The organism is Curtobacterium sp. DN_7.5 (genome assembly GCF_022655355.1).
Lineage (GTDB): Bacteria > Actinomycetota > Actinomycetes > Actinomycetales > Microbacteriaceae > Curtobacterium > Curtobacterium luteum.
In genome coordinates, this window is record NZ_CP093378.1 from 908854 (window position 1) to 1370226 (window position 461373).

The 461373-nt window shown below is 71.6% G+C and carries 397 protein-coding genes, 7 tRNA genes, 3 rRNA genes, 4 pseudogenes and 2 riboswitches (2 of these 413 cut by a window edge); of the genes and pseudogenes, 255 read left to right on the forward strand and 156 right to left on the reverse strand.

Features of this window, described 5'->3' with window-relative positions:
* A protein-coding gene (locus MON03_RS04325; RefSeq protein WP_175328553.1) for a carbon-nitrogen hydrolase family protein crosses the window boundary here: on the forward strand, positions 1-10 show its 3' end. 806 nt of this gene lie to the left of the window's left edge; 10 of the gene's 816 nt are visible here — the last part of the coding sequence; the start codon falls outside the window, past its left edge; it ends in the stop codon at positions 8-10.
* Between the two features lie 48 nt (positions 11-58).
* On the opposite strand, the gene MON03_RS04330 is transcribed toward MON03_RS04325, so the two are convergent.
* On the reverse strand, positions 59-1261 hold the full coding sequence (locus MON03_RS04330; RefSeq protein ID WP_242090722.1) for an aminotransferase class I/II-fold pyridoxal phosphate-dependent enzyme: 1203 nt from the start codon (positions 1259-1261) through the stop codon (positions 59-61).
* Positions 1262-1446: 185 nt separating this feature from the next.
* Here MON03_RS04330 and MON03_RS04335 point away from each other — a divergent pair, with 185 nt between their 5' ends.
* From MON03_RS04335 to MON03_RS04355, 5 genes are all read left to right on the forward strand, one after another.
* The gene (locus tag MON03_RS04335) at positions 1447-3522 is read left to right on the forward strand and encodes a S1C family serine protease (protein WP_242090723.1); all 2076 of its coding nucleotides are present in this window, start codon (positions 1447-1449) and stop codon (positions 3520-3522) included.
* Positions 3523-3675: 153 nt separating this feature from the next.
* Positions 3676-4719 (forward strand): glycosyltransferase family 2 protein, encoded by a 1044-nt coding sequence (locus MON03_RS04340; protein WP_175328555.1) that lies wholly within the window; start codon positions 3676-3678, stop codon positions 4717-4719.
* Positions 4720-4724: 5 nt separating this feature from the next.
* The gene (locus tag MON03_RS04345; RefSeq protein WP_242090724.1) at positions 4725-5543 is read left to right on the forward strand and encodes a CDP-alcohol phosphatidyltransferase family protein; all 819 of its coding nucleotides are present in this window, start codon (positions 4725-4727) and stop codon (positions 5541-5543) included.
* A complete protein-coding gene (locus MON03_RS04350; RefSeq protein WP_242090725.1) occupies positions 5543-6448 on the forward strand; it encodes a glycosyltransferase family 2 protein in 906 nt (301 codons plus the stop codon). Before MON03_RS04345 ends, MON03_RS04350 begins: the two co-directional genes overlap by 1 nt.
* An 8-nt stretch (positions 6449-6456) precedes the next feature.
* Positions 6457-7689, forward strand: coding sequence for a CDP-glycerol glycerophosphotransferase family protein (locus MON03_RS04355; protein ID WP_022904211.1), 1233 nt, complete (start codon positions 6457-6459; stop codon positions 7687-7689).
* 138 nt (positions 7690-7827) lie between these two features.
* On the opposite strand, the gene MON03_RS04360 is transcribed toward MON03_RS04355, so the two are convergent.
* From MON03_RS04360 to MON03_RS04375, 4 genes are all read right to left on the reverse strand, one after another.
* Positions 7828-8130: a hypothetical protein gene (locus MON03_RS04360; protein WP_175328559.1), complete on the reverse strand. Its 303-nt coding sequence runs from the start codon at positions 8128-8130 to the stop codon at positions 7828-7830.
* A gap of 115 nt (positions 8131-8245) precedes the next feature.
* Positions 8246-9016 (reverse strand): ABC transporter ATP-binding protein, encoded by a 771-nt coding sequence (locus MON03_RS04365; RefSeq protein WP_175328560.1) that lies wholly within the window; start codon positions 9014-9016, stop codon positions 8246-8248.
* Positions 9016-9795, reverse strand: a complete 780-nt coding sequence (locus MON03_RS04370; protein ID WP_022904208.1) for an ABC transporter permease — start codon at positions 9793-9795, stop codon at positions 9016-9018. Before MON03_RS04370 ends, MON03_RS04365 begins: the two co-directional genes overlap by 1 nt.
* Before the next feature lie 86 nt (positions 9796-9881).
* Entirely contained in the window at positions 9882-10577 is a 696-nt protein-coding gene (locus tag MON03_RS04375; protein WP_022904207.1) for a phosphocholine cytidylyltransferase family protein, read from the reverse strand.
* Positions 10578-10899: 322 nt separating this feature from the next.
* Between MON03_RS04375 and MON03_RS04380 the strand changes: the two genes are divergently transcribed.
* From MON03_RS04380 to MON03_RS04390, 3 genes are all read left to right on the forward strand, one after another.
* On the forward strand, positions 10900-12234 hold the full coding sequence (locus MON03_RS04380; RefSeq protein ID WP_242090726.1) for an ABC transporter ATP-binding protein: 1335 nt from the start codon (positions 10900-10902) through the stop codon (positions 12232-12234).
* Positions 12210-13781, forward strand: a complete 1572-nt coding sequence (locus MON03_RS04385) for an ABC transporter permease (protein WP_242090727.1) — start codon at positions 12210-12212, stop codon at positions 13779-13781. The genes MON03_RS04380 and MON03_RS04385 overlap by 25 nt, the downstream gene beginning before the upstream one ends.
* Before the next feature lie 195 nt (positions 13782-13976).
* Positions 13977-14237: a DUF3039 domain-containing protein gene (locus MON03_RS04390; RefSeq protein ID WP_022904204.1), complete on the forward strand. Its 261-nt coding sequence runs from the start codon at positions 13977-13979 to the stop codon at positions 14235-14237.
* Positions 14238-14261: 24 nt separating this feature from the next.
* Here the strand turns inward: MON03_RS04390 and MON03_RS04395 are convergent, their stop codons facing one another.
* The gene (locus MON03_RS04395) at positions 14262-15512 is read right to left on the reverse strand and encodes a nicotinate phosphoribosyltransferase (RefSeq protein ID WP_242091413.1); all 1251 of its coding nucleotides are present in this window, start codon (positions 15510-15512) and stop codon (positions 14262-14264) included.
* Positions 15513-16099: 587 nt separating this feature from the next.
* On the opposite strand from MON03_RS04395, the gene murI reads away from it, so the two are divergent.
* From murI to rdgB, 3 genes are read left to right on the forward strand one after another with little or no spacing between them, the layout of a single operon-like run.
* Positions 16100-16945: a glutamate racemase gene (gene murI, locus MON03_RS04400; protein WP_031273766.1), complete on the forward strand. Its 846-nt coding sequence runs from the start codon at positions 16100-16102 to the stop codon at positions 16943-16945.
* The gene (gene rph, locus MON03_RS04405; RefSeq protein WP_242090728.1) at positions 16942-17676 is read left to right on the forward strand and encodes a ribonuclease PH; all 735 of its coding nucleotides are present in this window, start codon (positions 16942-16944) and stop codon (positions 17674-17676) included. Before murI ends, rph begins: the two co-directional genes overlap by 4 nt.
* On the forward strand, positions 17673-18269 hold the full coding sequence (gene rdgB / locus MON03_RS04410) for an RdgB/HAM1 family non-canonical purine NTP pyrophosphatase (protein WP_242090730.1): 597 nt from the start codon (positions 17673-17675) through the stop codon (positions 18267-18269). Before rph ends, rdgB begins: the two co-directional genes overlap by 4 nt.
* A gap of 153 nt (positions 18270-18422) precedes the next feature.
* On the opposite strand, the gene MON03_RS04415 is transcribed toward rdgB, so the two are convergent.
* The 3 genes from MON03_RS04415 to MON03_RS04425 form a co-directional block, all read right to left on the reverse strand.
* Entirely contained in the window at positions 18423-19118 is a 696-nt protein-coding gene (locus MON03_RS04415) for a DedA family protein (protein WP_242090732.1), read from the reverse strand.
* Between the two features lie 127 nt (positions 19119-19245).
* Positions 19246-19325, reverse strand: a tRNA-Leu gene (locus tag MON03_RS04420).
* 106 nt (positions 19326-19431) lie between these two features.
* Positions 19432-20751: an MFS transporter gene (locus MON03_RS04425; protein ID WP_242090734.1), complete on the reverse strand. Its 1320-nt coding sequence runs from the start codon at positions 20749-20751 to the stop codon at positions 19432-19434.
* Between the two features lie 38 nt (positions 20752-20789).
* Between MON03_RS04425 and mnmA the strand changes: the two genes are divergently transcribed.
* The 9 genes from mnmA (at position 20790) to MON03_RS04470 (ending at position 34065) form a co-directional block, all read left to right on the forward strand.
* Positions 20790-21896, forward strand: coding sequence for a tRNA 2-thiouridine(34) synthase MnmA (gene mnmA, locus MON03_RS04430; protein WP_242090736.1), 1107 nt, complete (start codon positions 20790-20792; stop codon positions 21894-21896).
* Between the two features lie 134 nt (positions 21897-22030).
* On the forward strand, positions 22031-24406 hold the full coding sequence (gene ligA, locus MON03_RS04435; protein WP_242090737.1) for an NAD-dependent DNA ligase LigA: 2376 nt from the start codon (positions 22031-22033) through the stop codon (positions 24404-24406).
* Positions 24407-24657: 251 nt separating this feature from the next.
* Positions 24658-25950: an alpha/beta hydrolase gene (locus tag MON03_RS04440; protein WP_242090739.1), complete on the forward strand. Its 1293-nt coding sequence runs from the start codon at positions 24658-24660 to the stop codon at positions 25948-25950.
* 229 nt (positions 25951-26179) lie between these two features.
* On the forward strand, positions 26180-28543 hold the full coding sequence (locus tag MON03_RS04445; RefSeq protein WP_242090742.1) for a transglycosylase domain-containing protein: 2364 nt from the start codon (positions 26180-26182) through the stop codon (positions 28541-28543).
* Between the two features lie 171 nt (positions 28544-28714).
* Entirely contained in the window at positions 28715-29014 is a 300-nt protein-coding gene (gene gatC / locus MON03_RS04450) for an Asp-tRNA(Asn)/Glu-tRNA(Gln) amidotransferase subunit GatC (protein WP_175328571.1), read from the forward strand.
* Between the two features lie 12 nt (positions 29015-29026).
* Complete coding sequence (gene gatA / locus MON03_RS04455; RefSeq protein ID WP_242090744.1) at positions 29027-30571, forward strand: Asp-tRNA(Asn)/Glu-tRNA(Gln) amidotransferase subunit GatA; 1545 nt, start codon at positions 29027-29029, stop codon at positions 30569-30571.
* Positions 30571-32076 (forward strand): Asp-tRNA(Asn)/Glu-tRNA(Gln) amidotransferase subunit GatB, encoded by a 1506-nt coding sequence (gatB, locus tag MON03_RS04460; RefSeq protein ID WP_175328573.1) that lies wholly within the window; start codon positions 30571-30573, stop codon positions 32074-32076. The genes gatA and gatB overlap by 1 nt, the downstream gene beginning before the upstream one ends.
* Before the next feature lie 100 nt (positions 32077-32176).
* Positions 32177-33349, forward strand: a complete 1173-nt coding sequence (locus MON03_RS04465; RefSeq protein ID WP_242090745.1) for a type III polyketide synthase — start codon at positions 32177-32179, stop codon at positions 33347-33349.
* The gene (locus MON03_RS04470) at positions 33346-34065 is read left to right on the forward strand and encodes a methyltransferase domain-containing protein (RefSeq protein WP_277927278.1); all 720 of its coding nucleotides are present in this window, start codon (positions 33346-33348) and stop codon (positions 34063-34065) included. The genes MON03_RS04465 and MON03_RS04470 overlap by 4 nt, the downstream gene beginning before the upstream one ends.
* A 224-nt stretch (positions 34066-34289) precedes the next feature.
* Here MON03_RS04470 and MON03_RS04475 read toward each other — a convergent pair whose 3' ends face one another.
* The 7 genes from MON03_RS04475 to MON03_RS04505 all read right to left on the reverse strand — a co-directional run bounded on the left by MON03_RS04475 (position 34290) and on the right by MON03_RS04505 (position 42701).
* Positions 34290-35351: an N-acetylglucosamine kinase gene (locus MON03_RS04475; RefSeq protein ID WP_242090747.1), complete on the reverse strand. Its 1062-nt coding sequence runs from the start codon at positions 35349-35351 to the stop codon at positions 34290-34292.
* Complete coding sequence (locus tag MON03_RS04480) at positions 35348-36712, reverse strand: 6-phospho-beta-glucosidase (RefSeq protein ID WP_242090748.1); 1365 nt, start codon at positions 36710-36712, stop codon at positions 35348-35350. Before MON03_RS04480 ends, MON03_RS04475 begins: the two co-directional genes overlap by 4 nt.
* A gap of 7 nt (positions 36713-36719) precedes the next feature.
* On the reverse strand, positions 36720-37646 hold the full coding sequence (locus MON03_RS04485; protein ID WP_242090750.1) for a carbohydrate ABC transporter permease: 927 nt from the start codon (positions 37644-37646) through the stop codon (positions 36720-36722).
* Positions 37646-38506: a carbohydrate ABC transporter permease gene (locus MON03_RS04490; protein ID WP_242090753.1), complete on the reverse strand. Its 861-nt coding sequence runs from the start codon at positions 38504-38506 to the stop codon at positions 37646-37648. Before MON03_RS04490 ends, MON03_RS04485 begins: the two co-directional genes overlap by 1 nt.
* A 194-nt stretch (positions 38507-38700) precedes the next feature.
* Positions 38701-40008 carry an extracellular solute-binding protein gene (locus MON03_RS04495; protein WP_242090755.1) on the reverse strand — a complete coding sequence of 436 codons (1308 nt, stop codon included), beginning with the start codon at positions 40006-40008 and terminating at the stop codon, positions 38701-38703.
* 207 nt (positions 40009-40215) lie between these two features.
* The gene (locus MON03_RS04500; protein ID WP_022903719.1) at positions 40216-41469 is read right to left on the reverse strand and encodes an ROK family transcriptional regulator; all 1254 of its coding nucleotides are present in this window, start codon (positions 41467-41469) and stop codon (positions 40216-40218) included.
* A gap of 182 nt (positions 41470-41651) precedes the next feature.
* On the reverse strand, positions 41652-42701 hold the full coding sequence (locus MON03_RS04505) for a zinc-dependent alcohol dehydrogenase family protein (protein ID WP_242090758.1): 1050 nt from the start codon (positions 42699-42701) through the stop codon (positions 41652-41654).
* Between the two features lie 83 nt (positions 42702-42784).
* On the opposite strand from MON03_RS04505, the gene MON03_RS04510 reads away from it, so the two are divergent.
* The 3 genes from MON03_RS04510 (at position 42785) to MON03_RS04520 (ending at position 46440) form a co-directional block, all read left to right on the forward strand.
* Positions 42785-43732: a DUF3097 domain-containing protein gene (locus MON03_RS04510; protein ID WP_242090760.1), complete on the forward strand. Its 948-nt coding sequence runs from the start codon at positions 42785-42787 to the stop codon at positions 43730-43732.
* A 296-nt stretch (positions 43733-44028) separates the two neighbouring features.
* A complete protein-coding gene (locus MON03_RS04515; RefSeq protein ID WP_350355052.1) occupies positions 44029-45210 on the forward strand; it encodes an IS30 family transposase in 1182 nt (393 codons plus the stop codon).
* Between the two features lie 576 nt (positions 45211-45786).
* Positions 45787-46440: a spermidine/putrescine ABC transporter substrate-binding protein gene (locus tag MON03_RS04520; protein WP_175328579.1), complete on the forward strand. Its 654-nt coding sequence runs from the start codon at positions 45787-45789 to the stop codon at positions 46438-46440.
* Between the two features lie 159 nt (positions 46441-46599).
* On the opposite strand, the gene MON03_RS04525 is transcribed toward MON03_RS04520, so the two are convergent.
* Together MON03_RS04525 and MON03_RS04530 are read right to left on the reverse strand one after the other, a co-directional pair.
* Complete coding sequence (locus tag MON03_RS04525; RefSeq protein ID WP_242090762.1) at positions 46600-47616, reverse strand: LacI family DNA-binding transcriptional regulator; 1017 nt, start codon at positions 47614-47616, stop codon at positions 46600-46602.
* Positions 47613-48026 carry a DUF3054 domain-containing protein gene (locus MON03_RS04530; RefSeq protein WP_242090764.1) on the reverse strand — a complete coding sequence of 138 codons (414 nt, stop codon included), beginning with the start codon at positions 48024-48026 and terminating at the stop codon, positions 47613-47615. Before MON03_RS04530 ends, MON03_RS04525 begins: the two co-directional genes overlap by 4 nt.
* A 124-nt stretch (positions 48027-48150) precedes the next feature.
* Here MON03_RS04530 and MON03_RS04535 point away from each other — a divergent pair, with 124 nt between their 5' ends.
* From MON03_RS04535 to MON03_RS04580, 10 genes are all read left to right on the forward strand, one after another.
* Positions 48151-49101, forward strand: a complete 951-nt coding sequence (locus tag MON03_RS04535; protein ID WP_242090767.1) for a hypothetical protein — start codon at positions 48151-48153, stop codon at positions 49099-49101.
* A gap of 438 nt (positions 49102-49539) precedes the next feature.
* Positions 49540-50691 carry an extracellular solute-binding protein gene (locus tag MON03_RS04540; RefSeq protein WP_022904564.1) on the forward strand — a complete coding sequence of 384 codons (1152 nt, stop codon included), beginning with the start codon at positions 49540-49542 and terminating at the stop codon, positions 50689-50691.
* Complete coding sequence (locus MON03_RS04545; protein ID WP_242090768.1) at positions 50688-51740, forward strand: ABC transporter permease; 1053 nt, start codon at positions 50688-50690, stop codon at positions 51738-51740. Before MON03_RS04540 ends, MON03_RS04545 begins: the two co-directional genes overlap by 4 nt.
* Positions 51737-52549, forward strand: a complete 813-nt coding sequence (locus tag MON03_RS04550; RefSeq protein ID WP_175328584.1) for an ABC transporter permease — start codon at positions 51737-51739, stop codon at positions 52547-52549. The genes MON03_RS04545 and MON03_RS04550 overlap by 4 nt, the downstream gene beginning before the upstream one ends.
* Entirely contained in the window at positions 52546-53655 is a 1110-nt protein-coding gene (locus MON03_RS04555) for an ABC transporter ATP-binding protein (protein ID WP_242090770.1), read from the forward strand. Before MON03_RS04550 ends, MON03_RS04555 begins: the two co-directional genes overlap by 4 nt.
* Positions 53652-55337, forward strand: a complete 1686-nt coding sequence (locus tag MON03_RS04560) for an inositol monophosphatase family protein (protein WP_242090772.1) — start codon at positions 53652-53654, stop codon at positions 55335-55337. Before MON03_RS04555 ends, MON03_RS04560 begins: the two co-directional genes overlap by 4 nt.
* An 83-nt stretch (positions 55338-55420) precedes the next feature.
* The gene (locus MON03_RS04565) at positions 55421-56161 is read left to right on the forward strand and encodes a hypothetical protein (protein WP_242090774.1); all 741 of its coding nucleotides are present in this window, start codon (positions 55421-55423) and stop codon (positions 56159-56161) included.
* A gap of 88 nt (positions 56162-56249) precedes the next feature.
* Positions 56250-57284 (forward strand): ATP-binding cassette domain-containing protein, encoded by a 1035-nt coding sequence (locus MON03_RS04570; protein ID WP_242090775.1) that lies wholly within the window; start codon positions 56250-56252, stop codon positions 57282-57284.
* Positions 57281-58132: an ABC transporter permease gene (locus MON03_RS04575; RefSeq protein ID WP_242090776.1), complete on the forward strand. Its 852-nt coding sequence runs from the start codon at positions 57281-57283 to the stop codon at positions 58130-58132. The genes MON03_RS04570 and MON03_RS04575 overlap by 4 nt, the downstream gene beginning before the upstream one ends.
* 119 nt (positions 58133-58251) lie before the next feature.
* Positions 58252-60153: an APC family permease gene (locus MON03_RS04580; RefSeq protein WP_242091415.1), complete on the forward strand. Its 1902-nt coding sequence runs from the start codon at positions 58252-58254 to the stop codon at positions 60151-60153.
* An 88-nt stretch (positions 60154-60241) separates the two neighbouring features.
* Here MON03_RS04580 and MON03_RS04585 read toward each other — a convergent pair whose 3' ends face one another.
* Positions 60242-61927 (reverse strand): long-chain-fatty-acid--CoA ligase, encoded by a 1686-nt coding sequence (locus tag MON03_RS04585; RefSeq protein WP_502798687.1) that lies wholly within the window; start codon positions 61925-61927, stop codon positions 60242-60244.
* 73 nt (positions 61928-62000) lie between these two features.
* Here MON03_RS04585 and MON03_RS04590 point away from each other — a divergent pair, with 73 nt between their 5' ends.
* A complete protein-coding gene (locus MON03_RS04590; protein WP_242090778.1) occupies positions 62001-63005 on the forward strand; it encodes an oxygenase MpaB family protein in 1005 nt (334 codons plus the stop codon).
* A gap of 135 nt (positions 63006-63140) precedes the next feature.
* Here the strand turns inward: MON03_RS04590 and MON03_RS04595 are convergent, their stop codons facing one another.
* The 3 genes from MON03_RS04595 to MON03_RS04605 all read right to left on the reverse strand — a co-directional run bounded on the left by MON03_RS04595 (position 63141) and on the right by MON03_RS04605 (position 65616).
* Positions 63141-64130, reverse strand: coding sequence for an aldo/keto reductase (locus tag MON03_RS04595; RefSeq protein ID WP_242090779.1), 990 nt, complete (start codon positions 64128-64130; stop codon positions 63141-63143).
* Positions 64127-64693: a TIGR03086 family metal-binding protein gene (locus tag MON03_RS04600; protein WP_031273453.1), complete on the reverse strand. Its 567-nt coding sequence runs from the start codon at positions 64691-64693 to the stop codon at positions 64127-64129. Before MON03_RS04600 ends, MON03_RS04595 begins: the two co-directional genes overlap by 4 nt.
* Positions 64694-65055: 362 nt before the next feature.
* Positions 65056-65616: a YceI family protein gene (locus MON03_RS04605; protein ID WP_175328595.1), complete on the reverse strand. Its 561-nt coding sequence runs from the start codon at positions 65614-65616 to the stop codon at positions 65056-65058.
* Between the two features lie 196 nt (positions 65617-65812).
* Between MON03_RS04605 and MON03_RS04610 the strand changes: the two genes are divergently transcribed.
* Together MON03_RS04610 and MON03_RS04615 are read left to right on the forward strand one after the other, a co-directional pair.
* On the forward strand, positions 65813-66817 hold the full coding sequence (locus MON03_RS04610; RefSeq protein WP_175328596.1) for an aldo/keto reductase family protein: 1005 nt from the start codon (positions 65813-65815) through the stop codon (positions 66815-66817).
* Positions 66818-67063: 246 nt separating this feature from the next.
* Positions 67064-67858, forward strand: a complete 795-nt coding sequence (locus MON03_RS04615) for a polyprenol monophosphomannose synthase (protein WP_204620483.1) — start codon at positions 67064-67066, stop codon at positions 67856-67858.
* Positions 67859-67959: 101 nt separating this feature from the next.
* On the opposite strand, the gene treZ is transcribed toward MON03_RS04615, so the two are convergent.
* Genes treZ through glgX form a run of 3 tightly spaced genes read right to left on the reverse strand, consistent with a single transcriptional unit; the run spans position 67960 to position 74407 of the window.
* On the reverse strand, positions 67960-69714 hold the full coding sequence (gene treZ, locus MON03_RS04620; RefSeq protein ID WP_242090781.1) for a malto-oligosyltrehalose trehalohydrolase: 1755 nt from the start codon (positions 69712-69714) through the stop codon (positions 67960-67962).
* The gene (gene treY, locus MON03_RS04625; RefSeq protein WP_242090784.1) at positions 69711-72179 is read right to left on the reverse strand and encodes a malto-oligosyltrehalose synthase; all 2469 of its coding nucleotides are present in this window, start codon (positions 72177-72179) and stop codon (positions 69711-69713) included. Before treY ends, treZ begins: the two co-directional genes overlap by 4 nt.
* Positions 72176-74407: a glycogen debranching protein GlgX gene (gene glgX / locus MON03_RS04630; protein ID WP_242090786.1), complete on the reverse strand. Its 2232-nt coding sequence runs from the start codon at positions 74405-74407 to the stop codon at positions 72176-72178. Before glgX ends, treY begins: the two co-directional genes overlap by 4 nt.
* A 129-nt stretch (positions 74408-74536) precedes the next feature.
* On the opposite strand from glgX, the gene MON03_RS04635 reads away from it, so the two are divergent.
* The 5 genes from MON03_RS04635 (at position 74537) to MON03_RS04655 (ending at position 78648) form a co-directional block, all read left to right on the forward strand.
* Entirely contained in the window at positions 74537-74860 is a 324-nt protein-coding gene (locus MON03_RS04635; protein WP_022902415.1) for a hypothetical protein, read from the forward strand.
* A gap of 97 nt (positions 74861-74957) precedes the next feature.
* A riboswitch (TPP riboswitch) is annotated at positions 74958-75067 on the forward strand.
* On the forward strand, positions 75062-75709 hold the full coding sequence (locus MON03_RS04640) for an ECF transporter S component (protein ID WP_242090788.1): 648 nt from the start codon (positions 75062-75064) through the stop codon (positions 75707-75709). It overlaps the preceding riboswitch by 6 nt.
* Positions 75706-77244, forward strand: a complete 1539-nt coding sequence (locus tag MON03_RS04645) for an ABC transporter ATP-binding protein (RefSeq protein WP_242090790.1) — start codon at positions 75706-75708, stop codon at positions 77242-77244. The genes MON03_RS04640 and MON03_RS04645 overlap by 4 nt, the downstream gene beginning before the upstream one ends.
* Positions 77241-78062, forward strand: a complete 822-nt coding sequence (locus MON03_RS04650; RefSeq protein ID WP_242090792.1) for an energy-coupling factor transporter transmembrane component T family protein — start codon at positions 77241-77243, stop codon at positions 78060-78062. The genes MON03_RS04645 and MON03_RS04650 overlap by 4 nt, the downstream gene beginning before the upstream one ends.
* Positions 78063-78168: 106 nt before the next feature.
* Entirely contained in the window at positions 78169-78648 is a 480-nt protein-coding gene (locus MON03_RS04655; protein ID WP_175327474.1) for a nucleoside/nucleotide kinase family protein, read from the forward strand.
* A 14-nt stretch (positions 78649-78662) separates the two neighbouring features.
* On the opposite strand, the gene MON03_RS04660 is transcribed toward MON03_RS04655, so the two are convergent.
* The 6 genes from MON03_RS04660 to MON03_RS04685 form a co-directional block, all read right to left on the reverse strand.
* Positions 78663-78941 carry a metallopeptidase family protein gene (locus tag MON03_RS04660; protein ID WP_242091416.1) on the reverse strand — a complete coding sequence of 93 codons (279 nt, stop codon included), beginning with the start codon at positions 78939-78941 and terminating at the stop codon, positions 78663-78665.
* Positions 78880-81423 carry an acyltransferase family protein gene (locus tag MON03_RS04665; protein WP_242090793.1) on the reverse strand — a complete coding sequence of 848 codons (2544 nt, stop codon included), beginning with the start codon at positions 81421-81423 and terminating at the stop codon, positions 78880-78882. Before MON03_RS04665 ends, MON03_RS04660 begins: the two co-directional genes overlap by 62 nt.
* 207 nt (positions 81424-81630) lie before the next feature.
* A tRNA-His gene (locus tag MON03_RS04670) sits at positions 81631-81706 on the reverse strand.
* 75 nt (positions 81707-81781) lie between these two features.
* Complete coding sequence (orn, locus tag MON03_RS04675; protein ID WP_242090796.1) at positions 81782-82417, reverse strand: oligoribonuclease; 636 nt, start codon at positions 82415-82417, stop codon at positions 81782-81784.
* A gap of 90 nt (positions 82418-82507) precedes the next feature.
* The gene (locus MON03_RS04680) at positions 82508-83746 is read right to left on the reverse strand and encodes an MFS transporter (RefSeq protein ID WP_242090798.1); all 1239 of its coding nucleotides are present in this window, start codon (positions 83744-83746) and stop codon (positions 82508-82510) included.
* Complete coding sequence (locus tag MON03_RS04685; protein WP_022903704.1) at positions 83743-84189, reverse strand: MarR family winged helix-turn-helix transcriptional regulator; 447 nt, start codon at positions 84187-84189, stop codon at positions 83743-83745. The genes MON03_RS04680 and MON03_RS04685 overlap by 4 nt, the downstream gene beginning before the upstream one ends.
* A gap of 61 nt (positions 84190-84250) precedes the next feature.
* Here MON03_RS04685 and MON03_RS04690 point away from each other — a divergent pair, with 61 nt between their 5' ends.
* Complete coding sequence (locus tag MON03_RS04690; protein ID WP_242090800.1) at positions 84251-84541, forward strand: hypothetical protein; 291 nt, start codon at positions 84251-84253, stop codon at positions 84539-84541.
* A gap of 28 nt (positions 84542-84569) precedes the next feature.
* Entirely contained in the window at positions 84570-84830 is a 261-nt protein-coding gene (locus MON03_RS04695) for a thioredoxin domain-containing protein (RefSeq protein ID WP_022903706.1), read from the forward strand.
* On the opposite strand, the gene MON03_RS04700 is transcribed toward MON03_RS04695, so the two are convergent.
* The 3 genes from MON03_RS04700 to MON03_RS04710 are packed head-to-tail and all read right to left on the reverse strand — an operon-like array spanning position 84774 to position 87831.
* The gene (locus tag MON03_RS04700) at positions 84774-86174 is read right to left on the reverse strand and encodes a DUF6716 putative glycosyltransferase (protein ID WP_242090802.1); all 1401 of its coding nucleotides are present in this window, start codon (positions 86172-86174) and stop codon (positions 84774-84776) included. The genes MON03_RS04695 and MON03_RS04700 overlap by 57 nt on opposite strands.
* Positions 86171-87043 (reverse strand): N-acetylneuraminate synthase family protein, encoded by an 873-nt coding sequence (locus MON03_RS04705; protein ID WP_242090804.1) that lies wholly within the window; start codon positions 87041-87043, stop codon positions 86171-86173. The genes MON03_RS04700 and MON03_RS04705 overlap by 4 nt, the downstream gene beginning before the upstream one ends.
* The gene (locus MON03_RS04710; protein ID WP_242090806.1) at positions 87040-87831 is read right to left on the reverse strand and encodes an acylneuraminate cytidylyltransferase family protein; all 792 of its coding nucleotides are present in this window, start codon (positions 87829-87831) and stop codon (positions 87040-87042) included. The genes MON03_RS04705 and MON03_RS04710 overlap by 4 nt, the downstream gene beginning before the upstream one ends.
* 110 nt (positions 87832-87941) lie before the next feature.
* Here MON03_RS04710 and MON03_RS04715 point away from each other — a divergent pair, with 110 nt between their 5' ends.
* Both MON03_RS04715 and MON03_RS04720 read left to right on the forward strand, forming a co-directional pair.
* Complete coding sequence (locus MON03_RS04715; protein ID WP_242090809.1) at positions 87942-88502, forward strand: P-loop NTPase family protein; 561 nt, start codon at positions 87942-87944, stop codon at positions 88500-88502.
* A gap of 14 nt (positions 88503-88516) precedes the next feature.
* Positions 88517-88589: transfer RNA gene (locus tag MON03_RS04720), tRNA-Arg, on the forward strand.
* An 87-nt stretch (positions 88590-88676) separates the two neighbouring features.
* Here the strand turns inward: MON03_RS04720 and MON03_RS04725 are convergent.
* Positions 88677-89981, reverse strand: coding sequence for a hypothetical protein (locus MON03_RS04725; RefSeq protein ID WP_242090810.1), 1305 nt, complete (start codon positions 89979-89981; stop codon positions 88677-88679).
* A 162-nt stretch (positions 89982-90143) separates the two neighbouring features.
* Positions 90144-90413, reverse strand: coding sequence for a hypothetical protein (locus MON03_RS04730; protein WP_022903712.1), 270 nt, complete (start codon positions 90411-90413; stop codon positions 90144-90146).
* A gap of 277 nt (positions 90414-90690) precedes the next feature.
* On the opposite strand from MON03_RS04730, the gene msrA reads away from it, so the two are divergent.
* The 3 genes from msrA (at position 90691) to MON03_RS04745 (ending at position 92334) form a co-directional block, all read left to right on the forward strand.
* Complete coding sequence (gene msrA / locus MON03_RS04735; protein WP_022903713.1) at positions 90691-91218, forward strand: peptide-methionine (S)-S-oxide reductase MsrA; 528 nt, start codon at positions 90691-90693, stop codon at positions 91216-91218.
* A gap of 36 nt (positions 91219-91254) precedes the next feature.
* Complete coding sequence (locus MON03_RS04740; RefSeq protein WP_229728085.1) at positions 91255-91512, forward strand: methyltransferase; 258 nt, start codon at positions 91255-91257, stop codon at positions 91510-91512.
* A gap of 114 nt (positions 91513-91626) precedes the next feature.
* The gene (locus tag MON03_RS04745) at positions 91627-92334 is read left to right on the forward strand and encodes a single-stranded DNA-binding protein (protein WP_242090812.1); all 708 of its coding nucleotides are present in this window, start codon (positions 91627-91629) and stop codon (positions 92332-92334) included.
* Positions 92335-92478: 144 nt separating this feature from the next.
* On the opposite strand, the gene MON03_RS04750 is transcribed toward MON03_RS04745, so the two are convergent.
* Positions 92479-93201 (reverse strand): hypothetical protein, encoded by a 723-nt coding sequence (locus tag MON03_RS04750; protein ID WP_175327454.1) that lies wholly within the window; start codon positions 93199-93201, stop codon positions 92479-92481.
* A 183-nt stretch (positions 93202-93384) separates the two neighbouring features.
* Here MON03_RS04750 and ettA point away from each other — a divergent pair, with 183 nt between their 5' ends.
* Together ettA and MON03_RS04760 are read left to right on the forward strand one after the other, a co-directional pair.
* On the forward strand, positions 93385-95070 hold the full coding sequence (ettA, locus tag MON03_RS04755; RefSeq protein ID WP_242090814.1) for an energy-dependent translational throttle protein EttA: 1686 nt from the start codon (positions 93385-93387) through the stop codon (positions 95068-95070).
* Positions 95071-95100: 30 nt separating this feature from the next.
* A complete protein-coding gene (locus MON03_RS04760) occupies positions 95101-95556 on the forward strand; it encodes an acyl-CoA thioesterase (RefSeq protein WP_031274465.1) in 456 nt (151 codons plus the stop codon).
* 40 nt (positions 95557-95596) lie between these two features.
* Here MON03_RS04760 and MON03_RS04765 read toward each other — a convergent pair whose 3' ends face one another.
* Positions 95597-96451, reverse strand: a complete 855-nt coding sequence (locus tag MON03_RS04765; protein ID WP_242090816.1) for an acyl-CoA thioesterase — start codon at positions 96449-96451, stop codon at positions 95597-95599.
* Between the two features lie 51 nt (positions 96452-96502).
* On the opposite strand from MON03_RS04765, the gene MON03_RS04770 reads away from it, so the two are divergent.
* Both MON03_RS04770 and MON03_RS04775 read left to right on the forward strand, forming a co-directional pair.
* Positions 96503-97204, forward strand: a complete 702-nt coding sequence (locus tag MON03_RS04770; RefSeq protein WP_175327450.1) for a DUF8185 domain-containing protein — start codon at positions 96503-96505, stop codon at positions 97202-97204.
* A 67-nt stretch (positions 97205-97271) separates the two neighbouring features.
* Positions 97272-98114 carry an NAD-dependent epimerase/dehydratase family protein gene (locus MON03_RS04775; RefSeq protein ID WP_242090818.1) on the forward strand — a complete coding sequence of 281 codons (843 nt, stop codon included), beginning with the start codon at positions 97272-97274 and terminating at the stop codon, positions 98112-98114.
* A 93-nt stretch (positions 98115-98207) separates the two neighbouring features.
* On the opposite strand, the gene MON03_RS04780 is transcribed toward MON03_RS04775, so the two are convergent.
* The 3 genes from MON03_RS04780 to pepN form a co-directional block, all read right to left on the reverse strand.
* Positions 98208-98678, reverse strand: coding sequence for a globin (locus MON03_RS04780; RefSeq protein WP_242090820.1), 471 nt, complete (start codon positions 98676-98678; stop codon positions 98208-98210).
* 10 nt (positions 98679-98688) lie between these two features.
* On the reverse strand, positions 98689-99735 hold the full coding sequence (locus MON03_RS04785) for a mechanosensitive ion channel family protein (RefSeq protein ID WP_022905001.1): 1047 nt from the start codon (positions 99733-99735) through the stop codon (positions 98689-98691).
* Between the two features lie 89 nt (positions 99736-99824).
* On the reverse strand, positions 99825-102365 hold the full coding sequence (gene pepN / locus MON03_RS04790) for an aminopeptidase N (RefSeq protein ID WP_242090822.1): 2541 nt from the start codon (positions 102363-102365) through the stop codon (positions 99825-99827).
* Between the two features lie 125 nt (positions 102366-102490).
* Between pepN and MON03_RS04795 the strand changes: the two genes are divergently transcribed.
* Positions 102491-103132, forward strand: coding sequence for a mycothiol-dependent nitroreductase Rv2466c family protein (locus tag MON03_RS04795; RefSeq protein ID WP_502798688.1), 642 nt, complete (start codon positions 102491-102493; stop codon positions 103130-103132).
* 193 nt (positions 103133-103325) lie between these two features.
* Here the strand turns inward: MON03_RS04795 and MON03_RS04800 are convergent, their stop codons facing one another.
* Positions 103326-103853: a GNAT family N-acetyltransferase gene (locus MON03_RS04800; RefSeq protein WP_031274329.1), complete on the reverse strand. Its 528-nt coding sequence runs from the start codon at positions 103851-103853 to the stop codon at positions 103326-103328.
* Between MON03_RS04800 and MON03_RS04805 the strand changes: the two genes are divergently transcribed.
* From MON03_RS04805 to MON03_RS04815, 3 genes are read left to right on the forward strand one after another with little or no spacing between them, the layout of a single operon-like run.
* Positions 103852-104496 carry a helix-turn-helix domain-containing protein gene (locus MON03_RS04805; RefSeq protein ID WP_242090824.1) on the forward strand — a complete coding sequence of 215 codons (645 nt, stop codon included), beginning with the start codon at positions 103852-103854 and terminating at the stop codon, positions 104494-104496. The two genes, MON03_RS04800 and MON03_RS04805, sit on opposite strands and share 2 nt — an antisense overlap.
* A gap of 22 nt (positions 104497-104518) precedes the next feature.
* Positions 104519-105007 carry a ribose-5-phosphate isomerase gene (locus MON03_RS04810; protein WP_175327447.1) on the forward strand — a complete coding sequence of 163 codons (489 nt, stop codon included), beginning with the start codon at positions 104519-104521 and terminating at the stop codon, positions 105005-105007.
* Positions 105008-105025: 18 nt separating this feature from the next.
* A complete protein-coding gene (locus MON03_RS04815) occupies positions 105026-105955 on the forward strand; it encodes an Fpg/Nei family DNA glycosylase (protein ID WP_242090826.1) in 930 nt (309 codons plus the stop codon).
* A gap of 15 nt (positions 105956-105970) precedes the next feature.
* On the opposite strand, the gene MON03_RS04820 is transcribed toward MON03_RS04815, so the two are convergent.
* Positions 105971-107446: an amidohydrolase gene (locus MON03_RS04820; protein ID WP_242090828.1), complete on the reverse strand. Its 1476-nt coding sequence runs from the start codon at positions 107444-107446 to the stop codon at positions 105971-105973.
* Between the two features lie 8 nt (positions 107447-107454).
* Entirely contained in the window at positions 107455-108135 is a 681-nt protein-coding gene (locus MON03_RS04825) for an FMN-binding negative transcriptional regulator (RefSeq protein WP_242090829.1), read from the reverse strand.
* A gap of 182 nt (positions 108136-108317) precedes the next feature.
* Between MON03_RS04825 and MON03_RS04830 the strand changes: the two genes are divergently transcribed.
* The 7 genes from MON03_RS04830 (at position 108318) to MON03_RS04860 (ending at position 116946) form a co-directional block, all read left to right on the forward strand.
* Positions 108318-109910, forward strand: a complete 1593-nt coding sequence (locus MON03_RS04830; RefSeq protein WP_242090831.1) for a peptide ABC transporter substrate-binding protein — start codon at positions 108318-108320, stop codon at positions 109908-109910.
* 16 nt (positions 109911-109926) lie between these two features.
* Entirely contained in the window at positions 109927-111414 is a 1488-nt protein-coding gene (locus MON03_RS04835; RefSeq protein ID WP_242090833.1) for a M14 family zinc carboxypeptidase, read from the forward strand.
* Positions 111414-112355, forward strand: coding sequence for an ABC transporter permease (locus MON03_RS04840; protein ID WP_242091418.1), 942 nt, complete (start codon positions 111414-111416; stop codon positions 112353-112355). The genes MON03_RS04835 and MON03_RS04840 overlap by 1 nt, the downstream gene beginning before the upstream one ends.
* The gene (locus MON03_RS04845; protein ID WP_022903244.1) at positions 112352-113242 is read left to right on the forward strand and encodes an ABC transporter permease; all 891 of its coding nucleotides are present in this window, start codon (positions 112352-112354) and stop codon (positions 113240-113242) included. The genes MON03_RS04840 and MON03_RS04845 overlap by 4 nt, the downstream gene beginning before the upstream one ends.
* Positions 113243-113315: 73 nt before the next feature.
* Complete coding sequence (locus MON03_RS04850) at positions 113316-114725, forward strand: serine hydrolase (RefSeq protein ID WP_242090835.1); 1410 nt, start codon at positions 113316-113318, stop codon at positions 114723-114725.
* A complete protein-coding gene (locus tag MON03_RS04855) occupies positions 114722-115291 on the forward strand; it encodes a GbsR/MarR family transcriptional regulator (RefSeq protein ID WP_242090837.1) in 570 nt (189 codons plus the stop codon). Before MON03_RS04850 ends, MON03_RS04855 begins: the two co-directional genes overlap by 4 nt.
* A complete protein-coding gene (locus MON03_RS04860; RefSeq protein WP_022903247.1) occupies positions 115288-116946 on the forward strand; it encodes a dipeptide ABC transporter ATP-binding protein in 1659 nt (552 codons plus the stop codon). The genes MON03_RS04855 and MON03_RS04860 overlap by 4 nt, the downstream gene beginning before the upstream one ends.
* Before the next feature lie 117 nt (positions 116947-117063).
* Here the strand turns inward: MON03_RS04860 and MON03_RS04865 are convergent, their stop codons facing one another.
* On the reverse strand, positions 117064-117882 hold the full coding sequence (locus MON03_RS04865; protein ID WP_242090838.1) for an AraC family transcriptional regulator: 819 nt from the start codon (positions 117880-117882) through the stop codon (positions 117064-117066).
* 83 nt (positions 117883-117965) lie between these two features.
* Entirely contained in the window at positions 117966-118541 is a 576-nt protein-coding gene (locus tag MON03_RS04870) for a hypothetical protein (RefSeq protein WP_242090840.1), read from the reverse strand.
* Positions 118542-118636: 95 nt separating this feature from the next.
* Between MON03_RS04870 and MON03_RS04875 the strand changes: the two genes are divergently transcribed.
* The 3 genes from MON03_RS04875 to MON03_RS04885 are packed head-to-tail and all read left to right on the forward strand — an operon-like array spanning position 118637 to position 121647.
* Positions 118637-120109, forward strand: coding sequence for a sensor histidine kinase (locus MON03_RS04875; protein WP_242090841.1), 1473 nt, complete (start codon positions 118637-118639; stop codon positions 120107-120109).
* A gap of 18 nt (positions 120110-120127) precedes the next feature.
* Positions 120128-120790, forward strand: coding sequence for a response regulator transcription factor (locus MON03_RS04880; protein ID WP_022902747.1), 663 nt, complete (start codon positions 120128-120130; stop codon positions 120788-120790).
* Between the two features lie 11 nt (positions 120791-120801).
* Positions 120802-121647: an EamA family transporter gene (locus MON03_RS04885; RefSeq protein WP_242090842.1), complete on the forward strand. Its 846-nt coding sequence runs from the start codon at positions 120802-120804 to the stop codon at positions 121645-121647.
* Positions 121648-121722: 75 nt separating this feature from the next.
* On the opposite strand, the gene MON03_RS04890 is transcribed toward MON03_RS04885, so the two are convergent.
* Together MON03_RS04890 and MON03_RS04895 are read right to left on the reverse strand one after the other, a co-directional pair.
* A complete protein-coding gene (locus MON03_RS04890) occupies positions 121723-121875 on the reverse strand; it encodes a hypothetical protein (RefSeq protein WP_175327439.1) in 153 nt (50 codons plus the stop codon).
* Positions 121876-122015: 140 nt separating this feature from the next.
* A complete protein-coding gene (locus MON03_RS04895; RefSeq protein ID WP_242090843.1) occupies positions 122016-123053 on the reverse strand; it encodes a LacI family DNA-binding transcriptional regulator in 1038 nt (345 codons plus the stop codon).
* Between the two features lie 110 nt (positions 123054-123163).
* On the opposite strand from MON03_RS04895, the gene MON03_RS04900 reads away from it, so the two are divergent.
* The 7 genes from MON03_RS04900 to MON03_RS04930 all read left to right on the forward strand — a co-directional run bounded on the left by MON03_RS04900 (position 123164) and on the right by MON03_RS04930 (position 132305).
* A complete protein-coding gene (locus tag MON03_RS04900; RefSeq protein ID WP_242090844.1) occupies positions 123164-124444 on the forward strand; it encodes an ABC transporter substrate-binding protein in 1281 nt (426 codons plus the stop codon).
* Positions 124444-125316 (forward strand): carbohydrate ABC transporter permease, encoded by an 873-nt coding sequence (locus tag MON03_RS04905; protein ID WP_242090845.1) that lies wholly within the window; start codon positions 124444-124446, stop codon positions 125314-125316. The genes MON03_RS04900 and MON03_RS04905 overlap by 1 nt, the downstream gene beginning before the upstream one ends.
* Entirely contained in the window at positions 125313-126305 is a 993-nt protein-coding gene (locus MON03_RS04910; RefSeq protein WP_242090846.1) for a carbohydrate ABC transporter permease, read from the forward strand. The genes MON03_RS04905 and MON03_RS04910 overlap by 4 nt, the downstream gene beginning before the upstream one ends.
* On the forward strand, positions 126305-127639 hold the full coding sequence (locus tag MON03_RS04915) for a glycoside hydrolase 5 family protein (RefSeq protein WP_242090847.1): 1335 nt from the start codon (positions 126305-126307) through the stop codon (positions 127637-127639). The genes MON03_RS04910 and MON03_RS04915 overlap by 1 nt, the downstream gene beginning before the upstream one ends.
* A gap of 91 nt (positions 127640-127730) precedes the next feature.
* Positions 127731-130760 (forward strand): alpha-mannosidase, encoded by a 3030-nt coding sequence (locus MON03_RS04920; protein ID WP_175327434.1) that lies wholly within the window; start codon positions 127731-127733, stop codon positions 130758-130760.
* Between the two features lie 85 nt (positions 130761-130845).
* A complete protein-coding gene (locus MON03_RS04925; RefSeq protein ID WP_242090849.1) occupies positions 130846-131805 on the forward strand; it encodes an endo-beta-N-acetylglucosaminidase H in 960 nt (319 codons plus the stop codon).
* A gap of 209 nt (positions 131806-132014) precedes the next feature.
* Positions 132015-132305, forward strand: a complete 291-nt coding sequence (locus MON03_RS04930) for a DUF1905 domain-containing protein (RefSeq protein WP_242090851.1) — start codon at positions 132015-132017, stop codon at positions 132303-132305.
* Positions 132306-132354: 49 nt separating this feature from the next.
* Here the strand turns inward: MON03_RS04930 and MON03_RS04935 are convergent.
* A tRNA-Gly gene (locus tag MON03_RS04935) sits at positions 132355-132428 on the reverse strand.
* Positions 132429-132482: 54 nt separating this feature from the next.
* Between MON03_RS04935 and MON03_RS04940 the strand changes: the two genes are divergently transcribed.
* The 5 genes from MON03_RS04940 (at position 132483) to MON03_RS04960 (ending at position 135788) form a co-directional block, all read left to right on the forward strand.
* The gene (locus tag MON03_RS04940; RefSeq protein WP_175327431.1) at positions 132483-132758 is read left to right on the forward strand and encodes a hypothetical protein; all 276 of its coding nucleotides are present in this window, start codon (positions 132483-132485) and stop codon (positions 132756-132758) included.
* Positions 132759-132897: 139 nt separating this feature from the next.
* Positions 132898-132974, forward strand: a tRNA-Pro gene (locus MON03_RS04945).
* A gap of 36 nt (positions 132975-133010) precedes the next feature.
* Complete coding sequence (gene tig, locus MON03_RS04950; protein ID WP_175327430.1) at positions 133011-134318, forward strand: trigger factor; 1308 nt, start codon at positions 133011-133013, stop codon at positions 134316-134318.
* Between the two features lie 157 nt (positions 134319-134475).
* The gene (locus MON03_RS04955; RefSeq protein WP_022902372.1) at positions 134476-135102 is read left to right on the forward strand and encodes an ATP-dependent Clp protease proteolytic subunit; all 627 of its coding nucleotides are present in this window, start codon (positions 134476-134478) and stop codon (positions 135100-135102) included.
* A 26-nt stretch (positions 135103-135128) separates the two neighbouring features.
* A complete protein-coding gene (locus MON03_RS04960; protein ID WP_175327429.1) occupies positions 135129-135788 on the forward strand; it encodes an ATP-dependent Clp protease proteolytic subunit in 660 nt (219 codons plus the stop codon).
* 107 nt (positions 135789-135895) lie between these two features.
* On the opposite strand, the gene MON03_RS04965 is transcribed toward MON03_RS04960, so the two are convergent.
* Positions 135896-136594: a copper resistance CopC family protein gene (locus MON03_RS04965; RefSeq protein ID WP_242090853.1), complete on the reverse strand. Its 699-nt coding sequence runs from the start codon at positions 136592-136594 to the stop codon at positions 135896-135898.
* Positions 136591-137310, reverse strand: a complete 720-nt coding sequence (locus MON03_RS04970) for a YcnI family copper-binding membrane protein (protein WP_242090855.1) — start codon at positions 137308-137310, stop codon at positions 136591-136593. Before MON03_RS04970 ends, MON03_RS04965 begins: the two co-directional genes overlap by 4 nt.
* A gap of 218 nt (positions 137311-137528) precedes the next feature.
* On the opposite strand from MON03_RS04970, the gene clpX reads away from it, so the two are divergent.
* Positions 137529-138809 carry an ATP-dependent Clp protease ATP-binding subunit ClpX gene (gene clpX, locus MON03_RS04975; protein ID WP_242090858.1) on the forward strand — a complete coding sequence of 427 codons (1281 nt, stop codon included), beginning with the start codon at positions 137529-137531 and terminating at the stop codon, positions 138807-138809.
* 175 nt (positions 138810-138984) lie between these two features.
* Here clpX and MON03_RS04980 read toward each other — a convergent pair whose 3' ends face one another.
* The gene (locus MON03_RS04980) at positions 138985-141012 is read right to left on the reverse strand and encodes a M3 family metallopeptidase (RefSeq protein WP_242090860.1); all 2028 of its coding nucleotides are present in this window, start codon (positions 141010-141012) and stop codon (positions 138985-138987) included.
* 124 nt (positions 141013-141136) lie between these two features.
* Between MON03_RS04980 and MON03_RS04985 the strand changes: the two genes are divergently transcribed.
* The 4 genes from MON03_RS04985 to MON03_RS17425 are packed head-to-tail and all read left to right on the forward strand — an operon-like array spanning position 141137 to position 145941.
* Entirely contained in the window at positions 141137-142009 is an 873-nt protein-coding gene (locus MON03_RS04985; protein ID WP_502798696.1) for a phosphoribosyltransferase-like protein, read from the forward strand.
* Complete coding sequence (locus tag MON03_RS04990) at positions 142006-143895, forward strand: ORC-CDC6 family AAA ATPase (protein ID WP_242090864.1); 1890 nt, start codon at positions 142006-142008, stop codon at positions 143893-143895. Before MON03_RS04985 ends, MON03_RS04990 begins: the two co-directional genes overlap by 4 nt.
* Positions 143896-143929: 34 nt before the next feature.
* A complete protein-coding gene (locus MON03_RS04995; protein ID WP_242090865.1) occupies positions 143930-144823 on the forward strand; it encodes a hypothetical protein in 894 nt (297 codons plus the stop codon).
* Positions 144820-145941, forward strand: coding sequence for a methyltransferase (locus MON03_RS17425; protein WP_350355085.1), 1122 nt, complete (start codon positions 144820-144822; stop codon positions 145939-145941). Before MON03_RS04995 ends, MON03_RS17425 begins: the two co-directional genes overlap by 4 nt.
* Here MON03_RS17425 and MON03_RS05000 read toward each other — a convergent pair.
* Positions 145938-146522, reverse strand: coding sequence for a TetR/AcrR family transcriptional regulator (locus MON03_RS05000; RefSeq protein ID WP_242090866.1), 585 nt, complete (start codon positions 146520-146522; stop codon positions 145938-145940). The genes MON03_RS17425 and MON03_RS05000 overlap by 4 nt on opposite strands.
* Positions 146523-146645: 123 nt before the next feature.
* Between MON03_RS05000 and MON03_RS05005 the strand changes: the two genes are divergently transcribed.
* The gene (locus MON03_RS05005) at positions 146646-147482 is read left to right on the forward strand and encodes an alpha/beta fold hydrolase (RefSeq protein WP_242090867.1); all 837 of its coding nucleotides are present in this window, start codon (positions 146646-146648) and stop codon (positions 147480-147482) included.
* A 154-nt stretch (positions 147483-147636) separates the two neighbouring features.
* On the opposite strand, the gene MON03_RS05010 is transcribed toward MON03_RS05005, so the two are convergent.
* Positions 147637-147888 carry a hypothetical protein gene (locus MON03_RS05010; RefSeq protein WP_242090868.1) on the reverse strand — a complete coding sequence of 84 codons (252 nt, stop codon included), beginning with the start codon at positions 147886-147888 and terminating at the stop codon, positions 147637-147639.
* 62 nt (positions 147889-147950) lie between these two features.
* A complete protein-coding gene (valS, locus tag MON03_RS05015; protein WP_242090869.1) occupies positions 147951-150575 on the reverse strand; it encodes a valine--tRNA ligase in 2625 nt (874 codons plus the stop codon).
* A gap of 277 nt (positions 150576-150852) precedes the next feature.
* Here valS and proP point away from each other — a divergent pair, with 277 nt between their 5' ends.
* Positions 150853-152433 carry a glycine betaine/L-proline transporter ProP gene (gene proP / locus MON03_RS05020; RefSeq protein ID WP_229728087.1) on the forward strand — a complete coding sequence of 527 codons (1581 nt, stop codon included), beginning with the start codon at positions 150853-150855 and terminating at the stop codon, positions 152431-152433.
* Positions 152434-152794: 361 nt separating this feature from the next.
* Here proP and MON03_RS05025 read toward each other — a convergent pair whose 3' ends face one another.
* The 4 genes from MON03_RS05025 to MON03_RS05040 are packed head-to-tail and all read right to left on the reverse strand — an operon-like array spanning position 152795 to position 158232.
* The gene (locus MON03_RS05025; protein ID WP_242090870.1) at positions 152795-154486 is read right to left on the reverse strand and encodes an ATP-binding cassette domain-containing protein; all 1692 of its coding nucleotides are present in this window, start codon (positions 154484-154486) and stop codon (positions 152795-152797) included.
* A complete protein-coding gene (locus MON03_RS05030; RefSeq protein WP_022902926.1) occupies positions 154483-155382 on the reverse strand; it encodes an ABC transporter permease in 900 nt (299 codons plus the stop codon). The genes MON03_RS05025 and MON03_RS05030 overlap by 4 nt, the downstream gene beginning before the upstream one ends.
* A complete protein-coding gene (locus MON03_RS05035; protein ID WP_239533471.1) occupies positions 155379-156533 on the reverse strand; it encodes an ABC transporter permease in 1155 nt (384 codons plus the stop codon). The genes MON03_RS05030 and MON03_RS05035 overlap by 4 nt, the downstream gene beginning before the upstream one ends.
* A gap of 40 nt (positions 156534-156573) precedes the next feature.
* Positions 156574-158232: an ABC transporter substrate-binding protein gene (locus MON03_RS05040; RefSeq protein WP_242090871.1), complete on the reverse strand. Its 1659-nt coding sequence runs from the start codon at positions 158230-158232 to the stop codon at positions 156574-156576.
* A 31-nt stretch (positions 158233-158263) separates the two neighbouring features.
* On the opposite strand from MON03_RS05040, the gene MON03_RS05045 reads away from it, so the two are divergent.
* Together MON03_RS05045 and MON03_RS05050 are read left to right on the forward strand one after the other, a co-directional pair.
* On the forward strand, positions 158264-158881 hold the full coding sequence (locus MON03_RS05045) for a TetR/AcrR family transcriptional regulator (RefSeq protein WP_022902923.1): 618 nt from the start codon (positions 158264-158266) through the stop codon (positions 158879-158881).
* A 103-nt stretch (positions 158882-158984) separates the two neighbouring features.
* A complete protein-coding gene (locus MON03_RS05050) occupies positions 158985-160529 on the forward strand; it encodes a hypothetical protein (protein ID WP_242090873.1) in 1545 nt (514 codons plus the stop codon).
* Between the two features lie 140 nt (positions 160530-160669).
* Here MON03_RS05050 and MON03_RS05055 read toward each other — a convergent pair whose 3' ends face one another.
* A complete protein-coding gene (locus MON03_RS05055; RefSeq protein WP_242090874.1) occupies positions 160670-161779 on the reverse strand; it encodes a cation diffusion facilitator family transporter in 1110 nt (369 codons plus the stop codon).
* A 245-nt stretch (positions 161780-162024) separates the two neighbouring features.
* On the opposite strand from MON03_RS05055, the gene ileS reads away from it, so the two are divergent.
* Genes ileS through MON03_RS05080 form a run of 5 tightly spaced genes read left to right on the forward strand, consistent with a single transcriptional unit; the run spans position 162025 to position 168540 of the window.
* Complete coding sequence (gene ileS / locus MON03_RS05060; protein ID WP_242090875.1) at positions 162025-165300, forward strand: isoleucine--tRNA ligase; 3276 nt, start codon at positions 162025-162027, stop codon at positions 165298-165300.
* Complete coding sequence (locus tag MON03_RS05065) at positions 165297-166769, forward strand: bifunctional folylpolyglutamate synthase/dihydrofolate synthase (RefSeq protein ID WP_242090876.1); 1473 nt, start codon at positions 165297-165299, stop codon at positions 166767-166769. Before ileS ends, MON03_RS05065 begins: the two co-directional genes overlap by 4 nt.
* The gene (locus tag MON03_RS05070; RefSeq protein WP_175327865.1) at positions 166766-167200 is read left to right on the forward strand and encodes a DUF4233 domain-containing protein; all 435 of its coding nucleotides are present in this window, start codon (positions 166766-166768) and stop codon (positions 167198-167200) included. Before MON03_RS05065 ends, MON03_RS05070 begins: the two co-directional genes overlap by 4 nt.
* Before the next feature lie 34 nt (positions 167201-167234).
* Entirely contained in the window at positions 167235-167654 is a 420-nt protein-coding gene (gene ndk / locus MON03_RS05075) for a nucleoside-diphosphate kinase (protein ID WP_175327866.1), read from the forward strand.
* A 37-nt stretch (positions 167655-167691) separates the two neighbouring features.
* A complete protein-coding gene (locus MON03_RS05080) occupies positions 167692-168540 on the forward strand; it encodes a DsbA family protein (RefSeq protein WP_242090877.1) in 849 nt (282 codons plus the stop codon).
* A gap of 508 nt (positions 168541-169048) precedes the next feature.
* On the opposite strand, the gene MON03_RS05085 is transcribed toward MON03_RS05080, so the two are convergent.
* Both MON03_RS05085 and MON03_RS05090 read right to left on the reverse strand, forming a co-directional pair.
* Positions 169049-169900 (reverse strand): DsbA family protein, encoded by an 852-nt coding sequence (locus tag MON03_RS05085; protein WP_022902458.1) that lies wholly within the window; start codon positions 169898-169900, stop codon positions 169049-169051.
* A gap of 133 nt (positions 169901-170033) precedes the next feature.
* Positions 170034-170596, reverse strand: a pseudogene (locus tag MON03_RS05090) (vitamin K epoxide reductase family protein).
* A 375-nt stretch (positions 170597-170971) separates the two neighbouring features.
* On the opposite strand from MON03_RS05090, the gene MON03_RS05100 reads away from it, so the two are divergent.
* Positions 170972-173848, forward strand: a complete 2877-nt coding sequence (locus MON03_RS05100) for an Rne/Rng family ribonuclease (RefSeq protein ID WP_242090880.1) — start codon at positions 170972-170974, stop codon at positions 173846-173848.
* A gap of 2 nt (positions 173849-173850) precedes the next feature.
* Entirely contained in the window at positions 173851-174774 is a 924-nt protein-coding gene (locus MON03_RS05105) for a hypothetical protein (RefSeq protein ID WP_242090882.1), read from the forward strand.
* Between the two features lie 213 nt (positions 174775-174987).
* Here MON03_RS05105 and MON03_RS05110 read toward each other — a convergent pair whose 3' ends face one another.
* Entirely contained in the window at positions 174988-175260 is a 273-nt protein-coding gene (locus tag MON03_RS05110) for a DUF4031 domain-containing protein (RefSeq protein WP_242090884.1), read from the reverse strand.
* Positions 175261-175439: 179 nt separating this feature from the next.
* Between MON03_RS05110 and rplU the strand changes: the two genes are divergently transcribed.
* The 10 genes from rplU to MON03_RS05160 all read left to right on the forward strand — a co-directional run bounded on the left by rplU (position 175440) and on the right by MON03_RS05160 (position 183281).
* On the forward strand, positions 175440-175748 hold the full coding sequence (gene rplU, locus MON03_RS05115; protein ID WP_022904187.1) for a 50S ribosomal protein L21: 309 nt from the start codon (positions 175440-175442) through the stop codon (positions 175746-175748).
* Positions 175749-175762: 14 nt separating this feature from the next.
* Positions 175763-176017 carry a 50S ribosomal protein L27 gene (rpmA, locus tag MON03_RS05120; RefSeq protein WP_022904186.1) on the forward strand — a complete coding sequence of 85 codons (255 nt, stop codon included), beginning with the start codon at positions 175763-175765 and terminating at the stop codon, positions 176015-176017.
* Between the two features lie 131 nt (positions 176018-176148).
* Positions 176149-177708, forward strand: coding sequence for a GTPase ObgE (gene obgE / locus MON03_RS05125; protein WP_242090886.1), 1560 nt, complete (start codon positions 176149-176151; stop codon positions 177706-177708).
* Positions 177709-177715: 7 nt separating this feature from the next.
* Entirely contained in the window at positions 177716-178540 is an 825-nt protein-coding gene (gene proB / locus MON03_RS05130; protein WP_242090888.1) for a glutamate 5-kinase, read from the forward strand.
* Positions 178541-178939: 399 nt separating this feature from the next.
* The gene (locus MON03_RS05135) at positions 178940-180205 is read left to right on the forward strand and encodes a glutamate-5-semialdehyde dehydrogenase (RefSeq protein ID WP_242090890.1); all 1266 of its coding nucleotides are present in this window, start codon (positions 178940-178942) and stop codon (positions 180203-180205) included.
* Positions 180206-180241: 36 nt separating this feature from the next.
* The gene (locus MON03_RS05140; RefSeq protein ID WP_022904182.1) at positions 180242-180448 is read left to right on the forward strand and encodes a hypothetical protein; all 207 of its coding nucleotides are present in this window, start codon (positions 180242-180244) and stop codon (positions 180446-180448) included.
* Between the two features lie 11 nt (positions 180449-180459).
* On the forward strand, positions 180460-181059 hold the full coding sequence (nadD, locus tag MON03_RS05145) for a nicotinate-nucleotide adenylyltransferase (protein WP_022904181.1): 600 nt from the start codon (positions 180460-180462) through the stop codon (positions 181057-181059).
* A 194-nt stretch (positions 181060-181253) separates the two neighbouring features.
* Positions 181254-182591 carry a hypothetical protein gene (locus MON03_RS05150; RefSeq protein ID WP_242090891.1) on the forward strand — a complete coding sequence of 446 codons (1338 nt, stop codon included), beginning with the start codon at positions 181254-181256 and terminating at the stop codon, positions 182589-182591.
* 122 nt (positions 182592-182713) lie between these two features.
* Complete coding sequence (rsfS, locus tag MON03_RS05155; protein WP_022904179.1) at positions 182714-183085, forward strand: ribosome silencing factor; 372 nt, start codon at positions 182714-182716, stop codon at positions 183083-183085.
* A gap of 123 nt (positions 183086-183208) precedes the next feature.
* Positions 183209-183281, forward strand: a tRNA-Ala gene (locus MON03_RS05160).
* A 102-nt stretch (positions 183282-183383) separates the two neighbouring features.
* Here MON03_RS05160 and MON03_RS05165 read toward each other — a convergent pair.
* Positions 183384-184043 (reverse strand): GntR family transcriptional regulator, encoded by a 660-nt coding sequence (locus MON03_RS05165; protein ID WP_022904178.1) that lies wholly within the window; start codon positions 184041-184043, stop codon positions 183384-183386.
* Positions 184044-184189: 146 nt separating this feature from the next.
* Positions 184190-187789, reverse strand: a complete 3600-nt coding sequence (locus MON03_RS05170) for an SdrD B-like domain-containing protein (protein ID WP_242090893.1) — start codon at positions 187787-187789, stop codon at positions 184190-184192.
* A gap of 169 nt (positions 187790-187958) precedes the next feature.
* Here MON03_RS05170 and MON03_RS05175 point away from each other — a divergent pair, with 169 nt between their 5' ends.
* From MON03_RS05175 to MON03_RS05195, 5 genes are all read left to right on the forward strand, one after another.
* On the forward strand, positions 187959-188897 hold the full coding sequence (locus MON03_RS05175; protein WP_175327355.1) for an aldose 1-epimerase family protein: 939 nt from the start codon (positions 187959-187961) through the stop codon (positions 188895-188897).
* Positions 188876-190384 carry an anthranilate synthase component I family protein gene (locus MON03_RS05180; RefSeq protein WP_242090895.1) on the forward strand — a complete coding sequence of 503 codons (1509 nt, stop codon included), beginning with the start codon at positions 188876-188878 and terminating at the stop codon, positions 190382-190384. The genes MON03_RS05175 and MON03_RS05180 overlap by 22 nt, the downstream gene beginning before the upstream one ends.
* A gap of 99 nt (positions 190385-190483) precedes the next feature.
* Complete coding sequence (imuA', locus tag MON03_RS05185; RefSeq protein ID WP_242090897.1) at positions 190484-191293, forward strand: DnaE2-dependent mutagenesis accessory factor ImuA'; 810 nt, start codon at positions 190484-190486, stop codon at positions 191291-191293.
* 107 nt (positions 191294-191400) lie between these two features.
* Positions 191401-192996, forward strand: coding sequence for a DNA polymerase Y family protein (locus tag MON03_RS05190; protein ID WP_242090899.1), 1596 nt, complete (start codon positions 191401-191403; stop codon positions 192994-192996).
* A gap of 10 nt (positions 192997-193006) precedes the next feature.
* On the forward strand, positions 193007-196435 hold the full coding sequence (locus MON03_RS05195) for an error-prone DNA polymerase (protein ID WP_242090901.1): 3429 nt from the start codon (positions 193007-193009) through the stop codon (positions 196433-196435).
* Between the two features lie 105 nt (positions 196436-196540).
* On the opposite strand, the gene MON03_RS05200 is transcribed toward MON03_RS05195, so the two are convergent.
* Positions 196541-198076 (reverse strand): sensor histidine kinase, encoded by a 1536-nt coding sequence (locus tag MON03_RS05200; RefSeq protein ID WP_242090903.1) that lies wholly within the window; start codon positions 198074-198076, stop codon positions 196541-196543.
* Positions 198073-198750 carry a response regulator transcription factor gene (locus tag MON03_RS05205; protein ID WP_022904147.1) on the reverse strand — a complete coding sequence of 226 codons (678 nt, stop codon included), beginning with the start codon at positions 198748-198750 and terminating at the stop codon, positions 198073-198075. The genes MON03_RS05200 and MON03_RS05205 overlap by 4 nt, the downstream gene beginning before the upstream one ends.
* A gap of 205 nt (positions 198751-198955) precedes the next feature.
* Here MON03_RS05205 and MON03_RS05210 point away from each other — a divergent pair, with 205 nt between their 5' ends.
* Positions 198956-199285, forward strand: a complete 330-nt coding sequence (locus tag MON03_RS05210) for a hypothetical protein (RefSeq protein ID WP_022904146.1) — start codon at positions 198956-198958, stop codon at positions 199283-199285.
* Between the two features lie 233 nt (positions 199286-199518).
* On the opposite strand, the gene MON03_RS05215 is transcribed toward MON03_RS05210, so the two are convergent.
* Positions 199519-200550 carry an FUSC family protein gene (locus MON03_RS05215; RefSeq protein WP_242090905.1) on the reverse strand — a complete coding sequence of 344 codons (1032 nt, stop codon included), beginning with the start codon at positions 200548-200550 and terminating at the stop codon, positions 199519-199521.
* Positions 200551-200630: 80 nt separating this feature from the next.
* Here MON03_RS05215 and MON03_RS05220 point away from each other — a divergent pair, with 80 nt between their 5' ends.
* Entirely contained in the window at positions 200631-201875 is a 1245-nt protein-coding gene (locus MON03_RS05220) for a phosphotransferase enzyme family protein (RefSeq protein WP_242090907.1), read from the forward strand.
* Between the two features lie 451 nt (positions 201876-202326).
* On the forward strand, positions 202327-204462 hold the full coding sequence (locus MON03_RS05225; RefSeq protein WP_242090909.1) for a DEAD/DEAH box helicase: 2136 nt from the start codon (positions 202327-202329) through the stop codon (positions 204460-204462).
* Positions 204463-204578: 116 nt separating this feature from the next.
* Here the strand turns inward: MON03_RS05225 and MON03_RS05230 are convergent, their stop codons facing one another.
* Positions 204579-204851, reverse strand: a complete 273-nt coding sequence (locus MON03_RS05230) for a mycoredoxin (RefSeq protein WP_022902366.1) — start codon at positions 204849-204851, stop codon at positions 204579-204581.
* Between the two features lie 88 nt (positions 204852-204939).
* On the opposite strand from MON03_RS05230, the gene MON03_RS05235 reads away from it, so the two are divergent.
* The 3 genes from MON03_RS05235 to MON03_RS05245 are packed head-to-tail and all read left to right on the forward strand — an operon-like array spanning position 204940 to position 207625.
* Positions 204940-205278, forward strand: coding sequence for a PadR family transcriptional regulator (locus tag MON03_RS05235; RefSeq protein ID WP_242090912.1), 339 nt, complete (start codon positions 204940-204942; stop codon positions 205276-205278).
* The gene (locus MON03_RS05240; protein WP_022902364.1) at positions 205275-206087 is read left to right on the forward strand and encodes a hypothetical protein; all 813 of its coding nucleotides are present in this window, start codon (positions 205275-205277) and stop codon (positions 206085-206087) included. Before MON03_RS05235 ends, MON03_RS05240 begins: the two co-directional genes overlap by 4 nt.
* Positions 206084-207625 carry a CYTH domain-containing protein gene (locus tag MON03_RS05245; RefSeq protein ID WP_242090914.1) on the forward strand — a complete coding sequence of 514 codons (1542 nt, stop codon included), beginning with the start codon at positions 206084-206086 and terminating at the stop codon, positions 207623-207625. Before MON03_RS05240 ends, MON03_RS05245 begins: the two co-directional genes overlap by 4 nt.
* Positions 207626-207843: 218 nt before the next feature.
* Here the strand turns inward: MON03_RS05245 and MON03_RS05250 are convergent, their stop codons facing one another.
* Together MON03_RS05250 and MON03_RS05255 are read right to left on the reverse strand one after the other, a co-directional pair.
* Positions 207844-210024, reverse strand: a complete 2181-nt coding sequence (locus tag MON03_RS05250) for a S9 family peptidase (RefSeq protein ID WP_242090916.1) — start codon at positions 210022-210024, stop codon at positions 207844-207846.
* 9 nt (positions 210025-210033) lie between these two features.
* The gene (locus MON03_RS05255) at positions 210034-211212 is read right to left on the reverse strand and encodes a Fic family protein (protein WP_242090918.1); all 1179 of its coding nucleotides are present in this window, start codon (positions 211210-211212) and stop codon (positions 210034-210036) included.
* Positions 211213-211360: 148 nt separating this feature from the next.
* On the opposite strand from MON03_RS05255, the gene MON03_RS05260 reads away from it, so the two are divergent.
* On the forward strand, positions 211361-212560 hold the full coding sequence (locus MON03_RS05260) for an amidohydrolase (RefSeq protein ID WP_242090920.1): 1200 nt from the start codon (positions 211361-211363) through the stop codon (positions 212558-212560).
* Positions 212561-212645: 85 nt separating this feature from the next.
* Here the strand turns inward: MON03_RS05260 and MON03_RS05265 are convergent, their stop codons facing one another.
* Positions 212646-213536: an aminodeoxychorismate lyase gene (locus MON03_RS05265; RefSeq protein WP_242090922.1), complete on the reverse strand. Its 891-nt coding sequence runs from the start codon at positions 213534-213536 to the stop codon at positions 212646-212648.
* Positions 213537-213579: 43 nt separating this feature from the next.
* The gene (locus tag MON03_RS05270; protein ID WP_022902123.1) at positions 213580-213930 is read right to left on the reverse strand and encodes a hypothetical protein; all 351 of its coding nucleotides are present in this window, start codon (positions 213928-213930) and stop codon (positions 213580-213582) included.
* Positions 213931-213982: 52 nt separating this feature from the next.
* On the opposite strand from MON03_RS05270, the gene MON03_RS05275 reads away from it, so the two are divergent.
* On the forward strand, positions 213983-214489 hold the full coding sequence (locus tag MON03_RS05275) for an 8-oxo-dGTP diphosphatase (RefSeq protein ID WP_242090924.1): 507 nt from the start codon (positions 213983-213985) through the stop codon (positions 214487-214489).
* Positions 214490-214504: 15 nt separating this feature from the next.
* Here the strand turns inward: MON03_RS05275 and MON03_RS05280 are convergent, their stop codons facing one another.
* The 3 genes from MON03_RS05280 to MON03_RS05290 all read right to left on the reverse strand — a co-directional run bounded on the left by MON03_RS05280 (position 214505) and on the right by MON03_RS05290 (position 218145).
* A complete protein-coding gene (locus MON03_RS05280; protein ID WP_022902125.1) occupies positions 214505-214792 on the reverse strand; it encodes a hypothetical protein in 288 nt (95 codons plus the stop codon).
* 53 nt (positions 214793-214845) lie between these two features.
* Entirely contained in the window at positions 214846-216384 is a 1539-nt protein-coding gene (locus tag MON03_RS05285; RefSeq protein WP_242090925.1) for an ABC transporter permease, read from the reverse strand.
* Positions 216385-216456: 72 nt separating this feature from the next.
* Complete coding sequence (locus MON03_RS05290; protein WP_242090927.1) at positions 216457-218145, reverse strand: cation:proton antiporter; 1689 nt, start codon at positions 218143-218145, stop codon at positions 216457-216459.
* 116 nt (positions 218146-218261) lie between these two features.
* Between MON03_RS05290 and MON03_RS05295 the strand changes: the two genes are divergently transcribed.
* The 3 genes from MON03_RS05295 (at position 218262) to MON03_RS05305 (ending at position 221498) form a co-directional block, all read left to right on the forward strand.
* A complete protein-coding gene (locus MON03_RS05295) occupies positions 218262-219518 on the forward strand; it encodes an inorganic phosphate transporter (RefSeq protein ID WP_175328447.1) in 1257 nt (418 codons plus the stop codon).
* On the forward strand, positions 219518-219814 hold the full coding sequence (locus MON03_RS05300) for a hypothetical protein (RefSeq protein WP_022902129.1): 297 nt from the start codon (positions 219518-219520) through the stop codon (positions 219812-219814). The genes MON03_RS05295 and MON03_RS05300 overlap by 1 nt, the downstream gene beginning before the upstream one ends.
* Positions 219815-220025: 211 nt before the next feature.
* Positions 220026-221498, forward strand: a complete 1473-nt coding sequence (locus tag MON03_RS05305) for an aspartate ammonia-lyase (RefSeq protein WP_031272263.1) — start codon at positions 220026-220028, stop codon at positions 221496-221498.
* 270 nt (positions 221499-221768) lie between these two features.
* Here the strand turns inward: MON03_RS05305 and MON03_RS05310 are convergent, their stop codons facing one another.
* Both MON03_RS05310 and MON03_RS05315 read right to left on the reverse strand, forming a co-directional pair.
* Positions 221769-222848, reverse strand: a complete 1080-nt coding sequence (locus tag MON03_RS05310) for a YihY/virulence factor BrkB family protein (protein ID WP_242090929.1) — start codon at positions 222846-222848, stop codon at positions 221769-221771.
* Positions 222849-223385: 537 nt separating this feature from the next.
* On the reverse strand, positions 223386-224702 hold the full coding sequence (locus tag MON03_RS05315; RefSeq protein WP_022902132.1) for an MFS transporter: 1317 nt from the start codon (positions 224700-224702) through the stop codon (positions 223386-223388).
* A 113-nt stretch (positions 224703-224815) separates the two neighbouring features.
* On the opposite strand from MON03_RS05315, the gene MON03_RS05320 reads away from it, so the two are divergent.
* From MON03_RS05320 to MON03_RS05330, 3 genes are all read left to right on the forward strand, one after another.
* Positions 224816-225187 (forward strand): FKBP-type peptidyl-prolyl cis-trans isomerase, encoded by a 372-nt coding sequence (locus MON03_RS05320; RefSeq protein WP_022902133.1) that lies wholly within the window; start codon positions 224816-224818, stop codon positions 225185-225187.
* On the forward strand, positions 225187-226023 hold the full coding sequence (locus tag MON03_RS05325) for an aldo/keto reductase (RefSeq protein ID WP_242090931.1): 837 nt from the start codon (positions 225187-225189) through the stop codon (positions 226021-226023). The genes MON03_RS05320 and MON03_RS05325 overlap by 1 nt, the downstream gene beginning before the upstream one ends.
* A 171-nt stretch (positions 226024-226194) precedes the next feature.
* Positions 226195-228438 carry a HelD family protein gene (locus tag MON03_RS05330; protein ID WP_242090932.1) on the forward strand — a complete coding sequence of 748 codons (2244 nt, stop codon included), beginning with the start codon at positions 226195-226197 and terminating at the stop codon, positions 228436-228438.
* Positions 228439-228768: 330 nt separating this feature from the next.
* On the opposite strand, the gene MON03_RS05335 is transcribed toward MON03_RS05330, so the two are convergent.
* From MON03_RS05335 to MON03_RS05345, 3 genes are read right to left on the reverse strand one after another with little or no spacing between them, the layout of a single operon-like run.
* On the reverse strand, positions 228769-229038 hold the full coding sequence (locus tag MON03_RS05335; RefSeq protein WP_022902136.1) for a protealysin inhibitor emfourin: 270 nt from the start codon (positions 229036-229038) through the stop codon (positions 228769-228771).
* A 40-nt stretch (positions 229039-229078) separates the two neighbouring features.
* Positions 229079-230128 (reverse strand): M4 family metallopeptidase, encoded by a 1050-nt coding sequence (locus MON03_RS05340; RefSeq protein WP_242090934.1) that lies wholly within the window; start codon positions 230126-230128, stop codon positions 229079-229081.
* Between the two features lie 50 nt (positions 230129-230178).
* The gene (locus tag MON03_RS05345) at positions 230179-231234 is read right to left on the reverse strand and encodes a glycoside hydrolase family 6 protein (protein ID WP_242090936.1); all 1056 of its coding nucleotides are present in this window, start codon (positions 231232-231234) and stop codon (positions 230179-230181) included.
* 103 nt (positions 231235-231337) lie between these two features.
* Between MON03_RS05345 and MON03_RS05350 the strand changes: the two genes are divergently transcribed.
* From MON03_RS05350 to MON03_RS05360, 3 genes are all read left to right on the forward strand, one after another.
* The gene (locus tag MON03_RS05350) at positions 231338-231784 is read left to right on the forward strand and encodes a VanZ family protein (protein WP_022902139.1); all 447 of its coding nucleotides are present in this window, start codon (positions 231338-231340) and stop codon (positions 231782-231784) included.
* A gap of 101 nt (positions 231785-231885) precedes the next feature.
* Positions 231886-232155 (forward strand): 30S ribosomal protein S15, encoded by a 270-nt coding sequence (gene rpsO / locus MON03_RS05355; protein ID WP_022902140.1) that lies wholly within the window; start codon positions 231886-231888, stop codon positions 232153-232155.
* Between the two features lie 163 nt (positions 232156-232318).
* Positions 232319-232936 (forward strand): CE1759 family FMN reductase, encoded by a 618-nt coding sequence (locus tag MON03_RS05360; RefSeq protein WP_242090938.1) that lies wholly within the window; start codon positions 232319-232321, stop codon positions 232934-232936.
* Between the two features lie 46 nt (positions 232937-232982).
* Here MON03_RS05360 and MON03_RS05365 read toward each other — a convergent pair whose 3' ends face one another.
* Positions 232983-233360, reverse strand: coding sequence for a hypothetical protein (locus MON03_RS05365; protein WP_242090939.1), 378 nt, complete (start codon positions 233358-233360; stop codon positions 232983-232985).
* Positions 233361-233374: 14 nt separating this feature from the next.
* Here MON03_RS05365 and MON03_RS05370 point away from each other — a divergent pair, with 14 nt between their 5' ends.
* The gene (locus MON03_RS05370; protein WP_242090940.1) at positions 233375-234328 is read left to right on the forward strand and encodes an FAD:protein FMN transferase; all 954 of its coding nucleotides are present in this window, start codon (positions 233375-233377) and stop codon (positions 234326-234328) included.
* A 407-nt stretch (positions 234329-234735) separates the two neighbouring features.
* Here MON03_RS05370 and MON03_RS05375 read toward each other — a convergent pair whose 3' ends face one another.
* Positions 234736-235968 carry an aggregation-promoting factor C-terminal-like domain-containing protein gene (locus MON03_RS05375; RefSeq protein WP_242090941.1) on the reverse strand — a complete coding sequence of 411 codons (1233 nt, stop codon included), beginning with the start codon at positions 235966-235968 and terminating at the stop codon, positions 234736-234738.
* Between the two features lie 307 nt (positions 235969-236275).
* Here MON03_RS05375 and MON03_RS05380 point away from each other — a divergent pair, with 307 nt between their 5' ends.
* Positions 236276-238549: a polyribonucleotide nucleotidyltransferase gene (locus MON03_RS05380; protein WP_242090942.1), complete on the forward strand. Its 2274-nt coding sequence runs from the start codon at positions 236276-236278 to the stop codon at positions 238547-238549.
* A gap of 203 nt (positions 238550-238752) precedes the next feature.
* Here MON03_RS05380 and MON03_RS05385 read toward each other — a convergent pair whose 3' ends face one another.
* A complete protein-coding gene (locus tag MON03_RS05385) occupies positions 238753-239280 on the reverse strand; it encodes a YbhB/YbcL family Raf kinase inhibitor-like protein (protein WP_242090943.1) in 528 nt (175 codons plus the stop codon).
* A gap of 178 nt (positions 239281-239458) precedes the next feature.
* A complete protein-coding gene (locus MON03_RS05390) occupies positions 239459-240106 on the reverse strand; it encodes a TetR/AcrR family transcriptional regulator (RefSeq protein WP_022903615.1) in 648 nt (215 codons plus the stop codon).
* Positions 240107-240350: 244 nt separating this feature from the next.
* On the opposite strand from MON03_RS05390, the gene MON03_RS05395 reads away from it, so the two are divergent.
* The gene (locus MON03_RS05395) at positions 240351-241685 is read left to right on the forward strand and encodes a M16 family metallopeptidase (protein WP_175328435.1); all 1335 of its coding nucleotides are present in this window, start codon (positions 240351-240353) and stop codon (positions 241683-241685) included.
* Between the two features lie 8 nt (positions 241686-241693).
* A complete protein-coding gene (locus MON03_RS05400) occupies positions 241694-242296 on the forward strand; it encodes a histidine phosphatase family protein (protein WP_031273474.1) in 603 nt (200 codons plus the stop codon).
* A 63-nt stretch (positions 242297-242359) separates the two neighbouring features.
* Here the strand turns inward: MON03_RS05400 and MON03_RS05405 are convergent, their stop codons facing one another.
* Positions 242360-242851, reverse strand: coding sequence for a GNAT family N-acetyltransferase (locus tag MON03_RS05405; RefSeq protein ID WP_242090944.1), 492 nt, complete (start codon positions 242849-242851; stop codon positions 242360-242362).
* Between the two features lie 23 nt (positions 242852-242874).
* Here MON03_RS05405 and MON03_RS05410 point away from each other — a divergent pair, with 23 nt between their 5' ends.
* Together MON03_RS05410 and MON03_RS05415 are read left to right on the forward strand one after the other, a co-directional pair.
* Positions 242875-243621 (forward strand): 4-hydroxy-tetrahydrodipicolinate reductase, encoded by a 747-nt coding sequence (locus MON03_RS05410; protein ID WP_242090945.1) that lies wholly within the window; start codon positions 242875-242877, stop codon positions 243619-243621.
* A 51-nt stretch (positions 243622-243672) separates the two neighbouring features.
* Entirely contained in the window at positions 243673-244083 is a 411-nt protein-coding gene (locus tag MON03_RS05415; protein ID WP_242091420.1) for a tetratricopeptide repeat protein, read from the forward strand.
* Positions 244084-244141: 58 nt separating this feature from the next.
* On the opposite strand, the gene MON03_RS05420 is transcribed toward MON03_RS05415, so the two are convergent.
* A complete protein-coding gene (locus MON03_RS05420) occupies positions 244142-245062 on the reverse strand; it encodes a TIGR01777 family oxidoreductase (RefSeq protein WP_175328433.1) in 921 nt (306 codons plus the stop codon).
* An 88-nt stretch (positions 245063-245150) separates the two neighbouring features.
* On the opposite strand from MON03_RS05420, the gene MON03_RS05425 reads away from it, so the two are divergent.
* From MON03_RS05425 to dapF, 14 genes are all read left to right on the forward strand, one after another.
* Positions 245151-245978 carry a thymidylate synthase gene (locus MON03_RS05425; protein WP_022903607.1) on the forward strand — a complete coding sequence of 276 codons (828 nt, stop codon included), beginning with the start codon at positions 245151-245153 and terminating at the stop codon, positions 245976-245978.
* Entirely contained in the window at positions 245978-246529 is a 552-nt protein-coding gene (locus tag MON03_RS05430) for a dihydrofolate reductase (protein ID WP_242090947.1), read from the forward strand. The genes MON03_RS05425 and MON03_RS05430 overlap by 1 nt, the downstream gene beginning before the upstream one ends.
* A gap of 233 nt (positions 246530-246762) precedes the next feature.
* Positions 246763-247740, forward strand: coding sequence for a 4-hydroxy-tetrahydrodipicolinate synthase (gene dapA / locus MON03_RS05435; RefSeq protein ID WP_022903605.1), 978 nt, complete (start codon positions 246763-246765; stop codon positions 247738-247740).
* A gap of 48 nt (positions 247741-247788) precedes the next feature.
* Positions 247789-249465 carry a ribonuclease J gene (locus tag MON03_RS05440; RefSeq protein ID WP_175328245.1) on the forward strand — a complete coding sequence of 559 codons (1677 nt, stop codon included), beginning with the start codon at positions 247789-247791 and terminating at the stop codon, positions 249463-249465.
* A gap of 117 nt (positions 249466-249582) precedes the next feature.
* On the forward strand, positions 249583-252516 hold the full coding sequence (locus MON03_RS05445; protein ID WP_242090948.1) for an FtsK/SpoIIIE family DNA translocase: 2934 nt from the start codon (positions 249583-249585) through the stop codon (positions 252514-252516).
* Positions 252517-252521: 5 nt separating this feature from the next.
* A complete protein-coding gene (gene pgsA / locus MON03_RS05450) occupies positions 252522-253160 on the forward strand; it encodes a CDP-diacylglycerol--glycerol-3-phosphate 3-phosphatidyltransferase (RefSeq protein ID WP_175328243.1) in 639 nt (212 codons plus the stop codon).
* Positions 253157-253675 (forward strand): CinA family protein, encoded by a 519-nt coding sequence (locus MON03_RS05455; RefSeq protein WP_242090949.1) that lies wholly within the window; start codon positions 253157-253159, stop codon positions 253673-253675. The genes pgsA and MON03_RS05455 overlap by 4 nt, the downstream gene beginning before the upstream one ends.
* Before the next feature lie 153 nt (positions 253676-253828).
* Positions 253829-254137, forward strand: a complete 309-nt coding sequence (locus MON03_RS05460; RefSeq protein WP_058725115.1) for a helix-turn-helix domain-containing protein — start codon at positions 253829-253831, stop codon at positions 254135-254137.
* A gap of 64 nt (positions 254138-254201) precedes the next feature.
* Positions 254202-254426 (forward strand): DUF3046 domain-containing protein, encoded by a 225-nt coding sequence (locus MON03_RS05465; protein WP_175328241.1) that lies wholly within the window; start codon positions 254202-254204, stop codon positions 254424-254426.
* A gap of 258 nt (positions 254427-254684) precedes the next feature.
* On the forward strand, positions 254685-255752 hold the full coding sequence (gene recA / locus MON03_RS05470) for a recombinase RecA (RefSeq protein ID WP_022904314.1): 1068 nt from the start codon (positions 254685-254687) through the stop codon (positions 255750-255752).
* A gap of 125 nt (positions 255753-255877) precedes the next feature.
* Positions 255878-256732 (forward strand): regulatory protein RecX, encoded by an 855-nt coding sequence (locus tag MON03_RS05475; RefSeq protein ID WP_242090950.1) that lies wholly within the window; start codon positions 255878-255880, stop codon positions 256730-256732.
* A 72-nt stretch (positions 256733-256804) separates the two neighbouring features.
* Positions 256805-258301, forward strand: a complete 1497-nt coding sequence (miaB, locus tag MON03_RS05480) for a tRNA (N6-isopentenyl adenosine(37)-C2)-methylthiotransferase MiaB (RefSeq protein WP_242090951.1) — start codon at positions 256805-256807, stop codon at positions 258299-258301.
* Between the two features lie 205 nt (positions 258302-258506).
* Positions 258507-259448, forward strand: a complete 942-nt coding sequence (gene miaA / locus MON03_RS05485) for a tRNA (adenosine(37)-N6)-dimethylallyltransferase MiaA (RefSeq protein ID WP_242091421.1) — start codon at positions 258507-258509, stop codon at positions 259446-259448.
* A complete protein-coding gene (dapF, locus tag MON03_RS05490) occupies positions 259445-260335 on the forward strand; it encodes a diaminopimelate epimerase (RefSeq protein WP_242090952.1) in 891 nt (296 codons plus the stop codon). The genes miaA and dapF overlap by 4 nt, the downstream gene beginning before the upstream one ends.
* Before the next feature lie 296 nt (positions 260336-260631).
* Here the strand turns inward: dapF and MON03_RS05495 are convergent, their stop codons facing one another.
* A complete protein-coding gene (locus MON03_RS05495; protein ID WP_175328236.1) occupies positions 260632-261243 on the reverse strand; it encodes a class I SAM-dependent methyltransferase in 612 nt (203 codons plus the stop codon).
* 61 nt (positions 261244-261304) lie between these two features.
* On the opposite strand from MON03_RS05495, the gene hflX reads away from it, so the two are divergent.
* The gene (hflX, locus tag MON03_RS05500) at positions 261305-262846 is read left to right on the forward strand and encodes a GTPase HflX (RefSeq protein ID WP_175328235.1); all 1542 of its coding nucleotides are present in this window, start codon (positions 261305-261307) and stop codon (positions 262844-262846) included.
* Positions 262847-263056: 210 nt separating this feature from the next.
* On the opposite strand, the gene lexA is transcribed toward hflX, so the two are convergent.
* Positions 263057-263701, reverse strand: coding sequence for a transcriptional repressor LexA (lexA, locus tag MON03_RS05505; RefSeq protein WP_175328234.1), 645 nt, complete (start codon positions 263699-263701; stop codon positions 263057-263059).
* A gap of 236 nt (positions 263702-263937) precedes the next feature.
* Here lexA and MON03_RS05510 point away from each other — a divergent pair, with 236 nt between their 5' ends.
* From MON03_RS05510 to MON03_RS05590, 17 genes are all read left to right on the forward strand, one after another.
* Entirely contained in the window at positions 263938-264312 is a 375-nt protein-coding gene (locus MON03_RS05510) for a LysM peptidoglycan-binding domain-containing protein (protein ID WP_031273614.1), read from the forward strand.
* 85 nt (positions 264313-264397) lie between these two features.
* Positions 264398-265522, forward strand: coding sequence for a histidinol-phosphate transaminase (locus MON03_RS05515; protein ID WP_175328233.1), 1125 nt, complete (start codon positions 264398-264400; stop codon positions 265520-265522).
* Positions 265519-266121 carry an imidazoleglycerol-phosphate dehydratase HisB gene (hisB, locus tag MON03_RS05520; protein WP_175328232.1) on the forward strand — a complete coding sequence of 201 codons (603 nt, stop codon included), beginning with the start codon at positions 265519-265521 and terminating at the stop codon, positions 266119-266121. The genes MON03_RS05515 and hisB overlap by 4 nt, the downstream gene beginning before the upstream one ends.
* On the forward strand, positions 266118-266753 hold the full coding sequence (hisH, locus tag MON03_RS05525; RefSeq protein ID WP_175328231.1) for an imidazole glycerol phosphate synthase subunit HisH: 636 nt from the start codon (positions 266118-266120) through the stop codon (positions 266751-266753). The genes hisB and hisH overlap by 4 nt, the downstream gene beginning before the upstream one ends.
* A gap of 94 nt (positions 266754-266847) precedes the next feature.
* Positions 266848-267594 carry a bifunctional 1-(5-phosphoribosyl)-5-((5-phosphoribosylamino)methylideneamino)imidazole-4-carboxamide isomerase/phosphoribosylanthranilate isomerase PriA gene (gene priA / locus MON03_RS05530; RefSeq protein WP_175328230.1) on the forward strand — a complete coding sequence of 249 codons (747 nt, stop codon included), beginning with the start codon at positions 266848-266850 and terminating at the stop codon, positions 267592-267594.
* A gap of 5 nt (positions 267595-267599) precedes the next feature.
* Positions 267600-268460 carry an SseB family protein gene (locus tag MON03_RS05535; RefSeq protein WP_502798689.1) on the forward strand — a complete coding sequence of 287 codons (861 nt, stop codon included), beginning with the start codon at positions 267600-267602 and terminating at the stop codon, positions 268458-268460.
* A 146-nt stretch (positions 268461-268606) separates the two neighbouring features.
* Positions 268607-269494 (forward strand): ParA family protein, encoded by an 888-nt coding sequence (locus MON03_RS05540; protein ID WP_022905070.1) that lies wholly within the window; start codon positions 268607-268609, stop codon positions 269492-269494.
* Positions 269478-270332 (forward strand): segregation and condensation protein A, encoded by an 855-nt coding sequence (locus MON03_RS05545; RefSeq protein ID WP_022905069.1) that lies wholly within the window; start codon positions 269478-269480, stop codon positions 270330-270332. Before MON03_RS05540 ends, MON03_RS05545 begins: the two co-directional genes overlap by 17 nt.
* A 79-nt stretch (positions 270333-270411) precedes the next feature.
* Complete coding sequence (gene scpB, locus MON03_RS05550) at positions 270412-271032, forward strand: SMC-Scp complex subunit ScpB (protein ID WP_242091423.1); 621 nt, start codon at positions 270412-270414, stop codon at positions 271030-271032.
* 1219 nt (positions 271033-272251) lie between these two features.
* Complete coding sequence (locus MON03_RS05555; protein WP_229728046.1) at positions 272252-272995, forward strand: pseudouridine synthase; 744 nt, start codon at positions 272252-272254, stop codon at positions 272993-272995.
* A 103-nt stretch (positions 272996-273098) separates the two neighbouring features.
* On the forward strand, positions 273099-275438 hold the full coding sequence (locus MON03_RS05560; RefSeq protein ID WP_242090953.1) for an Ig-like domain-containing protein: 2340 nt from the start codon (positions 273099-273101) through the stop codon (positions 275436-275438).
* 83 nt (positions 275439-275521) lie between these two features.
* Positions 275522-276646 carry a prephenate dehydrogenase gene (locus MON03_RS05565; RefSeq protein WP_242090954.1) on the forward strand — a complete coding sequence of 375 codons (1125 nt, stop codon included), beginning with the start codon at positions 275522-275524 and terminating at the stop codon, positions 276644-276646.
* Positions 276647-276828: 182 nt separating this feature from the next.
* Positions 276829-277515 carry a (d)CMP kinase gene (gene cmk, locus MON03_RS05570; RefSeq protein ID WP_242091424.1) on the forward strand — a complete coding sequence of 229 codons (687 nt, stop codon included), beginning with the start codon at positions 276829-276831 and terminating at the stop codon, positions 277513-277515.
* A 40-nt stretch (positions 277516-277555) separates the two neighbouring features.
* Complete coding sequence (gene der, locus MON03_RS05575) at positions 277556-279082, forward strand: ribosome biogenesis GTPase Der (RefSeq protein WP_022904847.1); 1527 nt, start codon at positions 277556-277558, stop codon at positions 279080-279082.
* 15 nt (positions 279083-279097) lie between these two features.
* Positions 279098-279706, forward strand: a complete 609-nt coding sequence (locus tag MON03_RS05580; protein ID WP_242090955.1) for a hypothetical protein — start codon at positions 279098-279100, stop codon at positions 279704-279706.
* A gap of 83 nt (positions 279707-279789) precedes the next feature.
* On the forward strand, positions 279790-280392 hold the full coding sequence (locus MON03_RS05585; RefSeq protein ID WP_242090957.1) for a hypothetical protein: 603 nt from the start codon (positions 279790-279792) through the stop codon (positions 280390-280392).
* A 205-nt stretch (positions 280393-280597) separates the two neighbouring features.
* Entirely contained in the window at positions 280598-281104 is a 507-nt protein-coding gene (locus MON03_RS05590; RefSeq protein WP_229728043.1) for a hypothetical protein, read from the forward strand.
* 26 nt (positions 281105-281130) lie between these two features.
* Here the strand turns inward: MON03_RS05590 and MON03_RS05595 are convergent, their stop codons facing one another.
* Complete coding sequence (locus MON03_RS05595) at positions 281131-281982, reverse strand: helix-turn-helix domain-containing protein (protein ID WP_242090958.1); 852 nt, start codon at positions 281980-281982, stop codon at positions 281131-281133.
* 104 nt (positions 281983-282086) lie between these two features.
* Between MON03_RS05595 and MON03_RS05600 the strand changes: the two genes are divergently transcribed.
* The 8 genes from MON03_RS05600 (at position 282087) to MON03_RS05635 (ending at position 292463) form a co-directional block, all read left to right on the forward strand.
* The gene (locus MON03_RS05600; RefSeq protein WP_242090959.1) at positions 282087-282959 is read left to right on the forward strand and encodes an oxidoreductase; all 873 of its coding nucleotides are present in this window, start codon (positions 282087-282089) and stop codon (positions 282957-282959) included.
* 122 nt (positions 282960-283081) lie between these two features.
* Entirely contained in the window at positions 283082-287551 is a 4470-nt protein-coding gene (locus MON03_RS05605; RefSeq protein WP_242090960.1) for a type VII secretion EssC family protein, read from the forward strand.
* A 102-nt stretch (positions 287552-287653) separates the two neighbouring features.
* Positions 287654-287950 (forward strand): WXG100 family type VII secretion target, encoded by a 297-nt coding sequence (locus MON03_RS05610; RefSeq protein WP_031273999.1) that lies wholly within the window; start codon positions 287654-287656, stop codon positions 287948-287950.
* Between the two features lie 73 nt (positions 287951-288023).
* Positions 288024-288314, forward strand: coding sequence for a hypothetical protein (locus tag MON03_RS05615; RefSeq protein WP_148286264.1), 291 nt, complete (start codon positions 288024-288026; stop codon positions 288312-288314).
* A gap of 131 nt (positions 288315-288445) precedes the next feature.
* Positions 288446-290047: a hypothetical protein gene (locus MON03_RS05620; protein ID WP_242090961.1), complete on the forward strand. Its 1602-nt coding sequence runs from the start codon at positions 288446-288448 to the stop codon at positions 290045-290047.
* Between the two features lie 59 nt (positions 290048-290106).
* Positions 290107-290535: a hypothetical protein gene (locus tag MON03_RS05625; RefSeq protein ID WP_242090962.1), complete on the forward strand. Its 429-nt coding sequence runs from the start codon at positions 290107-290109 to the stop codon at positions 290533-290535.
* 353 nt (positions 290536-290888) lie between these two features.
* A complete protein-coding gene (locus tag MON03_RS05630; RefSeq protein WP_242090963.1) occupies positions 290889-291350 on the forward strand; it encodes a hypothetical protein in 462 nt (153 codons plus the stop codon).
* Positions 291351-291566: 216 nt separating this feature from the next.
* Complete coding sequence (locus MON03_RS05635) at positions 291567-292463, forward strand: oxidoreductase (protein ID WP_242090965.1); 897 nt, start codon at positions 291567-291569, stop codon at positions 292461-292463.
* Positions 292464-292600: 137 nt separating this feature from the next.
* Here the strand turns inward: MON03_RS05635 and MON03_RS05640 are convergent, their stop codons facing one another.
* A complete protein-coding gene (locus MON03_RS05640) occupies positions 292601-294772 on the reverse strand; it encodes a RecQ family ATP-dependent DNA helicase (RefSeq protein WP_242090967.1) in 2172 nt (723 codons plus the stop codon).
* A gap of 182 nt (positions 294773-294954) precedes the next feature.
* Positions 294955-296442, reverse strand: coding sequence for a hypothetical protein (locus tag MON03_RS05645; protein ID WP_242090969.1), 1488 nt, complete (start codon positions 296440-296442; stop codon positions 294955-294957).
* Positions 296443-296555: 113 nt separating this feature from the next.
* Between MON03_RS05645 and MON03_RS05650 the strand changes: the two genes are divergently transcribed.
* Positions 296556-296629 (forward strand) — tRNA-Pro (locus tag MON03_RS05650).
* Positions 296630-296723: 94 nt separating this feature from the next.
* Here the strand turns inward: MON03_RS05650 and MON03_RS05655 are convergent.
* Complete coding sequence (locus MON03_RS05655; protein WP_242090971.1) at positions 296724-298244, reverse strand: SulP family inorganic anion transporter; 1521 nt, start codon at positions 298242-298244, stop codon at positions 296724-296726.
* A gap of 372 nt (positions 298245-298616) precedes the next feature.
* On the opposite strand from MON03_RS05655, the gene MON03_RS05660 reads away from it, so the two are divergent.
* From MON03_RS05660 to MON03_RS05680, 5 genes are all read left to right on the forward strand, one after another.
* Positions 298617-299669 carry a BLUF domain-containing protein gene (locus MON03_RS05660; protein ID WP_242090973.1) on the forward strand — a complete coding sequence of 351 codons (1053 nt, stop codon included), beginning with the start codon at positions 298617-298619 and terminating at the stop codon, positions 299667-299669.
* A gap of 74 nt (positions 299670-299743) precedes the next feature.
* Positions 299744-300733, forward strand: coding sequence for a helix-turn-helix transcriptional regulator (locus tag MON03_RS05665; RefSeq protein ID WP_242090975.1), 990 nt, complete (start codon positions 299744-299746; stop codon positions 300731-300733).
* A 64-nt stretch (positions 300734-300797) separates the two neighbouring features.
* Positions 300798-302456: a long-chain-fatty-acid--CoA ligase gene (locus MON03_RS05670; protein ID WP_242090977.1), complete on the forward strand. Its 1659-nt coding sequence runs from the start codon at positions 300798-300800 to the stop codon at positions 302454-302456.
* Positions 302457-302659: 203 nt separating this feature from the next.
* Entirely contained in the window at positions 302660-304117 is a 1458-nt protein-coding gene (locus tag MON03_RS05675; protein WP_277927279.1) for an MFS transporter, read from the forward strand.
* A gap of 200 nt (positions 304118-304317) precedes the next feature.
* Entirely contained in the window at positions 304318-305112 is a 795-nt protein-coding gene (locus tag MON03_RS05680; protein WP_242090978.1) for an alpha/beta hydrolase, read from the forward strand.
* Positions 305113-305253: 141 nt separating this feature from the next.
* Here MON03_RS05680 and MON03_RS05685 read toward each other — a convergent pair whose 3' ends face one another.
* Entirely contained in the window at positions 305254-305859 is a 606-nt protein-coding gene (locus MON03_RS05685; RefSeq protein ID WP_242090980.1) for a dihydrofolate reductase family protein, read from the reverse strand.
* Positions 305860-306111: 252 nt separating this feature from the next.
* Between MON03_RS05685 and MON03_RS05690 the strand changes: the two genes are divergently transcribed.
* Positions 306112-307629, forward strand: coding sequence for a protein kinase domain-containing protein (locus MON03_RS05690; RefSeq protein ID WP_242090982.1), 1518 nt, complete (start codon positions 306112-306114; stop codon positions 307627-307629).
* Positions 307630-307639: 10 nt separating this feature from the next.
* Here MON03_RS05690 and MON03_RS05695 read toward each other — a convergent pair whose 3' ends face one another.
* The 5 genes from MON03_RS05695 to MON03_RS05715 form a co-directional block, all read right to left on the reverse strand.
* A complete protein-coding gene (locus tag MON03_RS05695) occupies positions 307640-308119 on the reverse strand; it encodes a tetratricopeptide repeat protein (protein WP_242090983.1) in 480 nt (159 codons plus the stop codon).
* Positions 308120-308168: 49 nt separating this feature from the next.
* On the reverse strand, positions 308169-310106 hold the full coding sequence (locus tag MON03_RS05700; protein ID WP_242090984.1) for a DUF6807 family protein: 1938 nt from the start codon (positions 310104-310106) through the stop codon (positions 308169-308171).
* 60 nt (positions 310107-310166) lie between these two features.
* Positions 310167-310823 (reverse strand): class I SAM-dependent methyltransferase, encoded by a 657-nt coding sequence (locus MON03_RS05705; protein WP_242090985.1) that lies wholly within the window; start codon positions 310821-310823, stop codon positions 310167-310169.
* A gap of 85 nt (positions 310824-310908) precedes the next feature.
* Complete coding sequence (locus tag MON03_RS05710) at positions 310909-311862, reverse strand: DUF1648 domain-containing protein (RefSeq protein ID WP_188889180.1); 954 nt, start codon at positions 311860-311862, stop codon at positions 310909-310911.
* Positions 311859-312209: a GntR family transcriptional regulator gene (locus MON03_RS05715; RefSeq protein WP_022904668.1), complete on the reverse strand. Its 351-nt coding sequence runs from the start codon at positions 312207-312209 to the stop codon at positions 311859-311861. Before MON03_RS05715 ends, MON03_RS05710 begins: the two co-directional genes overlap by 4 nt.
* Before the next feature lie 256 nt (positions 312210-312465).
* On the opposite strand from MON03_RS05715, the gene MON03_RS05720 reads away from it, so the two are divergent.
* The 3 genes from MON03_RS05720 to MON03_RS05730 all read left to right on the forward strand — a co-directional run bounded on the left by MON03_RS05720 (position 312466) and on the right by MON03_RS05730 (position 314567).
* On the forward strand, positions 312466-312633 hold the full coding sequence (locus MON03_RS05720; RefSeq protein ID WP_242090986.1) for a hypothetical protein: 168 nt from the start codon (positions 312466-312468) through the stop codon (positions 312631-312633).
* Entirely contained in the window at positions 312597-313604 is a 1008-nt protein-coding gene (locus tag MON03_RS05725; RefSeq protein ID WP_242090987.1) for a helix-turn-helix transcriptional regulator, read from the forward strand. Before MON03_RS05720 ends, MON03_RS05725 begins: the two co-directional genes overlap by 37 nt.
* Positions 313605-313673: 69 nt before the next feature.
* Complete coding sequence (locus MON03_RS05730; RefSeq protein WP_242090988.1) at positions 313674-314567, forward strand: alpha/beta fold hydrolase; 894 nt, start codon at positions 313674-313676, stop codon at positions 314565-314567.
* A 98-nt stretch (positions 314568-314665) separates the two neighbouring features.
* Here MON03_RS05730 and pdxR read toward each other — a convergent pair whose 3' ends face one another.
* Entirely contained in the window at positions 314666-316207 is a 1542-nt protein-coding gene (pdxR, locus tag MON03_RS05735) for a MocR-like pyridoxine biosynthesis transcription factor PdxR (protein WP_242090989.1), read from the reverse strand.
* A 21-nt stretch (positions 316208-316228) separates the two neighbouring features.
* Here pdxR and MON03_RS05740 point away from each other — a divergent pair, with 21 nt between their 5' ends.
* The 6 genes from MON03_RS05740 (at position 316229) to rrf (ending at position 325310) form a co-directional block, all read left to right on the forward strand.
* Positions 316229-316945, forward strand: coding sequence for a pyridoxamine 5'-phosphate oxidase family protein (locus tag MON03_RS05740; RefSeq protein WP_242090991.1), 717 nt, complete (start codon positions 316229-316231; stop codon positions 316943-316945).
* Positions 316946-317134: 189 nt separating this feature from the next.
* On the forward strand, positions 317135-318091 hold the full coding sequence (locus MON03_RS05745; RefSeq protein ID WP_242090993.1) for a C40 family peptidase: 957 nt from the start codon (positions 317135-317137) through the stop codon (positions 318089-318091).
* A 76-nt stretch (positions 318092-318167) separates the two neighbouring features.
* Positions 318168-319400: a dual-specificity RNA methyltransferase RlmN gene (gene rlmN / locus MON03_RS05750; RefSeq protein WP_242090995.1), complete on the forward strand. Its 1233-nt coding sequence runs from the start codon at positions 318168-318170 to the stop codon at positions 319398-319400.
* Positions 319401-319944: 544 nt separating this feature from the next.
* Positions 319945-321466, forward strand: a 16S ribosomal RNA gene (locus MON03_RS05755).
* Positions 321467-321931: 465 nt separating this feature from the next.
* Positions 321932-325058, forward strand: a 23S ribosomal RNA gene (locus MON03_RS05760).
* Positions 325059-325193: 135 nt separating this feature from the next.
* Positions 325194-325310 (forward strand): 5S ribosomal RNA (gene rrf, locus MON03_RS05765).
* Together the 16S, 23S and 5S rRNA genes form the textbook arrangement of a ribosomal RNA operon.
* A gap of 93 nt (positions 325311-325403) precedes the next feature.
* Here rrf and MON03_RS05770 read toward each other — a convergent pair.
* From MON03_RS05770 to MON03_RS05800, 7 genes are all read right to left on the reverse strand, one after another.
* On the reverse strand, positions 325404-326030 hold the full coding sequence (locus MON03_RS05770) for a response regulator transcription factor (protein WP_175329564.1): 627 nt from the start codon (positions 326028-326030) through the stop codon (positions 325404-325406).
* Entirely contained in the window at positions 326027-327226 is a 1200-nt protein-coding gene (locus MON03_RS05775) for a sensor histidine kinase (RefSeq protein ID WP_242090997.1), read from the reverse strand. The genes MON03_RS05770 and MON03_RS05775 overlap by 4 nt, the downstream gene beginning before the upstream one ends.
* Positions 327227-327279: 53 nt before the next feature.
* Positions 327280-328086: an ABC transporter permease gene (locus tag MON03_RS05780; protein WP_242090999.1), complete on the reverse strand. Its 807-nt coding sequence runs from the start codon at positions 328084-328086 to the stop codon at positions 327280-327282.
* Positions 328086-328925, reverse strand: coding sequence for an ABC transporter ATP-binding protein (locus MON03_RS05785; protein WP_242091002.1), 840 nt, complete (start codon positions 328923-328925; stop codon positions 328086-328088). The genes MON03_RS05780 and MON03_RS05785 overlap by 1 nt, the downstream gene beginning before the upstream one ends.
* Positions 328926-329416: 491 nt before the next feature.
* Positions 329417-331858 (reverse strand): ATP-binding cassette domain-containing protein, encoded by a 2442-nt coding sequence (locus MON03_RS05790; RefSeq protein WP_242091005.1) that lies wholly within the window; start codon positions 331856-331858, stop codon positions 329417-329419.
* 215 nt (positions 331859-332073) lie between these two features.
* Complete coding sequence (locus MON03_RS05795) at positions 332074-332472, reverse strand: hypothetical protein (RefSeq protein WP_242091007.1); 399 nt, start codon at positions 332470-332472, stop codon at positions 332074-332076.
* Positions 332469-332912, reverse strand: coding sequence for a hypothetical protein (locus tag MON03_RS05800; protein ID WP_242091009.1), 444 nt, complete (start codon positions 332910-332912; stop codon positions 332469-332471). Before MON03_RS05800 ends, MON03_RS05795 begins: the two co-directional genes overlap by 4 nt.
* Before the next feature lie 596 nt (positions 332913-333508).
* On the opposite strand from MON03_RS05800, the gene MON03_RS05805 reads away from it, so the two are divergent.
* Complete coding sequence (locus MON03_RS05805; protein ID WP_242091011.1) at positions 333509-334441, forward strand: NADP-dependent oxidoreductase; 933 nt, start codon at positions 333509-333511, stop codon at positions 334439-334441.
* A 71-nt stretch (positions 334442-334512) separates the two neighbouring features.
* Here the strand turns inward: MON03_RS05805 and MON03_RS05810 are convergent, their stop codons facing one another.
* Entirely contained in the window at positions 334513-334932 is a 420-nt protein-coding gene (locus tag MON03_RS05810; RefSeq protein WP_242091013.1) for a hypothetical protein, read from the reverse strand.
* Positions 334933-335019: 87 nt separating this feature from the next.
* On the reverse strand, positions 335020-336438 hold the full coding sequence (locus MON03_RS05815; protein WP_242091015.1) for a UvrD-helicase domain-containing protein: 1419 nt from the start codon (positions 336436-336438) through the stop codon (positions 335020-335022).
* Between the two features lie 319 nt (positions 336439-336757).
* Between MON03_RS05815 and MON03_RS05820 the strand changes: the two genes are divergently transcribed.
* The 5 genes from MON03_RS05820 (at position 336758) to MON03_RS05840 (ending at position 343129) form a co-directional block, all read left to right on the forward strand.
* Positions 336758-338161: a DNA cytosine methyltransferase gene (locus tag MON03_RS05820; RefSeq protein WP_242091017.1), complete on the forward strand. Its 1404-nt coding sequence runs from the start codon at positions 336758-336760 to the stop codon at positions 338159-338161.
* 149 nt (positions 338162-338310) lie between these two features.
* Entirely contained in the window at positions 338311-339723 is a 1413-nt protein-coding gene (locus tag MON03_RS05825; protein WP_242091020.1) for a ParB N-terminal domain-containing protein, read from the forward strand.
* Positions 339720-341549: a DEAD/DEAH box helicase gene (locus MON03_RS05830; RefSeq protein WP_242091022.1), complete on the forward strand. Its 1830-nt coding sequence runs from the start codon at positions 339720-339722 to the stop codon at positions 341547-341549. Before MON03_RS05825 ends, MON03_RS05830 begins: the two co-directional genes overlap by 4 nt.
* Positions 341550-341733: 184 nt before the next feature.
* Positions 341734-342384: a protein NO VEIN domain-containing protein gene (locus tag MON03_RS05835; RefSeq protein ID WP_242091023.1), complete on the forward strand. Its 651-nt coding sequence runs from the start codon at positions 341734-341736 to the stop codon at positions 342382-342384.
* Positions 342385-342433: 49 nt separating this feature from the next.
* The gene (locus MON03_RS05840) at positions 342434-343129 is read left to right on the forward strand and encodes a PIN domain-containing protein (protein WP_242091025.1); all 696 of its coding nucleotides are present in this window, start codon (positions 342434-342436) and stop codon (positions 343127-343129) included.
* A gap of 191 nt (positions 343130-343320) precedes the next feature.
* Here the strand turns inward: MON03_RS05840 and MON03_RS05845 are convergent, their stop codons facing one another.
* The 3 genes and pseudogenes from MON03_RS05845 to MON03_RS05855 form a co-directional block, all read right to left on the reverse strand.
* Positions 343321-344844, reverse strand: a complete 1524-nt coding sequence (locus tag MON03_RS05845; protein ID WP_242091027.1) for a PTS transporter subunit EIIC — start codon at positions 344842-344844, stop codon at positions 343321-343323.
* Positions 344845-344891: 47 nt separating this feature from the next.
* Positions 344892-345566, reverse strand: a pseudogene (locus MON03_RS05850) (N-acetylmuramic acid 6-phosphate etherase); the annotation flags it as partial.
* A 42-nt stretch (positions 345567-345608) separates the two neighbouring features.
* Positions 345609-346265 (reverse strand): NUDIX hydrolase, encoded by a 657-nt coding sequence (locus MON03_RS05855; RefSeq protein WP_242091029.1) that lies wholly within the window; start codon positions 346263-346265, stop codon positions 345609-345611.
* A 99-nt stretch (positions 346266-346364) separates the two neighbouring features.
* Between MON03_RS05855 and MON03_RS05860 the strand changes: the two genes are divergently transcribed.
* The 4 genes from MON03_RS05860 to MON03_RS05875 all read left to right on the forward strand — a co-directional run bounded on the left by MON03_RS05860 (position 346365) and on the right by MON03_RS05875 (position 350255).
* Complete coding sequence (locus tag MON03_RS05860; protein ID WP_242091032.1) at positions 346365-347318, forward strand: ADP-ribosylglycohydrolase family protein; 954 nt, start codon at positions 346365-346367, stop codon at positions 347316-347318.
* Between the two features lie 234 nt (positions 347319-347552).
* Positions 347553-347831, forward strand: coding sequence for a hypothetical protein (locus MON03_RS05865; protein ID WP_242091034.1), 279 nt, complete (start codon positions 347553-347555; stop codon positions 347829-347831).
* Positions 347828-349705 carry an alpha/beta hydrolase gene (locus tag MON03_RS05870; protein WP_242091035.1) on the forward strand — a complete coding sequence of 626 codons (1878 nt, stop codon included), beginning with the start codon at positions 347828-347830 and terminating at the stop codon, positions 349703-349705. The genes MON03_RS05865 and MON03_RS05870 overlap by 4 nt, the downstream gene beginning before the upstream one ends.
* 127 nt (positions 349706-349832) lie before the next feature.
* Positions 349833-350255, forward strand: coding sequence for a hypothetical protein (locus MON03_RS05875; RefSeq protein ID WP_083882157.1), 423 nt, complete (start codon positions 349833-349835; stop codon positions 350253-350255).
* Between the two features lie 332 nt (positions 350256-350587).
* On the opposite strand, the gene MON03_RS05880 is transcribed toward MON03_RS05875, so the two are convergent.
* From MON03_RS05880 to MON03_RS05895, 4 genes are all read right to left on the reverse strand, one after another.
* Positions 350588-350962, reverse strand: a complete 375-nt coding sequence (locus MON03_RS05880; protein WP_242091037.1) for a hypothetical protein — start codon at positions 350960-350962, stop codon at positions 350588-350590.
* A 3-nt stretch (positions 350963-350965) separates the two neighbouring features.
* Positions 350966-351532 (reverse strand): hypothetical protein, encoded by a 567-nt coding sequence (locus tag MON03_RS05885; protein WP_242091039.1) that lies wholly within the window; start codon positions 351530-351532, stop codon positions 350966-350968.
* A 162-nt stretch (positions 351533-351694) separates the two neighbouring features.
* Positions 351695-352165 carry a DUF4395 domain-containing protein gene (locus MON03_RS05890; RefSeq protein WP_242091041.1) on the reverse strand — a complete coding sequence of 157 codons (471 nt, stop codon included), beginning with the start codon at positions 352163-352165 and terminating at the stop codon, positions 351695-351697.
* Positions 352162-352653, reverse strand: a complete 492-nt coding sequence (locus tag MON03_RS05895) for a TlpA family protein disulfide reductase (RefSeq protein WP_242091043.1) — start codon at positions 352651-352653, stop codon at positions 352162-352164. The genes MON03_RS05890 and MON03_RS05895 overlap by 4 nt, the downstream gene beginning before the upstream one ends.
* Before the next feature lie 74 nt (positions 352654-352727).
* On the opposite strand from MON03_RS05895, the pseudogene MON03_RS05900 reads away from it, so the two are divergent.
* The 4 genes and pseudogenes from MON03_RS05900 to MON03_RS05915 all read left to right on the forward strand — a co-directional run.
* A pseudogene (locus MON03_RS05900) lies at positions 352728-353129 on the forward strand (arsenate reductase ArsC); the annotation flags it as partial.
* A gap of 6 nt (positions 353130-353135) precedes the next feature.
* On the forward strand, positions 353136-353369 hold the full coding sequence (locus MON03_RS05905; RefSeq protein WP_277927285.1) for a DUF1653 domain-containing protein: 234 nt from the start codon (positions 353136-353138) through the stop codon (positions 353367-353369).
* 33 nt (positions 353370-353402) lie between these two features.
* Complete coding sequence (locus MON03_RS05910; protein ID WP_242091045.1) at positions 353403-356906, forward strand: TM0106 family RecB-like putative nuclease; 3504 nt, start codon at positions 353403-353405, stop codon at positions 356904-356906.
* A 169-nt stretch (positions 356907-357075) separates the two neighbouring features.
* Positions 357076-359154 (forward strand): DUF262 domain-containing protein, encoded by a 2079-nt coding sequence (locus MON03_RS05915; protein WP_242091047.1) that lies wholly within the window; start codon positions 357076-357078, stop codon positions 359152-359154.
* A 67-nt stretch (positions 359155-359221) separates the two neighbouring features.
* Here the strand turns inward: MON03_RS05915 and MON03_RS05920 are convergent, their stop codons facing one another.
* From MON03_RS05920 to MON03_RS05935, 4 genes are all read right to left on the reverse strand, one after another.
* Positions 359222-360025 (reverse strand): SDR family oxidoreductase, encoded by an 804-nt coding sequence (locus tag MON03_RS05920; protein WP_242091049.1) that lies wholly within the window; start codon positions 360023-360025, stop codon positions 359222-359224.
* A 266-nt stretch (positions 360026-360291) separates the two neighbouring features.
* Positions 360292-361110, reverse strand: coding sequence for an HNH endonuclease family protein (locus MON03_RS05925; protein ID WP_242091051.1), 819 nt, complete (start codon positions 361108-361110; stop codon positions 360292-360294).
* 66 nt (positions 361111-361176) lie between these two features.
* Positions 361177-364494: a DEAD/DEAH box helicase gene (locus tag MON03_RS05930; RefSeq protein ID WP_242091053.1), complete on the reverse strand. Its 3318-nt coding sequence runs from the start codon at positions 364492-364494 to the stop codon at positions 361177-361179.
* A gap of 34 nt (positions 364495-364528) precedes the next feature.
* Positions 364529-365272: a hypothetical protein gene (locus tag MON03_RS05935; RefSeq protein WP_242091055.1), complete on the reverse strand. Its 744-nt coding sequence runs from the start codon at positions 365270-365272 to the stop codon at positions 364529-364531.
* A 268-nt stretch (positions 365273-365540) separates the two neighbouring features.
* Between MON03_RS05935 and MON03_RS05940 the strand changes: the two genes are divergently transcribed.
* Positions 365541-365990: a BLUF domain-containing protein gene (locus MON03_RS05940; protein WP_242091057.1), complete on the forward strand. Its 450-nt coding sequence runs from the start codon at positions 365541-365543 to the stop codon at positions 365988-365990.
* A gap of 151 nt (positions 365991-366141) precedes the next feature.
* On the opposite strand, the gene MON03_RS05945 is transcribed toward MON03_RS05940, so the two are convergent.
* Positions 366142-367569, reverse strand: a complete 1428-nt coding sequence (locus MON03_RS05945) for an amino acid permease (protein WP_242091058.1) — start codon at positions 367567-367569, stop codon at positions 366142-366144.
* Between the two features lie 121 nt (positions 367570-367690).
* On the opposite strand from MON03_RS05945, the gene MON03_RS05950 reads away from it, so the two are divergent.
* A complete protein-coding gene (locus tag MON03_RS05950) occupies positions 367691-368188 on the forward strand; it encodes a DUF427 domain-containing protein (protein ID WP_242091059.1) in 498 nt (165 codons plus the stop codon).
* Positions 368189-368397: 209 nt separating this feature from the next.
* Here the strand turns inward: MON03_RS05950 and MON03_RS05955 are convergent, their stop codons facing one another.
* Positions 368398-368730, reverse strand: coding sequence for a hypothetical protein (locus MON03_RS05955; protein WP_175329597.1), 333 nt, complete (start codon positions 368728-368730; stop codon positions 368398-368400).
* A gap of 137 nt (positions 368731-368867) precedes the next feature.
* Here MON03_RS05955 and MON03_RS05960 point away from each other — a divergent pair, with 137 nt between their 5' ends.
* From MON03_RS05960 to MON03_RS05970, 3 genes are all read left to right on the forward strand, one after another.
* Positions 368868-369254 carry a DoxX family protein gene (locus tag MON03_RS05960; protein ID WP_175329598.1) on the forward strand — a complete coding sequence of 129 codons (387 nt, stop codon included), beginning with the start codon at positions 368868-368870 and terminating at the stop codon, positions 369252-369254.
* Positions 369255-369259: 5 nt separating this feature from the next.
* On the forward strand, positions 369260-369694 hold the full coding sequence (locus MON03_RS05965) for a DUF6264 family protein (protein ID WP_175329599.1): 435 nt from the start codon (positions 369260-369262) through the stop codon (positions 369692-369694).
* Between the two features lie 93 nt (positions 369695-369787).
* Positions 369788-370219 carry a hypothetical protein gene (locus tag MON03_RS05970; protein ID WP_148286125.1) on the forward strand — a complete coding sequence of 144 codons (432 nt, stop codon included), beginning with the start codon at positions 369788-369790 and terminating at the stop codon, positions 370217-370219.
* 17 nt (positions 370220-370236) lie between these two features.
* On the opposite strand, the gene MON03_RS05975 is transcribed toward MON03_RS05970, so the two are convergent.
* Together MON03_RS05975 and MON03_RS05980 are read right to left on the reverse strand one after the other, a co-directional pair.
* On the reverse strand, positions 370237-370854 hold the full coding sequence (locus MON03_RS05975; protein ID WP_242091060.1) for a hypothetical protein: 618 nt from the start codon (positions 370852-370854) through the stop codon (positions 370237-370239).
* Positions 370855-370955: 101 nt separating this feature from the next.
* Positions 370956-372422, reverse strand: a complete 1467-nt coding sequence (locus tag MON03_RS05980) for an APC family permease (RefSeq protein WP_242091061.1) — start codon at positions 372420-372422, stop codon at positions 370956-370958.
* Between the two features lie 133 nt (positions 372423-372555).
* Between MON03_RS05980 and MON03_RS05985 the strand changes: the two genes are divergently transcribed.
* Positions 372556-372984, forward strand: a complete 429-nt coding sequence (locus MON03_RS05985; RefSeq protein ID WP_242091062.1) for a DUF6892 domain-containing protein — start codon at positions 372556-372558, stop codon at positions 372982-372984.
* Positions 372985-373226: 242 nt separating this feature from the next.
* On the opposite strand, the gene MON03_RS05990 is transcribed toward MON03_RS05985, so the two are convergent.
* The 3 genes from MON03_RS05990 to MON03_RS06000 form a co-directional block, all read right to left on the reverse strand.
* Positions 373227-373940 (reverse strand): uracil-DNA glycosylase, encoded by a 714-nt coding sequence (locus tag MON03_RS05990; RefSeq protein ID WP_242091063.1) that lies wholly within the window; start codon positions 373938-373940, stop codon positions 373227-373229.
* A gap of 269 nt (positions 373941-374209) precedes the next feature.
* Complete coding sequence (locus MON03_RS05995) at positions 374210-375412, reverse strand: glycosyltransferase (protein WP_242091065.1); 1203 nt, start codon at positions 375410-375412, stop codon at positions 374210-374212.
* Positions 375409-376266 (reverse strand): DUF429 domain-containing protein, encoded by an 858-nt coding sequence (locus MON03_RS06000; RefSeq protein ID WP_175329606.1) that lies wholly within the window; start codon positions 376264-376266, stop codon positions 375409-375411. The genes MON03_RS05995 and MON03_RS06000 overlap by 4 nt, the downstream gene beginning before the upstream one ends.
* A gap of 32 nt (positions 376267-376298) precedes the next feature.
* Between MON03_RS06000 and ligD the strand changes: the two genes are divergently transcribed.
* Positions 376299-377327: a non-homologous end-joining DNA ligase gene (ligD, locus tag MON03_RS06005; RefSeq protein WP_022903255.1), complete on the forward strand. Its 1029-nt coding sequence runs from the start codon at positions 376299-376301 to the stop codon at positions 377325-377327.
* Here the strand turns inward: ligD and MON03_RS06010 are convergent.
* Together MON03_RS06010 and MON03_RS06015 are read right to left on the reverse strand one after the other, a co-directional pair.
* On the reverse strand, positions 377324-377461 hold the full coding sequence (locus MON03_RS06010; RefSeq protein ID WP_022903256.1) for a hypothetical protein: 138 nt from the start codon (positions 377459-377461) through the stop codon (positions 377324-377326). The genes ligD and MON03_RS06010 overlap by 4 nt on opposite strands.
* A gap of 78 nt (positions 377462-377539) precedes the next feature.
* Positions 377540-378583: an ATP-dependent DNA ligase gene (locus MON03_RS06015; protein WP_242091066.1), complete on the reverse strand. Its 1044-nt coding sequence runs from the start codon at positions 378581-378583 to the stop codon at positions 377540-377542.
* 233 nt (positions 378584-378816) lie between these two features.
* Between MON03_RS06015 and MON03_RS06020 the strand changes: the two genes are divergently transcribed.
* On the forward strand, positions 378817-379860 hold the full coding sequence (locus MON03_RS06020) for an MBL fold metallo-hydrolase (protein ID WP_242091069.1): 1044 nt from the start codon (positions 378817-378819) through the stop codon (positions 379858-379860).
* A gap of 4 nt (positions 379861-379864) precedes the next feature.
* Here the strand turns inward: MON03_RS06020 and MON03_RS06025 are convergent, their stop codons facing one another.
* The 5 genes from MON03_RS06025 to MON03_RS06045 form a co-directional block, all read right to left on the reverse strand.
* Positions 379865-380497, reverse strand: a complete 633-nt coding sequence (locus tag MON03_RS06025; RefSeq protein ID WP_242091071.1) for an FMN-dependent NADH-azoreductase — start codon at positions 380495-380497, stop codon at positions 379865-379867.
* 129 nt (positions 380498-380626) lie between these two features.
* Positions 380627-382279: a putative Ig domain-containing protein gene (locus tag MON03_RS06030; RefSeq protein WP_242091072.1), complete on the reverse strand. Its 1653-nt coding sequence runs from the start codon at positions 382277-382279 to the stop codon at positions 380627-380629.
* 206 nt (positions 382280-382485) lie between these two features.
* Positions 382486-383787 carry a hypothetical protein gene (locus MON03_RS06035; RefSeq protein WP_242091073.1) on the reverse strand — a complete coding sequence of 434 codons (1302 nt, stop codon included), beginning with the start codon at positions 383785-383787 and terminating at the stop codon, positions 382486-382488.
* Between the two features lie 225 nt (positions 383788-384012).
* Positions 384013-385833 (reverse strand): hypothetical protein, encoded by a 1821-nt coding sequence (locus MON03_RS06040; protein WP_242091074.1) that lies wholly within the window; start codon positions 385831-385833, stop codon positions 384013-384015.
* Positions 385834-385945: 112 nt separating this feature from the next.
* Complete coding sequence (locus MON03_RS06045) at positions 385946-386848, reverse strand: LysR family transcriptional regulator (RefSeq protein ID WP_175329613.1); 903 nt, start codon at positions 386846-386848, stop codon at positions 385946-385948.
* An 81-nt stretch (positions 386849-386929) separates the two neighbouring features.
* On the opposite strand from MON03_RS06045, the gene MON03_RS06050 reads away from it, so the two are divergent.
* Positions 386930-390427, forward strand: a complete 3498-nt coding sequence (locus MON03_RS06050) for a proline dehydrogenase family protein (protein WP_242091075.1) — start codon at positions 386930-386932, stop codon at positions 390425-390427.
* A gap of 147 nt (positions 390428-390574) precedes the next feature.
* On the opposite strand, the gene MON03_RS06055 is transcribed toward MON03_RS06050, so the two are convergent.
* Positions 390575-391003 carry an acyl-CoA thioesterase gene (locus MON03_RS06055; RefSeq protein WP_175329615.1) on the reverse strand — a complete coding sequence of 143 codons (429 nt, stop codon included), beginning with the start codon at positions 391001-391003 and terminating at the stop codon, positions 390575-390577.
* 207 nt (positions 391004-391210) lie between these two features.
* Between MON03_RS06055 and MON03_RS17465 the strand changes: the two genes are divergently transcribed.
* Positions 391211-391366, forward strand: a complete 156-nt coding sequence (locus MON03_RS17465; protein ID WP_022903593.1) for a DUF8730 family Cys-rich protein — start codon at positions 391211-391213, stop codon at positions 391364-391366.
* Between the two features lie 192 nt (positions 391367-391558).
* Complete coding sequence (locus MON03_RS06060; protein WP_031273460.1) at positions 391559-391999, forward strand: VOC family protein; 441 nt, start codon at positions 391559-391561, stop codon at positions 391997-391999.
* A 37-nt stretch (positions 392000-392036) separates the two neighbouring features.
* Here the strand turns inward: MON03_RS06060 and MON03_RS06065 are convergent, their stop codons facing one another.
* Entirely contained in the window at positions 392037-392618 is a 582-nt protein-coding gene (locus MON03_RS06065; RefSeq protein WP_242091076.1) for a QsdR family transcriptional regulator, read from the reverse strand.
* A gap of 47 nt (positions 392619-392665) precedes the next feature.
* Between MON03_RS06065 and MON03_RS06070 the strand changes: the two genes are divergently transcribed.
* Complete coding sequence (locus MON03_RS06070) at positions 392666-393859, forward strand: acyl-CoA dehydrogenase family protein (protein ID WP_242091077.1); 1194 nt, start codon at positions 392666-392668, stop codon at positions 393857-393859.
* Between the two features lie 427 nt (positions 393860-394286).
* Here MON03_RS06070 and MON03_RS06075 read toward each other — a convergent pair whose 3' ends face one another.
* From MON03_RS06075 to MON03_RS06085, 3 genes are all read right to left on the reverse strand, one after another.
* Entirely contained in the window at positions 394287-396374 is a 2088-nt protein-coding gene (locus MON03_RS06075; RefSeq protein WP_242091078.1) for a S9 family peptidase, read from the reverse strand.
* Positions 396375-396412: 38 nt separating this feature from the next.
* A complete protein-coding gene (locus MON03_RS06080) occupies positions 396413-397285 on the reverse strand; it encodes a patatin-like phospholipase family protein (RefSeq protein ID WP_242091081.1) in 873 nt (290 codons plus the stop codon).
* Positions 397286-397447: 162 nt separating this feature from the next.
* Positions 397448-398185 (reverse strand): S1 family peptidase, encoded by a 738-nt coding sequence (locus tag MON03_RS06085; protein ID WP_049976557.1) that lies wholly within the window; start codon positions 398183-398185, stop codon positions 397448-397450.
* Between the two features lie 126 nt (positions 398186-398311).
* On the opposite strand from MON03_RS06085, the gene MON03_RS06090 reads away from it, so the two are divergent.
* Together MON03_RS06090 and MON03_RS06095 are read left to right on the forward strand one after the other, a co-directional pair.
* Positions 398312-399139, forward strand: a complete 828-nt coding sequence (locus MON03_RS06090; RefSeq protein ID WP_242091083.1) for a GAF domain-containing protein — start codon at positions 398312-398314, stop codon at positions 399137-399139.
* A gap of 41 nt (positions 399140-399180) precedes the next feature.
* Positions 399181-399366, forward strand: coding sequence for a hypothetical protein (locus MON03_RS06095; RefSeq protein WP_022907754.1), 186 nt, complete (start codon positions 399181-399183; stop codon positions 399364-399366).
* A gap of 235 nt (positions 399367-399601) precedes the next feature.
* On the opposite strand, the gene MON03_RS06100 is transcribed toward MON03_RS06095, so the two are convergent.
* Entirely contained in the window at positions 399602-400630 is a 1029-nt protein-coding gene (locus MON03_RS06100) for an NADPH:quinone reductase (protein WP_242091085.1), read from the reverse strand.
* Between the two features lie 97 nt (positions 400631-400727).
* Positions 400728-401090, reverse strand: coding sequence for a winged helix-turn-helix transcriptional regulator (locus tag MON03_RS06105; protein ID WP_022903944.1), 363 nt, complete (start codon positions 401088-401090; stop codon positions 400728-400730).
* 126 nt (positions 401091-401216) lie between these two features.
* Here MON03_RS06105 and MON03_RS06110 point away from each other — a divergent pair, with 126 nt between their 5' ends.
* Positions 401217-401864 (forward strand): NAD(P)-dependent oxidoreductase, encoded by a 648-nt coding sequence (locus tag MON03_RS06110; protein ID WP_242091087.1) that lies wholly within the window; start codon positions 401217-401219, stop codon positions 401862-401864.
* Positions 401865-402056: 192 nt separating this feature from the next.
* Here MON03_RS06110 and MON03_RS06115 read toward each other — a convergent pair whose 3' ends face one another.
* The gene (locus MON03_RS06115; RefSeq protein WP_083882064.1) at positions 402057-403382 is read right to left on the reverse strand and encodes an MFS transporter; all 1326 of its coding nucleotides are present in this window, start codon (positions 403380-403382) and stop codon (positions 402057-402059) included.
* A 122-nt stretch (positions 403383-403504) separates the two neighbouring features.
* On the opposite strand from MON03_RS06115, the gene MON03_RS06120 reads away from it, so the two are divergent.
* Positions 403505-404362 (forward strand): LysR substrate-binding domain-containing protein, encoded by an 858-nt coding sequence (locus MON03_RS06120; RefSeq protein ID WP_022903942.1) that lies wholly within the window; start codon positions 403505-403507, stop codon positions 404360-404362.
* Between the two features lie 4 nt (positions 404363-404366).
* Here the strand turns inward: MON03_RS06120 and MON03_RS06125 are convergent, their stop codons facing one another.
* Positions 404367-405524 carry a hypothetical protein gene (locus MON03_RS06125; RefSeq protein ID WP_242091089.1) on the reverse strand — a complete coding sequence of 386 codons (1158 nt, stop codon included), beginning with the start codon at positions 405522-405524 and terminating at the stop codon, positions 404367-404369.
* 125 nt (positions 405525-405649) lie between these two features.
* On the opposite strand from MON03_RS06125, the gene MON03_RS06130 reads away from it, so the two are divergent.
* Positions 405650-406630, forward strand: coding sequence for an aldo/keto reductase (locus MON03_RS06130; RefSeq protein WP_242091091.1), 981 nt, complete (start codon positions 405650-405652; stop codon positions 406628-406630).
* Positions 406631-406795: 165 nt separating this feature from the next.
* Here MON03_RS06130 and MON03_RS06135 read toward each other — a convergent pair whose 3' ends face one another.
* Positions 406796-407443 (reverse strand): NADPH-dependent F420 reductase, encoded by a 648-nt coding sequence (locus MON03_RS06135; protein ID WP_242091093.1) that lies wholly within the window; start codon positions 407441-407443, stop codon positions 406796-406798.
* A 29-nt stretch (positions 407444-407472) separates the two neighbouring features.
* Here MON03_RS06135 and MON03_RS06140 point away from each other — a divergent pair, with 29 nt between their 5' ends.
* From MON03_RS06140 to MON03_RS06155, 4 genes are all read left to right on the forward strand, one after another.
* Positions 407473-407829 (forward strand): GNAT family N-acetyltransferase, encoded by a 357-nt coding sequence (locus MON03_RS06140; protein ID WP_350355097.1) that lies wholly within the window; start codon positions 407473-407475, stop codon positions 407827-407829.
* A 17-nt stretch (positions 407830-407846) separates the two neighbouring features.
* The gene (locus MON03_RS06145; protein ID WP_242091094.1) at positions 407847-408308 is read left to right on the forward strand and encodes a VOC family protein; all 462 of its coding nucleotides are present in this window, start codon (positions 407847-407849) and stop codon (positions 408306-408308) included.
* Between the two features lie 92 nt (positions 408309-408400).
* Positions 408401-408874 carry a MarR family winged helix-turn-helix transcriptional regulator gene (locus tag MON03_RS06150; protein ID WP_242091095.1) on the forward strand — a complete coding sequence of 158 codons (474 nt, stop codon included), beginning with the start codon at positions 408401-408403 and terminating at the stop codon, positions 408872-408874.
* Positions 408871-409374, forward strand: a complete 504-nt coding sequence (locus tag MON03_RS06155; protein WP_175329630.1) for a metallophosphoesterase family protein — start codon at positions 408871-408873, stop codon at positions 409372-409374. Before MON03_RS06150 ends, MON03_RS06155 begins: the two co-directional genes overlap by 4 nt.
* A 49-nt stretch (positions 409375-409423) precedes the next feature.
* Here the strand turns inward: MON03_RS06155 and thiD are convergent, their stop codons facing one another.
* The 3 genes from thiD to thiM all read right to left on the reverse strand — a co-directional run bounded on the left by thiD (position 409424) and on the right by thiM (position 412490).
* Entirely contained in the window at positions 409424-410920 is a 1497-nt protein-coding gene (thiD, locus tag MON03_RS06160; RefSeq protein WP_242091097.1) for a bifunctional hydroxymethylpyrimidine kinase/phosphomethylpyrimidine kinase, read from the reverse strand.
* The gene (thiE, locus tag MON03_RS06165; protein WP_242091099.1) at positions 410917-411636 is read right to left on the reverse strand and encodes a thiamine phosphate synthase; all 720 of its coding nucleotides are present in this window, start codon (positions 411634-411636) and stop codon (positions 410917-410919) included. Before thiE ends, thiD begins: the two co-directional genes overlap by 4 nt.
* Complete coding sequence (gene thiM, locus MON03_RS06170) at positions 411633-412490, reverse strand: hydroxyethylthiazole kinase (RefSeq protein ID WP_242091102.1); 858 nt, start codon at positions 412488-412490, stop codon at positions 411633-411635. The genes thiE and thiM overlap by 4 nt, the downstream gene beginning before the upstream one ends.
* Positions 412479-412573: riboswitch (TPP riboswitch) on the reverse strand. It overlaps the preceding gene by 12 nt.
* An 85-nt stretch (positions 412574-412658) precedes the next feature.
* Between thiM and MON03_RS06175 the strand changes: the two genes are divergently transcribed.
* Positions 412659-413594: an NUDIX domain-containing protein gene (locus tag MON03_RS06175; protein ID WP_242091427.1), complete on the forward strand. Its 936-nt coding sequence runs from the start codon at positions 412659-412661 to the stop codon at positions 413592-413594.
* 338 nt (positions 413595-413932) lie between these two features.
* On the opposite strand, the gene MON03_RS06180 is transcribed toward MON03_RS06175, so the two are convergent.
* Both MON03_RS06180 and MON03_RS06185 read right to left on the reverse strand, forming a co-directional pair.
* The gene (locus MON03_RS06180; RefSeq protein WP_242091103.1) at positions 413933-415186 is read right to left on the reverse strand and encodes an MFS transporter; all 1254 of its coding nucleotides are present in this window, start codon (positions 415184-415186) and stop codon (positions 413933-413935) included.
* Positions 415183-415824: a GntR family transcriptional regulator gene (locus MON03_RS06185; RefSeq protein ID WP_242091105.1), complete on the reverse strand. Its 642-nt coding sequence runs from the start codon at positions 415822-415824 to the stop codon at positions 415183-415185. The genes MON03_RS06180 and MON03_RS06185 overlap by 4 nt, the downstream gene beginning before the upstream one ends.
* A gap of 155 nt (positions 415825-415979) precedes the next feature.
* Here MON03_RS06185 and MON03_RS06190 point away from each other — a divergent pair, with 155 nt between their 5' ends.
* The 3 genes from MON03_RS06190 (at position 415980) to MON03_RS06200 (ending at position 418916) form a co-directional block, all read left to right on the forward strand.
* Complete coding sequence (locus MON03_RS06190) at positions 415980-416720, forward strand: phosphotransferase enzyme family protein (protein ID WP_242091107.1); 741 nt, start codon at positions 415980-415982, stop codon at positions 416718-416720.
* A gap of 15 nt (positions 416721-416735) precedes the next feature.
* Positions 416736-417827 carry a winged helix DNA-binding domain-containing protein gene (locus MON03_RS06195; protein ID WP_242091109.1) on the forward strand — a complete coding sequence of 364 codons (1092 nt, stop codon included), beginning with the start codon at positions 416736-416738 and terminating at the stop codon, positions 417825-417827.
* Between the two features lie 138 nt (positions 417828-417965).
* Positions 417966-418916 (forward strand): J domain-containing protein, encoded by a 951-nt coding sequence (locus tag MON03_RS06200; RefSeq protein ID WP_242091111.1) that lies wholly within the window; start codon positions 417966-417968, stop codon positions 418914-418916.
* Positions 418917-418935: 19 nt separating this feature from the next.
* Here MON03_RS06200 and MON03_RS06205 read toward each other — a convergent pair whose 3' ends face one another.
* Complete coding sequence (locus MON03_RS06205; RefSeq protein WP_175329638.1) at positions 418936-419298, reverse strand: RNA-binding S4 domain-containing protein; 363 nt, start codon at positions 419296-419298, stop codon at positions 418936-418938.
* 42 nt (positions 419299-419340) lie between these two features.
* On the opposite strand from MON03_RS06205, the gene MON03_RS06210 reads away from it, so the two are divergent.
* Both MON03_RS06210 and MON03_RS06215 read left to right on the forward strand, forming a co-directional pair.
* Positions 419341-419583: a hypothetical protein gene (locus tag MON03_RS06210; protein ID WP_022903049.1), complete on the forward strand. Its 243-nt coding sequence runs from the start codon at positions 419341-419343 to the stop codon at positions 419581-419583.
* A gap of 195 nt (positions 419584-419778) precedes the next feature.
* A complete protein-coding gene (locus tag MON03_RS06215; RefSeq protein ID WP_242091113.1) occupies positions 419779-420933 on the forward strand; it encodes a hypothetical protein in 1155 nt (384 codons plus the stop codon).
* Between the two features lie 61 nt (positions 420934-420994).
* Here the strand turns inward: MON03_RS06215 and MON03_RS06220 are convergent, their stop codons facing one another.
* A complete protein-coding gene (locus tag MON03_RS06220; RefSeq protein ID WP_242091114.1) occupies positions 420995-422521 on the reverse strand; it encodes a S1C family serine protease in 1527 nt (508 codons plus the stop codon).
* Between the two features lie 176 nt (positions 422522-422697).
* Between MON03_RS06220 and MON03_RS06225 the strand changes: the two genes are divergently transcribed.
* The 7 genes from MON03_RS06225 (at position 422698) to MON03_RS06255 (ending at position 431292) form a co-directional block, all read left to right on the forward strand.
* The gene (locus tag MON03_RS06225; RefSeq protein WP_242091115.1) at positions 422698-423729 is read left to right on the forward strand and encodes a FecCD family ABC transporter permease; all 1032 of its coding nucleotides are present in this window, start codon (positions 422698-422700) and stop codon (positions 423727-423729) included.
* Positions 423730-423734: 5 nt separating this feature from the next.
* Entirely contained in the window at positions 423735-424736 is a 1002-nt protein-coding gene (locus tag MON03_RS06230; RefSeq protein ID WP_175329666.1) for a FecCD family ABC transporter permease, read from the forward strand.
* A gap of 433 nt (positions 424737-425169) precedes the next feature.
* Positions 425170-427578, forward strand: coding sequence for a glycosyltransferase family 2 protein (locus MON03_RS06235; protein WP_242091116.1), 2409 nt, complete (start codon positions 425170-425172; stop codon positions 427576-427578).
* Positions 427578-429131: a chitinase gene (locus MON03_RS06240; RefSeq protein WP_242091117.1), complete on the forward strand. Its 1554-nt coding sequence runs from the start codon at positions 427578-427580 to the stop codon at positions 429129-429131. Before MON03_RS06235 ends, MON03_RS06240 begins: the two co-directional genes overlap by 1 nt.
* 295 nt (positions 429132-429426) lie before the next feature.
* Positions 429427-429837, forward strand: coding sequence for an FHA domain-containing protein (locus tag MON03_RS06245; RefSeq protein ID WP_175329667.1), 411 nt, complete (start codon positions 429427-429429; stop codon positions 429835-429837).
* Positions 429837-430541, forward strand: coding sequence for a transcriptional regulator FtsR (gene ftsR, locus MON03_RS06250; protein ID WP_022902147.1), 705 nt, complete (start codon positions 429837-429839; stop codon positions 430539-430541). Before MON03_RS06245 ends, ftsR begins: the two co-directional genes overlap by 1 nt.
* A gap of 190 nt (positions 430542-430731) precedes the next feature.
* Positions 430732-431292 carry a MerR family transcriptional regulator gene (locus MON03_RS06255; protein ID WP_058725924.1) on the forward strand — a complete coding sequence of 187 codons (561 nt, stop codon included), beginning with the start codon at positions 430732-430734 and terminating at the stop codon, positions 431290-431292.
* Between the two features lie 329 nt (positions 431293-431621).
* Here the strand turns inward: MON03_RS06255 and MON03_RS06260 are convergent, their stop codons facing one another.
* On the reverse strand, positions 431622-432434 hold the full coding sequence (locus tag MON03_RS06260; RefSeq protein ID WP_027465232.1) for a ParA family protein: 813 nt from the start codon (positions 432432-432434) through the stop codon (positions 431622-431624).
* Between the two features lie 60 nt (positions 432435-432494).
* On the opposite strand from MON03_RS06260, the gene MON03_RS06265 reads away from it, so the two are divergent.
* The 3 genes from MON03_RS06265 to MON03_RS17365 all read left to right on the forward strand — a co-directional run bounded on the left by MON03_RS06265 (position 432495) and on the right by MON03_RS17365 (position 436664).
* Positions 432495-435905: a pyruvate carboxylase gene (locus MON03_RS06265; protein ID WP_242091118.1), complete on the forward strand. Its 3411-nt coding sequence runs from the start codon at positions 432495-432497 to the stop codon at positions 435903-435905.
* A gap of 1 nt (position 435906) precedes the next feature.
* Entirely contained in the window at positions 435907-436410 is a 504-nt protein-coding gene (locus MON03_RS06270; protein ID WP_022902150.1) for a peptide deformylase, read from the forward strand.
* Positions 436411-436532: 122 nt separating this feature from the next.
* Positions 436533-436664: a hypothetical protein gene (locus tag MON03_RS17365; protein WP_268239142.1), complete on the forward strand. Its 132-nt coding sequence runs from the start codon at positions 436533-436535 to the stop codon at positions 436662-436664.
* Between the two features lie 106 nt (positions 436665-436770).
* Here MON03_RS17365 and MON03_RS06275 read toward each other — a convergent pair whose 3' ends face one another.
* Positions 436771-438747, reverse strand: coding sequence for an AMP-dependent synthetase/ligase (locus MON03_RS06275; protein ID WP_242091120.1), 1977 nt, complete (start codon positions 438745-438747; stop codon positions 436771-436773).
* Between the two features lie 144 nt (positions 438748-438891).
* Between MON03_RS06275 and MON03_RS06280 the strand changes: the two genes are divergently transcribed.
* The 3 genes from MON03_RS06280 (at position 438892) to MON03_RS06290 (ending at position 442085) form a co-directional block, all read left to right on the forward strand.
* Positions 438892-439845, forward strand: a complete 954-nt coding sequence (locus MON03_RS06280; protein ID WP_022904585.1) for an ROK family glucokinase — start codon at positions 438892-438894, stop codon at positions 439843-439845.
* A gap of 33 nt (positions 439846-439878) precedes the next feature.
* The gene (locus MON03_RS06285; protein WP_022904584.1) at positions 439879-440604 is read left to right on the forward strand and encodes a lysophospholipid acyltransferase family protein; all 726 of its coding nucleotides are present in this window, start codon (positions 439879-439881) and stop codon (positions 440602-440604) included.
* Between the two features lie 95 nt (positions 440605-440699).
* On the forward strand, positions 440700-442085 hold the full coding sequence (locus MON03_RS06290) for a class II 3-deoxy-7-phosphoheptulonate synthase (protein ID WP_242091122.1): 1386 nt from the start codon (positions 440700-440702) through the stop codon (positions 442083-442085).
* A gap of 362 nt (positions 442086-442447) precedes the next feature.
* Here the strand turns inward: MON03_RS06290 and pknB are convergent, their stop codons facing one another.
* Together pknB and MON03_RS06300 are read right to left on the reverse strand one after the other, a co-directional pair.
* Positions 442448-444481: a Stk1 family PASTA domain-containing Ser/Thr kinase gene (pknB, locus tag MON03_RS06295; protein ID WP_031273981.1), complete on the reverse strand. Its 2034-nt coding sequence runs from the start codon at positions 444479-444481 to the stop codon at positions 442448-442450.
* Between the two features lie 136 nt (positions 444482-444617).
* A complete protein-coding gene (locus MON03_RS06300; protein ID WP_242091124.1) occupies positions 444618-445877 on the reverse strand; it encodes a LysM peptidoglycan-binding domain-containing protein in 1260 nt (419 codons plus the stop codon).
* A 161-nt stretch (positions 445878-446038) separates the two neighbouring features.
* Between MON03_RS06300 and MON03_RS06305 the strand changes: the two genes are divergently transcribed.
* Positions 446039-446404 carry an Rv2175c family DNA-binding protein gene (locus tag MON03_RS06305; RefSeq protein WP_022904580.1) on the forward strand — a complete coding sequence of 122 codons (366 nt, stop codon included), beginning with the start codon at positions 446039-446041 and terminating at the stop codon, positions 446402-446404.
* A gap of 75 nt (positions 446405-446479) precedes the next feature.
* Here the strand turns inward: MON03_RS06305 and MON03_RS06310 are convergent, their stop codons facing one another.
* Positions 446480-447598 (reverse strand): polyprenyl synthetase family protein, encoded by a 1119-nt coding sequence (locus MON03_RS06310; protein ID WP_175329650.1) that lies wholly within the window; start codon positions 447596-447598, stop codon positions 446480-446482.
* Positions 447599-447682: 84 nt separating this feature from the next.
* Between MON03_RS06310 and MON03_RS06315 the strand changes: the two genes are divergently transcribed.
* From MON03_RS06315 to murG, 11 genes and pseudogenes are all read left to right on the forward strand, one after another.
* Positions 447683-448075: an SCO2097 family morphological protein gene (locus MON03_RS06315; protein ID WP_022904578.1), complete on the forward strand. Its 393-nt coding sequence runs from the start codon at positions 447683-447685 to the stop codon at positions 448073-448075.
* Between the two features lie 1081 nt (positions 448076-449156).
* A complete protein-coding gene (gene mraZ, locus MON03_RS06320) occupies positions 449157-449588 on the forward strand; it encodes a division/cell wall cluster transcriptional repressor MraZ (protein ID WP_022904577.1) in 432 nt (143 codons plus the stop codon).
* Positions 449589-449694: 106 nt separating this feature from the next.
* Positions 449695-450669, forward strand: coding sequence for a 16S rRNA (cytosine(1402)-N(4))-methyltransferase RsmH (gene rsmH, locus MON03_RS06325; RefSeq protein ID WP_022904576.1), 975 nt, complete (start codon positions 449695-449697; stop codon positions 450667-450669).
* Between the two features lies 1 nt (position 450670).
* Entirely contained in the window at positions 450671-451363 is a 693-nt protein-coding gene (ftsL, locus tag MON03_RS06330) for a cell division protein FtsL (protein WP_242091126.1), read from the forward strand.
* A 101-nt stretch (positions 451364-451464) separates the two neighbouring features.
* A complete protein-coding gene (locus tag MON03_RS06335) occupies positions 451465-453234 on the forward strand; it encodes a peptidoglycan D,D-transpeptidase FtsI family protein (RefSeq protein ID WP_175329651.1) in 1770 nt (589 codons plus the stop codon).
* A 14-nt stretch (positions 453235-453248) separates the two neighbouring features.
* Positions 453249-454886 (forward strand): Mur ligase family protein, encoded by a 1638-nt coding sequence (locus tag MON03_RS06340; RefSeq protein WP_242091128.1) that lies wholly within the window; start codon positions 453249-453251, stop codon positions 454884-454886.
* The gene (locus MON03_RS06345; protein WP_242091130.1) at positions 454883-456433 is read left to right on the forward strand and encodes a UDP-N-acetylmuramoyl-tripeptide--D-alanyl-D-alanine ligase; all 1551 of its coding nucleotides are present in this window, start codon (positions 454883-454885) and stop codon (positions 456431-456433) included. Before MON03_RS06340 ends, MON03_RS06345 begins: the two co-directional genes overlap by 4 nt.
* Entirely contained in the window at positions 456430-457533 is a 1104-nt protein-coding gene (gene mraY / locus MON03_RS06350; protein WP_175329654.1) for a phospho-N-acetylmuramoyl-pentapeptide-transferase, read from the forward strand. The genes MON03_RS06345 and mraY overlap by 4 nt, the downstream gene beginning before the upstream one ends.
* Entirely contained in the window at positions 457523-459067 is a 1545-nt protein-coding gene (gene murD, locus MON03_RS06355; protein ID WP_242091132.1) for a UDP-N-acetylmuramoyl-L-alanine--D-glutamate ligase, read from the forward strand. Before mraY ends, murD begins: the two co-directional genes overlap by 11 nt.
* Positions 459039-460439, forward strand: coding sequence for a putative lipid II flippase FtsW (gene ftsW / locus MON03_RS06360; RefSeq protein WP_242091135.1), 1401 nt, complete (start codon positions 459039-459041; stop codon positions 460437-460439). Before murD ends, ftsW begins: the two co-directional genes overlap by 29 nt.
* A pseudogene (murG, locus tag MON03_RS06365) lies at positions 460436-461373 on the forward strand (undecaprenyldiphospho-muramoylpentapeptide beta-N-acetylglucosaminyltransferase); its annotated part runs 124 nt beyond the window's last position; the annotation flags it as partial. The gene ftsW and the pseudogene murG, both read left to right, overlap by 4 nt.

Here is a 461373-nt window from a genome sequence, read left to right on the forward strand (position 1 = left end):
GCGCGACTGACGGACGCCGCCGGCGAGGCGGAGGCGATCCGTGCCTCCAGTCCGGCGGTCAGGCGGTCGGCGTGAGCGCCGCGAGGCGGGCGGCTGCGTCCTCGAGGACCGGCCGCTGCTTGCAGAACGCGAAGCGCACGAGCGATCGGTAGCCCGACTGGTGGTCGGGTCGGACGAACGCGGACACCGGCACACTCACGACGCCGACCCGTCCGGGGAGCGCGAGGCAGAACTCGCGCGCGTCCGCGAAGCCGAGGGGCGCGGCGTCGGCGATGACGAAGTACCCGCCGTCCGGTCGCATGACGTCGAACCCGGCACGGCGCAGCCCGTCGGCGAGGAGTTCGTGCTTCGCGGCGAGCGTGGCCGCGATGCCGGTGAAGACCTCGGTCGGCAGTCGGAGCCCGGCGGCGACCGCGGGCTGGAACGGCGAACCGTTGACGAAGGTCAGGAACTGCTTGACGGTGGTGATCGCGTCGACGAGCGCCGGGGGAGCGGTGAGCCACCCGATCTTCCAGCCGGTCGTGCTGAAGGTCTTCCCAGCGCTCGAGATCGTGACGGTGCGGTCGCGCGCTCCCGGGAGGGTGGCGATCGGCACGTGCGGCGTGGCGAAGGTGAGGTGTTCGTAGACCTCGTCGGTGACCACCACGGCGTCGTACTGCTCGGCGAGCTCGACCACGGTGCGGAGTACCTCGGGCGGCAGGACGCGGCCGGTGGGGTTGTGCGGCGTGTTCACGAGGACGACGCGGGTCCGGTCCGAGAAGGCCGCGCGGAGCGTCGTCTCGTCGGGCAGGAAGTCCGGCGCGGTGAGCGGCACCGTGACGTGCGTCCCGCCGGCGAGCCGGACGAGCGCCCCGTAGGCGTCGTAGAAGGGCTCGAAGGTGATCACCTCGTCGCCGGGTTCGACCAGGGCGAGGAGCGTCGCCGCCAGCGCCTCGGTGGCGCCGGCGGTGACCAGGACCTCGCGGTCGGGGTCGACGTCGAGGCCGTACCAGCGCGCCTGGTGCTCTGCGATCGCCGCACGGAGGTCCGGGATCCCGCGCCCCGGCGGGTACTGGTTCGCGCCGTCGCGGATGGCCTGCACGGCGGCCTCGAGGACCTCCTGCGGGCCGTCCTCGTCGGGGAACCCCTGGCCGAGGTTGATCGCCCCGGTCGCGGCGGCGAGGGCGCTCATCTCGGCGAAGACGGTGGGGGCGGGGACGCCGTCCGGTCCCAGGAGCATCGCTCCCTCGGCCGCGCGCAGCCAGGGTCCCTCGAGTCGCATGGTGGTCCCTCCGCTGCGGGTCGAACGTGCCGGACGTCACCCAACCTAGCGGTGGGCCGGACCAGGACCGCGGCGGACGTCCTCAGCGCACGCATACGATCGCCATAGGTCGCGTGCAGCCCGGCCGGTACCGGCGCTCAGGTCGGTGCGACAGACTGCACGTGCTTGAAAGGAGCACGTCCAGCATGAGCGACAACACGCCCCACGGGCAGGACGACGACCGCCGTCCGGACGAGACGAACGAGACCACGTCCGCCGAGGGCACCACGTCCGCGCCGAACGACTCCCTCGCGGCTGACGACCGCCAGGCAGCAGACCACACCGACGTGATCGAGCCAGCCACCGCGAACGAGACCGACGTGTTCCCGCGCGCGGGCGAGCAGGCGACGTCGCAGTACACGGCGCCGTACCCCGCCGCGGGTGCGGGCCAGTACGGCCAGGGCAGCGGTGGACAGACGGGCCAGTACGGCCAGTCGGGCCAGCAGAGCCCCTACGGAGCGCACGGCTCCGCCTACGGGCAGCAGGACCAGTCCGGCTCCGGCCAGGGCGGCAGCCAGTACGGCCAGCCGAGCCAGTACGGCCAGGGCAGCGGCCAGTCGAGCCAGTACGGGCAGGGCTCCAGCCAGTACGGCCAGGGCGGCAGCCAGTACGGGCAGGGCTCCAGCCAGTACGGGCAGCCGAGCCAGTCCGGGCAGCCGAGCCAGTACGGCCAGCCGAGCCAGTACGGGCAGGGCTCCAGCCAGTACGGCCAGCCGAGCCAGTACGGCCAGGGCAGCAGCCAGTACGGCCAGCCGAACCAGTACGGCCAGCCGAGCCAGTACGGCCAGGCCGGCAGCCAGTACGGCCAGGGCCAGCAGGACCGCCCCCGCTACGGCGAGTACGCGCAGCAGCCCTCCTCGGCCGCAGCGCCCTCCGCCGCGTCCGCCCCGGCTCCCGGCTCGGCCACCGACGCTCCGGCGTCCGCGTCGTCCTTCGGGGACGTCGACGGCTCGAACCAGCGCAACGGCCACTACTTCGCCGACTCCGCCACGGCGGCCCCCGCGGGCACCAGGACCGAGGGCCGCAACCGCCTCCTCGTCCCGCTCATCGCGGCGGCGGTCATCGGCGGTCTCGTCGGCGGCGGTGCCGGGTGGCTCGCCGGCTCGGGTTCGGCCACGGGCGGCACCCCGACGAGCAGCTCCGCGCAGGGCGGCAACCTGACGGTGAACGACTACAACAACGCCACCGTGGTCACCGCGGTGGCCGCGCAGGCGACCCCGTCCGTGGTGACGATCAACGTCTCCGCGAGCAACGAGGCCGGCACGGGCTCGGGCGTCGTGTTCAGCAAGGACGGCTACATCGTCACGAACACCCACGTGGTGACGCTCGACGGTGACAGCGGCAACGGCAAGGTCACCGTGACGACCTCGGACGGCAAGATCTACGACGCGAAGCTCGTCGGCACCGACCCGACCGTCGACCTCGCGGTGATCAAGATCGACGCCACTGACCTGAAGCCGATCACGTTCGCCGACTCGTCGGACCTGAACGTCGGCGACACCGCGGTCGCGATCGGCGCACCGCTCGGGCTGTCGAACACCGTGACCGACGGCATCGTGTCGACGCTGGACCGCAGCATCCAGGTCACGTCGAGCGCCCCGAGCCAGGGCGGCGACTCGAACGAGGGCGGCAACGGCAGCCAGGGCGGCCCGTTCGACTTCTGGGGCAACGGCGACAACGGCTCGAGCTCCTCGGCGAGCTCGACGGTGTCGCTGCCGGTGATCCAGACCGACGCGTCGATCAACCCCGGCAACTCGGGTGGTGCGCTGCTCGACTCGAAGGGCAAGCTCATCGGCATCAACGTCGCGATCGCGTCCGCCGGCAGCTCCTCGTCGTCGGACTCGCAGTCCGGCAGCATCGGCGTCGGCTTCTCGATCCCGTCGAACCTCGTGAAGCGGGTCGCGAACGAGATCAAGGACAACGGTTCGGCGACGCACGGTCTCCTCGGCGCGAGCGTCGGTGACGCGGCCGACGCGTCGAACGCGACGCAGATGGGCGCGCTCATCAAGTCGGTGACGTCGAACGGTGCGGCGGCGAAGGCCGGCCTGAAGGCCGGCGACGTCGTGACGAAGATCGGCTCGGCGTCGGTCTCCGACGCGACCGACCTCACCGCCCAGGTCCGGTTCTTCGCGGGCGGCGCGAAGACCGAGATCACCTACCTGCGCGGTGGCAAGTCGTACACGGCCGACGTGACCCTCGGGACCTACGACAGCAAGGGCTGACGCGACCAACAGACCGCCTGGAGGCTCGGTGCACGACGTGCGCCGAGCCTCCAGTCCGTCCCGGCGTGGCCGTCTTGATAGGCTCATGGTCGCTCTGCGGGGCGGCACCGCTCGCGGTGCGCCCCGCGCACCAGCCACCACCCCGAGGGACGCATGCAGCCAGACGGACAGCCCCTGCCGGGCGTCTCGTACGTGATGCCCGTGCTGAACGAGGTCACCGAGGTCCGTGCTGCCGTGCAGAGTCTGCTCGACCAGGACTACGCCGGTCCGTTCGAGGTCATCCTCGCGCTCGGGCCGTCGATCGACGGCACGAACGAGCTCGTGGCCGAGATGAGCGCCGCCGACCCGCGGATCCGCGCGATCGAGAACCCGGTCGGGTCGACGCCCGCCGGGTTGAACGTCGCGATCCGGGCCTCCGAGCACCCCGTCGTGGTCCGCGTCGACGCGCACTCGGTGCTGCCGCGGGACTACACGCGTGTGGCGGTCCGGGTGCTGCAGGAATCCGGCGCGGACAACGTCGGCGGGATCATGCACGCCGAGGGCCGCACGCCCTTCGAACGTGCCGTGGCACTCGCCTACGGCAGCCGGGTCGGGCTCGGGGGCACTCCGCACCACGTCGGTGGTCAGGCCGGGCCGGCCGAGACGGCGTACCTCGGGGTGTTCCGACGCGACCGCCTGTTCGAGGTCGGCCTGTTCGACGAGGGCATCAAGCGCGGCCAGGACTGGGAGCTCAACCGGCGGCTGCGCCAGACCGGCGGGACCGTGTGGTTCACGCCGGAGCTCGTCGTGACGTACCGCCCGCGGCCGAGCCTGAAGCGGCTCGTGCGCCAGTTCGTGGCCACGGGGCTGTGGCGGGGCGAACTCGCGCGGCGGTTCCCGGCGAACAACGGCCTGCGCTACTTCGTGCCCCCGGCGATGGTGGCGGCGATGGCGCTCGGCATCGTCGCCGGGGTCGTCGGGATCATCGGCGCCGCCACGGGGACGGGGGCGGCGTGGGCGCTGCTCGGGTTCGTGGTCCCCGCGGTCTACCTGCTCTTCGTCGTGCTCGGAGCGGTCGCAGTGGCGCGGCGCTCCGGACCCAGGACACTCCTCTGGCTCCTCGTGGTGCTGCCGTGCATCCACGTCGGCTGGGGCATCGGGTTCATCATCGGCTTCCTCACCAGGACGTCCGACCTCACGACGCACACGGGACGGTGACCGCCATGACCGACGAGACCGCCACCGGCCGCACGGGCCGACCGACCTCCATCGCCGAACTCCGCGCCGTGGCGCAGCCGGACGCGGTCCGGATGCGGGCGAACGCGGAGCACTGGACGGCCTCGCTGTACCTGCGCGACGTCTCGCCGTACCTGACGTGGGTGCTGCTGAAGACCCGGGTGAGCGCGAACCAGGTCACCGGCCTGATGATCCTCGTCGGGTGGAGCGTCGCTGCCGCGCTGCTCGTCCCCGGCATCTGGGGCGCGGCACTCGCGCTCGTGCTCGGGCAGCTGCAGATGCTCGTCGACTGCAGCGACGGCGAGGTCGCCCGCTGGCGCGGCACCCACTCGCCGGCCGGCGTGTTCCTCGACAAGGTCGGCCACTACACGACCGAGGGGCTCATCCCCGTCGCACTCGGCATCCGGGCGGCGACGTGGCCGATCCACGACGCCGACTGGATGTGGACGACGATCGGCTGCGGGCTCGGGCTCGTGATCGTCCTCAACAAGGCGCTCAACGACATGGTGCACGTCGCCCGCGCGAACGCCGGGCTCGAGAAGCTCGTCGACCGCCGTGACGCGTCGACCGCGCCGTCCGGTCGCCGCCTGGCCTCGCTCCGTCGGCTCGCGCGCTTCCTGCCGTTCCACCGCCTGTACCACTCGGTGGAGCTGTCGATCCTGGCCTTCGTCTTCGCGCTGCTCGGACTCGTCATCGGCGACACGCTCGCGTCGCGGGTCCTCGTCGGCACCCTCCTGCCGCTCGCCGTCCTCGCGACGATCGGGCACTTCCTCGCGATCATCGCGTCGAAGCGGGTGCGGGCGTGATGCCGGGCACCACCCGCCGCCACGCAGTCCTGCACCGTGCGCGCCCGCGGGTGGCCGTGGTCAGCCTGTCGCAGGGGACCCGTCCGGAGGACCTGCGCCGGGGGCTCGAGAGCGTGCTCGCGCAGCAGGACGTGGACCTCGACGTCGTCTGCGTCGGCAACGGGTGGGAGCCGACCGGGCTGCCGGACGGGGTGCGTGCGCTCGCACTGCCCGAGAACGTCGGCATCCCCGCGGGTCGGAACGCCGGCGCCGAGGCGGTCGAGGGCGACTACGTGTTCTTCCTCGACGACGACGCCTCGGTGCCGTCGCCGACCTTCCTCCGCGACGCGATCGCGCTGTTCGAGCACGACCCGTCGCTCGGCCTGGTGCAGCCGCAGGTCGTCGACCCGTCGGGCGCGGCGAACCCCACGCGATGGATCCCGCGCATCCGGAAGGGCCGGGCGTCGGACTCCTCGCCCGTGTTCTCGGTGTGGGAAGGGGCGGTGGTCCTGCCGATGGACGTGTACCGCACGGTCGGCGGTTGGGGAGCGCCCTACTTCTACGCGCACGAGGGCATCGAGCTCGCGTGGCGGGTCTGGGACGCCGGCCGCCGCACCTGGTACGCCGGCGACCTCGTCGCCCACCACCCGGCGATCGACCCGGCCCGGCACCGCGAGTACTACCGGCTGAACGCCCGGAACCGTGTCTGGTTGGCCCGGCGGAACCTGCCGACGGTGCTGCAGCCGCTCTACGTCGGCTCCTGGGCCGCGATCCAGGTCGCCCGGTGGTGGCGACACCCGCGCCGGCTGGCGACGTGGTTCGGCGGGGTCCGCGAGGGATGGACGACGGACTGCGGACCGGCCTCGACCATGGGCTGGCTGACCATCGGGCGGATGACGCTCGCCGGCCGGCCCCCGATCATCTGAGGAGACCCATGTCGATCCCCAGCGACGTGCGCACGGCGTTCCGGCTCGTGCAACGACTCCTGCGGTCGCGGCAGAGCCGGAACCAGCTGGCGCGGCGGCTCCGGACACAGCCGCCCCTCGCTCCCGGGTCCGTCGAGATCGCGGTGTACTTCGCCGACGGCCCGGTGAACATGTACCAGGTGCGCCAGTGGTACGGCCCCCTGGCCGAGCTGCACGCCGAGCACCCGGTCGCGATCATCTCCCGGAGCCCCGGCACCATGCTCGCGCTGCTCGACGAGTCGCCCGTGCCCGCGGTCTACGCGCGACAGGTCGTCGACCTCGAGCGCTTCGTCGACGAGCAGGCACCGAAGATCGTCCTCTACGTCAACCAGAACGCCCGCAACTTCCAGATGATGCGGTACGGGCGCATGTGGCACGTCTTCGTGAACCACGGCGAGAGCGACAAGATGTACATGACGACGAACCAGTTCAAGGCGTACGACTACGCCCTGATCGCCGGCGACGCCGCTCGTGACCGGCTCGCCGCAGCGCTCTGGGACTACGACCTCGACGCCAGGACCATCGCGATCGGCCGGCCCCAGGCGGACCACTTCGCGGCCGACGTGCCCTGGCCGGCGGACGGGCGGACCGTCGTGCTCTACGCGCCGACGTGGGAGGGCGACCGTGCTGCGGCGGCCTACGGATCGATCGCCAGCCACGGCACGACCATCGCCGACCGGGTGCTCGCGTCGCCCGCACACCGACTCGTGTACCGGCCGCACCCGCGCTCCGGGGTGCTCGACCCCGAGTACAAGGCTGCGCACGAGCGCATCATCGCGGCGATCTCGGCCGCGAACGCCGCCGACCCGGCCGCCCACCACGTGTACGACGACGGACCCGGGCTCGGGTGGCAGATCGCCGGGGCGGACGTCGCGATCACGGACATCTCGGCGATGATCTACGACCGGCTCGCCGTCGGGAAGCCACTCATCGTGACCCGGCCGGTGTCTCCGGACGCGGACGTCGACGAGCGCGGCTACCTCGGGGACGCCAACTGGCTGCTCGCCGCCGAGGCCGAGGACGTCGTCGCCCGGGTGGACGCCGCGGCGCACGACGCGGAGGAACTCGCGCGGCTCCGGCACTGGGTCGAGCGGTACTTCGGGGACACCACCCCCGGTGCGGCCACGGCTCGCTTCCACGGCGCGATCGAGCGGCTGCTCGAGCGCTGGCGGACGGTCGCGGCCGAGCACGTCGGGCGCTGACGGGCAGGGGCGACCGCGCCGTGCGTCGACGGGCACGGGGCGACCACCCTGGACACGGTCGGGCAGGGGCGCGCTGACGGCGTGTGGCGTGTGCCCCGGCGTGCTCCCGGGCGCGGGCCCCTGCCCGGCACGTCCCGCTCATCGACCGGTCGACTCCGCCACCAGCGGCACCCGCCACAGGTACTCGCTCCGGTCCGGACGCCGCCACCGGAGCACGACCACGCCGGTGTCGTCCGGTGCCGCCCCGAACACGGCGATCGACAGCGCCCGACCGGGCTCGAGACGACGGACGCCCAGCGGGGGACAGTAGCCCGAGCCGAGGTGCGTCAGCGTCAGCCCGTCGACCGGTTCCGTGCCGGTGTTGACCAGCCGGTAGCGGCGCGGGGCATCACGGCGGTCGACGTGGAACGGGACGCGGTACGCGGTGGTGGTGGGGTGCATGCCCGACACGCTAGGCGGGGGTGCCGACGCCGACGCCCCCGGGAGGCCGTCGGTCCGACCGGGCTGTGGAGGGGGCCGGGGCGCGGTCCGTTGTGGAGGAGCGTCGCGCGGGCGGTCAGGATGCGGTGTCGGCGTTGTACCGCTCGAGCGCCTCGTCGATCGTGCCGTCGAACTGCAGTCGACCCTTGTCGAGGTACAGCCCGCGGTCGCAGAAGCGTCGCAGGTCCTTGTCGCTGTGCGAGACGAAGAACAGTGTGCGGCCGCCGGCGAGGAGCTCGTCGATGCGCTTGTAGCACTTCTCGCGGAACCCCTTGTCGCCGACCGCGAGGACCTCGTCCACGAGCAGCACCGGCTCGTCGAGGCGCGAGATGACGGAGAACGCGATGCGGACCTTCATGCCGCTGGACAGGTGCTTGTACGGGGTGTCGACGAAGTCGCCGATCTCGGCGAACTCGATGATCTCGTCGAACGCGTCGCGGATCTCGGCCCGCGACATCCCGTGGAGTCCGGCCGTGAGGTAGACGTTGTCGCGCACCGTGAGGTCCCCGACGAACCCGCCGGTGATCTCGATGAGGGGAGCGACGCCGGCGCCGACGTGGACCCGGCCCTCGTCGGGGAGCATCACCTGGGCGACGAGCTTGAGCAGCGTCGACTTGCCCTGGCCGTTGCGGCCGACGACACCGATGGCCTCGCCGGGCTGCACTTCGAAGCTGACGTCGCGGAGCGCCCAGAACTCGTCCGCGCGCTTGCGGCGGTCACGGCCCGCGAAGAGGTCCTTGAAGCTGCGGCTCGCACGGCGGTTCCGCTTGAACCGGATGCCGGCTCCGCGGACGCTGATCACGGGCGTCGTGGTCGTGCTCGGTCGGGACTGGTCGGTGGCCGTCATCAGAGCTCCTTGAGGACGCGGTGCTCGCTGCGCCGGAACACGACGAGCCCGATCAGCAGCACGACCACCGTGACCACGGTCGAACTCGCCACCTCGAGCCAGTGCAGCTGGCTGGGGAAGAACGCGGACCGGTAGATCCCGATGATCCCGGACAGCGGGTTGAGCGCCATGAGGTCGCGGAAGCGCTCGGGCAGTGCGGACGTGCCGTAGATGATCGGCGACGCGTAGAAGAGGAACCGCAGGACGAGCTTCACGGCGCGCTCGAGGTCGCGGAAGAACACCACGAGCGGTGCGACGATGAGGCCGAGCCCGTAGATGAGCCCGCACTGCAGGACGATCGCGAGCGGGTAGAGCAGGACCTCCCAGTGCACGCGTGCCCCGGTCGCGAGCACGAAGATCGCGAGGACGGGCAGGCTCAGGACGAACTCGATGCCCTTCGACGCGTCGATCCGGGCCACCCAGATGCTCCGCGGGATGGTCGTCGAGCGGATGAGCTTCGCCTCGCTCGTGAACGCACGGGTGGAGTCGGACACCGCCCCCGTGAACCACATCCACGGCAGGAGCGCGGAGAGCAGGAAGACGATGTACGGCTCTTCGCCGACCTTGCCGCGGTGGAACACCTGTGTGAAGACGAACCAGTAGATGGCCGACATCACGAGCGGGTCGAGGATGGACCAGAAGTACCCGAGCGCCGACGTCGAGTACCGCACGCGCAGGTCGCGGACGGTCAGCAGCCAGAGCGCATGACGGTAGCGCCGACCGGCGCTGCGGCTGGCCATGGGGGCAGCAGCCGCGGGCACGGTCGGCGCACTCGCTGTGGTCACGGTTTCCCTCCGGGCGGAACCGCCGAGGGGGTGGGGGCCGTTCAGGCGAACAGGTTGTTCGCGCGCTCGAGGTCCTCGGCGAAGTCGATCTCGACCGCGTAGAGGTCCGAGATGTCGACCGGCGACCAGCGTAGCCCGTCCTCGGCGATGGCAGCCTCGATGCCGCCCTCGAAGTACTCCTGGTCGTCCACCCGGCCCAGCTGGCGGATGAGCGCCTGCTTGTCGGCGGCGGAGACGTAGTTGATCCCGACGGCCTCGCCGAGACCACCGACGACCTGCTTCGACAGCTTCTCGATGAAGCCCTCGGCGTCGACCGTGTACTTGACCTCTTCGTCGGAGACCTTCTCGGTGTTGACGCTCACGAACGAGCGGTCCTCGTCGATCATGTCGGCGGCCCGGACGAGGGCGCGCGGGTCGAAGACGACGTCGCCGTTCATCCACAGCACGCCGCTCTTGCCCGTGGCCTTGAGCGCACGGAGCAGGCTCTTCGAGGTGTTCGTGGAGTCGTAGGACTCGTTGTAGACGAAGTTCGCCTGCGGGAAGGCCTCGACGATGTACTCCGACTTGTAGCCGACGACGATCGTCACGCGAGCACTCGAACCGAACGCGGCGCGGATGTTGTCGAACTGCTGCTGCATGATGGTGCGGCCGTCGGAGAGCTCCGTCAGCGGCTTCGGCAGGCTGCGCCCGAGGCGGCTGCCCATCCCCGCGGCGAGGATGACGATCTGCGTGGTCATGCTGGTCCCTTCTGGTGTCCGCCCGCGCGCCTGTGGGGCACGGGCGGGCCTCGTCGAGTCTGCTCCCGCCGGATCGGGGTCGGCCGTGAACCCTCGCTTCTCGGATCAGACTCCCAGCGCGGGCTGCATCACGTTGGCCGGCCCGGGCGGGTTTCCAAGTGGTGAACACTTCGGCGTGCCCTGGTGAATGATACGGAACGAGCGCCTTCCGGGGTACACCGCGCGGGGCTTCGTTCCCGGATCGTGACCCTCGACCGGGCGACGCGCGGGGCGGGACCGGGACGGTCGCCACCCTGTGGCAGACGGTTGGTACGGTGGGGCGATGGCCGCAGGAGCAGACGACGAGGACGTGTACGCGACGTCCGACGCTGCCTGGCTGACCGAGGCCGACAGCGACACGGGGGACGACGGTGACACGCCGCACGACAGCGACACGGACGACGGGGAAGCGCGTGGCGCTCCCGTCGACGACGAGATGACCGACGACGCGGGCACGGACGCGGGGACGACCGCCACGGACACGGCTCGCACCGAGCCGGGTACGGACACGACCGGCACCGGCACGACGACCGGTTCGGAGACGTCGCCCGCGGCGACGGCGTCCACGGGCGGTTCCGCGGCGGCCGATCGCGTCCCGACCACCAGCGCGAAGCGGCCGGGGACCCCGCGCGGTGGCAAGGGCCGCGCGAAGCGACCCGCCGGCGCGGGGGCCCGGATCGACGGCGGCCGGCCCGACACGGACCGATCGGACTCGGATCGGCCCGACGCGGCCCGGCCCGGGTCGGACCCGGCCGGAGCGGCGGCGGCCGAGTCGACCGCCGCGGCCACCGTCCCGACGAAGAAGCGTGCACCGCGCAGCCCCGCCGCGAAGCGCCCGCAGGCCGCGGCACCGAAGCAGCCGGTCGTGCTCCGCGCCGAGGGCCTCGTCAAGCGGTACGGCCACACCCTCGCCGTCGACGAGGTGGACCTCGAGATCCGCCAGGGGTCGATCTTCGGTGTGGTCGGCCCGAACGGCGCCGGCAAGACCACCACGCTCTCGATGGTCACCGGCCTGCTGCGTCCCGACGCCGGCACGGTGACCGTGCTCGACCACGACGTCTGGGCCGACCCGACCGCGGCCAAGCGCAGCCTGGGCGTCCTGCCGGACCGGCTGCGCCTGTTCGACCGCCTCACCGGTGGCCAGCTGCTCTACTACTCCGCCACGCTCCGTGGCCTCGACGGCGCGACCGCCCGTGAGCGCAGTGCCGACCTCGCCGAGGCCTTCGGACTGGGCGAGGCCCTCGGACGCCAGGTCGCCGACTACTCGGTCGGCATGGCGAAGAAGATCGCCCTCGCCGCGACGCTCATCCACTCGCCGCGCGTGCTCGTCCTCGACGAGCCGTTCGAGTCGGTGGACCCCGTGAGCGCGGCCACGATCACCGAGATCCTGCGTCGCTACACCGCCGGTGGCGGCACGGTCGTCCTCTCCAGCCACTCGATGGAACTGGTGCAGCGGACGTGCGACTCGGTCGCGATCATCGTCGGCGGCAAGGTCCTCGCATCGGGGACGATGGCGCAGGTCCGCGGGCGCAAGAGCCTCGAGGACAAGTTCGTCGAACTCGCGGGCGGCCGCGTCGTCGCAGAGAGCATGGAATGGTTGCACAGCTTCTCCGGCTGAGGGCCGACCTGCTCGCCGGCGAGGTCCGGGGGAGCGCCCGGCGCTCGGTACTGGTCGTGCTCGGCAGCCTCGTGGGGCTGCTGGTCGCGGTGGGCATCGCCGTCGTGGCCGCAGGGCTCCGCACGGCCGACCCCGAATCGGCCAGGGCCGTCGTCGTGCCGGTCGGCACACTCGTCACGTTCGGCTTCACGGTCGTCCCGCTCGTGGTCGGTCGCAGCGACCAGTTCGACCCGCGGCGCTTCGCCGTGTTCGGGATCGGGCGGAAGGACCTCACGGTCGGCCTGTTCGTCGCGGGACTCGTCGGTGTGCCGGTCGTCGCCGTGGCGATCGTCGCCGTCGGGCAGTCCGTCACCTGGATGCGCGGAGGCGGCACCGCCGTGCTCGGCGTCGTCGGAGGCCTGCTGGCCATCGCGACCTGCTCACTGCTCGTCCGTGTCGGGTGCACGGCCGGCTCCCGCCTCATCGGCCAGCACCGGAGCCGGGACGCCGGCTGGCTCGTCGCGCTCGTCATCGCGGTGCTCGGCATCCCCACCGTGTCGCTCCTCCTCGACAGCGGCTGGATCGACCCGGTCGGTGTCGAGACGCAGCGGGTCGCGGGCATCGCTGGCTGGACGCCGTGGGGTGCGGCGTGGGCCGTCCCGGCGGACGTCGCCGTCGGTGACGTCGGTACCGGGCTCCTCAAGCTCCTCGTCGCGGTCGCCGTCCTCGCCCTCCTCGCCTGGGCGTGGTGGGCGCAGGTCGGGCACGCGCTCGAGACCGTGGAGACCCGGACGCGGAGCCGCCGGTACCGTGGACTCGGGTGGTTCGACCGCCTCGGGTCGACACCGGTCGCCGCGGTCGCGGCACGCGCCCTGACCTACTGGGGTCGTGACCCCCGCTACCGGACCTCGTACCTCGTCCTCGTGTTCGTCCCGATCGTCGTCATCCCGCTCGGGGTCGCCGGCGTGCCCTGGCACTGGACCGCGCTCGTGCCGCTGCCGTTGATGGCGCTCATCGCCGGGTTCCTGCCGCACAACGACGTGTCGTACGACAACACCGCCGTGTGGTTGCACGTCGCCTCCGGCGCGCCCGGGTGGAGCGACCGCCTCGGCCGGGTCGTCCCCGTCCTGACCGTCGGGCTCCCGGCGCTCGTCGCGGGTTCGGCCGTGTCCGCGTGGCTCTTCGGCGACTGGATCGCGTTCCCGGTGCTGACCGGGGTCGGCGCCGCCGCGCTCCTGTCGGGCCTCGGGCTGTCGAGCGTCGTGTCCGTCCTGCTCCCGTACCCGACGGTCCGGCCGGGCGACCACCCCTTCCAGCAGCCGCAGGCGGCCGGGGTCACCGCGACCGTCGCACAGTCGGTCATGGTGATCGGGACGGTGCTGTGCTCCGTGCCGGCCGGATGGCTCGGCGTCCTCGCCCTCCGCGACGGTCCCGACCCGTGGGCGGTCGCGACGGTCGTCGTCGGTGCGGCCGTCGGCGTGCTGGTCCTGGTGGTCGGCGTGGCGGTCGGTGGCCGCGCCTTCGACCGCCGAGGGCCGGACCTGCTGGCAGCCGCCCAGCGCAACTGACGCCCGGCAGACCCGCCGACCGGCGCGACCCGACGGTCGCCCCCGGCGCAGCGCAGCCGCCGACCGACGCGACCCGACGGTCGCCCCCGGCGCGACGGCACCGGACAACGGCCGGGAGGCGCGTGGCGGCCCCGCCCCGCGCCTCCCGGCCGACCGTCCGTCGCGGCCCGGACGCGCGCGTCGTACCCTGGACCCATGAGCATGACGGAACCCGGTGGCGGCCTCGACGTGATGGACCGCGAGCTCGAGAAGCTCCTCGAGGACGAGGGGATCGAGCCCGGCGATCACGAGCGGTTCTCGCACTACGTGAAGAAGGACAAGATCCTCGAGTCGGCGCTCAGCGGCAAGCCCGTCAAGGCGCTGTGCGGCAAGAAGTGGATCCCCGGGCGCGACCCGGAGAAGTTCCCGGTCTGCCCCGATTGCAAGAAGATCTACGAGCGCATGAAGGCGGAGTAGTCCGCCGAACGACACGATCGCCGGTCAGATGACCAGCGTGGGGATGGCCGGGTCGCCCCGTCCGATGCGAGCAGCATCGGCAGGGAGCTCGGCCTTCGCCATCCGGTGGTGCTTGCGGGCCGCCTCCACGCCGGCGCTCCCGAGGAAGGCCGGGTCGACCTCGCCGTCCGTGACCACCGGGACGAGCAGCGGCCGTTCGTCCGGCCCGACCGCGCCCTGGGTCAGGACAACCTCGGCGGTGGCCACGCCGTTGCGGAGCCGCCGTCCGGCCTCCTTGCGGCCGCCGGTCGACGCCTTGTCGGCGGACTTCTTCGCGACCGGGACCCAGGCCTCGTCAGCGGCGTCGCGGTGTGCCACGAGCTTGAACACCATGCCGGCAGCCGGGTGCCCGGAACCGGAGACCACCGAGGTGCCGACGCCGTAGGAGTCGACCGGCGCTGCCCGGAGCGCCGCGATCGTGTACTCGTCGAGGTCGTTCGTCACCGTGATCTTCGTCCCGGTGGCGCCGAGCCGGTCGAGCTGCGCGCGGACCGCGGCGACGACGGACGGCAGGTCACCGGAGTCGATGCGCACGGCACCGAGCTTGCCGTCGGTGAGGCGGACCGCGGTCTTCACGGCCGCTTCGATGTCGTAGGTGTCGACGAGGAGGGTCGTCCCCTCGCCGAGGGCGTCGAGCTGGGAGCGGAACGCGGCCTCCTCCGAGTCGTGCAGGAGCGTGAACGCGTGCGCGGCGGTGCCCATCGTCGGGATGCCCCACGTGCGACCGGCCTCGAGGTTGCTCGTCGCGCCGAACCCGGCGATGTACGCGGCGCGGGCGGCGGCGACCGCGTTCCACTCGCCCGTGCGGCGGGAGCCCATCTCGGCGAGGGGGCGGTGGTCGGCGGCGGACACCATGCGCGCGGCGGCGCTCGCGATCGCGGAGTCCGCGTTGCAGATGCTCAGTGCGAGGGTCTCGAGCACGACGGCCTCGGCGAAGGTGCCCTCGATCTGGAGGACGGGCGAGTTCGGGAAGAAGACCTCGCCCTCGCGGTAGGCGCGGACGTTCCCGGTGAAGCGGTAGTCGGCGAGCCAGTGTGCCGTGCCCGCGTCGATGACGCCGCGGTCGCGGAGGAAGCCGATCTCCTCGTCACCGAAGCGGAAGTCGCCGAGTGCGGTGAGGAACCGGCCGAGGCCCGCCGCGACGCCGTAGCGGCGTCCGTCCGGCAGCCGTCGGGTGAACACCTCGAACACGCACCGACGGTCGGCGGTGCCGTCCTTCAGTGCGGCGTCCACCATGGTGAGTTCGTACTGGTCCGTGAGGAGCGCGCTGGTCACCTCCCCGACACTACGGCAGGGGTCGGTCGGGAGGCGCGGGTTGCGTCGGGTGGTCGGGGCGCGTTGGGTGGTCGGGTGCTGTGTCGGGTGCTGGGGCCGCGTCGGGCGCTCGGGCCGCGTCGGGCGGTCGGGCCGCGTCGGGTGGTCGGGTCGAGGCGCGTGGGGTGGTCGGGTCGGGCTGCGTCGGGTGGTCGGGTCGGGTCGGGCCGGGTGATCGGTTCGGCGTGCGAGGTTTCGCACACGGTGGCACCTTTCGCGGGTCGCACGGTGTGTGCGGCCTCGCACGGTGCGGCGCCCACTCGCACGGTGCGAGGGGGCGCCGGGCGCACCTCGCACGGTGCGAGGTGCGGTCGCGGGGCGACGGAGCGTGCGAGGTTTCGCACACGGTGGCACCTTTCGCGGGTCGCACGGTGTGGGGAACCTCGCACCGTGCGGCGCCTGCCTCGCACGGTGCGAGGCAGGCGCCGCGCCTGCCCCGCACGGTGCGGCGCCGGACGGGAGGCACGGGCCGTGTCGGACGGTCGGCTCGCGTCGGTACGCTGGTCACCGTGACGGATGCACCGATCGGAGTCTTCGACAGCGGGGTCGGTGGGCTGACGGTGGCGCGGGCGATCATCGACCAGCTGCCCCGCGAGAGCATCCGGTACGTCGGGGACACCCTGCACTCGCCGTACGGCCCGAAGCGTATCGCGGACGTCCGCCGCTACGCCCTCGAGGTGATGGACGACCTCGTGGAGGAGGGCGTGAAGGCCCTCGTCATCGCGTGCAACACGGCGTCCTCCGCGGTGCTCCGCGACGCCCGTGAGCGGTACGAGCAGGCGTACGGCATCCCGGTGGTCGAGGTCATCCAGCCCGCCGCCCGAGCCGCCGTCAAGCAGACCCGCACCGGTCGCGTCGGCGTGATCGGCACGGTCGGCACCATCGCCTCCCGCGCCTACGAGGACGCCTTCGCGGTCGCGGCCGACGTCACCCTGTCGCTCGCCGCCTGCCCGCGGTTCGTCGAGTTCGTCGAGGCCGGCGACACCTCGTCCCCGGCGCTCCGCACGGTCGCCGAGCAGTACCTGGCACCGATCCGGGCCGCCGACGTCGACACCCTCGTGCTCGGCTGCACGCACTACCCGCTCATGTCCGCCGCGATCCAATACGTCGTGGGCCCGGACGTGACGCTCGTCTCGAGCGCCGAGGAGACCGCGAACGACGTCTACCGGCGCCTCGTCGAACACGGACTCGAACGCACCGCACCGGAGCCGCCGACCTACGCCTTCGAGGCGACCGGCGACGACAAGAACGGCTTCATCCGGCTCGCCCGGCGCTTCCTCGGACCCGAGGTCTCGAGCGTCGGCCACCTCCAGACCGGGGCCATCCTGCTGCCCCACACCGAAAGGACCCCATGAGCACCCGCATCGACGGCCGCAGCGCCTCCGACCACCGCCCCGTCACCATCGAGCGGGGGTGGAGCACGCAGGCCGAGGGCAGCGCGCTCATCGCGTTCGGCAACACCAAGGTGCTCTGCACGGCGTCCTTCACGAACGGCGTCCCGCGCTGGCTCGCCGGCAAGGGCACCGGGTGGGTCACCGCCGAGTACTCGATGCTGCCGCGCTCGACGAACGAGCGGATGCAGCGCGAGTCGATCAAGGGCCGCGTCGGCGGGCGGACCCACGAGATCTCCCGGCTCGTCGGCCGTTCCCTCCGGGCCGTCGTCGACACCAAGGCACTCGGCGAGAACACCCTCGTGATCGACTGCGACGTGCTGCAGGCCGACGGCGGGACCCGGACGGCATCGATCACCGGCGCGTACGTCGCCATGGCGGACGCGATCGAGTGGGGCCGCGACCGGGGGTTCATCGCCAAGAAGGCCACCCCGCTGACCGACAGCGTGCAGGCCATCTCGGTCGGCATCGTCAAGGGAGAGCCGATGCTCGACCTCGCGTACACCGAGGACTCGGCGGCCGACACCGACATGAACATCGTCACCACCGGCTCGGGGAAGTTCATCGAGGTCCAGGGCACCGCCGAACACGCGCCGTTCGACCGCGACGAGTTCAACACGCTGCTCGACCTGGGGCTCGCGGGCAACGCGTCGCTCGCCGCGATCCAGCGCGAGGTGCTGGGGCTGACCTCGTGACCGAGCGTCGCGTCGTCCTCGCCAGCCACAACGCCGGCAAGCTCGTCGAACTCCGGGACATCCTCGGCGACGCCCTCGGGGCGGGCGTGGAGCTCGTCGGCTACGACGGACCGGAGCCGGTCGAGGACGGCGACTCGTACGCCGCGAACGCGCTCATCAAGGCGCGTGCCGCGGTCGCGCACACGGGGCTACCGGCGCTCGCCGACGACTCGGGCATCGCGGTGGACGCACTCGGCGGAGCGCCCGGCATCCACTCGGCCCGGTACGCCGGCACCCGGGTCGACGCGGACAACATCGCGCTGCTGCTGCAGAACCTCGAGGGCGTCGTGGAGCGGACCGCCGCCTTCGTCTGCGCCGCGGCGTTCGTGACGCCGGACGGCACCGAGCACGTGTTCGAGGCGGTGTGGAACGGCGAGGTCACGACCGAGCCGATCGGCGACGGCGGGCACGGGTACGACCCGGTGTTCCGGCCGGACGACGCCGACCGGACCTCGGCGGAGCTCACCCGCGACGAGAAGAACGCGCTGAGCCACCGGTCGAAGGCGTTCCGCGGCATCGCACCGATCGTGCGGGAGTACTTCGGCGCGGAGTAGTCGGGCGGTCGCGGTGCGCGGCATCCGGTGCCGACCGCCCGCGCACAACCAAAGTCACCCCGAACCACGTGATCACGCGGTGCGGGGTGACTTTGGTTGTGCGAAGGGGCGCCCGCGAAGGCGAACGTGCGGAGGCGAACGCGCGCCCGCGTGCTACTGCGGCTCGACCTCGGCCTGCTGCTGCTCCTCGGCGTGCTTGGCCTTGCGGGAGTTGCGGATGAAGGTCAGCGCCATCGGCACGACGGTGACGACGACCGCGGCGAGCAGGATGACGTCGATGTAGTTCCGGACCAGGTCCCCGACGACGGGGATCGTCCCCAGGGCGAAGCCGAGGAACGTGACCCCGACTCCCCAGATGACGGCGCCGACCGCGTTGTAGAGCGAGTACTTCTTGTAGTTCATCCGGCCGACACCGGCCGCGATCGGCAGGAACGTGCGCACGACGGGCACGAAGCGGGCGAGGATCACCGCGAGCGGTCCGAAACGGTGGAAGAACGCGTTCGTCCGGTCGGCGTTCGCCTTGGAGAACAGGCCGCTCTCCTTGCGCTCGAAGATCGGCGGGCCGGCCTTCTTGCCGATGTAGTACCCGAGCTCACCGCCGAGGAACGCCGACGCCGCGATCATGAGGGCCGCGACCCAGATCGGGATGCCGCCGATCGCACCACCGCGGTCGAACGCGAAGAGGCCGGTGATGACGAGGAGGCTGTCGCCGGGGAAGATGAACCCGACGAGCAGGCCGGTCTCGGCGAAGATGATCGCGCAGACGACGAGCACGGCGACTGCCCCGAAGTGGTCGAGGATGTACTGCGGATCCAGCCAGGGGATCAGGGCGAGAGCGACGGAGTGCATGGTTCTTCCGGTCGGGCGGGCGGGGACACGAGGACGACCCCGCTGATGCGAGGGTACCGTCCCCGGGTGTCCGGACCATCCGCCGAGGGTATGAGTTCGCGGGCATCGTGCGGAGAACCGTCTGTCGTGCGGAAGGAGGGACTCGAACCCTCACGCCGGGGCACAGGAACCTAAATCCTGCGTGTCTACCAATTCCACCACTCCCGCGAGCAGCGGCAGTCTACCGAGCGGTGCCAGCGGGGCGGACGCACACCGTGCCTCCAGGCCGGGTGGACGGTCCGCCGGACGCGACGGACGTCGCGCGCAGCGCCCGTCAGCGCAGCCGTCGGGGGAGGTACCGCGGGACGTACCGCAGCAGCACCCCCGCGCCGACGAGCCCGAGCACGCCCATCACCCCGCTCGCGACCGCGATGGAGGCGACGGCGGTGACCCCCGAGATGAGCAGCGGCGCCGCCGCCGAGCCGAAGTCGCCCGTGAAGCGCCACGCACCGAGGAACGGCGCCGGGTGGTCCCGCGGGGCGAGGTCGGCCCCGAGCGTCATGAGGATGCCCGAGCCGACGCCGTTCGCGAGCGACATCCCGATCGCGATCCCGACGAACCAGCCGACCCGGGTTTCGAGGTGTCCGGACCAGGCGAGCAGGAAGTAGCTCAGGGCGAGGCCGACCATGCACGGCAGGGCGCTCGCGAGCCGTCCCCACCGGTCCATGATCTGCCCGCTCGTGTAGAAGAGTGCGAAGTCGACGGCCCCCGCGATGCCGATGACGAGCGCGGCGGTCGAGTCGTCGAGGCCGACGCTCACGGCCCAGAGGGGCAGGATGACCTGCCTCCCGGCGCGGAGCGCGCCGATCAGGCCGGCGCCGCTGCCGAGGCGCAGCAGCACCTTCCGGTGCGTGCGGATGGTGCGGAAGAGGCCGTGCGCTTCGTCCTGCACGAACTGTGCGCCGGTGTCGGCAGGCGGCTCGGTCGCTGTGGTCGCGGCGGTCGCGGCGCTCGCTGTGGTCGCGTCCGGCGTGGTCGGCCTGGAGGCGCGGTGCGGCTTCCGGAAGCCGCGTGCGCCGGTCGCCGGGTCGCGGATGACGAGGAGCACCACGGCCGCGAGCAGGCAGCAGGTGATGTGGATCCAGAACGCGCTCTGCGTGGTTCCCGTCAGGTGGACGACCCCGGCCGCGATGAACGGCCCGACGAAGTAGCCGAAGCGGAACACACCGCCGAGGCTGGACAGCGCCCGGGCCCGGACGTGCACCGGGATCGCGGTCGTCATGTACGCGTGCCGGGCGAGCGCGAACACCGCCGTCGAGACGCCGACGAGGAACACGCCGACGGCGAGCACCCACGGGTTCGGGGCCCACGTGCACACCAGGAGGCCGACCACGGACACCACGGCCGCGCCGATCATCGCGTTCCGCTCGCCGATCCGTCCGACGACGACGCCCGAGGGCACGTCGCCGATGAGCTCGCCGACGAGGATGAGCGACGCGACGAAGCCCGCGAACGCGAGCCCGGCACCGAGGTTGTCCGCGGCGATGGGGATGATGGGGATGATCGCTCCCTCGCCGATCGCGAACAGGGCAGCGGGGAGGAAGCCGGACAGGACGACCGCCCGGAGGTCGAAGGCGGGGGTCTCGGAGGGCATCGTTCGCACAACGGTACGCCGGTGCTTACCCTGGATGCATGCGAGTACTGGCAGCGATGAGCGGTGGCGTCGACTCGGCGGTCGCGGCGGCGCGGGCCGTCGACGCCGGACACGACGTGGTGGGGGTGCACCTCGCCCTCAGCCGGATGCCGGGGACGCTCCGCACCGGGAGCCGCGGCTGCTGCACGATCGAGGACTCGATGGACGCCCAGCGCGCGGCCTCGGTGCTCGGCATCCCGTACTACGTGTGGGACTTCTCGGCGCGGTTCAAGGAGGACGTCGTCGACGACTTCGTGGCCGAGTACCAGGCCGGCCGCACGCCGAACCCCTGCATGCGGTGCAACGAGCGGATCAAGTTCGCGGCGCTGCTCGAGAAGGCGCTCGCCCTCGGGTTCGACGCGGTCGCCACGGGGCACTACGCCTCGATCGTCACCGGGTCCGACGGCTCGCGGGAGCTCCACCGCGCGGCGGCGTGGGCGAAGGACCAGTCGTACGTCCTCGGGGTGCTGACCGCCGAGCAGCTGCAGCACGCGATGTTCCCGCTCGGGGCGACCCCCTCGAAGGACGAGGTCCGCGCCGAGGCTGCCGCCCGCGGGCTGACCGTGGCGCAGAAGCCGGACTCGTACGACATCTGCTTCATCCCCGACGGCGACACCCGCGGCTGGCTCGCGGACCGCGTGGGCACCGCCCCCGGTGACGTCGTCGAGCGCGACGGCACGGTCGTGGGGGAGCACCAGGGCGCGACCGGCTACACCGTCGGGCAGCGTCGAGGCCTGCACCTCGGTCGTCCCGCACCGGACGGCAAGCCCCGGTTCGTGCTGGAGATCCGTCCGAAGGACAACACGGTCGTGGTCGGCCCGAAGGAGGCGCTCGACGTCACCTCGATGTCCGGCGCGCGCTTCACGTGGGCGGGCACGGCGCCGGCGGACCCGACGGTGCCGTTCGCGTGCGACGTGCAGATCCGCGCGCACGCCGACCCGGTGCCGGCGACGGCGCGGGTGTCGGAGGGGCACCTGGTGATCGACGTCGACGAGCCGCTCTCGGGCGTCGCGCCCGGGCAGACGGCGGTCGTCTACGTCGGCACGCGGGTGCTCGGGCAGTGCACGATCGACAGCACGGTGTCGGCGGTGCCGGTCGACGCCTGAGCGCGACGGTCGCGCACGGCGGGCAGGCGTGGGCGCGCGCGGCGGGCAGGCGTGGGCGCGCGCGGGCGCTGCGGCGCTCCCGGGGTGGGCGGTGCCTGCGCGTCCGGTCGGTGGTTGCCGGTAGAACTGGAGGCATGAGCGACAGCACGCCCGACGACGCCACGTTCGAGACGACGGCGCCCGCCGACCTCGACGCCGCCCAGTTCGCGCGCGAGGTCGAGCGGCTCCGTGCCCGCATCGCCGAGCTGCGGCACGAGTACTACGAGGGCAACGCCTCGACCGCGTCCGACGCCGACTACGACGCCCTGCAGCGCCGGCTCGCCGCGATCGAGGAACTCCACCCCGAGCTGCTCACCGAGGACAGCCCCACGCAGACCGTCGGCGGGCAGGCGCAGACGACCCAGTTCGCACCGGTCGAGCACGCCGAGCGCATGCTGAGCCTCGACAACGTCTTCAGCCCCGACGAGCTGACCGAGTGGGCGACCAAGGTCGAGCGCGACGCCGGAGCCGAGCGCGTGCGGTGGCTCACCGAGCTCAAGATCGACGGACTCGCGATCAACCTCCGCTACGAGGACGGCCGCCTGGTCTCGGCCGCCACCCGCGGCGACGGCGTCGTGGGCGAGGACGTCACGGGCAACGTCCGGACCATGGGGACGATCCCGGACCGGCTCGCGGGGACCGGGCACCCGCCCCTCGTCGAGGTCCGGGGCGAGATCTTCTTCCCGGTCGCCGAGTTCGACGAGCTCAACGCCCGACAGCGTGAAGCCGGCGAGAAGGTCTTCGCCAACCCGCGCAACGCCGCCGCCGGTTCGCTCCGCCAGAAGGAGGAGGGCAAGTCCGAGGCGAAGCGCGCCCTCATGGTCGACCGACTGCGGCGGCTCCGGATGCTGGTGCACGGCATCGGGGCGTGGCCGGTGCGGGAGCTCGAACGCGAGACCGACGCCCGCTCCCAGTCCGAGGTGTACGAGCTGCTGCAGACCTGGGGCCTGCCGACGAGCACCCACTACCGCGTGTTCGACACCGTCGACGAGGTCCTCGGCTTCGTCCGGTCCACGGGCGACCGTCGTGCGAGCGTCGAGCACCAGATCGACGGTGTCGTGATCAAGGTCGACGACCTCGCCCTGCACGAGGAACTCGGCTCGACCTCCCGCGCCCCGCGCTGGGCGATCGCCTACAAGTACCCGCCGGAAGAGGTCCACACGAAGCTCCTCGACATCGTCGTGAGCGTCGGACGGACCGGCCGCGCCACGCCGTTCGCGTCGATGGAGCCGGCCGAGGTCGCCGGGTCCGTCGTGCGGCAGGCGACGCTGCACAACCAGGACGTCGTCAAGGCCAAGGGCGTCCTCATCGGCGACACCGTGGTGCTGCGGAAGGCCGGGGACGTCATCCCGGAGGTCCTCGGCCCGGTCGTCGAGCTGCGGGACGGCACCGAGCGCGAGTTCGTCATGCCCGCCGACTGCCCCGAGTGCGGCACACCGCTCGCTCCCGCCAAGGAGGGCGACAAGGACCTGCGGTGCCCGAACGCGAAGAGCTGCCCGGCGCAGGTGCGGGGTCGTGTCGAGCACATCGCCTCTCGGGGCGCCCTCGACATCGAGGGGCTCGGCGAGGTCGCGGCGGCCGCCCTGACGCAGCCGCTGCACCCGGAGACCCCGCCGCTCGTGACCGAGGCCGGGTTGTTCGACCTCACGATGGAGGACATCGTCCCGATCGAGGTCATCGTCCGCGACGCTGAGACCGGCATGCAGAAGGTCGACGACGCCGGGGTCCCGAAGCGCGTCACGCCGTTCAGCCGGGCGCGCAAGAAGACCGATCCCCCGTTCGACCCGGACGCCCGTGGGGCCGACCACACCGGCGAGCCGAGCCGGTACCCGTCGAAGAACGCGTTCGAGATGCTCGCGAACATCGACGCCGCGAAGACGAAGGACCTCTGGCGGCTGCTCGTCGCGCTGAACATCCGCCACGTCGGACCGGTCGCGGCCCGGGCGCTCGCGTCGCACTTCGGGTCGCTCGACGCCGTCCGCGCGGCCTCCCGCGACGACCTCGCCGCGGTCGACGGGGTCGGTGGCATCATCGCGGATGCGCTCCTGTCGTGGTTCGAGGTCGACTGGCACCGCGAGATCGTCGAGCGGTGGACCGCCGCCGGCGTGCGCTTCGCGATCCCGGACCACCCGGGGCCCGGTGCCGCGGCGGCGGAGGGCGGCGTCCTGGCCGGGGTCACCGTGGTCGCCACCGGGAGCCTCGAGGGGTACACGCGGGAGGGTGCGCTCGAGGCGATCATGGCCGCCGGTGGCAAGGCGGCATCGAGTGTCAGCAAGAAGACCGACTTCGTCGCCGCCGGTCCCGGGGCCGGCTCGAAACTGACGAAGGCCGAACAGCTCGGGGTGCGGGTCATCGACGCGGAGCAGTTCCGGCTGCTCGTCACCGAGGGCCCGGACGCCCTCGCGGACGTTCCCACCGATGCCCCCGCCGACGCCTCCGCACCCGACGAGCAGGGGGCCCCGGAAGGCTGAGCCACCCTCAGGAGCACGGGCCGGTCCTGTCCACCAGGAGCGGCACACCCCGCCGTCCACCCAGAACGGGGGGCAAGTTGCAGCGGGCATGTTCCCAGATCGGCCGTCTTCCGTAGACTCGAGCGAGCATCACCCGTCGTCTGCAGGGAGGCGACGGGACGGCCTTCCCGGGGGAGACCCGATTGCTGCTCATCGCCGCGGCTCTGCTCACCGCCTCGATGCACTCGCTGGGAGTGGTCGAGGCTCCTGCCGTGCCCACGTCCGTCCCCGCGGTCGTCGTGCACACGGTCGGCGCCGTCCACGACGACCCGACCGTCCCGCTCGTGCAGCCGACCGGTGGCCAGCTCGACGTCGATGCGATCGCCCACGCCCGGGGCGCCGCGTTCCTGGACGCACTCGTGTCGGTGTCGCCCGCCGACCTCCGCCGGATCGCCACGGACGCCGCCGTCGTCACCACCGTGCAGGACGACCCGCCGACCGCCGCCGAGGTCGCGACGTGGTGGGCCGGACTCGACCACGACGAGCACCAGGTGCTCGAGACGCTCGCACCGTCGGTCGTGGGGAACCTCGAGGGCGTGCCCTACGACGTGCGGGACCGCGCGAACCGCGTCACGATGACCGCGGAACTCGCCGATCGGACGACCCCGCCCGCCGAGACCGCGATGCTGGGCCAGGTCCGGAAGTCGCTCGAGTCGGAGCCGGGGGACCCCCGCCGTTCCCTGATCACCCTGGACACGCGGGGCGCAGGGCGTGCGGCGATCGCGATCGGCGACCTCGACACGGCGGCCGACGTCACGGTGGTCGTGCCCGGGATGTTCTTCACCGTCACCGGGCAGATGACGGACTTCACCGACACCGCGAACGACCTCGCCTCGGAGCAGGCCACGCTCGCGCCCGTCGCCGTCCCGGGGCACGGCAACGGGGTGGCCGTCGTGGCGTGGATGGGCTACCGCACGCCGGACCTGTCGAACATCCTGTCGCTCGGGCTCGCGCAGACCGGCGCCGAGCGGCTCGAACGGGCCGTCGACGGGCTGCGCACGGTCCGCGGTGCCGAGCAGCCGCGGCTCAACATCGTGGCGCACTCCTACGGGTCGACCACGGCGCTCATCGCACTCGCATCGGGACGGATGGAGGCGGACAGCCTCACGGTGCTCGGGTCGCCCGGCAGCTCGGTGCGGCACGCCTCGCAACTGGCGGTGACGTCGGGCGAGGTCTTCGTCGGCGGTGCGCACAGCGACCCGATCGCGGGCTCCGGGTACTTCGGTACCGATCCCGGGTCGGCGTCCTTCGGGTCGACATCGCTCGACCTCGCGGCCAGTGCCGACACCGACGCCGCGGGGGACGTCTTCCGGCGTCCCTCGGGCCACAACGACTACCTCAAGCCCGGGACGGCTTCCCTGCACGACGTCGCACTCATCGCGGTCGGCCGCGGTGACCTCGTGCGCGAGCAGCTGCGCCGCGGCGAGGGGCCCAGCGGCGACGGCGTGCCGGGGACCCCGGACATGTACCTCGTGCGTCCGCAGGACCTCCAGCCGCGCGACTGATCGCGCACGGCGCCACCAGCGGTCACCGCCACCGCCACGGTCCCGTCGTGACCAGATCGTGACCGCCGACCGACCCGACGGACCGGCACCGTGCCTCCCGTCCGGATCCCCGTCCCGTGCAGGGCGCGAGCCGCGCCACCCGCTGCCTGAGCGGGAACCTGTGCGACGGTGCAGTCTGCGGTGGTTCCGCGCCAGAACCAACCCAGGGCACCCACCTAGCGTGCTCGCCATGCGTGTGATGCGGTGGCCGGCTGCCCTCCTGACGTTCCTCGGCATGTCCGTGCTCGCGGGCATGCTCGTGACCGTCGCCGTCACGCCCGCCGTGGCCGTGGTCGGTGAGGGCGCGTCCGGCGCGGCGTCCTTCTTCGAGGACCTGCCGGACTACCTCGACATCCAGACGCCGCAGCAGGTGTCCACCGTCTACGCGACCAAGGGCGGCCAGCAGGTCAAGATCGCCTCCTTCTACGCGGAGAACCGCACCAACGTCACGAGCGCGCAGATGGCCGACAGCCTCAAGGAGGCGGCTGTCGACACCGAGGACCCGCGCTTCTACGACGAGGGCGGCATCGACGTCATCGGCACCCTCCGCGGCGCAGCGGCGACCGCCGTCGGCGGCGACGTGCAGGGTGGTTCCAGCATCACGCAGCAGTACGTCAAGAACGTGCTCGTGCAGCAGTGCGAGTCGCTGACCGGGAAGACCGCCGCGCAGACGCAGGCGAAGGTCGACGCCTGCTACCAGGACGCCGCGGGCGTGACGCCGCAGCGCAAGCTGCAGGAGATGCGCTACGCGATCGCGGTCAACAAGAAGTACTCGAAGGACCAGATCCTCACGGGCTACCTCAACATCGTGGGACTCGGCGGCCGGGTCTACGGCGCCGAGGCCGGCGCGGAGTACTACTTCGGGGTCCACGCGAAGGACCTCTCGCTCGTGCAGTCCGCGACGCTCGTCGCGATCCTCAACAACCCGTCGAACCTGCGCATCGACGAGCCGAACGACAAGGACAACGGCACGGCGAACGGGTACGCGCTGACGAAGGAGCGCCGCGACTACGTCCTCCGCCGCATGGAGGCGCACCACTCGATCACGAAGGCGCAGATGACGGCCGCGATCGCGACGCCGGTGCAGCCGCACATCACCGCGACCGCGAACGGGTGCTCGACGGCCGCCACGTCGTACGACGCCGGCTACTTCTGCGACTACGTCCGCGACGAGGTGCTGCAGGACCCGGCGTTCGGGAAGACCCTGGCCGAGCGCATCGCGACGCTCGACACCAAGGGCCTGCAGATCCACACCTCGCTCGACCTCGACCTGCAGAGCCAGGCGCAGTCGTCCCTGTCCGCGTACGTCCCCGCGACGATGGCGGGCGTCGACGTGGGCGGCTCGAACGTCACGGTCGAACCGGGCACCGGACGGATCCTGTCGATGGTGCAGAACACCGCCTACACGCAGGGCGACAGCAGTGCGCCCGGCACCACCGCGGTGAACTACAGCGCGGACACGGCGTACGGGAACTCCGGCGGGTTCCAGACCGGCTCGACCTTCAAGGTGTTCACCCTGGCCGAGTGGCTGGCGACCGGACACACGCTGAGCGACAGCGTCGGCACGACCGAGCACTCGTACCCGACCTCGGAGTTCACGAACTCGTGCGTGAACATCGCCGGGCCGAACTGGAACGTCGCCAACGCCGAAGCGGTGCCGTCCTCGATGACCGTGCAGGACGCGACGAGCGAGTCGATCAACACCGCGTTCGCGGCGATGGGCAAGCAGCTCGACCTGTGCACCATCGCCAAGCTCGCGGCCAACATGGGGATCCACCTCGCGAACGGCGGGAAGATCAGCTCCGTGCCGTCGATGATCCTCGGCACGAACAACCTGTCGCCGATCGACCTCGCCGAGGCGTACGCCGGGTTCGCGAACGGCGGTGTCGTGTGCACCCCGACCGCGATCGACTCGGTGACCGAGGCGGACGGCACGAAGATCACGCCGACGAAGTCCTCCTGCACGCAGGGCGTCGACCCCGCGGTCGCCGGGACGGTCGACTACGCGCTGCAGGGGGTCCTCAAGGGCAACGGCACCGCGGCCAGCGCGAACCCGGGCGACGCGACGCCGAAGTTCGCGAAGACCGGGACGACCGACGGCGACGTGCAGAACTGGCTCGTCGCGTCGACCACGAAGTACACGAACGCCACCTGGATCGGCAACGTGCAGGGGAACGTCGGGCTCGCGAACACGCCGTTCCTGCAGGGCACGACCGGGTACAGCGCGAAGTTCGGCGTCGGCAAGCAGATGATGACCTACCTCGACGGGCACTACGGCGGCGACGCCCTCCCCACGCCGGACCCGGCGATGATCGGGCACGTGTCGTCGTCTTCGTCGTCCTCGTCGTCTTCTTCGTCGTCGTCCGGATCGCAGTCGGGCGACGGGACGGGGACGCCGGCCACGCCGGGCGACCAGTCGACGACGGGGACGCAGCAGCCGGGGCAGCAGCAGACGGGAGCACCGGCTGCGCCCACCGCTGCGGCAGCGCCCGGGACGAGCGGCGGGACGGACGCGGGCGGTACGTCGGGCAAGGGCGGTACGTCCGGCGGTTGACGGCCGGGAGGCACGGCCCGGTCCCGCCTCCCCGGGTCGCGCAGGTCGGTCGGTTCCTGCACCGGGTGACCCGTGGCCCGGTCCGTCCACAGGGTCGCCCCCGGCGGGCGGGCGGGGCGAGCGTCCGCAATAGACTGGTGCGCATCCCACGAACGCAATCGACGGAGCACCATGCCTGACATCACGAGCGAGCAGGTCGCCCACCTGGCGAGCCTCGCGCGTATCGCACTCACGCCCGACGAGATCGAGAAGATGACGGGGGAGCTCTCGCACATCGTCGAGAGCGTCGCCCGGGTCACCGAGGTGGCGACGCCCGACGTCCCGGCGACGAGCCACCCCGTCCCGCTCGAGAACGTCACCCGCCCGGACGAGGTCGGCGCGACCCTCACCCAGGAGCAGGCGCTCTCCGGCGCACCCGACTCCGACGGCGAGCGGTTCCGCGTGACCGCGATCCTCGGCGAAGAGCAGTAAGGGGCCACGACCGTGACCGACATCACCAAGCTGAGCGCCGCTGCGCTCGCCGACGCCCTCGTCGCCCGCGACGTCTCGAGCGTCGAGGCCACGCAGGCGCACCTCGACCGCATCGCCGCCGTCGACGGCGACGTCCACGCGTTCCTGCACGTCAACGAGAACGCCCTCGCCGTCGCGAAGTCCGTCGACGCTCGTCGCGCGGCCGGCGACGACCTCGGCGCCCTCGCCGGCGTGCCCGTCGCCGTGAAGGACGTCCTCTGCACGCAGGACATGCCCACGACCTCCGGCTCGAAGATCCTCGAAGGCTGGCGGCCTCCGTACGACGCGACCCCGGTCGCCAAGCTGCGTGCTGCCGGCCTCGTGCCGATCGGCAAGACCAACATGGACGAGTTCGCCATGGGGTCGACCACGCAGTTCTCGGCCTACGGCCCGACGCACAACCCGTGGGACCTCGACCGGGTCCCCGGCGGCTCCGGCGGTGGTTCGGCCGCGGCCGTGGCGGCCTACGAGGCGCCCTTCGCGCTCGGGTCCGACACCGGCGGCTCGATCCGGCAGCCCGGTGCGTTCACCGGCACGGTCGGCGTGAAGCCCACGTACGGCGGTGTGAGCCGCTACGGCGCGATCGCCCTGGCGTCCTCGCTCGACCAGATCGGTCCGGTGTCGCGCACGGTCCTCGACGCCGCGCTGCTGCACGACGTCATCGGTGGGCACGACCCGCGTGACTCGACCTCGATCCCCGGTGCGTGGCCGTCCATGGCGGCCGCCGCGCGCGAGGGCCTGCAGGCGGACACGCTGCGCGGGCTCAAGGTCGGCGTCGTGAAGGAACTCGCCGGTGGCGAGGGCTTCCAGGCCGGCGTCGAGCAGCGCTTCCGCGAGACCGTCGCGCTCCTCGAGTCGGCCGGCGCCGAGATCGTCGAGATCGACGCACCGTCGTTCGCGTACGCCATCAGCGCGTACTACCTGATCCTCCCGGCCGAGGCCTCGTCGAACCTCGCGAAGTTCGACTCCGTGCGCTTCGGCCTCCGCGTCACGCCGGAGAACGGCGCGACGGTCGAGGACGTCATGGCTGCGACACGTGAGGTCGGCTTCGGCCCCGAGGTGAAGCGCCGCATCATCCTCGGCACCTACGCCCTGAGCGCCGGGTACTACGACGCGTACTACGGGTCGGCGCAGAAGGTGCGCACGCTCGTCCAGCGCGACTTCACGGCAGCGTTCGAGCAGGTCGACGTCCTCGTCAGCCCGTCCGCCCCGACGACGGCGCTGCCCTTCGGGGACCGCATCGACGACCCCCTCGCGATGTACCTCAACGACCTCACCACGATCCCGGCGAACCTCGCGGGCGTCCCCGGCATGAGCATCCCGAACGGCCTCGCGCCCGAGGACGGCCTGCCCACCGGCGTCCAGCTCATGGCGCCGCAGCGCGAGGACGCCCGGCTGTACCGCTACGGCGCGGCCCTCGAGCGGCTCCTCGAACAGCAGTGGGGCGCCCCGCTCATCGACCGAATCCCCGACCTGGACGCCTCCCAGCAGTCGGCCGCGCAGGAAGGCGTGATCTGATGGCGCAGAAGGAAGCCCTGATGGACTTCGACGAGGCACTCGAACGCTACGAGCCGGTGCTCGGGTTCGAGGTGCACGTCGAGCTCGGCACGAAGACCAAGATGTTCTCCGACGCACCGAACTTCTTCGGCGGCGAGCCGAACACGAACGTGACGCCGGTCGACCTCGGGCTGCCGGGATCGCTGCCGGTCGTCAACGAGCAGGCCGTCCGGTACTCGATCAGCCTCGGGCTCGCGCTCGGCTGCTCGATCGCCGAGTCCTCCCGCTTCGCACGGAAGAACTACTTCTACCCGGACAACCCGAAGAACTACCAGATCTCGCAGTACGACGAGCCGATCGCGTACGAGGGCGAGGTCGAGGTCGAGCTCGCCGACGGCACGATCTTCCAGGTGCCGATCGAGCGCGCGCACATGGAAGAGGACGCCGGCAAGCTCACGCACGTCGGCGGTGCCACGGGCCGCATCCAGGGCGCCGAGTACTCGCTCGTCGACTACAACCGTGCCGGCGTCCCGCTCGTCGAGATCGTCACGAAGCCGATCTTCGGCGCCGAGCACCGCGCCCCCGAGCTCGGTGCGGCGTACGTGCAGGTCATCCGCGACCTCGTCCGGGCGCTCGGCGTCTCCGAGGCCCGCATGGAGCGCGGCAACCTCCGCTGCGACGCGAACATCTCCCTCCGCCCCCGGGGCCAGGAGAAGCTCGGCACCCGCACCGAGACCAAGAACGTCAACTCGTTCCGGTCGGTCGAGCGTGCGATCCGCTACGAGATCCAGCGGCAGGCGGCGATCCTCGCGGCCGGCGGCACCATCACGCAGGAGACCCGCCACTGGCACGAGGACACCGGGCGCACGTCCGCCGGCCGTCCGAAGTCGGACGCGGACGACTACCGCTACTTCCCGGAGCCCGACCTGCTCCCCGTGGTGCCCGACCCGGCCCTCGTCGAGGAACTCCGCGCCGCGCTGCCGGAGGCCCCGGTCGCCCGTCGTCGTCGTCTCAAGGGCGAGTGGGGCTTCGCCGACCTCGAGTTCCAGGACGTCGTCAACGGCGGGCTGCTCGACGAGGTCGAGGGCACGGTCGCCGCCGGCGCGGCTCCGCAGGCAGCGCGCAAGTGGTGGACGGGCGAGATCACCCGTGTCGCCAACGCGCAGGACGCCGCCGCCGGCGACCTCGTGTCGCCGCAGCACGTGGCCGAGCTCATCGCGCTCGTCGAGTCCGGCGACCTCACGGACCGACTGGCCCGCCAGGTGCTCGAGGGCGTCATCGCCGGCGAGGGCTCGCCGTCGCAGGTCGTCGAGTCCCGCGGGCTCAAGGTCGTCTCGGACGACTCGGCGCTCACCGCCGCGGTCGACGAGGCCCTCGCCGCCCAGCCCGACGTCCTCGCGAAGATCCAGGACGGCAAGGTCCAGGCCGCCGGCGCCATCATCGGTGCCGTCATGAAGGCCATGCAGGGCCAGGCCGACGCGGCCCGCGTCCGCGAGCTCGTGCTCGAGCGCGCGCAGCAGGGCTGACGCACCGGCAGGACCACCCGACGGGAGGCACGTGGCGACCCCGCCACGTGCCTCCCGTCGTTCCTGGGGACGCGTCAGCGACCGGGTGACAGGATGAGTCGTGTCCGCAACGATCCGCGCCATCGGAACCGCCGTCCCGCGGACGAGCATCGGCCAGGGCGCCGTCCGCGACCTCTTCCTCGACCAGGCAGACGCCTCGCGGCTCGCTCGGCGGATCATCGGGGCGGCCTTCGACGGGTCGGCCGTCGACACCCGGCACACCGTGCTCCCCGAGCTCGACCCGGCAGCGGGGCCCGGCGCCTTCCGTGACGACGCGGGTGCGCTCGTCTCGCCGTCGACCGGCACACGGAACGACGCCTACCGGGTCCTCGCGCCGCCGTTGTTCGTGGCGTCCGCCCGCGACGCGCTGGAGCGCGCGGGGACGGCCCCGGACACGGTCACCCACGTCGTCACGGTGTCGTGCACCGGCTTCACCCAGCCCGGCCCGGACCTCGACGTCGTGCACCAGCTCGGCCTGCGCCCCTCGGTCTTCCGGCAGCACATCGGGTTCATGGGCTGCTGTGCGGCATTCCCGGCGCTCCGGATCGCGGCCGCGTTCGTCGACGCCGACCCGGACGCGGTCGTGCTCGTCGTCTGCGCCGAACTCTGCACGCTCCACGTCCGCGCGTCGGACGACCCGGACCAGATCGTGTCGAACAGCGTCTTCGGCGACGGCGCCGCCGCTGCGGTCGTGACGTCCGGCGGACCGGGTCTCCGCCTCGACGCGTTCACGACGAGCGTCGTCGCGGAGGGCGTCGACGACATGGCCTGGAACATCGGCGACGAGGGCTTCGAGATGGTCCTCTCCACGGCCGTGCCGAAACTGATCGGCGAGCACGTCGGTCGGGCCGTGGCGCCGCTGCTCGGCGAGGGACGCCCCGCGGCCGTCCCCACCTGGGCGGTCCACCCCGGTGGGAGGGCGATCCTCGACCGGACCGAGGAGGCGCTCGGCCTGCCGCCGACGGCGCTCGCCGCGAGTCGGGCGGTCCTCCGCGACCACGGCAACATGTCGAGCGCGACCGTGTTCTTCGTGCTCGCCGAAGCCCTCCGGAGCGGGCTCCGGGCCGGCGCGCCGGTGATCGCGCTCGCGTTCGGCCCCGGGCTCACCGTCGAGGCCGCACGCTGCACCGTCGTCCGGCGGGAGCTCACAGGCTCAGACACAGACACAGACACAGACACAGACGCAGGCACCGGTACCGGCACCGGTCCCGACCCGGCCGTGGGCCGGCCGTGAGGCGACGCGACCGAGCAGAGCCGCGCCTCCCGGTCGACCTGTCGGTCCGCGACCTCGACCTGCGCGAACTGATGGACGACCCCGACTGCGACCCCCGTGCGCTCGAGCGGACGTTCCGGCGGTTCGCGGTGGTGAACGCCCTCGTCAGCGGGTGGCGGACGGTCTGGCGGACCCACGTGATGCCGGCACTGCCCGTGGACGGCCGTGCGCGGGTGCTCGACCTCGGCTGCGGTGGTGGCGACCTCGCCCGAGCGCTGGTCCGCTGGGCCGCGAGCGACGGCTTCGAGGTCGAGGTCGTCGGCGTCGACCCGGACCCGCGCGCGATCGCCGCGGCGAACCGGTCGCGGACGCGGGGCGTGGTGTTCCACGAGCAGTCGAGCGACGACCTCGTCGCGGCGGGCGAGCGCTTCGACGTCGTGGTGTCGAACCACGTCCTGCACCACCTGGACGACGCCGCACGCTCGACCTTCCTCGCCGACTCGGCCCGGCTCGCGGCCTCGCGCGTGGTGCACTCCGACATCCGGCGTTCCCGGAACGCCTACCGGTCCTACGCGCTGGCGTCGCCACTCGTCGCCGCCGGCACGTTCGTCCGCGTCGACGGGCTTCGGTCGATCCGCCGCAGCTTCACCGTCGACGAACTCCGCCGTGCACTGCCGGCCGGGTGGGTCGCGGAGGCGGCGGTCCCGCACCGCGTCCTCGCGGTGCGGGACAGCTGATCCGCGAGCGCGGCGCGCTGGCCGTGCGCGGCGGGCCGGCCGCGCGCGGCGCGCCGGCCGCGCGCGGCGGGCCGAGACTCGGGGTGGGCGACGGATCTCGTGCCGACGGACGCGCGATCCGTCGCGTACCGCGAGTCTCGGGCACGCCCGCCGCACCCGCGAGCAGACGGACGGGAGGCCCGTGGCGACGCCGCCACGGGCCTCCCGTCCGGTGGGTGGTGCCGTCAGACGATCGGCGCGGCCGTCGATGCGAACTCGCGTCCGAGGACCGCTGCGCGGTAGCGGTCCAGCGCGTCCGGACCGGCCCCGACCGACTCGAGCGCCGCGAGGCCCGCCCCGAGCACCGGCGGAGCCGTGACCCACGTCGGGACCGCACCCGGCACACGCTCGGCGAACCCGGCGACGACCGGCTCCACGAGCAGCGGGTGCCGAGCCGCGAGGACCCCGCCGCCGAGCACGATCGGCACTTCGGACCCCGCGCCGCCGAGCCCGAGCCGCTCGAGGGCCACCGAGGCCATGAGGACGATCTCCTCGGCCTGCCGCTCGACGACCGACCGCGCGACCGCGTCCCCGGCCCCGGCGACCTCGAACAGCAGCGGGCAGAGTCGACCCACCGCCCCCGGGTCGATGCGGCCGAAGTGGAGGCCCTCGGTGACCTCGCGGACGCTCCGCATCCCGAGCGACCGGGGGACCGCGTCCATCAGCGCCGTCGCCGGGCCCCGGCCGTCCTCGGCACGTGCGGCGTGCCAGAGTGCCCGGTTCCCGAGGTAGGCGCCGCCGCCCCAGTCGCCGGAGACGTCCCCGATCGCCGGGTAGCGGACGGTCGCCCCGTCGGCCCGGACGGCGAGCGCGTTGATGCCCGTGCCGCAGACGAGCGCGGCGGCGTCGGGGGAGAGGGTCCCCGCCCGGAGGAGCGCGAACAGGTCGTTGTCGAGGACGTCGGGGGCGCCGCCGTCCTCCGACCAGTGCGCGAGCGCCGCCTCGGCAGCGACGAGTTCGTCGTGCAGGTCGAGCCCTGCGAGGTAGACGTGGGTCGTCCGGACCTCGCGGGTGCCGATCTCGTCGAGCACCCGGGCGCGGACCTCGTCGAGCACCGGACCGACCTCGGCCCATCCCCGGGTCTGCGGGTTCGTCCCGGGGCCGCGGGCGTGGGCGACGAGGCTGCCGTCGAGGGCGATCGCGACGACGTCGGTCTTGCTCCCGCCGCCGTCGACCGCGAGGACGACGTCGTGGGACTCGAGGTCGAGGACCCTCGGGACGCGGACCACGTCGTCCGCGGTGGTCACCGGGCCCCCGCGAGGGTGCTCGCCGACGCACCGTCGGCCGCAGCGCCGCCGCGCGCCCAGGGGATGAGGTCGGCGTTTGCGGCGAGGAGCAGGTCGGTGAGCCGCTCCGCCTTGTCGACCTGCCCGACCAGCGGGTGCGCCCACATCGCGCGGAGGACCCGGTCGCGTCCGCCGTGCACCGCGGCCTCGAGGGCGAGGCGTTCGTAGCCGGCGACGTGCGACACGAGCCCGGCCATGTCCGGTGCGAGGGGCTCGACCGGCAGCGGGGTGATCGTCTGCCGGGTGACGCGTGCGGGGACCTCGATGACGTGGTCGTCGGGGAGGAACGGGAACGTGCCGTCGTTCCGCACGTTGAGGACCTGCACGTCGCCGCGGTCACCGAGGATCGAGGAGAGCACGTCGATCGCGGCCTCGGAGTAGTACGCCCCGCCGCGCTGCTCGAGTTCGGCGGGCTTCGTGACGACCGACGGGTCCGCGTACTTCGTGAGCAGGGCGCGCTCGGTGTCCATCACGGCCTCGGCGCGGGTGCGTTCGTGGAGCTGTTCCTCGAGCACGACGTCGTGGGCGTAGAAGTAGCGGAGGTAGTACGAGGGCACCGCGTGCTGTAACCGGATGAGGTTGGCGGGCATGTGCACGCTCTCGGCCATCCGCTCGAGGGCTCCAGTGCCGAGGGCTCCGGTGCCGAGGGCTCCGCCGTCGGCGCCGAGGAGCTCGGACAGCACGTCGCGCTCGCTCCCGTCAGCGGAACGCACGTGCACGCCGCGCTCCCACGTCAGGTGGTTCAGTCCGACGTGGTCGACCCGGACCGCCTCCGGGGCGACGTCGAACTCACGGGCGAACCGGCGCTGGAAGCCGATCGCGACGTTGCAGAGCCCGACCGCGCGGTGCCCGGCCTCGAGGAGCGCACGGGTGACGATCCCCACCGGGTTCGTGAAGTCGACGATCCAGGCGTCGGGCTTCGCGTGCTCCCGGACGAGCTCGGCGTACTCGAGGACGACCGGGACCGTCCGGAGCGCCTTGGCGAAGCCGCCGGGGCCCGTGGTCTCCTGCCCGATGCAGCACGCCTCGTGCGGCCAGGTCTCGTCCTGCTGTCTGGCCGCCTGCCCGCCGATCCGGAGCTGGAACATCACGGCGTCGGCGTCCGACACCCCGGCGACCACGTCGTCCGTGACGTGCACCGTCCCCGGGTGCCCGGCGTGCGCGAACATCCGCTGCGCCACGCCGCCGACCAACCGACGGCGTTCCGGGTCCGGGTCGACGAGCCAGAGCTCGTCGATCGGCAGTTGGTCGCGGAGCCGGGCGAAGCCGTCCACGAGTTCGGGGGTGTAGGTGGACCCGCCACCGATGACTGCGAGTTTCACTGTGGTGCTATCCCTTCACGCCGGTGAGCGCGATGCCCTCGACGAATGCCTTCTGTGCGAAGAAGAAGATGACGACGACCGGGACCATGACGACGACGGTCATCGCCATCGTCATCGACCAGTCGGTGCCGTGCTGGCCGCGGAAGGTCGCGAGGCCGTACGCCACCGGCCACGCCGCCTGGTTCTCGGACGCGTAGAGCAGTGGTCCGTAGTAGTCGTTCCAGGAGTGGAAGAACATGAAGATCGCCGCGGATGCGATGCCCGGACGCGCCATCGGCACCACGACCCGCGCGAGCACGCCCCACTCGCTGCAGCCGTCCATCCGTGCCGCGTCCCCGTACTCCTTCGGGATCGTGAGGAAGAACTGGCGCAGCAGGAAGATGCTGAACGCGTCGCCGAGCAGGTTCGGCAGGATCAGCGGCCACAGCGTGCCGGTGAGGTGCAGCTCGGACCACATGACGTACACCGGCACCGCGGTGACCTGCGGGGGCAGGAGCATCGCCACGATGATGACCGTGAAGATCGCGTTCGCGCCCCGGAACCGGATCTGGGCGAGGGCGTACGCCGCCGGGACGGAGCTGACGAGCATGAACGCCGTCGCGAGCACCGCGTACAGCGCGGAGTTGCCGAACCACTGCGCGAGCGGCAGCTCCGTGAACACCCGGCCGTAGTTCGCGAAGTCGAACGGCTTCGGGATGATCGACGCCGTCAGCGCCTGGTTGCTGGACATGAGCGACGTCAGCACCACGAACACGATGGGCGCGATCGTCACCACGCCGAGCGCGACGAGGGCCGCGTGCTCGGCGATCCAGACGAGCAGGCTCCGGCGCGGACCGCGACCGGTGCCGGCCACACTCCCGCCGGGGCCGGGGCCGGGGCCGGGGCCGGGGCCACGGCGAGTGCGGGCGAGCGGGGACTGGGACACGGCGGTCATCAGGACTCCTCCGGCCGGAACACGCTGATCCGGCGCATCGTGAACACGAGGACGATCGCGGTGATCACGAACAGGACGACCGCCATCGCCGAGGCGTAGCCGAACTGGAAGTTCGCGAACCCGTGCTGGTAGAGCAGCTCGGTGTAGGTGAGCAGCGACGTGCCCGGGTACCCGAGCTGCGCGGCCGTCCCTCCGCCGATCGTCGCCTTCCCGGACGCGACCCCGGAGGCGACGGCCGCCTCCGTGAAGTACTGCAGCGCCGCGATCACCCCCGTCACGACCGCGAACCCGATCACCGGCGCGATCGTCGGCAGGGTGATGTGCCGGACCTGCTGCGGGCCGTTCGCGCCGTCGAGGGACGCGGCTTCGTACAGGTCGCGCGGGACGTCGAGGAGGGCTGCCAGGAAGATGATCATGATGTCGCCCATCACCCAGACGCCCATGATCACGAGCGACGGCTTCGACCACGCCGGGTCGTTGAACCACAGCGGGCCGTCGATGCCGAAGAACCGCAGGATCTGGTTCACCGGACCGGTTCCGGGGTTGAAGAGGAACACGAACGCGACGACACTCGCGACCGGTGGCACGAGGGCGGGCAGGTAGAACAGCGTCCGCCAGAACCCGGTGGCGGTCTTCGCCCGGCTGAGCAACCCTGCGACGAGCAGCGCGCACACGATGCGCACCGGCACCAGGATCACCACGAACCAGATCGTGTTGACCACCGCGGCACCGATCTGCGGGTCCTGCGTGAACAGGAAGCGGTAGTTCAGGAGCCCGACGAACTGCGGTTCCTGCAGCTGGTTGTACCGCGTGAACGAGTAGACGATCGATGCGACGAGCGGGTAAGCGAAGAAGATCACGAGGCCCGCCAAGGCCGGCGCAAGCATCGTCAGGGCGACGAGCCGACGTCGGGACTCGGCGGAGCGGCGCCGACGCGGTGGGCGCGCGGAGCCGGCCGCGGGGGTGGGAGCCGACCCCTTCGGGGAGGCGGGCCGGGAGGCGCGGGTGGGCCGCGCCTCCAGGCTGTCGGTTCCGGGGCTGGTGACGTCCGTCATCACGGACCCGCCAGCTGGTTCGCGTTGTCGATGTCCTGGTCGAGCTGCTGCAGCTTCTGGTCGAGGTTCCCGCCGTCCTCCTGGTACGCCTGCCAGAACTTCGTGAACGTGCCGATGTAGGCGGCACCGTCCGCCGTGCCGGGCGAGGTCATCGTGTCCGCGTTCCCCGCGACGTCGACGAAGGTCTTGTAGTTCTCGTCGACCTCCAGCTTCGGGGACTCGAGCGCCGAGGTGATCGTCGGGATGTTCTTCAGCCCGTTCGCCATCGTGACCTGCGCGTCGGTGTTCGTCGACAGGTACTTCAGCAGCGCCCAGGCGAGCTCGGGGTGCTCGGACCCCTTCGCGATGCCCGCGACGTTGCCCGCGATGTACGTCGAGCCGTAGTGGCCGAGGCCCGCCATCACCGGGGTGGGGGCGGTGCCGTAGTCGAGGTCGGGCTTCTGGTCCTTGATGAACGCGGTGCGGTACTCGCCGTCGATCTGCATCGCGACCTGGCCGGTCTGGAACGCGTTGTCGGCGGCGAACTCCTGCCCGAGGCCCGACGTGAACGCCTTGAGCTTGTCGTAGCCGATCTCGTCGACGAAGTCCTTCTGCCAGGTGATGAGCTTCTTCCACGCGGCGGACGTGCCGATCACGCTGTTGCCCTTGCTGTCGAGCCAGCGGCCGTCGATCATCGGTGCCCAGTGCTCGGGCGAGTTCTCGTAGAAGTCGATGAGCGGGTTGAAGCCGAGCTGCTTGATCGACCCGTCGGCGTTGTACGTCGTGAGCTGCAGCGCATCCGTCTTCAGCTCGTCGAGGGTCTTCGGCGGGCTCGTGATGCCGGCCTTGGCGAACGCCGCCTTGTTGTACATGAGCGCGCTGACGTCGGCCAACGCCGGGAGCATGCAGCGCTTGCCCTTGTACGCGGTGTACCCACGGACGGCCTTCGGGATGTCCGACAGGTCGACCTTGTCCCGGTCGATGTACGGCGTGAGGTCACGGAACGCGCCCGACGAGCAGAAGCTCCCCACGATCGCCGTGGAGTACGACAGCCCGACGTCGATGTTCTGCCCCGACGAGATCGCCTTCTGGAGCTTCTCGTCGTCCTGGCCGGCGTGGATGTCGACCGTGACGCCGGGGTTGGCCTTCTCGAAGCCCGCGACGGCGCTCTTCACGACGCCGGCTTCGCGCCCGGTGAAGAAGTGCCACAGGGACACGGTGCCCTTGAGGTCCTTCGGGGCCGACTCGTCGATGTTCTGGGCGCTCGACCCGGAACTGCAGCCGGCGATGACGAGCGCGCCGGTGGTGGCGACGGCGGTGGCGGTCACGATGCGCCGGAGCCTCGGACGGGTGAGTGACATGTGGGACTCGCTCTCTGCTCTCGCTCCGGTGGTCCGTCGCGGGGGTGACCGCGGTCGTCGGACCGCGGTCACCCCCGTTTCCGGGCGCGCCGAAGAGCCCTGGGACAGGGCCGGGTGGTGGTGCCTCGAGTGGTGCGGGTGGAGGAAGTGGTGCTAATCGAGCACCTGCGCGGATCAGGTGCGCAGGTGCGGGTCGGGTGCGCTCGCCGGTTCGGGTGCATCCTCGTTGATGCGGTCGACCCGGTCGGCGAGTGCGGCGCGGACGACGTCGATGAGGACGTGGCGCGCGCCGTGGAGGACGGGGGTGTCGGGGACGCCGGGCGCGACGACGGCCGTGGACCAGCGGGTGCGGGTCCGGAGCCATGCCGTCACGGCGGCGGCCAGGGCGGGACCGCCCGCGATGCCGGTCGGGCCGTGCAGCACGACCGTCTCGGGATCGGCGACGGCCAGCGCGGGCAGCACGTTGTGCCCGATGCGCTCGCCGAGGGCGGTCGTGAAGGGGTGCTGTTCCGGCAGTCCGGGCAGCTGTGGGAGCACCTCGCGCCAGTCGGCCGCGGAGCCGTCCGGTGCCGTGATCCCGTGTTCGGCGGCCAGCGCAGCGATCGCGGACTCGGAGATGAGGTCCGCGATGATCGTGGCCGTCGGGTCGATGGCGCGTGCGTCGGCGGGCACGCCCAGGTAGCCGATCTCGCCCGCGGCGCCGGACGCGCCGGTGTGCAGGCGTCCGTCGAGGTCGAGCGCCATGCCGAGGCCCTCCGCCATCCAGAACAGGGCGAAGGAGCCGACGGTCCGGCCGGCGCCGATGTTCCGTTCGGCGATGGCGGCGAGGTTCGCGTCGTTCTCGACGACGACCCGGACCCCGAGCTCGGCGGAGAGGGTCGCCGCCACACGCTCCCGCGGCCAGCCCGGCAGGCCGTCGGTGAAGATGAGGGTGTCCGTCGTGTGGTCGACCGAGGCCTGCACGCCGACCGCGACGGCGGTGACGAGGTCGGGGTCGGTGCCCGCGGCCGTCGCGGCGCGGGTGATCGCTGCCGCGACGATGTCGGTGCCCGGACCACGGACCTCGTCCGGGGACATCGTGTGGGTCGCCACCGGGTAGGCGCGGCCGAGGGCGTCGACCACGGTGGAGCGGACGTCGACGAGCTGGACGTCGACGGCGACCGCGAGGTCCCGGTCGGTGATCGCCTCGTACACGGCGGCACTCGGGCCACGGCGACCGGCCTGCGCTTCGGTGCCGGCGGCCCGGATGAGGTCGGCCGACTCGAGTCGGCGGATGATCTCGGCAGCGGTCGGCTTGCTGAGGCCGGTGCGCCCGGCGATCTCGTTGCGGGTGAGCGGTCCGTCGTCGAGGAGGAGCTCGAGCGCCGCGCGGTCGTTGAGCACGCGCAGCAGTCCGGGCTGTCCGGGGGTGCGTCCGCGAGTGCTCATGCGAGGACTGTAACGGACAACCTTCTTTACTGAAAGGTTTGTTCACAGATCCGAAACATGCGTTCCGCGAGGCGGAACGCACGAGACGCGGGGGCGTGGTGCGCGGACGGGAGGCACGGTGCGGGCCGGCACCGTGCCTCCCGTCCCGTGGGTGGTGCCGGACTCCGCCGCGCTGCCCGCACCTACGGCCGCAGCAGCACCTTGATCGCGCGACGCTCGTCCATCGCCCGGTAGGCCTCCGCGGTCTCGTCGAGCGGCAGCTCGAGGTCGAACACACGGCCCGGGTCGATCGCGCCCGAGAGCACGTCCGGCAGCAGCTCGGGGATGTACTTCCGCGCCGGGGCCATGCCGCCCGCGATCGAGATGTTCGTGTCGAAGAGGTAGCGCGTCCCGATCGTCGGCACGCCGTGCGGCACCCCGACGAACCCGAGCGCCCCACCAGGACGCACCGAGTGCAGCGCCTGGTCCATGCTCTCCTCGGTGCCGACCGCCTCGACCGCCGAGTCCGCCAGGTCGCCGCCGAGCAGCTCCCGGATGGCCGCGACGCCCTCGGCTCCGCGCTCGGCCACGATGTCCGTCGCGCCGAACTCGCGGGCCAGGGCCTGGCGGTCCGCGTGGCGGCTCATCGCGATGATCCGCTCGGCACCGAGGCGCTTCGAGGCCAGCACTGCCGACAGTCCGACGGCACCGTCGCCGACCACGACGACGGTGCGCCCGGGGCCGACCTGCGCCGACACCGCCGCGTGGTGCCCGGTGGAGAAGACGTCGGAGAGGGTGAGCAGCGACGGCACGAGGGCCGGTTCGACCGGGCCCGGGACCTTGACGAGCGTCGCCGAGGCGTCCGGGATGCGGACGTACTCCGCCTGCGCACCGCCGACCGGGTGGCCGTAGGCGTCGTTGCCGCCGAAGCCGGAGAGGTGGTCGCACCCGGTGGTCATGCCGTGACGGCAGGCCTGGCAGGTGCCGTCGTTCATGGTGAAGGGGGAGATGACGAAGTCGCCCTCCTCCAGGTCCGTCACGTCGTCGCCGACTTCGACGACGGTGCCGACGAGCTCGTGGCCGATCGGGCGCGGACGCTTCGTCTCGGTCACCCCGCGGTAGGGCCAGAGGTCGGACCCGCAGACGCAGGCCGCGACGACCCGCACGACGACGTCGTCCGGGGTGATGATGGTCGGCTGGTCGCGGTCCTCGACACGGATGTCCTCGGGGGCGTGGATGATCGCTGCGCGCACGGTGTGCCTCTTCCGTCGGGTGGATGTGGGGTGATCGGCCGGTCGACGTCGTCCGGGGCCGCATCGACACTACGCTCCTGCGGGTGGACGACGACCGGTACGGCAACGACGTCCTCTCGGGCGACTGGCGCTCGCGGGGCGTGAAGAAGGTGCGGCAGGTGCCGCTCGAGCGCGACATGGTCCTGGAGGACCCGGCGACGGGCTGGGCCGGGGCCGTCGTGCGGCTCGAGGCGGGCAACGTCGAGCTCGAGGACTGGAAGGGCCGCACCCGCTCGTTCCCGTTCACGGGGCAGTTCCTGCTGGAGGGTGAGCTCGTCACGCTGGGACGGCCGCAGGCGCCGGTCGGGCGCCGGGCGAGCGGCGGGACCGGTGCGGCTGGGCGGTCTGCCGCGGCTGCACCCATGGCCGGGAGGCCCGGTGCGGCCCCGGCGGTCCGGCACGCGTCCGACGGTGGTCGCCTCCGCACCGCGTCCGGTTCGTTCGCGGTCGAGCAGCAGCGCGCGCGAGTGGCGCTGCCGTCGCGGATCATGGTCGAGGGCAAGCACGACGCCGAGCTCGTCGAGAAGGTCTGGGGATCGGACCTCCGCGTCGAGGGCGTCGTCGTCGAGGAGCTCTCCGGCGTCGACAACCTCGCTTCGGTGCTGGACGAGTTCCAGCCGTCGCGCGATCGGCGGGTGGGTGTCCTCGTCGATCACCTCGTCCCGGGGTCGAAGGAGTCCCGGTTCGCATCCGCGGTCATGCAGGGCAGGTGGGGCGCTCACGTCCTCGTCGTCGGGCACCCGTTCGTCGACGTCTGGCAGTCAGTGAAGCCCGCGCGGCTCGGCCTCGAGGCGTGGCCGACGATCCCGCGCTCGATCGAGTGGAAGAAGGGCATCTGCCAGCACCTCGGGTGGCCGTACTCCGAGCAGGCCGACATCGCGCGTGCGTGGCAGCGGATCCTGGGGCAGGTGCGGACGTTCGCCGACCTCGAGCCGCAGCTGCTCGGCCGCGTCGAGGAGCTCATCGACTTCGTGACGGAGCCGCGGGTCTGACGACCGCGCACCGTGCGAGGCGGCGCGCGCCGTGGGGGCGGCGCGCGCCCCGTTACGGGAGCCGCCTCGGGGACGTGTGCCGTGCCTCCAGGCCGCTGCCTGCCGGGCGGAGCGTGCGAGGTTTCCCGCACGGTGCGAGCCGAACGACCTTGCACGGTGCGCGGGCCCTCGCACCGTGCCGGGCGGGGCGGCGCGCACCACGGGGCGGCGCGCACCACGGGGCGGCGCGCGTCCCGTTACGGGAGCCTTGGGTTCAGCCGGTCGTTGCAACACCACCGTGAATCGGAGCGTTGCGGATGGGATCGAGGCTGGAACACCGTGCGCGGGAAGCGCGGTTCTGGGAGCTATTGAGACAAGGTCTCGGGCGGACGGCGGCCTGTGATGCTGTCGGCGTGGACCGACGTCAGGGATACCGCTGGGTCAAAGCAGCCGGCGGACGGAATCCGTTCGCCCACAAGCCCCGCTCCGACAGGTACCTGAGTCAGGAAGAGCGGCTGCAGATCGCGGACCTGCGCCTCAGCGGCGCCGGCGTGCGCGCGATCGCGAAAGCCCTCGGCCGGGCACCATCGACGATCAGTCGCGAGCTCAGCAGGAACGCTGCAGCTGGCGGGTACTACAGGCCGTACTCGGCGGAGAAGCAGTGCCGTGTTCGAGCGCGGCGCCCGAAGCCCCGGAAGCTTGACCGGGTCGAGCTTGCGCTGCAGGTCGAGTTGCGGTTGGTGCGGAACTGGTCCCCGGAGCAGATCCGTGATGACCTGGCCAGGACGTTCCCGAACCGGTCGGAGATGCACGTGTCGCACGAGACGATCTACCAGTCCCTGTTCGTCCAGGGCCGCGGGCACCTGCGCGCTGACCTGCACAAACACCTCCGCACCGGCCGCGCGATCCGTCGGCACCGGGGCGAGCCGCGGCGGGCGTCGTGGTCGAAGATCCGCGACATGATCCTGATCAGCGAACGCCCCGCCGAGGCCGACGACCGGGCCGTCCCCGGCCACTGGGAAGGGGACCTGATCGTCGGGATCAACGCCAGGAGCGCGATCGGCACCTTGGTCGAACGCACCACCCGATACGTGATGCTGCTGCACCTCCCCAACGGACACAGCGCCGATGCGGTCCGCGACGCGATGATCCCCACGATCCAGACGCTGCCTGGGCATCTGCGTCGGTCGTTGACGTGGGATCAGGGCACCGAGCTTGCCCGGCACAAAGACATCACCCTCGCCACGGACCTCGCGATCTACTTCTGCGACCCGCACAAGCCCTGGCAGCGCGGCTCGAACGAGAACACCAACGGCCTGCTCCGGCAGTACTTCCCCAAGTCCACCGACCTCGCCATTCACAGCCCGGAACGGCTCCGCGAAGTCGCTGCCGAACTCAACGGACGACCCCGCAAGACCCTCGGCTATCGCACCCCGGCAGAAGCGTTCGAGCAGCTACTCTCGGACCCGAAACAACCACCCGTTGCGACGACCCCTTGAAACCGCCGAGCCGCCTCGGGGACGTGCGCCGTGCCTCCAGGCCGCTGCCTGCCGGGCGGAGCGTGCGAGGTTTCCCGCACGGTGCGAGCCGAAAGACCTCGCACGGTGCGCGGGACCTCGCACCGTGCCGGGCGGTGGTCGCACCGTGCGAGGCGGCGCACGCCCCGTTACGGGAGCCCGCCTCGGGGACGTGCGCCGTGCCTCCAGGCCGCTGCCTGCCGGGCGGAGCGTGCGAGGTTTCCCGCACGGTGCGAGCCGAACGACCTCGCACGGTGCGCGGGACCTCGCACCGTGCCGGGCGGTGGTCGCACCGTGCGAGGCGGCGCACGCCCCGTTACGGGGGCCCGCCTCGGGGACGTGCGCCGTGCCTCCAGGCCGCTGCCGGGCGGAGCGTGCGAGGTTTCCCGCACGGTGCGAGCCGAACGACCTCGCACGGTGCGCGGGACCTCGCACCGTGCCGGGCGGTGGTCGCACCGTGCGAGGCGGCGCGCACCACGGGGCGGGAGCCGGCGGCGGGCGCGGATCCGCGTCGCGTCGGTCCCTGCCGGCTCGGGCGCGTCGGCCTAGTCTTGGGGGATGGACGGCATCGACGGTCGCGTGCGCAGCGCCGTCGACGTGTGGCTGCGGTGGCTGCCGCGGTGGCAGATCGGCACCGCCCGCCCGCGAACGAGGATCTGCCGGAAGTGCACCGGTTCGCCGATCGCCCGCGCCGCGGGGTTCGGCCCCGACGTCCCGCACGCCGTCCAGCACGCACTGATCGGCCGGATCTCGACGATCATCGAGGACGCCGTCGACGACTACACGGCGAAGAACCTGCCCCTGCTGCAGCGGGAACTCGAACGGGCGGCTGCGCGCAAGCGGGAGGCGGGCTACCAACCGACCGAGGGGCTGTCGCCGGAGTTCCAGGGCCTCGACGTCGACCCGGAGCCGTCGCCCGGGTCGCCGTTCCTGTTCACCCTCGGGGAACTGACCGGCACGGGGGCGGGGGAGCAGGCGCCCCGGGAGCCCCTCTCGGACGAGGCGAAGGCGGCGCTCCGGCACGAGATCGAGCTCTCGGACGAGTGCGCCCGAGCGACCGGCACGGCCGTGTGCCTGGCGCTCGTCGAGCACCGGCCACGGATCGCGGAGGCGGTCGAACGGCTGGTCGAGCCGCAGATCGAGGCCCTCGTGTCCGACATGTTCCGCGGCTTCGACGGCTTCGGCGAGGAACGGCGCGACGGCCTGTTCTGACGTGCGGCGGGCGCGGGCTCGACCGTTCTGACGTGCGGCGGGCGCAGCCCGGATCGTTCTGACGTGCGGCGGCCGCAGCCCGGATCGTTCTGACGTGCGGCGAGCGCCGTCCTGACGGGCGACTGGGCCGGGGTCAGCGCCGGCGTGCTGCGCCCGGGGTCAGCGCCGGGGGAGCAGCGTCCGACCGGAGATCACGGTGCCGCGGAGCGACCGGTGCTCGACCGCACTCGTGGGGTCGTCGATGCGCCCGACGACGAGGTCGATCGCCTCGCGCCCGATGCGCTCGATCGGCTGCGCCAGCGTCGTGAACCCGATCCAGTCGTTCGCGAGGGGGTAGACGCCGTCGAAGCCGGTGACCGAGACGTCACGGGGCACCTCGACCCCGAGCCGGTGCAGCGCGTCGCAGACGTCGAGCATCAGGCGATCCGTCGGGCACATGAGCGCCGTGGCGCCGGACTCCCGCACGACCTCGGCGACGTCCGCGGCGACGTCCGCCGGTGGTCGCACGAAGCTCGCGTCGATGTCCACGACGGCGACGCCCAGGCCGCGGAGCCGCGCGACCATCGCCTGCGACCGGGCGTACTGCGTGAGGGCGTTGTCCTGTGGGACGGTCAGCACGACGACGGTCTCGTGCCCGGCGGCGGCGACCGCGTCGGCGATCTGCGTGCCACCGTCGGTCTCGTCGCAGTAGACGCTCGACAGCGCCGGGTGCAGTTCCGGCCGGCCGGCCACGACGGTCGCGATGCGTGGAGCGAACTCGGCGATCTCGGCAGCGGGCAGCAGTCCGGAGCACACCACGAGGCCGTCCACACGCATCGAGACGAGTGCTGCGAGGGCGGACTTCTCGTCCTCGACCCGGCCGACGCCGGTGGTGGTGACGACGCGGTACCCGAGCTCCGACGCGCGGCGCTCCATCACGGCGTGCAGCGCGGTGTAGACCATCGAGGACGCATCGCGGACGAGCATCCCGATGGTGTGCGTCCGACCGCGCACGAGGCCGCGGGCCATCGCGTTCGCGACGTAGCCGAGTTCCGCTGCGGCGCGTTCGACCCGCTCGCGCGTCTCGTCCGAGAACCGACCGGTGCCGGACAGCACCCGGCTGACCGCGGACTTCGACACCCCGGCACGCGCCGCGACGTCGAGGATGGTCGGCTGCGAGCCGCGGGCACCGCTCACGCGGTGGTCCGCCGGTCGCGTCGCGTCGCCACGGTGCGCTGGACGAGGCGGACGACCGCTCGCCACCCGACCAGGAACACCCCGAGCACGATCGTCGCGACGATGACGAAGGAGATCGGCAGCGGGTTCCCGTCCACGTCGCCCTGCCCGGTGGCGACCCGGATCGCGAGCCCGACGAACACGGTCAGGACCCACACGACGACGCCGGTCGGCCAGATGCGGAGGGGCCGGCCCCACGCCCCGCTCGAGACGTAGCCGATGGCCCACCCGGCGAGGAACGGGTACGCCGTCGTCCAGAGCGCCCCGGCGGTGTTCGCCTCCCCGTGGGAGGAGCGTCCGATGAGTGCGAACAGGACGACGAGGACGACGTCGACGACGGCTGCGAGCCAGCCCCAGGTACGTGTGGACACGCCTTCATCATCGCAGCCCCGGACGCGCCCACCCGTTCGTCGACCGGGTTGTGGACGACGTCCCACTGTCCACAGGCCGGACCAGCGGTGCCAGCTCGGAGCGCGGCCGTCGGACGATCGCGCCATGGATGACCACCGTTCCTTCCCACCCACGCCGGACTGCCCGGTGCTCCGGACGCCGCCGGATCGACCCGACGAGGCGGAAGCACTCCGCCGCCGTGCACGCAGCGGCGAGTTGCAGCGCATCGCACACGGACGGTACTGCGATGCGCGGCAGTGGCACAGGCTCCCACCCGAGCAGCGCCACCACGTCCTCGTCCGATCGCTCGTCGATCGGATCGTGCCCGAGTACGCGGTCTCGCACCGGTCGGCGGCCGTCCTGCTCGGCGTGCCGGTGCTCGGACAGTTGCCGGACCGGGTGCAGCTCATCCGGCGCGGACGTCGCTCCCGGACGACCAACGCGACGTTCGTCGTCCACGACGACCTCGATCCGGAGTCGCGCGACATCCTCCGGTTCACGGCGGACGGCCTGCTGGTCACCGGCTTCGTGCGGACCGCGGTGGACCTCGCCACCACCACGCCGTTCCTCGACGCGGTGGTCGCCCTCGATCGCGTGCTCGCGTTCGGGGTCGACCGGGATGCGATCGAGTTCGGGGTGGACCGACGGGCCTCCCGTGGTCGTCGGCGGGCGCGGAGGTCGCTGGCGTTCGCGGACGCCGCGTCCGGGTCCGTCGGGGAGTCGGTGCTCCGGGTCCGCTTCGACGAGTACGGCACGCCGCCACCCGTCCTCCAGCACCGGTTCTCGGAGCGCGGCCATCCGGACATCGTCGTCGACTTCTGGTTCCCGGAGCAGGGCGTCGTCGTCGAGTTCGACGGGGAGGCGAAGTACCGCGATCCGCAGCTGCGAGGTGGCCGCACTGCCGAGGACGTCGTCGTCGCGGAGAAGTACCGGGAGGACCGGCTCCGAGCGTTCCCGGACGTCACGGGTGTCGTCCGCGTCGGGTGGGCGGACCTGTGGCGAGAAGTCCAGCTGCGCAGCAAACTCCGGCGGGGTCGGGTGCCCATGACGCGCTGAGGGCGGGTCGCACGGTGCGAGGCGGCTCCGACGGTGCGAGGCGGGACCTCGCACGGTGCGAGGCGGCTCCGACGGTGCGAGGTTTCGCACACCGTGGGAGCGCCGGAGCATCGCACGGTGCGCGAAACCTCGCACCGTGCGGCGCCGGCGCCGGCGCCGGCGGCGGCACCGTGCGGCGGCGGCGGCACCGTGCGGCGGAGCGGCACCCGCACCCCCGGCACGACAGTTCACCCGACGGCGACGCCCGCGGCACCTCGCGTTCACCCACCGCCGCCACACTCAACGACGGCGCGGGAACGTTCCCGCACACCGGGCCCACGCACACCGGCCCCAGCGCCCCAGCGCCCCAGCGCCCCACCGCGCTCCCCGCACCCCACACCCCGTCCCCACACCCCGCCCCACACCCCTGTCCCCACACACCCCACGGAGGGAACCGACGTGAAGACCCGAGTCCTCGCAGGCCTCGCGATCGCCGCCGCCGCGACCGTCGCACTGTCCGGCTGCGTCCAGAGCGCGAACGCCGCGAACAGCGCCGCAGACGGCAAGACCGCCCTCACCGTGTTCATCAGCGGTGACACCAACGTCCAGGACCTCTGGGAGAAGTCGCTCATCCCGGCGTTCGAGAAGGCACACCCGAAGATCACCGTGCGCACGAGCATCGACCTGCACGGCGAGCACGACGCCCAGACGCAGGCGAACCTCGCCACCGCGGTCAAGGCCGGCAAGAGCGTCGCGTACGACCTCGTCGACGCCGGCTTCGTCACGACCGCGGGCAAGGCCGGGCTCATGGCGAAGGTCGACGAACAGGGCATCCCGAACCTCGCGGACGTCCCCGAGGCCACGAGGCAGCAGGGCGGCGACAGCGCGATCCCGTACCGGGCCTCGAGCGTGCTCCTCGCCTACGACCCGAAGAAGGTCAGCGACCCGCCGAAGACCCTCGACGACCTCCTCGCGTGGATCGAGGCCAACCCGGGCGAGTTCGCGTACAACTCGCCGTCCTCGGGCGGCTCCGGCGGCTCGTTCGTCGCCACGGTGCTGGCGAAGTACCTCTCCGCCGACGAGCAGACGACGATGCAGACCACGTACGACAAGTCGCTCGAGTCGAAGTGGGACAAGGGCTTCCAGGTCCTGAAGGACCTCGGCCCGTCGACCTACCAGAAGGGTGTGTACCCGAACGGCAACGACCAGGTCGTCCAGCTCCTCGGCTCCGGCCAGATCGCGATGGCACCGGTCTGGAGCGACCAGTTCATCACCTCGCAGAAGACCGGCATCATCCCGAAGTCGATTAAGGCCGTGCAGATCACGGACCCGTCGTTCACCGGCAGCGCGAGCTTCCTCGGCATCCCTGAGACCGAGCCCGCCGCGAAGAAGGCCGCCGCCGAGGAGCTCGCCGACTTCGTGCTGAGCTCGCAGGGGCAGCAGCTCGTCGCGACCGCCGTGTCCGGGTACCCGGTCGTCCCGCTCGACACACTGCCGGGGTCGGTCGCCGAGCAGTTCGCGGACGCGAACCCCTCGCAGCTCCGCCTCGGCTTCCAGAGCGACTTCGCCGCGGACATGAACGCCGCGTGGGACGCGAAGGTCCCGCAGTGACCCAGGTCGCCGACCGGGAGGCCCGTGGCGCGTCCGCCACGGGCCTCCCGCCCGCCCCCGGTCACGCCGGGGGAGCCGAGGACGCCACGGGTGCCGCGGAGACCGCCGCGCCGGGCACCGTCGACCGTCGCGCCGTCCGCCGTCGGCAGACCCGTCGCGCGCGGGTGACCGGGGTCGCCCTCGTCGCGGCGCCGGTGCTGGTCGTGGTGCTCTTCGTCGGCGTCCCCGTGGTGAACGCCGCGCTGTTCTCGCTCGGCTTCACCGGAGGCCTCAACGAAGCCCTGGCCGACATCGGGCAGGACGTCGTGCACGGGTTCTCGCTCGCCGTGTACGGCACGCTGCTGCGCAACCCGGTGTTCCTCCGCGACCTCGGAGCGACCCTGGGCGTCACCGCGCTGTCCACCGGCCTGACGATCGCCCTGGCCGTGGTCGTCGCGGTGATCCTGCGGCTCCGCGGCGGTCTCGTCGGCAAGACCCTCAGCGTCCTCGCCGTCGTGCCGATCTTCGTGCCGGTCGTCATCGCGAGCTGGTCGATCCTGACCTTCACGGACGCCCAGGGCTTCTTGCGGAGCGTCGGCGCCCAGGTCGGCCTGGAGTTCCCGGTGTGGGGCTACACGCTCGTGGCCGTGGTGTTCGGCAGCGTCTGGACCAGCCTGCCGTTCGCGGTGCTGATGATCGCCGGCGCGCTCCAGGGGACGCCGGACGCGCTCGTCGACGCCGCGAAGGACGCCGGGGCGAGCACCTGGCGGGTCGTCTGGCAGGTGCTCCTCCCGATGGCGCGGACCCCGCTCGTGATCGCGACCACCTTCACCGTGATCGGCGTCCTCGGCTCGTTCACGGTCCCGTACTTCACCGGTCCGAACGCCCCGACGATGCTCGGCGTCGACATCTCGAAGTACTTCCAGGCGTACAACCGCCCGCAGCAGTCCACGGCGATGGCGTTCATCGTGTTCGCCTTCGCCGCGGCCGCGAGCGTGTCCTACCTGCGCTCGACGGTGCGGAGCAACGCCCGCGAGCTCGCCGACACGAACACGGAGGCGAAGTCGTGATCCGACGCGTGACGGGCACCGCCCTGGTCTGGGCCACGGCGGCCGTCCTCGCCGTGTTCATCGTCGGCCCGCTCCTCTGGCTGGCCGTCCGGGCGTTCGCGACGAGCTGGACGTACCCGAACCTGCTGCCCGACGGCTGGACCCTGCAGTGGTGGTCGACCGTGTTCGAGGACCCGACGCTCGGCGTCGCGATCCAGAACTCGCTCGTGCTCGCGCCGCTCACCGTGCTCATCGCGGCCGCGGTGTGCCTGCCGGCGGCGTGGGCGATCAGCCGGATCGAGTTCCCCGGCCGCCGGGTCGTGCTCGTCGGGCTCTTCGCCACCAACGCCTTCCCGAAGATGGGGCTCTTCGTGACGATGTCCGCGATGTTCACGGCGCTCGGCCTCATGAACACGGTGACCGGCATCCTCGTCGTCCACGTGCTCGGGTGCGTGGTGTTCATGACGTGGTTGCCCGCGGCCGCGTTCTCCGCCGTGCCCCGCTCGCTCGAGGAGGCCGCCCGCGACGCCGGCGCGGGACGCTGGCGGACCTTCTGGACGGTCACGTTCCCGATCGCCTGGCCGGGCATCCTCGTCGCCGTCGTGATGAGCTTCCTCGCGTCCTTCGACGAGGCCCAGGGCACCTACCTCGTCGGCGCCCCGACCTACATGACCATGCCGACGGCGATGTACTCGCTCGTCCTCAACTCGCCGCGCCAGGTCTCGGCCGTGTTCGCGATCGCGCTGAGCATCCCGTCCGTGGTCCTCCTGCTCCTGGCGCGCAAGCACATCATGGGCGGCCGCCTCGCGGACGGGTTCCAGATCCGATGACCACCAGCACCAGCACCAGCACCAGCAGCACCAGCACGGAAGGCGACCCGATGACGGACGCGACCCTCCTGGCGGAACCCGCCCCGGGCCTCCAGGCAGCACCAGGCCGAGGCGGCGGACTCCTCGTCCGCGGACTCCGCAAGCGCCTCGGTGGCCGCGACGTCGTCGCGGGCATCGACCTCGACGTCGCGCCGGGCGAGCTCGTGTCGCTGCTCGGCCCGTCGGGCTGCGGCAAGACGACGACGCTCCGCATGGTCGCCGGGTTCCTGCCCGTCGACGACGGCACCGTCGCGATGGGCGGTCGGGACGTGACCGACACCGGTCCGGAGCGCCGACCGAGCGCGATGGTGTTCCAGAACTACGCGCTGTGGCCGCACATGACCGTCGCGCAGAACGTGGCCTTCCCGCTGCGCACCCGTCGCGTGCCGAAGCAGCAGACCGCCGAGCGCGTGCGGGCCGCCCTCGAACTCGTCGGGCTGAGCCACCACGCGACCTCGAAGCCGACCGCGATCTCGGGCGGCGAGCAGCAGCGGGTCGCCCTCGCCCGCGCGGTCGTGCAGGAGCCGGACGTGCTGCTGCTCGACGAACCCCTGTCGAACCTCGACGCGAAGCTCCGGGTCAGCGTCCGCGACGAGATCCGCCGCATCCAGCAGCGCCTCGGCATCACGACGGTGATCGTGACGCACGACCAGGACGAGGCCCTCAGCGTCTCCGACCGCATCGCGGTCATGCACGACGGCCGGATCGAGCAGATCGCGGCACCCGCGGACCTGTACGCGCGGCCGGCGACGGAGTTCGTCGCCTCGTTCATCGGCTCGACGAGCGCGGTCGGCGGACGCTTCGCGATCGGCCTCGACAGCCGTCCGGGCGACACGGTGCTCGTCCGGCCGGAGCAGGTCGAGCTGTGCGACGACTCGCCGCTCACGGCGACGGTGTCGCGGGTGCTCATGCGGGGCCACTTCGCCGAGGTCGTGCTGCGCGCCGACGACGACGAGCTCCGCGCGTTCGTCAGCGGGCCGCCGCCGTCGGTCGGCGACGCGGTCGGGGTGCGGCTCGGCGACGTGCTCGTCTACCGCGAGGGCGTGCTGGTCGGGGGTGCCCGGTGAGCGCGGAGGTCGCGGTCCCGGCGTCCGGGACCGCGCCGCAGGTCGGGGCGGGTCCGGTGGTCGGCTCCGGTCCGGTGGTCGGGTCCGGCCCGGTGGTCGGGTCCGGCCCGGTGGTCGGGTCCGGCCCGGTGGTCGGGTCCGACCCGGCCGGGAGGCACGGTGCGACCCCGCCACGGCTCGTCGCCCACCGCGGTGCGCCGCGCGTCCGGCGGGAGAACACGATGCCCGCCGTCGCGGTCGCGGAGGCGCTCGGCGCGACGACCATCGAGGTCGACGTCAGGCGGACGGCGGACGGCGTCGCGGTCCTGCTGCACGACGAGACCCTCGGCCGGATGTGGGGCGACGCGCGCCGCGTGGCCGACGTGCCGTGGTGCGAGGTCGCCCGGCTCGGCAACGGTCTCGACCGCATCCCGCGGCTCGACGCCGTCCTGGAGCGGCTCGACGGGGGCCGGTCCACCCTGCTCGTCGACCTCACCGACCCCGCCGACGCCGAGGTGGCCGCCCGGACGGTCGCGGCCTCGACCACGACGACACCGGTCGCCTGGTGCGGAGCGCCCACCGCGATGGCCGCGGTCCGCGCGGTCCTGCCCGAGGCCGACGTGTGGCTCGCGTGGGAGTCGCTCGAGCCGCCCACCGTCGACGACCTCGCGACGCTGACCCCGTCGACCCTGAACCTCGACGTGGCGTTCCTCACGCCGCGCACCGTGGCCGTCGCGCACGAACTCGGCCTGCAGGTCTCGGTGTGGACCGTCGACGACGCCGAACCCGCGCTGTGGGCGGCGCGGGCAGGCGCGGACTCGATCACGACGAACGACCTCGCGGCGCTGCACGGCGCGTTCGCGGCCGCGGAACGGGACGGCTGGCCGGAGCCCGAACGCGAGCCGACCGAGGCCGAGGTGGCCTCCCGCGCGCAGTCCCTCGCGCACCGCGTCGCCCACGAGGTGATCGCCTTCACCCGTGAGCACCCCGTCGGCGTCGTCGCCACGAAGGCGCACGCCGCAGACCTCGTCACCGACGTGGACCGCCTCGTCGAGCAGCACGTCCGGGGGCGGGTCCGGGCGGTGTTCCCGACGCACGGCTTCACGGGCGAGGAGTACGGCGAGGCACCCGGCGACCGTCACCGCTGGTACCTCGACCCCGTCGACGGCACGACGAACCTGGCGAACGGCGTGCCCTGGACGTCGATGTCGCTCTGCCTCACGCGCGGTGGCCGGCCGGTCGTCGGGGTCGTGGCCGACCCCTGGCGCGGCGAGGTCCTCGAGGCCCGACGCGGCCGCGGGGCCGTCCTCCGCGACCGGGTCCTGCGGCTCGACGACGACCCGCGTCCGCTCGCCGGTGCGGTCGTCGGCACGGAGCTCGACGGGCACCGGCCGTGGCCCGGGTTCGGGGCGTTCCTCGACGCACTCGCCGCGCGGGCCTGCACGCTGCGGGTGCAGGGCTCGGGCACGCTCACGATCGCGCAGGTCGCGGCGGGGCGGGGCATCGGGGGGTGCGTCTCGGCGTTCGACCCGGTCGACCACGGCGCCGCGGTGCTGCTCGTGCACGAGGCCGGCGGCGTCGTCCTCAGCCGCACCGGGCCGGTCGACGGGTTCCCACCGCTCGGCGAGCCGTTCCTCGTCGCGCACCCCGGCGCGGCCGACGAGCTGCACGCCGTCTGGACCGCGGCGCTCGGCGTTCTCTGAGTCGGCGTACAGGGAGCGGACCCCTGCCGCTCGTAGGCTCGGCATTCCCAGCACCGCCCCACACTCCCGAAGGAGCACGGACCATGGGTTTCCTCGATCGTCTGCTCGGCCGCCCCGAGCGACCCCGGCAGGACCAGAACCAGTGGGGCCAGCCCCAGCAGCCGCAGCAGCAGGGCTACCGGTACGGGCAGCAGTCGTACCAGGTGCCGGCCTCGTCGCCGACGTGGAGCTCCGGTGCGCCGGACGGAGGGCGACCGGCCTGGCAGTCGGGCGCACAGGCGGGCGCCGCGACCGATGACGAGCGCGCCGTCGAGCGCTACCGGTACCTGCTGCGCACGGCCCCGCCGGAGCGCATCGAGGAGGTCCACGCCGAGGCGTTCGCGACCCTGACGCCCGAGCAGCGCCGCATGGTCTACGACGAGTTCACGCGGACCGCCCCGGCCGGTGAGGCCCCGCGGGGCGACGACCCGCGCTCGCTGGCCCAGGCGGCCACCCGCTCGGAGATCCGGCAGCCCGGGTACGTGGAGCGTTCGCTCGGCGGGATGGGCGGCGGGATGGGCGGCGGGTTCGGCGGACGCCAGGGCCCCTCGTTCGGTCGGATGGTCGGCGCGTCGATCCTCGGGACGGTGGCCGGGTACGTCATCGGCTCGGCGATCATGAGCGCCTTCTTGCCCGACCCCGGATCGTTCGACGGCGGTAACGACGCTGCGGATGACGGTGGTTCGGGTGACACTGGTGGCGGGTACGACGAAGCGTCGGCCGACGGCGGCTCCGACTGGGGCGGTGACTTCGGCGGCGACTTCGGTGGTGACTTCGACGTCTGACCCGGTGTTCCGGCCCGCCCGGACCGTCCACAGGCACGCGGTCGCCCGCTGACATACTGGTATTCTCCATGCTCGACGAAGGAGCGACATGGCGATCATCGAAGCCACGGAGCTGACGAAGACCTACCGGTCGAAGTCGGGTCCCGTGCACGCCCTGGCCGGGCTCGACCTCGCCGTCCCGCAGGGGACGGTGAAGGCCCTGCTCGGTCCGAACGGTGCGGGCAAGACCACCACCGTCAAGGTGCTGACGACACTGATCACGCCGGACAGCGGTTCCGCGACGATCGACGGCGTCGACGTCGTCCGCGACCCGCAGGCGACCCGGCGGTCGATCGGCGTGTCCGGGCAGTACGCGGCGGTCGACGAGAACCTCACCGGGTTCGAGAACCTCGAGATGATCGGCCGGCTGTACCACCTCGGGCGGCGCACGGCCCGGCAGCGGGCGCGGGAGCTGATCGACGTGTTCGACCTGGCCGAGGCGGGTGACCGGCCGGTGAAGGGGTTCTCGGGCGGCATGCGGCGCCGCATCGACCTCGCCGGCGCGCTCGTCATGAACCCCCGCGTGCTGTTCCTCGACGAGCCGACGACCGGGCTCGACCCACGGAGCCGCCTCGCGCTCTGGGACGTCATCGAGGGGCTGGTCGCCGACGGCGCCACCGTGCTGCTGACGACGCAGTACCTGGAGGAAGCCGACCGTCTCGCGGACGACATCGCCGTCATCGACGGCGGGACGGTCATCGCCGAGGGCACGGCCGACCAGCTCAAGGCCCAGGTCGGCGGGCACCGGGTGGTCGTCACGCTCGTGGACGCGGCGGACGGCGACGCGGCCACCACGGCGTTGCGGCGGTACGGGGTCGGCGACGTCGAGGCCTCCGGCGACGGACGGACGTACGCGGTCGCGGTCGACGCCGGACCGAGCGCGCTCCAGCGCGTCCTCGCCGACCTCGGCGAAGCTGGGATCGAACTGCACGACGCGGGCATGCGCCGGCCCACGCTCGACGACGTGTTCCTCCGGCTCACCGGGCACGCCGCGACCGCCGACGAGTCCGACGACCCCGCCCCGACGAAGCCGGGTCACACGAAGCAGCCGGGCCGCACGAAGCAGAAGGAGTCGGCGCGATGACCGCCACCACCACCACGGCGCCGGGCCGGGCGCTCCCCGTCGTGATCACCGCACCCGCCGCCGTCTGGTTCGAGGACGGGTGGACGGTCACGAAGCGCAACCTCATCAAGATCAAGCGCTCGCCGGACATGCTCGTCTTCGCGGTCCTGCAACCGATCATGTTCGTGCTGCTGTTCAGCCAGGTGTACGGCGGGGCGATCGCCGTGCAGGGCACCGACTACACACAGTTCCTGATGGCGGGCATCTTCGCCCAGACGGTCGTGTTCGGTGCCACGTTCTCCGGCTCCGCGATGGCGCAGGACCTCAAGGAAGGCCTGATCGACCGGTTCCGGACCCTCCCGATGTCGGCGTCGGCGGTGCTCATCGGCCGGACGAACTCCGACCTCGTGCTCAACGGCATCTCGATGGTGATCATGATGCTGACCGGGCTCGCGGTCGGGTGGCGGGTGAACTCCTCCGCGCCGGAGTTCCTCGCGGGCGTCGGGCTGCTCCTGCTGTTCAGCTACGCGTTCAGCTGGGTGATGGCGCTGCTCGGCATGAGCGTGAAGACGCCCGAGGTCATCAACAACGCTTCGTTCATGATCCTGTTCCCCCTGACGTTCGTCTCGAACGCGTTCGTGCCGAGCGACACCCTGCCGCTGGTGCTCCGGGTGTTCGCCGAGTGGAACCCGGTGTCGTCGCTCGTGCAGGCCGCGCGCGAGCTCTTCGGCAACGTCGGGACCGCACCGGTGCCGGACATCTGGACCATGCAGCACCCGGTCGTCACGGTGCTCATCGGCATCGCGGTCATGCTCATCGTGTTCGTGCCGTGGGCCGTGAGCAAGTACACCCGCATCAGCGCGAAGTGACGCGGGATGTGGAGCCCGACAGGGTGTACGGCGCGTCCGGCGAGACCGCTTAGCATCATCCAGTGACCGCGACCGAACCCCGACGCCTGCCCGAGCGTCGCTCTCGTCTCAAGCGCTGGATGCTCGAGGGCACCGACCGTGGTGCTTCGCACCAGGGCCCGCACCAGGTCGAGGTCGAGAAGACGCACTCGTGGTGGCGTGTCATGTGCCTCACCGGCGTCGACTACTTCTCGACGCTGGGGTACCAGCCGGCGATCGCCGCGCTCGCCGCCGGGCTCCTGTCGCCGATCGCGACCATCGTCCTGGTCCTCGTGACACTGTTCGGCGCCCTGCCCGTGTACCGCCGCGTCGCCCAGGACAGCTTCAAGGGTGCCGGGTCGATCATGATGCTCGAGAAGCTCCTGCCGTGGTGGGCCGGCAAGCTCTTCGTCCTGGTGCTCCTCGGCTTCGCCGTCACGGACTTCATGATCACCATGACGCTCTCGGCGGCGGACGCGACGGCGCACATCGCGGAGAACCCCTTCACGCCGCAGTGGTTCACCGAGATCCCGGTGCCGCTCACCCTCGCGCTGCTGCTGCTCCTCGGTGTCGTCTTCCTGCGGGGCTTCAAGGAGGCGATCGGGATCGCGGTCGCCCTGGTCGCCGTCTACCTCACGCTGAACGCCGTCGTGGTCGTCGTGGCGCTCTGGCACGTGTTCGAGCACCCGACGGTGGCGAGCGACTGGTGGAGCGGCCTCACCACCCAGCACAGCAACCCGCTCGTGATGATCGGCATCGCGCTCGTCGTGTTCCCGAAGCTCGCGCTCGGCCTGTCCGGTTTCGAGACCGGCGTCGCCGTCATGCCGCAGGTCCGCGGTGACGCCGCCGACGCCGGTTCCGCCCGGCCGGAGGGCCGCATCCGCGGCACGAAGCGCCTGCTGACCGTGGCGGCGATCATCATGAGCACGTTCCTCATCACGTCCTCGATCGTCACGACGTTCCTCATCCCCCAGCGCGAGTTCCAGGCCGGCGGCCAGGCGAACGGACGCGCACTCGCGTACCTCGCGCACGAGTACCTCGGCGGCGTGTTCGGGTCGGTGTACGACTTCTCGACGGTCGCGATCCTGTGGTTCGCGGGCGCGAGCGCGATGGCCGGACTCCTCAACCTCGTCCCGCGCTTCCTGCCCCGCTACGGGATGGCTCCCCAGTGGGCGCGGGCGACCCGGCCGCTCGTCGTCATCTTCACGCTCATCGCCTTCGCGATCACGATCCTCTTCCAGGCCAACGTCGACGCGCAGGGCGGCGCCTACGCCACCGGTGTCCTCGTGCTCATCACCAGCGCAGCGGTCGCGGTGACGCTCTCGGCCCGGCGCAAGGGGCAGAAGAAGCGCACGATCGGCTTCGGCGTCATCACCGTGGTGTTCGTCTACACGACGGTCGCGAACGTCATCGAGCGTCCGGACGGCGTCCGGATCGCGGCGGTGTTCATCATCGCGATCGTGGTCGTGTCGCTCGTCTCACGGGTCCGGCGGTCGTTCGAGCTCCGCGCGTCGTCGATCGAGCTCGACGCCGTCGCCCGGCAGTTCGTCGAGGCCGACGCCGACCAGTTCAGCTCGGTCTGCATCATCGCCAACGAGCCCGGGGCGGGCACGGCCGAGGCCTACCGGTCGAAGGGGCGTGAGGAACGACGCGACTCGGGCATCCCCGCGCGCGTGCCGACGATGTTCCTCGAGGTCCTGCCCGCCGACTCGTCCGACTTCGAGGAGGACCTCGTCGTCGAGGGCCACGTCGTGCACGGACACCGGGTCCTCCGGGTGCGGTCCGGCAACGTCCCGAACACCATCGCATCGACGCTCCTGGCGATCCGCGACCTCGCCGGGGTCGTCCCGAGCATCTACTTCGAGTGGAACGAGGGCAGCCCGATCCAGAACGCGCTGCGCTTCGTCTTCACCGGGGTCGGCGACGTCGCCCCCGTCACGCGCGAGGTCCTGCGCGAGGCCGAGCCCGACGTGCACCGGCGGCCGAGCGTCCACGTGTCCTGACGTCGCGCCGGCCGCTGCGTCGTCGGCGCGACCCCGGACCGGACGGGAGGCGCGTGGGGGGGGCCGCCCCGCGCCTCCCGTCCGGTCGTCAGGAGTCGCCGGTGATCTGGTTCCGTACCTTGCGGCGGAGGACCTTCCCGATCATCGACCGTGGCAGGTCGTCGACCACGACGATCCGGCGCGGCACCTTGTACGGGGTGAGGTGTTCGCGGGACCACGTCCGCAGCGCGTCCGCGTCGAACGTTGCAGGGTCTTTCGGGACCACGGCGGCCACGACCTGCTCGTTGCCGGCCTGCGTGATGCCGACGACGGCGACCTCGCGGACGCTCGGGTGGCGCATCAGCGTGTCCTCGACCTCGGAGGGGGAGACGTTGAAGCCGCCCGTGATGATGAGCTCCTTGAGGCGGTCGACGATCCGGACGTACCCGTCCGCGTCGATCGCGACGATGTCACCCGTGCGGAACCAGCCGTCTGCGGTGAAGACCTCGTCGGTGGCCTCGGCCTTGCCCCAGTAGCCCCGGAACACCTGCGGGCCGCGGACCTGCAGTTCGCCGGGCTCGTCGGTCCCGAGGACCGTCGTGGCGTCGTCCGGGTCGGCGACGCGGGCCTCGGTCGAGGACAGCGGAAGCCCGATCGAGCCGAGACGACGCTCCGGTGACACCGGGTTCGCCATCAGGACGGGGGAGCACTCGGACAGGCCGTAGCCCTCGACGAGGTAGCCGCCCGTCCGTGCCTCCCATGGTTCGACGACGTCCTGGGAGAGCGGCATCGCGCCGGAGATGCCGATCTCGATGCCCTCGAGCGACACCTTCGCGGAGTCGGCGGCGTGCTGCAGGCGCGCGTAGATCGGCGGGACCGCCGGCAGGAACGTCGGCGGGTGCTTCCGCATCGCCTTGAGCACGAGGGCCGGGTCGAACGCCGGGAAGAGGACGAGGCGTGAGGCCATGCTCATCGCGAAGGTCAGGCAGAGCGTCAGGCCGTACGCGTGGAACATCGGGAGGACCGCGTAGACGACGTTGTCGCCCTGCCGGATCTGCGGCACCCAGGCGCGGGCCTGCGCGGCGTTCGCGAGGAGGTTCCCGTGGCTCAGCACCGCGCCCTTCGGCGTCCCGGTGGTCCCGGAGGTGTACTGGATGAGGGCGACGTCGTCGGTGGCCGGACGCGGGTGCCGCTTCGCGAGCTTGCGGTTCCCCACGAGGTCGTCCCACGGCGTCGTGCCACGGACTTTCGCGGTGAGCTTCGCGCGGCTCTCGCGGGCCTTCGCCACCGGCAGCGACAGCGCCAGCCGGGTGCTGCGCGGCATCGCACGGGTGAGGTCCACCGAGACGATCGTGTCGAGCGCGACGTCGGCGGGGAAGTCCTGCACCGTGGCGACCGACTTGTCCCACACGATCGCGACCTTCGCGCCGTGGTCCTCGAACTGGTGCCGGAGCTCGCGCGGGGTGTACAGCGGGTTGTGCTCGACCACGATCGCTCCGAGCCGGAGCACCGCGTAGAAGGCGACGACGTGCTGGGGGCAGTTCGGCAGGACGATCGCCACCCGGTCCCCGGCGGTCACCCCGGCCTTGCGGAGACCGTTGGCGGCACGGAGCACCTGGTCCTCGAGCTCGGCGTACGTCGTCGTGCGGCCGAAGAACTCGAGGGCGACGCGTTTCGGGAACCGCCTGGCGGACTGCTCGACCAGGTCGACCAGGGAGCCCGTCGGCTCGTCGATGTCGTGCGGGACCCCCGGGGCGTACGAGGCAAGCCAGGGACGAGGCGTGTCGATGCTCACGTCGTCCAACCTAGCGGGCGGGTCCGTGGCGCCGTCCCGGGACATTGTCAGGGGTCGGACGGAGCATGGTGGCATGGCCTCGCTCTCGAACGCCTTCCGGTCCCGACTCGACGACACCTTCACCGGCGGCTCTCCCGGCCGTCCCGAGTGGATCGACGCCCTCGAGCAGGGCAGCGACGCGGGGTTCTTCGGCCCGGGGTCCGCGACGTGGAGCGTGCACGGCGGCCGGCAGACCGTCCTCGCCGGGGTGCGCGCCCTGCTCGTCCAGGCGCTCCACCCGGGAGCACTGGCGGGTGTGGCCGACCACTCCCGGTACCGTGAGGACCCCTTCGGTCGGCTCGCCGGCACCATCCGGTGGATCTACACCGTCTCGCACGGCGACCGTGCCGCGGCCGAGCACGCCAGCGCCTGGGTCGTCCGACTGCACGAGAAGGTCCGCGGCGAGTACGTCGACGGGCACGGGGTGACCAGGCCGTACGCGGCGAACGACCCCGACCTCGCCCGGTGGGTGCACCTCGCCTTCACGGACGCCTTCCTGCGGAGTGCGCAGACCTGGGGCGAACCCATCCCCGGCGGCGCGGACGCGTACGTGCGCGAGTGGGCGACGGCCGGCCACCTCATGGGGGTCGACGACGCACCGGAGTCCGAGGCCGAGCTGCGTGCGCAGATGGACGGCTACCTCGAGCGTGGGGAGCTCGTCGCGACGGCGCGGACCCACGAGGTCGTCCGGTTCATCAAGGACCCGCCCCTGGCGCGGCTGCTCCGGCCGGGCTACCGGGCACTGTTCGCGGGGGCGGTGTCGACGCTCGACCCGCGGCACCGTGCGATGCTCGACCTCCGCGTCCCCGCGGTCGGGCCGATCACGTTCCCGTCGCGGCGCGCAGCGGGACTCGTCATCGACGGCATGACGGGGGTCCTGGGTGGCCGCCCGGACACCGAGACGGCGGCGCGCCGGCGGATCGCGCGGCTGGCCGCCGAGGGATCCGGCTCCGAGGCGCCTGGTTCCGAAGCGTCCGGCTCCGAGATGTCCGAGCCTTCCGAGTCCTCCGAGTCCGAGGCGAGCTCGCCGGCATCCTGACGAGCGCGGGCGCGCGGTCCTGCCGTCCGAGCGCGTGCGCGCGGTCCTGCCCGGGCGACGGCGGTCCATCGCGACGAGGAACCGGCCTGGAGGCGCGGGACGGGCCCGCCCCGCGCCTCCAGGCCGGCGGGTGCGTCAGAAGCCGGACGGCACCCGCGGCGTGTACGCCTGCTCGAGTCGCGCGACCTCGTCGGCGCTGAGCTCGATGGACGCCGCGGCGACCGCGTCGTCGATGTGGTGCTCCTTCGTCGCGCCGACGATCGGTGCGCTGACCACCGACTTGCCGGCGACCCACGCCAGGGCGATCTGGGCCATGGGGACGCCCCGCTCGTCGGCGACCTGCGCCACCGCGTCGACGATGGCGCGGTTGGCGTCCTCGTCCTGGCGGTAGAGCGTCTTGCCGAACTCGTCGGTGTCCGCGCGTGAGCCGGAGCCCTGTGCGTCCCAGGGGCGGGTGAGGCGCCCGCGTGCGAGCGGGCTCCACGGGATGACGCCGACGCCGGTGTGGGCGCAGAACGGGTGCATCTCGCGTTCTTCCTCGCGTTCGAGGAGGTTGTACTGGTCCTGCATGGAGACGAACTTCGTCCACCCGTGCCGTTCGGCCACGTGCTGCATCTCGGCGAACTGCCACGCCCACATGCTGCTCGCGCCGATGTACCGCGCCTTGCCGGCCTTCACGACGTCGTGCAGTGCCTCCATCGTCTCCTCGACCGGCGTGTGCGGGTCGAAGCGGTGGATCTGGTAGAGGTCGACGTAGTCGGTGCCGAGCCGGGTCAGGGACGCGTCGATCTCGTGCATGATCGCGGCGCGGGAGAGCCCTGCGCCGTTGCGGCCCGGGCGCATCCGGTTGAAGACCTTCGTGAAGACCTGGACGTCCTCGCGCGGTGCGATCTCCTTGAGGAGCTGTCCGGTGATCTCCTCGCTGCTGCCGGCCGAGTAGACGTTCGCGGTGTCGAACGTGGTGATGCCGGCCTCGAACGCGCGTCGGACGAACGGACGGGCTTCGTCGATGCCGACGCTCCACTCGTGGGAGCCCTTCGCGGGGTCGCCGTACGACATCATGCCGAGGACGACGGTGCTGATCTCGAGGCCCGTGGCGCCGAGTCGTGTGGTGTCGGTGGTCATGCGTTCACCCTGGCATCGCGCCCTGTGACCGCGAGGAGGCGGACCTGGAGCGGAGCGTCGTCGGGTACCTGCACGGGGGCGGCGTAGAGGCCGGTCGCGGCGAGGTCCTCGATCTTCGGCTCGAACTGGTGCCAGACGGCCTCGACGAGTTCGGTCGGGAGCGTCTCGTCCGAGCCGGTCGCGCGGGCGAGGTCCCAGGTGTGGATGGTGATGTCGCTCGTCTGCTCGGCGAGGTACTCGTGCGCGGGCACGACGTCGGTGCTGAGGTGCACGTGGACGTCGGCGGGAGCATTCCGCCAGGCTTCGGTCGCCCGGGTGGCGTGCTTGGTCCACTCGGCAGTCAGGTCCTCGCCGATCTCCCCGAGGTCCGCCTGGGCCTGCTCGTACTCGCACCCGCTGAGGAGCAGGGGGATCCAGCGCTGCTCGTCCACGACGTGCGTCACGAGGTCGCGGGTGGTCCACTCGGAGTCGGGGGTGGGGGCGTCCCAGTCCGTGACGGCGGCGACGCGGCGGCCGAACTCGGCGGCTGCGAGGGCCTGCAGTGCGATCCAGTCGGTGGCCATGAGGGTGCTCCTGTCGGTGGTGCGGTCCGTGCGGCGGGTCCCGTCACCGATCCGGAACCGGTCCGGCACCGAGGGGATTCCCGCGCTCACACGCTACTGCGCCGGATCGCCTCGCGGGACGGCGGTCGGCCCGTCTGTGGAGAAGACACTCGACACGACGACGCCCCGGCTCCGTGGGGGAGGAGCCGGGGCGTCGAGGCGGGTGCTGCAGTGCTGCTGTTCGGTGCCCTCAGGTCACGCTGGTCGAGCGGACCTCAGGCTGTGGCGACCGGCTGGGCCGGTGCTGCGACCGGCTGGGCCGGTGCTGCGACCGGCGACGCCGGTGCTGCCGTGGGGTGCGGTGCTGCCGTGGCTCGCGGTGCTCAGGCCGCCTGGAGGACGAACTGCACGTCGAGGTTGATGGTCACGTCGTTGCCGAGCGTGAAGCCACCGGCCTCGAGCGCCGCGTTCCAGTTCACGCCGAACTCGGTGCGGTCGATCTTCGTGGTCGCCTCGGCGCCGAGCTTGACCTGGCCGTAGCCGTCGGTGGTGACGCCACCGAACTCGGTCTTCAGGGTGACGTTCTTGGTGACGCCGCGGAGCGAGAGCTCGCCGTCGATGAGCATGTCGTCGCCGTCCTCGCGGATGCCGGTCGAACGGAAGGTCATCTGCGGGTGCTCCTCGGCGAGGAAGAAGTCGCCGGTCGCGAGGTGCTGGTCGCGCTGCTGCTGCTTGGTGTTGACGCTGGCGACGTCGATCGAGGCCTCGAGGGTCGAGTCGAGCGGGTTCTCCGCGGTGACGAGCGTGGCGTCGAAGCGCTCGAACGAGCCCTTCACCTTGCTGATCGCGAGGTGGCGGACCGAGAAGGTGACCTCGGAGTGGGTCGGGTCGATCTTCCAGGTGCCGGTCTGGTAGCCGGGGATGGCGGAGGCGGTGAGCGTCATGGTGATTCCTTCGAACGGTGTCTGCGGTCCCGAGCAGTCGCACGTACTCCATGCAACTGCATCGACTTGAACTGTACGCCATTCTGCACCCGTTTGGTTGAAGCGTCAACCAATTGTGCAAGAACAGTCCGGAGAGCGGCTCACGGGTACCGACACTGCCCCTCTGGGGACCGCCGGAGCCGATAGCGTCGGACCCATGGAATTCAGGTACCTGGGCAACTCCGGACTCAAGATCTCCGAGATCACCTACGGCAACTGGCTGACGCACGGCTCGCAGGTCGAGAACGACGTCGCCTCCCAGTGCGTGCGGGCAGCGCTGGACGCCGGCATCACCACGTTCGACACCGCGGACACCTACGCGAACACCGCCGCCGAGACCGTCCTCGGCGAGGCGCTGAAGGGCGAGCGTCGGCAGTCCCTCGAGATCTTCACGAAGGTCTACTGGCCGACCGGGCCGAAGGGCCACAACGACACCGGCCTCAGCCGCAAGCACATCCTCGAGTCGATCGACGGGTCGCTCGAGCGTCTCCAGACCGACTACGTCGACCTCTACCAGGCACACCGCTACGACTACGAGACGCCGCTCGAGGAGACGATGCAGGCGTTCGCCGACGTCGTCCGCCAGGGCAAGGCGCTCTACATCGGCGTCAGCGAGTGGAACGCCGAGCAGATCCGTGCCGGTGCGGCGCTCGCGAAGGAGCTCGGCTTCCAGCTCATCTCGAACCAGCCGCAGTACTCGATGCTGTGGCGGGTCATCGAGGGCGAGGTCGTCCCGGCGTCGAAGCAGCTCGGCCTGTCGCAGATCGTCTGGTCGCCGATCGCCCAGGGTGTCCTGACCGGCAAGTACAAGCCGGGTCAGCCGCTGCCCGAGGGGTCGCGCGCGACGGACGAGAAGGGCGGCGCCGACATGATCAAGCGGTTCATGCGCGACGAGGTCCTCGAGGCCGTGCAGCGCCTGCAGCCCGTCGCCGACGAGGCCGGCCTGACGCTCGCACAGCTCGCGATCGCGTGGACGCTGCAGAACGAGAACGTCGCCTCGGCGATCGTCGGTGCCTCGCGCCCGGAGCAGGTCACCGACAACGTCAAGGCCTCGGGTGTCACGCTCGACGCCGACGCGCTCGCCGCGATCGACGCGGCCCTGGGAGACATCCCGGAGCGCGACGTCACGAAGACGGTGTCGCCCGCCACGCGGGTCGCCTGACCCACCGAGGGTCGGACGGGAGGCACGGTGCGGGTTCCGCACCGTGCCTCCCGTCGTTCCGGCAGGTGCGGTCTGCGCCGTGCTCTCGTCGATCCGGCAGGTGCGGTCTCCGCGCCGCCCGGTGCGTACCGCGCTCACAGCCGACACCGAGGCGACGGCCAGGCGAGGCTGTCCACGTTCGAAGCAGCGGTGCGGGACCTTCGCACCAGGGCGCCGATACGGTGGGCTCTGCGAGCAAGGAGCACCATGAACGAGTCCCTGGTCATCATCCCGACGTACGACGAGGCGGAGAACATCCGTCCGATCGTGGCGCGCACCCTCGCGGCCACGGACGACGGGGTGCACGTGCTGGTCGTGGACGACAACTCGCCCGACGGCACCGGTGACATCGCCGAGCAGCTCGCGTCCGAGACCGACCGGGTGCACGTGCTGCACCGCACCGTGAAGGACGGCCTGGGCGGGGCGTACCTGGCCGGGTTCGCGTGGGGGCTCGAGCACGGGTACGACCGGCTCGTGGAGATGGACGCCGACGGCTCCCACCACCCCGAGTACCTGCCGTGGATGCTCGAGCTCGCCGACAGCAACGACCTCGTCCTGGGGTCCCGGTGGGTCAAGGGCGGGCAGGTCGAGAACTGGCCGTGGTACCGGGAGGCGCTCTCCCGCGGCGGGAACCTGTACACCCGTCTCGCGCTCGGGATCGCGGTGCGGGACGCCACGGGCGGGTTCCGGGTGTTCACCCGGACCGCGTTGGAGCGGATCGACCTGGACGGGATCGCGTCGAAGGGGTACTGCTTCCAGGTCGACCTGTGCTGGCGTGCGCTGGAGGCGGGGTTGCACGTGGTGGAGACGCCGATCACGTTCACGGAGCGGGAGCACGGGGTGTCGAAGATGAGCGGCAACATCGTGCGGGAGTCGTTGACGTTGGTCACGAAGTGGGGCATCGCCCGCCGCCTGCGCGAGGCCCGGTCCCTGGTCCGCGACCACCACCGCCTGCCCTCCGTCCGCCGCAACGCCCACGTGGTCGAGGGTCGCGCGGCCTGACCACCCCTGCTGACCGTCCCTGGACACGCGACGGGCCCGACCTCTTCCGAGGTCGGGCCCGTGGCGTGTCCGGACTGTCCGGGCTGTCCGGCTGTCCGGGATCAGCGGACCACGACCACGCCCCGACCGGTGAAGCGGACACCGCCCCGCTCGACGGTGGCCTCGCCGAAGCGGTAGAGCTCCTCGCCCTGCGCCGTCGGCACGGGCACCTCGGCGACGTCGTCGGCGAAGTTCACCACGACGTGCACCGGCGCCGCGTCCGGACCGAGCAGCCCGCGCGACAGCACGAGCCACCGTCGGTCCTCGCTGAGGTGCACCTCGTTCGCCTCGTACCGGTGGTCGACGAACGCCTGCTCCGTGCGGCGGAGCGCGACGAGCACCCGGTAGGCCGTGAGGATCCGCGACTCCCGCTCGCCCTCGAGCGACGACCAGTCGAGCTTCGACCGCCGGAAGGTCTCGGGGTCCTGCGGGTCGGGCACGATCGACTCGTCCCAGCCGTGCTCCGCGAACTCCTTGATCCGACCCTCGGCGGTGACCTTGCCGAGCTCGGGCTCCGGGTGCGACGTGAAGAACTGCCACGGTGTCGCGGCCGCGAACTCCTCGCCCATGAAGAGCATCGGGGTGAACGGGCCGAGCAGCGTCAACGCGGCCGCGATGACGAGCGACTCGTCGTCGAGGGTGGCCGCCAGGCGGTCGCCGGCGGCGCGGTTGCCGATCTGGTCGTGGTTCTGGTTCGCGACGACGAGCGCGGTCGTGGGGGACGTCCCGCGGTCGATCGGCCGCCCGTGGCGCTTCTTCCGGAACGACGACCACGTGCCGTCGTGGAAGAAGCCGTGGTCGAGCACCTTCGCGAGCGCCGACAGCGGGGCGAAGTCGCCGTAGTAGCCGTTCGTCTCACCGGTCAGGGCCACGTGGACGGCGTGGTGGAAGTCGTCCGACCACTGCCCGGCGAGACCGTACCCGGCGGCTTCGCGCGGCCGGAACATGATCGGGTCGTTGAGGTCCGACTCGGCGATGAGCGACAGCGGCCGACCGACGAACGAGGAGTAGGCGTCCGTCTCCTCGGCCATGGCGGCGAGGACGTGCGGCCTCGTCGTGTCCCGGATCGCGTGCACGGCGTCGAGCCGGAGCCCGTCGACGTGGTGGTCGCGGAACCACATGCGGACGTTGTCGAGCACGTAGCGGCGGACCTCCGGGTGCTCGACGTTCACCGAGTCGCCCCAGGTGTTGCCGAGCCCCTGCAGCAGGTACGGCCCGTAGAGGGGCAGGTAGTTGCCGCTCGGCCCGAGGTGGTTGTAGACGACGTCCTGGATCACGCCGAGGCCGAGCGCGTGGGCCCGGTCGACGAAGCGGTCGTAGGCGTCCGGTCCTCCGTACGTGTGCTGCACCGCGTACCAGGCGACACCGTCGTACCCCCAGTTCCACTCGCCGTTGAACCCGTTGACCGGGAGGACCTCGACGAACGACACGCCGAGCTCGACGAGGTGCTCGAGCCGGTCGGCCGCGGCGTCGAGGGTGCCCTCCGGCGTGAAGGTGCCGACGTGCATCTCGTAGATGACGCCTCCGCGTGCGGGCCGACCGGTCCAGGCGTCGTCCGTCCACGCGAAGCGCTCCGGGTCGACGACCTCGGACGGACCGTGGACGCCCTCCGGCTGGAAGCGGCTGCGCGGGTCGGGGCGGACCGCGTCGTCGTCGTCGATGCGGAAGCCGTAGCGCGCTCCGACGTGGGGGAGCACCGCGTCGGTGGTCCACCAGTCGTCGGCGCCACGGGTCAGCGGGTACTCGACGTCGTCGACGACGAGCCGGACCCGGTCGGGGTCCGGCGCCCAGACGGCGTATCGGGCGGGGACGGTCATGCGTGGCCTTCCAGGATCTCGACCTCGGCCTGCGCCTCGGACTCGGCTTCGTCGGCGGTCGTGCCACCGGACGTGGTGGGGGAGCCGTTGCGGGTCGAGCCCGCGGTGTCGGCTCCGGCGGACTCGCGCTCGGTCGCGTCGGCGACGGAGGCCGGCACGAGGAGGGCGACGGGGTAGTCGGCGAGCACCTCGGCGAGGGGGATGCCCCGGGACGCCGGGACGCGCCGCCCGGTCAGGAGGTCCACCCGCTCGACCGGAGCCGCGTGCACGAGCGTGTCGCCCCAACCGCCGACCCGCTCGAGGCCGATCGGCAGGCGGGTCGCGATGGTCACGGCGCCGCCGCGGTCGAAGGCGACGACGTGGTCCGCCGCGATGCCGCTGGCCTCGAGCCCGAGGTACCGCGTGAAGAGCTCCGGGTGGTCGCGCCGCAGCCGCAGTGCCCGGCTGGTGACGAGGACCTTCGCCGCACCGTCGAGCCCGACGGCGGGGAGTCGTTCCGGGCCGGCTTCCTCGGGCCCGTCGAGGGTCGCGAGCACGTGTCGCAGCTCGGCGTGGTCGACCGGACGTCGGTTGTCGGGGTCGACGAGCGACCGGTCCCAGGCCTCGGTGCCCTGGTAGACGTCGGGGACACCCGGCGCCGTCAGCTGGACGAGCTTCGCGCCGAGGCCGTTCGACCAGCCGGCGGCGTCGATCCGCTCGTCGAGGGCGTCGAGGACCGCGACCACCGCCGGGTCGTCGAACGCCGCGTCGACCAGGGCGTGCATGCGCTGCTCGAAGTCCTCGTCCGGTTCCGTCCACGTGGTGCTGTCGCCCGCCTCGCGGGAGGCCTTCTCGGCGTAGGCGTGCAGACGCTCCCGGCTGGCCGGGCGGGCGCCGACGATCGCCTGCCACAGCAGGTCGGCGAGGACCGCGTCCTCGAGCGGGGCGAGCGACTGCAGGCGTTCGAGGGCCGAGGACCACTCGTCGGCGATCTCGGCGAGCACGGCGATGCGGGCCCGGGTGTCCTCGCTGCGCTTGGTGTCGTGCGTGGTGAGCGCGGTCATGGTGTGCGGCCAGCTGCCGAGCCGGTCGCGCTGTGCCTGGTGGAACGCCGTCACGGACAGCGAGAACACGCTCGGGTCGCCGCCGACCTCGGTCAGGCTCGTCAGCCGCGAGGTCCGGTAGAACGCGGTGTCCTCGACACCCTTCGCCATCACCATGCCCGACGTCTGCTGCAGCCGGAGTGCCGCCGCCGAACCCGGGTCGACCAGGCTCGGCGCGATCCGGTCGACGACGTCGGCGAGGTCGGGCCGGGACCCGGCCGCCCGCTCGAGTGCGTCGATGAGGTGGTGTGCACCCTCGGGCAGGTAGGTCCGGTACACCTCGAAGGACGCGATGACCTCGGCCAGGGCGTCCACCACGCGCTCCTCGGGGATCCCGTCGGTGGACGCGGTGAGGAGTCGGGCGAGCCGCCGGACCTCGCTGCCGAGGATGCCGTCCGCGATGCCGCGGCGGGTGTCGTGCGTCAGCTGCTGCCAGTCCGCCGGCTCCGCACCCGACGCCGCCGTCAGTGCCTCGGCACCTGCGGGATCGACGAAGACGCGGTCGAGCACGCCGAGCGCGTCGTAGCCCGTCGTGCCGTCGACCGGCCACGACGCCGGGAGCTCCTCGCCGGGCTCCAGGATCTTCTCGACGAGCGTGTAGGCGCCGCCGGTGAGCCGCGCGAGGTCGTCGAGGTAGCCCGCGGGATCGTACAGACCGTCCGGGTGGTCGATGCGGAGTCCGTCCACGAGGCCGTCGCGGAACCACCCGCCGATGACGCCGTGCGACGCCGAGAACACCTCGGGCTCCTCGACGCGGATCGCGGCGAGCGTGTTCACCGCGAAGAAGCGGCGGTAGTTCAGGTCGTGGTCGGCACGCTTCCAGTGCACGAACTCGTAGTGCTGCCGGGCGTGCACGTCGGCCACCGAGTCGCCGTCGTGGACCGTACCCGGTGCGGTCGGGTACGCGGTCTCGCCGACGTACAGCCGGTCGCCGCGGAGCTCCACCGCGTCGAGCAGTCGGTCGTCGAGCACCGGGATGCGGATGCGGCCGTCGGCGGCGTCCCAGTCGACGTCGAACGCCCACGCGACCGGCGATCCCTGCCCCTGTTCGAGGAGCGACCACCACCACGGGTTCGCCTCGGGGGTGGCGACACCGACGTGGTTCGGGACGACGTCGACGAGCACCCCGAGACCGGCGGCGTGCGCTGCCTCGGCCAGGGCGCGGAAGGCGTCGTCCCCGCCGCGGTCGACGTCGACGCTGGTGTGGTCGACCACGTCGTAGCCGTGCTGCGAGCCCGGCTCCGCCTGGAGCACCGGCGACAGGTAGAGCCAATCGGCGCCGAGGTCGTGCACGTAGTCGACGATGCCCTCCGCCGCGGTGAGGTCGAAGTCCGGCGTGATCTGCAGCCGGTAGGTCGAGGTGGGGACGCGTCGGGCGTTCATCGGGTTCCTCCGTCGGACGGCGCGGGTGCGCCGGCAGGGTTCGCCGGGGTCACGGCGTCCTGCGTGGCTGTGGTGGTCGGCTGCACGGCGGTCACGTCGACCGGGGTGGTGCGGACCTCGTGGTCGGGTTCTTCGCGGAGGACGATCATCGACCGAGCGGGGACGTCGAGCACCGAGCCGGCGTCGAGGACCTCCTCGCGGGCACCGGGGTCGGCGGTGTCGATGCGGACCGTCCAGCCCGGCGCGTACTCCTCGGGCGGCAGCGTGAACGAGACGACGCCGTCGTGCGCGTTGAAGTAGGTGATGAACGCGACGTCGCTCACCCGCTCCCCGCGGGCGTCGCGCCCGCGGATCCCGTCGCCGTTGAGGTACATGCCGACGCTCTTGCCGAAGCCGGAGTCCCAGTCCTCCGGGTCCATGGCCTCGCCGGAGGGAGTGAGCCACACGACGTCGGGGAGCGGTTCGCCCTCGCCACGACGGACCGGGCGCCCGTTGAAGTAGCGCGTACGGCGGAAGGTCGGGTGGTCGTGCCGGAGCTTCACCACGTCGGCGGTGAACTGCACGAGGTCGTCGTCGGCGTGCTCCCAGTCGATCCAGCTGATCGCCGAGTCCTGCGCGTACACGTTGTTGTTGCCGGACTGCGTGCGGCCGAGCTCGTCGCCGTGCGCGATCATCGGCACGCCCTGGCTGAGCAGGAGCGTCGCGAGGAAGTTGCGGCGCCGCTGGAGCCGCAGTGCGGTGATCTCCGGGTCGTCGGTCGGCCCCTCGACACCGGAGTTCCACGACCGGTTGTGGCTCTCGCCGTCGTTGTTGTCCTCGCCGTTCGCCTCGTTGTGCTTCTCGTTGTAGGCGACGAGGTCGTACAGCGTGAAGCCGTCGTGCGCGGTGATGAAGTTGATGCTCGCCTTGGGCGTGCGACCATCGTGCTCGTAGAGGTCCGCCGACCCGGAGATGCGGGACGCGAACTCGCCGAGCGTCGACGGCTCGCCGCGCCAGAAGTCGCGGACGGTGTCGCGGTACTTGCCGTTCCACTCCGACCACTGCGGCGGGAAGTTGCCGACCTGGTAGCCGCCGGGGCCGACGTCCCACGGTTCCGCGATGAGCTTCACCTGGGACACGATCGGGTCCTGCTGGACCAGTTCGAAGAACGCCGCGAGCCGGTCCACCTCGTAGAACTCGCGGGCCAGCGCGGCCGCGAGGTCGAAGCGGAACCCGTCGACGTGCATCTCGGTCACCCAGTACCGCAGCGAGTCCATGATGAGCTGCAGCGAGTGCGGGTGGCCGACGTTGAGGGAGTTGCCCGTGCCGGTGGTGTCCATGTAGTACCGCTTGTCGTCCTCGACCAGGCGGTAGTACGCCGCGTTGTCGATCCCGCGGAAGGACAGCGTCGGACCGAGGTGGTTGCCCTCGGCGGTGTGGTTGTAGACGACGTCGAGGACGACCTCGATCCCGGCGCGGTGCAGTTCTCGGACCATCGCCTTGAACTCCTGCACCTGCTGACCGCGGTCACCCGAGGCCGAGTAGTGCGAGTGCGGCGCGAAGAACCCGATCGTGTTGTAGCCCCAGTAGTTCGACAAACCCTTCTCCTGCAGGGTCGAGTCGTTCACGAACTGGTGCACCGGCATGAGTTCGAGCGTCGTCACGCCGAGCCGCTTCAGGTGTTCGATGACGGCCGGGTGCGCGACGCCGGCGTAGGTCCCGCGCTGCTCCTCCGGGACGTCCGGGTGGGTCTGGGTGAGGCCCTTGACGTGCGCCTCGTAGATCACCGTCTCGCCGTAGGGGACGCGCGGTGCGCGGTCGCCCTGCCAGTCGAAGAACGGGTTGATCACCACGCCCTTCATCATGTGCGGCGCGGAGTCCTGGTCGTCGGTGGAGTCCGGGTCGCCGAACGTGTACGAGAACAGCGCCTGGTCCCAGTCGATGTCGCCGCTCGTCGCCTTGGCGTACGGGTCGAGCAGGAGCTTCTTCGGGTTCGACCGCTGGCCGTTCGCCGGGTCGTACGGCCCGTGCACGCGGAAGCCGTACTCCTGCCCCGGGCCGACGTTCGGCAGGTAGGCGTGCCACACGTAGGCGTCCACCTCGACGAGGTCGACGCACTCCTCGTTGCCGTCGTCGTCGAACAGGCAGAGTTCGACGCGTTCCGCGGTCTCGCTGAACAGCGCGAAGTTCGTGCCACTGCCGTCGTATGTCGCGCCGAGCGGGTACGGGTTGCCGGGCCAGGTGTGCAAACGGTCCTCCAGGTGTGGGTGGCGCCAACATATCGGCGTGGCCTGCCCACGTCCGCAGACAAGCACCAGCCGTGCACGACCGAGTCGGATCGCCGACCTGTGGAGGAACCGCCGAGTAGCCTCGCGCGCATGGCCAACATCGTGAGTCAGATCGCAGACAAGGTGCGTCCCGTCGGGGTCAGCACGAACTACGGGGAGCCCGTCGAGGTCGGCGACCAGACGCTCATCCCGGTCTCCATCGCCTGGTTCGGCTTCGGCGGCGGCGGGGACGACGAGAACGGCGGCGGCGGCGGTGGCGGCGGCACGTCGATCCCGGTCGGCGCCTACGTGCGGCGTCCCGGCAAGGACCTCGAGTTCGAGCCGAACCTCGTCTCCCTGCTCGCGGTGAGCATCCCCGTGATCTGGGTGACCGGCACGGTCCTCCGCAAGCTGGTGCGCGTCCTCAAGAAGTAGCGGACGACTGCCGGGAGGCGCGTGGCGGCCCCGCCACGCGCCTCCCGGCCGTCCGCGCGCACCGCGCGCGGGTGACCCGCCGCGGGCAGTACACTGCTGGCACACACACGGGAGTCCGATCACCGGGCTGAGAGGGAGCGAACGGCGCTCCGACCGTCGAACCTGATCCGGATCATGCCGGCGCAGGGAGGAGTCACCACCATGCCTTCGCGCACCCAGTCAACCGTCCCCTCCGGCACGTCGACGCTGCCGACCCCCAGGCGCTCCCTGCGTTGGCGGGTCGTCGACATCGTCGTCGCGAGCGTCCTCGCCGTCGCGCTCGGCGTCGTCTTCAAGCTCTGGGACCTCGGCTACGAACCGATCAGCGTCGCACTCGGGCTCGTGCTCCCCGGCGCGCAGTCGCTCATCGGCGGCGTCTGGCTGCTCGCCGGACCGGTCGTGGCGATCGTCGTCCGGAAGCCCGGCGCCGCGCTCTACGGCGAGATCGTCGCCGCGTCCGTCGAGGCGCTCCTCGGCACCCAGTGGGGGTGGGGCACCCTCGAGGCAGGCCTCGTGCAGGGGCTCGGCGCCGAGGTCGTCCTCGCGCTCTTCCTCTACCGCGTGTACCGGCTGCCGGTCGTCGCGCTCGCCGGTGCGGCCGCCGGTCTCGCGCTCGGCATCAACGACTCGATCCTCTGGTACCCCGGCTACGCCACGGCGTTCAAGGTGGTCTACATCGTCTGCGCCGTCGTCTCCGGTGCGCTGATCGCTGGCGTCGGCTCCTGGTTCCTCGTCCGGGCGCTCGCCCGGACCGGCGTGCTGTCGTCGTTCGCCGCCGGACGCGAGCACAGCCGGCGCGCCCGCGCGTGACCGGCGCCGCCCGCATCGCGTTCGCAGGCTGGGGCTGGCGGTACCCGGAACGATCCGAGTGGGCCGTCCGTGGCGTCGACCTCGTCGTCGAGCCCGGCGAACGGGTCGCGGTCGTCGGGCCGTCCGGCGCCGGCAAGTCGACGCTGCTCCGAGCCGTCGCCGCCGTGCTGCCCGACGAACCCGACGCGACCGACGACACCGCCGCCGAGGTCGAGGGCACCCTGCTCGTCGACGGCGCCGACCCCCGCGACGCCCGCGGCCGGGTCGGCCTCGTCATGCAGGACCCCGAGGCGCACACGGTGATGTCGCGCATCGGCGACGACGTGGCCTTCGGCTGCGAGAACACCGGCGTCCCGCGCGACGAGACCTGGGAGCGGGTGCGATCAGCGCTCGAGGTCGTCGGCCTCGACCTCCCGCTCGACCGGTCGACGGCCGAGCTCTCCGGCGGCCAGCGACAGCGGCTGGCCCTCGCCGGCGTGCTCGCGATGCGCCCCGGAGCACTCGTGCTCGACGAGCCCTGCGCCAACCTCGACCCGGCCGGCGTCGAGCAGGTCCACGACGCCGTCCGTGCCCTGCTCGAGGCGACCGGTGCCACGCTGCTCGTCGTCGAGCACCGCATCGGTACGTGGCTCGACCTCGTGGACCGGCTCGTGCTGCTCGAACCCGGGGGCGGGGTCGTCGCGGACGGTGCCCCCGCCGCGGTGCTCGCCGAGCACGGCGATGCCCTGACGGCGGCCGGCGTCTGGGTCCCCGGCGCCGAGCCCGCGCGGGGGAGCGCCCGGACCGGCCGCGACTCGCCCGACGACAGCGTGCGGCTCGACCCCGTGCTGCCCGACTCCGTGCTGCTCGAGGCCGTCGGGCTCGGCACCGCCCGTGGCCGCGGACGCAGTGGTCGCCGTGTCGGCACCGGCATCGACCTCGCCGTCCGGGGCGGGAGCGTCACCGCCGTGACCGGTCCGAACGGCGTCGGGAAGTCCACGCTCGGCCTCACCCTCGCCGGCCTGCTCCGGCCCGCCGACGGGGTCCTCCGCGCCACACCGGCACTCGCCGGGCAGGCGGGACCGAGCCCACACGCCTGGACGAGCCGCGCCCTCGCCGCCCGGGTCGGCACGGTCTTCCAGGACCCCGAGCACCAGTTCGTCGCCCGCACGGTCCGCGACGAGCTCGCCGCCGGGCCCCGCGCGCTCGGACAGGACGACGTCGACGGGCGGGTCGGGGAACTGCTCGACGCGTTCCGGCTCGCACCACTCGCGGACGCCGACCCGTTCACGCTGTCCGGCGGGGAACAGCGACGTCTCGCGATCGCCACCGTGGTCGCGGCCCGCCCGCCGGTCGTCGTGCTCGACGAGCCCACGTCCGGTCAGGACCGCGCGACATGGGAGTCGGTCGTGCGGCACCTCGGCGCGCTCGCCGACGCCGGGACCGCGATCGTCGCGATCACCCACGACCGTGACCTCGTCCGGGCGCTCGACGCCGACGAGGTCGTGCTCACCGCGACGGGCGCGGCCCCGGCGCCCATCGGGGGTGCGCGGTGACCGCCCCGGCGGCCGCGGACGCGCGGCGGACGCCACCCGCGCCTCCCGGCCGTCACCTGCCGCCGGCCGCCCGCCGCGGCCTCCGCGGTGTGCAGCCCGTCGCCGCGCTCCTCGGCGTGCTCGCCCTCGGGGTGTGCCTCGTGCTGAGCCTCGACGTCGTGTCCGCGGCCGTCGCCCTCGGCCTCGAGGTCGCGCTGCTGCCGGTGCTGCGCATCCCGGTGCGCACGGTGCTGCTGCGGACCGCCCCGGTGCTCGTCGCCGTCCCCGTCACGACGCTGAGCATCGCACTGTACGGGCGGCCGTCCGGCCGCGAGTGGTTCGACCTCGGCTTCGCGCACGTCACCGACGGCTCCCTGGTGCTCGCGGTCGCCACCGGGCTGCGTGTGCTCGCGATCGGGCTGCCCGGCATCGTGCTCTTCGTCCGGGCGGACCCGACCGACCTCGCGGACGGCCTCGCCCAGGTGCTGCGGCTGCCGGCCCGGTTCGTGCTCGGCGCGCTCGCGGCGGTGCGGATGATGACGCTCCTCGGCGACGACTGGCGGCAGCTCGCGATGGCGCGGCGGGCGCGCGGGCTCGCCGACACGGGTCGGATCCGTCGTGGCGCGTCGATGGCGTTCTCCCTGCTCGTGCTCGCGCTCCGGCGTGCGACGACGCTGGCGGTGGCGATGGAGTCGCGGGGGTTCGGGGCGCCCGGTCGCCGCACCTGGGCGCGTCCGGCCCGCTTCGCCGGCCCCGAGTGGGCGATGGTCGGGGTGCTCGCCGGCATCGGCGTGGTCGCCATCGCGGTGTCGGTCGCCGCGGGGACGTGGCGTGTCTGAGGGCGACGGCCGGGAGGCGCGGGGTGCGTCCGCAGCGCCGGCTCCGATCGCGGGTGTGGATGCGGGTGGGGGTCCTGTGGCGGCACTCGCTGCTCGTGCCCGGGCCGTGGCTCGGCCGGAGGCGCGGCTCGTGGTGCTGGTCGACGGGCGGTCCGGCACCGGGAAGACGACGCTCGGCGGTGCCCTCGCCGAGCAGCTCGGCGCGCAGCTCGTCCACCTCGACGACCTCTACCCGGGGTGGGACGGACTCCGGGACGCGGCGGACGCCGTCGTGCGGGACGTCCTGGGAGCGCCGTCCGGCTACCGGCGCTGGGACTGGGAGGCCTCGGAGCCCGCGGGGTGGGTGTCGCTGCACCCGGACCTGCCGATCGTGGTCGAGGGGTGCGGAGCGCTCTCCCGGGCGTCGGCGCCGATGGCGACCCTGCGCGTCTGGCTCGAGGCGGACGACGACGAGCGGCGACGCCGGGCGATCGGGCGCGACGGCGCGGTGTTCGAGCAGGAGTGGGAGCGGTGGGCGGCGCAGGAGATCGCGTTCATCGCCGCCGAGGACCCGGCCGCGCTGGCGGACGTGACCGTCCGGACCTGAGCAGTTCGGGGCGGTCAGGCCCAGCCGAGTGCGTGCAGCCGCTCGTCGTCGATGCCGTAGTAGTGGCCGATCTCGTGCACGAGGGTCGTGTGCACCTCGTCGCGGAGCTCCTCCACGGTGTCGCACTCCGCGAGGTGCGCCGTCCGGAACACGATGATGCGGTCCGGGAGCTCGCCGAAGCCGTACTGTCCCCGCTCGGTCGCGGCGACCCCATCGTAGACGCCGAACAGGTCAGAGCCGTCTTCGGGGGCGTCCTCGACGACGAAGGCCACGTTGTCGAGGCCGTCGAGCATGTCGTCCGGCAGGCGGTCGAGCTCGTCGGTCACGAGCTGCTCGAAGTCGTCGGGGGACATCTCCATCACGGGGTCGATCGTCCCACACCGGGGTCGGGCGGTGGCCGCGGGTGGCGCGTGGCTGGTCGTTCGGGGCGTGGGTGGTGCTCCCGGGCGGAGGAGGTCGTCCCTGTGGATGAGGTCGCTCGTTCCGACCTGGTACGCCCGATTCGTCATCCCCTTGCAAGCGCGATGGGAACGATCGTCCGCGCGACCCGCCCGGCGACGGCGTCCGCTGCCGGATGCTCTCGGCCGTCGGCCCGGTGGTCTTCGACGCGCGCGCCGCACTTGGAGTCGAGCTCGTCGTGTCGTGGAGGCCTTCGGTCTCGGCGCTCTTCTGCTGCGCGGCACCGGACGAAGCCGCATCATCGACGACCCCGGCCTGCTCGAGGAGCGCGAGGAGAGCCGGAGCGGACTCGCGGGCGGCGTCGGGCGTGACGTGGACCGGATCGAACCGGACCAGGGTGTCGCCGATGATGATCGGGCACGCCCCCGCACACCAGAGCCGAGTCGTGTCGAGGACCGTGGCCGTGCTGCCGACCGCTGCCCGGAGCGAATCGGCCTGCGATCGGGCGAGGTCGGCCGTGACCCGGCAGTCCGACGGCCCGCGGGTCCCGGCGAAGCAGCGCTCGGGGTCGAAGCCGGGCGAGACCGGAGGCACGACGATGATCGTGCCGACGAGGTCCTTCACGGACTCCAGCATCTCCGCGACGGCCTGCTCGTAATCAGCTTGGGGGAGATCGGCCATGTCCGGATCGGTCTTGTCCCAGAACCGGTTGGTCACGACGAGCAGATCGGGTTCGGTCCGCCGGATCAGGTCCACGACCTTCGGGTTGTGACCGTCGCACTGGACGGATGCTGATGGGAGTTCGACGGCGGCGAACGGGCATCCGATCCGGGTGGTGTTGCGGACCCTGAAGCGGCTGCCGTCCTCAGCGAGTGTCCGCCAGGCTGGCGCCGCGTAGGCCCCGGTCGAGTCGCCGACGAGGACCACCGAGTCGCCGTCCGGGGCGCCCCACGTGCAGGTGCCGTCGCGCGTGGAGTCGGTGTCCGGCCGAGAGCAGCTGAGGGTGTCCTCCCAGGCAGGGTCGGTGGTGAGGGACTCCGCGTACCGCGGTGTGGAGACGGCTTCGACGGACGGGGTGAGTCGGTCGGGCCAGCGCCGCGCTACCAGGGCGGTCTGGATCGCTCGCGTCCGCTCCGACAGGACCGTCGGCTCGTCGCCGTCGCCGTCGCCGGCGCCGTCGGTGTCGCCATCCGCTGTCGCGCCACTCGTGAGCGCTGACACCGAGCCGGGCGTCGGAGCGGTTCGGTCCGCCGCGACAGCCGTGAGCACGATCGCGACGACGACGACCCCGGCGAGCGTCGCGAACCGTTCGTGCCGGAGCTCGGCCGCGCCGGGGGGACCTGGGCGGGGCTGACGGAATCGACGCTCGATGAGCACGTAGGAGACCGCCGACAGCGCGACGGACAGCGCCACGGTCGCGACCGCCGGCACAGGTGCGACCAGCGGCAGGAACACGATGAGTGGCCAGTGCCACAGGTACAGGGAGTAGCTGATCGTGCCGAGACCGACGAGTGGGGCGCTGCTCAGCAACCGACCGGTGACGGTCGAGCGACTCGTGCCGGAGAGCAGGAGCAGTCCGACGCCGACCGTCGGGGCGAGGGAGAGTGGCGCGGGGACGCCGTCGGAACTCCGCCCGAGGACGAGTGACGCGAGGAGCAGCAGCAGACCGACACCGGATGCGGTCTGGGCTGCCCACACCGGCGTCCTGATCGGGCGGACCGTCAGGACCGCGATCACCGCCCCCAGCCCGAGCTCCCATGCCCGAGTCGTCGTCGAGAAGTACGCGGGCGAGGGGTCCGTCGCGGACGCGACGACGGCCCAACCGAGGGACACCACCGATCCGAGCCCGAGGACGACCCCCGTGCGCCGCAGGCGGCCGAGTCCAGGAGCCGCTCCGAGCAGGAGCACGAGCGCGACGGGCAGCACGACGTAGAACTGTTCCTCGACTCCGAGCGACCAGTAGTGCTGCAGGGGCGACGGCGCGTCGCCCCGGGCGAAGTAGTCCGTTCCAGCAGCGGCGAAGCGCCAGTTCGCCAGACCGACCGCTGCCCACCCGGCGTCCGTGACCGCGATGAGCGCCCGGGGAGCCGGGAGGAGCGTGATCGACGCCAGGACGGACACCGCGAGCACCAGGAGCGCGGACGGCGTGAGTCGCCGGAGGCGCCGGACGGCGAACCGTCGGAGCTCGATCGTGCCCTGCACCCGACGCTCCCGCAGCAGCGACGCCGTCACCACGAAGCCGGAGACGACGAAGAACGCGTCCACGCCGAGGAATCCGCCGCTCGGCCAGCCGAACGCGTGGTCGAGGACCACCGCCGCCACGGCGAGACCACGGAGGCCCTGGATGTCTCGTCGGTGATGTCCTGCTCGCAACACCCGGCGAGCATACGGCTCGCCTGGATACGAACGTCAATACTCCACATGTCGGATGCATCGACCGCGGTCGGACCGAGCGCGGAGCACCGGCCACTCGTCGGGGTGACGACGCCCGCCACGGACCTGACCGGAGGAGCGGCGAAGCGCAACGGCGGAGCAGCCCGGACGTGCGAAGAGCCCCGGTCACGCGACCGGGGCTCTTCCACGTGGGGTGAGTAACGGGTCTCGAACCCGCGACCTCCTAGACCACAACCAGGCGCTCTACCAACTGAGCTATACCCACCACGTCCACACCGGCTGACCAGCGCGACCACTCAATAGTAGTACATGCGCGGCCCCGGTCCGACCACGCGTGTCGTCACTCGGCGGGCTGGGCGAGCCGGGGTTCCCACTTCGCCACGACCTCGGCCTGGACGGCACGGACGTCCTCGGTCGAGGGCCCCGGTTCGGCGACGAACCCGGCGCGGCGGTAGTACTCGAGTTCGCGGATCGACTCGAGGATGTCGGCGAGGGCGCGGTGGCCGCCGTGCTTCTCCGGCGCGTTGAAGTACACGCGCGGGAACCAGCGCCGGCAGAGCTCCTTGATGCTCGACACGTCGACGCTGCGGTAGTGGAGGTGGTTGTCGACCCGCGGCATGTACTTCGCGAGGAAGGCGCGGTCCGTGCCGATCGTGTTGCCGGCCAGGGGAGCGGACCCCTCGCTCGGGACGTGGGCGAGGATGTACTCGAGCACCTGGTACTCGGCGTCCGCCAGGCTCACGCCGTGCGGGATCTCCTCGAGCAGGCCCGAGGTCGTGTGCATGTTCGTCACGAACTCGTTCATGTTGTCGAGCGCGGACTGGTCCGGCTTGATGACGATGTCGAACCCGGGGTGCACGGGGACGAGGTCGAAGTCGGTGATCACCACGGCCACCTCGACGAGTTCGTCGACCGCGAGGTCGAGCCCGGTCATCTCGCAGTCGATCCAGACGAGGCGGTCGTTCGCAGTGGCCATGTCCCCGATCCTATTCCCGCGCACGGACGGCCCCGCCACACGGGGTGGCGGGGCCGTCGCAGTTGTCGCGCCGGAGGTCGGGGCGGTGTGTCAGACCATCTCGCCGGCGGTGACGGCCTCGGCCTCGACCGGTGCCGACTCGGGTCCGTCGTCGACCCGGGCCAGTACCCGGGTCGTGAGGACCACGACCACGAAGGCGACCGCGACGGAGGCTCCGGCGAAGACGTACGCGGCGGAAGGTGCGAACTCGTCGGCCAGCAGCGTCGCGACGGGCGGGGCGATCGCGCCGCCGATGAAGCGCACGGCGGAGTAGGCGCTCGACGCCACGGAACGGGGGAGGTCGGTCGCCTCCATCACGCACTCGGTGAGCACCGTGTTCAGGACGCCGAGCACGAGCCCGCCGACGATGACGCAGATGATGAGCCCGACCTGCGACGACACGACCACGGCCGCGGCGAACAGGTCGAGCGCGAGCAGGGGGAGTGCGATCTTGAGCACGGTGGTGCGTCGGAGCCGTGCGGTGAGCATCGGTGCGACCCAGACCGAGGTGATCGCGAGGCCGACGCCCCACCCGAAGAAGGTGAAGCCGATGCCGAGTGCGCCGAACCCGAGCGGGAAGGGCGTGTACGCCAGCAGGACGAAGAAGCCGATGTTGTAGAACAGCGCGGTGACGGCGAGGGCGGCCAGAGCGGGTCGACCGAGCGCGCGGAACGGAGCGGAGAGCTTCGTCGGGGTGGGCTTCTCGAGCCCGGAGGTCTTCAGCAGCGTCACGATCGCGATGAACGCGATGGCCATGAGGGTGGTGACGCCGAAGAAGGGTCCTCGCCAGCTCACGTTCCCGAGCAGTCCGCCGACGAGCGGGCCGATCGCGATGCCGAGCCCGAGCGCCGCCTCGTAGAGGATGATCGCGGACGCGGTGCCGCCCGAGGCCGCTCCGACGATGGTCGCGAGTGCGGTGGAGATGAAGAGCGCGTTGCCGAGGCCCCAGCCGGCGCGGAAGTCGATGATGCTCCACACGCTGTTCGAGGTCGCGGCGAGGACGGAGAAGAGCACGATGAGCGCGAGGCCGATGAGCAGCGTGTTCTTCGGTCCGATGCGGCTCGACACCCAGCTGGTGAAGAACATCGCGACGCCGGTCACCGCCAGGTAGCTCGTGAAGAGCAGCTCCGTCTGCGCGGCGGTCGCCTTGAGGGACGACGCGATCGCGGGGAGGATCGGGTCGACGAGGCCGATGCCCATGAAGGCGACGACGCAGGCGAAGGCGATGGCCCAGACCGCGGAGGACTGCTTGAGGATGCTGCCGGAGGCGGCGGGGGCGTGGGGGTTCACGCGGTGATCTCCGTTCGTGTGGTGGTGGCGCTGCGGGCGGCGATGATGGCGGCGGCTTCGTGGAGTGCGTCCCACTCGTCGTCGGTGAGGTCGGCGAAGAGCGGGCCGACGGTGCGGGTGAGCGTGGCGCGCCAGGCGACGAGGCGGTCGCGGCCGGCGTCGGTGATGGTGATCAGCTGCCCGCGGGAGTCGTCGGGGTCGACCGTCCGCGACACGAGGCCGTCGTCGAGCATGCTGGCGACGAGTCTCGTCATCGTGGGCTGGGCGACCCGGGACGCGGTGGCGAGCTCGCCGAGGCGGAGCGGCTGGTCGGTCTCGAGGATGCCGAGCGTCCGCCACACCGCGGGCGAGGTCGTGTTGCCGGTCTCGCGGACCGCGGCGCGGATCAGGCGGTTGACGGAGACCAGGAGCGTCTCGACCGTCTGCTCACGGGATGTTTCCATAGCAGAACTATATAGCACTGCTATGGATCAGTCAACAGGTGGGTCCTGGTAGAAGGGACGCATGAGTGACATCACGATCTCCGAGGGCGCCGAGTACACCGCGATCTTCCACGGCGGCCCGTTCGACGGCACGACCGACACCCGCACCGCGACGAGCGACGCGCTGGACGACGAGATCACCGTGTACGCCGACGTCGAGGGGCTGCAGACGGCCTTCGCCTACCGCCTCACCAAGGCCCGCCAGGTGCTCGACCAGACCTCGGCCGAGTACAACTTCGACCCCCAGGACTCCGACCCCGTCGACGACCTGCAAGAGCGCGGTGACCGCTCCGGCGAGTTCGACCGGGAGTAGACCGGCGACGCGCGGCGTTGTCCCCGCCGTGCGACTCGACCTCTGGACCTCCGCGTTCTGCGCCCCGTGCGGCGCAGCCCGACGTGTCGCCGCCGACGCGGCGGCGCTCGTGCCCGGCCTGACGGTCGCGGAACGGGACGTCGCGGTCCACCCCGACGACGCCGAACACCTCGGCATCCGGTCGACGCCCACGATCATCGTGCGGCGCGACGACGGTGCCGAGGTGTTCCGCTCAGCCGGCGTCCCGACGCGCGACCAACTGCTGGTCGCCGTCGCGAAGGCCCTCTAGCCCGGCGGTCGGCGGGGTCGGCCTGGAGGCGCGGATCACCTTCCTGACGAGCTGTTTCGTCCGGCGGACGGGCGTTCCGATCACGAGTGCCACGAGCCCGAGCACCGAACGGTCGTCCCGACCGAGCGCCGTCTTGCGCTCCCAGGCGCGTCGCAGTGCGCCGCCGCGGCTCCGACGTGCGGCCGGCCGGTCCGTCAGGGTGCCGGCATCGCGCTGGCGCATGAGCTCCTCCACCCGTGCTGCCCAGTCGTCCTCCGCAGCTGGGTGGAAGTAGTTGTCGCGCAGCCACTCCGGGCGCACGGTCCGGAACCGCCCGGCGACGAGGTCCGACGCGTCACCGGGGAGGCCGCTGCCCACGAAGACCTCGTTGATGAGCTGCGGCGCGACCCCGAAGTCCGTCAGGGTGAGGGCCGGCACGCCCGCGCTCACCGCTTCGAGGACGGCCGTCGAGCTCACCGTGACCAGTGCCACGGCGCGCGCGAGGTGCTCGGCCATCGGACCCGTCTCCACGACGAGGTTCGACGGGGCGTCCGACGGCACGAGGTCCGGGTACGGGTACTGCTCACGGTGCGTCTGGTGCTCACCGGCAGCCGCCCGTGTCTTGATCACCACGCGCCACTCCGGGTGCGCCCGGGCGGTGTCCGCGAGCCAGTGCACGATCCGGGCACGATCCGCGGGGTCTGTCGGCACGCTCGGCTGCGCGGCGAAGACGACGGCGTCCCGCGTCGCCCCGTTCGCCGTGGGACGGACCTGTCCGGGGCGCGCCGGCCGCGCGAAGGGGAGGGTGGCCAGCGCGAAGGCGGGTTCGAGGCCGCCGGCACGGGAGAGCTCCTCGTACGCACGGACCTCGCGGTGGCTGTGCAGGACGAAGAGGTCGGCGCGGGCGCGGAAGAAGATGCCCTTCCACTTCGCCGGGAACGAGATGCCCGGCAGTCCCGTGACGAGCACCGGCCGGTTCGGCACCCGCCGGTGGACCTGGTCGATCACGAGCTCCGCCACCGGGCCGATGAGCGAGACGAGTACGGCGTCCGGCGGGTCGGCACGGAGCCGGTCGACGATCGCGTCCACCGTGGTCGTGGCCGGCGGCTGGGCGGCGGCGCCGGCCAGCCGGCCGTCGAGACCGCGGAAGGCCGAGCGCAGCTGCCCGGTGCTCGCAGACCTCGGGGTCGCGACCGTCACGAGTTCGAGGTCCCAGCCCTCGGGGCTGCTCGCGAGCAGGTGCGCACCCCACTTCGCGAACGAGTCGGTGTCGACCAGGCCGACCACGCGACGGACGCGGGTCGGCGCTGCGGGGGCGGGTCGTGCCTCCAGGCCGACCGTCGAGGCGTCCGTCGACGTCGTCACGCGACCACGCGGCGGAGCTTGGCGAGGGGCGCCTCCTCGCCGGGGAAGACCCGCTTCACGCCGTCACCGAGCGCGGTCTCGATGATGCGGACGTCCCGGGCGAGCGTCGCGAGGCCGTGCGGCTCGAGCGAGGCCGCGTGGTCGGAGCCCCACATGGTGCGGTCGAGCGTGATGTGGCGCTCCACCGCCGTGGCTCCGAGCGCGACCGCAGCGATCGAGATCTGGAGGCCCGGCTCGTGGCCGGAGTACCCGACCGGCACGCCCGCGTAGCGCTGCGCGAGGGTGTCGATCATGCGGAGGTTCGCCTCCTCCGGCGGCAGCGGGTACGTCGACGTGGCGTGCATGAGCACGAGGCGCTCGGTGCCGAGCGCGGCGACGGCCCGGTCGATCTGCTCGAGGGTGGACATGCCGGTCGACAGGATGACCGGCTTGCCCGTCGCCGCGACGGCGGACAGGAGCTCGAGGTCGGTCACGGACGCCGACGCGATCTTGTACGCGACGACGTTCAGGTCCTCCAGGAAGTCGACCGACGGGACGTCCCACGGGGATGCGAACCAGTCGAGACCGCGCAGCGTGGCGTGGTCGCCGATCTCGATGTACTGCTCCCGGTCGAACTCGACCCGGTAGCGGTACTCGAGGTACGTCATGTCGCCCCACGGCGTCGACCGGGGCATCTGCTTCATGTGCTCGGGCGTGGAGATCTCGGGCGTGCGCTTCTGGAACTTCACGGCCTGCAGGCCGGCGTCCGCCGCCACGTCGATGAGGCGCTTCGCGATGTCGACGTCGCCGTTGTGGTTCAGGCCGATCTCGCCGATGAGGTACGCGGGGTGGCCCGCGCCGATCGTGGACGTGCCGATGCTGACGGTCATGGTGCTCCGTTCGGTGCTGGGACGGGGGTCGGGGACCGGTGTTCCGCGGCGTGGTCAGCCGGGGCGCCGGTGGCGGGGAGCGCGCTGGCGCCGGTGGCGGGGAGCGTGCGGCTCAGCGCCTCGGCGGTCGCCAGGTCCGTGGCGTCGTCGATGTCCACGGCCGTCGCCGCGTCGACCACTGCGAGCTCGGTCCGGCCGAAGAAACGGTGCCGGTGCTGGCGGAGGCCCTCGACCCGGAGGACGTAGAAGGCGCCGGTCTCCCGGAACTCCGGTGCGCGGTCCTGGCGGCGAGGTCGCACGGCGGCGTCGTGGTTCACGGCCACAGCTCGGCCGTCCGCGTCGACCCGCCAGAGGAAGGCGTGCGACGGAGCAGCGGCGAAGACCGAGTCCGCGGCGCCGGACAGGACCCGGTCGACGGCGGCGTCGAGGTCCGCCGGGTCGGTGAAGGGTGAGGTCGCCTGCAGGAACACCAGGACTTCGGGGACCTCGTCGTGGATCTGCTCGAGCACGTCGAGGACGTGCAGCAGCGCCGACTCGCTGGACGCCGTGTCCCCGGCGAGGTCAGCGGGACGGTGGAGGACACGGGCCCCGGCCGCCCGGGCTTCGTCGGCGATGTCCGGGCCGTCGGTCGACACCACCACGGAGTCGATCGACCGTGCGGCGACCGCGGCCTCGACGGCGCGCGCGACGAGGCTCCGACCGCCGACGGTGCGGAGGTTCTTGCCGGGGATGCCCTTCGAGCCGGCACGTGCGGGCACGACGGCGAGGACTCGGCCGAGGGAGCTCATGTGCCGGAAGCTACGGAGAGTCGGTGTCGCGGAGGCGAACACGAGGGAGCCACCAGTGGAAGTGCACAGGAAGTGCCGGGTGGCGCACGACGGGCGGCTAGGGTCGTCCGGTGCTCTCCGTCGACGACCTCCTCGACCCCGCTCCGCGTCGGGTCCTCGTGGCCGGGGTGTCCGGCGTCGGGAAGACGACCACCGCCCGGCGGATCGCGGAGGTCCTCGGGATCCGGCACACCGAGATCGACGCCCTCTTCCACGGGCCCGGGTGGGAGCCGCGGCCGACGTTCGTCGAGGATGTCGACCGCTTCACCCGCGAGGACTCGTGGATCACCGAGTGGCTGTACGGCCCGGTCCGGCCGATGCTCGCCGAGCGGGCGGACACCCTGGTGTGGGTGGACCTGCCGACCCGGGTGATGCTCCGGCGACTGCTGCGGCGGACCCTCCGACGGCGACTCGGTCGGGAGGAGCTGTGGAACGGGAACGTCGAGCCGCCGCTGTGGACGTTCTTCACGGACCGCGGGCACATCTTGCGGTGGGGGATCTCGACCCGCAACGCGATGCGGGAGCAGGTACCGGCGCTGGAACGGTCCGCCCCGCACCTGCGCATCGTCCACCTCCGGTCGCAGCACGAGGTCGACGCGTTCGTCGAGCGGCTGGCACGCCCCGCGGTCTAGAATCGTCGCCGTCCGCCTCCGTAGCTCAGTGGATAGAGCAGGTGGTTTCTACCCTCCGTGTCGCGGGTTCGATTCCTGCCGGGGGCACCGACGACGAAGGCCGCCACCCTCACGGGGTGGCGGCCTTCACGCGTCGGTGCAGTCTGCGTCGGCGCTGGGCGCGGGTGCGCCGCGTCAGTCGTCGTCGTCGGACGAGCGGCGGCGGATCTCGTTCGCGCTGATCGGCTGTGTGTACGGCGCCTCGTCCGTCTCGTGCGCGTCGGCCGGTTCGGCCGCAGCGCCGTCGAGCCGCGTCGACACCGACTTCGTGCTCGGCGTGGACACGGTGGCCGTGGGGCGGTTGACGTGGGCCTCGGCGGCGGTCGGACGTGCGACGGGCGGCGGCACCTCGCGGTCGCGCTGGCCCGGGCGGGCGGCGTCGTCGACGACGTCGGTCTCGTCGTCGTCGGTCCCGCGGCCGGCGGACGTCGCGGGAGCGGAAGCCGGCCGGGAGGACGGCGAGCCGAGCGTGGGGCGGACCGGGGCCGCACCGGACCGGCCCGGGACGTCGCTGTTCGGGCCGGGCACGTCGCCGTAGGGGCGGGTCAGACCGTCGCCGAGCGGGGTCGTCGCGGCGGTGGCGCCCGTGGATGCGGCGGTCCGTGCCCATGCCGGGGCACTGGACGTCGCGGGGGCCGGTGCGTCGTCGGTGCGCGCTGCGATCGTGCGCGCCGGGGCCGACCCGGGCGTGCCGGTGCCAGCGGGCGCCGGCGTGCCGCCGGCCGCTCCGGCGTCGACGGTGCCGGCCTGGGCGGCGTTGCCGGTGCTGGCCTGGGCGGACCCGGCGCCGGCCACAGCGGACGCCGTGCCTCCCGACCGGTCCGGTGCGCGCAGCGAGGTCGTCGTCGGCGTGGGTGCGGGCTGCGGCGTCTCGGCCTGGCGGTTCGACACCTGGTCGGCGTTCCAGTCCTGCTGGCGCTTCACCAGGTCGGCGTCGGGATCGGGCGACTCGAACTTCCATCGCTCGAGGTCGCTCTTGAACAGCTTGCGGGCGCGGTTCGGGCGTGCCTGCCACTCGAGCAGACGGTCGCGGAACTCGGCGAGGGACTGGTCGGCCTGGAAGGAGAACGTCGACGAGTTCTTCTTGATGTCGGCGATCTCGTGCTGGGCCCAGTTCGCCGCGAGCGGGGCGCCCGACACCGGCAGGAGGCGGAGCCGCACGTCGGCGTCCTCGGCGAGGTGGTCGGCGTAGGCGCGCTCCTCGTGTCCGAGCGAGCCCCACGTCGCGGCCTTCCGTGCCGCGGAGATGATCGCGGCGACGGCGGCGTTCTTCGCCTCACGCTCCTGCAGAGCGACCACGCGCTTGGTCGCGCCGCGGCCGATGAGCGCGGCGACGATGCCGGCCACCACGATGGCGACGAAGGGGATGATCGCGCCCGAGAGCAGCCGCCACCCCGTGTCCGACGCGGTCCAGTCCGTCAGCTCGTTCCACCAGTCCATGCGCGAACCGTACCCAGGGTGCGTGCGGACGGCGGGGAGGCTGTCCGGCGATCCGTGCATCCGCCCACGCTGGGCGACGCCGGGGGTGCTGGGAGAAGTGACGCGAGGGTCGTCGCGAGGGTCGACCTGCGGCGCGCCGACGCCTTCCTGACACCTCGGGCGTCAGCCCCAGCGCAGGCAGTCGACCGCGTCGTCAGCGGACCAGACGTCCGGGAACTCGACGAACCGCCGCTCGGTCGGGATGTAGCGCCGAGCGCGGTACGCGGTGCCGCCCGCGACGTCGACGCGGTCCACGTAGCCGACGATCTCGCCGTTGGCGCGGGTGACCCGGCTGAGGTCGTCGCGGACGTCGAGGATGCGGAGGTCACCCCGGCTGCGGGCGACGGAGGACGTGCGGAGCCGGAACGCCGGTTCGGTCGTCGTGGTGTGCATGGTGTCCTCCTGGTGTGTGCTCGATGTGTCCGTGGTTCGTGGCTCCGACGCTACGGGCGACCACCGACACGCCGAGGGCGACGGATGCCTCCTGGGGACGACGTCCGCACACTGCGGCGGTGTGGACGACGCGTACCCCGAGATCCGCGGCCCGCGGCACGCCCCGCGCTTCGCGCCTCTCGCCCCGCGCCTCTCGCCCCGCGCACCGAGTCCCGACTCCCGCCTCGGCGTCGGACGCCCTCCGCGCACGTGGAGGACGGCGCGGTAGCGTGGGGGCATGACGACGTTCGTGCTCGCAGGTGGTTGCTTCTGGTGCCTCGACGCGGTGTACCGCACCCTGCAGGGCGTGCAGGACGTGGTGTCCGGCTACATCGGCGGCACCACCCAGGACCCGACCTACGAGCTCGTGTGCACGGGGACGACCGGGCACGCCGAGGCGGTCGCGGTGACCTTCGACGAGTCGGTGATCCCGGCGGACGTCGTCCTCGACGTGTTCTTCACGCTGCACGACCCGCGCCAGCTGAACCGGCAGGGCGCCGACGTCGGCACGCAGTACCGGTCCGCGATGTTCCCGGCCGACGACGAGCAACGTGCGCTGTTCGAGCGGGCGATCGAGCGTGCGGCGGACATCTGGGACGGTGGGATCGTGACCACGATCGAGCCGCTCACGACGTTCCACCGGGCGGAGGAGTACCACCAGGACTTCTTCGCGAAGAACCCCGGTCAGGGCTACTGCCTCGCGGTCGCGCTGCCGAAGGTGAACAAGGTCCGCAAGGCCTACAGTCAGTACATCCTGGCGTCCTAGCCACGGGCGTCGGGGCCACGAGGAGGTGGTCGAACGATGACGAACGACACGATGACGAACAGCACGACGACGAACAGGACCGGAGACTCGACGACGAGTGCCGCGGGGACCTGGGTCGCGGTCGGTCCCGCCGGCGCGGTGGGCAGCATCCACCGCGCTCCGGACGGGTTCCACGTCGAGCTCTTCGGACGCCGCAGCACGGGCGGGGTCTTCCCGTCGCTCGGCTCCGCGAAGAGCGCGGTGCACGCGGCGATGGGTCCGCACGCGGACCGTCCGGAGTTCCGCGCGCACTGACCCCGGCCTGGAGGCACGGGGCACTTCTCCTGCACAGGTCGCGCCGTCGGAGTGGTGATCCACAGATCGAGGCCCGGGCCGCCGACGCGGCCCGGGCCTCGTCACGATCGGAGCATGAACGACACGATCACGATCTGCGGCATCGTCGCCACCGAACCCCGGCACCTCGTCACCGACACGGGCATCGCCATCACCAGCCTCCGGCTCGCCTCGCCGTCACGGCGCTTCGACCGCGCCACCTCGACGTGGACCAACGGCGCGACCAACTGGTTCACGGTGACGGCCTTCCGATCACTCGCGGCCAACGTCCACAAGTCACTCAAGAAGGGCGACCGCATCGTCGTCACCGGGCGGGTGCGGATCCGCACGTGGGAGCGCGACGGGCGTGGCGGCACCTCGGTCGAGGTGGACGCCGAGGGCATCGGGCACGACCTCGCGTGGGGCATCAGCAACTGGATCCGCGTGCCACGGCAGGCGAACGAGACGGCCGTCACGCCGGTGGACAGCACCCGGGTCGATCCACGGACGGGGGAGGTCGGCGGCGCGCACCTGCACGGTGTGCACCTGCCCGGTCCCGACGACGCCCCCGACGACGGACCCGGCGCCGGACCTGGCGATGACGTGCCGGACGACGAGCCGTTGCCCGATGCCGCCGAGGCAGACCGGCACACCGCGGCGATCCTCGGCGAGGAGCACCCGTCGGGTGTCTTCGGCGTGGGTGACGCGACCGGAATCGGTGACGCTGATCAGCACGGGCTGCCCGCGGCCCTCGGCCTCGATCGCCCCTTCGGAGCGGAGGACGGGGACGCGGAAGCCGCCTGACCCGGCGGCCGACGGAGCGCCGCCGACGTCCGACGGAGCGCCGCCGCCGGACGTCGGAGCGCCACCGCCGGACGACGGAGCGCCGACCACCCGAGGGCGGCCGGCGCTCCGGTCGGCGGTGCGTCCGCAGTCAGCGGTCGGTGGTCAGCGACCGTTCCACTTCTGGGCGATCATCGCGATCCCCGACACCTGGTCGGTGTCCCAGTTGTGGCCGCTCGCCAGCCCGGACACCCGGCCGTCGATCGAGAAGCTGGCACCCTGCACGCCGGCCTTGGTCTGCGTCGCCTTCAACCCGTGGAACGAGAAGCTGTTGTTCCACGAGCCGTTGAGCCCGATCCGACCCGTGGCGGTGCCGACGTCGATCCGGACGTTCTGCACGGTGGAGTGCACGGTGTCGCCGTTGAGGCGTGCGTTCGCCTCGGCGTTGAAGAACAGTCGCGGTTCGAGGTGCACGTTGACGGTGCCGATCGTCTTGTGGTTGACGCTGATCGCGGCGACGTCGTTCTTCCACCAGCGCAGCCCGACGGGCGTGAGGTTGTTCGTCGCGGCGTTCAGGTAGCCGTAGGTGAACTTGCCGTTCTGCACGCGCTCCCAGATGTAGCGGGGCTTGCCCTTGCTCTGGGGCGACCCGGAGTCGGACTGGATGCCGAACGAGAACGCGTTGTTGTGGGCGTCGTGGACGTTGATGTACGACGAGTAGCCGGTGCCGGTGCCCTTGGCGCTGATGTTCGCCGTGTACGTCATGTAGGGCGTGCCGGAGGGGACGCTGAGCGCGGATGCGGGCGCAGCGGGGATCGTCACCGCGATCCCGAGTGCGAGAGCCCCGATGAGGGGCAGCATGAGACGACGGAGTCGGTTGTTCGCCATGTGGTCCTGGTCCTGGTCCTGATCGAGGCCGAGCTGGTGGTTTCGGGTCCCGCCGGCGAGTGATGCAGGTACCGTACGTCGCCCCACCGACACTTGTCAGCCCCCGAACGGGCAGGTGCGTCTTCCGGCGACGGCACCGCGGCCGCGCGATGTGCCGTCCGGGTCACTACACTTGACCGCGATATGGCTGAGTACATCTACCAGATGGTCCGCGCCCGCAAGTCGGTCGGCGACAAGCTGATCCTCGACGACGTCACGATGTCGTTCCTCCCCGGCGCGAAGATCGGCGTCGTCGGACCGAACGGTGCGGGCAAGTCGACGATCCTGAAGATCATGGCGGGTCTCGACCAGCCGTCCAACGGCGAGGCGAAGCTGACCCCGGGCTTCACCGTCGGCATCCTCATGCAGGAGCCCGAGCTCGACGAGGACAAGACCGTCCTCGAGAACGTCCAGCAGGGCGTCGGCGAGATCCACGGCAAGGTGGTCCGCTTCAACGAGATCTCCGCGCTCATGGCCGAGCCCGACGCGGACTTCGACGCGCTCCTCGCCGAGATGGGCACGCTGCAGGAGGAGATCGACGCGGCGGACGCGTGGGACCTCGACTCGCAGCTCGAGCAGGCGATGGCCGCGCTCCAGTGCCCCCCGGGTGACGAACTCGTCACGCACCTCTCCGGTGGTGAGAAGCGTCGTGTCGCCCTCTGCAAGCTCCTGCTCCAGAAGCCCGACCTCCTGCTCCTCGACGAGCCCACCAACCACCTCGACGCCGAGTCGGTGCTCTGGCTCGAGCAGCACCTGCAGCAGTACCACGGCGCCGTCCTCGCGGTCACCCACGACCGGTACTTCCTCGACCACGTCGCGCAGTGGATCGCCGAGGTCGACCGCGGTCGTCTCTACCCGTACGAGGGCAACTACTCGACCTACCTCGAGAAGAAGCGCGCCCGCCTCGAGGTCCAGGGCAAGAAGGACGCCAAGCTCGCGAAGCGGCTGTCCTCGGAGCTCGACTGGGTCCGGAGCAACCAGAAGGGTCGTCAGGCCAAGTCGAAGGCCCGTCTCGCCCGCTACGAGGAGATGGTCACCGAGGCCGAGCGCACGCGGAAGCTCGACTTCGAAGAGATCGTGATCCCCGTCGGCCCGCGCCTCGGGTCCCAGGTGATCGACGCCGAGAAGCTGCACAAGCAGTTCGGCGAGCGGGTCATCATCGACGACCTCTCCTTCACCCTGCCGCGCAACGGCATCGTCGGGGTCATCGGCCCGAACGGCGTCGGCAAGACCACGCTCTTCAAGACGATCGTCGGTCTCGAGCCCCTCGACGACGGCACGCTCAAGATCGGCGAGACGGTCGACATCTCCTACGTCGACCAGAGCCGCGGCGGCATCGACCCGAACAAGAACCTGTGGGAGGTCGTGTCCGACGGGCTCGACTACATCCAGGTCGGCAAGACCGAGATCCCGTCCCGCGCCTACGTGTCGCAGTTCGGGTTCAAGGGTCCGGACCAGCAGAAGAAGGCCGGCGTGCTCTCCGGTGGTGAGCGCAACCGTCTCAACCTCGCGCTCACCCTCAAGCAGGGCGGCAACCTCCTGCTCCTCGACGAGCCGACCAACGACCTCGACGTCGAGACCCTCGGCAGCCTCGAGAACGCGCTGCTCGAGTACCCCGGCTGCGCCGTGGTGATCACGCACGACCGGTGGTTCCTCGACCGCATCGCCACGCACATCCTGGCGTGGGAGGGGCTCAACGAGGACGGCACGCCGAACTGGTACTGGTTCGAGGGCAACTTCGAGGCGTACGAGGAGAACAAGATCGCTCGCCTCGGCGCCGACGCCGCGAAGCCCGGCCGCGCGACGTACCGCAAGCTCACCCGCGACTGATCCGTGGCGGTCCTGCACGCTCCGGTCCGCATGCGGTGGAGCGACATCGACGCGTACGGGCACGTCAACAACTCCGCGATGCTGCGCCTCCTCGAGGAGGCGCGCATCGTGGCGTTCTGGGGTGCCGACCCGGACGAGGTCGACGCCGACGGGTCCGTCCCCGAGCCGATCATCGACGGTCGTCCGGGTTCGGGCACGATGACGGTCATCGCGGCCCAGCGCCTCGAGTACCTGGCGTCGATCCCGTACTTCCGGCAGCCGCTCGACATCCGGCTGTGGATCGGCCGGATCGGCGGCGCGAGCATCGACGTCTCGTACGAGGTGTGGTCGCCGGTCGGGCAGCAGCCCGCGGAGCTCTACACACGGGCGACGACGGCCCTCGTGATGGTCGACGCCGCCACGAACCGGCCGCGGCGGCTCACCGAGGCCGAGCGTGCCGCGTGCGAGGCGTACATCGAGCCGCCCGTGCGCTTTTCACGCCCCTGACCGGCGCGCGCCGTCGGACCGACGCGCGGAGCGCTACCCGCTACCGCGGGACGCGCATCATCCCCTCCTGCGCGACGCTCGCGAGCAGCCGACCGTCCCGCGAGAACATCCGACCGAACGCGAGTCCCCGGCCGCCCTGCGCGCTCGGGGATTCCTGCGTGTAGAGCACCCAGTCGTCCGCCCGGCCGTCGCGGTGCCACCACATCGCGTGGTCGAGGCTCGCGCTCTTCACCCCGGGCGTGCCCCACGCGACCCCGTGTCGGCGCATCACCGGCTCGAGGATCGACAGGTCGCTCGCGTACCCGAGCACGGCCCGGTGCAGGGCCGGGTCGGCCGGCAGGTCGCCGTCCACCCGGAACCACACGGCCTGGTGGGGGAGCCGTTCCCCCTGCACGTCCACGAACACCGGACCCTCGACGTGCCGGAGGTCGATCGAGCGTTCCGCCCAGGCCCGCGCGACCGGGTGGTCGATCGCGGAGAGGATCGAGGCCGCCGACGGGAGGTCCTCGGGCGCCGGGGTGTCGACCGGGTACGGGTCCTGGTGCTCGACGCCCTCGTCGGGACGCTGGAACGACGCGATCATCGAGAAGATCGGTACCCCGCGCTGGTACGCCTGCACGCGCCGGGTCGCGAAGGACCGGCCGTCGTGGATCCGCTCGACGCCGAAGGTGATGGGCAGGTCGGTGTCACCCGGTCGCAGGAAGTACCCGTGCATCGAGTGGATGTCGCGGTCCTCGATGGTGGACTGTGCGGCGACGATGCACTGCGCGAGCACCTGCCCGCCGAACACCCGGCCGTTCGGCGACCAGTGGCTCGCCCCGGTCAGGATGGTCTCGCCGGTGCTCGCGCCCGTGTCGTCGAGCCGCAGGGTCCGCAGGAAGTCCGGTTCCGTCACCCGCCCATCCTACGAAGCGCTCCCGGCCGGCCCCGGTAGGATCCGAGGGACATGGGCACCACCTTCACGCTCCCCGACGCCGCTTCGCTCGGTGACCTCCGCACCTACCTCGGACGCGCCGCCCGGATCGAGGACGGCTCGGTGCGGCTCATCGCCGACTCCGGGGTCCTCGCGGTCTACACGGCGATCCTCTACCCCGTCGGGCTGCTCGACGAACTGCCCACGGTCCTCGGCCTCCGGACGTTCTCGCTCGCCGAGCCCGCGACGATCGACGCGGTCGTCCCGCTCGCTTCGCTGCAGGAGCGGCTCCGGCTGCTCGCCGAGGCCCAGGACGCCGAGCACGCCGAGGGAGCCGACCCGACGCGGGCGACCCCGATCGAGGTGGAGCTCCCGCTCGAGGTCCACACCGTGACGTGGGCAGCCATCTCGCCGCCGCGCGGTGGCTGGGTGCCGCTGCCCGACGTGTCGGCCGAGTTGCTCCGCCGTGCGGCGAAGGCCGGCATCGCCGAGGTCGCCGAGGCGGTCCCGACGAACGCGGGCGAAGCGATCGTGCGCCGGGTCCGCTCCGAGGTCTGGGGCCGACCGATCCCGATGATCGAGCACCTGCCCGCGGGCGCCGGCTTCGCGGGGGAGAGCCTCGGCTTCCTCGGCCACGACCCGGTGCGCGTGTTCGAGACCGGTCCGTGGAGTCGCCTGACCACATCGCGCGGACACGTGCTGGTGAAGCGACGGGCCTGGTCGCTCAGCTCCTGACGGTCCGTCGGGCGCCCACGAGCGCGGAGGCCAGCAGGCTCCGAAGCCGGGGTGGTTGGCTTGGCGCATGCACGTCTTCCTCACCGGCGCGTCCGGCTACATCGGCTCCTCGGTCCTCCGCGCCCTCGTCGCCCACGGGCACGAGGTCACCGCGATCGTCCGCTCCGACGAGAAGGCCCAGCGGGTGCGCGACGCCGGCGGACACGCGATCGTCGGTGACGTCACCGACGAGGAGATCGTCGAACGGCTCGCGCACGAGGCCGACGGGGTGGTCCACACCGCCTCGGCCGAGTCGGTCGACCCGGCGTTCACCGCGACCGTCCTCCGGGCGCTCGAGGGCACCCCGAAGCCGTTCGTCCACACCGGTGGCATCTTCACCTTCGGTGACTCGACCGCCGTCTCGGAGCAGTCGCCGATCGACCCGCCCGCGCTGACCGCCTGGCGGGTCGCGAACGAGGCCGCGGTCCGGGCGAGCACCGCACGCACGACGATCGTGGCCCCGGGCATCGTGTACGGCCGCGGCGCCGGCATCCCCGCGATGTTCGTCGGTGACGGCGAACACGAGGTCCGGCTCGTCGGCGACGGCTCGCAGCGCTGGACGACGGTGCACATCGACGACCTCGGCGAGCTCTACGTCCTCGCGCTGCACCGTGCGGAGCAGGACGGCTACGTCGTGGCCGCCACCGGGGACAACCCGACGCTCCGGGAGATCGCGGAGGCGGGTGCGCACGGTTCGCCGGTGGTCGCGGAGAGCGTCACCGAGTCGCGCGACCGCCTCGGTGCCGACTTCGCGGACGCGCTGCTGCTGCACCAGGAGGCCACGGGCGCGCATGCGCGCGCCGCGTTCGGGTGGAACCCGACCCGCCCGTCCCTGGTCGAGGACCTCACCGACGGCTCGTACGTGCGCTGAGCCGCCACCGGCGCGGTCGCGCCACGGACGGACTGGAGGCACGGTGCGGGCCCGCACCGTGCCTCCAGTCCGTCGGTGGGTCGCGTCGGACCGTCAGTCGAACGTGTTCGTCATCGCGTGTGCGGCGCGGTCGAGGTAGGCCCAGAGCTCGGCCTCGTCGAGGGGCGCGAGACCGAGCGACTCGACGGCCTCGTGCATGTGGTGCAGCCAGCGCTCGCGCGCCTCGGACGTGATCCGGAACGGCTGGTGGCGCATGCGGAGCCGCGGGTGGCCGCGTTCCTCGCTGTACGTGCCGGGGCCGCCCCAGTACTGCTGGAGGAAGGCGGACAGCCGCCAGACGGCTCCCTCGAGGTCGTCGGCCGGGTACATCGGCCAGATGACGTCGTCCTGCTGCACACCCTCGTAGAAGCGGCGGACCAGACGGTCGAACGTCGGGGCTCCGCCGATTCGGTCGTAGAGCGATCCGGTGGCGGAGACGCCGTGCTCGCCGACGCGGAGCGTGATCGGTTGCGCGGGCACACGGGCGGGCCCGGCGGCGCCCGCAGCGGTGGTGTCGTCGGTCATGCCTCGCTGCTCACTTCTCATCGTCGGTGTCGTCGGTCCGGATGGCCTGGCCGAGCAGGTTCCGCTTCGGCTTCCGCGACTTCGTCGGGGCCGGGGTCGGCTGGGTCCGCACGGTGCGCAGCCCGTTGATGGACGTGGCGTTCTCCCACCCCGCGGGCATGATCATCGCCATCGCCGGCAGGGTGACGCCGAGCTCGTCGACGCTGCGCTTCAGCCGGATGCGCAGCTCGCGCCCGACGACGTCGAGCTCCGAGGACCGCGTCTTCACCACGAGCCGGAACACCATGCCGGCGTCCGTGATCGACTGCAGCCCCCAGATCTCCGGCTTCTCGACGATGCGCTGTCGCCAGCGGGGCTCCTGCGACATCGTGACGGCTGCCTTCAGCAGGGCGTCCTGCACGGCGTCGATGTCGGTGTCGTACGGGACGGTGATGTCGACGAGGACCCGCGACCAGCCCTGGGACAGGTTGCCGACGCGGAGGATCTGCCCGTTCGGCACGAACCAGAGGATGCCGTTCACGTCGCGGATCTGCATGACCCGGAGGCCCACGTTCTCGACCACGCCGGTGGCCTGCCCGGTGTCGACGACGTCGCCGACGCCTGCCTGGTCCTCGAGGATCATGAAGATGCCGGACAGCAGGTCGCGCACGATGCTCTGCGCACCGACGGCGAGGCCGGCCGCGACGAGCGAGGCGCCCCCGACGATGCCGACCGCGGCGTTCGGGATCGCGACCGGGATGATGATGGCGAGTGCCACGGCCACGACGATCACGGTGGCGAGGTTCTCGAGGACGCTGCCGAGCGTCCGGGTGCGCTGCACGACGCGGGCGGTCTGCACCGGTGAGGCGATGAGCGCCTGCGTGTCGGTCGTCCCCTGGCGCTTCTTGACGCCGAGGACGACGCGGTTCACGACGGTGGTGATCATCCGGCGGAGGATCAGGCGCACGATGATCGCGGCGAGGATCACGATGACGATCGTGATCGGCTTGCCCCAGACGCTCCAGAAGTCGTCGAGGGCGGAGTTCACGGCTGCGTTGGTTGATGCGGCGAGGAGCATGATCCGATCGATGCTAGAGGGCGGGGCCTTGGCGTCCCGTGAGGAACCCCGAGACCCCGCCCGTCGTCAGCAGGTCAGGAGCCCGCGGGTCAGGCGTCCGCCGCCTGGACCCGGAGTGCCCGCTCGGTGCCCGCGAGGTTCTCGGTCACGATGCGGCGCAGTGCCGGGGTCTCGGGGTGGGCGTCGAGCCAGGCGCGGGCGGCGTCCCGCAGCTCCACCGAGGCGAGCGGTGCCGGGTAGAGCCCGGTGACGACCGTGTCGGCGATGTGGTAGCTGCGCTCGGCCCAGATGCGGGTCAGGACGTCGAAGTACTTCGACACCAGGCCCTCGAGCACGACCGGGCTGTTGACGTGCTGGAACCCGACCGTGGTCTGGCGCACGATCGCGTTCGGGAGCGCGTCCGAGTCGACCAGCGAGGAGAACGCCGCGAGCTTGCCGTCCGCGGTCGGGATCGACGCCCGGGCGCGAGCGGCTGCCTGCTCACCCGATGCGGTCTTGTCGGCGGCGAGCTCGGCGTCGACGTCCGACCCGTCCGCGGCACCGGCGAGCACGAGGCCCTCCAGCAGCTCCCAGCGCAGGTCGGTGTCGATCTCGAGCCCGTCGAGCGTCACCGAGCCGTCGCGCAGCCCCTGGAGCGTCGCGACGTGTTCGGGCGTGGACGGGATCTGCGCGAAGAACTTGACGAACTGGAACTGCGCGTCGGAGCCGGCCTCGGCCTCGGTCGCGAGGGTCCACAGGGTGTCGCCGACCTGGCGGATGGTCGCCTCGGACGTCGCCGGAGCGACGTAGTTGCGTGCGGTCAGCAGCAGCTGCGACAGCGTCGTGCGGATCGTGGTCGACTCGGTCTCGGTCGCGATGTTGCCGAGCACGAGCCGGACGTAGTCGCTCGCCGGGGCCTCGGCGTCGCGCGTGGCGTCCCAGATGGCGCCCCACACGATCGAGCGGGCGAGCGGGTTCGCGATGTCGGCGAGGTGCGCGATCGCGGTCTGGCGGGACTGCTCGTCGAGGCGGATCTTCGCGTACGCGAGGTCGTCGTCGTTGAGCAGCACGAGGTCGCCGCGGTGGACGCCGACGAGCTCCGGCACGTCGGTGCGGGCACCGTCGACGTCGATCTCGACGCGGTGGGTCCGCTCGAGCTTGCCGCCTTCGGACGCCGCGTAGACGCCGATCGCGAGACGGTGCGGGCGGAGCGTCGGGTGGTCCGTCGGCGCTTCCTGCAGGACGGCGAAGGACGTGATCGCGCCGTCGGCGTCGACCTCGAACTCCGGACGGAGGGTGTTCACCCCGGCGGTCTCGAGCCAGAGCGCGGACCAGTCGGAGAGGTCGCGGCCGCTCGTGGCCTCGAGCTCGACGAGGAGGTCACGGAGCTCGGTGTTCGAGTGGTGGTGCTTCTTGAAGTACGCCGAGACGCCGGCGAAGAACGCGTCGATCCCGACCCACGCCACGAGCTGCTTGAGGACCGAGCCGCCCTTGGCGTAGGTGATGCCGTCGAAGTTGACCTGGACGTCCTCGAGGTCGTTGATCGTCGCGACGATCGGGTGCGTCGACGGCAGCTGGTCCTGCCGGTACGCCCACGACTTCTCCATCGCCTGGAACGTCGTCCACGCCTCGGTCCACTCGGTGGCCTCGGCCGTGGCGATCGTCGACGCCCACTCGGCGAAGGACTCGTTGAGCCAGAGGTCGTTCCACCACTTCATGGTGACGAGGTCGCCGAACCACATGTGCGCGAGCTCGTGCAGGATCGTGACGACCCGGCGCTCCTTGATGGCGTCGGTCACCTTCGAGCGGAACACGTAGGTCTCGGTGAAGGTCACCGCGCCCGCGTTCTCCATGGCGCCGGCGTTGAACTCCGGCACGAAGAGCTGGTCGTACTTCTCGAACGGGTACGCGACGTCGAACTTCTCCTCGTAGTAGGCGAAGCCCTTCTTCGTGATGTCGAACACGTACTCGGGGTCGAGGTACTCGGCGAGCGACTTCCGCGCGAAGACGCCCAGCGGGATCGTGCGGCCGTCGCGGCTCGTCAGCTCGTCGCGGACGACCTCGTACGGCCCGGCGACGAGCGCGGTGATGTAGCTGGAGATCTTCGCGGTCGGGGGGAAGGACCACGTCGCGATCTCGCCGTCGACGTGCGGCTGGGGGGTCGGGGAGTTCGAGACGACCTGCCAGCGGGCCGGCGCGGTGACGGTGAAGGAGAACTGGGCCTTGAGGTCGGGCTGCTCGAACACGGCGAACATCCGCCGGGAGTCCGGGACCTCGAACTGCGAGTAGAGGTAGACCTCGTCGTCGACGGGGTCGACGAAGCGGTGCAGGCCCTCGCCCGTGTTCGTGTAGAGCGCGTCGGACACGACCACGAGCTCGTTCTGCTCCTGCAGGTCGTCCAGCTGGATCCGGACGCCGTCGTTCACGGCGGCCACGTCGAGCGCGGCACCGTTCAGCGTGACGGTGTGCACGGTCTTCGTGATCGCGTCGATGAACGTCGAGGCGCCGGGGGTCGCGCTGAAACGCACGCGGGTGGTGCTGCCGAACGTCTCGGCACCGCGGGTGAGGTCGAGCTCGACCTCGTACGACTGCACGTCGACGACGGCGGCGCGCTCCTGGGCTTCGATTCGGGTGAGGTTCTCTCCGGGCACGGACGCTCCAACTTCCACTGGGGACGCGGACGGGTCGTTGTCCGCGTACGAGGGGTCCCGGCGCGGCGTCGTGCACCGGCGGGACGGTCGACTCCAGCCTAGCGAGCGCGCGTACGCTCGCATCCGTGACCGAGACGACTGTGGACAACACGACCGAACGCACCGCTGTGGACTTCTGGTTCGACCCGAACTGCCCGTGGGCCTGGATGACGAGCCGCTGGGTGGGTGAGGTCGAGCGCCAGCGTCCGATCGACGTCACGTGGCACGTCATGAGCCTCTTCGTCCTCAACGAGCACCAGGACGTCCCGGAGTCGTACCGGGAGCGGCTCACCGCAGGCCAGGTCTACCCGCGGATCGTGACGGCCGCACGGCTCCGCCACGGCGACCAGGTCGTGAAGCCCCTCTACGACGCGCTCGGCGAGCACGTCCACCACCGGCAGGAGAGCGACCCCGAGCAGGTCGTCCCGACGGTGCTCGCGGAGCTCGGTCTCGACGCCGACCTGGTCGAGTACGCGTGGACGGACGAGGTCGACCAGGCCGTCCGCGCCAGCCACCAGGACGGCATCGACCGGGTCGGCCAGGACGTCGGGACGCCCGTCATCGCTGTCGAGGGCACCGCGTTCTTCGGCCCGGTCATCTCGCCGGCACCGAAGGGCCAGGAGGCGCTCGACCTCTGGGACGGCGTCGTCGCGGTCGCGAAGTACCCGGGCTTCTTCGAGCTGAAGCGCTCGCGCACCGTCGGCCCGGTCTTCGACACCACCGTCTGACGCGAACGGTCGCCGCACAACCAAAGACGCGCGGAACCACGAGATCGTCTGGTTCGGTCTGACTTTGGTTGCGCAGGAGCGCAGGAGTGCAGGAGTGCAGGAGCGCAGGAGCGTAGGAGCGCAGGAGCGCAGGAGTGCGCGGCCGGGAGGCACGGGTCGCGCCCGGCAGGCGGGCGCGGCCCGCGGGGACGGCTCAGTCGAGCGGCAGTCGCATGAGTGTCAGGTCGAGCCAGCGGTCGAACTTCCGCCCGACCTCCGGCAGGACGCCGACGGTCACGAACCCGAGCCGTTCGTGCAACGCGATCGACCCGGTGTTCGACGAGCAGATCCCGGCCATCAACACGTGGTGCCCGTCGGCTCGCGCCCGAGCCACGAGTGCGTCCATGAGCACGGTCGCCACGCCCCGCCCGCGGAACCGCTCGACCACGTAGACGCTGTGCTCGACCGTGTGCCGGTAGCCCTGGTGCGGCCGGAAGCCGCTGTACGTGGCGTAGCCCGCGACGACGCCCTCCACCTCGGCGACGAGCACCGGCAGTCCGGCCGACCGCCGCTCGGCAAGCCAACCGTCGAACCAGGGGCGCGGGTGGGGTTCCTCCTGCCAGATCGCCGTGGAGTGCAGCACCGCGTCGACGTGCAGCCCGTGCACGACGTCGAGGTCGCGCGGCTCGCAGTCGCGCACCGTGACCGCGGAAGGGGATCCCGTCGCATATGCTGTCGGCATGTCTCAGATCGTAGACGAAGTTGCGCCGGAAGCGGAACCGGCGGACACGGCGTCCGCTGACGACGCCGAGCAGCGTCGACTCGGCGAACGGCTCCGGCGTCTCCGCACCGAGCGCAAGTGGAGCCTCACCGAACTCGCCGAGGAGTCGGGCGTCTCCCGCGCCATGATCAACCGCGTCGAGCGCGGGGTGTCCAGCCCGACGGCCACCATCCTCGGGCGGCTGTCCGGGGCGTTCGGACTCACCGTCTCACAGCTCCTCGACGAGAGCCTCGAGCACGAGGTGCCCAGGTCGAGCGACCCCGACCAGGCGCGCGGCGTCCAGCGCGGCGCGACCGCGGACTCCTGGACCGACCCCGACACCGGGTACCGCCGTCGTCCCGTCTCGAGTGCGGACTTCCCCGCGGACGTGACCGAGGTGCGCCTCCCGGCCGGCCGCGGAGTGGCCTACCCGGCGTCCGCGTACGCCTTCCTCCGGCACTGCATCTGGGTGCTCGACGGCACGCTCGAACTCGTCGTCGGCGACGACGTGACGCGCCTCGGCGCGGGGGACCGGATCGAGCTCGGCGAGCCGGCCGACGTGGTCTACCGGAACACCGGCGACGACCTCGTCCGGTACGTCGTCGTCGTGGTCCGGGGCCGGTAGGCGCAGGAATAGGATCGGTGCCATGCGCATCCACCTCGGAACGGACCACGCCGGCCTCGAGTTCAACAAGACCCTCGCCACCCACCTGACGGAGGCCGGGCACGAGGTGGTGGACCACGGTCCGACCGAGTACGACGCACTCGACGACTACCCCTCGTTCTGCATCAACGCCGCGCACGCGGTCGTGCAGGACCAGCGCGCCGGTGTCGAGTCCCTCGGCGTGGTGTTCGGCGGTTCCGGCAACGGCGAGCAGATCGCCGCGAACAAGGTCGAGGGCATCCGGGCCGCGCTCGTCTGGAACGAGTCCACCGCGGTGCTCGCCCGCCAGCACAACGACGCCAACGTCATCTCGATCGGCGCACGCCAGCACACCGAGGACGAGGCGATCCGCTTCGTCGACCTCTTCATCGCCGAGCCGTTCTCGGGCGAGGAGCGCCACGCCCGTCGCATCGCGCAGCTCGCCGAGTACGAGACCACGGGGCACATCGCCGGTGAGCAGATCGACGAGTAGGCCGGGTAGACAGGCTCCATGCCCGAGGGTCACTCCGTCCACCGCATCGCCAACCAGTTCGCCCGGCACTTCGTCGGCAAGCGCTGCGAGGTGTCCAGCCCGCAGGGACGCTTCGCCGCCGGGGCGGAGCAGCTCGACGGCAAGCGGATGGTCGCCGCGCGCGCGGTCGCGAAGCAGCTGTTCCTGGAGTTCGAGGACGACCTGTTCCTCCGCGTCCACCTCGGCCTCTACGGCGCGTGGGACTTCGCCGGCGTGATCTCGTCGGCCGAGGCGTTGTCCGAGGACGGCGACGGCGAGGAGTCGCTGTCGTCGATCGGCGCGCCGCGGCTCGCCCGGTACCGGATGGCCGAGCAGGAGAAGGCCGAGGACCCGATCGAGTCCTTCCCGCCGGACCCGGTCGGACAGGTGCGCGTCCGGATCCTCACCGAGGACACCGTCGCCGACCTCCGCGGCCCGACCGCCTGCGTGGTCGAGGACCCGGCCGGCGTGCAGCGCGCCCTCGACAAGCTCGGACCGGACCCGATCAACGACGACGGACCCGAGGCCGAGAAGACCTTCGTCGAGAACGTCCGGAAGCGGAACGTCGCGATCGGGCAACTGCTCATGGACCAGTCCGTGGTCGCGGGCATCGGCAACATCTACCGTGCCGAGCTGCTGTTCCGGCAGCGCATCGACCCGTACAAGCCCGGCAAGAAGATCACCGTGAAGCAGGCGAAGGCGCTGTGGCAGGACTGGTCGAAGCTGCTGCACGACGGTGTCCGCGACGGTCTCATGCTGACCATGGACGACCTGTCGGAGGCCGACCACGCGAAGGCCGTGCGTTCCCGGAAGGACCGGCACTGGGTGTACCACCGCGAGGGCGAGCCCTGCCGGGTGTGCGGGACGGAGATCCGGATGGCGGACATGGCCGGCCGCAAGCTCTACTGGTGCCCGAAGGACCAGAAGTAGCGTCGGCGGCAGCGGTCACACGTCGAGGTACGTGAACCGTCCCTCGATCGCGGTGCCGAGCACCCGGGCCGAGCGCAACGCTCCCGACGACGGCGCTGCGAGCGGGTCCTCCGCCAGGAGCACCAGGTCGGCGACGTCCCCGACGGACACCCCGACCCGGCCACCCTCGGTCGACCCGCGCCACGCGGTCAGCGCGGCGAGCCGCTCGGCCGGGTGCCACGGCTCCCGTCCGTCCCGGTCCCGCCCGACCGCCGCCGCCATCGACACCCACGGGTCGAGCGGTGCCACCGGCGCGTCGGAGCCGAGCAGCAGGGACGCACCCGCGCGGTCGAGCGACGCGAACGCGAACGCCCGGTCGGTCACGCCCGCCCAGTGACGGTCCGCGATGTCCCGGTCGTCCATCGCGTGCTCCGGCTGCACGGACGCCGCGACGCCGAGCCGCGCGAAGCGCTCCACGTCCTCCGGCACGAGCAGCTGCGCGTGCTCGATCGTGCCGCGGGCGCCGACGGCCTCGAAGACGTCGAGCGCGAGGGTGTTCGCCCGGTCGCCGATCGCGTGCACGGCGGGGACGAGCCCGGCCGCCACGGCACGTCGGACCATCGCGACGAGGTCCTCGAACGCGTACGCGAGCACGCCCGAGCCGTCGGTCATCGCCGCCGTCCGGGTGCCGAGCGACCCGTCGGTGATCACCTTGAACGGCCCCATCGTCACGAGTCCCCGGGTCCCGGGCACGACGTCGCCGGTGCGGAGCCCGCGCGCGATCGCGGCGTCGAGCTCGCCCGGGTACACCCCGGACCCGACCCGCAGGCCGTCCGTCCCCGCTTGCACGCGCCGGGTCCACCGGTCGATCCCGAACACCATCTCGAGATCGCGCACCCGCGTCACCCCGCGGGCGGCGGCCGCCTCGACGGCGTCCGCCACGAACCCGTCGAGCACGTCGTCCGGCACACGGGAGAGCGCGCCGGTCACGTCGAAGGCGTCCTGCTCGCGCAGGACGCCGTCCTCGCCGGCCGGCAGGGGCCGCCCGACCAGGGCGGCGAAGTGCTGCAGCGCGAGGGCGTTGCACCACACGGCGTGCAGGTCCGCACTGATGACGACGACCGGGAGGCCCGGTGCGGCCTGGTCGAGCAGCTCGCGGCGCGCGGGGCGTGGCCACATCCCGTCGCGGTAGCCGTGCCCGACGAGCACCCGGTCCGGCACGCCCGTGCGGGCGACGTCGGCCAGGAGGGACGCGGTCGACTCCGCGGAGTCGCAGCCGGACACATCGACCCGTCGTCGCACGAGCGCCCACTGGTCGAAGTGCACGTGGTGGTCGACGAGTCCGGGTCCGAGCCACGCGCCGGCAGCGTCGACGACCTCGGTCTCGGCGGAGGTCGGGTCGAGGGTCCCCGCGGGTGCGATCGCGGCGACCCGCCCGTCGACGACCCGGACGTCGCACGGGGCGCCTGCGGTGCCCACGCGCCGGACGGTGCGGAGCAGTGTCTCGGTCATCCCCACCGTCACGGCCGGTCCGCCGCTGGCGCGTCGGCCCGGAACCGGCGGCGTGGGCCCAGCGCCTCCAGCCCGTGTGCCCGGACCATCTCGTCGGCGAGCGCCGGCGAGGCGTAGGGTCCGTCGCCCCGCAGGCCGGCGACGATCCGCTCGACGACCTCGGGGGCCTTGTTCTGGGAGAGCTTGGCGCGGGCGTCGAACCGGGCGACCCGGATGCGGATGCCCACGGTCCCCTTCGCCATCGCGCGGGCGCTCTGCTCGTCGACCTCGAGGGACACCGGCTCCGGCATCACCTGCTCGAAGTGGTCGACGAGTTCGCCGAGGACGCGGAAGTTCTCCTCGTCGGACAGGATCTCCGGCGTGCCCCAGCAGTGCGCGGTGACGTGGTTCCACGTCGGGACGAACTGCTCGGGCGGGTACCAGGCGGGGGAGACGTACCCGTGCGGTCCCTGGAACACGACGAGGACCTCGTGCTGCCCGAGTTCGTGGGCGACCTCGTCGGGGCGGCCGACGTGGGAGACGAGGACGATCTCGTCGTCGGTGTTCGTGGCCGTGTCGAGGAGGACGGGGTAGTGCGACGCGACGAGCCCCGCGGCGGTGGGCGACACGATCGTGGCCCACGGGTGCTCGGCGATCAGCCGACGGACCTCGGCGACGTCGGTCACGAGGAAGTGGGGTGTGTGCCGCATGGGTCGAGCGTGGCACAGGTCGCTCCGCGGGCGCGAGGGCCGTCGTTTCCGGCCTGTTTCCGAGAAGTAAAGGTTTCAGAGATCATTGAAACAAGTCTTGTGGTGGGGTTTCGTCCGGCCCTAGCTTCGCCGTCAACGACGACCGGTCCCGAACCGGACGCGCTCGACTCGAGGAGCAAACGATGCGACGCAGGACTCTCGCCGCGCTGGCCGCGGCGGCCACGGTGGCGCTGGTGGCCACGGGCTGTTCCGCAACCGGGACCGCGAACGACCAGGCGGGATCGGGCGGGAGCCTGGTGTACGCCACGGGCGAGCCCGACCACCTCACCCCCGGACGCCAGACCGTCGCGTTCACCCAGGTGCTCAGCCTGTTCGCACCCCTCACCGAGACCGACTCGGACGGCAAGCTCCACGACGTCGCGGCGAAGAGCGTCACCTCGAGCGACAACACCACGTGGACGATCACGCTGCGGGACGGCTGGAAGTTCCAGAACGGCGAGGAGGTCACGCCCGAGAGCTACGTCAAGGCGTGGAACCACACCGCGTACGGGCCGAACGCCTGGGAGAACAGCGGCGAACTCGCGTCGATCGTCGGGTACGCGGACCTCAACCCGGCGTCGGGCAAGCCGAAGACGAAGGAGATGTCCGGGCTGAAGATCACGGGCAAGGACACCTTCACGGTGACGCTCGACCACGCCGACAGCCAGTTCCCCCTCCAGCTCAGCCAGGCGCAGACCGCCTTCTACCCGATGCCGGAGGCCGCCTACGCGGACCTCAAGGCGTACGACGCGAAGCCGATCGGCAACGGTCCGTACGAGATGACCGAGAAGTGGAAGGCGAACCAGCCGTTCACCGTCACCGCGTGGAAGGGGTTCGAGGGCACGAAGGCGAAGACGGAGGACGTCACCTTCAAGAGCTACTCGGACATGAACACCGCCTACACCGACGTGCTCGCCGGCAACGCGGACGTGCTCTTCCTGCCGGCCGACAAGATGACGAGCGCCGGTTCCGACTTCGGCGACCGGCTGCACTCGTTCGACGCCCCCGGCATCGACTACCTCGGCTTCCCGCTCTGGGACGACCGCTACTCGAACCCCGACGTCCGCCGAGCGATCTCGATGTCGATCGACCGCGAGCAGGTGAACAAGGCGATCTACGGCGGCCTGTACGAGCCGGCGACTGCCCTCACTCCGCCGAACATGTCCGGCACGCAGGAGGGCATCTGCGGCGAGGCGTGCGAGTTCTCCCCGTCGAAGGCCAAGGCGCTCCTGAAGGAGGCCGGCGGGTTCGACGGCACGATCACGCTCGTCTACCCGGGTGGCAACGGCCTCGACTCGCTGTACCAGGCGTACGCCAACCAGATCCGTCAGAACCTCGGCGTCGACACGGTCGCGAAGGCCACCACGGACTGGGCGTCGTACTACTCGGAGCTGACCGACAAGAAGATCGCGGGCCCGCACTTCGGCCACTGGGGTGCGCTCTACGCCAGCCAGCAGAACACCCTCCGTGCACTGTTCACCAAGGCCGGCGGCTGTGCCCCCTGCACCGGGTACTACCAGTCGGACGAGGTCGATCAGCTGCTCGCGAAGGCCGACTCCGCGGGGTCGCAGGCCGAGGCGAACGAGTACTACGCCCAGGCGCAGAAGGCCGTGCTCGAGGACTTCCCGGTCGTGCCCACGTTCTTCGACAAGTACGCCTACGTGGTCAGCGACAAGATCGCCTCGCTCCCCGCGGTCGACGGCAGCCCCGTCGTCCCCGGCATCACCGTCAAGTAGGGACCGGCACCACCCGATGGACCAGCGCACCGTCCTCCGCCTCGCGGCCGAGGTCCCCGACCGCGACGGGTTCCCGCTCGTCGACGACCTGCACGCCCGGTTCGCCGCGCTCGCCGCGGCGCACCCCGACCAGGTCACGGTCACCCGGATCGGCACCAGCCGGCTCGGGGAACCCCTCCACAGCCACCGCATCGGGTCCGGGTCGCACGCCGCCGTCGTCGTCGGCGGCGTGCACCCGAACGAGCCGATCGGCTCGTGGACGGCCCTGCACCTCGCGACGTGGCTGCTCGAGGACCCGGAGACCGCGGCGACGCTCGACACCACCTGGCACATCGTCCCGACGATCGACCCGGACGGCATGCGGCTCAACGAGGCGTGGTTCCGGGACCCGCACGACCGGGTGCACTACGCCCGGCACTTCTACCGCCCGGCGCCGGACAGCCAGGTGGAGTGGACCTTCCCCAACAGCCACGGGTCGGTGTACTTCGACCGGGTGCTCCCGGAGACGCTCGCGTTCATGCGGCTCATCGACGACACCCGGCCGGACCTCCTCGTGTCGCTGCACAACGGCGAGATGGGCGGCGTCTACTACTACCTGTCCGAGGACCTGCCCGACGTCATCGACACCCTGCGCGCGGTGCCGGCCGCGCTGGGGCTACCGCTCGACACGGGGGAGCCCGAGTCGCCGCACCTCCGAGCACTCGCCCCCGCGGTGTTCGCGATGGACGGCGTCGAGGCCGCGTACGACTACCTCGTGAGCCTCGGGATCGACCCCGCCGAGCACATCCACGGCGGTTCGAGCGCCGCCTGGGCAGCACGGCACGGGACCCTGTGCATGGTCGCCGAGCTGCCGTACTGGAGCCACCCGGACGCGGACGACCAGACCCCGACCGACGAGTCGTACGCGGACCTCCTCCGCCGCTCGGCCGACGACCTCGCTGCCTCGGGCGCGGAACTGCGGGCGGTCCTCGACGAGGCGTCCCCGATGCTCACGATCGCGTCGCCGTTCCTCGAGGCCTCCCGAGCGTTCGTCCCGATGCTCGCAGGCATAGCGGACACCGACCGGGCACGGGCCGACCACGAGCCCGCCGACCGGACGGCGACGGTCGCCGAGCGCTTCGGCTGCGAGGACCTGGTCCGCTGCTTCCGCCTGCGCTACGGGGGCATGCTCCTCCGGGCGCTCGAGGTGGAGACGACCGCCGGCACCGCCCCGGCGCCGCTCCGGCGGTTGCGCGACCAGCTCGCCGAGCGGTACGCCGAGTGGCAAGCCGACGATCTGCCCGATGCCGCGCCGATCCCGATCCGCACGCTCGTGGGCGTGCAGTTCGGGGCGATCCTCGCCTGCGCGAGCCACGTCGCCGGAGGCGACGACAGCAGGCACAGCGCGGAGCCGGACCGCGCCTCTCCCCACCGGCACGGCCCGTCCGCCGCTGGCGCGTCGGCCGGGAACCGGCGGCGTGGGCCCAGTCCGTTGCTCGCCACGTCGCTGACGGGAGGCGCGTGATGCGCCCGGCGCTCGCCGTCGGCCGCCGACTCGGCGGCCTGGTCGTCGTGTTCCTCGGGGTGACCTTCCTCATCTACGCGATGACGTTCGCGCTGCCGGGCGACCCGATCAAGGCGCTCGGCGGGGACCGGCCGCTCTCCGACGCCGTCGTCCGGGCGCTCCGAGCCGAGTACCACCTCGACCAGCCGCTGTGGCTGCAGTACCTGCAGTACCTCGGCGGGCTCTTCCGGGGCGACTTCGGCACCGACTTCAGCGGGCAGTCCGTCGGGGAGCAGATGGCCTCGCGGTGGCCGGTCACGATCACCCTCGCGCTGACGGCCTGGGCGATGGAGATCGTGCTCGGCATCGGACTCGGAGCGCTGTCGGCACTCCGGCGCGGCACCGTCCTCGACAAGTCCGTGCTCGTCGGGACCATCGTCGTGGGGGCCGTGCCGGTGTTCGTGCTCGGCGTCGCACTCCAGCTCGTGTTCTCGGTGCGGCTGCACTGGTTCCCGGTGGCCGGCGCGACCGCGGGCTGGCCCACCGCCTACGTGCTGCCCGCGTTCGTGGTCGCGCTGTTCGGCCTCGCGGCCGTGTCCCGACTCACCCGGACCTCGATGATCGAGACGCTCGACGCCGACTTCGTGCGGACCGCGCGGGCGAAGGGCCTCGCGCCCGGCCGGATCGTCGGGGTCCATGTCATGCGCAACTCGCTCATCCCCACGGCGACCTACCTGGCGACCGACCTCGGCTACCTCATGGGCGGCACGGTGATCGTCGAGGGCATCTTCAACCTCCCCGGCGTCGGGAACCTGCTCTTCCAGGGCATCCGCTCGCACGAGGGCGCGGTCGTCGTCGGGATCTCGACCGCGCTCATCCTGGTGTTCCTCGTCACGAGCGTGCTCGTCGACCTGCTGCACGCCGCCCTCGACCCGCGTGTCCGGACAGGAGCCGCAGCATGACCACCTCCGCCATCGGCGCGACCCTCGAACCCGCCGTCGTCACCCGTCGACGACCCCTGCGCGCCGCCGTCCGCAAGCCCGGCTTCTGGGTGCCGGCATCCGTGCTGGTCGTCGTCCTGCTCATCGCCGTGTTCCCCGCGTTCTTCGCCGGCTTCTTCGGCCACGGCGACCCGCGCGCGTGCGACCTCGGCCGGAGCGGCGCTCCCGCGGCCGACGGGCACCCGTTCGGCTTCGACCTGCAGGGGTGCGACGTCTACGCGAACGTGGTCTACGGCACCCGGTCCTCGGTCGCGGTGGCCCTGCTCACCACGGTCCTCGCCGGGGTGGTCGCGGTCGTCGTCGGGACGGTCGCCGGCATGCTCGGCGGCTGGGTGGACGCGGTGCTCGCCCGCCTGACCGACGTCTTCCTCGGCTTCCCGTTCCTCCTCGGCGCGGTCGTCGTGCTCAACAGCGTCGGGGAGCGCTCGGTGCTGACCGTGTCGCTCGTGCTGGCGCTGTTCGGCTGGCCGACCATGGCGCGGCTCGTCCGGTCGAGCGTGCGGAGCGTCCGGAACGCCGAGTTCGTCCTGGCAGCCCGGACGATGGGCCTCTCCACGTGGCGCATCACCACGCGGTACGTGCTGCCGTCGTCGATCTCGCCGCTGCTCGTACTCGCCACCATCACCGTCGGCGGCGTCATCGTGTCGGAGTCGTCGCTGACGTACCTCGGCATCGGCCTCGAGAGCCCGGCGATCTCGTGGGGGCTGCAACTGTCCGCCGCCACGAGCCAGTTCCTCCGCGCGCCCCACATGCTCGTCGCGCCCGCGGCGTTCCTCGCCGTCACCGTGCTGTCCGTCATCGCGCTCGGCGACACGCTGCGCGCCGCACTCGACCCACGCCGCCGCTGACGCGCGTCGCGCCGCACCCTGCGGCCGGCAGCCGTCAGACTCGTCACCACCGCCCCTCGAAAGGACACCCACAGTGACCGACACCCTCGCCGCGTACCGGAAGACCCTGCCCTACATCCACGACTGGGTGTCCTACAAGGTCTGGCAACTCCGCGTCCCGGGCGTGCAGGTCGCCATCGGGTACGCGGGCGAGGTCCTCTTCGAGGAGGCCTGGGGACACGCCGACGTCGAGGCCGGCCGGCGACTCACCACCACCGACCTCTTCCGGATCGCCTCGCACTCGAAGACGTTCACCGCGACCGCGCTCCTGCTGCTCGCCGAGCGCGGCGCCCTCCGGCTCGACGACACCGTCGGCACGTACGTCCCGGCGCTCGCCGACGGCGGCTCCCCGCTCGCCGACGCCACCCTCCGCGAGCTCATGGAGATGGGCGCCGGCGTGATCCGCGACGGGCACGACGGCGACTACTGGTCCCTCGCGCGCCCGTTCCCCGACGAGGAGGAGCTGCTCGCGCTCGTCCTCGACCGCGGCCAGAAGGTCCCGGCGGGGTCCTCGTTCAACTACTCGAACCTCGGGTACTCGCTGCTCGGCCTCGTCATCGCCGCGGTCTCCGGTACGACGTACAACGACTTCGTCCGCGAGGCGATCACCGAGCCGCTGGGCTTACGGAACACCGGCCCGGACTGGGACCCCACGCGGGCGGACGACTTCGTGGTCGGCTACACCGGCTTGCACACCGACCGCCGCCGACACCGCATCGACCACGTCGACACCCGGGCGATGGCCGCCGCCACCGGCTTCCACGGCACCGCGGGCGACCTCGTGCGGTACTTCTCGCAGCACGTCATCGGGCAGGGCGCCCTCCTCAGCGACCACTCGAAGCGGCTCGCACAGCGCAAGGCCTGGAGCGCCACCGACGACCCGGCCGACCGCGGCTACGGCGCGGGCTTCGTCGTCGACCGGATCGGCGGACGCGAGGTCCGCGGCCACTCCGGCGGCTTCCCGGGTCACATCACCCAGTCGCTGTTCGACCCGGCGTCCGGGCTCGTCGTGTCGGTGCTCACCAGCGCCGCCGCCGGACCCGCGACGCTCATCGCCACCGCGATCGTCGAACTCCTCGACCGCGCCGCGGCCGACGACGCACCCGGCGCCCCCGTGCCCGACGGCGTCGACCCCGCCACCTTCACCGGACGCTTCGCGAACCCGTGGGGCGTCACCGACATCGCGCTGGTCGGCGACCGGCTCCTCGAGATCGACCCCGCAGCGCCCGCCCCGCTCGAGTCGCCCACCCGGCTCGAGGTGGTCGACGCCGACACCCTGCGGATGACGCACGGCAACCGCTTCGGCTCGATCGACGAGGACGTCACCTACTCACGCGACGTGGACGGCACCGCGACGGGCATCCGCGCCGGCGGCGGCATGAGCCTCACCGCCTGGTCCGTCCCGGTCGAGCCGCCCGCCGTCGCCGCCGGGGTCGAGGCGTGAGCGAGGGGGACCGCCAGGCGCTCCGGGCGGAGGCACGCAGCGACGTCGTCCTCGAACCCGCACGGCAGGCGTTCGTCGAGGAGTTCGCACTCATGTTCAGCGACATGGCGGGCATGCCGCTCACGGACGCCCGCGTGCTCGGCTACCTCATGATGACCCGTGCCCCGCACTCGTCCTCGTCCGACCTGCAGACCGCCCTCGGCGCCAGCTCGGGCTCGATCTCGATGGCGACGCGGCGGCTCGTCGACAGCGGCTTCGTGAAGCGCCACACCGTCCCCGGTGAGCGCAGCCACTACTTCCGCGCCGAGGCCGACGTCTGGGGCTCGTGGCTCGCCGGGGAGCGCCGCTACCTCGACCGCCAGCGCGACATCATCGGCCGCGGCCTCGCGATCGTCGAGTCCGGCGGGCACGCCGCCGACGGCGACGTCGACGCCGAGGTCCGCGAGCGCCTCCGCAACGGCCGCGACTACATGCAGTGGCTCCGCGGGCACCACTTCACGATGCTCGAGGAGTGGGAGGCGTTCAAGGCCGACCGCGACCGCACCGACCGATCGGAGACCCGATGAGCGACGTCCTGTCCGTGGAGCACCTCACCGTCACGTTCGACGTCGAGGGCGAGACCGTCCGCGCCGTCGACGACGCGTCGTTCCGGGTCGGGCGCGGCGAGGTCGTCGCGGTCGTGGGGGAGTCCGGCTCCGGCAAGAGCATGACCGCGATGACGGCGATGGGCATCGCACCCGACGGTGCCCGCGCGACGGGCAGCATCCGCATCGGTGACCTCGAGGTCCTCGGCGCCGACGAGCGCACCCTCCGCGAGGTCCGTGGACGCCGCGTCTCGATGGTGTTCCAGGACCCGTCGGCCGCGCTCAACCCCGTCTTCACCGTCGGCTTCCAGCTCGCCGAGGCGGTGCGCCGCGCCGAGGCCGGACTCGACCGCGCCACCGTCCGCGCCCGCTCGGTCGAGCTCCTGCGCTCCGTCGAGGTGCCGGAACCCGAGCGTCGGCTCGGCCAGTACCCGCACGAGCTCTCCGGCGGCCAGTGCCAACGGGTGATGATCGCGATGGCGCTCGCCGCCGACCCCGACCTGCTCATCGCGGACGAACCCACCACCGCCCTCGACGTCACGGTCCAGGCCGAGGTGCTCGACGTCCTGCGTGCGCTCCGCGGCCGCACCGGCACCGCGATCCTCCTCATCACGCACGACATGGGCGTCGTCGCCGACCTCGCGGACCGCGTGGTGGTGATGCGCCGCGGCCGGGTCGTCGAGTCCGGCGACGCCGTCGCCGTCCTGACGACGCCCACCGCCGAGTACACGCGCGAGCTGCTCGCCGCCGTCCCCCGCCTGGGAGCCTCCGTCCCGGGCGCGGACACGGGTGCCGGCCTGGAGGCGCGCCTCACCCCAGCCCCGGTCCTCGACGTCCGGCACCTCGTGGTGGAGTACGGCGGTGCGCTCCGGGGACGCTTCCGCGCGGTGGACGACGTGTCGTTCACGGTGGGGCGTGGGGAGATCGTCGGGCTGGTCGGCGAGTCCGGCAGCGGCAAGACGACGATCGGCCGCGCCGCCGTCGGCCTCGCCCCCGTCACGGCGGGCAGCGTCGTCGTCGAGGGCACCGACGTCGCCACCGCGGGCCGCTCCGAGCGCCGGGCCATGCGTCGGCGCGTCGGCGTGGTGTTCCAGAACCCGCTGCGGTCGCTGAACCCGCGCTACACGGTCGGACAGACGGTCGCCGAGCCGCTGCGGCAGATCCTGCGCCTGCCGGCTGCCGAGGTCACCGAGCGGACCGAGCGGCTCCTCGCCGACGTCGGGCTCGACGGCGGCTTCGCGGAGCGGTACCCCCACGAGCTCTCCGGCGGACAGCGCCAGCGCGTCGCGATCGCCCGCGCCGTGGCGCTCGACCCGGCGCTCCTCGTCGCCGACGAGCCGACGAGTGCCCTCGACGTGTCCGTGCAGGCCCGGGTGCTCGACGTGTTCCGCGAGCTCCAGGAACGCCTCGGCTTCGCGTGCCTCTTCATCACGCACGACCTCGCCGTCGTCGACACCCTCTGCGACCGGGTCGTGGTGCTGCACGACGGGCGGGTCGCCGAGCAGGGGACCCGCGACGCGATCCTCCGGAGTCCCGAGGACGCGTACACGCGCCGGCTCGTCCAGGCCGCACCCGTGCCGGACCCCGTGGAACAGGCCGCCCGTCGCGCCGAACGGCTCGCGTCCCTGGCCTCCTGAGCTCCTCGTCCACGCCCGGCGGATCGCGAGGCGACGATCGATCCTGCCGTTGGCAGTTCCGGTTCGCGGATCCCGAGGTCGGCGCACCGGAACTGCCACGGACGAGGACGATCTGCGTCAGGTGGGTGATGGATGTCCGTCCGGGGCACGGACCCGTCCGAGTGATCGCCGCATAGCGGACACCGAGGCGTACCCGTGCCGGTCCGACACCGCGTCCGGAGCGTCACCGGCCAGCAGCGCCGCGCGGACGGCGAGCGCCCGGTACCAGCGGCCGAGCTGCGCCGGAGAACACCCGGTCGCCTCCCGGAACCGGCGGTGCAGTGTGCGTTCCGACACCCCGGTGACGGCGAGCAGCTCCGCGACCGGGACCGCCCGGGTGGCGTCGAAGAGCACGTCGAGGACAGCGCCGAGGCTGTTGTCGGCCGCGAGCACCGGCGGGGGACCGTGCCGGAGGACGGTGGTCACCACGAGGAGTGCGAGCGCATCCGCCTGCGCGTGCGCCCAGCGGACCGAGAGGCTGTCCACCTCGCGGGCGGCCGCGACCACCGAGGGTTCCGGCGACCCGGACGGCTGCGTCTCCAGGAACACGGGGAGGGCGAGCGCTTCATCGGCGAGCGGCCCGAGGGCCACCGAGCCGACCGTCACCCCGGTCGGGCGCGGCCAGAGCGGATCGTCGTCCACCGGAGGGCCGTGCACCTCCGCCGACGTCCCGACGCTCATCGCGGCGCCGTGGCGGAGGATCGCGGCGCCCCCGGGGTGCAGCACCCAGTACCGACCTGCGCGGTGCAGGACGACGGGCGTGTGCAGGGTCACGACCCACGCCGTGACGTCCGGGTCGAGGTGCAGGGTCCAGTCCGGGGCTGCGGACAGCAGCGAACGGCCGAAGGAGCACCGGAGCCCCGCGATCTCGATGAGGGCCTGGAGCGCGTCGGACACCCCGTCAGCTTGTCAGCGCACGAACGGCCCCGATGCCCTCGACGGGCGACCTGTGGACAGGCGTCAGCGGGCGCGGACCGCCGTCAGCGGACGTCGGCGGTCGACCAGAGTGTCCGGACACCGTCCCGCACCGGACGCACCAGCGGCGGCAGGAACAGGACCGCTGCCGCCGCGTACGTGACGGCCTGCACGACGCCGGGTGCCAGCACGACGAGGTCCAGGGCGGCTTGCGACACCGCCGCGAGCGGAGCGAACCAGCTCAGGGCGAAGTGCGACACGACGAGCAGCACGCCGCCGACGGCCACGACCCACCCGAGGACCCGTCGGAAGCCCGACGAACCGCGGACCACCTGGACGCCGAACGCCAACAGCAGCACGATCGCGACGAGCGACACGAAGGACCCCACGATCCCGGGGACGGGCCACGACACCGCGGACAGGAGCGTGGCGAGCGCGAAGGTCACCGTCGCCCGAGCACGGGTCAGCCAGGCCGCCACGAGGACCACCCCGGCCCCGAGCGCACCGAGGACCGAGCCCGCGACCAGCCAGGTCTGCGGGACGAACACGATCGTCGACTGCAGGACGCCGGACAGCGCGGGAGCGAGGGCCGCGACCACGGCAGCGAGTGCGATCCAGCGTTCCCCCGTGCTCCTGCGCATGACCGCAGCGTACGCCCGGACGGGGGGACAACCCCACCCCGAGTCCGGGAGACGGCAGGATGGGTCGACGACGGCCCCGGTACGAGGCTGGTGTCATGACCGACACCGCCCGCCTCGACCAGGCCGAGACCGTCCCGCTCGACGAATCGCTGCCGACAGGAGCCACACGACCCATGCCCGAGCAGCCGACCCCGCCACCCGGCTGGCAGGGGACCCCGCGGGTCGCCGCGACCGGCAACGGTTCCGGCTCCGGGATGACCGCTGGCGCCTTCTACCGCGAGGCCTGGCGCCGCCTGCCACGCGACGTCGGCTACATGGCCCTCACGGCGGTGCTGCTCTGCACCCTCTACGCGGCGTTCCCCGCGGCGGTCCTCGGCGGCGGCTTCCGCGACCTCTTCAACCCGTTCGTCCTGCTCATGTTCTTCATCGCGTTGTTCGTCGCGCGGTGGCTCGGGCAGTTCGAGAAGCTCCGCATCGGGTGGGCGGACCGGCGGCCCATCCGCCCGGTCGACTGGACGCCGCGCTGGCGGCAGAACTGGTGGACCCGCACCGGTTCGGCGGTCGCGAACCCGCACTACTGGCTCTACCTGCTGCACGCCGCCGTCGTGTACCCGATCGCCGCGCTCGTCACGGTCAGTGCCGGCGCGCTCCTCGTGCTCGGCTTCACCTGGCCGATCGCCGTCGGCGGGCTCGGGCTGCTGAACAGCGTGTCCGCCGGTTACTACGGCGGCATCACGAGCGGCTCGATCGTGGCCCTCGGGTTCCTCGGGCTGCTGTCGATGGCGGCCTCGGTCGCACTCTTCCCGCTCTGGGCGCGCGGCTCGGTCATCGTGCACTGGTGGATCGACCACGGCCTCCTCGGCGGGTTCCGCGCCGAGGTCCTCGAGCAGCGCGTGGCGGGCCTCCAGGCCTCTCGTGCCGGCGCCGTCACCGCCGAGGGGCAGGCGCTCCGGCAGATCGAGCGCGACCTCCACGACGGGCCCCAGCAACGGCTCGTCCGACTCCGGATGGACCTCTCCGCGGCGGAGCGCGCGATCGACACGGACCCGGCGAAGGCTCGCCAGCTCATCAGCGAGGCCTCGACCCACGCGCAGGACGCCCTCGACGAGCTCCGCGCACTGTCCCGCGGCTTCGCGCCGCCGATCCTCCTCGACCGCGGCCTCGTCGCAGCGCTCGAGGCCCTCGTCGCACGGACCCCGATCCCGGTCGGCCTCGAGGTCCGCCTGCCGGACGGGCTCGAACTCGCGACGGAGATCCAGCGCAACGTCTACTTCACGGTCAGCGAACTCCTCACCAACACGACGAAGCACGCCGGGGCCTCGACCGCCGGGGTGTACCTCGGGCTCGTCGTCGACGCCTCCGGGATCTGGTACCTGACGGTCAGCGTCACCGACGACGGCCGGGGCGGGGCCCGCGCCGAGGAAGGCCACGGCATCGCGGGGCTGATGGGCCGGATGCGCGCCCTCGACGGCGAACTGACGGTGTCGAGCCCGGACGGCGGCCCGACCGAGGCCACCGCGCGCATCCCGCTCGGAGCGCTGAACGGGGTCCCGACCGTGCACCGGTAGGCCAGTAGGATCGTCGGCATGAGCGACGGCCCGGGTGCAGCACGCATCCGGGCCGTCGTGGTCGACGACGCCGTGCTCCTCCGAGAGGGGCTGGCCCGTGTGCTCGACGAGGCCGGGATCGAGGTCGTCGCGCAGTACGCCGACGCGGAGTCGTTCCTCCGGACCCTCCCCGACGGCGCACCCGACGTGGTCGTCATGGACGTGCGGATGCCGCCGACCTTCACCGACGAGGGAGTCCGGGCCGCAGTCGAGACCCGTCGGGTCAGTCCGCGCACCGGCGTCCTCCTGCTCTCCCAGTACGTCGAGGCGACCTACGCCGAGGACGTCCTCGCCGCCGGCGCCACCGGCATCGGCTACCTGCTCAAGGACCGGGTGACCCGCCTCGAGGAGATCGACGACGCCGTCCGGCGGATCGCGGCGGGCGGCACGGTCCTCGACCCGGAGGTCGTCACGCAGCTCATGAGCCGACGCCGCGACCCGCTCGCGGCGCTCACGCCGCGGGAGCGCGAGGTCCTCGGGCTCATGGCCGAGGGGCGGACGAACGCGGCGATCGCGCGGGCCCTCGTGATCGGCACCGGGGCCGTCGAGAAGCACGTCTCCAACATCTTCGGCAAGCTCGCGCTCGAGGACACGGGGGAGGACCACCGCCGCGTCCTCGCCGTGCTCGCCTACCTCGGCTGAGCCACGCCCTCGTGACTCGCGTTCCCGCCCCGTTCCTCGCCCTCGCCGCGATGGTCTCCGTGCAGCTCGGCGCCGCGATCGCGAAGACCCGCTTCGACGAGGTCGGGTCGGTCGGGGCCGCGACGCTCCGGCTCGTCATCGGCGCGGTCGTGCTCGCGCTCGTCGTCCGCCCGCGGGTGCGGCACTGGACCCGTGCGCAGTGGACCGGGGCGGTCGCGCTCGGGGTGGCGCTCGCCGGGATGAACCTCTGCATCTACGTCGCCTTCGCGAGCATCCCGATCGGCGTGGCGGTGACGATCGAGTTCCTCGGTCCGCTGGCCCTGTCCCTCGTGCACACGCGGCGCTGGCGAGACGCGCTCTGGGCAGCGCTCGCGCTCGTCGGGGTGGTGCTCCTCGGCGTCGGGCCGTCGGCGGTGACCTCGGTCTCCGGCGTCGTGTTCGCGGTCCTCGCCGCGGGGTGCTGGGCGGGCTACATCGTGATGAACCGGCACGTCGGCCGGGCGATCCCTGGGGTGGACGGCCTGGCGGTGTCCATGCTCGTGGCGATGGTCGTCGCGCTGCCGTTCGGTCTCGGCGAGGCGGTGCGCGGCGTGGGCGACCACCCGTCGCTCCTGCTCGTGTTCACCGCGGTGGCGGTGCTGTCGAGCGTCCTGCCGTACGCCTTGGAGATGCTCGCGCTGCGGCGGATGCCGACGCGGGTGTTCGGCGTGCTGCAGAGCCTCGGACCGGCGATCGCGGCGCTGGCCGGGTTGGTCGTGCTCGCGGAGGGGCTCTCGGTGCTCGAGGTCGGGGCACTCGCATGCGTCACGGCCGCGAGCGTGGGCGTGACCCTGTCGGCGCGCCGCAGGCGCGCCTGAACTCGGACTGGAGGCCCGCACCGCGTTCCGTGCGGACGGAACGCGGGTCGTGCCTCCAGTCCGGGGAAGACCCGCCTACTCGTCGCGGAGGAAGTCCGCGTACGTGGGTTCCGACGACTCACCCGAGAGGAGCGACGGATCGTTGACCCGGCGTTCGACGTAGGCCGAGATGACCTCGGGCGGGGTGAGCACGTGAGCAACCCAGGACGGCACCTCATTCTTCTTCATGGTGGTGCCTCCTCCCAGTACGTTGGTCGCGTGATCGAAAGTCTCGATCATCGAGTTACTTGCAGTACCGGTGTGGCGTAAACGATCCTCGTGATGTCCGCACAAGTCAACGCAGTGCGCTGTGTGGACTCCGGTTCCCGTCAGGACGCGGCTCCGACCCGCCCCGTGGACTCCCGGACGCTGAGCGTCAGCGCCGGTCCCGGCAGCGACGGCAACGGCGCCGGCGCGTCGATCTGGGCGCGCAACAGCGTGGCCGCCCGCTGCCCGAGCTCGACCGTGTCGCGCGTCAGCGAGGTGATCGCGGGTCGGACGAGCCGCACCATCGCGGAGTCGTCGAAGGACACGATCGAGACGTCCGCCGGGACGGCCACCCCCATCTCGCTCGCGACGCCGAGCCCCGCGACCGCGAGCACGTCGTTGTCGTACACGATCGCCGTCGGGCGCTCCCGCCGGGAGAGCAGCTCGCGCGTCGCCCGGGCCCCGGCCTCGGCGGAGTAGTCGGTCGGGACGGACAGGGCGTCGTCGAGGTCGCCGGCGGCCGCGAAGGACCGCACCCGCTCGATCCGCATCGCGGTGTGCTCGAACTCGGGCCGACCGGCGACGTGGGCGATGCGCCGGTGGCCGAGGGCGAGCAGGTAGCGGAGCACCGTGTCCGTGGCGTCCGAGTCGTCGATCCAGACGGTGGGAGCGGAGCCCGCGGGCGACGGGTGTGAGCCGACGACCACCGTCGGCATCCCGAGTTCGGTCAGCAGTGCGAGCCGGGGGTCGTCGCGCCGCGGGTCGATGACGATCACGCCGTCCACCCGGTGTCCGCGCCACCAGTCGCGGTAGGTCGCCAGCTCCTCCTCCGCGTCGCGGGCCACGAGCAGGTTCATGCCGACGTGGGTCCCGGCGAGCCCGAGCTGGATCCCGGAGATGAGGTCGCCGAAGAACGACTCGGTCCCGAGCGTGCGGGCGGGGCGGTTCAGCACGAAGCCGATCGACCCGGCCTTCGCACCGCCGAGGGCCCGGGCAGCGGTGTGCGGCTGCCAGTCGAGCTGCCGGGCGATCTCCTGCACCCGGAGCCGGGTCTCGGGGGACACCCCGGGGCGGTCGTTCAGCGCGAACGACACGGCACTGATGGACACCCCGGCACGCGCTGCGATGTCGGCGATCGTCGTCCGGCGTTTCGGGGGCACGCCTTGACTATAGCGTTTTAGTCGTGCATCGTCGCTGCCACGCGGTGGTTCGGCGACAGGAACTGAACCGTTTGAGCACGATGACGAAGGAGTCACACCCCATGAGGACCATGACACGAACGCGGAGCACCGGCCTCGGCCTGCTCGCGACCGCGGCCGCCGCAGCACTCGTCCTGACCGGCTGCTCGAGCGGCAGCGGTGCGGCGAGCGCGGGCAGCGGGAAGATCGACGGCACCATCACGCTCCAGACCTGGGCGCTCACGCCGACCTACACGGACTACCTCGACGGCGTGATCAAGGGGTTCGAGCAGGAGCACCCCGACGCGAAGGTCAAGCTCCAGGACCAGCCCGGCGACGGCTACGCGGACAAGGTGCTGAGCCAGGCGTCGTCGAACACGCTGCCGGACGTCATCAACCTCCCGCCGGACATCGCCCTGCCGCTCGCGAAGCGCGGGTTCCTCCAGGACGTGTCGAAGGACGACAGCAAGCTCGCGAGCACCTACGTCTCCGGTGCGCTCGACTCGTACGAGTACAAGGGCCTCGACGGCACGTACGGGTACCCGTGGTACCTCAACACCGACGTCGACTACTGGAACAAGTCCATGTTCGACAAGTGCGGCCTCGACGCGGACAACCCGCCGAAGACCACGGACGACCTCTTCACGCAGGCGAAGACGATGCACGAGAAGTGCCCGGACGACTACCTGATGAGCCGCAAGCCCGGCCTCGGTGACTTCACCCTCGCCGGCGTCAAGGTGCTCAACAGCGACGGCACGAAGTTCACCTTCGCCGACTCCTCGAAGGCCGCCGACCTCATCGGCCGCTACAAGGAGGCGTACCAGGACGGCTACATGCCGTCGAACGTGCTGAACAGCGACTACCTCGGCAACTCGACACTCTTCACGCAGCAGAAGGTCGCCTGGACCACCGGTGGTGCCACGGCACTGTCCGACATGGTGAAGAACAACCCGTCGCTCAAGGGCAACGTCACCGTGAGCCCGGCACTCGACGCCCCGCCGCTGTACGTGCAGGGCCTGTCCGTCTCGTCGAAGTCGAAGCACCTCGCCACGGCCGAGGCCTTCGCCCAGTACATGACGAACGCCAAGAACCAGGAGGCCTTCGCGCACCTGGTCAACATCTTCCCGTCGACCACGTCGTCGCAGTCCGACCCGTACTTCTCGAAGGACGACGGCACCGTGAACGGCAAGGCCCGCGTGCTCGCGAACGAGGCGCTCAAGCAGGCGAAGGTCCTCAACCCGGTCGAGGCGAACTCCGCGATGACGGACTTCCTCGACCAGCAGATCGCCCTCGCCATGAAGGGCCAGGTCTCGCCGGAGCAGGCGCTCCAGACGGCGCAGACGAAGATGAACTCGCTCCTGGCCAACGGCTGATGCGCGCCAACCGCTGGTTCACGCCCTGGCTGCTCGTCCTGCCGGCCCTCGTCTGGCTGCTCGCGTTCAGCCTCTGGCCGTCGATCAACACCGTCCGGCTGTCGTTCACGAACGCCAGCCCCCTCGGGGGCGTGAGCCAGTGGGTGGGCGTCAGGAACTTCCAGACCCTCCTCGCTGATCCGCAGGTGTGGGAGGCGCTGCTCAACAGCGTCATCTACATGGCGATCTGCCTGCCGCTGCTGACCGTGCTGCCCCTGCTCATCGCGGTCCTCGTGCAGCAGAAGCTCCCCGGCATCGCGTTCTTCCGGACCGCGTACTACACGCCGGTCATCGCCTCCGCGGTGGTCGTCGGCCTCATCTGGAACTGGATCCTCGACGACCGCGGGGTGGTCAACGAGATCGTGAAGGCGCTCGGCGGTGTGGGCATCCCGTTCCTCACCGATCGGTGGCTGCTGCTCGTGAGCGCGATCAGCCTGACGGTCTGGAAGGGCCTCGGGTACTACATGATCATCTTCCTCGCCGCCCTCGGGAACGTCGGCAAGGACCTCCACGAAGCCGCCGCGCTCGACGGCGCCGGTGCCGTGCGGCGGTTCTGGTCGGTCACGATGCCGGGCGTCCGCGGGACGATGACCCTCGTCGGCATCCTCGTGTGCGTCAGCGCGCTCCGGGTGTTCAGCGAGCTCTACATCCTCACCAACGGCACCGGCGGGCCGGGCGGGCAGGACAACTCGCTCGTCATGCTCATCCAGCAGTACGCCCGCGGCTTCACCGGCAACCTCGGCTACGCGTCCGCCCTGAGCCTCCTGCTCTTCGTCGTGACGCTCGTCCCGATGCTCGCCCTCGCCCGCATGAACAGCAAGGCCGACAAGTGACCAACACGACCAACACCACCGAGCCGGTGATCGGGGGCGCCGCCGGCGCGGCCGCCCCCGCGCCGGACGTGACCGGCGCGACGGATGCGCACCGCGCCTCCAGGCCGAACGCACGTGACGGACGTGACGGCGACGGCCGTCGACGGCGCCGCGTCGTCTGGGGCGTGATGTCGACCCGCGAGAAGGTGGTCCGCTACGTCCTGCTCGTCGTGGTCCTCTTCATCACGATCGGCCCGTTCCTGTGGCAGTTCTCGACGTCGCTCAAGGGCGCCGGCGAGGACATCTACACCGCGAACCCGTCGTTCATCCCCTCCGAGCCGACCATCGAGAACTACCTCAAGGTGGCAGCGGCGATCCCGGTCTGGCGGTACATCGGCAACTCGCTGCTCGTCGCCGCGATCGACGTGTTCGGGAACATCGTGTTCGCGACGCTCGCCGGGTTCGCCCTGGCCCGCCTGCAGTGGCGGTTCCGCAAGGTCGTGCTCGGGCTGTTCCTCGCCACCCTGGTACTGCCGGGGGAGGCCACGATCATCAGCCAGTTCGTCACCGTGAAGGACCTCGGGCTCGCCGACAACCTCGTCGGCGTCGCGCTGCCCGGCATGATCGCGGCGCTCAACGTCCTGCTCATGTTCAACGCGTTCCGGCAGATCCCCGAGGAGATCGACCAGGCCGCGGTCATGGACGGCGCGAACGCGATGCAGCGCCTCCGGTACATCTCGCTCCCCGCGGTGCAGGGCACCATCGCCGTGATCGCGATCTTCTCGTTCATCGGGGCGTGGGACGACTTCCTGTGGCCGCTCATCGTGCTGCAGTCGCCCGAGAACCTCACCCTCACCGTCGGGCTGCAGTACCTGCAGGGCACGTTCGCCACCGACCAGCGGATGATCTCGGCCGGGACCATGATCGCGTTCATCCCGATCGCCGTGATCTTCGCCGTCCTGCAGCGCTTCTTCTTCAAGGGCGTCGAAGAGGGCGGAGTGAAGGGCTGATGCGCTTCGGCGTCAACTACACCCCGGCCGTCGGCTGGTTCCACTCCTGGCTCGACTTCTCGGCGTCCGACACCGCCCGCGACCTCGAGGCGATCGCCTCGCTCGGCGCCGACCACGTGCGGATCTTCCCGCTGTGGCCGGTCGTGCAGCCGAACCGGACGCTCATCCGGCCGCAGGCGCTGCGGGACGTCGCGACCGTCGTGGACCTCGCCGGGTCGTTCGGCCTCGACGTGAACGTCGACGCGCTGCAGGGGCACCTGTCCAGCTTCGACTTCGTCCCGTCGTGGCTCGACAGCTGGCACCGTCGCAACATGTTCACCGACCCGGAGGTCGTCGCGTCCACCGCCGCCTACGTGGAGGCGCTCGCCGCCGCCGTCGCGGACCGGCCCAACCTGCTCGGCATCTCGATCGGCAACGAGGTCAACCAGTTCGCGCACGCGCCGCACCCCGCCCCGCACGACATCACCGCGGAGCAGGGGCACGCGTGGGCGGCGGCGATGGTCGCGGCCGCCCGGCGCGGCCTGTCCGGCGGGCCCGGCGCATCCGGCCTGGAGGCGCGGCGCGGCTCCGCCCCGCTGGTCACCGTCGCGCAGTACGACGCGGCCTGGTACGACGACGCGCAGCCCTTCGGACCCGAGCACGCGGCGGACCACGGTGACGCCACCATCACGCACTCGTGGGTGTTCAACGGCACCGCGGCGCTCCACGGGCCGCTCGGCGCGGGGTCGGTGCGGCACGGCGAGTACCTCGTCCAGCTCGCGGCGGCCTGGAACCGCGAGCCCGGGCGGCCGAACTGGCTGCAGGAGGTCGGCGCCCCGACGAACGTCGTGCCGCCGTCGGACGCCGCGTCGTTCACGGAGCAGACCATCCGGCACGTCGCCGGCGCCCAGGACGTCCTCGGCGTCACCTGGTGGTGCTCCCACGACGTCTCCCGGTCCCTCGCGGACTTCCCGGAGCTCGAGTACGACCTCGGCCTGTTCACCAACGACGGCGCGCTCAAGCCCGCGGGTGAGGCCTTCGCGGCGCTCGCCCGCGCCGGGGCCCCGACGCCGACGGCGCCCCCGTCGACCGCGCTCGTGCTCGATGACGTGCTGCCCGACGGGACCCCGCGTCACGGCACCCGCGCGGACTGCGCACCCGGTGGTCGCTTCGCCGCCGCCTGGCTCGCGCTCGCCGAGTCCGCGGCGGACGGACGGGGCCCGCAGGTCGTGCTCCGATCACGACTCGCCGACGGAGCACTGCGCGGCGCCCGGGGCATCGCGAGGATCGTGGAGGTGCCGGGCGACCTGGACGGCACCAGCCTGACCGTCGCGCACCCCGCCACCATGCCCTGACCGTCGCGCACCCCGCCACCATGCCCTGACCGAACCACCCACCAGCCCCGCTGCCGGCAGCGACGCCGACCCTCCCTCCCGGAAGGACCCCATGCACGACGACATCCCCCTCACCACCGGACGCGCCCGACGGGTCCTCGACGAGCGGATCCTGCCCGCGGTGCACGCCACGGCCACGCCGCTCGACACCGCCTGGCACGAGCTCCCCGGGGAGCCGATCCCGCCGGCGTCCGGGCTCGCGCTCGAGTTCGAGCCGTACGAGGTCGGCACGACCTGGGGTGCCGCATGGGGCACGACCTGGTTCCGGCTGACCGGGACCGTGCCGACCGAGTGGGCCGGACGCCGCGTCGAGGCCGTGATCGACCTCGGGTTCGACAAGAACATGCCGGGCTTCCAGTGCGAGGGACTCGTGTACCTGTCCGACGGCACCCCGGTGAAGTCGATCAACCCCCGGAACCAGTGGGTGCTCGTCACCGAGGAAGCGGTCGGCGGCGAGACCGTCGAGCTCTTCGTCGAGGCCGCGTCGAACCCGGTGCTGCTCGACTACCACCCCTTCCTCGTCACGCACGAGGGCGACATCGAGACGTCCTCGCCGAAGCGCCTCTACACCTCGCGCCGGATGGACCTCGCCGTCTTCGAGTCCGAGGTGCACGAGCTCGCACTCGACCTCGAGGTCCTCCTCGAACTCCAGGCGCAGCTGCCGGAGGGGCCCCGCCGCATGCGGATCCTGCAGGCGCTCGACGATGCGCTCGACCGGCTCGACCTGCAGCACGTCGCCGCCACGGCCCCGGACGCCCGCGCGGCGCTCGCTGCTGTCCTCGCCGCACCCGCGGACGCGTCGGCGCACACCATCTCGGCGATCGGGCACGCCCACATCGACTCCGCCTGGCTCTGGCCGGTCCGCGAGACGATCCGCAAGGTCGCCCGCACCACCTCGACGATGACCGAGCTCATCGACCAGACCGACGACTTCCTCTACGGCATGTCCAGCGCGCAGCAGTACGCGTGGATCAAGGAGCACCGGCCCGAGGTCTACGCCCGGGTGCAGGCCGCCGTCGAGGCCGGTCGGTTCCTGCCGCTCGGCGGCATGTGGGTCGAGTCCGACACGGTGATGCCCACGGGTGAGAGCATCGTGCGGCAGTTCTCGCAGGGCCAGCGGTTCTTCGAGCGCGAGTTCGGCATCCGGCCGAAGGGGGTCTGGCTGCCGGACAGCTTCGGGTACTCGCCGGCGCTGCCGCAGCTCATGCGGCGTGCGGGCTTCGAGTGGTTCTTCACGCAGAAGATCTCGTGGAACCAGGTCAACAAGTTCCCACACCACACGTTCCTCTGGGAGGGCATCGACGGCTCGCGGGTGTTCTCGCACTTCCCGTCGATGGACACCTACAACTCGCGGCTCAGCGGCGAGGAGGTCGCGAAGGCCGCGAGCCAGTTCCGGGAGAACCGGATCGCCACGGGGTCGATCGCGCCCGTCGGCTGGGGCGACGGCGGCGGTGGCACGACCCGGGAGATGACCGGCACGGCCGCCCGGCTCGCCGACCTCGAAGGCAGCGCCAAGGTCCGCTGGGAGCACCCGGACACGTTCTTCGACCGCGCGAAGTCCGAGCTGCCGAACCCGCCGGTGTGGGTGGGGGAGCTGTACCTCGAGCTGCACCGGGCCACGCTCACGAGCCAGCACCAGACCAAGCAGGGCAACCGCCGGTGCGAACAGCTGCTGATCGAGGCCGAGCTGTGGGCCACGACCGCCGCCGCACGCACGGGGTTCGCCTACCCGTACGACGAGCTCGACGCGCTGTGGCAGCAGGTGCTCCTGCAGCAGTTCCACGACATCCTGCCGGGGACCTCGATCGCGTGGGTGCACCGCGAAGCGGTCGCGAAGTACGCCGAGACGGCGGCACGGCTCGAGGCGGTCATCGCGGACGCCCTGTCGGCGCTGGCCGGAGCCGGCGACACGACGGTCGTCGTGAACCCGGCCCCGTTCCTCCAGGCCGGAGCACCCGCGCAGGGCGCGGTCGTGGCGACGGACGTGCCGGCGGCGACCGCCGTGTCCCTGGCGGAGCGGGACGGTGGGTACGTCCTGACCAACGACCTCGTCCGCGTGGTCGTCGACGGCCGCGGACTCGTGACGAGCGCGGTCGACCTCACGTCCGGCCGCGAGGCGGTCGCCCCCGAGCAGGTCGCGAACCTGCTGCAGCTGCACCAGGACTTCCCGAACATGTGGGACGCGTGGGACGTCGACCGGTACTACCGCAACCGCGTCGAGGACCTCGTCCAGGTGTCCTCGCTCGACGCATCGGTCGACGACAGGGGAGTCGCACGCGTGGTGGTCGTGCGTGCGTTCGGTGACTCGACCGTGACGCAGGAGATCGTCCTCGCACCCGGGTCCCGCACCCTCGAGTTCGACCAGGTGACGGACTGGCACGAGACCGAGAAGTTCCTCAAGGTGGCGTTCCCGCTCGACGTCCGCGCCGAGCACACCGTCGCCGAGACGCAGTTCGGCGCGCAGAAGCGGGTGACGCACACGAACACCTCGTGGGAGGCCGCGAAGTTCGAGACCTCGATGCACCGGTTCGTCCTCGTCGAGGAGCCCGGGTTCGGGGTGGCGCTCGTCAACGACTCGATCCACGGGTTCGACACCACCCGCGACGCCGTCGACGGGCACGTGACCACCACCGTCCGGCTGTCGTTGCTGCGCGCGCCGCGGTTCCCGGACCCGGAGACCGACCAGGGCACCCAGACGCACCGGTACGGCCTCGTCATCGGGACGGACCAACTCGGCGCCACGGAGGCCGGCGTGGTCATGAACGCGTCGGTGCGGCGGATCACGGGAGCGCACGGGTTCGAGCCGCTCGTGCAGGTGTCCGGCGATGTCGTGCTGTCGAGCGTGAAGCTCGCGGACGACCGCTCGGGCGACCTGGTCGTCCGCGTGTACGAGCCGTCCGGACGTCGGGGGACCGGCGGCATCGCGGTCGACGGCGGGTGGTCGGGGCCGGTCGAGGTCACGTTGCTCGAGGAGCCCGACGCGGGGCTCCCCGGCGCGGCCTCGGTCACCGACGGCGTCGCGGCGTTCCCGGTCGACGCCTACGAGGTCCGGACCTTCCGCTTCGCGCGGACGGCCGTCTGAGACCCCGCCGCCGGGGCTTCGGGTGCCCCGGCGGCGGTCCCCGGTCGGCGTCCGTCGGCCGGTTCATCACTCGAAGAGGAGTGCCATGAAGAAGTCCACGAAGTTCGGGATCGTCGCGGCCATCGCCGCGATGGTCGCGGCACCACTCGTGCCGTCCGCCGCCTCGGCGGCGCCGTCGCCCACCGGGCTCGCCCACGGGGTCGGCGCGCACCACGGCGTCGGCCACGGCGCGCAGCCGCACGCCACCCCGACGAAGTCCGGGCCGACGAGCATCGCCTACGTCGAGGTCAACAACGACCAGCTGTCGAACGTCGGCCGCTACACGCTCGCGAACGGCGCCAACGCGTTCGACGTCGCGATCATCTTCGCCGCGAACATCAACTGGGACGGGACGAAGGCCGTCCTGTACAACAACGAGAACGTGCAGCGCACCCTCGACGACGCCGCGACCCAGATCCGGCCGCTGCAGGCCAAGGGCATCAAGGTGTCGCTGTCGATCCTCGGCAACCACCAAGGCGCCGGCATCGCGAACTTCCCGACGCAGGCCGCCGCGGAGGACTTCGCCGCCCAGGTCTCCGCCACCGTGTCGGAGTACGGGCTCGACGGCGTCGACCTCGACGACGAGTACTCCGACTACGGCACGAACGGCACCCCACAGCCGAACCAGCAGTCGATCGGCTGGCTCATCAGCGCGCTCCGTGCCGACATGCCCGGCAAGACCATCTCGTTCTACGACATCGGCCCGGCGTCCTCGGCCCTGGCGTCGTCGAGCTCGGCGATCGGCTCGCAGCTCGACTACGCCTGGAACCCGTACTACGGCACGTACTCGGCGCCGTCGATCCCGGGACTCGGCAAGGACCGGCTGTCGGCGGCCGCGGTCGACATCCAGAACACGTCGCAGTCGACGGCGGTGTCGTTGGCGCAGCGCACGAAGGCCGACGGCTACGGCGTCTTCATGACGTACAACCTGCCGGACGGTGACGTCTCGCCGTACGTGTCGTCGCTCACGCAGGTCCTCTACGGGCAGGCCGCGTCGTACCACTGACGCGCGTCGCTCTGGCGGCTCGCCTCGTGCGCCCCGCGGCTCCTGCTCCGGCCTGGAGGCGCGGGGTGCGTCCGTCCCGCCACTCGCGTCGGACGGTGATCTCTCCTCCAGTCCGTGGCAGATCCGGTGCACGATCCTCGGGGTACGCGCACCGAAACCGTCACCTCCGGATCCGTGGATCGGCTCGCCCGACGTCGTACGATCGCCGCGTGGAGGTCGAGTTCGACGGCGAGGTCATCGAGTGGCGCGGTCCGGCGCCGTTCTTCTACGCCGTCGTGCCGCCCGACGCGGCCGAGAGCGTCCACGAACTCGCGCCGATGCTGACGTACGGGTGGGGTGTGATCCCCGCGCGGGTGCGGATCGGGACCGTGACCTGGACGACGTCGCTCTTCCCGAAGGACGGCGGGTACCTCGTGCCGTTGCGTGCGGCGGAGCGGCGGCGTGCGGGCGTGGAGCTCGGGGACGTGCCGCACGTGACGCTGACCTTCGGCGACGCCTGAGGCGCGGCATCGGCGCCGCCGTGATCGGCGAGGGAGCGTCTGTTGGACGTGGAGGGGATGACGGGAATCGAACCCGCGTAGCCAGTTTGGAAGACTGGGGCTCTACCATTGAGCTACATCCCCGCGGCCGCGCACGTGTCGCAGCCCCATCATCGTAGCGGACGAACAGCGACCGACATGCCACCCCTCGTGACGCTCCCGCCGAGCGACCGGGACGCCCGCCGCATCCGGTGGTCCCGCGTCGTCTCGTACGTGCTGGTCGTCCTCGCCGCGGTCGTGTTCTCGCTCCGCCCGGCACTGTTCGGCGACCCGCAGACCCAACCCGCACACGCGCTCCTGCACGTCTGGCGGATCGTGCTCGGCATCGTCCTCGTGCTCGCGGCGGCAGCGGTGCAGATCGCCGTCGGCGTCCGGTGGCGGCGGGACCTCCGGCGTCGTGCCGACGAGGACTGATCCCTCCACAGGGACGCGCCGGGCAACACGGATCCACGACGCTCCACAGCTCCCGGGAACCGCGCGCCCGCAGACCGCTACACTCATCGGGGTCGCATGCGCCCTCCCGGCGTGCGTGGCCACCCCTGGCCCAGTCAAACGGGGCGTAGCTCAGCTTGGTAGAGCGCCCGCTTTGGGAGCGGGAGGTCGCAGGTTCAAATCCTGTCGCCCCGACCAGGTCCACAAGAACGTCAACCAACAGGAGTACATCCCTTGGCCACCAGCACCGTCGACAAGCTGAGCGACACCCGCGTCAAGCTCACCGTGAACGTGACGCCGGAAGACCTCAAGCCGAGCATCGACCACGCGTACAAGCACATCGCCGAGCAGATCAACATCCCGGGCTTCCGCAAGGGCAAGGTCCCGCCGGCGATCGTCGACCAGCGTGTCGGCCGTGGCGAGGTCCTGAACCACGCCGTCGGCGACGCGATCGACAACTTCTACCGCCAGGCGGTGGAGGAGCAGGAGCTGCGCATCCTCGGCCGTGCCGAGGCCGACGTCGCCGAGCTCCCGAACGTGAAGGACTTCACGGGCGACCTCGTCCTCACCTTCGAGGTGGACGTGCGCCCCGAGTTCGACCTCCCGGACTACTCGAGCTACGAGCTCACGGTCGACGCCGTGGACGTCACCGACGAGGAGATCGAGGAGGAGCTGCAGAACCTGCGCACCCGCTTCGGCACGCTCGTCACGGTCGACCGTCCGGCGACCAAGGGCGACTTCGCCCAGATCGACCTCACCGCCACGATCGGCGACGACGAGGTCGACTCGGCCACCGGCGTCTCCTACGAGATCGGCTCGGGCGACCTGCTCGAGGGCATCGACGAGGCGCTCGAGTCCCTCACCGCCGGTGAGTCGACGACCTTCGAGTCGACGCTCGTCGGTGGCGACCGCGAGGGCGAGACCGCGCAGATCGCCGTCACCGTCACCGCCGTCAAGGAGCGCGAGCTCCCCGACGCCGACGACGAGTTCGCCCAGATCGCGAGCCAGTTCGACACGATCGACGAGCTCAAGGCGGACCTCAAGGAGCAGATCGCGAAGTCGAAGAGCTTCGGCCAGGGCGCCGCGGCCCGCGACAAGCTCGTCGAGAAGCTCATCGAGGACGTCAACATCCCGATCTCGGAGAAGCTCATCGAGGACGAGGTGCACCGTCACCTCGAGCAGGAGAACCGCCTCGAGGACGACGAGCACCGCAAGGAGGTTGCCGAGTCCAGCGAGAAGGCCTTCCGCTCGCAGATCCTCCTCGACGCGATCGCCGAGAAGGAAGAGATCCAGGTCTCGCAGGAGGAGCTCACGCAGTACCTCATCCAGGCCGCTGCGCAGTACGGCATGGAGCCGGCCGAGTTCATCCGCGTCATCGACCAGAACGGGCAGATCCCGGGCATGGTCGGCGAGGTGGCCCGCTCGAAGGCCGTCGCGACCGTCCTCTCCAAGGTGACCGTCAAGGACTCCAACGGCGGCGACGTCGACCTCTCCGCCTTCACGGCGGGTGTCGCGCAGACCCCGGCGGAGGACGCTGAGTAAGCGTCTCCACCCTCCGGACGGGAGGCGCGGTGCCAGCTGGCACCGCGCCTCCCGTCCGTTGTGGGCACGATCCGACCGCCCAGAGCGAACACACGCGAAGTGGTGCGTTGCACCCGATAAGTTCGACATCAAGCGACAACTGAACGGGAGCTTTTCCATGGCCGAAGCGACACTGAACCCCAGTGTTTTTGACCGCCTTCTGAGAGACCGGATCGTGTGGCTCGGCTCCGAGGTCCGCGACGACAACTCGAACGAGATCGCAGCGAAGCTGCTGATGCTCGCGGCCGAGGACCCTGAGAAGGACATCTACCTCTACATCAACTCGCCCGGTGGCTCGATCACCGCCGGCATGGCGATCTACGACACGATGCAGTTCGTGCCGAACGACATCGTCACGGTGGGCATCGGCCTCGCGGCCTCGATGGGGCAGTTCCTGCTCTCGTCGGGCACCCCGGGCAAGCGCTACATCACCCCGAACGCGCGTGTGCTGCTGCACCAGCCGTCCGGTGGCTTCGGCGGCACCGCTGCCGACATCCAGACGCAGGCGAAGGTCATCCTCGACATGAAGCAGCGGATGGCCGAGCTCACGGCGGAGCAGACCGGCAAGTCGATCGAGCAGATCCTCAAGGACAACGACCGCGACAACTGGTTCACGGCGCAGGAGGCCCTCGAGTACGGCTTCGTGGACCACCTCCGTGCGTCCTCGAGCGAGGTCGTCGGCGGCGGTGGCACCGTCGCGGACGGCGAGACGCCGACCCCGGCCGCCGAGCCCGAGTCCAACTGACCACCACCGAAGAAAAGGAAACGAGAATGCATCTCCCCATGCTCGGTGGCGCGCAGAACGTCCCGGCTCCGTCCGACCGCTACATCCTCCCGAGCTTCGAGGAGCGCACGGCCTACGGCTACAAGCGGCAGGACCCGTACGCGAAGCTCTTCGAGGACCGCATCGTGTTCCTCGGCGTCCAGGTCGACGACGCGTCGGCTGACGACGTGATGGCGCAGCTGCTGGTGCTCGAGTCGATGGACCCGGACCGCGACATCGTCATGTACATCAACTCGCCCGGTGGCTCGTTCACCGCGATGACGGCGATCTACGACACGATGCAGTACATCCGTCCGCAGATCCAGACGGTCTGCCTCGGGCAGGCCGCTTCGGCCGCGTCGGTGCTCCTCGCTGCCGGTACCCCCGGCAAGCGTCTGGCGCTCCCGAACGCCCGCGTGCTCATCCACCAGCCCGCGGTCCAGCAGGGTGGCGGCCAGGCGTCCGACATCGAGATCCAGGCGGCGGAGATCCTCCGCATGCGCACCTGGCTCGAAGAGACGCTGTCGAAGCACTCGAACAAGACGGCGGCCGAGGTCAACAACGACATCGAGCGCGACAAGATCATGTCCGCCGAAGAGGCGCTCGAGTACGGCCTGATCGACCAGGTCCTCACGAGCCGCAAGAACCTGCCGGCGCTCGTCAAGTAGCGCTGCAGCGCGAAGGCCCCGCACCGTCCGGTGCGGGGCCTTCGTGCGTCCGGCGCGGTTCGGGCAGGAGCGGGCTGGAGGCGCGGTGCGGCTCCGGCAGGCGGGTGTCAGTCCTCGCGGGGAGCGTCGGGGTCGTCCTCGTCCGACGACGACGGCGCTGCCGGACGCCGACGGAGGAGGAGCAGCACCGCGACGACGGCGCCGACCAGGACGACGCCGCCCGCGGCGATGAAGAGGGCATCGGTGCCGGCCGAGTCGGTCGCGCCCGAGGCCGTGCCGTTCGTCGCCGCCTCGGTGGAGCCGCCGGAGGCCGTCGCACACGTCGGGGGCTCCGCGGCCCCCGTCGCTGCGGTGAACCCGGCGGGCGCCTTCCACGTGAAGGTGTACTCGTCCGAGACCGTGTGGCCGTCGGCGGAGACGATCTGCCACTCGACGGTGTACTTCCCGGAGTCGCCGAGGGCGGCCTTCGTGGTCATCGAGGGGCCGTCGACCGCGAGGCAGCCGTCCTCGTAGTACTTGCCGTCGGGGCCGACGATCCGGTACGCGAACCCCGCGTTCGACCCGCCGATGTCGAGCAGCTTGTCGTTCGTCGTGATCTCGAACGCCTTCGGCAGCGACGTGAGCGTGCCGTCCGCCTTCGGCGTCGAGGCGATCATGTAGTTGTGCGCGCTGGCCGGAGCGGCGAGGCCGAGGACCGAACCGCCCACGATCGTGAGGGCCGTGGCGGCCGCGGCCACGAGCCTCCCGGCAGCACGCGAGCGGCCGCGCGGAGCACGCGCGGCCGGGTGCCGGAGCCGAGGGGTCACTTGCTCGTCCGCCGACGGGTCGAGGCGACCGCGACGACGAGGGCGGCGGCGCCGAGGACGAGGCCGCCGAGCCCGAGGAACCGCCCGACGAGGTCGGGGTCACTGCTCGTGCCGGACGCTGCCGACGCCGTCGGGGTGGTCTCGATCGGGTCGCCGTCCGGCTCCGTGGCGACCGCGGCGGTCAGGACGACCGACGGTGCCGGGTGCTCGGGCTCGGCCTTGCCGTCCTGCTGCTGCTGGTCCCACTCGACCGAGCCCTTCTCGCAGGTCTGGGTCACGGGGAACTCGACGCGGTCGCCCGCCTTGCCGTCCGGCAGCGAGAACGACAGGGAGAACGTGTCGCGCTCGTCGGCGGGGAGCGGGGTCTTCGCGGTGTAGGTGACGGCCGACACACGCTGGCCGGCGTCCTCCGCGGACTCGTCGTCGGCGGAGGCCGAGGCGCTCGTGTAGGGCTCGGTGGTCTTCGTGATGGTCCAGTTCGGGTTCACGGTCGGGGTCACCTCGATGATGCTCTCCGGGACGTGGAAGGTGAGCTTCGTCGTGGGGGAGCCGTCGCAGCCGTGGGGCACCGAGAACGTCGCGGTCGTGTACGAGTCCGCGGCTGTGGAGGTCGCCGTGGCCTCGACGTGGGCGCTGGCGGCGGCCGCCGTGCCGAGGACGATCGCGGCGGTGACGCCGAGGGTGGCCGCACCGAGGACGGCGACGCGCTTGGGCATGGGGATCCTTCCGGGACTTCTACAAGTTGTAGAGCAGACTCGGACACGGTAGCAGGACCGAACGCCCTGGGCGAACGCGGACGACGAAACCGGCCGGGCGTCGCGGTGGCTGTCGCCGGTTGCGGTTAGGCTCGGACACAGCCGGTGGATCAGCGCCGGGTGGATCGTCAGGCGTCGGTTCCGACGGAGTCGTCGCACGGCCGAGGGAGGGCACGCACATGGCACGCATCGGAGAGAGCGCTGACCTGCTCAAGTGCTCCTTCTGCGGCAAGAGCCAGAAGCAGGTCCAGCAGCTCATCGCGGGCCCCGGCGTCTACATCTGCGACGAGTGCGTCGAGCTCTGCAACGAGATCATCGAGGAGCGCCTGGCGGAGGCGGGCGAGGACACCGCGAGCGGTGACTTCGAGCTCCCGAAGCCCCGCGAGATCTTCGACTTCCTGCAGGAGTACGTGATCGGGCAGGACCCGGCGAAGCGGGCGCTGGCGGTGGCGGTCTACAACCACTACAAGCGCATCCGCGCCCAGGGGCAGATCACCGCTGCCGAGGACCGCGACGACATCGAGATCGCGAAGTCGAACATCCTCCTGATCGGCCCGACCGGCTGCGGCAAGACCTACCTCGCGCAGACCCTCGCGAAGCGGCTGAACGTGCCCTTCGCCGTCGCGGACGCCACAGCCCTGACCGAGGCCGGCTACGTCGGCGAGGACGTCGAGAACATCCTCCTCAAGCTCATCCAGGCCGCGGACTACGACGTCAAGCGCGCCGAGACCGGCATCATCTACATCGACGAGGTCGACAAGATCGCGCGGAAGGCGGAGAACCCGTCGATCACGCGCGACGTCTCGGGTGAAGGCGTGCAGCAGGCACTGCTCAAGATCCTCGAGGGCACGACGGCCTCGGTCCCACCGCAGGGTGGTCGCAAGCACCCGCACCAGGAGTTCATCCAGATCGACACGACGAACGTGCTGTTCATCGTGGCGGGGGCGTTCGCCGGGCTCGAGGACATCGTGTCCTCGCGGGTCGGCAAGCGCGGCATCGGGTTCGGTGCACCGCTGCACAGCCCGCTCGACCAGCAGGACCTGTTCTCCGACGTGCTCCCGGAAGACCTCCACAAGTTCGGGCTCATCCCGGAGTTCATCGGTCGTCTGCCCGTCGTGACCACGGTGTCGCAGCTCGACCAGGCGGCGCTCATGCAGATCCTCACGGAGCCGAAGAACGCGCTCGTGAAGCAGTACCAGCGGATGTTCGAGATCGACGGCGTGGAGCTCGAGTTCGAGCGGGGCGCGCTCGAGGCCATCGCGGACCTCGCGGTGCTCCGACAGACCGGTGCTCGGGGTCTGCGGGCCATCCTCGAAGAGGTCCTCGGCCCGGTGATGTTCGACGTCCCCTCGGACGACGACGTGGCACGCGTGGTGATCACCCGCGAGTCAGTGCTCGAGAACGCCGCGCCGACGATCGTGCCGCGGCCGCGCGCGAAGCGCATCGAGAAGTCCGCGTAGCCGGACGCTGCCGACGCCGACGCCGGACCGCCCGCGAGGGCGGACTCTCGCGTCGAACCACGAATCCGACGTCGAACCAGCCTGCAGGACTGGTTCGACGTCGGATTCGTGGTTCGACGGTGCGGGGCAGCGTCGCCCCGCAGCCCGCAGCCCGCCGGCGGCGCCGGCCCGCGCGCTACTCGAGCCCGCGGCGCCGGAGCAGCGGCCCCACCTCGGCGTCACGCCCGCGGAAGTCCCGGTACGCCTCGAGCGGATCCTTCGACCCACCGACGCCGAGCAAGCGCGAGGCGAACCGCGCACCCGCCTCGCGCGAGAGGCCCCCGTTGTCGCGGAACCACTCCACGGTGTCGGCGTCGAGCACCTCGGACCAGATGTACCCGTAGTAGCCGGCGTCGTACCCGCCCGAGAACGTGTGCGCGAAGTACGTCGACGAGTACCGCGGTGGCACGGCCTCGACCGCGATGCCTGCGTCCGTCAGGGACTGACGCTCGAACGCCTCGACGTCCGTGACCGCAGCAGCCGCGTCAGCCGAGAGTCGGTGCCACGCCTGGTCGAGCAGCGCTGCCGCGAGGTACTCGGTCGTGGCGAAGCCCTCGTTGAACCCCTCGGACTCGCTCAGACCCAGGACGAGCTCCGGGGGCAGCGGCGCCCCGGTCTCGTGGTGCTTCGCGTAGTTCGCAAGGACGGACGGCCACGACACCCACATCTCGTTGACCTGGGACGGGAACTCGACGAAGTCCCGCTCGACGTTCGTGCCCGAGAAGCGGGGGTAGGTGGTCCGCGCGATGAGACCGTGCAGGGCGTGTCCGAACTCGTGGAAGAGCGTCTCGACCTCGTCCTGGATGAGGAGCGTGGGGGAGCCCGCGGCGGGCTTCGCCACGTTGAGGTTGTTCACGACGACCGGCAGGGTGCCCAGCAGGTGCGACTGCTCGACGACGGGGTTCATCCACGCCCCGCCGCGCTTGCCGTCCCGCGTGTAGAGGTCGAGCAGGTAGAGACCGACCGGCTCGTCCTCGTCCGACCGCACCTCGAAGACGCGGACCTCGTCGTTGTAGCCGTGCAGGTCGGGGCGCTCGGTGAAGGTCAGGCCGTAGAGGGCGTTCGCGGCGTGGAAGACGCCGTCCCGCAGGACCCGGTCGGCCTCGAAGTACGGGCGGAGCGCCGAGCTGTCGGCGGCGAACTGCTGCCCGCGGAGGAGTTCGGTGGCGTACGCCCAGTCCCACGCCTCGATCTCGTGCCCGAGGACGCGGGCACGGACCTCGCGCTCGTCGTCGGCGTTCCGGGCGGCGGCACCGACCAGCGACGAGAGCAGCCCGTCGACGGCCTCGGGGGTCCCCGCGGTCTCGTCGGCGGTCACGACCGCGGCGTGGTTCGGGAAGCCGAGCAGCTCGGCGCGCTCGGCGCGGAGCCGGACGATCCGGAGCAGGACCTCGCGGTTGTCGTGCTCGTTGCCACGGCGGCCGCGGGAGAGCGACGCCTCCATGATCCGCTGCCGCAGGCTCCGGTCCGTGAGCGAGCCGAGCCACGGGTGCCCGGTGTAGAGCGGCAGCGTGATGAGCCAGCCGTCGAGGCCGCGGTCCGCTGCGGCCCCGGCCGCCGCGGACTTCGCGCCGTCGTCGAGTCCGGCGAGTTCCTCCTCGGAGCTGACGTGCACGGCGAGGTCGTTCGTGTCCTCGAGCAGGTTCCGCTCGAACGTCGTGGTCAGCGTCGAGAGCTCCTGGTTGATCGCGGTCAGCCGCTCCTTGCCCGTGTCGTCCAGCCCGGCACCGGCGAGGGTCATCTCGGTGTGCGTGCGCTCCACGAGCCGGCGGTCCTCGTCGGTGAGGTCCGTCCGGTCGTCGACGCCCGCACGGACCGCGTCGACCCGTGCGTAGAGCCGGCCGTCGAGGGTGATCGCGTCGCTGTGGACGGCGAGGAGCGGCGAGATCTCGGCCTCGAGGTCGTGCAGCTCGGGCGTCGAGTCGGCTGACGACAGCGTGAAGAACACGTGGCTCACGCGGGCGAGTCGCTGCCCGGACCGCTCCAGGGCCACGAGCGTGTTCTCGAAGGTCGGCGCGTCCGGGTTCGTGGCGATCGCCTCGACCTCCGCTCGCTGCTCGGCCGTGCCCGCGTCGAACGCGGGGCGGAAGTGCTCGAGCCGGACGTCGGTGAACGGCGGGAGGGCGTAGGGGAGGGTGCTCGGTTCGTCGAACGGGGTTGCCATGCCGCCACCCTACGGAACAGCGCTGCGCAGCAGCGATGGATGCGTTGATGTCGGCTGGCCTAACTGGCTGAAGACATGCCTGACGGTTAGACTTCGAGCCTGTCGAGACGGGGGACCTTTGAACGTGAACGTTGCTGCGAGTGACGTCTTGAAGCGCGTTCGCTTCCTAAGCGATCTCGGCCTCTGGGCAGCGTTGCCGCGCGAGGCCGACCCTAAAGGTTGGTTAGCTAACTTCGAAGATCCCGAGGACCAGCGACTTGCGGTTGTCCTTCTGCGATCGTTCATTTACGCAAGTCGCGAAATCGTCGACCATCTTGTACTGTCGGCAATCCAAAACGTGTACACTTTGCTCGAGAATCCCGACCCAGTCAAGTGGGAGAAATTCCTAGACGGGGTACTACTTACATATCCGACGAGAGATCAATTAGATGTCGCTGCTTCGGGTCATCTATTCCTTAGGCTTGCTCGCGACGAAGCGGGTTTCCGGGAAGATCAATTGGTCGATCCGCGGGACTTGGTTGAACGCGTCCTGTCTTTCGACGAACCTCGCACTGTCCTCTTCATTGACGACATCGCAGCAAGTGGCAGTCAATTTATCGATACCCTCCTGCGGCGCAGTTCAGCTGAGTCGACGTCGATTGCCGATCTCGTCTCCGCGGGCAGGATCGCGCGCGCCTATTATGCGCCCGCTATTGCGACGTCGTACGCACTTCGTCAAATTAGAGAGCTTACGCCGGTCTGGAACGTGAAGGCGGCGCATCTTCTAACGGGGGAATACAGTGCGTCGGATCCGCTTACCCGACTGGTTCGACCCGAGATGCGCTCGTCACTTGACCCGTTCCTACGAAAATACGCGGATCGCGCTGGTTACAGCTCAGAGGAACCCTACGGGTATCACCGTCTCGGTCTGGCGATTGCGTTCGAGCACAAAATCCCAGATTCTACTTTGCCGATTTTCCGCAGTTCGCATAAGGATTGGAATCCCCTGTTCCGATGAGTGCCCAATCAGCTTTCAGCTCTGAAAATCTGGCGCGCGAGATCGGTGAGGCCTTCGGTCAAGTGCGTACCGAGCATCTTCGTGGTGCAGACGTTTTCAGCATGTTCACCACACCTGTCTATTGGAGCCAGCTGCGCGGCCTTCGTCCATGTTTCCTGATTGGAGGGCGCGGTACTGGGAAGACCACGACGCTTCGAAGCCTCTGTTATGAGGGGCAGGCCGCGCTTAGGAGTCGCTCGATCGCGGATTGGGGGATGATCGGCGTCTACTGGCGTGTAGACGCTGGTGTAGTGAACACCTTCCGCGGCCGGGGTCTTGACGAAGATCAGTGGGAAGGCCTCTTCGCTCACTACTTGAACCTTCAACTCGTACATCAGCTTCTAGACTTTACAAAGTGGCGATCCATCGAACTGCAGGCGCAAACTGCCGTAGACGTGGAAGCCCTTGGCCTTGCGTGCGTCAGCTTGGGACTGCCGGAGGTAGACAATTTGATGGCATTGCGATCTGCAGTGCGGCTCGCGATGGCGCGGCTTCAAGGAGCGCTGAACGGTCCGACCGCGGCTCTGCTTCAAACCCCGCAGTCAGTTGCGGGAACACCGGTTCGCTATCTTGTCGAGGCGTTGCAGTATGACCAAGTCATTCGCGAGTGCTATTTCGCTTTCTGCATTGACGAATACGAAAACTTGAGCGCTAGGCAGCAGCAGGCGTTGAATACTTTGATCAAGCACTCGGGTGATGGTGCGTATACGTTTAAAATCGGTTTACGAGATTCGGTGAATTGGTCTTTCCCAACTGACGCACGTGGACAGCCCTTGCAAGAGCCTGCAGATTACACGTCGGTTCGGATAGCAAGCAATTTGGGCGATGAGGGCTTTGCTGAATTTGCGTCGAGCATCTGTAGTGCGCGACTCCTTAAAATAAGTGAAGCTGCGGGCGCTGACCTTAAGAAGCTGTTCCCCGATCTATCAGTGGAGAACGAGGCGCGGCTCCTAGGTGGGCTACGCAAGCGAGACTCCATCCGGGCAAGTCTGGAGAAGATGGGAGCGTCAAGCAGCGAGATTGCATTCTTCGATCGACTGCCGTTGACCCAGCAGCTTCTTATCGGATACTGGGCAAATTCGAAGCAGGTGGCAGCGACCTCGGTTTTGCGCGAAGCATATGCCTCCGAGTCCCGCTGGCGAGGGCGCGTCAACAACTACGCTTACGCGATGCTCTTCACGATTGCTGGGCGAGGAGCGTCCCGCCGAAAGTACTACTCAGGATGGAGTATCCTCGTCCAAATGGCCGACGGCAACATCCGGTACGTACTGCAACTCGTTGGAGAGGCGCTTACGCGGCACGTTGCGGATGGGAATAACCTGGAACAAGCCGTTTCGCCGGCAACGCAGAGCGATTGTGCTGCTCTTGTTGGAGAACGGCTGGTTCGGGAGCTGCTAGGACTTTCGGAGCGTGGCGCGCAATTGATGCGACTCGTGTTGGGCATTGGTAGGGTTTTCAATCTTATGGCGCGAAACCCGGAGGGTCATACTCCCGAGGTCAATCAGGTGCGCCTCGCCGATCCGGACTCGCCCGATTATCCTGCAGCGAAGCTCCTCCTTGAAGAAGGAGTCAGTCAAGGTTGTTTCGCAGCATTCGCCGGCGATAAGAACTCGCGTGAGTCCGCGGCAGTTAAGTCGTACGATTACCAACTTCACCCCATTTTTGCTGCATTCTTCGAATATAGTCACCGTAGTAAGAGGCGAATGAACATCGAATCGCGCCAGGTTCTGCGCCTAGCAACGGACGATGTTTCAGGTGCGGTTCGCGAGATTACTCGCGGTCGCGAGACGCGAGGCGACATTGGCATGCCGCTCCAGCTTGAGTTGTATAGCGATCTGTATGAATAGGCGGCGCCGTTCACTTCATACGTATGAAATGCCGGTGGATCAGTTGATGGTTCCTCCTTCCGCGCACTTGATCTGCAAAGAGAGTCCAATTGAAGAACGAGCAAACGCGTCCGCGAATCTCCGTTCGGCGAGTTTGCGCGATGATCAGAAGGTACTCGTCACAGATGAGGGTCCAGATCTATTTCACTATCAAACTTCTAATGGTCACACGGGTGTCGTTGATTTACACTCATTCGATTCATTGACCGAGTTCCTAGATCATCTCGGGAGCGAGGTATGGGTTGATATCACTGGACTTGGTCACAATACTTGGGCGCCGCTGGTGCGCACAAGCATCCAAATTGGTCACCCTGTTACGGTTATTTATGCACAACCGTCCGAATATGCGCGCACTGGTGAGTTCTACGACTTGTCTGAGCGTGTTGAGGGTATCAGGCCTCTTCCGGGATTCGTACATCTCGGTCTAGCGGAGGAACCGGCGGTTTTCTTGCCCTTGCTCGGATTCGAAGGATCTCGATTCGAGTATATGGTGGATCGCTCGGATGTCGATTTGCAGGACACACACCCAATTGTCGGGGCCCCAGGTTTCTTCCTCGAGTACGTAGGTGAGGTTTATGCCGAGAATCGGCTTCTATTCGAGCAGAACGCCGGCTTGCATAGACGCGTCGCCTATGCCAAGGCCAATTGCCCTTTTGACCTTTACTGGCTTCTCGGGGAGTTTCAAGAGATGGCCGGAGGTGGCGTGCTGAAAATTGCAATGATTGGCACAAAGCCGCATGCGTTAGGTGCGGTCATTTATGCAACGATGCATCCTGAATCTGTCGAGCTGCTCTACGATCACCCCATCAAGTCGAAGGGCAGAACCACTGGAGCGTCCAAGTTCTGTGTGTACGATGTCCGCGCTCACCTTGCCTCCATAAATCTATGAGCGAACTTGATGCCTATTACACTCCGCCAGAGATTGCTGATGTCGTTGCGGGAGCTTTCCCCAATCGTGCAAATGGCGTCTACGTAGACCCGGCGGCGGGCGGAGGGAGTCTCCTGTTGGCATTGAAGCGGAGGTTTCCCTCTGCAACACTATGGGGAATGGATATAGACGCAGCCGCGGTGTCCGCCCTGAGGCGGCGGTCTTGGGTAGATACAGCCTCTCGCGCCGATTTCCTAAGCGCTAGGTCGGTATCATCCAGCGGCGTCGGCCGTTCGCGTGCGAAAGTGACTGGTGTGGTGCTAAACCCGCCATTCTCCTACCGAGGCGGCAGTGCCAGCACGGTACGCCTTGGAGAGCGATCATGGGTCTTACCGATTGCGCTGCGGTTCTTAGCGCGGTCGCTCGACCAATTCACTCCCGCCGATGGAGTTGCTGCTATCCTCCCGCTCGGGAGCTATCTAGGGGAGAAGTACCAAAGCTTTTGGGGACATGTTCGTGAGACTTATACTGTAGAAGAACTTGCAAGGCCCTCGAATGCTGCCTTCGCTGGTACTCGAGCATCCTCGGTAATAGTGCGATTGCAGCCGGGGGCGTTTCCTTCAACTGAATCTGTGGTTCCAGAGGCTCGTCACCAGGGATGTGTCGAAGTAGTGCGCGGGCGAGTTCAAATTCATGCGCTGAAGAAGAATGGGTCGCTATCGCAACGTGGAGGAGTCCGGTTCGTTCACACAAGCGATCTTGCGCGCCGGGTGTCGACGAGGGCCCCCGCAACTGTGCAACACGTTCAGGTGGGTCGACTCAGAACACAAGGTCCGATGGTAGTCGTTCCGAGAGTTGGTAACCCAGGATCTTTCCGCCCAATCGTAGTTGACCAAAGTGTCGTCTTAAGCGACTGCGTCCTGGCGCTCCGGCCTATTGGTGAGTTGTCGGTGTCTTCGATCGTTAGCATCTTGGAACGAGAGTGGCCACTTTTCGGAGAAAAATATACGGGCACCGGTGCGCGTTACATTACCGTGGGGTCGGTATTGCGCTTCTTGGGTGATCTCGGCTTCCACGGTATGCATGTTCGCGCGGACTCGCGTGCAGGACTGTGTGGGGCGGCACACCCGCTGCTCTAGCCGCGGATCGCCGCGTCGATCAGGACGGCGGCGGCGCGGCGTGCGTGGCCAGCGGGCGACGCGTCGCCCGCGATCGCCGCGGTGGTCTGGGCGCCCTCGGCGAGGAGCGCGAGCTGGGCGGCGAGCTCCTCGGCCGCGGCCCGGTCCGGCACGACCTCGGCCGCGAGTCCGGCGACGTACTCCTGGAACGACTCCTTGTGCTCCCGGGCGATCCGGGCCACCGTCGGCGAGGTCGAGCCGAGCTCGCCGAACGCATTGATGAACCCGCAGCCGCGGAACGTGTCGTCACCGAACCACTGCTCGAGGAAGTCGTACATCGCCAGCAGACGGTCGCGGGGCGTGGCCGCGGCGGCGACGGCTTGCTCGATGCCGTGCTCCCAGTACTCGTGCCGTCCCGTCAGCACGGCTGCGACGAGCTGCTCCTTGCCCGGGAACGCCGCGTAGAGCTTCTTGAGCGACACCCCGGCGCCGGTGCGGATCTCGTCCATCCCGACCGACTGGATGCCGCGCGCGTAGAAGAGCTCGTCGGCGACCGCGACGATGTGCGCCCTGGTGTCCGCCTCGACCGTGCTCGTAGCCACGTCGTACCCCGTTCCCTGCGTGTTCACCGTTCCCGTGTTGCAAGGGGAACGATCGTTCTCTAGTGTAGGGGACATCAGCGGGGAACGACCGTTCTCCGTCAGGTGCAGGGGAAGGGAACCATCATGGGCAGCATCACCGTCGGGACCGAGAACAGCGTCGACATCGCGCTCCACTACGAGGACAAGGGATCGGGCCAGCCGATCGTCCTCATCCACGGCTTCCCGCTCGACGGCAACTCGTGGGAGGGGCAGGTCCCGCCGCTCCTCGCCGCCGGGTACCGCGTGGTCACGTACGACCGCCGGGGGTTCGGCCAGTCCTCGCAGCCGTCGACCGGCTACGACTACGACACCTTCGCGGACGACCTGCACACCGTCCTCGAGACCCTCGACCTGCGCGACGTCATCCTCGTCGGCTTCTCGATGGGCACCGGTGAGATCGCCCGCTACATCGCCCGCCACGGAGAGGAGCGGATCGCCAAGGTCGCGTTCCTCGCCTCGCTCGAGCCGTACCTCGCGATCACCGACGACAACCCGGACGGCGCCGGCCCGATGTCCTTCTTCGAGGGCATCGCCGCCGACGTGAAGAAGGACCGCTACGCGTACTTCACGAACTTCTACCAGGACTTCTTCAACCTCGACGAGAACCTCGGCTCGCGGATCTCGGAGGAGCAGGTCCGGAACGCGTGGAACGTGGCAGCCGGTTCGGGCTCGATCGCATCCGCCGCGGCGCCGCTCACCTGGCCGACCGACTTCCGCGAGGACATCCCGAAGGTCACCGTCCCGGCGCTCATCGTGCACGGCACGTCGGACAACATCCTGCCGATCGACGCCACCGGCCGCCGCTTCACCAAGGCTCTCCCGCACGCGGAGTACGTCGAGATCGAGGGTGCCCCGCACGGCCTCCTCACGACGCACACCGCCGAGGTGAACGAGGTCCTGCTCGGCTGGCTCACGAAGTAGCCCTTCCGGCGCTGATCGCCGGCGCACAACCGAAGTCACCCCGCGCCGCGGTTTTCCGCGGTTCGGGGTGACTTTGGTTGTGCGGACGCGAACCGCGCCACGCGCGCGGCGTCACGGGCGCCACGGGCGCGGCGTCGCGCGCGTGGCGCGGCGCTCAGTCCTCTTCTGGTGCGTCGTCCGGGTTCGTCACCTGCGCGTGGCCGGCGGGGTCGAGGTGGATCGACGTGCCGTCGTCGAGCTCGACGATCGGCTTCCCCTCGAGGAACGTGAGCGTCCACCCCCACGACGACGTGTCGACGGACTCGGCCGCGAGCTCCTCCTCGACCCCCTGCACGGCGACGACCATCGCTTCGGGGAGTCGCGCAGGCGACTGCCCACCCACGCTCCATCGTGTGCCCAACTGCATCCGTGCCTCCAGTCCGGTGCGGGCCGACCGGTCGCGGACGCGAGCCGGCCGACCGTGCGACGCTACGCCGGCTGTTCCGCCAGCTCGATGTCGACGACGGCCAGCTCGGCGCCGTCCGTGAACGACAGGTCCGCGATGCGGCCGACGGCCGCGAGGTCGACGGCAGCACGCTCGATGAGCGCACGCGTCTCGGCGGGCGCGGCGACGACCGCCCGCGTCACCGGCGTCTTCTGGGACGCCTTGGCCGCCGTCTTCGCACCGCGGATGCCGATGAGGGCCTGGCCGACGGCCGCGAGCAGGCCCGACGGCCCTGCACCCAGCCGGTCAGCTGCACCCGGCCCCGCGGCGGCCGCCAGGCCGCTCGCAGTAGGCCACTGTGCGCGGTGCACGCTGGTCTCGTGGGTCCAGGCCCAGACCTCTTCGGTCGCGAACGGGAGGAACGGTGCCAGCAGGCGGAGCAGCGCATCGATCGCGGCGCGCAGCGCGAGGACCGCGCTCGCCTGCGTCTCGTGCGTCGCGTCGGTCGCGGTGCCGTAGGCGCGCTCCTTCACGAGCTCGAGGTAGTCGTCGCAGAACGTCCAGAAGAAGCGCTCGGTGACCTCGAGTGCCCGGGCGTGGTCGAAGCCGTCGAACGCGGCCGTCGCCTGCTCGATGACCGATCCGAGCTCGGCGAGCATGTCGGTGTCGAGCGCCTCGGTCACGGCGTGCGCGCCCTCGGGCAGCGGGAAGCCGTAGACGAACTTCGCCGCGTTGAGGACCTTGATCGCCAGGCGTCGGCCGACCTTGATCTGCTTCGGGTTCTGCGGGTCGAACGCCGCGTCCGTGCCGAGCTTCGAGGAGGCCGCCCAGTACCGGACCGCGTCCGCGCCGTGCTGCTCGAGGATCGACAGCGGCGTGACGACGTTGCCCTTCGACTTCGACATCTTCTTGCGGTCGGGGTCGACGATGAAGCCGGAGATGCTCGCGTGCTTCCACGGCACGACGTCCGCCTCGAGCTGGCTGCGGAGCACCGTCGTGAAGAGCCAGGTGCGGATGATGTCCTGCGCCTGCGGCCGGACGTCGTACGGGAACACCAGGTCGTACAGCGCCGGGTCGGACTCCCACTTGCCCGCGAGCTGCGGGGTCAGCGACGAGGTCGCCCAGGTGTCCATGACGTCGAGCTCGCCCTGGAAGCCGCCCGCGACACCGCGCTGTGACTCCTCGTAGCCGGGGGCCGGCTCGGACGCCGGGTCGACCGGGAGCTGGTCCTCGGTCGGCACGATCGGCTGGTCGTACACCGGGTTGCCGTCGGCGTCGAGCGGGTACCAGACCGGCAGCGGCACGCCGAAGAAGCGCTGACGGGAGATGAGCCAGTCGCCGGAGAGGCCGCCGACCCAGTTGTCGTAGCGGACGCGCATGAAGTCCGGGTGGAACGCGATCTCCTCGCCGCGCTTCCGGAGCGTGGTCTTGAGCTCCTCGTCACGCGCGCCGTTCACGATGTACCACTGGCGCGTCGAGACGATCTCGAGCGGCTTGTCGCCCTTCTCGAAGAACTTCACCGGGTGGTTGATGGTCTTCACGTCGCCGATGAGCTCGCCGGACTCGGTGAGGGCGTCCACGACGACCTTCTTCGCCGAGAACACGGTCTTGCCCGCCATCTCCGCGTAGAGCGCCTTGCCCTGCTCGCTCGCGATCCACGTCGGCTCGTCGGAGCGGACACGGCCGTCGAAGCCGATGATCGCGCGGTTCGGCAGCTGCAGCTCGCGCCACCACACGACGTCGGTGGTGTCGCCGAAGGTGCAGACCATCGCGATGCCGGCGCCCTTGTCCTGCTGCGCGAGGTGGTGTGCGAGCACCGGGACCTCGACGTCGAACAGGGGCGAGCGGACCGTGGTGCCGAAGAGGTCCTGGAAGCGCTCGTCGTCGGGGTGCGCGACGAGGGCGACGCAGGCGGGGAGGAGCTCCGGGCGGGTGGTCTGGATGACGACGTCGTCCCCGCCGTCCGTCCGGTGGAAGGCCAGCCCGTGGTACGCGCCGGGCATCTCCTTGTCCTCGAGCTCCGCCTGGGCGACGGCCGTGCGGAAGGTGACGTCCCAGAGCGTCGGAGCGTCGGCCTGGTAGGCCTCGCCGCGCTCCAGGTTGCGGAGGAAGGCACGCTGGGCGCTGGCCCGCGAGGTGTCGTCGATCGTGCGGTACGACTGCGTCCAGTCGACGGACAGGCCGAGCGTGCGGAAGAGGTGTTCGAACTGCTGCTCGTCCTGCACGGTCAGCCGCTCGCACAGCTCGATGAAGTTGCGGCGCGAGATCGGGAGCTGGTCGGCGGCCTTGCTCGACTTGGTGTCACCGCCCTCGAACGGCGGGACGAAGGCCGGGTCGTAGGGGAGCTGCGGGTCGCAGCGGACGCCGTAGTAGTTCTGCACGCGGCGCTCGGTCGGCAGCCCGTTGTCGTCCCAGCCCATCGGGTAGAAGACGTGCTTGCCGCGCATCCGCTCGTACCGGGCCTTGAGGTCGGTGTGGGTGTACGAGAACACGTGACCGATGTGCAGCGAGCCCGAGGCGGTCGGCGGCGGGGTGTCGATCGAGTAGACGGCGGCGCGGTCACCGGCGGCGGAACGGTCGAAGCGGTAGGTGCCGTCCTGCTCCCAGACCGGGCCCCAGACGTCTTCGAGTCCGTCGACCGTGGGCTTCTCGGGCATGGGCTTCGACATGGCGGGCCTTCCGTTCGGTGCGGTGCTGGGACCGCTCTGTGCGGCACCGAGTCCGTGGTGAGGTGCCTGAATGTCCACGCACGTGCGGCGCGGTACCCCCGATGGTAGCGGCTCGCACCGTCATCGCCGACGGCCGTTACCACACCGGCCTGACGGACACGCCGGGCGTTTGGTAGGCTGTCGGAGTTTGTCCGGCGGACGCGGGGTTCGCGAGGACTGCAGTGACGCCGTCCGCCGGGCGCCCGAAGGCAAGACTCAGCACTACCGGAGGAACGATTTGTCACCGAACCAGACCAGCCCCGCGAACGGCGATCGGCCGCTGCGGACGAAGGGCGCCGTGAAGCGGGCCCGCCGCAAGCTGACGAAGGACGACGTCACCGTCGTCGAGGAGTCGCTGCTCAAGCGCGCCGTCGCGGCCGCCGCCCTCGGCAACGCGATGGAGTGGTTCGACTTCGGCATCTTCGCGTACCTGACGGTCACGATCTCGCAGGTCTTCCTGCCGAAGGGGGACCCGGCGGCCAACGTCGTCGCGACCTTCGGGTTCTTCGCGGCCGCGTTCATCGTGCGCCCGATCGGTGGGGCCGTGTTCGGCCCGATCGGCGACCGGATCGGCCGGCAGAAGGTCCTCGCACTGACGATGATCCTCATGGCGGCCGGCACGCTCATGATCGGCCTGATCCCCTCGTACCAGACCATCGGCTTCTGGGCGCCGGTGCTGCTGCTCGTGGCCCGCTTCGTGCAGGGCTTCTCGACCGGTGGCGAGTACGGCGGCGCCGCGACGTTCATCGCCGAGTACTCGCCGGACAAGCGCCGCGGGTTCATGGGCTCGTGGCTCGAGTTCGGCACGCTCGCCGGCTACGTGCTCGGCGCCTCGATCGTCACCGGCCTGCAGTTCGGCCTCTCCGAGGACGCACTCCTCAGCTGGGGCTGGCGCATCCCGTTCATCGTCGCCGGTCCGCTCGGCCTCATCGGGCTCTACCTCCGGCTCAAGCTCGAGGAGACCCCGGCGTTCCAGAAGCAGCAGGAGCAGGCCGCCGAGCGCGAGTCCCAGAAGACCCCGTTCCTCCGCCTCTTCGCCGAGAACTGGCGCTCGCTGCTCATCTGCATCGGCCTGGTGCTGGTCTTCAACGTGACCGACTACATGCTGCTGTCGTACATGCCGACGTACCTCGAGCAGAACCTCGGCCAGAACGCGACCTTCGGCCTGATCCTCATCGTGATCGTGATGATCCTGATGATGGTCGTCATCACGTTCGGCGGTCGGCTCTCCGACCGGTTCGGCCGACGCCCGGTGCTGGCCGCGGGCTGCATCGGCTTCTTCCTGCTGTCGTGGCCGTCGCTCAAGCTCGTCCAGAGCGGCACCGGCGTGGGGGTGTTCTTCGGCCTCCTCATCCTGGGGCTCGTGCTCGTCACGTTCACCTCGACGATGCCCTCGACGCTCCCCGCGCTGTTCCCGACGATCATCCGTTACGGGGCGCTCGCGATCGCGTTCAACGTCTCCGTCTCGCTCTTCGGTGGCACCACCCCGCTCGCGACCTCGGCGCTCATCAACGCCGCGAAGGACGCCGGGCTCGGCTGGGCCGAGGACATCCCCGCGTTCTACCTCATGATCGCGGCCGTGATCGGCCTCGTCGCGGTGTACTTCACGAAGGAGACCGCCGCCACCCCGCTGATGGGGTCGGGCCCGACGGTCGCGCACGAGGACGAGATCGCCGCGGTCATCGAGGACTACAACGACCCGGAGTCCGACCTCGCCCAGTCCGACTGGGCGAAGGACTTCTCGACGAGCGAGATCCCCGTGATCAGCGGCGACGCGCCGACGTCCGGCGGTGAGCGCACGGAGCCCACGGGCTCCTGACGACCGGCCTGGAGGCGCGGTGCGGATCCGTCCCGCACCGCGCCTCCGGTCGTCCGGTCGCGCTGGTGCGGGTCGCGCGCTGCCGCGGGTCTCGCGCTGCGCGAGTCTCGCGCTGCACGGGTCGCGCGCTGCGCGACATCGCTCGTGCGTGCGAGCGCGAGGAGTGTCGCGCAGCACGAGTCTCGGCTCGCGCGGCACGAGTCTCGCGCTGCGCGGGTCGCGCGCTGCCGCGAGTCTCGCGCTGCCGCGAGTCTCGCGCTGCGCGACATCGCTCGTGCGTTCGAGCGCGAGGAGTGTCGCGCAGCACGAGTCTCGGCTCGCGCAGCGCGAGTCTCGGGTCGCGCGGCACGAGTCGGCCGCGTCAGGCGGCGGGGGCGGTCGGCCCGGAGGCCAGCACCTCGGCCGCGCGCAACAGCTGCGCCGTCACGGCGTGCGTCGGTCGCGAGAGCACCCGCTCGGCCGGTCCCCGTTCGACCACCGCGCCCTCGTGCACGACGAGCACGTCGTCGGCCATCCGTCGGACCGCCCGCAGGTCGTGCGACACGAAGAGCATCGCCACGCCGGTGTCGTCCCGCAGCCGTTCGAGCAGCCCGAGCACCGCGTCCTGCACTGTGGCGTCGAGCGCCGTGACGGGTTCGTCGAGCACGAGGACCTCGGGGTCGGTCGCGAGCGACCGCGCGATCGCCAACCGCTGCCGCTGCCCGCCGGACAGGGTCAGCGGCGACCGGGCGCGCAGCGCGGGGTCGAGTCCGACCTGCCGGAGCGCGCCGTCGACCCGGTCCGCGAGCTCGCCCCGGGCCCGCCGTTCCGCTCCGCCGGAGAACGCGTCCGCGAGCACGCGCTCCACGTCCCAGCGGTCGTCGAAGGTCGCGCCGGGGTCCTGCACGACCGCGGCCACCCGGTGTCGACGGGCACGGCGCTCGCGTTCGGGCAGCGGCACCCACGGTCCACCGTCGAGCGTGACGGTGCCGGCGTCGGGGGACTCGAGTCCGAGGAGGATCCGGGCGAGCGTGGTCTTCCCCGAGCCGGACGCCCCGATGACCCCGAGCACGCGGCCTCGCTCGAGCACGAGTGCCGTGTCGTGCACCGCCGGGACGCCGTCGAACGCCCGCTCGAGGCCGTCCGCGACGAGGACGCCCTCTCTCGCACCGTGCGAGTCGCCCGCACCGGCGGTCGCGTCGTGCGAGGTTCCGCGCACCGTGCGGGGGCTGTGCCCTGCCACGCTGTTGGGATCCTCGCACCGAGCGGGAGCGGGGGCAGGTGCGGGGGCGGCCGCGTGCACGAGCGCCGCGGTCGCCGGGTGTTCGGGTGCGTCGAACACCCGCCCGACCGGCCCCTGCTCGACGATCCGGCCGTCCGCGACCACGGCCACCCGATCGGCCCAGCCGGCGACGAGGCCGAGGTCGTGCGTGATGACCAGCACGCCGGCTCCGCGTTGCTGGGCCCGGCGGAGCTGCTCCATGACGGTCACCGCGACACCGGCGTCGAGCGCGGTGGTCGGTTCGTCCGCGACGACGAGCGCGGGGGAGCCGATCGTGGCCGCCGCGATGAGGGCCCGCTGCCGCATCCCGCCGGAGAGCGTCCCGGCCAGCCGGCCGTCGGTCGCGATCGCGGGGTCGAGCCCGACGTCGGCGAGCGCGGTCCGCACGGCCTCGACCCGTTCGGCGGCGCGCATGGACGTGTGCAGTCGGAGTGCGTCCGCCACCTCGCGGCCGACCGGGCGGAGCGGGTCGAGGGCACCGAGGGCCTCCTGGCCGACGTACCCGACGCGGGTCCCGCGGAGCCGACGCCAGTCGCGTTCGCGGAAGCCCCTCGCGTCCGTGCCGGCCACCTCGAGCCGGTCGGCGGCGACCTCGGCTCGGTCGGCGGACAGCCCGAGGAGCGCGCGGGCGGTCACGGTCTTGCCCGAGCCCGAGGCACCCACGAGGGCGACCATCTCGCCGGGGGCGACGTGCAGTCGGACGTCGGACACGAGCCGGACGCCGTCGATCGTCACCGACAGCCCCTCGACGGCCAGGACCGGGCTGCCGTGGGACGTGGTGGCGGCGCTCACCGTGCACCACCGCGTCGTCGGATCGCCCGACCGAGCACCGTGACCGCGGTCGCGAGCACGACGATCGCCAGACCCGGGAACGTGCTCATCCACGGCGCGGTCTGCAGGTACGTGCGGCCGTCCGCGAGCATCGCACCCCACTCCGGGGCCGGCGGTGGCGTCCCGACGCCGAGGTAGCTCAGCGCGGACGCCCACACGACGGCCTGGCCGACGCCGAGCGTACCGACCGCGACCACGGGCCAGAGCGCGGCGGGCAGGACGTGGCGGACGACGATGCGGGCGGGGGAGCGGCCGAGCAGGACAGCGGTCTCGACGACCTGCGACTCCCGGGCCGTGCGCACGAGGCCCCGCACGATCCGCGCGTAGCCCGGCGCGGTCGCGAACCCCACGGCGAGCACCGCGGGCACCGGACCGGGGCCGGTGACGGCGATGACGACGAGCGCGACGAGCAGGAGCGGCAGCGCGAAGGCGACCTCGGTGACCCGGCCGACGACGGCGTCGAGCACGCGCCCACCGAGTCCGGCGAGCAGCCCGAGCAGGACACCGGTGGTGGCACCCACGAGGGTCGCCGCGAGCCCGACCACGAGCGACGGGCGCGTCCCCGCCACGACCCGCGCGAGGACGTCGCGGCCGGACTCGTCCGTGCCGAACGGGTGCGCCGCCGACGGCGGGAGGAGCGCTGCTCCCGGGTCCACGGCGAGCGGGTGGGCGCCGCCGAGCAGCGCAGGTGCGACGGCCGCCAGGACGGCGAGCGCGACGACCACGGCCGCGACCAGTCCGGCGGCGCCGAGCGTCCCCCCACGGCGTCGCTCGGCACCCCCGGACGGAGCGCGGGTGGCCGTGGGACCCGTCGCGCCCGTCGTGGGCGTCCCCGCCGGGTCGAGGATCCCGCTCACCGGGACGCCGCCGTCCGCGGACGCCGACGGAGACCGGCCCCGCGGAGACCGGCCCCGCGGAGACCGGCCCCGCGGAGACCGGCCCCGCGGAGACCGGCCCCGCGGAGACCGGCCCCGCGGGGACCGGCCCCGCGGAGACCGCGCCCCCGCACTCCGGGCCCCCGGGACCCGGTCCGACCCGCGTCCGCCCGGCGGGGGCGCCGGTCCACGGCGCGTTCGGCGAGGTCCGCGACCGCGAGCACGACGACGTACGCAGCGGCGGACACGAGCGCGATCCCGGCGACGAGCGGCATGTCGCGCTGCGTCACCGCCGTGACGAGCGCGCGGCCGATCCCGGGCAGCGCGAACACCGACTCGACGACGACGGCGCCGGACACGAGCGACCCGAAGGCCCAGGCGGAGAGCGCGAGCCCCGGGAGAGCGGCGTGGCGCAGCGAGTGCCTGAGGAACACCCCGGTGCGGTGCTCGCCCCGGCCCCGCGCGGCGAGCGCGAACGCGGACCGCTGCGCGTCGACGATGCCGTCGCGGACCGTCTCGGCGAGGTACCCGGCCACCGGCACGGCCACGGTGACGACGGGGAGCACCCATCCGCGGACGGTCCCGTCGCTCACCGCGGGCGCCCAGCCCAGGGCGGTGGCGAACACGACGATGAGGACGCTGCCGAGCCAGAAGTGCGGCACGACGCTCGCGGTGACGGTGATGGCGCCCGTGAGGCCGGCGGCGAACCGGCCGCGCTGCGTGGACCACCAGGCGGCGACGAGCGCGAGGACCCAGGCGACGACGAGCCCCGCGACCGCCAGGGTCAGCGTGACGGGCAGCTCCTGGCCGAGCAGCGTCGCGACCGGCGTGCGGAACGCGTAGGAGTCGCCGAGCTGCCCGCTCGCGAGCCGTCCGAGGAACACGGCGTACTGCACGAGCAGCGGACGGTCGAGCCCGTACTCGTGCCGGACCTGGGCGACCGCTGCGGCGGACGCCTGCGACCCGGGGCCGCCGAGGATCGCGAGCGCCGGGTCGCCGGGGATCAGCCGGATCGCGACGAACACGATCGTGGCGACGGCCCAGAGCACGCCGATCCCGCCGGCCAGGCGGCCGAGGCCCCACAGCGTCCACCGCGACCATGCGCCGGAGCGCGACGGGCGCGTCGGGGTCATGCCGTGCCTCCAGTCCGGTCGTCGCCCGTCAGGGCGCGCGTCAGCGGTCGATCCAGGCCGAGCCGAACCAGGGCGTCGAGACGGCCGTGGTCCGGACGCCGTGCACCTTCGTGGACACGAGGAAGTGGTTCTGCTGGTCGTACAGCGGCAGCACCGTCGCGCTCGCGAGGATGTCCTTCTGCGCCTGCTCGTACAGCTCGCCGCGGTCGTGCGTGTCGGCAGTGCGTGCGGCGCGTTCGAGGAGCGAGTCGACCGTCGGGTCGTCGAGCTGGGCGAGGTTCGCGAAGTACCCGGACGGGGCCGGCTTGATGCTCGCGCTGTCGTAGAGGATGCGGAGGACGTCCGCGCCGACCTTCGTGTAGGGCGCGCTGACGACGTCGTACTGGTTCGCCGCGAGGGCCGCGTACCAGCTGGACAGGTCCAGCTCCTTGATCTGCACGTCGAAGCCGATCGCCTTCTCGGAGGCCTGGATCTGCTGGAAGAGGCTGCGCTCGGCCGGGATCGACTGGTTCGTCGACACCGGGAACGTCACCGTCAGACGCTTGCCGTCCTTCGTCCGCACACCGTCGGAGCCCTGCTTCCAGCCGGCGTCGTCGAGCAGCTGCTCGGCCTTCGAGGCGTCGTGGTCGAAGAGCTCGTCGCCGTCGGCCGAGTACGCGAACGGCTCGACGCTCGACAACAGCGAGTACGAGCGCTTCGCCGTACCGAGGAAGAGGGACGTGATGCCCGGGTCGACGTCGGCGCCGTGGATGAACGCCTCGCGGACCGCTTCGTCCTGGAAGACGCCGTGGCCGGAGTTCAGCTCGAGGCGGTTGGAGGCGCCGGGTCGCGGGGCGTCGAGGTCGCGGATCGACCCGCCGGCCTTCGCGGCTCGGATCTGGTCGGGCTGGGCGTTGTCGATGACGTCGACCTGGCCGGACTGCAGCGCCGCGTAGCGCGACGTCGAGTCGGGGAGGAACCGCCAGGTGATCCCGTCCAAGCGGGGCTTCGTCGTGCTGCCGGCCTGCTTCCCGAGCGGCGTGTAGTCGGCGTTCTTCACGAGCGTGACGCGGTCGCCGTGCTTCCACGCCGTGACCCGGAAGGGTCCGGTGCCGACGGGGGACTCGCAGTTCTGCGCCTGCGAGCGCTCGAGGGCCTTCGGGGACTCCATGCCGACCCACGGCTGCGAGAACGACTCGAGCAGTGCGCTGTCCGGACGGCTCAGCGTCAGCGTCACGGTGTGGTCGTCGGTCGCGGTGGCCTTCGTGATCGACTGCAGGGCGAGGTAGCCCGTGCTCGAAGCGGTCTTCGGGTCCTGCACGTGCTCGATGTTCGCCACGACCGCGGCCGCGTCGAACGGCGTGCCGTCGGTGAACGACACGCCGTCGCGCAGCCGGAAGGTCAGGGTCTTCCCGTCGTCCGACGTCGTCCACGACTGTGCGAGGGCCGGGACGGGCTCGCCGTCCCGCAGCGCGGTGAGCTCCTCGATGTACTGGCTGGACAGCAGTGCCTGCGGGTAGTTGCCGCCGACGTGGGGGTCGAGGCAGGTCGGCTCCGCGTCCCCCGACGCGTAGACGAGGGTGCCGCCGGCGACCGGCGTGCTGCTCGTCGACCCGCCTCCGCCACCGGTGCAGGCCGTGACGGCCAGGAGGATCGTGGCGGCGCCCGCCAGGGAGGTCGCGATCCGCGACCGGTTTTTCTGTACTGAGTCCAACTTCATGGCTCGCCGAGTCTAACGGTTTACTGGGGACATGGACCTCGTGCGAGCGGACGACGACCGCGCTCGCCGCGGTGGCCGGCCGCGGCGCTCCAGCGCCGAGGTGCTCGCCGACGCCGCCGCCGAGCTCTTCCTCGAGCAGGGCTACGGCCGCACCACGGTCGACCAGATCGCGGCCCGCGCCGGCGTCAGCCGCGCCACCTTCTTCAACTACTTCGCCGCCAAGTCCGACGTGATGTGGCTCGAGCTCGACGCCGCGGTCGCCGCGATCCCCGCGCTCCTCGACGCGTCCACCGAGCCGAGCCCGGTCCGCGCCGTCGAGGAGGCCCTGCTCGCCGCCGCCCGCGAGCACGACCCGGAGCGGGTGCCCTGGGCGGTCGCGCAGGCCGAGGTGATGGGGATCGGCCCGGAACTCGTCGCGAGCGTCGCCGCCCGGGTGATGCAGCAGCACGGCGCGGTCGCCGCGTTCGTGGCCGCACGGACGGGGGAGCGCCCGGGTGCGCTGTGGCCCCAGACGGTGTCCGGCGCGCTGCTCGGTGCCGCGGCCGCGGCCTTCGGCGTCTGGGTGGCCGACGGCGTGGGGCGCGGTCGGCTGGTCGAGTACGTCGCGGCGGCCCTGACGCCGGTGGCGTCCGGGCTCGAGGCGGCATGAGGAGGTCGGCCGGTCCGACGACAGTGCCGGCCTGAGAGCTTCGGCGGGAAGCGGCGTCCGCATCCCGGGCTGCGCCCGGACCGGCTGCCTACGATCGGTCGCCGTGGACCACGACGTGCCCGGGACCGGAGTCGGCAGGACCCGGCGTGGTCGAGCAGCGCAGGCCGTCGCGCTCGCCGTGGTGGCCGGTGCGGGGCTGTTCGTGGCGTTCTGGCACCTGGGCGCGCAGACCCCGCACGTCGACGAGTTCACGTACGCGGGCGCCGGCTGGCAGTACGTCCACGGGCTCCTGACTGCCAACCTCCAGCACCCGCCGACGGCCAAGGACCTCTACGGGGTCGCGCAGCTCGTCCTCGGCGAGGGAGTGGGGTCGGCGCGGGTCGTGGCCGCCGCGGCCTCCTTCGCCACCGGGGTCGTCCTGTACCTCTGGCTGCGTCGCCCCGTCGGGCACTGGGGAGCGCTGCTCGCGGCCGGGTGGTGGTGGACCACACCGCGGTCGGACTCGCCCACCTGGGCCGACGTCGCGTCCGGCGCCGCCGCGCGCATCGACCGCCTCGCGCTCCTCGAGCCGGTGATGGTCTGCTTCGCGGTGGCCGCCGTCGCCGCGGCCTGGCGCGCGGTCCACGGTGTGGGGGAGGGGGAGCGGCCCGGCTCCCGGTGGTGGGGTGGCCCGTGGCGCGCCGCCGCCGGCTGGTGGGCGCTGTCGGGCGCGCTCCTGGCCCTCTCCGCGACCTCGAAGGTGTCGACAGCGGTGGTCGTGCTCGCGATCGCCGCACTGCCGGCCCTGTCCGGCCGCTGGCGTACGTACGCCACGGGCGGGGTGGTGGCGGCGCTGTCGTTCGTCGTGGTCGCGGCGGCCGTGTACCTGCCCGTCGGCGGGCTCCGAGCGGTGCGCTTCATGCTCGCCTTCCAGGGCGCACACGACCTCCGCGGACACGCCACCGTCCTCCTCGGCCAGCGGGTGCAGCACGCGCCGTGGTGGGCGAACGGCGTCCGCGTGGTCGAGGGCGTCGGCTGGCCGACGGTCGCGGTCCTCGTGGTCGGCGTCGTCGCGGCCCTGGTGGTCCGGCCCGACCGGCTCGTCGCCGTGCTCGGCATCGCGCTCGCCGCACTCGTCGTCTTCTACGCCACGACCGACGTCGCGCTCCCGTACTACTACGACGCCTGGATGCCCTGGACCATCGCGCTCGCCGCGATCGGGTTCGTCCGCGCTGCACGGCTCCGGCCACCCGTGACGGTCGTCGTCGCGGTGCTGCTCGTCGCGGTGACGCTCGTCCCGGCGGCCGTCCTCGTCCGTGCCGTGGCGGAGAGTCGGGTGACGGGGTTCGCGCGGCTGGACGCCGTGCTCGCCGACCGGGGCGTGCCGCAGGGGGACCGGATCCTGGTCGCGGGCGCGCCGCGCGGGGCGTTCTCCCCGTGGACGGGGCGGCGTGCGTCGACGCAGGCCGTCGCGCGCGGAGCGTTCGGGGTGCTCGTGGAGGCACCGGACACGCGGTTCCCCACGGCACCGTCGCTCCGGCGGTTGCTGGCCGACGACCCGGAGCACTTCACGTCGTTCCGGGTCGACTTCCTGCGCGTGTGGGTGGTCCGGGACGGCGAGGCGGTCCGGCGGACCGGGGACGGGTTCGCGCTGGTGCGGACGGGGTGAGGACCGGCGTGTCGTGGCGCCAGCAGCCGCCCGCCGTACGACGGCCAGCGGCGCGCCGGCCGGCCTGGTGGCCGCGATCCGGCAGCCACCCGCCGCCCGACGTCACCCCACGGTCCGCAGCGTCCCGGCGCCGCCCGCCGTCACCCCTCGGTCCGCAGCGTCCCGGCGCCGCCCGAGGCCACGTCCTCCACCGTGCCGTCCCGCACGATCGCCGGGACTTCGCCGCCCTTCCGCGCCGCGAGCGACCCGTCGCCGGGGATGCTCAGCGTGAGCACCGCCTCCTCGATGTACTGGCTCTCCTCCAGGGACCGCTCGACGCGCCGCAGCCGGACCGCCACGTGGTCCTCGTCCTCGTTGCCGGTCAGGTCGACCGCCGCCACGAGGAACACCCGCGACGGCCCGACGAACTCCAGGTGGAGGTACGTCACCCGCTCGACCTCGTCACGACGGAGGAGCTCGGAGAGCACGGCGTCCTCGAGCTCCGGCGACGTGGCCTCGCCGACGAGGAACCGGCGGTTGCGCTCGATGAGCACGATCGCCACCACGCCCAGCAGGACGCCGACCGCTATCGACCCGATCGCGTCGAACACGGCGAGGCCGGTCACCTGGTGGAGGAACACGCCGAGGAAGGCGATCACGAGGCCGATCAGCGCCGCGGCGTCCTCGGCGAAGACCGCACGGAGCGTCGGGTTCGAGGACTGCAGGACGTGGCGGAGGACCGGCACACGACGCTTGGTCGCCGCGCCGTGCGCCTGGCGGTACGCCTGCACGAAGCTCGTGCCCTCGAGCACGAACGCGATCCCGAGCACGACGTAGTTGAGGAGGAGGTCCTCCGCGGGGCCGCGCTCGCCGAGCTGGGTGATGCCGTGCCAGATCGACACGACGGCACCGGCGGTGAACAGTCCGAACGCGGCGAACATCGACCAGATGTACGTCTCGCGGCCGTACCCGAGCGGGTGCTTCGTGTCGCGCGGCTTCGCTCCGCGGCGTTCGGCGACGAGCAGGAAGACCTCGTTCCCGGTGTCCGCCCAGGAGTGCGCGGCCTCGGCGGTCATCGACGCCGAGCCCGAGATCAGCGAGGCGACGGTCTTCGCGATCGCGACGAGCAGGTTCGCGGCGAACGCGATGACGACGGTGAGGAGCGACTCGGGGCGCTGCTGCCCGTCGTCGGTGGCGTCTGTGGCGTCCGTGGCGTCCGTGGCGTCCGTGGCGTCGGGAGCATCGCCGGACGTGGCGTCGGAGGAGGGCATCGCTCCAGCATGCTCCCGTGCAGTAAACTCGTCCCGAAGACGTCGAACCGGCCATCACCGGGGAGTCTCCGGAAGAACGCGGCGGTGCCCGAGGGCGCGGTCGTCAGTAGAACCGGGCGGTCCGGGCCGCACCAGCCCCGGCAACGAGCGGTCGGTCGCAGCGTGAGCGGCGTCCGGCAAGCGAGGTGGTACCGCGGAGCCTGCTCCGTCCTCGTGGAGACGAACCGAAACCACAGGAGCCCCCGGTGCGCTACCCCTTGAACCGAACCGACGCGAACGACGGCGTCACGCCGTCCCCGGCCTTCCCCGCCGTCGAGCAGGGGATCCTCGCCTTCTGGAAGGGCGACGACACCTTCCAGGCGTCGATCGACCAGCGCGAGGGCTGCCCCGAGTGGACGTTCTACGACGGCCCGCCCTTCGCGAACGGCCTGCCGCACTACGGACACCTCCTGACCGGGTACGCGAAGGACGTGTTCCCCCGCTACCAGACCATGCGCGGCAAGCAGGTCCACCGCCGCTTCGGCTGGGACACCCACGGGCTGCCCGCCGAGCTCGAGGCGATGCGCCAGCTCGGCATCACCGAGAAGCACGAGATCGACGAGATGGGCGTCGACGTGTTCAACGCGGCCGCCCGGAAGAGCGTGCTGCAGTACACCGACGAGTGGCAGCAGTACGTCACCCGGCAGGCGCGCTGGGTCGACTTCGAGAACGACTACAAGACCCTCGACGTCACGTTCATGGAGAGCGTGCTCTGGGCGTGGAAGCAGCTCTGGGACAAGGGTCTCGCCTACGAGGGCTTCCGCGTCCTGCCGTACTGCTGGAACGACCAGACGCCGCTGTCGAACCACGAGCTGCGCATGGACGACGACGTCTACCAGTCGCGGCAGGACCAGTCCGTCACGGTCGCGTTCCCGCTGCGCGGGGACCGCGCCGACGAGCTGGGGCTCACCGGCGTGCGCGCGCTCGCGTGGACGACGACGCCGTGGACGCTCCCGACGAACGCCGCCCTCGCGGTCGGTCCCGGGATCGCGTACGCGGTCGTGCCTGCCGGGCCGGGAGGCGCGGCTGACGGTGGCAGCGCCGGTTCCGCCACGTACCTGCTCGCGTCCGACACCGTGGCCGCGCACGCGAAGGACCTCGGTTACGAGGGCGCGGAGGACGCCGTCGCCGCCGTGCTGCGCACGGTCGCCGGCGCCGAGCTCGACGGCGTCGCGTACGAGCGGCTCTTCGACTTCCTCGACGGCACCGAGGGGTACGAGCACGCATGGCGGATCCTCGTCGCGGAGTACGTCGAGACGGGCGAGGGCACGGGCATCGTCCACCAGGCCCCGGCGTACGGCGCCGACGACCAGGAGGTCTGCGCGGCCGCCGGCATCCCCGTCGTGCTGTCCCTCGACGAGGGCGGGGTCTTCACCTCGCAGTTCGGCGAGGTCGCCGGCATGCTGTGGTCCGACGCGAACAAGCCGCTGACCAAGGCCGTCCGTGAGCAGGGTCGACTGCTCCGCCAGGCGTCCTACGAGCACAGCTACCCGCACTGCTGGCGCTGCCGCAAGCCGCTCATCTACAAGGCGGTCTCGTCGTGGTTCGTCCGCGTCACCGAGTTCCGCGACCGCATGGGCGAACTGAACCAGGACATCACCTGGGTGCCGGAGAACGTCAAGGACGGCCAGTTCGGCAAGTGGGTCGGCAACGCCATCGACTGGTCGGTCTCCCGCAACCGGTACTTCGGCACGCCGATCCCCGTGTGGGTGTCGGACGACCCGGCGTACCCGCGCCAGGACGTCTACGGCTCCCTCGAGGAGCTCGAGCGCGACTTCGGACGGCTGCCGGTGAACGCCGACGGCGAGGTCGACCTGCACCGTCCGTTCATCGACGACCTGACCCGTCCGAACCCCGACGACCCGACCGGGAAGGCGACCATGCGCCGCATCTCGGACGTGTTCGACGTCTGGTTCGACTCCGGTTCGATGCCCTACGCGCAGGTGCACTACCCGTTCGAGAACCGCGAGTGGTTCGAGGCGCACAACCCGGCCGACTTCATCGTCGAGTACATCGGGCAGACCCGCGGCTGGTTCTACGTCATGCACGTGCTCTCCACCGCGCTGTTCGACCGCCCGGCGTTCCGCAACGTCATCAGCCACGGCATCGTGCTCGGCTCGGACGGCCAGAAGATGTCGAAGAGCCTGCGGAACTACCCGGACGTCTCCGAGGTCTTCGACCGCGACGGCGCTGACGCGATGCGCTGGTTCCTCATGTCGTCGTCCGTGATCCGCGGTGGCAACCTCGTCGTGACCGAGGAGGGCATCCGCCAGGGAGTCCGTGAGTTCCTGCTCCCGCTCTGGTCGACGTACTACTTCTTCACCCTCTACGCCAACGCCTCCGGCGACACCGGCGCTGAGACGTCCGAGGGGTACGGGGCCTCGCGCAGCACGGCGAGCACCGACGTGCTCGACCGGTACCTGCTCGCCAAGACACGCGTGCTCGTCGAGGACGTCACGACGCACCTCGACGCACTCGACACGCCCCTCGCCGCCCAGGCCGTCCGCGACTTCGCCGACGTGCTCACGAACTGGTACGTGCGTCGCTCGCGCGACAAGTTCTGGGCCGGCGCACAGTCGAGCCCCGAGGCGCGGGCGGCCTTCGACACGCTGTACACCGTGCTGGAGACGCTCACCCGCGTCGCCGCACCGCTCGCCCCGCTCGTCACGGAGGAGGTCTGGAAGGGCCTGACCGGCGGCCGGTCGGTGCACCTCGAGGACTTCCCGTCGGCGGACGAGTTCCCCGCGGACGACGCCCTCGTCGCCGCGATGGACCGGGTCCGCGACGTCGCCTCGAAGGGCCTCGCGCTCCGCAAGGCCACCGGCAGGCGCGTCCGGCTCCCGCTCGCCACGCTCACCCTGGTCGTGCCCGACCCGGCGGCGGTCGAGCCCTTCGCGGACATCCTCCGCGACGAGCTCAACGTCAAGCGGGTCGTGCTCGAGCAGCAGGCCGAGGAGTCGCTCGCCCAGTACGGCATCGAGCGGAAGCTCACCGTCAACGCCCGCGCCGCCGGGCCGCGCATCGGCAAGCAGGTGCAGCAGGTCATCCCGGCCGCCAAGCGCGGTGACTGGGTCGCGACCGAGTCCGGCGTCTCGGTCGGCGGCGTCGACCTCGTCGAGGGCGAGTACTCGCTCGACCTCACGGTGGCGGACGACTCCGTGGCCGTGGCGTTCCTCGACGGCGGCGGCTTCGTCGTGCTCGACACGGTGACGACGGCCGAGCTCGAGGCCGAGGGCCTGGCGCGCGACGTCGTCCGTGCCGTGCAGCAGGCGCGCCGCGACGCCGACCTCGACGTCAGCGACCGCATCGTCCTGACGCTGGGGGTGTCCGACGACGCCGCCGACGCGGTCCGGGCGCACCGCGACCTCATCGCGGGGGAGACCCTCGCGACGGCGGTCGAGGTCGTCCCGCTCGCGACGGACGCGACCACGACCGAGGTCGGCGAGGCAGCGAAGGTGTCCGTGGAGGTGGCACGCGCATGAGCGACGAGAACACGCAGCACGACGACGACCAGCACGATGACGGACGGCTCGACGCCGACGGCATCGAGATCCCCGCGGGTCCGGCCGCACCGGCCCCCGTCGACCCCTCGCCCGCCGACGGCGACGACGACGAGGTCCGGCGCGTGCAGGCCGCCCTCTACGCCCGGATCGGCGAGCAGTCGCCCGAGCACCGGCTGAGCGCCACGCGGCGCGCCGTCGAGCTCCTCGGCGACCCGCACCTGTCCTACCCGGTCATCCACGTCACCGGCACGAACGGCAAGACCTCGACCGCGCGGATGGCCGAGAGCATCGTGCGCGCCCACGGCCTCCGTACCGGGCTCATGACGAGCCCGCACCTGGTGTCGATCCGGGAGCGCATCGTGATCGACGGGGAGCCCATCGCCGCCGACCGGTTCGTCGAGAACTGGGACGACATCGCCCCGATCCTCGAGATGACCGACCAGGAGCTCACGGCGAAGGGCGAACTGCCGCTGACGTTCTTCGAGGCGCTCACGGTGCTCGCGCTCGCCTGCTTCGCCGAGGCGCCCGTGGACGTCGCCGTGATCGAGGTCGGCATGGGCGGCGAGTGGGACTCCACCAACGTCGTGCAGAGCCAGGTCGCGGTCTTCACCCCGATCGCCATGGACCACGCGAAGCAGCTCGGCAACACCGTCGCCGAGATCGCGCGCACCAAGTCCGGCATCATCAAGCCGTCCTCGGCCGTGGTCTCGAGCGCGCAGACGCCGGACGCACTCGCCGAACTCGAGCGAGCCGCCGAGCTCACCGAGTCGACGCTGTCGGTCGAGGGCACCGGCTTCCGCGTGACGAGCGACACACCGGCGGTCGGCGGCCAGCTCGTCAGCGTGCAGGGCCTCGCCGGCACCTACGACGACCTGTTCGTGCCGCTGTTCGGCGCGCACCAGGCCCACAACGCGGCCGTCGCGATCGCCGCGGTCGAGTCGTTCCTCGGTCGGGGCTCGCAGGCGCTCGACGAGGACGTTCTCTCCGAGGGCCTGGCCGCGGCGACGAGCCCCGGTCGCCTCCAGCCGATCGCCCAGGACCCCGTGGTCGTCGTGGACGCCGCGCACAACCCGCACGGTGCCCGGGCACTCGCCGAGGCGCTCCCGGTGGCGTTCCCGTCCGAGCACGTCGTCGGCGTCGTCGGGATCCTCGGCGACAAGGACGCCCGGGGCTTCGTGCGCGCGCTCAAGGACACCGTGCAGACGTTCGTCGTGACGCAGCCTCCGGGGGAGCGGGCGCTCGACGCCGACGCCTTCGCGCGGATCGTCGTCGACGAGGTCGGACCGGACCGGGTCGTCGTCGAACCCGCCCTCGACCAGGCCCTGCAGGAAGCGCGGGACCTCGCGGACGAGGCGGATGCCGAGGACGCGATGGTGCTCGTCGCCGGCTCCATCGTGATGGTGGGCGCGGTCATGGACCTGGTGCACGCGGAAGGCGGGACGAAGTGACGGAGCCGAGCCGTGCCTCCAGGCCGGAGCGCTCGGGACGGCCGACACGCGCGCCCCGCCAGCGGACGCCGCGACGTGACCGCGGTGCCCGCGAGAGCCTCCTCGCGATCACCCTCGGGCTCGAGGCCGTGATGTTCTTCTTCCCGATGCTCGTGACGTTCGGGAAGCAGACGCTGCCCCCGGCCGTCGCGTTCGGCGGGGGCGTCGGCGCGATCGTCGTGCTGGCGCTGGCCTCGCGGCTGACCGGCAAGCGCGCCGGTGTATGGTTCGGGTGGCTGCTGCAGGCGGCCATCCTCGCCACCGGATTCATCGAGCCGTTCATGTTCGCGGTGGGCGCGGTGTTCCTGGCGCTGTGGGTCTACTGCTTCGTCAAGGGCGGTCAGCTCGACCGGCAGAACGCCGCACGACGCGCCGCTGCGGGCGAGGGCTGACCACCACCCCACGACACACGTCAAGGAGTTCTGCATGTCCGACTTCGAAGAGACCCTGGTCCTCGTCAAGCCCGACGGCGTCGCCCGCCAGCTCACCGGCGAGATCCTCCGTCGGATCGAGGCCAAGGGCTACGAGATCGTCGACCTGAAGATGCTGACCGCGCCGCGCGACCTGCTCGACGCGCACTACGAGGAGCACCAGGGCAAGCCGTTCTTCGAGCCGCTCGTGGAGTTCATGCAGTCCGGCCCGGTCGTCGCCGTGCGCGTCGCCGGCAACGGCGTCATCGCCGGGTTCCGCTCGCTCGCCGGCACGACGGACCCGACGTCCGCCGCGCCCGGCACGATCCGCGGTGACCTCGGTCGTGACTGGGGCCTGAAGGTCCAGCAGAACCTCGTGCACGGCTCGGACTCCACGGAGTCCGCGGCCCGCGAGCTCGGCCTCTGGTTCGCGTGAGCGACGACCGACACGCGCGACCGCAGGAGCGAACGGCATGACGAACAACGACCGACCGAGCAAGAACGAGCGGCGCGCCCACGCGCGTGACGTCGCCCGGCAGCGGGCGGAGGCCGAACGCCGCCGCAAGCGCCGGAACAAGTGGTTCCTGCAGGGAGGCATCGGTCTGGGCATCATCGCGGTCGCGGCCATCGTCGCGCTCGTCGTGGTGAACGTGAACAACGCGAACACGGTCTCGGCGACCGGCCCGGCGAACATGGCCACGGGTGCGATCCAGTTCACGGGCAAGGACGGCAAGATCACCCCGGTGGAGACCGGTGCCGTGAGCGCGAACGGGACCGCCACCCCGATCCCCACGACCGGACCGGACAGCACGGTCCAGGTGACCGAGTACATCGACTGGGCGTGCCCGATCTGCAAGCAGTTCGAGGCCGCGTACGCCGACCAGATCCTCGACAAGGTGAAGTCGGGTGACGTGACCCTGGCGGTCCAGCCGGTCTCGATCCTCGACCGCAACTACCGGAACAGCCGGTACGCCAGCCGGGCTGCGAACGCGGCGATGTGCGTCGCGAACTACCAGCCGGACAAGTTCCTCGACGTGCAGACGCAGTTCTACGACAACCAGCCCGAAGAGGGCACGTCGGGACTCACGAACGCCCAGATCGCCGACCTCGTCACGAAGGGCGGGGCGACGAGCTCGAAGGTGTCCGAGTGCCTGTCGACCGAGCAGTTCAAGGGCTGGGTCACGAAGTCCACGGACACGGTGGTCAGCGACCCGGCGCTCCAGGGCACCAGCGGCTTCGGCACGCCGACCGTCGTCGTGGACGGCAAGAAGGTCGACAACCTGACGGACGTGATCACCACGATCGACGCGGCCGCGAAGTAACACGCTCGGCACGCACGACGCCCCCGCTCCGGTCCGGAGCGGGGGCGTCGTCGTGCCCGGTGCCCGGTGCCCGGCGTCCGACACCGGGGCCCCGCCGGCGCGAGGGCCTGGTCGCGTCGGGACGGCACCCGGTCCCGTCGGGGCGGGGCGGGCACCCGGTCCCGTCGGGCCGGGGCGAGCACCCGGTCCATCCGGCGCGGGCCGGGGCGGGCCGGGGCGGCATGCGGTCCCGTCGGCCCGCCGGCGCGGAGCCCCGACACGACCGCTGGCAGTTCCGGTTCGCGATGGTCGGGGATTGTGCACCGAGACTGCCACCGAGCGGACCGACCGCCGACGTGACCACGACCGGCCCACAGGGAGCGCGACCCGACGCCCCGACGCCCCGACGCCTCGACGCCCCGCCGCCCCGCCGTCCGACGGTGCGCCCGACGCCCCGACGAGGACGGCCCCGCACTCCGTTCGGAGCGGGGGCCGTCGGACCGTCCGGTCAGGGCTCGTCAGCGGGTGGTCACGCCTTGCCGCCGTTCTGCAGGACGAACGCCGAGAACGCGTTGGTGTCCGTGAGCGAGCCGTCGTACTGCTTGCCGTTCACGATCACCGTCGGGGTGCCGGTGAGCTTGTCGAGCGACGAGTTCGGGAGCTTGTCGTTGAGCACCCGGTTCGTCGCGTCGCCCACCCATCCGGCGAACCGCTGGTCGGTGATGCAGGACGCGACCTTCTCGTTCGTGGCGCCGGCGGCCGCCGCGAGCGAGGCGAGTTTGTCGTTCGACAGCCCCGTTGTGTTCTCGGACGGCTGGTTCTCGTACAACGAGGTGTTGTAGGCGAGGAAGGCGTCCGGGTCGTAGTTCGCCACGCAGGCGGCTGCGGCTGCGGACCGGGTGGAGTACTTCGAGCCCTGGGACACCCGGTCGAGCAGGTTGAACGGGTGCAGCTCGAGCGTCGCCGAGCCGTCCTTGACCCACTGCTGGATCTGCGACATCTGCGCGGTCTCGAACTGGTTGCAGTACGGGCACATGTAGTCCGAGTAGACGGTGATGTTCGCCACCGAGTCGTCCTGCTTCGTCGGCGTCGGCTGGCCGCCCTCGGGGATCGCCTTCGTGGCGACGGGCTCGATCTTCCCGTCGACGCCGTGCAGCAGGATGCCGTCGCTCGCCATGTTCGCCGGCCCCGGACCCGCGGGTTGCACCGAATTCGCGACGATGAGCACGATCGCGCTGACGACCGCGAGGCCGCCCACGATGATGCCGCTGATCGTCAGCGTGCGGTTGCGGCGGCGGCGCGCCTTCTCCTTCTCACGCGCGACCCGGGCACGCTCACGCGCCTCGTCCCGCCGTGCCTTCTTGCCCTGGTTGTCACTCATCGACTCCGAGCGTAGGTGCCCTCCGTGTCGGTGACGGGCGCCCTGCCTGGGAAGGCACCAGGAATTCGGTGACGCGTCATCGGCGGATCACAGCGGCTCCACTGCGAACGGCGTCAGCAGCCGAGCGACGACCTCAGAAGCTCTGGAAGATGCGCGGGAAGACGATGATGATCGACACGGCGATCACGAGGTAGTTCGCGAGCGGGAACGCCCAGCAGAACGGCAGGAGGGTCGTGCCGACGCGCTGCGCCCCGGCCCCGAAGCGACCCTGCGCGAGGTTCCAGATCGTGAACACCCAGAACATCGGGATCGTCATCGCCCAGACGAGCATGCACCACGGGCAGAGGGCTCCGATGAACCACACGGTCTGCGTGAAGAGCCACGTCACGAAGACCCACGCCAGGAACACCCCGGCGTTGAACGTGATCCAGAACCAGCGCGACCCGTTCCGGAAGCCCGCGAGCAGCAGGACGCCCACGGCGATCGGTGCGACGAAGCCCATCATGCCGATCAGGGGTTCGGGAAGCCGAGGAGGTGCCCCTGGGCGCTCGTCATCACGTCCGAGCAGTTCACGAACACGTTGACGTCGCACGACAGCGCGGTCTTCGGGTTCTCGTACTTCGCGAACTCGTCGAGCACGAGCCGGAACGAGGCGTAGAGGGCCACGATCCCGGTCACGAGCAGGAAGATCCCCATGGCGATCGGACGGCGGGGCAGGGTTCGCGGCGTGCTCACGCCGTCATCATCGCACGCGTGATCCGGTCGTTTCCGGGAGTGGCATGCGATGATGGTGGGGTCGCACGACCGGACACGGTCACGCGGCGTGAGCTTTCCGGGCCCAGCCCGGACGAAACAGGCACGGTGAGAGCGTGCCGCGACCGGATCACGCGTCACTCCGACGCTCCGCGAGCCCGGGCCGGGTGCCCGGGGACGAACGGACGCGGACGCACCACAAGTTGCCGCGGGCCGGTCGCGAACGACAACGAGCGCGGGGACGTCGACGCCACCCGCAACACGAGAATTCCCGCCGTCCGACAGGGCGCGAGCGGGGCCGAGGAGTGCACCAGTTCCATGGTGGAGCAGAACAACAACGACAACACGAAGAACGACGAGACCCCGAAGCGCCGGAGTCGCCTGTTCGGCGGCCGTCGCGCCCGGTCGGCCGACCTGGAGGCACGGGGTGACGCCGACCAGTCGGCTCCCGCCGAGCAGACGGCCGGCTCCGAGACCGACGCGCACGCGCCGGTCGCGGACGCTCCGGCGGCGGACGCCACGGTCGAGGTCGGCACCGAGACGGTCGCGCTGACCGACGACGCGGCACCGGCCGTGTCGGTCGCCGTCGAGGCGACGGCGGGCGGCGACGCCCCGCACGACGTCAGCACCCTGACCGGCGACCTCCTTGTCATCGCCACCGAGGACCAGGCGACCGAGACGGTGGCGGCGCCCGCAGCGGAGGCGACGGACGTGACGGAGGCGAGCAGCGCCTCCAGTCCGACCGAGCCCGCGGACGAGCCGTTCGTCCCGAAGGCGACCAGCACGCTCAGCCTGATCTTCCACGCGCCGGTCCTGCCGGAGCTGCCGCCGGCCCGTGCGCCGCGGTCCGCGCAGGACGACCACGACGACGACGAGCCGGTCGGCACGCGCCGACGCACCCGTCGTCGCGGCAGCTCCTTCGGCGGTGCCGCCGAGCAGCCCGAGCCGCGCCGTCGTGAGCGTGAGCGTGAGCGCGAGCGGGAGCCGGAGCTCATCACCGAGCCGCAGCGCATCAAGGGCTCGACCCGACTCGAGGCGAAGAAGCAGCGCCGACGCGACGGGCGTGACGCCGGCCGTCGTCGTCAGGTCATCACCGAGGACGAGTTCCTGGCCCGCCGCGAGAGCGTCGACCGCCAGATGATCGTCCGGTCGAGCTCGCAGAAGATCGAGATCGGTGTGCTCGAGGACGGCGTCCTCGCCGAGCACTACGTCACCAAGTCGCACAACGTGTCGCTCATCGGCAACGTCTACCTCGGCAAGGTGCAGAACGTCCTCCCGTCGATGGAGGCCGCCTTCGTCGACATCGGTCGCGGTCGGAACGCCGTGCTGTACGCGGGCGAGGTCGACTGGAACTCCGTCGACACCAGCCACGGCCGCCGCATCGAGTCGGCGCTGAAGCCCGGCGACAAGGTGCTCGTGCAGGTCACGAAGGACCCGGTCGGCCACAAGGGTGCCCGCCTCACCTCGCAGGTCTCGCTGCCCGGCCGCTACCTCGTGTACGTGCCGAACGGCTCGATGAACGGCATCTCCCGCAAGCTCCCGGACACCGAGCGCGCTCGCCTGAAGAAGATCCTCAAGGAGGTCCTCCCCGAGCACGCCGGCGTCATCGTCCGCACGGCGGCCGAAGGTGCGACCGAAGAGCAGCTGACCCGTGACGTCCAGCGCCTCACGAGCCAGTGGGAGGCGATCCAGAAGAAGGTCGCGAACGGGCACGCGCCGGTCATGCTCCACTCGGAGCCCGACCTGCTCATCAAGATCGTGCGGGACGTCTTCAACGAGGACTTCACCAAGCTCATCATCGACGGCGAGGCCGCCCGCGGCACCATCGAGGACTACCTCGACGCCGTCGCGCCCGACCTCAAGGACCGCGTCGAGATCTACGACGGCCCGGACTCCTTCGAGGAGTACCGCCTGAACGAGCAGATCGAGAAGGCGCTCGACCGCAAGGTCTGGCTGCCCTCCGGTGGTTCGCTCGTGATCGACCGCACCGAGGCCATGACGGTCGTCGACGTCAACACGGGGAAGTTCGTCGGGTCCGGCGGCAACCTCGAGGAGACCGTCACGAAGAACAACCTCGAGGCCGCCGAGGAGATCGTCCGTCAGCTCCGGCTGCGCGACATCGGCGGGATCATCGTCGTCGACTTCATCGACATGGTGCTCGAGTCGAACCGCGACCTCGTGCTGCGCCGACTCGTGGAGTGCCTGAGCCGCGACCGCACGAAGCACCAGGTCGCCGAGGTCACCTCGCTCGGCCTCGTGCAGATGACCCGCAAGAAGATCGGCGTCGGGCTCCGCGAGTCGCTCGACGAGGTCAACGCGAAGGTCAACGACAACAACGCCGACCCGGGCCCCTCGAAGAACCGTCGGAAGAGCCGCGGTGGCAACGGCGGGTCGAACGGCAACGGCAACGGCGGCGCGAACGGCAACGGCAACGGCGGCGGGTCGTCGTCGGGCAACGGCGGCTCGAACGGCAACGGTTCCCAGACGCACCAGATCACCGACGACGTCAAGAACGCGCTCTCGCGCATCGCGGCGTCGACCATCCCGCACGAGGAGCACGCCGCTGCCGAGGCCGCCGGGGTGACCGGCGTCGCCGTCACCGGTGTCGCGAGCCCGGCGGCGCCGGAGTCCGCGCCCGAGGCCCCGGCCGCGTCGGCCGCGCCCCGCGACGGCTCGGAGTCGTCGTCGGAGTCGTCCGGCGGGTCGAAGCGTCGTCGTCGTCGTGGGAGCCGCGGGGGCGGTGAGCCGCAGACCACGTCGGCGGAGTCCTCGTCGTCGGAGTCGGAGTCGGATTCGGAGTCGGAGTCGAAGTCGGCCGAGCCCTCGTCGTCGAACGCCACCGACCGTGCTCCGGAGACCACTGAGGCTGCCTCCGCTCCCGCCGCCGCCGCATCGACCGAGCCGGCCGCGTCCGCTCCGGTCCGCCGACGCGTCAGCTCGAGCGCACCGGTGACCCCGACCGAGAACACGGTCGCGATCCTGGACATCCCGGTCGCCGTCACCAAGCGCGAACCCCGCCCGGTGCGCGGCGACACGGAGTCGCTGCTGGACTCGGTCCTCAACGCGCTCCCGGAGCCGAAGCAGCCCGGTCAGGGCCGCTCGCGCTCCCGTCGCGTGTCCTCCCCGAGCATCAGCGCCCCGGCGACCACCGAGGGCGACGCGCCCGAGGACGGCACCGTGATCGTGGGGAACTGACCGTGACCGACGCGGGGGACCCCCGGACGCAGGACCGCGGGTACTACGGCGCGGGCTGGCAGCAGCCCGCGCCGGGTCCCTCGGTCGGACCGGCGTCGGTGCCGCCCGTGCCCCCGCAGCGACCGCGCGGCGCGCAGGACCCCCGGCGCGCGTTCGCTCCGGGAGCCTCGGTCGCGAACACGACCGGGGCGCTCATCGCCGTGGTGTCGGTCGTCCTGGTCGAGTTCGCCTCCGGACTCGTCGGGCTGCTCGGCACCGCCCTCGTGGTGAGCCCGTTCGCGACCTACGGGGCCGGGGACAGCCTCATCGGCGGGTTCGTCCACGGGGTGTTCCTCGCGCCACTGCCGTTCCACGTCGGGGCGTTCCTCGCGCTCGCGTTCCTGCTCCCCGTGGCCCGGCGGAGCCCCCTGCCCGTGATCCTGCTCCGTGCGGTGCTCGCCGGTGCCGCCGGGACGATCGCCCTCGCGCTCGTGGGGGTCGTCACGGGGGCGTTCGCCGCGGTCCACGGTGCCGGTGGTGCCCGTCTCGTGACGAGCATCGTCACGGTGCCGCTGCAGGCCGGGCTCCCGTTGACGCTCATGCTCGTGGCGACGACGACGGCCGCGTGGCTCTGGCTCGGTCGGCCGCGCGGTGGTGCGCGGCGGAGCCTCGGCGCCCCCGGGACGTTCCGGCAGCCCGACGCCGTGCCGTCCGCGACCGTCCAGGGCCCGACGCCCGACGCGCAGCAGCAGCCGTACGCGCCGCAGCAGCCGTACGCGCAGCAGCCGCCGCAGCAGCAGCCGCAGCCCTACGCGCCGCAGCCGCAGCACGCGCCGTCGGGGCAGCACACGCAGGGGCAGCCGCCGTACCCGCAGCAGGGCGCCCCGTACGGCCCGCCGGCCGGTCAGCAGCCGCCCGCGAACCCCTGGGCGCCGCCCCAGCGCTGACCCGACCGTCTGCGTGGCGCACGGCCCGTGAGGGAGTCGCACCGTGCCTCCAGGCCGCCGCCGCGATCTCGGATGCCGTCGCTGTCTCGGACCGTCGCTGTCTCGGGCCGTCGCTGTCTCGCGACGCCGCCGCTGTCGTACGACGACCGCGCTGTCGTGCCGCAGCGGCGACGGCCGTGCGCCTGCCGCAGCGGCGACGGTCGCGCGCCCCCGTCAGGACGGGCGCTTGTCCCGCTGCGCCACCCGCAGGCCGCTGCGGATGAGCCGGAGCACGAGCTCCCGCCCCGTCACGGGGGTGGCCCCGGCCGCCACGAGCTCGTCGTAGCGCGAGCGTGGCACGTCGTAGTGGTCGTGGTCGAACGCCCGGGGCGGGATCCCCGCGGCACTCGCGAAGGCGTGGAGTTCGTCGTACGATTCGTCACTGACGAGGTGCGACCACAGCGTGTCGTGCGCAGGCCACGTCGGCGGGTCGATCAGGACGGTCACCACGCCATGGTACGTGTGTCGCCGTTTGACCGGACCCGGGGGGATCGAGTATTCTCGATCCCTGGTGTCAGCGGGCCGTTCTGCCTGCGTCGCCGATCGGGCCCGGCCTCCCCGGGAGCCGCTCGTGCAGCAGTGGGCACCCGAGACTTCCCTCAAGCAGAGTACGTAAGGAATTCCACGTGGTTTACGCAGTAGTGCGCGCCGGCGGCCGTCAGGAGAAGGTCGAGGTCGGCACGATCCTCACGATCGACCGTGCCAAGGCCGACGACAAGGGCAACATCAAGCTCGCTCCGGTGCTCCTCGTGGACGGTGACACCATCACGTCGGCCGCGACCGAGCTCGCGAACGTGACCGTCACCGCCGAGGTGCTCGAGGACCTCCGCGGACCGAAGGTCATCATCCAGAAGTTCAAGAACAAGACCGGGTACAAGAAGCGTCAGGGCTTCCGCGCTGAGCTGACCCGCGTCAAGATCACCGAGATCGCGTAAGGCGGGAACAGAAGATGGCACACAAGAAGGGTGCGAGCTCCACTCGCAACGGTCGTGACTCCAACGCGCAGCGCCTCGGCGTGAAGCGCTTCGGTGGCGAGGTCGTCAACGCCGGCGAGATCATCGTCCGCCAGCGCGGCACGCACTTCCACCCGGGCGCCAACGTCGGCCGCGGTGGCGACGACACGCTGTTCGCCCTCTCGGCCGGTGCGGTCGAGTTCGGCACCAAGGGCGGCCGCAAGGTCGTCAACATCGTCGGCGCTGCGTAAGCGACCCTCGATCTGACTCTGCGGGAGGGGCGGGCCACGTGCCCGCCCCTCCCGTTCTCTTTTCTGCGACACGGCAGTCTCTGCACGACCGTTTCTGCACCACAGTTTCTGCAACACCAAGGAGTGGACCCATGGCGACGTTCGTCGACCGCGTGACCCTGCACCTCAGCGCGGGGGACGGCGGCAACGGCTGCGTGTCGGTCCGCCGTGAGAAGTTCAAGCCCCTGGCGGGTCCGGACGGTGGCAACGGCGGTGACGGCGGCGACATCGTCCTCGTCGCCGATCCGCAGGTCACGACCCTGCTCGGCTACCACCGCTCGCCCCACCGCTCGTCGAAGAACGGGCAGCCCGGCATGGGCGACATGCGCAGCGGGATCAGCGGTGAGACGCTCGAGCTCCCGGTCCCGATCGGCACCGTCGTGCACGACGAGCGCGGCGAGGTCGTCGCGGACATGACCGAGCCGGGCATGCGCGTCGTCGTGGCCGCGGGTGGGCAGGGCGGCCTCGGCAACGCCGCGCTCGCCACGACGAAGCGCAAGGCCCCCGGGTTCGCCCTCCTCGGCACCCCGGGGGAGTCCGGCAACGTCAGCCTCGAGCTGAAGACCATCGCCGACGTGGCCCTCGTCGGGTTCCCGAGCGCCGGCAAGTCCTCGCTCATCGCCGCGATCTCCGCCGCGAAGCCGAAGATCGCCGACTACCCGTTCACGACGCTCACGCCGAACCTCGGGGTCGTCGAGTCCGGCTCCACCCGCTTCACCGTCGCCGACGTCCCCGGCCTGATCGAGGGCGCGTCCGAGGGCAAGGGTCTCGGGCTCGAGTTCCTCCGCCACGTCGAGCGCTGCGAGGCACTGCTGCACGTCATCGACTGCGCCACGATGGACCCGGGCCGCGACCCGATCAGCGACCTCGACGTCATCCTCGGCGAACTCGAGCGCTACCCGGTCCCCGAGGGGCAGGTGCCGCTGCTCGAGCGCCCGCAGCTCGTCGCCCTGAACAAGATCGACGTGCCGGACGCCGCTGAGCTCGCGGACTTCGTGACCGCCGAGCTCGAGGGCCGCGGCTACCGCGTGTTCCCGATCTCGACCGCGTCCCACAAGGGCCTCCGCGAGCTGACGTTCGCCCTGGCGGACATCGTCGAGCGTGCCCGTGCCGAGCGCGCCGTCGAGCCGCAGCCGGAGCGCATCGTCCTCCGCCCGAAGGCCGTCGACGAGGTCCCCTTCACCGTCCGTGCCGAGGGCGGCGAGGAGCACCGCTTCTACCGCGTGCGCGGCGCGAAGCCCGAGCGCTGGGTGCAGCAGACGGACTTCACCAACGAGGAGGCGATCGGCTACCTCGCGGACCGTCTCGCCAAGCTCGGTGTCGAGGACGGCCTGTTCAAGGCCGGCGCGGTCGCCGGGTCCACCGTGGTCATCGGCGGTGACGGCGGCACCGTCTTCGACTGGGAGCCGACGCTCACCTCGACCGCCGAGCTCATCACGAGTGCCCGCGGCACCGACTCCCGCATCGGCGCGACCTCGCGTCCGACCCGCAACGAGCGTCGCGAGGAGTACTTCGAGCGCATGGACGCCAAGGCCGCGGCCCGCGCCGAGCTGGAGCAGGAGCGCCTGTCCGGACTGTGGGCCGACGAGGACACGGACGACGCGGACCCGTTCTCGGGCGAGGTCGAACGTCACCACGGCAGCGAGGACTGACCCGCCGATGCCCGACCGCAGCGACACCACCGAGTCCGTCCGGGGGACCGTGCGCTCCCGCGCGGACATCCCCGGCGCGCGGCGGCTCGTCGTGAAGGTCGGGTCGTCCTCGGTCAGCGGCGACAACGTCGGACAGATCGGCCCGCTCGTCGACGCCCTCGGCGCCGCGCACGCCCGGGGGACCGAGGTCGTGCTCGTGTCCTCGGGTGCGATCGCGACCGGGTTCCCGTTCCTCGGCCTCCAGGGTCGGCCGGACGACCTCGCGACCCAGCAGGCCGCGGCCGCGACCGGGCAGAACGTCCTCATGTTCCGGTACCAGAAGGAACTCGACCGGCACGGCGTGGTCGCGGCGCAGATCCTCCTGACCGCGGGTGACCTGCAGAACCCCACGCACCGGGTGAACGCGCAGCGGGCGATCGACCGGTTGCTCGCGCTCCGGGTGCTGCCGATCGTCAACGAGAACGACACCGTCGCGACGCACGAGATCCGCTTCGGCGACAACGACCGGCTCGCGGCGCTCGTCGCCCGGCTCCTCGGGGCGGATGCGCTCGTGCTGCTCTCCGACGTCGAGTCGCTCTACACGAAGCCCCCGCAGCTGCCCGGTGCGGAGCCCATCGAGCTCGTCCCCTACGGTGACGAGCTCGGCGGCGTGACCTTCGGGTCGATCGGCGCGGCCGGGGTCGGGACCGGGGGAGCGGGGACGAAGGTCGCCGCAGCCCGCCTCGCGGCGGATGCGGGGACGTCCGTCCTGGTGACGGCGACGTCCTTGGTCGCGTCCGCGCTCGCGGGTGAGCACGTCGGCACCTGGTTCGAAGCGGCGCCGCGCGCGTAGGTGCTCCGGGCTGGAGGCCCGGTTCGGCTCCGGTGGGTCGGCCGCGTCCGGCGGGTGGGCACGATCCGTCGTGCCCGGTGTCGCGGGTGCGGCGTGTCGTGACCGGCGGGTGGGCGTCGGGTGCGGCGCGCCCGGTTGTGGCCGCCGGGTGGGCGCGAAGCGTCGTCCTCGTCGTCGGAGTGCGACCGTTCGTGACCGCCCGGTGTTGCGGGTGCGGCGTGTCGTGACCGTTCCGGGGCTGCCCCTCGTGTGTGTCGCCCCCTGCCGTGCGGTGCTCCGCCCGTCGCGCCACGCGCCTGACGTGCGGTGAACCCTGCACCGGTGTCGTGCCTCCAGGCCGTGTCCACAGGCGCGGGACGCGCCGTGTCATCCCGCGAGGACCGGACCTATGATCGAGCCATGTCGTTGACCGCCCCCGCTCCGACCCTGACCGACAAGCTCGTCGCCGCACGCGACGCCGCGACGGTGCTCGCGACCGCGACCACCGCGGTCAAAGACGCGGCGCTCGTCGCCATCGCGGCCGGGGTGCGAGCCGCCACCGACGACATCGTCCGCGCGAACCACGACGATCTCGTGGCGGGCGAGGACGGCGGGCTGTCGTCGGGCCTGCTCGACCGGCTCCGGCTCGACTCCGCCCGGATCGACGCCCTGGCCGCTGCGGTCGAGCACGTCGTCGGGCTGACCGACCCCGTCGGCCAGAACGTCCGCGGCTCCCTGCTCCCGAACGGCCTGCAGCTCACCCAGGTCCGGGTGCCGTTCGGCGTCGTCGGCGCCATCTACGAGGCCCGCCCGAACGTGACGGTCGACATCGCGAGCCTCGCGCTGAAGAGCGGCAACGCGGTCGTGCTCCGCGGCGGTTCCGCCGCACAGCGCACCAACGCGGTCCTCGTGTCGACCATCCAGGACGCCGTCGCGTCCGTCGGTCTCCCGCGCGAACTCGTGCAGACGATCGACGAGTTCGGCCGCGCCGGAGCGACCGAGCTGATGCGCGCCCGGGGCCTCGTCGACGTGCTCATCCCGCGGGGCAGCGCGTCGCTCATCCAGACCGTCGTGACGGAGTCGCAGGTGCCCGTGATCGAGACCGGGGCGGGGGTCGTGCACGTCTTCCTCGACGAGTCCGCGCCCGAGGACCGCGCGGTCGACATCGTGCTGAACAGCAAGGTGCAGCGCCCGAGCGTGTGCAACGCGCTCGAGACGCTCCTCGTGCACGAGCGGTCGGCCGAGCGGCTGCTCCCCGTCCTCGCCGACCGCCTCCGCGCGTCCGGGGTGACCCTCCGCGGTGACGACGCCACCCGGGCGATCGTGCCCGGCGTCCTCCGCGCGACGGATGCCGACTGGGCCACCGAGTCGATGGACCTCGACCTCTCGATCCGCGTGGTGCCCGACGTCGACGCCGCGATGGCGCACATCGCGACCTGGTCGACGCACCACACCGAGTCCATCGTCACGAACGACGTCGACACGGCGGAGCGGTTCCTCGCTGGCGTCGACTCGGCGGTCGTGATGGTCAACGCATCCACCCGGTTCACCGACGGCGGCGAGTTCGGCTTCGGTGCCGAGGTCGGCATCTCCACGCAGAAGCTGCACGCCCGCGGCCCGATGGGGCTCCCGGAACTCACGAGCACCAAGTGGATCGTGCGCGGTCAGGGCCAGATCCGCGGCTAGACTGAACGGCGTCTTTCCACCGACCGAACGGAGCACATGACGATGACCCTCCTCGCCGAAGCCGCAGAGAACGCCTCCGGGGTCCCCGCGTACGTCTTCCCGCTCGTCGGTGCCCTCTTCTTCGCGTTCCTCGGGTTCGTGACCTGGAGCTTCCGCGACGTCGCGTACCGTCACTCGCACAAGTTCGAGGCCACTCGGCACGACGAGACCGGCGTCGACGAGTTCGGCCACACGAAGCGCTGACCCGCCACTCCATGCTCGAGAGCTCGGGGCGCCCGCGCATCGGTGTGATGGGCGGCACGTTCGACCCCATCCACCACGGTCACCTCGTGGCCGCGTCCGAGGTCGCGCGCGCCTTCGACCTGGACGAGGTGGTGTTCGTCCCCACCGGTCAGCCGTACATGAAGTCCGACGTCACGGACGCCGAGCACCGGTACCTCATGACGGTCGTCGCGACGGCGTCGAACCCCATGTTCACCGTGAGTCGCGTCGACATCGACCGTCCGGGCCCGACGTACACCGTCGACACGTTGCGCGACCTGCACGAACAACGGCCGGACGCACAACTGGTCTTCATCTCGGGCGCAGACGCCGTTCAGCAGATCCTCGACTGGAAAGACCATGATGGTCTGTGGGACCTGGCGCACTTCGTCGCCGTGACGCGCCCGGGGCATGCCCTGAGCATCACCGGGTTGCCGGAGCGGGACGTGAGCCTGCTCGAGGTCCCGGCGCTGGCGATCTCGTCGACCGACTGCCGCGACCGGGTCCGACGCGGTTCCCCCGTCTGGTACCTGGTCCCTGACGGGGTCGTCCAGTACATCTCCAAGCACCATCTGTATCGGAGCGTTGCATGAGTTCGTCCGACGCGCAGCCGCCACTGTCGCGGCGCCAGGCGCGTGAGCGTGAGCGCGCTGCCGCCGCCGGTGGCCAGCCAGTGACACCTCCGCCCACCGTCGTCGCGCCCGCGTCCACCGACCGTTCGGAGCAGGGCCGTCGCCGGCCTGGTTCGCACGTCGCGCCCGCCCCGTCGGGCGCGGCACAGTCCGCCGTGCCCGATCTGCCCCCCGCGTCCGCGACCGAGATCGTGCCCGGGACAGGTGGCCTGACCCGCCGGCAGCTGCGCCAACTGCGCGAGGCCGAGGTGCAGGCCGTGCTGCCCGTGCCGCTGCAGGCCCCGACGCCCCAGTCGTCCGACCGGACCGTGCAGGACGTCATCGGGTCGGTGTCGACCCTCGACGACGACCAGCCGCTCGCGCCGACCTCCGCGCCCGCACGACCGACCTCCGCGCAGTCGGCGTCCGGCCGGTCCGTATCCGAGCCGGCAGCGTCGGTGCCGGTCTCGTCGGTGCCGGTCTCGTCTGTGCCGGTCTCGTCGGGGCCGGTTCCTCCCGTGCCGCAGGCGCCCGCCTCGGTCCCGTCCGATGCAGGGCGCCCGACGTCGGAGACCGCGACGTCGGAGTCCGGCGAGTCCGAGTCCGACGACCACGAGGCCGGGACGCTCGACGAGGCGTTCGTGCAGCAGGCCACCGAGGCGGACGGTTCGCCGGACGCGGTCGAGCCGCTCGACGAAGCTGTCGCGCACGCCGAGGAGCCCCGTCGCCACCGGTCGACGTGGGCGCCGCACGACGCCGAGTCCGATGCGGCAGCGGCCGGGGACGAGCCGGCCGAGTCGGTCACCGACACGCCGGACCGTACCGACCGGGACGACCCGGGAGCGCCGCTCGCGCCGACCCTCCCGCCCGTCGCCGCGTCGACGCCCGGGGTCTTCCCGCTCTCGCTCGACGACGACACGAACGAGGTCCCGGTCCAGACGACCGAACGCGGTCCGGTGGGGTCCGAGGACGCCCAGGGAGGCGACGGTGCCGCCTTCCAACGTCCGGTGGAGCCGAAGCCCGTCACCACCGCGTTCCAGCCGCCGACCGGGCACTGGTCCGCCCTCGCCCACGACTCGAACGACGCCGAGGTCCACGACGAGGAGACCGGCACCCGCCGCGTCGCCGCGACGAACCCGAACGCGATCGTGCTCCCGAACTCCGCCCTCGCGGACCCGACGGGCGCGCTCAACGCCACGGGCGAGGTCATCCTCACCGGCTCCATCGATCTGCCGGCGTCCCTGTCCTCGACAGGGTCGCACCGACCGATCGACGGGGCCGAGGTCGACCGCCTCCTCGAGCAGCACGACGAGCAGCCGGAGACCGACGCCAGTCCCATCCGTGCGAGCCGTGCGGTGTCGAGCCACACGTCCACCCGCCAGGTCGTCCTCGCTGCGGCGAAGCCCAAGGAGTCGAAGACCCCGATGGTGCTCGCGGTGTCGGCGGCGGCCGTGGGCGTGGCAGCGGCCGGCGTCATCATCGTGGCGCTGCTGTCCACCCACCCCTTCGGCTGAGCCCGATCCAGCACGTCCGGGCCGGCTGGCCGGTGTCCGACGTCTGACCTATGATGCAGGGGCCGATCACCTCGGCACCCCTACAGTCCGGCTCCCGCTGGGCGACGACCGGAAGGACCTGCGTGCCCGCCTCCTCACGCGCACTCGAACTCGTGCAGATCGCCGCGACCGCGGCCGACGCCAAGCAGGCCGAGGACCTCGTCGCTCTCGACGTGACCGGGCCGCTCCAGCTGACGGACGTTTTCCTCCTGGCCACCGGTCGGAACGAGCGCAACGTCCTGTCGATCGCCGACGAGGTCGAGGAACGACTGATCGAGGCCGGCGCGAAGCCGCTGCGCCGTGAGGGTCGGACCGAGGGACGCTGGGTGCTCATCGACTTCGGTGATGTCGTCGTGCACGTCTTCCACGAGGAAGACCGCCAGTACTACTCGCTCGAGCGGCTCTGGGCTGACTGCCCGACGATCCCGCTGGAACTGCCGGTCGAGCAGGGCTGAGTGCGACGCGCCCGGGCATCGATCGCGATTTCGTTGCCGGGCGTTCGCATGGTGTACGCTTCTATGGTGCCTCCGGGGAACCGAAGGCACGAAGCAACACCGAACGGGTCAGCAACACCCAACGGGTCTGTGGCGCAGCTGGTAGCGCACCTGCATGGCATGCAGGGGGTCAGGGGTTCGAGTCCCCTCAGATCCACCGAAGCACCGTCCGCCGAAAACCCCGTTCCTCGCAAGAGGAACGGGGTTTTCGTGTTTCCGGGCCCGGCGCTCGTGTTCGGGGGGGGCATGGCCTGGTTGGTCAGTCGATCGTCTTCGCCGTCCGGTCCACCATGTGGATGGCTTCGATCGCGAGCTCGGCGGCCACGGGGTCGCGCTCGATGATCGCATCGCGGAAGACGGGGTAGAGCTCGATGAGGTGTTCGGACGGGATCAACTCGCCGACCGAGTCGACGCGGAGCTTGAACGCCAATCCGCTGATCACGCGGCTGACGGTGTCGACGAGGATCTGGTTCGGGCAGAGGCGCAACCATGCGTTGTACGCGCCGTCCAGGGTGAGCACGACCCTGGCGGTCCCGCCCTCGCGGAGACGTTCGAGCTCGCTGTCGAGTCGGACGACGGTCCGCGTGACGTCGCGGTCGGTCATGACGGGGACGGTGACACGGATGATGCCGCCGAAGAGGATCCCGAGCGTGTGGAGCGCGTCGAGGACCTCTTCCGGGTCGGGAAGCGCGACGCGGGTGTACCGGTTCGCGGCCATCTCCACCAGGCCCTCGTCCGCGAGGTGCGCGAGTGCCTCACGGATCGGGGTGCGGGATGCGCCGAGCCAGGCGATCAGCTGGTCGTCGTGGAGTCGTTCCCCGGCCTCGAGGGTGCCGTCGAGGATCGCACTCCGGATCGTGTCGGCGACCCGGTCGCGGATCAGGGTCCGCTCGGCTGGCGCGGTCTGCGGTACTGGCATCAGATACTCCTCATGACGATGTACCACCAGTCTGCCGTGTGCGCGGGCAGATGTCATCGCTGACCGCGGCCGCTCCGGCGCGCTCCGCGGTGTGGGGCGGCGGCAGGTGGGACCTCCTGTCCCACCTGCCGCCGTCCCGAGCGTGATCAGCGCCGCGGTCCCGGTACCCCTCCGCGGCCCCGTGCAGCGCGGCGGCGGACGGTGGACACTGCGCACCCCGCGAGCAGGAGCAGCAGCGCGGTCGCCACGAGGACGGAGACGCCCTCCGTACCGGTGAAGGCGAGTCGGTCCCGGGCATCGGACGCCACCGGGGGCGTCCCGTGCACGGGAGCGTGGGTGTCTGGCGTCGAGCCCGGGTCCGGCTCCGGTGCGCCGGACGCGTCGGTCGGCGGTTCCGTCGTCCCCGGGTCGACGGGCGTGACCGGACCGGCGGGATCTCCCGGATCCGTGGGGTCCACCGGTGCGTCGTCCTCGACGAGACCTGCATCGAGCGCTGTCGTCCGGGTCACCCCGTCGAACCGGCCCTCGTCGTCGACCTCCTTCGTCAGCAGCACGGAGTCGGAGACCCCGTCGGCGTCGGCATCGGAGTCCGCGTCCCGGTCGTCCCCGACGCGCGCCGCAGTGAAGTGGTCGCCGTCCGGAGCGATCCACCGCACCGTGTAGTCCCCGGGGCGGAGTTCGTCGAAGACGTACCTTCCGTCGGTGTCGGTCGTCGTGGTCCGGTCGACATCCTGTCCGCGGTCGTCGGTGCCGGTGAGCCGGGCACGGACGCCGGGCAGCGTCCGCTCGTCGTCCTGCAGGCCGTTGCCGTTCGCATCGAGCCAGACGGTGTCGCCGACGGAGCCCGCAACGACGCGGATGGTGGCCGCGTTCGACTGCACGGGCAGCGGCAGGTTCGAGGCGCGGAGACCGAAGCGGTTCACGTACCGGTCGCCGTGCCGTTGCCCGTCGGTGTGCAGCGTGACAGCGCGTTCCACGGTCGCACCGACGGGGATCGGCTCGCTGCGCTGGAGACGGAACGCGGTTGCCGCGGCCAGGTCCGCGGGGCAGCCGTCCGTGCCGAACTCGCTCGCGGAGCACCAGCGGGTCGTGCCGCCGGCCTGGTTCGACGGGTGGCTGCCGTCGATCGAGACCGTGCCGGGGGCGGCAGCGGTGTACCGGACGGTCTCACCGTTCGCGGCATCGACGTCCACCGGGGCGGCGAGGACCGCGGTGCCGTGGAAGTCCGACCCGCGCGCATCGCCGGGGTAGGGGAGCACGTCGATGAGGTCGGCGGCCTCGATCGGCGTGGCGTCGACGTTCGTGTACCCGAGGGTCCACTCGAGGTCGTCGCCGGTCACGACGACGGGGTGCACGGCAGCCTTCTCGGCAGCGACACCGCCGGACGAGACGACCCGCACGGACCGCTCCGCGGAACGTTCCTCCTCACCCGAGCTGTCGGACGGTGACGAGACCACGACCCCGTTCGTGAGCGTCCCGCTCGGCGTGAGCTTCGAGACCCGCGCGTCGTAGGTGATCGCGTCGATCGTGGTGTTCGGGAGGACGTCCTCGACCGTCCAGGTCAGCCGTTCACGGGTGGTTCCGTCCTCGGCGACCACGGTGTCCAGGTCGGGCGAGCGGGACGCGCTGCCGGGAACGTACGAGGTGTTCACGGGCAGGACGTCCTGGACGGTGACGTCCGTTCTCCGGTCGCTGACGCCTCGGTCGCTCAGCGACGGGTAGAGCGCGTAGGTCACCGTGTCACCAGCAGACACGATCGTGGTCTTGTCCGGGGTGTCGGTCGCGTCGTGTCCCGTGTCGACGATCTTCTTGCCGACGCGCACGAGGTTCTCGGTGACGAGGACGCTGTCGGCGTAGGCGCCGGCACCGACGGTCGGGTCGTTGCGGTCGTGGACCCAGGGCCCGGCGCCCAGCTTGACGTGGCCGAAGTCGTGGACGCGGGTGCCGTCCGGCACCGCTCGCACCCGCGTGTGGGTCTGCAGGAGGATGCTCTGCCCGCCCCGGACGTCCCCCGAGGCCCGGACCGCTCCCACCGCCGCGGGGCCACCGGGCACCTGTGCGGGCGTGCTGTACCAGGGGCCGTCCTCGTCGTCGCACGTCGCGTCGCGACCGGCCATCGGACTCGTCATGTCGAACGCGGCGTACTGCACGGAGAGGTTGCTCGCGTTGGAGGCGGACGCGTAGACGCCGCCCACCTTCGTCAGTGTCTGGGTGCTGCGGTCGAAGGTGTCGCAGACGGTGTACCGGCGGTTGCTGACAGTGGTGTTGTTCCCGAAGACCAGACTGCGCAGCACCTGGCCGGGGGCCACCCAGGGGTCGCCCTTCTTCGCCGAGCCGGTCACCTGCTCGCCAGCGGCGTCGATCTGGAAGACCTGCTTGCTCCCACTGCCACGCGCGATGTTGTCGAGGTTCCGCGTCGAGGAGTTGTCGGCGAGGGGTTCGGTGCTCCCCGCGAAGTTGGCGGCGCCGCTGACGGACGTGGTCTCGAGCGGCGTGAAGGTGTTGGTCGAGAGGACACTGGCGCCCTCGGGCAGGTTCGGCATCCAGAAGCTGATGACTCCGACGGCGAAGTACGCCCTGTCCGGCGCGGTGAGGGCGCCGCCGTCGATGCCCTTCGTCGGGAGGTGCGTGGGATCGGTGACGACGCCGGTGAACGTCACGTCGACGTCCCCACCCGGCGCGTCCTGCGTACAGGTCAGTTCACCGGAGTCGGTGACGCCGGTCGCACCGCCACCCGTCCCACGGGGGAGACCTGCGAACGTGTTGCCACCCGCAGTGCCGTGGACCTGGCACGCCCCTCGTCGGCTCCAGAGCACGGCGCCCGACGGGAGGTCCCCGGCGATCTGCGAGAGGTCGTCGCGGAAGCGCATGGTGCCGTCGCTCTTCTCGAAGCCGAGGAGTCCCTGCCCCGGCTCGAGCGGCTGCCAGTCGACGGTGATCGGGTAGGTGATCTGGATGCCCTCGGTCGTGCCGTCCGGACCGACCACGCCCGAGCTGAAGACACTGTTCAGCGTGCGCTTGCTGAGGTTGTAGCGGGCCGCGGCCGAGACGGTGGTGGTGGGCGAGGCGGCCTCGACCGGGCCGTTGGCGGCGTTGTCGGCGGTCGCGGTGGCGTCGACGGCGATGCTGTCACCGTTCCTGAGGTCGCCCGAGACGTCGAGCACGACCGGTGTGGCGATGGCCCGGCCTTCGGCGACCCTGCCCAGGTTGCAGGTCAGGGTCTGGCCGCTGATGCCGCTGCCGACGCCGGTGCAGGCGCGGGGGAGCGTCGCCCAGGACGTTCCGGTCGGAGCGGTGAGGGTGAAGCGCTCGTTCTCGCTGTCCCCGTCGTTGCTGCTGACGGTGACGCGGTACGTGATGGCGTCGAGGGTGCGGACGATGCCGTTCGCGTCGCCCGTGTCGCCGCCGGGCTCGTCGGTCCGCGAGAACGAACCGTTCCCGTCCTTCGCGACCTCGACCGCCAGGGCGACCGCGGACGCGGTGCCCGCGGCCGGGGTCGGGGCAGTCCGCTCCGACCGCTCGGCAGTGGGCGCGGGCGAGGGCGTGGGCTGGGGCGTCGGCCGAGCCGTCGCCGTCGCCGTCGCGGTCGGTGCCGCCGTCGCGGTCGGTGTCGCCGTGGCGGTCGCCGTCGCCGGGTCGGGCTCAGGCCCTGCCAGTGCGGTCGAACCGGACACGAGCGAGCTCGCGACGACGGCGGCGAACGCGGTCGTCGCGAGGGCAGCCCGGAAGGGCGTGCGTGTGCGCATGGGGTCTCCATCTGTGGATCGAACAGCTCGCCCGCGCCGTTCCAGCGCGGCGTCGAGCTGATCCGCAACATATCTCATGTGAAAACATGACGCGTGACGTTGCGGACTCGTTGCCGTCGATCTCCCGACGCGGAACAGGCGGCCTCCCGAGGGTCGGTACGCTGAGCACATGAGTGCTGAGCACGTGGGCGAGGGTGCCCCGCTGTCCGGATCGCAGCTGACGATCGCCGCCGACGGGTACACCGCCGAGATCGCCACGGTGGGCGCCACGCTCCGCTCGCTGCGCCACGACGGCCGGGACCTCGTGGTCCCCTTCGCGGCCGACGAGGTCCGGCCGGTGTTCCGCGGCGCGGTGCTCGCGCCGTGGCCGAACCGGGTGGTGGACGGCCGGTACGCCTTCGACGGCACCGACCACGAGCTCGCGCTCACCGAGCCGACCCGCCAGCACGCGCTGCACGGGCTCGTCGGCTGGACCGACTTCGCGGTCGAGGCGCACGAGTCCGATCGTGCGGTCCTCACCACGACGATCGCCGCGCAGGCCGGGTACCCGTTCCGCGTCGTCGTCACGGTCGAGTACCGCGTCGACGGTACGGGGCTGCACACCGCGGTCACCGGTCGGAACACCGGACCCGCGCGTGCGCCCTGGGGGACCGGCCCGCACCCGTACCTCGTCGCCGGCCCCGGCACGGTCGACGACTGGACGCTGACGCTGCCCGCCGCCGAGGTCCTCGAGGTCACGCCGGACCGGCTCATCCCGACGGCCCTGGTGCCCGTGCACGACGAGTTCGACCTGCGTGCGCCCACCGTCATCGGCCCGCGCTTCGTCGACCACGCGTTCACCGGCTTCGACCGCGACGCGGACGGCACCGCGGCGATCGACGTGGTCGCCGCCGACGGCCACGGCGTCCGGGTGACCTTCGGCACCGAGTGCGGCTGGGTCCAGGTGCACACCGCCGACCACGTCGTGGCCGAGTACCACCGCGCCGGCCTCGCCGTCGAGCCGATGACGTGCGCGCCGGACGCGTTCAACACCGGCGCCGACCGGGGACTCGTCGTCCTCGAACCGGGTGCCGCACACACCGCAGCATGGACGATCGCAGCGGTCTGACCGACGCCGAACGACCCCGCGTCGAGGTCCGGCGGCTCCCCGGCTCGCCGGACCTCGCCGCACTCGCCGACGGCACCGAGGACGTCGTCTGGCTCGACTCCGGGCTGCCCGACGGTACCCCCGACACCGCGCGGGCCCGGGCGGCGTGGTCCGTGCTGGCCTGCACCGACGGTCCCTTCGCGGCCCGCCTCCGGCACGAACGGCGACGGGCCCGGGTCGACGTGTCCGCGGCGTCGCGGGCGTGGTTCGGGTCGGACCGGAGCTCGGACGCTCCCGCGTTCGCGGTCCTCGACGACCTGCTCGCGCGGACGCCCCGCCTCCCGGAACCGGTCCGGGGGTGCGGCTTCGCCCTCGGCTGGGTCGGATTCCTCGGCTACGAGCTCGGACGCGAGTCGGGCGGGCCCGACCGGACCGCCGACGGCCACGCGGACGCGGACCTCCGGTTCGTCGACCGTGCGGTGGTGGTGGGACCGGACGGCGGCGCGTGGGCGCTCGCCCTCGTCGTGGACGCGGAGCCCGCGGCCAGCGCGGCCAACCGGGCCTGGCTCGAGGAGGTGACCGTCCCGCCGACGCGTGCCGACGTGGCGGAGGCGCCCCCGGGCCTCCCGGCCGTCGCCGCGGCAGGACGCGTCTCGCGCGCCGCCTACGAGGCTGCAGTCGAGGCGTGTCGCGGCGAGATCCGCGAGGGCAACGCCTTCCAGGTCTGCCTCACCACCGCCTTCGCGGTACCCGGCCTGGAGGCAGGGGTCGCCCCCGGCACGGACGCCCACCTCGCCGAGTACCTCCGGTTGCGCGCCGCGGACCCGGTCCCGTTCGGGGCGTACCTCCGCCTCGGTGCGCTCCGCGTGGCCAGCCGTTCGCCGGAGCGGTTCCTGCGGATCACGGCGGACGGCGTGGTCACCGCGGAACCGATCAAGGGCACCCGTCGGCGCGTCGCGGACCCGGAGGCGGACGCGGCGGCGCGGGCGGACCTCACCACGAGCGCGAAGGACCGCGCCGAGAACGTGATGATCGTCGACCTGCTGCGGAACGACCTGCTGCGCACCGCGGTGCCGGGGTCCGTGCACGTCGACCGGCTGTGCGCGGTGGAGACCTACGCGAGCGTGCACCAGCTCGTCTCGACGGTCTCCGCGGTGCTGCCGGTCGGTGCCTCGCGTGCCGCGACGGTCCGTGCGGCCTTCCCACCCGGGTCGATGACGGGAGCGCCGAAGAGCAGCGCCACGGCGATCGCGGACCGGCTCGAGGCGGCGCCGCGCGGGGTCTACTCGGGGGCGGTCGGGTACTTCTCGGCGAGCGGTGCTGTCGACCTGTCGGTGGTCATCCGCACACTGGTGACGGTGCTCGACGAGGACGGGCGTGTGGTGTCGCGGACGCTCGGCGCGGGCGGGGCCGTGACGTGGTCGTCGGTGCCCGCGGACGAGGCGGACGAGGTCGAGACGAAGACCCGGTCGGTGCTCGGAGGCGTGGGCGCGATCGCTCGCTGGTGAGCTGGTCCGGCTGACGTCCTCGACCGGACCCGGCGTGTCGAACGCACGTTCGAGCAGGCTGTCCACAGGATGTCGGACCCGATTGACATCATCGAACACATGTTCGAATATGAGGGCATGCAGTCGGCAGCGGCACTCGCGTCGCCCGGGGCTCCTGCGGAGTCTCCCCGGGCGGGCGGGGCCGTGCGCCCGGTCCGTCGCGTCGACCACCTCGGGGACGCCCGTGCGGCACTCGAACGGATCACGAGCCTGCGGTCCCGCGTCGCCGAGATGGAGTCCACCCGGGTCGACACCGTGGTGGGGCTGCCCACGGCACCGGCGGTCGCGCCCCTGCTCCCCGGTGGGGCGATCCGGGTCGGGGGCACCTACGCCGTGCAGGACTCGGTGCTGCTGGCGATGACCATGCTGCAGGCCGCCTCGGCCGAGGGCGCGTGGTGCGCCGTGGTCGGGGTGCCGTCCTTCGGGGTCGAAGCCGCCGCCGCCGCGGGGATCGACCTCGAGCGCCTGGTGCTCGTACCGGACCCGGGCGACCAGTGGCTGACGGTGACGGCCGCCCTCGTCGACGTCGCACAGATCGTGCTGACGCGACCGCTGGGTCGCGTGGTGCCCGGGGACGTGTCGCGACTCTCCGCCCGGCTCCGGCAGCGCGGGGGAGCCCTCGTCGCGCTCGGGTCCTGGCCCGGGGCCGACGTCTCGCTGCAGGTCACCGCCTCCGAGTGGGGCGGCATCGGCCACGGGCACGGCTACCTCGCCGAACGCCGGGCGACGGTCACGGCGACCGGTCGTGCCGGAGCGGTCCGGCCGGTGAGCGCCGAACTCCTGCTGCCCGCGGCCGACGGCGCGGTCCGTCCCGTGGAGCCGGCGACGGCGTCGCGTCCGGTGCTCCGACCGGTGGCGGTGGCGTCGTGAGCCCGCGCGGTCGGGCCGGCGCGTCCCGCGGTGCGGCCCCTCGGGTCGGGGCTGCCCGCGGCGGAGCACCCGTCGCGGGGGCGGCGCTGCGCGGTGGGAGCGCCCCGGTGCTGCGCAGCGGTGCGGTGGCCGAGGCGCCGCCGACACGCTCGATCGTCCTCTGGTGCCCGGACTGGCCGGTGGTCGCCGCCGCCCGGGCGGCCGGGGAACCCCCGGAGCAGCCGTTCGCCGTCATCGTCAAGGGGCAGGTCTTCGCCTGCTCCGCGAGCGCCCGCCAGCACGGGGTCGCCCGGGGGCTCCGGCTGCGCGAGGCCCAGGCCCGGTGCCCCGGACTCGTCGTGCAGCCCTACGACGAAGCCCTCGACCACCGCGCCTTCGAACCCGTCATCCGCGCGGTCGAGGCGGCGGTGCCCGGGGTCGAGGTCCTCCGTCCCGGCACGCTCGCACTGCGGTCACGTGGTCCGGCGCGCTACTACGGCGGCGAACGGGCCGCGGCCGCCACGCTCGCGGGCATCGCCGCCGACCACGGCGCCCCCGGTGTCCGGGTCGGCGTCGCGGACACCCCGTTCGCCGCCGAGCAGGCCGCCCGGGCACGACCGGTGCGCCCGGGGGAGCGAGCGCGGATCGTCCCCGTCGGCGGATCGGCGCCGTTCCTCGCCGACCTCCCGCTCGGGGTGCTCGGGGACGCCGACCTCGCGATGCTGCTCGGGCGGCTCGGCATCACGACCCTCGGGGGGTTCGCCGCGCTCGGGGACGACCAGGTCCGCGACCGGTTCGGACAGGCGGGGGCCTTCCTGCACCGGCTCGCCGGCGGCCGCGACCCACGCGAGATCGCTGCGCGCGAGGTCCCGCCGGAGCTCCGGGTCGAAGCGTCGTTCGAGCCGCCGCTCGACCGCGCCGACCAGGTCGCCTTCGCGTTCCGGCGCTCGGCGGACGACTTCGCGGAGCGGCTCCGCGTGGCCGGGCTCGTGGCCACGAGCATCCGGGTGGGCATCGTCGACGAACGCGACATCCTGCTCGAACGGGTGTGGGTGCACCCGCGGTGGTTCGACGCCGGCGACGTCGTCGACCGTGTCCGGTGGCAGCTCGCGGGCGGGGTCGACCCCACGGGGCTCGAAGCGCCGGTCGTCCAGGTCGTGCTCGAACCCGTCGCGGTGGACGACACCGCCAACCACGAGCGCGGGCTCTGGGGGTCCGGGCCGGACGAACGGGTCCACCACGGCCTCGCACGGGTGCAGGGGCTCGTCGGGCACGACGGCGTCGTGACCCCGCGGATCGGTGGCGGTCGCACGCTGGCCGAGCGTGTCGTGCTCGTCCCGTGGGGTGACGCCCCCGCCGGTGGCGAGCGGGCACTGGCGACCGTCCGCGACCGCCCGTGGCCCGGCAAGCTGCCCGGCCCACCGCCCGCCACCGTGCTCGAGCGGCCGCGACCGGTCGACGTCGAGACCGCCGCCGGGGTCGTCGTCGACGTCGACGCCCGCGGCGTGCTCACCGGCGAACCCGAGCGGTTCCGGGCCGAGGGCGAGCGCGGCGGTCGGTTCGGAGCGGTGACCGCGTGGGCGGGTCCGTGGCCGCTCGTCGTCCGTTGGTGGGAGTCCGGCGGCCGACGCCTGCACCGGCTCCAGCTCGTCGACGACGGGGGACGGGCCTGGTACCTCGTGCTGGCCGACCACCGGTGGTGGGCCGAGGCCGTGGCGACGTGAGGAGCACCTGATGGGCTACAGCAACCCCCCGATCCCGTGGTCGCAGTTCGAACGCGCGCTGTCCGACCGTCGCAGTCCGGGCAGCACGCACGACGGCGACGGTGGCGACAGCCCCGCGTGGTCGCGGAAGCGCGAGAAGTACGTGCCACCGGCCCTCCGCACGGACGACTCGGGCCCGGTCGTGCCGTACGCCGAGCTGCACGCGCACTCGACCTTCAGCTTCCTCGACGGTGCGAGCTCACCCGAGCAGCTCTTCGAGGAGGCAGCCCGACTCCGGTTGCACGGGCTCGCGCTGACCGACCACGACGGCTTCTACGGTGTCGCCCGGATGGCCGAGGCCGCCGAAGCGTACCCGGGCCTCACGACCGTCTACGGCACCGAGCTGTCACTCGGTCTCACCGAGCCGCAGAACGGCGTCCCCGACCCCGAGGGCACCCACCTGCTGCTCCTCGCGGACGGCCAGGACGGCTACCACCGGTTGGCCGGCGCGGTCACGAGCGCCCACCTCGCCGACGGCGCCGAGAAGGGGCGGCCGCGGTACGACCTCGACGACCTCGCCGACCGTGCCGGCGGCCGCTGGCGGGTGCTGACCGGGTGCCGCAAGGGTGCCGTCCGGCAGGCGCTCGAGCGCGGGGGCGAGTCCGAGGCCGAGACCGCCCTGCGGGTCCTGCTCGACCGGTTCGGCACCGACAACGTGGTCGTGGAGCTCATCGACCAGGGCGATCCGACGGACAGCGCCCGGAACGACGTCCTCGCGACGCTCGCTGCACGGCACGCGCTGCCGGTGGTGGCGACGGGGAACGTGCACTACGCCACCCCGGACCGCTTCCCCGTCGCCTCGGCGCTCGCGGCGGTGCGGGCGCGGCGGAGCCTCGACGAGATCGACGGCTGGCTGCCGGCCGCCGACACGGCGTACCTGCGCTCGGGCGCCGAGATGGCCAGACGGTTCGCCCGGTGGCCCGGCGCCGTCGAGCACAGCGTGACCCTCGCCGACGAGCTCGGGTTCTCGCTGAAGACGGCACGTCCCGGTCTGCCGAAGGTCGACGTCCCCGACGGACACACCACGATGTCGTGGCTCCGCGAGCTCACCTGGGAGGGTGCGCGCCGGTTCTACCCGGGCAGCGACGACGGGGTCGACCCGGCGAAGCGGACGCGCATCGAGCGCGAACTCGCCGTCATCGAGGACAAGGACTTCCCCGGGTACTTCCTCATCGTGCGTGACATGGTGCAGTTCGCCCGGCAGCGGGGGATCCTCTGCCAGGGCCGTGGTTCGGCCGCGAACTCCGCGGTCTGCTACCTGCTCGAGATCACCGCCGTCGACTCGATCCGGTACGGGCTGCCGTTCGAGCGGTTCCTGTCGGCACTGCGCGACGAGGAGCCCGACATCGACGTCGACTTCGACTCGGACCGCCGCGAAGAGGTCATCCAGTACGTCTACGAGAAGTACGGTCGGTTCAACGCCGCCCAGGTCGCGAACGTCATCACCTACCGGCCGAAGGGCGCCGTGCGGGACATCGCGAAGGCGTTCGGGCACAGCCCCGGGCAGCAGGACGCCTGGTCGAAGCAGGTGGAACGGTGGGGATCGGTGACCGAGAGCCAGGACCACGACATCCCCGCCCCCGTGGTCGACATGGCGCAGCAGGTGCTCGGGTTCCCCCGGCACCTCGGCATCCACTCGGGCGGCATGGTGCTCACGGACCGGCCGGTCGGCGAGGTCGTGCCGATCGAGCACGCCCGGATGGACGGCCGCACCGTGCTCCAGTGGGACAAGGACGACTGCGCCTACATGGGGCTCGTCAAGTTCGACATGCTCGGCCTCGGCATGCTCGCGGCGCTGCAGTACGCGTTCGACCTCGCCGCGGAGCACTGCGGGGAGCGGTGGGACATGCACACCATCCCGAAGGAGGAACCCGGCGTCTACGACCAGCTCTGCCGGGCCGACACGATCGGGGTGTTCCAGGTCGAGTCCCGCGCGCAGATGGGGTCGCTGCCGCGGCTGCTGCCCCGCGAGTTCTACGACCTCGTCATCGCGGTCGCGCTCGTGCGTCCGGGGCCGATCCAGGGCGGGGCCGTGCACCCGTACATCCGACGCCGGACCGGCGCCGAGCAGATCACCTACCCGCACCCGCTGCTCGAACCCGTGCTCGCGCGCACCAAGGGCGTCCCGCTGTTCCAGGAGCAGCTCATGCAGATGGCGGTGGTCGTCGGCGGGTGCACCGGCGACGACGCCGACCTGCTCCGACGGGCGATGGGGTCGAAACGCGGGCACGAGAAGATCGAACGGCTGCGCGAGAAGCTCTACGAGGGCATGGCGCGGAACGACATCCACGGAGCCGACGCCGACGCCATCTACGCCAAGATCCAGGCCTTCGCGAACTTCGGCTTCGCCGAGAGCCACTCGATCAGCTTCGCCCTCATCGTCTACGCCAGCGCCTGGATGCGGCTGCACTACCCCGGGGTGTTCCTCGCGGCGCTGCTCCGCGCCCAACCGATGGGCTTCTACTCCCCGCAGACCCTGGTGGCGGACGCCCGGCGGCACGGTGTGCGGGTGCTCCGGCCGGACATCCTGCGGTCGGAGGTCGACGCCTCGATGGAGCCGCTCGACGACACCGACGGGGCCGACGGTCCGGTGACCACGGGTGACGACGGCTGCCTGGCCGACGAGCAGCCCGCGGTGCCGCCGTTCGACCGCTCGGCCCCGGACGACACCGCCGGCCACCGTCGTGACGGTGCCTTCGCCGTACGACTCGGGCTGGCCGAGGTGACCTCCCTCGGCCGCCGCAGCGCCGAGCGCATCGTCGCCGAACGGCGGGCGAACGGGCCGTTCACGGACATGTCCGACCTCGCCCGTCGGGTCGGTCTGACGACGGCGCAGCTCGAGGCGCTCGCCGCAGCGGACGCCTTCGCCTCCCTCGGCGAGGACCGCCGGAGCGGCATCTGGTCGGCGGGCCGGGCCGCGGGGGAGCGTCCTGACCAGTTGCCCGGCACCCAGGTGGTCGTGCAGCCGCCGCTGTTCGGACAGATGACGAGCGGGGACGTCCTCATCGCGGACATGTGGTCGACGGGGATGACGACCGATGACCACCCCGTCCGGCACGTCAGGCCGGTGCTGGAGCGACGGGGGGTGCTCAGCGTCGCGGACACGATGACGGCGGAGAACGGGCGACGGATCGAGGTCGGCGGGATCGTCACCCACCGGCAGCGCCCGGCGACGGCCTCGGGCATCACGTTCATGAACGTCGAGGACGAGACGGGGCTCGTCAACGTGATCTGCAGTGTCGGGGTGTGGGGGCGGTACCGGCGCACGGCCCGGGAGTCGCCGGCGGTGATCGTGCGGGGCATCCTCGAGCGGTCGGCCGAGGGCGTGGTCAACGTGGTGGCGGACCGGATGGAGCACCTGCCCCTGGCGGTCCGGACGAGGTCGCGGGACTTCCAGTGACCGGCGGCGTCACGACCGCGCGCCGGCGCCCTGGGACGGTCGCAGACCGCGCTCCTGGGATGATGAGCGCAGCCCCAGCTCGTGGGACGAGCGGCGCAGACCCCGCTACTGGGCCGAGTGGTGCCCGTCGGCCGTGGGGATCCGGACCGTGACCTCGAGCCCGCCGGACCGGACGTTGCGGAGCGAGGCCGTGCCTCCGGCCCGTTCCGCGATCGCGCGCACGATGGCGAGTCCCAGCCCCGAACCCCCGGGCATCGCGATCGCCCCGGTGGCCGGGTCCGGGTTCGGGCGCGACTTCCGCGCCTCGTCCGGTCGCGTGAAGCGGTCGAACGCCACCGGGATGAACGACTCCGGAACGCCCGGGCCGTCGTCGGTGATCTGCAGGACGCCCTCGCCCTCGGCGCTCCGCCACGACACGAAGATCCCACCGCCGCGGGGGAGCGCCGCCACGGCGTTGCCGGCGATGTTCGTCACGAGCTGTGCCATCCCGCCGGTGTCGAGCCGGTACCGCGGCTCGACGGTCCCGCCGCCGATCCCCGGACCCGAACCCCCCACGGCGACCGGGGACTCCAGGTCGAAGTCGACGGTGATGTCCTTCGCCGAGGCGATCAGCCGGACGCGGTCCACGGCGGCCATGACCTCGTCACCGAGGTCCGACCACCCGGTCGTCGGCTGCTCGGCGCCGTCCTGCTCGCGGCGCTCCGACTCCTCGATGCGCGAGAGTGCGAGCAGGTCGTTGGCGAGACGGGACAACCGGGCGACGCTGTGCTTCGCCCGCTCGATGTGCGCCGCCAGCGCCACGGCGTCGTCGCCGTCCAGTGAGGCGAGGTCGAGCTGGGTCGTCAGGATCGCGAGCGGTGTCCGGAGCTCGTGGCTCGCATCGCTGACCATCTGGCGTTCCCGTTCGGTGGCCTGGCGGGTGCGGGCGAGGAACGCGTTGAGGGTCGTGGCGAGCGAGGCCAGCTCGTCCTGGGCCGGGCCGACGGGCAGCTCCGCACGTTCGGGTGCCACGGACAGCCGTTCGGCCTCGCGGCGCATCCGGTTCACCGGACGGAGCGCGGTCGTGGCGAGCACCCACGACGCCACCCCGAAGGCGATCAGGATCGCGAGACCCGTGAGCGACAGGGTCGTGGTGAGGTCGTCGACGACGAGCGCCTCCGCCTGCGAGTTCCGGGCCGCGACGACCGTCCAGCGTCCCGCGCGGTTGATCGGGTGCTCCACGACGATCCGGTACTGCGAGTTCGCGACGTCGATGACCCGGGTGCCGGCCTGCTCCTCGGTGAGGCTGCCGAGCGCCCGCTCGAGCCGCCCGGGCATTGTCGACAGCACGATGTCCCCGGAGGGCGACACCACCGCGACGAGCTGTGCGTTGCCGGGCTGGGAGAGGTCCGGGTCGCTGTCGACCTCGAGCGTCGCCACGTACGGGTCGGCGTCGGCGTCGAGCAGGGTGTGTGTCGCGTTCGCGACGACGCTGACGACCTGGAAGCGCATCACGAGCACCAGCAGGACGATGACGACCGCCGCGATCGCGGTCGAGCCGATCGTGATCCGCGCGCGGAGCGAGAGCAGCCGCAGCGGGCGCGCGAGGCCCCGGTGTCCGGTCGGGTCGTCCGACCGTCCGTCCGGGGTGGTGGTGCTCACGCCCCGACGAGGTCGAGACGGTAGCCGCGACCGCGGACCGTCGAGATCGCCACGGTGGCCTCGTGCGCGGTCAGCTTCTTCCGGAGGTACGAGATGTACTGCTCCACCACGTTCGGGTCGACGTGCTGCGAACCGTCCCAGACCTCCTCGAGGATCTTCGGACGGTCCACGACGGTGCCGACGGACCGGGCGAGCAGCCGCAGCAGCGCGAACTCGGTCGGGCTCATCGCCACGCGCTGGCCCTTGATCGCGACCCGGCGGGCCTCGGAGTCGATGGCGACGTCGCCGACCTCGATGGTCCGCGGTGCGCCAGCGCTCTCCCGACGTCCCAGCGCGCGGAGTCGCGCGGTGAGTTCGGCGAAGGCGAAGGGCTTCGTGAGGTAGTCGTCCGCGCCCGCGTCGAGACCGAACACGCGATCGTCGACGGCGTCACGTGCGGTCACGAGGAGGATCCGCACGGGGTCCTCGCGTTCGCGGATGCGTCGGGCGAGTTCGAAGCCGGACATGCCCGGCATCATGACGTCGACGACCGCCAGGTCGAACGACTGCTCCCCGAGCGCGATGAGCGCCTCGACACCGTTCTCGACCGCGGTCACGCGGTACCCCTCGGCAGCGAGACCACGTTCCATGAGGGCGCGCATCTCGTCGTCGTCCTCGACCACCAACAACCGCATAGTGGACCTCCTCGAGGTCCATCGTGGCACCGAACCTGTACGCGCGGGCGCTCCCCGGGCCGATCGGGCTGAATCTCGTCACAGCACGGTGTCCGAGTAGAACGGTCTGTCCCGCGTTCGAGGGACGTGAGCAGTGCTCTGGTCCTTGGTAGGCTGCGACCGGACCTGGCGTGCCCGACGCAGGGTCCGCACTGGGGGCACCACCATGACCATGACCGAGATGTCGGACCACCCGGCGATCGTCCGACTCCGAGTCGAACTCGACGCCGCGTGGAAGAGCATCTGCACGCTCGGCGGCCTCGCGGACGATGCGCGCGGTCGGGTCGTCGCCGAGCTGCGCGCAGCCGTGCCGGACGTGGCCAGTCGTGCCGCGCTCGAGGCCGGCTCCGAGGCGGCGGTCGCGGAGATCAGTCGGTTCGCGGAGGCCGAGGTCGTCCGGGCCGAGGTCCGTCAGGCCGGGACGGTCGTGCCGTCGACCGAGCTCTGGGACGACATCGTGCACACGGCCGCCGAGGCCGCCGTCGCCCGACGCTGACGGGGTCGGGCGCGCCCGAGTGCCGGCAGGACGCACATCCCTCGCGGTTCGGGGCCCGCACGGTGTCCGCGGAGCCGAGACTCGGGGTGCGCGACAGATCCCGCGCGCCAGGGCCCGAGCAACGTCGCTGCGCGCGAGACTCGGGCGCGCGGCGCGCGGCGCGCGGCGCGCGGCGCGGCGCGGCGCGCGGCGCGGCGCGCGGCGCGCGACGGCGCAGCCGCAGCAGCGCGCGCTCAGTCGTCCTCGCCGAGCAACTCCTCGCGCACACGCCGGATGTCCTCGAGCAACGCCCCGATGAGGATCCAGTGCTGCGAGTTCGGCCGGAGCACCTCGAGCGGGGCCGTCAGCGCGGGCTCCTCCACGACCGGCAGCTCGCTCGCCTCGACGCGCTGGCTCAACGCCCGGACGTCCGCCCCGATCCGAGCGACCTCGGTGGCGATCCGCCCGACGACCGGGTCCGCCCGGAGGTCGGGGCCGGTGTTGTCCCGGATCGCCCGGGTCATGCCGGTGACACGGGTCACGAGGACCCGCAGGTGCTCGGCGACCGCGGCGTCCCGGTCGAGGACGTCCCGGTGCCGACTCCGCCGCGGGTTCATCGTGAGGGACTCCTGCGCGGCGGTGATCGACGCCTCGGCACGCAGGTGTTGCGACCGCAGGGCCCGCGCCTGCAGCAGGGCGCCGTGCCACCGGTCGTGGTCCCAGCCCTCGGTCAGTCCGACCGCGATCCGCTCGAACGCGACGGCGGTGTCCCGAGCCAGTCGGGCGACGGCGAGGTGCGCCGGCTCGAGCAGCACCGGCGGCACGAGGGCCGCGTTCACCGCGAGGGCGACGACGGCCCCGACGACGGTCTCGAGGATGCGGTCGGCCGAGTAGTTGGGCGTCACGACCCCGGCGGTGAGCACGAGCATGCCGCTGATGCCGACCTGGGTCGCGGACGTCGGGGTCAGGCGGAGCGCCCAGGCGATGAGGATGGCCAGCACCACGACGAGGAGCACCACCCACACGCTGTCGCCGAGCAGCAGGTGCACGGCGGTGGCGAGGACGACCCCGATGACGACGCCGGCGCTCCGCTCGAGGCCCTTCACGAACGACTGGTTGATGCTCGGCTGGACGACGAGGAGCGCGGCGATGGCGGCGAACGTCGGGAACGGTCCCTGGATGAGCAGCCGGCAGAGCAGCACCGCGGCCACCACCGCGACCGCGGTCTTCACGACCTGCAGGAAGGGGGTGCGGCTGGAGCTGCGGAGCCTCGCGACCGGGTTCACGACGCCCACGGTAGCCACGAGCCGCACGCCGAGCCGTGCACGAACGCGACGAATCCGCGGGGACACGGTTGACTGATCCCGTGTGGCCCAACCACGAACGCGTCATCCCGCAGGCCTTCGCCGGCTCCGGGACCTCCGTCGTGGCCGCGCGCGCCCACTCCGTCGAGCCGTCCGGCAACGGTTACCTCTACGGGTACGAGGTCGACACGGTCGACCGGAGCGGACAGCGGGCGACCGTGCTCACGTACGTCGACACCGGCGGTGCGCACGACCAGAACAGCGCGATCGTCACGGACCCGTCCACGGGGGAGCCGGTCTCCGTTTGGGCCTACCCGAACGACCCCGGGCTGCCGGTCCTGCCGCAGGTGACGTACCGGGATGCCGTCGCCGAGCTCCTGACGACACTCGGCATGCCGGTCACGGACCCGACGCTGACGGTCGCCGCCTACCGCCCGGGCAAGCGGGCCGTCGTCCGGGTGGACGCGCCCGAGGGCACGGTGTTCCTCAAGATCGTGCGGCCGCACCGGGTCGCGCCGATCGTCCGGTCGCACGAGCAGTTCGTCGCGGCCGGGCTGCCCGTCCCACGGGTGCTGTCCAGCCGCGGCGACGGCCTCCTCGTCCTCGAGCGCATCCGCGGCGTGCCCGCGGGCAGCCGCATCCTCGACATCGCCGACGACCCGCGCTTCGTCGCGTCCTTGGCCGCCCTGTCCGGCCGGATCGCCACGGTGCCGATGACCCAGCAGGCCCGGGCCGACGCCATGGACCACGCCGACTGGCACCGTCGGACCCTCGTCGCAGCGCTGCCGCAGGACGCGGAGGAGATCGACCGCCTCTACGACGCGATCGGCCGACGGTCGATCGGGTGGGCGAGCGCGACGAAGCAGGTCGTGCACGGGGACCTGCACCTCGAGCAGGTCTTCGTCGACGAGGACGAGCCGTGGCGGATCTCGGGGCTGCTCGACATCGACACCGCCGGCTGGGGGTACCCGGTCCGCGACGTCGGCGCCGTGGTCGCCCACCTCGTGGTCACCGGACTCTGGCACCGGTCCCGTGGCGACGCGGAGCGCGGCGCGGCCGCGGAACGGCTCGCCGACGCGATCGCCCGTGACTGGGTGGCGCGGAACCCGGGCGGGGCCGACCGGATCGGCCCGGCGATCGGCGCGCAGTTGCTCGCGCACGCGGGCGGTCAGGCGACCACCGGCTCCGGGACCGGCATCGCGACCGCCGAGCAGCTCCTCGCGGCGACGCGCGTCGCGCTCGCCGAGTCGACGCCGGTCGCGCCGGCCGACGGCGTGGTCCGACCGCGCTCCGCACCGCGGGTCTGACGCTGTCCGACCGGCGCGCACCGTGCCTCCAGGCCGGGTCGTGACGGTCCGGACTGGAGGCACGACGCGCGCGGGCGGCGCTGACTCGCCTCCGTCGGTGGTCGGGGAGTAAACTGAGCGCGCACGTACCGCGTGCTCGCGCGTCCCGTCGCATCCAGACGGGACCGGTCCGCCGCTTGGTGGACGCGGGTGCCGGATCCGTGACCGCCCCGAGGGGGCGTCACGTGCGTGTGACGGCGCCGGATCCCGGCGCGGGCCGTCGTACGGTCGCCACGAGGCGGCCGGGGGCACCCGCGTGGAACCGACCGCGGACGCTCCGGAAGCGTGGCGGCGGGGGAGCGGCGGACGACGGGCCACGGTGGCCCGCGATGCGCCGGGCCCACCTGGACCCGGCCGGAGACTTCCGCCGATGGCGGCTCGCCCGTGACGAACGGGCGGAACAGGAGGAGCGTTGGCTCGATCAGGCACCCGGCGTGCAGCCGGCGGGACGCGGACCGCGTCACGCCGTACCAGGCCGCTCGACAACGACGGCGTCATCCCCGTCCTCGCCCGCGCCGTGCGCGAGGTCGAGGCGGCGGCGCAACGCGGACCGCTCAAGGCATCGAACCGGTCCAAGTTCCAGGCGGTCGCCCTGCTGATGCGCGAGGAGCGTGCGCGGGTGAAGGCCGACACGGAGCTCACCGACGCGCAGCGCGCCGAGCAGCTCAAGCGGCTCGACGGCGTCGCGACCATCCTCGCGAAGACCGCGGCCCGTGACACGAGCGTCATCCAGCTCCTGACCGAGGAAGCGTCGGTCAGCGAGGCCACCCGCACGGTGAAGCGCGACATGATGATCGCCGGCGGGATGGAACTGCAGCCCGAGGACCTCGTCATCGCGGCCGAGCCGTCCCCGACGGTCGAGGCACCGGTCCGGTCGGTCGTCCCGCAGGCGGTCGTGCAGCGGCAGCTCGCGAACCCGTTCCTCGCACCCGACTTCGCCCTCGCGGACCAGCCCGTCGCGCACCCGCGTCGGCTGGCGAACTGGGAGCTGTTCGGGCCGCTGTTCAAGTCGTTCGAGTACGGCGCGGGCGGGGGCGCGGCGACGATGCCGCTGCCGGAGCCGTCGACGCTGCACTCGAAGTCCGGCACGACCCTGATGAAGCACCAGGCGGAGCTCGTCGCCGCCGCGGCGCAGGGGCACCGCACGTTCCTGCTCGCCGACGAGCCGGGTCTCGGCAAGACGGCGCAGTCGCTCCTCGCCGCCGAGGCCGCGAAAGCCTTCCCGCTGCTCGTCGTGGTCCCGAACGTCGTCAAGACGAACTGGGCACGCGAGGCTGCCCGCTGGGTCCCGAGCCGGACGGCGACCGTGATCCACGGCGACGGCGACGACCTCGACGGGTTCGCCGACATCGTCATCGTGAACTACGAGATCCTCGACCGGCACGCCGGGTGGCTCGGGTCGTTCGGGTTCAAGGGCATGGTCGTCGACGAGGCGCACTTCATCAAGAACAAGGACTCGCAGCGATCGCGGTTCGTGCTGCAGCTCGCCGAGAAGATCCGGCAGCGCACGGCGCACCCGCTGCTCATGGCGCTCACCGGGACCCCGCTGATCAACTCCGTCGAGGACTTCCGCACCATCTGGGAGTACCTCGGCTGGATCGACGACAAGAAGCCGCGTGCGAAGCTCATGAACGAGCTCGAGGAGATCGGGCTCACGCCGGCCGACCCCGGGTTCTTCACGGAGGCGCGCAAGGCCGTGATCGACCTCGGCATCGTCCGGCGCCGCAAGGTCGATGTCGCGGCGGACATCCCCGCCCGTCGCATCGCCGACATCCCGGTGGAGCTCGACGGCGAAGAGGGCCGGTCCATCCGCGACGCCGAGCGGGAGCTCACCGCGAAGCTCGTCCGCCGCTACCACCAGGCGCTCGACGCCCGCACCGGCCAGGACCCGGTCGTCGGCATCGACCACAAGCTCGTCCGTCAGGTCGCGCGGTGGGAGCTCGAGGACCAGGACGCCTCGTCGACCGGGGAGAACGTGTTCTCGATGGTCCGGCGCATTGGCCGCGCCAAGGCACAGCTCGCGGCGGACTACGCGGCGCAGCTGGCGTCGAACGTCGGCAAGGTCGTGTTCTTCGCGAAGCACCTCGACGTGATGGACCAGGCGGAGGAGGTCTTCGCCCGACGCGGCCTGCGGACGGCGACGATCCGCGGCGACCAGACGCCGTCGCAGCGCACCGCCGAGATCGACTCGTTCGTGAACGACCCCGACGTGGCCGTCATCGTCTGCTCGCTCACCGCGGCCGGCGTCGGCCTCAACCTGCAGGTGGCGTCCAACGTCGTCCTCGCGGAGCTGTCGTGGACGAGCGCCGAGCAGACCCAGGCGATCGACCGGGTGCACCGCATCGGCCAGGAGGAGCCCGTCACCGCGTGGCGCATCATCGCGGCGCAGACGATCGACACCAAGATCGCGGACCTCATCGACTCGAAGGCCTCGCTGGCCGCCCGGGCGCTCGACGGCTCGGACGAGGAGATCGTCGACTCGGGCGACATCCAGCTCGACGCGATGGCGGCGCTGCTCACCGAGGCGCTGGAGCGCGGGGCGCGGTAGCGCGGGAGCGCGTGGCGCGTTCTGCGTTCGCACAACCAAAGCCCGCCGGAACCACGGTTGTCCGTGGTTCCGGCGGGCTTTGGTTGTGCGTGGCTCGCCGTGCGGGCGAGCAGCGGTCAGACGCGCGACTGCACCTCGGCGAGAGAGGGGTTCGTCGCCGTGCTGCCGTCCGGGAACACGAGCGTCGGGACGGTCTGGTTGCCGCCGTTGACCTCGGCGACCAGCTCTGCCGTGCCCGGCGTCTGCTCGATGTCGACCTCGCGGAAGGGCACACCGGCCTTCGTCATCTGGTTCTTCAGCCGGGCGCAGTAGCCGCACCAGCTCGTCGTGAACATCGTGACGCCGCCGGCCTCGGGCACGAACGCGTCGCGGGTGATCGTCTCGCTCATGTGCTCAGGGTAACCCCGCTGTCTGGATGGACGACCGCCTTGTCCGACATGGCTTGACGTGCTTGTTCTACATAGGTAGCTTCTGCTCATGGAACCGATCAAGCGCGTGACCGCCCCCACGCTCGACGTCCTCGACGCCCTGCTCGCAGCGGACGGACCGACCTGGGGGCTGCTCGTCATCAAGGCGACCGGACGGCAGGCGGGCACCGTGTACCCGATCCTCGAACGGCTCGAGCAGCTCGACTGGATCCGGTCGAGCTGGGACGACGACGCCGAGCGGTCTGGACCACGACGACGGCTCTACGAGTTCACTGCCGACGGTCTCGTCGCGGCGCAGGACCTCGTTGCCGCGCGGGTCGATGCCACCCGCGCCGCTGCGCGACCCACAGCCGGCGCGCGTCCGACCACCCGGCCGGTGGCGTCGTGAACGCGCTCGACCGGGTGCTGGTCGCCGCAGCCGTCGCCATCTCGCCCGCCGCGCACCGCGAGACCCGCCGGGAGCAGTGGGCCGCCGACGTGCAGGGCGCCGCCGAACTCGACCTCTCGCCGACCGCGCTCGCGTTCGGCGCCTTCACCACGGCGCTGTTCCACCGCCGAGCCGACCGTCGCACCACCTGGGGGACCACCATGACCGCTGTACCGCTCGACGTCCGTCCCGAACCACACCGCGTCCGGACCGTTCCCGTGCTCGTGGCGGTGGCGATCGCGTCGCTGCTCGCGTCGGGCGTGTGGTTGCTCTTGCAGCAGAACGCCGGATCCGCCACCCAGCGCGTCGTCGGGATGCTCGCAGGGCAAGCGCTGGTGCACGTCGTTCCCGGTGTCGCCGTGGCGGTGGCGGTCCTCCTCCTGCGGGCGACCGCTCCTCGACGGCGCATCGGGGCGAGCATGGTCCTGGCGGCGACCGTGGTGATGGTCCTCGTGCCCTCCCTCCCGGTCACCGGACCGATCCCGTTCGAGTTCTCCCTGCTCCTGACGCTCGTCCCGCTCGTCGGGTGGTTCGTCGCGACGAGCACCCCGTGGGCGGCGTGGTCGTTCGCCGTCCTCCCGATGGTCCTCGTGTCCGCGGAGCACACCGGAGCGCTGTGGACCCTGCTCCCGGCGCAGTGGAACTCGATCCTGTTCGGCGTGCCGTACCTCGCGCTCATCCTCGCCGGGTTCCTCGGCAGCCGGTTCTCCACCGATCGCTCGCGCCGGTTCGTGGCCCCCGAGGGAGCCCTGGTAGACAAGAGCGTGTGAGTGACACGCACCTCGAGATCGAGCGCACCTACGACCTGCCCGAGGGTGGGGACCTCCCCGACCTGATCGGCGTCGGCGGCATCCTGCAGTCCGACCGGCAGGAACCGTTCGAACTCGATGCGACCTACTGGGACACCGATCGCTACGACCTCGTCGCCGCCCGGGTGACGGTCCGCCGCCGGACCGGGGGGCCGGACGCCGGCTGGCACATCAAGCGCGCGGCCTCGGACACGGTCCGGCACGAGCAGCACTTCCCGCTGACCGACGACGCCGACAGCGTCCCGGACGAGGTCCTCGCGGCGCTCTTCACCGAGCGTCGGGGACGGCGCCTCCGACCGGTCGTCCGGATCACCACCACCCGCACCGTCACGCGCCTCCTCGACGAGGACGGCGACCAGATCGCCGAGCTCGCCGACGACACCGTCCGCGCCCAGCGGCTCGACGACGACGCTCCCGAGACGCCTCGCACCTGGCGCGAGGTCGAGGTCGAGACCGTCGGCGGCGTCGACGAGCAGATCGCCCACGAGCTGTTCGCCGCGCTGGACGGCCGTTTCGCCGCGGTCGGCGCCGGCCCCGCTGCCGTCTCGTCGAAGCTGGCTCGAGGGCTGGCGGGTGCACCGGCACCGCGCCTCCACACCGCAGAGAAGCCGGACAAGGGCACGGCCGCACGCGCGCTCACCAAGCGGCTCCGCAAGCTGCGCGCCGCGCTGCTCGACCAGCAGGCCGCGCTCCGCGACCCGGCGACCGCCGCCGCCGCCGACCTGCGCGAGACCGCGTCGACGGCGCTCGGCATCGCCGCCGTCCTCGGGTCGTACCGTCCGGCGTTCGCGCCCACGGACGAGATCGACCGGGCGGCAGCGGCCGCCGACGCGTTCGCGGTCGTCACCGCACGGGCAGCACTGGCGGAGTACCTCGTCGAGCGGCTGCCGCGGGCGTCCACCCCGGCGCAGGACGCCCTCGTCGACGCCATGACCCGTGAGCGCATCCTCGCGTCCACCCGCGAACGCCGGGCCGACGCGGTCCGTGACGTGGTGGCGTTCCTGCACTCCGAGCCGTTCCTCGAGCTGCTCGACGCCCTCGACGACGCCGTGGAACGGCCGCAGCCGACCGCGTGGGCGCTCCGGTCCCCGAAGCACGTCGCGCAGGACGTGTCCGCGGTCGAGAAGCCCCGGGTCCGCGACCTCGTGCGCGACGCCGTCGCCGACGAGGACGCCGAGGTCGCGGTCGTCGAGCGGGAAGCCGCGGCACTGGCCGCGACGGAACTCGCGTGGACCGCGACGCTCCGCGCCCGCATGGCGATGGACGTGCTCGGCGACGACGCGTTCCCGCACGCGCTGTGGAAGCGCATCGGCAACGCGGCCGAGGTCCTCACCGAGCGGGTCCGCTCCTTGCACGCACTCGAGCAGCTCCGCGTGAACGCCGGGATCGCCGAGCGCGGCGGCGAGGGGACCTTCGGGTACGGCGTCCTCGCGGGCGACCGGGTACGACTCGCGGAGCAGTCCTACGACGAGGCGGTGCACACGCTCAACCGCGTGTGAGCACCACCGCGTCGGCATCGGCGACGTCGAACCGCTGCCCCGGGTCCCGGAGTCCGGCCCGGGAGTGGTTCGTGTGGACGATGATCTGCTCCGCCGTCACGACCGACTCGTCGCGGACGACGCCCCGGGTGGTGTGCGCGTCACCGACGAGCGTGACGTCGAAGCCCTCCGCGGCTGCACGACGCCGACCTGCACGGCGATGACGACGAGGGCGTCGGTCATCCGGCGGCGACGGGCTCGGCGTCCGCAGCGGCAGGGGACACCTCGGCCAGCCCCAGGACGTCGAGGAGCCACGCCAGCTCGAACGCACGCTCCTTCCACGACGCGTACCGACCGCTCACGCCGCCGTGTCCGGCCGCCATCTCGGTCTTGAGCAGCACCGGCGCGCCGACCTCCCGCAGTCGCGCGGTCCACTTCGCGGGTTCGACGTAGAGCACCCGGGTGTCGTTGATGGACGTCACCGCCAGGATCTTCGGGTACTGCACGTCGTCGCGGACGTTCTCGTACGGCGAGTACTCGCTCATGTACCGGTAGACCTCGGGGTCGTGCAGCGGGTCGCCCCACTCGTCCCACTCGATCACCGTCAGGGGGAGGTCCGGGTCGAGGATGCTCGTCAGCGCGTCCACGAACGGCACGGCCGCGAGGATGCCGGCGAACCGTTCCGGCGCCAGGTTCGCGACGGCACCCATGAGGAGTCCGCCCGCGCTGCCGCCCTCGGCGACCAACCGGTCCGCGGTGGTGCGACCGGAGTCGATGAGGTGGGCGGCGACCGCGACGAAGTCGGTGAACGTGTTCTTCTTCGTGAGGGTCTTGCCGTCCTCGTACCAGTGCCGACCCATCTCGCCGCCGCCGCGGACGTGCGCGACGGCGAACACGACGCCACGGTCGAGCATGCTGAGCCGCATGACGCTGAAGCCCGGGTCGATCGAGTGCTCGTACGACCCGTAGCCGTACAGGTGCAGCGGTGCCGGCTGGTCGGGGTCGACCGCGTCCCGTCGCCACACCAGCGAGATCGGGACGCGCGTGCCGTCCGCCGCGGTGGCCCAGTCGCGCTCCTGGACGTAGTCGGCCGGGTCGTACCCACCGAGCACGGGCTGCCGTTTGAGGACCGTCACCTCGCCCGTCGCCAGATCGAGGTCGCTGACCTCGGACGGCGTCACGAACGACGTGAAGCCGATCCGGAGCGTCGGCTGCTCCCACTCGGGGTTGCCGCCGAGACCGGCCGAGAAGAGCGTCTCGTCGAACGGGACCTCGTGGGCATCCCCGTAGCCGTCGTCCTCGATCGGGATGATCGCCACCCGGGGGAGCGCCTCGGACCGGTACTCGAGCGCGAGGTGACCGGCGAACGCGTCGACGGACTCGATGCGGCGCTCCGGGTGGTGGGCGACGACGACACGGCGGTCACGCTCGGACGTCGGGTCGTCCGCGGGCACGTCGACGAGCTCGAAGTTCTCCGCACCGTCGTTGTGCAGCACCAGGAAGCGGTCGCTGCCGCCGACGATGGCGTGCTCGATCTCGTACTCGACACCCTCGCGCCGCGGCCAGACGACCTGGAACTCGCCGGTCGGGTCGGCCGCGTCGAGCACGAGGGCCTCGGACGTGATCTTCGACCCGAGCTCGATGACGATGTACTGCGACGACCGGGTGATGCCGACGCCGACCCAGTAGCGGTCGTCCGGCTCCTCGAACACGAGGACGTCCTCGGACGCCGGCGTCCCGACCGCGTGACGCCAGATGCGGTCGGGCCGCCAGGAGTCGTCGACGGTCGGGTAGAAGACGAAGCGTCCGGAGGGGTCGAACGTGGCACCGGCGCCGGTGTTGGGGATCTCGTCGGCGAGGTCCTGCCCGGTCGTCAGGTCGCGGACGTGCAGCGTGTAGCGCTCGTCGCCGGCAGTGTCAGTGCCGTAGACGAGCCGCGTGCCGTCGTCGGTGATGTCGTAGGAGCCGAGCGAGAAGAAGTCGTGGCCGTCCGCGAGGGCGTTGCTGTCGAGCACGGTCTCCTCGCCGGGGAGGGTCGTCCCGCCGTCGGCCGACGCCTCGATCGCCGGGGGCGTCCAGTCGTCCGGACCGCTGATCGGTGCGCGGCAGTGCACGCCGTACTGCGACCCCTCGGCCGTCCGCGTGAAGTACCACCAGTCACCCATCCGGACGGGAACGGAGAGGTCGGTCTCCTGCACGCGGGCCTTGACCTCGCCGAAGATCCGGTCGCGCAGGGGCGCGAGGTGCTCGGTCTGCGCCTCGGTCCAGGCGTTCTCGGCTTCGAGGTACGCGAGCGTCTCCGGCGACTCCTTGTCACGCAGCCACTCGTAGTCGTCGACGAAGTCGATGCCGTGGTGCGACCGGGTGACCGGGCGCTTCGCGGCGGTGGGCGGGGTGGCCTGTTCGTGCTCGCTGCTCACGCCCCCACCCTATGCGCAGGCCCCCATCGGCGCGGGCAGCGGCACCTGCCGGGCACCCACGGCGTCGGTGACCCGCTCGACGAAGGCCTCGAGCTCCGCTGCGACGCCGACGACCCGCCAGACACGGTCGCGCCGTCGGGCGGTGAGGGGCAGGAGCACCCCGACGCCGCACAGTCGCGTGACCGTGGGCTCGATCCCCGCGGGGAGCAGGCGCTCGAGCGTGTCCTCGGAGACGAACGGCTCGTGGCCGAGGACGTGCGCGAGGGCGGCCGGGAGTCCGAGGGTGGCGAGCCACGTGCGGTGCTCGGCGAGCAGGAGCGCGGTCGTCGTCGCTTCGTCACACACGGTGCCGATCGCGATGGCGAGGTCACGGACGAGGTCGTCGACCGAGCCGGTCCGGTACGCCTCGAGCAGGCCGAAGTAGCGGTCCCGCTCCGCCGCGAGCACGACCGCGACCGGTGCCGTGACGCGCAGCCCGAGCCCGCGGCGCCGGAGCACGGCCGCGACGAGCGCCCGACCGATCCGACCGTTGCCGTCGGTGAACGGGTGCACCGACGCGAACTGCGCGTGGACGAGTGCGGCCTGCGCGATCGGGTGGAGGTCGTCGCGGTGGGCGAAGGCGAGGAGGTCCGCCATGAGCGCCGGGACCTCGTCGGCGGGCGGCGGGACGTACGACGCCAGCCGCGGGCTGGCCCCGCCGCCGATCCAGTTCTGGACGTCCCGCCAGCGGCCCGCGTACCGGCCGTCCACGGGGTCGTCGGCCATGAGGACCCGGTGGGCGTCGAGCACCGCGGACTCGGTGATCGTCCCGCCGGGCGCGATCGCCGCGAGTCGTCCGAGCGCGGCGCCGGCTCGGACGACCAGTGTGGCACTCGGGTTCGCCCGGCCGCCGACGGACGCCCGGGCGACGTCGTCGATGGTCGCCTGCTCGAGCTCGATCCGCGAGGAGGTCACGGCCTCGGTCCGGACGAGCAGGGAGGACAGCCCCGCGAGTGCGTGTCCGTGCTCGGCGTCGAGGACCCGGAGCGCGTGTGCGGCGTGCGCGAGCAGCTGCTCGGTGCCGACGTCCGGGGTCCACCCGGCAGCGGCGATCCGCGGTGGGACCGAGGCGGTGACGGCGGTGACGAGGCGGTCGGCCCTCGGCCCGCGCTGGCCGCTGCGCCAGGGCCGGAGGACCGTCGTGTGCACGGGCCACGGTGGACGGTGGGCGGGTGACTCGGCGTGGTCCACGGTTCCTCCAGGGGTCGGCGCACGAGGACGGTACGGCGCCCGCGTCACTCGTCGCCAGGAATCCAGATGTCGTATGCGTGGAGCGCCGGCTCGCTAGCGTGGAGCCATGACCAACTCCTTCGCCATCACCGGTGCCCACGTCGTCCCCGTCACCTCCCCGGAGTTCGACGGCGGGACGGTCGTCGTCGAGGACGGCAGGATCACCGCGATCGGACCGGAGGTGACACCGCCGCCGGGGCTCCCGGTCGTGGACGCGGCCGGAGCGTGGCTCGTCCCCGGGTTCGTCGAGGCGCACGGGCACGTCGGCATCCACGAGGAGGCCAACGGCGAGGCCGGCAACGACACGAACGAGATGACCGGCCCGAACATGGCCGGCGTGCGCGCGATCGACGCCGTCGACATCCAGGACGAGGGCTTCCGCGACGCGCTCGCCGGCGGCGTCACGAGCATCGTCGTCAAGCCCGGGTCCGGCAACCCGATCGGCGGCCAGACGGTCGCGATCAAGACCTGGGGCGGCCGGACGATCGACGAGCAGCTCATCTCCGACTCGGTGAGCGTCAAGAGCGCCCTCGGCGAGAACCCCAAGCGCGTGTACGGCGGCAAGGGCCAGACGCCCTCGACGCGGCTCGGCGTCGCCAAGATCATCCGCGACGCGTTCGTCGAGGCCCAGAACTACCGTGCAGCCCGTGACGCGGCCGAGGCGAAGGGCGACCCGTTCGCTCGCGACCTCACGAAGGAGACGCTCGTGCGTGTCCTCGACGGCGAGCTCGCCTGGGACCAGCACACCCACCGCCACGACGACATCGCGACCGCGATCCGGCTCGCCGAGGAGTTCGGCTACCGCCTCGTCGTGAACCACGGCACCGAGGCGCACAAGATCGCCGACGTGCTCGCCGAGAAGGCGATCCCGGTGATCTACGGCCCGCTCTTCACGAGCCGCTCGAAGGTGGAGCTCCGCGACCGCGGCATCCCGAACCTCGCCACGATCGCCGCGGCGGGCGTCCGGGTCGCCATCACGACGGACGCGCCGGTGGTGCCGATCAACATGCTCGTCGACCAGGCCACGGCCGCCGTCAAGGAGGGGCTGCCGTGGCAGACCGCGCTCGAGGCGCTCACGACCAACCCCGCCGACATCCTCGGCTTCGGCGGCCGCGTCGGTCGTCTCGAACCCGGGTACGACGCCGACCTGGTCCTCTGGGACGGCGACCCGCTCGCGGCGACCAGCCGCGCGACGCGCGTCTGGATCGAGGGCGCCCAGGTCTTCGAGTGGGTCGACGGTCAGGGCGTCACCAGCGACCGCTGGTGACCACGTGACGGACGGGAGGCACGGTGCGGGCCCGCACCGTGCCTCCCGTCCGTCCACGGGTCGCGACGGACGCGACCCGCTCCGGTCACGCCTCGCGCGACAGCAGGAACTCGTTGATCCGCTCGGTCAGGGGCAGGTCCATCGCCCGAGTGACCCCGTTGACGGACCGGAGGGGAGCCGCCTGCCGGACGCTCGACACGAGCCAGAGGGCGTCCGCGGACTCGAGGTCGGCGAGCGTCACGAGCTCGTAGGAGGTGTCCATCCCGGCGTCCTCGGCGAAGCGGAAGACGTCGGCCTGCGTGGTGCCGGCGAGGATGCCGATGTCGGTCCGGGGCGTCACGAGCCGGCCACCGACGGACATGACCAGGTTCGCCCGGGTGCCCTCGAGCACGTAGCCGTCCGTCGACACGAACAGCGCGTCGTCGGCCCCGCGACGGCCGGCCTCGCGCAGCGCCGCCATGTTCACCGCGTACGACAGGGTCTTCGCGCCCTGCAGCAGCCACGGCGACGTCCGCTCGACGTCGTGCCGGTACCCGCGGTCGAGCGTGACGACGGAGATGCCCTCGGTCCGTGCGGGGGTCTGGTCCCCGGAGGGTGCCGCGTACGCCCAGCCCGTCGGCCGGTCCGCCCCCTCGACCCCGCGCGTGTAGACGGTCTTCACGAAGCCCTCGCGGACCGGGTCGAGCTCGGCGCACACCGCCTCGATCGTCCGCCGCCAGGCCGCGGCGTCGGGCACGGGCAGGTCGAGCATGCGGGCGGACCGCTCGAACCGCGCGAGGTGCGGCTCGAGCGCCTGCGGCCGACCGTCCACCACGGTGATGGTCTCGAACACGCCGTCGCCACGGATGACCCCGAGGTCCTGGACCTGCACGTGCTCCTCGAGCGGTGCGGCGAACCAGAACGCGTCGGCGTCCGGGTCGTGCGGCGCAGCGTCGCGGGAGGGCTGGTTGAGGATCGCGAGGACGGTTTCGGTCATGTCCCCATCCAACCGCAGCGCGGCTGGCGCCTCCACCGGGCCGTCAGCCGGCGTCGGGGAGCGCCCCGATGAGCTTCCAGACGGCGGCGGTGAGTTCCGGATGCTGCATGGCGATGCGCCGGAGCCGGTGGTACTCCTCTCCCATCGAGGTGCCCTGGCCGGACGCCGGGTGCATCGACCACTGCGCGCTCCGTGCACCGATCGCGGCGTCGAGCTCGAGGGAGTCGGCGCGGAGGATGAGCACGACCTGCTCGTCGACGGTCGGCAGCGTCGGCATGAAGTCCCACGGGTCCTCACCCTGGCGGCTCCGGTGCTCGACGAGCATCGAGATCTCCTCGGCGGCCTCGGCACGCAGCACTTCGAGGCTGCGCCCCGTCCTGCGGGACTCAGCCATGATGCCCCCGCAGCACGCCTGCCATGGAACGAGCGTACGCCACACTGGAGGGGTGACCGAACGCGCGGACCGCACGATCCAGCACCCGGCGGTGGTCGTCGTCTACCTCCTGCGGGACGGCGCCGACGGACCCGAGGTGCTCCTCGGCGAGAAGCGTCGGGGCCTCGGGACCGGCCGGCTGGTGGGACCCGGCGGCAAGCGCGAACCCGGCGAGGCCGCGGTCGACACCGCGGTCCGCGAGGTGGCCGAGGAGGTCGGCCTGCGGCTCGACCCGGCCGACCTGGAGGCACGGGGCACGCTCGACTACCGGTTCCCGTTCCGGCCGTCCTGGTCACAGGTCTCGGACGTGTTCGTCTGCCGCCGCTGGCAGGGGAGCCCGACGGGCAGTGACGAGCTCGAACCCCGCTGGATCCCGGTCGACGCCGTGCCCTACGCCGCGATGTGGGACGACGCCAAGTACTGGCTGCCCGGCGTGCTCGACGGCGGCCGGGTCCGCGCACGGTTCACGTTCGCGGAGGACAACGCCACGGTCGCCGGGTTCACCGGGTCCGACGGCTGAGCGCTCCGCGCGGGGTCAGCGGGCCTGCTGCGTCCGGGTGCTGCCCGTCCGCGCTTCCTCGGCGGCGGCCATGACGTCCGCGTCACCGCTCCGGCCGCCGAGCGGGCGGACGAAGAAGTCCACGATGCCGACCCCGATCGCGCCGATCATCGCGAACATCGCCCAACCGACGAAGAGCCCGGCGGTGTTCCGTCCGTCGGCGGGGGCGAGGAACACGCTCAGCGCGTAGAACACGACCGCCAGCGCCAGGAACACGACGACGACGGTGACGAGGACGCGGTGCCAGGCGATGCGCGGGGTCATGGCCCCAAGGATACGCCCGGCGTCACGGACGACCGCGCCTGCTCCGACCGGCGTCAGCGGTCCGCGTGCCGACCGTGCGGACGGTCCTCGACCGTGCCGCCGGGCCGTGCGCCCGAGCGCGCCGGCGCGTCGGACCGGACCGGCGCGCGCGACGCGTCCACCCGCGGGACCGGACGTGTGCGCGGTCCGGCGGTCGTGCCTCCCGGCCGGCCCGCAGGGCCTCCGCGCTCGCCGGAGCGGACCACCGGGATGCGGCCCGTCGGCGTGCTGTCGGTCTCGAGGCCGTCCCGACCTCCCATGAAGACGTCGCCGTTCGCGCGGTCGTCCTCCCACTCGTCGTCGCGCAGGACCGTCAGCGTGCCGGTCTCGGTCGAGGTGAGGCCGTGGCGCTCGAGCTCCTGGTCGCGCTGCTTGCCGAGGAACTCGCGGTTCGCGTTCTGGGCGTCCTGGAACATCGTCGTCCGACCGGTCACGATCGCGCGGATGCGGCGGTGCTCCCACCACATCTTGCCGACGTACATGAGCACCAGCCCGGCCCCCGCGTAGCAGGCCATCGTGACGAGCCCGCGGGTGAGGCCCGGCCCGACGCCGTAGATCTGGTGCTTGATCATGTCGACCATGCTCGAGCCGACGACCACGTTGTTCAGCCAGGCGAACGGCTCGGGCATGAACCACTTCGGGTAGGCGCCGCCGGAGGACGGCATCGACAGGAAGACGAAGCAGATCATGGCCGGGGCGGCGATGAACCGGCCGGCGAAGTAGCTCAGGCCGTTCACCGCCAGGCCGATCGCGACGATCCATCCCCAGGCGATGAGGACGAGCGGGACGAAGTGCCCGTGGATCGCGCCGACGACCGGGCCGGCGAGCGTGTTCGTGATGAGCGAGATGACGAGGCCGCCGATCACGATCACCGCCATCCGGGTGCGGTGCCGCAGCGGGCCGCCCATGATGCCGATGAACATCGCGACCATGTAGCCGCCGATGCACCAGGCGAGCATGACGTACATCGACACGGTGCCGAACTCGTCGTACGTGGGGAGCGGGGCGAGCTCGGTGATCCTCGGCGCCGCCGTTCCGCCGGCCTCGAGCACGGCGGACAGCGTCGCGGGGACGAGCGAGGCGACCTGGAACTGGTGCGCGCTGGCCTTGAAGAACTCGTTGGCGGACGGGTCGTAGGCGACGGCCATGCTGCCCGCGAGCACGTCCCGCTTCGCGCTCGCGAGGGAGTCGTACACGTGGAACACGTACTCGCCGGGCAGGGCCTTGCCCACTGCGGCGACGAGTGTCGGGTCGCTGCCGACCAGGGCCACCGGGACGTCGTGCGGGTGCGGCGCGTGGAACGCGAAGACGTAGCAGAGGCAGAAGCCCACGATGAAGAACAGCGGCATCCAGAGCTGGAGGCCGATGAGCTGGAGCGACGGGTGCAGCGTGCCGTACCAGCGACGGTACGCACTGATCCGCTGCGGCTCGGGCACCGGGGCCTGGCGGACCCGACGGTGGCCGGCGACGGACGACCCCCGCCGCGGGTGCGTGCCGCGGGTCGAGGGGCGGGTGGTCCGCTTCGGGGGGAGGTCGTTCCGCGGGGTGCTCACTCGGCCAGGTGCTCCTGTTCTCGATCCGGAGCGTCAGGATACGCCCGGGGTGCTCGGAGCGACCGGGACGGGTCAGCTGCGGCTGCGGGACGCCTGTGCCGAGTCCATCGCGAGCTCTTCGGCGTCGAGCGTGACGAGCACGCGGCGCATGACCTCCTCGTCGAGGTTCCCCTTCTCCCGCTCGTCGAGGACGATCTCGCGGCGCCGGTCGAGCAGGTCGCGCCGGATGTCCTGCATCTGCGCCCCCCGGAGCCGGCTCGGCAGGTGCTGGTCCTCGGTCTCCTCCTCGAGCGCGTCCTGTCGGAAGGTCTCCGCCGCACGCTCGAGCCGTGCCTTGAGCCGCGCCACGAAGACGTCGGTGGCCTCGGCGCCGAACCGCTCGCCCCACTCGGGCCGCCGCTGCTCGATGAGGTCGATCGCCGCGCGGGTGGTGCGCTCGTTGAGCCGCATCTCGCTCCGGACGTCCTCGATGCCCTCCTCGGGGTCCTGCACGTCGAGCGCCCGGATGACGAACGGCAGCGTCAGGCCCTGGAGCAGCAGGGTGCCGACGGTCACGATGAACGCGATCACGAAGATGGTGTCCTGCGCCGGGATCTCCGTCGGGCTCGCCACGACCGAGACCGCCGCCGCGAGGGTGACCACCCCGCGCATGCCGGTCCAGGAGATCACGGTGAGCTCGCGCCAGTTGAGCTTCGGTTCGGCCGTACCGCGCATCCACCGCAACGACGGGTGGCCCCGGGACAGCCGGATGCGCAGCGGGCGGAGCCACCGTCCGTTGATCCGGTTGCGGACGTACGACTCGAACACGAACAGCGGCCGGACGAGGATCACGACGGCCAGCACCACCAGGGCGGCGGTCAGCGTCTGGCCGAGGCTCCGCTCGCTCTCGACGAGCTTCTGCACGACGTCGTTCAGCTGCAGCCCGATGAGCGCGAAGACGAAGCCCTCGAGGATGACGTCGATGCTCGTCCACAGCGGGCGCTCCTGCAGGCGGGTCGCGTAGCCCTCCTTCGGCGAGTTGTACCCGATGTAGAGGCCGGCCGTGACGACCGCGATGACGCCGGAGCCGGAGAGGTGTTCGGCGCCGATGTACGCGACGAACGGCAGCAGGATGCTCATGATCGTCTCGACCACGGGGTCGTTGATGCGCATCCGGATCCAGTGCACGAGCACGCCGAGCACGCCGCCGACCACCAGACCGACACCGATCGCGAGGCCGAAGATGCCGAGGTCCTGCCAGACGGTCAGGGACGTCCCGGCGATGATCAGCGTGAACACCCGCACCAGGGTCAGCGAGGCCGCGTCGTTGATGAGGCTCTCACCGGACAGGACCGTCATCACGCGTCGGGGGAGTCCGAGCTTCCGGCCGATCGCCGCGGCGGACACGGCGTCCGGTGGGGCGACGATCGCACCGAGCAGGATCGCGGCCGGCAGTGTCATGTCCGGGATGAGGAGGTATGCGACCGCGCCGACCACGAGCGCGGTGACGATGACGAGGAAGATGCCGAGTCGGCGGATCTGCTTGATGGAGGTCCGGAAGCTCTGCCACGACACGTCGAGCGCCGCGGAGTAGAGCAGTGGCGGCAGGACCACCGTGAGGATCACTTCGGAGTCGATCTCGATGTGGGGCAGCCCGGGGAGGAACGACGCCGCGAGGGCGACCGCGGTGACGAGCAGGGGTGCCGGCAGTCCCTTCGCCCGTGCGAACCCGGTCACCGCGAGCGATCCGATCAGCATGGCGAGGAGCTCGACGGTGTCCATGAGGAACATTCTCTCATCGGAATGGTTCCGTTCCTGAACAGATCGACAGGCATGGTGAACGTCCGGTGAACACCAGGGTTTGTGCTCGGGCCGGTCGCCTGGGACACTTTCCCGCGGTGGACATCACACTCATAGTCGTCCTGGTCATCGCGTTGGCCCTCTTCTTCGACTTCACAAACGGTTTTCACGACACCGCCAACGCGATGGCGACCCCGATCGCGACCGGCGCCATGAAGCCCAAGGTCGCGGTCACCGTCGCAGCGGTGCTCAACCTCGTCGGTGCGTTCCTCAGCACGGCGGTGGCGACCTCGATCTCGCACGGGCTCATCAACGAGGGCCCTGGTGGCGTGGCGATCACCCCGGAGATGATCTTCGCGGGCCTCATCGGCGCGGTCGTGTGGAACATGATCACGTGGCTCCGCGGCCTGCCGTCGTCCTCGTCGCACGCGCTGTTCGGTGGCCTCATCGGCGCCGCGATCGTCGGCGCCGGCTTCCAGTCGGTCAACTACGCGGCGCTCCTCACCGTCGTCATCATCCCGGCGTTCCTCTCGCCCGTGATCGCGGCGCTCGTCTCGTTCCTCTCGACGCGCATCGCGTACCGCATCACCCGGCGCCCGGTGTTCCCGAACGAGCGCGGTGGGTTCCGCTTCGGCCAGGTCTTCACCAGTTCGATGGTGTCGCTCGCGCACGGCACGAACGACGCGCAGAAGACGATGGGCGTCATCACGCTGACGCTGATCGCCTCGGGTGCCCAGTCGGCGGACCAGGGCGTGCAGTTCTGGGTCGTCGTGGCCTGTGCCCTCGCGATCGCCCTCGGCACGTACACCGGCGGCTGGCGCATCATCCGCACGCTCGGGTCGGGCATCACCGAGATCCGGGCGACCCAGGGCTTCGCAGCCGAGGCCTCGACCGCCGCGACGATCCTCGCGTCGAGCCACCTCGGCTTCGCGCTGTCGACCACGCAGGTGTCGTCGGGTTCGATCATCGGCGCCGGCCTCGGTCGTCGCGGGTCGAAGATCCAGTGGTCCACCGCGGGCAAGATCGTCATCGCCTGGTTCATCACGCTCCCGGCGGCGGCTCTGGTCGGCGCCGTGGCGTCGGGCATCGCGCGCATCGGCGTCGGCGGGCTCGTCATCGACGCGGTGGTCGGAGCCGCGGTGATCCTCGGGCTGTACCTGTGGTCGCTGCGGAAGCCGCACGACCAGGCCGCCGCGATCGAGGTCGACGTGGCCGCGAACGCCGTGCTGACCCGCAAGGAGCGCCGCGACATGCAGCGCAAGAAGCGCGCCGAGGTCGTCGCGGCCCGCCGTGCCGAGCTGAGCCGCGAGCGCACGCTGCGCCGCATGGCCGCACGCAAGGGAGGACGACGCTGATGGGCATCGACTGGCTGGCGTTCGTCAGTGTCGCGGTGGTCTCGGTCGTCGCGGCGTGCTTCGTCGTGACGGTGTACTCGGTCGGCCTCCGGTTCTGGAGCGCCGCCGACACCCGCGCCGGGAAGTACACGATCAAGGACGACGGGACCGTCGGGCCGGCGACCGCCGGGTTCCCGCTCCCCGGGCAGACCCCGCCGGGGGTGCGGCTGTACCGCTCGCTCGCGGTCGTCTGCTTCGCCGTCTGCGCCGCGGCCGTCCTCTACGGCATCTACCTCATCGTCCCGCAGTTCCACTGACGGGTGCTGCGCCCTGGCGCACGACTGGTCGCTGACGCGACCAGAGGGCGGACGCGACCAGAGGGCTGACGCGACCGGAGGGCGGCCGGGAGGCTCGTGGCGGCGCCGCCACGAGCCTCCCGTCCGTCTGCCTGGTCGCGGCGGACGCACGCCGACACGCGCCCGCCACCGCACCAGGACCGGCCGGACGGTTCGGACTAGCCTGGGCCGGGTGAGCAACGACGCACCACGACCCACCCGCACCGAGACCGACTCCCTGGGCAGCCGGGAGGTCCCGGCCGACGCCTACTGGGGCATCAACACCCTCCGGGCGCTCGAGAACTTCCCCATCACGTCGGTCCCGATCGCGGTGTACCCGGACCTGATCGAGGCCCTCGCGACCGTCAAGCAGGCCGCGGCCCGCGCGAACAAGGCGATCGGGGTGCTCGACGGCGAGCGCGCCGACGCCATCGACGCCGCCGCGCAGGAGGTCCGGGACGGCCGGCTCCGCGACCAGTTCGTGGTCGACGTCGTGCAGGGCGGTGCCGGCACGAGCACGAACATGAACACGAACGAGGTGCTCGCGAACCGTGCCCTCGAACTGCTCGGCCGGGAGAAGGGCGACTACGCGTACCTGCACCCGATCGACCACGTGAACCGCAGCCAGTCGACGAACGACACGTACCCGACGAGCATCAAGCTCGCGATGATCCTCGGGGTGCGGCGGCTCAACACGCAGCTCGAGGCCCTCTCCGACTCCTTCGCCGAGCGCGGGCGGGCCTTCGCGGACGTCCTGAAGATCGGGCGGACCCAGCTGCAGGACGCCGTGCCGATGACGCTCGGGCAGGAGTTCACCGGGTTCTCGCACACCATCCAGGAGGACGTCCTCCTGCTCTCGAAGGTGATGCCGCTGCTCGCGGAGACGAACCTCGGCGCGACGGCGATCGGCACCGGCATCACCGCCGATCCGCTGTACCGCGACGAGGTCCGCCGGCAGTTGGAGATCGCGACCGGGCTCGACGTGGTGACCGCCCCGGACCTCATCGAGGCGACGAGCGACGCCGGTGCGTTCATGACGCTGTCCGGCACGGTGAAGCGCAGCGCGGCGAAGCTCTCGAAGATCTGCAACGACCTCCGCCTCCTCGCCTCGGGGCCGCAGGCGGGACTCGGCGAGATCACGCTCCCGGCGCGGCAGGCGGGTTCCTCGATCATGCCCGGCAAGGTGAACCCGGTGATCCCGGAGGTCGTGAACCAGATCGCGTTCGCGGTCGTCGGTGCGGACACCACCGTGACCATGGCGGCCGAGGGCGGTCAGCTGCAGCTCAACGCGTTCGAGCCGATCATCGCGCACTCGATCATGCAGTCGCTGCAGTGGATGGCGAACGGCTGCGAGACGCTCCGCGTGCACTGCGTGACCGGGATCGAGGCGAACGAGGCGAAGCTCGCAGCCCAGGTCGACACGAACGTCGGCGTCGTGACCGCGCTGACGCCGTACATCGGGTACGCGGCCGCGGCGTCGATCGCGCACACGGCGCTGACCACCTCGACACCGATCGCGACGCTCGTCACGGCTGCCGGGCTCATGGAGGAGGACCAGGTGCAGCGCGTCCTCTCGCCGGCACGACTGTCCGGCATCGAGCTCGCGACGGGGGCGATCCCGGTCATCACCGAGGAGATGCTGGACCAGGCCGCGCGCGAGCGCTGAGCGCGTCGGACGGTGCGCGTCGCACGGCGTGGGGCCGCGTCGCACGGTGCGAGGTTCCACGCACCGTGCGAGGGCTGAGGCGTCGCACGGTGCGTACTTCCTCGCACGGTGCGGTGCCGCCTCGCACGGTGCGACGTCGTCGCACGGTGCGAGGTTCCACGCACCGTGCGAGCGCCAGGAGCCCGCACCATGTGTGGAACCTCGCACCGTGCGTCCGGCGCCTCGCACCGTGCATCCGCTGCCTCGCACCGTGCGAGGCACCGGCCCCGCCTACGGCATCGGGGGTTCGCTGACCTGCACCTTCCCGGCGAGGTCACGGAGGTGCGCCTCCTGAGCGGACTCCTCGTCGTCGCGGGGGAGCTTCGCGGCCTCGACCCGGACGTGGTGCGCGGCGGCGATGTCGGCGTCCCGCCACCGGGCCAGGGTGAAGTTGCGCGTGACGTCCCGGAGCGGGAGCCGGATGGCCTCGTCGGCCTCGATCCCGGCGAAGAGCTGGCGCATCCGGATGACCTCGGAGTCGAGTTCACCGCCGACGACGAGCACGAAGTTCGAGATGTACAGGTACACGAGCAGCAGGATCGCCCCACCGAGCCAGCCGTACGCCCGGTTCCCCGCGCCGATCGTCTCGACGTAGACCGCGAACCCGAGGGTCGCGATCGCCCAGGTCACGATCGCGAACGCGGCACCGGCGGACACCCACCGGAGTTGCGGCGTCCTCACGTTCGGCGTCGCGTAGTAGAGCACGGCCACCATCACCACGAGGTCCGCCGCGAGGACGGGCCACTTCAGCACGTTCCACAGGTCGTCGACCCAGATCGGCCAGCCCATCTGGTCGACGATCGCCGCGGCGATGGTCGGGGTGCCGAGCAGGATGAGGATCGCGACGGCACCGCCGACCATGACGAGCAGCGTGACGAGGAGCATCATGCTGCGGAACTTCCAGATCCGGCGGCCCTCCTCGACCTCGTAGGCGGTGTTCATCGCGCGGCCGAACGCCGTCGCGTACCCGGACAACGACCACAGCGTCAGCACCACTCCGGTCGCGAAGCCGAGCCAGGGGTTGTCGAGCGAGAGCAGCTGCCGCAGGGGTTCCTCGAGGTGCGTGGCCGTCTCGGGCCGCACGATGAACCCGAGCACCTGGATGATGTCCTCGAGCCCGTCGCCCGATCGGTCCACGATCGCGAGTGCGGACACCACCGCGAGCGCTGTCGGGAACACCGTGAGGGTCGCGAAGAACGTCAGCGAGGCCGCGGCGTCGACGACCCGGTGCCGGATGACCGAGTGGTAGGTACGCCGGACGACGGCGCGGACCCCGGTCCGCTGGATGGCGCGCGCGTCGCGGTCCGGCATGCGTACGAAACTACCTGCATCCGGACGGGAGGCGCGGTGCGGGCCCGCCATGCGCCTCCAGGCCGGCGTCTGGTCGCGCTGGCGACCCGCTGCCGAGACTCGGCGCGCGGCGCCCGAGACTCGGGGTGCGCCGGCCGAGACTCGGGTGCGCCGGCCGAGTCTCGGGGTGGGCGACAGTTCTCGTGCCCTCGGCCGCGAGCAGTGTCGCGTAGCGCGAGACTCGGGGCGCGCCGGCCGAGCCTCGGGGTGCGCCGGCCGGAACTCGGGGTGCGGCGGCCGGTAGCGGGGTGCGGCGGCCGAGTCTCGGGGTGGGCGACAGTTCTCGTGCCCTCGGCCGCGAGCAGTGTCGCGTAGCGCAAGACTCGGGGCGCGGCGGCCGAGACTCGGGGCGCGCCGGCCGAGCCTCGGGGTGCGCCGGCCGAGACTCGGGGCGGGCGACAGTACTCGTGCCCTCGGCCGCGAGCAGTGTCGCGTAGCGCGAGACTCGGGGTGCGGCGGCCGAGCCTCGGGGCGCGCCGGCCGAGCCTCGGGGTGCGCCTAGTTCGCGTGCGGGTGCAGCGCGTCGTACCGCCGGAACGACGGCACGAGACGGAGCAGCAGCGCGACCAGCCCGATGATGAGCACGCCACCGATGATGGGCGGGTACGCGATGCCCGCCGCCACGACGAGCCCCGCGTACAGGTCGCCGACCCGCGGGCCGCCCGTCACGACGACGATGAAGATGCCCTGCAACCGTCCGCGCATCCCGTCCGGCGCCGCCGCCTGGAGGATCGTGTTCCGGAACACCGAGCTCACGTTGTCCGCCCCGCCCGAGATCGCGAGGAACAGCGCCGCGAGCGCGAGCGCCGGCAGGATCCCGACGTCGAAGCGCTCACCGGCGCGGCCACCGAGTGCGTGCGCGACCGCGATGACGACGCCGAACCCGGCGATCGCCGCGCCGTACGCCGTGATCGCCCAGCCCACGGCCTCGCCCTGGCGGCGGACGTGCCCGAGGGGACCGGAGAACACGCTCGAGAGCAGCGCGCCGATCGCGTACGCCGCGGTGAGCGTGCCGACCGTGATGGACCCGCCGCCGATCACGAGCGCGCCGATCGCGGGGAAGAGCACCCGCGGCTGCCCGAAGGTCATCGCCACGATGTCGAGCACGAACGTCATCGTGATGTTGCGCGAGCGCTTCAGGAACCGGGCGCCCTCGACGAGCGAACCGAGCCCCGGGCGGAGCGCGTCGTCGTCCGCCGCCATCCGCGGCAGCGTGAACACCCCGAGGAACGCGAACGTGAAGAGCACCACGTCGATCGTGTACGTCGGAGCGAAACCGACGGTCGCGATGAGCACACCCGCGATCGCCGGACCGACGGTGACCTGGAACCCGGACGCGATCCCGCCGAGGGCGCTCGCCGCGGGGAGCAGGTCCGTGCCGACCAGCCGCGGCACGATCGCCGAGCGCGAGGCGTTGCTGACGGTCGCGGCGACGGCGTTCACCGTGGCGAGCACGTACAGCAGGACGACGCTGTGCAGTCCGAGCCAGGCGTGGGTGGCGATGAGGGCGACCGAGCCCCACGCGACGATCGAGGACACGAGCGCGACGAGCCGGCGGTCGAACGCGTCCGCGAGCATGCCCCCGTACAGCCCGGCGGCGATCATCGGGACGAGGGCGATGACGCCGACGAGGGCCACCGCGAAGGTCGAGTGCGTGATCTCGTAGACCTCGAGGCCGACGGCCACGGTGGTCATCTGCGTGCCGATGCCGGCGATCGCCGTGCCCGCCCACAGCCGCGCGAACGCGGGGGAGCGGCGGAGCGGGGTGAGGTCGGCGAGCAGGCGGCGGCGCGGTGCAGTGTCGGATCGTGTCACGGTGGAACCATTCTGGTGCCTGTCGGCGACGACGGGGTGGTCGGCGTTCGCGGGCAGCGTGACGACCGACGTCCAGCGGATGACCGGGGATGCGACCTGGTTGACTTGCGGGCATGACTGACCTCAACAGCAAGCCCGAGTTCGACGCCCCCGAGGGCCCGGCCCCCACCGAGCTCGTGATCACCGACATCGTCGAGGGCTCCGGCGACGAGGCGACCGCCGGCTCGACCGTCAAGGTCCACTACGCCGGCGTCGAGTACGAGTCCGGCGAGGAGTTCGACAGCTCGTGGAACCGTGGCGAGCCGATCGACTTCCCGCTCGCGGCGCTCGTGCGCGGCTGGCAGGAGGGCATCCCCGGCATGAAGGTCGGCGGTCGCCGCAAGCTCGTCGTCCCGCCGGAGCTCGCCTACGGCCCGGCCGGCGGCGGACACTTCCTCTCCGGCAAGACCCTCATCTTCGTGATCGACCTCCTCGGGGTCCGCTGATGCAGGTCGGCGCCCCGACGATCGAGCTGAACGACGGCCACCGGTTCCCCGAGCTCGGGCTCGGCACCTACGGCCTGAACGGCGACGAGGGCACCGCGCAGGTGCAGGCGGCGATCGCGAGCGGCTACCGGCTGCTCGACACCGCCCTCAACTACGGCAACGAGGACGCCGTCGGCCGTGCGGTCCGGGAGTCCGGGGTCGACCGCGAGGACCTCGTCGTCACCACGAAGCTGCCGGGGCGCCACCACGGGTACGACGAGGCGCACCGGTCGATCGACGAGTCGCTCGCGAACCTCGGCCTCGACCACGTGGATCTCTACCTCATCCACTGGCCGAACCCGTCCGTCGACAAGTTCGTCGACACGTGGAAGGCGTTCGTGGACCTCCGCGACGCGGGCAAGGTCCGATCGATCGGCGTCTCGAACTTCACGCCGGACCACCTGAAGCGCATCGTCGACGCCACCGGTGTCGCTCCGGCCGTGAACCAGGTCGAGCTGCACCCGTACTTCCCCCAGGCCCAGCTGCGGAAGGTGCACCAGGAGCTCGGCATCGTGACCGAGAGCTGGAGCCCCCTCGCGAAGCAGTCGGAGCTCATGAGCGAGCCGGCGGTCGTCGCCGCGGCCGAGGCCCACGGTGTCACGCCCGGCCAGGTCGTGCTGCGCTGGCACGTCCAGCTCGGCGCCGTGCCGGTGCCGAAGTCGGGCGACCCGGAGCGCCAGCGGCAGAACCTCGACGTGTTCGGCTTCGAGCTGACCGACGACGAGGTGCGGGCGATCTCCGCGTTCGAGCGCGGCCGCCTCTGGGACGGCGACCCGGACACGCACGAGGAGATGTAGACGCTGCGCGTCTGATCGCACGAGGCGTTGTGGACGCTGCGCGTCTGGCGGACGGGAGGCACGGTGCCAGCTGGCACCGTGCCTCCCGTCCGTCGCTGGTCGCGTCGCGAGGTCTCCGGTGTCGGTCCCGCGGGACTACAATGGACACCCCTGTTTCCCGAAGGGTGGCGTGTGTCCGAACCGACCGAGATCGACCGCGAGCGTGACTACGTCGACGGGCTCTTCGCCCGCCTCGACGAACTGACCGCCGAGGCCGAGCAGCGTCTCGCCGAGACCCGCCGTCAGGCGGTCGGCGGGAACCACCAGAGCCGCAGCGAGCGCGACGCGTACGCCCGGCTCTACGAGGACACGATCGCGACGCTCGAACGCGTCGGCGACCGGCTCGTCTTCGGCCGCCTCGAGGTCTCGGAGCCGGACAGCGACGAGGACGCGTTCCGGTACATCGGCCGGGTCGGGCTGCGGGACGACGACCACCGGCCGCTGCTGCTCGACTGGCGCGTCCCCGGAGCGAGCGCGTTCTACCAGGCGACCGCAGCCCATCCGATGGGCATGCGCTCCCGGCGACACCTCACGCTCGACGGTCGCACCGTCGTCGGGGTCGAGGACGAGGTCTTCGACGCCGCCCTCTACGACGACGAGCGCACGCACCTCCAGGGCGAGGGGGCGCTGTTGGCGGCCGTCACGGCCGAGCGCACCGGTCGGATGACGGACATCGTCGCCACGATCCAGGCGGAGCAGGACCGCATCATCCGGTCCCCGCTCGAGGGCGTGCTCATCGTGCAGGGCGGCCCCGGCACGGGCAAGACCGCCGTGGCGCTGCACCGCGCGGCGTACCTGCTGTACTCGTACCGCGAGCGCCTCCGCGGGTCGGGCGTGCTCATGGTCGGACCGTCGTCGGCGTTCCTGACGTACATCGAACAGGTGCTGCCGTCGCTCGGGGAGACCGGCGTCGTGATGGCGTCGCTCGGCTCGCTGTACCCGGGCGTGCACGCCTCGACGCACGACCGCCGCGACGTCGCCGCCGTCAAGGGATCGGCCGAGATGGCCTCGCTCCTGCGCCGGGCCGTGCGCTCCCGCCAGGTCGTGCCGACCGAGCCGGTGACGCTCGACGTCGAGGGGGAGCGGCTGGTGGTCCCGCCGCAGCTCGTCGCCGACGCGATGAAGCGCGCGCAGGACCGCGGCAAGCCGCACAACGTCGCACGGGTCACGTTCAACAAGATCGCCCTCGACGCGATGACGCGGCTGCTCGCCGACCAGCTGCGCGAGCGGGGCACGACGGTGGACGAAGCCGACGAGAAGGTCCTGCGCGAGGACATCCGTTCCTCGTACGACGCCCGCGTCCTGCTGAACACCGCATGGCTGCCGCTGCCCGCGGAGAAGTTCGTCGAGGACCTCTACGCGCGTCCGAACTGGCTCGCCTCGCTGACCCCGAACTGGACACCGGAGCGCCGGGCGCTGCTCTCCCGGGCGCGCGGGAGCGAGATGACCGTCGAGGACGTCCCGCTCCTCGACGAGGCCGCGGAGCTCCTCGGCCCGTTCGACCCCACCGGCGGTGCGGCCAAGCGTGCCGCGAAGGCCAGCCGGAACCGAGACATCGAGAACGCGCGTCAGGCCATCGAGAACATGGGCGTCGAGGGCATCGTGACCGCCGAGCAGGTCGCCGGGGCCTTCGCCGAGGGCGGCGACCCGCGCACCACGGCCGAGCGCGCCGCCGAGGACCGCGAGTGGACCTACGGGCACATCGTCGTCGACGAGGCGCAGGAGCTCTCGCCGATGCAGTGGCGGGTGCTCGCCCGACGGAACCCGCTGCGGTCGTTCACGATCGTGGGTGACATGGCCCAGGGGTCCTCGCCCGGGGCCGCTCGCACGTGGGACGACGTGGTGGGTGCGCTCGCCCGTCGCCGCCGTGGTCGGGCTCCCCAGGTGCCGATCGAGCACCGGATCGAGGAGCTCACGGTGAACTACCGCACGCCGCGGTCGATCGTGCGCGCTGCCGGGGAGTACGCGGAGTCCGCGGGGCTCGTGGTCACGCGGAACGAAGCGGTGCGCGACGGCGACCCCGTGCAGCGCGTGCACGTGCCCCGGAGCGCGGTGCTCGACACCGTGGCGGGACTCGTGGACACCGAGCGTGCGGGCATCGGCAGCGGGACCATCGGCGTCATCGTGCCGGAGGCGGACCTCGACGCGGTGCGGCACCGGCTGGCCCGGACCGAGGCGGACGTCCGGACGCTCGGCTCGCCGCGGCCCGGGTCGGTCACGGTGCTGACCGGAGCGGACGCGAAGGGCCTCGAGTTCGACGGGGTGCTCCTCGTGGACCCCGAGCGGGTGGGTTCGGACGCGGCGCGGGCTGCGGCGGCGGTGTACGTCGCGATGACGCGGCCGACGCGGCGCCTGACCGTCGTCGACGTGGACTGAGGCGCAGCGCGGTCACGTCCGGCTGCGAGGCACGTCGGGCCGCACGTCGGGCTGCGCGCCCTGTTCGACACCGCACGTGTCGATCGACGCGCGCTTCGTCGGACTCGTGCCGCGCGCGGTCGACGTGACGGGTGCCTGACCGGACGCGCGTGGCGGACCCGCGCCGCGCCTCCAGTCCGGCGCGCGGCCGACGCGACGAGTGCCAGACGGGAGGCGCGTGGCCGGCTCGCGCCGCGCCTCCGGTCCGGCGCGGCCGACGCGACCGGCGCCCGACGGGAGGCGCGTGGCGGACGCATGCCGCGCCTCCGGTCCGGCCGACGCGGCGGCGCCTCAGACGGTGTCGCCCTCGTCGCGGACGCGTGTCACGAGGGCCGCCCACGGACCGTCGAGCCGGCTGCCCGGGATCGAAACGGTGCGCTGCTCGAGCGTGATCGTCCACGTGAAGTCGTCGCGGACGACGGGCGACGGCGCCGGGACGTCGCCGGGGAGCGTCCCGACCAGGTCGGTCCAGGCGGCGGGGTCGTCGCAGGTGTCGGTGTCGACCTGCCAGCCCCGGGTGGTGCCGGCGAAGCCTCCGGACCGGCGGACCTCGATGTGCATGACCCGACCGTACGCCGAGCGGCGTGGGCGCGGGGGAGCGTCAGCCGAGGACGCCCACCGTCCGCCAGGCCTGCTGCACGGCGGTGTGCTCCCGCGAGTCGGTGCCGAACCGGGTGGCCGCCGCATCGACCGTGACCCCGGCGAAGCCCGCGAAGTCGATGGACGCGGTGACGGACTCCGACGTGAGGGCGTCCCACCACACGGCTCCGGCGCCGTCCCAGGCATTGCCATCGATCGCCGTCGCCGCGAGGTAGAACGCGTGGTTCGGGATGCCGGAGTTCGTGTGCACCCCGCCGTTGTCGTCGGTCGTCTCGACGTAGCCGGCCATGGTCGACGGCTGCGGGTCCTTGCCGAGCACCGGGTCGTCGTAGGCGGTGCCCGGCGCACGCATCGAGCGGAGCGCGACGCCCTGCACGCGCGGCGTGAAGAGCCCTTCGCCGATGAGCCACGAGGCCTGCTCGGCGGTCTGCCGGCGCGCGTACTGCAGCACGAGCGACCCGAAGACGTCGCTGATCGACTCGTTGAGCGCCCCGGACTGCCCCTGGTAGGTCAGGTCGGCGGTGTACTGGGTGACCCCGTGCGCGAGCTCGTGGCCGATGACGTCGACCGCGATCGTGAAGCGCTCGAAGACCTCGCCGTCGCCGTCACCGAAGACCATCCGGCTGCCGTCCCAGTAGGCGTTGTCGTAGTCCTGCCCGTAGTGCACCGTCGCGTCGAGGGGGAGCCCGGCGCCGTCGATCGAGACCCGGTCGAAGACCTCGAGCCAGAACGCGTGCGTGTCCCCGAGCCCTGTGTAGGCCTCGTCCACGGCGGGGTCACCGCTGTCGGGGTCGCCCTCGTGCCGGACCGGGTCACCGGGCAGCGTGGTGGTGCCGTGCGCGTCGGAGATCGTGCGCTGCGGCGACCGGTCGACCGTGCCGCTGACGGTCTGCGAACGCACCGCATGCTCGTGCTTCGGCTGCTGGACGACGTCGAGCGAGGCCAGTGCGGTCCGCGCGGCGGAGGACGCGCGGGGGAACCCTGCCGCGTCGGCGACGGCGCGGAGGAGGTACGGCGGGACGACGGAGCGGAGGCACACGGTCGGGGTCATGTCCCGATGCTGGCACCCGGCACCGACACCGCGCCGGGAACGAGCGCCGGTCAGTCCTGATCGCGGTTCGCCACGAGGCCGAGGGCGTACGACTGCCACCACTGGCCCGCCGCCGGTCCGCCGTTGCACGTGCCGTCGCTCAGGCCGGGCGTCTTCACCCAGAGCAGGGCGTCGAGTCGGCTGCTGCCCAGGGTCACGTGCGGTTCCTGACCGAGCCCCGCGCCGGAGGGGTTGCACCAGGTTCCGCGCCACCCCTGGCCGTTCCGCGAGACGTCGATGACGAAGTGCGGGTCGTCGCCGATCCGGTCGGCGAGCTCGTCGGCGTAGGCCCGCTCGGTGTCGACGCGGTAGAAGTTCGAGACGTTGGTGAAGAAGCCCTGCGTCCGGTCGACCCCCGCCTGGCGCAGCCACGACGCCTGCTGGGCGACGGGGACACGCTTCTCGTTGCCGCCGTCGAGGTACACGGTGAGGCCGTGCCCGCTCAGCGCTCCGACGGCCTTCCGGAGCAGGGGCAGCCGGCTGTCCTGCAGTCGCTTGCACACGGCGATCTGCGCGATCGAGTCGGGTTCGACGAGGACGACCGCGTGCGAACCGGCCATGGCACGAGCGGCGGCACGCACCCAGGGCACGTAGCCGCTCGTGGTGCTGCCGCCCTTCGAGTAGTGCCCGCAGTCGCGGTCCGGCACGTTGTACAGCACGAAGACGGGGGTCCGGCCCTGCTCGCGGGCGCTCCGGACCACGTCGCGGATGGTCGCCCGGGTCGCCGCGACGGAGTCGTCCGTCAGCCAGGTGGCGATCGGCTGGTCGGCGATGACGGCGATCTCGCTGGCGGTCCGGTCGTCGCCGGCGGCGCGGGCCTCGGCCTCGCGGCGTCCGGGTTGGTTCTCCGCGGCCGGTTGCACTGCGAGGCCGCCCGGGAACGCCTGGGCGGCCGTCCGGCGCTGCACCACCTGCCGTCCGTCCGGGGCCTGTCCGCCGCGCGGGAGGACGACCACGAGGGCGACCACGACCGCGACGACCGCGACGACCGCGGCGCCGATCCACGTCCACTGGCGGCGCGCCGACGACCGTGGGCTCGGCTGCGGGCGGTTCCCCTGGTCCGTCATGCCCCCATGCTCGCAGGCACACGCCTCCTGCGGGGACCGGCTCCGGGCGTTCTGCCAGCGGCAGGCCAGCGGTTTCCCGAACGGGGTGCGCAACACTCTCCGGATGCTCCGGAAACTCCTCCTCCTCGCCCTGACCGCGGCCTACGCCTGGGTGATCTGGCGGATGACGCTGACGCCGCAGGTCTTCACGGCGGCGCAGGGGTCGCTCGTCGAGCACGCGATCGTGTGGGCGCAGCGGCTCACCGGCAGCGGCTGGCTCACCTACGACCGGACCGAGTTCCTGGCGAACATCGCCATGTTCGTCCCCGTCGGGATGCTCGCCGCGCTCTGGCTCCCGCGGCGCTGGTGGCTGCTCGGTGCGATCGTCGCTGTCGGGCTGTCGTGCGGCATCGAGTCGTACCAGGGCGCGTTCCTGCCCGATCGGGTGTCCGACCCGCGGGACGTCCTGTCGAACGGTCTCGGCGGGCTGCTCGGCGCGACGCTCGTCGGCCTGGTGCGGAGCCTCCTGCCGGCGCCCCGTCGCGGTCGTCTGCGGCCCCGGACGGCCTGATGACCTGGTAGGCTTCTCCGGTTGCCGTCGAACGGCCGCGGACAAAGAGCGCTCGTGCATCAGGCACGGGCACCGCGCAACGGACAGGAAGGGGATCATCCATGGCACTTGACGCGAAGGTCAAGCAGGAGATCATCGAAGAGTACGCGACCCACCCGGGCGACACCGGATCCCCCGAGGTCCAGGTCGCCGTTCTGACGCGTCGCATCAACGACCTGAACGAGCACCTCAAGGAGCACAAGCACGACCACCACTCGCGTCGTGGTCTGCTCCTCATGGTCGGTCAGCGTCGCCGTCTCCTCGGTTACCTCTCCGACGTGGACATCAACCGCTACCGTGCGCTCATCGAGCGCCTCGGCCTGCGTCGCTGAGTCCGTCGCAGACACTGCTCGACTGAACGCCCGGTCTTCCTCGGAAGGCCGGGCGTTCTCCGTACCCGGCCTGGAGGCCCGTGGGGACCGGGTGGGAATGGTTGCGCCGAGCGATCGGTTCGGTACGATGTTCATGCAAACGCATCGAAAGTCGGGAACCATCATGACCACCATCGCCGTCGTCTCCGCCGGACTGTCCGACCCCAGCTCCACCCGCCTGCTCGCCGACCGGCTCGGCCGGGCCGCCGCCGAGGCGCTCCTCGCGGACGGCACCCCGGCCGAGGTCGCACACGTCGAGCTCCGACCCCTCGCACACGAGATCATCGACGCGATGCTCACGGGCTTCGCCGCGCCCGCCCTGGCGACGGCGGTCGCCACCGTGGTCGAGGCCGACGCCGTGGTCTTCGTCACCCCGGTCTTCACCGCCGGCGTGAGCGGCCTCGCGAAGTCGTTCCTCGACGTGGTCGACAAGGACGCCCTCGCCGACATGCCCGTGCTGCTCGGCGCCACGGGCGGGACGGCGCGGCACTCGCTCGCGATCGACCACGCCCTGCGGCCGGTGTTCGCCTACCTCCGTGCGGCCGTCGTGCCCACGGGGGTGTTCGCGGCCACCGACGACTGGGGGACCGAGGGCGACGCCGCAGCGCTCGAGGGGCGCATCCGTCGTGCCGGTGCCGATCTCGCCTGGGCGGTCCGGGCCTCCCGGCGGGTGCCGCAGCAGGCGGACGCACTCCCCGCGACGCCGGACTTCGCGTCGATGCTCGGCGGCCTCGGACACTGAGCGACGCGCTGACGGACGCCCCGCCCGGGCGATGCCGTCGTCGCTCTTAGGGAGCGCTTGGTGTTCGTCCGGTCCCGGTGCAGCCGGTTCCCGGGCGGTCCACCACTCGGCACGCGAACCTCGTCACGAGACGAGGAGGAACGATGGGCAGGAACGGCAGGACGTGGACCACGAGTTCGCTCGTGAGCCTGGGCGGACTCGTGGTCGCGATGGTCACCGGGGCCGGGCTGTGGGTCGGGCACGAGCAGAGCGCGACGAGCACCGACACCGGGACGAGCAGCAGCGGCACGAGCAGCTCGACCGACACCGGGACGAGCAGCAGCGGCACGGGCAGCTCGACCGAATCCGGCACGAGCAGCGACAGCAGCAGCTCGTCCACCGGGGTCACGCAGGGCAGCCAGAACTCGTCCTCGGACGCGACCACCACGGGATCCTGACGTGCGCGCCGCCACCGAGTGGGAGCTCTGGACCACCACCGCACGCGTCGTCCTCGACCACCGGGATCGACGCCACCTCGCCGCCGCGGAGGCCGGCGTCCGTGCGGTCACCGACGCCGTCGACCTGGCGTGCAGCCGCTTCCGCGAGGACTCCGAGCTCGTCGCCCGTACGTCCGACCTCGAGCGGGGCACCGAGGTCTCGCCGCTCCTCGCGGCCCTCGTGCACCAGGCCCTGGACGCCGCCCGCCTGAGCGACGGCGACGTCGACCCGACCCTGGGCCACCGCATGGTGTCCCTCGGCTACGACGCGGCGTTCGCGAGCACGGCCGGCGACACCGGGGCGCCCCTCGCGCCGACGAGCCGGACCGCGGACGCCCTCGACCCCCGGCCGGCATGGCAGCGGATCCTCCTCAGCGGCACGTTCCTGCGCATCCCCGCCGGCGTCCGCCTCGACCTCGGCGCGACCGCGAAGGCCGCCGCTGCCGACATGGCCGCGGCCAGCATCACCGCACGCCTCGGCGTCGGCGCGCTCGTGTCGCTCGGCGGCGATGTCGCGACGGCCGGCCCGGACCCCTCCGGCGGCTGGCAGGTGCGCGTGCAGGACCTCGACACGGACCCGGCGGACCACGTCCGGATCGCCTCCGGGTGGTCGGTCGCGACCTCGAGCACGCAGAAGCGTCGCTGGGAGCAGGACGGCCGGGCACGGCACCACATCCTCGACCCGCGGTGGGGCCTCCCCGCGGAGCCGGTCTGGCGCTCGGTCACGGTCGTCGCGCCGTCGTGTGTCACCGCGAACACGATGTCGACCGCCGCGATCGTGCGGGGTCGCGGTGCGCCCGCGATGCTCCGGGCGAGCGGTCGTGCGGCACGCCTCGTCAGCGCCTCCGGCGCGGTGGTGCGCCTCGGCGGCTGGCCCGCCGACGACGCGTCGGACGCAGCGGGGCGCGCGGCCTGACCCTCGCACGGTGCGAGCGAGGTGCGGACTCGGTGCGAGGTCGCGCACATGGTGCGAGGCGAGATGCCTCGCACCATGCGCGATTCCTCGCACCATGCTGCGCCGGCCCCGCCCGCCGAGCACCCACCCACCGGACGGGAGGCCCGTGGCGGGCCCGCCCCGCGCCTCCAGGCCGGAACGGGGTCCGCCTCCGGCGAGGCGGTGCGCCTCGGTGGCTGACCCTCGCACGGTGCGAGCGGGGCGCGGACTCGGTGCGAGGTCGCGCACATGGTGCGAGGCGAAATGCCTCGCACCATGCGCGATTCCTCGCACCATGCTGCGCCGGCCCCGCCCGCAACCCACCCACCCACCGGACGGGAGGCCCGTGGCGGGCCTGCCCCGCGCCTCCAGGCCGGAACGCGGTCCGGTCAGTACCAGTGCGGGTTGACGCTCATCTCGTGGTTCCAAGCCGCGCACGGCGAGCCGTACGCGTCGTGGATGTACGCCAGTCCCCAGTTGATCTGCGTCGCGGCGTTCGTCCGCCAGTCCGCCCCGGCGACGGCCATCTTGTCCGCGGGGAGGGCCTGGGGGATGCCGTACGCACCGCTCGAGACGTTCAGCGCGTTGGCCCGCCACCCGGACTCCTGCGTCCACAGCGAGACGAGGCAGCCCATCTGGTCCGACCCCCACCCGTACGCGCCGATCGCGCGCCGTGCGTAGGCCTGCGCGCCCGCTGGGTCGACGACGACCCCGCCCGTGCTGGGGTAGTTCGTGCCGCTGCCGCCGCTCGTGCTCCCGCTGCTGCTGCCGCTCGTGCCCGCAACGGGGTTCGCGGCTGCGGCCGCTGCGGCCTGCTGCGCGCGCTGCCGAGCCGCCGCCTCCTCGCGCCGACGCTGCTGCTCGGCCTTCTGCGCCGCGACCTGCACGCCGAGCTCGTAGCCGCGCTGCTCGGACGCCGTGGTGTCCCGGAGCGACGCGAGCTGTGCGTAGAGCTCGTCGCTGTGCTGCTGCGTGTCCTCGACCGCCGCGTCCGCGGCGTCCTCGGCCGACTTCGCCGCGGCCGCCTTCGTCTCGGCCGCGCTCGCGAGGTCGGCACGCTCGTCCTCGGCTCGCGTCGCCTGCTCGTGGAGGGACGACGCCGTCTTCGCGGCCACCGAGGCGTCGTCCATCACGCCGGCCCACGTGCTGGAGAGCTGGTCGAGCGCACCCAGCTGGTACAGCAGCTCGCCCGGGTCCTTGGTGGTCGCGATGCGCGTGGACATCTGGTCGGTCGCGCCGTCGCGGTACAGGTTCGCGGCGAGCTGCCCGGCACGCTGCTGCGCCCGGTCCGCGGTCGCGGACGCGCTGTCGGCCTGGGCCTGGAGGCTCGTGGCGGTCTGGGTGGCCGCGGCCAGGTCCGCGTCGGCCTGGTCCGCCGCCTCGGACGCGGAGATCGCGGCCGCGGACTTCGCCGCGGCGACGGCCTGCACCTGCTGGAGCGCCGTCTGGACACGGTCGACCTCGGCGGCCTTGGCCTGCTCGTTGCCCTTCGCGCGTTGGACGTCCTGCCACGTCGGGTAGGTCGTCGCGCTGGCCGGGGCCGCGGTCACGAGGGGGGCGACGAGCACGCCCGCGACCACGGCGGCCACGACGAGCCCTCGCCCGGAGAGAGGGAGGCGCATGCTGCGTACGGTACCGGGGACACGTGTGTTCGCTGTGCGCCTCGCCCGCCGAGTGCCTGAGGACTGGTAAAGTCCTGTCCGTCCGGGGACCGTTCCCCGGGCTCGCGTCCGAGGACTGTTCCCCGGACGTCACACAAACACTGCGCAGACCGGGCACGGAGCTGGTCATCGGTGGTGGCTCGCGGGCCGAGAAGGTGTCCCGAGTGCTTCTACTGCTGGCCAGACATGCGTCCCGACTCCTTCGGCGCGCACGCACCGCCGTGTGCCGTCGCCGGGTCTGCCGAGAACACGTCAAGGAGGCACCCTTTTGGAGGGTCCCGAGATCAAGTTCGCCGAAGCCGTCATCGACAACGGCAAGTTCGGCAAGCGCGTCGTCCGGTTCGAGACCGGCCGACTCGCACAGCAGGCGCAGGGCGCGGTCGCCGCGTACCTCGACGAGGAGACCATGCTCCTCTCGGCCACCAGCGCCGGCAAGCACCCGCGGGAGGGCTTCGACTTCTTCCCGCTGACCGTCGACGTCGAGGAGCGCTCGTACGCCGCCGGCAAGATCCCCGGTTCGTTCTTCCGTCGTGAGGGCCGTCCCAGCACGGAGGCGATCCTCGTCTGCCGCCTCATCGACCGGCCGCTGCGCCCGTCGTTCGTCGACGGCCTCCGCAACGAGGTCCAGATCGTCATCACCGTCCTGAGCATCGCCCCGGACGAGTTCTACGACGCGCTCGCGATCAACGCGGCGTCCGCGTCGACGCAGATCTCCGGTCTGCCGTTCTCCGGCCCGATCGCCGGTGTGCGCCTCGCGCTCATCGGCGACCAGTGGGTCGCGTTCCCGAAGGCGTCGCAGCTGGCCGAGGCCGTCTTCGACCTCACCGTCGCGGGCCGCGTCGTCACGGACGAGGCCGGCAACGAGGACGTCGCGATCATGATGGTCGAGGCCGAGGCCACCGAGCACAGCTGGGACCTCATCCAGGGCGGCGCCACCAAGCCCGACGAGGCCGTCGTCGCGCAGGGCCTCGAGGCGGCGAAGCCGTTCCTCAAGGTCCTCGTCGAGGCACAGGCGAAGATGGCCGCGCAGTCGGCCAAGGAGATCCAGGACTACCCGGTCTTCCCGCCCTACGCTCCCGAGGTCTACGACGCCGTCGAGGCCATCGCCCTCGACGAGCTCAAGGACGTCTACCAGATCGCCGGCAAGCTCGAGCGTCAGGACAAGGACGACGCCCTCAAGGCCCGCGTCAAGGAGGCCGTCGCGGCCAAGGTCGAGTCCGGCGAGCTCCCGGAGAGCGCCAACGGCCAGGTCAGCGCCGCCTACAAGTCGGTCACGAAGAAGGTCGTCCGCGGCCGCATCCTGACCGAGCAGGTCCGCATGGACGGTCGCGGCCTCGCCGACATCCGTCCGCTCGACGCCGAGGTCGCCGTCATCCCGCGCGTCCACGGCTCGGCCATCTTCCAGCGCGGCGAGACGCAGATCCTCGGCGTCACCACGCTGAACATGCTCAAGATGGAGCAGCAGATCGACTCGCTGTCGCCCGTCACGAAGAAGCGCTACCTGCACCACTACAACTTCCCGCCCTACTCGACCGGTGAGACCGGCCGCGTGGGTTCGCCGAAGCGTCGCGAGATCGGGCACGGCTTCCTCGCCGAGCGCGCCCTCGTGCCGGTGCTGCCGTCGCGCGAGGAGTTCCCCTACGCGATCCGGCAGGTGTCCGAGGCCCTCGGCTCCAACGGTTCGACGTCGATGGGCTCCGTCTGCGCCTCGACCCTGTCGCTCCTCAACGCCGGCGTGCCGCTCAAGGCTCCGGTCGCGGGCATCGCGATGGGCCTCGTCTCCGACACCGTCGACGGCCAGACCCGCTACGCGGCGCTGACCGACATCCTCGGTGCCGAGGACGCCCTCGGCGACATGGACTTCAAGGTCGCCGGTACGTCCGACTTCGTCACGGCCATCCAGCTCGACACGAAGCTCGACGGCATCCCCTCGTCGGTCCTCGACGCCGCCCTCAAGCAGGCCAAGGAAGCGCGCTCCGCGATCCTCGGTGTGCTCAACGAGGCGATCGACGCCCCCGACGAGATGGCCGACACCGCGCCCCGCGTCATCTCCGTGCAGATCCCCGTCGACAAGATCGGCGAGCTGATCGGCCCGAAGGGCAAGACGATCAACGGCATCCAGGACGAGACCGGTGCCGACATCAGCATCGAGGACGACGGCACCGTGTACATCGGCGCCGTGGACGGCCCGTCGGCCGAGGCCGCCCGTGCCCAGGTCAACGCGATCGCGAACCCGACGAACCCGGAGATCGGGGACCAGTTCCTCGGCACGGTCGTCAAGATCGCGACGTTCGGTGCCTTCGTGTCGCTGCTGCCGGGCCGCGACGGTCTGCTCCACGTCTCCGAGGTCCGCAAGCTCGCCGGTGGCAAGCGTGTGGAGAACGTCGAGGACGTCCTGGGCGTCGGCCAGAAGATCTTGGTCGAGGTCACGAAGGTGGACGACCGCGGCAAGCTGTCGCTCGCTCCGGTGATCGCCGACGAGGTGGACACCGAGGGCCGCGAGGGTCACGAGAAGCACACCGAGGACCCGGCCGAGGGCTGATCCTCACCGCGTCCTGACGCACGGACGGCCGCCGCTCCCCGAGGAGCGGCGGCCGTTCGCCGTCGGTGGCGGTGGTGCGAGGGTCTCGCCCGGCGGCGTCCTCGCCCGGCGGCGTCCTACCGAGGCTCGGGCTGAGCGACCGTTCTCGCGCGGTCGGCCCCGAGCGGTGTCGCTGTGCCCGAGACTCGGGGCGCCCGAGCGCGTCAGGACGCGGGCGTCTCCTGCGTGCCGACGAGCTGGGCGCGGCCGAGCAGGTGCTCCCGCAGGAGGAACCCGACGATCGCCGGAGTCGCGTCCGCGGGCGCCTCGAGCACGGGGACGTCGAGCGCGCTCAGCGTGAAGAAGTACCGGTGCGGGCCGTGTCCGGCCGGCGGGGCGGCACCGAGGAACGTGTCGGTGCCGAACTCGTTGCGGCGGCGCAGCGCCTCGGCGGGGAGGAGCGCGTCATCCGTGCCGGAGCCCTGCGCGAGCGAGGTCGTGCTCGCCGGGATGTCCGTCAGCGACCAGTGCCAGAAGCCCGAGCCCGTGGGGGCGTCGGGGTCGTACACGGTGAGGACGTAGCTCTGGGTGCCGTCGGGCGCGCCGGACCACTCGAGCGCGGGGGAGCGGTCCTCGCCGCCGGCGTCCGTGCCGCGGGCCCAGTCGGGCAGCGCTCCGCCGTCGGTGAAGTCCGGGCTCGTGAGCTCGAAGGAGGGGACGTCGGGGAGGTTCCAGTTCGGGTCGTTCGTCATGCAACCAGCCAACACCCACGCGCTCAGCGTGCGCCGATGCGGGGTCTGGCGGCGTGACGGAGCCGGATCGCGCCTCCAGGCCGGGTGTGCGGCAGCGACAGCGATCGCGCGACGGCGACGGACGAGCCGTTCGCGCACCGGGGCGAGCCGTGGAAGCGACACCGCCGCGCCGGGAGCGTCAGGCCGCGAGCACCCGCTCGACCACGCGACCGAGCGCGGCGGTCGCCGCGATCGCATCGCCGGCGTACGCACCCGTCATCGCGCCGTCGCGCGCGAGCATGAGCTCATCCGCACCGTCGCCGGCCAGGGGGTGACCGGCCTCCTGCAGGAGCGTGGCGAGCCGGTCCGTGTACCAGTCGCGGTGGGTCGCGACGACTTCGCGCACGGGGTCGCGGGGATCGTGGTACTCCGCCGCGGCGTTGAGGAACGCGCACCCGCGGAAGCCCGGCCGGTCGACCTGGTCGGAGACGGCGGCGACCCAGGCCCGGATGGCTTCGGTGGGGGAGCCCGCCGCGGCCACGAGCTCCTCGAAGCGCTGCTGCGTCGCTTCGTGCTGGGAGCGGATGTAGGCGAGGATCAGGTTGTCCTTCGACCCGTAGTGCTTGTAGAACGTCGCCTTGGTGACGCTGGCCTCGGAGATGAGTCGGTCGACGCCGACGCCGCGGATGCCCTCCTCGTAGAAGAGCCGCGTCGCGGTCTCGAGGATGCGGACCTTCGCGCCGCCGGGACGGGGAGCCGGGGGGACGCTCGACCCGCCCGGCGACGCGAGGTCGTCACTCGGACCCAGGAGACGCTGGACGGCCGGTTGGGGGGAATCGACCGTCACAGCGCTGCTCCTTGGGCTCATCGGCTCCGTGACCGATCGGGGGGAGACGGTCACGCAGGACTGATGTCCCGAGCCACCGGATCGGAATCTAGGGGGGCTTTCGATCCGGTGTGATGACAGTACCACAAGGAGGACAGACAGACGAGTCGGTCTGTCCTCAAAATCTGTACCCCAATTCGAGGCACGTCGTGAACCGCGGTGAAACTGGGCTGCACCCCGGTGACGGTCAGTAGGCTCGTCTCCGATGAGTCACCCTGTGCCGTTGCCACTGGAGGCCCCGGACACGTCGTTCCTGACGTCCGGCGGCGCCTTCGTCCGCCGATCCGTGCTGCCCTCGGGTGTCCGTGTCCTCACCGAGGCGGTGCCGGGAGCCGCGTCGACGAGCATCGGGTTCTGGGTCGGTGTCGGTTCGCGTGACGAGCGGGAGGGGCAGTACGGGTCGACGCACTTCCTCGAGCACCTCCTCTTCAAGGGCACGGCGGAGCGCAGCGCCCTCGACATCGCCATCGCGTTCGACTCGGTGGGTGGCGAGCACAACGCCGCGACCGCCAAGGAGTACACCTGCTACTACGCCCGGGTGCGGGACGCCGACGTGCCCATGGCCGTGCAGGTCATCGGCGACATGGTGACCGGCTCGGTCCTCGAGCCCGAGGCGTTCGACGTCGAGCGCGGCGTCATCCTCGAGGAACTCGCGATGGCCGCCGACGACCCGGCCGACGTCGCGGGCGAGGCCTTCTTCGCCGCCGCGTTCGACGGCCACCCGCTCGGCCGCCCGATCGGCGGCACCCCGGACAGCATCCGCGCCGTGCAACGCGACGAGGTGCTGGCCCACTACCGCGAGCACTACGCCCCCAACGGCATCGTCGTGACCGCCGCCGGTGCTGTCGACCACGACCGATTCCGTGCGCTGGTGGAGCGTGTGTTCCAGCACGCCGAGAAGGCCGCACCGCTGGCCCGCCGGTCCCCGCAGCCCGTGGCCGACCCCGCGCAGCCGAAGCTCTCCGTCGTGCACCGCCCGACCGAGCAGGTCAGCATGCTCCGCGGTTCGCAGGGCCTCGACCTCCGCGACGAGCGCCGCCCGACGCTGAGCGTGCTCAACGCGGTGCTCGGCGGCGGCATGAGCTCCCGCCTCTTCCAGGAGGTCCGGGAGCGGCGCGGCCTGGCCTACGCGGTCTCCTCGTTCGCCCCGGCCTACCTCGACAACGGCGCCTTCGGGGTCTACGCGGGGTGCGCGCCGGACAACGTCCCCGGTGTCGTCGAGATCGTCGACCAGGAGTTCCGCCGCATGGTCGCGGACGGCATCACCGACGACGAACTGCGCCGCGCCAAGGGACAGATCGAGGGGGCGCTGACGCTCTCGCTCGAGGACTCCGATGCCCGGATGACCCGCCTGGGCCGCTCCGAGCTCGGCACCGGGGAGTACACCGACCTCGCCACCGCACTCGAACGCGTCGACCGGGTCACGCGGGCCGACGTGCAGGAGCTCGCGGGGGACCTCCTGACCCGCCCGATGATCACGTCGGTCGTCGGCGCCGTGCAGCAGAACGAACTCGAGACCGCGATCGGCACGGGGGGCTGAGCATCGACATGTCGCACTACCTCTACCTCGTCCGGCACGGCGAGCACCAGGACGCGGAGCACGGTCTCCGCGACGGCAAGCTGTCGGAGCGCGGCAAGCGCCAGGCAACGCTGATCGCGGACCGTCTCGGTGGCGTTCCGTTCGACGCCGTGCACCACTCGCCGCTCGAGGCGCCGAGCGAGACCGCGGCGTTCATCGCCCAGCGGCTGCCCTCGATCCAGCCGGAGCCGTCGACGCTGCTCTTCGACTGCATCCCGTCCGGGCCCACGCCCGACATGCCGCACGCGTACCAGGGCTGGTACGGCGGCATCACGGAAGAGGAGATCATCGCCGGGCAGGCCCAGATGGGCGACGCGGTCGCCGAGTGGTTCACGCCCGCGCGCGAGGACCGGCACGACCTCCTCATCACGCACAACGCCGTCATCGGCTGGTTCGTCCGCGAGGCCTTCCAAGCACCCGAGTGGCGCTGGATGGGCACGAACGTCGCCCACACGGCCCTCACGATCATCCGCATCCGCTCGGCGAAGCCGGCCGAGGTCGTCACCCTGAACGACCTCGCGCACCTCCCGGTCGAGCTGCGCACCGGCCTCCCGGTCGACCAGCCCGTCTGAGCCCGGCGCGGTCCCGCAGGTCGCGTCCGTCGGACGTGGCCCGGCCTGGAGGCCCGGATCGCCTCAGCGGACCGGCTTGCGGTACCAGGCGGTCGCGTTGGGGTTCTCGTTGAACGGTGCGACGCGCGCGTAGCCCCGGCTGCGGTACATCGAGCCCGCCGCCACGAGCGAGTCGTTCGTGTCGAGCACGACCGCGGTTGCGCCGAGCGCTCCGGCAGCCGCCTCGAGCGCGTCCATGACCGCCGTCGCGACCCCGCGGCCCCGGCCCTCGGGGGTGACGTACACGTGCTTCACCTCGAAGCGGACGTCGACCCCGCCGTCCTCGGTCCGGCCGTCCGCGATGCGGCGCAGCCCGCCGCACCCCACCGGGACGGCGTCGTCGTACGCCACGACGAACACCCCGTCCGGCACCGTGAACTCGGCGGCCGGCGTGCGCTTCCGCGCGTAGGTGCCCTGGGCGCGCGGGAAGGTGCGCTCGCGCTCGTCGAGGTACGCGTCGAGCAGGGCGTCGACCTCCGGTGCGTCGGCGGGCACGGTCCTGACGTCGAGCGGCATGCCCCGATCCTAGGATGGTGGGCATGGTCACTCCCGTCGCCGTCGTCGGCGCCACCGGTCGGCTCGGGGCCCTCGTGGCCTCGGTGGTCGAGGAACTCCCGGACTTCGAGCTCGTCGCACGGCTCTCGTCGAAGGACGGCGCGCACGAGGCCCCGCCGTCGGTGTTCGGCGACGCGGCGCTCGTCGTGGACGTCACGGTCCCGGCGCTGAGCCCGGCGATCGTCGAAAACGCGCTCGTCGCGGGGGCGAACGTCCTCGTGGGGACCTCCGGCTGGTCGCAGGACCGGCTCGCGAAGCTCCGCGCCGGCCTCGAGGCCCGACCCGACCAGGGCGTGCTCGTCGTCCCGAACTTCTCGATCGGGTCCGTGCTCGGCACCCACCTCGCGACGATCGCCGCGCCGTGGTTCCCCTCGGTGGAGATCGTCGAGACGCACCACGCGGGCAAGGTCGACTCGCCCTCGGGCACCGCCGTCCGCACCGCGGAGCTCATCGCCGACGCCCGCCGCGAGGTCGGTCCGGTCGACGCTCCGCACGTCGACCAGCGCGCCCGCGGGCAGCAGGTCGCGAGCATCCCGATCCACTCGCTGCGGCTGCCCGGCGTGAAGGCCGTGCAGGACGTCCTGCTCAGCGGTCCCGGCGAGACCCTGACGATCCGGCACGACACGAACGACGACGTCGCCTACGTGGCGGGGATCCGAGCGGCCCTGACCGCGGTCGGCTCGACGCGCGGGCTGACCGTCGGGCTCGGCAGCGTCCTCGGAATCGGCTGAGGGACGACCGTGCTGAAGTCCGCCCGGTCACCGTTCTGGGGCGCCGCGCTCATGGCGGTGCTGCTGGTGCTCTACATCGTGCTCGTCGGGCAGCGGGCGGTCGCGTTCATCGCCACGGGCATCCCGATCGGCATCGGCATCGGCGTGGCGCTCTTCGTGGTCGCGGCGATCGGCGCGGTCCTGCTCGTCCTCGAACTCCGCTTCGGCTTCCGGATCACCCGGCTCGGCGCACGGCTCGAACGGGAGGGCGGTGCACCCGACGACGTGGTCGACGTGCGACCGTCGGGACGTCCGGTGCGTGACGCTGCCGACGACCTCTTCCCCCGGTACAAGGAGGCGGTGGAGCAGGACCCCGCCGACTGGCGCGGCTGGTACCGACTCGGCGTCGTCTACGACGCCGCCGGTGACCGCAAGCGGGCGCGGGCCGCGATGCGCGAAGCGCTCACCAGGGCGCGCGGCTGACGGCCTGGAGGGACGTGGCGGGGCCGCCCCGGGCCTCCAGGCCGTCTGCTGGTCGCGTTCAGAACGCGGCGTCGACGGCGTCCTCGGCACGCGCGTACCGGAACGTGTAGCCCGACTCCAGGAGCTTGGTCGGCACCATCTGCTGGCTCGACAGCAGCATCTCGTCGGCGGCATCCCGGAGGACGAGGCGCAGTGCGAACTCGGGCATCCGGAACAGGTAGGGGCGGTGCAGGTCCTCGGCGACGCGGTGGGTGATGCGGTCGGACACGGCCGGCTCCGGTCCCGCCAGGTTCACCGGACCCGACACCCCGGCGGCCTCGGGGCTGGTGGCGAGGTGCACGATCGCGCCGACCTCGTCGTCCAGGGCGATCCACGGCCAGAACTGGCCGCCGGTGCCGAGCCGACCGCCGAGACCGGCCTTCGTGAGCGGGGCGAGTGGTGCGAGCGCGCCACCGCCCTGCCCGACGACGATGCCGGTGCGCAGCGTGACGACGCGGACGCCGTCCGGGGCGGCGTTCGCGGCCGCCTCCCACGCGACGCACACCTCGGCGAGGAAGCCCGTGCCGGGAGCGGCATCGTCCTGCAGGACGTCGGAGGGGCGGTCGCCGTAGACGCCGGACGCCGAGCCGGACAGGAAGAGCGCCGGCGGGTTCGTCGTGTGCCGCATCGCCTCGACGAGCGTCTCGGTGGCGGACACGCGCGACCGCAGGATCTCCTGCTTGTACGCGGCGGTCCAGGGCAGCTTGCCGATGCTCGCGCCGGCGAGGTTCACCACGACGTCCGCGCCGTCGATGACCGCGGGGTCGAGGGGTCGCGAACCCGGTGCCCAGCGGAACTCGGTGGGGGAGCGGGGGTCTCGCCGCACGAGCGTGGAGACGTGGTGCCCGGCCTCGCGGAGCGCCCGGACGAGCGGGGTGCCGATGAAGCCGGACGCGCCGGCGACGACGATCGAGAGCGGTTGGGGGGTCGTGTCGGCCATGGGGACAACGGTACTCAGGAGCCTGGAGGTCGGGGCCGCGCCCGGCTGTGAGGTCGCCGATGTGGGTGGTCCCGTTTAGGCTCGTTGAGTGACCGACGAGACCGTGCAGCCCGATCCCACCGTCCCGACTCCGTACGAAGACCTGCTGCGTCGTGTGGTCGAGGAAGGCGCGCCGAAGGGCGACCGCACCGGCACCGGCACGCGCAGCATCTTCGGCGCCCAGCTGCGGTACGACCTGTCGGAGGGCTTCCCGCTCGTCTCGACGAAGCGCGTGCACTTCAAGTCGGTGGCGTACGAGCTGCTGTGGTTCCTGCGCGGCGACGGCAACGCCCGCTGGCTGCAGGAGCACGGTGTCCGGATCTGGAACGAGTGGGCGGGCGAGGACGGCGACCTCGGACCGGTGTACGGCGTGCAGTGGCGCTCGTGGCCGACGCCCTCCGGCGAGCACGTCGACCAGATCGCCCAGGTCATCGAGCAGATCCGCAACGATCCGGACTCCCGTCGCCTCATCGTCTCCGCGTGGAACGTCGCGGACGTGCCCGACATGGCGCTCGCCCCGTGCCACGCGTTCTTCCAGTTCTGGGTCAACGACGGCAAGCTCTCGTGCCAGCTCTACCAGCGGAGCGCGGACATGTTCCTCGGCGTGCCGTTCAACATCGCCTCGTACGCGCTCCTCACCCACATGATCGCGGCGCAGACCGGGCTCGAGGTCGGCGACTTCGTGTGGACCGGCGGCGACTGCCACGTGTACGACAACCACGTCGAGCAGGTCCGCGAGCAGCTGACCCGCACGCCGTACCCGATGCCGACGCTGACGCTCGCGCCGCGCGACTCCATCGACGACTACGTGTACGAGGACATCGAGGTCGTCGGGTACCACCACCACCCGTCCATCGCGGCCCCGGTCGCCGTCTGATGGTCGAGGGTGTGCTGCCCGACGGCTGGACGGAACCCGTCCGCGGGGTCGGCATGGTCTGGGCACGGTCGGTCTCCGGCGTGATCGGGGCCGACGGTGGCATCCCGTGGCACGTCCCGGAGGACCTCGCCCACTTCCGGACCGTCACCGGCGACGCCACCGTGGTGATGGGTCGTCGCACGTGGGAGTCCCTCCCGCCGCGCTTCCGGCCGCTGCCCGGGCGGCGGAACGTCGTGCTCACCCGCGACGCGGCGTGGAGCTTCTCGGAGGCCGCAGTCGGCGCCGAGGTGGTGCACGACCTCGCGACGGCGCTCGACACGGACGGGCCGGTCTGGGTGATGGGTGGGGGAGCGGTGTACGCCGACGCGCTGCCCTTCGCCGACCGGGTCTCCGAGACGATCGTCGACGTCGAGGTCCCGGGGGACACGGTCGCGCCGGAGCTCGGTGCGGGGTGGACCCTCGTCGACGAGGGTCCGTGGCAGGAGTCCCGCGTCGACGGCACGCGCTTCCGCTTCCTGGAGTGGCGCCGCGCCGAGCGAGCGCGCCCGTAGCGCGCCGCGGCGCGCGCCGCCGCGCGCGCCGCGCGCCGCGCGCCCGCCGCCGCCGCCGCCCACGGGTGCCGGTGCGTTCCGTTTCCGCACAACCAAAGACCGCGCACACCGCGGAAACGCGTGGTGCGCACTGACCTTGGTTGTGCGAACGCGAACAACGCCGTGTGCGCGCGAGCGGCCCACCGTCCGGGCGGACTGCGGTCCCGTCGCCCGTCCCCGGTACGCTGGTCTCCGTGTCCACGCGTGAGAATCCCTTCGGTCAGGTCCTCGTCGCCCTCGTGACCCCGTTCACCGCCGACGGCGAGGTCGACTGGCCGGGCGTCGAGCAGCACATCGACGACTGCATCACCGCCGGCGCAGACGGCATCGTCGTCACGGGCACCACGGGTGAGACGTCCACGCTCACCGACCCGGAGAAGCTCCGCCTGGTCGAGGTCGGCAAGTCCGTCGCCGCCGGTCGCGCGAAGATCATCACGGGCGGCGGCTCGAACGAGACCGCGCACGCGATCCACCTCTACAAGCAGAGCGAGAAGGCCGGCGCCGACGGCGTGATGATCGTCACGCCGTACTACAACAAGCCGACGCAGGCGGGCGTGCTCACCCACTTCCGGATGATCGCGGACGCCACCGACCTGCCGGTCATCCTCTACGACATCCCCGGCCGCACCGGGATCCCGATCACGTACGAGACCATCGTGCGGGCCTCGCACCACCCGAACATCCTCGCCGTGAAGGACGCCAAGGGCGACTTCGCCGAGGTCTCCCGGGTGCTCAACAACACCGACCTCATGTACTTCTCGGGCGACGACACGAACGTGCTCCCGCACCTGTCGATCGGGGCCACGGGGCTCATCGGCGTGACGGCGAACATCACGTCGACGCCGTACCGCACGATCGTCGACGCCGTGAACCGCGGCGACCTCGCGACCGCGACCGCCGAGCACAAGCGCGTCGAGCCGCTGGTCCGTGCGATCATGACCCACGTCCCCGGGACCGTCGCGGCGAAGTACGTGCTGCACGGACTCGGCCGCATCGGCAGCCCGCGCGTCCGGCTGCCGCTCGTCGGCCCCGAGGACACCGAGGCGTACGCCATCGAGACCTCCCTCGAGGCGGTCCGGGACATCCCGGGCGCCGACTTCTCGAACTTCCGCCCCGACCGCAACGCAGCGGCCGGCGGCGCACTGCCGAAGGTGCCAGGCACCACACGTTAGGAAAGACCGCGGCGCAGCGGTAGCGCGTCGCACGACAGTCAGGACCGAATGCCCACCCAGATCTCCACACCACAGCCGCTCGAAGCCGGCACCCTCCGCGTCGTCCCCATCGGTGGGCTCGGCGAGATCGGTCGCAACATGACCGTCTACGAGTACGAGGGCAAGCTCCTCGTCGTGGACGCCGGCGTGCTGTTCCCCGAGGAGCACCAGCCCGGCGTCGACCTGATCCTGCCGGACTTCGCGCCCATCCGGGACCGCCTCGACGACGTCCTCGGCGTCGTGCTCACGCACGGCCACGAGGACCACATCGGCGCCGTCCCGTACCTGCTCAAGCTCAAGGGCGACATCCCGCTGATCGGCTCCACGCTGACCCTCGCGCTCGTCGAGGCGAAGCTCAAGGAACACCGGATCAAGCCGTACACGCTCGTCGTCCAGGAAGACCAGACCGAGCAGCTCGGCCCGTTCCACCTCGAGTTCGTCGCCGTGAACCACTCCATCCCGGACGCCCTCGCCGTCGCGATCACGACCCCCGCCGGTCGGGTCCTGCACACGGGTGACTTCAAGATGGACCAGCTCCCGCTCGACGACCGCATCACCGACCTCCGCGCCTTCGCGCGGCTCGGCGAGCAGGGCGTCGACCTGTTCCTGCCGGACTCTACCAACGCCGACGTGCCGGGCTTCACCGCCCCGGAGCGCGACATCGGGCCGGTCCTCGAGAACATCATCGCGCGCGCCCGCAAGAAGGTCGTCGTGGCGAGCTTCTCGTCGCACGTCCACCGTGTGCAGCAGGTCCTCGACGCCGCGGCCGCCGCGAACCGCAAGGTCGCGTTCATGGGCCGGTCGATGATCCGAAACATGACGATCGCCGCCGAGCTCGGCTACCTCCGCGTGCCGGACGACGTGCTCATCGACACGAAGAAGGCGAAGAACGTCCCGGACGACCAGATCGTCTACATGTCGACCGGCTCGCAGGGCGAGCCGATGGCCGTCCTGGCACGCATGGCGAACCTCGAGCACCAGATCGAGATCGGCGAGGGCGACACCGTCATCCTCGCGTCCTCGCTCATCCCGGGCAACGAGAACGCCGTCTACCGCGTGATCGACGGGCTGACCAAGCTCGGCGCGAAGGTCGTGCACAAGGGCAACGCGAAGGTGCACGTCTCCGGGCACGCCAGCGCCGGCGAGCTGCTGTACTGCTACAACATCCTCCGGCCGAAGAACGTCCTGCCCGTGCACGGCGAGCACCGCCACCTCTACGCGAGCGCCGACCTCGCGATCCAGACCGGTGTCCCGCCGCGGAACGTCATCCTCGGGCAGGACGGCATCGTCGTCGACCTCAAGGACGGCGAGGTGCGCGTCGCGGGCCAGCTCGACATCGGGTACGTCTACGTCGACGGGTCGACCGTCGGCGAGATCACCGACGCCGACCTGAAGGACCGCCGTGTCCTCGCGGAAGAGGGCTTCATCTCCATCTTCTGCGCCGTGGACTTCACCACGGGCCAGTGCGTCGTCGGCCCGGAGATCCAGTCGCGCGGGTTCGCGGAGGACGAGTCGGTGTTCGACGACGTCCGTCCGCAGATCGCCAAGGCGCTGGCCGAGGCCGCCGCGAACGGCACGCGTGACCAGCACGCCTTCACCCAGGTGGTCCGGCGCACGGTCGGGCGCTGGGTGAACTCGAAGCACCGTCGTCGCCCGATGATCGTCCCGGTGGTCATCGAGGCATAGTCGCGTCCGCCGGTCGCGCTCGCGCGCGGTCCGGCCTGGAGGCCCGTCACACGTCCGTCACGGACGCTGCGGCGGGCCTCCCTCGCTTTGTCCTGGGCGGGGATTAGGGTTCTGCCCATGGCCGGAGGCACCAAGTCGACCACGCGCTCACGCGCGTCCTCGTCGTCGCGCACGAGCACGACGCGCGGGACGTCGCGCACCCAGGCCACGACGAAGAAGCTGCCACCGGCCAGCCAGCCCCCGGTCTTCCGTGAGCAGAACCCGCTCGTGACGGCGTGGCTCGCGATGGCCCACGGCGTCGGCGCCCTCTTCCGCGTGCTCGGCAAGGAGTCCCTCGAGAAGGACCAGCGGCGCGACGGCTTCCCGTTCCTGCTCGTCCTGCTCGCCATCGCCGGTGCCGTGGTCGAGTGGCTCAACCCGACGAGCGCGGTGTCGGTGAACCTCGACGCGTACACGTTCGGTGGACTCTTCGGCCGACTCGCCTTCGCGCTGCCGGTGATCATGGTCGTGTTCGCCGGATGGCTGTTCCGGCACCCGGCGTCGGTGCACGACAACACCCGCATCGGGATCGGCCTCGGGATCCTGCTCGTGTCGATCTCGTCGCTGTGCCACGTCTTCGGCGGCACCCCGAGCGCGTCCGACGGCATGCCGGCCCTCGCCGCCGCCGGAGGTGTGCTCGGCTGGGTCGTCATCGGGTGGCTCGTCACGATCGCGACCGCGTGGGTCGCCGTCCCGGTCGCCGTCGTGCTGCTGGTGCTCTCGCTCTTCATCATCACGAAGACGCCGCCGAACAAGACCGGCCGCCGCCTGCACGAGCTCTACGCCTACCTCTTCGGCGCCCCCGCGCCCGCCCCTGCGGACGACGCGGTCGACACCGCGCCGGAGTCGACGCCGCGGAAGCCCCGCGGCAAGGGCAAGAAGGACTCGCAGGAGTTCCAGCTCTTCGACGACCTCGGCTTCGGCGAGGACGGAGCACCCGGCGACGAGTCGGTCGAGACCGTGCCGTGGTGGCGCCGCAACAAGTCCGGCCGCGAGGAAGAACCGGCCTTCGACAGCCCCGTGCTGCCCGCCGCCGCGACGCAGGCCGCCCCGCCCGTGCCGCCGTCGGCCTCCCCGAACGCCGGAGCCGCCGCCGGACTCGTCGACCACACGCCGGCCGAGCCCGGATCGGTGAACCTCAACGACTCGATCGAGCAGGAGCTCGAGCACGCCGAGCAGGCCCTGCGCGACTTCGGCGCCGAGGTGCCCGCCGCACCCGCGCGCGTGGCCGAGCCGACGGTGGGCGAGGCGACCCGCCCGGATGCCGGCGTGTCCCCGGTGGTCTCCCCGAGCCTCCCGGCCGAGGACCCCGTCGACGACCCGGCCGACGCGGCCGACGGCCTGTCCGCCGCGGCCGACGACGAGGACCCGGACAAGCCGTACCGTCTGCCGGCGGCGACCACGCTGAGCGCGGGGACCCCGTCGGTGGCCCGCAGCCAGGCGAACGACGACATCGTCGCGGCGATCACCGGTGTGCTCACCGAGTTCAAGGTCGACGCGAAGGTCACCGGGTTCTCCCGTGGGCCGACGGTGACGCGCTACGAGATCGAGCTTGGTCCCGGCGTGAAGGTGGAGCGGGTCACCGCGCTGTCGAAGAACCTGTCCTACGCCGTCGCCTCGAACGAGGTGCGCATCCTCTCGCCGATCCCGGGCAAGAGCGCGATCGGCGTCGAGATCCCGAACACCGACCGCGAGACGGTGTCGCTCGGCGACGTCCTCCGGTCGAACGCGGCCCGCAAGTCGAAGCACCCGATGACGATCGGTGTCGGCAAGGACGTCGAGGGCGGCTTCGTCGTCGCGAACCTCGCGAAGATGCCGCACCTGCTCGTGGCCGGCTCCACCGGCTCCGGCAAGTCGGTGTTCATCAACTCGATGATCACCTCGCTCCTGATGCGCGCGAAGCCGTCCGAGGTGCGCATGGTCCTCGTGGACCCGAAGCGCGTCGAGCTCTCGATCTACGCCGGGGTCCCGCACCTCATCACGCCCATCATCACGAACCCGAAGAAGGCGGCGGAAGCGCTGCAGTGGGTCGTGAAGGAGATGGACATGCGGTACGACGACCTCGCGTCGTTCGGGTTCCGCCACGTCGACGACTTCAACAAGGCGATCGAGAACAACGAGATCATCCTGCCGGCGGGGAGTGAGCGGAAGCTCAAGAAGTACCCGTACCTGCTCGTGGTCGTGGACGAGCTCGCCGACCTCATGCTCGTCGCCCCGCGCGACGTCGAGGAGTCGATCGTCCGCATCACCCAGCTCGCCCGTGCCGCGGGGATCCACCTCGTGCTCGCGACCCAGCGCCCGTCGGTCGACGTCATCACCGGCCTCATCAAGGCGAACGTGCCGTCGCGCGTGGCCTTCGCGGTGACGAGCGTCACCGACTCGCGGGTCATCCTCGACCAGCCGGGTGCCGACAAGCTCATCGGCCAGGGCGACGCGCTCTTCCTGCCGATGGGCTCGTCGAAGGCCCTGCGCGTGCAGGGCGCCTGGGTGCAGGAGAGCGAGGTCGCCGAGGTCGTGCAGCACGTCACCCGGCAAGCCCGACCCGAGTACCGCCAGGACGTCCAGGCCGTGGTCGAGCGCAAGGAGATCGACGCGGACATCGGCGACGACCTCGAGCTGCTCCTGGCCGCGGTCGAGCAGGTCGTGTCGACGCAGTTCGGCTCGACGTCGATGCTGCAGCGCAAGCTCCGCGTCGGGTTCGCCAAGGCCGGACGCCTCATGGACCTCATGGAGTCCCGCGACATCGTCGGACCGTCCGAGGGGTCGAAGGCCCGCGACGTCCTCGTCACGCCGGACCAGCTCCCGGGGGTGCTCGCGAAGCTCCGCGGTGAGGAACCCCCGGCCGCCGCTCCGGTCGCTTCCGTCGCTCCCGCTGCTGCTGCGCCGGTGGCGTCCGCGCCGGACGACGGCGACCGGTACGGGGACGACCCGGTGGCGGACATGACGCGCGGGTACCCTGAGGAGGACGACGGACCGGACGAGGACGCGTGGGGACTGACCGGCAGGGAGTGAGTGCGATGACCAGCACCGAAGGCGCGCACAGTGCGGCGCAGTTCCCCTGGCGAGGGCGACTGATCCGCAAGGGCGACGGGCCCGCATCGACCGCGAACGTGGCGAACATCATCACGGTCGTGCGCATCCTCATGGCGCCGCTGTTCTTCGTCCTGCTGCTCGCGGACGGCGGTCAGGACGGCTCGCTGCGCATCTGGGCCGCGGTGCTCTTCGTCGTCGCGATCATCACCGACAGTGCCGACGGCATCATCGCTCGGCGCCAGAACCTCGTCACGGACTTCGGCAAGCTCGTCGACCCGATCGCGGACAAGGTCCTCATCGGCGGCGCGCTCGTGGCGCTCTCGATCCTCGGCGAACTGCCCTGGTTCGTCACCGTCCTGATCATGGTGCGGGAGATCGGCATCACGGTGTTCCGGTTCGCCGTGCTCTCGGACCGGGTGATCCCCGCGAGCCGCGGCGGGAAGATCAAGACCGTCCTGCAGGCCGTCGCGATCACGCTCGCGCTGTTCCCCTGGTGGCAGCTGGTCGGCGACTGGGCGCACGTGGTCAACACCGTCCTGATGACCGCCGCACTGCTCGCGACCGTGCTCAGCGGCCTCGACTACCTCTGGCAGGCGTGGAAGCACAACCGGGCCACGGCGTGACGACGGACGTCGACGGCTCCGCGCGCGAGCTCGTCGCTGCGCTCACCGCCCGGGGCGAGACCATCGCCGTGGCGGAGTCGCTGACCGGTGGGCTCGTCGTCGCGACGCTCGTCGGTGTCCCCGGTGCGAGTGCCGTCGTCCGTGGTGGTGTCGTGGCGTACGCGACGCCGGTGAAGCACACGGTGCTCGGCGTCGACGCGGACCTGCTCGCCCAGCGCGGCGCCGTCGACCCCGAGGTCGCCCGGCAGATGGCCGCGGGTGCCCGCTCCGCACTGTCCGTGGACGGGGAGCCCGCGACCTGGGGGATCAGCACGACGGGTGTCGCGGGCCCGGACCCACAGGACGGCAAGCCGGTGGGCACGGTGTTCGTCGGCATCGCGTCGGCGGAACGCGCCGTCGCCTGGGAGCTGCACCTCTCGGGCGACCGCACGGCAATCCGGGAGGGCACGGTCTCCGAACTCCTGGCACGGATGTCGTCCACGGCGAACGGCGCTCTCCCCACCGTGGGGGAATAGGCACCGTTTCCACTGGGTTACATCTGACGCAATCTCCAGCAGGAGCGCAGCCCGAGTGGCTAGCATGCTGCAACCGGCAACGCTCGTGTTGCCGGACCTCTCCCGATCGACCCGGTCGGGCGGGCGCGGAGACGACAGGAAGGAGGAGTTCTCATGGTTCTCGTTCGTCAGGAGATCGGCGACGTCCTTCGGGACTTCCGCTTGCAGAAGGGCCGGACCCTCCGTCAGGTCGCGTCCAAGGCCAGCGTCGCACTCGGCTACCTCAGCGAGGTGGAGCGCGGACAGAAGGAAGCCAGCTCCGAGATCCTCGCTTCGGTCGCCGACGCACTGGACACCCCCATCTCCACGATCATGCGTGAGGTGGGCGACCGTCTCGCGGTCGTCGAGGGGCTCACGCCCGTCCCCGACACGCTGCCCGACGAGCTCGTCGCCGAGTTCGACAACGACCTCGCGGTGCGCTGACCCGCACTGCTCACGAACACCCCCGCCGGTCCGCCGGTGGGGGTGTTCTCGTTAGGGTGGTCGGGTGCGTGTGAGTGAGTTCTGGCGAGCGGTCGACCAGGTGTTCGGCGAGGCCTACGGCGCGGTCGTCACCCAGGACGTCGTCCTCGAGGCGATCGGTGGCCGCTCCGCTGCCGACGCACTCCGCGCCGGCGTCGACGCGCGGACGGTCTGGGAGGCCCTGTGCGACTCGCAGGACGTCCCGCTGGAGCGCCGCCACGGCAAGGGCCTCGCCGAACCGAAGGACTGATCCGCGCGTCCGAAACTCTGTTCGGCGTGTCGCTCGAACACGTGTTCTACCGGTGGTAGGTTCCTGCACAACGGACTCGTCCGGGTGTTCCTTCCACAGGCGGTGTGGACGTCGGCAGTGATGTCGGTGGCCAGCCGTAGGTTGAACGACATCGGGACAGGCCCGACGCCTTGTCGCAGAAGCACCGGCCTTGCAGCACCGGCCGGGGTGGCGCGACAGCCTACAGGCAGCCGACATCCAGCACGAAGGAAGCGCACCATGCCCTCACCCCAGGACCGCGAGAAGGCCCTCGAGACCGCTCTCGCCCAGATCGATCGTCAGTTCGGCAAGGGCACGGTCATGCGCCTCGGCTCGGACGAGCGTGCACCCGTCTCCATCATCCCCACCGGCTCGGTCGCGCTCGACGTCGCGCTCGGCATCGGCGGGCTCCCGCGCGGTCGCATCATCGAGATCTACGGGCCGGAGTCCTCCGGTAAGACGACCCTGACGCTCCACGCGATCGCCAACGCCCAGCGCAACGGCGGCATCGCCGCGTTCATCGATGCCGAGCACGCCCTCGACCCCGAGTACGCGAAGAAGCTCGGCGTGGACATCGACGCCCTCCTCGTCTCGCAGCCCGACACCGGTGAGCAGGCGCTCGAGATCGCCGACATGCTCGTCCGCTCCGGGTCCATCGACCTCATCGTCGTCGACTCGGTCGCCGCGCTCGTGCCCCGTGCCGAGATCGAGGGCGAGATGGGCGACTCCCACGTCGGTCTGCAGGCGCGCCTCATGTCGCAGGCGCTCCGCAAGCTCGCCGGTGGGCTCAACCAGACGCAGACGACGATGATCTTCATCAACCAGCTGCGCGAGAAGATCGGTGTGTTCTTCGGCAGCCCGGAGACCACCGCGGGCGGCAAGGCGCTCAAGTTCTACGCGTCGGTCCGCCTCGACATCCGCCGCATCGAGACGCTCAAGAGCGGTACGGACGCGGTGGGCAACCGCACTCGTGTGAAGGTCGTCAAGAACAAGATGGCCCCGCCCTTCAAACAGGCCGAGTTCGACATCCTGTACGGCGTGGGCATCTCGCGCGAGGGCTCGCTGCTCGACTTCGGTGTCGATCACGGCATCGTCAAGAAGTCCGGCGCCTGGTACACGTACGACGGCGACCAGCTGGGGCAGGGCAAGGAGAACTCGCGGTCGTTCCTCATCCAGAACCCGGAGATCGCAGCCGAGATCGAAGGCAAGATCCTGACGAAGCTGGGCGTCGGCGCCGCGAAGGACGCCGCGGCCGAGGCCCCGGTCGACTCGATCGCGCCGAAGCTCGCCGAGCGCAAGGGCGCGTGACCTCCTCCGACGGGAGCACGTCCCGCGGTGACGACGACCTCGCACCGGTCACCGACCTGTTCGGTGCGAGATCGCGTCGCGGATCGAGCGGGCCCGGTCGTTCGGCCGGTCGCTCAGTCCCGCCCGTGACGAACTCCGATGGCACGCCCGAGCCCGACACGGACGGTGTGACCGCCGACGGTCCGACCGCCGAGGCTGCGACCGCCGAGGCTGCTGCTGCCGAAGCCCGGTTCGCGCCCACGACCGAGACGTCGAACGGTCTGGACGCCGACGCGCCGGCACCCCTCCGGGGTGCGCGCGCCCAGGCTGAGTGGCTGTCGCCGGTGGTCGGTGACGCCTCCGGTCGGAGCGTCCGCGCGGAACGGGCCGGTTACGACCACGGCGCCGAGGCCGACGCCCCGAGCGCGTCGGTGTTCTCGATCCTCGGCGGCGAGGAGCTCGACCCCGAGGACGCACCTCGACCCCTGGACGAGCAACGCGCGGACGCCGAGCGATTCAGCATGCGGGCGCTCGGCCGACGTGGGGTCAGCACATCCGAGATGCGGCAGACACTCGCGAAGCACGACCTCGACGCGGACGTGGTCGAGGGTGAGATCGAACGACTGACCCGGGTGGGGCTCCTCGACGACGTGGCACTCGCGACGGACCTCGTCGACCGCCTCCACGAACGCAAGGGTCTCGGCCGGCAGGGTGTCGTCGCGGAACTCCGTCGCCGGGGCATCGACCAGGTCGCGATCGACGCGGCACTCGAGGCAGCGGCGGACGACTCCGACGACGAGTTCGTGCGGGCCCTCGAGCTCGCGGCCAAGCGTGCGGGACAGCTGCGTGGCCTCGATCGGGCGACTGCGGAGCGCCGGCTCTCCGGGTTCCTGATGCGCAAGGGCTACGGTTCAGGCGTGGTGCGCATCGCGGTCGAGCGCGCGCTCGACGGCACGGCACGCCGGCCTGGTCCGGGCGGCGGCAGCGTCCGGTTCGAGTAGCGCCGAGGGTCGGCACGGCGAGCGTCGGGGCGACCTCGTGGACGCCGTGCGGCGACCTACACTGGAGGGATCATGGCCACCGTCGAAGCGCGCCCCCGCACCTACGAAGTCCGCACCTACGGGTGCCAGATGAACGTGCACGATTCGGAGCGGCTCAGCGGGTCGTTGCGCGCCGCGGGGTACGTCGCGGCCGACGGCGAGCAGGCGGACGTGGTCGTCATCAACACCTGCGCCGTGCGCGAGAACGCGGACAACCGGCTGTACGGCAACCTCGGACACCTCGCAGGCATCAAGCGTGAGCACCCGGGGATGCAGATCGCGGTCGGCGGCTGCCTGGCGCAGAAGGACAAGAACGTCATCCTCGAGAAGGCGCCGTGGGTCGACGTCGTCTTCGGCACGCACAACATGGGTTCCCTCCCGACCCTGCTCGAGCGTGCGCGCCACAACGACGAGGCACAGATCGAGATCCTCGAGTCACTCGACGTCTTCCCGTCGACGCTGCCGACCAAACGCGACTCCACCTACAGCGGATGGGTCTCGATCTCCGTCGGCTGCAACAACACCTGCACCTTCTGCATCGTGCCGTCCCTCCGCGGCAAGGAGAAGGACCGTCGTCCCGGCGACGTCCTGGCGGAGATCCAGGCACTCGTCGACGACGGAGCGATCGAGGTCACGCTCCTCGGGCAGAACGTCAACTCCTACGGCGTGGAGTTCGGCGACCGGCAGGCGTTCGGCAAGCTCCTGCGAGCGGCCGGGGCGATCGAGGGCTTGGAGCGCATCCGCTTCACGAGCCCGCACCCGGCGGCGTTCACCGACGACGTGATCGACGCGATGGCGGAGACGCCGAACGTCATGCCGCAGCTCCACATGCCGCTGCAGTCCGGTTCGGACCGCATCCTCAAGGCCATGCGCCGGAGCTACCGGAGCGAGCGGTTCCTCGGCATCCTCGACCGCGTGCGCGCGAAGATCCCGCACGCGGCGATCTCCACCGACATCATCGTCGGGTTCCCGGGGGAGACCGACGCCGACTTCGAGGACACGCTGCGCGTCGTCGAGGCCTCGCGGTTCGCCTCGGCGTTCACGTTCCAGTACTCGATCCGTCCGGGTACGCCGGCGGCAACCATGCCGGACCAGCTCCCCAAGGCGGTCGTGCAGGAGCGGTACGAGCGGCTCACCGCCCTCCAGGAGCGCATCACGGCTGAGGAGAACGCCGCGCAGGTCGGTCGGAGCATCGAGGTCCTCGTCGCGACCGGTGAGGGCAAGAAGGACGACGAGACGCACCGCCTGTCCGGCCGCGCCGAGGACTCCCGGCTCGTGCACTTCTCCGTCCCCGCGGGCTCCGACGTGCCACGGCCCGGTGACGTCGTCACGGTCGAGGTCACCCGCGCGGCGCCGCACTTCCTCATCGCGGACAACGACGGCCCGCTCCGCATCCGCCGGACCCGCGCGGGCGACGCGTGGGACCGGGCGCAGGCGGAGAGCTGCGGCGTCCCGGCGCCGACGGCCGCGGGCGCGGACGGGCCGCGACCGGTGTCGCTCGGTCTCCCGACCCTCCGTGTCGGCCGCTGACCGCGACGCGCCCGCTGCCCCGACGGCGGGTGCAACCCCGACGGCGGCCGCTGACCCGACGGCGGGTGCTGCCCCGTCGGCGGGCGCTGACCCGACGGCGGGTGCAGCCCCGACGGCGGCCGGGGACCGCGACGGGCCCGCTGCCCGCGACCTGGCCGCTGCCCCGACGGCGGCCGCTGACCGCGACGCGGCCGCTGCCCCCACCGTGGGCACCGGGCCGACCGAACCCGCCGACCTGGTCGCCGTGGTCGGCGCCACCGGCACGGGCAAGTCCGACCTCGCCGTCGCGATCGCCGACCGCGTCCGCGCCGCCGGCCGGCCGGCGGAGGTCGTCAACGCCGACGCCATGCAGCTCTACCGCGGCATGGACATCGGAACCGCCAAACTGTCGCTGGCCGAGCGACACGGCGTGCCGCACCGGCTGCTGGACGTCCTCGACGTGACGGACGAGGCCAGCGTCGCCGCGTACCAGCGTGATGCCCGGCGCGCGATCGAGCGCATCCACGCCGAGGGCGGCGTTGCGGTCCTCGCCGGCGGGAGCGGTCTGTACGTGTCGGCCGTCCTCTTCGACCTCGAGTTCCCCGGGACTGATCCCGAGCTGCGTGCGCGGCTGGAACGCGAGCACGACGAGCTCGGTCCGGGGACCCTCCTCGAGCGGCTCCGGGGGCTGGACCCGCACGCGGCGGCGACCATCGACGCCCGGAACCCGCGCCGACTGATCCGGGCACTCGAGATCGCGAGCCGGTCCGAGGTGGTGACCCCGAGCCTCCCGTCCGCGCCCCGCGCCTGGCGGCCCGCGCGCATCCTGCACCTGCGTCGCGACCGGTCGCACTTGGTCGACGCGCTGCAGGCGCGAGCGCAGCGCATGTTCGACGGCGGGCTGGTCGACGAGGTGGAGCAGCTCCGGGCCCTCGGGCTCGAACAGGGCAAGACCGCGTCACGTGCGATCGGCTACTCGCAGGCGCTCGAGGTGCTGCGGGGAGCCGCGACCGTCGCGGAGGCGGTCGACGCGACGAGCCTCGCGACCCGGAAGTACGCACGGCGCCAGGTGGCGTGGTTCAAGCGGTACGCGACCGCGGAGGACCTCGACGTCACCGGGGCCGACCACACAGCCCTGTCGGCGCTGGCCCGTAGGATCGTCGCGTGACCGAGCTGCACTTCACGAAGGGCCAGGGGACCGGCAACGACTTCGTCCTGTTCGCCGACCCCGACGCCACCGTCGACCTCACCCCCGAGCGCATCCGCGCCATCGCGGACCGCCGGTTCGGTGTGGGCGGGGACGGCGTCATCCGTGCGGTGCGCTCCGAGTCCCTGGCAGAGGGTCGTGCGCTCGTCGCGGAGGACCCCGCAGCGGTGTGGTTCATGGACTACCACAACGCCGACGGCTCGGTCGCCGAGATGTGCGGCAACGGTGTCCGGGTGTTCGCGCGCTACCTCACGGAGTCCGGCCTGGTCGACCTCGCACCGGGGGAGACGCTGACGGTCGGCAGTCGCAAGGGCCTCGTGGACATCCAGCGGACGACGAACGGCTTCCAGGCCGACCTGGGGCGGTGGCGCCTCGGGATCGAGGGCAGCGGGGCCGACGACGTGCTCGTCCGCGCGAAGAACCTCGACGGCGCGCGGCCCGGTGTCGGGATCGACGTCGGCAACCCGCACGTCGTGGTCGCCGTCGCGACGGAGGACGAGCTCGCCGACCTCGACCTCACCTACGTGCCGGTGCTCGACCCGGCCCCCGAGTCCGGCGCGAACGTCGAGTTCGTCCTGCCGGGCGAGCCGCTCATCAACGACGGCGTCGGCGAGATCACCATGCGGGTCCACGAGCGCGGCAGCGGCGAGACGCTGTCGTGCGGGACGGGCGCGGTCGCGGCGGCCCTCGCGACGCGCTACTGGGTCGGATCCGGTGCGCCCGACACCTGGCGGGTGCGGGTCCCGGGCGGGGCCGTCACGGTGCGGATGTTCGCGGCGGAGGACGGCGAGCACGTCGCACTGTCCGGGCCGGCCGAGCTCGTGTTCTCGGGCGACCTCACAGTCTGACGGGCGGGTCCGGACGCGGACCTCAGTGCGCTCACGGACTGGGATCCCGACGTCGAACCAGGCGGAGCCCGCGGTTCGGTGTCGGTTCCGGGTATCGTCGCGTGCCCGACTCGCGACGCGACGCGACGCGAGTCGGCCACGCGACGATCGTGACGTGCGCGCGACGATCGCGACGTGTGCGGGAGCGTGATCGACGGGCGGCCTCGCCACAGCCAGGAGGCCCGTGGTGCGGCACCGACGTCGGTGACGCTCCACGGGCCTCCAGTCCGGAACGCGCGGAGCGCGCGGCCCCGTCTCTACGCGCCGCGCTGCACCCGGATGACGCGGAAGCCCTTGTCGGTCGACGCTCGCGTCACCGTGAAGGCGTCGTCGAGCGTGTCGCGCAGCCAGCGTTGCAGCGAGTCGCCGCCGAGGTCCTTGGACACGACCAGCCAGGCGTCGCCGCCGACCTCGAGCCGGGGCAGCCAGGTCAGCAGGATGTCGTGCAGCTCGTCCTTGCCGACCCGGATGGGCGGGTTCGACCAGATCGTGCGGAAGCGCAGGTCGGCGGGGACCTCGTCGGGCAGGGCGACCGTGACGTTCGTCGCCCCCGCGGTGGCGGCGTTGGAGCGGGCCAGGCCGAGCACGCGCTCGTTGACGTCGACGCCCCACACCTCGGCCTCGGGCGACTCGAGCGCCATCGTGATCGCGATCGGACCCCAGCCGCAGCCGACGTCCAGGAGCGCCCCGGAGTCCGCCGGCGGCGGCACCGAGCCGAGGAGGACCCGGGTGCCCCGGTCGACACCGTCGGGGCTGAAGACCCCGGCCGCGGTCGCCAGGGTGAGGTCGCGACCGGCGAGCGTGACGTGCACCTGGCGCTCGCGGAGCTCCGACGAGGGGTTGGCGGAGAAGTAGTGGTCGTTCGCCATGGATGAACCGTAGCGGCTCACCCGTGTGTCCCGGGCGTGGCGGAGGTACCCTGTGGACAGGATGACGGATACCCCTCAGCAGACCGACCACCAGTCCCACGACGACAGCGCCGACGGTGTCGTCGAACGCGTGCTGCGCAACGCCGACCAGCGCGCTTCTTCTTCGATCTTCGCCCCGGCCCAGGCGATCCAGACCCGCTCCGTGGACGACCACGGCTGGACGGGCGACGGCGACCAGTACGACCGCGAGGACCGGGCGGCCCTCCGCCGCGTCACGGGCCTGTCCACCGAACTCCAGGACGTCACCGAGGTCGAGTACCGGCAGCTCCGGCTCGAGCAGGTCGTCCTCATCGGCGTGTACCCCCAGGGCGACGCGCAAGACGCCGAGAACTCGCTGCGTGAGCTCGCCGCCCTCGCTGAGACCGCCGGTGCCGTGGTGCTCGACGGACTCCTCCAGCGCCGGCCGAACCCCGACCCCGCGACCTACCTCGGCAAGGGCAAGGCCGAGGAACTCGCGATGATCGTGAAGGCCACCGGCGCAGACACCGTGATCGCGGACACCGAGCTCGCGCCGTCCCAACGCCGTGCGCTCGAGGACGTCGTCAAGGTCAAGGTCATCGACCGCACGGCCGTGATCCTCGACATCTTCAGCCAGCACGCCAAGACCCGCGAGGGCAAGGCGCAGGTCGAGCTCGCGCAGCTGCAGTACCTGCTCCCGCGTCTGCGCGGGTGGGGTGAGTCGATGTCCCGACAGGCCGGTGGTCAGGTCTCCGGCGGTGCGGGCATGGGTTCCCGCGGTCCGGGTGAGACGAAGATCGAGCTCGATCGTCGGCGCATCCACACGCGGATGTCGAAGCTCCGGCGGCAGATCGCCGGCTTCCGCCCGGCACGTGAGGCCAAGCGCGCCGACCGGCACCGCAACGACGTGCCGAGCGTTGCGATCGCCGGCTACACGAACGCCGGCAAGTCCTCGCTGCTCAACCGCCTGACGAGCGCGGGCGTGCTGGTGCAGAACCAGCTGTTCGCCACGCTGGACGCCACGGTCCGCCGGACCGAGAGCGCGAAGGGCCGCGAGTTCACGTTCGTGGACACCGTCGGCTTCGTCCGGAACCTGCCGCACCAGCTGGTCGAGGCGTTCCGGTCGACGCTCGAGGAAGTGGGCGAGGCCGACGTCATCGTGCACGTCGTCGACGGCTCGCACCCGGACCCTGCCGCGCAGCTCGCGACCGTCCGCGAGGTCATCGGCGACGTCGGTGCCCGCGAGATCCCGGAGGTCGTCGCGTTCAACAAGTCGGACCTCATCGACGAGTCGCAGCGGCTCGTGCTCGTCGGACTCGTCCCGGACGCCGTCTTCGTGTCGGCACGGACGGGCGAGGGGATCGCCGAGCTGCTCGCCGCCATCGAGGACCGGCTGCCCGAGCCCGACGTCGACCTCACCGTGGTGATCCCGTACGACCGCGGGGACCTCGTGTCCTCGCTGCACGACGCCGGTGCGGTGGAGTCGGTCGACTACGTCGAGGACGGCACCCGCCTGCACGTGCGGGTGTTCCAGCGGCAGGTCGCGGAGCTCGACCCGTTCGTGGTCACACCGGTCGCGTCCTGACACGCTGACGCGCCTGCGCGCTCCGGCCTGGAGGCTCGGGTCGCGTCCGTCTCGCGGCCCACGGTGACCGAGCGGTTCCGTTCGGCGCCGCACAACGGAAGCCGGTCCGAACCACGTCATCACGTGGTTCGGACCGGCTTGGGTTGTTCCTGGAGCCAGCCCGGTCGGCCCGCGCCGGAGCCCGGACCTGCCCTCGAGCCGCGCGACGGGTCAGATCGAGCGGAGGACCGCGACGACCTTGCCGAGCACCGTCGCCGCGTCGCCGAGGATCGGCTCGAACGCCGAGTTGCGCGGGAGCAGCCACGTGTGCCCGTCACGCTGCCGGAAGACCTTCACCGTGGCCTCCTCGTCGAGCATCGCGGCGACGACGTCACCGTTCTCCGCGGTCTGCTGCGACCGGACGACCACCCAGTCGCCGTCGCAGATCGCCGCGTCGATCATCGACTCGCCGACGACCTTGAGCATGAAGAGGTCACCGGTGCCGACGAGCTGCCGGGGGAGCGGGATGATCTCGTCGACGTGCTGCTCGGCCGTGATGGGCACACCCGCGGCGATCCGCCCGACGAGCGGCACGAGCGTCGTCGCGTCGACGTCGGGGCCGTCGGCGTCGGTCGTCGGCTCGTCGACCAGGACCTCGAGCGCACGGGGACGGTTCGGGTCGCGGCGGATCCAGCCGCCGAGCTCGAGCTGGCCGAGCTGGTGGGAGACGCTCGACAGCGATGAGAGCCCGGCGGCGTCGCCGATCTCCCGCATGCTCGGCGGGTAGCCCCGGCTGGCGATCGACGCGCGGATGGCGTCGAGGATCGCCTGCTGCTTCGCCGTCAGCGGCTTCTGGCCACGCAGTTCGTCCGCCACGTCGTCTCACCCTTCGTCGGTGCGGGATGCCGTCCGGCGGGAATGTCGGTGGTCCCCGGTTGACTTGTCCCAGTCGGTCGAAACAGTATCCGACCGCCGCAGCCCGGACAAACACCTGTTCGAGCGTGTCGCGACGAATCCACGCAGGAATCCCCTCCAGGGGCTTGTGCGCCGCGGGATTCGAAACTATGTTCGGTACACGACTTCGGATCACCGAACGGGAAGGCAAGAACGACATGAGCACCATCGCCATCGCTGAACCCCAGCGTCACGCGGCTCCCGCCGTGCGTACGCGCCTGCGCCTGACGCGCCGTGGACGGTTCGTCCTGACGACGCTCGCCGCGCTCCCGATCCTCCTCATCGTCGCGCTCGCGGTGCTCAACGGCGGTCGGGCGTCGGCCGGTGATGCCGCCGGCAGCGGGTCCGCCCACTTCGAGACGGTCACGATCCAGCCCGGCGAGACGCTCTGGGAGCTGGCCGAGCAGACCGCGCCGAACGCCGACCCGCGCGACTTCGTGCAGGACGTCGTCTCCCTCAACGCGCTCGACGGAGCCGGGCTGCAGGCCGGGCAGACGATCTCGATCCCGGCGAAGTACGCCGACGCGCGCTGATCTGACGCCGACGCGCGCTGACCGCAGCGGCGTGACCGTCCGGACGGCTGGTCTCCGTGGTGCCGTCGCGGCCTACGATGGATCGGTGGCATTCACGCTCGAAGACCTCCCGATCCGAGACGACCTGCGCGGGCAGAGCCCCTACGGTGCTCCGCAGAAGCACGTGCGCGTCCAGTTGAACGTCAACGAGAACACGCATCCGGTGCCGGCCGAGGTCGCCGAGGACATCGTCGAATCGATCCGGCACGCCCTCGCCACGGTCAACCGGTACCCCGACCGTGAGTTCACCGAGCTGCGCCGTTCGCTCACCGACTACCTCAACGCGGGCCTCGAGGGCGAGCAGCTGCTGACCCCGGACCACCTCTGGGCTGCGAACGGCTCGAACGAGGTGCTGCAGCAGCTCCTCCAGGCGTTCGGCGGCCCGGGGCGGAGCGTCCTCGGCTTCCCGCCCACCTACTCGATGCACTCGATCCTCGCCTCGGGGACCGGAACCCGTTGGGTCCCGGCGGAGCGCGACGCCGAGTTCGGGATCTCGCCCGAGACGGTCACCGCGGCCATCGCCGAGCACCAGCCGGACATCGTGTTCCTCTGCGGGCCGAACAACCCCACGGGCACGCCCCTGCCCATCGAGACCATCGCCGCGGCCTACGACGCGACCGACGGCATCGTGATGGTCGACGAGGCCTACGCGGAGTTCATGCCGGACGATGCGCCCAGCGCCCTGACGCTCCTGCCGGGTCGTGAGCGACTCGTCGTCTCCCGCACGATGAGCAAGGCGTTCGCGTTCGCCGGCGCGCGCGTCGGGTACCTCGCCGCGCACCCCGCCGTGATCGACGCGATCCGGCTCGTGCGGCTGCCGTACCACCTCTCTGCCCTCACACAGGCGGCCGCGGTCGCCGCGCTCCGACACGCCCCGGCGATGCTCGCGATGGTCGACGACATCAAGCAGCAGCGCGACCGGATGGTGACCGAGCTCCAGGCGATGGGCTACCGGACCTACGAGTCCTGGTCGAACTTCGTCCTGTTCGGCGGCGTGGCCGACCCGCACGCCGCGTTCGAGGCGCTCCTCGAGCAGGACGTCATCGTGCGCGACCTCGGCATCCCGAACCACCTCCGGGTGAGCGCGGGGACGGCGGAGGAGACGACGGCCTTCCTCGACGCGATGCGCCGTGTGGCCGCCGTACAGCCCCCGGTTAGGGTTGAGGCATGACCGCCCGCACCGCCTCGATCAGCCGGAGCACGAGCGAGTCGAGCATCGAGCTCGAGCTCGACCTCGACGGCACCGGCTCCTCCGACATCTCGACGAGCGTGCCGTTCTTCGACCACATGCTGACGGCGTTCAGCAAGCACTCGCTCATCGACCTCCGTGTGCGGTCGACGGGCGACACCGACATCGACGCCCACCACACCGTCGAGGACACCGGCATCGTGCTCGGGCAGGCGCTCCGCCAGGCCCTGGGCGACCGTTCCGGCATCGGTCGGTACGGCGACGCGCTCGTCCCGCTCGACGAGGCACTCGCGCAGGCCGTCGTCGACGTCTCCGGCCGACCGTTCCTCGTGCACACGGGGGAGCCCGACGGCTTCGCCTTCCACCGGATCGGCGGCCACTTCACCGGGTCGCTCGTCCGCCACGTGTTCGAGGCCATCACGGTGAACGCCGGCATCACGGTGCACGTCCGTGTGCTCGGCGGTCGCGACCCGCACCACATCGCCGAGGCCGAGTTCAAGGCGTTCGCCCGCGCGATGCGGAAGGCCGTCGAGCTCGACCCGCGCGTCGACGGCATCCCGAGCACGAAGGGCACACTGTGACCGCGAAGCCGAACGTCGTCGTCCTCGACTACGGCTCGGGGAACGTCCACTCGGCAGCCAAGGCCCTCGAGCGCGCCGGGGCCGCGGTCACCCTCAGCGCCGACAAGCGCACGGCACTCGACGCCGACGGGCTGCTCGTCCCGGGCGTCGGCGCGTTCGGCGCCGTGATCGACCAGCTCGAGAGCGTCCAGGGCGGCGAGATCGTCGACCACCGGCTCGCCGGGGGCCGTCCGGTGCTCGGCATCTGCGTCGGCATGCAGGTGTTGTTCTCCCGCGGGGTCGAGCGCGGTGTCGACGTCGAGGGGCTCGGGCAGTGGCCGGGGACCGTCCAGGAGATCCAGGCCGAGGTCCTGCCGCACATGGGCTGGAACACCGTCGAGGCGCCGGAGGACTCCGTGCTGTTCGACGGGCTGCGTGACGAGCGGTTCTACTTCGTGCACTCCTACGGCGTGACCGACTTCCCGCTCGAGGCGTACGGCCCGTTCCGTGCACCGCGCCTGACCTGGGCGGACCACGGCCAGCGGTTCGTCGCCGCCGTCGAGAACGGCCCGCTCACCGCCACCCAGTTCCACCCGGAGAAGTCCGGCGAGGCCGGCATCCAGCTCCTCCGCAACTGGGTGGACACCCTCTGACCCAGCCGTCGGCACGACGCGCGGCGGCCCGCGCCGCCGATCCCGATGGCCGCACGGCCCCGAGCACGACGCACACCGCGACCCCGACAGGACCATGACCGACCGCACCGCATCCCAGCCCCTCGTCCTCCTGCCCGCCGTGGACGTCGTCGACGGCCAGGCCGTCCGGCTCACCCAGGGCGAGGCCGGCAGTGAGACCTCCTACGGCGACCCCGTCTCGGCCGCCCGCACGTGGCGTGAGCAGGGCGCGGAGTGGATCCACCTCGTGGACCTCGACGCCGCGTTCGGCCGAGGCGACAACCGTGCGGTCATCGCCCGCGCGATCGACGAGGTCGAGGGCGTCGCGGTGGAGCTGTCCGGCGGCATCCGCGACGACGCCTCGCTCGAGGCGGCCCTCGCCACCGGCGCGGCCCGCGTGAACCTCGGGACGGCCGCGCTCGAAGACCCGGCGTGGGCGGCCCGGGTCATCGGCGAGTACGGCGACCAGATCGCGGTCGGCCTCGACGTCCGCGGGACGACCCTCGCCAGCCGTGGCTGGACGGAGGACGCGGGCGACCTGTGGGAGGTCCTCGACCGCCTCGAGGCCGCGGGCTGTGCGCGCTACGTCGTGACCGACGTGACGAAGGACGGCACGCTCCAGGGTCCCAACGTCGACCTCCTCCGACAGGTGTGCGAGCGCACCGACAAGCCCGTCGTGGCCTCCGGCGGCATCTCGACCCTCGACGACCTGGTGGCGCTGCGGGAGCTCGTGCCCCTCGGCCTGGAGGGCGCGATCATCGGCAAGGCGCTCTACTCCGGGGCGTTCACGCTCCCGGCCGCGCTCGAGATCGCCTCGGCCTAGCAACCGTGTCGGGCATCTCGAACGGCCGCGGTACCGGCCCGGACCCCGAGAACGGCCGCGGCACCGGACCCGACGCGCACGAGCACGAGCACGACGACGCCCACACGCCCGGCGGTGCCGCCGACTCCGCGGGTCTGCCGTGGGCGGGTCGCACGTTCGACCACCACGACACCGCGTTCGCCGAGGACGACGGCCTCGCCGACCCGGCACTCGTCGCCGCGATCCGGGCCGTCGCCGACGGGACCACGCAGGCCGCGGTCGTGTCGGCGCTCCGGACCGCGCGGCTCCTCATCCCGCTCGTCGCCGAGGCCGGGGACGTCGGACACACCGACACCGGCAAGCTCGTCGACAAGACGCAGGAGCTCTCGATCGTCACCGTCGCCGGCCCCGACGGTCGCGCCGTGATGCCGGCCTTCACCTCCGTCGAGGCGATGCGCTCCTGGGACCCGACCGCCCGTCCGGTCCCGGTCGAGTCGCGCCGGGTGGCGATGGCGGCGGCCAGCGAGGAGACCCAGCTCGTCGTGCTCGACCCGACCGCGCCGACCGAGTTCGTGCTCCGCCGCCCCGCGGTGTGGGCGCTCGGGCAGGACCTGCCCTGGACGCCCTGCTTCGAGGACCCCGAGGTCGCGCAGGCCTTCGCGGACTCCGTCGCCGGGGAGCACGCCGTCGCCCGCGTCGAGCTCGCCCCGGGCGACCCGCTCGGACGCTTCCAGGGCGCGGAGCTCACGGTCGGGCTCGCGCTCGTCCCCGGCCTCGACCAGACAGCGGTGCAGGAGCTCGTCGGTCGCCTGCAGGCGCGCTGGTCCGCGGACCCGCTCATCGCCGAACGCGTGGACAGCATGCGGGTGGCTCTCCGCCCGGCGTGATCCGCGCCTCCAGGTCGGGTCGCCACCCGCACACCGTGACGGGCACGGACCAGTCGGGAGGCACGGTGCACGCCCGCAGGGCGGGCCGCGTCGGATGCGACGCAGCCCCGGCGGTGCACCCGGGCCGTCGGCCGGTCGCCGGTAGCATGGGGCACGTGAGCACGAACCCGACGACGAACCCCGGAACCGGCGCGACCACCATCGGTCCGACGGGGCGTCCCGTCCGGCAGTTCGCGATCCCGGAGGAGCTCGACGGACACGGGCCGGCGCGCATCATCGCGCTGTGCAACCAGAAGGGTGGCGTCGGCAAGACGACGACGTCGATCAACCTCGGCGCGGCGCTCGCCGAGTACGGGCGCAAGGTCCTCGCGGTCGACTTCGACCCGCAGGGTGCGCTGTCGGCGGGCCTCGGCGTCCGCACCCACGACATCCCCACGGTCTACGACCTGCTGATGGGGGCGATCAAGGACCCGAACGAGGTCATCCAGCCGACGAACACGCCGTACCTCGACGTCATCCCGGCGAACATCGACCTGTCCGCAGCGGAGGTCCACCTGGTCAACGAGGTGGCCCGCGAGCAGATCCTCGCGAGCGTGCTGCGGAAGGTGCAGCACGACTACGACGTCATCCTCGTCGACTGCCAGCCGTCGCTCGGCCTCCTCACGGTGAACGCCCTCACGGCGGCGCACGGCGTCCTCATCCCGCTCGAGTGCGAGTTCTTCGCGCTGCGCGGTGTGGCGCTGCTCATCGAGACGATCGACAAGGTGCGGGACCGCCTGAACCCGGCGCTGACCCTCGACGGCATCCTCGCGACGATGTACGACTCGCGGACGCTGCACTCGCGTGAGGTCATGGAGCGCGTCGTGGACACCTTCGACGACCGGGTGCTCGACACGGTCATCGGCCGGACGGTGAAGTTCCCCGACGCGACCGTGTCCGCTCGCCCGATCACGCAGACCGCGCCCGACCACGCCGCCGCGCACGCGTACCGGCAGCTCGCACGGGAGCTCGTCGAGCGTGGCGCCGTCGCCTGAGCCGCAGGACACCGCTGCTGGCGCTCCCGCTCCGGCGGGGACGCAGACCGCGCCGGGCTTCCGGGTCCGGCTGTCGAACTTCGACGGGCCGTTCGACCTGCTGCTCTCGCTCATCACGAAGCACGAGCTCGACATCACCGAGGTGTCGCTCGGCGCGGTGACCGGGGAGTTCATCCAGTACGTCCGGCAGGCCGAGTCCGCCGACGAGCTCGACGAGGCGAGCGAGTTCCTCGTCGTCGCCGCCACCCTGCTCGACCTCAAGATCGCCGGGCTGCTGCCCCAGGGGGAGCTCGTCGACGCCGAGGACGTGGCCCTGCTCGAGGCCCGCGACCTGCTCTTCGCGCGCCTCCTGCAGTACCGCGCGTTCAAACAGGCGGCGGACTGGTTCGGTGAACGTTGGGGCACCGAGTCCCGGCGACACGTGCGGAGCGTCCGCCTCGAGGAACGGTTCCGGGCACGGACACCCGAGCTCGTCTGGACCCTGTCGCTGCAGGACTTCGCCGCGCTGGCGACCCTGGCGTTCGCGCCGCGGGAGATCCCCACCGTGGGGCTCGACCACCTGCACGCGCCGCTGGTGAGCATCCGCGAGCAGGCGGCCATCGTGGTCTCGATCCTCCGGACCCGCGCCGACGAGGACGTCGCGTTCCGCGAGCTGGTCGCCGGCGTCGACGAGACGGGTATCGTGGTGGCTCGTTTCCTCGCGATCCTCGAGCTGTACCGCACCGCGTCGATCACGTTCGAGCAGGTGGAACCGCTCGGGGAACTGCTGCTGCGGTGGACCGCCGAGGACTGGTCCGACGAGAGCCTCGCCAACCTGGGAGCCGACTATGACGGATGACGCGCACGGTCACGCGCACGGCCGGTCGCACGGACACGCGCACGACTCGTCGAGCGCCGAACCCGGCGGCGCGGACGAGATGGCTGACGCCCGGGCGATCGAGCAGGCGATGCACCACGCTGCGCCCGCGCTGTTCATCGACCGGCAGCTCGAGGCGATCCTCATGATCGCCGACGAACCGCAGTCGCTCGTCGCGCTCGGCGCCGCGATCGGTGCTCCCGTGCCCGCGGTCCGCCAGGCGATCGAGCGACTCGTCGCCGACTTCGACGGCGCGGACGGGACGATCCGCCGTGGGTTCGAACTCCGCGAGGTCGGCGGCGGCTGGCGCTTCTACGTCCGGCAGGAGCTCGACGAGGTCGTCGAGCAGTTCGTCGAGGCGGAACGGCCCGCGCGGCTGTCCCAGGCGGCGCTCGAGACCCTCGCCGTGGTCGCGTACAAGCAGCCGATCACCCGCTCCCAGATCGCCTCGATCCGGGCGGTGAACGTCGACGGCGTCGTGCGGACGCTCGTCGCCCGCGGCCTCATCGAGGAGTCGTTCACGGACGCCGAGACCGGCGCCATCAACTACGTCACGTCCGACCTGCTGCTCCAGCAGCTCGGCATCAACTCGCTCGACGAGCTGCCGCTCATCTCGCCCCTCCTGGACGACGGTGCCGACGGCTTCGGGCAGAACGAAGGGATCCCCGATGGCCGCGTATGAGGAAGAACGACGAGGCGGCCCGCGGGGCGGCTCCGGTCGCGGGGACGGATCGGGTCGGCCGGGAGGCGCGTCACGCGACCGCGACGCCGGCTCCGGTCGTGCCGGTGGCCGGTTCGGCGGCGGGGGCCGCGACGAGCGGTCCGGCGGGGAGCGCGGGGGGGACCGCGGGCGGGACGACCGTGGGGACCGCGGCGGCCACGAGCGGCGGGACGACCGTGGTGCGTCGGGCGGTGGGTACCGGGGCCGCGATGACCGTGGTGCGTCGGGCGGGTACCGGGGTCGGGACGACCGTGGCGCGTCTGACAGCGGCTACCGCGGCCGCGATGACCGTGCTGCGTCGGGCGGGTACCGGGGACGCGATGACCGTGCTGCGTCGGGCGGGTACCGGGGACGCGATGACCGTGGTGCGTCGGGCGGTGGGTACCGGGGCCGCGATGACCGTGGTGCGTCGGGCGGGTACCGCGGTCGTGACGACCGTGGTGCGTCGGGCGGTGGCTACCGGGGCCGGGACGACCGCGGCGCGTCTGACGGTGGCTACCGCGGCCGGGACGACCGACCTGGTGGGCCTCGCCGCGAGGACGACCGCGGTGGGTACCGCGGCCGCGACGACCACTCCGGCGGCGACCGCGGCCGCTTCGTGCGCCGCGACGACGATCGCCGCCAGGGTGACCGCGGGGGCTTCGTGCGCCGCGACGACGACCGTGGTGGGTACCGCGGGCGCGACGACCGTCGTGACGACCGCGGCGGGTACCGCGGCCGCGACGACCGTGGTGCGTCGGGCGGTGGGTACCGCGGCCGGGACGACCGTCGTGACGAGCGCGGTGGGTACCGCGGCCGCGACGACCGCCAGGGTGCGCCCCGCCGCGACGACGACCGTCGCCGCGACCCGGCCCGCGAGGACCGCCGCGCACCCGACGGACGTCCGAGCACCGTCTGGCACAACGGCCGGCGGTACGTCGGCGGCACCACGACCGCGAGGAACGGCGACCGCCCGAACGCGTCCGGCCAGCGTCCCGGCGGCCAGCGCTCGGGCGGCCCGCGGTCCAGCGCGCCGAGGAGCACCGACCGCGCGACCACCCCGCAGCCCGAGGGGACCCGTGACGAACACGGGCAGCCGCTCGAGGGCACGCCCGAGCGTCCGATCATCCCCGAGTGGGACGCGGCCGACGGGACCGCGACCGCCGGAGCCGAGCCGGGCCTCCAGGCCGACGGTGAGCGCCTGCAGAAGGTGATCGCGGCTGCGGGCGTGGCGTCCCGCCGCGTCGCGGAGAACCTGATCGTCGAGGGACGGGTGACCGTCAACGGCGAGGTCGTCGAGGCCCTCGGGCGTCGGGTCGACCCGGAGACCGACGCCATCGCGGTGGACGGTGTGCCCGTGCAGGTCGACACCTCCAAGCGGTACGTCCTGCTCAACAAGCCGGTCGGCATCGTGTCGAGCCTGCAGGACGAGCGTGGGCGTCGTGACCTGTCCGAGTTCGTCGACCGGTACGAGGAGCGCCTGTTCAACGTCGGCCGGCTCGACGCGGAGACCTCGGGCCTGCTCGTGCTGACGAACGACGGCGACCTGGCGCACGTGCTCGCGCACCCGTCGTTCGGCGTGACGAAGACCTACATCGCGAAGGTGCAGGGGAACGTCAACCCCGCGACGGTCCAGCGGCTGCTCGACGGCGTGGAGCTCGAGGACGGGCCGATCGCCGCGGACAAGGTGCGGCTGCTCGAGTCGTCGCGCGGTGAGTCGCTCGTCGAGATCACGCTGCACTCCGGCCGGAACCGGATCGTCCGGCGCATGCTCGACGAGGTCGGCCACCCCGTGCTCGAGCTCGTGCGCAGGTCGTTCGGGCCGCTGCAGCTCGGCTCCCTGCCGATCGGGCGGACGCGGGAGTTGTCGACCGTGGAGCTCGGGAAGCTGCTCGCCATCGCGCGGGGGCACGGGCAGGAGGCAGTCGCGCAGACGGACGAGTGAGTCGCCGCCGAGGAGTCCCTCGACCGCGAGCACATCGCAATCGGCAGTATTTCATATTCACGATCTAGGGTCATGTCGCTTCGTCCGACCCCAGAAAGTGATCATGAACACGCTCACCCGACGATCCGTCGCGGCAACGGGAGCCTTCGCGCTCGCCGCTGCTGCGACGGGGATCGCCCTCACGTCCTCGCCGGCCGCTGCCGCGCAGACGGACGTCCCCCGCCAGCCCCTGCCGACCGAGTTCACGCTCGCCGTCCCGAGTGACGACGGCACCACCCTCGCCTGGACCGGCGCGCCCGACCGCTCCGAGCTGCGGGAGTACCCCAGTCCCGCCGCCGCGGCCGATGCGGGGCTCACCCCGTTCTCCCTCATCCCGGACGCCAACGGCTTCGCCAAGATCGTCGCGGGCGGTGCCTCGTTCGGGTACTGCCTGTACCTCGGCCAGACCACCGCCGGCACGGTCGGCGCCGGCATCAGCAAGGACCGCTGCGGTGTCGCCGCCTCGAACTGGACCGTCACCGACGGCCGGATCACCTCGCCGTACGGCTACGCGCTCGGCAACGAGACCGCCCGTGTCGACGGCACGGCCGGGCTCGCCGCCACCGCCTCGGCCACCGGCGCGGACTTCGGCATCGAGACCGGCTTCGCGGACGCCGTCCCGCCGACGACGTTCGACGTGACGTCCCCGACGACGAACGACCCGAACGACCGCGCGGTCCTCCGAGGCCGGACCGCGCCGTCGAGCACCGTCCTCGTCACCGACCGCAGGGGCGCCAGCCTGGTCCGGGGCACCGTGTTCACCGACGCCACGGGTGCGTGGGAAGCGCACATCGACTCCCCGCCCCGGGGCGTCACCGAGCTCGACGTCCTCGTCACGGTGTCCACCGGGCAGACCGTCCGCGAGCGGAGCTGGGGGACCGTGTCCTACGGTGCCGGCATCAGCGCCGCGTCGGACACGACGCCGGTCGGGGTCGACGGGACCACGTCGATCTCCGGGACGGGCGACCCCGGTGCCGCGGTCCGGGTCGTCACGGGTGGTCGGGCCGACCCGGTTGAGGTCGGGCGCGACGGGACCTGGACGATCGACGTCACGGTGGACCGGGCGAAGCGGGCAGCGACGTCGTCGGTCGTCCTCGAGATGGCCGGCGTCGGCGGGCAGCGCACCGTCGTGCCCGTCGCCGTCCGGGCCGCCTCGCTCGACGCCGACGTCGTGTTCCCGGCCGATGCGGCCGAGTCCGCCTACGTCGAAGGCGACGCCGAGCCCGGATCGACGATCGAGGTCCGCGCGACGGACGGTGCGGCCGTCGGGACGGCGACGACCGACGCCCGCGGTCACTTCGAGGTCGAGGTCGGCGCACCGGACGCCAGCGGGCGGAAGGACCTCCGGGTCGTCGAACGTTCGGACGGCGAGGTCGTCGCGCAGGACGACGTGACGGCGGACTACGGCGCGCCCGTGCGGATCCTCTCGCCGTCGACGGGCGGGACCCTCACGCCGGGGTCCGAGGTCGTCGGCACCGGGGAGCCCGGGGCCGAGGTCGCGCTCGAGCTCGGCGGGAAGACCGTGCACACCATCGTGGACGCGGGCGGCGAGTGGAGCGCACGGTTCCTCGACGCCGGTGACCGTCCCTTCGCGCTGACGATCCCGGACGCCCTGCGCTTCACCGAACGCAGCAAGCCGGCGATCACCGGCACCGGCACGCCCGGCGCCGTCGTCCGCTTCCAGCCCACCGCCGGCGACGACACCGGGCACACGGACACCACGGTCCGCCCGGACGGCACCTGGCGCATCGCGGGCGCCGACCTGCGGCTGACCGTCGGGCAGCGCTACGACGCGGCGGTCGTGCAGCGGCCCGGTTCCGCCGACGCGCGCACCGAACGGGTCCGGCTCGAGAGCGACCTGCGCCCGATCACCGTGACCTCGCCGGAAGCCGGGGCGACGATCACGCCCGACCACGGGTACGTCACGTTCAGCGGGACCGCCTCGCCCGGTGACCAGCTCGCCGTGCGCGTCCCCGGTGGCGACCGCGTCGCCAGCACGGTCGTCCGGGCCGACGGCACGTGGACCATCCCGGACGTGTTGTTCCCGCAGGGGCAGCACACCGCGCGGATCGTCGGACTGTACGGGGACGTCGACGTGTCCTTCACCGTGGCGTCCGACACCGGCTCCCAGCTCCGCATCACCACGCCGACCGAGGGCAGCACCGTCGACGCCGACCCCGACTTCACGAACCCGGGCGTGCGGTTCAGCGGGACGGCGGCGCCCGGCGCGTACGGCGGCATCGTGGACCTCCGCGACGGCACGGTGCGCGGGTTCCAGGTGGACGCGTACGGGGCGTGGCAGCAGACCCTCCCGCTCCGCGAGGGCGCCAGCCACGTGCGGGTCACCGACGCGGTGAACGCACCCGTCGAGCTGCGCTTCACCACGCGCTGGCCGGGTCGCTGAACCCGACCCGGTACCCGAGGACAGCGGCACCCCGCACGATCGACGTTCGGGGTGCCGCTGGGCGTGGTCGGTAGGCTTGGCGGGTGACCGACGCCCCCGCCCCGCTCGCCGGACCTGACATCCACCGGCGGCTCCGCGGACCCGTGCGCATCGTCGGCGCCGGGCTCCTCGGCGCCTCGATCGGTCTGGCGCTCCGCGAGCAGGGCGTCGACGTGGTCCTCGACGACGTGTCGCCCGCCGCCCTGGCGCTCGCCGTCGACTACGGCGCTGGTCGGCCCCCAGCGGCGGGTGACGCCCCCGAGCTCGTCGTCGTGGCGGTCCCGCCGGACGTCGTCGCGACCGTCGTCGAGCGGGAGCTCACGGCCTACCCGGACGCCGTCGTGACGGACGTCGCGAGCGTGAAGTCCGGTCCGCTCGCAGCACTGCGGGCCGCCGGGGCCGACGTCTCGCGGTACATCGGCTCGCACCCGATGGCCGGACGGGAGCGCAGCGGGCCGACCGCCGCGCGCGCCGACCTCTTCGTCGGACAGCCGTGGGTGATCGCCGGGCACGACGACATCACCTACCAGCGCGCCGCCGTGGTGGAGGACCTGGCGCTCGACCTCGGTGCGACGGTGGTGCCGATGGATCCCGAGTCGCACGACCTCGCGGTGGCGTACGTCTCGCACACGCCCCAGCTCGTCTCGACCCTCATGGCTGCCCGCCTGCGTGACGCCCCCGACGGGTCGCTCGGGCTCGCGGGTGGCGGCGTCCGCGACGTGACCCGGATCGCCGCGAGCGACCCGGGGCTCTGGGTGCAGATCATCGGCGCGAACGCCACACGGATCCGTCCGGTGCTCGCCGACCTCCGCGACGACCTCGACCGGGTGCTCGCGGCCCTCGACGACCCGCACGCCTCGGGCTCCCCGCGTACCCTGGCCGAGGCGATCGCGGCGGGCAACCGCGGGGTCGAACGGCTGCCGGGGAAGCACGGCACCTCGAAGCGCTTCGCCCAGGTCGTCGTCCTCGTCGACGACACCCCCGGGCAGATCGCCGCGCTCCTCACGTTCATCGGGGAGATCGGCATCAACCTCGAGGACATGCGCCTCGAGCACTCACCGGGCGCGCAGATCGGCATCGTCGAGGTGTCGGTCGTGCCCGAGCAGGAACAGCGACTCGTCGAGCGACTCGAGGAGCGCGGATGGAGGATCGCAGCAGCATGGGCCTGAACGACGACACGAACCGACCAGTGCAGGACTCCGGGGTCACGGGCGGCCCGGACGGTCCCGACTCCGGGCTCCCGGCCCCGGGCGACCAGCCAGGGCCCCTCGGCGGCGGCGACCTCGCCGGCGGTCTCGACGGCCAGGGCGGCGGCGAGCCGGGTTCGACCAGCGCGCCGGTGCCGTCGGGCCTGCCCGACGGCGCCTTCGTCGCGAAGTTCGTCATCGCGGTCGACGGGCCGGCGGGCAGCGGCAAGTCGAGCGTCTCCCGGGCTGCGGCCCGCGCGCTCGGCTTCGGGTACCAGGACACCGGGGCGGCCTACCGTGCGCTCGCCTGGCACGCCCTGCAGCAGCGGGTCGACCTCGACGACGCCGGGGCCGTGCTCGCGAGCTGGGACACGTTCGACTACGAGATCGGCACCGACCCGGACGACTACTTCGTCCGCGTGGCCGGCACCGACGTCACGGACGCGATCCGCACGCCCGAGGTCACGGCCGCGGTCGCCCACATCGCCAAGCTGCCCGAGGTCCGGCAGCGGCTCGTCCAGCTCTTCCGCCAGGTCATGCGCCGCGCGGACGCACGGGGCATCATCACCGAAGGACGCGACATCACCACCGTGGTCGCACCCGACGCCGAGGTCCGCATCCTGCTGACCGCGGACGAGTCGGTTAGGATGGCCAGGCGCTCGGCCGAGGTCACGACCCAGTCGGCCGCCGAGACCTCCGCTGCACTCGCCCGTCGGGACGCCGCGGACGCGAAGGTCGTCGACTTCATGAACGCCGCGGACGGCGTCACGACGCTCGACTCCACCGACCTCGACTTCGACCAGACCGTGCAGGCGGTCGTCGAGCTGGCCCGAAGCACGGCCACGAACTGATCACCCGCGGCCACCGCGCCGCACGCGAGGAACCCACACCATGGCGCAGCTGGACAACGACAACCCGGCGAACGACGAATTCCCCGAGTACGACGCCGCCCTCGGCGAGCGGCTCGCCGGACTCGACGACACCGAGGCGGAGCAGCGGACGACCGCGCTCCGCGCCGGCCTCGAGGACTACGAGCTCGACGACGAGGACCTCGCGCTCCTCGAAGCGGGGCAGATCGGCGAGGACGGCACCTACTTCCTGCCGGCACTGCCGGTCCTCGCGATCGTCGGTCGGCCGAACGTCGGCAAGTCGCAGCTCGTGAACCGCATCCTCGGCCGCCGCGAGGCAGTCGTGCAGGACACCCCGGGCGTCACGCGCGACCGGGTGAGCTACAAGGCCGAGTGGAACGACAAGCGCTTCACGCTCGTCGACACCGGCGGGTGGGAGCCCGACGCCAAGGGCATCAACGCCTCGGTGGCCGCGCAGGCCGAGGTCGCGATCGACCTCGCCGACGCGGTGCTCTTCGTCGTGGACGTCACGGTCGGCATCACCGCCACCGACGAGCACGTCGTGAAGATGCTCCGCGGCACCGACCGTCCGGTCATCGTCGTGGCGAACAAGTCCGACGACGACCGCCGCGACCTCGACGCCTACGAGCTCTGGAACCTCGGCCTCGGCGAGCCGCACCCGGTCTCGGCGCTGCACGGCCGCGGCGTCGCGGACCTCCTCGACCTCATCGTGAAGACCCTGCCGGACACGTCCGCGGTCGCCAAGCAGGAGGTCGGCGGCCCACGTCGCGTCGCGATCCTCGGCCGCCCGAACGTCGGCAAGAGCTCGCTGCTCAACAAGGCCGCCGGCGAGGAGCGGGTCGTCGTCAACGAACTGTCCGGCACCACCCGCGACCCGGTGGACGAGCAGGTCGAGCTCGGCGGGCGGGTGTGGCGCTTCGTCGACACCGCCGGCATCCGGAAGCGGGTCCACCTGCAGCAGGGCGCCGACTTCTACGCGTCGCTCCGCACCACCGCGGCGCTCGAGAAGGCCGAGGTCGCCGTGGTCGTCCTCGACGTCACCGAGCCGATCTCCGTGCAGGACCTCCGCATCATCGACCTCGTGCTCGAGTCGGGCCGTGCGCTGGTGCTCGCGTACAACAAGTGGGACCTCCTCGACGACGACCGCCGTCGCTACCTGGAGCGCGAGATCGAGCAGGACCTCGCGCACGTCGCATGGGCGCCGCGCGTCAACATCTCGGCGCGCACGGGTCGGCACCTCGAGAAGCTCGTGCCGGCGCTCGAGACCGCCCTCGACTCGTGGGACACCCGCATCCCGACCGGCAAGGTCAACGCCTTCATCGCCGAGCTCGTCCAGGAGCACCCGCACCCGGTCCGCGGGGGCAAGCAGCCGCGCATCCTCTTCGGCACGCAGGCGTCGAGCCAGCCGCCGACGTTCGTGCTGTTCACGACCGGCTTCCTCGACCCGCAGTACCGCCGGTTCATCACCCGACGCCTCCGCGAGGTCTGGGGCTTCGCGGGTACGCCGATCAACGTCAACATGCGGGTCCGCGAGCGGCGGAAGCGCTAGCCGACCGGCACCGCGATGTCCGACGCCCGCCGCCGACGGGCCACCCCGCGACGGGTGGCCCTGGCGGCGGGTGTCGTCGCGTTCGTGGTGGCGGGGGCGGTCCTGGCGGTCGTGTCCTCGCGCCCGCCGGACGACCCGCACCGCACGAGCACGCCCGCGGCGACGCCGGTCGACGCCGGGGTCGACCCGACCGCGCCGTGGTGGGAGCGGGTGCCGCCGGTCGAAGGGGACCTCCTGCCGATCAACCGGTACGCCGCCGGCCACGTCACGATCGTGCGCGCGGGGGACCATGCCCTGACCGTCCGGATCGACCACTTCGACCTCGCATGGGCGACGGCCGAGGGGTCCGGCGGTCCCGGCGAGGCGCGGGTGGTCCTGTCCGCGGGCGTGGTGATCGGCGGACGGCGCGGCTACTGGTCCGAGCAGCGCGGCGCCGCGACGGTCGGTACGGTGCAGGTCGACACGGACGCCCGCCACCGGGTCCCGTCGACGGTCGAGTTCCGCGTGGACGACCCGGACCGGCTCCCGGCGGATGTGCGCTCGGTGGTGGTGCTCCGCGTCTCCGACGACCCGGCGCTCGACGGCGAGGTCCTCGGCGGCGCAGCACTCCTCCCGGCCGACTGAGCCCCGCCCCGCCGTCGGATGCGGCAGCATGGGGCCGTGACCGTCACGTCCCGTTGCCCCGCGCACCGCGAGCATGCCGAACGATGAACCGCGGTCGGTGGTTCCTCGCCGGGGGAGCGGGCGTGCTGCTCGCGGCCGTCGCGACCACCGCCGTCGTCGTCGGGGGTGCTCCGGACGGTGGAGCGACCACGCGCGGCTCCGGCTCGGACGCCGAGAGCAAAGCGAGTGCGGCGACCGCGTCGCCTGCGCCCGGGTGGCTCGGCCCGACGAACCGGCTGGGAGCGCCTGCGGACGCCGGGTCCCCGGACGGTGAGCCCGCGGAGCGTTCGGCCGGCCCGCGCGCGGGGACGGACGCCTGGTGGCGCCGCGTCCCGCCCGTCGCCGGGCCGCTGCGGTCGTCGGACGGCCGGCGGATCGGGCACGTCGCGGTCCTCGGCTCGGACGGCGACACCCTGACCATCACCGTCGTCGGCACCGCACGACTCCCGAGGACGGCGTCGACCGCTGTCCTCACCGCCGACGACCGTGCCGTCGTCGAGCTGGGCACCGTCACGTCGGGCGTGCGCGGGGTGGGGTTCGTCCTCACCGCGGCCGACGCCGACCGGCTGCCGGACCCGGTCACGACCCTGGAGCTGCGGGACCGGGACGGCCGCACCGTCGCCACCGCCGTCCTGCTGCCGGTCTGAATCGGCGGACCGGTCGCGATCCGCGGCACGCGGGCACACGGCGGACCCACGCCGCACGACGAACGCTGGCCAGGTGGCGGACCCGCGCCGCACGACGAACGCAGGTCACGTGGCGGACCCGCGCCGCGCCTCCAAGCCGCTGCCACGACCGCCGGACGGGAGGCGCGGTGCGCGCCCGCCCCGTCGGATGCGGCACCATGGTGGGGTGACCGTCCCAGACCTCGCCGACCGGCTGTGGTGCCGCCTCCGGCTCGACCGTCTCGCCGGTGGCCGACAGGGCGGCTACGTCATCCGCGAGGACATGCTCGAGCACCCCGACACCGTCCGGTCCTTCCGGTGGATCCGGTGGCTGCTCGTCGCCGAGACCGTCGTCGGCCTCACCGCGATCGTCGTCGCCGTGCTGCTCACCCGGGCGGGTGCGACGGTGCCGTGGGCGGTGTGGTTCCGTGCGACCGTCGTCCTGCTCATCACGCTGACGCTCTACGTCTTCGCGTGGCGCGCGCAGCTCGGGTACTACTGGGCGTACCAGCGGCTGCGGCTGTTCAGCCGGATCTTCCCGATCGTCACGCTCGTCGTCGCGGCGATCCCGGGGCTCTACCCGTTCTGGATGGTGATCGAGCAGATCGTGTTCTCGTTGCTGATGATCGGCATCGGTGACGTGCTCACCTCGGACCACATGCGATCGGCGTTCCCGAAGCCCGTCCGGCCGTAGGGACGTGTGACCGTGCGGACCCCCGGTCAGTCGAGGGGGTACGGCGCGCTCGGCCCCGCGACCCGTGAGGCCGCGATCGACGCCAGGACCGCGAGCCCCTCGGCCGACGCCGAGCCCGACTCCGCGTGGTGGACCACGAGGAGCTGCCCGTCCGTGCCCCCGATGCCGTACTTCTCGCGCCGGAGCTCGAGGTCGCCGACCTCCGGGTGCCACATCCGGACGGCAGCACCGCCCAGCGGCCGGACGTCGTGCCGTGCCCAGAGCCGCCGGAAGTCCTCGCTGCCCAGCGACAGCTCGCCGACGAGTGCCGTGACCGCAGGGTCCTGCACGTCCGTGCCGATCGAGGCCCGGAACGCGGCGACCATCCCGGCCATCTGGTCCTGCCAGTCGGGGTAGCGGGCGGTCTCGGCGTCGTCGAGGAACATCGTCCGGAGCCGGTTCTCGCCCGCGCGGAGGCCCGGTGCGAGCTCGGTCGCGAGCGCGTTCGCCGCGAGGACGTCGAAGGACCGGCCCTCGACGAAGGCGGGCAACCCGATGACGTCGAGCAGCTGCAGCGTGCCGGTCGGCACCCGTTCGGCGTGGACCAGCCGCCGCCGGGGTCCCGCGGAGGCGCCGGCGAGCCCGTGCAGGTAGTCACGCGCCACCCCGTCGAGACCGAACACCCGCGCCAGCGCGTCGAGGACCTGCACCGAGGGGTTCCGGTCCCGTCCCTGCTCCAACCGGAGGTAGTAGTCCGAGCTGATCCCCGCGAGCGTCGCGACCTCCTCACGCCGGAGACCCGGCGTCCGCCGCACCCCGGTGACCCGGATGCCGACGTCCTCCGGCAGCACGAGCGCCCGTCGTGCCCGGAGGTGCTCGCCGAGGGGGTTGTCGTCCACGACCCCGATGCTACGGCGGTGCCGCGCGGCCGATCCTGGTCCCCGCACTCCCAGGGACGACGGGGGTCTGCCCCACCCGACGGCCCGCGGGCATCGTGGAGGACATGACGAACACGACCCTCCCCGGCGGCACGTACCGCCTCGCCGACGACCTCGAACTCACCCGCGTCGGGTACGGCGCGATGCAGCTCGCCGGACCCGGGGTCTTCGGGCCCCCGACCGACCGCGCCGAGGCCGTCCGGGTCCTCCGCACCGTCGTCGAACTCGGGATCACCCACATCGACACGTCCGACTTCTACGGCCCGCACGTCACGAACGAGGTGATCCGCGAGGCACTGCACCCGTACCCGGACGACCTGCACCTGGTGACGAAGGTCGGCGCCCGCCGTGACGAGCAGGGCGGGTGGCCGCACGCCCGCGAGCCGCACGAGCTCGTGGAGCAGGTGCACGACAACCTCCGGAACCTCGGTCTCGAGCAACTCGACGTCGTGAACCTCCGGATGGGCGGCTTCGACGCGCCCGAGCCCGGCAGCATCGCACCGCAGTTCGAGGCGCTCGCCGAGCTCCAGCAGCAGGGACTCATCCGGCACCTCGGGCTCTCCACCGTCAGCGCCGAACAGCTGGCTGAGGCGCAGACGATCGCCCCGGTGGTGTGCGTCCAGAACATGTACAACATCGCCCGTCGCGAGGACGACGCGCTCGTGGACAGCACCGCCGCCCAGGGCATCGCCTACGTGCCCTACTTCCCGCTCGGCGGCTTCTCGCCGATCCAGTCCGGTGCGCTCGACCGGGTCGCGGGACGGCTCGGCGTCACCCGGCTCACCGTGGCCCTGTCGTGGCTGCTGCAGCGCTCGCCGAACCTGCTGCTCATCCCGGGCACCTCCTCGGTCGCGCACCTCCGCGACAACGTCGCGTCGGCGGGCTTCGCCCTGCCGGCGGACGCGGTGGCCGAGCTGGACGCGATCGGCGCGGCCTGACGGGGTGACCCCGGACCGGCCGGGAGGCCCGTGGCGGCGCCGCCACGGGCCTCCCGGCCGTCGTGTGCGGACGTCGGTGCGTCCCTCTACGATGGCGGTGGGGGTGGAGTGTGAAACTCAAGGTGACCATTTCAGGGTCGGGGACCGAGCGGGACGTCGTCGTGACCGCGGACGTGACCGCCACGATCGGCAGTCTCGCCGAGCGACTCGCCGGCGGGCGTTCCGCGGCCGACGGTGTCCCGCTGACCCTGCGCGTCTGGGCGCCGGGTCGGGTGCAGGCACGGTTGCTCAACCCGTCCGCGACCGTACACGAGTCCTCGCTCCGCTCCGGCTGCCGCGTCGAGGTCGTCGCAGCGACCGACCGCCGCCGCGGTGACGACGTCGAGGACGCGCCCGCGGCCCTCCTCCAGGTGCTGACCGGGCCCGAGGCCGGCCACGAGTACCTGCTGTCGCGCGGGGTGAACCTGGTCGGCCGCGACGCCATGGCGCAGGTCTCCCTCGCCGACGACGACCAGGTGTCCCGCCGGCACGCCGCCATCACCGTCGGCGACACGGTCGAGGTCGTCGACCTCAACTCCGCGAACGGCGTCGCCGTCGACGGCCGTCTCGTCGCGCGGTCGTTCCTCGACCCCACCAACGTGGTCCAGCTCGGCGGGACGACCCTGCGCATCGCACCGCTGCCGGGCACGTCGGCGACCGGAACGGTCACGCCGACGGCACCGGGGACCACCCCCGACGACACCGAGTTCTCGCGCTCGCCCCGGGTCGAGCCCGCGTACCGCGGCAAGCACGTCACCCTGCCGGAGATCCCCGTCCCGGGGGAGAAGCCGCGGTTGCCCGTCATCGCGATCCTCGCGCCGATCATCCTCGGCGGGGTGCTCTTCCTCGTCACCAAGCAGCCGTACACGCTGGTCTTCATCGCGCTGTCGCCGATCATCATGATCGGCACGTGGATCGACCAGCGGGTCCAGACGCGACGGCGGAAGCGCGACGAGCGGGAGCGCTTCGAGGAGTCCCTGCGCGACGCCCGCGGCAGACTCGCCGCCGAGCGGGAGCACGAGCTCGAGGCCCGCGCCGCCGAATCGCCGGACCCGACCGCCGTGACCGCCGCGATGCGCGAGCGCAGCACGCTCCTCTGGACGCGGAAGCCCGAGCACACCACCTTCCTCGAGGTCCGTTTCGGCGCCGGCACGCAGCCCTCCCGGTCCACCGTGACCCTGCCGTCGAAGAACTCCGGCAGCGTCGACGACTGGAACCGCGCCGAGGCCCTGGCCGACGAGTACGCGACGGTCGGGCCGGTCCCCGTCGTCGAGACGTTCGAGCGCGCCGGCGCGATCGGGGTCGCGGGCACCGGGCTCGCCGCCGACGACGTCGCACGGTCCCTCGTGGTGCAGCTCGTCGGCCTGCACAGCCCCGCCGACCTCGTCCTGACCGCCTTCGCCGGTGGTGCCACCACGGAGCAGTGGTCCTGGCTCAAGTGGCTGCCGCACGTCGACTCGCCGTACAGCCCGATCCGGTCGCCGGGGTTGGTCCGCGACTTCGCGGGCGCGTCGGCCCTGCTCGCCGAACTCGAGGGCCTCGTCGTCACCCGCCGCGCCGCCGGGATCGGTCGTGGTGAGCGCGTGCGCTCCCGCATCGACGAGGACCGGGCACTCGACGAAGAGCACGGCGGAGCCGTCGAGCGGCTGCCCGCGGTGCCGGCCGTCGTGGTGCTCGTCACCGCCGAGGCCCCCGCGGACCGGGCGCGGCTCGTCGCGCTCGCCGAGGAGGGCCCCGACTACGGCGTGCACGTCCTGTGGCTCGCCCCGACCCTGCAGGCGCTGCCGGCAGCGTGCCGCACCGCCGTCGTGCTCGACCGCGCCACCGGCACCGTGACGGTCGGGTTCGTGCGGTCGGGTCTCTCCGTCGCGCTCGACCGCCTCGACCGGGTCGACAGCATCGAGGCGGCGACCGTCGCGCGGGCCGTCGCGCCCCTGCGGGACAGCGGGGCCCGGGTACTGGACGAGACCGACCTGCCGCACAGCGTCGCGTTCCTCGACCTGTACGAAGGCGACCTCGCCGGCGACCCGGCAGCCGTCGTGAGCCGGTGGTCGAAGAACGACAGCCTCACCGCGGACTGGGTCCCCGGAGCCGGACGCGAGTCCGGGGGCATCCGCGCCGTCGTCGGCCAGGGGCCGAGCGAACCGATGGCCCTCGACCTCCGCGTGCAGGGGCCGCACGCGCTCGTCGGTGGCACGACCGGGTCCGGCAAGAGCGAGTTCCTCCAGACCTGGATCATGGGCATGGCGGCGGAGTACGCGCCCGACCGCGTCACCTTCCTGCTCGTCGACTACAAGGGCGGCGCCGCGTTCGCGGAGTGCGTCGGTCTCCCGCACACGGTCGGGCTCGTCACGGACCTCACCCCGCACCTCGTCCGGCGGGCGCTGACGTCCCTGCGCGCCGAGCTCCGGTACCGCGAGCACCTGCTCAACGAGCGCGGGGCGAAGGACCTCGTCACCCTCGAACAGCGCGGCGACCCGGCCGCACCGCCCGCGCTCGTGATCGTCATCGACGAGTTCGCCGCCCTCGCCACCGAGATCCCGGAGTTCATCGACGGCGTGATCGACGTCGCGCAGCGGGGCCGGTCGCTCGGCCTGCACCTCGTCATGGCCACGCAGCGGCCGAGCGGGGTCATCAAGGACTCCCTCCGTGCCAACACGAACCTCCGCATCGCGCTCCGCGTCGCCGACCCCGTCGACAGCGAGGACGTGCTCGGGGTGTCCGACGCCGCCTTCTTCGACCCGGGGACGCCCGGTCGTGCCGCGGCGAAGACCGGGCCCGGTCGCGTGGTCGACTTCCAGACCGCGTACCTCGGCGGACGGTCCGACGACGCCGTCCACGAGTCCGACGTCGAGGTGCAGGACCTCCCGTTCGGCCCCGGCTCCGTCTGGCCGAGCGGCGTCCGAGCACCGAGTGACACCACCCGGAAGAAGGACATCGAGCGCCTCGCCACCACCATCGCGCGTGCCGCCGACGCCCGTGCGCTCGCGGTGCCGCGCAAGCCCTGGCTCGACCAGCTGCCCGACACGGTCGACCTCGCCGCACTGCCGGCGTCCGACGGGGCACGGCTCGTGGTCGGGACCGTCGACGTGCCGGAAGCGCAGCAGCAGACCCCCTTCGTCGTCGACCTCGACGTGGTCGGGAACCTCGCCGTCCTCGGCGCCGGCGGCACCGGCAAGTCCCAGGCGCTGCGCGCCCTCGCCGTCGCGGCCTCCGCGGTCGCGGACCGGTTCCCCGTGGAGATCACCGGACTCGACTTCGGCGGTGGCGGGCTGAGCGTGCTCGAGGGGCTGCCCACCGTCGGCACCGTCATCAGCGGGCCGGACGACGAACGCATCACGCGCCTCCTGGCCGACCTCAGCGCGACCATCGCGGACCGCTCGACCCGCTTCGCCGCCGCCCGAGCGGCGAACCTCACCGAGTACCGCGCCGCGACGGGCCTGGCTGAGCCGCGCATCCTGGTGCTCGTCGACGGGATGGGTGCGTTCCGCGCCGAGTACGAGTTCCGCCCGGGAGCGACCCAGGTCTTCGACCAGGTCGTCGGGATCGCCGCGACCGGACGGGCCCTCGGCGTCCACCTCGTGATGTCCGCCGACCGTCTCGGGGCGTTCCCGACCAACCTGCAGGCGGCGGTGGGGGAGCGCGTCGTGCTGCGACTGGCGAGCGAGCTCGAGTACCACGCGGCGGACGTGCCGGCCGACGTGCTCGAGGACGCCGTCCCCGGGCGCGCGCTCGTCGACGACCACGAGGTGCAGATCGGGGTGCCCGGGGGCACCGCGGACCTCGGACGCCAGGACGCGGCGATCGTGGCGCTCGCCGACGGACTCCGCGCGCGCGGTGTCGTCGACGCGCAGCCGATCCGGACGCTGCCGACCGTCGTGGACCCGGCAGCGCTGCCGGTGTCCGTCGCCGGGCGGCCGACCATCGGGCTCGCGGACGACACCCTCGCTCCGATCGGCATCCCGACCGACGGCATGTTCGTCGTCACGGGACCGTTCGGCTCCGGACGCAGCACCACGATGCGCACGCTCATCCGCGCGGTCCGGTCGACCTGGTCCGAGCGGCCGGCGCACCTCATCGTCGGTCGTCGGTCGTCGCTCCGGGACGCCACCGACTGGGCCTCCGTCTCGACCGACGGCGAGTCCGCCGAGGCTCTCGCAGCGGAACTGGCGGCGGGGCTCGAGGGCGGTGTGTCATCAGGTGCGGTCGAGCCGGTCGTCGTGATCGAGAACGTCGGCGACTTCGAGGGGCTGCCCGCCGAGGGCCAGGTCGCACGGCTCATCAAGGCCGCGCGACGGGCGGGCGTGTTCGTCCTCGCCGAGGCGGACACGGTGACGGCGCCCAGCGCGTGGCAACTCTTCGCCGAGCTGAAGACCGCCCGCGCCGGCATCGCCCTGCAGCCGGAGGAGACCGACGGGCTCACGCTGTTCCGGACCGCGTTCCCCCGGGTCACCCGGTCGGACTTCCCGGTCGGACGCGGCATCATGGTCGATTCCGGGCGGATCACCCGCGTCCAGGTCGCCCACACCGAGGACATCGCCGTACCCCGCTGACGGGGGGTAGACATTGCGTGCGCGAGGAAATTTCAGTTGGTGTTACGGTGTTCGGAGTCGCCGGAGGGGCTGGCGACACCGACCACCGTGAAGGGGTGCAACGTGGCCAACATCAACGTCTCCTACCAGGAGCTCAACAGCAACGCCGACCGACTCGTCGCCGGGCGTGACGAGATCAACGCGACGCTCTCGAAGCTGCAGTCGCAGATCGCGGCGCTGACACAGGCGGGGTTTCAGACGGACCGTTCGTCGGGTGCCTACAACGAGGCGTACCAGCGCTTCACGAACGGGGCGCAGAACACGATCGGCGGGCTCAACGACCTCGCGCAGTTCCTCCGGACGACCGCTCAGACGCTGGGCGACGTCGACCAGCAGCTGGCGTCGAAGCTCGGGCGCTGAGCGGGCGCACGGATCATCGGACGGCCGGTGGCGCATCGCAGCGCGCCGGCCGTCCGGGTACTCGGGGGTGAACATGAGCGGCAAGCTCAGAGTGTCGTACGCGGCACTCGAATCGTTGTCGACCTCGGTGACGTCGGCAGCCGACGACGTCGAGATCGGATCGAAGATCGAAGGCGGTCAGGGGAACGCCGAGATCGGATCGGACGTCGTCGCGGACGCCTTGTCGAACGCGACGAAGCAGCAGGTGCAACGGTCGCAGATCGCGGCGGAGAGCATCCGGGCGGCCGGGAAGTTCCCGTTGTCCGTGAAGCAGTCGTACGCCGACGCCGATGCTGCGCAGGCACAAGCGATGGCGGCGCAGTGAGCTGGACGCATGACGACCCCGGGCAGGGGAGTCCCGCGGGCATCCTCGGCGTCGCCGGGCTCCGTACTGCGCGGGCGAGCAAGGTGCGGGACGCGCAGCGCACGCTGCACAGCGCGAGCTCCCAATCTGGGGTGGACTGGGAAGCGGCGAGCCAGCGGTCGTTCGTGGCGCAGTTGTCGAAGCATGCAGCGGACATCGAACTGGTGGCGACGGGGCTCGAGAAGCAGGCGGAGGCGTTGACGACCTACGCGGGGCAGTTGACGCAGATCAAGGACCGGCAGACGGTGCTGGAACGGCAAAGGAGCGCCGCGCAGAACCGTCTCGCCCTGGCGCGGATGAAGCTGCTCGCTACGCCGGACGTGCCGAACTTCACGAAGCAAGGAGACTCGGACGACGACGGCCGCAAGAAGCGCGCCGCAGCAGAGACCGCCAACACTGACGCAGAGGCCGACTTGCGGGCGATCGACGCGCTATGGGACCAGTTGCTCACTGATAGGCGAAGTATCGACACTTCTTGTGCGCAAGCTCTTGAGGCCGGCGAGGTGCTCGGTGGTCTCGCCGTACTCAGCACGGGTACAGTCGCCAGCATCGGTTCAGACGTTTTCTTGAAGATGCTGAGCGAACTCAGCCGGGCGGATCTCGAGATCTTGACGAAGCAATTCCCCGAGACAAGAAACCTCCTCGACGGGGCCGATCCGTGCAAGATAGCTGATTGGTGGGACGCTCTCCCGCGGGAACAGCGTGATGTTCTTATTGCGGGGGCATCGACGGTGATCGGAGGGCTGAACGGTATTCCGGCATTGGATCGAGTGAAAGCCAATCGCCTGAATGCGAAGTTTCAACTTGCACGAGTTGAGACAAAACTCGAAGATCGAGAGCGCATTGCTCGTGATGCTGGTCGCGACCCGGACGACGACCCGGACATCGCCGATCTCCGAAGGCAGGTGGAATATCTCCATGATGCTTCAATCGAGCCTCCGAAGGTGCAGCTATACCTCTATCAGCCTGAGTTGGACCGGATCGTCGAGATGGTAGGCACCCCCAGCGCCAGTACGGAAAAGGTTGTGACATACTCGCCGGGGACCTTCGGCAACCTGCAAGGCTTCTACGATCGCAACACCCAACAAGTTTCCACTTGGTTGCAGCAACAGGACAAGGAGGGCCTGGTTGCATTCGTCTATAAGGACGGACGCTATCCTCAGAATCCGCTCACTGAAGCCAATGATGAGGCTTATGCGCGCAGGACTGGTGCGCAGCTTGCCGCTTTCGAAGACGGGCTCTCCCAAGACCCGCTGCTAGCTGGCCGACAGTCCATCGGGATCGGTCACAGCTGGGGAACGGCGAACGTCACCTCGTCTGAGCTCGCTGGGGCTCACTACGATACGGTGATCTCATTGTCCGGAGCTGGGACGCCAAGCTCGTGGGTGAAGAACTCCCAGACGCACTACGCGGACTTCTCCTATCCCGACATCTTGCAGGACGCCCAGGACATCCGCGTCGGTGAGCATGGAGTTGTCTGGGGAGGACGCAACCCACGAGAAGTCGGATTTGACCACGGAGATTACTACAAAGCACCTCTGAGTTGGACCAACTTCCCGGGGAATTTCCTTGTGAATCCCCTGCTGAGGGCTTCGGCTGGTCTCGATGCACATAACCTCACAGCTACTTCGGATGACGCAAACACGGATCTACTCGACGACATGCGTGATTACATATACACCACGGAAGAGTGATGACCATACTGAGATGCGTCGCGATCGCAATGATCGTGACGCTGTTGACGGGGTGCTCGATGAAGAACGAACTGCCAGCTGATCCACAAGATCGGATTGCCGCCGCGAAGCGCATGACCCAAAAGGCCGAGTCGCGTGCTATTGCTCTTGTTCCCGCCGCAAAATTGAGGGAAGTCGATCAGTTCGATACCGGTGCGATACTTTCGTGTTCATCCGGCTACCAATGGACTGGTGGGGTGAGAGCTCCGCTTCGTTCTGGGGTTGATGGGGAAGCAGTGCAAGCCGCGTTGGCGAGCGCAGCCTCGGATCATGGGTTCACAGTGACCAACGATAAACTTCTCACTGGCAAAACACGCTACAAGCTCGTCGACGACACCGGCGTAGAGCTGCTGGTGACGATGTACAAGCGGGAGACGCTCGTGAACATCACGTCAGCATCGCCGTGCTTCAGCTTGCCCGAGGGCTTCCACCCGCCATCGGTGTATTGACCGTGAGCGCCCAATGGCGTCGGTCTCGCTGTTCCAAGGGCTGCGAGTCAAGCAGGACCGACTTGTTCACACCTCTGAGTCTTTCCTTCGCGACTGTCTTGGGTTCCGGACCGGCTATTGATGTCAACTTGTTTCGCGTTGCACGTGATCACTGCGCAACTTCCACCTCGGAATTGTCGACGAGCGACTATTCGGCAGGGGAGGTACCTGATCGAGGTCATGCCCGCGGCTCTCGCTCACTCTTTCGGTGGCGGCGGGAACACGACAACGGGCACGAATCACCTGTTGTAGCGGCAGCGATGGTGCGACGTGGGGCAGCGACACTTCTGGCGCTAGGCGGTTCAATTGCTCTCGTGATGCTCGCAGGAGGCTGCGCGGAGAGTCATGCAGATGCGCCGCAGCAGACCGCGAGCGGCGGGCAGTCCCTGTCGCAGGCGGAGCGAGAGCTTGCTCAGCAGTCCGGCTTACGAAGAACGAACATCGAAGTGGATACGAGCTACTCCGGTCCGAGCGCGCGTAGCCTCATCACCGTCGAGGGCACCGCATCCAGCGAGGCGCTGATACCAGAATATATCGAGTACATGGCGCAGGTTGGTTGGTCGGTCAATGACGTCGAACCAGATACGGGAATCTTCGTGCGAATCCGATCCACGCCGCAATCGATCATCGGTGCGATTGCGCGGATGAATGGTTGGACCACGGCGACCTATTCGCCCTCCACGGGCGACCTGAAACAACTCGTCACCCTGCCCAAAGCGGCGGTGCGGCAGCGCTTCGGTGATTGGCCCGGGCCACCGCCGACGACTATTCCTTGATCGCGCAAAGATGACAGCGTTTGATACAGGACAAAGCAGTTCGCCACCGTTATCGTCTTCTGCATTGCGGAGCTCTGGTGCATCGCGCGGGTCGTCCTGCTCGTCGTCATCGTCGTGTGGGCCTTCGGCGCCATCCGCTGACCACAGCGGGCGTTCCGTCGTCCCGGGGGACACCGGCCTCGGCTGGCACGGGGCATCGCAGCGCATCCTCGGACCATGACCGACCGGACCAACGCCGACGCCGCCAGCCCCACCCTCCCGGGCGGCACCTACCGCCTCGCCGACGACCTCGAGCTGACCCGCTTCGGCTACGGCGCGATGCAGCTCGCCGGACCGAACGTGTTCGGCCCGCCGAAAGACCACGACGAAGCCGTCCGGGTCCTCCGAGCGGTGGCGGACGCCGGCATCACCCACATCGACACCGCGGACTTCTACGGCCCGCACGTGACGAACGAGCTCATCCGCGAGGCACTGCATCCGTACCCGGACGACCTGCACATCGTGACGAAGGTCGGGACTCGCCGCGATGACAAGGGGCGGTGGCCGCAGGCCCGCCAGCCCGAGCAACTGGTGGAGCAGGTGCACGACAACCTCCGGACCCTCGGGCTGGAGCAGTTGGAGGTCGTCAACCTGCGGGTCGGCGGGTTCGACGCTCCGGAGCCCGGCAGCCTCGCACCGCAGTTCGAGGCCCTCGCCGAGCTGCAACAGCAGGGACTCATCCGGCACCTGGGCCTCTCGACGGTGACGGCCGAACAGCTCGCGGAGGCCCAGGGCATCGCACCGGTCGTGTGCGTGCAGAACATGTTCAACGTGGCCCGACGCGAGGACGAAGCACTCGTGGAGGCGACGGCGGAGCAGGGCATCGCCTACGTGCCGTACTTCCCGCTGGGCGGCTTCTCGCCGATCGAGTACGCCACGCTCGACGCCGTCGCGGAGCGGTTGCACGTGTCGCGGCTGACGGTGGCGCTCTCGTGGCTGCTCAAGCGGTCGCCGAACATCCTGCTCATCGCAGGGACCTCGTCGGTCGAACACCTGCACGAGAACATCGCCTCGGCGGCTTTCGACCTCCCTGCCGACGCCGTCGCGGAACTGGAAGCGCTCGGCGCCGCCTGACACGGGAGCGGCAGCGGCAGCGGCAGCGCTAGCGGCAAGGGGTCGGACAGCCGGCGCAGCCGGACGGCCGCGGCAGCCAGACGGCCGCGACAGCCGGACAGCCGCCCCAGCCCCAGCGGCCTCAGCGCTCCCCAGCCTCAGCCCACGGTCGCCAACGCGAACGGCAGCACCGCCGACGCCCCGGCCCGCCGGAGTTCCCGCCCCGCCACCGTCATCGTCCACCGGCTGTCGACGAGGTCGTCCACCAACAGCACCGGCCCCTCGTGTGCCTGCAGCGCAGCGGCCAGCCCGGGATCGACCACGAAGGTGTCCCACACCCCGGACAGTCGGTACGCACTGTTCGTCGCACCGTCGCCGCGGGGCGTCCCGCCAGACCGGCCGACCGTCCCGAGGAACTGCAACCGTCCGATCGAGGCGATCGCCTCCGCGACCGAGGCGACGAGGGACGGCCGAGACCGCGAGGACATCGCCACGACGCCCGTCGGTCGCTCGGCCCACGGCCAGTCCTTGAGTGCTCGGACGCAGCCGTCGACGAGCTCCTTCGAGACCGGTCCGTCCGGCGTCGAGGCGGCGAAGAGCGCGCGGAGCGGCCCTCCCCACCCGAGGTCGGTGAGCCGGGCCACCGCCCGGCCTGGCTCGACCAGTTCGTCCGCGCTGATCTTGCCGCGCACGGGCACCCCGAGCGCGCCCATGCCCGACGGCCACTGGGCCCGCGGTGCGATCTCGACGCCGACCTTGTCGAGTGCGGCGGCGGCACCGGAGGCGTCGGTGGTCGACACCTCGGTCGGGTACCAGACGCCCGCGCAGTTGTCGCAGCGGCCGCAGGGTTCGGCGGAGGGGTCGTCCAGGTCCTGCTGGAGCAGCTGCATCCGGCACGCCGAGGTCGACTCGTACGCGAGCATCGACGCCGCCTCGGCAGCACGGGCCGCGGCGACCCGCTCGTACCGCGGCGCGTCGTACTCCCACCGCTGCCCGGTGGCGACCCAGCCGCCGGTGACCCGCTGCACGGCGCCGTCGACGTCGAGCACCTTCAGCAGGAGTTCGAGAGTCGACCGCTTGATGTCGACGAGCCCCTCGAGCGCGACGGTGGAGAGCGCGGAACCGGCCGTGGACAGGGCGTCGAGCACGGCGGCGGCGCGCGACTCGGTCGGCATCGAGGCGCCGGCGAAGTACTGCCAGATCTCCTGGTCCTCGCGTCCGGGCAGCAGCAGGACGTCGGCGTTGTCGGTCGCACGACCCGCACGACCGATCTGCTGGTAGTAGGCCACGGGGGAGGAGGGCGCGCCCACGTGCACGACGAACCCGAGGTCCGGCTTGTCGAAGCCCATGCCGAGCGCGCTCGTCGCCACGAGCGCCTTCAGCTCGTTGCCCTTGAGCTGCTGCTCGAGCTGTTCGCGCTCGTCGGTGTCGGTGCGGCCGGTGTATGCCCGCACGGCGTAGCCGTTGTCCCGCAGCAGACGAGCGATGTCCTCGGCGGCGGAGACCGTCAGCGTGTAGATGATGCCGCTGCCCGGGAGATCGCCGAGGTGCGCCAGCAGCCACCCCAGCCGCTGCCGGGCGTCGGGCAGCGTGAGCACCCCGAGCCGCAGCGACGCGCGTGCGAGCGACCCGCGGATCGTGAACACCGGGTCGTCCGGGCCGGCGGTCAGCTGTTCGGCGACGTCGTCGACCACGCGCTCGTTCGCCGTGGCGGTGGTCGCGAGGACGGGCACCCCGTGCGGCAGTGACCGGATGAGCTCGGCGAGCCGGCGGTAGTCGGGGCGGAAGTCGTGGCCCCAGTCGGAGATGCAGTGCGCCTCGTCCACGACGAGCATGCCCATGCGCGCGATCAGCGTCGGGAGCTGCTCGTCGCGGAACCGCGGGTTGTTCAGCCGCTCGGGGGAGACGAGCAGGACGTCCACGTCGTCGCGGGCGAGCGCAGCCTGGGTCTCGCCCCACTCGTGCGCGTTCGCGGAGTTGATCGAGACGGCCCGCACGCCCGCGCGCGCGGCGGCGGCCACCTGGTCGCGCATCAGGGCCAGGAGTGGTGAGACGAGCACCGTCGGTCCGCCACCGCGACGGCGGAGCAGCAGCGTCGCGAGGAAGTACACCGCGGACTTGCCCCAGCCGGTGCGCTGCACCACGAGCGCGCGCTGCCGGTGCTCGACCAGTGCCGAGATCGCTTCGAGCTGGCCCGGGTGGAACACCGCGTCGGTGCGACCGGTGAGCGCAGCCAGCGCCTGCTGCGCCTCGGCGGCGATGTCCGCCGACGGCGGAGCGACGCCGGCAGGACGCGAGCCGACAGGCGGGGGTGCTGCGGGGGATTCCATGCCCCCATCGTGTCAGGAGCGACCGACGGAACGTGCCCCGTGCCTCCAGGCCGTGCAGAACGCGCGCACTGCGCGCACCTGTGCAAGACTCGCGCCGGCCCGGCCCGGCCCGGCCCGGCCCGGCCCGGCCCGGAGCCGAAACCCGAGCCGAGCCGGAACCGGGCCCGCCCCGGTCCCCACCCTCACTGGTAGGTGATGAGCGCCGGACTCGGTTGCACGTCCCGCATGGTCTGCTCCGGGGTCAGCATCGGCTGGTCCTCGTCGAAGAAGTTCTTCCAGCCCCAGTGCACGCCGGCCGGAGCGTCCTCGTGCAGCGCGTTCCACGTCGACTGCTTGTCCGGCTGCGACCCTTGGCCGTCGACGTGGACGAGCAGGTCCAGCTCGGGGTGCTCGTCGAGCGACGACCGGTCCTGCACCATCGCGGACCGGAACTGGTGGAGCACGAGCGCCTTCGGCGGCAACCCCTCGGTCCGGACGAGGTCCGCGAGCCAGTCCGACACCCGGTTCACCTCCGCCGCGCTCACGCTCCCGATCTGCTGCAGCGGCACCTGGTCCTCCGTGAGTCGCCACTCCGGGTCGAGCGCGAGCCACACGCCGGGCTTCGACAGCAGCGACTCGTACCGACGGGCCTGGCTGAGGAAGTCCGACCGGCCCGGCTGCAGGTCGAGGATCACCGGCATCCCCGCGTCGTGTGCCGCGTCGACGTACGGCTCGAGCTCCGAGACGGGCAGCTCGGTCGAGTAGTCGCCGTCCGACCCCGGTGCACCGGCGGCGACGGTCGCGATGACCTCCATCGCGGGCGTCACCGGTTCGTCCGACACCGCGTCGTACCGGTGCGCCATCGCCGTCGCGCGGCGCACGGTCGCGTCCGGGCCCTGCTCGCCGAGTACGCCGAGCGCCGGCGTCCCGGGCGCTCCGTAGAGCGCGACGTAGCGGTGGCCGTCGAACGGACGCTGGCCGCCGTGCGGCAGCTGCCAGCCACCCTCCGCTGCGCGGACCGTCCATCCCGGGTCCGGGAGGGCTTCGAACGCGCGTCCGACGAGGACGGTCGGGTGGTCAGCACGGTCGTGGAGGGCCGTCACGACGTCCGGCGCGGCGGCCGGGTCGGTGACGCCCGACGGCATCGGCACGACACGAGCCCCGGCAGCGCGGGCGGTCGCGACGGCTGCGCGGTCCGAGCGGCGGTCCGCCACCACCACGGTGGCCGGCCTGGAGGCACGGCTCGCCCCGGGTGCGCCTGCCCGGTCCGGCGCCTCCCGCTGTTCCACGTCCGTGTCGAGCGACACGTCGCCCTCGGCCTGGTACCAGCGTGCGCCGAGGCGATCGAGTTCGCGGGCGACCCGCGCGTCGCTCGCGTTGCCCGCCCGCGAGCTCGTCGTGACGAGGAGGGGTACGTGTGCCCGCACCGCGGTCTCGGCCGCCGTGGTCACGGCGTCCGAGTCGTCGGCCGGCGCGACCACCGCGCCGGGAGCGGTGGCGAACAGGGCGCGACTCGCCCGGACCGCCCGCTCTGCGGCGTCCGGCTGGTCGACCACGGTCACCGTGTCGGAGGACGCGGCGGCGAGGGTCGCCGGGGGTTCGGACGCGTCACCTCCCGTGCAGCCGGCGGCTCCGAACAGCAGACCGGCGGTCGTCAGGGCGATGGCGAGACGGACGGAGCGGGAACGCATCCGGACACCCTACGAGTGCCGTCTCGACGGCGCGTGCACGGGCACGGTCCGGCGTCCGCTATGCTGGTCGGGCTGCTCCGGACGGGGCAGTGGGGTCCGCTCGTCGGGCCTCGCGGGCTGTGGCGCAGCTTGGTAGCGCACTTGACTGGGGGTCAAGGGGTCGCAGGTTCAAATCCTGTCAGCCCGACCGCATTCGCAGACGGAGAGGCCCACCGACGACGAGTCGGTGGGCTTCTCTCGTCGAACCGGGATCCGGGCCGCCCGGCCGCAGCTCAGGGGCCTCAGTGACCGGAGCCGAGGTTGCCAGCGAGGCGCCGGTGGATCGCCTGGCTGGCGTCGTTCATCCCCCGGATCTCGACGCGCTTGCCGTGCTGGTGGTACTTCGTCTCGATGCCGTCGAGCGCGGCGACGGTGGAGGCGTCCCACACATGTGACCCGGTCATGTCGATGACCACGAGGTCCGGGTCGCCGGAGTAGTCGAACTGGGTGGTGAGGTCGTTCGAGGAGGCGAAGAACAATTCGCCCTCGACGGTGTAAAGCGCGTGCTGCGCACCGTCCGGCAGCGTCTCGATGCTGCGCGAGACGGTCGTGAAGCGGGAGACGCGGCGGGCGAAGACGACCATCGCGGCGACGACGCCGATGATGACGCCGACGGCGAGGTTGTCGGTGGCGACGACGATCACGACGGTGAGGACCATGACGATGGTCTCCCCGACGGGCATCCGCTTGAGGGTGGAGGGCTTGATGCTGTGCCAGTCGAAGGTGCCGACGGAGACCATCACCATGACGGCCACGAGGGCGGCCATCGGGATGATCGCGACGACGTCCCCGAGCCCGACGACGAGGACCAGTAGGAACACGCCGGACAGGAACGTCGAGATGCGGGTGCGGGCCCCGGAGGCCTTGACGTTGATCATCGTCTGGCCGATCATCGCGCAGCCGCCCATCCCGCCGAACAGGCCGGAGGCGATGTTCGCGACGCCCTGGCCGAGGGCTTCGCGGGTCTTCCGGGAGCCGGTGTCGGTGACCTCGTCGACGAGCTTCGCCGTCATCAGCGACTCGAGGAGCCCGACGAGGGCCATCGCGAGTGCGTACGGGGCGATCGTCGTGAACGTCTCGAGGTTCAGCGGCACGTTCGGGATGAAGAAGGTCGGAAGGCTGTCCGGGAGCGTGCCTTCGTCGCCGACGGTCGGGATCGCGATCGACGCGAACACGGTCACCGAGGTCAGGACGACGATCGCGACGAGCGGTGCGGGGATCGCCTTCGTGAAGCGGGGCAGCAGGACGATGATCGCGATGCCGGCGGCGGCGATCGGCCAGACGAGCCAGTCGACGCCGATGATGTTCGGCAGTTGCGCGGTGAAGATGAGGATGGCGAGTGCGTTGACGAACCCGACCATGACGGACCGGGGCACGAACCGCATCAGCTTCGCCGCCCCGAGTCCGCCGAGGATGAGCTGGAAGACGCCGCCGAGGAGGACGGTGGCGATGAGGTAGTCCAGGCCGTGCTCCTTGACGACGGGGGCGACGACGAGAGCGATCGCGCCGGTGGCCCCGGTGATCATCGCGGCGCGACCGCCGACGAACGCGATGACGACGGCCATCACGAACGCCGAGAACAGGCCGACGCGGGGATCGACGCCGGCGATGATCGAGAACGAGATCGCCTCCGGGATCAGGGCGAGGGCGACGACGAGGCCGGCGAGGACCTCGCGGAGCAGGACCTTCGGGTTCCTGAGGGCGGACAGGACGGTCGGACTGCGGTGTGCCTGGACAGGTGTGGGCCGAGTGACGGTCGTCACGGTTCTCCTTCGGTGTGCTGGGGTGCGGGCGCTGCGCCCGCGAGTGCTGTTCGTGGGGCGCGTCATCGCGCACGGTCGGCGGCGACGGAGCGCTCGGCCGATCCCAACCCTTCCGCCGCGGAAGGGTTGCTCGGGTGTGACTCTAACGCAACGGAAGGGTTGCCGTGGATCTGGTGTGCTTGCGAGTGACGGGCCGGCGGCGTCGAGGTGCCGATCATCCGGGTCTGCACGGGTTGCTATGGTCGAACCCTGACACCACGGAAGGGTCTGTGGTCCGGTCGTGTACCGAGCCGGGCTCCCGGCGGGCCCCGTCGTGGTCACCACACCGGCGAGGTGCTGTACCTTGACCGGCCGACAGGGAGACGAGCACCGATGCGTTCGATCGTGTACACCAGCACCCAGACCCGTCCGATCACGGACACCGAGCTCGCGCAGATCCTCTCCGTCGGCCGGGAGAAGAACACCGCGCTCGGCGTGACCGGGATCCTCGCGCACAAGGGCGACAACTGCCTCGGGATCCTCGAGGGTGACGACGAGACCGTCGCTGCCCGGTTCGAGCAGGTGCGCCGTGATCCGCGGCACACGAACGTCCGGGTCCTCGCCGACGAGCCGATCGCACAGCGGTCGTTCCCGGACTGGTCGATGGCGTTCCAGCCGCTCGATCCGCTGATGCAGCAGGTCCCGGGCTTCCGCGACCTCTTCGCGTCCGGCCAGGCCCTCGACCCCGCAGCGGGGCTGACACGGGCCCGCGGGTTGCTGGAGTGGTTCCGCAAGCACCCGCTCGCCCCGCTCACGAGCCAGACCGCCGAAGCGGACGAAGCCCCGCGCACGCGCGCGATCAACGGCGCGATCACGGCGCTCCACGACGGCGGCATCGCCCGGTTCACCCTCGAGGACGCCGCAGCGAGGGCCGGGATGAGCGTGGCTGAACTGCGCGAGACGTTCCCGACGGAGCGGGTGCTGCTGGCGGCGACCGTGGAGCGGTGGACGCTCACGATCTCCGGACCGCTGGCGCCCCTGATCGGCGAGCAGGGCACCGTCGCGTTCCTGCACGCGCTCCTCGCCGCGCACGCGGAGGAACCGGCGCTCATGGAACTGCTGGCGTGGAGTCTGGCGTCCGCGGCGGACCCGACCGTGGACGGTGCTGACTACTACCGGTCCACGTACCGACGGTTCCGGCAGGTGGTCCGGGACGGCCTCGCAGCAGACGTGCGGGAAGGCCGCGAGCCGGGCACGATGGACCCGCTCCGCGGTGCCGAGCAGCTCCTCGCCCTCTACGACGGGCTCCGCCTGCAGGCGTTGCTGACGAGCGACACGGACCTCGTCGACTCCTTCGACCGGGCGGCGACGCGGATGCGGCGCGGATGGTCCGAGCAGTACGAACAGCCCACCTACTGGGACATCCCCGTCGCCGGAGGCCGGTAGGAGTGGCACTCGGACGGACACGCTGACCGGTGCCCTCGGGCCGGATCCCGCCGCAGACCTGCCATGATGCCGTCATGGAACCGACGACACCGCAGGACGACAGGTCGTCGTTCCGTCGCTTCCACGTCGAGTCGATCAGCGAGGACCGCAGCCCCGAGATCGACCGGACGTACGGCATCGCGGACGGTGTCGGTGCGACGCTCGAGGCCTACCGCTACGTCGGGGCCGGCGACGCGGACGTGTCGATGCGCGGCGCGGAGGTCGAGGGCACCCGTTCCGGTCGGCTCGACCCCCGCCCGGACCACATCGTGTTCTGGATCGCCGACGGCACCGCCACGGTCGAGGACGCCACGGACGGCTCCGTCCTGACCGCGGTCCCGGGCCACCCCGTCCTGCTCTCGGCGTCCGTGCCGTACCGGTTCACCGCGGACACCCGGAAGATCACGATGCTGCACCTGTCGGACCGCATCCTCCGACAGGCCCTCGCCCGACGAGGCCGCACGGTCCCCGGCGCGCTCGTGTTCGGGCAGCAGGCGGACATCGCCTCCGCACTCGGACCCCTCCGAGCGATCCTCCGCAACCGTGCCGCAGCGTTGTCCGACGAACAGGTCGACGGTGCCGGCCGTGCGGCGCTCAACGCCGAGATCGCCGCCTCGGTCGTCGAGGCGTTCCCGCTCGTCGTCCCGGACGCGGACGAGCGGAGGTCGGCGGCCGTCCTGGCCGCGCAGTGGATGCACGAGCACGCGGCCGAGCGGATCGCGCTCCGGGACGTCGCCGCCGCGGTCGGACTGAGCGAACGTGGACTGCAGAGTGCGTTCCGCCGCCGGTTCGACGAGACGCCGATGGAGCGGCTGCGCGCCGAACGGCTCGACGGCGCCCGCACCGACCTGCGCTTCGCGGCGCCGGGCACCCACGTGCGGGACATCGCCCGGCGGTGGCAGTTCGGGCACTTCGGGCGCTTCGCGGCGAACTATGCGGAACGCTTCGGGGAGTCGCCGAGCGAGACACTGCGCCGCACCCGGGAAGCCGCCGAGCGCGGAACGCCGCCCCGGACGTCGCCGTAGGATCGGGCAACGCGTCGCATCGACGGAGATGCGCGCGTCGCGATCACGGAGATGAGAGACCGGGATGACCGACACACAGCACAGCCAGCGCCGATCCCAGGCGACCGCCTCGGTGGCGGCGATCCTCGCCGAGTCGGCGAAGCGGTTCCCGGACGACGTCGCGGTCGTCGTGGGCGACCGCCGCACCACCTACGCCGACCTGTGGGCCCAGACGCTCGCGTACGCGGGCGCGCTCCGTGCCCGCGGTATCGAAGCGGGATCGCGGGTCGCGATGCTCGTCCCGAACGTCGAGGACTTCCCCCGCGTCTACTACGCCACGCTCGCGCTCGGCGCCGTGGTCGTCCCCGTGCACGCGCTCCTGAAGCGGGGCGAGATCGAGTACGTGCTCCGCGACGCGCAGGCGTCACTCCTGGTGTGCGCGGCACCGCTGCTCACCGAGGGGGCCGCCGGCGCGGCACTCGCCGGGGTGGACGTCGTCACGGTCCTCGCCCCGGCAGGCGGAGCGGGCGGTCCGGGTGGAGCAGGCGAAGCAGGCGGAGCGGACGCGCCGGCGGGCGCGGCACCAGGCACGCGCGCCGCGCCCGACCGGCTCGAAGACCTCGCGCAGGAGTCGGAGCCGCTCGACACCTACGTCCCGCGCGATCCGTTCGACACCGCCACGATCCTCTACACGAGCGGCACGACCGGCCACCCGAAGGGCGCCGAGGGCTCGCACTTCGCCCTCCTCGAACAGGCGAACACGAACCTGCTCAGCACGTTCGACCTGCACCGGGGCGACGTCATGCTCGGCGCGTTGCCGCTGTTCCACACCTTCGGCCAGACCTGCACGATGAACACCGGCTTCCGGGTCGGTGCGACGATCGTGCTCCTGCCGAAGTTCGACGGCGACGGCGCCCTGGCCGCCATGGTCGAGCACGACACCCAGGTGTTCATGGGCGTGCCGACGATGTACATGGCGCTCCTCGACGCAGCCACCCGCACCGGGTCGAGGCCTCCGCTCCGCTACGCGATCTCCGGCGGCGCGTCCCTCCCGCTCGCCGTGCTCGAACGCTTCCAGCAGGTCTTCGACGCCCCGGTGCACGAGGGCTACGGCCTCACCGAGACGTCCCCGGTGGCGACGTTCAACCACGTCGGCACGACCCCTCGCCCGGGCACGATCGGCACCCCGGTGTGGGGCGTGGACGTCGAGATCGCCGACCCGGAGACCCAGGACCGCATCGTGATGCTGCCGCACGGGCAGATCGGGGAGCTCGTCATCCGCGGGCACAACCTCATGAACGGCTACCTCGACCGCCCGGAGGACACCGCGGCGGCGATCGTCGACGGCTGGTTCCGCACGGGCGACCTCGGCACGAAGGACGACGACGGGTACCTGACGATCGTCGACCGCACGAAGGACATGATCATCCGGAACGGCTACAACGTGTACCCGCGGCAGGTCGAGGAGGTCCTGGCGCGGCACCCCGACGTCGCCATGGCCGCCGTGTTCGGCACCCCGCACGAGCAGCACGGGCAGGAGGTCGAGGCGGCGGTCGTCCTCCGACCCGGGGCGACCGTGACCCCGCAGGAGTTGATCGAGCTCGTCGCGGGGGAGATCGCCGCGTACAAGTACCCGCGCGTGGTGCACGTCCTCGACGCACTCCCGCTCGGGCCGAGCGGCAAGGTCCTCAAGCGCGAGCTCGTGCAGCAGTTCAGTGCGAAGCCCGCGGTCACGACCGCCTGACCGGCGGACGACCGCCTGACCGGCGGACGACCGCCTGACCGGCGGTCGTCCGCGCGCCCGGACGCCCGGACGCCCGGACGCCCGGCGACCTTGCGCCGGTCGCTGCGGCGTGTGACACTCGCCGCAGAGGGAAAACCGCCCGTCAGGGCGCACGGACACGGCACCGAACGGGCCGCTACTTCGCTACCACGAAGGAGTCCCCGGTGTCCGCCGAACCCACGTCGACCACGCCCGTCCGCCGCCCGGACCGCGCAGCACCAGCACGGCTCCGCGACGCCTGGCCGGCCCTCGCCGGCCTGTCCGCGGTGTTCCTGTTCGAGATGCTCGACAACGCCGTGCTCACCGTCGCGCTGCCCACCATCGGCCGCGAACTCCACACCTCGACCGTCGGCCTGCAGTGGGTCACCGGGGCCTACTCGGTCGTCTTCGGCGCCACCATGCTCCTGTTCGGCGCCGTCGCAGACCGCTTCGGACGCCGACGGGTCATGCTCGCGGGGCTGACGCTCCTCGCTGCGGCGAGCCTCGCCACCGCGGCCGTGCAGTCTCCGGCCGAACTCATCGCCGTCCGTGCCGCCACCGGGCTCGCGGCCGCGATGACGACACCCGGCTCGATGGCGCTCGCGTTCCGGCTCTTCGCACGCGAGGACCTCCGCATCCGCGCCCTCACCGTGATCTCGACGGCCGGGCTCGTCGGGTTCGCCGTCGGGCCGACCGCCGGCGGCTTCGCGCTCGCCGTCGTCCCGTGGCAGGCCCTGCTGCTCGTCAACGTGCCGGTCGCGCTCCTCGCCCTCGTCGGCGTCCGGGTCGGCATCGCGGCTGACCGGCCGGACGACCTGCTTCCGCACCCCATCGACGTCGCCGGGGCGGTCCTCGGCACCGCCACGCTCGTCGGTGCCCTCCTCACCCCGACCGCCTTCGTCGACGGCGGCACCACGCCCGGTCTGGTCGCGCTCGCCGGCACCGCGCTCGCCGTCGCCGCCTTCGTCCGGCGGGAACGCACGACCGCCCGCCCGCTCCTCGACCTCGCGCTCCTGACACGACCGCTCGTCGCCAGCGGGCTCGCCTACAAGGCCGCCGCTGGCCTCGCGGTGTCGGGCCTGCTGTACCTCACGACCCTGCAGCTGCAGTCCGCACGGGGCTGGACGCCTGCCGCCGCCGCGATCGGGATGCTCCCGATGGTCGCCGTGCTGCTGGTCGGTGGGCGCTTCGTCGGCCCGTTCGTCCAGCGCGTCGGCACCGGCACAGCCGCCTGGACGAGCGCCGTGGCGGTCGTGCTCGGACTCGCCGTCGGCGCGCTCGGGGGTCGCGCCGGGTACGGCTGGACCGTCGCCGCCCTCGTGCTCGTCGGTGCCGGCATGCGCGTCGTGGGCGCGGTCGCGGGCACCGAGGTCCTGCAGGGCCTGCCGTCGGACCGGACGTCCGTCGGCGCCGCGCTCGTCGACACCGCGAGCGAGGTCGCGACCGGCGTCGGGACGGCGGTCGTCGGCACGGTCCTCGCCGCGGTCGTCCCCGGCAGCATCGTCCCGGGCACGTGGACCCCGCGTCGGCTCGCGGCCCTCCAGGACGGCCTCACGCTCGCCGGCCTGCTCCTGACGGCGGTCGCCGCCGTCCTCGTCGGGTGCGGGCTGGCGCGCGCCCACCGGGGCCGCGTCGCGGCCTGACGGACTGGAGGCCCGGTGCGGGTGAGCAGACCCGCTCACCGGCCCCGGGCCTCCAGTCCGACCCCCGGCGCGTCGCGCCCGTCCTCCGACCCCCGCCACGTCGCGGCCGCTCTCCACACCCCGGCGCGTCGCGCCCGTCCTCCGGTACCGTGACGACACGCACCGCCGCGGACCCGCGGCCCGACCCACCAGGACCCGCGATGACGACGACCGACCGCACCCTCGACGGCCCGCACGGCCCCCTGCGGATCCGCGTGCACACCGCGGACGGGCCGGCGCGTGCCGGACTCGTCTGGTCGCACGGCGGCGGGTTCGTGTCCGGTGACCTCGACATGCCGGAGTCGGTGCAGGTCGCCCGCGAGCTCGCCTCGCGCGGCGTGACGACCGTCGAGGTCGAGTACCGCCTCGCACCGAGCGACGAGCGTCCGGACGGCGTGCACTTCCCGGTGCCGCAGGACGAGGTGCGGCACGTCCTCGCGTCCGTCCGCGCAGACGTGTCGCTCGACACCGGCGGCCGTGACTGGTCGATCGGCGGCGCGAGCGCGGGTGCGTCGATCAGCGCGTCGGCCGCGCTCCGACTCGTCGCCGACGGCGCCGCCCCGCGGCAGGTGCTCCTCGCGTACCCTACGGTGCACGCCGAGCTGCCCGCCCCGTCCGACGAGCTCGCCGCTGCCGTGGTCGGCGTCGACCCGCAGCGGCGGTTCACCCCGGAGACGGTCCGCTCGATGAACGCGAACCACGCGGACGGCGCCACGGACGGGGTGTTCGCCGGTGGCGCGGACCTCACCGGGTTCCCGCCGACGTGCATCGTCGACTCCGAACGCGACGACCTGCGGGCGAGCGGCGCGGCGTTCGCCGAGGAGCTGCGTGTCGCCGACGTCACCGTGTCGTACGCGGTCGAGCCGGGGACGTTCCACGGGCACCTCAACGAGGAGGGGAGCGCCGCGGCCCTGGCGACGATCGACCGGTTCGCGGCGTTCCTCCTGACGGACTGAGGCGGTCGCTCCGCCGGGCAGTCGGCACGGCTCCGCGAGGAGGCGTGCGCCGCTGCAGGGGTCGGGCGTCGTGGTCGCAGCGCTGTGCTCGCAGCGCCGTGGTCGCGGCGTCGTGGTCGCAGCGCCGGCGCACCGCCGTCGTCAGGGGCGGAGCACGTCCCAGCGCCGGAGCACCACCCCGGTCGGGAACCGCTGCTCCTCCAGCAGCGCGAGCGACGCCGGACGTCGAACGCCGGAACGCGGGGGATCGAACAGCGGCCGACCGGCACCGAGCACCGCCGGGTGGGTGAACAGCAGCAGCTCGTCGATCAGCCCGGCGTCGAAGAGCTGCGACGCGAGGTCCGCCCCGCCCACCCCGACGTCGCCCTCGGTCTCCTCACGGATACGCGCGAGCTGCTCGATCGCGTCCCCGTCCGACCCGATGACCCGCGTGTCGTGTCCGGCGCTCGTCCGCGTCCGCGACACGAGGACCTTCGGCTGCGCGACGTAGATCTCCGCGTACTCGCGCTCGACCGCGGAGAGCGACTCGTCCGACCGGGCGTCCGGCCAGTAGGGGTCCATCATGTCGCGGACCACCCGACCCTCGACCGAGAGGGTCATCCCCGCGGCTCGGCGGTTGAACTCCCGGTGGAGCTCCTCGTCGATGCTGACCCAGTCGGGGCCGTCGGGGCCGGAGTGCTCCCCGGGGGCGCGCTCGATGTAGCCGTCGACGGACACGTTCATCCAGTACACGAACCGTGCGGACACGGGGACTCCTTCGTCCGGGGTGGTGGCGGCGATGGTACGCGCACCGTGCGTCGTCCCGCACGCGCGCGGGCCGTCCGGTCCGCGGTCCCGCGGCCTCGCGCTCCCCTGCGCGCAGCGCCGCACCCGCGCCGACCGGCCCTTCGCGCGGGAAGACCACCTCCGGCTCGCGGTCCGCTGCGCGAAGCACGGCGGTCGCGGAGCCGCCGCGGATGGGAGGATGCTCCCGTCACGCCCACCGACCACGAGGACCCCATGACGCACGACGACGCAGCGCCGATCCTCGACGGCCGGTACCGGATCGAACGGGTCATCGGCCAGGGCGGCATGTCCGTCGTGTACCAGGCGACCGACGAGGTCCTCCGTCGCCCGGTCGCCGTCAAGGTCTTCCACTCCGGCTCGGTCGACATCGCACGACAGGACGCCGAACTCGGCGTGCTCGCCTCGCTCGAGCACCACAACCTCGTCAGCCTGCTCGACGCCGGTGTCCTCACCAACGCCGACGGCGCGCAGCAGCGCTTCCTCGTGATGTCCCTCGTCGTCGGCCAGGACCTCGAGGCGCGGCTCGGCGTCGGCCCCCTCGCCGTGCGGCACATCGCCGAGGTCGGCTTCGACATGGCCGAGGCGCTGCACTACATCCACGCCCACGGGGTCGTCCACCGCGACATCAAGCCGTCGAACATCCTGCTGGTCGACTACGGCCACGACGCCGACCGGGCTCGCGCACGCCTGACCGACTTCGGGATCGCGATCGCCGAGGGCGCCGAACGCCTCACCGCCGACGGCGTGACGACCGGCACGGCCGCCTACCTCAGTCCCGAGCAGGCCCGCGGCGGCGAGGTCGGCCCGGCGAGCGACGTCTACTCGCTCGGCCTCGTCCTGCTGCAGTGCTTCACGCGCCGTCGCGAGTTCCCCGGCTCGCTCGTCGAGTCGGCGCTCGCCCGGCTCTCGCGCGACCCCGTCGTGCCCGAGCCGCTGCCCGAGCACTGGAAGGAAGCACTCCGGGCGATGACCGCGCAGGACCCGGCCGAGCGGCCGGTCGGAGCCGAGCTCGTCGCGATGCTCCGTGACGTCGTCATGGCGGACACGTCGGCACCCGACCGGGTGGTCGACCCTGAAGGCCTGGAGGCACCGACCGCCCCCATCACGCACGTCCCGGCCCCGACGGGGTCGGGACGCGCCCCGGCGGCGGACGCCGACGCACTGGCGTCCGCTCCCGGGACGGGTGCGCACGCGGCTCCGGTATCGGGGGCACATGCGGCTCCCGTCGGCCGGGAGGCCACCGGCGACCGACCCGCGACCCTCGACGAGCTGCCCGAGGAGGCCCTGCACCGCACCACCGCCATGGCGGCCCGACTGTTCGACGCGCCGATCGCACTGGTCGAGGTGCTCGACGAGGACCGGGAGTGGTCCCAGTCCTGGATCGCCGACGGCGTCGACGCCGCCGCGCGCAAGATCAGCTTCCGCAACGGATTCGCCCCCGTCCCGGAACCCGTCGTCATCCCCGACGGCATCGTGCACCCGGAGATGCGGGACAGCCCCCTCGTCACCGGCCCGCTCGGCATCCGATTCTTCGTCAGCGTGCCGCTCGTCCGGCACGACGGGACCACGATCGGCACCCTCGCCGTGCTCGACGTCCGGCCGCGCGACGCGACCGAGGCCGACCTGGCGAACCTCCGGGACCTCGCGGCGCTCGCCATGGCGCAGCTCGAACTGCGGCAGGAGACCCTGCGCACGACGAGCGACGCGCTGCCGCTCGACCAGCGCGGCTGAGCCCCGGGCGTCAGCCGGTCAGCGCCGCCGCGTACGCCCGGACCGACCGGTGGTACCGAGGCAGCGTCGGTTCGAGGGCCTCGATCGCCACCCGCAGGGCCTCGTCGGTGCGCCTGGCGCTGTGCAGGGCGAGCGCGAGGAAGACCCTCGGCGCCGCACCGGTGGCAGGGTGCTCGGGGGCGTCCCGCAGCATCGCGATCGCCTCGTCGACCCGGTCGAGGTTCCGCAGGGTCGAGGCGTGCTGCACCACCATCTGCGCAGCACGGTCGGGGTCGACCTCGGCGAGGCCCGCCCGGGTGGCGGCGGCGTACTCCTCGTCCGCCGCCGCCTCGTTCCCGGTGGAGTCGTACGCGCCGCCGAGTTCGAAGGCCCCGAGCGCAGGGTGTGGAGCACGGGCAGCGAGGGACCGCATCCGCTCCACCAGTGCATCGTCGTCGAGGTCCGCCGCCCATGTCTCGGCGACGTCGTGCTCCCAGTCCGCGGTGTCCATGCCACGACCGTAGCGAACCCGAGGCGGCCGCCGGATCACGGCCGACCCGTCACCGCCCGTCCCGCACCGAGATGCGGAAGGACCGCACCGACGGGACGTCCGGCCGCACGACCACGGGGGAGCGCCATGCCAGGGCGGACCCGATCGCGGGGTACTCCCCGACCCGGACGAACCACGGGTCACGGTGGCCGAGCGCCGTCACGCGGACCGTCGCCGACCCGCCGTCGAAGTCGGCCGCCCACTCGACCCACGGTGCCACCGACCCGTGCACGGCCTCCTCGCCGACGGCGTCGGGGGTCCGCACCGACACCGCGTCGCAGGGCGGGAACCGCCAGGACAGCCCGCCGTACCCGGCCCCGACCCGACCGTTCGACCCGGGGCCGCCGAGCCGCACGGGGGAGGACCCCGGCGCCCGGAACGACGACGACCAGTCGAGCGTCCACCCGTCGCCGTCGCCGTCGCCATCCCCGGCCCAGGCGATCGTCCGGTCCTCGTGTAGGACGACCGCGCCGTCCGGGCCGCGCCACACGAGCTCCTGCCCGAGGGTGCTGGTCCGCTGCACTGCCTGCACGACATCGACCCGGCCGTGGTCGTCCCGCCACACGTACCCGTCGCCGTGCACGTAGGTCGGGCCGCCCCAGCAGTTCACGCCGTCGATGTCCGGGATCGCGATCCCGAGCCCGGAGTGCCAGTCGTGGTCGCCGGGGTGGTGCGCCGACACCGTCACGCCCGCACGCGTGCGCACCGGGTGGAGGTACGGCCGTGGTGACGACGTCGGGACGGTCCCCGAGCCGTCGAGGACCGTCGCGACCGCTCCGCCGTCCACGCGGAGCGTCGCGAGCACGTCGTCCCGCGCGGTGTGTGCCCACGGAGCCCCCACCTCGGAGAACAGCGCGAGCCGGTCGGCCGCCCGGTCGACGACCCCCTCGACGTCCGCGACGACCGGACGCCTGGTCGGTCCGTCGCCCTCCCACCGCACCCACGGGTGGTCGACCTGCACGGGCTCGGTTGCCCGCACGGCCTCGAGCACCTCGACGAACGCCCCCGTCGACGCGAGCGGCACGAGGAGTGCGGCACCGGAGGCGCGGTGGTCGAGCAGGTTCTCCAGCAGCCCGGTCCGCTCGAACGTGGTGGTCGTGCCGTCCACCGTGACCTCGTCGGTCGTGTACCCGAGGACCGCTCGGCCGGTCGTCCCGGTGACGCGGACGGTCGGCAGCGCCTCGGTCGACGCGCAGAGCGTGAGGGCCGCGGTCGCCTCCCGGCCCGCGGTCGTCGTGACGCGGACTGCCGAGGTGTCGTCACCGTCGATGGGGGCCGCGCGGTACAGCTCGACCTCGACGCGTGCGACGTCGGCAGCCTGACGGCAGCCGACCAGCGCGAGCGCGGTCGCGACGGCGTGCGCGAACGGGTTCGTCACGACACCGTCGAGGACGTCGACACCCGCGACACGCCGTCGGCCCGCCCACCCCGAGCGCGACCAGGAGGCCTGGTCGCGGGTCCAGGTCCCGACCGCGGCCGCCGACCGCACCGGGCCGACGACCGACCCGTCCCGCAGCGCCGGCAGCGCCGCCGACCCGAGGCTCTCGAACCCGACCTGCACGACGCGGCCGGTCCGGCGCTCGGCCTCGAGGAGCAGGCGCAGGTGCGCACGCGTCGTCACCGGAGGCTGCTCGAGCAGCACGTCGGCACCGGCTTCGAGGGCCGCGAGCGTGAGCGGGAGGTGCGTTCCGATCGGAGCGGCGACCACGACGACGTCGACCGGGCCGAGTGCGCGCGCTGCCGTCACGTCCGCGACGACGGGGACGCCCCCGTCGGTTTCCGTCACCAGGGCGGGGTCGACGACGGCGGTGAGCACGCAGCGGCCGTCGGCCGCCAGCTGGGCGATGGTGGCCCGGTGGTGCAGTCCGTGCCCGCGGGCGCCGACCAGGACGATGCCGGGAGGCCCGGTGCCGGTCCGCCCCGCCGGCCGCGGTGCGTCACTGCTCACGCCGCTCACGGTACGCCGCGCACGCGGTCGCGCCGCGGGCCCCCACTCCGGCGCAGCCCGTCAGTGGCGGCGGACGAGCACGACGCTGTCGACGGTGTGGTGCTCGTGCCCGTCCGGTCCGGTCGCGGTGCGGGGGCGCCTGGCCGCCTCGAGCACGTCCCAGCCGGCGTCGAGCCGCAGCGCCGCCAGGTCGTCCTCCGGCGTCGGGAACCGGTACGCGCGCATCTCCTCGGACACCCCGCCGTGCGGAGGAGCGGCGTGCGCGGTGACGAGGAGGTGGCCGCCGGGCGCCACGAAGCCGGCCGCCGCGCGGAGGATGTCGGCGCGCGGGATCTCGACCGGCCACGACTGCAGGAACGACGCCGTCACGAGGTCGAACCGCGCGCTCGTGTCCCACGAGGCGAGGTCCGCCGCGACGAACGCCGTGCGCTCCTCGACCCCGGCACCGACCGCCGCCGCCGACGCGCGGGTGAGCGCCGTCACCGACAGGTCGATCCCGAGGGCCGTCCACCCGTGCTCGGCGAGCCACACGACGTCGCCGCCCTCGCCGCAGCCGAGGTCGAGCGCCCGACCGACGGGGACTCCCGCCGCCACGGTGGCCAGGACCGCGTTGACCCGGCCCGACCAGACACCGTCGCGCTCGGCGTACCGCGCCTCCCACCAGGAGCGGGCGTCGGCACCGGAGGTGCGGGTGTTCGTCAGGTCGTGTTCGTGCACGACACCACTCCACCCGGTGGGACCGGTGCCGGGCAAGGACCGTTGCCGGAACGGCAACCGGGCCGGCCGAGGACGCGTACCGTCGTCAGGCTGGCGTTTCCGCGAGCAGCGCCCCGAGCGCCGCCGCCCCGCGCTCGGCGTCCGCGACCGTGACCACGCGGGCGCTGCCACCCCGCAACCGGACCACGATCCCGGGCCCGGAGCGGGTGACGTACGCGATGCCCCGCCCCGAGATGCGGTAGCCCCAGCCGCCCCACTCGCCCGGGGAGACCTCCCCCCACCCGCACGACTCGATGCGCTCGAGCGGCACGCGCATGATCGGGATGCGGGTCCCCGTCGAGGTGACGCGGAGGCCGCGGCGGTCCACCGTGACCTCGACGCGTGCGAGCACCAGCACGGCCAGGCCCGCCACGAGGAGCACCGCGCCGGAGACCACGGCGGAGCCGCTGCTCGTCACTGTTGTCCACACGGCAGTGACGACGCCGAGCACGATCACCGCGATGCCCATCACGATGAACCACGTGCTGCCGACGTGCGAGCGCCATGCGACCCGGGCTCCCGACGCGACGTCGAGCGACGGAGCCGACCGGACGGGGACGGGCGGTGCCGAGCGCCAGACCGGCGGGACGGAGATCGCCGCCGCGGCGACGCCGACCGCGAGGAACAGCAGCGTCCACCACGGCGAGAAGCGGTCCGCTCCGGTCAGTGCGAGCGTGCCCGTCACGATCCAGGCCGTCGCGAGGACCGGCCCGAGCAACGAAGCGACCAAGACCAGCAGCGCTCCGGTCCGGCGATCCCGCGACCGCAGCGCCAGGACGGTGGTGAGCGTCGACGCCGCACACACCGCCAGGGCGATCCAGAAGAACGGCCACGGTGAGCCGAACCCGTCGGCCCGTCCGTCCGCGCCGAAGTGCGTCGCCACCAGGCTCGGCAGCTGCGGCGCCGTCACCGCCCCGGCCACTGCCAGGGCGCCGAGCGCCACCGTGCTCGGTGCCATCGCCGCGAGTCGCATGCCCGTGGTCGTCCGTGCGGTCGTCATCGTGCCCCCTGGAGCATCGTCATCAGTTGGTCGAGCGGCACCCCGAGGGCGTCCGCCTGGTCACGCAGCTCCCCGACGAGGCTGCGGAGTCGGTCGAACGAGGCGTTCCCGGAGCGGAGCACCGTCGCGCCACGCCCCCGTCGCAGCTCGATGAGCCCGTCCTCCTGCAGTCGCGCGTAGGCACGGAGCACCGTGTGCATGTTGACGTCGATCGACGCGGCGAGGTCCCGAGCCGACGGCAACCGGTCACCGGCTGCGAGATCGCCACGGGCGATCGCGACACGCACCTGGGCCGCGACCTGCTCCGCGAGGGACACCCGGGCCGCGGGATCGACGGTGATCAACATGTTCGTATTCTATGCAAACAATCCGTCGAGCGCACGCCGGGGAGGACGTGGGCGGCGGACCGGCGGCGTGCCTCCAGGCCGGCCCCATCCGGATGGCGCGGATCGCGTCTGCCTGAGTGCTCGGTCCGTGTGCGACCTCCGCCGCGCGCGTAGCGTCCGAAATAGCAACTAGTCCGTTCTGTGTCCAGCAAGTGCGTGAATCGACCAAGTGGTGCGACGTGCACGGGCACCATGATGTGGATTCAGGGAGCACACCATGACCAAGTACGAGTCGGACGACGCGGTCCAGCCGGCCCGCATCACCACCTACCGGAGCCTCCGGAAGGCCGCTCGTCGCGGTTGGGCGGTCGAGGAGACCCTGCCCACGCCGTCGCTGGCCGACCTGCGGTGGCCCGAGGCGACGAGCGGATCGAGGACCCGGTGAACGGCGCGGCCCGGACCCGTCGTCATTCGGCAGAAGAGGTCGTCCGCACGGTCACCGACCCGCACGAAGCCGTGGTGCTCATGCGCGAGGTCCACAACGGCCGCGACCTGCGCTTCGACGACCACAGCGGGTTCGGGTTGCGCTACCGGACGATGAGCGACGGGCGGGTGAGCCTCCGGACGGCGTCGTCGACCTCGCGGTTGACCGGCATCCTGCAGCCCGAACGCCAGTACGTCCTCCTGTGGGCCGTGGACGGTGGGACGGTGATCGACGCCGATCGGCCCGACTCCGTCACGATGCGGCCCGCCGTCCCGGTGGCCTTCCCCGCCGGACGGGAGTTCGCGATCGACGCCGTCCCCGGCACGCACCACTTCGTGCACTTCACCGCGGACTTCCTCGAAGCGGTCGCGACGAAGGACTCCGACGCCGCGCCGCGCCCGCTCAACCTGCCGATCGTCGTCGAACCGGATCGGCTCGGCCCGCTGCAGGAGGTCGTCCGGGCCGTCGCGCCGGCGTTGTTCGACCGGTCCACGGTCGGTGAGACCCGGGACGCCCTCGACCTGATGCTCGCGGAGGCGGTGCTCGCCGCGTTCGAGCCCATGCCGGACGGCCACGTGGCGGGCCCGCACGCCAACGGCGTGCAGCGCGCCAAGACCTTCATGCACGCGCGGTTCGACCGAGCGCTCACCGTGCCGGAGATCGCCGAGGCGGCAGGGGTCAGCGTCCGGACCCTCCAGGAGGGTTTCCAGCGGCACGAGGGACTCACCCCGATGGCGTTCCTCCGGGAGATACGCCTCGAGAAGGCGCGGCTCGGCCTGCAGCTCGCGGACCCCGACGTCTCCTCGGTGGGCGCGGTGGCGCTGTCCTGCGGGTTCAAGCACATGGGGCGGTTCTCCGGGGCGTACCACGAGGAGTTCGGGGAGTACCCGGCCGAGACCCTGCGGCTGCGAGGTCGGACCGTCGTCCGCTGACCGTCTTCCAGTGCGTCCTCTCCGCAGATCCCGAGCGCACTGATGGGGGAGCGCGGCTAGCGTCGAGGCATGCAGCCCGACACCCGCCCCGGACCGACTTCGAGCGGCTCCGTGCGGGGCTTGCGGCGCGATATCGTCCGCGTGCGCGGCGAGGGGCAGCCGGTGCTGGTCCTGCACGGCACCCCCGGTGGGGTGGACACCGCGGACGTCATGGCCCGCTTCCTGCCGTCCGACGGCTTCCGGGTCGTGACGGTCTCCCGTCCCGGGTACCTCGGCACGCCGGTCCGGCACGGCCGCAGCAGCCTCGACGACGATGCCGACCGGGCGGTCGCGCTGCTCGACCGGCTCGGCATCGAGCGCGTCGGCGTGCTCGCGTGGTCGGGCGGCGGGCCCAGCGCCTACCGGCTCGCGATCCAGCACCCCGAGCGGGTCTCGTCGCTCGTCGTCGCTGCGGGTCTCTCCGCGCGGTGGGCGCCGCCGCGGGCGACCCCGGCCGAGTGGTTCGTCACGCAGACCCGGCCCGGCGCCGCGATCTCCGCGCTGGCCGCCCGTGTCGCCCCGGCCGCTGTCGTCCGTTCGGCCGTCGCGGGCGTCAGCTCGCTGCGGGGTGACGCCCTCGACGCGCACGTCCGCGACGTCATGGCGGACCCCGTCCGTCGGCGGTTCGTCCTCGACCTCGCCGCCACGGGCAACAGCTCGGGTCCGCACCGCGACGGGTGGCGGAACGACGTCGAGAACCTCGGTGCGATCACGACGCTCGACCTCGGGTCGGTGCAGACGCCGACGCTCCTCGTCCACGGTGACGCGGACACCGACGTCCTCCCCGAGCACAGCGAGCGGGCGGAGCGTGAGATCCCCGGCGCCGAGCTCGTGCGGCTGCCGGGCGGGACCCACTTCGCGGTGTGGGACCACCACGACGCCGCGGCCGTCCAGGAGCGGGTCCGGGCGCACCTGCGGCGCTGACGCCGTCGCCTCTCGAAGCCGCGGTCCGACCGCCGGCACCCCCGCCGCGCTCCGCCTCAGCCGCCGCGGCCGCACAGGCCGGTCGTCCCTGGCCGCGCTCAGCCCGCCGCGATCGCCGACACGAGCAGGCCGAGCACGCGGTCGAGCTCGATCGACGTGAGCGCCCCGTACCCGAGCACGACCCCCGTCGGCAGGCTGCCGGGCCGGACGCCGTAGTCGTCGAGCGCCGCCACGAGGACCCCGAGCGCCGCCATCCCGTCGACCACCGCGTGCCCCGTCGCCGGACCCGGCCACGTGACCACCGCGTGCAGCCCGCCGTCCAGGGCACGGGCCTCCAGGCCGGCGTCCCCGGAGGCGCCCACCCGGGCGAGGACCTGCTCCCGCCGGTGTGCGGCGTCCCGGCGGACCCGGCCGAGGTGACGCCGGAGCGCGCCGGACCGCAGGAGGTGCGCCACCGCGACCTGCACGGGCTCGGCGACCACCGGACCGCGGGCCCGGCGCGCCGCGAGCACCGCCGCGGAGCGGTCGTCCTCGGCCGCGGGCAGGACGATCCAGGAACACCGCAACCGCGGGTCGAAGGTCTTCGAGAAGCCGCCGAGGTGCAGCACGGAGCCGGCCCGGTCGAGCGCGGCGAGGGCGGGGACCGGACTGCCCCGGTGCCGGAACTCGGAGTCGTAGTCGTCCTCGAGGACGAGCGTCCCCGTCCGAGTCGCCCAGTCGAGCAGCGACCGGCGTCGGGCCACGGGCATCACCGAGCCGAGTGGGTACTGGTGCGTCGGCGTGACCATCACGGCGTCCACGGGCGGCAGCGCCGCGAGGGCGTCGAGGTCGAGGCCGTCCGCCCCGACCGGCACGCCGAGCACGGTGCCGCCGGCCGACGTCACCGCGCGACGCCCGGTGGGGTAGCCGGGGTCCTCGACGGCGACGCGGGGCGAGCGACCGAGGAGCGTGCGGAGGCCCTCGGTGACGACGGAGATCGCGTCCGAGGTGCCCGCCGTGACCACCACGCGCTCGGGGTCGGGCGAGAAGCCGCGCGTGAGCCCGAGCTGGGCGGCGATCTGCGTGCGGAGCTCCGGGAGCCCGAGTGGGTCGGACAGGCCGTTCCGCAGCGGGGCGTCCGCTGCCGCCCGCCAGGCGGCACGCCAGTCGCGCTGCGAGATCGCCGTCACGGCGGGGATGCCGGGACGTGCGTCGAGGACCGCGGTGCCGGGATGCGGGACCCGGCGGATCGCAGGCGGCGCGGTCGTGCTGCCGTCGCCCGAGGCGCGGTCGCCCGCGAGCGTGGCCCGGCCACCGCGACCCGTGGCCGGGCCGCCCACGGGCGCGGCCCGGCCGCCCCCCGTGGCCCGGCTGCCCTCCGCCGACGGAACCGTCCCGGCGCCGCCCCCGCCGACGACCACCGCAGCCGCCCCCTGCCGCGTCCGGATGTACCCCTCGCCGTCCAACTGGTCGTACGCCGCGACCACCGTCCCCCGCGCCACCCCGAGTTCCGCCGCCATCGCGCGCGTCGACGGCATCCGGTCCCCGTCACGGAGCACGCCGCTGTCCACCAGCCCCCGCACCCGTGCGACGACCTGCGCGACCTTGCCCACCGACTGGTCCACCAGACCTCCCACGAAGTGGACCACGTCCTGGTCCACCCGCGACCCTAGCGTGGCGTCATGAGCGCCCCGTCCCTCACCGTCCGCCGCCTCCGCGACCGGCAGCACACCGACCCCGAGACCCTCAACGCCCTCCTCGCCGAGGCCCTCGTCGCCCACGTCGGCATCGTCCGCGACGGTCACCCGATCGTGCTGCCGTTCCTCTGCGGCGTCGGCGACCTCGGCGACGGGCCCGTGCTGCTCCTCCACGGCTCGACCGGCGGCGGCCTGTTCCTCGACGCCGGCGCCGAGGGCGTCCCGGTCGCCGCGACCGTCACCCACGTCGACGGGCTCGTCTTCGCCCGCAGCACGTTCGACAGCTCGGCGAACTACCGGAGCGCAATGATCGTCGGCCGCGCGACCGTCGTGCCGCCGGACCGCCGGGCCGAGGCGCTGTGGCAGGTCTCCGACCACCTCATGCCCGGTCGTCGCGCGGAGGTGCGCGAGATGACCGCCAAGGAGGTCCGTGCCACCCAGGTCCTCCAGCTCCCGCTCGACCGCGCCAGCGTCAAGGTCCGCGCGGCCGGCGTGGGCGAGGCGCCGGACGACGGCGAGGACCACGCGGTCTGGGCCGGGGTCCTCCCGCTCGCGCTCCGGGCCGGCACACCCCTGCCGGGGGACATCTCGGGGGACAGCCCGGTGGACGCGTCCGTCCGACAGGTCGCGTCGCGACTCGACCGCCTGGCGGCCGACCGGGAGGCGCGGATCGCCGCCGTCATGCGGATCGCGTCGGTCTGACGGCCGGGTCGGACGTGGTCCCGCACATCTGAGGACCCTCTACGGATGGATGGTTCCTGTGACCAACCGCAGGAACACGCCGGAACCGCCCAGCAAGGAGCCCCGTCGTGACCAATACGTTACTTTCTCGGGTCACCCCTCCGACGGGTGGCCCGGGCCGCCTCTCCCGAGGTCGCGACGGAAGGAACCATGGGACGCCACGCTCTGCCCGCAGCAGCCGACAGCCAGCACGCCGAGGCGCTGCCCGCACCCGCGACGCCCGCCCCGGACGCCGCGCTCCGCCGTCCCCGTGGCCGCCGATCGGCCCTCGGCCCCGCAGCGGCCCGATCGACGTTCGTCGAGCCCGCGAAGCAGGCCCGGGTGGTCGCGATGCGGCCGGTCCCCGTGGCCGCCGCCGGTTCCGCCGTACTCTCCCGCACCGCAGCGCTCCGGGCCGAGCGCGCACTGGACCCGCGCCACGTCCGTCGCGCCGCGAACGCCAAGCGCGCCGCGATCCTCCTGGCCCCGGCGCTCGCCGTGACCTCGAGCCTGACGCTCGCGGTGCCCGCGGACGCGGCGACCCCGTCCACCGACGCCCACTCGGGCACGACGACCTCGCAGACCGCCCTCGCCGGCGTCCCGGCGGGGGAGCTGCAGACCTACACCGTCGCCCACGACGTCGAGGTCCCGGTGACGGCGATCGACGGCGTCTCGACCACCACGACCGTCGTGTCGTACCCGACGGTGGTCACCCGCTTCGGCGTCACGACGGCCCAGGCCGAGTCCGCGATCTCGGCGGCGCTCTCCGAGGGCGGCGACCGCGCGACCGTCCTCGCCACCGCGCTGCAGTACCTGGGTGACCCGTACGTCGAGGGTGGCGCCTCCCACGCGGGCATCGACTGTTCCGGGCTGACGATGGTCGCCTACGCGGCCGTGGGCATCCCGCTCGTCCACTACGTGCCGACGCAGGACGCCGCCGCGACCACGATCCCGGAGTCCGAGGCGAAGCCGGGCGACCTCGTCGTGTACGACAACGAGGACCACGTGGGCATCTACCTCGGCCAGGGGCTCGTGCTCCAGGCGCCGCACCCGGGCGAGGTCGTCGACATCGTCCCGATGTACCCGGACGCGCACCACTTCGCGCGCCTGCTGCCCGCCGGGAGCTGACCCGCGTCGAACACCCGCACCGGCCGCGCGATGCCGGTGTCCTGCGCGTGTCCGAGGCCTCCCGTAAACTGGCGTGATGGCCGCCGAGACCCGCACCCCGTTCGAAGAGCAGCGTTCTGCTCGTCCGCAGGTGCGCCCGCGCACGGAAGGCTGGCAGCAGCAGACCGACACCGAGGGCCGACCGCTCCTGCAGTTCGCGTCCCCGAAGCGGGGCAAGCCGCCCGTGCACCTGGCCGATCTCACGGTCGAGGAGCGCGTCGAGAAGGTCAAGGAGCTCGGCCTGCCCGGCTTCCGTGCCAAGCAGCTGTCGACGCACTACTTCACGCACCACACGTCCGATCCGGCGCGGATGACGGACCTGCCGGCCGCTCAGCGGGAGGACCTCGTGGCGGGCATGCTCCCGCCGCTCCTCACCGAGACCCGGCGGCTCGCGACCGACAACGGCGACACGATCAAGTTCCTCTGGAAGCTGCACGACGGCGCCCTCGTCGAGTCGGTGCTCATGCGGTACCCCGGCCGCATCACCCTGTGCGTCTCGTCCCAGGCCGGGTGCGGGATGAACTGCCCGTTCTGCGCGACGGGGCAGGCCGGGCTGACCCGGAACATGTCGACCGCCGAGATCATCGAGCAGATCGTGCGGGCGAACGCCGCGATCGCCGCAGGGGAGCTCGGCGGTGACCCGCGGAAGGGCGGGCAGGACCGCGTCGACGCCGAACGTGTCACGAACATCGTGTTCATGGGCATGGGGGAGCCGCTGGCGAACTACAAGCGGGTGATGGACGCCGTGCGGACAATGGTCGCGCCGCAGCCGAACGGCCTCGGCATGAGCGCCCGCGGCATCACGGTGTCGACCGTCGGACTCGTCCCCGCGATCAAGAAGCTCGCCGACGAGAACATCCCGATCACGTTCGCGCTGTCGTTGCACGCGCCCGACGACGAGCTCCGTGACGAGCTGATCCCGGTGAACTCGCGGTGGAAGGCCGACGAGGCCATCGACGCCGCGTACGAGTACTACGCGAAGACCGGCCGGCGGGTCTCGATCGAGTACGCGCTCATCAAGGACATGAACGACCACGCCTGGCGTGCCGACCTGCTCGCCGAGAAGCTCAACGCTCGCGGGCGGGGATGGGTGCACGTGAACCCGATCCCGCTCAACCCGACGCCCGGCTCCGTGTGGACGTCGTCCGAGCCGCACGTGCAGGACGAGTTCGTGCGTCGGCTCAACGCCGCCGGCATCCCGACGACCCTCCGCGACACCCGCGGCAAGGAGATCGACGGGGCGTGCGGCCAGTTGGCTGCGGCTGAGTAGACGGCTGGGCAGGTCTGCCTGGAGGCACGGTGCGGGTTCGCACCCGGGCCCACGCCGCCGGTTCCGAGGCGACGCGCCAGCGGCGGCTCGGCCGTGCCGGTGGGGAGCCTTCCGTCGTTCCCGGGGGCACCCCGGCAGCCGCCGGCGCGGCTCGAGTACCCCGACTTCCGCGTGGTTCCGGGGAAGTCGGGGTACGACACGCCCGGGATGCGACCCGTGTTGGCGCTGCTGTTCACCTCTGCGTAGAGTAATCACTCGTTGCCGCTGAGGCGGAGAACGGAACGGCCGGAACGGTCGCCTCCGAGTCTCGCCCGGGCAACCAACCAGCCTCTCTGACGATGCCCGCTGAACTGCGGACGGAGTGGGGAGTGCGTCTGGTCCTTGAGAACTCAACAGCGTGCACATTGTCAATGCCAATTTATTGACCCCGTGGCTCATCTGATGGTGAGTCCGGAGACAATTCCTTTTGGATAGACAGAATTGTCAGTAGACAGTTCTTTTTGTCAGTATCAACTCGCTGACACTTCGGTGTTGGTTGTAATTTTTTACGGAGAGTTTGATCCTGGCTCAGGACGAACGCTGGCGGCGTGCTTAACACATGCAAGTCGAACGATGAAGCCCAGCTTGCTGGGTGGATTAGTGGCGAACGGGTGAGTAACACGTGAGTAACCTGCCCCTGACTCTGGGATAAGCGTTGGAAACGACGTCTAATACTGGATATGACTACTGGTCGCATGGCCTGGTGGTGGAAAGATTTTTTGGTTGGGGATGGACTCGCGGCCTATCAGCTTGTTGGTGAGGTAATGGCTCACCAAGGCGACGACGGGTAGCCGGCCTGAGAGGGTGACCGGCCACACTGGGACTGAGACACGGCCCAGACTCCTACGGGAGGCAGCAGTGGGGAATATTGCACAATGGGCGAAAGCCTGATGCAGCAACGCCGCGTGAGGGATGACGGCCTTCGGGTTGTAAACCTCTTTTAGTAGGGAAGAAGCGAAAGTGACGGTACCTGCAGAAAAAGCACCGGCTAACTACGTGCCAGCAGCCGCGGTAATACGTAGGGTGCAAGCGTTGTCCGGAATTATTGGGCGTAAAGAGCTCGTAGGCGGTTTGTCGCGTCTGCTGTGAAATCCCGAGGCTCAACCTCGGGCTTGCAGTGGGTACGGGCAGACTAGAGTGCGGTAGGGGAGATTGGAATTCCTGGTGTAGCGGTGGAATGCGCAGATATCAGGAGGAACACCGATGGCGAAGGCAGATCTCTGGGCCGTAACTGACGCTGAGGAGCGAAAGCGTGGGGAGCGAACAGGATTAGATACCCTGGTAGTCCACGCCGTAAACGTTGGGCGCTAGATGTAGGGACCTTTCCACGGTTTCTGTGTCGTAGCTAACGCATTAAGCGCCCCGCCTGGGGAGTACGGCCGCAAGGCTAAAACTCAAAGGAATTGACGGGGGCCCGCACAAGCGGCGGAGCATGCGGATTAATTCGATGCAACGCGAAGAACCTTACCAAGGCTTGACATACACCGGAAACGGCCAGAGATGGTCGCCCCCTTGTGGTCGGTGTACAGGTGGTGCATGGTTGTCGTCAGCTCGTGTCGTGAGATGTTGGGTTAAGTCCCGCAACGAGCGCAACCCTCGTTCTATGTTGCCAGCGCGTTATGGCGGGGACTCATAGGAGACTGCCGGGGTCAACTCGGAGGAAGGTGGGGATGACGTCAAATCATCATGCCCCTTATGTCTTGGGCTTCACGCATGCTACAATGGCCGGTACAAAGGGCTGCGATACCGTAAGGTGGAGCGAATCCCAAAAAGCCGGTCTCAGTTCGGATTGAGGTCTGCAACTCGACCTCATGAAGTCGGAGTCGCTAGTAATCGCAGATCAGCAACGCTGCGGTGAATACGTTCCCGGGCCTTGTACACACCGCCCGTCAAGTCATGAAAGTCGGTAACACCCGAAGCCGGTGGCCTAACCCTTGTGGAAGGAGCCGTCGAAGGTGGGATCGGTGATTAGGACTAAGTCGTAACAAGGTAGCCGTACCGGAAGGTGCGGCTGGATCACCTCCTTTCTAAGGAGCATCTGGCTCAGTTCATTCTTCGGGGTGGGTGGGTCCAGGCGCCGATGCAACCCGAACGTGGTTGCCGGTAGCTCATGGGTGGAACATTGACAGTGCAGTCGTCGGCGCGTCTGCCGACTCTAGTACGGCCTGCTTGCGGGTCAGGAACGGGTTGGTGGGGGAGCGGGGTGGCTGGTGCACGTTGTTGGGTCCTGAGGGACCAGGCTTCCCGGCTGTGATGGTCGGGGTCCCTGCCGGTTGGTGGGGGTGGGCCGTGATTGGGGTTCCTGTGATGGGGGTTCTGGTCGGGTTCTTCGGTGGGCTGCATGAAGCTGACACGGTTCGTGTTGGGGGAGTGTGGTGCCGATCGTATGTTGAGAACTACACAGTGGACGCGAGCATCTTAGATCGTTCGTGACGATGGCGAAGCTTTCGGGCTTGGTTGTTGTTCGAGTCGATCGCAATTTTAATCTTTGTGGTCAAGTTTCTAAGAGCAAACGGTGGATGCCTTGGCATCTGGAGCCGAAGAAGGACGTAGAAATCTGCGATAAGCCTCGGGGAGCTGATAATCGAGCTGTGAGCCGAGGATTTCCGAATGGGGAAACCCCGCCAGGCGACTTGTCGACCTGGTGACTCCCGCCTGAATATATAGGGCGGGTAGAGGGAACGTGGGGAAGTGAAACATCTCAGTACCCACAGGAAGAGAAAACAACATGTGATTCCGTGAGTAGTGGCGAGCGAAAGCGGATGAGGCTAAACCGATCATGTGTGATAGCCGGCGGGCGTTGCATGGTCGGGGTTGTGGGACACGTCGCTCAGTTCTGCCGGACTGGGACGGTTACAGCGCATCATAGTCGAACCGGTTTGAAAGCCGGGCCGTAGTGGGTGCCAGCCCCGTAGACGAAATGGTGTTATGGCCGGATGTGTATCCCAAGTAGCACGGGGCCCGAGAAATCCCGTGTGAATCTGTCAGGACCACCTGATAAGCCTAAATACTCCCAGATGACCGATAGCGGACAAGTACCGTGAGGGAAAGGTGAAAAGTACCCCGGGAGGGGAGTGAAATAGTACCTGAAACCGTTTGCTTACAAACCGTCGGAGCCTCCTTGTAGGGGTGACGGCGTGCCTTTTGAAGAATGAGCCTGCGAGTTAGTGATATGTGGCGAGGTTAACCCGTGTGGGGTAGCCGTAGCGAAAGCGAGTCTGAATAGGGCGATTGAGTCGCATGTCCTAGACCCGAAGCGAAGTGATCTATCCATGGCCAGGTTGAAGCGACGGTAAGACGTCGTGGAGGACCGAACCCACTTCAGTTGAAAATGGAGGGGATGAGCTGTGGATAGGGGTGAAAGGCCAATCAAACTTCGTGATAGCTGGTTCTCTCCGAAATGCATTTAGGTGCAGCGTTGCGTGTTTCTCGCCGGAGGTAGAGCTACTGGATGGCCGATGGGCCTCAACAGGTTACTGACGTCAGCCAAACTCCGAATGCCGGTGAGTGAGAGCGCAGCAGTGAGACGGTGGGGGATAAGCTTCATCGTCGAGAGGGAAACAACCCAGACTACCAACTAAGGCCCCTAAGCGTGTGCTAAGTGGGAAAGGATGTGGAGTTGCACAGACAACCAGGAGGTTGGCTTAGAAGCAGCCACCCTTGAAAGAGTGCGTAATAGCTCACTGGTCAAGTGATTCCGCGCCGACAATGTAACGGGGCTCAAGCACACCGCCGAAGTTGTAGATTTCGCACACTCGATAAGCCTTCGTGGTTCAGTCGTGCGGAGTGGTAGGAGAGCGTCGTGTGGCGAGTGAAGCGGCGGAGTAATCCAGCCGTGGACGCCACACGAGTGAGAATGCAGGCATGAGTAGCGAAAGACGGGTGAGAAACCCGTCCTCCGAAAGACCAAGGGTTCCAGGGCCAGGTTAATCCGCCCTGGGTAAGTCGGGACCTAAGGCGAGGCCGACAGGCGTAGTCGATGGACAACGGGTTGATATTCCCGTACCGGCGAACAACCGCCCAAGTTAATCCAGTGGTGCTAAGAGTCCTAACCCGGACCAGCGGATCCCTTCGGGGTGATGCGGGCCGGTCTAACGCTCGACCCCATGCTGGTGCGGCTAGCGTATGAACAGGTGTGACGCAGGAAGGTAGCTGAGCCAGGCGATGGTATCCGTAAGGTGAACCTGGTGTAAGGATGTAGGGCTGACGATAGGCAAATCCGTCGTCTGTGTGCCTGAGATCCGACGCGTACCCGTGAGGGGAAATCAGTGATCCTATGCTGCCGAGAAAAGCATCGACGCGAGGTTGCAGCCGCCCGTACCCGAAACCGACTCAGGTGGTCAGGTAGAGAATACCAAGGAGATCGAGAGAATCGTGGTTAAGGAACTCGGCAAAATGCCCCCGTAACTTCGGGAGAAGGGGGGCCGGAACCGTGACCGGACTTGCTCCGTGAGCGGTGAAGGCCGCAGAGACCAGTGGGAAGCGACTGTTTACTAAAAACACAGGTCCGTGCGAAGTCGCAAGACGATGTATACGGACTGACGCCTGCCCGGTGCTGGAAGGTTAAGAGGAAGGGTTAGCCTTTGGGCGAAGCTCTGAATTTAAGCCCCAGTAAACGGCGGTGGTAACTATAACCATCCTAAGGTAGCGAAATTCCTTGTCGGGTAAGTTCCGACCTGCACGAATGGCGTAACGACTTCCCAGCTGTCTCAACCGCGAACTCGGCGAAATTGCACTACGAGTAAAGATGCTCGTTACGCGCAGCAGGACGGAAAGACCCCGTGACCTTTACTACAGCTTGGTATTGGTGTTCGGTGTGGCTTGTGTAGGATAGGTGGGAGACTGTGAAGCGGGCACGCTAGTGTTCGTGGAGTCGTTGTTGAAATACCACTCTGGTCACTCTGGATGTCTAACGTAGGACCCTGATCGGGTTCATGGACAGTGCCTGGTGGGTAGTTTAACTGGGGCGGTTGCCTCCCAAAGAGTAACGGAGGCGCCCAAAGGTTCCCTCAACCTGGTTGGCAATCAGGTGGCGAGTGTAAGTGCACAAGGGAGCTTGACTGTGAGACTGACAGGTCGAGCAGGGACGAAAGTCGGGACTAGTGATCCGGCAGTGGCTTGTGGAAGCGCTGTCGCTCAACGGATAAAAGGTACCTCGGGGATAACAGGCTGATCTTGCCCAAGAGTCCATATCGACGGCATGGTTTGGCACCTCGATGTCGGCTCGTCGCATCCTGGGGCTGGAGTAGGTCCCAAGGGTTGGGCTGTTCGCCCATTAAAGCGGTACGCGAGCTGGGTTTAGAACGTCGTGAGACAGTTCGGTCCCTATCCGCTGCGCGCGTTGGAAATTTGAGAAGATCTATCCCTAGTACGAGAGGACCGGGATGGACGAACCTCTGGTGTGTCAGTTGTTCTGCCAAGGGCACCGCTGATTAGCTACGTTCGGACCGGATAACCGCTGAAAGCATCTAAGCGGGAAGCCGTCTTCGAGATGAGATTTCCATGCACCTTGAGTGTGAGAGGCTCCCAGCAGACTACTGGGTTGATAGGCCGGATGTGGAAGCGGGGACTAACGACCCGTGGAGCTGACCGGTACTAATAAGCCGAAGACTTGACAACACACTGATTTCCGCGACATTCGTGTCACGGGCTCGCGTCCACTTTGTGGTTCCCGACAGACGATCGGGAACGAAACTGAATACTTCAGCGAGATCTGAAGGAATGGTTTTGATCCAGGATCTGGGTCGAAGGTGTTCCGGTGGTCATAGCGAGAGGGAAACGCCCGGTCACATTCCGAACCCGGAAGCTAAGCCTCTCAGCGCCGATGGTACTGCAAGGGGGACCTTGTGGGAGAGTAGGACGCCGCCGGACTCAACGTTGCAACACCAGGGAGCCCCTGACCACCACGTGGTCAGGGGTTTTCTGCGTTCACGGACCGGTTCCGCTCTCTCGCGCCGAGTGGGGTCAGGGGAGGAGGCCGAGCTCCATCGCTCGGGTCACGGCACGCGTGCGGTCGTTGACGCCGAGCTTCTCGAACACGTGCCCGAGGTGCGTCTTCACGGTGGTCTCGCTGAGGAAGAGCTGTCGGCCGATCGCAGGGTTCGAGTTCCCTTGCGCGACGAGGCGGAGCACCTCGAACTCCCTGGGCGAGAGGGACGGCCCGGCGATCGGCTTGCCGGTGGTGCGCCGGACGAGGGCCGCCATCGCGGACGGCGCGAGCGCGGTCTCGCCGCGGGCTGTGGCACGCACGCCGGCGAGGATCTCGGACTCGGGTGCGGCCTTCAGCAGGTAGCCTGCGGCGCCGGCTTCGATCGCGGCGAGGATCTGGTCGTCGGACTCGTACGTGGTGAGGATGAGCACCCGGATGCCGGGCTCTCGGGCGAGGATGCGGGCGGTGGCGGCGTCGCCGTTCAGGCCCGGCATCCGGAGGTCCATCAGTACGACGTCGGGGCGTTCTGCGAGCGTGATCGCGACGGCAGCTTCGCCGTCAGTCGCCTGACCCACGACCTCGACGTCATCGGCCTCTTGGAGGAGCGCGACGATGCCGCTGCGGACGATCGGGTGGTCGTCGGCGACGACGACGCGGATCACCGGTTTGCTCCGGACAGGGGAGCGGCGCTGCGCTGGGTCGCCGGATCGGGCGTGGTCGGCAGGGCGACCGCCACGACCGTGCCGCGCCCCGGGCTCGAGGTGATGGTGCAGGTGCCGCCCGCGAGGGCGAGCCGCTCGCGGAGGCCGCGCAGCCCGTGACCCGCGGTCGGGACCGCGGAGTCGAAGCCGACGCCGTCGTCGCTGATCCGCAGGCTGACCTGCTCGGCCGCCACCTGCAGGCGGACGTGCACCGAGGCGGCGTCGGCGTGCGCGCGGACGTTGGCCAGTGCCTCCTGGCCGGTGCGCAACAGCACCACCTGTGTGTCGCGGTCGAGGGCGCAGTCCGGGGCGTCGACCGAGACCGGGATGCCGGTCTCACGGGCGAAGCGTTCGCCGAGGCGGTGGAGTGCGGCGCCGAGGCCGTCGCCGGCGATCCCGGCTGAGCCGGCCGCGACGAGGGTACGGGACTCCTCGAGCGCGGCGCGGGCCGATTCCTCGAGGATCGTGAGGCGTTCATCGAGCCGATCGACCCGGTCGGCGGCGAGGTCGCCCCGTGCACGTTCGGTGAGCATGACGATGCCGGCGAGGTTCTGGGCGACGGTGTCGTGCAGCTCGCGGGCGAGGCGTTCGCGTTCGCTCGTCACCCCGGCGCGGCGGTGCGCTTTGGCGAGGGAGTCCTGCGTGGCGCGGAGCTCCTCGATGAGCTGGCGCCGTTCGTCGGACAGCCGGGCGATGCGGGTGATCCAGAGCCCGAGGGCGCAGGCGCCTGCGATGCTGACGCCCTCGATGAGGACGGTGCTGACGAGGGCGGACGGCCCCGACGCGATCTGCAGGCCGACACCGGCCGCGACGCCGATCGCCAGCGAGACCAGGAGCGAGGTCCGGACACGCTCGATCTGGCACCAGGCGACCGGGAACAGGATGCACTGCACGAACGCGGTGCTCGGGACGGTGGCCGGGAGGACGAGCGCGGCCACGACCAGGAGCGGGACGAAGGCGGTGGCGGCCCGGCGGTCCTCGTACCCGCGCCACCCGAACCCGGCGTAGGCGAGGGCCAGGACGGCGAGCATCGCGAAGGCCGGCCAGCGGGTCGGCCACGGGGACCACCCGAGCACGGCGAGGACCGCGACGAGCGCGAGCGTCGCACCGACGGCCACGTGCAGGCCCCAGTTGCGGTGCGTCGTGATCCGGTCCATCGCCCCAGCATCCCACCGGCCGGCCGCCCGGGGGGAGTTCTCCACAGGCGGCATCAGGCGTCCTTGCGGTTCCACCGGAACGTCAGGAGGCACACGACGACGCCCGCGACCAGCCATGCTGCCAGGATGAGTGCTCCCCAACCGAGGTGCCACGCGCCTCCCGGCTCGGCCGATGCGAACTGCGACGGCAGGAACACGGACCGCATGCCCGACGCCATCCAGCGCAGCGGGAACGCACTTGCGACGTCCTGGAGCCAGTCCGGCAGCTGCGTGAAGGGGAGGTACACGCCGGAGATGAACTGGAGGACGAGGACCACGGGGACGATCGTCGCCGTGGCGCGTCGGCCCTCGCGGGGGAGCGCCGAGATCGCGATCCCGAGGACACTGCTCGTGGCGATACCGAGGAGCATGATCCACGCGAAGGTCCACCAGCGGCTGCCCGCCGTCGGCAGGTCCACACCGAACACGAGTCGGGCGACCGCGAGGAGGATCGCCGTCTGCAGCACCGAGGTCACGAGGACCATGCCGATCTTGCCGACGAAGTACGACAGCACCGGGAGCGGCGTTCCACCGAGCCGCTTCAGCGTGCCGTCACTGCGCTCGCCCGCGATGTCGACCCCGAGCGCCTGGGTGCCGGAGAGGAGGAGGCCGGTGGCGACGAGGCCGGGGAGGTAGTACGTGGCGTAGTCGACGCTGACGCCCGGGCCCGCCTGGATGTCCGGCGCGCTGCTGAACGCGACCGAGAAGAGCGCGAGCATCACGATCGGGAAGAGGAAGGTGAAGAAGACTGCGTCCGTCGCGCGGAAGTACGAGCGCAGTTCGTATCCGACGCGGTGCAGCCCGATGATCGCGGTGCCCATCAGCGGGTCCCGACCATGTCGAGGTAGACGTCCTCGAGGGACGGGCGGATGACCTCGAGGTCGTGCATCGGCTCCGAGGTGCTCCGGATCCACTGCGTCGTGTGGTGCGTGCGTTCCTCGTGCAGCGTGCCCGCATCGTCACGCCAGCGGATCAGCGGCGTCCGTGCTGCCTCGCCGCCGAGTTCGGCGATCGGCGCGACGTCGAGGAGCCTCCCGTCCGCGATCACCGCAGCCCGGTCCGCGAGGTGCGCTGCCTCGTCGAGGTAGTGCGTGGTGAGCAGGATCGTCGTGCCCTCCGACTGCACCCGGCGGAGGAGCTCCCAGAACTGCCGGCGGGCCTCGGGGTCGAAGCCCGTCGTCGGCTCGTCGAGGAACAGGACCTCCGGCCGGCCGATGATCCCCAGCGCCACGTCGACGCGCCGGCGCTGCCCGCCGCTCAATCGGCTGACGCGGGTGTTGCGCTGCGCCTCGAGGCCGGTCGCGGCGAGGAGTTCCTCGACGCTGCGGTGCCGCGGGTAGAGCGTCGCGAAGTGCCGCAGTTGCTCGGACACCGTGACGTTCGGCGACTCCGCGCTCGTCTGCAGCACGATGCCGATGCGTGCGTTGTGGCTGCGGCTCGATCGTGCCGGGTCGTGGCCGAGGACGCGGACCTCGCCGCCGGTGCGGGTCCGGTAGCCCTCGAGGACCTCGACCGTGGTGGTCTTGCCGGCGCCGTTCGGGCCGAGGAGGGCGAAGGTCTCGCCGGCGGCGATCGTGAAGGACACGTCGTCGACTGCGCGCTTGCCGGTGGCGTACTGCTTCTCGAGGTGGTGGACCTCGATGGCTGGGGTGTCCGGCATGGGTCCAGCTTGACGGGTGGGGGTCGGCGGCGGTTCGGCCGGTCCGGTGGAGGGGCATCCTCCGATCGGAGGATGGTCTTTCGTCTGGTCGGTGGCAGTTCTGGTGCGCGGAACTCGGGGATCGCGCACCGGAACTGCCACCGATCGTTCGGCGGGGCGGCCGGGTCTGGTGCGGGGGCTGATGCGGGACCACGGCGCGGCCTGGAGGCACGGTGCCGGGCCGGTGGGCGGGTTGCGCCCGGCTGGTGGGCGGGTTGCGCCCGGCTGGTGGTCGGGACTCGGTGGTGGGCGGGTTGCGTCCGGCTGGTGGGCGGGACTCGGTGGTGGGCGGGTTGCGTCCGGCTGGTGGGCGGGACCCGGTGGTGGGCGGGTTGCGTCCGGGATGGCGGGTTGCGTTCTGGGACGGGCGGGTTGCGTCTGGTCGGCCAGCGCGACCCGGCGACGGGCGGGAGGCGCGGGGCGGGGGTGCGCCGCGCCTCCAGGCCGGTGGGTCAGGCGCCGAGCGCCGCGCGCAGGAAGGGCGCGGTGCGGCTGCCGGTGGCGGCAGCGACTTCCGCAGGCGTGCCGGAGGCGACCACGCGGCCACCCTCGTCGCCGCCGGCCGGACCCATGTCGACCACGTGGTCCGCCTGCGCGACGACGGACATGACGTGCTCCACGACGACCACGGTGTTGCCCGCGTCGGTGAGCCGCGCGAGCTGGGCCGTGAGGAGCTCCACGTCCGCCGGGTGCAGACCAGTCGACGGCTCGTCGAGCAGGTACAGCGTGTGGCCCGAGCGCGCCCGCTGGAGTTCGGTGGCGAGCTTGATGCGCTGGGCCTCTCCGCCGGAGAGCTCCGGTGCGGGCTGGCCCAGGCGCAGGTAGCCGAGGCCGACGCTCCGCAGGGCAGTGAGTGCGCGGGCCGCAGCCGGGAGGTCGGCGAGGGCATCGGCTGCTTCGTCGACGGTCATGCCGAGGACGTCGGCGATGGTCGCGCCGTCGCGGCGGACCTCGAGGGTCTCGGCGTTGTAGCGCGCGCCGTGGCACTCCGGGCACGGCGCCCAACTGCCGGGGAGGAACAGGAGCTCGACGGAGACCGAGCCCTCGCCCTGGCAGACCTCGCAGCGGCCGCCCTCGACGTTGAAGGAGAACCTTCCGGCGGTCCAGCCCCGCTCCCGGGCGTCCTCGGTGGCGGCGAAGGCCTGGCGCACCGCGTCGAACATGCCGGTGTAGGTCGCGAGGTTCGAGCGGGGCGTGCGGCCGATGGGCTTCTGGTCCACCTCGACGACCCGGCTGATGAGCGGGTGCTCGGTGGCGATCGCGGGGAGGACGCCGCCGACGAGGGAGGACTTGCCGGAGCCGGAGACGCCGGTCACCGCCGTCAGCACGCCGAGCGGGAGGTCGAGGTCGAGATCGTCCAGGTTGTGGAGCGCGGCACCACGGATCTCGAGGGTACCGACCGGCTCCCGTCGCTCGTGCGCCGCGCGCTCGCCGCCGGGCTGGAGGTAGCGGCGGGTGACGCTCTCCTCGACCTCGGCGAGCCCGGCCGGGGGACCGCTGTAGAGGACGCGACCACCTCCCGAGCCCGCGCCCGGTCCGACGTCCACGATCCAGTCCGCCCGCCGGACGATGTACATGTCGTGTTCGACCACGAACACGCTGTTGCCGCTCGCGCGGAGGTCGTCGAGCACCTGCACGAGCGACTCCGTGTCCGCCGGGTGGAGGCCGGCACTCGGCTCGTCGAGGACGTAGACCACGCCGAACAGCCCCGACCGGAGCTGCGTCGCGATCCGGAGCCGCTGCGTCTCGCCGGGGGAGAGCGTCGGCGTCGCCCGGTCGAGCCCGAGGTACCCGAGGCCGAGCCCGATGAGGACGTCAATCCGGCCGTGCAGGTCCGTCGCGATCGACTGCGCCACCTCCGAGCGTTCGCCGGACGTGACCGAGCTCTGCGCCGGCGTCGGGTCCGTCAGCACGACGGCGGGTCGGAGGACCTCGACGACCTCGCTCAGCGGCAGCGCGTTGAACTCGGCGATGCTCAGTCCGCCGAACGTCACCGCGAGGGCCGCCCGCGTCAGCCCCGAGCCGCCACACAGCTGGCACGGGCCCGACTCCACGAAGCGCAGGGCCTTGTTCCGCTGCGTCTCGCTCTGCGAGTCCGCGAGGGTGTGCAGCGTGTACTGCCGGGCGCTCCAGAAGCGTCCCTTGTACGGCTTCGCCACCCGGTCGCGCTTCGGGTGCACCTCGACCACCGGCTGCTCCTCGGTGAAGAGGAGCCAGTCGCGGTCCTCCTTGGGCAGGTCCTGCCACGGCCGGTCGATGTCGTACCCGAGGACCGCCGTCACGTCGCGGAGGTTCTTGCCCTGCCACGCGCCCGGCCACGCGGTGATCGCACCCTCCCGGATGGACAGCGACGGGTCGTGGACCGCCGAGGCCTCCGTCACCTCGTGCGCCGTGCCGAGGCCGTGGCATCGCGGGCACGCTCCCGCGACCGTGTTCGGCGAGAAGGAGTCGGAGTAGAGCTGCGTCGCACCCTCGGGGTAGGTGCCGGCGCGCGAGTACAGCATGCGGACCGAGTTGCTCAGCGTCGTCAGCGTGCCCACGGTCGAGCGGGTGCTCGGGGCACCGCGGCGCTGCTGCAGGGCGACGGCCGGGGGCAGGCCCGTGATCTCGTCGACGTGCGGTGTGCTGCCCTGCGCGATGAGCCGGCGGGCGTACGGGGCGACGGACTCGAGGAAGCGGCGCTGCGCCTCCGCGAAGACCGTGCCGAAGGCGAGGCTCGACTTGCCCGAGCCGGAGATGCCCGTGAAGGCGACGATGCGGTCGCGGGGGATGTCCACGTCGACGTCCCGGAGGTTGTGCTCGCGGGCGCCGCGGACGCGGATGAAGCCGTCGGGGGTGGCGGTGTCGGTGGGCGCGGGGGTGCTGGGGGCGGGCTGGTCATGCGGGGTGGGCATTCGTTCGAGCGTAGGCGGGGCGGCTGGGTGGTGCGCGGCGCCTGCTTCGTCGGCGGCGGTCGCCGGTGAGCGGACTGGAGGCACGGTGCCGGTCCGTCATCCACCGGGACAGGCGTTTGCCGCATTCCGCACCTCGCAGCAGCGGTCGGGACCGGGTTCCGATCGAGCCCCCGGTAGGAGCCAGATCGGCTCCTCCCGGGGATTGACAAGCGGAGCTAGTCGATCAGCAGGCGGACGCCGGTGCTGGTCACGACCGTCTGGGAAAGCAGGTCGCTCGAGACTCGCCGCAGCAGCATGGCCCAGATACTGCTCGAGACTTCACGAAGCGGCACATCCCCCGACGTTCCCGCCAAGGCCACGACCCACACGATCACGAAGGCAGTGTCCGACTGCTCAAGGTGCAGCCGAAGCACCAGGTCAGTGGCGATCGACGTGGCTCCGAGGATCCGGAGCGGTGTCTCCACCGAAGGTGCGGAGCCGCCGCTCGGGTTGAACGCGCGGGTGCCTCCGAACCCTTCGGGTGGGGGCGCGCCCGGTCGGACGATCGACGGTCCGACGTGTCCCCAGTCCGTCGGGAGGAACGTCGCGAGCTGCCGCACCTGTTCGGCGTTCACAGGGAGTCGTTCACCCAGTCCGGGCATCGCGAGATGGGGCCGCTCGGCGCGGCGGTGCAGTACGCAGTCACGATCCCCAGGTCGTACTTGTCCGGTGAAGCCGAGGACGGCGCACGCTCTTCGAACGCGACGAACTCCTCCGTCGCCTTGCCCTTGGCGACGAACTCAGCTCCGTACAGCCGACGGTTGTTCGGCTGGAGGACCCCGGCGGCGTTGATCTGCACCGCGTGCTCGATGGTCTGCTCCTCGACGTTGTGGTCCTGCAGAGCGTGGAGGTAGCCGAACGCGGAGGTCTCGCTCCCTGATCGTCCGATGCGGAGGCCGACCTGGTGGAGGCTACCGTCCAGGAACACCGCCAGGCAGCTGTAGGGGTGCTTCGAGCCGGAGTAGTTCGTCGTGCCTGAAGGGCACGAGCCCTTCGTCAAGACGTGCGTCGGCACTGCAGGAGTGGCTGCCGTGACCGGGTCGAGCGCTACCCAGTGCCCGTCCGGAGGTGCAGCCGAGGCGTCGCCGGCTCGGTCCGTGGTCGGGTCGGCTGATGGAGCCGGTGCGGCACCTGTCGCAGAAGCAGTCGGTGTCGAAGTCGGCACACTGGTGGCGGTCGGTGCAGGTGTTGCAGCGACGGCACCGGTGGTGCCGAAACCGGAGATGGCGCCGATCACTGCGCAGACTGCGACAGCAGCCCGCACGCTGGTTCGTTTCGTTGATCGCATGATCACATCCGTCTTTCGATTCGAGGATGCGGCGGACTCCTGCAGCGAGATGCCCCCTGATGCGCTTGCAAGCAGGAGCAACGCTACGCGGCTGCTCGGGCGGCACAAGACGGAATGCGATCTCGGCGCCGTTCCTGAGAGGACCCGAACGAGCCGACAAGACCAGTCCTGCCGTCGGTCGGGAGGCGCATGGCGGGCTGTGGTCCGTGCCTCTCGTCCGTATCGTGGCCGGCTCGCCGCCGGACTGGAGGCGCGTGGCGGCGGTGATCCGCGCCTCCCGACCGGCTGAGGTTGCGTTGCGCATCCGCGCGTAGACCAGACGGGTGAAGGTCATCGGAGTCGAACAGTTCGGAGGGCCGGAAGCCCTCGCCGCCCACGAGGTGCCGGAGCCGCGCGCCGGCGCCGGGTCCGTGCGGATCCGGGTCGCGGCATTCGCCGTGAACCCGACTGACACGGGTGTCCGTGCCGGGCAGCGCGACTCGTCAGGAGCACAGCCGCCGTACGTGCCGGGGATGGACGCGGCCGGGGTGATCGACGAGGTCGGGCCGGACGTGTCCGGGTGGGCCGTCGGCGACGAGGTCATGGCCATGGCGTTGCCGCTCAGCGAGCACGGGGGCGCGTACGTGGAGGAGCTCGTCGCGCCGGTCGGGTCGTTCACGCGGGTGCCTCGCGGGACGTCGCTCGAGCTGGCTGCCACGGTCCCGATGAACGGTCTGACCGCGCTGCAGATCCTCGGACATCCGTCGTTGGCCCCGGGGAAGACGCTCGCCGTGACCGGCGCCGCAGGGTTGCTCGGGAACTACCTCGTGCAGCTCGGGAAGGCCGCTGGGCTGACCGTCATCGCCGATGCTGCTCCGGCCGACGAAGCACTCGTGCGGTCGCTCGGGCCCTCGCACGTCGTGGCGCGCGGGGACGGGTTCGCCGCTGCGGTTCGTGAGCTCGTTCCGGACGGGGTTGATGCGCTCGCCGACGCCGCATTGCAGCGGTCGGCGGTGGTGGATGCCGTGCGGGACGGCGGGACGTTTTTCGACGTGCGGGGCTGGGAGGGCGACGGGTCGCGGGGGATCGAGTTCGTGCGGGTGATGGTGTTCTCGGAGTACCGGTCGTTCGACAAGCTCGAGCAGTTGCGGCACGCGGTGGAGAGCGGGACGTTGACGCCGAGGGTGGCGGAGGTGCTGCCTGCGGAGCGGGCTGCGGAGGCGCATGAGCGGTTGGAGGCTGGAGGGACGCGGGGGCGGTTCGTGTTGGTGTGGTGAGACACCCGGACGGTACGTGAAGCCTCGACGGGGCTGCTACTCGTGAGTCGGGGCCAAATCGACGGGAGTGATCATTTGAGCGCGTCCTCGAACGCCGACTTCCACATCGTTGCGCACCGCTGCCGTCGAGCTGCCACCCGGTAGATGACAACGCCTGCCGCGACGAGTACGCCGACGACGAGGCTCTCTCCGCGCCAGAAGTGTTCGGCCTCATCGTCGAACGTGAGCGGCTTCGTCAGCGACAGGAGAAGGTTGATGATGAAGGTCAGCGCAGTGAGTCCCAGCGCGTAGATCGTCAGAACGGCCGCAGGAGTTGCGACGGCGTCGCCCCGAAGTCTGCTGAGCACACGGAGCCGAAGCGCTGGGTCGGCACTTGCTGCTCTCGCAAAGCTTGTAACCGTATCGACGTCGGGATCCGCGTGCTTCCGCACCAGACGACGGAACGCCGACTCGTCGAAACGAGACCGCTCGCGCTTCCAACACTTCGTCACGTCGCCCCATTCTCCGATCGGCCGACGGAATGTCCGGCCCGCTCTTCCTGTCGGCAGCGCCCAGGCGACCGTCAGATGACGGCCCGTTCAGCAGCCTCGCGATGATGCATTGCGGACCCCGACCCACAGCCCGTCCCGCGACCGGATCATCCCCACGTACAACTCCCGCCGACCCCGCTCCCGCCGCTCCCGATCCGTCTCGGACGGCTCGCCGGTCACCGGATCGAGCAGCCGACGGTCGACGTGCGCCAACAACACCTGCTTGAACTCGAGCCCCTTCGCCCGCTTCACGGTGCCGACCCGCACGGCGTCAGAGGTCCTGCCCGAGTACTCGTCGAGCATGATGACCGGGATGCCCGCCGCGCGCAGGACGCTCCGGACGTCGTCCGCCTGCCAGGTCGTCGCCGTGAGGATCCCCACGTCGCCGTGCCCCGTCCCGATCAGCCGCAGGACCTCGCTCAGCCGCTCGACCATCGAGCGGTCGTGCTCGGCCCGGCCCGAGAACCGGTGGAACGCCGGCGCCGGCCCCGACCGCGAGATCGACGAAACCGCGTCGCCGACGCCGTCCACACCCTCGATGTCGACGAACTGGTCGTCCGCCACCATCTCCTTCGCGAAGTCGAGGATCTCCGCCGTGTTGCGGTGGTTCACGTCGAGCACGACACCGCGCCCGGACAGGCTGATCCCGACCTCGCCGAGCGTGTACCCGCCCGGGTAGATCGTCTGCTGGCCGTCCCCGATGAGCGTCAGCCCGTCGGCACGATCCCCGACGAGGTGGTGCATCAGCGAGACCATCGCGCACGACAGGTCCTGCGCCTCGTCGACGATCACCGCGTCGTACCGCTCGAGCGGCACCGCCGCGACCGCGTCGCGCGCGAGGAGGACGATGTCCTCCCAGTCGTGCGCGCGCCGCTCACGCAGCCCGCGGGAGTATGCCTCGTAGAGGTCCCACACCGCCTGCCGCGTCTCCATGGGCAGCGCGTGCTTGCGCCCGACGCGCGCCAGGTCGGCGTACTGCTCGAAGCGCGTCAGGCCGCGGCCCTTGATGACGTGCTTGATCTCGTCCTCCCAGTAGGAGCGCGAGAAACGCGAGGACCGCAGTGGACTGGAGGCGCGGATCGCGTTCCAGGCGTCGTCGAACGCGAGTCGCGCCTCCCGTCCGGGCACGCGGAACGCGATCCCGCGTTCCTTGAGCAGGCGCGTGGCGAACGCGTGGACGCCCATGAAGTCGACGCGACCGACCATGTCGGGCGCGAGGCGCTCGAGGAGCGACTCGAGGACCTTCGGCAGAGTCCCGATGTAGGTGGTGAAGAGGACGCGGCCGCCGGTCGAGCGTGCGAGGTAGGCGGCACGGTGGAGGCCGACGACGGTCTTGCCGGTGCCGGCGGCACCGCGGATGCGCGCCGGGCCGTTGAAGCTGCGGCGGAGGAGCTTCGCCTGGGCCGGGTCGAGGGAGGCTAACCTGGAGGGCGGTCCTGAGAGCTGGTTCCGGGATCGCACGGGCATCGAAGCTTGAGTGCCAGCCCCTAGGCAGGTGGTCGATCGCGCCGCAGTGTCCAAGATCGTGGCCCGTCTGGACGGGACAGACAGGCCGAGCGGCACGCATGACCCGCTGGCATGGGATGCCGTCGTCCGAAGGGCCTGGAACTGGTAGCGGAACGATACGCCTCCGACACAGTAGTGAACGGGGATACCGGGCGGGTACTTGGCGCAACTTTTGTTGCGATAGGACGGGCCGGAGACGGTCGGCCGTCCGGGGTCGAGCTGCGACTTCTGCCCCTGGGGAGCTGCGGGCCGAACCATTCACGCTCATACGACGAACGCCGTGAAGACCACTGGTGCTGACCCAGGGCTGCGCGCTTGCCCCGGCGTGCGTCCCCGCGAAGTCGGCGGCCCCTGCCAGAATATCCTCATCATGGATGGGAAACCACGCAGCACTAAGTTGACGGCCGTCGAGATCTGCGCCGGTGCGGGCGGCCAGAGCCTGGGTCTCCATCTTGCGGGGTTCAGGCACGTGCTCGCGGTCGAACTGGACCGGGACGCCGCCGGAACCCTGGACCGGAACCTGTCCCGCCTAGCGTCTGAAGAAGGTGACCCGCGGCCCGTGGTCGCTGTGGGCGATGTCGCCGACGAATCGGTGTGGCTGCCGGAGCAATTTCAGGGCGTCTCGCTCCTCGCGGGCGGCGTTCCGTGCCCGCCGTTCTCAATCGCCGGAAAGCAGCTGGGCACGTCCGACGAGCGCGATCTGTTCGCGTGGGCTGTTGAGGCGGCGGGACGAATGCGGCCTGACGCTGTGCTGCTGGAGAACGTTCGGGGACTGTCGATGCCCCGCTTCGCCGGCTATCGGCAAGCGGTGCTCGATCGGTTTGCGGAACTCGGCTACCGAGCCGATTGGCGACTGCTGGAAGCCAAGGACTTTGGCGTGCCTCAGCTTCGGCCGCGGTTCATTCTGGTTGCCCTCCGTGAGGAGTTCGCTCCATACTTCACGTGGCCCGAACCGACACCCGCGGCGCAGACCGTAGGATCCGCCCTCTACGACCTCATGGCAGCGAATGGCTGGGTCGGCGCAGAAGAGTGGGCAAAACGAGCGGACCGCGTGGCTCCTACGGTCGTGGGTGGCTCGAAGAAACACGGCGGGCCCGATCTCGGTCCGACGCGCGCAAAGCGCGAGTGGCGGTCGATTGGCGTTGATGGCCTCGGAATAGCCGACGCAGCGCCCGGGCCCGACGCTCCGGCTGACCTGGTGCCCAGGCTCACGAACGAGATGGTCGCGCGCATCCAAGGATGGGCCGGGCCCGGCTATGAGTGGGACTTCGGGGATGGCCGGGGCCGGAAGACGACGACGTATCGGCAGATTGGCAACGCGTTCCCGCCGCCGGTCGCGCGCGCAGTTGGGCTGGCGATCGCATCCGCTCTCCGGAAGGAGACTCGATCGAGCGACGATCACGCTGCACCAAGTCAGTACCGCGACGAGGTCTATCGAGTGCTCCGGGAACGCGAAGGCTTCATTTCCCTTGCCGCCCTGCGGAACGCGGTCGGCGGTGGCCTCGGCGACCAGGAGATCGTGCGGCGGATCGAGTTCCTACGGCGCGATTTCGACATCGAAGTTCTTCAACGCGGCAGTCACCTCACCTACCGTCTGGGCGAGTGGAAGGCGTTCCGTGGTCAGGAAGACCACTCCCGTCACCTTGCCTTCGCCACCGAAAGACTTCGGTCGAGGATCAGCTGAACGATCGTTCCCAAGGAATGCACGGTCCGCCGGGCGCGCTGACTGCTGTGTGTTCCGCCGATCGTCGTAGGTTGTAGATAGTCTGACCGTGTCCGCAGATCAGCGCCCGATGCTCGCGGATCATTCAACCAGTCCGAGGAGATTCACTAGTGACAGACTTTGGCATCCCTCCCAAGGGGGACGAAATCAAGGCCGTCATTGAGCAGCGCGTTCGGCAGGCGATGAACGAAGACGGCGCGAAGATCACGATCGACTGGCGCGGGGAACCTCGCCACCTTCGCGTGATCTCGATGCCGGTCGAAATGCTCTACTTCAATCCAGATACCCATCGGATTCGCGCGCAGCGGACGTTGGACGCGAAGCGTGACGCGGCAATCGAAAAGGATCCGTGGGGTCAGGAGGCCCAGGGCTACCTTCACGACCTTCTTCGGCAGAGGCCGGCGAATCCAGATCAGACAGACCCCGAGTACACGGCGTTGATGGACGAGCTCGACGACGTCGGTCAGCGCGAGCCAGGCATCGTGAGCCCGCACGGGATCCTGGTCGACGGCAACACGCGCGCCGCCGCCCTGATCGACCTCGGCGAGCAGAACATCAGGGTCGGCGTTCTTCCCGACGACACCTCGCGCCAAGACATCAATACCGTCGAGCTGACTCTCCAGTTGCGGAAGGACCGGCGCCGCGACTACTCGTACATCAACCGATTGATCGCAATTGACGAGGAGCTTGCGCGCGGTCGTTCCGAGGCTGACGTGGCCAAGGACTTCAACATCAAGCTTGGAACGCTTCAGCGTGACCGCTGGGTGTACGCACTGATACTTGACGCGATTGACCGCAGCAAGACGGAAGATGGCACAACGCTCCGCCTGATCGATTTCGAGGAGCACCAGGAGAAGTTGAGGGAGCTCCACAGGGACTACACGAAGCTCGCCACGACCGACCCCGACTCCGCCAATCGATTGAAGCAGTCGCGCCTTGCGATGGTGCTGCTCGACTATCCAAAGACCTCGCTGCGGCTCGCGGAGGCTGACTTCCACACCAGGTACCTCGAAAGCCGTTTGCCGGACGACCTCAAGCCGGTGTCTGCAGAAGTGGCGACAGGTATCCCTGTCCCGGGCATCCCGGGAGCGAGCGTGCCGAGCCAAAGCACTGATTCCGCAGCCGCCGAGGCCCTCACAAATCAGCTCCTTCGCGCCAAGGCCATGGCCAGCGATGAAAAGAGCGCGACACCAGAAGAAGTAGCGCAGGCTGCTGGGCTGATGCAGAAAGCGCGCGAAACCTTCGACGTCGCCGTGAAGCTCGCGGGCCAGAACGCGGAGCTCGTCAAGCGTCAGTCCGCCGTTCCCGAGCGGCTGACTGATGCGGCGGACTACGTCACGCAATGCGCGAACGAGTTCGCGGAGGCGAAGGCGAAGCGAGCGCTCGACGACGACGCGTTCGACGACGCGCTGATCGCGCTCCGAGAGAGCCTCGAGGGTCTTGCCCGGCAGGCGGGCCGTACTTTCTCTGCTCCCGGGGAAGGTGTCGCGTGGCTCCTCGATGCGGTCCGGTCGAAGTCATGAACGCAGATGGCCCAAGCCTCGCGATCAGCCTCGCGGCGCAGGTGACGCGCGTTCGCCTCATCGTCCGCCCGGGTCTGGAAGACGATCTCCGCAGGCTGGCTGTCGGGTTCCAGACGAGCACGCAGCGATCGCCTAGCAGTGTTGAAATCGAGCTTGATGAACTCCTAACGAATCTCGGCGCTCTTAGCGCCTGGCCACATCAGGCGGACGGCGAGGTGGTCTGGGATGAACCGCTCCAGGAGTTGGTCGTGGACTCGCTCCAGGATGCTCAGACCGTTTCGCGCCAGCTTGACAGCCCAGGCGCGCGCTCCCCGGTCGATGTCGAGTCGATTCCTGACATCCTCGGGCCGGAGTGGACCGGCGACCTGACGGCATTTCAGCGCCGCGACATCGCAAAGCTCCTATCGCTTCGGCACGGGGCTAACTTTTCCGTCCCCGGTGCAGGCAAGACGAGAGTCGGGCTTGCCGTCTTTCAGGCGCTGCGCCAAACCGAAGGCCTTGCGCGGCTGCTGATCGTTGGGCCGAAGTCGAGTTACTCCGCGTGGCTGGAGGAGAATGCGGAGTGCTTCCAGCGGCCGCTCGCGATGGAGATCGCGGACGGGGCGGGCGCTAGCACCACGGAAGCGCTAATCGTCAACTACGAGCGACTTCCCAACATGGTCACGACACTCAGTCGCTGGCTGACGGAGCGCCCGTCAATGATCATCCTCGACGAAGCCCATCGGATGAAGCTCGGCGCTGACGGCGCGTACGGTGCAGCCTGCCTCGCGTTAGGTCCACGCAGCAGACGGCGGTTGATTCTGACTGGGACGCCGGCGCCAAATGGTGCGAGGGACCTGGAGAACCTCTTCGGCTTTGTCTGGCCGGGGACGGGTCGCCAGAGCGTCATCCGAGCCGTTAACGGCGGGAGCCTGGCGGACGCGAGCCGCGTGCTTCGGCCGCTCTTCACTCGCACAACTAAGGGCGAGCTGGGCCTGCCCCCTGTTGAGACGACGATCCGCACAGTCCCGCTGCCGCCGCTACACGCGGAGATATACGAGGCGCTCGTCGGTCAATTCTCCGCCCGCGCCGAGGGGCACGAAGGCGACTTCCAGGCACTCGGCCAATATCTCGTCTATATGCTCATGGCCGCAACTAGCCCCGCGCTGCTCGCGGTCGGTACGAGCCGCTACGAGCCGCTGGCTTATCAGGTGCCGCCGCTGCCGATCCCGGAGCGTTCATCGCTGTACCAGTTGATGCAGGACCTACCCGCTTACGAGATGTCGCCCAAGTACCAGGAAGTGCTCGCGATCGTCCGTGAGAACGCGGCACGTGGGCGTAAGACGCTCGTCTGGTCGACCTTCATCCGGAGTATCAAGACCCTCGAACGGGTACTCGAGCGATTTGGCCCCGCGGTTGTGCACGGGGGCACGCTTGACCGGGACGAGCAGATCCGACGGTTCAAGCGCGACGACGACTGTATGGTCCTGCTTTCCAACCCCGCGACGCTCGGGGAAGGAATTAGTTTGCACCATGAGTGCCACGACGCTGTATACATAGATCGCGACTTCGCTGCCGGGCGCTTCCTCCAGAGTTTGGACAGGATCCACCGCCTTGGGCTTCGTCCCGGTACTACGACCCGCATCACCGTTCTCGCGTCGGAGCGCACCATTGACGAGGTTGTCGCGGCGCGGCTTTCCGATAAGCTTGCATTCATGGGGGGCATCCTTGACGATCCTGCCGTCCAGCGGCTTGCCGACCTCGACGAGGAACCTCCTATTGGTGGGGGCCTTGACCTCGGGGACCTTCAAGCGTTGATGGGGCATTTGCGTGCGCCTTCCACCTGAGCCAGTGCTGCTCGCTGCCAGGCGCTGGTTAGAGATCGTTCCAGCAAGCGGGGGCATCCCGAGGGCCCAAGCCCTACTTACCACCCATAGGAAGTACAGCGACCTCTCGCCTACCCAATATTCCACTGCGCTCGCGTGGCTCCGCGACATGGATTTACTGGCCGTCTCGGGGTCCGGGGCTCCTGTGGCCAGCCGCATCCTTGGTGCGATCTTCGAGAATGCAGCCCCGACTTGGTTCCAGGACGCCGACGAGCTTGTCAGGTCGCCCGATGATCTTCCGTCGGACATCGTCCTCGCTGGGGAGGCTTTAGGTGTTGGCGCGGGCGAAGTGTACGAGCAGCTCGTCAGCAGTTGGGGCAAGGTCGACACCGCCGTGCGCGAACGGATCGGCGCCGCGGGCGAAGCGGCGCTCGTCAGGATGCTGCGGAACGGAACCAACGGTCGTATCGACCACGTGTCGACGTGGTCCGACGGTTTCGGTTATGACATCGCGTATAGCAAGGACCTCGTCACGGCTCACATCGAAGTGAAAAGTACGACGAGGGCCGGCCGCTTCACAGCGTACCTGTCGCGCCACGAGTACGAAGTGATGCTACGGGACAGCCAATGGGTTCTGGTTGCGGTCCGTCTGAATTCCAATCTTGAGGTAGTCGCCGTCGGGTCCGTCCCGAAGGATTGGCTCGCCGCCAACGTGCCGCGCGACTCGACGTCCTCCGTTAGCTGGGCATCTTGCAAGGTTGAGGTCCCTTCGGCGGTGATTGAGAATCGCGTCCTGCAGCTAGGGGTGGATGCGGCAGGCTCACTTCCTCCATGGAGCACGGGTCCAATGGCATGAGCTGTCGGAGTTGAAGCACTCAATCGGAGCACGAGAAGGGAAAGAAGCAGTGGACCAACCGGTGTGGAACGACCCCGAGTCGTCGGCGGGGACGATGGTGCGCGGCGCGCTGTGGCTCCTGCAGGTCGTAGGCGAGGGAGGCACCTTCACAAAAAACCAGCTGCGAGAAGCCTTCCCCGGCGTCTCGCAAGCGGACAGGCGCATCCGCGACCTGCGGGACTGGGGATGGGTCGTGCACTCCAGCGCTGAAGAAGCGTCCCTGCTCGCTGAGGATCAGCGATTCGTGAAGGCCGGAGTGGCCGTGTGGGACCCGCAAGAGCGCCGGAAGGCTTCACCGCGAAGGGCGATGTCGAGCAAGGAGAGGAGGGCAGTGTTCGCCCGCGACGGCTACATGTGCACGCTGTGCGGGATCGCGGGTGCGGAGCCCTACCGCGACGACCCAGTCATGACGGCCGTCTTGTCGGTCTCGCGGCGTAAGGTCCGCACGATCGAAGGCTTTGAGACCGAGATGCTTGTTACGGAGTGCAACAGATGTAGGTCCGGACAGGAGAACGTGCCCATCGACATGGGTGATGCTGTCGCGGCCGCTGCCGGACTTAGCCAGGACGACCGCCGTCGGCTTCTCCGCTGGATGGACCGAGGCCGCCGCGGCATGTCTGAGTTCGACCGCGCTTGGGCGGCATACCTAAGAACTCCTATCAATCTGCGTCCGGAGCTCGCTGAGCGGGTACGGGCACAGCAGTAGTCAACTAGCGGGAGCTCGGCGTCAGAAATCAAGTGCGCACATTTGGCCTCGGAGTCGGGTGGGGTATTGGCCTCAAGCTCAGACGATAGACCAACCATCGAGAATGAAGGCTGGCGAGCTTGCAACGGGTGGTTCCCATGATCAGGGAGCCAAGGTCCGCGTGCGTTCCACAACCGAGACTCTCCGGGCGTCTACCACGAAATGTCGGCTTGGTCGTAGGGGCTGGAGGCGTGAGGGAACCGTCTGCCGGGGAAACTCATGCCCAAACGCATCAGTGCGAAGCTCACTATCGGGTGGGGTTCACAACGGGCGCGTGTTGAGTGCGGACTTGATTCTGATGGTGGATATGGCTTCGGTGGCGCCGATTTGTACGCCACCACGAGCCCCGACCCGTACCCGAGCAACGCCCAGCCGTACCCGGACGAGCCGTTCAACAGCGGGATGAGCGACAAGTCCGACGCCCCGATGGCGATCGCCCCGACCGAGTGCCCGAGCTGATCGAACAACCCAACGGCACCACCACCGAATGCCCCACCGATGCACGCGGTGATGAACGGCCGCCCGAGGGGGAGCGTCACACCGTAGATCAGCGGCTCGCCGACCCCGAGGAACCCAGCCGGCAGCGCGCCGCGGATGGTCCGCACGAGCGAGGCGTTCGATCGGAGCCGCACCCATAGCGCGATGCACGCACCGATCTGACCGGCACCGCCCATCGCCAGCACGGGCAGCAGCACGGTCCACCCGGTCTGCTCGATCAGGGTGGCGTGGATCGGGATGAGCCCCTGGTGCATCCCGGTCATGACGAGCGGCAGGAAGAGCCCGCCGAGGATGAACCCGGCGAAGGCCCCGCCGTTCGCGAGGAGCCAGGTGGCCGCGGTGCCGATCGCGACCGAGACGACGCCGGCGACCGACATCAGGATCCCGAGCGTCACCGACCCGGCGACGAGGACGGTGACGGTCGGCACGACGATGAGCGCGATGACGTCCGGCGTGACCTTCCGCATGAACCGCTCAACGTAAGCGGCGAGGATGCCGCCGGCCAGCGCGCCGAGCACGCCGCCCTGCCCGGGAGCGAGGGTCTCGCCGAACACGGTCACGTTCGCGACCCCGGCGGCGACGATGATGCCGCCGACCGCGCCGCCGAGGATGGGCGTCCCACCGAACTCCTTCGCAGCGTTCATCCCGACGAACACGGCGAGCAGGGACAGGAACCCGCTGGACAGCACGCCGAGGAACGGCGTCACCCCGGGCAACCACCCGAGGTTCGTCAGGATGCCGTTGATCCCGGCGATGAGCCCGCAGGCGATCAGCGCGGGGATGAGCGGGATGAAGATCGCCGAGATGCGACGGATGGCACGCATGGTGCGGCCGTCGGACCGGGCCCGGGCGGATGCCTTGATCGACGCGCCACGCGCCGCCAGCTCGTCGGGCGCCACCGAAGCCGAGGACACACCCGGAACAGGAGCGGCACGCAACGACTCGAGCGAATCAGCCACCCGGTCAACGAGCCCCGGCCCGAGCACGATCTGCAGGTTCGACCCGGCGGCGATCGCGGCCATGACCCCGTCGGTGGCCTGCAGCGCCGGCAGATCGACCGAACCGGGGGACGCCACCTCGACCCGGAGTCGGGTCATGCAGTTCTCGACGTCGGCGATGTTCGAGGACCCGCCGACGGTGTCGAGGATCTGTTGTGCGAGTTGCTGTGCATCGGCCATTGATGGTGCTCCTCGGGGGAAAGGAATCGGACTGAGAAGGGAAGGAGTCAGGAGATGACGGCGCGGAGCGAGCCGTCGGCAGCCGCGAGCTGTGCCCGGACGAACGCGGCCGACGACCCGGTGAGGATCATCGCGATCGCCGTCTTCACCTCGCCGTCCGCGGCATCGAGGGCGGCAGCGACCTCGGAGGACGTAGCCCCGGTCACGTCCTGCACGAGCGAGAACGACCGTGCGACGAGCTTCTCGTTCGTCGCCCGCACGTCGACCATGCGGTTGCCGTACGTCTTGTTGCTGCGCACCATCGCCAGCGTGGTGAGCATGTTGAGGACGAGCTTCTGCGCGGTCCCCGCCTTCAGGCGGGTCGATCCGGCAATGAACTCGGGGCCGACGACGACGTCGATGGCGATGTCGGCCTCCCGCCCCGCGGCCGAGTCGGGATTGCACGCGACGGAGACGGACAGGGCGGACCTGCGCCGCGCCTCCAGGATGGCCGCGATGAAGTAGGGCGTCCTGCCGGACGCACTGATCCCGACGACCACGTCGTCGGACGCCAGGCCGAGCGCGTCGAGGTGGCGAACGGCCGCTGTTTCGTCGTTCTCGGCGCCTTCGACGGCGGTGGTGAGGGCGACGGGACCGCCGGCGGTGACGCCGACGACCTGCGAGGGGTCGGTGCCGAAGGTGGGCGGGCACTCGCCGGCGTCGAGGACGCCGAGCCAGCCCGGCGTGCCGGCGCCGCGGCCAAGGTCCGCTCGTGGCGCCGCGAGCTACGTCCTCCGGTACGTCCCCGCCGGCTTCCCCGGCCCCTCCGCCCGCTTCTCCTCCGTCGCCACGAGCCCCGGCAGCATCGCCCTCCGGAACGAGTCCGGCTGCAACGCCCGCCCCGCCACAGCCTCGTGAACCCGCCGCAGCTCGGTCATGGTGAACGGCTCCGCCACGAGCCCGCGCGGGTCCGGCGCCGCAGCGTAGAGCGCTCGCAACGAGGCCACCGCGAACGCCACGATCTCGTCGTGCCCGTGCACCATCCCCGTTGCGTCGTCGACCGGGAGGAGGCGCGCCCGCGACGCGTCCAGCCCGGGCGACGACAGCGACGAAGCGGGCACCACATCGAGGTGTGCCACCGACAACACCCACCCCCGACTGTCCCGTGCAGGATCGTCGAACACGTGCAACTGCGACGGCGCCAGCCCGGTCACGCCCGCCTTGTCGGACAGTGACCGCAGCACGGCCGCGGACAACCGCTCGCCCTCGTGCACGAACGTCCCCGGCAGCCGCCAGTCCCCGTCGACGGCATCGCGCACCTGCAGCACCGACAGCGGTTCCCGCACAGGCACGGTCAGGACCGCTGTGTCCACCGCCACGGACGGCTGCGGGTAGTCGACCAGGCGCTTACCGGAAGGATCGCGGTACGCAGACGAAGTCACGGCGCCGAGTTTACGCACACTTGCGCAAAAGTGCCGGCCGTGACAGGCTCGGAACCAGTTAGCGCGGAACCGCGCAAACCCGATGGAAGGCAGGCGGCCATGAACACCACCACCCGCGACCGTGCGATCGGTGCCGTCCTCGGCTCCGCCGCCGGCGATGCCCTCGGCGCCGGCTACGAGTTCCGTCCCGCCGTGCCCGAGCCCACCCCGATCCGGATGGCCGGCGGCGGCTCCTTCGGCTGGGCGCCGGGGGAGTGGACCGACGACACGAGCATGGGCGTCCCGATCCTCCGCACCCTCGCCCGCGGCGGCGACCCCGCCAGCGAGGCAGCCCTCGACGGCCTGGTGGCTGCCTGGGCCGACTGGGCACGGACCGCGCCCGACGTCGGCATCCAGACGCGCAACGTGCTCACCGGCCTGGAGGCACGCACCGCCGTGAGCGCGCGGGCCGCGGCCCGGCAGGAACACGAGTTCCGAGGGCGTTCGGCGGGGAACGGCTCGCTCATGCGGACGGCGCCGCTGGTGTTCGGCTACCTGACGGGCGCGGTCGACGAGGAGCTCCGGCTGGCCGAGGCCGCGCGGGCGATCAGCGACCTCACGCACTACGAGTCTGACGCGGGGGATGCGTGCGTGCTCTGGTGTGTGGCGATCCGGAAGGCGGTCCTCACGGGCGAGCTCGATGTCATGGCCGGCCTCGACCTGCTCGACCTCGACAAGCGGCGGATCTGGGTCGACCGGATCGTGACGGCGGAGCACTCGGAGCCGGTCGACTTCACGGACTCGAACGGCTGGGTGGTGTCGGCGTTCCAGGCTGCGTACGCGGCGGTCAGACGGAGCGCGAGTCTCGAGGACGCCCTCGCCCGCGCGGTCCGCACCGGGAACGACACGGACACGGTGGCAGCAATCGCGGGCGGTCTCGCGGGTGCGTTGTACGGGGCGAGTGCGCTGCCGACGGAGTGGCGTGAGCTGCTGCACGGCTGGCCGCGACTCCGCGCGGACGACCTCGTTGCGCTGAGCGAGCAGGCGCTCGACGCGCGAGCGGCGGCCGTCTGACCGCGTGCTGGCGACCGTGCGTGGCCGGCGGCCGCGACGGGCTGCCGGTGTTGGAGGGTTCGATGGGGGGATCCTCCGGCACCGGTGATGCGTGGCGGGGATGAGCCGCGCCTCCAGGCCGGTCTTGGATGGCTGATGGACCTCCGGTCGTGTTCCCCACAGATCCGCGATATCCGACTTCCACACGCGAAGTATCAGATAAGCTGCTCGCCAGAATCTGTGGAGGGAGCTTTCGTGGGGGATCTGACGATCGAAGCGCCAGTGATGCAGTCGGTTGCATCGATGGCGAAGTCCGCAGGGGCGGAGTTCGGCTCGGAGCAGGCGCTTTCGCGGGCTGCTGGCGGATGCTTCGGCTCCGATCTCGTGGCGTCGGCGTTCGCGTCCTCGGCGCGGGCGCTGGACGCGATGGTCCGCTCGCTCCGCGAGGATGCGGACACGCTGAGCCGCTTCGTGCAGGGCGCGCTCGCGGTGCTGGAGCAGACGGACGCGGGTCTGGCGGTGAAGCTCCAGTGACACTCGATCCGACCGTGGGCGACCCGGATGCCATCCGTCGTCTCGCACGCCTGCACACGGCGCACGCCGACGGTGTCCGGGCGGGTACCCGGCACGTGGTGGATGCTGCGGAGGCGGCGCAGTCCGGGTGGCGCGGAAAGGCGCAGGAGCGGTTCGTCGCGGTCGCGGCGACGGTGCCCGAGAGTGCGCAATGTGTCGCGGCTCGGCTCGATCAGGCCGCCTCGGCACTGGACACGTACGCACGCGAGGTGCAGCAGATCCAGGACGAAGCGCAACGGGTACGGACTGCGCAGCAGAACGCGGCCGATGACGTCGCCGTGAATGCCCGCGCGATCCGTGCCGCCACCGCGACCGTGCAGAGCGCGGATGCCGTGGAGTCGGACACGACGAGACTGCGTCAGCTGCAGGCCGGAGCGGCGGGCCTCGCTGGGCTGCAGGGGCGATTGTCGACGCAGTGGGACGAGCTGGTGACGCGGCGAGAGGCTGCCGACCGACGTGTTGCCGCTGCTCTGGAAGCACCGGAGGTCGTCGGCAAGCTGCAGTCTGCGGCCGCCGTGGCGAGGATGAGTGACGGGCAGTTCCTGACGTGGCTCGGCACGCTCGACAAGAAGTCGATCGCGGCGCTGCGGGACGATCCGACAACGACCGCTCGCCTGGCGCGGATGGACGCGAAGGACGTGGCCACGTGGTGGTCGGCGATGTCCGGCCCTCGTGGTGCGCACTCCGCCGAGCAGGACGCATTCGTGGCGGCGGTCCCGGCGGTGCTCGGGAATCTGAACGGCGTCTCGTACTGGGCTCGGGCACGGGCGAACACCGCGGTGCTCGCGGACAAGCTCGCTGAGGCGAAGAGGAAGACGTCGTACTGGGCGAAGCAGTTGGACAGTGCGGGCAGTCCCGCCGCCGCTGCGTCGGCGCGGGCGCAGCTCCAGGTGTGGGAGCGGCAGCGCGACGGGTATGCCAACATCCAGACGACGCTGGATACAAAGTCGGTCTCTCTCATATCGCTCGTTGACGACAGGCCGCCGCTGGCCCAGATCGTCTCGGGCGACATGGACTTCGCGAGCCACGTGACGTACATCGTGCCCGGGATGAACACTGCGACCTATCAAGACGGGACTGTAAGCAATTATGCGCTGATCGCCGACGGCATGCGCAGTCGGCAGGCTGCGGCGGGCGGTGTTCTTCCTGATGACGTCGCGGTCGTGTCCTGGATCGGGTACCACGGACCGATGGCCGATGACCTGTCGTTCGCTTCAGTTGTGGCGAACGAGCGCGCACATGTCGGAGCCGAAACACTCGTGGCCGACTTGAGCGGCTTCGATGCCGCCCGTGCGGCGTCCGGGAAGGATGCGGACTTGTCTGTTGTCGCGCATTCCTACGGCACGAATGTGACAACGATCGCCCTGACGAAGACCCATGCTGATCATGCCGTGCTTTTCGGATCCGCCGGGATTACGGACGTGGCGCCGAACGCGGACGCTTTGGAGGTTCCGAAAGGCGAGGTCTTCGCGAGCCAGGGCGCGAGGGACGGGTGGGCGATCACCGGGCAGCACCTGTCGGGTCGGCAGGATCCGACGGACCCGACCTGGGGTGCCCATGACTTCAGCTCGGAGACACGAAGGGCCGGTGGAGATGTACTTCACGGCATCACCCATCACGGCCCGTACGACGGCCGAGAAGGCAACGAGCACGGACGGTACTCGTACTTCGACAACAACACGACCGCGCAGTACTACGCCGCGAAAGCAACGATGGGATTGGGCGATCAGGTCCCCGAGGCCGGTAAGCCCTTCGATCGGATGCGGCAGCAAACGAAAGAGGATTGGTTCATGTACGAATGGCAGACAGGACTCACCGGTGACCCGACGCTCTGACCGCCTTGTCGGGGGAGCGTTATTCGCCAGCGCGGCGCTCCTTCTGACCGCTTGCGCCGACACCGGCCCTCACGCCCCTGCGAGTAAGGAAACTTCGATGACTCCGGAACAATCGCACGAGAACGTCATGAGTATCTTCCGAGCCGTGAAGTCCGTCGTCGGAGAGGCGGGCTGGGAGGAGGGTACCGTATCTGGGTGGAACGACTGTTCATCCGGGCGCGGCAACGCTGCCCAGTTCTCCCTCACTGCGATTCGCAAGCATTCACTTCCTGCAGCGCCCGACAATGTGACACGGGATGTTGCGGAGGCGCTGAGGTCCGAGGTGGGGCTGAGCGGTGTACCGGTGCAGCACGACGACACACTGCGACCGCCGCGAACCGTTGTCTCGTACCCCAACGGCTACAACGGTGGGACCGCGGCCGACGGGTTCGGCCTGGAGTTCCAGTCGGGCGTGGACTTTGCCAGCCTCCTCATCTGGGGACACTGCGTGCCAGGGGAGGTGCCGGACCTCGGAACCCCCTTGAACCCGCGACCGACTGACCTTCCGTAGTACCTTTCGACGCGCTGTTGAGACAGATATCGATGACGGAAATAAGCCGGCGGGTTCGTCGTAGTCGTCGTCGAGTTCTGGTGCCCCGATTGCCAAGCCGTCCCCGAAGGTGGGCGCGCTGCCATCGGAGCGGCGCGAGGAGCGTGCGACTGATCAGGCGCTGGCGGTCGGGCATGGCCGGGCGGTCAGATCGGCCGCCGGTGTCGGAGGGTTCGATGGGGGGACTCTTCGGCGCCGGAGATGCGGGCAGGGAAATTACTCCCTCGGGCGGCCACGGAGGCAGCGACGGTACACGGTGACGAGGACGCGAAACTGCCCGCTACGCCGCCGTCTCAGAGCGCAGCCCGCGCCCGCTCGACCGCCTCGATGAAGCGCGGAACGCCCCACACGAGGAAGGTCGGCTCGATCCCGCTCCGGAGGGTCACGCGGACCAGCTTGCGCAGACCGTGCGACACGTCCTCGAGCCGCACGATCTCCTCGACGGGGAGCCCGAAGTCCGCACGCACGAGCGTGACGGGGAGCGCTCTGAACCACAGCACCTCGGGCGTGAGTGTGAGTCGCCCGCCCACTTCGAGGCGGCGCGGTGACCGTCGGCTGGCGCTCGACAGCCAGCCCGGGATCACGTCGGACGCCCCCGATCGCGGGAAGTCGGGCTGGTAGGTCGCGAACTTCCGGACGAGGACGGTGGAGGCATCGGCGTACGGCACGGGCTATCGGTTCCCGACGGCTTCGAGGTAGCGACGCGCGCCGCGGATCTGCCGGCGGAACACGATCGTGATGCCGATGGACATCGCGGCGAGCAGGAACACGAGGCCGCGGGCGATGCCGGCGCTCCAGGGGTCATCGCGCACGAGGCTCGGCAGCTGCGGCCCGGCGATGCCCGCGTAGAGCAGCAGGAACTGGCCGAGCACGACGGGCAGCGAGAGCGCCGCGCCCCGTGCCCAGTCGGATGCCCGGTGCGCCATCTCTGAGCCCGGCTTGCCGAGGGGCCGTGCGGAGAACACTGCGCGCCGGAGGGCCCTCCGCTGAGCACGATCGAGCCCCTGCGCGGGCAACTGGATCGACGGCCCGAGCTTGAAGGTCGTCGGGAGGAGCGACGCGGCCCCGCTCAGTCCGCCGATGCTGAGACCGAATCCGATGATCGTCAGGGTCCGCGTCAGCACGTCGTCTCCGTTGCGGATGATCACCCCGATCACCGCTCCGAGGACGAGCCCGCCGATCGCGATCGGAACGGTCCGCCGCCACGCGCGGCGGGCGATGCGTCCGAAGCCCCCCATGTGCCCCACCCTACGAGGAGTGTCCTCCGGTCGCGCTGTCGGCCGGGAGGCACGGACCACGTCACCGACGCACAATGCGTCGCGCAGGTGGGTCGCGCCTCCAGGCCCGACCGCCTCGCCCACGCGGCGTGCGTTGCGGGGGCGGGTCGTGCCTCCCGGCGGTCAGGCGGTGGTGCGACGCGGACGGAGGACGCCCGCGCGGACCAGCCACACGTAGAGGATGCAGCCGATGCAGACGTCGAAGACGGCGTTGAGGAACGCGGCGACGAGGGCGACGGCGGCGCCGACCGGAGCGGCGTACGGGACGCCGACGAGGGCGAGGAGCAGGGCGACGGCGGTGACGAACAGGCCGACCTGCTGGGCGAAGGTCGGGGGTTCCGGGGCCTCGAGCTCGGCGGGCGGCGACAGGCGCGGGCGGATGAAGCGGCGGAAGAGCGCGCCGTAGGGGTGGCGTCGGATGCCGCCGATCCCGCCGATGGCGAAGAGCACGACGATGACGGCGAGCAGGACGATGCCGGCGACGTACGTCGCGGGCATCAGCGTGAGGACGATCGTCACTGCGAGGAGAACGGTCGTGATCGCCGCGCCGAAGCGCGGCGAACGGGGGTCGATGCCGGTGGTGGTGTCGCTCATGCGGGTGCCTCCTGGAGGACGGTCGCGAGTGCTGCGGAGAGTTCGGCGGGGCGTGGCGGTCCGCCGAAGCGGGTGCGGACGGTGTGGTCGGCGTCGACGAGCAGGACCGTCGGGGTCTGCAGGACGTTGTAGCGGGTCGCGATCTCGGCGCGCTCGGCCACGTCGATCTCGACACGTTCGACGCCGTCGTGCTGGGCGGCGAGGGCGTCGAGCTGGCGGCGGGTGCCGGGGCAGCGCGCGCAGGTCGGCGTGGAGAACTGGACGAGGGTGGCGCGGGTGCCGAATGCTTCGGCGGGAGCGATGCCGTGCGCGGTGGTGCTGCTCGCGCTCGTCGCGCTCGTCTCGTCGGAAACGGGGCTCGTGGCGGGCGTCGCTCCCGCGCTGCTGACCGTGCGGGCGCGGCCGGTCCGGCTCCGGAGGACGAGGCCGAGCACGGTGGCGACGGCGAGCACTCCCACGAGGACGGCGACGGCCGTGACGACGGTCATGGGAGGACAGTACGTCCACCCGGTGACACACGGACGGTGGGTGACACCGTGTGACGTGGTGCAGGCTGGTCCTCATGAACGACGTCCCCACGATCCTGTTCGTCTGCGTCCACAACGCCGGGCGCTCCCAGATGGCCGCCGGGTACGCGCGGGCGCTCGGCGGCGACCGGGTGCGGGTGCTGTCGGGCGGGAGCGAGCCCGGGTCGCAGATCAACCCGGTCGCGGTCGCAGCGATGGCGGAGGAGGGCATCGACATCACCGGTGCGGTGCCGCAGCTGCTGCAGACCGCTGACGTCAAGGACTCGGACGCGGTGATCACCATGGGCTGCGGCGACGCCTGCCCGATCTTCCCGGGCAAGCGGTACGAGGACTGGGAACTGACCGATCCCGCGGGCAAGGGCCTCGACGAGGTGCGAGCGATCCGGGACGACATCAAGCGGCGGGTGTCGGAGTTGCTCGGGTCGCTGCTACCGGCGTCGGCAGTGACGCCCGGGCGCTACCGGCACTTCAAGGGCGGCGAGTACGAGGTGATCCTCGTCGCGAAGGACGTCGAGACCGAGGAGCCGGTCGTCGTCTACCAGGCGCTGTACGGGGAACGCGGGCACTGGGTGCGGTCGCTCGCCGACTTCACCGCCTACGTGTCGCGCGACGGCCACGAGGGGCCGCGGTTCGTGCGGGTGGACGGCGACGACGGGGTTGTCGGCGGCCGCCCCTAGGCTCGCAGCGCACCAACGAGACGGGGGACCCGCATGCAGATCACCACCGACGGCGGCGTCCTGCTCAGCCCGAGCGACCTGTCGACGTGGGCCGCGTGCGAGTGGGCGTTCCTCCGACGCCTCGACGCCAAGCTCGGTCGTGGCGAACCCCTGCCCGAGGTCCACGACGACATGCTCGAACGGACTGCTCGGCTCGGCGATCAGCACGAGCTCGACTACCTCGAGATCCTCAAGGCCTCGCACGAGGTCGTCGAGTTCGACCGGCCCGAGCCCGCCGGGTACGTAGCAGCCGCGCAGGCAGCGCTCGACACCCTGCGCACCGGCGCCGAGGTGCTCTACCAGCCGACCTTCCACCGCACTCCTGCCCCTGACGAGCCGGGCTTCATCGGCTTCGCGGACTTCATCATCCGCAACGCCGCCGGCGAGTACGAGGTCTACGACACCAAGCTCGCCCGCCACGCCAAGATCAGCGCGCTCCTGCAGCTCGCCGCCTACGCCGAGCAGATGCAGGCGCACGGCATCCCCACCGGCGAGCAGGTCCACCTCGTGCTCGGCGACCGGACGACCACCACGCACGACCTCGCCGACATCGCGCCGGTGTACCGCACCCAGCGGGCCGAGCTGCAGCGTGTGATCGCCGAGCGGATGGCGGCGGACGACGAGCTGGCCTGGGGCGACCCGCGCTACAGCAGCTGCGGCCGCTGCCCGATCTGCACGACGCAGGTCACCGAGCACCGCGACCTCGTGCTCGTTGCCGGCATGCGCCTCGATCAGCGGACGAAGCTGATCCGCGCCGGGGTGCGGACGATCGACGACCTGGCGGACCGAACCACGGCCGTGCCCGCGATGTCGAGATCGACGCAAGACCGCCTGGCGCGTCAGGCGCGCCTCCAGGTCGAATCGGAGACCAGCGGGAGCCGCGCACCGGTCTTCGAGGTGGCGAACCCGCGCGCGCTCGACGCGATCCCGGCGCCCGATGCGGGCGACGTGTTCTTCGACTTCGAGGGTGACCCGCTCTACACCGAGGACGGCCAGCACTGGGGGATCGACTACCTCTTCGGGTTGGTCGACCCCGAGGCCCGGTTCACCGCGTTCTGGGCGCACACGCTCCGCGACGAGCGGCAGGCGCTGGTGGACTTCCTCGCCTTCGTCGAGCAACGGCGTGCCCAGTACCCGGACATGCACGTCTACCACTACGCCGCGTACGAGCGGACGCACCTGCTGTCCCTCGCCGCCCGGCACGGGGTGGGAGAGGACGCGGTCGACGACCTGCTGCGGGCAGGCGTCCTCGTCGACCTGTACCCGATCGTCCGCAAGGCCCTCGTCGTCGGCAGCCACAGCTACTCGATCAAGAAGCTCGAGCCGCTCTACATGGGCTCGGACCTCCGGCAGAGCGACGTCACGAACGCCGCCGACAGCATCACGGCCTACGTCGACGCGATCGAAGAACTCCGAAACGGCGACCCTGCCGCTGGGCAGCACATGCTCGACGAGGTCGCCGACTACAACGCCTACGACTGCCGCTCGACCCTGCGCCTCCGCGATTGGCTGCTGTCGTTGCGCACGGTAGCACCGGCAGCCGTCGTCGACGAGGTCGAGCTCCTGCCGCCCATCCCGGTCGAGCGCGAGCCCGACCCCGTGTACACGGCGCTCGCCGCGGCGATCGAGGACGTCGATGCGCTCGAGCGCACCCCCGACGAGACCGCGCTGGCGCTCGCCGCGGCAGCGATCGACTACCACCGACGCGAGGCCAAGACCTTCTGGCAGGACCACTTCGACCGCCTCCGCAACCCGGTGGACGACTGGGCGGACACCCGCGACGTCCTCGTCGTCGAGCGCGCGTCGGTCGAGCGCGACTGGGGCACGCTGCCGCGCGCCCGGTCGCAGTCGCGAGAGATCCGGTTGTCGGGGACGCTCGCGCCCGGCTCGCGGATCCGGCCTGGAGGCACGCCCCACCTCGTCTACGACGACCCGCTCCCGCCGTCGATCACCGCTCCGGCGCCGGGTTCGAAGGGTGCGTCGGCTCGCGCCGTCGTGCTGGACGCTGCGCCGTCGTCCGCCGGCAACGGGGACGCGTTCGAGGTGCTCGTGAAGGAGAGCCTGCCCGTGGGCGGCGGCGAGCCGCATGACGGGTTCCCGGTCGCCCTGGCTCCCGCCGCGCCGCCCCGTGCGAAGCCGCAGCCCGAGGCGATCGCCGAGTGGGGCCAGGAGGTCCTCGACGCGCTGCCGTCGATGCTGCCGGACCCCGCGTTCGACCTGCTCCGTCGGGTGCCGCCGCGCGGTGCGATCGCTCCCGTGCAGGGCGACGACACGGTGCCCGCGGTCGTGACGACGCTGCTCGGGCTCGATCGGTCGTACCTGGCGATCCAGGGTCCTCCGGGGACGGGCAAGACGTACGTCGGTTCGAACGTCGTCGCGAGGCTCGTCCGCGAGTACGGGTGGCGGGTCGGCGTCGTCGGACAGTCGCACGCGACCTCGGAGAACTTCCTTGCCGCGGTCGTCGCAGCCGGGGTACCCGCCGACCGCGTGGTCAAGGTGCCGCGGTCGGGCGCGGACGCCGATGAGGTCGAGGCAGCGCCGTGGACCCCGGTGAAGAACAACTCCGCGATCGCCGCGTTCCTGTCGTCCTGCGCTGAGACCGGCGCCGGGGGCGTCGTCGGCGGGACCGCGTGGACCTTCGCGAACGAGACCACGATCGCGCGGCGCTCCCTCGACCTGCTCGTCGTCGACGAGGCCGGGCAGTTCTCGCTCGCGCCGACGATCGCGTCCTCGATCGCTGCGACCCGCCTGCTCCTGCTCGGCGATCCGCAGCAGTTGCCCCAGGTGTCGCAGGGTTCGCACCCGGAGCCGGTGGACGTGTCGGCCCTTGGATGGCTGACGGACGGCGAGCACGTACTGCCGCCCGAGTTCGGGTACTTCCTTGCGCGCACGCGTCGGATGGAGCCTGCGCTGACGGCATCGGTGTCGTCGCTCTCCTACGACGGGCAGTTGTCGTCGATGGCGTCCGGGCGGCACCTCGACGGGATCGACGCGGGCGTGCACCCGGAGCCGGTCGTGCACGCGGGGAACACGACGTCGTCCGCCGAGGAAGCCGCGCGGGTCGTCGCACTCGCCCGTGACGTCATCGGTCGTTCGTGGACGGACGACTCGGGGACGCGGCAGCTCACGGACGAGGACGTCATCGTCGTCGCGCCGTACAACGCGCAGGGTGCGCTGATCCGGCAGGAACTCGATCGCGCCGGACTCACCGGCACCCAGGTCGGGACGGTCGACATGTTCCAGGGGCGCGAGGCCGTGGTGTCGATCGTGTCGCTCGCGGCGTCGAGCGCGGCCGACATCCCGCGCGGCCTCGACTTCCTGCTCATGCCGAACCGGCTGAACGTCGCGCTGTCACGGGCGAAGTGGGCGGCGTTCCTCGTGTACTCGCCGGCGTTGGCGACCGGACTGCCGCCGTCGATCGCGGGGCTGTCGTTGTTGTCGCGGTTCATCGAGCTGGTGGAGCCCGGGACGCGCGGGCAAGTTCTCACCGACCGGTGACAGTTCCGGTGCGCGATCGTCGGGGCCGGAGCGCCGGAACTGCCATCGTCACCGCTGGCACCATCGCTCCCGGTAGCCCTGTCCTCCACGGGGACGACGTCACGGGTCGCGCTCCACAGGTCCCGGTGCCGCTCGCACGGCGGTTCACTCCGCGTCCTACCGTTCCGGAATGGACGTGCAGGAGACGACGATCCGGCAGCTGCTGGAGGGATCGAAGCAGTACGCCGTGCCGCTCTACCAACGCCCGTACGCCTGGGGTCGACGACAGCGGACCCGGCTGTGGCGTGACGTCCTCGCGCTCGAACGGACCCGCCGGACCAGCCCGGCCGCGACACACTTCATGGGGTCCCTCGTCCTGTCGTCCGGACGGATCGGGCCGAGCGGGGTCGAGTTCCTCGTCGTCGACGGCCAGCAACGACTGACGACCCTGTCGATCCTGCTGTGCGCACTGCGCGATCACCTCCGCGCGCACCGCCCGGACGAGCCGATGCTCGCCGCGAGCATCCACGAGCAGTTCGTCGCCGACCGGTACAAGGCGGGCGACGAACGACTGAAGCTCCTTCCGTCGCAGTCGGACCGCGGACCGTACTGCGCGGTCGTGGACGGCGTCGCAGCCGATGAGCAGAGCGCGGTCCGAGCCGCGTACGACGACTTCCGACAGGCGCTCGACGCGGCGGACGGAGCGGACGAAGTCGGCGAGCCGCACTTCGTCGAGCGCATCCGGGACGCCGTCCTGGGCGGCCTGGCCTTCGTGTCCATCACGGCGAAGGGTGACGATGACGTCTACCGGATCTTCGAGTCGATCAACAACACGGGTGTGCAGCTCACGCAGGGCGACCTGATCCGGAACCACCTGTTCATGCGCCTCGGGCCGGACGGCGCCGCCGTCTACGCGTCGTGGTGGCTGCCGATGCAAGAGCGGCTGAGCAGCGAGGACCTCGAGCTGCTGTTCTGGCTCGATGCGGTGGCCACCAACCCGGCGGTGAAACAGTCGGAGATCCACGCGTTCCAGCAAGCCCGGCTCGCCGATCTCGATGACCAGGCCGTGACGGCAGAGGTCGTGCGCTTCTCCCGCCTGTCCGAACTGCTCGCCGTGGTCCGGCACCCGCAGCGCGAGCCCGACGAAGCGGTTCGCGAGCGCTTGACGCGGTTGCAGGAGTGGGGTTCGCCGACCACCGTGCCGATCACGTTGCGACTGCTCGCTCGTCGAGCGTCGGGCCACTCCGACTCAGCCGAGGTCGCAGCGGCGCTGGGCGTCGTCGAGTCCTTCCTCGTGCGACGGGCGGTGGCCGGGCGGCCCGGCGACGGAGCCAGCCGTGCGCTACTGCGCGCGTGCTCGATCCTTGAGGACCCCGACCAGCCAGCGGCGGACGGCGTGCTGGGCATCGGGGACGCGGCGGCCGTGCGCGCCGCCCTGTCGACCGGACGGCGGCAGTTCATCGACGACGATCGGGTGCGGGCGGCAGTCCTCGACGAGCCGTACTACCTACGGGGACGGCGGCCGCATCAGAAGCTCATCCTCGCGTGGATCGAACGGACCCTCCGCCCGCGGGAGCCGGTGGACGTCGGCCGGGCGACGGTCGAGCACGTCCTGCCGCAGCGGATGTCCGCGGATTGGCGGAGCGCGCTGCAGCGGGGTCTGCGGCCGGGGGAGTCCGTCGACGAGGTGCACGACCGGCTCGTCCACACGCTCGGCAACCTCACGCTGACCGGCTCGAACGGGGAGTTGGGCAACCAGCCGTTCGAGTGGAAGCGGGCCGAGTTCGCCGTGAGCGGCTTCGAGATGAACCGACGGATCGCCGAACACGAGGTCTGGGGAGCGGAGGAGATCCGTGCGCGAGGGCGGTGGCTCGCCGACCGCATCTGCGCCGAGTGGATCGGTCCGGACACCGGTGCGTCGACGAGCGGCACGCGCTGGGAGGTGGTGCACGAGGCGATCGCCGCGGTCCCGCCCGGCCGGTGGACGTCGTTCGGGGACCTCGCCTCGCTGGTCGGGACCCATCCGGTGCCGGTCGGCCAGCACCTCGCGTCCGAGCTCGTGCCGGGGGCGCACCGCGTGCTGCACGCGCCGGGGACGATCCCGCCCGCGTCGCGGTGGTCGACGGCCGACGGGCGGGATGTCCGCGGTGTGCTGACGGACGAGGGCGTGCTCTTCGACCCGCGGACCGGGCGGGCGTCGCAGGGTCAGCGGATCAGGTCGGCTGCGCTCGCCGCCCGGCTCGCGACGGCTCGCGGTCCGGCGCCGTGAGCACTGTCGTGACGCTTGCGGCGCAGGCACGGACCCCCACCGATGTCGGTCCGTGCGTGCGGGCAGCTCAGTACTTCGCCGATTGCCCACCGTCGATCGGCACCACCGTGGCGTTGACGTAGGAAGCGTCGTCCGACAGCAGGAAGGCGACCACTGCGGCGATCTCCGGTGCCTCGCCGTAGCGCTTCGTCGGGTTCACCTGGATGAACTCCTCGGCGGCCTTCCGCGGGTTCTCCGGGTCGAGCTGCTTCATCGAGTTCTCGACCATCGGCGTCCAGATCGCGCCGGGGGCGATCGCGTTGATGCGGATGCCGTACTGCCCGTACTCGACCGCCGAGTTGCGGGTGAGCCCGACGACGCCGTGCTTCGCGGCCGCGTACCCGGACTGGTTGCCGATCCCCCGGATGCCGCCGACGCTCGCGGTGTTCACCACCATGCCGGAGCCCTGCTCGCGCATGACGGCGAGGACCTTCTCGAGGCCGAGGAAGACGCCCCGCAGGTTGATGGACACCACCCGGTCGAACTCGGCGGCCGTGAACGACTCGGTCGGGTTCTGCTTGCCCTCGATGCCGGCGTTGTTGAAGAACCCGTCGATGCGTCCGAAGTGCTCGGTCGTGTCGATCACGTAGGCGTCGACCTGGGCCTCGTCCGAGACGTCGGCGACGGTGGTCAGGACCTCGGTGTCGGGAGACGCCTCGAGCACGGCAGCCTTGGTGGCCTCGAGCCCCTCGGCGGAGACGTCGACGAGCGAGAGCTTCGCACCCTCGGACGCGAGTCGGACCGCGGTGGCGCGGCCGAGGCCGGAACCACCGCCGGTGATGAGGACGACCCGGTCGGTGAAGCGGGCGGTGACAGCGCTGGTGTCGGGCATGGAGGGACCTCCTGAGGTCTTCGGCGGTGAAGGGCTCGGGGTCCGCGCCCGGCGCGGGCAGCGAGTCCATTCGATGCGTCTGCATCGGGAGTAAGGCTACACCTGTCGTTTTAGGCAGCCGGGCCGACGCCGTGACCCGCGCGTGTGGCAGTGCCCGAGGGTCATGAGCACGCAGTGGCAGTTCCGGTACGGCAATCCCGGAGTCAGCGCACCGGAACTGCCACGTCGCGAACAGGAAATGCCACAGGGATCGCCCCGTCACCCCCTCAGCAGCGGTCGAGCACCCGTTCCATCGCGTCCCGCTCGGCCGGTGTCACCCACAGGTGGTACCGCGCCTTCACCGTGACCTGGTGCTCGATGTAGGTGCAGCGGAACCCCTTCGCCGCGGGCAGCCACGTCGCGGCGTCACCGGAGCGCTTCTGCGCGTTCGAGTGCCGGTCGACGGCGAAGAGGTTCTCGGGGTCGTTCGCCAGGGCCTCCCGAGTCGCATGCGGCAGCTGCTGCGCTCCGGTCCGCCACGCGTTCTCGAGCGCGACGACGTGGTCGATCTGCACCTCGGTCGAGGTCGTCTGCCCCCGGGTGAACGCGATCGTGCCGCCGGTGTACGGCGACACGAGCGTCCCGGTGAGGACCGTGCACCGCCCCTGCCGCACGATGCCGGTGAGGTCGCGCGCGAGGACGTCGTTCCGTGTGTCGCACCCGTTGTGGTCGACGTCGAGCCACGCTGACCCGAAGTCGCCCGTGCGGTCGTAGCCGGTCGCCGGCGCCTTCCCCTTCACGGGCAGGCTCGCGAGGGCGCGGAGCGTCGCGGTCGTGTCCGGATCCGGCCTGGAGGCACGGCTCGGCTCCGCCCTGCCCGTCGCGTCCGCCTCACCGGTCGCGTCCGCCCCGCCGGTCGCGTCCGCCCCGCCGGTCGAGTCCGCCCCGCCGGTGGGGTGCGCGCCGGTGATCGACTCGGTCGCGGCGCTCGACCCGTCCGACGGGGCCAGAGCAGCGTGCAGGGCGTACCCGCCGAGTGCCAGGGCGAGGACGAGGAGGACGGAGACGGTGCTGGTGCGGCGGCGGCGGCGTCGGCGGGACGTCATGGGGGAAGGGACTCCTGGCGTGGTGCGGGTGGTGCTGTCGTGCGAGGGACGGCGTGCTGGTCGGTGTCAGGCGAGCAGGGAACGGATGTCGTCGGCGGTCAGGTCGTCGGCGAAGAGCGCGTCGTCGTCGATCATCGTGGCGAAGAGCTCGGCCTTCTTCGCGGCGAGTGCGAGGACCTTCTCCTCGATCGTGTCCTCGGCGATGAGTCGGTTCACGTTCACCGACCGCGTCTGCCCGATCCGGTGCGTCCGGTCGACCGCCTGGTTCTCGGCCGCCGGGTTCCACCACGGGTCCAGCACGAACACGGTGTCCGCCTCGGTGAGCGTGAGCCCGAACCCGCCGGCCTTGAGCGAGATGAGGAACGCGGGCGCGGTGCCCTTCCGGAAGCGGTCGATGACCTCGGGGCGTCGTCGTGTCGCGCCGTCGAGGTACTCGTACCCGATGCCGCGGGCGTCGAGCGCGTCCGACACGATGCGCAGGAAGGAGGTGAACTGGCTGAAGACGAGCGCTCGTCTGCCCTCGGCAGCGAGCTGGTCGAGCTCGTCGAGCAGCAGGTCGAGCTTCGCGGACGGGATGTCGGAAACCTCGGCCGGGTCGTCGACATCGCCCGACGGCGCCGCGGTGGGCACGAGGGCGGGGGAGAGCGCGAGCATCCGGAGGAGCGTCAGGGAGCGGAACACGATCATGCGGTTGCGGGGGAGGTCGTCGATGAGGTCGAGGACCTTGAGCCGCTCGCGGTTGAGCGTCCGCTCGTAGAGCTCGCGGTGTGCCGGGTCGAGCGTCACACGGACGACTTGCTCCTGCTTGGGCGGCAGGTCGGCCGCGACGCTCTCCTTCGTCCGCCGGAGCATGAGCGGGCGGATGCGTCGCCGGAGCCGTTCGGTGAGCTGCCGTCGGGCGTCGCCCCGGAGGTCGGGCGAGGCGAGGGGCTTCACGTAGTCGTCGCCGAACCGCGTCCATGAGGACAGCAGCCCCGGCGCCACGACGTGGAAGAGCGCCCAGAGGTCGGTGAGGCCGTTCTCGAGCGGGGTGCCGGTGAGCGCGAACTTCACCGGGACACGCAGGTCGGTCACGACCCGGTGGATCTGCGACTGCGGGTTCTTCACGAACTGCGCTTCGTCGAGGACGAGCGCCGCCCACTCCTGCTGTGCCCATGCGGTCGCGTCGAGCCGGAGCAGGGCGTACGAGGTCACGACGACGTCCGACCCGCCGGCAGCACGGGCTACCAGTGTCGGGTCCTTGAGCGAGGTCGCGGTGACGGTGGTGACCCGCAGCGACGGGACGAACCGCGCTGCCTCGTCCGCCCAGTTGCCGACGACGGAGGTCGGCGCGACGACGAGGAACGGTGCGCCGGACGGCGCGTCCGCTCGGGCAGCCGCGATCATCGCGAGCACCTGCAGGGTCTTGCCGAGGCCCATGTCGTCGGCCAGGACGCCGCCGATCCCGTGCTGGCGGAGGAACGTCAGCCAGGCGTACCCGGCGTGCTGGTACGGCCGAAGCTCGGCTCGGACCGTGTCCGGCACGGGGGTGTCCCCGGGCGGGGTCGCGCCGAGGAGGCCCCCGGCGATCGCCTGCCAGCGCTCGTCGTGCGCGGTCTCGTCGGCGAGCTGGTCGAACTCCGACCAGAGTCCCGCTTGCAGCGGCGTGACCGTCATCGGCTGGTCGGGCTCCCACTCGCCGAGGTCACGGGCCTCGTCGATGAGCTCCTTGAGGCGGTCGAACGCGGGGTCGGCGAGCGAGAGGTACGAGTTGTCGATGAGCTTGAGCCGTCGCGCCCGTCCCGCCAGCGCTCGGAGGAGCGGGGTGAACGGGATCTCCTTGCCGTTCACGCTCACGATGATCCCGAGGTCGAACCAGTCGTGCTTCTCCGACGGCATCGTCGTGACGCGGATGTTCGGCCGACCGCTGAGCCGTTCGTAGTCGAGCCGTTCGCCCTGCACGACGGTACGGATGCCGCGCGCGGTCAGCTGCGGCAGCAGTTCGTTCGCGAACACCGCGACGTCGGCGTCGTCGATCACCCCGTCGACGAACCAGTCGAGGCCACCGCCGGGACCGACGGGGGCGTCGTCGGCCGCGCGGACCTCGGTGAGGTCGGGGAGGGGCCCGTGCAGCGCGACCGGGTCCTTCCGGCCGTCGACGTGCCAGCGCCACTGGAGGTGCACGCGGTCGTCGGTCCGGGGTGCCCGTGCCGGTTCGAAGGTGGCCGTGAGCACGAGCTCGGGGGTGCCGCGCTCGGGGAGCTCGACCGAGCCGTCCGAGCTGACGAGCCCACGCGCACCCCGGAGCCGGGGCGACCAGTCGGCGAGGAACTCGTCGACCTCGGACTCCGGCACCGTGATGCGCGCACCGTCGACGAGCATGCGGCGCTGGTCCTCGGGCACCGGCTCCGGGGTCGGGGCGAGCGTGACCGCGAACGACGGGCTCTCGCGGAAGGCGTAGACGCCGTGGTCGCCGATCGTCCGCGCGGCTCCGGTGGCGACCGGCCGGCCGTCGATGACCGCGCTCGCGCCGATCACCAGGCCACCCTCGGAGCGTGCGGTGTCGAGCAGGACGCGGGCATCCGAGCCGAGGGTCACGCCGCTGGCCTGCTTGCCGGTGACGAACGCGATCCCGAGTCCCGCGGCCTGGCGGAGCAGGGGCCAGAGCAGCGGGCTCTGGAAGTCGTCGAGGTGTATCCAGTCGCTCTCACCGGGGAGGCCGGCGAGAGCACCGGCGCGGTGGAGTGCGGCGAGCTGCAGGAACCACGCGTGCTGCTCGGGAGTGAGACCGAGGCGGTTCTGCGAGTAGGGGAGAGCGCTCCAGGTCAGCTGGCCGCGCACCCAGTTGCCCGCGTCGCTCCGGGTGACCGGGCGCACCCCGAGCCGCACGGTGCGCGACGCGGCGGGCAGCGCTCGACCGCTCGCGCGGGCACGCGCGGCGAAGCGCGCCGTCACCGCGTCACGCAACTCGAACTGCAGGCCCATCGGGGTGCCCTGCGGCGCTGGCGCCTGGTCGGTGTCACCGGCGAGGCGGGCGACCTCGTGCCTCCAGTCCGGGGCCGGCGGAGCCGGAGCTTCGGCCTTCGGACCGGCGGCCGCTGCGAGGGCGCGGGCGTTGACGGTCAGGAGCGCGGCGGCGACGTGCTTGCAGTCGCCGCCGAGCGGGCAGGAGCAGGTGCTCCGGACGGGGCGGACGAACTCGCCCCGTGCAGGGGTGGTCTCGACGCGAACGACGTAGGGCTCGTCCGCGGAGCCGGAGACGCTCGCGGTGACCGTGCCGTCGGCGTCGTGCCAGACGGCGTCGTCGACGAGGCCGGCGCGCACGACGTCGCGCGCGCGCCCGAAGGCCTGCGGTCCGACGAAGCGGATGACGTCGACGGCGTCGATCATCGGGGCGGCTGGCACGCACCAATCGTGCCAGCACCCACCGACGCCCGACTCACCGGAGCGTCCAGTCCCCGCCGCTGTTGACCTGGATGACCGACGGGCCCTTCTGGAGGTGCGCGGTCGCGTTGCACTCGGCGTGACCGCCCGACGACGCGACGATCGTCTCGTAGTCGAGCGCGATCGGCGTCTCGCGCACGAGGCACGCCATGTCGCCGCCCTTCGACACGAACCTCCGGCTGGTCGCGGCGCCCCAGTAGAGCATCACCTCGTCGCCGTGTCCCGACGACGTGAGCGGGAGCGCCTCGGCGACGGGCCGGAACGTGAGGCTCCAGTGACCGGTCGCGATCACCTTCAGGACCGACGGGGCGCGCCAGGAGTCGGTCCCGTACGCGACGTGGCCCGAGTACGGGCCGGTGGCCCACACGGGGCTGTCGAGGTGCACGCCGGTGGAGGAGATCTCCTGGATCTCGAAGTCCTTGCCCGCGCGGTCCGCGGTGACGGTGAGGATCCCGCTGCGCTTGCTCGGGGGCAGCGGGATGCTCGTCGATCCGGTGCCCGACCGGAAGAAGGTGGGGAACGTGCCGTAGTGGTCGTCGTACTGCTTCCGGACCGAGGCCGGCATCGTCGTGGTCGTGGTCGTGGTCGCGGTCGTGGTTGCCGGGGCGGTGCTGGACGCCTGTGCGGTGACGGTCGCCTGGGCCGGGTCGGCGGCGCGGGCCGGAGCAGGTCCGAGCACCGTGGCGGACGAGGTCGCGAGGGTCAGCGCGAGCACTGCGGTGAGGAGACGGGGACGCACACGTTCATCCTCGTGTCGGCGCGGTGTCGCCCGGCAGCCCCAGAGTGGGCGTCGCGCGCTCTGCCGTGCACGGTGCGAGGTTGTGCGCACGGTGCGAGGTCTGGACGGTCGCACCGAGTGCGAAACCTCGCACGGTGTGGTCGCGGCCTCGCACCGTGCGGCCGTGCGGCCGTGCGGCCGGGCGACCCGCGCGCCACGCCGCGGTGCGGGGGACCCCGGCCCGTTCTGGGGCGAGCGGCCTGCCGTGGATGCGAGCAGGATCGAGGGCATGCTGCAGTCCCTCGTGTACATGAGCTCGGCCACGACCCCGTTCGACGACGCCGAACTCGACGCCGTCCTCGCCCATGCGCGGGAGCGGAACACCGAGGACGGGCTGACCGGCCTCCTCGTGGCACGGGGTGGGCGTTTCATGCAGCTGCTCGAGGGGCCGTACGACCAGGTCATGGCGACGTACCAGCGGATCCTCGCGGACGACCGGCACGACAGCGTGGTGCTGCTCGCCGAGGAATCGATCCACACGCGACGGTTCCCCGAGTGGTCGATGGCGTACGACCGGGGCGATCAGGGCACCGAGCCGCCGGAGGGGTTCAGCGACTTCCTGCCGGCGGGCGACCGGAGCGCCGACACCAGCCGGTCGCGGGAACTCCTGCGGTGGTTCCGGTCGCACCCGATGGCCGACCCGGAGGCGGCGAAGGGCAAGCACCGGCGGGCAGGCTGACGCGCCGGGCGCCGAGCACCAGGCCCTGCCCGACGCGGCGGGCGCCGAGCACCACGCCCCGCCCGACGCGGCGGGCGCCGAGCACCACGCCCCGCCCGACGCGGCTGGCGCCGAGCACCACGCCCCGCCCGACGCAGCGCTCGGCACCGGCTCAGCTCCGGTCCGCCCCCGCATCCGCGGCGAGCTTGCTGTGCTTCCGCGAGTACCCCAGGTACACCCCGAGCCCGATCGCGAACCACACCGCGAACCGCACCCACGTCTCCCACTGCAGGAACGTCACGAGCCACAGCGACGCGATCACCCCGATCGCCGGGATCACCGGCATGAACGGGAGCCGGAACGTCCGGGGCAGGTCCGGCTGCCGGTAGCGGAGCACGATCACCGCCGAGCAGACCACGACGAACGCGAGCAGGATGCCGATGTTCGTGAGCTCCGCGACGATGTCGATCGGCAGCAGGCCCGCCAGGACCGCCGCCGCGACGCCGATGATCCACGTGACCCGGGTCGGGACGTGCCGCTTCGGATCGGTGTGCGCGAACCACTTCGGCATGAGGCCGTCGCGGCTCATGGAGAACCACACGCGCGAGGCGCCGAGCATGAAGGTGAGCAGCACGGTGATGATGCCGACGATCGCCCCGATCGCGATGACGTTCGCGACCCCGCCGAGCCCGACGGCCGCGAACGCCGACGAGAAGCCCGACTCGGGGTCGATGTCGGTGTACTTCTGCATGCCGGTGAGCACGAGGGTCGCCAGGACGTAGAGCACCATGGCGATGCCGAGGGACAGCAGGATCGCCTTCGGCATGTGCTTCCGGGCGTCGACCGACTCCTCGGCCGCGGTGGACATGGCGTCGTAGCCGAACACGGCGAAGAACACCGTCGCCGCACCGGTCATCACGCCGCTGAACCCGAACGGGAAGTACGGCTGGTAGTTGGCGCTGTTGATGTGGAACACCCCGAGCACGACGATGAGCACGACGAGGCCGACCTTGATGCCGACCGCGACGAGCTCGAACCGGGCGGCGCTCCGGATGCCACGGGTGAGGACGAACGCGGTCAGCAGGCAGAGGATGATCGCGAACACGTCGATGACGTGCCCGTCGCCCGTGCCGGGTGCGCCGAGCATCCAGGCCGGCAGGTCGACGCCGAACTGCCCGACGAGGAACCCGACGTAGCCGGAGATGCCGATCGCGACGACGGCCACGATCGCGGTGTACTCGAGCAGCAGGTCCCACCCGATGAACCACCCGACGATCTCGCCGAGCACCGCGTACCCGTAGGTGTACGCGCTCCCGGCCTTCGGGATCATCCCCGCGAACTCGGCGTAGGACAGCGCGGCTGCGGCGCTGGCGACCCCGGCGACGAGGAACGAGAGGAGGACGGCCGGCCCCGCGACCCCGTGCGCGACGGTGCCGGCGAGGGTGAAGATGCCCGCGCCGATGATCCCGCCGATGCCGATCGCGGTGAGCTGCCAGAGACCGAGGTGCCGCTTGAGGCCGCCCTCGCCGCCGGCCTCGTCCTCGATCGTCTCGATGGGCTTCCGGCGGAACAGGGTGGCGCGTGGTGACGTCGATGTCATCCGCCCACTCTGCACCTCACGGCCGGCTCCGGACCACCTCACGGTGGGCTCGGCACCACCTCACGGTGGGCTCGGCACCACCTCACGGCGGGCTCCGGACCGCCGGCGGTAGAACGGGTGCATGCGCAGACCTCAGCGGATCGAACCCGGACCCGGCCAGGAATCGGTGTGGGACTACCCACGGCCGCCGGCGGTGGAACCCGTCCGCGACCGGGTCGTCGTCCGGCTCGGCGGAGTCGTCGTCGCCGACACGACGGACGCGGTGCGGGTGCTCGAGACGTCCCACCCGCCGGTCTACTACCTGCCGGTCGCCGACCTCGCCGACGGTGCCCTCGTGCCGGCCGACGGGTCGAGCATGTGCGAGTTCAAGGGCCGGGCGCGCTACTTCGACGTGCGGGGCGGCGACAGCGTGGCACCGCGTGCCGCGTGGAACTACCCGACGCCGGAGCCGGGCTACGAGTCGTTGCGGGACCGCGTCGCGATCTACCCGTCGATGATGGACTCGTGCGAGGTCGGCGGCGAGGTCGTGCAGGCCCAGGAGGGCGACTTCTACGGCGGGTGGATCACCGCGGACGTCGTCGGTCCGTTCAAGGGCGGGGCCGGCACGTTCGGGTGGTGACCCACCACCGGCCGGGAGGCGCGGTGCCAGCCCGCCCCGTGCCTCCCGGCCGGCGGGCGGGTGCGCTGGGCGCCGACGGCCGCTCCACCGGCCGCAGCCCAAGACTCGGCCAGGCGGACAGTTCTCGCCTCCCGGAGCGCGAGACGTGTCCGCCACCGCGAGACTCGCGCCGCACCCCGCCGCCCGCCGCGGCGCCCGCGGCGCGCGCGTCAGCGGTTCGCGTACGGCGACCAGAACGGCGGCGGGAACGCCCCGCCGGTGACGAGCACGAGCACCTGCCAGTAGAGCATCACGAGCCCGAGCCCGCAGATCACGCCCCCGATCCACGACCACACGCGCACGGCGCGACGGCGTCCGGCGATCCGGATCGCCCGCCAGCCGCAGAGGACCCCGACGGCGCCGAACACCGTCCCGAGGAGGAGGTGCCGCCCGGTCGCTTCGGCGGGCAGGAACAGGCCGAGGTAGAACGACACCGGCGCGAGCAGCACCGCCATCGTGGCAGGGGCGGCCGGCGGCTCGTGGTCCCGGGCGACGGCTGCCATGTCCTGACCGTACCGATCGACCGCCCGACCCGCCCGGGCCGTTGCACGTCGACCCGGACCGACGCCGCGCTCTGCGGATGTGTCCGACTCCCGCCGGTCGTCGGGCGTGCCGCGCGCGGGACGAGCACGATGGAGTCATGCGCTCCTTCCTCAGGGTCCTGCTGGGACTGTTCCTCGTGCTCGCCGGCGTCTCGCACCTGACGTTCGCCCGTCAGGACTTCCGTGCGCAGGTGCCGGAGTCGCTGCCGCTCGACACGGACGCGGTCGTGCTCGGGTCGGGCGTGGCCGAGGTCGGCCTCGGGTCGGCGCTGCTCTTCGCGCGGGGCTCCGGCCGTCGCCGCGTCGGCACGATCGCGGCGTGGTTCTTCGTCGCGGTGTTCCCCGGCAACGTCGCGCAGTGGCTGAACCGCCGGTCGGCGTTCGGCCTCGACACCGACGCGAAGCGCATCGGCCGGCTCTTCGGTCAGCCCCTCCTGATCGCCGCCGCCCTCTGGTCGACCCGCGGGCCCCGGTCCGGAGCGTGAGCGGCGTGGGCACGGCAGCGCGGACACCGGACCCCGGTCCGGACGTCGCTGTCGTCGTCGGCGCGCGGACCGGCCGGGAGGCACGCCACCCCCTGACAGGCGGCCGTCGCGTCGCGGACGTGGTCGCCACGGTCGTGCTCCTGGTCGCCCTGACCCTCGTGGCGATCGTGGCCGCGTGGGCAATCGTGTTCCTGTCGCTCAACTTCAGCTCGTGCAGTGCGCCGGGCAACAGCTGCAACGCGGTCCTCGGTGGAGCGGTGGTCTACGTCGGGCCGGTGCTCGTCGCGCTCGTGGTGGTCGGGGCGATCGTGTGGTCGCTGGTTCGGCTCGTCCGACGACGGATGGCATGGGCGATCCCGGTCGTGGGCATCACCGCGGTCGTCGTGGTGTTCTTCGCGTGCCGCTTGCTCGTCGACGCGGCGGTGACCCGGGGCATCTGACCCGTTCCTGCACCGGGGCGGTCGCGGGCGGCGTCGTCCACAGATCGCGTCGGGGCCCTGTGGCGAGCCGGTGCCGGCGGCGACGCTGGGGTCATGCCAGACACCGACATGATCGCCCGCCTCACCGATGCACCCGTCCGGACCGACGCCGACGTCCTCGCCCTCGTCCGCGAGCTCATCGGCCGACCGTTGACCCGACAGTGCTGGGTCGTCTTCCTCGCCGAGCGGGGCGTCCCCATCCCGCTCCTGCTCCCCGTGTCCGAACTGCCCTACCAACCCGACGAGCACGTGGAGGACTTCGCCGCGCTCATCGCCGACGTCACCGAGCAGGTCGAGGCCGACGACGTCCTGGTGGTCTGGGAACGGCCGGGGAACGACCAGGCGCACGCCGTCGACTGGGAGTGGGTCGACGCGGTCGCGTGCTCGTTCGGGGAGCGGCACGTCCGGCTGCGCGGCCAGGTCATCGTGCACGACCGTGGGGTGGAGATGCTCGAGCTGGACGAGCCCGGCTCACTCGTCGCGTGACCGGGGTCGCCGTGGGGTCAGCTCTGCGGTGCGGTGTCCGGCACGGTCTCGCCGGTCAGGCCCTCGACGACCGCCTTCGCCTCGGGCCAGAACTTCGCGTAGTGGTCGGGATCCGAGTTGATCTGCACCGCGTGGGCCATCTGCGTCGGGGTCATCGTCTTCCAGCCGGGGACCTTCACGAGCTTCGCGTAGAACATCGACGCGGCCGTGTACGGGTCCATCCGCTGTGCGTAGGTGCCCCACGCGCCGTTGTCCCGCTGCTGGAAGAGCCCGCGGCTGTCCGGGCCGGCGGCGTCACCGTGGTCGAGGTTCACCAGGCTCGACTCGCCGATCGCGGTCATCACCCCGACCGCCTGGGTGTGCGGGCCGATGCCGAGCGCCTCGGCCGCCTGGATGACGTACGCGGCGTTCACCAGGCGGTCCTGGCAGAACCCGGCGACCGGGCCCGCCGGCACCGCCATGCCGCCGATGGTCTTCGTGGCGGCGGCGGGACAGGTCGGGGTGGCGGCCGCCAGCGGTCGAGCGGCACCGGACAGCGAGTTGACCGCGACCACGACGAGCACGACGACGCCGATCACCGCCGCCACGACGCCCACGCCGAACACGGACGCGAGGGTGATGCCGACGCGGCGCATGACGGGGTCCTCTCGGGCGGGGCGGTTCGGAGCATGACGAGGGTACGTGCACCTCCTGGAGAACCGCCCCCGCCCGATCGGGGGTGTCGTGGGTCGGCCGGTCAGCCGTCCTGGCGGTCGTGCTCGCGATCGGCGGTGGAGGGCTGCACGGCGGTGGGCTCGGTCACCAGCCCCGTCGGCGCCTTCTCGGTCTGCTTCCGGCCGTGCGTGAACCAGGTCACGAGCCACAGCACGATGCCGAGCGCGAGGAGTCCACCGGCGATCTCGTACTGCTGCGGGTCGCGGCCGGACGACCACGGGAGCACCAGCCAGACGCAGATGACGATGCCGATCACGGGGATGACGACCCCGGCGCGGAAGTGCCGGTGGTCGACCTTGTCCCGGCGGAGCACGAGCACCGACAGGTTCACGACCGCGAACACCGAGAGGAGCAGCAGCGAGGTCGTCCCGCCCAGGACCACGACGATCGGGGAGTCCGGGTTGAGGGACACCCACCCGATGAGCGCGAGGGAGATGAGCGTCGTGAACAGGATCGCGGTCGACGGGGTGCGGCGGGCAGGCGAGACATGGGACAAGAACCCGGGCAGCACGCCCTGCTTGCTCATGCCGTAGAGCAGACGCGACGCCATCATCATGTTGATCAGGGCGGTGTTGGCGACGGCGAACATGGAGATGAACGGCAGGAGCGCGGCGATCGGGAAGCCCGGTGCCGCGGTCTGCACGACGGTCACGAGCGGGGTCTCGTTGCCGGCGAGCTCACCGATCGGCACGACGGCCACGGCGCAGATCGACACGAGCACGTAGATCACCGCGGTGATGCCGAGGCCGGTCAGCATCACCTTCGGGAAGATCCGCGAGGGGTCCTTGGTCTCCTCGGCCATGTTCACCGAGTCCTCGAAGCCGACCATCGCGAAGAACGCCAGCGACGTCGCGGTCGAGATCGACAGCAGCAGGGTCTTGTCCTCCGGGGTGTCGAACATCACCACGCGCGAGAAGTCCGCGTTGCCGCCGGCGATCGCCCAGAAGCCGATGAGGATGACCATCACGAGGCCGGAGAGCTCCACGAGGGTCAGCACCACGTTCGTCTTCACGCTCTCGCTGACGCCGCGGAAGTTCACCGCCATCACCAGGAGCATGAAGCCCATGCCGATGAGCATCACGACGGCGTTCGGTAGTTCGAGACCGAATCCCGCGCCGAGGTTCGCCGCGAACGCACGCGAGGCCGTCGACGCGGACGTGATCCCGGAGCACATCACGATGAAGGTGACGATGAACGTGAGGAAGTGGACGCCGAACGCCTTGTGGACGTAGAGGGCAGCCCCGGCGGTCTGCGGGTACTTCGTCACGAGTTCGAGGTACGAGAACGCGGTCAGGAGCGCCACCGCGAACGCGATGAGGAACGGGAGCCACGCTGCTCCGCCGACCTCTGCGGCGACCTGACCGGTGAGCGCGTAGACCCCGGTACCGAGGATGTCGCCGACGATGAACAGCAGCAGCAGTTTCGGACCGATGACGCGGCGGAGCTCCGTCTGCTCCGCGGCGGGGCGGTCCTTCGTGGTGGTTGCCATGCCTCACCCTCTCCCGCTGACGAGATTCTGTCCAGTCGCACAGGATTCTCCGCGCTGCCCGCGACAGGCCCGTGCCCCGCCTGAGGGTCCCGGCCGCGGGAACGCTCGGCCTCCCGTCACTACGCTCCGAGCCATGGACGACGACACGAACACCACCGAAGAGCCCGTCGAGTTCGCCGACTTCAACGCGAAGCTGCTCGTGCTCGACGTGCTCTGCTACGACCTCGACGTGCTCGAACCGTACGACGGCGACGACGCGGGGGAGACCGAGGAGGACCTCGACGTCGACGGCCAGGACGACCGGGCGCGCGAGTACTACGACGACCTCGACCTGCTGCCGTCGCACCTGGCGCTCGTGACCGAGCTGACCGTGGACTCCGACCTCGAGGTGCTGCAGGACGTGCACCCGGGCTGGGACGGGTCCGACGACCGCTACGACGTCCAGAACTGGGACGACCTGCTCGACCTGCCGGCCCTCGAGGTCGTGTACGCCGCGGCACCGCTGCCCGCGCACGTGGCCGAGCGGCTCGCCGAGAAGGGCGTCGACGTCCGCTCTGCCTGACGCCGCCGGTCGCTCGGCCGGCAACGGCGCCGGTCGCTCGGCCGGCAACTTCCTGCCCGGTCCGGCGTTCGCACAACCAAAGTCGATGTGCGCCGTGCGATCGCGCGGTGCGGGCGCGCTTTGGTTGTGCGCTGACATCTCGCACCACTGCACGTGCGACGCGGATGGCTCACACGCACGTGCGGCCGCGGCTCGACCGCTGGCGTGCGGGGACGCGGCGCGGCTCGACCAGTGGCCGCGCGTCAGCCCGAGGCGTCCCGGAGCGCCCGCATCTCGGCCGTGAACTGCGCCGCGCCGCCCTGCGCCGGGTGCCGGACGGCCACGGCATCGATCCCCGCCAGTGCCAACGCGCCCTGCGCCTTCCGCCCGACGGCGACGACACGCACGCCACCCTCGTCACCCGGGCCGGCCGACGCGCCCGCACCAGGGCCCCCGTCCGCGTCCGGTCCCGCCACCGCCGCGACCGCACCTGTGTCTGCGCCCGCTCGCAGCGTGCGCAGGTCTTCGAGCAACGCGAGCGCGACCGGAGCCCCCGCCCGGACCTCGGCGGGTCGCGGCGTCCGGTTCGTCAGCCGGTCCGGCGCGGCGAACGGGTGGTGCGGGAACACCGCCCATGCCAGTGGCAGCGGCCCACTCCACTCCGCGAGCACCGCCCGGACGACCCGCGACGACGCCTCCCACGGCGCGGTCGGCTCCGGCGGCACGAGGTACTCGGGCCCGAGCTCCCGCACGCTCGTGAACGGGACGCCCGTGTTCGTCATGCCGCGCCAGCCCGGGGCCTCGGCGACGAGGAGCATCGACGCCGATCGTCCCACCGAGTCGAGGTACGTGGCGAGGTTCGCGCGACGGAGCCGCCCCGCCACGGTCCTCTCGTCGTAGAGGGCCTCGGCGTCGGACGCCACCGGCACCGCGTCGAGCGCCGCCCAGAACCGGTCGAACGGGTCGCCGCCGCTCACGGGTGCCTCGCACGGTGCGAGGGATGCACGAGGTGGGCGGCACGGTGCGAGGTTCTGCGCACGGTGCGATGCCTGAGGCCTCGCACGCAGTGCACAACCTCGCACCGAGCGCCCGGCGCGCCCGCGCCCGGCACGGCCGCCACGCCGCCCGGCGCGCCCACGCCCGGCACGCCCGGCACGCCCGTCACGCCCGCCGCGCCCGGCACACCCGGCGCGCCCGCGCCCGCCACGCCGCCGGCCCGCGGCACGCGCACCTCGGCCCCCACCGCCTACTCCCGCCCGAGGACCCGGCGGTACACCTGCTCGAGCCCCGCCGCCGAACGCTCCCAGCTCAACCGCTCCGCGTGCTCCCGGCCCGCCGCAGCCAGCCCGGCCGCGTACTCGGCGTCCGTCAGGATGTGCGCGATCTCCGCTGCCCACACCCCGGGGTCACGCGACTCGAGCACGACCCCGGTCTCGCCGTCGACCACGGCCTCGCGGAGACCCCCGGCAGCCGCGGCCACGACGGGCACCCCGGAAGCCGAGCCCTCCAGCGCGACGAGGCCGTACGTCTCCGAGTGCGACGGCACCAGCACGGCTGCCGCGCCACGGAACAGGAACGCCAGGTCGGCTCGCGACTGCGGACCGACGAAGGTCACGCGGTCGGCGATGCCGTGCGCGGCCGCGAGCCGACGCAGCTCCGCCACGTAGTCGCCCGCCTCGCTCGAGGCATCGCCCGCGATGACGAGGGTGGGGCGGGCCTCCAGGTCGATGCCCGCGATCGCCTCGATCGCCAGGTCGAGCCCCTTCAACGGCTGGACCCGCGCTGCCGCGACCACGTAGGGGACGTCGGCGCGTCGCGCGCCGGCCGCGGCCGGGCGGAACACCGAGCCGTCGACGCCCGGCGGGACGATCCAGACCCGCGCGCCGTCGCCGCCGAGGCGGTCGCGCACGGTCTCCGCCTCGGCCGAGGACACCACGACGACCGCGTCGGACTCCCGTGCGAGCAGCTGCTCGCCGGCCGGGCGCCCGGCGGACTCCGGACGCTCGCCCTCGGACAGCGGTGTGTCGGACGCAGCCGCGATCGAATGGAACGACTGCACGTGCGGGATGCCCCGGTCACGCGCCACCGGGAGCGCCGCGACACCCGAGAACCAGTGGTGCGAGTGCAGGACGTCGTAGGGACCGAGACGGGTGAGCCCCTCGCGGAACGGCTCGATGAACGCGTCGTGCTCGCCCTTCGGCACCGGCTCGGCGGGTCCGGCGGACAGGAAGCGCAGGCACACCCCCGGCACCAGCGACACCGAGTCGGGCTGCGTCGGGGACGAGCGCCGCGTGACGATCTCGACGTGGTGGCCACGGTCGGCCAGCGCCTCGGCCTGGTGACGGACGACGACGTTCATCCCGCCGACTTCGCCGGAACCGGGTTCGTCGCCGGGGGAGGTGTGCAGCGACACCAGCCCGATGCGCAGGGGATCGGTGGTGGTCGTCACGCGTCCAGCCTACCGACGGGGCGCCGCTGGGACGCGCGTGCGGGCGCCACCACGACGGGCCGTCGGCCCGCTTCGTCCGGCGGCTCCGCCGGGTCGACCGGGAGGCCCGGATCACGTCCCAGCACCTGCACGCGTCCGTCGCCGTGCCGTTCCCAGAACGCAGCCGTCCAGGCGCACAGCGCGCCGTCGAGCAGGTCCTCCCGGTGCTTGTGCGTCGGCCCGTGCAGTACGGAGGGCTCGGCGAGCCCGGCCGTCAGCGGGTGCGAGTCGAGCAGGAGCGGCGGGTCCAGGGGCGTGGTGCGGAGTCGCTCGACGAGCGCGTCGAACGCCACCGCTCGGCGCGCACGGGCCTCGGCTGCGGGGATCGTCGTGTCGAGCCGCTTGTACCGGGGGCGCTCGTCGTCGTACCCGAGCTCCTCGACACCGACGAGGGTCGTGTACGGGTAGCACTCGAACGCAGCGGGGCCGGTCCGCTCCCGCATCGTCGCCGTGCTGTCGACGTACCCGACGCCGAGCGCCGTCAGCCGGTCGAGCAGCCGGGCGCCGGCGCTCGCCGCGGAGGCGAGGTTCGTCGGGTTCGCGGCGACCTTCCACCGGCCGTAGCGCTGTCCGACCTGCCGTTCGGCCTCGCGGATGCCGGTGGGGTTCGTCACGACGAGCGAGGCGTCGACGGCGACGAGGGTGCGTGGTCCGAGGTGGTCCGTGATCCACTCGGTCACGGCGTCGACCCCGCGGGCCCAGTCGGCGTCGGTGATCGTGCCGTCCTGCGCCATCGCGACGAGACCGGTCTCGTTCGCGGGCTTCCGCTCCGAGCCGAGTCCCCACGCCAGGTCCACCCCGAGGTACGCCGTCACGGTCCCATCCTGCTCCGTGTACGGTCCGCTGCATGGCGAGCGAGGCGACGACGCTGACGGTCCCCGGCCCGGACGGCGACCGGGAGGTCCGGATCAGCAGCCCGTCCCGCGTGCTCTGGACCGAGCCGGGCATCACGAAGCTCGACCTCGCGGAGTACCTCGTCGCGGTCGGGGACGCCTTCGTCCGGGCGAACGGCGACCGCCCGATCTCGCTGCAGCGGTTCCCCGGCGGGGTCGACGGCGAGGACTTCTTCTCGAAGAACCCGCCGAAGGGCGCGCCCGACTACGTCCGTGACGTCACGGTCACGTACCCGAGCGGCCGGAAGCACCCGCAGCTCGTGGTCGACGAGCCGGCCGTCGCGGTGTGGGCGGCGCAGATGAACACGGTGGTGTTCCACCCGTGGGCCTCGCGCGCCGAGGACCCGGACCACCCCGACCAACTCCGCATCGACCTCGACCCGCAGCCCGGGACGGAGTTCCGCGACACCGTGCCGGTCGCCCACGAGCTCCGCAAGGTCCTCGCCGAGGTCGGCCTGACGGCGTGGATCAAGACGAGCGGCAACCGCGGCCTGCACGTCTTCGCGCCGGTGCGTCCCGAGCACGAGTTCCTCGACGTGCGGCACGCGGTGATCGCCGCGGCACGGGAGCTCGAGCGGCGGATGCCCGACGAGGTGACGACCGCGTGGTGGAAGGAGGAGCGCGGGCAGCGCGTCTTCGTGGACTTCAACCAGGCCAACCGCGACCGGACGATGGCGGGCGCGTACAGCCCCCGGGCGCTCCCGCACGCCAGCGTCTCGACGCCGATCACCTGGGAGGAGCTCGGCTCCGTCGACCCGCGGACGTTCACGGTGCGGTCGGTGCCCGAGCGACTCCGTGCGCGGGGCGACGCGTGGGAGGCGATGCACGCCGAGCCGGGCGACGTCGGTCCGCTGCTCGAGTGGTGGGACCGGGACCTCGGCAACGGCCTGGGGGAGCTGCCGTTCCCGCCGGACTTCCCGAAGATGCCGGGCGAGCCGCCGCGGGTGCAGCCGTCGCGCGCGAAGAAGGCCGAGGACCGCTAGCTGCGCTCGTCGACGATCGGCGCGCTGTCGTCCACCCGCGTCGTCCGCATCGGCAGGCTGACGCTCGCCGTGTTGAGCCGCGTCAAGCGCGACCAAGTGCCGCGGTGCGTCTCGCTGATGCCGTCGATGACCATGGTGTCCTCCTTGCCCCCGAGGTTACTAGGTAGCCTAACTAAGTCGAGCATACGAGCGAGAATCGGACAGGGCAAGCACTACTCGAGCACTGCTCGCAGATCCCAGGCGACGGGGACGTCGAGCTGGTCGTAGCGACAGGACTCCGGGTCGCGGTCCGGACGCCACCGCTCGAACTGCACGGTGTGCCGGAACCGGTCGCCCTCCATCTGGTCGTAGCGGACCTCGAGCACCCGAGCCGGCGTCAGCCGGACGAACGACGTGTCGCGACCCGACGAGAAGCGCGACCGTTCCCCGTCACCGGTGACGGGCCTCCCGTCCGCGTCCCGGAGGACCACCGGGTCCAGCTCATCGACCAACTCGACCCGCCGCTCGTCGGAGAAGGCGGACACACCACCGACCTGCCGCAGCTCGCCGTCGGCGTCGTACAACCCCACGAGCAGCGAGCCGACCCCGCGCCCGCTCTTGTGCACCCGGTAGCCGATCGCGACGACGTCCGCGGTCCGGTGGTGCTTGACCTTGAGCATGGTCCGCTTGCCGGGCTCGTACGGACGCGCGCGGGGCTTCGCCACGACGCCGTCGAGGCCGGCGCCCTCGAAGGTGGTGAACCACTCGCGGGCGGTGTCGACGTCGAGTGTCGTGCGCGTGACGAACAGCGGGCCGGCGAGGTCGGTCGCGAGGGCCTCGAGTCGCTCCCGGCGCTCGTCGAACGTGCGGTCGAGCAACTCCTCGCCGTCGACCGCGAGCAGATCGAACGCGATGAACTGGGCCGGGGTCTCGCGGCTGAGCTTCGTGATCCGCGACTCCGCCGGGTGGATGCGCTGCGAGAGTGCGTCCCAGTCGAGCCGCTCGGAGCCCGGCTCGCCGGTGCGGAGGACCACCTCGCCGTCCAGGACGACCGGGTGCTCCCGCCCGCCGAGCTGCGCGCGGAAGGTCTCGACGAGCTCCGGGAAGTACCGCGTCAGCGGCTTCGCACCGCGGCTGCCGATCTCGACGTGGTCGCCGTCGACGGTCACGATCCCGCGGAACCCGTCCCACTTCGGCTCGTACCGGAGCCCGCCGCGGACGCTGTCCGGCTCCGGGATGGTCGGCACGGCCTTCGCGAGCATGGGTGCGGTGTCCATGCGGCCTGTCTACTCGTGCGGGGTCGGATCACGGCACCGGGTCGCGTTCCGCGACGTGGTCCTCCGTTCGGTCGGTGGCAGTTCCGGTTCACGATCCGCGAGTTCCGTGCACCGGAACTGCCAGCGCACGGATCCGGGTGGCGGTCCGGTCGCGGACGCGACGCGGTCGGCCCGGTCGGCCTGGAGGCCCGGTGCGGCCCCGGCGCTCCGGCGCGCGTCGCTAGGGTGGGCGCGTGACGACCGTGCCCCCGCCGGCAGCGCCGGCACCGGAACCGATCAGTCCCGTGCAGGCCGCGGCGCTCCGTGACGGCGTCCTGCCGCCGGTCGAGGAGATCCGCCCCGGCGTCTGGACCCTCGCCGTCCCGTTCCGCTTCGGTGTCCCCGACGCCACGCTCGTCTACGTGGTCGAGGGCACGGACGGGATCCTCACCCTCATCGATCCCGGATGGTTCGCCGACGACGACCTCGCCGTCCTCCGCGAGGGTCTGGCGGCCATCGGTCGCTCGCTGGAGGACGTGGGGCTCGTCGTCGTGACGCACCTCCACGCCGACCACCTCGGCGCTGCCGACGCGGTCCGGCGCGCGAGCGGGGCGCGCGTGGCCATGCACCGCCTCGAGGTGGAGGCGCTCCGGCACGAACGGCGCCACGCACGTGCGAACGACGCCGACATCGCGACGTGGGGGCTCCCGGAGGATCTGCGTGCCGGCGTGGTCGAGACCTGGGGGAGCGGCCGTCGCATCGGCCTGGGCCGCGTGGTCGAGCCCTTCGCGGACCTGCTGCTCGAGGACGGCGACGTCGTGCCGATCGCCGGTCGGACGATCCGCGCGCTGTGGACGCCCGGGCACACGACCGGGCACTGCTGCTTCGTGGACGAGCAGGACGGACTGCTCTTCACCGGGGACCACGTCCTGCCGCGCATCAACTCGGGGATCGGTCTGGGCGGCCGGACCGGGACGAACCCGCTCGGGGACTACCTGGCGTCACTCGGTCGTCTCGACGGGTACGAGGACCTCGAGGTGTGCCCGGGCCACGAGTACCGGTTCCGCGACGTCGTCGCACGGGCGCGGGTCCTCGTCCGGCACCGGGAGGAACGCTCACGGCACGTCGCCGAGGCCCTCGACGCCCTGCACGGCCCCACCCTGTACGAGGTCGTTTCGCGGGTGCCGTTCAGCGGTGGGATCGAGTCCATGACCGGCTTCCTGCTGGCGAGCGCCCTGACGCAGACGGCGTACCACATCGCCCTCCTCGGCCGGTCGGACGAGGTCCGTCCCGCCTGAGGGATCAGGCGAGCGTGGCTGCCAGGCGCTCGAGGGTCGTCTTCGCGTCGGCGAACTCGGCCGCGGCGTGGTCGGCGAGCGGTGCGAGGTCGGGCAGACGGCCGGCGAGGGTGGCGCTCACCGTGACGGGGTAGTGCTTCATGCCGAGCGCGGTCCCGAGGATGATCTGGAGCACGGGCGAGCCGTGGTCCCAGCCCTCCGTCGGGGTGTCCGCGTCGTAGGTGCCGCCTCGGCTGACCACGGTGACGACCGGCCGGCCCTCGAGCGGCTGGACGTCGCCGACCAGCACGCCCGGGATGTGCACCCGGTCCAGCCACGCCTTGAGCGTCGACGGCACGGTGTAGTTGTAGAGCGGCGACCCGACGAGCACGACGTCGGCGGCCAGGAGCTCGTCGATGACCTCCTGGCGCAGTGCCTCGGCCTCGGGCGCGACGACCTCGTCGGCGGTGCGGTCCGCGGCTGCCCAGTGCAGCGCGGAGGTCTCGAGGTGGGGGAGCTGGTCCACGTGCAGGTCGCGGCGGACCACCGTGTACTCCGGGCCGCGGGCACGCCAGGCTTCGGCGAACGCCGCGGTCAGGGCGCGGGAGCGCGAGTGGGCGAGGTCGGCGGAGGAGTCGATGTGCAGGAGCGTGGGCATGTGCCCACGCTACCGACGGGCGCCCCCGCTGTGACGACGACGGCCCCGTCGCGCCGTGCGGGGCGGGACGGGGCCGGGTCGGGCCTCCCGTCGGTCACGCGGACACGCGACCGACTGGAGGCGCCGGGATCAGCGCTGGGCGCGACGGCGGCGCAGCGTGCGCGCACCGATCAGGCCGGCGCCGGCGAGCACGAGGCCGAGTGCCCAGGGCAGGGCGCCTGTCGCGTCGGAGCCCGTGTAGGCGAGCTGGACACCGGTGCCGGTGCCGGTGGCGGTCGGGGTCACGACGACGGCCGGGGCGACGGTCGGGGTGACCTCAACGTCGAACGACACGGGCTCGAGGGCCTGGGCCGAGACGGTCAGGCGGTGGGTCGACGCGTGCGGGAAGGTGACGCTCGAGACGCCGTAGCCCTCCGCGCCGTTCTCCGTGTACGGCTTGATGACGTCGCTCGCGACGTCCGACGTGACGGTCGCCTGCACGACGTCGTTCTCGTCCTCGGGGTAGACGTCGTTGCCGAAGCGGTCCACGGGCGAGCCGTAGATCAGGAGCGTGCCGCCCTGCTTGACCGAGACGTGGTCGCGGAGGTCACCGATCTCCGGGAACCCGTCCTCGTCGACCGCGAGGTCGAACCCGAGCACGGTGCCGTCCGGGCGGATGATGTACTCCGCGCCCTTGCCGTTGTCGATGAGTCCCTTGTCGAGGGCGACGGCGGCCAGGCCGTACGCAGCGCCCGGGTCGACCGACAGCTCGACGTACTGCGTGGTGGAGACGTCGCCGCTCGTGGCGGTGACGGCGAAGTCGTACCACATCGCCTGGGTCGCGGTGCCGCTCAGCTCGCCGGTCGCCGGGTCGAACGTGATGCCCTTCGGCAGCTGGTCGTCGGGCGTGATCTTGCCGTCGCCGTTGACGTCCGCGTCGGATTCGAAGCCGGCCTCGATCGTGTTCTCGGCCGCGGCCTGCGACTGGGTCTCGACGACGTTGCCGATCGAGTCCTCCTCGTCGCCGTAGTACCAGGAGAGCTGGTAGGTCGGCGCCGGGTAGCCCTCGGCGCGGAACGTGTACGAGTACGCCTCGCCCGCGGTCGCGTCGTCGAGGTACAGCGTGTCCTCGTCCGCTGCCGTGCCGCCCACGATCGGGGTGCCGGAGGCGTCGACGAACACCGGGTCCTGCGTGACCTCGGCGGTCTTCGCGGAGGCCTCGACGTCGGTGCCCTCGGAGTCCTTGCCCGTGACGGTCACGACGATGACCGCGCCGGCGTCCGTGGTCTGGACGTCGTAGAACTGGTCGGTCGACAGCTGTTCCTTGGTCGCCTGGTTCGTCCAGACGAACTCCGGCGTGGCGAGCTCCTTGTCGAAGCCGGTCGTCGTCGCCTTGAGGGTCGAACCGACCTTCGCGGTGCCCGTGATCGTGACCGTGGGAGCGGCCACCGCGGCGGGGGTGACGTCCTGCGTGCTGCTGCCCGAGCCCGGGACGAGCGGCTTGGCCGGGGCGGTGGTCTTCGCGGGGGCCGGCTCGCCCGTGGTCGGTGCGGGGTCGGCCGTGGCCGAGGAGTCCGGCTCGCCGGTCGGGGTCGGGGTCGGGGTCGCGGTCGGGTCGGTCGTCGGGTCGGTGCTCGCGTCCGACGGCGTCGGGTCGACAGTCGCGGTCGGCGTCGGCTCGCTGACGGTCTCGGCGTTCGCGGCGGTCGCGGTCATGACGCCGAGGCCGGTCGTCAGGACGACCAGTGCGGCGGTGGTCCCCAGCGCACAGGCGCGTCGGACGGTGGAAGTGCTGCGGCGCACGTTCTCCCCCAGGTGTTCAGGTCCGGACGGGTTCCGGATCATGTGAATCCGCCGAGAAGGCTCGGCTCTCGGATCGTAGGGGTCGGAGGGGCGCCTGAGGGGCCTCGAAGCCGAAATGTGACCTGGGTTGGGGGGATCGTGCGGGAACCGCCAGGGGCGCGGTGTCGATCGACACCACGCCCCTGGCGGTCCCGGATCGGACCGTGTCAGATCCGACGGCGTCGCAGTCGGAAGCCGAGCAGCGTCGCCCCGGCTGCCAGCAGGCCCGCACCCCATGCGATCGGGGTGCGCTCGTCGGCGCCGGTGTAGGCGAGCGTCGCACCCGTTCCCGTCGCCGACGTCGCGACCGCGGTGGTCGCCAGCGGCTGCACGGCGACGGTGAACGACGTCGAGACGCCGTCCTGTGAGACGGTGAGCCGGTGCTGCGAGGCATGCGGGAAGGTGATCCGCACGACGTGCTTCGCCGTGTCCGGCACGATCCGGTCGGAGGCGACCGAGCTCGTCAGCGTCGCGAGCGGCTGGCCCGTCGTCTGGGGCTCGGTCGAGTTGCCGAAGCGGTCGACCGCGATGCCCGACACGACGAGCGTACCGTTCTGCTTCGCCGGGATCGACGACACCGTGCCCAGGTCCTTGCCGGTGCCGGTGAAGGCCGTGATCGTGCCGCTCGGGCCGACCTCGTACGCGGTGCTGCCCGGGGTCCCGTGACCGACGAACGTAATCAGGCCGATCGGCGCCGCGGGGCGGACCGTGAGCCGGACGTACTCGGTCGCGGTGGTCTTCCCGCGGAGCGCGACGACCTCGAAGTCGTACGTGCCGGCCGTGGTCTCGGTGCTCGTCAGCACACCGGTCGACACGTTGACCGTGAACGCCGACGAGGGGGCGTCCTGGATCGCGTAGGCGAGCGATCCGCTGCCGCCCACCGCCCGGAAGGTGTGCGTGAAGGTCGTCCCGGCGGTGGCGGTGAGCGCGAGCGGCTGCGCCTTGGTCGACGGCTCGGTGAAGGACAGCGGCGAGGGCGCGACGGTGACCCGGACGTACTCGGTGACCTGTTCGCCACCGCTCAGCGCGACGACCTCGAAGTCGAACGTCCCGGCCGTCGTCGGCGTGGTGCTGAGCACGCCCGTCTCGACGTTCACCGTCCAGGCGCTCGACGGCGCGTCCTGGATCGCGTACCCGACGGTGCCGTTGCCGCCCGTCGTGTGGAAGGTGTGGCTGAACGGCGTGCCGACGGTGGCGCTGAGGGCGAGCGGGTCGGCCTTCGTGGACGGCTCGGTGAAGGCGAGCGCCGTGCTCGCTGCCGGCGTCGCAGCTGCCGGGGTCGTGGCGGCCTGCGCCGTGGCAGCAGGAGCCGTGGTCGCCGGTGCCGACGTCGACGCTGGTGCCGTGTCGGTGGCAGCGTTCGCCGCGGAGACGCCGAAGGCGGCCCCCGAACCGACGGTGACGACCGCGATCGCGGTCGCCGCGACGAGTGCGGCCCGACGGCGCGACGACGAGGTGGTGGAGCGCATGGATTCCCCCCTGGGATGTCCGGGTTCGCAGGGCGGCCATCCGCTCCTGTCGACGCTGACGCTACGGCTTCGAGGCGGCCCGCGGGTGGCCTGCACGTTGCGGTTCCATCACGGAACGATTCGGGTCCGCACAGCATGTGACCTGGGGTTTTGTTCAGCAATCGACGTCGGACGGGAGGCGCGGTGCGGGCGTGCACCGCGCCTCCCGTCCGTCGCGCGGTCGCGTCAGATGCGTCGGCGACGCAGCCGGTGGACAAGCAGGCCGCCGCCGGCCGCGAGCAGCCCGAGCGCCCACGCGAGCGGCCCCGACGAGTCGGACCCGGTGTAGGCGAGCGTGCCCGTCGCCGCGTGCCCCGTCGCCGGTCCGGCGACGGGCGAGACCTCGAACGGGACGGCGAGCGAACCGCCCTCGTACCGGATGGTCACGACGTGCCGGGAAGCATGCGTGAACGTGACCGTCGTCCCACCGCTGGACTGCTCGACGCCGAAGCGGTCGCTCGCGACATCGCTCGTGATGGTGTGGTCCACGGGCCGCGTCGGGGTGTTGCCGAAGCGGTCCTCCGGGATCGCGAACACGACCATCCGGTCACCCTGTCGCGCCGGGACGACGTCGACGCGGTCGCCTGCCGGGTCGGATCGGAAGTGCGTCACGGTGTCGCCCTCGACCGTCCACGTGTCAGTACGTTCGCCGGCGTCGGCCATCCGTACGGAGGCGGTGAAGTGGTCGAACGCGGCCGGGGCCACGGCGAGCTCCACGGGGAGGACGGCCTCCACGCCGCCGCCCGTCGCGACCACGCTGAGGTGGAAGGTCCGCGCCAGGGTGGCACTGCCCGTGAGCGTGCCGCTCCTGGGGTCGATGCGGACCTCGAGGCCGTCCGGCGCGGCGTACGGGGTACCCTCCGGGGACCGGAGTGTGTACCGGAGGTCGTCCCCGGCGCCGGTCACGGGGAAGTCGGCCGAGAACGGCTCGCCCGCGGTCCCCGTGACCCGGGTCTGCGTCCCCGCGGCGAAGGCGAACGACTCCGTCGCCGTGCCGACGTCGACCCGGAAGGACGTGGAGACCCCGCCCTCCGAGACCGTGAGGGTGCGCACTCCGGTGCCGCTGAAGGAGACCGTGTTCGAGCCGCTGTCGGACCACACGGCCCGGTCGTCCGGGACGGTGCTCGTGACGGTCGACCGCGGGTACGGGTCGTCCTCGCCGCCGGGGGTCGTCCGGTTGCCGTACGCGTCGACGGCGAGGCCGGCGAGCACGAGCGACGACCCCTCGACGACCGGGACCTCGGGCACGATGCGCACGCGGCCCTGGCCCGCAGCCTGCTCCCAGATGGTGCCGTCGGTCTCGACCTGCCAGAGCCCGACCCCGTCCGACGCCGAGACCGCGAAGGTGACGCCGACCGGTGCTCCCGGGCGGACGGTGAGGCGCACGTGCTCGACCGCACGCTCCGACCCGCTGGACGCGACGACCTGGAAGTCGTGCACGGTGGCGAGCCGGGCCGTGCCGGACAGCCGACCGGTCGAGGGGTCGAGCGTGAAGTCGTTCTCGAACGAGCCGTCCCCCACGATCGGCTTCCCACCGGCACCCCGGAGTTCGTACGTGACGCCGCCGGTGCCGCCGGTCGCGGTGAACGTGCGGTCGACGGCGTCACCGGCGGTCGCCTCGAGGAGGAGGGGTGCGTCGGCGGTCGTGCCGTCGGGGAAGGCGAGGTCGGCGCGCTGCTCGGCCGTCGGTTCGCCGGCGACGCCCCCGTCGGCGGAGCCCTCACCGCCTGCGCCCTCGTCGGGGGCGACCGCCTCGTCGGGGTGGGCCGACGTCGGGTCGGGAGCCGTGCCTCCTGGCTGGTCGTCGGTCGTGCCGTCCGTCGCGGAGACGGAAGCGGGCGCGGTCGCGGTCGTCGTGGACGCGGTCGTCGTGGACGCGGATGTCGGCGCGTCGTCGGCGACCGCTGCCGTGGCACCGATGCCGAACGCGGACGAGGCGGCGACGACGGCGACGGCCGCTCCGATCGCGGCACCGTGACGGAGTCGGCGTGGGCAGGACTGCTGCATGGGATCCCCCTGGATGTCGGTGGGCACGGGAGGTGCCCTCACCCAGGGGTGTCCCGCCGACGGGCGACCTGACGGCCCGCGCATCTCGGTCCGGTAACGGCTCGGGACCGGGTCAGTCGCCGACGACCGCCGCCGCACGCTCGAGCTCGGCCCGCAGCGCGGTCACGGCGGGGGAGGACGACCCCGCGGCGCGCACCACGGTGAAGATCGTGCGGCGCGGACGCTCCGGCAGCTCGACGAGGCGGCAGGTCGTCGTGCGCCCCGTCCACATGAGGTCGGGCATGAGGCTCACGGCGTTCCCGGACTCGACGAGACGGATCTGGGTCTGGAGGTCGGCGGTCTCGTAGCGGACGTCCGGCTCGAAGCCGTGGCGACGGCAGACCTGCTCGGCGAAGTGCCGCGAGGCGGTCCCGCGGGGCTCCATCACCCACGGCAGCGCCTCGGCGTCGGAGATCGAGGTGACGGGGGCGAGCGCGGTGTCGACCGGTGGGAGGGCCAGCCGGACGGCGTCGGTCGTGAGGTCCTCGCGCTGCAGACCCGGCAGACGCGGTGCGGCGTGCGCGGGGTACTGCTCGGCGATGACCATGTCGAAGTCGCGGATCCACGTCTCGTGCAGGGCGGTCTCCGGCTCGCGCTGCACCATCTCGATCCGGACGTCCGGGTGCGCGGTCGCCATCGCGTGCAGGGCGTTCGGCATGAGCGCGAGGGCAGCGGACTGGAACACCGCGACCCGGACGCGGCCCTGGACGGTCGGCATGGATCCCTCGACCTCGGACTGGGCCTGCTCGAGGACGTCGAGCACGTGCCCGGCGGCCTGCACCAGGACCTCCGCCTGCGGGGTGAGCTGGAGGCGGCGACCTGCCCGGCGCAGCAGCGGGACGCCGGCCTCGCGTTCGAGGGCGGAGAGCTGCTGCGAGACCGCCGACGGGGTGAAGTTCACGGCCTCCGCGACGGCCGCGATGGTCCCGCGGATGGAGAGCTCCCGGAGGAGGACGAGACGGCGCACATCGAGCATGTCGACACTTTAGGAGAACTGCACGGTAATCGTCACGGAACATTGCTTCCGCTGATGCTTGCGGTGCTCCACACTGGCGCCATGACGACCGTGCACGAGCAACCTGCTGCCGCCTCCCAGCCCACCGGACCCGGCGACCTGGCCGACCAGTCCGTCGCGCTCGTGCGGCAGTGGCTCGCCGAGGCCGAGACCTACCCGGTCGACGGCTCGGCGAAGCAGCTCGCGGGGGTGCTCGCCGACCCGTCCGGGCTCGACTTCGCGGTCGGGTTCGTCGACGGCGTCGTCCGCCCGGAGGACCTCGGTGTCGCCGCCCGGAAGCTCCGCGCGATCGCGCCGAACGCCCCCGGCTTCCTGCCCGCAGCACTGCGCGGCCTGGTCCGGCTCGGCGGCGGCATGGCCCCGGTGCTCCCCGGCGTCGTCGTCCCGATCGCACGACGGGTGCTCCGGGACATGGTCGGACACCTCATCGTGGACGCCACCGACGCCAAGCTCGGGCCGGCGATCGCGAAGATCAAGCGCGAGGGCGTCCGCCTCAACGTGAACCTCCTCGGTGAGGCCGTGCTCGGCGAGAAGGAAGCCGCCCGTCGCCTCGAGGGCACGCACCGCCTCCTCGCCCGCGACGACGTCGACTACGTCTCGATCAAGGTGTCGTCGACCGTGCACCCGCACTCCCCGTGGGCGTTCGACCACGCCGTCGCGGACATCATCGAGAAGCTCCGGCCGCTGTTCCGCCGGGCCGTCGAGGCGTCCCCGCACAAGTTCATCAACCTCGACATGGAGGAGTACAAGGACCTCGACCTCACGATCGCGGTCTTCACGCAGCTCCTCGACGAGCCCGAGTTCACGTCGCTCGAGGCCGGGATCGTGCTGCAGGCATACCTGCCCGACGCGCTCGCCGCGATGGAGCACCTGCAGGAGTGGTCCGCTGCCCGTCGTGCCCGCGGTGGCGCCGGCATCAAGGTCCGTCTCGTGAAGGGTGCGAACCTGCCGATGGAGCAGGTCGAGGCCTCCGTGCACGGCTGGCCGCTCGCCACGTGGCACACCAAGCAGGACTCCGACACGAACTACAAGCGCGTGCTCGACTGGGCACTCACCCCCGAGCGCATCGAGAACGTCCGCGTCGGCGTCGCCGGGCACAACCTGTTCGACGTCGCGCACGCCTGGCTGCTCGCGGGGGAGCGCGGTGTGCGTGACGGCATCGAGTTCGAGATGCTGCTCGGGATGGCGCAGGGGCAGGCCGAGGCCGTCCGTCGGACCGTCGGCTCGCTGCTGCTCTACACGCCGGTGGTCCACCCGGGCGAGTTCGACGTGGCGATCGCCTACCTGATCCGACGGCTGGAGGAGGGCGCGTCGCAGGAGAACTTCATGTCGGCGGTGTTCTCGCTGGCGTCCTCGCCCGAGCTGTTCGCCCGCGAGGAGTCCCGGTTCCGGTCGTCCCTCGAACCGCTCGCCACGCCGGAGGGTCTCCTCGCGCCGGCCTCGCACCGTGTCGCCGACCGCTACGCGGCCGTCGGGCGCCCGTCGGCCGGGCACTTCGAGAACACGCCGGACACCGACCCGTCGGTCGCGGAGTTCCGGCAGTGGGGCGCCGACATCACCGCGCGCGTCGCGTCGTCGACGCTCGGGGTCAAGGCCGTCCAGGAGGCCCGGATCACCTCCGCCGAGTCGCTCGAGTCCGTCCTCGGTCGCGTCCGCGCCGCGGGCACGACGTGGGCGACGTGGTCGGGAGCGTCGCGCGGCGCCGTCCTGCACGCGATCGGAGACGCCCTCGAGGCCAACCGCGCGGCGTTGGTCGAGGTCATGGCCTCCGAGACCGGCAAGACCATCGACCAGGCCGACCCGGAGGTGTCCGAGGCGATCGACTTCGCGCACTTCTACGCGGAGCTCGCGTCGGAGCTCGACGCGGTGGACGGCGCCTCCTTCACGCCGGCCGCCCTGACGCTCGTCGCGCCGCCGTGGAACTTCCCCGTGGCGATCCCGGCAGGGTCGACCCTCGCCGCGCTCGCCGCCGGGTCCGCCGTGGTGCTGAAGCCCGCGCCGCCCGCCGAGCGGTCCGGCGCGGTGCTCGCCTCGATCATCGAGACGGCGCTCGACCTGCACGGTGCGCCGGCCGACGTCCTCGCGTTCCTGCAGGTGTCCGAGAACGACCTCGGCAGGCAGCTCGTCGCGTCGCCGCTGGTCGACCGCGTGATCCTGACCGGGGCGTACGAGACCGCCGAGCTCTTCCGCTCGTTCCGGCCGGACCTGCCCCTGCTCGCCGAGACCTCGGGCAAGAACGCGATCATCGTGACGCCGTCGGCCGACCTGGACCTCGCGGTCAAGGACGTCGTCGCCTCGGCGTTCGGGCACGCGGGTCAGAAGTGTTCGGCGGCGTCGCTCGTCGTGCTCGTCGGCTCCGTTGCCACCTCGCGGCGGTTCCGGTCCCAGCTGATCGATGCCGTGTCCTCGCTGACCGTGGGGTACCCGACCGACGCGACGACGCAGATGGGGCCGGTCATCGAGCCGGCCGCCGGCAAGCTGCTCGACGGCCTGACGAAGCTCGGTGCGGGGGAGACCTGGGCCGTGCAGCCCGCCCGACTGGACGACTCCGGGAAGCTCTGGAGCCCCGGCGTCCGCGACGGTGTCGCTCGCGGGTCGGCGTTCCACCGGACGGAGTACTTCGGTCCGATCCTCGGCATCATGACCGCGCGGACCCTCGACGAGGCGATCGACATCGTCAACGAGGTCGACTACGGCCTCACCTCGGGGCTGCACTCGCTCGACGCCGGGGAGATCGGCACGTGGCTCGACCGGATCGAGGCCGGCAACCTGTACGTGAACCGCGGCATCACGGGCGCGATCGTCCGACGCCAGCCGTTCGGCGGGTGGAAGAAGTCGGCCGTCGGTGCCGGGACGAAGGCCGGCGGGCTGAACTACCTGATCGGGCTCGGATCGTGGTCATCGGTGCCTGCTGGTGCTGCTGGCGCTGGTGCTGCTCGTGTCGCTGCGTCCTCGCCGGTGTCCGCGTTCGTCCGGGCGTCCGGGGTTGGCTCGGAGTCGCTCGACCGCGCGCTCGCATCCGACGAGCGAGCGTGGACCATGCTGTTCGGCACCGCGACCGACGTGTCCGCGCTGACCGCCGAGCGGAACATCGCGCGCTACCTGCCCTTCCCGGGGGTGCACGTGCGCCTGACCGCGGACGACGACTCGTCGCTCGACGTCGACGCACTCGTCCGGGTCGTCGCGGCGGCGCTCCGCGCGGGGACGACGATCGACGTGTCGGTCTCCGGTTCGCTGCCGGTCTCCGTGCGGTCGGCCGTGCAGTCGCTGGCGATCGTGCGGTCGCTCCGCGACGGGGAGTCGGACGCGGCGTTCGCAGCGCGGGTGGCCGACGGCCCGTCGACGCGGGTCCGGCTCATCGGCGGGGACGCTTCGGCGCTGTACACGGCGGTCGGTGGACGTCCGGACGTCGCGGTCTACGCCGAGCCGGTGACCGAGGCCGGGCGGATCGAGGTGCTGCCGTTCCTCCGGGAGCAGGCGGTGTCGATCACGGCGCACCGGTTCGGGACGCCGAACCACCTGACGGACGCGCTGATCTAACGGCGGGGGCGCTGCGTGCGGCGCTGCGTGCGGCGTTCGGCGGGCAGCCGGACGGCGCGGGGCAGCGCTCGGCGGGGCGTTCGCACAACTGGAAGCGGCTCGAACCACGTGATTCCGTGGTTCGAGCCGCTTTTGGTTGTGCGGAGGTCAGTCGGTGACCGTCATCCTGCTCGTGACGAGTTCGCGGAGTTCCGCCGGGATGGGGGTCGGCCGTCGTTCGCCTTCGCGGTCGATGATGACGTGGACGAACTCGCCCGTCGCGAGCAGCGCGCCGTCGGACTGGCGGAAGAGGCCGAACTCCCACGCGAGGCTCGTCGTGCCGATCCGCTTCGACCGCATCCCGACCTCGATGACGTCCGGCCAGACCGCTGACTCGACGAAGTGGCAGCTCGACGACACGAGGACGGCGATCCACTCGGACGAGAACGGATCGAGGCCCGCGACCTCCCGGAACCAGTACGTCGCGGCGTTGTCCATGGCCGAGTAGTAGATCGTGTTGTTGACGTGCCCGAACATGTCGTTGTCGTTCCACCGCGTGGGGTAGGTCCGGCAGAACGGGTACTCGTCGATGGTCATCGGTCTCCGATCGGTGGTGCGGGTGCAACGGCCGCGGATCAGGGTCCGAGCACGGCGGTGCGACTCGCCTGATCCCGGGGCCGGACCGACCGTACTCGACCCCGCCTCCGGGCCGTCTGACGCTCGGGAGTCCGAAATCCGTCGTCCAGCGGATCGGGTACAGCGTTTCGGCTGTCCGTCCAGGGCTCCGTCCGTACCGTGGCCCCCATGTGCGAGTCGGTCCAGTGCCCTGTGTGCGGCAAGTCCTCGTGGACGGGCTGCGGCGACCACGTCCGCGACGTGATGCGGGGCATCCGCCGCCGAGATCGCTGCCAGGGGCACGGCATCCCGCATCACATGCTCGAGACCCGCGGCTTCCGCTGACCGCTGACCGCTGACCGCTGACCGCTGAGCGTGGCGCGCTGTGCGTCGTCGATCGTCGCACGCGCGAGCCGTCGGCGTGCGCCGCTGTCCGGTCGCCGCGGCGTCCGGGGAGACGGTCAGGCTGACGGCGTTGCCTCGACAGGTGCCGACGATCGTCGGCGACCCGACCACACCACGAGGAGCACCACCATCGTGACCGAAGCCTTCGCACACCCCACCGCACTCGCACACGTCCGCATCACCGTCACCGACATCCACCGGAGCAAGGCGTTCTACGAGCAGCTCCTCGGCGTCGCACCAGCGATGGACTTCAGTGCGCACATCGACGAGCCGGGGATCGAGCAGGATCGGGAGCGGCTCTACGGCGGGTGCATCTTCCCGCTCGGGGAGCAGCTGTTCGGGCTCCGGCCCGTCGCACCGCGCGGTCAGCGGTTCGACTCCGACACGGTCGGTCTCGACCACGTCAGCTTCACGGTGCGGTCGGTGGAGGCGCTCCACGAAACCGCTGCCCGCTTGGACGCCGCGGGGGTCGAGCACGGCGACGTGACGGACCTCGGGGAGGCGGGCATCGTGATCCTCTCCGTGCAGGACCCGGACGACATCAACCTGGAGTTCACCGCAGCGAAGGGCTGACATCGCAGCGAAGGGCTGACACCGTCACCGTCGGGCTTCACCCGACCGGAGCCGGCACGGCGGTGGGACGGAGCACGTACTCGAACGTCGCACGGGCGCGAGCCGGATCGGGTGTCTCCCCGGAGATGAGGTCGGCGTACGTGAACGACTCCGAGATCCGGACGAGCAGGCGTGCCAACTCCTCGCTCGTCAGGGGTGCGGGGTCGAACATGCCGGCCTGCCGTTCGTCGTCGACCAGGGCGGTCACCCGTGCCACGAAGCGACTCTGGACGTCGCTCTCGGTCGTGGTGAGCAGTCGGAGTGCACGAGCGGGCTCTCGCGTGAGGAACGCGCGGAAGTACGGAGCGCGGATGAGGTCCGCCGTGAACCGGTCGAGGACGTCGACGATCCGCGCGGCCCCGGTGGGCGCGGCGGACGCGGCAGCGCTGTCGAGCGTCGGGACGGCGAGTGACCACAGCACCTCGGAGAGCAGTCGGTCGCGGTTGCCCACCCACCGGAAGAGCGACGTCCGGTCCACGCCGAGCGAGGACGCCAAGGTGCCCATGTCGATCCGTGAGCCGGCGATGAAGGTGTGGCGGGCCTCCCGGAAGGCGCGCAGCGCAGAATCCGATGTGTACATGCATCCCTCCCTTGCAACGTTTTCGAGAATGATGCACGATCGGGGGTATGTCAACGACGGCAGCCTCCACGCCCCTCCTCGAATCGGACTTCTACGGTTTCCAGACGGGGTTGACCGAGCGGGAGCGTGACTCGCTCGGACGCCTGCGTGCGTACCTCGAGGCCGAGGTCCGCCCGATCGCCGACGAGTACTGGGCGCGTGCCGAGTTCCCGAAGCAGGTCATCGCGCCGCTCGCCGAGCTCGGCATGTACGGGCCGGGCGTCCCGCTCGTGCGGCAGTTCGAGAACTCGGCGGTGTACCGCGGCTGGGCGGCACTCGAGCTCGGTCGGGTCGACGCGAGCGTGGCGACGTTCATCGGCGTGCAGTCCGGCCTCGCGATGAACTCGATCGCGGTCGCCGGCAGCGAGGAGCAGCAGCAGGAATGGCTGCCGCGCATGGCTCGCGGCGAGCTGATCGGCGCGTTCGGCCTCACCGAACCGCTGTCGGGCAGCGACTCCGCGCGCGGGCTGCGGACGACCGCCCGGCGTGAGGGTGACGAGTGGGTCCTCGACGGCGAGAAGCGATGGATCGGCAACGCCACCTTCGCCGACGTCGTCGTGATCTGGGCGAAGGACGTCGCGGACGAGCAGGTCAAGGGCTTCCTCGTCACGACCGACACCCCGGGCTTCACCGCCACGAAGATCGAGGACAAGATCGCCCTCCGCGGCGTGCAGAACGCCGACATCACGATGCGCGGGGTCCGGGTGCCGGAGTCGCGTCGGCTGCAGCGTGCGGACTCGTTCCGGGCGACGGCCGAGGTCCTGCGGCTCACCCGGACCGAGGTGGCGTGGCAGGCGATCGGCATCGCGGTCGGTGCGTACGAGGCGGCGCTCGACTACGCCCGGACGCGCATCCAGTTCGGGAAGCCGATCGCGGCGCACCAGATGGTGCAGGACCTCCTCGTGAAGTCGCTCGCGAACATCACCGCGTCGATCGCCCTGTGCACCCAGGCCTCGGCCATGCAGGACGCCGGGGTCGGCGGCGACGAGCACTCCGCGATGGCGAAGGCGTTCGCCACGGCGAAGATGCGCGAGACGGTCGGCTGGTGCCGCGAGGTGCAGGGCGGGAACGGCATCGTGCTCGAGAAGGGCGTGGCGCGGTTCTTCTCCGATGCCGAGGCCATCTACTCGTACGAGGGCACCCGCGAGGTCAACACGCTCATCGTGGGGCGGGCGATCACGGGCCAGGCCGCGTTCGTGTGAGGGCTGGACGGGCCTGAGGGCCTGAGGGCCCGTGGGCGCGAGGGGGCTGAGCTCGGGCGGGGTGATGATGCCCGCCCGGAATCCGCGTGCGGCTTCGGGTGCCGCTGCGGAACGACGCGACCGATGTCGGAGGACATCGGTCGCGTCGTCATTTGTGCGGGCAGCGCCGGGCGCGGGTGGCCGGGTGGCGGAGCGCGGGTGGCCGTGTGCCGGGCGCGAGTGGCCGGGCGCGGGAGGCGGCGGGCGATGTGCGGGAGCCGGCGGGCGCGACGTTGCACGCGTCGAACGACACGTGGTTCGTCGCACCCGCGGACCATCGGTCGAAACGGGTGCATGTTCCGACGAACCACGCGTCGAACGACACGTGGTTCGTCGAAACGCGCGCGTTCGACGAGCCCCGCCCGCGAGCCCCGCGCCCGAGCCGTTGCTACCCGAGCAGCTCCGGCCGCTCCCACTCCTCGCCGAGCACGTGCTGGGCCAGGAAGGCGAACACGGTCTCGTACCAGACCACCGCGTGCTGCGGCTTGAGCACCCAGTGGTTCTCGTCCGGGAAGTACAGGAACCGGTGCGGCATCGTCCCGTCCTCCGCGGCGTGGTGCTCCGCGAGCTCCGACCAGAGCCGCAGTCCTTCGCCGATCGGCACCCGGTAGTCCTTGTCGCCGTGGATCACGAGCATCGGTGTCGTGATGTCGGCCACGAACCGGTGCGGGTCGTTCTCGTGCATGCCCTCGGCGTCGAAGATCGACTGCCAGTACTGCGACATGTCCGTCGTGCCGTTGAACTGCTCGAGCGCCCACAGGCTGGCGTGCGTGACGATCGCCCGGAACCGATCGGTGTGGCCCGCGACCCAGTTCGCCATGTACCCACCGAACGAGCCGCCCATCGCTGCCGTCCGGGTCTCGTCGATGTCCGATCGGCCGACGACGTGGTCGGTGATCGCCATGAGGTCGGTGTACGGCGCCTGCCCCCAGGCGTTCCAGCCCCGGTTGATGAAGTCGAGCCCGTACCCGGTCGACAGTGCCGGGTCCGGCAGCAGCACGGCGTACCCGCGTGCTGCGGCGAGCTGCGGGCTCCACCGCCACGACCACTGGTTCCACGAGTTCAGCGGGCCACCGTGGATCCAGAGCAGCAGCGGGTGCGGCCCGTTGCCCTCGGGCAGCACCAGCCAGCCGCGGACGCGCGTGCCATCCGTCGTGGTGGTCTCGACGTCCTCGATCGTGCTGGGGACGTCGGGGAGCGGCGCGGGGTTCGCGAGGACCGTCACCGAACCGTCGTCGGCGATCCGGACCGGGTGCAGCGGCGCCTGCCAGGAGGCCCGGAGCGCCACGACCTCGCCGGTCCTGTCCGCCACGCGCAGACCGGAGTAGGCCCAGTCGTCGTGGGTCAGCTGCTCGACGGGGGCTCCGTCGAGGGGGATCCGGAAGATCGGCGCGCGGCCGTCCTGGTCGGCGACGGCGAGGAGTGCGGCGTCGCCGTGCTCGAAGACGAGCTCGGCCGGCCATCGGTCCCAGTCGGTCGCGATCCGCCGGGCGCCCGCGACGTCCACGGTGCCGTCCGTGGTGAGCGGAGCGGTCCAGATCTCCTGCTCGTGAGCACCGGCCGGCGTCGAGCGGGGCGTCCGCACCCACGCGATCGTCCGGCCGTCGTGGCTGACGCGCGGGATCTCGTGGTCGACGTCCGGTTCGTCGAACACCACGGTCCGGGTGCCCGTCCGGACGTCGACCGTCACCAGCGCCGAGCGGAAGCCGCGGGGTTCCTGCACGGCCACGGACGCGAGCAGCACCGAGCCGTCCGGGGTCAGGGCGCCTTCGACGTGGTCGAGCGTCCGGGCCGGAGCGGGGGTGAGGTCGGCCGGGCGCGGGAGGTGCGTCGGGTAGTCCGGAGCGTCGGCGCCGTCGGAGGGACGCACGGCCGCGTCACGTTCACGCAGTTCGGCGAGGTCGAGGGTCAGCACGTGGGTCTCGTCGGGGCCGAGGTCGTGGTCCCAGTACCGCACGGGGTAGGTCTCGTGGAGGATCGCCGCGACCTTCCGCTCCTTGCGGCGCTTGCGCAGCGCGGCGTCCGACGCGAGGAACGACGTCTCGTCGTCCGCGTCCGCCCCGGGGAGCAGCGGCGCCGTGAAGGCGACCACGTCGCTACCGGAGGCCGTGGCGAGGACGCCGCCCGCGCCTCCCGACAGGGCCGTGACCGGGCGCGCTTCGCCGCCCGCGGCGGGGAGCACCCAGAGCTGGGCCGCGTCTTCGGCGCCGGACTCGTCGGGCCGGCCGGACACGAACAGCACGTCGCCGCCGCGGGTGACGGCGATCCCGCCCTCGCCCTTCGCCGAGCGGGTCAGTCGGACCGGCGTGCCCGAACCGTCAGCGGGGACGCACCAGACCGACCGGCGGTACCCGGTGCGCTCGTCATCGAGGGCGCTGACGGTGAGGAACACCCGCGATCCGTCCGGGGCGACCGCGATGCCGTCGACTCGGGGGAGGGCGGTGAACTGGTCGAGGTCGGAGAACGGCGTCGTCATGACTCCACGCTAGCGAGGTCCGGTGACACGGTCGCGGGCTACGCCCAGAACGCGGCGACCTGCTCCGCGACCGTCGACCCCTGCCGGTGCCCCTGCTCCGCCGACGGCGCCTGGGTGGACAGCGCGAGCGAGTTGGAGCCGAAGGCGTGCTGCGAGGCGCTGTCCGCCACGACGGTCTCGACCGAGCTCCCACCGGCCCGCAGGCTCTCGACCGCGACGTCCAGCCACGGCCCGAGCGGCGACGGGCCCTCGGGGCCGCAGGCGATGACGAGCACCCGCTCGTACCCGGCCGCGACGTCGGCGTTCGTGGCCGAGCGGAGGCCGCCGTCGATGTACGGCACGCCGTCGATCGCCACGGGCGTCCACACCAGCGGCACCGAGCAACTCGCGGCCACGGCACGGGGGAGCGGCACGCCGGACTCGGCGGTCAGGACGCGGAACGTGCCGTCGGTGGCATCGATCGCGGTGACGCCGAGCGGCTTCGCAGGCCAGGCTGTGCCCGGCAGTGTCTGCTCGAAGGTAGCGATGCGCTCCTCGTCGGTCTGGCCGCCGGTCGACCGCTGCGCGACGGCGCCCAGCCGAGCCCGGGCGTCCTGGTCGTCCCGCGCGCCGGCGAGCACCTGCTCGAGTCGCGCCTGGAAGTCCTCGGACGCGATGACCGGCGGTTCCTCGTACGTCGAGGGCAGGGGTGTGTGCTGCTGTGCGTACGCGTCGGGGACTGCACTTGCGCGCACGAACGTGCCCACGACGCTCCCCGCGCTCGAGCCGACCACGAGGTCGGCGGCGTCGAGGTCGACCCCGGCTTCCTGCAGGGCGGCGAGCACCCCGAGTTCCCAGGCGATTCCAGCGACGCCGCCGCCTCCGAGGACGAGTGCGCGGGTGCCGGGCGTGGGCGTCGAGACGTCGGTCATGGGTCATGCTTACCAACCCCGGGTCGTCGCGCGGCGCGCGGCGCGCTGCCTGTGGGCGGGAACCTGCACAGACCGGCATGTGCAGGAGTGGTGGGCAGCAACGGACTGGAGGCCCGTGGCGGCGTCGCCACGGGCCTCCAGTCCGTCAGATGGGAACGTCGGTCAGACGCCTGCGGTGCTGCGGATCCAGCTGGCGCTCTGCGTCAGCACCGCGTAGTTCGAGCCCGCGTGGGTGTTCGCACCCGGGTCGGCGACGTCGCCCGTCGAGCAGACGCCGACGACCTTGCCGTTCACGAGCAGGGGCCCGCCGGAGTCGCCGTGGTTCGATGCGCCGGAGACGCCCGTGACGTGCTGCGCGGTGCCGTTGTACGCGTCGATCGAGCGACCGGTGAGGTTGACCGTCGCCTGGTAGAGCCCGGTGCTCGGGGCGCTGTTCGCCCGGTTGCCGTAGCCCATGATGGTGCCCGTGCCGGAGGACTTCGTCGTGTAGGCGAGGTCGAGCGGCGCGTACGAGGACAGTGCCTTCGCGGTCCGCAGGTGCACGAGCGCGATGTCGCCCGACGGAGCCGAGTACAGCCGGTCGGCCGCGATCGCCGTGCCGCGGTTCGAGGTGCTGTTCGACTGGTAGACGTTCATCGCGGTGGTGCCGTCGACGCAGTGGTTGGCGGTGAGCACCCACGAGGCGTTGATCTGCTCACCGGTGCACCCGTAGGTGGCGGAGCCGCCTTGCTGGAAGATGAGCTGCACCTCCCACGGGGTGCTGGGGGCCTGCTCGCCGCCGATGACCTGCGGGGAGACCGTCGCGGCGTTCGCCGCGCTGGCTCCGAAGGTCCCGCCGAGGAGGACGATGGCGGCGGTCGCGAGGAGCGCCGTTGCTCTGGTCTTGAGTCGCTGCTGCATGTGCACGATGTTCTTCCCGCCCCGTTCGGGGGGCAAGTCGGCGTTGCAGGGGACAACATGCGTACCCTCCGTCCGGGCCTGTGGACAACTCAACGGGCGTCGGTGGGGTGCCCTACCGTCGTCGGCATGACAGGGGAACGAAGCACCGTGGACCGCCGACGGCGCCGCGCCGGAGCGGTCGTGTGGCCGATCGTCGTCGCGACCGCGCCCACCGCCGCGTTCCAGCTGCCGAACCTCGTCACGGCGCCGAGCGTGAAGGTCTCGCTCGTCGTGTTCGGCCTCGTGGTGCTCTCCGCCGCGGTCGTCGTCCAGGTCGTCCGCGCCCGTCGGACCGAGGCCTCGGTGGCTGCGGCCGCAGCGGTCGCCCGCTCGACGGAGCTGGAGCAGGGCACCGCCGTCCGCTACGCCTTCGGGCAGCTCGCGACCCGGCTCGTGCGGTTCGCGGAGCTCCGGCGGGCGGCGCGGCGACAGGAACTCCCGGCGTTCGCGGACCGCATCGCGGTGGCGCTCGCGTTCTACCTGCTGCCCGGGGTGCCCGACGTCCGGGCGAACGTCTACCAGTTGTCGGCGGACCTCCGCGCGCTCGAACCGATCGGGCACGGCGGAGCCGAGGACACCGCCGGCGTCTTCCGCGCCGGGACCCCGTACGGCGACCGCAACCTCGACTGGGTCCTCGTCGGCGGTGGCCCGCGCGTCGTCGGGGACCGCCTGGCGGAGGTCGACGTGGACGAGGACCTCCCGGGGTTCGAACCGCGCTACCGGTCGTACGTCTCGGTCGTCATCCGGTCCGAGGAGTACTCCTTCGGCATGCTCACCGTGGACTCGCCCGCACCGGACGCGTTCACCGACCTCGACGCCAAGTACGTCGCGATGATGGCCTCGTTCATGGCCATCGCGTTCTCGCTCGCGTCCTCGTTCCCGGAACGGGACCGCAACCCCAGGAAAGGCCCGTGATGCGCACACGATTTGTCGGACGCTCGACGTACCATCCCCACATGACCATCGTGACCCCCGAACCGAAGCCCTTCGGTCGGTCCCGGGTGTACACCCCCAACTGGACCGACGACACCACCGACGCCGACTACGAAGACCTCGAGGTCATCGCCGCGAACATCGAGCGCGAGCGGGTCGCTGCCCGCCGTCGCTTCGAGGCACGCCTCGCCGCCGCGCTCGCACGCTGAGCCGACGCCCTGACCGGCGGCCCGGAGCGGTCACGTCGTGACGGAGCTGCCATGCCGACGCCCCACGCGCCGCGCCCGACCGGATCACCGGCGGTCGCGGCGCGTGCTCGTTGCGGGCCGAGCGGACGCCGCGACCGCGCGGACGCCGCGACCGAACGGATGCCGCGGCTCCGCGGTCACGGCCCGAGGTCACGCCCCGCGGTCACGCCCCGAGGTCATGCCCCGCGGAGTGAGCTCACTCCTCGCCGACCTCGATGAGGACCTTGCCGACGGCGTCACCCTCGACCGCGTCGTGAGCCGCAGCAGTCTCCTCGAGCGGGAACCGGGTCAGCGGCAGCCCGGCGTCCTCGCCGACCGGCAGGACCCCGTCGCGGAGGGCCGCCGTCACGTCCGAAGCGGCGGCGGCCAGCGCCTCGTCCCCGATCGTGTACAGCAGCAGGAACTGGTAGCGGGCGTTGACGCTCATGTTCGGCCGGATCGGCAGCGTCGCCTCGTCCCCACCGTTGTTCGCGTAGATCGAGACGACGCCGTGGTTGGCCAGCACCTCCGCCACGAGCTGGGCGTTCTGCGGGATCGACACCTCGACGACGATGTCCACGCCGTCCGGAGCGATCTGCCGGATCTGGTCGGCGGCGTCGTCGTCCCGGTAGTTCACGACGTGGTGTGCTCCGGCTGCCGTCGCGAGGGCAGCCTTCGCGTCGGAGCTGATCGTCGAGACCACGGTCGCTCCGGCCCAGCGGGCGAGCTGGATCGCCGCGTGCCCGACGGCCCCGGCGCCACCCGCGACGAGGATCGTCTTGCCCGAGAGTGCGCCCGGCGCCAGGCGGTCCGGGCCGTGCTCGTGCGTGGTGAGTGCGCGGTGGGCGGTCATCGCGGGCACGCCGAGCGACGCTCCGACGTCGTGGCCGACCCCGTCGGGCAGGGGGACCGCGCGCTCGGCGGGGACGACGGTGTACTCCTGCGCCGTGCCGGTCGGTCGGCCGGACGCGGCCATGAACAGCCAGACGCGGTCACCGACCCGGAGGTCGTCGACCTCCGGACCGACAGCGTCGACGACGCCCGAGCCGTCCTGGTTCGGCGTGACCTCGGGGAACGGCAGACCGTCGCCGTAGGTACCGCCGGCGCGGGCCTTCCAGTCGGTGGGGTTGACGCCGGAGGTCACGATGCGGACGCGGACCTCGCCGGGTCCGGGCTCGGGGAGCGGGCGCTCCACGACGGTCAGGACGGACGAGTCACCGGGCTTCGAGTAGACGACTGATCGCATGTCCCCAGGCAACCACCGGGTCGGGGACGGGATTCCAGGCGAACGTCAGACACGCTGGACGCGGACGCGGACGCGGACGCGCCCGCGCCCGCCGGCCTCACCGCGCGTCGTACTCCGCGCGCGACTCCGCGACGTCGTCCATGTGCTCGGTCGCCCAGCGCTCGAGTGGTTCGAGCACGTTCCGGAGGGAGCGACCCCGGTCCGTGAGTTCGTACTCGACGTGCGGCGGGATCTCGGGGAACACCGTTCGGGTGACGAGGCCGTCCCGCTCGAGCGCCCGCAGGGTCTGCGTCAGCATCTTCTGCGAGACCCCTTCGACGCGGTTCGCGATCGTGGAGTACCGCTGCGGGCCGTCGACGAGCGACCCGATGGTCAGGACGCTCCACCGGTCGCCGATGCGGTCGAGGAGCTGGCGCGACGGGCAGTCGGCCACGTAGGGGGTGTACTCCAGAGCGGACACGACGACCTCCGTTACGCACTGTCAGGTGCCTACTTACCGAAAGAGAGTAACACCCGTACAGTGAGTTGCGCCGCGTCGTCAGCACGCCGCACGCACCAGCAGCACGACCCCCACGAAAGGACTGCCATGACCAGCATCGTCGTCTTCGGAGGCACCGGGTACGCCGGCTCCGCCATCACCCGCGAGGCCCTCTCCCGCGGCATCGCCGTCACCGCCGTCGCGCGCGACACGTCGAAGCTCGAGCCGGCCGAGGGGCTGACGCTCGCGCAGGGCGACGCGTTCGACGAGGGCTTCGTCTCGGAGGTCACCGCGGGCGTGGACGTCATCGTCGTCTCGCTGCACGCCGTCCAGGCCGACGGGTCCGAGCTGAAGGACCGCTTCCAGCACTTCGTCGATGCAGCCTCGGCGGCCGGCGCACGACTCGGCATCGTCGGCGGCGCCGGGTCCCTCTTCGTCGCGGAGGGAGGCCCCCGCCTCTACGACACCCCCGACTTCCCGGACGCCTTCGCGGGCGAGGCGAAGAGCCACGGCGCGATCCTCGAGGCGCTGCAGGCCTCGGACACGGACGTCGACTGGTTCTACGTCAGCCCCGCGGCGGCGTTCGGCGGCTACAACCCGGGCGAGCGCACGGGCAGCTACCGCACGACGGACGACGTCCTCCTCACCGACGCCGAGGGCAACTCGGACATCTCGGGCGAGGACTTCGCGATCGCGTTCGTCGACGAGATCGTCACGCCGGCACACCACCAGGCGCGCTTCGGCGTCGCGTACTGACGCGACCGTTCGACGGCCTGGAGGCCCGTGGCGACCCCGCCACGGGCCTCCCGTCCATCCCGCCCTGTCGAGCGCACGTCAGGTCGCGTTCGCACAATCAAAGTCGCTTCGCACCGCGCGATCACGCGGTGCGAAGCGACTTTGGTTGTGCGGCGGCCCGCGCCGCGGGCCGCGGGCCGCGGGCCGCGCGCCTCAGCGGTGCCCGACGATCGCGGGCACCGGCACGTGGTGCCGCATCCGCACCGCGAGGTGCAGGCCGCCCCGCCGCGCGAGCACGAGCGCGACGACCGCGGCCGCGGCCGCGGGCACGCCTCCCGCGACGACCATCCCCACGTGCGCCCCGAAGTGGTCCACCACCTGGCCCATCACCGGCCCGCCGATCGCCTGTCCGCCGAGCAGCACGAGGACGTACAGCGACATCACCCGGCCGCGGATCGCCACGTTCGAGGACAGCTGCACGAGCGAGTTCGACGCGGTCATGAACAGCAGCTGCGACATCCCGACGGCCACGAGTGCCACCGTGAACGGCGCGATGACCGGCACGAGCCCGGTGGCCACGAGCAGCACGCCCGTCCAGAACACCCCGCCGACGATCGTGCGGAGCCGCACCACCGCCCGCCGCGTGGACAGCAGCGCCCCGGCCAGGGCCCCGATCGCGACCGCGGAGTTGAACACCCCGTAGCCACCGGCCCCGACGTCGTACACCTCGGACGCGAAGGCCGACAGCAGCACGGGCATCGTCAGCGCGAACACCGAGAAGAACGCCATGAGCACCACCGGCACGAGGATGGTCGGCTTGCGCATCGCGTACCGGAGCCCCTCGACGAGCTGCCCCTTGGTCCGGGGTGCCGGCGGGGTCCGGTGCAGTTCGGACACGCGGAGGAACCCGAGCGTCACGACCACCGCGGCGCACGCGACGGCGTTGACCCCGAACGACCAGCCTGCCCCGACGGCCACGAGGAGCGCCCCCGACAGGGCAGGCCCGATCATGCCGCCGAGCTGGAACACGCTCGAGTTGACGCTGATCGCGTTCCGGAGGTGCTGGTGGCCGACGATCTCCGTCACGAACACCTGACGTGCCGGGTTGTCGACGACGGTGACCATGCCGACGAGGAACGCGATCACCCAGATGTGCCACGCCTCCACGACGCCGGTCAGGGTGAGCACGGCGAGCAGCAGCGACAGGACCGCGAACGCGCCCTGCGTCAGCATCATCAGCGCCCGCTTCGAGAACCGGTCGACGATGACCCCGCCGAAGAGGCCGAAGAAGAGCATCGGCGCGAACTGGCACGCCACGGTGATGCCGACCTGTGCCACCGACCCGGTCAGCTGGAGCACGAGCCAGTCCTGCGCGATCCGCTGCATCCACCCGGCGGTCATCGCCACGAGGTTCGTCGCCGTGAAGATCCGGAAGTTCGGCACCGACAGCGCGATGAGGGTGTGCCGCCACGGCGGACGTTCGGCGATGACGGGCAGTGGTTCGGTGGGCGGGGGGAGGGTCGTCGATGACGCACTCACGGCTGGGGTCTCCGAACATCGGGGGCGGAACGGTACCCGTTCGAAACTACTTGTCCGCAGCCCATTCGATCCCCGTATGGTTGCTATCAGTCCATTGCGATGTCGAATGAGGGGGTACCGCCGTGCTCGACCCGGTGCTGCTGCGGACCTTCCTCGCGGTCGCGGAGACGCAGAGCTTCACGGCCGCCGGGGTCCGACTCGGGATCAGCCAGCCGACGGTGTCGCAGCACGTGCGTCGCCTCGAGGCAGCGGTGGCACGGACCCTGGTGGCCCGGGACACCCGCGGGGTCACGCTCACGGACAACGGGGACGCGATGGCCGGGTTCGCGCGGACGATCCTCGCGGCACACGCGACGGCGGACGCGTACTTCTCCGGGGCGGCGACCCGCGGGCGGCTCCGCTTCGGCGCCGCCGACGACCTCGCGATCACCCAGCTGCCGCGCATCCTCCGGGACTTCCGGCGCCTGCACCCGCAGGTGAACCTCGAGCTCACGGTGAACCAGTCCGCGCCGCTGCTGCGCCGGGTGCACGCGGGCCAGCTCGACCTCGTCTTCATCAAGCAGACCGCGGGGGAGTCCGCCGAGGGCACCCGCGTCGCGACCGACCAGATGGTGTGGATGGCGCAGGACGGCATCGCGCTCGAAGCGGGCGAGCCGGTGCCGCTCATCGTCTACCAGGCGCCGAGCATCAGCCGGCAGATGGCGATCGACGCGCTCGAGGCCGCGGGGCGTACCTGGCGGATCACGTGCAACACCCGCGACGTGAACGGCGTGCTCGCGGCGGTGCGGGCGGGCATCGGCGTCGCGGTGTTCCCGCACTCGCTCATCCCGGCGGACCTCGTGAAGGTGTCGCAGCGGCTGGCGCTGCCGGACCTGCCCGCCGTCGACTACGTCCTCATCGCGAACCCGACGACGCAGCGGGAGCCCGTGGACGCCCTCACGAACGCGATCCTGTCCCGCGGCGTCATCCGCGCGGTCTGACGGCCTACGGCGCGACGGTCGGGACGGTCCCGGTCCCGGTGAGGTCGGGCAACGTGATGCCGGCCGCCGGCAGCAGCGCCGAGGCCACCGCCCACAGCAGCACCAGGGTGCCGACAGCGCCGAGCACGGCACCGAGCAGCGCGACGGGCCGCTGCCAGGTGGCGGTCCGGTCGCGGAGCACGACGATCGACACCACGAGAGCGAGCACGCCGAGGAGCACCCCGACCCCGTGCACGGTCGCCGGCGCGGTGAACCACCATGCGGCCAGTCCGAGCGTGGCGAGTCCGGCCAGCGCTCCGAGGACGGCTCCGGGCGTCGCGCCGAGTCGCCGGGTGGTCGCCGGGTCCGCGGCGGTCGCCTCCGTCGGGGCTGCGCCGGACTGGAGGATCGGCTCGGTCGGGGCGGGTTCGCGCACCACGGGCGCGGCGAGGGTCGGCGCCGCGTCGGCCTGCGGCGCGACCGGGAGGCCCGGTCCGACAGCGGACGCGGGTGCGCCAGCGAGTGCCGCGGCGCCGGCGGATGCGTCCGTGGTCAGCGGCGGTGCGACGACACCCTGGCGGGCGGCGAACCGCGCGGGCGTGCGGTACCCGACGGGTCCGGTCGGCTCGGGTTCGGTGCCCTGCACGACCACGTGCTCGAGGCCCGGGACCGAGAAGCGCGGTTGCCCGACCGTCGGGACGGCCGGTGCCGGGGGAGCGACGGGGGCCGGAGCCGCCGCCGCGGGGGTGGCGAGCGGACCGGCGTCGACCGGGGAGACCGGTGCCGGGGACGCGGTCAGGAGCTGGTCGAACGGCAGGGTGTGGACCGCGGGGGAGGTCGGCGCCGGCGGCAGGAGGTCCTGGTCCGGCGGGAAGTCGGGGACGACGACGTCGGCGAGCGGGGCGGACGCACCGGCGACGTCGGCGAGCGGGGCGGACGCACCGGCGACGGGGTCCGCGGCACCGACCTCAGCAGCGGCATCGGCAGCGGCAGCAGCAGGAGCCGCGGCGGCGACACCCGCGGGGGCCGGGGCCACGACCGCCGTGGGGCCGGCCACGGGCGGACCGGCCACGGGCGGGGCGGCGGCCGTCGTGGCGGGCGCGGGGCGTGCCTCCAGGCCGTCCTCCGGGGGAGCGGTGACCCAGGCGGGGACCGGCCGACGAGGTCGTTCGGACTCCGGCATGCGATGCGACGCCACTGCAGCTCCCTCCGCTGGTCTGATCCAGACTCAGTTGTATCGGGGAGCCCCCGGGCGGGCGCATCCCCAGTTCGGGGCCGTCCGCGGCCGGTCGCCGGTACGGTCGGGGCATGACCGGAATCGAACACCGTCCGCTCGGGCCCTCGGGGCTCGTCGTGTCCACCGTCGGCCTCGGCTGCAACAACTTCGGACGGCCGGGCACCGCCTCCGAGACGCAGGAGGGCACCGACGCGGTGGTGCATGCCGCACTCGACGCCGGGATCACCCTGTTCGACTGCGCGGACATCTACGGCGGTCGTCCCGGCCTCAGCGAGGAGATGCTCGGGAAGGCCGTCGCCGGTCGCCGGGACGAGATCGTGCTCGCGACCAAGTTCGGCCTCGACATGCAGGGTGCGAACGGGCCGGACTGGGGAGTGCGCGGCTCCCGGCGCTACGTCCGGCTCGCGGTCGAGTCGTCGCTCCGACGCCTCGGGACGGACTGGATCGACCTGTACCAGATGCACGCGCCGGACAGCGTCACGCCGATCGAGGAGACGCTCTCCGTGCTCGACGACCTCGTCCGCGAGGGCAAGATCCGCTACGTCGGCCACTCGAACTTCGCCGGGTGGCAGATCGCCGAGGCCGAGCTCACCGCATCGATCGCCGGCACCACGCAGTTCGTGTCGGCGCAGAACGAGTACAGCCCCCTGGCGCGCGGCGTCGAGGACGAGGTGCTCCCCGCCGTCCGGGCGTACGCCCTCGGGTTCCTGCCGTACTTCCCGCTGTACAACGGGCTCCTCACGGGCAAGTACACGAAGGCGGGCGGACCGGCGGACGGACGCCTCAGCACGTCGAAGCCGCAGCTGCTGGCCGACGCCCCGTGGGACGTACTCGACGAGTTCCAGCGGTTCTGCGACCAGCGGGGTGTGACGATGCTGCAGGCGACGTTCGCCTGGCTGCTGGCCCAACCCGGACTGTCGAGCGTCATCGCGGGGGCGACGAAGCCGGAGCAGATCACGCAGAACGCCGAGGCCGGCGCCGCGTGGGCACCGTCCGAGGAGGACGTCACCGAGATGACCGTCATCTTCGACGGCGCGACCGCGCGACGCTGAGGCGCGGCGGCGAGGCTCGCGGCGGCGGCGAGGAGTCTCGCGGCGGCTGCGGCGAGTCTCGCGGCGGCGGCGAGTCTCGCCGTGGGCGACCGTTCTCGCGCTCGCACGCGCGCGATCTGTCGCTCAGCGCGAGTCTCGCCGCCCGCCGACGCGGCCCGTGCCGACCTACTGGTCGCGGTACCGCTTCGCGGCGGCGAGCGCCTCACGGAGCTCGTCCGCGGTCAGGCGCGGACCGTACCCGGGGGTGTCGCGCTGGATGCGCCACCCCTCGGCGAGCGGCCCGGCGTCGACGACGTCGAACCCGAACGCGTCGATGAGCGCGGTGACGGTCTGCTTGGCGCCCTCGTCGTCACCGGCGATGACGAGTGCACGGCGGTCGGCCGTGCCCGCCGGGGTCGCGTGACCGGTGAGGTCCGCGGCGCCGATGTGGTTGAACGCCTTGACGACGTGCGAGGCGGGCAGGTGGGCCTGGAGGAGCTCCGCGGTGGTCGTCGTCTCGTCGTCGAGCGCCGCGATGTGCCCGTCGCGCTGCGGGTAGTAGTTGTTCGTGTCGATGACGACCTTGCCGGAGAGCGGCTCGACGGGGATGATCTCGATCGCGGCGAGCGGGGTCGTGACGATGACGACCTCCCCGGCTGCCGCCGCCTCGTCGCGGGTCGCGGCACGTGCCGACGGGCCGAGCTCGTCCACCAGGTCGGTGAGCGTCTCCGGGCCACGGGAGTTGGCGATCACCACCTCGTGGCCGTGCTGCACGGCGAGGCGTGCCAGCTGGGATCCGATGTTGCCTGCTCCGATGATGCCGATCGTGGTCATGCAGGACGCAACGCGCGGGAACGGGGTGCATTCCCGGGCCGGGCAGACGTCAGGCGAGCAGAACGCCGTTCCGAGAGCATGATGGCGGCATGACCGAGGAGTTCCGCCACGAGCCCGACGAGCACCGCTACGCCATGTACGTGGACGGCGAACTGGTGACCGTCCTCGACTACCGCGAGAACGGGGACGCGATCGCGTTCCCGCACACGTACACGGTGCCGAAGCACCGCGGCCACGGCTACGCCGCCGCGCTCGTCGAGCACACGGTCGACGAGGTCGAGCGGACGTCCGACAAGCGCGTCGTCCCGATGTGCTGGTTCGTCGGGCAGTGGTTCGACGAGCACCCGGAGCGGGCCGGGCTGCTCAGCCGCGGCGTGGCCGACTGACAGGACAGGACCCGACCGTGACGACCATCACCCCCTTCCTCTGGTACGACGACGAGGCACGGCAGGCCGCCGAGCACTACGTGTCGCTGTTCGCGGACTCGCGGATCGACAGCGTGGCGGAGACGCCGGACGGGCACGTCCTCGTGGTCGAGTTCACGCTGCTCGGCCGGCCGTACCGTGCGATGAACGGCGGACCGGGTCACCCGCACTCCGACGCGGTGTCGTTCCAGGTCGACGTCGACACCCAGGACGAGCTCGACCGGGTCTGGGACGCGCTCCTGGCCGACGGCGGCCGACCGTCCATGTGCGGCTGGCTGTTCGACCCCTGGGGTCTGGCGTGGCAGGTGACCCCGTCGATGATGGGGGAGCTCATGACGGGGTCGGGCGACCGCGCAGCGAACGCCCGCGTGTACGAGGCGATGATGGACATGCAGAAGCTCGACATCGCCGCGCTGCGGGCCGCGGCGGCGGGTCGCTGACAGCGCGGCCGGCCTCGGCGGGTCGCTGACGGGGCCATCCGCTCCGTCGGTACCCTCGGAGGCCACAGCACCGGGAACAGGCAGGAGCCACCATGGACCACCCGAGGTCCGATGTCCGGAACGCCGACATCGGACGGGCGTACGCCGAGCTCTCGCGGATCACGAGACGAGCGAGCATCCGGGCGCGGGGGGCGGACGAGGTGCTCAGCGTGGTCGACCAGTCCCTCGTGGACTTCGTCGTCGAGCACCCCGGCTGCATGGCCATCGACATCGCGCGGTACCTGCGGCTGAACCGGTCGACGATCTCGCGGCAGCTGTCCGGCCTCCTCGCCGCCGGGCTCGTGCGCACCACCGACGGCGGGACCGGCAACGCCAAGCCCCTCGTCGCGACCGACGACGGGCGCGCCGCACTCGAGCGGTCCGTCCGGCTGCACCGCGACGCCCTCGAGGAACGCCTCGCCGACTGGTCCGACGACGACGTCGCGCTGCTCGCCGGGCTGCTCGAACGGCTCGGCACCGCCGACGAGTCCGGACTGCCCATGCCGGCGCGCGGCGACGCCTCGTGACGACCTCGTTCGTCCTGCTCTCCGACACGCACCTGCCCAAGCGTGCGAAGGACCTGCCGCCCGGGCTCTGGGCCGACATCGACGCCGCGGACCTGGTCGTGCACGCGGGGGACTGGGTGGACCTCGCGACCCTCGACGCCGTGTCCGGCCGTGCACGCCGGTTCGTCGGCGTCCGCGGCAACAACGACGGGCCGGAGTTCGACGACCGCCTCCCGCTCGTGGCCCGGTGCGCAGTCGAGGACCTCCGGTTCGCGGTCGTGCACGAGACCGGCGCGGCGACCGGTCGTGAGCGCCGGACGGCAGCGGCGTACCCGGACGTCGACGTGCTCGTGTTCGGGCACTCGCACATCCCGTGGGACACCGTCGCCGACTCCGGGCTGCGCCTGCTCAACCCGGGCTCGCCGACCGACCGCCGCCGGCAACCCGACCACACCTGGATGCGGGGCACCGTGGACGGCCGCGACCTGCACGTCGAGCTCGTGCGGCTGCCCCCGCGCTGACGTCGCCGACCTGCCCCCGCGCAGCACGGCCGGTCACGGTCGGCGGCGCTCAGACCGTCACGAACCCGGACGGCATCCGGAAGAACGCAGCCTCCCACTGTGTCGACCGCCGGTGTGCCCGGGCCATCCGCCCCCGTTCCGCGCCGGTCGCCGTCGCTGCCAGACGCTCGACCCACGACGTGGCCTCGGCGCTCGCCGCCGCGAAGGCCGGGTCACCGTAGGATCCGATCCAGTCCGCGAAGGGGTGCCCCTCGGGAGCGGTGCCGAGCCGCGCGCCCACCCAGGCGTACACCCGGAAGCAGGGCAGCACGGCGGCGGCGAGGACCGCGGTGGACCCGGTGTCGGCGGCCGCCTGCAGGTGCGCGAGGTAGCCGGCGCACACCGGGTGCACGGGGTCGTCCTCGTGGGAGCCCGCGAGACGCCGGTGGTGCAGGTCGCGTGCCTCGGCGGCGCACCCCTCCGCCGCCGTCCTCCAGAACGCCGCGGCCGGGCCGTCCGACTCCGCGGCGAGGCGGGCGAGGAGGCGTTCGTACGCGCGGAGGTAGTGCACGTCCTGCGCGAGGTACCCCTCGAACGCCGCGGTCGGCAGCGTGCCGTCGGCGAGGCCGCGGAGGAACTCGTCGTGCAGCAGGTCCTCGCGGACCTCGGCGACGTCGTCCCACCACGCATCGGTCCAGGAGACCGGTGGCAGTGCTGCGCGGGTCGCCGCGCCGTGGTCGACGGGGCCGTTCCCGGCGCCGACGTCGAGCGCGTCGGCGTGCTCGAGCGCGGTCGTGAGCCACCGCTTGGCAGCGCGGACGGCCACCTCCCAGTCTCCGTGGCGAGCGGCGAGCGTGGCGATCGCGCTGGACAGCGAGCAACCGGTGCCGTGCGTGTTCTCGGTGAGCACCCTGGGGCCGGAGAACAGGCGCACGCGTCCGTCCGGTGCCACGAGCACGTCGTCCGAGGTCGGGCCGTCGTCGTGACCGCCCTTCGCGAGGACGAGCACGTCCCAGGTCGCCGCCACGAGCGCCGCGTCGTCGAGCGGACCGCCCGTGCCCACGCCGTCGACGGCGGTCGCGCCTCCGGCCCGGTCCGCGCCGCTGGTCGTGCGACGCGCCAGGTCGCCGAGCACCCGCAGCTCCGCCCGGTTCGGCGTCAGCAGGTCCGCGTGCACGAACAGGTCGACCAGGGCGGCTTCGGCATCGGCCGAGAGCAGCCGGTCGCCGCTCGTCGCCACCATCACCGGGTCCACCACGACGACGGGCGGACGGTGCTCCGCCAGCCAGCCCGTGACCGTCGCCACGACGTCCGCGGTGCCGAGCATCCCGACCTTGACCGCGTCGATGACGACGTCGTCCGACACGGCATCGAGCTGCTCGCGCAGGAACCCCGTGTCCGGGACGTGCACGGAGCGCACGCCCCTGGTGTTCTGCGCGACGAGCGCCGTGACGACGCCCATGCCGTAGCCGTCGTGCGCGGCGATGCTCTTGAGGTCTGCCTGCAGTCCGGCCCCGCCGGTCGGGTCGGTCCCGGCGATGCTCAGGACGCGAACGACGCCGGTCACGAGGCACCGGCCTGGAGGCGCGGTGCACCATCGCGCGCACCGCCCGTCCGCCAGGCGGTCACGTACGCGGCCGCCGCCGCCCCGGGGTCGGGCGCCGCGCAGATGCCGGACACCACCGCGACGCCGGCAGCACCCGCCGCGCGCAGGGCCGCGACGTCCTCCAGGGTCACGCCGCCGATCGCGACGCACGGTGCACCGGTCGACCGGGCGATCCGACCGAACCCGGCGACGCCGAGCGGCTCCGGGTGGTCGGCCTTCGTCGTCGTGGGGTGGACGACCCCGACGCCGAGCAGGTCCACCGTCCCGGACGGCAGGGCAGCGACGGCGTCGAGGTGCTCCGACGTGTTGGCGGTCAGGCCGACGTGCGCGTCCGGTCCGAGCAGCGCCCGGGCCACGGTGACGGGCACGTCGGACTGGCCGAGGTGCACCCCGGCGACCCGGTGCCCGGCGTGCCGCGCGGCGAGGACGACGTCCAGCCGGTCGTCGACCACCACCGTCGCCCGGGCCCCGACGGCGTCTGCCACGGCGACGCTCAGGGCCAGGAGGTCCCGCGCCGACGCGTGCTTGTCCCGCACCTGGACGGTCCGGACGCCCGCGGCGACGGCTGCCCGCACGACCTCGACGACACCGTGACCGTGGCGACCCGCGAGCGAGGTGTCCGTCACGAGGTACACGCCGACGTCCGACCGACCGCCCGGGAACCCGACCCCGGTCACCGGTCGCCGTCCGACGCCTCGGTGGCGACCCGGGCCCCACGCACGACGTCATCGGGGGTGAGGGTCGCCAGGCGGTCGAGGAACACGGGCTGGAACGTGCCGGGACCGCCGGCGTCCCGCGCCGCGAGCTCGGCCGCGAGGGTGTGCACGACGGTCGCGGCCACCGCGGCCTCCCCGGCGTCCGCCGCGACCGAGGCGAAGGCGGCGACGGCGGCGCCGAGCGCGCACCCACCGCCCGTGATCCGCGTGAGCAGCTCCGTGCCGTTGGCCACCCGCACGACGGTGCCGTCGGGGGTGACCAGCAGGTCGACCGGACCCGACACGGCGATCGCGCCCACGTGCCTCCCGACCGATGCCCGAGCGACGGACCGGGCGTCGTCCGCATCGGCCGTGGCATCGGTGCCACGGCCACCGGCCGCACCGTCGAGCAGCGCCAGGACCTCGGAGGCGTTCCCGCGCAGCACGGTCGGACGGAGCGCCAGCAGCTCCCGGGCGAGGGCCGTCCGCACCGGCAGCGCCCCGACCGCCACCGGGTCGAGGACCCACGGCGTCCCCGCGTCCGTCGCGGCGGTCGCTGCCTCGACGGCGGCGTCCCGAGCCTCCTCGTGCGGGGTGCCGGTGTTCACGAGCAGCCCGTCCGCCACCCGGGCGAAGGGTCCGGCCTCGGTGCGGACGTCGACCATCGCCGGCGACGCCCCGAGCGCGAGGAGCACGTTCGCCGTGACGTTCTGCACCACGGTGTTCGTGACGCACTGGACCAGCGGGGCACGGGCACGGAGGGCCTCGAGGAGGTCTGCCGTCCGGCGGACGAGGTCCGGCGCGGCGGTCGTGGGTACGGGCGCAGCAGTGTGCATGGACGATCCCTTCGCGAGTACGAGCTCGAGCAGGTTCGACGGGTGTGATCTCAGCCGCGGTCGCGGCACCCCGTGTCTCGAGCGTCACCGTACACGACGCCGCGCGACACCGACGGACACACGGCCAGGCGCATGTGGGAAGGTGGAGCGGTGCCCGACGTCCCTGGTGTGAACCGTCTCTCCGGTGCGGACCGTGGCCCCGGCGCGGACCGTGCGACGCCGCCCGGGCCGCCTCCCGGCCCCCGTGACCCCGGCGACGCCTGGGCGGTCGGCCCCGACGGCACGAAGGCGTGGGGACGCTTCGGCGCCGCCGGCCTCCTCGTCGACGACGGCTCCGGCCGCGTGCTCCTGCAGCACCGCGTCGAGTGGAGCCACCACGGCGGCACCTGGGGCATCCCCGGCGGCGCCCGGCACCAGGGCGAGGACGCCGTCACCGGCGCACTCCGCGAGTCCGCCGAGGAGGCAGGCGTCCCGCACGACGGCGTCGACCTGCGCCACACCGCGGTCCTCGACCTCGGGTTCTGGACCTACACGACCGTCGTCGGGCGCGCCTCCCGGCCGTTCGAACCGGTCATCGCGGACCGGGAGAGCCTCGCGCTCTCCTGGATCCCGGTCGACGAGGTCGCCGACCTCCCGCTGCACCCCGGCTTCGGTGCCTCCTGGCCGACGCTGCGCGCCGCCCTCGACACGACGCCGCACGTCGTCGTCGACGCGGCCAACGTCGTCGGCAGCCGACCGGACGGCTGGTGGCGGGACCGCGCCGGCGCGGCCGCGACGCTCGTCGCGGGCGTCGACGCGCTCGCTACGGACGGGATCGCCGCGTCCGGACTCGACCTGCCGTTCGCGCGCTGGTGGCCACGGTGGACCGTGGTGCTCGAAGGGGAGGCCCGGCTCGCCCCCGACACGGCCGCCCACGGCGTCGAGGTGGTCCGGGCACCCGCTTCGGGTGACGACGCGATCGTCGCAGCGGCCGAGCGGGCGCTCGCCGAGGGCGATGCCCCCGTGGTCGTCGTCACGGCGGACCGTGAGCTGCGCTCGCGGGTCGAGGCGCTCGGCGCCGGTGCGCGCGGCCCGGCGTGGTTGCGCGACGCGTTGCCGGCGTGACGGACAGTGAGCGCACGCGCTGGCGACCGTCCCCGAGGTGCGCACGATCTCGCTCTGTCTCGTGGCAGTTCCGGTGCACGACCGTCGGGGTTCCGGAACCGGAACTGCCACCGACCGGAGGGAACGGTGCGTCGGGCCGCGCGCCGCGGCCGAGCCGGACCGAACCCGACCGAACCGAACCGAACCTGACCGAACCGGACCTGACCGAACCGGACCTGACCTGACCGGACCCGACCTGACCGGACTCGACCCGACCGGACCGGACTCGACCCGACCGGACCGGACTCGACCCGACCGGACCGGGGCCTGGACCGACCGTCGGGCCGGCGCCGGCGCGCTCAGGCCGGGATGTGCCTCCTGGACGACACCGTGATCGCGACCCACGCGATGACGCCGAGCGCGACGACCACCCCGAGGATCACCGGGACGGGCACGGTGCCCGCGATCGCCGCGATGACCGCCGGCGCGAGGAACCCGGCGTACGCAGCCGCGTAGAACACGCCCGTCAGCCCCGCGAGGTCACGGGGACCCGCGATCCGCTGCACCTCGAGCAGAGACGACACGAGCGCCGTGCCGATCCCCGCGCCGATGACCACGTTGGCGGCGAGACCGATCCACACCGACTGCGCGACGACCGCGAGGCCGACGACCCCGATGCCGAGCGTCATCAGCGCCACCGCGACCGCGAGTCCGCGGGCCGAGGTCACCGAGTGCACGCGCTTCGCGATCGGCTGCATCGCGCTCGACACGCCCAGGGCGACGACGGTCGTCGCCGTGGCGAAGACGAGCCCCCACGACCCGGTCGCCGCGGTGAGCTGTGTCGGCAGGTAGCCGTAGCCGATCGCCGCGGACCCGAAGATCCACGGGGCTGCTACGAGCACGACCCGGGTGAAGCGTCGGTGGCCGGCGCTCGGCACCCGGAGCTGGCGCCACCACGGTCCGGGCAGGCCGCCGGTGGTGTTCGTCTCGGGCGTCCGCCACACCACGATTGCGAAGGGCAGGGCGACGACGATGTGCAGGAGGAAGGGCAGGACCTCCGGGACGGGGCCCCACTGGGCGATGAGCCCGGCGACGAGCGCCCCGGACGCGGACCCGAGCGTGAACGCCAGGGACGCCCGTCGTGCTCCGGCCCCGGCGTCCGCGCGCGGGTCGAAGCGTCCCTGCGACAGCTCCTTCACCCAGCTGTTGCCGACCGCCATCGCGATGCCCACCGTCACGCCCGAGAACAGCCGACCGACCGCCAGGAACCCCGGCCCGAGCGGTCCGAGGGCCAGGAGCCCGCTGCCGACGACGGCGGTGCCGATGCCGACGAGCATGAGCGGGCGACGACCGTGCCGGTCGGACAGCGACCCGGCGACGAGCAGGGCCGGCGCGAGCCCGAGGACGTAGACCCCGAGGAGGACGGTGACGAGGACGGACGAGTAGTGCTGCCGCTGTTCGTACATGAGCAGGAGCGGGGAGAACTGGTTGCCGCCCCAGGAGCACACGAACACCGCGCCCCACACGGCGACCCACGGCAGGGCGCGGGCCTGCGGAACGGCGACGGACCCCGTCGTCGGCACGCTGCCCGTGCTGGCGTCGGCCGCGCTCACAGGGCGCCCCGGTGCGAGGCGACGTGCTCGTGGAGGACCGCCGCGTAGCGGGCCGCGTCCCCGGCCTCGAGCGCCGCGGCCAGCGCACGGTGGTCGTCGAGCGACGCCTGCAGCTGCTCGGGCCGGAGCCGCATGAGCTGGTGTCGGAGCCGCTGCTGCCGGTCCCGGAGCGTCCGGGCGAACATGACCGCGATGCCGTTCCGCGACGCCCCGATGACCGCGCCGTGGAACTCGGCGTCGAGCTCGACGAAGCGGTCGACGTCACCGTCCGCGACCGCGTGCTGCTGCTCGCCGAGCACGGCCAGGAGCGCGGGGCCGACGTCGGCGGCCCGGCCGTCGCGCACGACCCGGGCCGCGGCGGTGGACTCGATGGCCTCCCGCATCTCCAGGACGTCGGCGGCCTCGTTCGGGGACATCGGCCGGACGACGGCACCCTTCCGCGACTCCAGCGTGATGAGGTCCTCCGCCGCGAGTCGCAGGAAGGCCTCGTGCACCGGTGTCCGCGACACGCCGATCTCCTGGCAGAGCGCGTTCTCGCTGATGGCGGTGCCACCGGGGAGGTCACCCCGGATGATGGCTCGCTTGACGTGGTCGTACGCCCGGTCGGACGCTGCGGTGGTGCTGATCGGGGCGGTCACGAGCACCGAGTCTACGCCTTGCATGCAACGCTGCACGCATTTCCGTCCCGTGACGGTCGCGTGACGTCCCGACATCGTCCTCGGCGCGGTGCGAGCCGCACGGATACGCTGGCGGCCAACGTCAACGAGGACGTTCGACACAGGAGGTTCCCCTGATGGAACGCATCACCAGGGCCGACGACCGGGTGCACCGCCCGGCGGGTCCGTGGACGCCCACCGTCCACCGGCTGCTCGAGCACGTGCACGGACAGGGGTTCGTCGGGGTCCCGGAACCGATCTCCCTCGGGGACACGCTCGAGACGGTGTCGTTCGTCCCGGGCACCGCGGGGGACTACCCGTGGAACCAGGACATCGCCAGCGAGGCCGCGCTCGTCACCACCGCCCGGATGCTCCGGCACTACCACGACGCCGCGCAGGACTACCCCCGCAGCGACGCCGACGTGTGGTCCCAGGCCGAGCGCGCCCCCGTCGAGACGATCGTCCACGGTGACTTCGCGCCCTACAACTGCGTCTACGACGGCATCGCCGCCGTGGGCATCATCGACTTCGACACCGCCCACCCCGGTCCGCGGGTGTGGGACGTCGCGAGTGCCGTGTACCGCTTCGCGCCCTTCACCACCGGCCTCGTCGAGGGCGGTTCCGCGAGCCTCGAACACCGGCTCGGGCGCACCGCGGAGTTCTGCCGCGCCTACGGCCTCGACGCCCGCTCGCGGTCGGTCCTCGTCGAGACCATGGTGTCCTCGCTCGTGGCGCTGGTCACGACCATCGAGACCGAGGCCGCCGCGGGGGACCCGAAGTTCGTGAGCGACCTCCGTCACGGGCACGTCGAGCTCTACCGTGCCGACGTGGCGTTCATCGAGGAGCACGCGGACGCGATCGCCGCCGCGGTCGCCTGACCCGTCCGCCCGACGGTGCCCGCGACGCTGACACCCGCCCGGCTCCGCGCCGAACGGCTCGCCGCGCAGGGCGTCGGTGCTCCCGGCGCGACCCCGGCCGCCGTGGTCGCCCGGATGACGGCGGTGCAGGGGCAGGACCTCGGGCAGGTGCTGTGGGCGATCGGTGTACGCGCCCCCGGCTCGACCCGCGCGGACGTCCGTGCTGCGTTCGACCGCGGCGAGGTCGTCCGGGCGTGTCCGATGCGCGGCACGCTGCACGCGCTCCGGCCGGACGACCTCCGGCTCATCGCATCGCTCACCGCCGAGCGGACCATCCGCTCCATCGCCCGGCGCGCCACCGAGCTCGGGATCGACGACGCGCTCGTGACCCGCGCGAGGGACGCCACCGTGGACGCCCTCCACGGGGGCCGGTCCCTCGTGCGCGACGACCTCTTCGACCACTGGCGCGCGGTCGGGATCGACCCGGCGGGCGGGCGCGGCTACCACCTGCTGCTCCGGCTCGCCCTCGACGGCCTGGTGGTGTGGGGGCCGACCGCGCGGGTGGGGCAGGGCATCGTGCTCCTGGACGAGTGGGCGCCGGCCACCGAGGACCTGCCCGACCGCGACGAGGCCCTGCGGCGCGTCGTCACCGGACACCTGCGGGGGCGGGGTCCCGTGACCGAGGCCGACACCGCCGCGTGGACGAAGCTCCCGCTCGGCGACGTCCGACGGGGCGCCGCGGCCGCCGGGGACGCGATCGAACGGCTCGGCGACGGGCTCCTCGCGCTCGCGGACCGTCCGGCTCCGGGAGGAGTCCCCACCGGACACCTGCTGCCCGGGTTCGACGAGTACCTCCTCGGCTACGCGGACCGGAGCGCGCAGCTGCCCGTCGCGCACCAGGACCGCGTGGTACCGGGTGGCAACGGGGTCTTCCTGCCGATGGCCGTCGTCCGCGGGGTCGTCGCGGGCACGTGGACCCGGGCGGAGCGCTCGACCGGCATCCGGCTCGTCGTCACGCCGTTCGAGCCCCTGGACCCCGCAGCCGTCCGCGCGCTCGAGGCCGCTGCCGAGCGGTACGCGCACTGGCTCGCCGCCCCCGTGACGTTCGACGTCGCCCCGCCCGCGTGATCGCGAGCCCACACGAGCTCACGCGCGCTCACGCCGACGGTGTCGGCCGTCGCCCGCCGGTCGCGCCCCGCGCCTCCAGCCAGCACCCAGCGCACGTGCGGCGGACCCCGACACTGCCTCGGGTAATGTCGCAGGGCCATGACCGACAGCCCGGCCGACGCCACCCCCTACGAGGTCCTCGGCGTCCCCGCGACCGCCGACGACGACGCCCTCCGACGCGCCTACCGCAAGGCCGCCCGCGAGTCGCACCCCGACCTCGGTGGCGACCCCCAGTCCTTCCGCCGCGTCCAGCTCGCCTGGGAGCGCATCGGCACGCCCGCCGCGCGCCGCGCCTACGACGCCGGCGCCCGTCCCGGCTCGGCCCCGACGCACGAGTCCGGTCCGTCCGGATCCTCCGCCTGGAGGCACGGATCACCCCGCGACGCCTACGCACCCCCGGCGGCACGTCGCGACTCCCGCCCGCGCGCCCGGTCCCACGGGCACCCCGGCGGACGCTCTCGCGAGGTCTTCCTGCAGGCCGAACGCGAGTGGGTCGGACTCGGCGACCCCATCGAGGACCCCTACGACCCCGCCCTCGTCCGCTCCGCACCCCGGCACGTCCGCCGCCTGCTCGGTGAGGCGCTCGCCGAGGAGGCGACGGCCTCCATCGTCGCCGACATGGGCATCGGCGTGACCGTCTGGCACGACCTCGACGCCGGACCCGAGGGCAAGCTCGACCACGCCGTCCTGACGAACTCCGGCCTCTGGGCGCTCGAGTCCATCGACTGGGGCGGCCCCGTGCAGGTCGACGGCGGCGAGATCACCGGCGAGACCCTGGCGCCGGGGGAGCGGCCCGTCAAGGAACTCGTGCGCGCCGCCCGCGCCGTCGAGAAGCAGACCCGCGTGCGCTTCACCGGCCGGATCCTCGTCGTGCCGGACTCCGCCGTCGACGAGGACGTCCAACTCGTCGGCTCCCACCGCAAGCCGACGGCCTTCGTCGTGCGACGCAGCGCCCTGGCGTACGTGCTCTCCGGCGCGCTGTCCCCGGTCGGTTCGGTCGACGTGTTCGACGTCCGCGACCGTCTCCAGCAGACCGTCCGGTTCGTCTGACGTCCGAGCCGGTCGGGCGTCAGTAGCCCCGCAGCTTCTCGAGGTCCCGGCGCTCCCGCTTGCTCGGACGCCCGGCGCCCCGGTCGCGCTGCGGCACGAACCCGGCCTCCTCGCGGGGCGGTCGCGGCGGGGTCTTGTCCTCGAAGTGCTTCGCCGCCTCCGGGGCACTCGTCCGCTTGAGGATGATGCCCCGCACCACCACGATCCGGTCGAAGCCGTTCTGGCGCACCCGGACCTCGTCGCCGGGGCCGATCGGCTGCGCTGCCTTCGCGCGCTCGCCGTTCACCCGGACGTGCCCGGCCTTGCACGCGGCCGTCGCGGCGGAGCGGGTCTTCGTGATGCGGACCGCCCAGATCCAGCTGTCGACCCGTGCCTTCTCCATCCCGACACTCTAGGACGCCGGCACCGCCCTACCATGGGACGCGTGACCACCGATCCCGCCGCAGTCGCCCGGGCACTGGCGCTCGGGGTGCTGCACGACGCGGCCCTCGGCGACCGGATCGTCGTCCGTGCGCACCACGGCGAGGGTGCCCGGGACGCGCTCGGCGAGCTGGTCGCCCGCACTGCCACCACGGTGACGGTCGACACCCGGCGCGGTCCGGTCGAGGTCGCGCTCGCGGACGTCGTCGCCGCGAAGCCCGTCCCGCCGCCGCCGCGGCGCCGCTGACCCTCGCACGGTGCGAGGTGCGCCCGCGCGGTGCGAGGTTCTGCACACCGTGGGACCCCGAGGACCTCGCACCGTGCCGGAAACCTCGCACCGTCCGTCCGCGCCCCCCGCGCCCGCCGCGTCCCCGTTCCGAGCACACCCGCGCCCGGCGTGCCGCACCCGGCTCGACCAGGCGACACACGTAGCCTCGGAGGCATGGCAGTCCCCGTCCCGCTCGGCACCGAGGACCGCATCGCACGCCTCACCCTCCGCCGCCCGGAGTCCTGGCGCCGCGAGGACACGCCCCAGGCGGACCTCCGCATCGGCGGTGACGACGTCGTGCTCACCGTGCGCTCACGCCCGAGCGACCGGACGATCGCCGAGGAGCACACGAGCCTCCTGGACCGGCTGCCGGGATCCGTCGACGGGCTCCTGCTCGTCGGTGTCGACGTCTGGACCACCGCGGACGCACCCGCCCGCCTCGTCGAGTACGTCCGGCCCGACGAGGACGGCGCCGTCGTCGGCGCCCACCTGCTCTTCGTGACCGGGCGGCACCGGGTCGACCTCACGATCGAGCGGCCGCTGTCCCGCATGCTCGCGACCGACGACGTCGTGTTCGCCGTGCTCGACACCGTCCGGGCCACCGAACGCACGCCGGTACGACCGCACCGCGACCTCGAACCGCTGCCCGGGGCGCCGACGCCGACCGTCGTCGACGGGCCGCGCCTCACCGCCGAGGCCGTGACGACCCTCCGCAGCCTCGCCGGGCGCCGGTGGAACCCGGGCCTCCTCCGCAGCTCCGCCGGTCGTGAACTCATCGACGCGGGGCTCGTCGGACGCCTCGGCACCCTGCCGGACACCACGCAGGCACTGCTCGCCCCCTGGGGCGAGGACACCCAGCCGACCACGCTGGAACAGCGCCTCCCCGGCGGGGGCGAGTCGCGCCTCCAGGCCTGGGACGGCACCGTCGTCGACGGCACCGAGGACCAGGTGGTCGCCGCCGCCACGCCGGAGCGCGTGGTCGCGCTGATGGCCGGGAGGCTCGGCATCGGCCCGGCGTGGACCTTCCCGTTCCGGACGGGGTCGCTCCGGGCGGACCTCGTGGCACGCCGCCTCGGCGGCGGGGACAGCGCGCCGAGCCTCCCCGCCGACGTCGCCGAGGGCGACCCGCGGCTGGCGCGCTTCTGGACCGCCCCCTGGACAGTGTCGCACCTGCGGCGTCCGGGACGACCGGAGCCGGTCACGATCGTACGGGCCGAGGGGCACGGCTTCGCGCGCGTCGGACGCACCGAGGCCGGGGCGACCGCGTTCTCGGCGGACTCCCCGGCCAACGTGTACCGGTCGGTGGTGCGGGCGGTGCTGGGCGCGTAGCGGACTGCAGCGCTCCCTCTGCCGACGTGTACCGGTCGGTGGTGCGGGCGGTGCTGGGCTCCTAAGCGGCGGGCCCCGCGGTCAGCGTGACCGTCACGGTGTGCGACGTGCCGGCGGCGTCCGTGTAGGTGACGGTCACCGTGTCGCCGACGCTGTGCGACTGGATCGCCTTCGTCAGCGCGTCCGAGGTCGAGACAGCCGTCCCGTCGAGGGCCGTGATGACGTCGCCGGACTCGAGGCCCGCCTTCGCCGCGCCCGACCCCTCGACCGTGCCCGCGACCGCGACGCCGCCGGTCGTGGCGGTGCCGCTGACCTCGACCCCGAGGAACGCCGGCAGGCCGATCGTGATCGTCGAGGAGGACTCACCCGCGAGGATCTTCTCCGCGATCGACTTCGCGGTCGAGATCGGGATCGCGAAGCCCGTGACCTCCGTCGAACCCGAGGACGCCGCGGTCGCCATGCCGATGACCTCGCCCTCGCTGTCGAGCACGGGCCCGCCGGAGTCGCCGGACACGATGTCCGCCGCGATCTGGATCATGCCGGTGAGGGACTCGGTACCCGTGCCGGACTCGCTCTGCACCTGGATGTCCTGGTCCGTGGCGGTCACCGTGCCCTCGGCGGCCACGAGGTTCCCCGTGCCCTCCGCGTTCCCGACGTCCGTGACGGTGTCACCCGTCGACGCGCCACCGTCGTCGTCGAGCGTGACCGTGGAGAGGCCCGACGCGCCCTCGAGCTTCAGGACCGCGACGTCGTGCGTCGCGTCCGTCCCGACGACGTCGGCCTTGTACTCCTTGCCCGTCGTCTCGTCGGTGACGGTGATGCTCGTGGCGCCCTGCACCACGTGGTTGTTCGTGAGCACCGTGCCGTCGGAGGACAGGATCATCCCGGTCCCGGCGGCCTGCGACGACTCGTCGTAGTTGAGGACGGTGTTGATCGTGACGACGCCCTTCTTCTGTGCGCTCGTCGCGGCGGTCGCGGACGACTCCGTGCTCGTGCCGCTGCTCGTCCCGCCGTAGCTCGTGCCGCCCTGGCCCGTGCCGTCACTGCCGGTCCCGTCGCTGCCGGTCCCGCCGCCGGGGACGGTGAAGCCGTTCGTGCCGCTGCCGTCGCTGCTGCTGCCGCTCCCCGTGCCCGGCAGGGTGGTCGTGCCCTGCGACTGGCTCGACGTCGTGGTCGGGTGCTGCGACGACAGCCCGAGCGCCGTCCCGCCCGCAGCGCCGACGATGGCGAGCGCGGCGATCCCGGAGCCGATGACGAGCCCGAGACGACGGTGCCGCTTCGTCCCCGCGGGAGCGTGGCCCGCGTACCCCGCGTGGTTCGCGGCCGCGGCGCCGTTCGCCCAGGACTGTCCGAGCGCCGGGCTGCCGACGAGGTACGGCCCACGACCGTCGGACGTGTACGCGTACGGCCCCGAGCCGTCGGGTGCGTACAGGTACGGGCCGCTCCCGTCGAAGGCGTACGCCGGGCGGAGGGTCGACCGGTCGGCGTGGGGTGCCTCCCAGGCGCCCGGCGTCCGTCCGTCGGATCCGCTGGTCGTCGCGCCGTTCGTGCCGCCTGCGGTGGCGTCGGGGTTCGGGGTCTCGTTCATCGGTGCTCTCCGGTCGTCCCTCGACGACCCGGTCGGGCGTCGATGGATCCCAGTACAGGACCGTTCCCCAAGGAGAGCCTATGAACGAGCACTGCGCACGCTCCCGGCTTGCTCGGGGACGGCCGAACGCGTGCGCCGGCCACGGAGGGCGCCCGCGTTAGGGTTGCCTCACCCCCATGGCAGCTCCCGTCCCCGCACCCGCCCCCGGCTCCGTCGGCCGGCTCGTCCGCGCCACCGTGCTGGCGGTCGTGGTCCTCCTGGTGGCCGTCGCGCTGTCCGTGGCGTTCGGCTCCCGGCCGATCCCGCTCGGGACCGTCCTCGACACCGTGCTCCACCCGGGCCGGCAGGACGAGATCGGCCTCATCGTGCTCGGCAACCGGGTCCCGCGCACGGTCGTCGGGCTCCTCGCCGGCGCGGCCCTCGGCGTCGCGGGCGCCGTCATGCAGGGGGTCACCCGCAACCCCCTCGCCGACCCGAGCATCCTCGGCATCAACGCCGGGGCCTCGCTCGCCGTGGTCGCAGGCATCGCCCTGTTCGGCCTGAGCGGCACCGCCGCCTACCTGCCGTTCGCCTTCGTCGGCGCCGGCCTCGCCGCCCTCCTCGTCTACGGCATCGCAGCCGTGGCCCGCCGCGGGCTGTCCCCGGTCGGCCTCGCGCTCTCGGGCGCCGTCGTCGCCGCAGCCCTCTCGTCGGTCACCACCGCGGTGCTCGTGACGGACCAGGCGCTGCTCGACCAGCTGCGCTTCTGGCAGGTCGGGGCGCTCGCCGGGAAGGACCTCGGGACCGCCGGGGTGATCACGGTGCCGGTCCTCGTCGGGCTCGTGGTGGCCGTCGCGCTCGGGCGGTCGCTCAACACCCTCGCGCTCGGCGACGAGCTCGCGGCGTCACTCGGGCAGCGGGTCGTGCTCGTCCGGGTGGTCGGCGGGGTCGTGACCGTGCTGCTGGCCGGGTCGGCGGTGGCCGCGGCGGGACCGATCGCCTTCGTCGGGCTCGCGGTCCCGCACGCCGTCCGCCGGCTGACCGGACCGGACAACCGCTGGACGATCCTGCTGTCCGCGATCGTCGCCCCGGCGCTCCTGCTCGTGGCCGACGTCATCGGTCGGGTCGTCGCGTACCCGGGGGAGCTGCAGGTCGGGATCGTCACCGCGCTCATCGGGGCGCCCGTCTTCATCCTCCTGGTGCGCTCCCGGGCGGTGAGGGGCCTGTGACGGCGGTGCAGCCACGGCGCCGTCGGCTCGTCGGCGCGCGCCGGGAACTGGTCGTCACCGTCGTGCTCCTGGCCGTCGTGGTCGCCCTCGTGCTCACCGGTCTCGGGGTCGGCGAGATCCCGCTCTCCCCGGCACAGGTCGTCGCGGCGGCCTTCGGCCACGGCGACGCGATCGCCGACTTCGTGATCGGACAGCTCCGGGGTCCCCGGGTGTTCGGCGCGGTGTTCGTCGGCGCCGCGCTCGGGGTGGCGGGCGCCATCGTGCAGAGCGTCGTCCGGAACCCGATCGCGAGCCCCGACGTCATCGGCGTCACCTCGGGCGCGAGCGCTGCCGGGATCACCGCCATCGTGCTGTTCGGGGCGTCCGGTGGGGTGCTGTTCGGCACGGTGCTCGTCGGCGCCGTCGTGGTGTCGCTCGCGATCGCGGCGCTGTCCTGGCAGCGGGGCATCACCGGCAACCGGGTGGTGCTCGTCGGGATCGGGGTCGCCGCGATCTGCCTCGCGGTCACCGGCTGGATGCTCACGAGCGGCACCGTGACCCAGGCGGGCACGGCGCTCCTCTGGTTGTCCGGGTCGCTCAACGCGGTCGACCGGAACCTGGTCGTCGTCCTCGCCGTCGCGTTCGTGGTGCTCATGGTGCTCGCGCTGCTGCAGTCGCCCCGGCTGACGGTGCTCGCGCTCGGCGACGAGGTCGCGTCGGCGCTGGGGCTCCGTCCGGACCGGGCGAAGGTGCTGCTGCTCCTGACCGCGGTCTGCCTCACCGCGGGGGCGGTGGCGACCGCCGGGCCGGTGTCGTTCGTCGCGCTCATGGCAGCACCGATCGCCCGGCGGATCGTCGGCGGCGGCCGGGTGGCCCTCGGTCCCGCGGCTGCCGTCGGCGCGGCGATCACCCTCGCGAGCGACCTCGTCGCGCAGTTCGCGATCCCGGGCACGGCGCTGCCCGTGGGCGTCGTCACGGGCGTGGTCGGCGCGCCCTACCTGCTCTGGCTCCTCGCCCGCGGGCGCTGACCGACCCCTGCTGCGGTCGGGACGACCCGCGGCCGTTCCGCCGAGGGGTCACGACGTGTCGCTCCCGCCCGGGTCGCGACACCCCGCGCTCGTTCCGCCCAGTGGTCACGAACGGTCGCTTCCGCCCGGTCGGAGCGACACCTCGTGACCTTCCGCCCGAGGTGAGCGGGGTGTCGCGACCACCCGCCGCGCCCGACCCCGCGCACGGCCGACTCGCGCGCCCGCCCGACCCCGCCCGCAGCGGACCGCGATCGACACGCCCGGACCCCCTCCACGCAACATCGTGCGGTTTCCCGCAGGAGGTGCCCCGGACCCCCCTTCCGGGTGTCTGCACCGTTCGTTCTGTCCCCGTAGGTTCGCACCCGACCGGCGGGGGCAACCCGACGGCGTGCCGACCCGATGGCGCGCTGACCCCCGCGCAAGAAGGACCGTCATGCCCGAACAGCTCGACGGCGCCCCCGTGCGCCGCAGGCAGTGGGGTTCCGAGCGTCGTACCCGCCCGCTCGACACCCTCCACGCCCGACCCTCCGACCGGAAGCTCGTCTCCGGTCGCATCGCGATCATCCTCACCATCGCGTTCTGGCTCGCGTACGTCGTGTACACCGTGATCCGCCAGTTCCTCGACTACGGCACCGAGAGCTTCCGCTTCACCACGGAGGCGCTCTCGTACCTGGTCGTCGTCACCTTCCTGACGTTCTCCGCCCTCATGCACCTCATCGCCCGCCAGGGTGCGATGGAGCGCTTCGCCACCCACGTCCGCGTCCCGCGCGCCGAGCTCGACCGCCACTTCGCCGAGGGCCACGAGGCACCGATGACGGTCCTGGTGCCGAGCTACGCCGAGGAGCCCGACGTGGTCGCCACGACGCTGTGGTCGGCCGCGCTGCAGGAGTACCCGAACCTCCGCGTCGTCCTGCTCGTCGACGACGCCCCGTTCCCGACCGACCCCGAGGTGGCCGACAAGCTCGAGCGCACCCGGGCCGTCGCCGGCCGGATCCAGTCGCAGCTCGCGGCGCCGTCCCGCCGGTTCCAGGAGGCGCTGCTCGTCGCCGAGATCGACGCCGACACCGCGCCGCAGGCCTCGGTCGACGCGCTCCGCACCCTCGTCGAGCACCACCGCTGGGCCGACGCGTGGCTCCGACGGCACGCCCGTGAGCACGAGGTCGTCGACCACGTCGACCACTTCTTCCACGACCAGGTCCTCGTCGCGTTGGCCGACGAGCTCCGACTGACCTCGGAGGCCCTCGAGGCCGCGATCGTCGACGCCGTCGGTGCCGACCACGCCTTCACCGAGGTCACCAGCGCCCGCGCCCTCGAGCTGACCCGTCGCCTCGCCTGGACCTTCACGGCCGAGATCACGACCTTCGAGCGGAAGCGGTTCGTGAACCTCTCCGACGAGGCGAACAAGGCGATGAACCTCAACTCGTACATCGGCCTGCTCGGTGGCGCGTACGCGTTCGAGGAGACCGCGAGCGGCACGGTGCTCCGGACCGTGTCGGACCCGACGACCGCGGACCTCGTCGTCCCGGCGTCCGACTACGTCCTGACCCTCGACGCCGACTCGGTGCTGCTCCGCGACTACTGCCTGCGGCTCGTGTACTTCCTCGAGCAGCCGGAGAACGCCCGCGTCGCCGTGACCCAGACGCCGTACTCGTCCTTCCGGGGCGCGGCGACCCGCATCGAGCGGCTCGCCGGTGCGACCACCGACATCCAGCACATCCTCCACCAGGGCATGTCCCGCCACAACGCCACCTTCTGGGTCGGCGCGAACGCGGTCATCCGGACCCGGGCGTTGCGCGACATCGAGGAGGTCGAGACCGTCGGCGGCTTCGAGGTGAAGCGCTACGTGCAGGACCGCACGGTCATCGAGGACACCGAGTCGAGCGTCGACCTCGGCATGCACGGCTGGACCCTCGTGAACTACCCCGAGCGGCTGTCCTACAGCGCGACCCCGCCGGACTTCGGCTCGCTCATCGTCCAGCGTCGCCGCTGGGCCAACGGCGGGCTGCTCATCCTCCCGAAGTACCTCCGCCAGGTGCGCGAGCGCCGGCAGCGCGGGGAGCGCGTCGGGATCGTGGAGATGTCGCTCCGCGTCAACTACATGGCGTCGATCGCGTGGGGGTCGCTCGGGCTCATCTTCCTGCTCGCCTACCCGTACGACTCCCGGCTGCTCAGCCCGATGGTGCTGCTCGCCGCGCTGCCGTACTTCTGGCTGTTCGCTTCGGACCTGAAGTACTGCGGCTACAAGCGCACCGACATCCTCCGGATCTACGGCTTCAACCTCATCCTGATGCCGGTGAACGTGGCCGGCGTGCTCAAGAGCATCCAGCAGGCCCTGACCGCGAAGAAGATCCCGTTCGCCCGCACCCCGAAGGTCCGCGACCGGACGGCCTCGCCCGCGCTGTACGTCCTCGCGCCGTACGCGATGGTCGCGTTCTCGGTCTTCACGTTCGTCCGCGACTCCCAGGCGCAGAACTGGGGCAACGCCGTGTTCGCGGCGTTCAACGCCCTGCTCGCGCTGTACGCGATCGTCGCCTACATCGGCATCTGGAACTCGGTCGTCGACGTCTGGCTCTGGGCCACGAAGTGGATGTACTACGACCCGACCGCCCGGGCCGCCCGTCGCGCCCGTCGCCGGCAGGCACGACAGGACCGGAAGGCCGCGCGCAGGGGCCTGCTGCCGGAGCCGGAGCCGGTCGTCGAGGACTGGCGCGCGGTGCTCTACTTCGGCCACGGCGGGGCGGAGATGCCGACCCGCCACGGCGTCGGCACCGTCGGCGCCCCGGCGACCCGGAGCACCCCGACCGTCACGACCACCACCTCCGACGAACGGACCGCTGCCTGATGTCCTCCACCAGACGACTCTCCCCGTTCCGGGTCGGCCTCGCGGTCGTGGTGACCGCCGCGGTCGCGGTCGGCGGCTACGCCGGCTTCGACCGGTGGCAGTCCGCGCACGCAGCCGACGCCCAGCAGAGCTGGTTCGCCGCCTACACGGACGTGACCGCCACCCCGACCTTCGCCTTCGAGGACGTCAAGTCCGCGAAGGGCCGCGACGTCATGCTCTCGTTCGTGGTCGCCGACCACGACGCCGCCTGCACCCCGACGTGGGGCTCGGCGTACTCGCTGCAGGGCGCGTCCGACTCGCTCGACCTCGACCGGCGGATCGCCCGGCTCGAGCAGCAGAAGGGCGAGGTCGGTGTGTCCTTCGGCGGACTCGCGAACGACGAGCTCGCCACCACCTGCACGAGCGCGTCGGACCTCGTCGGGGCGTACCGGACGGTCGTGCATCGCTACGACGTCAGCACGGTCGACTTCGACGTCGAGGGCGACGACCTCACGAACCACGCCGCGGGGAAGCGTCGAGCCGCCGCCGTGAAGCAGCTGCAGGACGAGCGTCGCGCGGCGGGCCACCCGCTCGCCGTCTGGCTCACGCTGCCCGCGGCACCCGGTGGCCTGACGAGCGACGGGACCACCGCGGTCGCGCAGTTCCTCAAGGCCGGGGTCGACCTCGCCGGCGTCAACGCGATGACGATGGACTACGGCCAGAGCAAGGGCTCGAGCCAGAGCATGTACTCGGCCTCGGTCCAGACCCTGCAGGAGGTCCAGCGCCAGCTCGGCATCCTGTACACGCGGTCGGGCACGCCGCTCGGCGACCGGACGCTCTGGCACAAGATCGGCGCGACGCCGATGATTGGCCAGAACGACGAGCAGGACGAGGTGTTCTCGCTCGCCGACGCGACGAAGCTCAACGCGTGGGCGCGGGAGCGCGGACTCGGGCGCATGTCGATGTGGTCCCTGAACCGTGACACCACCTGCGGGTCGAACTACGTCAACCTGTCGACGGTGTCGAACTCCTGCTCGGGGGTCGACCAGGGCGGTGTCCTGTTCGCCGACGTCCTCGGCAAGGGCTTCACCGGCGGGATCGTCGCGGCGGCATCGGACGTCACGAAGGCCGAGCCGAGCGCGACCGTGCAACCGACCGACGACCCGAAGACGAGCCCGTACCCGGTGTGGAGCGCGGACGCGTCCTACCTCGAGGGCACGAAGATCGTCTGGCACCACAACGTCTACGAGGCGAAGTGGTGGACCTCGGGCGACCTGCCGGACGACCCGGTGCTCAGCGCCTACGAGACGCCGTGGCAGCTCATCGGCCCGGTGCTGCAGGGCGAGAAGCCGGTGCAGCAGGTCACGCTGCCGAAGGGCACCTACCCGTCGTGGTCCGGCACGAAGCAGTACGACACCGGGGCGCGGGTCCTGTTCGACGGCGTGCCGTACCAGGCGAAGTGGTGGAACACCGGCGACAGCCCGGAGGCCTCGACCAGCGACCCCGACGGCTCGCCGTGGGTGAAGCTCAAGGACTCCGAGATCAAGCAGATCCTGTCGGATCTGCAGCAGTGACGCCTCCGCCCCGGCGGTGTCGGTCCGCCGGTGGCGACCACGTGACGGACGGGAGGCGCGGTGCGGGCATGCGCCGTCCCTCCCGTTCGTCTCGGTGTGCGTTCCGTGCACGTTCGCTGATCGCGGACTGCCGAGTTGTGAACAGCCCGTTTCCGGGCTCCCGCGGGGTCACCCGTTTCCGATACGCTGATGGGCCAAGAGAGGGAGGTCCACGATGTCCGATCCAGTGGTCCCGCAGCAGGGTCCGGCCGGCAACGACGCTCGCACCCAGCAGCAGCGACTCGTCGACACGACGATGACCTTCAGCCTGGAGCAGGCTGCCGCCCTCACGCCCGAGTCCGGCATCTCGACGGAAGAGCGCGACGCGATCACGGCGCTGCCCTCCGGCTCGGCGCTCCTCGTGGTCCGTCGCGGCCCGAACGTCGGCGCGCGGTTCCTCCTCGACTCCGACGTCACGACGGCCGGTCGGCACCCCGACGCCGACATCTTCCTCGACGACGTCACCGTGTCGCGCAAGCACGCGCAGTTCCTCCGCCACGGCACGAGCTTCACCGTGAAGGACCTCGGGTCGCTCAACGGCACCTACTTCGACGGTGCCCGCATCGACGAGGCACTGCTCACCGACGGGTCCGAGGTCCAGGTCGGCAAGTTCCGCCTGACCTTCTACGCCTCCCGGGTCGACCTGGCGCGCCTGGCGACCGCGTAGTGCCCGCGCGGTCCGCCGCGGCCCGGGCGGGGTCCGCGGCGCCGGACCTGCTCACGATCGGGCAGGTCCTCGCTCGCCTCAAGCCGGAGTTCCCGGACCTCGCCGGTTCGAAGCTGCGCTTCCTCGAGGAACGCGAACTCGTCACGCCGGTCCGCACCGCCAGCGGCTACCGCAAGTTCTCGCCGGCCGACGTCGAGCGCCTGCGCATCATCCTCGGACTGCAGCGCGACCACTACCTGCCGCTCAAGGTCATCAAGGAGTACCTCGCCGACCTCGACGCGGGTCGCGAACCGACGCTGCCGGGTGGGGGAGAAGCACCGAAGCCGTCGATCCTCGGGCGCGAGCGCCGCTACACGCGCGAGGAGACCGTCCGCGCCGCCGGGGCCACGCCGATGCTGCTCGCCGATGCGGTCACCGCGTCCCTGCTGCCCGCGACCGACACCTACGGCGACGACGCCGTCGCGGTCCTGAAGGCGCTCGTCGAACTGCAGCGCTCCGGCATCGAACCGCGGCACCTGCGGACCTTCCGGGCGACGGCGGAGCGTGAGGTCGGGCTGATCGAGTCCGCGCTGATGCCGGTCTCGCGTCGCGGAGACGCCACGTCGAAGGCCAAGGCCACCGAACTCGCTCGGGAGATCGCGGGGCACCTCGAGACCATCCGGTCGCAGCTGATCCGGTCGGCGATCGGGCGTCTCGACGCATGAAGCGCTCGCTGGGGGAGGCTCCCGTTGCTGGCGGGTGTCGGAGGGCGGGGCGTATCCTCGACACGCCGGACGCGCCGGAGCGGATGTCCCGCGCGCGACGGCTCGGAGTCGCTACCGTGGACCTCGGAACAACTCTCAACCCGGCATTGAAGCTTCGGGTGGGGGCTCGATCGTCGTGGAAGGCAAGCGCATGAGTGGGACTGACACCCCCGGTACCGGGTCGGACATGACGCGGTACGACCTCGGTCTGCTCTTCACCGACGGCATGCCCGAGCACGACGAGCAGAACGGCTACCGCGGCACCGTCGCCGCCCGTGCAGCCGGCATCTCCTACCGTCAGCTCGACTACTGGGCCCGGACCGAACTCGTGCAGCCGACGATCCGCGGTGCCGCGGGTTCCGGCTCGCAGCGGCTCTACGGGTTCCGCGACATCCTCGTGCTCAAGCTCGTGAAGCGGCTGCTCGACACCGGCATCTCGCTGCAGCAGATCCGCACCGCGGTGAACCAGCTCCGCGAGTCGGGCGTGTCCGATCTCGCACAGACCACCCTGATGTCCGACGGTGCCTCGGTCTACCTGTGCACCTCCGACGACGAGGTCATCGACCTGGTCTCCCGTGGGCAGGGCGTGTTCGGCATCGCGGTGGGCAAGGTCCTGCGCGAGGTCGAGTCCTCCCTCGTGGAGCTCGACGCGGCTCCCGCTGCCGATCCGGACGACGAGCTCGCCGCTCGCCGGGCGTCGCGCGCGTCCTGACGCTGCTGCCGGGCCGTTGCTCGGCGCTGTCGGGCGTGGTCGCCGCTGCCTGGCCCTGGCCCTGGCGTTGCCGGGTCGCGACACCCCGCTGAGTGTCCGTCGAGCGGTCACGAGCGGTCGGTGTCGCGGGCTTCGAGCGACGCTTCGTGACCGATGGCCGGTTGTGAGCGGGGAGTCGTGACCCTCGAGCGACGTCACGACCAACGTCCGGCAGGACCGAGGCCGGGGCCGCGGCGTCACGGGCGCCGGGCGCCCCGCCGGCAGGGCCGAGGCGTCACGGGCGCCCCGCCGGCAGGGCCGAGGCGTCACGGGCGCCGGGCAGGCAAGACCTAGGCCGCGCCGCCCTCGGCGTACGGGCCGATCTTGCCCGTGCGCATGATGCGCTCGAGCAGCTGGTCGAAGTTCTTCGCCATCTCCTGCGCCGACTCACCCGGCCAGACGTGCAGCGGCTTCGCCGCACCCTGCGCCTGCTGCAGCGACGTGCGCTCGGGCAGCTGCGGCGACAGCACGAGCGGCCCGAACATGTCGCGGAGCTCCTTGATGCGGAACTGGTGCTCGAGCGACTGCACGCGCGCCCGGTTCACGATGATGCCGAGCGGCTGCAGGCGGGGGGAGAGCCCGCGTCGGATCTCCTCGATCGCACGGAGGGCCCGGTCGGCAGCGGCGACGGAGAACAGCCCCGGCTCGGTGACGACGGTGACCCGGTCGGACGCCGCCCACGCGGTGCGGGTGAGGGCGTTCAGCGACGGCGCGCAGTCGATGAGGACGAGCTCGTAGTCCTGCTCGACGTTCGCGAGGGCCTCTTCGAGTTTCCAGATGTCGCGGATCGACGGGTGCGGCCCGTCGAAGTTGATGGCCGAGGGCGAGCCGACCATGACGTCGATCTTGCCCTGGGAGCCCTTGGTCCACCCGGACGGGGCGATCGCCTGGCGGACGATCTTCTCCTTCGGGTTCTCGAGCACGTCGGCCACGTTGAGGTGTCCGGCGAGGTTGATGTCGAGGCCCGTCGAGACGTCGGACTGCGGGTCGAGGTCCACCACCAGCGTGCGCAGTCCCTTGGCGAACGCGGCCGAGGTCAGGCCGAGCGTCACCGTCGTCTTGCCGACACCACCCTTGAGGGAGCTCACGCTGAGTACATGCACGGTGAGCAACGTTACCGCGACTAGGGTTGTCTCACCTCAACCCGGGCTGAAAGGGACCTCGTGTTCAGCAAGATCCTCGTGGCGAACCGTGGCGAGATCGCCATCCGTGCATTCCGTGCCGCGTACGAGTTGGGCGCCCGGACCGTCGCCGTCTACCCGTACGAGGACCGCAACTCGCTGCACCGGTTGAAGGCGGACGAGGCCTACCTGATCGGCGAGCCGGGGCACCCGGTGCGGGCCTACCTCGACGTCTCCGAGATCATCCGCGTGGCGCGGGAGTCCGGCGCCGACGCGATCTACCCGGGCTACGGCTTCCTGTCCGAGAACCCCGAGCTCGCCGCTGCCGCTGCCGCTGCCGGCATCACGTTCATCGGCCCGGGCGAGCACGTGCTGGAGATGGCCGGCAACAAGGTCACCGCGAAGGAGCACGCGATCGCCGCCGGCGTTCCCGTCCTCGCGAGCACACCGGCGAGCCGCGACGTCGAGGAACTCCTCGCGGGCGCCGACGCCATCGGTTTCCCGGTGTTCGCGAAGGCGGTCGCGGGCGGCGGCGGGCGGGGCATGCGTCGGGTGGAGACCCGGGACGAACTCCGGCCCGCGCTCGAGGAGGCGATGCGCGAGGCCGACAGCGCCTTCGGCGACCCGACCATGTTCCTCGAGCAGGCCGTGATCCGTCCGCGGCACATCGAGGTCCAGATCCTCGCCGACGCCACCGGCACCGACGCCGGCACGATCCACCTCTTCGAGCGCGACTGCTCGGTGCAGCGCCGGAACCAGAAGGTCGTCGAGATCGCCCCGGCGCCGAACCTCGACCCGTCGATCGCGGCCGCCCTGCACCGGGACGCCGTCGCCTTCGCCCGCTCGATCGGCTACGTGAACGCGGGCACGGTCGAGTTCCTGCTCGACACCGACGGCGAACGGGCCGGCCAGCACGTCTTCATCGAGATGAACCCCCGCATCCAGGTCGAGCACACCGTCACGGAGGAGGTCACCGACGTCGACCTCGTGCAGTCGCAGATGCGGATCGCGGCGGGGGAGACCCTGGCCGACCTCGGGCTGTCGCAGGACACCGTCGCGGTCCACGGCGCCGCGCTCCAGACCCGCATCACCACCGAGGACCCCACCCAGGGCTTCCGACCGGACACGGGCAAGATCACCACCTACCGCAGCCCGGGCGGCGCCGGCGTCCGACTCGACGGCGGCACGATCGCCACCGGTGCGCAGATCAGCCCGCACTTCGACTCGATGCTCGCGAAGATGACCTGCCGCGGTCGGGACTTCCCGGCGGCCGTGTCCCGGGCCAAGCGCGCCCTCGCCGAGTTCCGGATCCGCGGCGTGAGCACGAACATCCCGTTCCTGCAGGCCGTCCTCGAGGACCCGGACTTCGACCGCGGCGACGTGTCGACGAAGTTCATCGAGGAGCGCCCCCAGCTCTTCGGCGGCCACGTGTCGAAGGACCGCGGCACCAAGATCGTGAACTGGCTCGCCGACGTCACGGTGAACAAGCCGAACGGCGATCGGCGTCCGCAGACCGTCGAGCCGAGCGAGAAGCTCCCCGCGGTCGACCTGTCCGCCGCGCCGCCGCCCGGGCAGCGCGACCGGCTCCTGGAGCTCGGTCCGGCGGGGTGGGCGCGGTCGCTCCGGGCTCAGACGGCGCTCGCGGTGACCGAGACCACGATGCGCGACGCCCACCAGTCGCTCCTGGCGACCAGGGTCCGCACGAAGGACCTCGTCGCGGTCGCTCCGCACGTCGCTCGCCTGACGCCGCAGCTGCTCTCCGTGGAGGCCTGGGGCGGCGCGACCTACGACGTCGCGCTCCGTTTCCTCGGCGAGGACCCGTGGGAGCGCCTGGCGGCACTCCGGGCGGCGATGCCGAACATCCCCGTGCAGATGCTGTTGCGTGGCCGCAACACGGTCGGCTACACGCCGTACCCGACCGAGGTCACCGACGCGTTCGTGGCCGAGGCCGCCGCCAGCGGCGTCGACGTGTTCCGGATCTTCGACGCCCTCAACGACGTCAGCCAGCTGCGACCCGCCCTGGAGGCAGTGCTCGCCACCGGCACGTCGGTGGCCGAAGCGGCGCTCTGCTACTCGGGCGACCTGCTCGACCCGGCGGAGGACCTCTACACGCTCGACTACTACCTCCGCCTCGCGGAGCAGATGGTCGAGGCCGGCGCGCACGTCATCGGCATCAAGGACATGGCCGGGCTGCTCCGCGCCGGCGCCGCGGAGCGGCTCGTCGCAGCCCTCCGGGAGCGCTTCGACCAGCCCGTCCACGTGCACACGCACGACACCGCCGGCGGCCAGCTCGCGACGCTCCTCGCCGCTGCCCGCGCCGGAGCGGACGCGGTGGACGTCGCCGCGGCCCCGATGGCGGGCACGACGAGCCAGCCGAGCATGTCCGCGCTCGTCGCCGCCCTGGCGCACACCGAGCGCGACACGGGGCTGTCCCTCGACGCCGTCGGCGACCTCGAGCCCTACTGGGAGGCCGTCCGCCGTGCGTACGCCCCGTTCGAGTCGGGACTGCCCGGCCCGACCGGCCGCGTGTACAAGCACGAGATCCCCGGCGGCCAGCTCTCGAACCTCCGGCAGCAGGCCATCGCGCTCGGCCTCGGCGACCGCTTCGAGCAGGTGGAGGACTGGTACGCCGAGGCGAACCGGATCCTCGGACGCCCGACGAAGGTGACCCCGTCGTCGAAGGTCGTCGGCGACCTGGCGCTCCAGCTCGCCGCGGTCGGGGCCGACCCGGCGGACTTCGAGGAGCACCCGGAGCGGTACGACGTGCCGGACTCCGTGATCGGCTTCATGGCGGGCGAGCTCGGCGACCTGCCCGGCGGCTGGCCCGAGCCCTTCCGGTCGAAGGTCCTCGCCGGCCGCGACGTCCGCACCGAGGTGACACCGGTGCCCGAGGCCGAGCGCGAGCACCTCGCGACGCCGGGGCGCGACCGGCAGCAGGCGCTGAACCGGCTGCTCTTCCCGCAGCCCACCCGCCAGTTCGAGGAGGTCCGCCAGCGCTTCGGCGACCTCTCGGTCGTCCCGACCGTCGACTACCTCTACGGACTCCGGCCGGGGCAGGAGCACGTCGTGCGCCTCGGCAAGGGCGTCGACCTCTTCGTCGGTCTCGAGGCGATCGGCGAGGCGGACGCGCGGGGCATCCGGACGGTCATGGCGACCCTCAACGGGCAGTTGCGCCCGGTGGCGGTCCGCGACCGGTCGATCGAGGTCGAGACGAAGGCCGCCGAGAAGGCCGACCCGTCCGACCAGAAGCACGTGGCGGCGCCGTTCTCCGGCGTCGTGACGCTCAAGGTCGCCGTCGGTGACGTCGTCGTGGCCGGCCAGGCCGTGGCGAGCATCGAGGCGATGAAGATGGAAGCGGCCATCACGGCGCCCGTGGCGGGCACCGTCGGCCGTCTCGCGATCCCGGCGACCCAGCAGGTGGACGCCGGCGACCTCCTGGTGGTGCTGCAGTAACGTGACCGTCCGTCCCATCCGCCTCTTCGGCGATCCCGTCCTCCGTTCCCCGTCCGACCCGATCCGCCCCGAGGCGCTCGGCTCCCAGGGCGTCCGGGACCTCGTGCAGGACCTCATCGACACCGTGAAGGAGCCGGGTCGCGCCGGCGTCGCGGCCCCGCAGATCGGCGTCGGCCTCCGCGCGTTCTCGTACAACGTCGACGGCGAGGTCGGCTACGTCCTCAACCCCGAGGTCGTCGAGGTCTCCGGCGAGCCCGAGCTCATGGAGGAGGGCTGCCTCTCCGTGCCCGGTCTCGGCTACCCGACGAGGCGGTGGCCGCACGCGAAGGTCCGCGGTGTGGACGTCGACGGGAACGAGGTCGTCCTCGAGGGCGACGGCCTCATGGCGGAGGCGCTGCAGCACGAGGTGGACCACCTCGACGGCACCGTCTACGTGATGACGCTCGACCCCGAGGTCCGCCGTCAGGCACTCCGCGACATCCGGGCGCAGGACTGGTTCCACTGACGTCCGCGCGTTGCTCGGAGTGACACCCCCACGGGGGATTGTCGTCTCGTCCTGACGAGGAGGTACCGTACCGTCGTCGGCTCCCCACCGACGTCGTACCCCCACACCCCCAGGACAGCATCATGGCCGCTCAGGACAACGAGCTCAGCTCGCACCGCACCCGCACCAACCTCCGACCCGAACCGGTCGCCTCGACGACGTCGTCGACGGCCGTGCTCGACGCACCGACCGCGGAGCTGGCCCCGCAGGGCTGAGCTCGCGCGGGGCGCGTCGCGCCCCGCGCACACCGCGAACCGCCGGGAGGCCCGGTGCCGGTCCCAGGGACCGGCACCGGGCCTCCCGGCGGTCGCGTCGCGTGCCTCAGCCGCGTCGACGACGGCTGGTCACCACCGGCGTCGCGGTGGTCTGCACCTTCGAGCCGGAGTAGATGTGCTCGATGTCCGCGGCGAAGTCCCGCATGATGACCGGTCGCTTGATCGTCAGCTTCGGGGTGAGGTGCCCGGAGGCCTCGGTCAGGTCGGTGTCGAGGATCGTGAACGACCGCACCGACTCCGCCCGCGAGACCCGCTGGTTCGCGGTGTCCACGGCCTCCTGCACGGCCTGGTGCACCCGCTCGTCGTACGCGGCCTCGTGCGGGCTGAGCACGGGGGAGATGCCCCGCGCCTCGCACCAGCCCGGGAGCATGTCACGGTCGAGCGTCACGAGCGCCGCCACGAACGGCTTGCCCTCGCCGACGACGACCGCCTGCCCGACGAGCGGGTGCTCGCGGATCGCGTCCTCGAGCGGGGCCGGTGCGACGTTCTTGCCGCTCGCCGTGACGATGAGCTCCTTCGCGCGACCGGTCACGGTCAGGACGCCGTCGTCGTCGAGCCGCCCGAGGTCGCCGGTGCGGAACCAGCCGTCCGCGAAGGCCTTCTCGGTCGCCTCGTCGTTCCGCCAGTACCGGTCGAACACGTCGACGCCGCGGATCAGGATCTCGCCGTCGTCGGCGATCCGGACCTCGACGCCCGGGAGCGCCCGCCCGACCGTCCCGATGCGCAGCTCGCCGGCGCGGTTCACCGTCGCCGGGGCGGTGGTCTCGGTCAGCCCGTAGCCCTCGAGGATGAGGACGCCGATGGACCGGAAGAAGTGCGACAGCCGCGGCGAGAGCGGTGCGGAGCCGCTGACGGCGTAGCGCACGCGCCCGCCGATCGCGTCGCGCAGCTTGGCGTAGACGAGCTTGTCGAACAGGGCGAATCGCAGCCGGAGTCCGAGCGGGACCTTCCCCGACGTCAGCGCCTCGGAGTGCGCGACCGCGGTGGCGGCGGCCGCGCGGAAGATCCGGCCCTTGCCACCGAGGTCGGCCTTCTGCTCGGCCGAGTTGTAGATCTTCTCGAAGACCCGGGGGACCGCGAGCAGGAACGTCGGACGGAAGGTCGACACGGCCTTCATGAGGTCCTTCGTGTCCGGTTCGTGGCCGACCAGCACGCCGGCGGAGAGCGACATCGCCGCGATGAACCGCGCGAAGACGTGGGCCATCGGGATGAACAGCAGGGTGGACGATCCCTCGGCGATGACCTCGGGCATGGCCTCGGACGCGCCCTCGACGGTGCCCGTGAAGTTGTCGTGGCGGAGCACGCAGCCCTTCGGACGCCCGGTCGTACCGGACGTGTAGATGATCGTCGCGTCGTCGTGCCCGTGCACGGTCGCCGTCCTGGCGTCGAGGTCCTCGTCGCTGACGTCCTCGCCGAGCCGGGCCAGGTCGTCGAGCCCGCCGCCGTCCATCGTCCAGTGCTGGCCGAGGTGCGGGAGGTCCGGCGCGATGCCGGCGACCCGGCGGGCGTGCTGCTCCTGCTCGACCACGATCGCCACGGCCTCGGAGTCGGAGAGGATCCAGCGGATCTGGTCGGGCGAGCTCGTCTCGTACACCGGCACGGAGACCAGGCCGGCGGTCCACACGGCGAAGTCGACGAGCGTCCACTCGAGGCGGGTGCGGGACAGGATCGCGACGTGCGCGCCCGGCTCGAGGCCGGCGGCCACGAACCCCTTCGCGATCGCGCGGACGCGGGCGAGGGTCTCGGCGGCGGTGATCGGCGTCCAGGTGTCGCCGTGCCGTTCGGCCAGGATCGGCCGGTCCGGCGTGAGCCGCGCACGCTCCGTGAGGAGCCGGGCTGCCGAGCCGTGGTCCGGCGCGACGGGACCGGCGCCGGGACGTGCAGCGTGCCTCCCGGCCGGTGTCGCGGACGGCGACGCGCCCGCCGGAGCCGCGGCAGACTGCGTGGTGGGTTCGGTGCTGGTCGCGGCGGTGCCCTGTTCGGCGGCGGCGCTGGTGAGGCGCTCGGGTCGCTGATCGTTCACGGTGACTCCCTCGTCGGCCGGTTCGATTCGAGTGCACCTCATCGTCGAGGTGACACTGCCAGCATAGGGGCGCACGCCGGGCGTTCCGTGTGGACGGAGCCGTGCGTTCGGTGTGGACACGGCGAACCGGTAGGCTCGTGGACCGTGCACGCCATCGGAATCGACATCGGGGGCACCAAGATCGCGGGAGCGGTCGTCACGGAGCTCGGCGAGATCCTCGCCGAGGACCGCGTCGCCACGAACGCTGCGGACCCGGACGCCATGCTGGACGACGTCGTGGCGATGGTCACGCGCCTCCGCGCCTCGCACGAGGTCGGCGCGGTGGGCGTCGCGGCCCCCGGGTTCATCGACGCCTCGCAGTCGATCGTCTACTACACGCCGAACATCCGCTGGCGGAACGAACCCCTGCGGCAGAAGCTCCAGCAGCGCATCGGCGACCTGCACATCACGGTCGACAACGACGCGAACGCCGCGGGCTGGGCGGAGTTCCGCTTCGGTGCAGGTCGGCTCGTGTCCGACATGACCATGCTCACGATCGGTACCGGCGTCGGCGGCGCGATCGTCACCGAGGACCGGCTCTTCCGCGGGGGCTTCGGCACCGGCGGCGAGATCGGCCACCTCCGCATCGTGCCGAACGGCCTGCCCTGCGGCTGCGGCGCCCGTGGGTGCATCGAGCAGTACGGCTCCGGCCGCGCCCTGCAGCGCATGGCGAACGACGTTGCGGACGCCGGCGGCATCGGGTCCGCCCTCGCCGACGCACGCGAGCAGAACGGCGGTCACCTCGACGGGAAGATCGTCGGCGACCTGATCCTGGCCGACGACCCGGGTGCCCTCGCGGCCCTGCGGCGGCTCGGCCGACACCTCGGTGAGGCATGCGCCTCGCTGTCCGCCGTGCTCGACCCGCAGCTGTTCGTCTTCGGCGGCGGTGTCGCGAGCGCGGGGGACCGGCTGCTCGAGCCGATCAAGCAGGCGTACCTCGGCAACCTGCCGGCGCGCGGCTACCACCCGGAGCCCGACTTCGTCATCGCCGAGCTCGTCAACGACGCCGGGGTCGTCGGGGCCGCCGACCTCGCCCGGATCCACGCCCGGACGGCGTAGGGTCGGGCGCACCCCACCCCCTCGGAGTCATCGATGACCTACTGGCTGCTGAAGAACTTCGTGCTCGGCCCGCTCATCCTCACGCTCTTCCGGCCGTGGGTCATCGGGCGCGAGCACGTGCCCGCCAAGGGCCCCGTCATCTTCGCCTCGAACCACATCTCCTTCATCGACTCGGTGATCCTGCCCGCGGTGCTCGACCGCCGCATCTCGTTCCTCGCCAAGAGCGACTACTTCACCGGGCGAGGGCTCAAGGGCTGGGCGACGAAGACGTTCTTCAACGCGATCGGTCAGCTGCCCATCGACCGCTCCGGCGGCAAGGCGTCCGAGGCGTCGCTCCGCACCGGCCTCCAGGTCCTCGCCCGCGGTGAGCAGCTCGGCATCTACCCCGAGGGCACCCGCAGCCCCGACGGCAAGCTGTACCGCGGTCGCACCGGCATCGCCCGGATGATCCTCGAGGGCCGCGTCGTCGTCGTGCCGGTCGCCATGGTCGGCACGCGTGAGGTCCAGCAGATCGGGCAGCGGTTCCCGAAGTTCAAGCGCGTGGGCGTGGTCTTCGGCAAGCCGCTCGACTTCTCGCGCTTCCAGGGGTTCGAGACCGACCGCTTCATCCTCCGCAGCGTGACGGACGAGGTCATGCACGAGCTCGCCGGGCTGAGCCGCCAGGAGTACGTCGACGTCTACGCGACGAGTGTCAAGGAACGCGCGAGCTCCGCACGCGAGCAGGTCATGAAGGAGCGGGGCGGCACCTCCGGACGGTAGGCTCGTACGGTCCGGCAACCCGGCCGGACGGCGGGTCCATGACCGGAGAAGCGGTCGTCCGACCGGCCGCGAGCCCAGAACACCGAGGTAACGCCTTGTTCGAGTCGACCGACTTCGTCGCCCTGCAGGATCCGGACGTCATCGAGGGGCTCGACTATTGGCGCACGCTCCCGATCAAGCAGCAGCCGACGTGGCCGGACCCCGCCGCCGCCGAGGCCGCCTCGGCCGAGATCGCGACGCTCCCGCCGCTCGTGTTCGCGGGCGAGGTCGACAAGCTGCGCGACCGTCTCGCCGCCGCGGCCCAGGGCAAGGCGTTCCTGCTGCAGGGCGGTGACTGTGCGGAGACCTTCGCCGGTGCCACCGCGGACTCCATCCGCGACCGCGTCAAGACCATCCTGCAGATGGCGGTCGTGCTCACCTACGGCGCCTCGATGCCGGTCATCAAGATGGGGCGCATGGCGGGCCAGTTCGCCAAGCCCCGCTCGAGCGACTTCGAAACCCGCGGCGACGTCACGCTGCCGGCCTACCGCGGGGACATCGTCAACGGGTACGACTTCACGCCGGAGAGCCGGCAGGCCGACCCTCGTCGTCTCGTGCAGGGCTACCACACCGCTGCGTCGACGCTGAACCTCGTGCGCGCCTTCACGCAGGGTGGCTTCGCCGACCTGCGTCAGGTGCACTCGTGGAACAAGGGCTTCGCGTCGAACCCCGCGAACGCCCGGTACGAGCACCTCGCGAAGGAGATCGACCGCGCCATCCGCTTCATGGACGCCTGCGGAGCGGACTTCGACGAGCTCAAGCACGTCGAGTTCTACGCCTCGCACGAGGGGCTGCTCATGGACTACGAGCGCCCGATGACGCGGATCGACTCCCGGTCCGGCCAGGCCTACGACACGTCCGGGCACTTCATCTGGATCGGTGAGCGCACGCGTGACATCGACGGTGCGCACGTCGACTTCCTGTCGCGCGTCCGGAACCCGATCGGCGTCAAGCTCGGCCCGACCACCTCGGTCGACGACATGAAGGCCCTGGTCGAGAAGCTCGACCCGAACCGCGAGCCCGGCCGCCTGACGTTCATCACCCGCATGGGCGCCGGCAAGATCCGCGACGAGCTGCCGAAGCTCCTCGAGGCCATCAAGGGCATGGACGCGAACCCGCTCTGGGTGACCGACCCGATGCACGGCAACGGCCTCACGACCCCGACGGGCTACAAGACCCGCCGCTTCGACGACGTCGTGGACGAGGTCCTCGGCTTCTTCGAGGCGCACCGGGAGGTCGGCACGTACCCGGGCGGCATGCACGTCGAGCTCACCGGCGACGACGTGACGGAGTGCCTCGGCGGCTCCGAGCACATCGACGAGGCCACGCTCGCGACCCGGTACGAGTCCCTGTGCGACCCGCGGCTGAACCACATGCAGTCGCTCGAGCTGGCGTTCCTCGTCGCCGAGGAGCTCGGGGCGCACCCGCACACCGCGCGCTGAGCGCGGCGCGCGTGCCGCGCGGCGCGCGTGCCGCGCGGCGCCGCCGAGTCTCGCGGTGAGCGACCGTTTTTGCGCTCGTGGGCACGAGACCCGTCGCTGTGAGCGAGTCTCGCCCCAGCAGGCACGAGACTCGCCTCGCCGCGCGTGCGCGCGTGCGTACCGGCCGGGAGGCGCGGTGCGGGCCCGCGCCGCGCCTCCCGGCCGGTGGGTGGTCCGGTCGCGCACGCGGCCGCGGGCACGAGTCTCGCGGTGAGCGACACGTCTCGCGCTCGCGGCCACGAGCAATGTCGCTGTCTGCGAGACTCGGCGCAGCGCACGCGAGACTCGGCGCAGCGCACGCGAGACTCGGCGGCGCCGCGCCCCTACTGCTCGTAGGCGAGGGTGATGGTGTCGCCGCGGTGCACGGTGGTGCCCGCGGGCGGGTCCGTCCCCGTCACCGGGAGTGTGGCCTTCCAGTCGTAGAAGCCGCACAGGATGTTCGTGCAGTCCGGGACGGAGACCTTCAGCCCGAGGCCCTCGAGGGTGCTCGTCGCGTCGTTGATCGTCTTGTCGTGGACGTCCGGCAGCTGGATCGGCGCCGGCCCCCGCGACACGACGACGTCGACCGCCGAACCCTGCACTGCGGGGTCGTCGGCGACGCTCGCGGAGATGATCTGGCCCTCGGGCACCTGGTCGTCGTACTTCTGGTCCTGGGAGCCGAGTCGCAACCCGACGCCCTCGAGCGTCGCACCGGCCTCGTCCACCGTCTTGCCGACGACGTCGGGCACCGGTCCGAGTGACACCGTGAGCGTCACGGTCCCGCGCTCCGCGTAGGTGGTGGCCGTGCCGAGGTCGACGGGCCCGGAGGCGTCGCGCCCGGTGGCGGCGATCACGGTGTCCTTCGCGGCGTCGGCCGAGAACTGGTAGCGGTTGTCCTGCAGTTCGAAGTCGTCGTCGAGCGCGGCCGTGACGGTCGACTCGGGCTGCCCGATGATGGCGGGCAGCGTGATCATCCGCGGCCCGTTCGACACGACGAGCTGCACTGCGGTGCCCTTCTGGACCTCGCGCTCCGCCGCGGGCTTCGTCGCCGAGACCTCGCCCTTCGCGATGACCGCGTCGAAGCGGCGCGCGGTGGTGGCGGCCGTGCGGAGTCCCTGGGCCTCGAGGAGCTGGCGTGCCTGGGTGACGCTCTTGCCCGCGACCTCGGGGATGCGGACGTTGCCGAGCGGACCGGGGCCGTACACCCACCCGATCGTGCCCGCGACGAGGGCGAGCAGGACGATGACCGCGAAGACGATCCACCCGCGCTTCCGGCGCTTGGCCGACTTGTCGGCGAGGCGCTGCGCGGCGGGGGAGAGGGCGCCCGGCTGCGAGCCCGTCCGCCGGGGGCCGGGCTGGTTGCGACCTCGACCGACGGGTGCGGCGCCCGCGGACCGGTCGATCACGGTGGTGGCGTCCGCGGTGTCGTCCTCCGGTGCCGAGCCGACCGACGACGGCGTGCGGGCGGCCGGGCCCTCGGAGGGCAGGATCGCGGTGGCGTTCTCCGGCCGGAGCACGGCGGTGCGGTACTGCCCGGTCGCGCGCTGCAGCCCGCCGGACATGTGGTCGAGCATCTCGCGGGCGTCCGCCGGCCGGTCACCGGGGTTCCGAGCGGTCGCCCAGGCCACGAGCTCGTCGAGCTCGAGCGGGACGCCGGGGATCGACGCGCTCGGCGGCGGCACGGTGTCGTTCGCGTGCTGGTACGCGATCTGCATCGGCTGGTCGCCCTTGTACGGCTGCTCGCCGGTGAGCATCTCGTAGAGCATGATGCCGAGCGCGTAGATGTCGCTGCGGGAGTCCGCCGCACCCCGCGTGACGAGCTCGGGGGAGAGGTAGGCGATGGTGCCGAGGAGCGCGGCGCCCGTGGCCGTGTTCGCCGTCGTGGCGCGGGCGAGACCGAAGTCGCCGAGCTTGATGCGGCCGTCGTCGGCGAGCAGGACGTTCTCGGGCTTGAGGTCGCGGTGCACGATCCCGGCGCGGTGGGCGGATGCCAGCCCGGCGAGGACGGCGCGGAGGATGTCGGTCGCCTGCTCGGGCGTCAGGGCGTGGTGTTCCTGGAGGAGGTCCCGCAGGGTGATGCCCGGGATGTACTCCATGACGATGTAGGCGGTGTCGTCCTCGGCACCCTGGTCGTACACGCCGACGAGGTTCGGGTGCGACAGCCGTGCGGCCGAACGGGCTTCCTGGATGAAGCGTTCGCGGAACGCCTGGTCGTCGGCCAGGTGCCCGTGCATGATCTTGATCGCCACGCGGCGCTCGAGTCGGACGTCGGTCGCGAGGTAGACCGTCGCCATGCCGCCGCGGGCGATCCGCGAGCGCACACGGTACCGGCGGTCGATCATGCGACCGATCATCGGGTCCGTGGCGTTCGTGGTCATCTGCGGCATTCTACGAATCCGGACCGCACAGGCCCGCCGTGACGCTCCGACCGTTACCCGATCTCGATCTCAGGGATGAGACTGCCGGGTCGACGGGGCCGTGGTGGGGGCAGGCCGGCGTGGCCGATCGTGGGCGTCAGAGGGAGGCGAGCCAGGTCTCGGCGGGGCCGCCCCACTTCGCGTACGCCGTGGGGTAGGCCGAGACCTGGACGGCCTGGGCGGCGTCGGTGACGCTCATCGAGGACCAGCCGCGCACGTCGAGCAGGCCGCGCGTGTGCCCGGGGTTGCCGAGGAAGAACCGCTTCGCGGCCGTCGCCGGGTCCTGCAGGGACGCCTTGCTGCCCCAGCCCTGGCTCGGGCGCTGCTGGAACAGGCCGACCGAGTCGCGGTCGCCGTCCGCGAGGTTCCGGAGGCTCGACTCCTGCATCGCGGCGGCCAGGGCGACGACGAGCCCGCGCTGCGGCACGCCGAGCGACCGGCCGACGCTGACGATCGTCGCCGCGTTCCGCCACTGCTCGGCGCTCAGTGTCGTGGAGGATCCCTTGACCGAGGTGGACACCGCAGCGCCCGTGGACGCTCCCGGCAGCACGAGGGTCTTGCCCGCGTAGATGGTGCTCGTGTAGCTCAGGCCGTTGGCGGCGAGCAGCGCCTTCACGGAGACGTGGTGCTCGGCGGCGATCGACGCGATGGTGTCGCCGGTGCTGATCTTCACGCTGCCGCTCGACGCGGTCGCCGTGCTCGTGGACACCACCGGTCGCGGGGAGGACGGAGCCGCCTGGTGCGCGGACGGCACCCGGAGGGTCTGCCCGGGGTAGATCACGCTGCGCTGCGAGAGGTTGTTCGCGCCGAGCAGCGCCGACGTCGACACGCCGATGCGCGCCGCGATGCCCGAGACGGTGTCCCCGGAACGGACGTGGTAGCTGCTCGTGGTGCTCGTCGACGTCGTCGTGGCGGTCCGCGCGGGCGCCCGGTGCACCGCGGGCGCGCTCGTCAGGTGGAGCGTCTGGCCCGGGTGGATGATCGTGTTCCAGCCGAGGCCGTTCCGCACCAGGACCTCCTGCGCCGACAGGCCGTACCGGGCCGCGATGCCCGAGACCGTGTCGCCCTGACGGACGGTGTAGGTCGTCGGCGCCTGGGCGACCGCGGCCACCGTCGTGACCCGCGTCGTGGCCGGCCGCGCGACAGCGGTGCTGAACACCGGCCGGTCGCCCTCGTTGCGGTCCTGGTCGACGTGGCGCTTGTTCCCCGCGCCCTCGTCGTCGTGCCGGGGCTCGGCGTGGGCGACGGGGCCGGTGAGGCCGGCCGTCACCGCGATCGTCCCCGCGAGGACGATGGGCACGGTCGCGAAGCGGGCCGATCGAGCGCGGCGGGCGGCCTCGTCTGCAGCGTTGTCCACGGTGGTCTCCTGTCCTCGGTGAGCCGCGCGCGCGTGTGCGCACTCACAGGTGGCTCCACGCTGACACGGGCTGAGTCCCAAGTCAACCAGAGAGTCGGATGTTGCGCGTGTGACTCGTGTGACGAGCGAGGTGCGTGGCACGACCCCGTCACTCTGGCAACATGGGGCGGGTGAGTCCTGCACCCACTGACGACGCGACCCTGTCCGAACGCTGGCTGACGGTCCCCGACCTCGTCGACCTGCTCGGCGTGACCCCCGGCCGGATCCACCGGCTCTTCGAGCAGAAGACCCTCCTGCCTGCGCGGGTGGACGGCGTGCTCAAGGTGCCGAGCGAGTTCCTCGACGGCACCGAGCCGCTCCCGGAACTCCGGGGCACGCTCATCGTGCTCGGCGACAACGGCTTCTCCGACGACGAGGCGGTCCGCTGGATGCTCGCCGTCGACGACGCCATCGGCGACTCGCCGATCAACGCGCTCCGCGCGGGCCGCAAGGCCGAGGTCCGCAGGATCGCCCAGTCGCTGCTCTAGTGGCGACCCACTGACGGACTGGAGGCGCGGTGCGGGCCCGCCCCGTGCCTCCCGGCCGTCGACCGACCGCGTCGACTACGCGACGCGGCGGATGACCGTGTCGGCCAGCGACGCGAGCTGCTCCCGCGCGGACGGGGTGAGCGGTGCGGCGTCGAGCGCTGCCTTCGCACGCTGCACGTGGCGGTCGATGGACCGCTCGACCGCGGCGACGGCACCCGAGTCGGTGAGGGTGGCGCGGAGCATCTGCACCTGACCCTCGTCGAGGTCCGGGTCGCCGAGGAGCTCGTCGAGCAGCTGGCGCGGACCGGGCGGGAGGGTCTTGCGGGCGCTCGCGATGAGGACGGTGCGCTTGCCCTCGCGGAGGTCGTCGCCGGCCGGCTTGCCGGTGACCTCGGGATCGCCGAAGACGCCGAGCATGTCGTCGCGGAGCTGGTAGGCCACGCCGAGGGGGAGTCCGAACGAGCGCAGGCCCTCGAGCTGCGACTCGCTCGCCCCGGCGACGAGCGCGCCGATGACGAGCGGGGCCTCGACCGAGTACTTCGCCGACTTGAAGACGATGACCCGCTGGGCCCGGAGCAGGTGTTCGCTCTCGTCGATCGCGGGCCAGGCGGTCTCCTCGTGCACGTCGAGGTACTGCCCCGCGGTGACGTCGAGACGCATGGCGTGGAACTCCTGGCGGACGATGCGCGCCCGTGCCGGGTCGAGGAGCGCGAGACCCTCGTCGAACACCGCGTCGCTCAGGGAGAGCAGCAGGTCGCCGAGCAGGAGCGCCGAGTTCGTGCCGTACTGCGCGCGGTCGCCCGTGAAGCCCGAGTCGCGGTGGAGCGCCTCGAACCGACGGTGCACGGCCGGGCGGCCACGACGGGTGTCCGACCGGTCCATGATGTCGTCGTGCACGAGGGCCGCGGCGTGGAAGACCTCGAGCGCAGCGGCCACGGTGACGATCGCTTCGGCGGTGGTCTGGCGGGAGCCCTCGGCCAGCGGGTCGAACGAGCCGGACCGACCGGCGACGGACTGCCAGCCCCAGTAGCAGAACAGGGCTCGGAAGCGCTTGCCGCCGGACAGCAGGTCCCGCGCGTACTCGTCGAACGGGGCGAGGTCGGGGCTGATCGCGAGGAGCCGTTCACGCTGCTCGTCGAGGGCCCGTTCGATCCGTGCGGAAACGAGGTCCACTAATCGCGTACTCTCAGCCACACTCCCTACCCTAGTGGAGCGGTCGGGACGTAGAATCGGCCAACCAAAACCTTGCGTCGATCCCAAGAACAAGAGGGAACACAGATGCCACTCTCGGAGCAAGAGCAGCGCCTCCTCGAGGAGATGGAGCGCAGCCTCTACCAGAACGACTCCGACTTCGTCGCGCGCGTGACGCGGCGCCAGGGCCGTCCGACCTACACGTCGATCGCGCTCGGGGTGCTGGCGGCTCTCGCCGGCGTCGCCGTCGTCATCGTCGGGCTGGTCATCCGCCAGCCGCTCATCGGGATCCTCGGGTTCGTGATCATGCTCGCCGGCGTGTTGTTCGCGCTGCGGCCGGGCATGCGCGCGCCGAAGGCGAAGCCGGGTCGGACGCCGAAGTCCCCTGGTTCGCGGGGGTCACGGCCGTCGTCGTCGGGCGGGTCCTTCATGGACCGCATGAACGAGCGCTGGGACAAGCGCAACGAGCAGGGGCAGTAGCTCCTCCACACGCCTCCACGGGGTCGGTCCTTCGGGACCGGCCCCGTTCTGCGTTCCCGGGGTCCGCCCGTCCTCGGCTTCGGTCTGGGGGCCCCGGGTCGGGGTGGTCGGGGTTCGTCGGGCTGGTCGGGGTTCGCTGCGACGCGCCGGAGTGGGGTGGTCGCAGGACGTGCCGCGTGCGGGGCGCACTGGTCGCACCGATCGTCGGGCTGCTCCGAACCTGAGCGGCAGGTTCCGCGACCAGCGGCGGCGTGGGTCGAGTGTGGCGCGTCCGGGGCGTGCGGGGCGTGCGGGGCGTGCGGGGCGGGGGCGTGCGGGGCGTCCGGCGGAGGGGTCGCGACACCCCGCGCGCGTGCTCTCGGGCGGTCGCGACGTGTCGCTCTGGGCGCGGTCGGGCGACGGCTCGTGACCGGCCGGCGGGGTGCGGGCGGGGTGTCGTGACCGGCCGTGGGCGATCGGAGGTGCCCGGCCGATGGGTCGCGACACCCCGCGCGCGTGCTCTCGAGCGGTCACGACGTGTCGCTCTGGGCGCGGTCGGGCGACGGCTCGTGACCGGCCGGCGGGGTTCCGGCGGGGTGTCGTGACCGGCCGCGGGCGATCGGAGGTGCCCGGCCGATGGGTCGCGACACCCCGCGCGCGTGCTCTCGGGCGGTCGCGGAGTGTCGCTCTGGGCGCGGTCGAGCGACGGCTCGTGACCGGCCGGCGGGGTTCCGGCGGGGTGTCGTGACCGGCCGTCGGGGTTCCGGCGGGGTGTCGTGACCGGCCGCGGGCGGGACGAGCTGCCGGACGCCGCGGCCGGACGCGACCCCTTGCCGGACGTGAGCGGCGTGGCGGGGCCGAACCGCGCCTCCTGGCCGCCACCGGGCTGCGAATCTCCTCCACTTCCCTCCACGCCCTCCTCGCCGTTCCACATCCCCGGGAATCCGGGCATCGCAGCCGCAGAACACCGCGATCCACCCCGCCCCGACCGCCCCAGAACGGGGCACGAGGGCGATTTCGGGAGCGGAATCATGGCCGCGGGGAGGGGAGTGGAGTAAAGTGGGGCTTGCAACGGTCCGGTGGAGCGGAGGGGAGGCCCGACGTGCTGCTCGGTACCTACGCCCCGAAGCTCGACGAGAAGGGTCGCGTGATCCTCCCCGCCAAGTTCCGGGACGAGCTGTCCGGGGGGCTCGTGATGACCCGCGGGCAGGAGCGCTGCGTCGTCGTCTTCAGCGCGGACACGTTCGAGGAACTCCACGAGCGCATCCGCACCGCTCCGATGACGTCGAAGCGCACCCGGGACTACATGCGCCTGTTCCTCTCCGGAGCGAGCGCGGAGCAGCCCGACAAGCAGAACCGCGTCACGATCCCGCAGAACCTCCGCGACTACGCGGGGCTCGAGCGGGACCTGACGGTCATCGGCTCCGGTGACCGCGCCGAGATCTGGTCGACCCCCGCGTGGGAGGCCTACTACGCCGAGGTCGAAGAGGGCTTCGCCGACAACGACGAGGAGGTGATCCCGGGGATCTTCTGATCCGCGGATCGGGACTCCCAGCCGTGGTGCCCTGACGTCACTTCCCCGACGTCAGGTCGCATGGATGGGGATCCGGACCCGTGGCCCGGAAGGCACAGGGGCTGACATGGCCGATGCGACCGAACCGAACGACCAGCGGGAACGCTTCCCGCACACGCCGGTGATGCTCCAGCGCATCGTCGACCTGTTCACGCCGACGCTCGAGGGACCGGGCAAGGTCGTCGTCGACGCGACCCTCGGCATGGGCGGCCACTCCGAGGGGCTGCTCGAACGATTCCCGGAGCTCACCGTGATCGGCCTCGACCGCGACACCGACGCGCTCGGCATCGCGGGCGACCGGCTGGCCCGCTTCGGCGACCGCGTCCGTCTCGTGCACACCGTGTACGACGGCATCGGCGAGGCGATCGAGGGCGAGGGCTTCACCGAGGTCGACGGCGTCCTGTTCGACCTCGGCGTCAGCTCGCTGCAGCTCGACCGGGCGGAGCGGGGCTTCGCGTACAGCCAGGACGCCCCGCTCGACATGCGCATGGACCGTACCGAGGGACAGACCGCGGCCGACGTCCTCGCGACCTACGACGAGGGCGAGCTGCGCCGCATCTTCCAGCGCTACGGGGAGGAGAAGCTGGCCGGCCGCTACGCCCGGGCGATCGTCGAGCGGCGTGCGACGAAGCCGTTCGAGATGTCGGGCGACCTGGTCCAGGTGCTGCACGATGCGACGCCGGTGGCGATCCAGCGCCAGGGGCACCCGGCCAAGCGCGTCTTCCAGGCCCTCCGCATCGAGGTGAACGCAGAACTCAGCGTCCTCGAGCGGGCGATCCCGGCGGCGCTCGACGCCATCGCGGTCGGCGGTCGCATCGTCGTCGAGTCGTACCAGTCGCTCGAGGACCGCATGGTCAAGCGCGAGCTGGCGGCCCGCACCACCTCGAGCGCCCCGGCCGGCCTGCCCGTCGAGCTGCCCGAGCACCGCCCCACGTTCCGTCTCGTCGTGAAGGGCGCGGAGCTCGCCGACGAGGCCGAACGGGCCGCCAACCCCCGAGCCATCCCCGTGCGCCTGCGCGCGGCCGAACGGATCCGGAAGTGACATGAGCACGAACCTCGCACTCGTCGACCCCGTCGTCCCGTCCAGCGCGCCCCGCCCTGCACGGCAGGACCGCCCCGAGCTCGTCGAGGTCGCCCCGAGCACGGCGCAGCGCCGGGCCCGTCCCCGGATCGCGTACGCCGTCGTCGCGGTGTCGGCGCTCGGCGTGCTGCTCCTCGCGCAGCTCGGCATCAGCATGGTGCTGAGCCAGGGCGCCTACACGCTGAACTCCCTCGACGCGCAGCAGACCAAGCTCGCACGGACCCAGCAGTCGCTCTCCGAGGAGCTCCGGGTGCTCGACTCGCCGCAGAACCTGGCGCGGAACGCCCAAGGCCTCGGCATGATCGCGAACTCCACGCCGGTCTACCTCGACCCGAAGACCGGTCGTGTGTACGGCACCCCCACCCCGGCGAAGGCCGACGAGGGGACCGCGAGCACGCAGAACCTCGTGCCGAACTCCCTGCTGCAGGACGTGCCGCTGGTCACGAAGGACGCGGGCAAGGGCAGCACCGCGAAGGACGGCACCGCGCAGGGCGGCGCGGCGGACGACGCCGCGGCGAAGGACAGCGCGGCGAAGAACGACGCCGCCGCGACGGACGCTGAGAAGACCAGCGGCGCCAGCGCGTCGGACGGGGCATCCCCGAAGTCCTCCGTAGAGTCCGACCCGAACCAACTGCAGGCACCCACCACCCGGTGATCAGCGGGCTGGGGCCGACCACCGCCCGGTGACCGACGGGCCGGCTCGGCCACCGCTCGGTGACCACGGCTGGTGCCGACCACCCGGAAGGACCGCGCCGCGTGACGAAGACGATCCGCAACCGCCGACTGCGCTACAGCGTCGTCATGATCGCCGTGATCGCGCTCGTGGCGGTGTTCGTCGTCCGGCTCGTCGACATCCAGGTGGTGCAGGCCGCCGACCTCGACAAGGCGTCCGAGGCGAAGCGGAGCATCCCGGTCACCGTCTACGGCGACCGCGGCGCGATCGTCGACCGGAACGGCGTCGAACTCGCCGACAGCGTCACGCGGTACAACATCACGACGGCGCCGCGGCTGGTCTCGAAGTTCCAGGGCAAGCTCGGCGGCACACGGGTCAAGCACGTCAGCGTCGACACCGCGTTGGGCGCCCTCGTCGAGGCCTCCGGGGGTGACCTGAAGACCATGCGGCAGAACATCGCCGCGGATCCGGAGTCGGACTTCGCGTACCTCGTCAAGGGCCTCGACGTGAAGCACTACGAGGCGGTCGTCGCGCTGCAGATCCCGTGGGTCTACGCCGTGCCGCAGTCCGCCCGTGTGTACCCGACGGGCGCGACCACGGGCAACGTCACCGGCTTCATGGGGACCGACGGTGCCCAGGCCGGCCTCGAGTACGCGTACGACAAGTGCCTCGCCGGCACGAACGGGTCGCAGACGTACGAGCGCGGCGCGGACGGCGTCCAGCTCCCCGGTTCGACCGTGACGACGAAGCAGGCGAAGGACGGCGGCACGCTCGAGACGACCATCGACAGCGACCTGCAGTACATGGCGGACCAGACGATCGCGTCGGCGGCGAAGCAGCTGCAGGCGCAGTCGGCGACGGCGACGGTCACGAACGCGAAGACCGGCGAGCTGCTCGCGGTCGCGGACTGGCCGACGGTCGACCCGAACAACGTCGACGGCACCACGGACAAGGGTGCCTTCGGGTCCCGCGCGATCACCGACACGTACGAGCCCGGTTCGACGATCAAGGCCGCGATCGCCGCCGCGCTCATCGACCAGGGGAAGTCGAGCCCGACGGACGGCACCACCGTCCCGTACTCGCGCACCTTCCCGTGGGGCGGCTCGATCCACGACGCCGAGTACCACGAGACCGAGAAGCTCACGCTCACCGGGATCCTGCAGGACTCCTCGAACGTCGGCATCACCGAGCTCGGCGAACGTCTGACGGCCCAGCAGCGCTACGACTACATGAAGAAGTTCGGCCTGTTCGAACCCGAGTCCGCGATCGACTACCCGGGCCAGCCGGGCATGCAGTACGGCTCCAGCCCGCAGTGGGACGAGCAGACCGGCATCAACTCGATGTTCGGCCAGGGCATCTCCACGACCGCGCTGCAGGTCGCCAGCATCTACCAGACGCTCGCGAACCAGGGTGTCCGGATCCCGCTGCACTTCGTCAAGGGCTGCGTGACGGCCGACGGCAAGACGATCGACGCGCCCGACGTGCAGCCCGAGCGCGTGGTGTCCGCCAGCGCCGCGCAGCAGACGGTCGGGATGCTCCAGAGCGTCGTCCGCGGCGGCACGCTCAACGGCATGGAGCCGATCTCGGGCTACAATGTCGCGGCGAAGACCGGCACCGCCGAGGTGGCCGAGGGGTCCGGTGGCTACGGCGGTCAGCGCATCATCTCGGTGGCCGGAATGGCACCCGCCGAAGACCCCCAGTATGTTGTCACGGTGACGTTCACGAAGCCGCAGACGAGCAAGTTCTCGTCCGGAGCGGCTCCGGCGTTCCGAACCCTCATGTCCCAGGTGCTCGAGAAGTACCGAGTAACCCCCTCCGCGTCCGAGGCGAAGCTGTACCCGTCCACGTGGTGAGGAAGAAGGAGCACTTGTCCGCACGGATCCCCCCGGTCCTCCGACCCGAACACCCCACCCCCCGATCGGTCGCCGAACTGGCGAACGGCTTCGGGCTGCGCGTCGTCGGCTCGGTCGACGGCGTCGAGACCACGGGTGTCACCCTGAGCGCTGCCGAGGTGCAGCCCGGTGACCTGTTCGTCGGTGTGCACGGCGCGAACCGCCACGGAGCCCAGTTCGCGACCGAGGCCGCCGAGCGCGGTGCCGTCGCGGTGCTGACCGACGCGGACGGCGTCGCCCTGGTCGAGCCGTCCGGGCTCCCCGTGCTCGTGGTCGACGACCCGCGGGCCGCGCTCGGCGACGTCGCCGCGTGGGTCTACCGCACCCACCCGGACGAGGCCAGCGACCTCCCGCAGCTCTTCGCGACGACCGGCACGAACGGCAAGACGAGCACCTCCTACATCCTCGAGGGCGTCCTCAAGCAGCTCGGGCTCGTCACCGGCCTCAGCTCCACGGCCGAGCGGCACATCGGCACGCTCAGCGTGACCAGCCGGCTCACGACCCCGGAGGCGAGCGAGATGCACGCCCTCCTCGCCCGCATGCGCGAGGCCGAGGTGCGCGCGGTTGCCGTCGAGGTCAGCGCGCAGGCGCTCAGCCGGCACCGTGTCGACGGCATCGTGTTCGACGTCGCCGGGTTCACGAACCTGTCGCACGACCACCTCGACGACTACGCCGACATGGAGGAGTACTACCAGGCCAAGCTGCCGCTCTTCCAGCCCGAGCACGCCCGTCGCGGGGTCGTCTCGCTCGACACCGACTGGGGCCAGCGAGTGGTGCAGGACTCCCGCATCCCGGTGACGACCATCACGGTGCACCCGGACGTCGAGGCCGAGTGGCACGTCGACATCGTCGAGGCGCACGCCGCGTACACCGAGTTCCGCCTGACCGGGCCGGAGGGACGCGAGCTCTCGACCCGTGTGCCGCTCATCGGTTGGCACATGGCCGCGAACGCCGCGCTCGCGATCGTCATGCTCGTCGAGGGCGGGTTCGAGCTCGGTGCCATCGCGCACGCGCTCGAGTCGAACCACCGCCGCTACCCGGACGAGGACGAGCGCGAGCAGCGCGACGAGCCGACGAGCGCGATCGAGTGCTACCTCCCCGGTCGCACCGAGCGGGTCTCCGGCGAGCACGGCCCCAGCGTGTACGTCGACTTCGGCCACAGCCCCGACGCGTTCGAGAACACCCTCGCGGCGGTCCGCCAGTTCACCCCCGGCAAGGTCCTCATGCTGTTCGGTGCCGACGGCGACCGCGACACGACCAAGCGCCCGGACATGGCCCGCGTCGCCGCCGCCGGCAGCGACATCCTGATCGTCACCGACCACCACCCGCGCTTCGAGGACGCCGCGTCGATCCGGAAGACCCTGGTCGACGCCGCGCGCGAGGCGTACCCGGACCACGAGCTCTACGAGGTGAGCCCGCCCGAGGCCGCCATCCGGAAGGCCGTGAGCCTGCTCGGCGAGGGGGACTCGATCCTCTGGGCCGGCCCGGGACACCAGGACTACCGCGACATCCAGGGGGTGCGCACGCCCTACTCGGCCCGCGACGAGGCGCGACAGGCCCTCCGCGAAGCCGGTTGGGAACCGAACAGCGGCCCGCAGGAGGAGACGCGATGATCGCCATGACCCTCGCCGAGATCGCCGCCGCGGTCGGCGGCGAGCTCATCAGTGGTGCCCAGGAGACGGACGTCGCCGACCAGGCGGACCTCGTCGTCGACGGGTCCGTCGAGACCGACTCGCGACTCGTCGGTCCGGGGAGCGTCTTCTTCGCCCTCCCCGGCGAGGTCACCGACGGACGCCGCTTCGTCCCCGCCGCGACCGAGGCCGGCGCAGCGCTGATCGTCACGCCGGAGCGCGTGGACACCACCGCGCCGCAGATCGTCGTCACCGACGGGTACGCCGCCCTCGCCGCGCTCGCGCACGACGTCGTCGCCCGGGTCCGCGCATCGAGCGCGGACCGTGTCGACGCCGAGGGCCGCCCGGCCCCACTCCGGGTCGTCGGCATCACGGGCTCGAACGGCAAGACGAGCACGAAGAACATGCTCGCGACGATCCTGTCCACGCAGGGCGAGACGATCGCGCCGAAGGGCTCGTTCAACAACCACGTCGGCGCACCGATCTCGATGCTGCGGATCACCCACGACACCCGCTTCCTCGTCGTCGAGATGGGCGCGAGCGGCAAGGGCCACATCGCGAAGCTCGTCTCGATCGCCGAGCCCGACGTCGGCGTCGTCCTCAAGGTGGGCCTCGCGCACGCCGGCGAGTTCGGCGGGATCGAGGCCACCCAGAAGGCCAAGTCCGAGATGGTCACCGACCTCCCGGAGACCGCGACCGCCCTCCTCAACGTCGACGACGACCGCGTCGCCGCGATGCGCGGGCTCACCCGTGCCCGCGTCGTCGGCTTCGGCACGTCGGCGGACGCCGACTACCGCATCACCGGCATCGAGACGGACCGCAGCGGCACCCGCTTCACGCTGACCGGGCCCGCCGCCGACCAGCCTGGGCCCACGCCGCCGGTCCCGGATCGACGCGCCAGCGGCGAGCCGGCCGCGCCGGTGGGGAGAGGCGCGGATCACCTCGGCGAGACCGCCGACGTCCGCCTCGCGATCATCGGGGAACACCACGCGATGAACGCCAGCGCGGCGCTGACCGTGGCGAACCTGTGGGGCGTCCCGCTCGCCACCGGCGCCGAGGCGCTCGCGTCGATGACGCGGGCCGAGCGCTGGCGCATGGAGATCCTCCCGGGTGGCCCGGAGGGCGTGACCGTCATCAACGACGCGTACAACGCGTCCCCGGACTCGACCGCAGCGGCGCTGAGAACCCTGGCGCAGATCGTGCGTCCGGGGGAGCGCGCCGTGGCCGTGCTCGGCGAGATGAGCGAGCTCGGCGAGTTCGCGACGGAGGAGCACGACCGGCTCGGCCGGCTCGTGGTCCGGCTCGGCATCGGCCAGCTCGTGGTCGTCGGCCGCGGCGCGATGCCGATCCACCAGGCCGCCACCCTCGAGGGATCGTGGGACGGCGAGTCCGTGTTCACCGAGGACGTCGACGAGGCCGTCCGCACCCTGCAGGCCATGCTCCGCCCCGGCGACGTGGTCCTCGTCAAGTCCTCGAACTCCGCCGGACTGCGCTTCCTCGGAGACCGACTCGGAGGAGTCACCGAATGATCGCGCTCCTGGTCGCCGGCGCCGTGTCGCTGGTGTTCACGCTGCTGCTCACGCCGCTCTTCATCAAGCTGTTCCACCGGCTCGGGTGGGGACAGTTCATCCGCGACGACGGCCCGCAGTCCCACCACACCAAGCGGGGGACCGCGACGATGGGCGGCATCGTCCTCATCATCGGCGCGGTGCTCGGGTACTTCGTCGGGCACCTCGTCGGGCGTGACTCGGTGACGCTGTCCGGCCTGCTCGTGCTCTTCCTGATGGTCGGGCTCGGGTTCGTCGGCTTCGTGGACGACTTCCTCAAGGTGCGCCGGCAGCGGAGCCTGGGGCTCGGCGGGTGGGCCAAGGTCCTCGGTCAGGTGATCGTGGGCGTGATCTTCGCCACCGTCGCCCTCGTGGTGCCCTCCGGCAACGGCAAGCCGCCCGCGTCGACGATGATCTCCGCGATCCGTGACGTCCCGTGGCTCGACTTCATGGCGCTCGGCACGGTCATCGGCACGATCCTGTTCCTCGCCTGGATCGTGCTGCTCACGGTCTCCACGTCGAACGGCGTGAACGTGGCGGACGGCCTCGACGGCCTCGCGACCGGCTCGAGCATCCTCGCGATCGGGTCATACGTGATCATCGGGTTCTGGCAGTCGAACCAGCAGTGCGGCAGCCCGCGGCTCGACGAGAGCTCCGCGCACGCTTGCTACACCGTGTCGAACCCGCTCGACCTCGCGGTCGTCGCCGCAGCCGTCGTCGGTGGCCTGATCGGCTTCCTCTGGTACAACACGTCCCCGGCGCAGATCTTCCTCGGCGACACCGGGTCCCTCGGCCTCGGCGGTGCCCTCGCCGGCCTCGCGGTGCTCAGCCGCACCGAGCTCCTGCTCGTCCTCATCGGTGGCCTGTTCTTCATCGTCACCGGGTCCGTGATCCTGCAGCGGGCGTACTTCAAGATCACGCACGGCAAGCGCATCTTCCGGATGAGTCCCCTGCACCACCACTTCGAGCTGAAGGGGTGGGCGGAGGTGACGGTTGTCGTCCGGTTCTGGATCATCGCCGGTCTCTGCGTCGTCGGCGGTGTCGGACTGTTCTACCTGGAGTGGATCACCCGTGTCGGCTGACGCGTCGGTGCCCACCCCCGCTCGCCTCGCCGGTCTCGACAGCTGGTACGCCGAGGGCTGGAAGGGCCTCCGCGTCGCCGTGCTCGGCCTCGGGTCGACGGGCTTCTCGGTCGCGGACACCCTCGTCGAGCTCGGCAGCGAGGTCGCGGTGTACGCCCCGGACGGTCCCGCGGACACGGTCGAGCTGCTCGACGTGATCGGGGCCCGCTTCGAGCGCACGCCGCTCGACGCCGTCCCCGAGGCACTGGTGGCCCAGGCGCCCGACGTCGTCGTGGTCTCGCCCGGCCTGCCGCCGCACAACCCCACCGTGCAGTGGGCGACCACGAACTGCACGGTGTGGGGTGACATCGAGCTCGCGTGGCGTGTTCGCGACAAGGTCGTCCGCGGCCCGGTCGCCGCGCCGTGGGTCACCATCACGGGCACGAACGGCAAGACCACCACCACCCAGCTGACGACCGCGATGTTCGAGGCCGCCGGGCTGCGGGCGGTGTCGTGCGGCAACATCGGCGTGCCGGTGCTCGACGTCGTGCGCGACCCGGACGGGTTCGACGTGCTGGTCGTCGAGCTCTCGAGCCACCAGCTGCACTACATGGCCGACGCCGGCGACGGTGCGGTCGTGCCCCTCGCGAGTGCCTGCCTCAACATCGCGGACGACCACCTCGAGTGGCACGGGTCCGCCGAGGCGTACCGCGCGGCGAAGGCGAAGGTCTACGAGCGCACGGTGATGGCGTGCGTCTACAACACCACCGACGAGGTCACCCGCGGGATGGTCGAGCAGGCGGACGTCGTCGACGGGTGCCGGGCCGTCGGGTTCACCCCCGGGGTTCCAGCACCCGGTGACGTCGGCGTCGTCGAGGACGTCCTCTGCGACCGCGCCTTCACCGAGGACCGCCGGTCGAGCGCGCTCGAGCTCGCGACCCTCGCCGACCTCGAGGTCGCCGGTCTCGCGAGCCCGCACATGACCATGAACGTGCTCGCCGCGGCCGCCCTCGCCCGTGCGGCGACGGTGCAGCCCGCAGCGATCCAGCAGGCGGTCCGCGGGTTCCGCGCCGACCACCACCGCACCGAACTGGTCGCGAGCGCCGACGGCGTCACCTGGGTGGACGACTCGAAGGCGACGAACCCGCACGCCGCCACCGCGTCCCTGGCGTCGTTCGACACCGTCGTGTGGATCGTCGGCGGGCTGTTCAAGGGCGTGGACATCGACGGGCTCGTGGCGCGGTTCGGCCCCGGTGTCCGCGGCGTCGTCGTCATCGGCACCGACCGGCAGCCGGTCCTGGAGGCATTCGCGCGACACGCGCCGTCGGTCCCGGTCCTGCAGGTCGAGGCATCGGACACTGATCAGGTCATGCCCGAGGCGGTCCGGCATGCCGCATCGGTCGCGAGGCCGGGCGACACGGTCCTCCTCGCCCCGGCTGCGGCGTCGTTCGACCAGTTCGACTCGTACTCCGACCGGGGGCGTCGGTTCGCGGCGGCGGTCCACGAGCACCTGGGAGGAAACGGCGATGGCGGACCTTCCGGCGAACGGCACTAGCGGCGCGACGACGGGTGCCGCACGCGGCGCGACGACGGGTGCCGCACGCGGCGCGACGACGGGTGCCGCACGCGGCGCGACGACGGGTGCCGCACGCACCGGGCGTGTGACCGACACCGGCACCTCCGGGCGGCGTCGTCCGCAGGGTGCCGTGGTCGCGGTGAAGAACGTGTTCGTGGCCGAGTCCGCGACGTTCTACACGATCCTCGGCGTCACGCTCTTCCTCGTCGTCTTCGGCGTCGTGATGGTGCTGTCCTCGTCGAGCGTCGAGCAGTACGCCGCCACGCACGACTTCTTCGGCGCCGCCTCGCGCCAGGGCCTCTACGCCGTGCTCGGTGTGCCGCTCATGCTCATCGCGAGTCGCGTCCCCTCCCGCGTCTGGCGGAAGTGGGCCATGCGGATCTTCGGTGCCGCCCTCGCGCTGCAGCTGCTCGTCTACACGCCGCTCGGCATCGAGGTGCAGGGCAACCGGAACTGGATCGGCATCGGCTCGTTCACCGCGCAGCCGTCCGAGGCCGTGAAGCTCGGCCTCGCGCTGGGCGTCGGCGCGATCATGTACGTCAAGCGCGACAAGCTCGACAACTGGAAGGAGCTGTTCGTCCCGATCGGGATCGCGATCCTCCTCCCGCTCGGCCTCGTGCTCCTCGGGGGCGACCAGGGCACGGCGATGATCATGCTCATCCTCGTGCTGGGCGCGCTCTACATCGGCGGCGCCCGGGCGAAGCACCTGCTCGCCGTCGTCGGCGCGATCGCGGTCGCGCTGCCGTTCGTCACGATGTCGTCCTCGTCGCGGTCGTACCGCATCAGTGCCTGGCTCTCCGGCTGCACCGACTCGAACCAGTACCAAGACCTCTGCTGGCAGCCCGTGCACGGCATGTGGGCGCTGGCGTCCGGCGGGGTCTTCGGCGTCGGGCTCGGCAACTCGAAGGCCAAGTGGTCCTGGCTGCCCGAGGCCGACAACGACTACATCTTCGCGATCATCGGCGAGGAACTCGGACTCATCGGCGCGGTCGTCGTGCTCGCCCTCTTCGTCGTGCTGGCGATCAGCATGATCAAGGTGATCCGGCAGAGCCGCGACCCGTTCGTGAAGACCGTCACCGGCGGCATCCTCGCCTGGATCATCGGCCAGGCCCTCGTCAACATCGCGGTCGTCCTGGGGCTGCTGCCGGTCCTCGGCGTCCCGTTGCCGCTCATCTCCGCCGGTGGTTCGGCACTCATCATGACGCTCGTCGCGATCGGCGTGGTGCTCTCCTTCGCCCGTGACCTGCCGGGCAAGCGGAGCGACGACGCCGGCCTCGACCCCGGCACCACCCTGCGCGCCGGGACCACCTCGTCCCCGCGCGGCACACGCACGAACGGAGCCCAGCGGTGAGCCGCTACCTCTTCGCCGGCGGCGGCACCGCCGGTCACGTCAACCCGTTGCTCGCGGTCGCCGACCGGCTGACCGAGCGCGACCCGGACGCCGAGGTGCTCGTGCTCGGCACGGCCGAGGGCCTCGAGTCGCGCCTGGTCCCGATGCGCGGCTACGAGTTGCTGACGATCCCGCGCCTGCCGTTCCCGCGCAAGCCGAACGCCGCAGCCCTGCGCTTCCCGGGCGCGTTCGCGCGCGCGGTGCGCCGCACGGAGCAGATCATCCGTGACCGGGACGTCGACGTCGTGCTCGGCGTCGGCGGCTACGCGGCCGCGCCGGCGTACATCGCGGCCCGTCGCACCGGGACCCCGATCGTCGTGCACGAGCAGAACGCGAAGCCGGGCCTCGCGAACCGTCTCGCCGCGTTCCTCACCGAGCACGTCGGCGTCACGTTCTCGAACACCCGGCTCCGGCACGGCCGCGTCGTCGGCATGCCGCTGCGGCGCGAGGTCGAGTCCCTCGACCGCCGGGCGGCCCGGGCCGAGGGGCTCGCCGAGTTCGGTCTGGACCCGGACCGCCCGGTGCTGCTCGTGACCGGTGGCTCGTCGGGCGCGCGGAGCATCAACCGCACGGTGAACCGCAGCGCGGCGGCGATCGTCGGTGCGGGGTGGCAGGTGCTGCACGTCGTCGGCGCGAAGTCGGACATCGGGCCGAGCGACCTCGACGGGTACCACGTGCTGCCGTACTGCGACCGCATGGACCTCGCGTACGCCGCGAGCGACTTCGTGGTCTCCCGGTCCGGCGCCGGCATGGTCTGCGAGCTGACCGCCGTCGGCCTCCCGAGCGTCCTCGTGCCGTACCCGGTCGGCAACGGCGAGCAGCGCCACAACGCGAAGGACGTCGTCGACGCCGGAGGAGCGGTCCTCGTCGCCGACGAGGAATTCGACCAGGACTG

Bases quoted from the DNA above. Each gene is read 5' to 3' on its own strand.
- MON03_RS06200 (WP_242091111.1), top strand. From the start codon at position 417,966: ATGACCGACAGCCCGGCCGACGCCACCCCCTACGAGGTCCTCGGCGTC.
- MON03_RS05310 (WP_242090929.1), bottom strand. From the start codon at position 222,848: ATGCCGGACCGCGACGCGCGCGCCATCCAGCGGACCGGGGTCCGCGCC.
- MON03_RS05265 (WP_242090922.1), bottom strand. From the start codon at position 213,536: ATGACCGAAACCGTCCTCGCGATCCTCAACCAGCCCTCCCGCGACGCT.
- orn (WP_242090796.1), bottom strand. From the start codon at position 82,417: ATGGCCACTGCGAACGACCGCCTCGTCTGGATCGACTGCGAGATGACC.
- ettA (WP_242090814.1), top strand. From the start codon at position 93,385: ATGGCTGAGTACATCTACCAGATGGTCCGCGCCCGCAAGTCGGTCGGC.
- rlmN (WP_242090995.1), top strand. From the start codon at position 318,168: ATGGCCGCCGAGACCCGCACCCCGTTCGAAGAGCAGCGTTCTGCTCGT.
- MON03_RS04605 (WP_175328595.1), bottom strand. From the start codon at position 65,616: ATGACGCTCACCGCCTCCGCCATCCCCGGCTACCAGACCGGCACCTGG.
- MON03_RS05430 (WP_242090947.1), top strand. From the start codon at position 245,978: ATGGTCGAGGGTGTGCTGCCCGACGGCTGGACGGAACCCGTCCGCGGG.
- rph (WP_242090728.1), top strand. From the start codon at position 16,942: ATGAGCACCCGCATCGACGGCCGCAGCGCCTCCGACCACCGCCCCGTC.
- MON03_RS05980 (WP_242091061.1), bottom strand. From the start codon at position 372,422: ATGGCAACCACCACGAAGGACCGCCCCGCCGCGGAGCAGACGGAGCTC.
- MON03_RS04575 (WP_242090776.1), top strand. From the start codon at position 57,281: ATGACCGCCACCACCACCACGGCGCCGGGCCGGGCGCTCCCCGTCGTG.
- der (WP_022904847.1), top strand. From the start codon at position 277,556: ATGGCGCAGCTGGACAACGACAACCCGGCGAACGACGAATTCCCCGAG.
- MON03_RS06225 (WP_242091115.1), top strand. From the start codon at position 422,698: ATGGCAGCTCCCGTCCCCGCACCCGCCCCCGGCTCCGTCGGCCGGCTC.
- mraY (WP_175329654.1), top strand. From the start codon at position 456,430: ATGATCGCGCTCCTGGTCGCCGGCGCCGTGTCGCTGGTGTTCACGCTG.
- MON03_RS05445 (WP_242090948.1), top strand. From the start codon at position 249,583: ATGGCCGGAGGCACCAAGTCGACCACGCGCTCACGCGCGTCCTCGTCG.
- MON03_RS05170 (WP_242090893.1), bottom strand. From the start codon at position 187,789: ATGCGCACACGCACGCCCTTCCGGGCTGCCCTCGCGACGACCGCGTTC.
- MON03_RS05065 (WP_242090876.1), top strand. From the start codon at position 165,297: ATGAGCGACGAGAACACGCAGCACGACGACGACCAGCACGATGACGGA.
- recA (WP_022904314.1), top strand. From the start codon at position 254,685: ATGCCCTCACCCCAGGACCGCGAGAAGGCCCTCGAGACCGCTCTCGCC.
- MON03_RS05040 (WP_242090871.1), bottom strand. From the start codon at position 158,232: ATGAAGTTGGACTCAGTACAGAAAAACCGGTCGCGGATCGCGACCTCC.
- ftsL (WP_242091126.1), top strand. From the start codon at position 450,671: ATGAGCACGAACCTCGCACTCGTCGACCCCGTCGTCCCGTCCAGCGCG.
- MON03_RS05975 (WP_242091060.1), bottom strand. From the start codon at position 370,854: ATGCGCCGCGTCGGCATCACCCTCGCGTCCGTGTTCGGCGTGGGCGTC.
- MON03_RS04425 (WP_242090734.1), bottom strand. From the start codon at position 20,751: ATGCCCTCCGAGACCCCCGCCTTCGACCTCCGGGCGGTCGTCCTGTCC.
- MON03_RS05405 (WP_242090944.1), bottom strand. From the start codon at position 242,851: ATGCCGCTCGACGTCAGGACCGTGCCCGCCGACGCACCGGAGGTCGAC.
- MON03_RS05845 (WP_242091027.1), bottom strand. From the start codon at position 344,844: ATGGCCGATGCACAGCAACTCGCACAACAGATCCTCGACACCGTCGGC.
- MON03_RS05665 (WP_242090975.1), top strand. From the start codon at position 299,744: ATGGAACCGACGACACCGCAGGACGACAGGTCGTCGTTCCGTCGCTTC.
- MON03_RS04580 (WP_242091415.1), top strand. From the start codon at position 58,252: ATGCTCGAGGGCACCGACCGTGGTGCTTCGCACCAGGGCCCGCACCAG.
- MON03_RS04415 (WP_242090732.1), bottom strand. From the start codon at position 19,118: ATGCACTCCGTCGCTCTCGCCCTGATCCCCTGGCTGGATCCGCAGTAC.
- MON03_RS05710 (WP_188889180.1), bottom strand. From the start codon at position 311,862: ATGACGACCGCACGGACGACCACGGGCATGCGACTCGCGGCGATGGCA.
- MON03_RS04870 (WP_242090840.1), bottom strand. From the start codon at position 118,541: ATGCGCAGGAGCACGGGGGAACGCTGGATCGCACTCGCTGCCGTGGTC.
- MON03_RS05815 (WP_242091015.1), bottom strand. From the start codon at position 336,438: ATGCCCGTGCGATCCCGGAACCAGCTCTCAGGACCGCCCTCCAGGTTA.
- MON03_RS04900 (WP_242090844.1), top strand. From the start codon at position 123,164: ATGACACGAACGCGGAGCACCGGCCTCGGCCTGCTCGCGACCGCGGCC.
- MON03_RS06010 (WP_022903256.1), bottom strand. From the start codon at position 377,461: ATGGTCATCGACGGCATCAGCGAGACGCACCGCGGCACTTGGTCGCGC.
- treZ (WP_242090781.1), bottom strand. From the start codon at position 69,714: ATGACCGTCCCCGCCCGATACGCCGTCTGGGCGCCGGACCCCGACCGG.
- MON03_RS05785 (WP_242091002.1), bottom strand. From the start codon at position 328,925: ATGCCGGACACCCCAGCCATCGAGGTCCACCACCTCGAGAAGCAGTAC.
- MON03_RS05460 (WP_058725115.1), top strand. From the start codon at position 253,829: ATGGTTCTCGTTCGTCAGGAGATCGGCGACGTCCTTCGGGACTTCCGC.
- MON03_RS04810 (WP_175327447.1), top strand. From the start codon at position 104,519: ATGCGCATCCACCTCGGAACGGACCACGCCGGCCTCGAGTTCAACAAG.
- MON03_RS05345 (WP_242090936.1), bottom strand. From the start codon at position 231,234: ATGACGGACCAGGGGAACCGCCCGCAGCCGAGCCCACGGTCGTCGGCG.
- MON03_RS06235 (WP_242091116.1), top strand. From the start codon at position 425,170: ATGCCCGAACAGCTCGACGGCGCCCCCGTGCGCCGCAGGCAGTGGGGT.
- MON03_RS05690 (WP_242090982.1), top strand. From the start codon at position 306,112: ATGACGCACGACGACGCAGCGCCGATCCTCGACGGCCGGTACCGGATC.
- MON03_RS05385 (WP_242090943.1), bottom strand. From the start codon at position 239,280: ATGACGAACGACCCGAACTGGAACCTCCCCGACGTCCCCTCCTTCGAG.
- MON03_RS04345 (WP_242090724.1), top strand. From the start codon at position 4,725: ATGACCGACGAGACCGCCACCGGCCGCACGGGCCGACCGACCTCCATC.
- gatC (WP_175328571.1), top strand. From the start codon at position 28,715: ATGCCTGACATCACGAGCGAGCAGGTCGCCCACCTGGCGAGCCTCGCG.
- MON03_RS06315 (WP_022904578.1), top strand. From the start codon at position 447,683: ATGCCACTCTCGGAGCAAGAGCAGCGCCTCCTCGAGGAGATGGAGCGC.
- ftsW (WP_242091135.1), top strand. From the start codon at position 459,039: ATGGCGGACCTTCCGGCGAACGGCACTAGCGGCGCGACGACGGGTGCC.
- MON03_RS04770 (WP_175327450.1), top strand. From the start codon at position 96,503: ATGGGCACCACCTTCACGCTCCCCGACGCCGCTTCGCTCGGTGACCTC.
- MON03_RS05950 (WP_242091059.1), top strand. From the start codon at position 367,691: ATGCGCAGACCTCAGCGGATCGAACCCGGACCCGGCCAGGAATCGGTG.
- MON03_RS04705 (WP_242090804.1), bottom strand. From the start codon at position 87,043: ATGACCGTCAGCATCGGCACGTCCACGATCGGCGCGGGCCACCCCGCG.
- MON03_RS05415 (WP_242091420.1), top strand. From the start codon at position 243,673: ATGGCGGTGCTGCTGGTGCTCTACATCGTGCTCGTCGGGCAGCGGGCG.
- priA (WP_175328230.1), top strand. From the start codon at position 266,848: ATGACCGACCGCACCGCATCCCAGCCCCTCGTCCTCCTGCCCGCCGTG.
- MON03_RS05235 (WP_242090912.1), top strand. From the start codon at position 204,940: ATGGAACCGATCAAGCGCGTGACCGCCCCCACGCTCGACGTCCTCGAC.
- MON03_RS04800 (WP_031274329.1), bottom strand. From the start codon at position 103,853: ATGCCGACAGCATATGCGACGGGATCCCCTTCCGCGGTCACGGTGCGC.
- MON03_RS06205 (WP_175329638.1), bottom strand. From the start codon at position 419,298: ATGGAGAAGGCACGGGTCGACAGCTGGATCTGGGCGGTCCGCATCACG.
- MON03_RS06110 (WP_242091087.1), top strand. From the start codon at position 401,217: ATGACCAGCATCGTCGTCTTCGGAGGCACCGGGTACGCCGGCTCCGCC.
- MON03_RS04915 (WP_242090847.1), top strand. From the start codon at position 126,305: ATGCGCTTCGGCGTCAACTACACCCCGGCCGTCGGCTGGTTCCACTCC.
- MON03_RS05375 (WP_242090941.1), bottom strand. From the start codon at position 235,968: ATGCGCCTCCCTCTCTCCGGGCGAGGGCTCGTCGTGGCCGCCGTGGTC.
- MON03_RS17425 (WP_350355085.1), top strand. From the start codon at position 144,820: ATGAGCGAACTTGATGCCTATTACACTCCGCCAGAGATTGCTGATGTC.
- MON03_RS05005 (WP_242090867.1), top strand. From the start codon at position 146,646: ATGGGCAGCATCACCGTCGGGACCGAGAACAGCGTCGACATCGCGCTC.
- MON03_RS05290 (WP_242090927.1), bottom strand. From the start codon at position 218,145: ATGGACACCGTCGAGCTCCTCGCCATGCTGATCGGATCGCTCGCGGTG.
- MON03_RS05860 (WP_242091032.1), top strand. From the start codon at position 346,365: ATGAACACCACCACCCGCGACCGTGCGATCGGTGCCGTCCTCGGCTCC.
- MON03_RS06130 (WP_242091091.1), top strand. From the start codon at position 405,650: ATGACCGGAATCGAACACCGTCCGCTCGGGCCCTCGGGGCTCGTCGTG.
- MON03_RS04725 (WP_242090810.1), bottom strand. From the start codon at position 89,981: ATGGACTGGTGGAACGAGCTGACGGACTGGACCGCGTCGGACACGGGG.
- MON03_RS05645 (WP_242090969.1), bottom strand. From the start codon at position 296,442: ATGCGTTCCCGCTCCGTCCGTCTCGCCATCGCCCTGACGACCGCCGGT.
- MON03_RS05780 (WP_242090999.1), bottom strand. From the start codon at position 328,086: ATGGGCACCGCGATCATCGGGCTGCACCGCGTCGGATACGAACTGCGC.
- MON03_RS05140 (WP_022904182.1), top strand. From the start codon at position 180,242: ATGACGATGACCCTCCTCGCCGAAGCCGCAGAGAACGCCTCCGGGGTC.
- MON03_RS04445 (WP_242090742.1), top strand. From the start codon at position 26,180: ATGCGTGTGATGCGGTGGCCGGCTGCCCTCCTGACGTTCCTCGGCATG.
- MON03_RS05625 (WP_242090962.1), top strand. From the start codon at position 290,107: ATGAAGAACGAACTGCCAGCTGATCCACAAGATCGGATTGCCGCCGCG.
- MON03_RS05660 (WP_242090973.1), top strand. From the start codon at position 298,617: ATGCGTTCGATCGTGTACACCAGCACCCAGACCCGTCCGATCACGGAC.
- MON03_RS05085 (WP_022902458.1), bottom strand. From the start codon at position 169,900: ATGAGTGACAACCAGGGCAAGAAGGCACGGCGGGACGAGGCGCGTGAG.
- MON03_RS04335 (WP_242090723.1), top strand. From the start codon at position 1,447: ATGAGCGACAACACGCCCCACGGGCAGGACGACGACCGCCGTCCGGAC.
- MON03_RS06255 (WP_058725924.1), top strand. From the start codon at position 430,732: ATGAGTGGGACTGACACCCCCGGTACCGGGTCGGACATGACGCGGTAC.
- MON03_RS05680 (WP_242090978.1), top strand. From the start codon at position 304,318: ATGACGACGACCGACCGCACCCTCGACGGCCCGCACGGCCCCCTGCGG.
- MON03_RS04355 (WP_022904211.1), top strand. From the start codon at position 6,457: ATGTCGATCCCCAGCGACGTGCGCACGGCGTTCCGGCTCGTGCAACGA.
- MON03_RS05340 (WP_242090934.1), bottom strand. From the start codon at position 230,128: ATGACCCCGACCGTGTGCCTCCGCTCCGTCGTCCCGCCGTACCTCCTC.
- MON03_RS06055 (WP_175329615.1), bottom strand. From the start codon at position 391,003: ATGACCATCGACGAGTACCCGTTCTGCCGGACCTACCCCACGCGGTGG.
- MON03_RS05440 (WP_175328245.1), top strand. From the start codon at position 247,789: ATGCCCACCCAGATCTCCACACCACAGCCGCTCGAAGCCGGCACCCTC.
- MON03_RS05180 (WP_242090895.1), top strand. From the start codon at position 188,876: ATGGACGATCGCAGCGGTCTGACCGACGCCGAACGACCCCGCGTCGAG.
- MON03_RS04555 (WP_242090770.1), top strand. From the start codon at position 52,546: ATGACCACCAGCACCAGCACCAGCACCAGCAGCACCAGCACGGAAGGC.
- MON03_RS04600 (WP_031273453.1), bottom strand. From the start codon at position 64,693: ATGGCCACCGACTGGATCGCACTGCAGGCCCTCGCAGCCGCCGAGTTC.
- MON03_RS04395 (WP_242091413.1), bottom strand. From the start codon at position 15,512: ATGGTGGACGCCGCACTGAAGGACGGCACCGCCGACCGTCGGTGCGTG.
- rpmA (WP_022904186.1), top strand. From the start codon at position 175,763: ATGGCACACAAGAAGGGTGCGAGCTCCACTCGCAACGGTCGTGACTCC.
- MON03_RS06045 (WP_175329613.1), bottom strand. From the start codon at position 386,848: ATGCTCGATGTGCGCCGTCTCGTCCTCCTCCGGGAGCTCTCCATCCGC.
- MON03_RS04880 (WP_022902747.1), top strand. From the start codon at position 120,128: ATGAGCGACGGCCCGGGTGCAGCACGCATCCGGGCCGTCGTGGTCGAC.
- MON03_RS06245 (WP_175329667.1), top strand. From the start codon at position 429,427: ATGACCTTCAGCCTGGAGCAGGCTGCCGCCCTCACGCCCGAGTCCGGC.
- MON03_RS05585 (WP_242090957.1), top strand. From the start codon at position 279,790: ATGAACCGCGGTCGGTGGTTCCTCGCCGGGGGAGCGGGCGTGCTGCTC.
- MON03_RS05350 (WP_022902139.1), top strand. From the start codon at position 231,338: ATGCTCCGGAAACTCCTCCTCCTCGCCCTGACCGCGGCCTACGCCTGG.
- MON03_RS04690 (WP_242090800.1), top strand. From the start codon at position 84,251: ATGAGTGACATCACGATCTCCGAGGGCGCCGAGTACACCGCGATCTTC.
- MON03_RS05325 (WP_242090931.1), top strand. From the start codon at position 225,187: ATGCAGGTCGGCGCCCCGACGATCGAGCTGAACGACGGCCACCGGTTC.
- MON03_RS05035 (WP_239533471.1), bottom strand. From the start codon at position 156,533: ATGACCCCGACGCGCCCGTCGCGCTCCGGCGCATGGTCGCGGTGGACG.
- MON03_RS05320 (WP_022902133.1), top strand. From the start codon at position 224,816: ATGACTGACCTCAACAGCAAGCCCGAGTTCGACGCCCCCGAGGGCCCG.
- MON03_RS05915 (WP_242091047.1), top strand. From the start codon at position 357,076: ATGGACGTGCAGGAGACGACGATCCGGCAGCTGCTGGAGGGATCGAAG.
- treY (WP_242090784.1), bottom strand. From the start codon at position 72,179: ATGAACGCCCGACGCGTCCCCACCTCGACCTACCGGCTGCAGATCACG.
- MON03_RS04890 (WP_175327439.1), bottom strand. From the start codon at position 121,875: ATGAAGAAGAATGAGGTGCCGTCCTGGGTTGCTCACGTGCTCACCCCG.
- hflX (WP_175328235.1), top strand. From the start codon at position 261,305: ATGACGGATACCCCTCAGCAGACCGACCACCAGTCCCACGACGACAGC.
- mnmA (WP_242090736.1), top strand. From the start codon at position 20,790: ATGCGAGTACTGGCAGCGATGAGCGGTGGCGTCGACTCGGCGGTCGCG.
- MON03_RS05885 (WP_242091039.1), bottom strand. From the start codon at position 351,532: ATGGGGGGCTTCGGACGCATCGCCCGCCGCGCGTGGCGGCGGACCGTT.
- nadD (WP_022904181.1), top strand. From the start codon at position 180,460: ATGCTCGAGAGCTCGGGGCGCCCGCGCATCGGTGTGATGGGCGGCACG.
- thiM (WP_242091102.1), bottom strand. From the start codon at position 412,490: ATGCACACTGCTGCGCCCGTACCCACGACCGCCGCGCCGGACCTCGTC.
- MON03_RS04610 (WP_175328596.1), top strand. From the start codon at position 65,813: ATGGAATTCAGGTACCTGGGCAACTCCGGACTCAAGATCTCCGAGATC.
- MON03_RS04515 (WP_350355052.1), top strand. From the start codon at position 44,029: ATGGGATCGAGGCTGGAACACCGTGCGCGGGAAGCGCGGTTCTGGGAG.
- MON03_RS05670 (WP_242090977.1), top strand. From the start codon at position 300,798: ATGACCGACACACAGCACAGCCAGCGCCGATCCCAGGCGACCGCCTCG.
- MON03_RS05045 (WP_022902923.1), top strand. From the start codon at position 158,264: ATGGACCTCGTGCGAGCGGACGACGACCGCGCTCGCCGCGGTGGCCGG.
- MON03_RS04830 (WP_242090831.1), top strand. From the start codon at position 108,318: ATGCGACGCAGGACTCTCGCCGCGCTGGCCGCGGCGGCCACGGTGGCG.
- MON03_RS06050 (WP_242091075.1), top strand. From the start codon at position 386,930: ATGACGACCGTGCACGAGCAACCTGCTGCCGCCTCCCAGCCCACCGGA.
- MON03_RS05635 (WP_242090965.1), top strand. From the start codon at position 291,567: ATGACCGACCGGACCAACGCCGACGCCGCCAGCCCCACCCTCCCGGGC.
- MON03_RS04565 (WP_242090774.1), top strand. From the start codon at position 55,421: ATGGGTTTCCTCGATCGTCTGCTCGGCCGCCCCGAGCGACCCCGGCAG.
- MON03_RS17465 (WP_022903593.1), top strand. From the start codon at position 391,211: ATGTGCGAGTCGGTCCAGTGCCCTGTGTGCGGCAAGTCCTCGTGGACG.
- gatB (WP_175328573.1), top strand. From the start codon at position 30,571: ATGGCGCAGAAGGAAGCCCTGATGGACTTCGACGAGGCACTCGAACGC.
- MON03_RS05100 (WP_242090880.1), top strand. From the start codon at position 170,972: ATGGTGGAGCAGAACAACAACGACAACACGAAGAACGACGAGACCCCG.
- MON03_RS04330 (WP_242090722.1), bottom strand. From the start codon at position 1,261: ATGCGACTCGAGGGACCCTGGCTGCGCGCGGCCGAGGGAGCGATGCTC.
- MON03_RS05335 (WP_022902136.1), bottom strand. From the start codon at position 229,038: ATGCACATCGAGGTCCGCCGGTCCGGAGGCTTCGCCGGCACCACCCGG.
- MON03_RS04640 (WP_242090788.1), top strand. From the start codon at position 75,062: ATGCCTTCGCGCACCCAGTCAACCGTCCCCTCCGGCACGTCGACGCTG.
- rsmH (WP_022904576.1), top strand. From the start codon at position 449,695: ATGGCCGATGCGACCGAACCGAACGACCAGCGGGAACGCTTCCCGCAC.
- MON03_RS17365 (WP_268239142.1), top strand. From the start codon at position 436,533: ATGGCCGCTCAGGACAACGAGCTCAGCTCGCACCGCACCCGCACCAAC.
- pknB (WP_031273981.1), bottom strand. From the start codon at position 444,481: ATGACCACGAACGCCACGGACCCGATGATCGGTCGCATGATCGACCGC.
- MON03_RS04780 (WP_242090820.1), bottom strand. From the start codon at position 98,678: ATGACCGACGACACCACCGCTGCGGGCGCCGCCGGGCCCGCCCGTGTG.
- scpB (WP_242091423.1), top strand. From the start codon at position 270,412: ATGGCTGACGCCCGGGCGATCGAGCAGGCGATGCACCACGCTGCGCCC.
- MON03_RS05300 (WP_022902129.1), top strand. From the start codon at position 219,518: ATGGGCATCGACTGGCTGGCGTTCGTCAGTGTCGCGGTGGTCTCGGTC.
- MON03_RS05055 (WP_242090874.1), bottom strand. From the start codon at position 161,779: ATGCCCTCCTCCGACGCCACGTCCGGCGATGCTCCCGACGCCACGGAC.
- msrA (WP_022903713.1), top strand. From the start codon at position 90,691: ATGACGACGTTCGTGCTCGCAGGTGGTTGCTTCTGGTGCCTCGACGCG.
- MON03_RS04750 (WP_175327454.1), bottom strand. From the start codon at position 93,201: ATGGCGAACAACCGACTCCGTCGTCTCATGCTGCCCCTCATCGGGGCT.
- MON03_RS05955 (WP_175329597.1), bottom strand. From the start codon at position 368,730: ATGGCAGCCGTCGCCCGGGACCACGAGCCGCCGGCCGCCCCTGCCACG.
- MON03_RS05960 (WP_175329598.1), top strand. From the start codon at position 368,868: ATGCGCTCCTTCCTCAGGGTCCTGCTGGGACTGTTCCTCGTGCTCGCC.
- rpsO (WP_022902140.1), top strand. From the start codon at position 231,886: ATGGCACTTGACGCGAAGGTCAAGCAGGAGATCATCGAAGAGTACGCG.
- MON03_RS05510 (WP_031273614.1), top strand. From the start codon at position 263,938: ATGAGCACCATCGCCATCGCTGAACCCCAGCGTCACGCGGCTCCCGCC.
- MON03_RS04340 (WP_175328555.1), top strand. From the start codon at position 3,676: ATGCAGCCAGACGGACAGCCCCTGCCGGGCGTCTCGTACGTGATGCCC.
- obgE (WP_242090886.1), top strand. From the start codon at position 176,149: ATGGCGACGTTCGTCGACCGCGTGACCCTGCACCTCAGCGCGGGGGAC.
- MON03_RS06080 (WP_242091081.1), bottom strand. From the start codon at position 397,285: ATGACCGACGTCTCGACGCCCACGCCCGGCACCCGCGCACTCGTCCTC.
- MON03_RS04840 (WP_242091418.1), top strand. From the start codon at position 111,414: ATGCGCCCGGCGCTCGCCGTCGGCCGCCGACTCGGCGGCCTGGTCGTC.
- MON03_RS05745 (WP_242090993.1), top strand. From the start codon at position 317,135: ATGGGACGCCACGCTCTGCCCGCAGCAGCCGACAGCCAGCACGCCGAG.
- MON03_RS05400 (WP_031273474.1), top strand. From the start codon at position 241,694: ATGTCGCACTACCTCTACCTCGTCCGGCACGGCGAGCACCAGGACGCG.
- MON03_RS06345 (WP_242091130.1), top strand. From the start codon at position 454,883: ATGATCGCCATGACCCTCGCCGAGATCGCCGCCGCGGTCGGCGGCGAG.
- MON03_RS04485 (WP_242090750.1), bottom strand. From the start codon at position 37,646: ATGACCGCCGTGTCCCAGTCCCCGCTCGCCCGCACTCGCCGTGGCCCC.
- MON03_RS06100 (WP_242091085.1), bottom strand. From the start codon at position 400,630: ATGCGATCAGTCGTCTACTCGAAGCCCGGTGACTCGTCCGTCCTGACC.
- MON03_RS05715 (WP_022904668.1), bottom strand. From the start codon at position 312,209: ATGTTGATCACCGTCGATCCCGCGGCCCGGGTGTCCCTCGCGGAGCAG.
- MON03_RS04980 (WP_242090860.1), bottom strand. From the start codon at position 141,012: ATGGCAACCCCGTTCGACGAACCGAGCACCCTCCCCTACGCCCTCCCG.
- MON03_RS04385 (WP_242090727.1), top strand. From the start codon at position 12,210: ATGGTTGCACAGCTTCTCCGGCTGAGGGCCGACCTGCTCGCCGGCGAG.
- MON03_RS05175 (WP_175327355.1), top strand. From the start codon at position 187,959: ATGAGTGCTGAGCACGTGGGCGAGGGTGCCCCGCTGTCCGGATCGCAG.
- MON03_RS04960 (WP_175327429.1), top strand. From the start codon at position 135,129: ATGCATCTCCCCATGCTCGGTGGCGCGCAGAACGTCCCGGCTCCGTCC.
- MON03_RS04635 (WP_022902415.1), top strand. From the start codon at position 74,537: ATGGCCAACATCGTGAGTCAGATCGCAGACAAGGTGCGTCCCGTCGGG.
- MON03_RS05985 (WP_242091062.1), top strand. From the start codon at position 372,556: ATGGACGACGACACGAACACCACCGAAGAGCCCGTCGAGTTCGCCGAC.
- MON03_RS05410 (WP_242090945.1), top strand. From the start codon at position 242,875: ATGGTCACTCCCGTCGCCGTCGTCGGCGCCACCGGTCGGCTCGGGGCC.
- MON03_RS05195 (WP_242090901.1), top strand. From the start codon at position 193,007: ATGGGCTACAGCAACCCCCCGATCCCGTGGTCGCAGTTCGAACGCGCG.
- MON03_RS05580 (WP_242090955.1), top strand. From the start codon at position 279,098: ATGTCCGACGCCCGCCGCCGACGGGCCACCCCGCGACGGGTGGCCCTG.
- MON03_RS04350 (WP_242090725.1), top strand. From the start codon at position 5,543: ATGCCGGGCACCACCCGCCGCCACGCAGTCCTGCACCGTGCGCGCCCG.
- MON03_RS05205 (WP_022904147.1), bottom strand. From the start codon at position 198,750: ATGCGGTTGTTGGTGGTCGAGGACGACGACGAGATGCGCGCCCTCATG.
- MON03_RS04835 (WP_242090833.1), top strand. From the start codon at position 109,927: ATGGACCAGCGCACCGTCCTCCGCCTCGCGGCCGAGGTCCCCGACCGC.
- MON03_RS06040 (WP_242091074.1), bottom strand. From the start codon at position 385,833: ATGCAGCAGTCCTGCCCACGCCGACTCCGTCACGGTGCCGCGATCGGA.
- MON03_RS05695 (WP_242090983.1), bottom strand. From the start codon at position 308,119: ATGGACACCGCGGACTGGGAGCACGACGTCGCCGAGACATGGGCGGCG.
- MON03_RS05730 (WP_242090988.1), top strand. From the start codon at position 313,674: ATGCAGCCCGACACCCGCCCCGGACCGACTTCGAGCGGCTCCGTGCGG.
- MON03_RS04710 (WP_242090806.1), bottom strand. From the start codon at position 87,831: ATGAGCTCCCTCGGCCGAGTCCTCGCCGTCGTGCCCGCACGTGCCGGC.
- MON03_RS05945 (WP_242091058.1), bottom strand. From the start codon at position 367,569: ATGACATCGACGTCACCACGCGCCACCCTGTTCCGCCGGAAGCCCATC.
- MON03_RS04740 (WP_229728085.1), top strand. From the start codon at position 91,255: ATGACGAACGACACGATGACGAACAGCACGACGACGAACAGGACCGGA.
- MON03_RS04520 (WP_175328579.1), top strand. From the start codon at position 45,787: ATGGACGGCATCGACGGTCGCGTGCGCAGCGCCGTCGACGTGTGGCTG.
- MON03_RS05360 (WP_242090938.1), top strand. From the start codon at position 232,319: ATGACCACCATCGCCGTCGTCTCCGCCGGACTGTCCGACCCCAGCTCC.
- MON03_RS04825 (WP_242090829.1), bottom strand. From the start codon at position 108,135: ATGCGGCACACACCCCACTTCCTCGTGACCGACGTCGCCGAGGTCCGT.
- MON03_RS05560 (WP_242090953.1), top strand. From the start codon at position 273,099: ATGAACACGCTCACCCGACGATCCGTCGCGGCAACGGGAGCCTTCGCG.
- MON03_RS05260 (WP_242090920.1), top strand. From the start codon at position 211,361: ATGACCAACTCCTTCGCCATCACCGGTGCCCACGTCGTCCCCGTCACC.
- MON03_RS04535 (WP_242090767.1), top strand. From the start codon at position 48,151: ATGGATGACCACCGTTCCTTCCCACCCACGCCGGACTGCCCGGTGCTC.
- MON03_RS05135 (WP_242090890.1), top strand. From the start codon at position 178,940: ATGTCGTTGACCGCCCCCGCTCCGACCCTGACCGACAAGCTCGTCGCC.
- MON03_RS04595 (WP_242090779.1), bottom strand. From the start codon at position 64,130: ATGACCACCGACACCACACGACTCGGCGCCACGGGCCTCGAGATCAGC.
- valS (WP_242090869.1), bottom strand. From the start codon at position 150,575: ATGTCGAAGCCCATGCCCGAGAAGCCCACGGTCGACGGACTCGAAGAC.
- imuA' (WP_242090897.1), top strand. From the start codon at position 190,484: ATGTTCGAATATGAGGGCATGCAGTCGGCAGCGGCACTCGCGTCGCCC.
- MON03_RS06090 (WP_242091083.1), top strand. From the start codon at position 398,312: ATGACAGGGGAACGAAGCACCGTGGACCGCCGACGGCGCCGCGCCGGA.
- MON03_RS06015 (WP_242091066.1), bottom strand. From the start codon at position 378,583: ATGGACACCGCACCCATGCTCGCGAAGGCCGTGCCGACCATCCCGGAG.
- pgsA (WP_175328243.1), top strand. From the start codon at position 252,522: ATGACCAGCACCGAAGGCGCGCACAGTGCGGCGCAGTTCCCCTGGCGA.
- MON03_RS06215 (WP_242091113.1), top strand. From the start codon at position 419,779: ATGGCAGTCCCCGTCCCGCTCGGCACCGAGGACCGCATCGCACGCCTC.
- miaB (WP_242090951.1), top strand. From the start codon at position 256,805: ATGGCCACCGTCGAAGCGCGCCCCCGCACCTACGAAGTCCGCACCTAC.
- MON03_RS06065 (WP_242091076.1), bottom strand. From the start codon at position 392,618: ATGTACACATCGGATTCTGCGCTGCGCGCCTTCCGGGAGGCCCGCCAC.
- MON03_RS04500 (WP_022903719.1), bottom strand. From the start codon at position 41,469: ATGAGCACTCGCGGACGCACCCCCGGACAGCCCGGACTGCTGCGCGTG.
- MON03_RS05270 (WP_022902123.1), bottom strand. From the start codon at position 213,930: ATGGCTGAGTCCCGCAGGACGGGGCGCAGCCTCGAAGTGCTGCGTGCC.
- MON03_RS06075 (WP_242091078.1), bottom strand. From the start codon at position 396,374: ATGACGACGCCGTTCTCCGACCTCGACCAGTTCACCGCCCTCCCCCGA.
- MON03_RS05740 (WP_242090991.1), top strand. From the start codon at position 316,229: ATGAGCGCCCCGTCCCTCACCGTCCGCCGCCTCCGCGACCGGCAGCAC.
- MON03_RS05925 (WP_242091051.1), bottom strand. From the start codon at position 361,110: ATGACGTCCCGCCGACGCCGCCGCCGCCGCACCAGCACCGTCTCCGTC.
- ndk (WP_175327866.1), top strand. From the start codon at position 167,235: ATGTCCGACTTCGAAGAGACCCTGGTCCTCGTCAAGCCCGACGGCGTC.
- MON03_RS04685 (WP_022903704.1), bottom strand. From the start codon at position 84,189: ATGGAAACATCCCGTGAGCAGACGGTCGAGACGCTCCTGGTCTCCGTC.
- MON03_RS06305 (WP_022904580.1), top strand. From the start codon at position 446,039: ATGGGGCGGGTGAGTCCTGCACCCACTGACGACGCGACCCTGTCCGAA.
- MON03_RS04875 (WP_242090841.1), top strand. From the start codon at position 118,637: ATGACCGACACCGCCCGCCTCGACCAGGCCGAGACCGTCCCGCTCGAC.
- MON03_RS04760 (WP_031274465.1), top strand. From the start codon at position 95,101: ATGCGGTGGAGCGACATCGACGCGTACGGGCACGTCAACAACTCCGCG.
- MON03_RS04590 (WP_242090778.1), top strand. From the start codon at position 62,001: ATGGCCTCGCTCTCGAACGCCTTCCGGTCCCGACTCGACGACACCTTC.
- MON03_RS04955 (WP_022902372.1), top strand. From the start codon at position 134,476: ATGGCCGAAGCGACACTGAACCCCAGTGTTTTTGACCGCCTTCTGAGA.
- MON03_RS04660 (WP_242091416.1), bottom strand. From the start codon at position 78,941: ATGCTCGACGGCCTCGACAACGTGGCCTTCGTCGTCGAGGACGCCCCC.
- MON03_RS04970 (WP_242090855.1), bottom strand. From the start codon at position 137,310: ATGCCCAAGCGCGTCGCCGTCCTCGGTGCGGCCACCCTCGGCGTCACC.
- MON03_RS05895 (WP_242091043.1), bottom strand. From the start codon at position 352,653: ATGACCGTCGTCACGGCCGTCGCCGTCCTCGTGGGAGTGCTCGCCGTC.
- MON03_RS04365 (WP_175328560.1), bottom strand. From the start codon at position 9,016: ATGACGGCCACCGACCAGTCCCGACCGAGCACGACCACGACGCCCGTG.
- MON03_RS05910 (WP_242091045.1), top strand. From the start codon at position 353,403: ATGCAGATCACCACCGACGGCGGCGTCCTGCTCAGCCCGAGCGACCTG.
- MON03_RS05540 (WP_022905070.1), top strand. From the start codon at position 268,607: ATGGGGCACGTGAGCACGAACCCGACGACGAACCCCGGAACCGGCGCG.
- MON03_RS04990 (WP_242090864.1), top strand. From the start codon at position 142,006: ATGAGTGCCCAATCAGCTTTCAGCTCTGAAAATCTGGCGCGCGAGATC.
- MON03_RS05165 (WP_022904178.1), bottom strand. From the start codon at position 184,043: ATGCCAGTACCGCAGACCGCGCCAGCCGAGCGGACCCTGATCCGCGAC.
- MON03_RS06135 (WP_242091093.1), bottom strand. From the start codon at position 407,443: ATGACCACGATCGGCATCATCGGAGCAGGCAACATCGGATCCCAGCTG.
- MON03_RS06285 (WP_022904584.1), top strand. From the start codon at position 439,879: ATGACCTACTGGCTGCTGAAGAACTTCGTGCTCGGCCCGCTCATCCTC.
- MON03_RS05600 (WP_242090959.1), top strand. From the start codon at position 282,087: ATGACGAACACGACCCTCCCCGGCGGCACGTACCGCCTCGCCGACGAC.
- MON03_RS04570 (WP_242090775.1), top strand. From the start codon at position 56,250: ATGGCGATCATCGAAGCCACGGAGCTGACGAAGACCTACCGGTCGAAG.
- MON03_RS06025 (WP_242091071.1), bottom strand. From the start codon at position 380,497: ATGCCCACGCTCCTGCACATCGACTCCTCCGCCGACCTCGCCCACTCG.
- MON03_RS05080 (WP_242090877.1), top strand. From the start codon at position 167,692: ATGACGAACAACGACCGACCGAGCAAGAACGAGCGGCGCGCCCACGCG.
- MON03_RS04815 (WP_242090826.1), top strand. From the start codon at position 105,026: ATGCCCGAGGGTCACTCCGTCCACCGCATCGCCAACCAGTTCGCCCGG.
- MON03_RS04785 (WP_022905001.1), bottom strand. From the start codon at position 99,735: ATGCTCCTCGCCGCATCAACCAACGCAGCCGTGAACTCCGCCCTCGAC.
- MON03_RS04845 (WP_022903244.1), top strand. From the start codon at position 112,352: ATGACCACCTCCGCCATCGGCGCGACCCTCGAACCCGCCGTCGTCACC.
- MON03_RS06085 (WP_049976557.1), bottom strand. From the start codon at position 398,185: ATGCAGCAGCGACTCAAGACCAGAGCAACGGCGCTCCTCGCGACCGCC.
- ligD (WP_022903255.1), top strand. From the start codon at position 376,299: ATGGCGAGCGAGGCGACGACGCTGACGGTCCCCGGCCCGGACGGCGAC.
- MON03_RS06125 (WP_242091089.1), bottom strand. From the start codon at position 405,524: ATGCCGGAGTCCGAACGACCTCGTCGGCCGGTCCCCGCCTGGGTCACC.
- MON03_RS04860 (WP_022903247.1), top strand. From the start codon at position 115,288: ATGAGCGACGTCCTGTCCGTGGAGCACCTCACCGTCACGTTCGACGTC.
- MON03_RS05720 (WP_242090986.1), top strand. From the start codon at position 312,466: ATGACCAAGTACGAGTCGGACGACGCGGTCCAGCCGGCCCGCATCACC.
- MON03_RS05790 (WP_242091005.1), bottom strand. From the start codon at position 331,858: ATGCCCACCCCGCATGACCAGCCCGCCCCCAGCACCCCCGCGCCCACC.
- MON03_RS04905 (WP_242090845.1), top strand. From the start codon at position 124,444: ATGCGCGCCAACCGCTGGTTCACGCCCTGGCTGCTCGTCCTGCCGGCC.
- MON03_RS04390 (WP_022904204.1), top strand. From the start codon at position 13,977: ATGAGCATGACGGAACCCGGTGGCGGCCTCGACGTGATGGACCGCGAG.
- ligA (WP_242090737.1), top strand. From the start codon at position 22,031: ATGAGCGACAGCACGCCCGACGACGCCACGTTCGAGACGACGGCGCCC.
- MON03_RS05615 (WP_148286264.1), top strand. From the start codon at position 288,024: ATGAGCGGCAAGCTCAGAGTGTCGTACGCGGCACTCGAATCGTTGTCG.
- MON03_RS05775 (WP_242090997.1), bottom strand. From the start codon at position 327,226: ATGGACCGGATCACGACGCACCGCAACTGGGGCCTGCACGTGGCCGTC.
- MON03_RS06240 (WP_242091117.1), top strand. From the start codon at position 427,578: ATGTCCTCCACCAGACGACTCTCCCCGTTCCGGGTCGGCCTCGCGGTC.
- MON03_RS04940 (WP_175327431.1), top strand. From the start codon at position 132,483: ATGCCACCCCTCGTGACGCTCCCGCCGAGCGACCGGGACGCCCGCCGC.
- MON03_RS05640 (WP_242090967.1), bottom strand. From the start codon at position 294,772: ATGGAATCCCCCGCAGCACCCCCGCCTGTCGGCTCGCGTCCTGCCGGC.
- MON03_RS04745 (WP_242090812.1), top strand. From the start codon at position 91,627: ATGAACGACACGATCACGATCTGCGGCATCGTCGCCACCGAACCCCGG.
- MON03_RS05010 (WP_242090868.1), bottom strand. From the start codon at position 147,888: ATGCAGTTGGGCACACGATGGAGCGTGGGTGGGCAGTCGCCTGCGCGA.
- MON03_RS04820 (WP_242090828.1), bottom strand. From the start codon at position 107,446: ATGACCGAGACACTGCTCCGCACCGTCCGGCGCGTGGGCACCGCAGGC.
- MON03_RS04360 (WP_175328559.1), bottom strand. From the start codon at position 8,130: ATGCACCCCACCACCACCGCGTACCGCGTCCCGTTCCACGTCGACCGC.
- MON03_RS05495 (WP_175328236.1), bottom strand. From the start codon at position 261,243: ATGGCGAACGACCACTACTTCTCCGCCAACCCCTCGTCGGAGCTCCGC.
- MON03_RS04370 (WP_022904208.1), bottom strand. From the start codon at position 9,795: ATGGCCAGCCGCAGCGCCGGTCGGCGCTACCGTCATGCGCTCTGGCTG.
- MON03_RS06035 (WP_242091073.1), bottom strand. From the start codon at position 383,787: ATGCGCTCCACCACCTCGTCGTCGCGCCGTCGGGCCGCACTCGTCGCG.
- MON03_RS06190 (WP_242091107.1), top strand. From the start codon at position 415,980: ATGGAACGCATCACCAGGGCCGACGACCGGGTGCACCGCCCGGCGGGT.
- MON03_RS05395 (WP_175328435.1), top strand. From the start codon at position 240,351: ATGAGTCACCCTGTGCCGTTGCCACTGGAGGCCCCGGACACGTCGTTC.
- MON03_RS04730 (WP_022903712.1), bottom strand. From the start codon at position 90,413: ATGCACACCACGACGACCGAACCGGCGTTCCGGCTCCGCACGTCCTCC.
- proB (WP_242090888.1), top strand. From the start codon at position 177,716: ATGCCCGACCGCAGCGACACCACCGAGTCCGTCCGGGGGACCGTGCGC.
- MON03_RS05970 (WP_148286125.1), top strand. From the start codon at position 369,788: ATGCCAGACACCGACATGATCGCCCGCCTCACCGATGCACCCGTCCGG.
- MON03_RS04615 (WP_204620483.1), top strand. From the start codon at position 67,064: ATGAACGAGTCCCTGGTCATCATCCCGACGTACGACGAGGCGGAGAAC.
- MON03_RS04925 (WP_242090849.1), top strand. From the start codon at position 130,846: ATGAAGAAGTCCACGAAGTTCGGGATCGTCGCGGCCATCGCCGCGATG.
- MON03_RS05875 (WP_083882157.1), top strand. From the start codon at position 349,833: ATGAGTATCTTCCGAGCCGTGAAGTCCGTCGTCGGAGAGGCGGGCTGG.
- MON03_RS05920 (WP_242091049.1), bottom strand. From the start codon at position 360,025: ATGCCCGACACCAGCGCTGTCACCGCCCGCTTCACCGACCGGGTCGTC.
- MON03_RS04775 (WP_242090818.1), top strand. From the start codon at position 97,272: ATGCACGTCTTCCTCACCGGCGCGTCCGGCTACATCGGCTCCTCGGTC.
- MON03_RS05890 (WP_242091041.1), bottom strand. From the start codon at position 352,165: ATGAGCGACACCACCACCGGCATCGACCCCCGTTCGCCGCGCTTCGGC.
- MON03_RS06220 (WP_242091114.1), bottom strand. From the start codon at position 422,521: ATGAACGAGACCCCGAACCCCGACGCCACCGCAGGCGGCACGAACGGC.
- MON03_RS06070 (WP_242091077.1), top strand. From the start codon at position 392,666: ATGTCAACGACGGCAGCCTCCACGCCCCTCCTCGAATCGGACTTCTAC.
- MON03_RS04375 (WP_022904207.1), bottom strand. From the start codon at position 10,577: ATGACCACGCAGATCGTCATCCTCGCCGCGGGGATGGGCAGCCGCCTC.
- MON03_RS05830 (WP_242091022.1), top strand. From the start codon at position 339,720: ATGAACGCAGATGGCCCAAGCCTCGCGATCAGCCTCGCGGCGCAGGTG.
- MON03_RS04920 (WP_175327434.1), top strand. From the start codon at position 127,731: ATGCACGACGACATCCCCCTCACCACCGGACGCGCCCGACGGGTCCTC.
- MON03_RS05230 (WP_022902366.1), bottom strand. From the start codon at position 204,851: ATGAGCGAGACGATCACCCGCGACGCGTTCGTGCCCGAGGCCGGCGGC.
- MON03_RS05210 (WP_022904146.1), top strand. From the start codon at position 198,956: ATGACCATGACCGAGATGTCGGACCACCCGGCGATCGTCCGACTCCGA.
- MON03_RS04805 (WP_242090824.1), top strand. From the start codon at position 103,852: ATGTCTCAGATCGTAGACGAAGTTGCGCCGGAAGCGGAACCGGCGGAC.
- MON03_RS05420 (WP_175328433.1), bottom strand. From the start codon at position 245,062: ATGGCCGACACGACCCCCCAACCGCTCTCGATCGTCGTCGCCGGCGCG.
- MON03_RS04380 (WP_242090726.1), top strand. From the start codon at position 10,900: ATGGCCGCAGGAGCAGACGACGAGGACGTGTACGCGACGTCCGACGCT.
- MON03_RS06095 (WP_022907754.1), top strand. From the start codon at position 399,181: ATGACCATCGTGACCCCCGAACCGAAGCCCTTCGGTCGGTCCCGGGTG.
- MON03_RS05280 (WP_022902125.1), bottom strand. From the start codon at position 214,792: ATGACCCCGCGCATCGCCTGGCACCGCGTCCTCGTCACCGTCGTCGTC.
- MON03_RS06150 (WP_242091095.1), top strand. From the start codon at position 408,401: ATGGACCACCCGAGGTCCGATGTCCGGAACGCCGACATCGGACGGGCG.
- hisB (WP_175328232.1), top strand. From the start codon at position 265,519: ATGACCGCCCGCACCGCCTCGATCAGCCGGAGCACGAGCGAGTCGAGC.
- MON03_RS05940 (WP_242091057.1), top strand. From the start codon at position 365,541: ATGCTGCAGTCCCTCGTGTACATGAGCTCGGCCACGACCCCGTTCGAC.
- clpX (WP_242090858.1), top strand. From the start codon at position 137,529: ATGGCACGCATCGGAGAGAGCGCTGACCTGCTCAAGTGCTCCTTCTGC.